Raw genomic sequence first — 461,373 nt, forward strand, 5'->3', positions numbered from 1 at the left:
GGGGAGTGAAAGAGATCCTGAAACCGTGTGCCTACAAATAGTCAGAGCCCGTTAACGGGTGATGGCGTGCCTTTTGTAGAATGAACCGGCGAGTTACGATCCCGTGCGAGGTTAAGCTGAAGAGGCGGAGCCGCAGCGAAAGCGAGTCTGAATAGGGCGTTTAGTACGTGGTCGTAGACCCGAAACCAGGTGATCTACCCATGTCCAGGGTGAAGTTCAGGTAACACTGAATGGAGGCCCGAACCCACGCACGTTGAAAAGTGCGGGGATGAGGTGTGGGTAGCGGAGAAATTCCAATCGAACCTGGAGATAGCTGGTTCTCCCCGAAATAGCTTTAGGGCTAGCCTTAAGTGTAAGAGTCTTGGAGGTAGAGCACTGATTGGACTAGGGGTCCTCATCGGATTACCGAATTCAGTCAAACTCCGAATGCCAATGACTTATCCTTAGGAGTCAGACTGCGAGTGATAAGATCCGTAGTCAAAAGGGAAACAGCCCAGACCGCCAGCTAAGGTCCCAAAGTGTGTATTAAGTGGAAAAGGATGTGGAGTTGCTTAGACAACTAGGATGTTGGCTTAGAAGCAGCCACCATTTAAAGAGTGCGTAATAGCTCACTAGTCGAGTGACTCTGCGCCGAAAATGTACCGGGGCTAAATACACCACCGAAGCTGCGGATTGATACCAATGGTATCAGTGGTAGGGGAGCGTTCTAAGGACAGTGAAGTCAGACCGGAAGGACTGGTGGAGTGCTTAGAAGTGAGAATGCCGGTATGAGTAGCGAAAGACGGGTGAGAATCCCGTCCACCGAATGCCTAAGGTTTCCTGAGGAAGGCTCGTCCGCTCAGGGTTAGTCAGGACCTAAGCCGAGGCCGACAGGCGTAGGCGATGGACAACAGGTTGATATTCCTGTACCACCTCTTTATCGTTTGAGCAATGGAGGGACGCAGAAGGATAGAAGAAGCGTGCGATTGGTTGTGCACGTCCAAGCAGTTAGGCTGATAAGTAGGCAAATCCGCTTATCGTGAAGGCTGAGCTGTGATGGGGAAGCTCCTTATGGAGCGAAGTCTTTGATTCCCCGCTGCCAAGAAAAGCTTCTAGCGAGATAAAAGGTGCCTGTACCGCAAACCGACACAGGTAGGCGAGGAGAGAATCCTAAGGTGTGCGAGAGAACTCTGGTTAAGGAACTCGGCAAAATGACCCCGTAACTTCGGGAGAAGGGGTGCTTTCTTAACGGAAAGCCGCAGTGAATAGGCCCAAGCGACTGTTTAGCAAAAACACAGCTCTCTGCGAAGCCGTAAGGCGAAGTATAGGGGGTGACACCTGCCCGGTGCTGGAAGGTTAAGGAGAGGGGTTAGCGTAAGCGAAGCTCTGAACTGAAGCCCCAGTAAACGGCGGCCGTAACTATAACGGTCCTAAGGTAGCGAAATTCCTTGTCGGGTAAGTTCCGACCCGCACGAAAGGTGTAACGATTTGGGCACTGTCTCAACCAGAGACTCGGTGAAATTATAGTACCTGTGAAGATGCAGGTTACCCGCGACAGGACGGAAAGACCCCGTGGAGCTTTACTGTAGCCTGATATTGAATTTTGGTACAGTTTGTACAGGATAGGCGGGAGCCTTTGAAACCGGAGCGCTAGCTTCGGTGGAGGCGCTGGTGGGATACCGCCCTGACTGTATTGAAATTCTAACCTACGGGTCTTATCGACCCGGGAGACAGTGTCAGGTGGGCAGTTTGACTGGGGCGGTCGCCTCCTAAAGTGTAACGGAGGCGCCCAAAGGTTCCCTCAGAATGGTTGGAAATCATTCGTAGAGTGCAAAGGCATAAGGGAGCTTGACTGCGAGACCTACAAGTCGAGCAGGGACGAAAGTCGGGCTTAGTGATCCGGTGGTTCCGCATGGAAGGGCCATCGCTCAACGGATAAAAGCTACCCCGGGGATAACAGGCTTATCTCCCCCAAGAGTCCACATCGACGGGGAGGTTTGGCACCTCGATGTCGGCTCATCGCATCCTGGGGCTGTAGTCGGTCCCAAGGGTTGGGCTGTTCGCCCATTAAAGCGGTACGCGAGCTGGGTTCAGAACGTCGTGAGACAGTTCGGTCCCTATCCGTCGTGGGCGTAGGAAATTTGAGAGGAGCTGTCCTTAGTACGAGAGGACCGGGATGGACGCACCGCTGGTGTACCAGTTGTTCTGCCAAGGGCATAGCTGGGTAGCTATGTGCGGAAGGGATAAGTGCTGAAAGCATCTAAGCATGAAGCCCCCCTCAAGATGAGATTTCCCATAGCGTAAGCTAGTAAGATCCCTGAAAGATGATCAGGTTGATAGGTTCGAGGTGGAAGCATGGTGACATGTGGAGCTGACGAATACTAATAGATCGAGGACTTAACCATATAATATGAAGCAATGTTATCTAGTTTTGAGAGAACATAAAAAAACTTGTTGACTTTAAAAGTTAAATGAGTTACAATGATTCTTGTCTTAAATGAATACAGTCTGGTAATGATGGCAGAGAGGTCACACCCGTTCCCATACCGAACACGGAAGTTAAGCTCTCTAGCGCCGATGGTAGTTGGGACCTTGTCCCTGTGAGAGTAGGACGTTGCCAGGCAAAATGGAGGATTAGCTCAGCTGGGAGAGCACCTGCCTTACAAGCAGGGGGTCGGCGGTTCGATCCCGTCATCCTCCACCATATATGTCGGAGGGGTAGCGAAGTGGCTAAACGCGGCGGACTGTAAATCCGCTCCTTCGGGTTCGGCAGTTCGAATCTGCCCCCCTCCACCATTCTTAATTAATGGGCTATAGCCAAGCGGTAAGGCAACGGACTTTGACTCCGTCATGCGCTGGTTCGAATCCAGCTAGCCCAGCCATTAAGAGCCATTAGCTCAGTTGGTAGAGCATCTGACTTTTAATCAGAGGGTCGAAGGTTCGAGTCCTTCATGGCTCACCATTTTAACAAAATATGCGGGTGTGGCGGAATTGGCAGACGCACTAGACTTAGGATCTAGCGCCTTTGGCGTGGGGGTTCGACTCCCTTCACCCGCACTTTTAATAAAATAAATCATACATGTCTTGCGGAAGTAGTTCAGTGGTAGAATACAACCTTGCCAAGGTTGGGGTCGCGGGTTCGAATCCCGTCTTCCGCTCCAATTTTCAATATGACATGCCGGGGTGGCGGAACAGGCAGACGCACAGGACTTAAAATCCTGCGGTGGGTGACCACCGTGCGGGTTCGACCCCCGCCCTCGGCACCATATGCGCCCGTAGCTCAATTGGATAGAGCGTTTGACTACGGATCAAGAGGTTAGGGGTTCGACTCCTCTCGGGCGCGCTTTTAATAACGGGAAGTGGCTCAGCTTGGTAGAGCACCTGGTTTGGGACCAGGGGGTCGCAGGTTCAAATCCTGTCTTCCCGATATTCCCAAAAACATGGGGCCTTAGCTCAGCTGGGAGAGCGCCTGCCTTGCACGCAGGAGGTCAGCGGTTCGATCCCGCTAGGCTCCACTTTATTTATTATATGTCTCGGAGGTATACCCAAGTTCGGCTGAAGGGATCGGTCTTGAAAACCGACAGGCGGTGAGAATCGCGCGGGGGTTCGAATCCCTCTACCTCCTCCATTTTCTTTTAAAATGGTTTAGACATAAATAATAAAATATTTTTTCCTTCATGGAGGTATACCCAAGTTCGGCTGAAGGGATCGGTCTTGAAAACCGACAGGCGGCGAGAGTCGCGCGGGGGTTCGAATCCCTCTACCTCCTCCATTTTTTCTAAAGTAAATATTTTATCATCGCGGGGTGGAGCAGCACGGTAGCTCGTCGGGCTCATAACCCGAAGGTCGCAGGTTCAAATCCTGTCCCCGCAACCAAATGGTCCCGTGGTGTAGTGGTTAACATGCCTGCCTGTCACGCAGGAGATCGCCGGTTCGACCCCGGTCGGGACCGCCATTTATGTTTGGCTCGGTAGCTCAGTCGGTAGAGCAGAGGACTGAAAATCCTCGTGTCGGCGGTTCGATTCCGTCCCGAGCCACCATTTTTTTATGCCGACTTAGCTCAATTGGTAGAGCAACTGACTTGTAATCAGTAGGTTGGGGGTTCAAGTCCTCTAGTCGGCATCCTTTAGGGGCATAGTTTAAAGGTAGAACTGAGGTCTCCAAAACCTCCAGTGTGGGTTCGATTCCTACTGCCCCTGTAAAGTATATGGGCCTATAGCTCAGCTGGTTAGAGCGCACGCCTGATAAGCGTGAGGTCGATGGTTCGAGTCCATTTAGGCCCACCATATATTATTCCGCAGTAGCTCAGTGGTAGAGCTATCGGCTGTTAACCGATCGGTCGTAGGTTCGAGTCCTACCTGCGGAGCCATGGCCCGTTGGTCAAGTGGTTAAGACACCGCCCTTTCACGGCGGTAACACGGGTTCGAATCCCGTACGGGTCATAAAAAAAAGAGTCAGCAATATAATCCGTACCCTTTGTAAAGGACATTTTAAAAAAAGTTAGGCGGCATCAAGAAGATGATTTCTGTATTCAACAGGGGTCATCTTCTTTAAATTCCACTGATAGCGGTGTTGATTATAGTATTTCATATAGTCTTTAATTTCTTGTTTTAACTGAGTGAAAGATGTACAAGTTTTTATGTGTGCTTCATCTTTAAAGTGCCCAAAAAAGGATTCTTGAGGGGCATTATCCCAACAGTTTCCTCGTCTTGACATGGATTGTCCTAGCTTTAATTTTTTGACCAACTTTTGATAGGTAGGGCTTGTGTAATGAGCTCCTTGATCTGAATGAATATATGCATCTGGTGTTAATTCCACTTTCTTATTCCTCTTTAGTTTACGAAGAGTTGTCGTTGCGATATCTAGAGTAAGCCGTTCTGAAACATGATAAGCCAAAACTTCATTCGTAGACCCGTCTAGAATGGTAGATAAGTATCCTTTCTGATTTTTGCCATAAAACAGGTATGTGATATCTGTAAGAAGTACCTTTCCAGGTATACCTTGCCTGAATTCTCGTTTTAATTGATTAGGTACTACAAAGTGTTCTTTCGTCGCTTTCAACATTCTTTTATAGGGATTCGCTTTCCGAATGGGACAGACAATTCCATATTTTTTCATGATTCTTCGGATGCGTTTTAAATTGTAAACAACTTGAAATTGACCCGCCAATGTCATTTTAATTTGACGAGCCCCTTTCTTTCGGTTTTTAAATTGAAATGCCTTTACTATGAGCTCTTTCGCCATTTCATCTTGATGCATTCTTTTCTCTCGCTGACTTTGAGCAGTAGCGGAAAAATAATGATAGTATCCAGAGCGCGAAACACCAGCGATCTCACACAAATATCTCACCATATTTTTCAGGTTATACCTTTCAATAATAGTACGAATTAAGATGTATTTCTGACTGGGTTGTAACCTTATTTCTTTCCCATCCTCCCTTCCATAAGCTTGATCTTTTTTAATAATTCATTTTCAGCTTTTAATAAGTTTCGTTCCGCTTCTAAACGTGCATATTTCTCTTCTAATGTAAGTTCTTTCTCTGACTTTCTTCCGGAGTTATCCTTACGTGTATCTCTTAAACCAAATACCCCCCTTTCCTTATAGGAAGTACGCCATCGATTTCCTGATGATACAACACGTTGTAGACCGATGACATCTATATCAAATCCACATTCTTCAAAAATAATACGAGGTGGTTTTCCTTTTTCATTTTCTTCAATAAAAATACGTTTGAATTCATCTGTATAAGTAATCCCTTTCTGACTGACTGATTTTACGTATCGATTCTTTGATAGTGCTTGAACTTCTTTTTCTGTGAACAGTTTTTTCGTCATTTTGAAATTTCTCCGATTCTCATTTTTCTCTCATTATACAAGAAAGACCCTATAGAATAGACTTTTTTTTAAGTGTCTATTCTATAGGGTACATTTTAATATGCTGACTCTTTTTTATTGTGCGTTCATTCTCCTTTATCAACTGATTTTCCTGAAATAAATAAAGGGATTTAGGAAAAGCTATGGTATGTATAAAAAGGAGGAGATACAAATGACACGAGTGAGAGACTTGATGAGCACTCATATTGTACAGTGTACACCGTTAGACAATGTATATGAAGCTGCTGTAAAGATGAAAGAAGAATCGATTGGATTGATTCCGGTTGTTGAAAATGAACAAGTTGTTGGTCTTGTTACGGACCGGGATTTAGTTGTTCGAGGGATTGCTGAAAAACATCCTGGATCTAATAAAATTACAAATGTAATGACAACAAACATTGTTTCAGTTTCTCCAGATGATCCTATTGAAAAGGCTACAGAGTTAATGGCGCAGTATCAAATTAGACGATTGCCAGTAGTTGAGAGTGGTCAACTCGTTGGGATGTTAGCACTAGGAGATTTAGCTATAAAAGAATCGGCAGATGAGCAAGCGGGATTTGCTTTAAGTGAAATATCAGAGCATACGGAATGAAGTGAGACTTTAATTAGTGTAATACGTTACGTATAAAAATCAGATACATTATTCTAGTATATAGGGTTAAGCTAATATGTTAGCATGATGTATCTGAGCCATTATATAATAAGTATACAGTTAGTAATTTCGACAGTTTATTTAAATTTGTCATTCCTAATTATAAATAAGAGAAAAAATGATATACTGATAGATATAAGTATTATGATTGATTTCGAATATAACAATATTTATTGTTGATGATGTGATAATGGATTAATATTTCCTATGTAGATAAAAGGGAAGGGGAATTATATGAAGGCTGTACAGCGCGATCCAAATTGGAATTTGGTTACAGATACATATATAGAACCAAATAATTTCGCTGAATTATTTTCTTTGCTTGTACCTTGTCATCCAAAAGGTGAAGGGAAAGAACGAACTATATTAGTGTGGAAAGAAAAAGAATTTTATAAAGAAGAAAATTTAGCGGCATTTATCGTATATGGAATGAATAAAGCAAAAAATTTACCGCAATTTCATAAAGACGAAATTCCAACTTTAGTACGTATTCTTCGCTTATGCCAAGAAATTGGTTGGTATGAAGAAGCGAATACTTTTATGGTAACTCAAGGGCTAGCTGAGTTTGTTCATACTTCATTGGAATATGAAACGTGGGACCTTTTGACGCAGGCGGTTGCTTTAAACTATTTAATAATTAAATATCGTATTGGTGAATTAACTGATGGAGATGTAGAAATTTGGGATAGAGTTAAATTTAATGAGAAATGTATAACAGACTGTAAACATTTATTATCCCATAAAGAAGTATTAGAATTTACATTTTTTTATATGTGTAAGAGAGCTAAGTCACTATCAAAAGAGCAATTAAATAGTGATATGATGAGTTTAGCGATGTATTGTAATACTTTTGTTTATGACTTATATACATATGATTTATTACGAAAGTATCGTAAGTGTACAGACTTTCTATCATATTATGGACCTAGTCAAGCGGTGTTAGCTTGCCAAAGGGCTGTACTTTCTCAAATTTCAGATCGATTAGACCCACTCAAGACTACTCATGTAGATGATTATTTATATGTAATGAAAGATATGATGGAGCATATGACGATAGGGATAATGGATCGATATGATCATTTTATTGGAAAGTTATTATCATATGTGCCATTTTTTGAAATGATCCAAGTTCCACAACATGCATATTATTGTGAAGAATTATTGTATATTTGTAAGGGAATTAAATATAAAGAAGAAATATTACGCAATTATATATTTATACAATTACATGACTGTTTACCATCTTTCTTTAAACTGTTTCTTAAAAATAAGCGTTATGCAACGATTCATGATATTCTGTTCTATTGGTGTGATGATGAACAAAGAATGAGCTTAGAGAAAAAATATAATCTTAGCTTTATTTATGAAAAATATGCTTGTGGATAAAGAGCACTTTCTATATAAATTAAAAAGGATCTCAATTGTGAGATCCTTTTGTTATTAGTAAAGCAAGGAGAATGTAATTAAGACGAGAAATAACATTCCATAAAGGAGAAATTGTGCCGTATAGCTTCCTTGTATACCAAAAAAAGTATTTGTTTTTTTGTATAAATTCAATATATATTTTATTGGATTATCTTTGAAAGATTGGTACACAGTGTCTCCTCTTTCTAAGCTTCTTGTTCGTGTTTTTTGTTATTAGGGACATGAATGTATCTAGCTATGAATAATAAAACAGCCATAAAAAATACGGGGAATACGGTAGATAAATAAAAACCATTACTAATAATATTTGTTATTAAAGCACTTAATAGAAAGATGGCATTATAAATATGGGCAATTTTTTGTTTTAGTTGAACTTGAAAAGCTTCCATCATAATTTCTAAAGCAACAAAAGCAATGATAATAGATAAAAATACAGTATTTGTATTATAAATTACTAAGCAACAGATTAAGCCTAAAAAGGCTAAGTATTCAATTAAGAGAGGTATATTGATATTGCGTGGCATACAATTTACCTAACTAAATATGGCAGTGGGTTTACTGCATTTGTTTTTTCAAAATTCCATTCTCCATTGTGTAATTCAAAATGAAGATGTTGCCCGTATGAATGACCTGTGTTTCCCATATGACCTACTAATTGTCCAGCTTGTACTTGATCGCCAGCTTGTACAGTGCGATCTTTCATGTGAGCATAGACAGTTGTATATAATTTCCCGTTTATTTGATGGGCGATGAACACAACATTGCCATAGCTAGCTGAATAATATGATTTCACGACTTTACCTGCAGCCGCCGCCTGGATAGAGACATTACCCTGAGCTGCGATATCTATACCATAATGCATTTGTTCCCAGCGCATATCAAAGGTTGAGCTAATTTTTCCTTGAGTAGGGAATTTGAAAACGGCTGGAATGGAAGTAGGTTGAGCCGTTTGAGCTTGTGATTGATTTTGCACTACATAATGCTTTGCCACATATCCGTATCCTGTGCCAAAACGAATTTTATACCAAGTTCCTACAGTTTCCACTACTTGTAATTGTGTACCATTTTGTAATGAACCAAGTAGTGCACTACTTGTACTAGCGTTGCTACGTACATTAAGTTTAGGTGTTGCAACTGTGTATTTCGCATTATTTTGAACTGTGATGCCTTTTACTAAAGGCTGTGAACCATTAGATACGAATGCCTTTTGTACGTAACCTGTTTTGCCATTATGTAAAATTTTATACCACTCGCCTTGTTCTTCTTGAATGGTAACGAATTTCCCATTTGGTAATACATCTAAAATTGAAGATTCTAAATTAGGTTCAGAACGAACGTTTAATGCATTGGCATTGACGATATATTGATTATTAGATTGAAGTTTGTTTTTTAGTAGAATAGAATCTTTTTGTACGTAACCTACTTTATTATTAACAGATACTTTATACCAGCCATTAGTTGTTTCAAGTATATTCACTTTCGTATTAAAGCGAATTGTATCAATTGATGAGCTATTTGCGTTATCTTTTGTATGTAAGGCTACTTGATCGACTTTGACATATCCAGTTTTCACATTAGATAATTGTTCAGCGTTGGCTGTTTGTACATTTGTTTCTCCCATAGAAGGAAGTAAAGAAGCAATTGCGACAGTAGTTGCTGTTAAAGCAGTAGCTTTCATATTCATATAATAGAGACCTCCTCTAGTTGTATAGTTGTAATTTTATTATAGTATAAAGATATAATATAGTGGGTGTATTCACATAAATGTAATATGAAATCAATATAAAAATAAATTTTTTGAGGATAATGATTCCTTTTTATCCAATTCATTAGGATAATAATTTCTAAGATAGAATATAAGTATTATATGGTTTTGTTATTTTGTTGACAATTGAGAAAATTAAAACAGTTGATGATGTCTTATTACGATGTTATACTGACAGTGATAATTTTATAGTTTGCTAGGAGAGCTGGTGTTGCCAGCTGAGAGTAAGGCCTTAAGTCTTTGATCCTTTTTATTACCTGATCTAGATTATGCTAGCGTAGGGAAGCAATTCGGACACTAACAATGAGTCCCCGTTTCTTTGCGTATAGAAACGGGGCTTTTTTATTTGAAAATTTCATATTGAAACCACTAGGGGTGCTTGTTGTGCTGAGAGAGGAATAATCCTTAACCCTTACAGACCTGATCTAGGTAATACTAGCGAAGGGAAGTGGAGCAACGAATAAATTATAATTTTATTTGCTGTAACCACTTCTTATTTAGAAGTGGTTTTTTATTTAGATATATAAATTGAAAGGGGATAGAGAAATGAAATTTTGCGATAGATTATTAGAAACTGTACAACCAGTTTGGGAGATGAGTCATAATCATCCATTTGTTGTAGGTATGGGGGATGGTACGTTAGAAAAAGATAAGTTTCAGTATTATATTATTCAAGATTATTTATACTTGTTAGATTATGCAAAGTTATATGCGATCGGTGTTGTAAAGGCAACAAATCCACAAGTTATGGGGAAATTTGCTGAACAAATTGATGGGATATTAAATGGAGAAATGACCATTCATAAACAGTATGCAAAAAGACTTGGAATTTCTATAGAGGAGATAGAGTCTGCAAAGCCATCTGCTAAAAATTTAGCTTATACAAATTACATGATGTCTGTATCTCAAAATGGCGCACTTGCGGAATTAATAGCAGCACTTCTTCCATGTATGTGGAGCTACTGGGAGATTGGAAAGCGTTTAAATGATATTCCTGGAGCAAGAGATCATGAGTTCTTTGGTGAGTGGATTCAAGGCTATAGCTCTGAAGAATATGGCAACCTTTGTGTTTGGTTAATCGATTTATTAAATGAAATGGCAGTTGGAAAGTCTGAAAAAGAGCTAGATCGATTAGAGGAGATTTTCCTATATTCCAGTCGATTTGAATATTTATTCTGGGATATGTCCTACCGTAAGGAGATGTGGGGATTTGAGGAGCAAGAACATACTACAGTTTCATAATGTTTCTTTTCATTATGATGAGAAGCCAATCATTAATGAATTAAATGCTTCTATACAAGATAAAGAGTTTGTAAGCATTATCGGACCGAGTGGATGCGGGAAAAGTACTTTATTTCGCCTTATTACAGGTTTAGAAGAAGCAAGTACGGGACAGATAGAGCTGACAGAGACAAAGAGCCATCCTGTAGGATATATGCCCCAAAAAGATATGCTCTTGCCGTGGAGAACGATTATTGAGAATGCTGCCCTGCCGTTAGAGTGCCAAGGTGTACAGAAGAAAGAAGCACAAATAAAGGCGAAGGAACTATTGCATAAATTTGGCTTACAAGGGTATGAGACAAAATATCCGAAAGATTTATCTGGTGGTATGAGACAACGTGTATCCTTTATTCGAACTTTATTAACAGGTGGGGAGATATTGCTGTTAGATGAACCGTTTAGTGCGTTGGATGCTTTAACGAAGGCCTCTTTGCAAGAATGGTTGTTTGAACAATGGAAAGAGTGGGAAAAAACAATTTTATTTATCACTCATGATGTGGAAGAAGCATTGTTTCTTTCTAATCGAATTTTAGTAGTAGAGCAGCAACCGATAACTACTTTAACCGAGAGGATTGTACCGCTTGATCATAATCGGACAAGAAAAGATTTATATAAACCAGAAGTATTAGCGCTGAAAGATGAGCTTCTTAGTATGTTGCAAAGGCAGGTACTCGTATGATGAACCGGTTGAAGGAGCTATTACCTGCTCTTACACTTTCTAGTATTTTACTTGCTCTTTGGGAAGTAGGCGCAAGAATTGTAGATGAAATGTACATTTTACCGTCACCGTCTGCGATTGTAATGAAGATATGGAAACTAAAAGACATATTATTTACAGTTCATTTGCCAGCAACATTATATGTCGTTTTAATAGGGGTGGCTATTTCTATCGTACTTGGGGTAGGGCTAGCGATGTTAATGAATGCGAGTACATGGATGGAGAGAGCATTTTATCCATTATTAGTTGCCTCGCAAACGATTCCTATTACAGCGCTTGCTCCGCTATTTGTTTTATGGTTTGGATATACGATTTGGAGTAAGGTTGTTGTTACGGTTTTAATTACGTTTTTCCCAATTGCGGTTAATACGTATGATGGACTGCGCAGTACGAAAAAAGAATGGGAAGAGCTTTTAGTTACGTATGGGGCAACGAAAAAAGATGTTTTTCTTAAATTAAAATTGCCGTCTGCTCTTCCTTATTTTTTCTCAGCTTTAAAAATTGCAGTACCGCTTAGTGTAATTGGGGCGGCAATTGGTGAATGGCTCGGTGCACAAGCGGGGCTAGGATATTTCAGTAAGAGAATGATGACGCAGTTAGACGGGGCAGGTGTATTTGCACCCATTGTATTGTTATCATTATTAGCTATTCTCTTCGTCATACTTATTTCGTTAGTAGAAAAAAAATTCATTAGTTGGAGGAAGCATTCATGAAATTTTTAAAGCGCATCTTTGTGTTTACATTATTAGTTGCAATGATTGCTGGATGTTCGAGTAATTCAGCATCAGAAAAAAGTAAAAAAGAGAAAGAAATAACGGTCATGCTTGATTGGTACCCAAATGCGGTACATAGCTTTATTTATGCGGCAATTGAAAAAGGTTACTTTAAAGAAGAAGGAGTAAAGGTAAATATTAAATTCCCTTCTAATCCGACTGACCCATTAACGTTAGCAGCTGCAGGAAAAGTAACAGTGGGCTTATATTATCAGCCAGATGTTGTCATGGCAAAAGCAAATGAACAAATTCCAGTGAAATCAATTGGGGCTGTTGTACGTTCACCATTAAATCATGTTGTATCGCTGAAGTCTGTAGGCATTCAATCGCCAAAAGATTTAGAGGGTAAAACAGTTGGATATTCTGGAACACCTTTAAGTGAGATGTATTTAAAAACGATGGTAAAAGAAGCTGGTGGTAATCCAGATACAGTGAAAGTAGTCGATGTTGGTTTTGATTTAGTACCAGCATTAATTACAAAAAAAGTGGATGCGGTAACAGGGGCATACATTAACCATGAAGTACCTGTTATGCGTCATGAAGGTCATGAACCAGCATACTTTAATCCAGCAGATTACGGTGTACCGAATTATCATGAGCTCGTATTTGTAACAGGTGATAAAACGTTGAAAAAAGATAAAGAAGCGTTGCAAGCTTTCTTACGTGGTACGAAAAAAGGTTATGATTTCATGAAGAAAAATCCAGATGAAGCATTAAATATTTTATTAAATCATCAGGAAAAAGAAAACTTCCCACTTGTACCAGAAGTTGAAAAAGAAAGTATGAAAATTTTATTAGAGAAAATGGAAACGAAGGATGAACCATTTTTATCAGATTCAAAAGAGTCATGGGAGAAACAAAATAAATGGTTGAAAGATAAAGGAATGACGAAAGAAATCGTTCCGGCAGATGAGTTATTCGAAAACATTTTAAAGTAGGCGAATGAATATGAAAAATGAGCTTCATGTAATCTCAAATGGTCACATGTCATTCGAAGAGTTAGTGAATGTAGCGATGCAAATTGAAAGTGAAATTGATTATTTGCATATTCGTGAGCGTGAGAAAAGCACGAAGGAATTGTATGAAGGTGTGGAAAGTCTTTTGAAGAAAGGCTTTCCAGCATCAAAAATAGTGATAAATGATCGAATTGATATTGCTATTTTATTAAACATTCCGCGCGTGCAGCTAGGATATCGAAGCGCAGATGTAAGGTCAGTGAAAGAAAAGTTTTCTTATTTGCATGTCGGTTATTCTGTACATTCTTTAGAAGAGGCGATTGATGCATTTAAGAATGGCGCGGATTCACTCGTCTATGGTCATGTATTTCCGACAGATTGTAAAAAAGGTGTGCCAGCGAGAGGGCTTGAAGAAATTTCAGACATTGCAAAGTGTTTATCCATACCGATTACAGCAATTGGAGGAATCACTCCGGAAAACACTGGAGATGTTCTTACTAACGGCGTCAGTGGTATTGCTGTTATGTCTGGGATTATAAGTAGTAGTAACCCGTATAGCAAAGCGAAGTCTTATAAGGAATCAATAAGAAAGTGGGCGGAAAAACATGTGTAAGAAGTATGATGTAGCGATAATTGGCGGTGGTGTAATTGGTAGTTCAGTTGCACATTTTCTAGCAGAAAGAGGACATAAAGTAGCGATTGTAGAGAAGCAACAGATTGCATCTGAAGCCTCGAAAGCAGCCGCTGGTTTACTTGGGGTGCAGGCAGAATGGGATGAATATGACCCGCTATTTGAACTTGCTAGAGAAAGCCGTGCTATATTTCCACAACTTGCAGAAGTTTTACGTGAAAAAACAGGCATCGATATTGGGTATGAAGAGAAAGGCATTTATCGCATTGCTCAAAATGAAGAGGAGAAGGAAAGAATTCTTCACATTATGGATTGGCAGCAGAAAACCGGTGAAGATTCTTACTTTCTGGCGGGAGATCGTTTGCGAGAGAAAGAGCCGTATCTATCTGAGTCAATTATAGGGGCTGTATATTATCCAAAAGATGGTCATGTTATTGCACCAGAGCTTACGAAAGCATTCGCACATTCCGCATCATTTTCGGGCGCTGATATATATGAACAGACAGAAGTGTTTGATATTCGTATTGAAAATAATAAAGTGACTGGAATTGTGACAAGCGAAGGTATGATCACTTGCGAGAAAGTTGTTATTGCAGGTGGCTCATGGAGCACGAAGTTACTAGGTTATTTTCACCGCGAATGGGGTACATATCCGGTTAAAGGAGAAGTAGTAGCGGTAAGAAGTAGAAAACCACTTTTAAAGGCGCCTATTTTCCAAGAAAGATTTTACATTGCACCAAAGCGCGGCGGACGTTACGTAATTGGAGCAACGATGAAGCCTCGTACGTTCAATAAAACTGTGCAACCAGAAAGTATTACTTCTATATTAGAGCGCGCGTATACAATATTGCCTGCTTTAAAAGAAGCTGAATGGGAAAGTGCATGGGCAGGATTAAGACCACAGTCGAATCATGAAGCTCCTTATATGGGAGAGCATGAAGAAATAAAAGGTTTATATGCTTGCACAGGCCATTATCGAAACGGCATTTTATTAAGTCCTGTTTCTGGTCAATATATGGCTGATTTAATAGAGGGAAAGCAGGAGACTCACTTGCTAGATTCATTGCTTTCTAAAACAGTTTAGAAAGGGGATGGAAGTTTGAATTTAAAAATTAATGGTAATCAAATTGAAGTGCCAGAGAGTGTGAAAACAGTAGCTGAGCTACTTACACATTTAGAGTTAGATAACAGAATTGTTGTAGTAGAGCGTAATAAAGATATTTTACAAAAAGATGATCATACAGATACATCTGTTTTTGATGGAGACCAAATTGAGATTGTAACTTTCGTAGGAGGCGGTTGATTATGTTAAACATTGGACCATTTTCATTTCATTCTAGACTTTTATTAGGAACAGGAAAATTCCCTGATTTTGATGTGCAGCAAAAGGCAATTGATGTATCTGAGGCTGAAGTTTTAACGTTCGCAGTACGTCGTATGGATATATTTGATGCAAAGCAGCCTAATTTATTAGAGAAACTTGATGTGAAAAAATATACGTTATTACCGAATACAGCCGGAGCAAAAAATGCTGAAGAAGCTGTTCGTATTGCAAAATTATCAAAAGCTTCAGGGCTTTGCGACATGATAAAGGTAGAAGTTATTGGTGATGATAGAACGTTATTACCTGATCCGGTAGAGACGTTAAAGGCATCTGAAATGTTACTAGAAGAAGGATTTATCGTACTTCCGTACACATCTGATGATGTTGTATTAGCACGTAAATTACAAGAACTTGGCGTGCATGCGATTATGCCAGGAGCATCTCCAATTGGATCAGGACTTGGTATTGTAAATCCATTGAATTTGAGCTTCATTATTGAACAAGCGACAGTACCAGTTATCGTTGATGCTGGTATCGGTAGCCCGGCTGATGCGGCATTTGCGATGGAATTAGGAGCAGATGGCGTGTTATTAAACACAGCTGTATCAGGAGCAAAAGATCCTATTAAAATGGCACAAGCAATGAAATTAAGTATTGAGGCAGGCCGTTTAGGATTTGAAGCAGGTCGTATTGCACGTAAGCGTTGTGCAACGGCAAGTAGTCCTTTAGAAGGAATGAGCGTAGTTGAATAATCGATATTCTCGCCAAGAACTATTTTCTCCAATTGGAGAAGAAGGACAGCAAAAGATAAGGGAAAAGCATGTGCTTATTATCGGCGCAGGTGCATTAGGTAGTGCAAATGCAGAAATGTTTGTAAGAGCTGGTGTTGGTACAGTAACGATTGTTGATCGAGATTATGTCGATTGGAGTAATTTACAAAGGCAGCAATTGTATGCAGAGAGTGATGTGAAAAATAATCTTCCGAAAGCTGTAGCAGCGAAGAAGCGTCTAGAAGAGATTAATAGTGAAGTAAGAGTAGAAGCGCTCGTTCAAGATGTAACAGCTGAGGAATTAGAAGAGCTTGTTACAAACGTTAATGTAATGATTGATGCAACTGATAATTTCGAAACGCGTTTCATTGTGAATGATATAGCGCAAAAATATTCTATTCCATGGATTTACGGAGCATGTGTAGGGAGTTACGGCCTTTCTTACACAATTCTTCCTAGTAAAACGCCATGTTTATCTTGTTTATTACAATCGATTCCGCTTGGCGGGGCGACATGTGATACAGCGGGGATTATATCACCTGCTGTATCTCTCGTCGTTTCTCATCAAGTAACGGAAGCTCTTAAACTGTTAGTAGAAGATTACGAATCGCTTCGAGATGGACTTGTATCGTTTGATGTATGGAAGAATGAATATTCATGTATGAATGTGCAAAAGCTTCGTAAGCACAATTGTCCTTCGTGCGGAGAGAATGCCTTGTATCCGTATTTAAATAAAGATAATACATCGAAAACAGCAGTGTTATGCGGGAGAAATACAGTTCAAATTAGACCACCTCATAAAGAGGAAATAGATTTTGAACGATATAAAGAGCTGCTGAATGATCGTGTGCATGATTTAAATGTAAATCCATATTTATTATCATTTTCTGTGGAAGAAAAGAGATTAGTTGCTTTTAAAGATGGTCGTGTACTTGTACATGGAACGAAAGATATAAGCGAAGCAAAGACGATTTATCATCGCTATTTTGGATAGAAAAGGATGAGTGGGATGAAAGTAAATAAAGCTTTAACAATTGCAGGATCTGATAGTGGCGGCGGTGCCGGCATTCAAGCAGATTTAAAAACATTCCAAGAGCTTGGTGTGTATGGGATGACGGCTATTACGGCAATTACTGCTCAAAATACGCTTGGCGTTCAAGGGGTATATCCAGTTCCATTAGAAGGTATTACGGAACAGTTGAATTCAATTGGTACGGATTTAACACCAGATGCTGTGAAATTAGGAATGTTATTTAGCAGCGAAATTATTCAAATTGTAGCAGAACATATTAATAAATTTGGCTGGAATAATATTGTACTAGATCCTGTTATGATTGCTAAAGGCGGTGCATCATTATTACAACAAGAAGCAGTACAAGCATTAAAAGAATATTTATTACCAGTAGCAACAGTTGTAACGCCGAATGTTCCTGAGGCAGAAGTGTTAACTGGGTTGGAAATCCATAACGTTGAAGATAGTAAAGAGGCTGCAAAAGTACTGCATGAATTAGGTGCGAAATATGTACTTATGAAGGGCGGACATGCAGAATATCAAGGTAATGAAGTAATTGATTTACTTTTTGATGGAGAAAAGTTTATTGAATTTAGAAGTGAACGAATTCCTTCAAAGCAAACGCATGGAAGCGGTTGTACATTTGCTTCAGCGGTTACAGCAGGACTTGCGAAAGGATACTCAATTGAAGAGGCAGTTCAAGAAGCAAAACAATTTATTAGTATAGCAATTGAAGAGCCGCTGCATATTGGAAGTGGTCATGGACCGACGAATCATTTTGCGTATAAATTAAATAAATCACATGTATAAGTAGAAAAAAAGTCAGTTGTATAACTGACTTTTTTTCTGTTTACTTTTTCCAAATACAGGAGTAATATATCAGCCAGAATATATTTTTTGTAATACGCTGAGTCCAATTATATGGAGCGGAGGAACCAATTTGTGCAGTGTCACTAGGGGTGAATCTTTCAATTTTGAAAGTAGGGCTACTCTCAAAGTCCGAATCCGACAGCTAACTTCGTAAGCGTCTTGAGAGAGGACGGTGCCATGATGGATACATCACTTCATCGATCTGATTAGTATAGGGGAATATCAATCTATGTTTGAATTCTTTTATGCTAAGGAGGATGAGGTACATGGAACTAACACTTATTTGTGTTGGAGAAGAAAGCAAGATAAATAGTTTAATAGATTTAGTAGCCTTTCAACATGAGTTAATTATTTTTACAGCAAATGAAGAGATAGCGGCTGAAGTGAGGAATTGTGGATTTGATTGGACGTATAGTTGTAGTAAGGAGCAGGATTTTACTAGTATTTATGAGTGTATTAAGAAGGTGATTTTACTAGGGGATGAGCTTCCAATCGTTAGCTTCTTTACAGAACACATTCGCTTTTCTTTTCAAGCGCCTATTACTGTTGTTACAAGGAATAAACGGTATCCAGCGAGGCTCTATGAAACAATTGGAGCTACATTTGTCGTGTTTACGAATTGTGATAATATTTCTTTTTTATTTTTTGAATAGGGCGGGGGAGAAGAAGATGAAGGTGTTGTTACTAGGAGATATAGCGAATCGTTGGGCGGTATCGGTAGAGCGAGTTCAAGAATTGGTCGTACTTGATCCTATTTTTCCAAGGCCCTATATCATATTGCCATCAAAAGACGCTTTATATTTAAAAACAGATGTTATCGAATATGAGCAGCTACATGCAGAATTGTCACAAGTTTATATTCGCGGGAGAAATTTACGTGCTTTTTTACGAGGAGAATAAATAGTGAATGAAAAAAGAGCGAATGCGAAGTGCAACAAGCTATGCACTTCATGTCATTCGCTCTTTTTATTTCGTATTTAAAAGATCATTTATGTGAAAAAGAAAGAAAAGACGAGAAAACAGATGAAAAAATATTAATAACACTCAATGTAAGCGTTTAAATAGATGGATATTTTCTTATTTTCAGTAATTTAGCTCTTTACAAGTGAAAAATAGAGGAGTATATTTACTCTCATAAATCATTCATAAAATTTCCAAAAAAACCTAAAATCGCTGAGTTCCAGAAATGGAGCGGGGGAACCAATTTTGTGCATTGTCACTTGGGGTGAATCTTTCAGTTTTGAAAGTAGGGCTACTCTTTAGGCCCGAATCCGACAGCTAACCTCGTAAGCGTTTAGAGAGGAGGTTTACTTTTTGTTGTTCATTTTTTGAACACTGAGTAGAGCTCAGTGTTCTTTTTTAATATTTTAATGGTAAATTTTTACAGAAAGGTGAGAGGGTAGCTATGTTAGATGTTGTAATGATCGGAATTTTTGTTGTGTTAGTCGCATCGATGGCAAGTCTTGCAAGTTGGTCAGATAAAGTTGTGAAAGAAGGGAAGCAATCATGATGATTGCCTTATCAATTATTGTTGCAGCAATTACGGTGTACTTAGTGTATGCATTATTAAATCCGGAAAAGTTTTAATTAGGGGGAGTCATTCATTATGATCTGGGTTGCAGTTGTTATTACAATGCTATTGTTTATTCTTGTGGCAAAGCCAACGGGAATTTATTTAGAGAAAGCCTTTCAAGGGAGTAAAAAGCTGGATAAAGTATTCGGGCCTTTTGAAAAACTTATTTTTAAAATTACGGGTGTAAAAGAATATAATCAAACGTGGAAACAGTACGCATTATCATTAGTTTTATTAAATGGATTTATGATTGTTGTCGTATATTTCATTTTCAGACTACAAGGAGTATTGCCATTAAATCCAGCACACATTGAAGGAATGGAGCCTACGCTCGCTTTTAATACAGCAATTAGTTTTATGGCTGATACGAACTTACAGCATTATAGCGGTGAAAATGGTTTATCTTATTTATCACAATTAATCGGAATTACATTCTTAATGTTTGCAGCACCGGCAACGACTTTAGCGCTCGTTATGGCATTTATAAGAGGGCTTGCTGGAAAAGAACTCGGTAACTTTTTCGTTGATTTTACGAGAGCATTAACGAGAGTATTTCTTCCTATCGCATTTATGGCGGCACTAGTCTTTGTTGCACTTGGCGTACCACAAACGTTAGACGGTGCCGTTACAGCACAAACAATTGATGGGGCAAAGCAAAGCATATTACGCGGGCCAGTTGCATCATTCGTTTCTATTAAGGAACTTGGAAATAACGGCGGTGGATTTTTCGGAGCAAACTCTACACATCCTTTCGAAAATCCAGGACAAATGAGTAATATTTTGCAAATGATGCTTATGATGTTATTGCCAACAGCACTTCCATTTACGTATGGACGAATGGTGGGCAATAAAAAGCAAGGTCGCATCCTTTTCGTTTCACTATTCATGGTCTTTTTACTAGGGTTTATAACGATTACGACATCTGAATTACATGGAAATCCAGCTTTAAATGGAATGGGTATCGAACATGTACAAGGAAGTTCAGAAGGAAAAGAAGTAAGGTTCGGAACAGTATTTTCTTCACTATACGCAACAGTAACGACAGCTGCTGAAACCGGAGCGGTGAATACGATGCATGATACGTTAACACCAATTGGCGGGTTAGTACCACTCGTAAATATGATGTTAAACACAGTATACGGCGGCGTTGGAGCAGGCTTTGTGAACATTATTATGTATGCGATTATTGCAGTTTTTATATCTGGATTGATGGTTGGACGGACACCGGAGTTTTTAGGTAAGAAAATTGAAGGGAAGGAAATGAAATTAATTGCGGTAACGATACTATTTCATCCACTGCTTATTTTAGGATTTTCGGCATTGGCTCTTTCTACACATTTAGGAACAGAAGCGATTTCTAACTCGGGCTTCCACGGTTTAACACAAGTTGTTTATGAGTATACGTCATCAGCTGCGAATAACGGATCTGGATTTGAAGGGTTAGCAGATAATACACCGTTTTGGAATATTACAACTGGTTTAGTTATGTTTTTAGGACGCTATTTTAGTTTAATTACGATGCTAGCTGTTGCAGCTTCATTGAAAGAGAAGACGGTTGTGCCAGAAACAGTCGGAACGTTCCGTACGGATAATAGTTTATTTGGCGGCATTTTCATCGGAACAATTGTAATTGTCGGTGCATTAACATTCTTCCCGATGTTAGTACTCGGCCCAATTGCAGAATTTCTTACATTGAAGTAATGGAGGGTAAATGATGAGACCGGTAGTAGTAAAAGAAAAAAGAGTAAATGAGTCACACATACATGCAGTAGAAGATGAGGTTAGACAAGCGAAAACGATGGATCGTGATATCGTGAAACATGCGATGAAACAATCCTTTGCGAAATTGAATCCGAAAGTTATGATAAAAAATCCGATTATGTTCGTTGTGGAGATTGGATTTATCATTACGTTCATTTTATCGTTTCTTCCAAGTCGTTCTAGTAGTGTACCAGGATGGTTTAATATAACAGTTTCCCTCATTCTATTATTTACAGTTTTATTTGCTAACTTTGCAGAAGCATTAGCGGAAGGACGGGGGAAAGCGCAAGCTGATTCTTTAAAACAATCGAAGAAAGATGTGTTTGCAAATGTTGTAAAAGAAAATGGAGACATCGTCCAAGTTTCAGCAACTGATCTAAGAAAAGGTGACGTTGTTATTGTAAAACAAGGAGAAATGATTCCAAGTGATGGAGAAGTAATAAAAGGGTTAGCATCTGTTGATGAATCTGCGATTACAGGGGAATCAGCTCCTGTAATAAAAGAAGCAGGCGGTGATTTTTGTTCCGTGACAGGCGGTACGATGGTTGTAAGCGATGAGATTACGATTGTCATTACGAGTAATCCTGGTGAATCATTTATTGATAAAATGATTTCGTTAGTAGAAGGAGCTGCGCGTCAAAAAACGCCGAATGAAATTGCTTTAAATACAGTATTAACGAGTTTAACGCTTATTTTCTTAATCGTTGTTGTGACGCTGCCGATTTTCACAAATTATTTAGGGTTTCAAATTGATACAGCTGTACTTGTAGCATTGTTAGTTTGTTTAATTCCAACGACAATTGGTGGATTATTATCAGCGATTGGTATTGCCGGGATGGACCGCGTGACAAAGTTTAATGTGTTAGCGATGTCGGGTAAAGCAGTAGAAGCTGCTGGCGATATTAATACAATTATTTTAGATAAAACGGGTACGATTACTTTCGGGAACAGAATGGCTCATACATTATTACCTGTAGGAAATGAAACGATTGAGCAAGTTGGAAAGTGGGCTGCGATTAGCTCAGTTTTAGATGAAACACCAGAAGGTCGATCAGTTATCGAGTATGTGCAAGCGAAATCTATATCATATAATAGAGAACTTGCAGAACAAGGTGAGTTTGTTCCATTTAAAGCAGAAACGAGAATGAGTGGTGTTGATTTACAGGATGGAACGAAAGTGAGAAAAGGTGCTGTCGGTAGCGTGATTGAATGGGTTCAGTCACAAGGTGGAACAATTCCGAAAGATGTAAATCAAAAAGCAGATTTCATTTCAAAAGAGGGCGGAACACCACTTGTAGTTGCAGTAGATAATCGTATTTACGGTTTAATCTATTTAAAAGATACAGTAAAACCTGGTATGCGTGAACGTTTTGAACAGTTGCGTCAAATGGGGATTAAAACGGTTATGTGTACAGGGGATAACCCATTAACAGCAGCAACCATTGCAAAAGAAGCAGGAGTAGATGAGTTTGTTGCTGAGTGCAAACCAGAGGATAAAATTGCAGTTATTAAAGCGGAGCAAGATAAAGGGAAACTCGTAGCGATGACAGGTGATGGTACAAATGATGCGCCGGCATTAGCGCAGGCTGACGTTGGATTAGCGATGAATAGTGGTACAACAGCTGCGAAAGAAGCAGCGAATATGATTGATTTAGATTCGAATCCAACGAAGATTATTGAGGTAGTAGGAATCGGTAAGCAATTGTTAATGACACGCGGTGCGTTAACGACGTTTAGTATTGCAAATGATATCGCAAAATATTTTGCAATCATTCCAGCGATGTTTACACTTGCGATTCCGCAAATGGAAGCATTGAACATTATGAAACTAACATCACCACTGTCAGCGATTTTATCAGCATTAATATTTAATGCAGTTATTATTCCATTACTCATTCCATTGGCGATGAAAGGTATCGCATATAAACCGATGAGTTCGAATGCACTACTTGGCCGAAACCTACTTATTTATGGGCTGGGCGGAGTGATTGTACCGTTCATTGGAATTAAAGTAATTGATATAATTGTCGGCTTGTTCATATAAGGAAGAGGGGAAAAAGATGGCGAAGAAACAAAGTATACTATCACCAATCATCCGTATTACTTTTACATTTTTAGTGTTGTGCGGACTTGTATATCCACTTATTATTACTGGTATTGCACAAGCAGTCATGAAGGATAATGCGGATGGAAGTCTAATATATAATGATAAAAATGAAGTGATTGGTTCGAAATTAATCGGTCAAAATTTCACAGATCCACGTTATTTTCATGGGCGTGTTTCTAGTATTGAATATAAAGCAGAGGCATCTGGTTCAAATAACTATGCACCGTCTAATCCAGATTTAGAGAAACGAGTAGAGAAAAGTATTGAAGAGTGGAAGAAACAAAATCCCACCGTACCAGTTACAGAAGTGCCAATCGATTTAGTGACAAATTCAGGTTCAGGGCTTGATCCTGACATTAGTCCGAAGGCAGCTTCCGTGCAGGTAGAGCGCATCTCTAAAATAACGAATATTTCGAAAGAAACGTTAAATCAATTGATTAAGGATCAAACAGAAGGCGCGGCACTTGGCTTATTTGGAGAGACCCGCGTAAACGTTTTAAAGTTAAATTTAGAATTACAGAAACTAATGAAATAGTAACAGTGCTACCTCAATCTAACGGATTGAGGTAGCGTTGTTTCAAAAGAAAGGTTGTGAGTGTTTTGTATGCGGATGACTATAAACCGACGTTTCAAAGGCGAACACCAGAGGAATATTTAGAATATATTCGTCAGCAAAATCGGGGACAGTTAAAGCTATATGTAGGAGCAGCTCCAGGCGTAGGGAAAAGTTATAAAATGCTACTGGATGCTAGAGAGATGAAAAAGGACGGTATGGATATTGTAATTGGTTTAATTGAAACGCATGGGAGAAAAGAGACGGAAGACGCAATTGCTGATTTAGAAAAGGTTCCTTTAAAAGAAATAGAGTATAAAGGGAAAGTGTTTTATGAACTTGATGTGGAAGGAATTATAAAGCGTGCACCGCAAGTCGTTGTTGTGGATGAACTTGCACATAGTAATATTCCCAGTTCTAAAAATAAGAAGCGTTATATGGATGTACAAGAATTGTTAGAGGCTGGTATATCCGTATTGTCAGCGTTTAATATTCAACATTTAGAAAGTGTTCATGATATTGTAGCTCAAATTACGAATGTAAAAGTAAGAGAACGAATTCCAGATTTTATTTTACAAAAAGCAAATGAAATTCAGCTTGTCGATGCAACGCCGGAAGTACTTCGGAAGAGGTTAATAGACGGAAAGATATATAAAGAAGAAAAAATTCAGCAAAGCTTACAAAATTTCTTTACGCTTAATAATTTAGGAGCACTAAGAGAATTATCGCTTCGTGAAGTCGCTGACGATATGGACGAGAAAATTAGTCAAACAGTGATAGAACCAATTGGCGTGAAAGAAAAAATTCTCGTTTGTGTACAGTACAGTTCAACAGCAGAGAAATTAATACGACGGGGCTGGCGCATGGCTGATCGGTTAAACGCTGAATTGTATGTATTAAATGTTGAAAGAGAAAATATAGATTCTCTTTCAGTTGGAAAAAAGCAGACAATTGAAGAGTGGAAGGCGCTCACGAATCAATTTGACGCAAGTTTTGTATTAGAAGAAGCGAAAGGAAGAAAGCCAGCGGATGTTATTATTGAAGTTGCAAAAAGATTACAAGTAACGCAAATTTTACTTGGGCAATCAGCGAGAACGCGATGGGAAGAAATTCGAAAAGGTTCGATTGTGAATGAAATTATGAGACAGACGAAGCATATTGATATTCATATTGTTGCGGATCAACGAGTTTAAAATAGAGCCGACCTTTCGGGGGCTCTATTTTGCTTTTTGTAAAGCATGAAAATGTATCATTTTCATTGCATATAAAATGATAAGTAGAAATGTAATTGCACCTATGAAGAAAATCCAAAAGTAATTTTGATTAAATAAAAGAAATCCACCTATAAGTGGCCCTGTGCCCATACCAAGATAGCGGATGAAGTTGTACATACCGATAGCAGTTGCGCGTTCTTGTACGAATTCTTCCGTTAATAAAGTAGTGTGAGTTGGCATAGAAAGTCCCATACTAAAACCGTACAATGATGTAACGATAATGATAAATGGGATATTAATGCTATATGTGAAAGAGAATAAAGTGACACATATAATATTGAAGAAACTAGTGGTGAATAAAGCTTGCTTTGTTGTGAATTGTTTTTGCAAAAATTTGTAGCAATAACTTCCTAACATAATAGAAAGGGACATCGGTACAAACATAAGACCAATTTCACTTGCAGTTAGGTGAAATAAATTTGTTAAAATGCTCGGTAAAAAAACGAGGAAGCAAAAGTAAATACAAAATTGAATAAAGCCAATAAGAGTAATAGAAAATCCAGTTTTATTTTTTAAGATAAACCAGTAATTCTTTTTTGATTGTGGTTGCTTACTTACAGTTGGTTTTGTTTCTGGAAGTAGTGAAATGTTTATCATTAATAAGAGAATGCCAAGTATAGATAAAAAGAGAAATACGGATAAGTGGCCATTTATACTGCCGAGATAACCACCAATGAGAGGACCAATCGCAGGTGCGAGGGCAAGTAACATTTGGTATAGGCTCATTGCTTCTCCTCGTTCTTTTCCTTCAAATAAATCGCCGATAATCGTTGCTGAAACTACAGGTATAGCCGCTATTCCTATAGCTTGAACAGCTCTAAAAAAGAGAAATAAATAAATGTTTGCCGAAAAAGCACATCCGATTGAACCAATTGTACTAATGACTAAACTAGGGATAAGGACAGGTTTTCTTCCTTTTGTATCAATGAAAGGTCCATATACGAGCTGCATAATTGCAAGAATGAATGTGAAAAGTGAAACTGTGACATTTACAAGATAAGGAGAAGTATGAAAAGAACCTTGAATCATGGGCAAGATAGGTGTGTAAATATTTTGAGCGAAGGAACCGAGTAAGGCACTAATACAGACAACATATAAAATGAAATGTAGTTTGGATTTTTTCATTGTGTTAACCTCCTTCTTTTTGGTTTCCTTGGAAACTAAATTTATTTTAACATGTTTTTCTAACTTGTAAATATGAAAAAATAATTTTAAAATGGTATATAGTTAAATCGTTTCTTTGGAAACTTAGGGGGCGAATAGATTGGATTATACAACGAAACAAATGGAAATACTTTCGGACATTCGTACACTTTTGCATAAAAGAGAAGAACATTTGAAAGGACAAAATGAGAAGTTTCTTCGTGAGACAGGTGTAAGTGCTATGTCTTTATCTGAGTTACATGTAATCGAGTGTATCGGGAAAAATGGTCTGATGAATGTAACGGCAATTACGATAGAAATGGGAATGACGAAGGGCGCAATCTCTAAAGTTTGTACAAAGTTGTTCCAAAAGAAATTCGTTGAGAAGATGCAAATGTTAGACAATCAAAAAGAAATTTTCTTCCGCTTAACGGAAAGCGGAAATGAAATATATAAAGCTCATGATAAATTGCATAAACAAGCTGAAGAAAAGTGGCTGTTACTTTTAGATAGATATACGAAAGAAGAACAAGATTTTATTCAAAGGTTCGTCAAGGATGTTTCCGATCATTTGGAAATATAATTGGAAGAAAAAATTCCGTTTTCTCAAGTCTTTTAAATATAATTTCTGAAAGAACTCATATATAATAGAAACAGATACTTAACATAGTGAATAATTAAAGGGTCAATATATATAGAGGAGAGAGTAACATGCTTGAAAATACAGGGTTAGTATTAGAAGGCGGCGGTATGCGTGGTGTATATACGGGTGGGATATTAGAATACTTTATGGAACAAGATTTATATTTTCCATATGTAATCGGTGTATCAGCTGGTGCTTGTCATGCAGCGTCGTATCTTTCCAGACAAAGAAATAGAAATAAAACAGTAAATATTGATTATGCATCACATCCGAAATATTTATCGTATAAAAACTTATGGAGAAAACGTCAGCTATTTGATATGGATTTTATTTTTCATGAAATTCCAGAAAAGCATGTGCCGTTCGATTTTGAAACATACTTTAATAGCCCCGAGCGTTTTCTTGTAGGAACGACTGATTGTGAAACAGGACAGTCTGTTTATTTTGAAAAAGAAGGAACGAATGATGATGCACTAAATTTATTACAAGCTTCTAGTTCATTACCTTTCATTGCACCAGTAGTAAATTACCGAGGTAAACAATTATTAGATGGCGGGATTTCAGATCCAATTCCAGTTCGTAAAGCACAGGAAGATGGATTTAAAAAATCAGTCGTAATTTTAACAAGAAATCACGGTTACGCAAAGAAAAAATCAAGATTTGGGTGGATTGCTGCGAAAGCTTATAAAAAATATCCGAATCTTGTTAACACGATGCTAAATCGTTATGAAGTGTATAATGAAACACTTCACTACATTGAAAAAGAAGAACAAGCAGGTAATTTATTTGTTATTCGTCCAGAAGTACCGCTTCAAGTAGATCGTATGGAAAAAGATACAGCAAAATTACAAAATTTATACGAGCAAGGCTATGAAGATGCAAAGAGACAGTTTGCTGATTTGCAGGCGTTTTTGCAAAAATAAATATTAGACTGCGGAGAAGAATTTCTCCGCAGTCTTTTTTGTATTGCTTGCTTATCCGTTACTTTTTAAAAATGTATGAATGTTTAAGTGTTTAAAGAGTTTGTAAAACATAGGGGTGTCTTATTGAGGAGAATTTATTTGAAGGATATTATGATGAGGTAGCGCTACAAAACTATTTAATTTATCCGACTTTAATGGGCAGTAAGACCCCCACCTTAAAATGCAGCGAAAGCAAAGAAGTTAGGTGGGGGTCGGGCTGCCCATAAAAGTCCGATTGGTCCAACTAATAATCAGTGGGGGATGAAGAAAACCCCCACTGATTAAAGTTTCACTTTATGAGGTGATTGTTAATGAAGGGAAAGGTTTTTTCGATTGCGACTTTAATGTTATTAGCAACATCCATCTCAACAAGTGCATTCTATCCAACTCTAAGCGGTCACAAAAGCGGTAACCTACTATCTTACAGAGCTCAAACAACTACGAATCAAAATGTATCTCGCTGTTCAGTAGCGATTTCTTTTATTAATTCAAAAGGAAGTTATTCATATATTGAAAGTGCTTCGGATAAATTAGGATCACATGAATCTGGAAGAGCATTAAATGCCACAGTTAGTAATGGCGCATATAACGCCTTTGGTGCAAAGGGCCTATATTCTGAGCATTATGCTAATGAGAATAATGACTATCAAGAAGATACACACAAAGGAACTTTCGATAGTAACGGTAACTTACGGTTACAGTGGTAAAAAATATTAAATAGTTGTCTTTATAAATATTTGGATAAGGAGAAGGGGATGTTCATCATCTCCTTCTTATCTAAAAGGAGCAGAGACATGTATTTAGCTTTTAAAAATATAAAAAACAACAAACTATTTTCCATAATTCTTCTTATGGCATTTTTTATTTCTTTTCTTTCTATATCAGTAGCCGCACTTTTAACAGAGTCTAAACGGAATTTTATCTCTGCTTTTCAAATCGGTTTCCCAGAAAAAAATCAAATTTTAAATGTTCCGATAGCGAATGAAATGGAATTGGAAGCGATAGTTCTTTTCATACAAGATACTTTTGTGAAAAGTGATATTTACGTAGAGCATTTAAAAGCATTAAATAGTTCAGGTGCAATAAAAATCGTAGCTGTGAACTTAAAAGATGATTATTATTGGACGCCATATATTTCTGAGGGGCAATATTTTCATCGTGAAAATGTAAATGATATGGTTGTTGGTGATCAAACGAATGTAAAGGAGTTATATGAATTTGATAATACATATAAAAAAATAGGCACTATATCAAGAAAAGACAGTGACGTCGGTGTATCAGACATATACGTTCCGCTTCAAAATTTACCTACTATATCTAAAAAAGGTATTATCGCGAGTAAACAATTACAATTAACAGTTGTTAATCCTACATCATCTATTCATGACGAGATAAAAACATTTATGAATAAGAGCAAAGAAGTGCTCTCGGGAGATGTTCAAATACTGAATGAACGAGATCTTCAGGAACTACAGGTAGCACATATAGATCCAGCAAATAAGTATTATTATAAATTCATTCTTGTTGCAGTAGTTTCTGGGCTTTCCGCGGTTTTATTTTGGATTTATAAAAAAGAAAGAGAGATTTCATTAAAAAAAGCAGTAGGTGCTTCTAATATATCTATTTATTGTGAACTGTATGTTCAAATTTTGTTTATTTCTCTAGTGGCGATGTCGTTGGTTTTTCTGGCGTTAGAAATGTTTTCTGGAACAATTCATACGTATTTTCAGACATACTTATTAAAACCGTTAACACCATATGTATTCGTATGTAATATTGTTTTTATCATTTTTCTTACAATGTTTGTTACTGTAATTCCAATCAAGCACATTATAAATATATATCCTGGAAAACATTTAAGAACGTAGGTGATCGTCATGTTTTTTATATTTGATTCTATACGGTCTATGAAAAAACGGTTGTTACCAAGTTTGATTATAGTAATTTCTTTAATTATTTCATTTTCTTCAGCTATAGAATTTATTAGTAATCTGTCGGGATATCGAAAAATGATGACAGTAGCAAATAATGTATCGACTCATAAAAGTTTCTATGAACTTTATGCGACGCAAGATATAACATTGTTTAGCGAAGAAAAAGCGAAAAGTGATTATCAACAATTCATGCAAGGGTTATCTAATACGATACCAATAATAAATACAACAAATTATTTGTTCCGTAACTATTCATTTAGCTTAAAAAAAGAAAGTGGAACGATAAAGACTCTTATTATTGATAAAGATATTAATAAATACTTTCATATCCGACTTTCACAAGGAAGGTATTTTGAGGAATCAGAATTTCATAAATCCGTATTTGATATTAGACCTGTTATATTAGGGGCTAATTATAAAGAAAAAGTATCCATTGGTGATGTTATACCATCTGGAAAAATGAAGCTAAAAGTAATTGGCTTTTTAGAAAAAAATTCACCATTTACATATCCTCGGAGCGGTGAAATATCGGATAATCGTATTACATTATTAGATGACATGGCGATTTTACCAATTGGAATAGAAGAAATAGAGTTCTATAGTATAGACCTGTTATACAATGGGTTAATTATAGAAACAAACGAGAAGATAAATATAAATGAATTTCAAAAGAAAGTATTAAAGGTAACAGAAGGTAAGGGGTATTCGTATTACGTTACAAATCCGAATAAATTGTTAGAAAACGAAAAGCAAGGTATTGATAATATGTCATACCCATTATTGTTAAGCGGTACAGTCTTATTTTTTTCATTTCTATCTATTGTATTAATATCAATGGCAGCACTTTATATGGAGCGTAAAAATATTTCTATTAAATCAGCGTTAGGTGCAAGTGCTTTTCAAATATGTCTTCCATTTATTATTGAGTATATGTTGTTATTCATTTTATCGATATGTATAGGAATTACGTATTTTCAATGGGAGAATAGCGGGGCGATTGAAATTCAAAAAGAGATAGAAAATAGTACCGTATCTTTTTTTGGAACGTTACAAGTTTCTGAAGAATCATTGATTGTTATAAGTATGTTATCAATTGTAATGATCTTCATTATATATACAATCATTTATTTCAATGTATTAAAAATAAAAAATACATATATGAAAGAGGGGTTGTAGATGATTCAACTCGTAAATGTGGCTAAAGGCTTTGGAAAGAATAATTTTAGTGCGTTAAAGGATATTAATCTTACAATAGAAAAAGGCGAAATGATAGCTATTATGGGGCCCTCTGGTTCGGGGAAATCTACTCTTCTTAACATTATTGGCTTAATCGATAGTTCCTCTGCTGGAAAGTATTTTTTAGATGGAATGGATACGAGTACATTCAAGTCAAACTATCATAAGTATAGAAACACGGAAGTTGGATTTGTGTTTCAGAACTTTTCGCTATTAGGTGATTATACAGTTGTTGAAAATGTGATGCTTCCGCTTGTATATAGAAGAATTTCTCATAAGAAACGTATGCAAATATCAAAAGAAATGCTGAAAATGGTAGGGCTGGAGAGGCATATTAACAAATATCCTTACGAGTTATCAGGCGGAGAACAGCAAAGAACAGCAATAGCAAGGGCTTTAGCACAAGATACAAAAATTATACTTGCTGATGAACCGACTGGTGCTCTTGATCAAGAAAATGGGAAAAAAATTATGAGTATTTTAAAAGAAATTAATAAACAAGGAAAAACGGTACTAGTTGTCACGCACGATCAAAAGGTAGCTACATACTGCCGGAGGACAATACGTTTGCTCGATGGATGTATGGTATAATATGGATAAAAATATATGGAGAGGTGATACATATGGAAAATGTATATAAAGGGCTTCGACATACTGGATTTACTATGATGCTTATTTTTGGTGGGGTATTTCTACTACGTTGGTTCATTCATGATGAAATGTTACTGGATCAGCTTATTGGATTTAGTGTAGGGATGGTAATGGTTGTTTCGTCAGTTTTCATTCAAAAGTATAGTAAAGAATTACAGATGAATGAGAAATATTAATAATTTTTAACTGCTGTTATCTTTTTCATAGTTTAGTAATCGTGGAGGCTTTCGGGTGATTTTCTTATTTATTTTGGCTTTCATTTCTTTTGTTATGTTTGTATTGAATAATGGAATGGGAGAGCTGATGATAGCGGTATTTTTAGGGGTTGCAGCAATAGTGAACGGTCTTTTATTTCTTGTATTGAAGGTAGTTTGTGTGGTTGTTGCAAAGGGAAGATAGAGCATCGAATTTCGATGCTCTATTTTTTATTTACGCTTCTTTTTAACAAATGAAAAGGCTAAAGCTGTAATTAAAATGCTGCCTTTAATGATATCTTGTGCATAATAAGGGACGTTCATCATTGTGAGTCCATTTAATATAATTCCAATTAATACTGAGCCGAGAAATGTTCCGACTATATTTGGTTTCTTGGCGCCGAACATTGCGTAACCGATATAGGCAGCTGCGACTGCATCCATTAATAAGGGGGCACCAGCTGAAACTTGTCCTGTTCCAACGCGGCTACATAGAATAATGCCGCCAATAGAAGCTAGTAAACCACTAATCATATAAGCATACACACGGTAACGGTCAGTAGGGATACCGGCTAGTCTAGCAGCTTCTCGATTCCCACCCGTCATATAAAAGAAACGACCGTACGTTGTTTTTTCTAAAAATAGATGTGCAATTAAAACGACGATAAGCATGATAATGACAGGGACTGGAATTCCTAAAATAGAACCTTGACCGATAAATAAAAAGGAAGGAATAAAATATCCTTTGGCGCCAGACATTCCTTCATAAATTGAAGATCCTTTTGAAAATGTTAAGTGTAGTCCATTAACGATATACATGATACTTAATGTAGCTAGTAAATCTGGTAGTTTAATTCGGATAACGAGTAGTGCATTTAATAACCCAACTAATAGTCCACAAAGAATAGGAACAAGTAGTGTGGCTAATAGTTCTTGTCGATATAAAACGAGACAGGAAGCAGCGGCAATTGTTGCTAAACTAGCGGTAGAGCCGACCGATAAATCAAATCCATCTACAATCAATGTAAAGGTAACACCGATCGCAAGTAACGTTACGATAGAAATAGAGCGTAAAATGTCACTAATATTGTTGTATGTTAAAAAAGAATCATTGACGATAGAGAAAAAAATTGTAACACCTATAATAATAGCAATTGTACTAGATTGATAAAAAAGGTGAGTAGGTAAATATGGTTTTTTAGTTTTATGAACGAGATTCAATGGAATAACTCCCTTCAGATAAATGTAAAAGCTGTTCAGGAGATAGTTCGTTTGGTAAGTATTCACCTACAAATTCTCCGTTTGCCAGTATAAGAATGCGATCAGCGATATGTAGTGCTTCATCTTGTTCTCCTGTGAAATAAATTACGGAACTTCCGTTTTCTGTAATGCTACGAATGAATTGAAAAATGTCTTGTTTTGCAGCTATGTCTACACCTTTAGTTGGTTCATCCAAAAGGAATAGATTAGGTTTGAATCCATCCCACTTTGCAATTGAGACTTTTTGTTGATTTCCACCACTAAGTGAATGAATAAAAGTTTTTGGGTCATTGGGTGAAATACTGAAAGAAGAAATTGCTGTAGTAGCATTATTTAATTCGATTTGTTTTCGTCGCCATCCTGATTGGTGTAAATTAGTATGACTTATAATATCTTCCGAAAGAAATACGCCTTGTTTTCTTCTTTCTTCTGGTACAAGTGCAATTTTCGCTTTAATTGCATCTCGCGGTGTTTTGATTTTTATTGTTTGACCATCTATTTCAGCGTGATAAGTATGACGAGCCCCAAATAAGGTTTCGGCAAGTGTTGTTTTTCCACTTCCAATTAATCCGTATATCACAACAGTTTCTCCTTTTTGTATTGTAAGAGAAAGGGGAGAATGATCTTCGTGTAATTGAAGTTCTTGTACTTTAAATAATTCTTCGCTTCCGGTTTTTGGTGCTGTATTAATAGGAAGTGCAAGTTGTTTTCCAGTCATGGCTTCCACAATTTGTTGATCTGTAATCTTTGTAATGGTTTCAGAAAGTGCTACTTTACCGTGATGTAATACGGTTACATCATCCGCGAAATTTCGAATCTCTGATAAACGATGAGAAACTAGGAGGATGCCAATTCCTTTTGATGTTAAATCTTTTAATAGTTTCCCGAAGGTTTCAACTTCTTTTGGTCCAAGAGAAGAAGTAGGTTCATCTAATAAAAGGTAATTTGTATTGTTAGATAAAGCTCTTGCGATAAGGAGTAATTGTTTTTCATGTAATGAGCAGTTTGAAACATCTTCCGAAACATTTAAATTTACCTGTACAGTTTGCAAATGTTGTTTAGCAAGTGCGATTAATTTGGACTTTGAAAATAGTATTTTATTTAGCATTGCTAAATGATCGATTAGTACATTTTCTAATACAGATAATCCGGGAATAAGTCCGTGATCTACTTCTTGTGTTACGAAAGAAATACCATGCTTTTTTGCATCTCGAGGTGAAGGAAAGGAAACAGACTGATTATCAATTTTTATATCGCCAGCAACCGGTTGGATTTCACCAGTTGCTATTTTTAGTAAAGTACTTTTTCCTGCACCGTTCATGCCTAGTAAAGCGTGCACTTTTCCTTTTTGAATATGAATAGAAACATCTTCTAGAACAGGTGTAGCAATATGATAAGAATGTGTAATGTTTTGAAGAGAGAACGTCATCATTTTTTCTCCTTCTCTAATTTTTTCATCCAAGGGGAATATGCATCTTTTGAGTCTCCCCAACCGTTTATATATTTTGATAACTGATCCATTGTTATATTTTCTTTCGGTAAACTATTTTTCTTTACTAAATAAGGTTCTAGTGAATAAATATCTGGCGTTTGTTCACCAGCAATTTTTTTGTATAAAAATCGTACTTGAACCTTACCTACTTCAGCTGGGTTAGTTGCAGCTGTAGCAGCCCAAGGTGAGTTTTCTTTTTGCATGAGTTGTAAATCTTCATTACTTAAGTCAATGCCATATACTTTTATATCTGTACGACCAGCTTGTTCAAGTGCTTTAACAGCCCCTTTAGCAAACTCATCCCATGAAGCGAAAATGGCTTGTAAATCGCCTTTTTTCGGATATTTCTTTAGTAAAGCTTCTACTTGTGTTTGTGTATCAAGCGGTGTGTTATTACTAGCAGTACCGAATCTTGCAACTTCTTTTATATTTGGATACCGTTTATAAAAGGCAGCAATGATAACGTTGCGGCGTTCCATTGGAGCAAATCCACCAACCCATACGACTGCGATATTTCCTTGTCCATTCAAATCTTCTGCCAAAGTTTTTAATGATTTCCATGCAAGGCTATAGTCATCTTGATCAATAATTGTCACACCTGGCAAGCGCAGATCGTTATCGAACGCAACTACGGGAATATTCGCCTGTAACGCTTTTTCTACTCCAGGTCTTAGTGCCTCAGAGCGGCCATGATCAATTAAAATACCATCCACTTTTGAATTAATAGCAGTATCTAAATTTGCAGCCATTTTTGCTAAATCATTATCAGAATTATAGACTTGTACACTGCCGCCAAATAGCTCAACTTGTTTTTTGACACCCTCAATATATTGAGAGGAAAAAGTTCCGATGGACATTTGCATAATTAATGCGATTTTTAATGGCTTCTTCATTTGGATTGGAACTTCTGTTTGTAATTGTTTTTCTACCGGTGTAGTTGCCGGCTTCACAGTCTGTTGCTTTTGTGAAGAGATAGCATCTTGTTCATTTGTACAAGCTGTTAATGTAAATAAGAGAAAAATAAGTACGATGGAACATAGTTTTTTCATAAAAAAATCCCTCCTAAACTAAGAAGAGAGAGGAGGGAGTGAAAATAAAAAACGCCTTTTCATATAGAAAAGACGTCTTATCATATTACTCTTATCTTTCAACACAATATGTTGTAAGAATTAGCACCGTGCCCATAAATGGGTCGGTTGCCGGGCTTCGTAGGGCTCATCCCTCCACCTGCTCTTGATAAGACATCTAATATTTAACTATTTCGAATTATTCCATGATTATGTACAGTTGTCAAATGTTTTTTTGTAAATAAAAAACCCTCAGAAAGAGGGTTTTTAATGTGGTAAGAAAATCAATTGATAAGCGAACAAGATTCCAAATACATACACAAGCGGGTGAACAGCACGGAACTTACCTTTTGCCACTTTCATAAGTGGGTATGAAATAAATCCAAGTGCGATACCTGTTGCGATACTTGATGTAAGTGGCATGCTTAAGATTACTAAGAATGCTGGGAATGCTTCATCAAATGCGTCCCAATCGATGTGGCGAACTGAGCCCATCATAAGACTACCAACGATAATTAATGATGGTGCAGTAATAGCGGATACACCAGAAACGGCACTTACTAATGGTCCGAAGAATGCTGCTAGTGCGAATAAAACAGCTACTGTAACAGTTGTTAAACCAGTACGACCACCAGCTGCAACACCAGCAGATGATTCAATGTAAGCTGTTGATGGTGTTGTTCCGAACATAGAACCGATTGTTGCTGAGAATGAGTCAGATAGAAGAGCTCGTCCAGCTTTTGGAAGCTTTCCATCTTTCATAAATCCACCTTGTTGAGCAACGCCAAGTAATGTACCTGTTGTATCGAATAATGTAACAAGGAAGAATGAGAATACAACGCCGTATAATCCGTAGTTAATTACATCAGATACAGCAGTAATTGGATTTGAAACGATAATGCCTTCTGGTAAGCCAGGCATTGATGTAACACCGTTTGAGAATGATAATTGTCCCGTGAAGAAAGCGATAATACCAGTTAATAGCATACCGATAAATAGTGCGCCATTTACATTTAAAGACATAAGGACAATTGTAATTCCAAGTCCAGCTAATGCGAGTAGTACTGGAGCAGAGTGAAGATCACCAAGTCCAACTAAATTTGCTTCATTTTTTGTAACGATACCTGTTAAACGTAAACCGATAAAGGCGATGAAAAGGCCGATACCAGCAGTAATTGCATGTTTTAAGTTTTCAGGAATTGCTTCCATTAATTTTGTACGGAAAGATGTGAATGATAACAAAATTAAAATCATACCTGCTACGAATACAGCAGAGAATGCAATTGCGAAAGTCATGCCTTCATGAGCTTTTACAACAGAGTAAGAGAAGTAAGCATTTAATCCCATACCTGGTGCAATTGCGATTGGTAAGTTTGTAAAGATCGCCATAAATAATGTTCCGACAACAGCAGCGATAATTGTTGCTGTAAATGCTTGTTCAAATGGAACACCTGCATCCCCAAGGATAACTGGGTTTACGACAATGATATATGCCATTGTTAAGAAGGTAATAATACCTGCCATAATTTCAGTTTTAATAGAAGTTTTATGTTTTGAAAGGTTAAACATATAAACATCCTTTCTGTTTACGAATAATTTTCACAACAGTTATATATAATATTCGTTTTTTATCTATTTTGCAATAGTTTTGCATAAAAAGTTTACAACAATTCATATTTTGTGTCTTAAATTCGAATATTAATCGTAACTTGATGTGTGAATTTCAGTTTTTATTATGCACATTATAAGAAAAAGGAGTTGAAAGAAGCTATGCCACAGCAAAAAAACTTTATAACAATGCCAGCGCAACATCAAAATAAACAACCTGGTATTGAATCATTAATGAATCCTCTACCACAGTTTGAAGATCCAAATTATAAAGGTAGCGAAAAGTTAAAAGGAAAGAATGTATTAATTACAGGGGGAGATAGTGGAATTGGACGAGCTGTTTCTATCGCTTTTGCGAAAGAGGGAGCAAATATTGCGATTGCGTATTTAGATGAAGATGGAGATGCAAATGAGACGAAGCAACGTGTGGAACAAGAAGGTGTAAAGTGTGTGTTGTTACCAGGTGATTTAAGTGATGAACGGCATTGTAAAGATGTTGTTCAAGAGACCGTCCAGCAGTTAGGTAGTTTGCAGGTCTTGGTAAATAATGTCGCGCAGCAATATCCGCAGCAAGGACTAGAGTATATTACAGCAGAACAGCTAGAAAAGACTTTTCGTATTAATATTTTTTCTTATTTTCACGTTGCGAAAGCTGCACTTTCTCATTTAAAGCAAGGGGATGTCATTATAAATACAGCGTCTATCGTTGCATACGAAGGAAATGAAACGTTAATTGATTATTCCGCAACGAAAGGGGCAATCGTTGCTTTCACAAGATCACTTTCTCAGTCATTAGTGCAAAAAGGGATTCGTGTAAATGGTGTTGCGCCAGGACCGATTTGGACACCACTTATTCCATCGAGCTTTGATGAGAAAAAAGTATCACAGTTTGGAAGCAATGTTCCGATGCAAAGACCGGGCCAGCCATATGAATTAGCACCAGCATACGTATATTTAGCGTCTGATGATTCATCCTATGTTACTGGGCAAATGATACATGTAAATGGGGGCGTTATTGTAAATGGATAGTTTTCATTTATAAGAGCAAAGTAAAGTTAATTCCACTTATTATAGTGGCGCTAGGGGAGGGATATAGATGAAAAAATTATGTTTTGTCATACTATTATTTTTCATCCTACCGGTTAGTGCCTTTGCTAATACAGATCATCTAATATTAGTGAACCTTACGACAAACCAATTATCTTTTTTTGAAAATGGAAATTATACAAAAACATTCCCCGTAACAACTGGAAGAGATCGTACTCCTACACCTGAAGGTAATTTTTGTATTATAACTAAATTTAAAAATAAAGAATATCATCGAAAGAAAATAGCTGGTGGTGCACCGAATAATCCTCTTGGTACGAGATGGCTTGGACTAGATAAAAATGAATATGCGATTCATGGGACAAATCGGGAATGGACAATTGGAAGTAGGGAATCAAATGGCTGTATTCGTATGCATGACAGGGATATACAGTGGTTATATGACCGAGTTCAATTACAGACGAAAGTAATCATTTCTCGGTTTCATACGAGCCCGGAATATGAAGCGAATAAGCTTGGTTATCGTGTTGTGAGCTGGAATGGTCGTAAAGTAGAAGAAGAGCAAATTGGTATGCTTACGTTAGTAGATCGCGTGGATATATATTGGCAAGAACCGAATGGACAGCTAACGAAAGTGAAAATGGTATTGCCAAACGAAAGGTATGCAGTGTACTCAAAACGAAAAGATGGAATATATTATATAGGAAACAATTTGTATATAGTGGATGAAACAGGAGAAAAAATTCGTTATGAGCAAATTCCTTCTTCAGCTTTAAGTAATATATATAAACGGAAATATAATGTTCCGTAATAGGCTACCGTATGATAGACGGTAGCTTATTTCTACTTCGAGTTTAACTGCAACTATTGTATTTTGCTGAATATAATACAGTACAGATAGGGGGCGGTTACATTATGAAAAGTGAATTTGCGTTTAAAGTTTTCTTAGTAACGACCTGTTTATTTATCGTGTATTTGTATGCGTTTCTCGTTTTTTCTTTTTATGTTCCATATGTTGATTTAATATTGTTCTTCGGATTTATTTTAGCCTTTGTGAAAGCGAGGGAAGGAGAGAAGAGTATATATCGGCGCATTACGTTATGCGGGACGGCCGTTCTTGTTATTTTGTATTTTTTTATGATGCATGATTTTTGGAGAGGAATGTAAAAAAGCATACGATTAGTCGTATGCTTTTTATGTTTAATATTTTGGCTTAAATGTATGACAACAAGTCTCTACACTTGTTGCTACAGAACTTTCTAGCGTTTCGTTCGTTAAAACTGCACTTGTATACGATTCATTTTCAGTTTGACCCGTTTCATCCGCATCTGGCTGAACGATAATCGCACTTGCTTGACAAAAGTTACCTTGTCCCCAAAATGAGCAATTGGAAACAGAGCATCTTACTTCTGGCATAAAACCCCCTCCTTATACATTAGTTTGGAATTTTACGTCCATTTCATGTGTAGAAGGAGTTTCCTTTTCTCGTTATTTTTTCGTTTGTTCAAACCATTCTTTAAACTTTTCTTTTGACTGTTCTCCGCTAATACGGCTTACTTCTTTACCATCTTTAAAATGAATAATTGTCGGTGTTCCTTGGATATTGTATTTATCCCAAGGCTCGTTTAAATTTTCAATATCAATTACTTTCATATCAACATTTAAATCTTTCGCTAAAGGTACAACAATAGGAGAGACCTTTTGGCAATGAACGCAAGAGGTTTGATAGAAGTAAATCGTTTGTTCTTTTTTATCTTCTATATTTTTATTGAGATCTTCAAGAGAAATTTTATTTGAGTAGTAACCTTTTTCATCTGTCGATGCGTTTTTCTTTTCCATTTGAGTTACAGCAAAGATTGCCGCAAATAAGACGATAATAATACCGCCAAATATAAGCATTTTTTTCATTCTTTCATCTCCTTATTTGTTTTTGATGACAATAAAGCTACAAACAGCGATTGTAATAAAGCCGATAAGTGCTAAAAACGGGATTGTCACAAAGCCGAACCAGTTTATGTATTCTCCCGTACATGGTACACGGCCGCAAGCTGCCCCTGCAGCCGAAAATGCTGCGACTTTTTGAATTGCATAGTGATATAAAGAAATACAAGCACCAATACTTGCGATTGGTAAAGAATAATTTGCGATGCGATAGTCTTTTTTTACTACAGCGATACCGAGCCATAAAACGAATGGATACATGAAAATACGTTGATACCAACAAAGGACACAAGGTTCAAATTTCATGATTTCGGAAAAGTATAGACTTCCTAGTGTAGCGATAAAAGAAGCTCCCCACGCGGTAAATAAAGCATATTCTTGCTTTTTTTCTCGTCCCATATTTTATACCTCTCTTATAATAGTTACATACTAAATTATAGTATGAAGTGGTACAGAAAAGAAAGAAAAAATATGTTTATCAATAAAAGTTTTATAAGGGGAAACTTTTATTGATATGAACATTTTAAAAAAGCGCTATTCTCCAGAAGAGAATAGCGCTATAGTTTACATTTGAATTTGCTCTACTTCTTCTATATGTGACTTTTGGGATGCGTGGTCAATATATTGAAATAGGAGCTGCAATTGTTTATCAACTTCTGGCAGTTCTTTACTGTATTGATAAGCGTGTAAAAAATGCTCAATACGCTTAGAAAATAATTGATCGTTCGTTTGAACCATGAGAACGAGTAATTTATCCCAATTACAGCAATACGTGTAATAGAGAGCTTTATCATAATCGTTATATGTTTGCACTGTGTACCCTCCTTACCGAGAGTTATATATAGTGTGTGATAAGTAAGGAGAAATACACTTGAAAGAATTTGTTAAGAAAAAAAGTGAATGAAAAAAAACGAGGTGTTTCCTCGTTTTTTAAGCTTTTGGCATTGGCGTAGGTGTTGGTTTGCCATAGCCTTCTTTGTATTTATTATCGATATAGTTACGAATTTCAAGTGTTGATTTTCCTTTTTGTTTCATCGAAGCAGATTCAACTGCGATTTCTAGGCAATTGACGCAAGTCGTTGCATGGGAATCCCAAACAACTTCACCATTCTTTTTAATTTCACGAATAAAGCAGTTTTTATTATTTTTATGTCCTACACTTTCACCGCAACCGCAGTAACATGGAATCCAATCTAATAGCTCTGCATTTTGTCCAGCGACAGTGTAGATGTCTTTCATTTGTGGATCAAGCTTGTCTAGGAATGTAGGAAGTGTGTCGATTCCTTTTGTTTTCTCTTGAATGTCAGCTTGCTGAGTGTGCGATGCGTGGTCATGTTCCTCTTTTTTTGATTCAGAAGATTTTTGGTCATTTGTACCAGTACTTCCGCATCCAGCAAGAATTAAGCTTAGTACTGCAAGTAAAGAAAATACATATTTTTTCATTCGCTTGTCCCCTTTACAAATGTATTAATCAAATTGTATCAGAGATTACGGTGTATCGGTTGAAGATTTTTTTGAATGATTTTTGAAGCGCCATCTTAGCGAATGAAATAGAAATAAAATAGGGATATAAGCGTATACAATATATAAACCAGCTTGAGATAGTACTGTGTTTAATGTGTTTATACTTTCACGTTTTTTAAAGAATAGAGAAGCTGTAAAAATGATGAAAATGAAAAACGGTAATGTAAATTTAAATGAAATATGAAAGGAACGCTTCATCGTTTGGCATGATGACCAAATAGTTAAACAAAGATTCGGCAAAATAATTAAAAACCAAACAAAAATAATAATGTATTCAAACTGTTGAATGAAAGGAACTTTAATTATTTTTAACATCGTTAAAGTAGGCCAAATAGTATGATTTAATTGTCCTTCACTATAATACATAAAAGATACAATAGCTAAAACTACATAAATTAGAGTGTTAAAAAAAATTCCCGCATGAGCCCATCTCTTTAAGGATTTTCCTTTTTCAATAAATGGATAGAAGATAAGAATTGTTTCAAAGCCGAGAAACTCTAATGCAGATTGTTTTGCAGATATAAGCATATCAACAGGTGAATGTGTAAAAATAGGTAAAATGTTACGGAAATGAGCATATTTCATTGGATAGATCAAAAAGAATACAACGAAAATAGGAAGTACAATACCCCAAAAGCATATCCCTGTCACAGAACGGAAACCGCCTTTTATAATGTAGTAAGTGACTAATAAAAACATAAGCGTCAGTTTCCATAACTTAATGGTAGGGAAAATCCAAACTTGTATCACTTCCATATATGTACGAAGAACAGTAAGGCAAAACAATAAGCAATAAAGAGTGAAAATGACAGAAAATATAGAGCCAAACCATTTTCCGAAACTTGTTGTATGAATGCTAATTAAATCTCCATCTTTTTCTAACATTTTTAGCATACAAAACAGTACAATATGGGTTGCAATCCCTGCAATAATAAGAGAAATCCAGGCATCATAACCAGCGTTTTTTAAAATTACACGTTGATACCCAAGAACTCCTATTCCAATTTGAAGTGAATGTAATAATATAAAGGCAAAGTATGGAGAGACTGTTTTTGATTTATTCATTGTATTCATTGCTTATTTCACCTCACTATTCCCCGATTCCAGATTGTACAATATTAAGATCTAAATTTATATCCACCGCTACATTTTTATACATATTTCGAATTTGTTTTATACTCCATTTTCTCGTATGGCTTCTAATTTCATCTCGTATTCCTAAAGGGTCGATTCCCTTTTCTTGAAATTGTTTTATTAAATCTTCACAGTCTTTTTCAACATTGCGTTCAATTTGTTTCTTTATATAGTTGATATTTGTTTCTTTTCTCAAATCAATCCAATTAGGAGAGTTTTTAATTAAACCATTTAATTTTAAATGGATTTTTACTTTTGGTATGTCGCCAGTTTGATCTATATCATATTTATTTTTCCCAGCTAAGTTTTGTATAACGACCATACCTTTATGTTTATCCTTTGTTATTGCTGCTTCGTAACGGCCATTTTTTGTAGGATTAATAAGTAATTTTGCTAAAACAGAATGTCTTTTATCCGTATACATGACGACTTTATCGCCTTTTAAAAAGGCAAGTCCTTTGACAGCGACAGAATGATTATCGTCCATTTTAATATAAGGAACATAGGCATCACATACAGAAGAGTAATAATTATATAAAAAAATGTTTAATTCGGTTTGTGGGATGTTCTCATTTCTTATATTTTGCTCGAGTAAATCAGCAATATATAATGAACCATTGTTTTTTCCGTAATTTAAAAGCTCTTCGGCCGATCCATCTACAATTGCTAGTTGTACATCACGTCCTATATTTGGATCACGTTGTAAGTTAGTAATAATTTCTCCCATTCCACGTTCTCCTAGAGTCTTTCCAAATAGGACGACACGCATTTGACCTACAACAACATTGTGAGGAGATTTTGCATTTAATCTTGACGCGATTGTTTCAAGTGAACGAGCAGATGTTGATTGCGTCTCTGGCTTAGACTTTACACCATGCGTGTATTCTGGGAATAAGATAGTTCCTTGGAATCTTTTGTTTTTTGTGATATCAAATCCAGCAATATGAATAATACGCTGCGTATCCACTATATACGTTTGTGTACAGCCAGTTTGTAGAATGAAAAAGATAATAATAATGTACAATAAGAGTTTTTTCATTCATTATCACCATCACGTTTTTGCTTCACTTTGTTCGGATTATAGCGCCATTTTGATTTTGGTCTAAGGAAAGAAGGTCTTTGTGCTGTTTGACTAAATGGTAATCGAAGAAAACCTTCCGCTGTACCTAAACCACGAAATGGATATAAAGGTAATAAATAAGGTGATCCAAGTGATTTTAATTTAATTAAATGAGCTAAAATAAATACGAATCCGACAATAAGGCCTAATCCTCCGAATGCGCCGGCTAAAAGAATAAGTGGAAATCGTAACAACCGGATAGTAGAAGACATTTTTACAGTCGGTGTTGTGAAAGATGCAAGGGCGGATAAAGCAACTGCAATTAATAAAATTGTACTCGTTAAAGCTGCTTCAACCGATGCCTGTCCAATTACAATCCCACCAACAATACCAATCGTTTGTCCGACTTTTGTCGGTAAACGCGCTCCCGCTTCACGAAGCAATTCAATTGTAATTTCTAAAAAGAGTGCTTCTAGAATAGGCGGGAAAGGTACGTTCGTTCTTGAGAAAATAATAGGGCCTAGTAAATCGGCAGGAATCATTTGATAATGATATGTTAAAGCCGCTGTATAAATAGCGGAGGAAAAAAGAGAAAATATAGCTCCGGAAAAACGAATAATACGAAAGAACGATCCAATCATCCAAGGTAAATAATAATCTTCTGGTGAAATGAAAAAATCTAGTAAAGTTGTTGGTCCTGATAAAGCATATGGAGAGCCATCTGTTAAAATTAAAACTTCCCCGTTAATTAAGGCAAATACAGCTCGATCTAATCGTTCTGTAGGTAATAGAACAGGAAAAGGTGAATTGCTATTATCACTAATAAATTGTTCAATCATAGTTGCGTCAAATGGGACATCAAAGTCAATGTCTTCTAGCCGTTGTATTGCGGTGTTGATAAATTGTTCATTTGTAACTCCTTCTATATAAGCAACTGCTACTTTCGTTTTTGACATAGATCCGACGGTAACTTCTTTAAATATGAGTTGCTCCGTGACGATATTTCGGCGTAACAAGTGTATATTTGTATCAAGGTTTTCAACGAAACCGATTTTAGGCCCAATTACGCTATATTCATTTTCTGTATCGTTATTTAATCGTATTCCTAAAACAGTACTTTCGGCACGAATTAAAGCATATTGATCGGGATTCGAATTTTTTTTAAAACGTATTAATATATATCCACCTAATAATTTCTCACGAATATCTTCAATAGAAGGGTAGGTAATAATATCTTCAATAGAGACGATATTACATAAATCAGAGATGTTTTGGATTCGATCCGATTCCTTTTTTAGAGGAGTTAAAATAAATTGTTTAATAATAAGTGCTTCCACGACAGATTTATAATAAAACAAGCATAATGTTTCATTTTCAAGTACGTTATAAGAGACAAAATCGCTAGATTCTTTCATGCTTTGTATAAATTCTGGAATAGAACAAAGTGTTTTTGGATTAGTCTTGTTGGATTTCTTAGATGATAAACCGAACATTTTCTCACCCCTAACATATATCATTTACTTGTGTTAGTTTTTGGGAAAGACGGGAATTTATACTTGAAAATTGAAAGTTCATAAAGAAAAGGAAGAGTATTGAAAAACTCTTCCTTTTTGGCGTATTAATTTGTTTTCTTTTCCTTAATAGACTTTACTAATTTAATCATTTCTGCTCGTATATCTTCTTTTTTTACGTTTAATTTTTCGGCAATTTGTTTCATATCCATTCCGTCTTTTTTCATTTTTAGCACATCATCAAGGGGAGTATTACTTTTTTGAGAGATGATTGTTAATATCGTGAGCTGACGTAATCCGATATTATATTCTTTCATTTTTTGTTGTAGCCCGTCTGGTGTAGATTTTTGCATATTTGCTAATTCTTGCAGCAGTGCCTTTTTCGTTTCTTTATTCATATGATGCTTTTTCAACTTACTTGGATCTACCCCGAAATGCTCAGCTGTTTTCTCCCAAGATTTATTTTGCTTATAGTAAGCTAAAACGTCCTTAATTTTTTTTTTACTCATTCTTGCAATGTGGGCAGCTTTCCAAATTTCATGTTTGTTATAACCGAGTTTTTCGAGCGATTGCATTTCTTCTTCTGAAATTGGTTTATGATGATGCAATGTTACTTCTTTTGGCGTAGCAGCGAAAGTGGGGAAGACGGTTGTACCGAATAATAATGCTGCCATAGTCATACTTACTGCAATTTTTTTGTACATATAAACTCCTCCTAGATAGATGATGTGGAAAACTGTACACATATCATTTCCATAAAATGTGAAATACTTGTGAACAAATCAAGTTTTTTTATTCACAGTATGAAATGAAGTTTTTGGGAGTTTTCCAACATAAAACATTGATTAATAGTAAAAAACTAAGGTATAATCGAAATTGAAAATCAATATCAATAATAAACGTATACATATAGATAAAAATAAGGGAGAGAAAAATATGACTACATATACTTCCATCGCAAATGTGATTAAAGAAAGACGTTCTGTTCGTACATTTACAGATAAAGCAGTAGACAAAGAGTTGTTAATTGAACTATTAAACGACGCAACGTGGGCACCGAATCATAAACATCGTGAACCATGGAATTGTAAATTATACATTGGAGACGGCCGTCAGAAATTAGTAGATGCAGTATTAAACTCTTTCACAGAAGAAGAAAGAGCGAAACGAGGTAAAATTTTATCTGATCGTTTCTTAAGCACGCCAGCACAAATTGTTGTATATATAAATGAAGACCCACGTCAAATTCAACGTGACGAAGATTACGCTGCAACATGTGCATTTATGCAAAACTTCCAACTTCTTGCTTGGGAACGTGGATTAGGTTGTGTTTGGAAATCAGGTGGATTAAACTACAATCCATTATTTATAGAAGGACTTGGTTTAACAAGAGGTCAACGCATCGTTGGAATTCTTCACCTTGGCTATTTCGATAAAGCGCCAGAAGGAAAAGCTCGTACACCGATTACGGAGAAGATGGAGATTATTGAAGGTTAATAGATGAGACATTCTCGTTTTTGCGAGGGTGTCTTTTTATTATGTAATCAATCCTCATGAAAGCTTGTTCTCAATCATACACTTTCTTAAGGGAAAGTGTAAGGAGGGAAAATAATGAGAGCAAGTGACGATAAAGCACTGCAATATGCGATTGCGGAAATTACGGAAATTGCGACTGGATTTGGGCTTGATTTTTATCCGATGCGTTATGAAATATGTCCAGCGGAAATTATTTATACATTTGGTGCATATGGGATGCCGACGCGGTTTTCACATTGGAGTTTTGGGAAACAGTTTTTCAGAATGAAATTACAATACGATTTAGGTCTTAGTAAAATATACGAACTCGTTATTAACTCTGATCCATGTTATGCCTTTTTATTAGATACGAACTCGTTAATTCAAAATAAATTAATCGTAGCGCACGTGTTAGCGCACTGTGATTTCTTTAAAAATAATATTCGTTTTTCAAATACGAAGCGAGATATGGTAGAAAGTATGTCAGCGACAGCTGAACGGGTGAAAGCGTATGAGCATAAGTACGGAAAAGAAGAGGTAGAAACATTTTTAGATGCCGTACTTGCCATTCAAGAGCATATTGATCCGTCGCTCATGCGTCCAAAACTTGCATGGAGTATTGATGATTTAGAAGAGGAAGAAGTAGAAAAGAAAAAGGTATCGCAATACGATGACTTATGGAATTTAGATAATCGAAATAAAAAGCGGGAACGCTCCAATGTGCGTAAAAAGAAGAAAATCCCACCACAACCGGAGAAAGACTTACTCCTCTTTATTGAAGAATATAGCCGTGAGCTAGAAGATTGGCAGCGAGATATATTAACGATGATGCGTGAAGAAATGTTATATTTCTGGCCACAGCTTGAAACGAAGATCATGAACGAAGGCTGGGCATCATACTGGCATCAACGCATACTTCGCGAAATGGACTTAACATCTGATGAAGCAATTGAATTTGCGAAATTAAATGCGGGCGTCGTTCAGCCATCCAAAACAAGCATTAATCCATACTACCTCGGTATTAAAATGTTTGAAGATATTGAGGAGCGCTACAACAACCCGACAGAAGAAATGAAAAGACGAGGTGTCAAACCAGGATCTGGTCGTGACAAAATCTTTGAAGTACGCGAAATCGAATGGGACGTATCGTTTTTAAGAAACTACTTAAATAAAGATCTCGTAATGAGAGAAGATATGTACTTATTCCAGCGTCAAGGAAAAGAATATAAAGTAATAGATAAAGAGTGGGAGCATGTACGTGATCAGCTCGTAAATATGCGGACAAATGGTGGTTTCCCGTACTTAGTAGTAGAAGACGGGGACTACTTAAAGAATGGAGAATTGTACATTAAACATAATTACGAAGGAATTGAGCTCGATTTAAAATACTTAGAAAAGGTATTGCCATATCTTCATCAGCTATGGGGAAGAACGGTGCATATGGAGTCGATCGTAGAGAGTAAGGGTGTTGTGTTTTCTTATGATGGGAAGATGGTGCATCGGAAGTATGTGTGATAAGGAAAGCCACTATGTATATAGTGGCTTTTTTGATCTGTTTTTCATTATGTGTTTTTTATACCAACAACTAGAATACTAGTAAATCTATAAACTTAAAAATCCTTACTCACATTCAAGTTGTTGCACACATTTACTATAAAGAATTTTTGATTTCGTTTGTAGAAACGGTTTCAACATAACCAGTATATTCATTATAATTGTCATCTGTGTACTGAATACCGATAAAATAGAAAGAATCCATATCCCCAACTACTTTTGTATAACTAATGTTTTTAGGACGTTCTTTAAAGAGTTTGAATTCCTTTGTTTGTACGTTATAAGTGTATAAATCCCCACCGTGGTTAGCACTTCCTGCAGCTCCACCTATTACAAGCAATAAGTGATTATTATCAATCCATGTAACGCTCTTACAAGTCTGTGAGTTATTTAATTTGGAATCTATTTTCACTACTGTCTGTTTGTCTGCCTTAAAATCATACAAGGATAACTTACCTGGCTCATCAGCTAATACACGGCTATTCAAAATTATTTTATCTCCGCTAGGCGAAATTTCGTAGTCAAGTGCTGTGCCTAAATCTGATTTTCCTAGTGGTATAGTTTCTCCTTTTGTATTCTTAGTTAGTAAAGAAACCTCTGTTTCGTCTATAGCCAACTCATTGTTCTTTTTGGACTCTTGCTTTTCCTTGTTGGAATTTTGTTGATTCGTTTCTTTTGTTGAATCAATTTGTTTTGTAACAACAGATTTCTTTTGGGGTAAAGAAATGATATTAAAATAGCCTAAAACAAATATTGCGATGAGTACAGCAATAATCCCCAATAATAAAGTATTTAAATAGCGATTTTTCATAGTATCCTCCCGTTAATTTCAATAATATGGATTCATAATATCACAATGAAAATGCTTTCTCTATCTAAAATTGTAATATTTTGATGTTAAGTGAAACGAAAAGCTACATTGTAAAGCAATGCATGTAGTGCAATCGTAAGATATACTATAAGTTTTTATAGTGTATATTTAACCTCCTGGGGTATAGGTTTGTTATAGATTTGGTAGAAGTGAATATATAGCTGATTAACGGTGCCTTCCTATTAATATGATAGACCTTGGGGAAGGCCCGACATAGATATCCGGTCTTTTTCATCTGGAACAAATTTTCAAATATGCTATTCTTGAAAAAGGGAGTTACATAGAGAAATGGAGCGATTCAAATGAGCAGAATAGGGGTATGCAAGGTGGATATTACGCCGCCTATAGGTATTGATTTTGTCGGATATCATAGAGAGACAGGAATAAATAATATTGAAGAACGTATTTATGGGACGGTTTTTGTATTTGAAAAAGGTGAAATGAAAACTGTGTTTATAAGTATTGATAATATTGGGATGTTAGTAGAAGATACGAATATGATTCGTGAGCAAGTAGCGAGTGAACTTCATGTGCCGTTTGAGCGAATAACGGTTGTTTATACTCATACGCATTCCGGTCCAGAGACGGTCGGTGATAATCCGCTCGTACAGTCGTATAAAACGATTTTAGTAAATAATGTAGTGCACGGTGCGGTTACTGCGAATAACAACTTGAAGCTATGTGAAGTTGGCTGGGGTGTTACGACAGGTGATATTGGGGTAAACAGAAGAGAGAGAACATCTGATGGAAGAGCAAAGATGGGAACAAATATAGATGGTGTTGTAGATAAACGTATTGGCATGTTAGCAATAAGAAATGCTGAAACGAAGGAGCTATCTGGTATTGTAGTATTTTGTACTGCGCATCCGAATGTTTTAAAAGGTGATAGTGATGTATTATCAGCAGATTATCCTGGAATGACGAGAGAGATTCTTGAGAAAATCGTAAACTGTCCTGTTATGATTGTGCAAGGAGCTGCTGGTAATGTGAATGCGAAGTATAGAGGTTCAAAGGAAGCGTTAAAACAAATGGTTTACACGCTTAGTGGACATGTATTAACGATGTTGCCAACAGTTACATACAGCCCAATTGTAAATTTAAGAACAGTTTCGAGTACGATGCAAATGAAGTTGAAAGATATTCCTGGAATAAATGAGATACGAAGCATGGCTCAATTAGCAGAGAAACAGTGGGGCGTGAATACGGATGAATGGCTTACTATCGTTTTAGAAAAATATAAGCAAGGTATTCGGCAGTTACGTATTGATTTAGAAGTGCAACTGTTTCAAATTAATGATGGTATATTCTCTGGTATACCGATGGAACCTTTTTCAGAGACTGCGTTAGAAATGAAAGAGAGTCTTCAAAATGAACTAGCTTTCTTTGGTGGATATACGAACGGATATATTGGTTACTTACCAACGAAAGAAGAATTCGCATATGGTGGATATGAAGTGGAATTAAGCCCTGTAGTGTATGGACCGGTTACGAATTTATTGATGCCACTGGAGGAAAATACTGCGGAGCTGATTGTGAAGAAGGTTACGGGTTTATGTAATAAAGTAAACCTTTAATGAGACAGATTTTTGAACGCAGAGTAAAGAATATGACTAATTGTGTGATTTTGTTAAGTCAATGTAATTAATAATGATTATCATTATTAATTACATTGACTTCTAAAAAAAGAAAAACTAGAATTTATAAAGGGATCTTCAATTGTTCGCTATCATTTGTATAGGAGGTAAGTTATGTTGGATAGCTTTATTTCTATAAGATGTAGGTTGGCTCTTTATAGTTTTGGTGTTCTTTTTATCTTTTTTTGTACAGTATTTTTAGTGAATCAAAAGGTGTATGCAGAAGATGTACCGTGGACATCAGTTTCCAATGAGGGAGAACGTGTACTTTTTCAAGAACAATCTTTGTATAGTAATGATCGAAGGGGAGAAGATCTTGTTTCACCTTCATTTGAAGGGCGTAAACATGGTGGGGAAGATTGGGGATACTTATTAAGAGACAGTAATTTTAATTATTCATCTAATATCCTTACACATTCTATAATAGGAAGAGATGATCGAATTAGAGTTACTGATACAACTTTGTATCCTTATAGGGCTATAGTACACTTAGTAATTCAATTTAATGGACAAGAGGTTTATGGGTGTACAGGAGCGCTAATTAGTAAAGATACAGTATTTACAGCTGGGCACTGTGTTTACAATAAAAAGCTTGGTGGATGGGCAAAAAATGTTATTGTGACTCCTGGTAGAAATGGAAACCAAGCACCGTATTTGCCTTATAGTTGGACAAAGCTTTATTCAGTAAGTGGATGGACTGATGATGGAGATTCGGAATTTGATTATGGAGCCATTAAATTAAATGGATCTCCTGGAGATTATACAGGTTGGTTAGGATATAGAACTACTAATGTAGAGTCTCCAAAGGGGTTACTTGCAGTAGTTCCAGGGTATCCGTGTGATAAAGTAGGAAATGAAAAATATACTATGTGGACAGATTATGGACCAATTGAAGGAACTAGTCCTAGAATTTTAACATATAAGATGGACACTTATGGATGTCAAAGTGGAGCACCTGTATATCATGACTATTCTCGTACGGGTGTAACAATAATAGCTACCCATACAGTAGGAAGGAATTCTTGGAATTCTGGAAATCGGGTGACAGATGATGTTTTTAATAATCTTAAAAAATGGTCTGAATAAATATAATAAGTTTATATGGATTTTATGTTGTATATTGGTCATTATCATAATGTCTAGTTCTATAGCAAATAATGAAAAGAAGTTTAGTAAGATTGTTAATTCTGTAACTTTTCACGTGAAAAATAAAGAAAAACAGCCAATAAAAGATTTTGAAATTATACTTATGAAAGATGAATCACCTGAGCCGAGTAAAGAAATTGGGATTTCAATAGGGAAAACGGATGAAGAAGGGAAAGTTATTTGGAAGAATGTGAGGAAGGGAAATTATATCGTATTTTTACCAAATAGTGAGACGCAAATAGTTAGGGTTAATGATAGAGATGAAACGAGAGTAATAAATATATTATTGTAGAAAACGAATCCATTTTGAAAAAGAATAATCAAAATGGATTCGTTTTTATATGGAGTTTTTGTTTACCAGACAGGTCGTATATTTGATGATAATTTTCCTGTATTTTCTTTCGTAACGAATGTTGTTAAATCTTCTTTGAGCATTTGCATTCGTTCAGCACCTATGTTTTCAATCCATTGTTGCTCTATTTCAGCTACTATTTTTTCTTTTGCTTTCAATACTGACAAACCACGTTCGGTTAAAACAATGATTTTCCCTCTTTTATCAGTAGGATGTGTTTTGCGTGTAACGTAGCCACTCTTCTCAAGAGAATCCACCATTTTACTTACAGCTTGTTTTGAAACCCCTAAATATTCAGCTAGTTCTATACCCGTTGCTCCATTAGGTAGAATGCGTTTGAACATAAAACCATGTGCTGGCCTAATATCTTCAAATCCCAATTCATTTAATTTGTCATGTAGTTCAGTAATTAATGTGCTAAATGATAATGATAAAAGCGATGTAAGATCTAACTCGTTAAATGTTTGATCCATGTATATAACCTCCGTATTTGTAGTCAATTAAGTTGACTATATTATGTTGTAGAACAAATAATGATTTATATAATATAGAATCAATGGAGGTTTCACATGGTTAATATCGTAAAAATTAGAGGGAGTGTATTTGCACCGTATGCATTGCTGAAGCCTATTAAGGATGCTGCAACAGGAAGAGTGTTTGAATACGCTGGAGATGCACGTGGATTTACACCGTACGCTGTAAATACAAAGCGTTCAAGATTGGAACAAGAAGTGATTGTTGATTTTTATAAAAGAGAAATTTTCACATATGCAGATGCTTGCATCGTTACTGTAAAAATTACAAATCCAGATGGCTCAATTGAGTATCAAAAGGGAGAAACAAGTACAGAAAACATCGCATGTACTAATATTGTATGGAGTGAAGATGAAGTTTCATTTGAAATGAGAGCAAGTGCAAGTAATCCGTTAAATGCGGCGGCACCCGCAGCTGATTATTTGTTGGCTATACGAGTTAATAAAAGTGGTACTTTGCATGTTGAAGGTGTACATGATGGTTTCCCTTGCTATGAATTTTATAAACAAGTAGATTTTGGTTCGTTTGAATCAATATATACACATGATTTCAGAGAAACAAATGATACTCCAGCAGCACTAGCTGGAGAAATGGAATATAACTTTAAAACGAAAATATAGCACCATTTTTATGAAGGAAGTAGCCAACATAAAAGAGAAAGGCTTTAATTATGTAGCTGAAATGGTGGATTTTTTATTAAATAATGCAGTATATAAAATTAGAATTATAGAGGTGTTTCTTATGACTAATATCGTAAAAATTAGAGCCAGTGTATTTATTCCAATGTCTTGGACTGAAGCTAAGAAGGATATGGAAACAGGACAAGTAATCCAATTTGAAGGTGATTCACGTGAATTTACACCACATGCGGTAAATACGATGCGCTCTAGAGTGGAGCAAGAGGTAGTAGTGGATTTTTATAAAGAAGAAGTGTTTTCATATGCGAATACGGGTATTACGACAGAGAAGGTTACGAATCCAGATGGTTCGGTGAATAAAAGAACTGGAAAAGCGAGTACGGAAAATATTGTGTGTACTGATATCGTATGGAATTCTGGTGGCGTACAATTTAAAATGAGTGCGAGTGCAAGTAATCCATTAAATGTATATGCACCTCCTGTAGATTATGTATTACATGTCTGTGTGAAAAAGGATGGTACTATCGATGTTCAAGGAGAGCATGATGGATTCCCTTGTTTTGAATTTTATAAGCAAGTAGATTTCGGTACATTTGAAGAAATATATACACATGATTTTAGAAAAACGGGTGATACAGCGGCAGCGTTAGGTGGAGAAATGGATTATATTTTTAACAAGAGTTTATAAGAAGTAAGATAATAATGCAGTGTAGTTGAGAAATGCAAAAGCTAATACAATCAGTAGCTTTTGCATTTTTACTATACCTTAGAAGGTTTCAAAAAATAAAACGCTTTACAATATACCCTTAAGGGTATATGATATTATACAAAGTTACAAAGTAATGTATAATATAGTTATAATTACGGAGGTGGTCTATAGTGGAATACAATCAAGATATGAAAAATAGATTAAAACGTATTGAAGGCCAAGTTCGTGGTGTGCTTCGTATGATGGAAGAAGGAAAAGATTGCCGAGAGGTTATTACACAGTTAACGGCATCTCGTTCTGCACTTGATCGTACAATTGGACTTGTTGTTGGAACAAATCTAGAGCAATGTTTACGTGAGCAGTTTGAAAAAGGTAATGGTTCAAATGAAGAGTTAATTAAAGAAGCTGTTCAATTACTTGTAAAAAGCCGATAATCTGTCAAACGTAAGAGTTGACAGATTTTCAAAAACATTTTAATATACCCCTACAGGTATATGTATATAAATTGTGGAGGAATCGACTATGAGTATAAAAGTGGATATGAGTTTAGATTGTAAAGGTTTGGCTTGTCCGATGCCGATTGTGAAAACAAAGAAGGCGATGGAAGGATTGACGTCAGGACAAGTGATTGAGATTGAGGCAACAGATAAAGGGTCTACAGTAGACATACAAAGCTGGGCGAATAAAGTAGGGCATCAATATATCGGGACGAAACAAGAGGGCGATGTTTTGAGGCATTACGTTAGAAAAGCACATGAACATGAATTGAATGAAGTAGCGAAGTATCCTCTTACAATTACGAATACGGAGTTGGAAGAGATATTATTAAGTGATGAAGAGTGTATTGTATTAGATGTTCGAGAAGCAGCGGAATTCGCTTTTGGTCATATACCATCGGCTGTTTCCGTGCCGTTAGGAGATTTAGACAGTGCAGCTTTAGATCAGACGAAGCAAATTTATGTTGTTTGCCGAACTGGTAACCGTAGTGATGTAGCTTGCCACATGTTGAAAGAGAAAGGTTATGTAAATGTGAAGAATGTCATTCCAGGCATGTTAGAGTGGCAAGGGAATATAAAGAATTAAAATTTTTTAAATAAAAATATACCTATGGGGGTAATTGAATGAATGTTAAACCGTTACAAGCGAAAGATGTTGCAGAGAAAGTTTTATTCGGAGAGTTGTTTATTTTAGATGTTCGTAATGAGGCGGATTATGAAGATTGGAAAATTGAAGGAAAAGAAGTTACTTCAATGAATGTGCCGTACTTTGATTTATTAGAGGGTGTAGATCATATTGCAAGTGAATTGCCTAAAGATAAAGATGTTTTAGTAGTATGTGCAAAAGAAGGATCTTCTATATTTGTGGCAGAGCAGTTAACAGAGGATGGGTTAGAAAATATTTATTATTTAGCTGGTGGTATGAAGGCTTGGAGTGAATATGTAAAGCCTATAAAAGTTGGAGATTTAAAAAATGGCGGAAGTATGTATCAGTTTAACCGCCTTGGAAAAGGTTGTTTATCTTATATGGTCGTTTCAAACGGTGAAGCAGCAGTTATTGATGCAGTAAGAACAGTTGAAGCGTATGAAGAATTTGCGAAAGAGCATGGTGTTACGATTACGAATGTAATGGATACGCATTTACATGCAGACCATATTTCTGGAGGACATAAGCTAGCGGAAAAAGTCGGTGGTACGTATTGGTTACCGCCAAAAGATGCGGAGGAAGTTGTTTTCTCATACGAACCGCTTGTTGAAGGAACTGTTATTACGGTGGGGGGTACTAAAATTAGAATTGACGCATTATACTCACCGGGGCATACGATTGGAAGTACATCATTTATTGTAGATGATTCCTATTTATTATTAGGCGATATTTTATTTGTGGATTCAATCGGGCGTCCAGATCTTGCTGGGAAGGCTGAAGATTGGGTAAGTGATTTACGTAATACTTTGTATAGCCGATATAAAGAGCTATCTCAAAATTTAGTTGTGTTACCAGCTCATTATTCAAAAGTAAGTGAAATGACCAAAAGTGGTATTGTTAGCGCAAAATTAAAAGATTTGTTTGCGAATAATGCAGGGTTAAATATTGAGGATGAGGTAGAGTTCCGTAAAACTGTAACAGAAAACTTACCACCTCAGCCAAATGCATATGAAGAAATCCGTCAAACCAATATGGGTAAAATTCACCCAAGTGTGGATAAAGAGCGTGAAATGGAGATTGGTCCAAATCGTTGTGCAGTGCACGAATAATGAAATAAATAAAAAATGGAGGAATAGATGATGAATGTAAAACAAGTATTAGATGCAACAGGTTTAGCATGTCCAATGCCGATTGTAAGAACGAAGAAAGCGATGGATACTTTACAAACGGGAGAAGTGTTAGAAGTACATGTAACGGATAAAGGGTCTATTAAGGATATTCCAGCATGGGCAAATAAAAGTGGTCATGACATTGTAAAGCATGTAGAAGAAGATGATGTGCTGAAGTTTTGGATTAAGAAGGCGTAGTAGTTTTATAAATATAGAGAGGTTGGTTATATGAATACAATACTAAGTACGCTTTTCATTGTATTTGCTGTAGTAGTTGTTATGTCGCGTTTTTTACCAGTTAAAGGTGTTCAAAATATAAGTGGAAAACAATTAAAGAATATAGCGGGAAAAAAGGGGAAACAACTTATCGATGTTCGTACAGTAAGTGAATATAGAGGAAATCATATGAAAGGATTTCAAAATATCCCTTTAAATGAGTTAGCTAGTAGAGCAAGTCAGTTAGATAAAAATAAGGAAGTAATCGTTATTTGTCAGAGCGGGATGAGAAGTAAGCAAGCAGCAAAAGTATTAAAGAAATTAGGGTTTCAGCACGTTATCAATGTTTCAGGCGGGATGAATGGTTTGTGAGGAGGAAATGTAAAATGAAAGAAATGACAGCAAAAGAATTAGAAGAAAAATTGTTGCGTAAAGAAACAGTAAATATCGTAGATGTACGTGAAGTAGAAGAAGTAGCTGAAGGGAAAATTCCAGAAGCGTGTAATATTCCACTAGGACTATTGGAGTTTCGTATGCATGAGTTGGATAAAAAGAAAGAGTATATCATCGTTTGTCGTTCTGGCGGAAGAAGTGCACGAGCAGTTCAATTTTTAGAGAGCTACGGTTTTCAAGCAATCAATATGGTAGGTGGTATGTTAGCGTGGGAAGGGAAAGTAGAATAGGGTGAAACGATTTTTTATAACAATAAAAATACCCCTATAGGTAATTGGAGGGAGAACAACATGGAACAACAGAAGAAAACAACAATCGTTTTATTTAGCGGAGATTACGATAAAGCGATGGCTGCTTATATTATTGCAAATGGTGCAGCGGCGTATGATCAAGAGGTAACTATATTTCATACTTTTTGGGGATTAAATGCTTTAAGGAAAGATGAGCATGTGAAGGTAAAGAAAACTTTCATCGAAAAAGTATTTGGAAAGATGATGCCGCGTGGTGCTGACAAAATGGGATTATCGAAAATGAATTTTGCCGGTATGGGGCCAAAGATGATTAAAGGTATTATGAAAAAACATAATGCGATGCCTTTACCAGATTTAATAGATTTGGCGAAAGAACAGGGGATTAAACTTGTAGCTTGTCAAATGACAGTAGATTTATTAGGGTTAAAAGAGGAAGAGATTATGGAAGGGATAGAGTTTGCAGGAGTAGGAGCTTATTTAGCAGATGCTTCGGATGGAAATGTGAACTTATTCATTTAAATCACCTTCTTTTTAGAAGGCGGGGGATATAAGGTGAGTTTAGTCGTATTACTCTTTATAATTGGGTTTATAGGATCGTTTATATCAGGAATGGTTGGAATTGGCGGTGCGATTATTAATTATCCGATGATCTTATACATTCCGGTATTGCTAGGATTTACTGGCTATACTGCACATGAAGTAAGTGGTATTACAGCGGTGCAAGTATTCTTTGCAACTTTTGCAGGGGCATGGGCCTATCGGAAAAGTAATGAGATGGATAAAACGCTAGTTGTATATATGGGAGCTAGTATATTAATAGGAAGTTTCATAGGTAGTTTTGGTGCTAACATATTAGAGGAACATACGGTCAATGTTGTTTATGCAGCTTTAGCAACAATAGCTGCTATTATGATGTTCGTACCGAAACGAAATAATGGTGATGAAGTAAAATATAATAAATGGTTAGCAAGTTTGTTAGCATTTATTGTAGGCGGAGCATCAGGCATTATAGGTGCTGGAGGTTCGTTCCTTTTAGTTCCGATTATGCTAGTTATTTTAAAATTGCCGATACGTACAACGATAGCAACCTCTATCGCTATTACGTTCATTTCCTCAGTAGGGATTACGACTGGAAAAGTGATAACTGGGCAAGTAGTTGTAGTTCCAGCCCTTATTGTTGCGATTGCAAGTATCTTTGCTGCGCCGCTTGGAGCGCGAGTTGGGAAGAGGATCAATCAAAAAGCACTGCAATATATGTTATCGATTTTGATTGTAGGAACTGCTATTAAGATGTGGGTTGATATGATATCGAAATAAAAGGATGGCGCTGCTTGCAGCCCATCCTTTCATTTACGCCCAAATCACTTTCATTAAGTTTTTATATTCGTCATTTGCTAATTTATATAGCATTCTCGTATGTTCAAAGACAAGTGCTGGATTAAAGTTTGGTTCTGAGAATGCAAGAGATGTTGAAATGTCAATTGCATTTTGCTTGTTTAATGTGAATTTTGCAAAGCGATAAGATGTGTTTAATTCATTAATAACGTGCAAAATATCATTTGTTGCTGTTGCATCAGGTACATGAGCAACATTGAAGCAGTATATATCTACAGTAGGATGTTCGTTTTGGAAAGCAGCGATAAGTTGAATTTTTGCGCCAGTTTCTGTCTCTAACCCTACTGAAAAATGAACAGAACCATCATTTTCATCTATATTTTCTTCCATGTATATATCGTTTGACTTTAAGTAGTCTTTAAAATCTGAGATGTTATGTTTTACTGCAGCTTTCATATGTATGAGCCCCCTGATAATTGGAATAGATTGCTACTATTTATTATAATTTAAAAATATTAAAAAAGATAGTTAGAAAGTTCTGATTTTTGATTGTGACGGAATAAAAAGAAGCAGTACTCTACCTCCATAGAGAACTGCTTCTTTATTATTCATTGTCGTTAGACGATGTTTCTGTATCTTCATTGCTATTTTTATTTTTCACTTCATTGTTACTTGATTCGCGTTCACTTGAATTTTCAGACTTAGATTCTTTTGTTTTCTCTGTACTTGTTTTTTTCGAATCAGAGTCTGTTTTTGTATATGCAGGTAATCCAAGATGAGTACGAAGATCATTTGTAACTTTTGCTAATTCTTTTTTATCTGGATTGTAGTAATACGTTCGGCCGCCACCAGCAGATTGGCTACAAGTATCATCACCTTTTGCCATGTAGCAGTCTTCACCTTGAATTTGTAATTTTTCAATTTCTGAATCCGATCCGTACTTATAGAATGAAAGCATATCATCGAATGTTAAGTTTGTAACGAACTGTCCGTTAATATCATCAATGATGTTACCAACTTTTGTTACAGATCCAACGCTTGTTAGTTTCTTTAAAATTGCTTCAATAACGAGCTGTTGACGTTGCCCACGCATTGCATCACTATCGATGTGGCGTGTTCTAGCAAGAGCAAGAGCTTCTTCACTATTTAGCTTTTGAACACCTTTCTTCAGGTGAATTGCATCAGCATTATCATTACTATCTTGTTCCGTAAATTCAACTGGTACATCAACTTCAATGCCGCCTAAATCGTCGACAATTTTCATAAATGATTTGAAGTTAAACTTTACAAAGTAATCAACAGGAACATTTAGTAATTTTTCAACTGCATCAATACTTGCTTGTGGTCCACCATCTTTTCCGTTTTTAGTAGAACCGTATGCATGAGCGTGTGTAATTTTATCTTTTTTCTTTTCCACTGGAATATACGTATATGTATCTCGTGGAATACTTAATAGTTTTACAGTTTTGCTATCTTTATTAAACGTTGCAAGTAATAGTGCATCCGTTCTTATAGCTTCACCATATTCTTTTCCTCGGACATCGCTTTCATCGACACCCATTACTAAGACAGAGACATTGTTTGTAATAGGTTTTACAACTTTATCACGTAAATCAGATTTATCACCGCGTGCTAAATCGTGTGCGGCATTTCGAACAGCAGAAGATGCTTTATTTACTAAAAACCAAGTATAACCGCCACCTACTATTAAAAAGAATAGAATAACGCTTATAATAATTTTTGTTTTTTTCTTACTTTTTTTCGGTTTACTGCGTGTATTTTCTTGCAAAGATGGGTTTTGCTCCATTTCCTGTACTCCTTCATTTGGATTGAAATACGACACTCATATCCACTTATTATAATGAAATTTGACGAAAAAAAACATTACAAAACATTTACATTTCGTAAAAATTCAATTTATTTATAAAAAGTCAGATTTTTTATATTTTATTTTTGAGATGTAGAATAAGTATAAGTTGTTTTAGTGGAAATGAAAATATGTATTGTGAGAAAGTAATAGAGAAGTAAGATTTGTTGAAATATAGCCATGAAGAAATGAGTAGGTTTAATTATTTCTTCTATATAATAAAGAAGAAATTTACGGATAAAGGAGAGGGCATAATGAATCATACATCATTCCGAGCAATTGTTGTGAACGAAACAGAAAGTAAGCAGTTTGTAAGAAACGTTGTCGAGAGAGAAGTAAGTAGTTTACCTGAGGGAGACGTATTAATAAAGGTTCATTATTCTTCACTAAATTATAAAGATGCTCTTTCAGCTACAGGTAATAAAGGTGTTACGAGAACATATCCTCATACGCCAGGAATTGATGCAGCAGGAGTGGTTGTGAGTAGTGAAGATGTTACCATTAAGGTAGGGGATCAAGTCATTGTAACAGGATATGACTTAGGGATGAATACTTCTGGTGGTTTTGGAGAATATATTCGCGTGCCGGCATCTTGGATTGTCCCTTTACCAGAGGGAATGTCATTAAAGGAAAGTATGATGTACGGGACAGCAGGTTTTACAGCCGCTTTATCAGTATATAAGCTTATTAGAGCAGGAGTAACGCCTAGTATGGGGGATGTTTTAGTAACGGGTGCTACAGGCGGTGTAGGAAGTGTAGCTGTTAGTATTTTAAGTAAGTTAGGGTTTAGCGTAGTAGGAGCGACAGGAAAAATGGAAGAGGAACAGATGCTACTACGTCTAGGAGCGAAAAAAGTGATGTATCGCGCGGAATTGAATGATGAATCAGGAAGACCAATGTTAAAAGGAATATACGCCGGGGTTATCGATACTGTAGGTGGACATATGTTAGAAACAGCTTTAAAAACGGTAAAGTATGGCGGGTGCGTAACGACATGCGGTAATGTGGCAGGCCAGCAATTACAAACAACGGTATATCCGTTTATTTTACGAGGTATCAGCCTGTTAGGGATAGATTCAGTGCAATGCCCAGTGGATGTGAGAAGAGATGTGTGGACGCTCCTAGCCAATGAATGGGGAAATAAAGAGTTACGATCTTATACAGAAGAATGTACATTAGAAGAATTAGATGAGAAATTTACACTTATATTGCAAGGAAAGTTAAAAGGAAGAACGGTTGTAAATATGAAATAAAAAAAGAGACGCTCACGTTAGCGTCTCTTTTTTATTATAATGATTGTTTTAAATTGACTTTACCTTGTTCACCTAAAACACCATCAGCGATATTTACAGCGTGATCGCCAATACGCTCTAAGTTACTTACCATATCAACGAAGATGATACTTGCATCACCTGAACAGCTACGTTCGTTTAGACGTAATACGTGACGTTTACGAAGAACACGTTCCATTTGATCGATTTTACGTTCTTTTGCAATAACAGTTTGAGCTAGTTCAGTATCGAAGTTTGTTAAAGCTTCAACTGCGTCTTGTAATGTTGAAATCGTTAACTCAAGCATTTCATTTAGTTCAGTTAGTGCCTCGTCTGATAGGGAAACACGGTTTGAGATTTGGAAATCTACAAGTTCTACAAGGTTTTCTACATGATCACCGACACGTTCAATATCTCCAACAACACCTGCTAGAACTGAATGCTTCTCAGAGTCTGTCGGTGAAAGTGGTTTTTCTGAGAGTAAAACTAAATACTCGGTAATCTTTTTATCTAAATTGTTAATAGCTCCTTCTAATTGAGTAGCCATGTCAGCGTGTTTTTTGTCTTGTGTGTTTAAAAATTGGTTTGCTTCTTTTAATCCATGTAATGAAAACTCAGCCATACGAATAATTTCTTTTTGTGCTTCTGTTAAAGCAATAGCTGGAGATTGTTCAATAAAGATTGGATTTAAATGTTGCGGTTTGAAATCAATAGCAGCATCTTCACCACGAATAATTTTCGTTACAATCCATGCTAATACAGCGATGAATGGGAACTGAATGATTGTATTCGTTACGTTAAATGTTCCGTGTGCAAATGCAATTGTCATTTCTGGATTTAAGTTTAATGACGTTTGGAAATATTGAATTAAATTTGTAAAAGGTATTAATAAAATCGTAAAGATGATTGTACCGACAATATTAAAGATAACGTGAACCAATGCTGCACGTCTTGCAGCAATTGAAGTACCGATTGCTGCTAATACTGCTGTAATTGTTGTACCGATATTATCACCGAATAATACAGGAAGGGCAGCTTGTAAATCGATTGCACCTTGACCGAATAGTTCTTGTAAAATACCGATTGTTGCACTTGAACTTTGTACAATTAAAGTGAAGACTGTACCAACAACAATACCTAGAATTGGATTGTCGCTCATGCTAACTGTTAATTCTTGGAACGACTCTAAAGAACGAAGAGGCTTCATACCTGTGCTCATTAGTTCTAAACCGAAGAATAACATACCAAAACCGAATATAACTTGACCTAAAGAATGTACTTTTTTATTTTTAAAGAAGAATAGTAAGATAGCTCCAACTGCCATAATTGGAAGAGCATATTCTCCGATTTTAATTCCGATAATAAATGCAGTAACTGTCGTACCGATGTTCGCACCCATAATAACACCGATTGCTTGTCTTAATGTCATAAATCCAGCACTTACGAGTCCGACTGTTAAAGCGGTTGTTCCTGAACTTGATTGGATTAATACAGTAACTAGCATACCTGCTAGTACACCCATTAGTGGGTTTGTTGTAAAGCGATCTAGAATATCGCGAAGACGATCTCCAGCAGCTTGTTGCAGTCCATCGCCCATGTATTTAATCCCGAATAAGAAAATACCTAATCCACCAATGAACTGGAAGATCATATCTTGAACATTATATTCCACGCATTCCACTCCTTAAATTTCATGTACGATGTAATTATTAACTGAACCTTGAGGCACTGTAAACGGTTTATCCGTAAAATTTACACTAAATTTACAAAGGGAAGAAAAGTTTACAATTCCTTAAAGAAATGGCTGTATTTTATTGGTTTTTATCTTGTATAAATCTTAATTTTGTAAAGAAATCACACTTTTTAGAATAGTATTGTTCGGTTGAATATGAAGGAAAGCGTCTGCGAGTTCATCGTATATTTTTTGATGAAAGTAAAAAAAATATGTAGGAAAATGCATGTAGTTTTATAACATCAAAAATACGAAAAAAGCCACTGAAATTATCCAGCAGCTTTTTCTCTGTTTTTATTTCCGTGCTTTTGTTTTTTTACACTTGTGATGTAAATGAACAGGAAAGCAATAAGTAGTAGAGAGGAATAACGATATACAGTTGCGTAGTTTGTAAAATGTGCAATGAATCCAAAAATAATTGCGCCAGCACCAATTCCTAGGTCAAATGCTGAGAAGAATGTAGCTGTTGCAACTCCTCGGCGGTGAGGTGCTACTCGGTCGATCATCCATGCTTGTAGAGCAGGTTGAATCGCTCCAAATCCACTTCCGTAGCATGCTGCCGCAATAATTAAACTTGGAATTGTAGTTGTATACGACAATAAAATAATACCTATAAACGTAATAATAACTCCTGGAATAATAACGAATGTATGACCTTTCGCATCATATAATTTTCCAGAAAACGGCCGAGTGACGGCGATTGCAAGTGCATTAAATAAGAAGAAGAGGCTTATATCAGCAATTCCGACTTCCGTAGCAAATAATGTAATAAAGCTCCCAATTCCTCCGTACATTAATGTAATACATAATATTAATAATGAAGGAAGTAAAGCTTTACGTTCAATAAATCCATCAAGGAAGGTACCAGATGTTTGCTGTGGTGATTGCGGCGATTTTTTGATTTGAAGTAGTTTCGTTAATATTAATGAAACAATTGTACAGGAAAGTGCACATAAAAAAAGAATCGTGAAGTTATATGTTTGCATAAGCCAAAGTCCGATAAGTGGACCGAGCGCCATTGCAATCGTTCCAGAAAGACCGAAATATCCCATGCCTTCACCACGGCGAGCTTGCGGAATTAAATCTGAAACGACAGTTCCATATGTAGTCGTTGTAATACCAAAACCAGCTCCGTGTAAAATTCGAACGGCAAGCAATAGGAAAACAGTTGAAGCGAAAAGGTAACTACCCATAGCGAGTAAACAAATAGCAGTACCGATCATTAAAATGATTTTTTTGCTAAATTTTTGCAAGGCATTTCCAGTTAGCGGTCTAACAAAAAGTGCCGCAACAGTAAACATGCCGACAACGAATCCGATATTGGAACTTGTACCTCCAATTTCTTTCACATAAACGGGTAAAGTAGGAATTAACATTTGAAATCCTAAAAACATACATAAGTTTGCTAGAATTAGCGCGACAAATTCTTTCGTCCATAACGGTTCTCGTTTTACGAGTATTGCTTCTCCCATGTATTCATCCCCTATATAAAAAATTTCTCTTTTCTTTCGAGTATATGTATTGGCCAATGTAACAGTCAAGGAAGGTGCCTTGAAAACGTACAACAATTTTCGAGGTGAAAAACTGACAAATTTGTGTAAAAGCTACACAACTATGAAAAAAAGTTGTAAAGTATAGATGTATAGACTTGTAGTTGGTATGAATGATAGAAACTATTTTTTCTTTAAAGAAAGCGGATTCAAAAAGTAGTGAATGAGAAGGGGATATATACTTTTTCACTACATATATTTGAAAAGGTTTACAAAACAATGAAGAAAGAGGCGTGTACATATGAGACGATTAGGTATTTCTATTTATCCAGAACATTCAACAGTAGAGAAAGATAAGGAATATTTAACATTAGCAAGTAAATACGGATTTACACGTGTATTCACATGCTTATTGTCTGTAGATGGAGAAAAAGAGAAAATTATAGAAGAGTTTAAAGAAACGATCTCTCATGCAAATGCATTAGGGTTCCAAGTATTAGTTGATATTAGTCCAGCTGTTTTTGAACAACTAGGTATTTCATATAATGATTTATCATTCTTCCATGAACTAGGTGCGTACGGTATTCGTTTAGATGTTGGTTTCTCAGGATTAGAAGAATCAATTATGACTTACAATCCGTATGGCTTAAAAATTGAGATTAATATGAGTAACGGTACGAAGTATGTAGATAATATTATGAGCCATAGACCAAATCGTGAAAATTTAATTGGTTGCCATAATTTTTATCCGCATCGTTATTCTGGATTATCATACGATCATTTCATTACATGCTCGAAACAATTTAAAGATTACGGTATGAGAACGGCTGCTTTTATTTCATCATTTGATGCAACATATGGACCTTGGCCCGTAACAGAAGGATTATGTACGTTAGAACAGCATCGTGAACTACCAATGACAACACAGGCGAAGCATTTATTTGCGACAGAATTAATTGATGATGTTATTATTGCGAACGCTTATGCATCAGAAGAAGAATTACAAGCACTAGGTGCATTAAATAAAGAGAAACAAACATTTGATATAGAGTTATATGATACAACGACAGAATTAGAAAGAATTATCGTATTAGACGAACCTCATTTTTATCGCGGGGATGTATCTGAATATATGATTCGTTCGACACAAAGCCGTGTGAAATATAAAAAAGAAGAGTTTAAACCTCATAATACACGTGAAATTAAGCGCGGCGATCTTTTAATTGATAATGAGCAATATGGCCAATATAAAGGTGAATTGCAAATTGCATTAAAAGATATGGTGAATACAGGAAAAACAAATGTAGTTGGTCGAATTGTAGAAGAAGAGATTTTCTTACTAGACTATTTACAAGCATGGGATAAATTCGGATTTACATTAAAGAAATAGATAAATTAAAAAAGGAAAAAACTACTGACCTCAGCAGCTTTTTCCTTTTTATATATAAATTGCGAGAGGAAGAGCTATGACAAAGGTGCATCAGCGATTAGTTTCTATTTTAGAGGAGTTTTTAGAAGAGAAATCGATGTTAAATCGAGCTTTTTTAGCGAGCCGTTTACATGTATCAACGAAGACGATTCAAAAAGATATAAAATTATTAAATGATATATTGGAAGAAAACGGAGCGAAAATTGAATCGCAAAGAGGGACTGGATACGAACTAGAAATTATACAAGCGAAGAAGTTTGAAGAGTTTTGCGTGAGTCTATTTCAAAAACAGACAGAAAAAATCCCGACTTCTTATGAAGAAAGGATAGCTTACATTCTGCAACGTATTTTAACGACAGATGGGTATGTGAAGCTTTCACAGCTAGCAGAGGAGATTTATGTAAGTAAATCGACTGTAAATTTAATTATGAAAGATGTGACAGATATATGTGGTCGCTATCAATTACAAATTGAAAAGAGACCATATTATGGTATACGTATTGTCGGAGAGGAGTTTCATATTCGTTCTTGTTTATCACAATATGGTTTACCACGTTATGACCATACTCCGTTTCATGAGCAATTTGAGCAGAATGATACATATTTATCGTTACCTCATATACCGCTTATCCGTTCGATTATATTAAAGTATATCGAAGGAGGAGCGATATATTTATCAGATATAGAAATTGATAATTTAGTCATTCATATTGCAATTGCATTAAAGCGTTGTGAAGATCAACATTATATGAAAGGACTACATACAGAGCAAGCTGAACTTATAATAAAGAAAGAATATACAATTGCGAAAGAGATTTTAGGGGATTTAGAGAAAGAGTTGCATCTTTCATTTCCCGAAGAAGAAGTTTTATATGTGACGATGCATTTATTAAGTACTGCTGTTACAGCGAAAAATCGTTATGAAAATGTGGAAGAACTATTAGGAAAAGATCTATATGCATTCATGCAACATATTCTTTTTAAAGTAGCGGAAGAACGGAATCTTATTTTTTATTATGATGAAGAATTATTATTCGGGTTTGGTGTTCATTTAAAAACGTTATTAAACCGTTTGAAGTATAAGTTAAATACGAGAAATCCTCTTTTGGCAGAAGTGAAAAAGAATTATCCGTATGCTTTTGAAATTGCGGTTCTTGTTGGAGATATAATTGGTGAATATACGGGAGAATCGATTCCGGAAAGTGAAATTGGTTATATTGCGATTCACTTCGGCGGAGCGATGAGTCGTTTACAGGAACAGAATCAAAAGAAAAGATGTTTATTAGTTTGTGCGACTGGTCAAGGAAGTGCTCAACTATTGAAATATAAAATTCTATCACAGTTCCGAGATAAATTAGAGATTGTAGGGATTACAGGCTATTATCAATTGAAAGTAGAAGATCTCTACAAAGAAAAGATAGATTGTATTATTAGTACGATTCATATACCAAGTGGTTTACCTGTGCCTGTTATAAAAGTAAACTCAATATTTGATGATAAAGAGATTAAGTCAATTGGTCAGCAGTTATTTGCGCATGTGAATACTAGTGTGCAGCAATATATGAAGGAAGATTTAATCTTTTTAAATCACAGTGCTTCTACAAAGGAAGAGGTTATCCAATTTTTATGTGAGAAAGCTGCTGAGAAAAACTATGTACCAGAAAGCTTTTATGACTCTGTTATGGAAAGAGAGAATACATCCCCTACAGCAGTTGGGAATTTAGTTGCGATTCCACATCCGATGCAGTTATTAAGTGAGAAAACATTTTTGATGTTTTGTACACTTGATAAAGCGGTTGACTGGGGAGATAAGAAAGTACAAGTTATTATTTTATTTAGTGTAAAGCGCAATAATAATGAAGATTTACAAAAGCTTTATGATTTTTTATATGATATTATGTCTAATCAAAATACGATAGAGAAATTAGCTCAGGCTGAAGTGGTTGAAGATTTTCAAGAGATATTATTATCGTTATAAGAGAAGTATATAAAAACTTCCGTTACACAACGGAAGTTTTTTATGTTTAATTGTATGCGTTTTCATAATAAGATAACAATATAGAAAAAAGATGGCTTGGGGGAATTTAAAATGACTGATATGCAAACTCCATTTGCGTTAATTTTACATGGTGGCAACGCGAGAAGCGCGTCACTTGAAGCAATTGCTTTTGCAAGACAAGGAGATTTTGAGAATGCGAGTGAAAAGATGACACTTGCTAGGGAAGAAATTTCAGCAGCTCATCGTATTCAAACAGACTTAATTCAAGAAGAAGCAAGAGGAAATCATGCAGAAATCAGTTTACTGTTAGTGCATGCACAAGATCATTTAATGAATGCAATTACAGTGAAAGAACTTGCTGAAGAATTTATCACTCTTCATAAACGAGTAGAAGAGAAAGTGACAGTATAAGATGTACATTTTATTATGTTGTGCAGCAGGCATGTCAACGAGTATGGTTGTAAGAAAAATGCAAGAAGAGGCAATGAAACAAGGGAAGAATTATAAAATTAAAGCAGTTGATTCAGAACTTGTGAAACTGGAAATAAAAAATGCTGATGTTGTTTTAATTGGTCCGCAAGTGAAATATTTATTTCCAGCGGTACAGTTTCTTGCAAACTCATACAATATACCAGTTGCGATTATAGACCAACGAGATTATGGCATGTGTGATGGTTTGAAAGTACTGAAACAAGCAGAACAATTAGTTTTAGCATAATTATATTTTTTTAAATATAAACATTATAATGTTATAACTTTATTTCATCCTTTCATAGAAAAGAGAAAGAGGAGGGGTTTTGATGAATGGTTTTATGAGTTTTATGGAACAAAAGATTATGCCAACAACACAAAAGATTGCCGGACAGCGACATTTATTAGCAATTCGAAATGGGGTTATTTCTACATTACCTTTAACGATTGTCGGATCATTTTTCGTTATCTTTTTAAACTTACCAATTGATGCATACATGGAGTGGATTGCACCGTTTCGCCATATTTTAGATATTCCATTCCGATTTACAGTAGGACTAATGGCGTTATACGCAGCATTTGGGGTAGGGGCTTCACTCGCGAACTTTTATCAGCTCAATCAGTTAAGTGCAGGGTTATTATCTGTACTCGCCTTTTTACTAGCATCAGTTGAACCAATTCAAATTACGAAAGCCGTACCAGGTGTTATTGATGCAGGTAGATACATTTCAGTAGGAACATTAAGTGCAACATCTTTATTCGGCGCAATTGTTACAGCTTTAATTGCAGTAGAAATTTATCACTTTATGATTAAGCATAATATCTCAATTAAATTACCAGATAGTGTACCACCAGCAGTTTCAAATTCGTTTGCAGCATTAATTCCAACGTTAGCAGTTATTCTTTTATTCTGGGGCATTCGTTACGGTTTGAAATTTGATGTAAATACAACAATCACATATTTAATCGCGCCACTAAAATCAGTATTAGTAGGAAATAATTTATTCGGCGGTTTATTAACAGTATTCTTAATCGTATTCTTCTGGTCATTCGGTATACATGGCCCTGCGATTTTAGGACCGATCATTCGTCCAATGTGGGATTCAGCAATTCTTGAAAATATGGAAGTATTCACAGCTACAGGAAATGCACATCAATTACCAAACCTATTTACAGAGCAATTTATTCAATGGTTCGTATGGATCGGTGGATCAGGATCGACGTTAGCTTTAGTTATTATGTTTATGTTCTCTAAATCTAAGTTCTTAAAAGAGTTAGGTAGATTATCATTCGTGCCAGGCTTATTCAATATTAATGAACCAATTATTTTCGGGGCACCAATTGTAATGAACCCAATCCTAATTATTCCGTTCGTAATTACACCGTTAGTGACAACGACAGTATCATATTTCGCAGTTGTTTCAGGTATGATTCCGATGATGATGGCGAAATTGCCATTTACGATGTTAGCGCCAATTGCAGCGGTTATTAGTACGGACTGGACAATTATGGCTGGTGTACTTGTACTTGTTAACTTTGTTATCTCATTCGTTATTTACTATCCGTTCTTCAAAATGTATGAGAAACAACAATTAGCAGGAGAGGAGAAAGAAAAATGCTCGGAGCAATTATCATCTTAATTACATTTGTAGCGGGGCAGTGTATTGCACATTATTCAAAATGGGTACAAAGTAAATCGTTATTAGTTTTACTATTAGTATCAATTGTATTTATCGGTAGTTCAATGGGTGCCTATGTAATGCTAAGCTTACAATCACCGTACGTAATTATTGTACCAACGATTTTATGTGCAACATGTTTATCTGCAAAATATAGATTTACGAGCATGGCATTAATACAACGTGTGAAGGAGATGCAAAAGCATGGAGCGTAAATTAGGAATTTCACTTTATCCAGAGCATTCAACGAAGGAAAAAGATATGGCATACATTTCGGCAGCGGCACGCCACGGTTTTTCAAGAATATTCACATGCCTATTGTCTGTGAATCGTCCGAAAGAAGAAATTGTAGCTGAATTTAAAGAAATTATTCATCATGCAAAAGATAATAATATGGAAGTTATTTTAGATGTAGCTCCGGCTGTCTTTGATCAGCTCGGTATTAGTTATAGTGATCTATCATTTTTCGCAGAGTTAGGTGCAGACGGTATTCGATTAGATTTAGGGTTTGACGGATTAACTGAAGCGAAAATGACGAATAACCCGTATGGCTTAAAAATTGAGCTAAACGTAAGTAACGATATTGCGTACTTAGAAAATATTCTTTCGCATCAGGCAAATAAGTCAGCTTTAATTGGTTGTCATAACTTTTATCCGCAAAAATTTACTGGACTTCCATACGAATATTTCATTCGCTGTAGTGAACGCTTTAAAAAACATGGTATTCGCACGGCAGCGTTTATTACGTCACATGCAGCTAACATCGGTCCATGGGATATTAACGACGGATTATGTACATTAGAAGAGCATCGTAACTTACCGATTGAAGTACAAGCGAAACATTTATGGGCGACAGGGCTTATTGATGACGTTATTATCGGAAATGCTTATGCAAGTGAAGAAGAGTTAGAGAAACTAGGAAACTTAAATCGTTACATGTTACAGTTAAAGGTACACTTTGTAGACGAGGCGACTGAAGTAGAGAAGAGAGCCACGCTACAAGAATTACATGTAAGACGCGGCGATATAACAGAATATATGGTACGTTCTACAGAAGTACGTAAGAAATACAAAGACTATGACTTCCCGGTGCGCGAAAGTGTACGACAGGAAAGAGGGCAAGTTGTAATTGGAAACAATTCATTTGGTAAGTATAAAGGTGAACTACAAATCATTCTAAAAGAAATGCCGATAGATGAACGGAAAAATATTGTAGGTACAATTGCAGAAGAAGAGTTATTCTTACTAGATTATGTAGGAGCTTGGACGCAGTTTACTTGTGTGGAATAGGGGAGAGAAGGAGAGGATGCTGTGGCATCCTCTTTTTTCTGTTGAAATGGTAGTCTATTGTATATAGAATCGGACGGGAGTGAAGGAGAGAGAATGTAAGAATCATAAAAAAAGAGTCAGCCTCATTGAGACCGACTCTTTTTTATACGAACTAGTTTAATACTTTAACTGTAACTGTTTTACGTCCCCAGTTACTTGATGTACCTTTATCAGGCATTAAAACATCAATTTTATTTCCTTTAATAGCCCCACCAGTATCACCAGCGATTGCTACTCCGTAACCTTCAACCCATACTTTTGAACCTAATGGAATGACACTTGGATCAACCGCGATTAGTTTCATGTTTGGATTAGCTGTTAAGTTGTGACCTAAAGCTGATTTTACTTGGTCGCCTGCTTTATAACCATTTTCAAGTGGATCTGCTGTATAAGCTGTTGCTACAACACGTAGTTCACGAGAAGATGATGGTGCACTTGTTTCAGTTTCTTTTGCGACAGGTTGTTGTGTAGCTGGTTTTTGAGCTTTAGCCGCTTCACGAGCTTTAGCTGCCTCTTGAGCTTCAGCTTCTTCTTGAGCTTTAGCTGCTTCACGAGCTTTAGCTGCCTCTTGAGCTTTAGCTGCTTCACGAGCTTTAGCTGCCTCTTGAGCTTTAGCTGCTGCTTGAGCTTCAGCTTCTGCCTGAGCTTTAGCTGCTTCACGAGCTTTAGCTGCTTCCTGAGCTTTAACTGCTGCTTGAGCTTCAGCTTCTTCTTGAGCTTTAGCTTCTGCCTGAGCTTTAGCTGCCTCTTGAGCCTTAGCTGCTTCACGAGCTTTAGCCGCTGCTTGAGCTTCAGCTGCTTCGCGAGCTTTAGTCGCTTCCTCCGCTTGAGCTTTTGCTTGAGTTTCAGCTACTTCACGAGCTTTAGTTGTTGCCACGGCTTTAGCTGTATCTTGAACTGTAGTTGTTTTTTCAGCTTTAACTACTGGTTGAACTTTAACTGGAGCTTTACCTGTTAAGTAAGGAACGTGAACATAAGCTGTTTTTCCGTTATATTCAAATTGGATCCAACCATTTTCAACTTGGTGTGTTGTTTCGATTACGTCATCTTGTTTCAATTTACCAAGAATCTCTGAGTCTGTGTTTGCACCAGCACGTACGTTTAATACGTTAGCTGTTACGTAGTAAGTGTCTTTTGTGTAGTCAGCGCTAATGAAAGCTTCTTTACCGCTATTCAATTTCACTTTTGACCATCCGTTTTCTGTATGTAAAACGTTAACTTTATATCCATCTAATAATTTTCCTACAACTTTTGATTCAGTAGTTGGGTTTTCTCGTACATTTAGTACATCAGTCGTTACGATTGTTTCTGCTTTAGCAGATGTTGTGAAAATCCCAAGACCAAAAACCGCTGCTGTTGCTATACCCATAAATTTTTTCATAATAGCCTCCATTGCATTTGTTTTCGTTGACCTCATTATAGCAACCATTATTTTCTTATTTGCGAAAAACATAGAATTACAAAGCTTTCGTAACGGCTCATTAATATTCTGTAATAATTCCAGTAATATCCTAAAAGCGCTTTCTTATAGTTTTCAGGGGAGGTTTGAGCATGTGATACATAAAATAAAGAGTATTTCAATTTCTAATAGATTAATAATGTTTCCTAGGTGTTACATAATTGTTTCGTATACATTACAAAAAATGCGTATTTTGTTGTTGGAGCAGGTAACTAGTTATGTAAAAATAACTATTTCAGTTGTGGAGAAATAGAAATAAGGTGAAATTTAATAAAAAATCGCTATAATTGTTACAAAATAAGTCGAGGTATGGAAAAAATTACGCCTTGATTTTGGTTTATCACATAGTATTTTTGCAATAATAGGATTCTATAATAGCTTTAGTAGGTTGAAATAATTAAAAGTGTTGATAACGTGAAATATATATAATAGAAGAAACACGATTTAATAGATAAAGTGAAACTTTAATCGGTGGGGGGGCTTCCACTGATTATTAGTTGAACCAATCGGACTTTAATGGGCAGCCCGACCCCCACCTAACTTCTTTGCTTTCACTGAATTTTGAGGTGGGGGTCTTACTGCCCATTAAAGCGGGATAAATAAAAAACGTAGGAGTGTAAACTCCTACGTTTTTGTTTATTCATATCGTAAACATTCAATTGGATCCAGTTTGGCAGCTTTGTTAGCTGGCAGTAAACCGAATATAATACCGATTAACATGGAGATACCTACTGCAAGAAGTCCAAGTTCTTTTGAGACAACGAGTGGCCATCCAGCAAAGATGGAGACGATCCAAGCGAAGAAGATGCCGAGCATGAATCCGATAAAACCACCGAGTCCTGTTAAAATACAAGATTCAATTAAGAATTGTGTCAATACTTTACCACGCGTTGCACCAAGAGCTTTACGAATACCAATCTCACGTGTACGCTCTGTTACAGATACAAGCATAATGTTCATTACACCGATACCACCAACAAGTAAGGAGATAGCGGCAATACCACCGAATACCATTTTCATCATACCGATTGACTCATCTAATTGCTTCGTAAATTCACCTAAGTCTTGTGCTTCGAATTTGTGCTCAAATTTAGGAGCTTTCATTTCGTTTAAAACAGAAACGGCTTGTTTTTCTACATTTTTACGTTCTGTCGGAGAGGTCATTGTTAATCTTACAGAGTCATACTCAGTTACTCCTGAAATGACAGGAGCGTTTTCAAGTGATGTATAACCTTCAGGCATAGCCATTCCAAATTCGTTTTTTGTTTCGTATACACCGACTATTTTATACGGCTTTCCTTTTATATCTGTGTATAAATTTGATTCCCAACCATTAAACAATTTATTGAAAGCTTCTTCATTTAATATAACAGCAGGGATTGCTTGGTTTAATTCGCTGTCGTTTAATTCACGACCGTGAACTAATTTTATTTTTGAATCTGTCATAAAGGCGCCTGTTCCACCTTTTAAATCAAGATTTACATCTTTTGAACCGGCAGATGCTTTCACTTTCATACTTACATCTGGATACACATCTTTAACTCCTGACACAGTTTGCAGACGGTTTAGCATATCAGGTGTGATTTTTGCACTATCTGTTCCGTAATCGGGATTTTTGTAGTAAATGGTTACTTCATTATCTTTTCCTTGGCCTAATTCTTCTTTAAACTTTGCATTTGTACCATCACCCATTGAAATGATAGTAATAATGGCACTAATACCGATAATAATTCCTAGCATCGTTAAGATAGAACGCATTTTATGGGCAAAGATAGAGGAAAGGGCCATGCGTATATTTTCACTCGTGTTCAAAATTAACCTCTCCAATCTTGGACGATATTTCCGTCACGAATTACAATTTGACGTGCTGCAGCTTCCCCGATTTCACGATCGTGGGTAATCATAATGATTGTTGAGCCTTGTTTGTTTAATTCGTAAAAGAGATCCATAATTTGTGTACTCGTTTTCGTATCAAGTGCGCCTGTCGGTTCATCGGCTAAAATGAACTTTGGATTATTTACGATTGCACGTGCAACAGCGACACGCTGCTTTTGTCCACCTGATAATTCGTTCGGTAAGTGAGTAGCGCGATCAGCTAAACCGACTTTTGTTAAAGCAGCTAATGAGCGCTCGCGTCTTTCTTTTTTATCGACTCCAGCGTAAATAAGAGGTAGTTCTACATTTTGAAGCGCTGTAAGTCTCGGTAATAACATGAAGTTTTGGAATACGAATCCGATCTCTTTATTACGAACGCGTGCAAGTTCTGTTTCAGACATGTTTGAAATATTTTGACCGGCTAGTTCGTACGTACCTGTCGTCGGTTTATCTAAACAACCGATAATGTTCATTAATGTTGATTTACCAGAACCAGATGGTCCCATAATAGAGGTGAATTCTCCTTGGTTCAGTGTTACGTCAATACCGTGTAATATTTGAACGGATTCTGCACCGTTTTGGAAGGATTTCGTGATGCCTTTTAAGTTAATCACTGGGCGACAACCTCCATACCATCTTTTAAGTCTTTTTCCGGTTTAGAGATAATTTCCTCTCCTTTTTTCACTCCAGAAACTTTTGCTTCACTATCAGTTTCGAATTCAACAGTAACTGCTTGTTCTTTCGCTTTACCGTCTTTTACGACGAAGACAACATTTTTGTCACCTTTTTTCACGATGCTGCTTTTTGGAACAATTGTGCCAGTTGCTTCGCCAGATTTACTTGTTACGTAAACGTGGAAGCCGTTTTGTAATTCGTCACTATTATCTAATGTGACAGTGAATTGATAGTTAGAAACTGTTTTGTTTTCATCCATACTCTTTAATGGTGTAGAACCAATTTCTGTTACTTTTCCTGTCCAAGTCTTACCAGCGACCGTTTTTGATGAAACAGTTACTTCTTGCCCAACTTTCATACTAGCAAGCTCATATTCAGAAAGTTGACCTTTTACTTTAAATGGGCCAGCGTGACGAAGTGTAATGCCGCTCATACCTGTTTTTTCATCAGCGATTTTTACGATATCATCAATTACGCCATCGGCAGGGCTCGTTACTGAAAGTGTGTTTACTTTCTCTTTTGCTGCTTTAATCATCTCATCAGCTTTTTCCACTTCAAATTTCTTCATTTCAAGTTGTGATTCTAATTGCTGTACTTCAATTTCTGATGCTTTTAATGCTTCAGCAGGAAGGCCTGCATTTTTATCTTTTTGCAATTTTTGTTTCGCAGCATCAATTTGCTTTTGGAACAATGTTACTTCTTTTTGTGCGATTTTCTTTTGCATTTCTGCTTCTGTTACACCTTGTTTCGCAGTAGGGTCATTATATTTAAAAAGGAGCTGCCCTTTTTTCACTTCATCACCTTTTTTTACAGCTAATTCATACGTACCTTTTGTTGGATCAAATGAAATTGTTTCAATTCCGTTTGGAATGACTTCACCGCCAAATTTTTGCGCGTTTTCAATCTGTTTTTCTGTTACTTTATATCCGCTATATGCCATTGCTACTTCTGAACCGCCACCAGCAAATGCAAAGTATGATCCAGCTGCAATTCCGATTGCTACTACACTAGTAATTAACACTTTATTTTTCTTCTTCATCTATTTATCACCTTTTCGTTCGTTTTAGTATCTACATTAAGTATAGAAGAGGTAAAGAATCTGACAAATCGTTTTAGCTTACAATAACCTTACAGTTTTGTAAGGTATGAATATGTAAATGTAAGGTAGAGCTTGTCGCAGCGTAAGCAAATGAATTGACTCGTTGTTTCTTTCTTACAATAATATTGTATGAAGGAGAGGAGGAAGGAAGATGGAAGCTTATTTTAGTGCGCATCCATTAAAACCGTTTATTCCCTACTCAAGGCAACATGTCATTATATTATTTATTCTGTTGGTGGGAATCGTTTTTTTATATCAATACCAAGATGTATTACGTCAAAATGAGTGGAATATAACGGTTCGATATGCGATTGCATTTCTATTTATAGGGAGTGAAATTGGACTTCACATGTGGGAGTGGAAAGCAGGGATTTTTGAGCTAGCCACTTCATTACCGTTTGAGTTATGTACGATTAGTTTATTATTAGCGTCAATTATGATTATAACGAAAAGTTACCGTATATATGAGATTGTATTTTTCACAGGAATTATTGGTGCATCACAAGCCATTTTAACGCCAAACTTGCAGTATGCTTTTCCGCATTTTCGGTTCATTGAATATTTTATCGCGCATATATTGCTCATTTGGGCGCCACTCTTTATGACTTGGGTGGAAGGATATCGTCCGACAGTACAATCTATTAAACGCACAATGATATTTTTAAACATATTGATTCCGATTGTTTCGTTTGTAAATTACAAAACAGGTGGTAATTATATGTTTTTAGCTCATAAGCCAGAAACAGCTTCATTACTTGATATGTTAGGACCACATCCTTACTATATTATTTCATTAGAACTCGCAGCGCTTATTGGATGTTTTATTTTATATACGCCATTTGCGAAAAGAGAAAAACAGTTACACAAAGAATCGTTAGGGTCATAACCTAGCGATTTTTCACGTATTAAATATTTACAATTCAGAAAATTGAGAATAAAATTAAAGGGTAAATTATAGAGAGAGAAGGGCGAAAATGGTCAAAAAAGTATTTTTGAATGGGATGGAAGTGACGATTCAATTTCTTATTTCGATTTTGGGTATTATTTGTTTAGGGACATTGCCGAAACTATTTTATGGATTTGAGCTGCATGCATCACAATACATAAAGAGTTTACAAGAAGTGTTTGTGAATTTAATGGACATCACCAATTTTAAATATGTGGGAGATAAATTTTTATTTCCGCAGCTGTTCGTCCATTATAAAGAAACGATTATTATTTTTTTAGCTGCTTTTTTTATTTCATTATTTGTAGCATTTTGTATTGTTTATGTCATTATGAGTAGTTCACCGCGTATACAACATCGAATTAAATCATTTCTTATCTTGCTAGAATCCATTCCAGATATCCTTCTTATTTTAGTATCACAAATTTTAGTTGTATGGTTTTTTAAACAAACAGGTTTTTTACCTTTTCAAATTGCTTCAATTGGAGGCGAGTCGATTAGGGGGTTGCCAATATTGTGTTTGAGCATCCCGACTACGATTATGTTTGTAAAAATGGTCGTGCTTCGTTTTGAAAATGAACTAGAAAAAGATTATGTACTATTTGCTAAGGCGAAAGGGCTGGGGCGCTTTCATATTTTAAATCGTCATATTTTACGAAATGTGTTGCTTAGTACATTATTCTTTGCGAAAACGAATATCTTTTTTATGTTATCTAATTTATATATTATAGAATGGATTTTTAATACGGGTGGTATTTTTATGTTTTTGAAATCGTATGAGGGTATTAGAGTTGAAGTTTTTATCGTGAGTGTACTGCTTATTTATATTCCGATTTTTATTTTATTTAAATTGTTTCATTATCTTATTCCGGCTGCGATGAAGGAGAGATTATAATATGTGGACGTATATAAAACGTGATAAAAGATTTTGGATAAGCATTGGGTTTCTTCTCCTATTAGTTCTTTTGAGCATCGGAAATACGATATGGAATGATGGACATATTAGACAAGTTACATTGCAATATGATGCGGATGAAAATCCGCAAGTACCACCGTTTTCACCTTCATTACAATTTTTACTCGGGACAGACCGGAAAGGGTACGACCTGTTACATTTAGTCATTGAAGGCGCAAAGTGGACGATTGGTATATCTATTTTAATTGCGGCACTTCGAATGGTAATAGGTGTGTTTTTCGGTGTCGTCCTCGGAACGTACATAAAAAGAGGTTTTTCAAAAATTGAGGCTTTCTTTGATAGTTTTACAGTTATTCCGACAGTTATGATTGCGTATTTTTTTCTTCAATTTGCAAGTACATTTGGAAGTGGGGAGGAAACAACAACCTTTTTTGAAAGGGCTTCGTTTCAAGTTGTCTTACTTGTAATGCTTGTAATGCCAGTTATTGCACTGTATGTTGCGAAGGAAGTTCGTAAGTTACGAACGGAAGAATTTGTTGATGCTGCGCGCATATTAGGTGGATCGAGAAGACATATTGTTATAAAGCATCTTTTCCCGCATCTTTATATGACGTTTATACTTGTATTTTTTCAGCAGTTTACGCAGACTCTTACTATTTTACTGCACTTAGGGTTACTAGAAATATTCTTTGGCGGAACGGTTAAGTTTTTTGGACCGATAGAAGAAATAGAATCTTACACACATGAATGGTCAGGGCTAATTGGAGTCTATTTTAGATCATTAACAGTGAATCCGTGGATTCCTCTCGTTCCGATTACATTTTTTGGACTTACTATTTTTTCAGGAAATATGATTGTAAAAAGTATCGAAGAGGCGATGATGAAAGTAAGGTTAGGAGGAGAGCTAAAGAAGGATGTTGTAGAAGAGGAACAATCTGCTGTGCAGTCAAAAGAAGAGTTATTTACTTTTAAACATACGATGTGAAGAGCCTAGGAAACTAGGTTCTTTTATTTTGTCATATTACAATATCGTAAGAGAGATGTAATGAAAATCGATAGGGGAGAAATACAATTTCGTATACACTTCATGTATAGAGAAATGCGAGAGCGGGTGAAGGTATATGATGGATTTTTTAGAAGTATCAAAACGTAGTATAAAACGAAATATGAAAGATTATTTTCTATACTTTATTTCATTAGTAGGCAGCATTATTATTTATTTTACATTCGTATCGATTAAACGAAATGAAAGTGTAGTAGCTCTTTTAAAAGAGTCGGATAAAGTGGAAACGACATTTACGTTTGCACAAATATTGTTGATTATCTTTTTAACGATATTTATTTTTTATTGTAATAGTTTCTTTTTGCGAAAGAAGAAAAAAGAAATTGCGCTATATAGTTTATTAGGTATCCGTAAAGAAGAAATTGCGAAGTTACTTTTTTATGAAACGTTATTAGTTGGTGCTGTGGCAAGTGTGTTAGGTATTCTTGCTGGTTTATTTATAGCGAATATGTGCGCAGGGCTTCTTGTGAAGTTAATGGGAAGTGCGTTTACTTTTACATTTACGATTTCATTTTTATCTATGGTAGAAGTTCTTATAACGATAGGCGCAATTTTCTTTATTGCATCATGGAAAAGTAAAAAGTTAATTTATGAGCATCGTTTAGTTGAATTACTATATGGTGAAAATCAGAAAGAAGAGGCACCTACGTATTCAAGTAAGAAGGCAAAGCGAGCAATTGTTTTATTAATTACAGGTTATATTATTGCGCTACTCACACAAATCTTTGGATTTGGAGCCATTTTTATTACAGGTCTACTGATTTTTGTTTGTATTGTAAAAGGTACGTTTTTACTATTTGAGCAATATACAGTGAAATCACTCCATAAAATAAAGGGAGATAAAACGAAATATTGGAATGGAACGAACATTTTATTCATTTCTTCACTGTTCTTTAGAATAAAAGGAAACGTAAAGATGCTGGCGTTATTATCTTTATTAAGTGCGGTAACATTATGTACCATTGGAATTAGTTCTAGTATGTATTATGGAGCACAGAAGACAGCGACATTAATGAATCCAGTTAGTTATGAGTATGTAACAACTGGGAAAGAATTAGATAAGAAGGTTAGAGAAGAAATTCAAAAACATGAATTAGCAATTAAAAATGAAACGTCTGTAGCTATGTTCTCGATGCGAGGGAAGATAAATGGAGAACAAATATTAACTGGGTACTTAATAGGTAATGGCAATGTGCAAATGATAAAAGTGACAGATTATAATAAAGTAGCTTCTATGTTAGGTAAGAAACAAGTTATTCTCGGTTCTGAAAAGGAAGTTATTTTATTAGATCCGTATAAGTCGTATAACATCGAAAAGAATTCACTTGAAGGAAATCATGTATACTTTGAAGGGATGAAGGATGATATTACAATCGTTGATCATCGAGAGGAAACGGTTGTGAGTGCGAAACTTGCACCAATTGGACTTGTTGTTCAAGATTCGCTATTTAATAAGTTGCAGCAGGGACATGCTGTTTCTACAGTTAGCGGATTTATCGTTGAAGGAAATGGTAATGCAGAGGTAACGAAAAATCTAGCGAATATCTTTTCCAAAGAAGCGAAATTCCAATCCTTTGAAGAGGCGAGCCAATCTGAATTGCAAGATGGGGCAGTATTATTGTTTGCTAGTGTATTTTTAGGGATTGTCTTTATTCTTGCAACAGGTTGTATTTTATACTTTAAACAAATAACAGAAGCGATGGCAGAGCGACCAGCGTATGGGATGTTAAAGAAAATTGGACTAACGAAAAAGGAAGCAACAGAGTCTGTAAGAAAGCAAGTAGGTGCAATATTTTTAGTACCATTACTTCTTGCGATTTGTCATACATTCTTTGCATTTTTAAGTTTGATGGGATTTACAGGTATGTTTGAATATAGCATTCCTTTATTAGGTAGTATAGGGGTGTATATGATCATTTACTTTGGTTACTATACGTTAACGGTCCGTTCATACACAAATACAGTATGTAGCGATAGAAAATAAAAAGAAGCAAGCATGTTATTTCATGCTTGCTTCTTTTCTTTATTTTGTAGAAACTTCACCTTCAGCTTCTGATTGGGGAATATAGTAACCGATTATACCACCGATGATTGCTGGAATAATCCAGCCAATTCCTAAGTTATAAAAAGGAATGGTGTGTACGATATTCGCAATAAAACTTGGTATCATTTCCACATTATCAAGTGCGTGAATACAGCTAATAATGAATGCTGCGATCATTGCTCCGATGTAGACAGAAGGTTTACGTTTCGTATATTTATCAATAAATGATACGAAAATTAAAATGATTGTAATTGGATATAAAATAATTAATACAGGTAATGTAATTTTGATTAATAAACTTAAACCTAAGTTTGAAATCACGAAGCTAAAGATACAAACGTATAGTACAAGCTTTTTGTAAGAAACATTTGTTAGTACTGTTGCGAAATAGTTTGCAAATGCACTTACAACACCGATTGCTGTCGTTAAACAAGCGAAGATAATGGCGATACTTAATAAAACATTACCGCTTGTCCCAAAGAAGTGATACATAACAGTAGCTAATAGTTGACCACCGTTTTCGAATTGCCCTAAGTTTCCGTTTGAAGCTCCGATATAACCGAGTAAGAAGTAAACAATTGTTAAGAATAGAGCAGCGATGCTTCCGCAAATGATTGTATATTTTGCGATAGATTTCTTCTCTTGTATACCGTTTTGACGAATTGCATTTACAACGATTGTTGATAGTACGAGAGCACCGATTGCATCTAACGTTAAAAACCCTTCAAGAAATCCTTTGAAAAATGGAATTTCTTTATAGTCACCAACAGGTTCTGCAAACGTTCCTGGTGAAAGAATTGCTTTTGTTGCCATAATTGCAATAATTCCAAGTAAAATGGGCGTTAATATTTTTCCGATATGATCTACTAATTTTGATGGATTTAATGATAAGAAGTAGACGACTGTAAAGAAAATCGCACTAAAAACTAACATAGAGTACCATTGGTCTGGGAAAAGTGGTGCAATCCCAATTTCGTAAGATACAGATCCAGTTCGTGGAATAACAAATAGTGGGCCGATTGAAAGATAAATAATGATAGCGAATACTGCTGCGAATTTTGGATGAACACGGCTTGCTAACGTGTTAAAACTACCACCGGCAAGGGCAACAGCAACGATAGCTAGTAAAGATAAACCGACGTCTGTAATAATAAATCCTGTAATGGAGATCCACATGTTCTCTCCAGAAGAAAGTCCAAGGAGTGGCGGGAAAATCATATTACCAGCACCGAAGAAAACTGCGAATAGTAATAAACTAATCGAAAGTATTTGCGCTGGTTTTAAAGTTGTACGCATATAAAGAAAATCCTCCTACTGAGTGTTTTTGTCGAAAATTCAAACAATTTGTCGAGTAACTGTTATTATTTTAAAGGTCTGATGACTAGAAAGCAATAGGGAATTTTGAAAAAATTAAAAAATAATGCATTAAATCGAATAAATATACTATTTATATGTTTAATAGGAAGGATTTAACTTATAACGTAAAAAAACACATATCCTTAGGATACGTGTTTTAAAAAAATATTTTTTTATCACGTTCTTCTTTTAAAATTTCAACCGCTTCTCTGAAACGTTGTGAATGGACGATTTCTCGTTCACGTAAGAAGCGTAGGCTGTCATTTATATCTGGATCATCTGATAAGTTAATAAGCCATTGATATGTTGCGCGTGCTTTTTCTTCAGCCGCAATATCCTCGTATAGGTCGGCAATTGGATCACCTTTAGCTTGTATATAGGTTGCAGTAAATGGAACACCAGCAGCGTTATGGTAGTGGAGTGCACTATCATGATCAGCGTAATGAGGGTCAAGACCAGCAGCTTTCATTTGTTCAGGAGTCGCATCTTTCGTCAGCTTATAAACCATTGTAGCAATCATTTCAAGGTGAGCAAATTCTTCTGTACCAATATCGGTAAGGAGACCAATGACTTTATCAGGAATTGTATAACGTTGATTTAAGTAACGGAGTGCAGCAGCTAATTCTCCATCTGCACCGCCATATTGCTCAATTAATAATTTTGCAAGTGCTGGATTGCAAGTTCCTACTTTAACAGGGTATTGTAATTTTTTTTCATAAATCCACATAGTTTCTCTCCTTTATATTTGCCATGGCCAAGGACCTTTGCTCCATTCCCAAGGGGCATTAGAATAGCTATTTCCAAACTGTTGGAGTGGCCCGTATTTTTCTTCCATCTTTTGTTTTAATACTCTTCGTTTATAGGAAAAGTCATTAAATTGATTAATTGCAGCGGTGTCATCTGGATGTGTATCTAAATAAAGAGTGAGTTCAACTAGTACAAAGTCTAGTTCTTGGAGCTCCAGTAAAAGCTGATAGTATTCTTCTGGTAGCGATTGATTCACGTCAGTAGTCACCGCCCTTTTTTATAAGGATTTTCATAATAGTCATAAAAAACAGGCCATAAAGTCCCTTTTTGTAGTGCTTCTTTTGGTGTGAATTGTGGTAAGTTTGGCGGTTGAAAGCCTAAAAATAAATTAGGAGGAGTAGAATAATATTTTTTTCCGATCGGAGGACAAGGATCGAGAGGACTATGATAGGGCACGAATGATCTCATATATTTATTCACGAATAAACCTCCTTACATGTTCATTACTACGTATTGTATTCAGACATAATAGGCATTTATGACACATATAAAAAAGTAATAGGTACGGGGGGAATGAATGTGGAGACTGTGAAACAATTCATTGTATTGGAAGTGAAAAATTTAAAGGAAACGTTGTATTTTTACGAAGGGATTTTAGGAATTAAACCTAGTTTAGAAAGACCGCAATTAGATGTAACGGGGGTTTGGTATGATGCTGATTCAACGAGAATTAGTTTTGTTATGAATCGCATGTTAGGTGGGCGGGAAAAAAGTATTACAGATTCATGTGAGGCTTTAACATTTACGATTTCTAACATAGAGAAATTGAAAAAGAAGCTAGCTTTTTATGAAATTTTATATACAGAAAATGAATGTGCAAAGAATATTGTAGTACAAGACCCAGATGGATATAAACTTCAAGTAGTAGAGAAGGATGAATAGACGGAGGGGATTTAGTGGAGAGAAATTATGAAGACAGTGCGTTGTTTGAGCATCAATTTTGGCTAAAAGTGCTGAGTGATCATGCGCAATTTTTACTTGATGCGTTAGCTCCAAAGGAAAAAGAGGATATAAAAAAAGCTACTTATTTTGTTGAGCTATTTACGAATTTGTTAAATAAAGTTCGGAATGTAAATCTGGTGGAATTCTCAAAAGAAGCAGAACAAGCAGCTAAGGAAATACGAATGTTTAAATTAAATATTATACAGAAACAGTTGGAAGGAAAAATTACAATTCATTTTACGCCAACTTTTATTAATCATATGGTAAACGAAGTGGAAGAGTATATAACGGTTTTAGAGTTTTTAAAGAAAGGGGAAGTTCCGCCTGTTTTTCATGAACTGCACTATCATCTCGTTTGGTTAACGGATGCGGCTGGTCATGCGGGTTCTATTTCTGGTGGGCTAGATCTTGTTGAAAAAAGATTAAAAGAGAAAAGCGAAGAATTTACGAAGCATTTTGAACAATTTTACTTAAAGGCGGTTGAGATGACTGGATATTTACGAACGGAGCTTCATCATTTTCCAGCATTAAAGAAGTTTACAAAAGATGTTTCACTTGAATTGAAATTATTTTCACATTTTTTACATGAAGTTGAAGAATTGGAGTTATCAAATGAAGTATTAAGTACATTATCAGCTAGAATGGCAGACCATATGGCAAGAGAGGAATGTTATTACTTATTAAAATTGGCTCAATCGTCTGGACTTGAAATGCCAAAATGTAATCCGCTTTAAAGAAAAAGAGGTCAATTTTATTTGGCCTCTTTTTCTGTTTTATTGTTTCTTTTTATTTTTGCTTGTTCAATACTTGCCTGTAATGTCTCCATAATATTGATGATGTTTGGGGCAGGAGAGATTGTTTCCGTTTTTTCCTGTTGTTCAATTTTATTTTCGATTAATTCGGTAAGAGCTTCTTTATATTCGTCTGTATATAACTCTTGTTCGAAAGGGTTTGTAAGGTGATGGATTAAATTAATTGCTGCGGTGAGTTCTTGTTTTTGAATCGGATAATTTTCGTTACTTGGTAAGTTAGGTGTATTTGTTATATCGCGAATTTCATTAGGGTAGTGAATGGTTTGCAACATAAGTCCATCTTCAAAGTTACGGATAATAGCTAAATGTTGTTTTTTTCTAATAGCAATATGAATAAGCCCAAGTTTATTTGTACGTTCAAGAGCTTCTTTTAATAACAAATATGATTTTTCATGTCCTGGGGTAGGGCCTATAAAATAAGAGCGGTCATAAAGAACAGAATCGATTTCGTCATTTTGGACAAAAGATATAATACGAATGGATCGTGGTTCGTGAGCTTTTTGCAACGCAGCTAATTCTTTTTCATCCATAATAATGTATTTATGAGGTGCGTATTCATAGGCTTTTACAATATCTTTATCATCAATTTCTTCATCCGTACAATCAGGAGCAAATTTTTTATATTTAATAGGTGTCAAGCACTCTTTATGGAGACTTAAAAATTTTATATCGTTTTCTTCTACGGCACTATATAGTTTAATTCCTATATTTAATAGTCCAAGTGAAAGTGCACCTTTCCAGACGGTATGCAAATGAAACATCTCCTTTCGTTCAAAAATGATTATGTATATTATGAGATAGTAAGAAATTTCCTATACGTTTTTTGTTTTTTACGGAAGGGATTGGGATATAAAATATATTGACAAGCCCTCCAAAATATTTTAATGTGATTGTATAAAATTGTGTATATAAAGGGGAGTAACTTATTACAGTAAAGTCGTCATTACAGGGAGAAACCCTCGGCTTTATTGGCAACGTTTCGTTGTTAGTGAGACCTTTACCAGCAATGGTAAAGGCCCCTTATTGTCTTTTTTAGGACCCTTACCATATTTGGTAGGGGCCTTTTTGTATACAAAGAGAGGAGAAATAAAAATGAAAAAACTGATTAGTAGATTAAGAGTTGTATTTCATGTTCGTCGTTTCGTTCCATTCCTATTTGACTTTTTTACTTCAAAAGAGGTTTCAATAAAGAAGAAAATCTTATCCATTGCTTTTTTAGTTGGTTATGTAGCGATGCCGCTTGATTTAATTCCAGACTTCTTACCGTTCATCGGTATTTTAGATGATATTGGGATTGTGTTATTTATTTTGAACCGAATTGTAAAAATGGCGCCAGTTCAATTACAAGAAAAGCATAACGTAAATGTAGGATAGGAGTTAAAATATGGAGCAAATGATTTTAGATATAATTGAGTTTTTAAAGCAGTTTTCTTATTTTGGAGTTGTATTGGCTTTAACGTTTGAATTTATTCCAGCAGAAGTCGTTTTGCCTATGGTTGGATATTGGGTGTACGAGGGTGATATGAATTTTTGGCTAGCTGTATTAGCTGGAACGCTTGGCGGAACGACCGGACCGTTAACGTTATATGCACTCGGTTATTACGGTGGTCGTCCTCTATTAATAAAGTACGGGAAATACTTCTTTATTAAAGAAGAACAAATTCAAAAAGCAGATGATTTCTTTGAGAAATATGGACCGGTTGTAGCATTTGTTGGACGCTTTGTACCTGGGGTTCGAACGCTTATCTCTGTTCCATGTGGCATGGCAAAAATGAACATATGGAAGTTTAGCATATATACATTTGTAGCAATGTTTCCGTTAACGACTTTATATGTCTATTTTGGAATGAAATTAGGTCCGCATTGGGAAAAGGCTGCGGATGTTGTTGGGCAATATATGCTGCCGATATTAGGAGGCGTTATTCTTATCGTGGCTAGTATCTTTGTCTATAAATATATGAAAAAAAGAAACAAAACGGAATCTATCTAGTCACATGAATATTTTTTGAAAATAGATGAATAGTACAGGCAAAAGACTCTGGGGGACATACACATATAGAGAATCAAAAAGAGAGAGGGGAACTGACTATGTCTTGTGAGTGCTCAGGGGCAGCGTTAACTTGTTGTCCAGATAAAAATTATGTACAAGATAAAGTGTGTAGTCCGTGGTCAGGAACCGTAGTAGCGACTGCTATTACGAATGTGCTGTATAACAATAATATTAATCAAAATGTAATTGGAACAGGATTTGTTCGATATGATGTAGGACCAGCAGCAATAACATTAACAGTTCTTGACTCAGCTGGTAATACACTTGATACTCAAACATTAAATCCAGGAACTAGTATTGCTTTTACGTATCGTCGTTTTGAAACAATTGAGGTAACTTTACCAGCCGCAACAGCTGGAACATATCAAGGTGAATTTTGTATCACGACGCGTTATCCACTTTCATAGAAGAATAGGAGAGGGCTAAAATGGGGAATTCTAGTTTATCTTGTTGCTCCAATAATACGCTTGTACAAGATCAAGTATGTATAGATTGGTCCGCTACTGGTGCGGTAACGGAAACGGTGTATACGAATAATATTACGCAAGATTTATACGCATCAGGTTATGTGAAATATGATGTAGGTACAGCTCCAATTACGGTGAATTTTTTAGTAGGAGCGACAGTGGTGAATACAATTACTGTACAACCACAAAGTAGTGGATCCTTTACAGTAAGGTACTTTACTACAATTCAAATCGTAACGACAGGAACGGGAGTAAGCCAAGGACAATTATGTTTAACGGTACGTTATCCAATTTCATAAGAAAAAGCATACCAAAATGGTATGCTTTTTCTTATAGTTTGTAAGTTGAGGTCATAAATCATTTTAAAAGCAAAATGAGAATTGACAACAATATTTTCCTTCTATATACCGAATTGGATTATTTGGGAGATTAATAATTGCCACAGATTGTAATGATTGACCTGTATATGACATTGTGTTGCCAGGATAGACAGTGAAAGTATTTGTCACCTGTCCAATAATTTGAACCGTAACCGCTTCAGTACTACTAGTGCTATTATACACAGAAATATTACCCGATATTTTAAGTACACCATCTCCTTCCCATAAGATTAATGTAGAACCTTCAGAAGGCGGTGGAATTTCTTTTGTTATAAAAAAATTACCAGCGAATTCATTGTTGACTAATTCACAAGATGGTGGGTCAGGGGGAGTAGGTGGATCATAGGGAGGGCAAATGATAGATAAAGGGGCATAACAGCCGATATTTTTTTTACAAGCCATTAATAGCTCCTCCCTTCATAGTTTCTTTTTATTACTATTAAATGTTGCAAAACGATAGTTGTGTTAATAAAGGGGCAAAAAATTTCAGGAAAGTTTGTTTAATAGGCGTCCAACTCATAATCATGAATAAGAGTCTGTTAGACAAAAGATGGTTGTATAAGATAATACAAATAATGTTGGATGTTACAGTAAATTGACTGTATATTTACAAAAATTAAATAAATTTTATTTGTAATTTATATGAAGTTAATATGTGTTCAGTACAATAATCATTGTAATTAATTGATTATATGAGGAGGATTCATGTGGAAAGAACAGCTTTACGAAAAGTAAAAGGACTTATTGGATTATTAATGGTTTTTGTATTAGCGTTCGTATCATTTCCGTGGAGTACATCAGTTAAAGCGGAAGAGAAAAAGCAAGAAAAGGCACCGAGTGAGAAGAAGATAGTTTTTCCAGTTGTAAGTGATGTACATATTAAGAATAGTGGAACGGATGATACGTTTCGCTGGAAACGAGCAATCGAGCAACTGAATACACTTGCACCTAAACAAGATGCGTTTGTAATTGTGGGAGATTTTACTGATTCAGGATCACTGCAACAATATGATCGTTTCATGCAAGTGTATAATGAAAATGCAAATAAAGATGCTGTGCGAATGAATTCTCTTGGTAACCATGATTATTGGAACGGTTTATCTGTAGAGGGCGCACAGAAGCGTTTCTTAGAAAAAACAGGAATGGAATCGATTTATTATCACAAAGTGGTAAAAGGGTATCATTTCCTTGTTATGTCTCCGGAAGATGGGACAACTCATGGATATTATTCAGATAAGCAAATTAATTGGTTAAAAGAAGAAATGGCAAAGGCACAAAAAGATGATCCAGAAAAACCAATTTTCGTATTTTTACACCAACATATTAAAGATACAGTATATGGTAGCCAAGAGTGGGGAACAAAAGATAGTGCGAAAATTAACGAGGTGTTAAAAGAATATCCACAAGTTATTACATTTTCAGGCCATTCACATTATCCGTTAGACGACCCGAGATCGATTCATCAAAAAGACTTTACATCAGTTGGTACATCTTCAGTCAGTTATATGGAAGTTGAAGGTGGTAAAGTACAAGGGAATATACCGCCAGGAGCTAGTACATTAAGCCAAGGCTTATTAGTGGAAGTAGACGATAAAGAGGTAACGATTAATCGCCGTGATTTCCATACAAATTCTTGGACAGGCGAGCCTTGGAAAATTAAATTACCAGCAAAGAAAGAAACATTTACACATGTAGAAGATCGTGATAAAGAAAAGCCTTACTTTGCAAAAGATGCAAAGCTCGCTGTATCAAATGTAACAGAAAATGCAGCAACAGTAACATTCCCACAAGCGCTGGATAACCTTCTTGTTCATTCTTATCGCGTACAAGCTAGAGATAAGCAAACGGGAGAAATAAAGAACAAATTGTTGGCATTCTCAGAGTTTTATCGTGATCCAGTGCCGAAAGAGCTCACATTTACACTGGCAGGGTTAGATGGTGGGAAAACATATACACTTGAAGTAGTTGCGATTGATTCATTTGGCAATGAAAGTGTACAACCATTAACGGCGGAAATTACTACGAAAAAAGATAATATTGACCCGAATGTGAAAGTACCAAAGGCTGATGTTTTCGATGTGAACTTTGCAGATGGTACATTTAAAGACAATTCACCATTTGGTACAAAAGGTGATGTGAAGGGCAATGTGACTATTGAATATGATAAAGCATTGAAAAAGAATGTTATGAAATTAAACGGAAAAGCAAACACATTTGGATACCTTCCATTTTCAGCAGCACAAAAAGAAAAAGTTGCAAATACGTTTACGTTAGAAACAGTATTTACAATGAATGAAATTCGCGGACAAGGTATTTTGCAAAATACAGAGAGTGGCGGAATTGGTTTTGAATCTACAGGAAATGGATATGTTGAATTATGGGCTCACATTGGTGGCAGTTATAAACGTGTTGGCGTTCAATTAGAAGCAAACAAAACATATCACTTAACAGGAACGTATAACGGAAGTGAGGTAGCTATTTATGTCGATGGCAAAAAAGTAAATAGCCAACCGGCTACAGGAAAAGTGTATCATCCAAATGTACCATTTGCACTTGGAGCGGATCCTGATAGCAATGGGAATGGTGGTATTCCGTTAAATGGACAAATCGCGCTTGCGAAATTATATAGTAAAGCGTTAAGTTCTTCAGAAGTATTAGCAGCGTACAATGAGTTTTATAACCGTACGAAGTTAGAGCAAGTAAATGCGTTATTTGAAGAACTTGGAAAAGTAAAAGAAGTGTTAGCTGGTACGTATGAGTTTGGGGATAAGCCAGGTCAATATTCAAAGGAAGCATTTCAAGAATTAGAGAAAAGCTATAATAATGCAAAACAAGTGTTTGAAAATGTAGCGAGTACGGGAGAACAAATTGTTCAAGCATATAATGAATTAAAAACTGCAAATCAAACATTTATACAATCTAAAGTAGTAGAACAACCGAAAACATTGAAAGAAAAATTACAAATGAATATTGAATCTGCAAAAGCAGTAGTGAAAAAAGCGCAAGCTGCAAATGTAACGGACGGTTCAGTGAAATCATTGAGTCAAAAAATTACAGTGGCAGAATCTGTGTTAAAAGATGCGAAAGTAAAAGATACACAAGTAGAAACGATGAATCGTACGATGGAATATGCGATTTCACTCGTTGAAAAAAGCATAAACAAATAAGAGAGAAGAGAAAGAAGCTTATCATGATAGGCTTCTTTTTTGTTATACTAAAAGTAGCATAGAATGAAGGAGCGAATAATTTGGAAGAGAAAAAGTTAAAAAGAATTCTTGAATATGTATGGATCGCGGTTGTGCTCCTTGTAGGATATTATTTCTTAAAAGAAAAAAGTATATGGGTTCTATTTTTAATGACGTTCTTATTAGCGGGTTTAGGCACGTTATTTATTAACTTCTTCTTTGATAGTTTAAATGCATGGAAGAAGAAAAAGAAGGGAACGAAGTAAAGGAGGGAATATATGCAAAAGTGGAAGCTTATATATCAGGTGATTATTTTTCTATTGCTTGTAGGTATTGGCGTTTTTAAATACTCAACACCGATAGGAAATTGGGCATCGTTTACAGCTTGCATCGGCATATTTTTCATTTTACAATCGTTAACGAAAAAATATAATAATACAGAAAGATAGCTCGCCGTTTTATTGGCGAGCTATTTTGTTATGCTTTTTTCTGTTCATCGTTTGCTTTTTCAGTAGCTAAATGACTATGTTTTCTAGAGTAGAAGAAATAGAAGCATAAACCGACTATAAGCCAAGCTATAAAGCTAATCCATGTCGTTTTAGATAAATTAGCCATTAAATATAAACAGCAAAGAATAGCGACAACTGGTAATACAGGTACGAAAGGTGTACGGAATCCGCGTTTCAAGTCAGGGTGTGTTTTTCGTAAAATAAGTACTGCGCAGCAAACGAATGTGAAGGCTGTTAATGTACCGATATTTACTAAATTCGCTAATACGTGCAGATCTAAAAGTCCTGCTAATAAAGCGGCAACAACACCAGTAATCCACGTATTTAATAAAGGGATTTTCACTCTTTTATTTACACGTGCTAACGCTTTTGGAAGTAGGCCATCGCGGCTCATCGCATATGAAACGCGAACTTGTCCATACATAACGACTAAGAGAACAGTTGTCATTCCAGTCATCGCTCCAACAGCGAGTAGTCCTGCAATCGTATCTTCACCAACGAAATGCAAAGCAAACGCAACTGGATCAGAAACATCTAATTGTGTATACGGAACCATACCTGTTAAAACGAAAGATACAATCATGTATAAAACAGTACAAATAAGAAGGGAACCGATAATGCCAATTGGTAAATCACGCTGTGGTTTTTTCGTTTCTTCCGCAGCGGTTGCGATTGCATCAAAGCCTAAGAAGGCGAAGAATACAGTAGCAGCTCCAGTAATAATACCGTCGTATCCGAATGGGATGAACGGTGTCCAATTTTCAGGTTTTACATATTTTGCACCTGCTACGATAAAGGCGATAATAACGGCTAACTTGATCAGAACCATAATATTATTAATGCGTGCGCTTTCACGTATACCAAAACTTAAAAGACCAGTAATGATGAGTAAAATACAAACAGCTGGTAAATCAATGAGACCACCTTTTCCTACGCCAGGTGCCGAGGCGATTATGGCGGGCAGATGGATGTTAAATCCTTGTAGTAAAGACTGTAAATAACCAGACCAACCGACAGCTACTGCCGCGACGGCAAGTAAATATTCGAGCATTAAACACCATCCGACGATGAAGGCGACGACTTCCCCGACTGTCATGTATGCGTAAGTATACACACTTCCTGAGACAGGAATAGAAGAAGCAAATTCGGCATAACAAAAGGCTACACAAGCACAAGTAAATGCAGCAATAAGAAATGATAACATAATACCAGGACCAGAATGTTTCGCTGCAACAATACCTGTTAAGACAAAAATCCCTGTCCCAATTACGGCGCCAATTCCTAAAAACGTTAAATCAAGTGCGGTTAATGTTCTTTGTAGTTGTCGTGGTGATTCAGTAGTAATCGCCTTTTTTCGTAATAATGATTTCACTTTGGACTCTCCCCCCGTTTTTCATTTCCATAACTGCGAATGTAGTATGAGCCCACTAGAAAAGAGTATGTAAGGAAATCGAGGTACAGTTATGGTGCGTAGTTTTTAAAATTGCTGGATTAATCTTAATATAATTCAGAATATTTTGTCAAATAAAAATATGACAAATAAAATGCGGATGAATAGGAGAAACTACTTGCAGGAATGGACGAGGGTTAACGACCCACTGATTAAAGTTAAAGTAGGAGAAGATGCTATGTTATTTTATTTTGAACTTGTCGTCATTTTACTTTGTACGAAATTAGCTGGTGATATTAGCGTGAGGCTTGGCCAGCCTTCTGTACTTGGTAAATTAATTATCGGTATTATTATCGGTCCAGCTGTACTTGGTATTATAAATAGTTCTGAACTGATTGATGAGCTGAGTGAGATTGGTGTTTTACTCCTTATGTTTATGGCTGGACTTGAAACAGATTTAGAAGAACTAAATCGGAATTTGAAATCATCATTTGCAGTAGCAGCTGGTGGAATTATTTTTCCTTTCATAGGTGGTTATGTAACAGGATTGCTGTTTGGACTAATACAATCTCATGCAATTTTTTTAGGGTTATTACTTTGCGCAACGTCAGTTAGTATTACAGTGCAAACGCTAAGAGATTTAGGAAAAATGAATACGAGAGAAAGTACAACGATTTTAGGTGCTGCCGTATTTGACGATGTGATCGTCGTTATTTTATTAGCGTTTGTTATGAGTTTTTTAGGAACGCAAGATGTGAATATAACACTTGTTATCGTAAAGAAAATTATTTTCTTCGTCAGCATCGTTTTTATCGCATGGAAAGTTGTTCCGTGGATTATGAAAATGCTTGTACCACTTCGTGTAACAGAAGCGTTAATTAGTGCAGCTCTTATTATTTGTTTCTCTTTTTCGTATTATAGTGAAATGATGGGAATTGCAGGTATTATTGGCGCATTTGCAGCTGGAATTGCCATTTCGCAAACAGAGTATAAGCACGAAGTAGAACATAAAATTGAACCGATTGCGTATGCGATATTTGTGCCTGTGTTCTTCGTAAGTATCGGAATGGAAATTACATTTCAAGGTATCGGAAGTCAGCTTTGGTTCATTATCATCATGACGCTTATCGCGATTTTTACAAAGCTAATTGGATCAGGTTTAGGAGCAAGGTTAACAGGATTTAACCTTCAATCTTCTATTAGTATCGGAGCTGGGATGGTATCACGTGGTGAAGTAGCGCTTATCATCGCAGCGAATGGACTTACGGCAAATTTATTAGCGAAAGAAAATTTCACAGCGATTGTTATTGTTGTTATATTAACGACGATTATTACACCGCCGCTTTTAAAGAAATATTTCGTGTAAAGAGGAAGAGCTTATCTGATGTAGGTAAGCTCTTTTTTTATTGGAAAAGCAATAGTCATGTGGCATGAAAGGTTTGTAATTATGGTAAAATCTATGTATGTGATATGACAAGGAGAAGGATGTGTTTGAGGATTACGAAGGGAAAGATTATAGGTGTAATTATACTTCTTTTATTGTGCATACCATTTACTGCATGGAAAGAATCAAAAGTGAAAGATTTTCCGGTTTCTATTTTCTCGGAAGAAGCAGATGGTGAGTACGACCAGAAGCTGAAATATACTGCTTTTTTACCTGATGTTGCGATTTGGATGAACGGTTGGGAAAAGAAGTGGACAGAAGGGGAAAGAACTGTTTACCAAAAAAGGAATCGCATTGTAAATGTGTTTCATCCTCCTGGCGATGATGGTTTTTACCTTCTTGAAGCAAGAGAAAATAAGTAAACGCAACCGTAAGAAGTGGAGGTTAAATAGTGAAAGCTTCAACGTTACTATTTAAAATTGAAAGTAATATGGATCAATTTTCACCAGCTGAAAAGAAGGTTGCCATGTACATAACGGAGAATGCAGAGATTGTTCCGAACTTAACGACGAAAGAAGTGTCAACGAATGCGGGCGCAAGTGAGGCGAGTGTTGTTCGCTTTTGTAAGTCGATTGGAATCGGAAGTTTTAAAGCATTTAAAATCGCGCTCGTTCGCGAATTAACGATTGCTGATTATAATATTAACGATTTTTCAGTGATGAATACGGAAGATGGACCGTACGACTTGTTTAATAAAGTTACGTATGTGAATAAAGCTGCAATTGAGGCGAGCGTGACGGCGATAGATAAAAAAGAACTTGAAAAAGCTGCAGATCATATTGTAAATGCCGATAAAATTATTTTTTACGGGGTAGGCGGATCAGCTACTCCGGCGATGGACGGAGCTTATAAATTTACAAGGCTCGGATTTACAGCGATGATGCTATCTGATTTTCATATGATGTTGCCACTTGTGACGAATTTAAAAGAAGGCGATATATTTGTGGCAATTTCAACATCTGGTCGTACGAAAGATGTACTTGAAATGGCGCAATACGCGAAGAGACAAGGTGCAACAGTTATTGCGATTACGAAGCTCGATCAATCATCACCGTTATATAAAGAGGCGGATATTCGTCTTTGTATGCCAGATGTAGAACAAGATCATCGTATTGCGAGTATTGCTTCAAGAATGACGCAATTGAACATGATAGATGCTCTATATGTGATTACTTTTAATCGTATTGGTAATAAAGTGTTGGATCAATTTATGGAGACAAGAGAAGAAGCTTTGCGATTACGGAAGTTGAAATGAGAAGATGGGGAAACCCATCTTTTTTTGCATACGGACGGACATAAATTCGTCATGAAAAGAAATTAAATTTCATAAAATAGTAAAGTAATATTGATTTTAAATTTCTTGAAGTTATAATAAAAGCATGAAATTAAATTTCAAAGTAGGTGGGAATATGTTAGAAAATTTATCGACAGAACATCGTAATGAGAAGACGATGAATTTAGATGAGATGAGCATAAAAGAAGTTCTGCAAAGTATGAATGAAGAAGATCGAACTGTTGCATTAGCAGTTGAAAATGAAATAGAGCAGATTGAAAAAGTTGTGCAGACTGTTATTAAATCTTTCGAAGAAGAGGGCCGATTAATTTACATTGGGGCTGGTACAAGTGGCCGTTTAGGTATTTTGGACGCAGTGGAATGTCCGCCGACATTTGGCACAGACGATAAAATGGTGCAAGGATTTATAGCAGGCGGATTGAAAGCGTTTACTAAAGCGGTAGAAGGTGCAGAAGACCGTGAAGAGTTAGCGGACGAAGATTTAAAAAGTATTGGATTAAACGAGAAAGATACTGTAATTGGAATTGCAGCAAGTGGTCGAACTCCTTATGTTATTGGTGGCTTGAAGTACGCGAATAGCGTAGGAGCGAGTACAGCGAGTATCTCCTGTAATAAAAATGCTGAAATAAGTAAATATGCAAAACTAAATGTGGAAGTAGAAACAGGCGCAGAAATTTTAACAGGCTCAACGCGTTTGAAGGCTGGTACAGCGCAAAAATTAGTGCTCAATATGATTTCAACAGCATCTATGATTGGTGTTGGGAAAGTATATAAAAACTTAATGGTAGATGTGCAATCTACAAATGAAAAGTTAATAGAACGATCAAAACGAATTATTGTGGAAGCAACAGGTGTTAGTTATGAAGTAGCGGCAGAGCATTATGAAAAAGCAGAACGTAACGTGAAAGCTGCGATTGTTATGGTGTTATTGCAGTGTGAGTATGGGGAAGCACTGCAGAAATTAAAAGAAGCGAAAGGGTTTGTAAAAAAGGCACTATAAAATAATAGGGAGGGGGATTCTATTATGAAGAAAGAAGAGAGAATGGCCAGAGAAATTTCAGAGCAACTTGGGGGAGTAAAAAATATTCGTGGCATTGCTCATTGTATGACGAGACTGCGATTAACGCTTCATGATGAAAGTAAAGTGAATATGGACCTTTTGAAAAAGGTTGAAGGGGTTATGGGAGTTATTGAAGATGAGACGCTTCAAGTTGTCGTTGGTCCGGGGACGGTAAATAAAGTAGCAGCTGAAATGGAAGGTTTAACGGGACTCCGAATTGGTGAGGTGGCAGATCATCACCTTGAAGATCTTGGGCAAGAGATGAAGTCAGAGATTAAGAAGAAAAATAATACACCGGTGAAAAACTTTTTAAGAAAAATAGGAAGTATTTTCATTCCATTAATTCCGGGTCTTGTTGCATCAGGTATTATAAATGGGGTCGCTAACTTTGCGAAAAATGCAGGTGCTGATCCGAATGCAACGTGGCTACAAATGTTGCTACTCATTGGCGGCGGTATCTTTACATTCTTAGGCATTTTAGTCGGCTGGAATACAGCGAAAGAGTTTGGCGGGACACCGGTTCTTGGGGCAATTGCTGGTATTTTAATTTTTAACCCGGCGATGGCGACTGTAAAATTATTCGGTGAAGCGCTCGTACCCGGACGGGGTGGATTGTTTGCAGTTATTTTTGCAGCGTGGCTTATGGTTGTAGTGGAAAAACAAGTTCGAAAAGCTGTGCCAAATGCAGTTGATATTATCGTGACACCGCTTATTACTGTGTTAGTCGTAAGTATCGTAACGATGTTAGCCATTCAGCCGGTAGCAGGTTTCTTATCTGAAGGAATTACAAGCGGAATTAATGGTATTTTAAGTATTGGTGGCGCGTTTGCAGGAGCAGTACTTGCGGGGACATTTTTACCGCTCGTTATGGTCGGATTACATCACGGTTTAACACCGATTCATATGGAGTTTATTAATCAAACGCACGTAACACCTTTATTACCAGTACTCGCAATGGCTGGAGCTGGGCAAGTAGGAGCTGCGATCGCCATCTATGTGAAAACAAAAAACAAACGACTTCGTAACGTAATTAAAGGTGCATTACCAGTTGGCTTTTTAGGAATTGGCGAACCGTTATTATACGGGGTTACATTACCACTTGGGAAACCGTTTCTTACCGCTTGTTTAGGGGCAGCTGTCGGTGGTGCATTCCAAGCAGTTATGAAAACAGCTGCACTCGGAATTGGTGTATCCGGATTATCATTAATTCCGTTAATTGCTGATAATAAATATTTATTATATTTCCTTGGATTAGTAGTGGCATATACGTTCGGATTCATCTTTACGTACTTCTTTGGATTTAAAGAAGAAATGGCAGAAAACATATAGAGAAAGGGATTCCTTTCTCTTTTTTTATTCATAGAAAGGGAGATTCATATGCTAGGAGTATCAATTTATCTTTCAAAAGAGCGAGTAAAGAAACAAGAAGAATGGCTAAAAGTAGCGAAGAAAAACGGATTTTCATCTATTTTTACATCACTTCATATACCAGAAGATGACCCTGGTACGTATAAAGAGTTAATTCAAATCCTTGGGAAGCAAGCTCTTGAAAATGAAATGGAGTTAATGGTCGATGTTTCTCCAAAATCGTTACACCATTTAGGGCTAACATATGAAAATGTGGAAGAGCTATTGGACTGGGGCATTACAGGCTTAAGAATGGACTACGGCATTGCGCCAAAAGAAATCGCACGCGTATCTCACAAGATGAAAGTAGCTTTAAATGCGAGCACGATTACAGATTCATTTTGGAAAGAGTTAATCATAGAAAATATAAAGGTAGAGAATGTAGAAGCATGGCATAATTTTTACCCGCGCCCGGAAACAGGACTAGCAAAGTCCTTCTTGCAACAGCAAAATCAATATTTGCATGAGTGCGGAATAAAAACGATGGCATTTATTCCAGGGGATGGGGAGAAACGGGGCCCGTTATATGAAGGATTACCAACGTTAGAAAAGCACCGCAATATGCGCCCGCTTGAAGCGTATTTAGAACTTGTACAAGATTGTGGTGTCGATAAGGTGTTAATCGGGGATATAAGCGGAAGTCTAGAAAGTGTACAAGAGATAGCGAGTGCGAGTAGAGGGATTATCCCGCTGCGGTACAAATCGTTTATAACTGATAAAGAAGTATTAAAAATAGTGGAACAAGTGCATACAAATAGGCTGGATCCAGCTCGTGATGTCATTCGTTCTGTAGAATCAAGAGAAGAAAATAAAGTGATTTTACAGCCGATGAATGCAACTTTAAGAAAGAAAGGCAGCATTACAATTGATAATGAATTGTACGGTAGATATGCTGGCGAGATGCAAGTTGCTATACATGATTTGCCTGTAGATGAGAAAGTGAACGTTGTTGGCATGGTTGTAGAAGAGGATATTTCTTTATTGCCGTATGTTGGTGCTGGAAAAATGTTTCAACTTTTTTGTGCGATAGAGTAAAAGCTTGAATTAACGCTACTTTGTAGGAAAACATTATCCGGAAAAGGGATAATGTTTTTTGTTTTCTTTAAAAAAGTATTTGACGAATGAAATGAAATACCGTATTGTTTTGACTTGTAAATAAAAGTTCACCATAACAAAACAAAAAGGAGAGAAAAAAATGAATCAATATATTGGGAATTTAATTATTCGTATGGTGTTAGGAGTAACGTTCTTTGCACATGGTTTAGCGAAATTTCAATCAGGTATCGATAACGTAGCAGGCTGGTTTACAAGTATTGGCTTACCAGGCGGTCTTGCATATGGCGTAGCAACAGTTGAATTAGTTGGTGGTATATTATTAATTATCGGTTTAGGCGTAAGATATGTAGGATTGTTATTCGCTCTTATTTTAGCTGGAGCTATCGTAAAGGTAAATGGAGCAGCCGGTTTATTAGGAGATGGAAAGAATCCAGGATATGAATTAGATCTTGCATTATTATCAATGGGTGCGTATTTATTCGTTGTAAAAGCAGAAGGATATGTAGATCGTTTCTTAAAAGAGAAAGTAATGAAAACGAAGTAGATTTTATTTATAAATTGTTGACTTGAATAACGATTGTAACTATAATGATTACAACTTATAGATTAAGAATAAAACAATTTAATATTTTTTTACACAAGATGTAACTGCATGAGTTACATCTTGTGTAAAAATAAATAAAACGGGAGGAAGTAACATGTCTAAATCAAACTTAGAAATTATTCGAAGTACATATGAAGGATCAGCTTCTTCGAATGCAAAACATTTAGCAGAAGCCCTTTCTGAAAAAGCAGAATGGACAGAGGCGGAAGGGTTCCCGTACGGGGGAACTTATATCGGTGTAGAAGCAATAATGGAAAATGTATTTAGCCGATTAGGATCAGAATGGGATGATTATAAAGCAAGTGTAAATACATATCACGAAGTAAGCGGAAAAGATGTAATTATTGCTGAAGGTATGTATTCAGGAGTTTATAAAGAAACGAGAAAATCATTTGAAGCAGAATTTGTTCATGTATGGCAACTTGAGAACGGAAAAATTGTGAAGTTTAAGCAATATGTAGATAGTCATCTTGTTAGAGAAGCGATGAAGAGTTAATGCTTTTTAAATGGGGCGTAGGTATATGCATTACAATTATAATAATTTTCTCGTCTATAGTTGGCGGAAAGAAATTGCTTGCATATGTGGAAAAAGAAAATAAAAATATTCAAACCCAGCAAGTGGCAAACGAAAAAGAGAAGAAAGTTGCAGAAGAATCTCCACAAGTTAGTGAAGGTGAAATGATTTCTACTATGCACAAAATGGTACACCAAAAGGTAAAATCCTCTGAAAAATGGGGATTTGTAGAAATGACAAATAAGGAAATTTCTAATGTGAAAAGAGATATTGAAAATAGCACAGGTTTTCAATATAAAATGAAGTTATTTTCTATTATAAATAGATGGGAAAAAGGAGATTTTTCTCAAACTGTTGAGGAGCACAACTTTTTATGGAGCCTTCAAGGTGGAGATACTGGTAAGGCAACAGAACGTTTATCACCAGAAGAGGAAAAGCAGTATATAAAAGAAATGAAGAGAAAATAAAAACATCGCCAACTCAGATGACGATGTTTTTTCATTACGAATGTTTTCTTATTAAAGCTCTAGTTGGCTGAACAGCAACTGTTTTGAAATGAGAAAATAAATAACATCCTGTCACAACGATCATTGTCCCTAAAATTTGAATCCACGTTAATTCTTCTCCGAGGAAAAGGAATGCTAAAATAGCTGTGAAAATGGGATTGAAGTTTAGAAAAATGCCGGATGTAGTTGCTCCTAATTTTTGTACGCCAACATTCCAAAATACCATACAAAGAACTGTGGAAATGAGTCCTGTATATAAAAGTGATGTTATAAAAGAAGTGTTGATATTTGTAACAGTGAAGCTTCCAATGTTAAATGGCAGTAATAAAATAACGCCGAAAATACCAGAGTAAAGCGTCGCCATAAGCGGTGTCGTTGTTTTTGTTGCCCATTTACTACAAACAGAATACATTCCCCAAATGCAAACAGCCGCAATCATCCATAAGTCACCACTATTAAAATGTAGTGAAAATAAAAGTGCAAAGTTACCTTTTAATAGGACAAGAATAACCCCAAAGAATGAAAGAATCATAGATAGAATTTGAAGTGTATTTACTTTTTCTTTTAGAAATAAGACAGAAAATAGTGCAATAGAAATCGCGTTTAATGTAGAAATAAGCCCTACATTTGTTGCGGATGTTTTTTCTAATGCTAAAAATTGAAAGATGTTAAAAAGAGCAACCCCTGAAATTCCCATCAATATTAACGGAAGTATCGCAGCGCGTGGTGGAATGATTTTCTTTTCTTTAAACCATACCATCGGTAATAAACAAACGATCGCAATCATCCATCTTAAACTTGTAAGTGTCATTGGAGATGCGTGATCAACGAGTGATTTTCCAACGACAAAGTTTCCTCCCCATAATAAGCTCGTTAGTAATAGTAAAAAGACATAAAAATAAGGCATATTAAAATCCCCTTTGTTGTAATCAATGTGAATTGTAAATAATTTTAGCATTTTTCTTTATTGTGTAATATATTCTTTTGTATAATGGATAAAAATCGATAAAATGTTTTGTTATAAATGATATTTAAAGAAAGATATTCAGTTTTATATAAGTTATAAGGTGTTTTTTCGAATAATCATCGGTAAGAAAAAAGGGGGAATTATAATGGAGTCATCTGTTATTAAAGTGTTGGATGATTTAGATGTACAAATTTTAGATATATTACAGAAGGAGTCACAAGTAAGTAATGCAGAGCTGGCACGTCGCGTTAACTTATCACCAGCTGCGATGCATGCGAGAATAAAAAGATTAGATGGAGAAGGATTCATTGATAAGCAAGTAGCCATTTTAAACCAAGAAAAGCTTGGTTTTGATTTGTTATGCTTCATTTTTATGAGTACGAATATTCATCAATCGGATAAACTTGACGTGTTGGAAAAAGAATTAGAAGCGATGCCTGAAGTGTTAGAATGTCACTGCTTAACAGGAGAGTATGATTATTTATTAAAGGTCGCAAATCGTGATCGTAAAGAATTAGAGCAGTTTATTAGAAAGCTGAATAAGCTTGGTATTACAAAGATACAGACGAGTTTAGCACTTCGTGAAATTAAATATTCGACCGTATTACCGATACGAAATGAGGAACCGAGCATCGATTAGATTGCTTGGTTTTTTGTTTGTATAAAGTGATTGACGAGGAGAAAAGAGAGATGTATTATTATATAAAATTATGAATTAAAATTCATTTGGGTTTATAAATATTAATATTGAGGGTAAGGGGATAGAATATGAAAATCTTTAACGCAGTTACGAGTGATGTGAAAGAAATTTATAGTCTTATTGAGATTTACGCAAAAGAGGGAGTGGTTTTACCGCGTTCTCTTTTATCTCTCTATCAATACTTACAATGTTTATATGTTATGAAGGATGGAGAAGAAATTGTTGGAGTTGCTGGTTTACATGTATTAGGGGAGGACCTAGCAGAAGTCCGGTCGTTAGTCGTTTCGCATACATATGCAGGAAAAGGGATTGGACGTATGTTAGTGAATCATGTCATGAATGAAGCTGCGAAAATAAAAGTGAGTAGAGTTATTTCTTTAACATATGAAACGGAATTTTTTCAAAAGTGCGGGTTTGATTTTGTGAATAGAGATGCATTGCCAGAGAAAGTATGGATTGATTGTAGGCATTGTCCAAAGGTAGATTATTGTGATGAAGTAGCGATGATTCGGTATGTTGGGTGAAGTTTTCAGGGAGAAAAGGGCCCATTATTATTTATGTAATAGTGGGTATCTATATTTTAGTCAAATATGAAATGTTGTTAAGAATTTCAATTAGTTTTTCATACTGTAAAATTCAAATACATGACATATAAACAAAGAAGAGCCTGATATGGCTCTCAGGCTCTTCCCTCAATAGCAAAGAGTAAGTCTTTTAATTACTCTTCTCCTACATAATACACAATATGTATTTGGATGTGTAGAGCAAGAAATTCCAATATAATTATCCGAATATAGTGTTTAAAAATAAAAACTAGATATTTTAAATAAGGAATTAAATTACAAATGCTGATTTAACGCACAATAGAAACGCGTTTATATAATGAGATGGTTAATAAAGTGATATTGCAATAATGAAATATGAAATATTGCATATCGAATTGTAGAACAAAAAAGTGAAATGATAATTGAGTGAAAATGCTATTTTGTAGAAAGGAATGTATAGCTTGAAATCTGAAGAAGCTACACATCTCATTACTGATTTAGAACGAAGAAAATCAGATTTAAAAAGAATTCAAAATGGCTTTTTGGGAATTTATAGAGAGGAATATCGTGACAGTATTGCATAAGTAAATATTTATTTTAAATCAAGTGAACATGCGATTGGGATTATGAAAGATGAAAATAAAAAGAGCAGCTATAAAGTGAAGTGAACCCTAAAAGTTAGACACGGTTATTTCATTAGGCAGCTTGATAAAAGGGAGTCCGGTATTGTACCGGGCTCATTTTTAATTTTGCCTTAATCCGTTTCGTATTATAATAATCGATATATTTTTTTAATTCTATTTTAAAATGTTCTACACTTTCAAATTCTTTTATATAGAGGAACTCCGACTTCATAATCCCAAAGAAATTCTCTATTACTGCGTTGTCGTAACAGTTACCTTTTCGAGACATACTCTGGACAATCGCTCTTGATTCAAGTGTACGGACGTATTGTCTCATTTGATAATGCCACCCTTGATCCGAATGCATCAGTAGTTGGTGGTTTTCAGGTAAACGTTCTAATGCCTTCTCTAACATCTCTGAAACAAGTGAATACGTCGGTCTAGAACCAATTGTATAGGTAATCATTTCACCATTATACAAGTCTAATACAGGTGATACATACAGTTTTTCTCCAAACAATTTAAACTCTGTGATGCCCGTTACCCATTTTTGATTCGGGGCATCTGTGTAGAAATTACGCTCTAACATATTAGGTGCAATTTTACCGACTTTTCCTTTATAGGATTTATATTTCTTCATACGCACAACACACTTTAATCCAAGCTCTTTCATAATGCGCTGAATCTTCTTGTGATTCACTTTCTGACCACGATTCATTAATTCATCACGAATGCGACGGTAGCCATAACGACCTTCATTTTCCTCATAAATCGCTTTAATTTCAGCTTTCAAATCGGCATCTTGATCCGGACGATTCATTTTTTTTACTAAATCATAATACGTAATCCGTGGAATGCCAGCTAGCTCCACGAGTGCCTTCACCGAATATTTATGCCTTAATTCATAGACTACTTGCGCTTTGTCTTGTTTCGTGATTTTTCCTTGTTTTGAACTAAGGCATTCAACTTTTTTAAGTACTCATTTTCCATTTCAAGCTGTTGAACACGTGCTTCAAGTGCCTCAACTGACCCTTCAGCTAACGCTGTTTTAATTGTTTATTTGAATCTTTTTTCATGGATGGACGCCCCTTTTTCTTAGATTGAAGGGCATCAATTCCTTGTATTTCGAACTGTTTTTTCCAAACAGAAATCGTTGAAGGGCAGGAATGTTAAAGATAGCTGCCGTCTCAAATAAGGACATACCGTTTTCAATCATAAAGTTTAGTACGTCTAGTTTAAATTGTTGTGTGTAATTTGTACACCGTTTTAGAAAAGCTTCCACACCATTCTGTTTATATTGGTTTACCCAATTCAGAATGATTGTGTTACTTATACCGATTTCTCGACAACTTTCATTTCCTTTCAAATAACGTAGAACGATTTGTATTTTTTCATCAGCTGTAAATTTAGCCATAGAAAAACTGCACCTCCAATTGTTAGACTGTGTCTAACAATTGGGGTGCAGTTCATATTCAAGGGATCTCTCCAAGGGGGAGTGGAGAAAATATTATGTTACTAGCAGTATTGACAGGTTATTAGGAAATATACAAATCGGATGAAATAAATTTTTGGCATTGACAGTTTTTTAAATATTCATGTACAATACTCATGAATGACATTCAGTCATTTTGTGTAGCAGGATGCCATTTGCTTGAAAACGGAACAAATATAAATGGTAAATGAGGATGATAGTTGTTTATATAGTAGTGATGAAGGAGTATATTTTTTTAAAACAAAAATGACTGATAGTCAGTCATAAGAGGTGAGAGGTATGAAGAATAGAGCTTGGTTATATGTCATATTAACATGTATCTTTGAAATTTTTTGGGTGTTTGGTTTTAATACAGCCGATACTTGGTGGCATTGGATTATTATTTTAGGCGTTATCGCTGTTGATTTTCACTTCCTTTCTAAAGCGTGTGAGCATCTTGCAACAGGGACTGTATATGCTGTTTTCGCCGGAGCTGGTACGGTAGGTACTTTCTTAATGGATGTATTCCTTTTCGGCGGGAGTTTCAGTGTAGGGAAATTATTCTTTATCGTGATGGTTGTAGCCGGCGTTATCGGTTTAAAACTAGCTGATAATAAAGAAGAAACTGTGGAAGGAGCTGCTTAAAGATGGGTTGGTTTTTCGTATTTTGTGCTGCAATTAGTGAAATAGTCGGTGTGATCGGCCTTAAAATGTATAGTAAAGATAAAACGTTAGCAAATGGTGCACTTTATATAGGTGGGTTTGCTACATCTTTTGCATTCTTGTATACATCTTTCTTATTTTTACAAGTAAGTGTCGCGTATGCGGTTTGGATTGGTATTGGAACAGCAGGTGCCGTTTTATTAAACATGTTCCTGCTTGGTGAGTCGAAAAGTAAAGCACGTATCATTAGTGTGGCTCTTATTGTATGCGGCGTGACAGGGTTAAAGGCTCTTTCGTAAAGATATACTGTATCTCCTAACAAGTCGTTAGGAGATTTTTATCGTAAAAAGTACACGATAATTGACAGTATAGCTAGTTATTCTATAAAATGAGTGACAGTCATTCAATACGCGTGTGAAAGGGTTTAGATGATGAATAAAAAAGAGAAAATTGTCTATGCAGCTATTGAAGTGTTTCAGGAAAAGGGCGTTGAAAAAACGAAGATTTCTGATATCGTGAAATTGGCTGGCATTGCACAAGGAACTTTCTATTTATATTTTCCTTCTAAGTTATCTGTTATGCCTGCAATAGCAGAAGTGATGGTTGAGAAGATGATCCTTGCAGTGAAAGAAAAAGTGCAAAACGATGCGCCTTTTTCAAGTAAAGTTACGCAAGTAATAGATGCGGTGTTTCACTTCATAGCGGAATATCGTGAAATACAAGCTTTAATGTATGCGGGTCTTGCATCTACGGAACATATAAAAGAATGGGAAGCTGTGTATGAGCCTCTTTATATGTGGCTAAGTGAATTTTTAAGTGGGGCGAAAGAAGCTGGTGAAATTCGTGATTCGGTTCACGCAGAGCGAACAGCGAAGTTATTTATCGCTCTAGTTGAATCAGCAGCGGAACAAGTGTATTTATATGATCATAAAGATGATGAGCAAGTGGAGCTACAAAAGGCAGAAGTACTAGATTTTTTAACACATGCATTACATATAAAGAAATAGTGAGATGAACCTGTCTGAGAAGGTAGGTTCATTTTTGAGGAAAACTGAATGATAGTCATTCACCTAATGCGTATGTATGTGTGGAAGGATATAGTGAAATTCTAACGAGTAGGGGCATCTCTACTCATGATTAGCCCACAAATAGCAGGATAAAGAAAAAGCTTCTTGGGCATTATTTTTTGAGAGGAGCTTACGGGAAGAGGTGTTAAAAGTGAAGAAACCGATAAAAGAACAAAAGATGGTATTGGTCATTCTTTTGAGTAATATATTTATCGCTTTTTTAGGGATTGGATTAATCATTCCGGTTATGCCGTCCTTTATGAATGATATGGGTTTAACAGGTAAGACGATGGGATATCTCGTTGCAGTGTTTGCAATGGCTCAGCTTATTGCTTCACCTATTACAGGTCGGTGGGTCGACCTTTATGGTAGGAAGAAAATGATCATCATTGGATTATTTATTTTTGGTGTTTCAGAGCTTCTGTTTGGATTAGGAACAGATGTATGGATGCTCTATGCAGCGAGGGTGTTAGGTGGAATTAGTGCTGCGTTTATTATGCCTGGTGTTACGGCATATGTTGCGGATATTACATCTATACAGGAACGTCCAAAGGCGATGGGATATTTATCTGCTGCTATTAGTACCGGCTTTATTATAGGACCTGGAATCGGCGGATTTATTGCAGAATACGGTATACGTGTGCCGTTTTTCGTTGCAGCAGCAATTGCTTTTATAGCATGTGTAATTTCGATTTTTATTTTAAAAGAACCGTTAACGAAAGAGGAGCTTGCAGAGATTTCTTCTAATACGAAAGAATCAAGCTTTATTGGTGATTTAAAGAAATCATTACATCCAATGTATGCAATCGCATTTATTATCGTATTTGTACTTGCATTCGGTTTATCAGCGTATGAAACGGTGTTTAGTCTGTTCTCTGATCATAAGTTTGGATTTACACCGAAAGATATTGCGGCAATTATTACAATTAGTTCAATCTTTGGGGTAGTTGTGCAAGTATTTATGTTTGGTAAATTGGTTGATATATTCGGTGAAAAAGTGTTAATTCAAATATGTTTAATTGTAGGTGCAGTATTAGCGTTCGTTTCAACTGTAGTCTTTAATTATTGGATTGTACTTCTCGTTACGTGCTTCATTTTCCTTGCATTTGATTTACTTCGTCCAGCTTTAACGACGTTTTTATCAAAAGCAGCTGGAAAAGAGCAAGGATTCGTCGCTGGTATGAACTCAACTTATACGAGTTTAGGAAATATAGCAGGACCGGCGATGGGCGGAATATTATTTGATATGAACATTCATTATCCATATGCATTTTCAGGAGTTGTTTTAATAGTTGGTCTCGCTATTACATTTATGTGGAGAGAGAAACAGCTAGCTGAAAGTTTTGCGAAGTAATAAAACCCCTTACGACGGTAAGGGGTTTTTGTTTTATAAGCTTAATCCAAACCGTTTTAATTCAATAAATACCCCCTCTAATTGCTTTCCTTTATCCGTTAATGTGTACTCTACACGAGGCGGAACTTCTGGATATACTTTTCTCGTTATAATGCCTTGAGACTCTAATTCTTTTAGTCGAAGCGATAATGTTTTTGGACTAATACCATCCATTGATTTTTGTAAATCACTAAAGCGTAATGTTCCTTCGATAAGAAGGTCACGAATGATTAAAAATGTCCATTTCGTACTAATTACATCAAGCGTTTTAGCGATAGGACAAGGTATGCCAGGTAAACCTTTCGTTAATTCAACTGAATCTATATTGTTCATGGAACTAGCCTCCATAAAATTTTTTTGGCTGAATTTTCTTTATAGTATCACATAACTATACTTTTGGTAACTATATGAAAAAAATATCACTACTTCCATAAAGGAAGTTAGTGCATATACAATAGCAATACGAAATACAAAGGGTTTAGATGAGGAGGAGGTGATTTTCATGGGGATAAAAAAGTTGTTTAGATTCCTTAGTTTGTTTGTTGTTTGTATTGTACTTGTAGCATGCGGCGTGGAAGAAAAAACGGAAGTCCAGTTATTAAAAGAAATGCCAAAGCCAAAAGCGATGACAATTGATCCCTCATTAAGTCAAAAGGAGGCGACCGAAATGGTTCATGCAGCGCAGCGTTTTTATGCATTTTGGGATACAGGTAAAGAGGAGCTTATTCCGCAGACTGTTACTGAAAATTTTTTCGATCATACATTGCCGAAAGGGCGACCACAAGGCATGGAAGGATTAAAGTTTGCGGCGCAAAACTTTCATAAAGTTGTTCCTAACATACATTGCGAGATTGAAGATTTATTAGTCGTCGGTGATAAAGTAACAGCTCGTCTTTCTTTTACAGGAACGCATAACGATAAAAAAATCGATTTTTTTGCAATTGATATTTTACATGTAAAAGACGGAAAGATTACAGAAGACTGGCATTTAGAAGATAATCTTACGCTGAAACAACAACTTGGGTTAGTAGCTGAGGAGTAAATTATATAGGGGAGAGAAAAGTGATGAAAAATATATTTATTATAAATGGACATGAAAAATACGGTACGAAAGAAGGACGATTAAATAAAACGTTAGTTGATTATATGGTAACGGTATTAAGTGAGAAGCATCATGTGAAAACAACAACGATTCAAGATGGCTATAGTATTAAAGAAGAACAAGAGAAGTTTTTATGGGCTGATGTGGTGATTTATCAAACGCCAATTTATTGGTTTAGTGTACCGGGCTTATTTAAAACGTATATGGATGAAGTGTATGAATACGGTTTGTTCTTTAAAGGTGCAGATGAATATGGAACAGGTGGTTTATTAACAGAGAAAGAGTATATGTTCTCTACAACTTGGAATGCACCTGAAAATTCTTTTGGAGATAAGACGAAGTTCTTTGAAGGGGAAAGTCTAGAATCAACGCTTAGTCATTTACACCGCGTGCAGAAGTTTCTTGGTATGAGCCCGTTAAAGAGCTTTGCTTGTTATGATGTGGTGAAGAATCCGGATATTGAGCAGTATTTATTGAACTTGAAAGATCATTTAGATGGAGTAATTAAATAATAGTTTATACTTGTATGTGAAGAAGGTACTACTAAGGATGTAGTACCTTCTCCTTTTATAAAAACTCATACTTTAATACGTAGATGGCTGTATCCATAACTTCGCAAAATTTGCCCAGCCGAATGAATCAATTGTTACATTTTTTAAAGCAGAAGGATATGTTTTTCTTTTTAAAACGTGATAGTTAAATAAAATGATGTGTTCTGTTTGTAAAAATTCTTCAATCTCATACATGAGCTCGTAGCGTTTCTCCTTATTTTCTTCTAGTAAAAATGTATCAAGTAAACAGTTAATTTGTTTTTCATAGTGCGGGTCCATGAACCGGTTTACGAAGCAACTTTTATTTTTGAATACATTTAAGAATGCAAGTTCATGATCGGCAGCAAACACTTCTCCCATGAAAATAATATCGGCATGTTGATCGATAGAACGGTTCATATAATCTGAAACGAGAAAGGGGTGAAGCTCTACTTGTATACCTAAACTTTCACATCGTTCTTTTAAGAAATATGCATCATTTGCACTATCTTTAAATGCGAAGAAGTAAATATGTATCGTCTCTCCATTATAAGTGCTCTTTTTTAAATACTCTTTCGCTTTTTCTAAAGAGTAAGACCTTTTAGAAGCTTGGCGACTTCTTTCAGGGAAAAAGCTTGATGCAGCAATTGTTCGTCTACCCTCTATGCTACGAAGTATCGTTTCAACGTCATATAGTTCTCTCCAAGCCTTTCGAAAGTAAATGTCGTGATGAGGACCAGGTTTTGTAAAGTTGAAGCTAGCATAAATACAACCTATTTCTTCTATTTGTATATTGTGTCTTTCATTTTTCTCTTCATTTGGTAGTTCATAATCAGCATCGATTTGTACATGATCAGGAATACCCCAAAATTCAATACGGTCTAATAAAGCGCGCTCTTTAAAATAATGAGTGAACGCTTCGAGCACGATATTATCTTCAGAGTAATGAGCAAGTTTGAAAGGTCCAGTACCTATGTAATGATGATTTTGGATACTCACATCACGCGGTAAAATTGCTAATTGTATGGAACTTACATAGTGTAAGAAAAATAAATTTGGTTTTGCTAAATGAAATCGAATTTGCAGTGGTGATGGCGTTTCAATTTGAACAATTTCTTCTGTTAACCATTCAAAAGGAGAGTGAACTTCTTTTAGTCTTTCAAATGAAAATTGTACATCTTTAGAAGTTAAAACTGTTTCGTTATGAAAATGAATGTCCTTTCGTAAATAAAAAGTCCACGTAAGCCCGTCTTCACTTAATTCCCACGTATGCGCAATGTGTGGCTCCATTTTTTCCGTAACATCGTTATAAACGACTAACGTATCAAAAATTTGACTTGTAAGATGGCTTTCTGTAGTTACAGCCACAAAAGCCGGATCTAAGGGGAATATCTTTCTCGATATAGGAATTTTTAATATGTCGTACATATCATTTGAAGGTTCGTATCCAAAATGATGATGTAGTTTATTTTCTATCTTTTTTTGAAGTGCAAGGGGGAGGGGTTCTTTTAAAAGAAGAAAAACGTCCTTTAATTTTTCTCGCGCTAACAGTTCATCTGTATAGGACTCAATCGCTTCTACGAAATTATGTATAAATAGAATTTCTGTTTTATTTCCGCGTCCTCGCCCTGGAGTCCAGCTAATTAATTGTTCCTCGCTCATTTTCTTTAATAAAATCTTTACGTTTTTCGTACTGCAATATAAAACATCCGCTAATTCTTGTAAGCTATTTCGCATATGTTGTTGATCTTGTGCATGTAGTCTTAGTCTAATGTAATAGTCCATAATTTTCATATATACACTTCCTTCTATCATAAAAGGGGAAACTCTTTAGAATATTCTAACCTTTTTCTTCCTTTTTTTCAAAGTAAAATAAGTAAGCATAAGGAGGGGGAAACAATGGGATTTTGGAGTATGCATCGAAATATAAAAATTAGAATTATAACTTCGTTTTTAACACGTACTGTGTCCACGATGATTTTTCCATTTATGGCGATTTATTTTTCAATAAAGTTAGGTAGTGCGATTGCTGGTGCGTTATTACTTATTAATGTCATAGCTTCATTAGTAATTGGTTTATACGGTGGATATGTTGGAGACCGGCTTGGGCGTAAAAAGGTGATGATTATCGGTCAAAGTATACAAGTCATTTCCATTGCTTGTATGGGAGTTGCGAATTCGGATTATGTAGATTCACCGTGGTTAACATTTATCTTTATGCTAGTGAATAGCCTAGGATCTGGACTTATGAATCCTGCGACAGAGGCGATGTTAATTGATGTGAGTACACCTGAGAATCGAAAAGTGATGTACAGCATTAACTACTGGGCAATTAACTTATCCATTGCGATTGGAGCAATATTTGGAGGACTACTATTTGAAAACTATAGATTACAATTGTTTATCGTATTAACAGTAGTTGCAATTATTACTTTATATGTGATGGCTGTATATATGGAAGAGGTGTATGTAGCTAGAAAAACAGTAGAAAAGAAAAATGTATTAAAAGATATGGCAGATAGTTATAAAGTCGTAATGAAAGATAGAGCGTTTTTAATTTTTTGTGCAGCAAGTATATGTACGTTATCTTTAGAGTTTCAGATTAATAATTATTTAGGAGTACGTTTGCAGAAGGAATTTGAAACGGTGCACTTTTTATTCGGGAATGGTGTTACGTTTGATTTAACAGGTATTCGCATGCTGAGCTGGATTTCTGCAGAGAATACCATTTTAGTTGTGTTATGTTCAGCACTTCTTATTAAAATGCTGAAAAGCTTCAACGATTTGAAAATCTTATATGTAGGTTTATTCATTTATACGATTGGCTTTACAATACTTGGAACGAGCAATAGCTTATGGATTTTATTAATTGCAGGGCTTTTCCAAACGGTAGGAGAGATGATGTATGTGCCAGTACGTCAATCTATTATGGCAGATATGGTGCCAAATGAGGCGAGAGGTTCATATATGGCGATTAACGGAATGGTCTTTCAAGTGGCAAAAATGAACGGGGCATTGGGTGTTATGCTAGGTTCATTTCTTGCATCTTGGGGCATGAGTGCTCTGTACTTTATCGTTGGTATGAGCAGTATTTTATTATTTATGAAAGCGATAGGGAAAGAGAAGTATGAGGGCGAGGTTTCTCAAATTGGATAAAACGATATGAAAAGCGATGCTAGAAATCGCTTTTCATATGGCTTTTAAAACGGATCAACTTCAGCTAAATCAGGATTGCTATTTGGATTTGTTAATAAGACTTTCAGCTCACCTACTTCAGAGAGCGCAACGAGGATATAACCACTAATAAGGACGACGAGTCCGATGACCCTTAATGTTTGCAGTGTTATTGTTTTCGGAATTGTCTTGGGGCGTTGAAGGTGGATTGTTATTCATGATTAAGGCTCCCATCTTTTTTTATTTATATATGTGTAAAATTATTATTTAACTTATGGATAAGAATCGTATAGTCATTTTCACTATATGAGAAATGCCTATGAAAAGTGATTAGAAATTTTGGGACGAAGAAGGGGGGAATCCGTAGGTCATTAAAAATGACATTCCTTTTTATTTTTCATACAAATAAAAAGGTTAACCAAAGTAGCTAAACAGCTATTTTGGCTAACCTATAATAACTATCCTAGTATACGCAATGATTCTTCAATAAACGCTGGGATATCTTCAGGTTGTCTACTTGTTACTAGCTGATTTTGGCATACGACAACCTCTTTGTCATGAAAATTTCCGCCGGCATTTTTCAAGTCGACCTCAATGGATTTATATCCAGTCACATCGCGTCCTTCAAGTGTTTGTGCAGTGATGAGTAATTGAGGTCCGTGACAAATAGCAAAAACAGGTTTTTTCGTATCCATAAATGCTTTGCTAAAGCGAACAAACCGTTCATCTGCACGAAGTATATCTGGGGAAAATCCGCCTGGTATGAAGAGGGCATCAAAGTTCTCTGGAGAAACATCATCGATACCTTTATCAATTACGACTTCAGTTTTTCCTTGTTTACCGTGTACCGTTTTCCCTTTTTCAGTTTCAATAGTTGTTAATTCATATCCCTTTTGTTTAAAAGCTTCTGCTGGCTCTGTGTATTCTGTGTCCTCGAAATAATCTGTTATTAAAGTAGCAATTTTTTTACTCATTCTCATCCGCTCCTTACATTATATTGTCGGTTCCAGAATCGTCTTTGAGCAATTTGTCGTATTGTCTATTTCCTTTTAAATTTCTAATCCCCCCAGTTCGTTTCCCTTGTTAATTTAGTACATACCCTTTTTATTAGGACGTAAACATGTATTATCATTTTTTTATGTAAAAATCATAAAAATATCGATTGTATCGGTGATTCTTGTTTGAGAAGGAAAAATAAAAAGCTAAGGAGAGAATTTATTCTCTCCTTAGCTTTTAAGATAATTCTTTTCGTTAAAACGAGGAAACGCGTTGCTTCGTTTTTGGTACAATAATAAATTTGATCCAAAGTAACCCGATAATCATAATGATAAGGCTATGTAAAAATTGACCTGTAGCAATGAGTATAACAATTGAAAATACAATGAGTTGAATGCTTAGCAATATAAAGATTAAGTGAAGAAATTGATTCATTCGTTTCTCAGTATGAATTGGATATAATGCTGCAATAATATTTCCCGAAAAATATTTCCATAGGGAACGGAGCTGCATAGAGATCATATATAGAACGATATATGCGATAGCGCCTTTTACGTATATGTTTGGTATAAAATATAAGGCGAAGGCACCGATCAATCCTAAACGAATATATATACCGAAATAATCATTCCCGCGTAAAAAAGCTAGTGTATGTAAATAGAAGAAAGTTGCTCGTTTTTTATGTAATAAAGGTTCAATCCAAGTTGTAAGCCATTTTCTTTTATTTACTTGCTTATTTAGTTGCGGAACATCGGTGAAGATGCTAGCAAATTGATAAAAACGAACGTTCATTTTTTCTTCTTGTTCAATTATGTAATCCCACGGTATTCGTTTTGTAGGCTGCTTTTTCGTATATAGAAGCAGGAAAGCAAGTAGTAAGAGTAATCCGCCTAATATGAGAACATTTGCTGAGTAAAACAGCATGTAAATGATGAGTGCGTTACAAGTAATACGAATAATGAACCATATGCCGTTTTCATGACTATCACGCCACATCCAATGTATGTACATGTTCCAAGCTTTCGTAATCATTAAAACGATAAAGATTGTACATAAGAAAGGTACAGTTACTTGTAATGATTGCAGTGCAAGTGGAACGAGAATAAGGAATGTAAATAATAATGGGAAAAGCTGAATGATGTAATTATATAGAAGAGATTTTTTGAAATAAGATGTTAATTTCTCTTCTAGTGCTAGTAAATAGACAGCATCAGGTTTTTGAATAAATGTACGGATCGGGCATCTCGTTATAATGAATGTAAGTACAATCGTGATGAGTAGTAAAGATATTCCTTTAGAAGGAGATGCTTTTAGAAACTGAGCATAGTAGTATGCACCAACGCATGAAATAAAGATAAAGCTATATAGTAAACCGTTAATCATACGTGCAAAGTATGTAATGATATTTTGCATATGTTGTTGGAAGCGGCTGCTCCATAGTGATTCAATTGACATGTTTTTCACCTCTTTGTTCTATTATATATGTTTTACAAAAGAAAAAACGAGCAAATTGCGTTATGCAACTTGCCCGTTTTTCTTTTCGTTATTTTTTTTCTGATCACGATTCATTAATGGATAGAAGGCAAAACCGATTACGAATAAACCAATTCCGAGAAGGAATGTTTTTATATCGGCTGCACCGGTTTTAATAACCCATAGTGCGTAGCAAAGTGCAATCACTGCGACTATGCCATCTGTAATTCTTGCCCGCGTTTCATTTTTATACGTTTCACCAGTTGCGACTAGTTTTAACTGGAAGATTGGTGAAACGAGATATGGAATGAGGTAGGCCAGTGTTGATACGGTAATAACGAATGTATAAGCTTCCGCAATTGTTCCTGATAATGTTGAGAATAAGAACACTTGCGACATAATGTTTGTTAATCGTAATGAATAAATTGGACTTCCTTTTTTGTTTGTTTTTGTGAAGAAGGAAGGGAAGAAACCTTCTTTTGCTGCTTGATACGGTACTTCTGAGCTTAATAAAATCCAGCCTAAGATGGAACCGAATAGGGAAGTAAGAGCAAGTAATGCCATCAGTTTCCCGCCGCCATGACCCATTGCAGCATTTAGTGCGTCTGCTAAAGGACGTTCAGAAGTTTGTAATTTATCAATGTGAAGTACACCCATTGTTAAAATTGTAATTCCTAAGTAAATCGCAACTGTAATAAGTAATCCCGCAACTGTTGCGCGTTTTACTGTTTTTGGAGAAACGGCACGGTTTGATAAAAGAACCGCTGATTCAATTCCGATAAATGCCCAAAGCGTCGTAAGAGCAGCTAAGTTTACTTGTGAAAGAAGGCCATGTGATACACCTGATTTATCGATCATCGGTGTGTACCATTGTCCAAACTTAGAAGCTTCGAATGCAAATAACGTAACGACGATGAATAATAGGAATCCAGTTACTTTCGTTGTTGTTGCTAAGAAGTTTAGCTTTCCAGCTCCGCTTACACCGTTTGTTAATATAATATGAGTTCCCCAGAGTAAGATGGAACAAATCGTAAATGTAATTAGTTTTCCGACTTCTACATTAAAAGAACCGATTGAAAATAGTAGTCGTGTATCTTTCATAATCGGGAAGAAGAGTGATAAATATCCCGCAAATGATGTAATGATGGCAACGTTACTTGCCCAGTTTGCAACCCAATATCCCCATACCATACTGAAACCAGCCATTTTTTTCTTTTTTGGTGTTGAGAATAAAGCATATGCATGACTTTGTGGTCCTGTCGTTAAATCAGGACGACGAATTGCTAAATTACCGAAAACAAGAGCTAGCATTAAAACACCAAACCCTGTTGTTAACCAAGCTAAAGTGACACCGAGAGGGCTTGCTGTTTGTGCCAACGTACTTGGCACCATGAAAATACCAGCACCAACCATGTTACCGACAACGAAAGCTGTTAGTACCCAAAAGCCCCATTTTTTTTGTTGCATAGAAAATACCTCCAAAGTTAGTATAACCAAGTCAAGCGAGGAGATATGTATGTCTTCCTGAGCCAGGAAGAGAAGTCCCAAACAAAACAAAAAAAGCACGTAATTTGCCGCTACATGCTTTCTATCTTATAAGAAACCCACGACATACCTCTCGATAGCTCTCCACAAACGAAACGTTTGTGACAGTTCTGCACTTATTAAATAGCAGACCCAGCAAGCGTGCATGGTGGACACGGGCTTACTTCGGCAATCATTCCTTTTTCATTCGTTCATCAATGCCACTACATCTCCTGAAATGATACTCTTAATGACTGCAACCTCTACCTCACCGAGATACGAATGAGGATTTAAATATTAATTTAACGTATTTAAGAGTAACAAATGAATTTTTATACGTCAATGGATATAGTAATAATCAGATTATAGAGAAGAGTTTGTGATTAAAAGTAAGAGGGATTATTATGTGATATTGAATTTTCATAATATAATAAATGTTATTGGCGCTAGATGATTGAAAAGGGGATGAAGTATATGTCTGTATGTCATAAACATTCAGTAATAGGTGTGTTAGATTCGGGAGTTGGGGGATTAACAGTTGCGAGCGAAATTATAAGACAATTGCCTAAAGAGAGCATTTATTATATTGGTGATAATGAGCGTTGTCCGTATGGGCCAAGAAGTGTAGAAGAGGTACAATCTTTCGTATTTGAAATGGTTGAGTTCCTCAAACAGTTTCCGTTAAAAGCTCTAGTTGTAGCATGTAATACTGCTGCAGCTGCTGCATTGACTGCGCTGCAAGAAGCGCTTTCTATTCCAGTTATTGGCGTTATACATCCAGGAGCAAGAGCGGCAATTAAAGTGACGAAGAAAGGGAAAATCGGAGTAATTGGAACTGTAGGTACGATAAAATCTAATATGTACGAAAAAGCATTGCATGAGCTTGATACATATTTGAAAGTGCATAGTCATGCTTGTCCGACTTTAGCTACAGTTGTAGAAAATCAATTAGAAGATACAGCATATGTAACCGAGCAAGTGAAGCAAGCTTTACTGCCATTAACGAAAGAAGATATAGATACGCTAATTCTCGGATGTACGCATTATCCACTTTTAGAGTCCTATATTAAAAAGGAACTAGGAGAGAATGTAACGATTATTAGTTCTGCAGAAGAAACAGCGATAGAGTTAAGCACAATTTTGCAGCACAAAGGAATTCTATCTGACAATTTGAATCCGGAGCATCAATTTTTTACAACAGGCTCTGTTTCATCATTTGAACATATTGCTGAGAGATGGCTAGGGTATCAAATTTCTGTAAAATGTGTGAATTTACCTATGGAAAAACAACTCGTGAACTAAATTGTATAAAAAGAAGCTGATCTAATTTAAGATCAGCTTCTACATATAAGATTAAACTAAGTTTAATACAGTTACTTTTTCACGTGTCATAGACTCAAGGCTCTTACGAATACCTTGTGCGCCCATACCTGAACCTTTTACACCGATGAATGGGAAGTGGTCAGGGCCGCGCTCTGTGCGTCCGTTAATTTGAACAGAACCAGTTTCGATTTTGTTAGCAATTGCAAATGCTTTGTTAATGTCTTTAGTGAAGACACTTGCTTGCAGACCGAACTCTGATTTGTTAGCAATTGCAATTGCTTGTTCATCTGAAGAAACACGGATGATTGGAAGGATTGGGCCGAATGGCTCTTCCCAAGCAACTTTCATGTCTTCTGTTACGTGGTCGATTAATGTTGGGTAAATTAAGTTACGCTCACGTTTGTTACCGATAACGATCGTTGCACCCTTTTCTACAGCGTCGTCAACTAAACCTTGAACGAAATCAGCAGATTTGTCGTCGATTAATGGAACGATTGTGCTGTCTTGTTCTGGAGATCCAACTGATAGTTTAGCTACTTGCTCTTGTAATAAGCTAACAAGCTCGTCCGCTACGTTTTCGTGTACAAGTACACGCTTAATAGCTGTACAACGTTGACCAGAGTAAGAGAATGCACCGCTTACGATATGGTTTGCAGCATCTTGTAAGTCAGCATCTTCACGAACGATACCAGGGTCTTTACCACCAAGTTCTAATACAAGTGGAATCATTGCAGCTTTTTTCGCTAAATGTTTACCTGTGTTTGTACCACCTGTGAACGATACCATATTGATGCCTTCGTGTTCTACTAAGTAGTCACCAATTACAGAACCGCGTCCTGTCGCTACGTTCACAAGACCTTTTGGAAGACCAGCTTTATGAAGTGCTTCCACCATTTTAATACCGCTAATTGCACCTTGAGTTGCCGGTTTGAAAATAACAGCGTTACCCATAATTAATGCTGGTGCAAGTTTTGCAGCAGATAAGTTTACTGGGTAGTTAAACGGTGCGATTGCTAATACAACACCAAGTGGTGCACGTTGGATAATCGCAAGTTTAGATTTTGTACCGCCCGGGAAGCTATCGCCCATCATGCTTTCTCCGTGCATATGTAAAGCTTCTTCGATTGTGTAACGAATGAAGTCAGCTGTACGAACAACTTCTTTCTTCGCATCTTTATATCCTTTACCGACTTCTTTCATAATGATATCGGCAATTTCATCTTGCATATTTACGAGCTCATCAGCCCATTTATATAAATATTTTGCGCGATCTTGTAGAGAAGCTTCTGCCCATGATTTTTGAGCTTCTTTTGCAGATGCAATTGCTTCATCTACTTCTCCGCGAGTAATTGCTTGTACTTGTCCAATTACTTCGTGTAAGTATGGAGATGGAATTTCAATTGTTTCTCCTGAAGAGCTTTCTCTCCATTCTCCGTTTAAATAAAATTTGTACGTATTGCTAGTTGTCATGATTAGTCCTCCTAAAATAGCAACTTGTAAGAGTGAGTATAAGGTGATTGTAGGGGGTTTGATAACATTTTTCAAATGAAATGTTTGTGAAAACGATTTCTTATTCCTTTTTTATTTTGTATGCCCTTTCTTGCAGAATATTCCCTTATTTCAAAATGATGTAGCGTATATTTTCGTTCAGTCTGTAAAAAAACAATTGACAGAATACTCAATAAAGTTGTAAGATTATAAATGGAAAATAAATGAAGGGGGTGTGCGTAATGATTGTAATCGTAAATGTAATGGGCTTAGCTCTGTTAAACGGCAGAAAACATTCATATCATTACGCAACCCGTACGGATATATAGGGCATCTTTGTCTTATAAAAAGCGTACGTTGCGTATATCGTAACGTACGCTTTTTATGCATTTTTGTGCATATCGTCAAGCGACGGTATGCTTTTTTTTGTTTATTTTCCATGTTACTAAATAAAATTTTGGAAGGTGGAAAAATGTGATGAGATTGTATGGGTTACGAAATGTAAATGTGATGGGTCTGGATAGTGGATAAAGAAACGAGAGGTAAACGAGAATGAGAAGGGAGAGGTTATATTGTTTTCAGTATTACTAAAGTTAAGATGGTTTTTTAAAGAACATTGGAAGAGATATAGTATCGCCATTGGTGCACTTTTAATTGTAAATATAGTTGAAGTTATTCCTCCGAAAGTACTCGGGGTTACGATTGATAATATAAAAACAGGAACGTTATCAAACGAAGCTATTATGCAGTCTATTCTTATTTTAATAGGGGTCACGATCGTTGGATATGGTCTCACTTTCGTTTGGCAACATCAATTGTTTGGCGGTGCATTCGTACTTGAGAAAACGATGCGCTCTAAATTCATGGGGCATTTACTTAAGATGACGCCGACTTTTTATCAAAAAAATCGTACTGGCGATTTAATGGCGAGAGCGACAAATGATTTAAAGGCAATCGCTATGACAGCTGGTTTCGGTATATTAACGCTCGTAGATTCGAGTTTATATATGCTTACGATTGTCTTTATGATGGGATTTACAATTAGTTGGGAGCTTACATTTGCGGCACTTATACCGCTTCCGATTATGGCGTATGCGATGAATATATATGGAAAGAAATTGCATGAAAGATTTACAGTTGCGCAAGATGCGTTTGGTGATATGAACGATAAAGTACTTGAGTCAATAGCTGGTGTGCGCGTGATTCGTGCATACGTACAAGAAAATGCAGATCAAGAAAGATTTCATCATTTAGGAGATGACGTCTACGAAAAGAATATGAAGGTAGCAAGAATCGATGCACTATTCCAACCAACTGTGAAAATGCTTGTTGGTCTTAGTTATTTAATTGGTTTAGTGTACGGTGCATATCTTGTATTTCAATCAAAGGTGACGCTTGGGGAACTCGTTTCATTTAACGTGTATTTAGGGATGATGATTTGGCCGATGTTCGCAATTGGCGAATTAATCAATGTTATGCAAAGAGGAAATGCTTCATTAGACCGTGTAAATGAAACGTTAGCGTATGAACCAGATGTAAAGGATCCGAAACATCCAAAGGTTGTACAAGAGCCGGATTATATTCAGTTTGATGATGTTACCTTTTCATATCCTTCATCAACTGAAACAAATTTAAAGAAGGTTTCGTTTACGTTAAAACAAGGAGAAACGCTTGGTGTTGTCGGGAAAACAGGAAGCGGAAAGACGACGCTTGTCCGTCAGCTTCTTCGTCAATATCCACTTGGAGAGGGGGATATTGCAGTCTCTGATGTGACGTTAGATAAAATGACAAATGAAAATGTACTCGGCTGGATTGGATATGTACCGCAGGAACATATTTTATTCTCAAAAACAGCGAGAGAAAATATTTTATTTGGAAATAGGGAAGCGACGGAAGAAGAACTCGAGAAAGCGATTGAAATCGCGGCGTTTAAAAAGGATTTAGAGTTTTTACCAGAAGGGTTAGAAACGCTTGTTGGAGAAAAAGGTGTTTCTTTATCAGGAGGACAAAAACAAAGGATCTCGATTGCGCGAGCTGTCATTCAAAATCCAGAAATTTTAATTTTGGACGATTCTTTATCGGCTGTTGATGCTCGTACGGAAGCAGCGATCATTGACAATATAAGAACAGAAAGAAGCGGAAAGACGACGATTATTACGACGCATCGTTTATCTGCAGTTCAACATGCGGATTGGATTCTCGTTATGGATGACGGGCAAGTAATAGAAGAAGGTACACATGATCAGCTTGTTAAGAGTGGAGGCTGGTATGCTGAGCAGTTTGAAAGACAACAAGGGGAAAGTGAAAGTGCGGATAGTGGGGTGAAAATATGAGCGTTTCAAAACGATTGTTTCAATATGCGATGAAGGTAAAAGGGACGATTTTTGCAGCGATGCTAATGTTATTTATTTTCGTCATCGCAGAGCTTGCGGGTCCTTTCGTCGCGAAAACGATGATTGACGATCATATCGTTGGAATAGAGAAGCCTTGGTATGAAACAGAAAAGAGTGAAGAGGCTGTTTCGTATAATGGCGCCTTTTATAAGCGAAGCGATCGCTTCCAGGAAGGTGAGAAAAAAGGAAAAGAAGTACGCGTGATGCAGGTCGGTTTTCAATATTACTTTGTACCGAATAAAGTAAATCTGGAAGGGTCACGGACTGTAAAAGGTGATATGATTACCGTTCAAAACGGTAAGGCGGTGCAAGTGTATAAAGCGAAAGCATTGACGAAAGAAGAAGTGTTTGCGTTTTATAAACCAGAAATAAACCGTCTATTATTACTTGGTGGTGGATACTTCGCTTTATTAGTAGTCGTATCCTTGTTTGCATACGGAAAGCAGTTTTTCTTACAGAAGGCGGCGAACAAAATTATTCAAATTATGAGGGAAGATGTCTTTTCTCATATTCAAACGTTGCCGATTCGTTATTTTGATCATTTACCAGCAGGGAAAATTGTATCGCGTGTAACGAATGATACAGAAGCCATTCGTGATCTATACGTAACGGTACTTGCGACATTCGTTTCAAGTATCATCTATATTATTGGGATATTTGCCGCGCTATTTTTACTTGATGTAAAATTGGCGACGTTATGTTTACTCATTATCCCGATTTTAATCGTTTGGGCCATTCTTTATAGAAAGTATGCGTCTGTATACAATCATAAAATGCGTTCGCGTTTATCTGATATTAACGGAACAGTGAATGAATCCATTCAAGGAATGCCAATTATTCAAGCGTTTCGTCAAGAGCGTGAAACGAAAAAAGAGTTTGAAGAATTAAATGGCGATTATTTTAAGTATCAAAATAAAATTTTGAATTTAAATGCAGCAACTTCTCATAATTTAGTATCTGTATTAAGAAATATCGCTTTCACAGGTGTGATTTGGTATTTCGGTGGAGCTTCATTAAGTGCTACAGGCGTCATTTCTCTAGGGATACTGTATGCGTTCGTTGATTATTTAACACGATTGTTCTCACCGATTACAAATATGGTGAATCAGCTTGCTAACTTGGAACAATCGCGTGTTGCATCAGAGCGTGTTTTTGAATTGTTAGAGGAAAAAGGAGAAACAGTAGAAGAAGAACGTATGCCTCGCTTACAAGGAAATGTAAAGTTTGATAATGTGTCGTTTTCTTATAATGGAAAAGATGAAGTGTTAAAAAATATTTCTTTTGAAGCGAAACAAGGCGAGACGGTAGCACTTGTCGGTCATACTGGATCAGGAAAAAGTTCCATTATGAATGTACTTTTTCAGTTTTACGAGTTTGAAAAAGGAAAGCTTACGATTGATGGTCATGATGTAAAAGAGATGCCGAAACAAGCAACTCGTGAACATATGGGAATTGTACTGCAAGATCCGTTTTTATTTAGGGGAACAGTAGCATCTAATGTAAGTTTAGAAAATGAAAACATTTCAAAAGAGCGCATTGTAAAAGCGTTGCGTGATGTTGGTGCTGAAAGATTTGCGAACAATATAAATGAAGAAATTACGGAGAAAGGAAGTACACTTTCAACCGGAGAACGTCAGCTTATATCGTTTGCTAGAGCACTTGCATTTGATCCAGCCATTTTAATTTTAGATGAAGCGACGTCTAGTATTGATACAGAGACGGAAGCGATGATTCAACAAGCGTTAGAAGTTGTGAAGAAAGGAAGAACGACATTTATTATCGCTCACCGACTTTCAACGATTAAAAGCGCAGATCAAATTATCGTGCTTGATAGAGGGACGATTTTAGAAAAAGGCTCTCATGATGAACTAATGAAAAAGCGCGGGCGTTATTATGATATGTACAAAACGCAAATGGAAGGGAACCAGAGCGCTTAATATGTATGGCGGAGAACTTGTGATTTTCACAAGTTCTTTTTTTAATGAATCAGGGCAGTTAAATAAGAAGTATTATTTTACCTTTCGTACAATAAATGCTATATTAAAAAATGTTACTTATTTTTTGTATGTGGCGTTATTTTTCCCTTTTGTTTGATTATGAAGAAAAAGGATAAACTAAATAAGAACATTTTCATTGAAAAATTGTTCAAGATTGCATACAATCAATATAGTTTTTAAATTCCTATCAGAATACTTGGAGGATTATCATCATGAAAAAATTATTTTCAGTACTTGCAGTAACTACATTAGCAATCGGGATTGTAGCGGGCTGCGGTAAAGAAGAGAAAAAAGATACAGCTAGTCAAGACGCGTTACAAAAGATTAAACAAAGCGGTGAACTTGTAATTGGTACAGAAGGTACATATCCACCATTTACGTTCCACGATTCAAGTAATAAATTAACTGGATTTGACGTTGAATTAGCAGAAGAAGTTGCAAAACGTTTAGGAGTAAAACCTGTATTTAAAGAAACACAATGGGATAGCTTACTTGCTGGTTTAGATGCAAAACGTTTCGATATGGTTGCAAACGAAGTTGGTATTCGTGAAGACCGTCAAAAGAAATATGACTTCTCTAAACCGTATGTTTCATCTTCAGCGGCATTAGTTATTGCAAAAGATAAAGATAAACCTGCTACATTTGCTGATGTAAAAGGATTAAAAGGAGCACAATCTTTAACAAGTAACTATGCAGATATTGCTAAGAAAAATGGTGCGGAAATCGTTGGTGTAGAAGGATTTAGCCAAGCGGCAGAATTATTAGCTTCAGGACGCGTTGATTTTACAATTAATGATAAATTATCAGTGTTAAACTATTTAGAAACGAAAAAAGATGCAAAAATTAAAATTGTAGATACAGAAAAAGAAGCTTCAGAAAGTGGATTTTTATTCCGTAAAGGTAGCACTAAGCTTGTACAAGAAGTAGATAAAGCGTTAGAAGATATGAAAAAAGATGGTACGTATGACAAAATAACGAAAAAATGGTTCGGTGAAAATGTATCTAAGTAGTGCATTGGTTTCAGATCGATTGTCTACTTGGATGGATATTATGCAGTCTTCCTTCATGCCTATGCTGAAGGAAGCTGTTTTTACGACAATTCCATTAACGCTTATTACATTTATTATCGGTCTTATACTTGCGACGTTAACGGCGCTTGCACGTATTTCAGGTAGTCGTATTTTACAATGGATTGCTCGTATCTATGTATCTATCATTCGCGGAACGCCACTTCTTGTACAGTTATTTATTATTTTCTATGGTCTTCCAACTCTTAATGTTGAGGTTGAGCCATATACAGCAGCAGTTATTGGATTTTCATTAAATGTTGGTGCGTATGCATCTGAAATTATTCGTGCTTCTATCCTTTCGATTCCGAAAGGGCAGTGGGAAGCTGCTTATACAATTGGGATGACGTACCCACAAGCATTAAAACGTGTTATTTTACCGCAAGCAACGCGCGTATCAATCCCGCCGCTTTCGAATACATTTATTAGCTTAGTGAAGGATACTTCATTAGCATCGTTAATTTTAGTAACAGAAATGTTCCGAAAGGCGCAGGAAATTGCGGCAATGAACTACGAATTTTTAATTGTTTATTTCGAAGCAGGTCTTATTTATTGGGTTATTTGTTTCTTATTATCAATCGTACAACAGATGTTAGAAAAGCGTTCAGAACGCTACACATTAAAATAATCCTTTTACAAAAGGAGTTTTTGTTTTTATGATTTCAATTCAGCACTTACAAAAAAGTTTCGGAGATAATACCGTACTAAAGCATATAGATTTAACAGTTGAGAAGGGCGAAGTTGTTGTTATTATCGGGCCGTCTGGATCTGGTAAAACGACATTCTTACGTTGTCTTAACGTGTTAGAAACGCCAAACGCTGGTCATATTCGTATCGGTAATAAAGAGCTTAACTTCTCTCAAAAAGTAACGAAGAAAGATATTGTCAATCTTCGTACGCAAACAGGTATGGTATTCCAGCACCATAATCTATTCCCGCATTTAACAGCACTTCAAAATGTAATGGAAGGGCTCGTTACAGTGAAAAAGATGGGGAAAGAAGAAGCGAAGAAAAAAGCAAACTATTTCCTTGAAAAAGTTGGTCTTGCGGATAAAGTAGACTTATATCCGTTCCAACTATCAGGCGGACAACAACAGCGCGTTGGAATTGCTCGCGCGCTTGCGATGGAGCCGGAAGTGTTACTATTTGATGAGCCGACGTCAGCACTTGATCCTGAACTCGTTCAAGAAGTTCTGAAAGTAATGAAAGAACTTGCTAAAGAAGGTATGACGATGGTCATTGTGACGCACGAAATGCGTTTTGCACATCAAATTGCGAACCGCGTTATTTTCATGGATGGCGGTGTCGTTGTCGAACAAGGTACACCAGAAGAAGTATTTACAAATCCAAAAGAAGAACGTACGAAGAAGTTTTTACAAATGTTGCAATAAATTAAGGAAGGTCTCAAGGCATATGCCTTGAGACCTTTTTGCCATATATATTTATTTGTGGAATCCGCCAAGGCTTTGCTCAGCCATTGCAACTAGACGTTTTGTAATTTCGCCACCAACAGAACCGTTAGCACGAGCCGTAGAATCTGCTCCTAATTGTACACCAAATTCTTGAGCGATTTCGTACTTCATTTGGTCGATTGCAGCTGTTGCTCCTGGTACTACTAATTGATTTGAAGAATTTTGGTTTGCCATAGGAATATATCCTCCTTAGAGTTATAAAAATTTTTTTGGTTGGACTAGCTGGAGTTGAACCAGATTATCGCCCCGTTTGGCGCTAATCCATCGGTAATTAAGTTTGTACTCATAGTATGGATGTTACCTAGAAAGATATACGAAATAATAATTTGTAAATTTTGTAAAAAAATCTTAGTGATTTCGTAAATTATGAAATAAGAGTAATCGTTTTATTTTTTAGAAAGAAGGTAAAACTAAGAGCGATATGAAATATATTTTTCTTTTTGTATCCTGCTATTTTGAGGAGAATGTAAGTAAGAATGGGGCAAGCTGCTCCTATACGTAGCTAGATACAATTATATGGAGGAATCGTGATGGGAATTTGTCCGCTTTGTAACGCATTAGAATCACAAACATATTCTTGTCAAAATTGCCAAAGTATACTCCAAGATTATGGGAAGGCTGTAGATTACATAGACGATTATAGTGCGTATATGGACCAAGAATTATTGAGTGCAGTAGATGGATTAACACATAATAATTCAAATGAATATTGCAATCATATTTTTTATTGCGGAGTATGTAACGTGGAAACAGAGGTTGTCGTAAAACTTGTGTAAATAGAAAACTTCCACCTTATGAATGAGGTGGAAGTTTTTGTTTTTGTATTTGTGAGTGAATCATAGGGGACGGGATATGCTCGTTGTTTGAGGAAGTCTCTGATTTTATTTGAGACATTTTTTCTTTTGTATCGCGCAAAGAATGTTCAGTTAAGTAGATGGCATATTCGTAAAATAATTGGCGCGTTAGTTCACTCTGTTCTTTTAACTTGGCATCTTGGAATACAGTTCGCCCTGGTTTAGAGTTTGCTTCAAAGAGCCACGGGTTTTCCTGCGTGTCTAAACCGATATCAAAACCGATTTCTCCAATATTTCCGGTTACTTGTTCATCGAGCGCATAACTAATTTGTAAGGCGGTATGTTTTAACTTATTTTCAATTTGAACTTGTTTCGTTGAATCTGGAAAAAGTTCTTGCAACAATTTCGTATCGCCACCACTATTTACATGCGTTGTTAAGCTACCTTTGCCAGCAATTTTTGCGACGATTGCACTGACCATCCATTGGCCGAAATGATTTTTATTTGTATGAATGCGGAAATCAACAGGTTGCCCATCGAAGCGAAGTAAGGAAATACCTTGTTGTACGATAAACTTTTTTAAATCATGTCCTTTTAACACATGGTTCAGAAGCGTTTCTAATGATTGGTACTTTCTTAGTTTATTTTCTTCATTTTCGCGATAACGACAGTAGTAGCAATTCTCTGTTTGGGAATAAAATATTTGATGAATGTTTCTACCGAAGCTACCATGAATCGGTTTCATGTAAATGGATTTATACGTTCCGAGAAATCGTTCCACTTGTTCGAAGTGCTGAAATGTTTCTGTGTTTGGTAATAACGGCATAATGGATTCATCTTTCATAAGAAGTTGATGCACTTCCCATTTATTAAAAAAACCTGGATTAAACCATGGAATCGCATAGTCATGCTCTAACTTTCTTTTTGCTCTTACAATCGGTTTATAACTTTCGGCTTTCCGATTTGGTAATCGATCGTAAATGACATTCGGTAAAGGGACTTTTTTCTTTATCCACTTTTCCTCTTGAAAGAAATACCCTTCAATTGTTTCGTCTTCCCAGTCTATATGTTGCACACCAAAAACGAATACAAATGGTCGTAAGGTGAATGGTGGCGTTAGTAACTCGCCAAGAGAAATTGAACGGTTCCCTAAAGGATTAGAAGCGCCATCGTTAAAACCAGTTGTGAAAATCCCGATTAATGGTCCGAAAATAATCGTTTGGTTTTGTGTGAATGCATGGATAGTAGTGGAATGAGGAAGTAAAAGTTTCTCTGCAATTTGTTTTCCAATAATGATTTCGCGAGTAAAGGAATAATGAATTTTTACCTCTTCACTTGCAACATGGCGTAGGCCGAAGGAAAGGGATGTAATTGGTGGTGTGATGGAAAAAATATAAGGTAAAGTAATACTATTTGGATGCTCATCTGAAATATTTAATGTATATATGTGCTCTTTCAAAATAGACTTACCCCCTTTCTTTATGGTGTAAAGCGACTAAATTGTAATGGTCCGTGATATATTTTTTCGGCTAATGAATCACTATGGCGGATGTAATGTTCGTACGGGGGAATCGTGTTGACATACATAAGCCAAATTGCCCCTTTTTGATCCATAATAGTGGAAAGCTCTAGCTCGAATAACGAAGAATAAGATTGATCTAGTGTTTGAAATACTTCATTTATAATGTCTTGTAAAGCGTCCTGTAATAATTGTACACCGGTACTAGATAGTACGTATTTAATTTTTGAAAATGCGTGCAGAGAGGAATCATCGGTTACCGAAAGTAAAAGTTGATTCGGAAATGAACTTTTTTGTATAAACTGACCGATAACGTTCCACTTCTGTTCTTTATTTTTTTGTAAAATGGTCCGAATATGGAGCGGGTATGTTAATTGATTTGGTGGTTGCAGCATTGTATGGGTGATGTAACGTGCTGATCGTATATTAGATTTGTACCAAGAAATAAATTCATCGGTCCGTTTAATGGGAGTAGAAATATGATAGGCATCATTTATCGTAGCAATATGAAATGTTTTATTTTTATAAACGATCCGGTACAGACTTTCATTGGAATGTGCGTTAGTAGGACGTATAATAATATCTTTTGTTTTTAATAACAGTTTGAAAACGTTGTGTATCGTTGCTATTTCAAATTTTGGTATATAAGGTGATAATTTTTTATTCGTGAGAAATACATCATGTAGTTCGCTTAAGTCAATGAGTGTGTTATTTAAAAAGGTAGTGGAAGGACGGTTGTGTAGTGAGTGAATAATTGATTTTGCCTTGTCGAAGTCCGTTTCCTCGTTAAAAGAAGAACGATCATATATATAAGAAGGAATAGGGAATGTTTGCTCTTTCCATTTTCCTGTATCTGTATCATAAATCAGACCAGAAATAAGATCTGTTTTAGGATCAATACAAAATGGCGTAAACTGTGCAACGACATTATGATAAAGCCGAGCGCGTTTAGCGATTTCGGTGTAATACGTTTGCTCATAATGAGGCTGAGAAGTTAAAATACCGAGAACCAACGAAATCACTCCTTTACTAACAAAATGTTGACATAATAGGCGAAGCTATATATTGCAAATACGTTTTTATACCATTATACTTTTGTCCGTATGATGATATGCTATAGTTTTGGAGAAGCGAAAGGTTGATTGTAATGAATATATGGTTAAGTATGTTAACGACGACAGGGCTCGGAGCAATTATTGGAGGATTTACAAATCATTTAGCGATAAAAATGTTATTTCGTCCTCACCGTCCTATTTATATTGGGAAATTTCAAGTTCCATTTACACCAGGTTTAATTCCGAAGCGCCGCGATGAGCTTGCAGTTCAATTAGGGAAAATGGTTGTAGAGCATTTGTTAACGCCGGAAGGAATCGGAAAGAAGTTAACGAATGAAGAGTTTCAAAAAGGTTTAATCCACTGGGCACAAGTAGAAGTGGATAAAGTAATGACGAATGAACATTCACTGCGACACATGTTAGAACAATGGAATGTAGCGCATGTAGAAAAAGAGGCAACCGAGAAAATTGAACATGTGATTACAGAAAAGATTGAGGTATTTTTAGAAGAGTACTATACATATACATGGGAACAAGCTTTACCTCATTCTGTTCATGAGAAAATAGAGAATGCGATTCCAAATGTTTCGGCATTTATTTTAGGGCGAGCAACTCAGTTTTTTGAGAGTGAAGAAGGGAAAACACGTCTTTCAAAAATGATTGATGATTTCTTTGCTTCTCGCGGGACATTGCTTAATTTAGTCGGAATGTTTTTAGGGAATGTAAGTGTAGTGGATCGTGTGCAGCCAGAAGTCATTAAGTTTTTAGGGCAAGATGGCACAAAGCAGCTTTTAACTGATGTACTGCAAAAAGAGTGGGAAAAGTTAAAAGGAAGAGATGTAAAAGAAGTAGAAACGTTTGTAGAAAAAGAAATGATTGTAAGCTCCATATTGTCTGCAGTTAAAGTTGAGGAAACAGTGAGTGAGTTTTTAAATCAATCTGTGCAGCAAGTATGTGAACCGGTTCGAGAAACAATGATAGAAAAGGTAGTCCCGAGTGCAGTAACGAAAGGCTTGAAGTGGGGGACGGAAAACGTAGATAGCATTCTAAACAATCTACATCTTGCGGAAATTGTCCAGCAAGAAGTGTCTACATTTTCAACGGAGAGACTAGAAGATTTAGTGCTGTCCATTACAAAAAATGAACTAAAAATGATTACGTATTTAGGTGCCTTATTAGGCGGTATGATTGGAATTGTGCAAGGATTATTACTGTTGTTTCTTAAATAATAAGATATGTACATACAAATAAAAGTGAAATTTCTTCACATCTCTTGCATAGTTTGATATGGTAAGAAGAGGTGCGTATGTAAATGCACGTAAAAGGCAGTGCGTATGATAAGCGCTAGCCTTCTAAAGGAGGAAAAATAAAATGACAAAAAACATTCATGATGTAGCATATGAATTACAAAAAGCAATCGCTGAAAACGATGACTTCAAAACGTTAAAAGAGAGCTACGCAGCAGTTCAAGCTGATGCTGCTTCAAAGAACTTATTCGATGAGTTCCGTACAATGCAACTTAGCCTACAACAAAAAATGATGCAAGGCCAAGAAATCACTGAAGAAGACAACCAACAAGCACAAGAAGTTGTAGCTCGCATTCAACAAGATGCTAAAATCACAAAGTTAATGGAAACTGAGCAACGCCTAAACGTTGTAATCGGCGACGTTAACAAAATTATCATGAAGCCACTTGAAGAGTTATATAGCGCGCAACAACAAGCGTAATGAGAGAAGACGCCCCTTGGATGGGCGTCTTTTTTGTTTGTTATTTGTGGAAATACTCCGTCTCAATCTCCTTCTTCTTCAAAAACTTTTCAATTTCTTTTTGCTTCCTACCATTCACTTTCTCAAAGCGTTTTGTAAAAGAAAAATCAGTCTTGAACAAGTTGCCATCTTCAGCAAGTTTGTCTAATTCTTGCTCTAGTTCTACTGAAAGTGCCGTAGACGATGAAATGTAATCATGAATTTCCTTCGAAGGCTGTTTGTAATCAGCAGGAATCGTATTGTTACTAATAAAATGATGGAAGTTCGCATCGTTTTGTTGAGCTAAATCTATTAGTTTTTGTAATTTCTCTCGGTCGGATTCAGTAACCTTCTCGTCAGACATGGCTGACGAAAGTGGAACGATGTTTTCGTATAACTCCCCGCTGTAATCTAAATAAGTTTTTATATTTTGTTTCATCTCGTCTTCATTAATCATTTCATTTTTCTTTGAGGAAGTGAATATCGTTTCTGGAATTTTAACTGTAACATCTTTAATAGATTGTACATCGTCTAATTTATTAGATTGTGTATCATGTGAACAAGCTGGTAGCAATAAAATTGTAAGTGACATGAGTGGGTATAACATATACTTTTTCATCTTAATCTCCTTTTGCATTAGTGTCTTTGTAAAATAACTATATTCCATTTCAAATACTTTACTAAAAGTGCATATAGATGTTTGATCATTTGATAACTTATGACGGATATGAGTAAACCGCTGCAAAAAGCGATGAACACATTGTAAACATCGGAGTAACTAATTTGATGAAACCCTTTAAAGAATCCTAATCCTATTAATAAAATAGGTGAAATGATTAATACTGGAGTGGCAATGATAAGTGCTAGAAGAAAAGGTAATAAAAAGAGTAGTACGAAAAAGGCGATAAAGATAAAGGCAAAGTTTAAAACACTTAAGCTCATAACAGAAAATAGTGCAGTTATCATATTTTTGAAGCTTCGTTTCTTGTCAGCATTGCTTATTGCATAGGAAACATTAAGTTCTTTAGCAATAGCTTTAGGGTTTCCTAGTTTTTTAGAAATTTCTTCTTCGCATATTCCATCCTGTTTACCACTAATAAAATGAGTTTCGTACTCTGAAATGATATCCTCCTTTTCTGAATTAGGTATATTCCGTAGGGAGGAACTAAGTTGGCTTAAAAATTCACTTTTGTTCATTGTAATCACTTCCCTTTATAAAATAATGAATTATAGCTGAGAATCCGCTCTTTTTTGAGAGGGGGATATACTAACTACGAATGTCATTCCAATTAATGGGTATTCCATTATTTACAAATATATCATTTAGTATTATTCTTTGCAAGGTACTGTTATTTTTAAAATACTGTAATGAGATGGAAGTTTTTTAGATTTTTTCGAGGAAATATAAAAATATTATTTTAGGATAAATAAAGGGTTGTAAGCGCATTCCCTAATGAGTGTCATAAAACTGTCAAATTCATATCGTTGGAAAAATAATGCATTTGTAATATAATGATAAACAATACTTCACAACATTAATTAACTAGGTGAAGTTTAAAGTCTTTATTACACACATTATGAAATAAAGGAATGATTAGTTTTGAGTACAGGTGTAAAAGCAAACGACGTGAAGACAAAAACAAAAGGAGCAGATCTTGTTGTTGATTGTTTAATTAAACAAGGTGTTACACATGTTTTCGGTATTCCAGGAGCAAAGATTGACTCTGTATTTGATGTACTGCAAGAAAGAGGACCAGAGTTAATTGTTTGTCGTCATGAACAAAATGCAGCATTTATGGCAGCTGCGATTGGTAGATTAACAGGAAAACCGGGCGTATGTCTTGTAACTTCAGGACCAGGGACATCAAATTTAGCGACAGGTCTTGTTACTGCGAATGCGGAGAGTGATCCCGTTGTTGCTTTAGCTGGTGCAGTTCCGCGTACAGATCGATTAAAACGTACGCACCAATCTATGGATAATGCTGCACTATTCGAACCAATCACAAAATATAGCGTAGAAGTAGAGCATCCTGATAATGTGCCAGAAGCATTATCAAATGCATTCCGAAGTGCGACTTCTACAAATCCAGGTGCTACTTTAGTCAGTCTGCCGCAAGACGTTATGACTGCGGAAACGACTGTAGAGTCTATCGGTGCGCTTTCTAAGCCACAGCTTGGAATCGCTCCCACACATGATATTACATACGTAGTAGAAAAAATAAAAGCAGCGAAATTACCGGTTATTTTACTCGGTATGAGAGCAAGCACAAATGAAGTGACGAAAGCCGTTCGTGAATTAATTGCGGATACAGAACTTCCTGTCGTTGAAACATATCAAGCAGCTGGTGCGATTTCACGTGAGTTAGAAGATCATTTCTTCGGCCGCGTTGGACTATTCCGTAACCAACCAGGTGATATTTTACTAGAAGAAGCAGACCTTGTTATTTCTATCGGTTATGACCCAATTGAGTATGATCCGAAATTCTGGAATAAACTTGGAGACAGAACGATTATTCATCTTGATGACCATCAAGCAGATATCGACCATGATTACCAACCAGAGCGTGAATTAATTGGTGATATCGCTTTAACTGTAAATAGCATCGCGGAGAAATTACCGAAACTTGTATTAAGTACGAAATCAGAAGCGGTGTTAGAACAATTACGCGAGAAATTATCAGAACAAGCAGAAATTCCAAATCGTCCTTCAGAAGGTGTTACGCATCCACTTCAAGTCATTCGTACACTTCGTTCTTTAATTAGTGACGACACAACCGTTACATGTGACATCGGTTCCCATTCTATTTGGATGGCGAGATGTTTCCGTTCTTATGAACCACGTAGATTATTATTTAGTAACGGTATGCAGACGTTAGGTGTTGCACTTCCTTGGGCAATTGCAGCTACTTTAGTAGAACCAGGTAAAAAAGTAGTTTCCGTATCAGGTGACGGTGGTTTCTTATTCTCAGCGATGGAGTTAGAAACGGCGGTACGTTTAAATTCTCCAATCGTCCATCTTGTTTGGAGAGACGGCACATATGATATGGTTGCATTCCAACAAATGATGAAATACGGCAGAACATCCGCTACAGAGTTTGGCGATGTTGATCTTGTGAAATATGCGGAAAGTTTCGGGGCGTTAGGTCTTCGTGTTAACACGCCTGATGAATTAGAAGGTGTATTAAAAGAAGCACTAGCAGCAGACGGCCCTGTCATTATTGATATTCCAATCGATTACCGTGATAACATTAAATTAAGCGAAAAATTATTACCAAATCAATTAAACTAATGGAGGCAGATTTGAGATGACGGTTGCGCAATTAATCGATATTGATGCAAAAAGAACGAAAATGAGTAACGAAGTATATCAAACATCTACAATGCTTGCGCTATTAGATGGTATATATGATGGTGTGATTAGCTTTGAGGAACTAAAAGAACGTGGTGATTTCGGCATCGGCACATTTGATCAATTAGATGGTGAAATGATTGCGTTTGATAACGAATTTTATCATTTACGTTCAGACGGTTCAGCAGAAAAAGTAGAGCCAGAAGAAACAACACCGTTTGCGACTGTAACGTTTTTTGAAAAAGAAATGAGTTATACGATAGAGCGTCCGATGAATCGTGAAGAAGTAGAAGCATTATTACATGAATTAATGCCGAGTAAAAACTTATTTTACGGTATTCGAATGGATGGTACATTCCGCGAAGTAAGAACGAGAACGGTTCCAAAACAAGAAAAACCGTATACACCGCTCGTTGAAGTGACGAAATCACAACCAATCTTTTCCTTTAAAAATACAGAAGGTACGCTTGCTGGATTTTGGACACCAGATTATGCGCAAGGCATTGGTGTAGCTGGTTTCCATTTACATTATATTGATGATGAAAGAAGCGGAGGCGGACATGTTTTCGACTATGTTGTTGAAAACTGTACGATCCAAATTTGTCAAAAAGCTCATATGCATTTAGCACTTCCAGAAACAGCTGATTTTATGGCGGCTGAATTATCGAGAGAAAACTTAGAGGATAATATTGCGACTGCGGAAGGTGCGGAGTAAAAAGAGAAGCCGAATTCGGCTTCTCTTTTATTTTGGGTTACTCCCGATATGCGGAACAATGCTCATCAGAAATAGAATAGTTCTCTTTACCAGTTAAGGCTGATACTTCTACTAATTGATGCCCAAGTCCATCCCATACTGTAACAGTATATAAGGAGGGCCATTTAATATTCCCACGAGCGAGTCGGAAAGAATAATAATCGTTGTCTGTTGTTACTAAAATTTTGTTATAAATAATATTTTTCGTTTTTCTATTTTGCAAAATAAGAACAAAGTCTAGTTTATCTTCTTCTTTTGGAATTTGTAGTATTCTTGCTACAAACATTCCATTTGGGTTTATCTTCGTTTTATATACTTTTTCTGATTCTATTTTTAGTTCAGGTTTGCCCCTCATAGTCTCTCCCTTTACATATGTTTATTTCTTTGAAACAAATGGATGCCCTTCATAATAAAAACGCCACGGATAATGTACAGCTTCTTCTGCATAGTCAATGTTAATACGAGGTCCGGCTGTTATTTTATATTGTGATGATATGTGTTCTTCTTCTCGGACGAGTTCAATATGTAATGTGTCACTTTGTAATGAGACGCCTCGTTCTTCTAAAGTAATTCCGAGTGCACGGCATAGTTTGCCAGGTCCGTTCGTTAAATTTTTATACTGCGCCTTTGTAATGTCGGTTTTGTTGTAGCGCGCTAGTTTTATTTCTTCAATCCCGTCTACCGGTTCCAGGGCTCGAATGAGCACTCCTTGCGGGGTACCAACTGGTGCTGTAATGATATTAAAACAATGATACATACCGTAAATTAAATATACGTAAGCATGTCCTGGTGCACCAAACATAACCTCCGTACGATCCGTCCGTCTGCCGCCGTAACTATGTGCGGCCTTATCATCGGGACCTTTATATGCCTCTACTTCAACAATGATTCCGCTTCGCTTTATTCCGTCTACAATATGAACAAGTTTTTGTCCGAGTAATTTTTTTGCCACTTCTAACGTATCGCCTTCATAAAAGGAAGGTGGTGCTTGCATTGTACTATCTCCTTTACTAAGTGTATATGTATATAGTAAACCAAATTTTCAGTAGTAATTCTAACTCGTTCTATTTGCTACATTTATTTCATAAATTATGGATAGAGTACAACAGCGAAGAGGGGGAGTGCGACATGATTTATCGCTTACTAGCTCTTAACATAGATGGGACACTACTATACAACAACGGAAAAATTGCAAAAGGATTAAGAGAAACAATTGAATTTGTAAAAAGAAAAGACGTATACGTTACATTATTTACGAGCCGGAATTTTCAGTCCGCTCATAAAGTAGCAAAGGCGTTAAAATTAGATTCTATATTAGTGACACATGGCGGTGCTTTCGTTTCAGCAACGTTAGATAAACCGTACGTTCAAAGAAGATTATCAGAAGAGAAGACGTTTAACATTGTGCAAGTGTTAGAGCACTTTGATTGTAACGTCCGCATTTCTCATGAACGGTTTTCAATCGGAAATCGTGAGAGAAATACACCAAACTTAATTGCGCGTACTGTGTTATCAAGTGCTGATCCGTTATTTTATCCAGTTCAATTTGTAGATTCGTTAGGTGATGCGCTTCGTGATCATCCAGTCGCGGCGCCAAAAATTGATGTTCTTTTCCAAACGAAAGGTGAAAAAGAAAGAGGACTGAATACATTAAGAAAAGCGTTTCAAGATGTAGAGTATGTTGAGTGTGATTCAAAACGAATAGAAATTTTGCCACAAAATGTATCAAAATTACGTGGATTACAATTGCTTGGAGAGCATTTAAATATTTCGCTAAACGAAATGGTTGCCATTGGAGATAGCATGGAAGATTTAGAGGTTATTGAAAATGTGGGTCTCGGGGTAGCGATGGGGAACGCGCCTGTAGAGGTAAAACAAGCGGCCGACTGGATTACACGTTCAAATAGTGAGAACGGCGTAGAGTATATGATTAAAGAGCATTTCCGCAAGCAATTCCCGCTTCCGTTTTTGAAGAATCATAAAAATACACCGAAACGATAAAGGAAAAACGTAGCTTTTGGCTACGTTTTTCTTTGTTTAAGCTTCAATAACTTTAAGCATTCGATTTAAAAATGCGGCTGCCTCAGCAATTTCAATATTTGTTTTCGTTTTTAAGTCATTTGAATCGTATAGTGGAAGTTTTGTTGATAAGTGGAGAAGATATTCACCTGAGATTTCAAGGGCGTTTTCTTCGTCATGTTTATGCTGTTTTGCATGTTCTTCAATGCTTTTTAAAGCTTGCTCATCCGTAGAAAATTCCGCAGTTTTCTCTATGCTTTCCGCGAATGAATGGATAGGTGCTACAAATGTTTGTAATGCTAAAGATAGTGCTAAAATATTGTAAAGCTTTTTTTTTAGTTGTTTTAACACGTGATAGTCTTTATGTCGTGTTAAGAGTCCTCCTTTATATGTATTTAAATTAGTAGCAAGTACTAATACGTTCTAGATTGTAACAAGAGTATATTCTAATGTCTATACAGCTAGAGAAAGTTCGTTAAAAATCAATATTCAGTTTGTTTTAAATAGGATATGAAAATAAGGTAAAACCTTCTGTATTGACCTGCAAACGCCCTTCAAGTAAACTAAAGAGAGTTTGCAAATGAAAAGGTGATAATGTTGTTAATTTCAATTAAAACGTTACAAGATGATCGTTTTTTACGTCCGCTACAAAATATTGGCGGCTTATTTTTTGAAGATAGTACGATTGGATTTGAACAAGAGGAAGCAAATCTTATCGTTGATATACACATTGAAGAGAATGTGAAAGCATCAGCTCGTTTAACAGATGTTGCGACTGGTAATGTGTATGAAGAAACATTCGCAAAAGATTTATCTGCTTTTACAGATGAAAAAGAGCGTATGAAGCAAGTGAAGCACGTTGTTTCTTATGTATATCTTTCTGTTCTTCAGCAGTTAACTGGTATGGAACAAAGCTGGGGTATTTTAACGGGAGTTCGTCCAACGAAACTTCTTCATAAAATGCTTCAAAATGGTATGTCAAAAGAAGAAGCACACCAAGAACTTCGTGAAAGTTATTTAATTCATGAAGAGAAAATTGAACTTCTTCAACGTATCGTTGATTGTCAATTAGCGGTAGTTCCGGATTTATATCGTTTGAAAGAGGAAGTAAGTATTTATATCGGTATTCCATTCTGCCCAACAAAATGTGCATATTGTACATTCCCGGCGTATGCAATTAACGGACGCCAAGGCTCTGTTGATTCATTCTTAGGTGGTTTACATTATGAAGTTCGTGAAATTGGTAAGTTTTTAAAAGAAAAAGGTGTAAAAGTTACGACGATTTATTACGGCGGCGGTACACCGACAAGTATTACAGCAGAAGAGATGGATATGCTGTATGAAGAAATGTATGAAGCGTTCCCAGATGTGAAAAATGTGCGTGAAGTAACAGTTGAGGCAGGTCGCCCAGATACAATTACGCCAGCGAAGCTAGAAGTGTTAAATAAATGGAACATTGACCGTATTAGTATTAATCCGCAGTCATACCACCAAGAAACATTAAAAGCAATTGGACGTCATCATACTGTAGAAGAAACAATTGAGAAGTATCATTTAGCTCGTGAAATGGGAATGAACAATATTAATATGGATTTAATTATTGGTCTTCCTGGTGAAGGGTTAGATATTTTCAAGCACACGTTAGATGAAACAGAAAAGTTAATGCCAGAATCATTAACAGTTCATACGTTATCATTTAAACGTGCTTCTGAAATGACGCAAAACAAACGTAAATATAAAGTAGCAGGTCGTGAAGAAATTACAGCGATGATGCACGAAGCAGAAGAGTGGACGCAAAAGCATAATTACGTACCATATTACCTATATCGTCAAAAGAATATTTTAGGTAATTTAGAGAACGTTGGTTATGCAATGCCGACGCAAGAAAGTATTTACAACATTGTCATTATGGAAGAAGTACAATCAATTATCGGACTTGGTTGTGGTGCATCAAGTAAATTTGTTCACCCGAAAACGGGAGCAATTACGCACTTTGCGAATCCGAAAGATCCAAAATCATATAACGATGGCTTCGTAAAATATACAGAAGACAAACTGAAAATTTTAGAAGAGCTATTTGCATAAAAAGAAAGAGGTTATTCCGAGTCGGAATAACCTCTTTTTCTATTGTCAGTTTTTGTCGGTAAGTCGATATATTTGAAAAATCGCTGATATAATTCAAGTTGCGCCGATATATCCGGAAAATCGCCGATATAATTTCACTTATCGCCAAAAGCGGAACTGTTTGTAAAACTATGTCGATAATAATCAGAAAAATTAGTCAAATCATTAAAGGACAATGTCTACTTATGGACGAAATGATAGATTTATGAAAGAGAAAAGGGGGAAATTGTTGGCATGTACATGACGATAGGGAGAATTTTCGATTTATCTGTTGGTAAGTATCCGAATAAAGAGGCGTTAGTGGAACCAGAAAAAAATATTCGCTGGACGTATAAACAGTGGGATGAGCAAATAAATAAAACGGCGCATGCTCTATTAGAAGAAGGGGTAAGAAAGGGCGATACGGTATCTGTTTACTTATATAATTGCCGTGAATTTGTAAACGTTTACTTAGCCTGTGCAAAAATTGGAGCGATCTTTAACCCGATCAATTTCCGCTTAAAAGCAAAAGAAGTATCTTATATTCTCCAGGACGCATCCTCGAAAGTAGTTGTTTTTGAAAAAGCAGTTGAGCCAACCGTGGCTATCGTTGAACGAGATTTTCCGAATTCGTCTTTTTGGTATGTAGAAGACGATACACCTTCTTATGCTAGTTCCTACCATGAAAAAGTAAATGCGGCATCTTCTGAAAAAATAGATATCGAAATTGATGAAATGGATTATTGTTCTATGCTGTATACGAGCGGTACGACAGGTCATCCGAAAGGTGTATTACATCGTCATCGCGAAATGGCTGAGCATAGTATGATTTGTACGTATTTCCTAAAATATAATCGAGATAGTATTGGGCTTGTTGTAGCACCATTATATCATTGCGGGGAGTTGAATGCTGGAATTATACCGCGCATTCAAGTTGGTGGAAAGAATGTTATTTTACATCATTTTGACACAGAAACAGTATTACATACAATTCAAGAAGAGAAGATTACGACGTTTTTTGCAGCGCCGACGATGTGGAATATGTTGTTGCAAAAAGATTTAACGAAGTACGATTTAACTTCGATGAAGATTGGTATATATGGCGGGGCTGCGATGGCTCCAGCGTTAGTGAAGGAATGTAAAGAACGTCTTTATATTGATCTTGTACAAATTTATGGAATGACAGAAATGGGACCTGTTGTTGCGTTTCTCGTAGAAGAGGATCAAATTACGAAAGCAGGTTCAGCAGGAACACCGTGTTTTAGTCACGAAATTCGAATTGTGAAACCGAATGAAGATGCACCGGCAGAGCCAAATGATATATTGCCTCCTTATGAAGTAGGAGAGATTATTTTGCGCGGTCCAACTATGATGGCTGGTTATCATAACCGAGAAGAGGCAAATGCAAAATCGATGTATAAAGGGTGGTATCACTCTGGTGATTTAGGTTACTTCGATAAAGACGGCTATTTATTCGTCGCAGATCGCGTGGATGATATGGTGATTAGTGGCGGCGTTAATATTTATCCGCGTGAAATTGAAGATTTCCTTCATAGTCATCCTGGTATATTAGATGTTGCTGTGCTCGGTGAGCCAGATGAATTATGGGGAGAACGTGTTGTAGCAGTTGTTGTAAAGAAAGATGAACATATTACAGAGGCTGATTTAGAAACGTATTGTAAAGAAAGTGATGAATTAGCGGATTATAAACGTCCGCGTCATTATTTATTTGTGGATGAACTGCCTCGTAATGCGAGTGGAAAATTACAAAAATTTGTCCTGAGAGAGTCGTTGAAAGGCGCAAAACAATAAGGAGTAGAACAGTCGTCTATACAGATAAAGCTACCTTTTCTAATACGAAAAGGTAGCTTTATTTTTGAAAAATGATTAAAAAAATGATATTTATCTTTTAGTCAAATCCTCTTTTATTATTATGCTAAAATACTTTTTATGGCATTGCACTTTGATTAAAAACGCTTTATATTGCGCTTTAAATAAGGGGTTAGTAAATTACTTAGGTGAGTTTTATAGATGTTGAAATAATAATTTTAGTTAGAGTGGAATGAAGTTATGAAGGAGAATTATCGGTAAAAGATAAAGAAATTCAGTCATCAGATGACCTGATGAACAAAGTGGTCATTTAGTATATTTTGGTAGCATGAATATAGTAACAAATTAATATGTAAATGAATAGTCTTGTAATGTACTTTTATTGGGACTAGTATTTATTGTTGGCTGCCCGAAAAAAGTAGAAATGAACGCAATATAAGTTAATGAATTGTGCTGTTTATTACTTTATGTTTTAGAACTAACGATGGTTTGATGCTGCAAATAATCTTTAGTCCGTACCCCCTTAGTTTAAGGGGTATTTTGGGTGGAATGGATCTCACGGCAAAAAAGATTAACAATTAATATTGGAGGTTTTATGAGTACATATTTAAAAAGAATATCTGTGATTTGTTTTATTTTTACTGTTCTTATTGGACAAATTTTTATGCCTATCATAGGGCATGCTCAAGAATTAAATACGACAGGATTTGTTGATAGTTTTGTATTTGAAAAGACGAAATTAAATTATGGAGAAAAAACCACGATACATGTAAACTTTAGTGAAAAACCTGGAAAGAAGATGAAGTCTGGGGATACATTAACGTTAGCACTTCCGCCAGAATTAAAAGGTTATAGTGGCACAATTCCATTAAAGGATGATTCGGGTCGTATTTTTGGTACGTGCCAGATTAATGCAAATAATGTAGTTTGTACATTTAATGATACGGTAGAAAAGCTTGAAAATATTAGAGGGAACTTTAATTTCACTGTTCAAGGTACGAATGTTGAAGCCGGAAAGACGAAAGATGTACAAACGAATTTAGGGACAGATTTAGAAAAACAAATGGTAAGTATTACGCATCCAAAAGGAGAGGGTACAGAACCGGGGATCTTTTTCTATAAGTCTGGTGATATTCAGCCAGACAAAAGTAATGAAGTGCGTTGGTTTTTAAATATAAATTTAAAGAAACAATATTTACATGACAACATCGTTTTAAAAGATACGTTACAAGAAGGACAAACGCTAAATAAAGATAGTTTTACTATTACTATCAATAATAAAGAGTATTTATCTCTTAAACAATTTCAAGACCGAGGTTATGGATATATTAAGCTCACTAGTGATAACTCATTTGAAGTAGTAATTTATAGACATATGGCGAACGCTACGTCGTTTACCATTTTCTATACATCAACGATTACTGATAGTGGGAAAAAGTTGAAACATCTACAGAATGACTACAAGCTTGATTATCAAATTTTATATGAGAAACCGATTTCTGAATCTAATAGTGTAAAGGTTGAAAATATATCATTTGGCGGCGGGGCTGAAGGGGTTTTACCTGCGAAAGGAACGCTGCAAATTGTAAAACATATTGAAGGAGACGAGAAGAAGTTTATTCCAGGTGTTTCTTTTAAATTGTTTACAGAGTCAGGACAGCAAATTGGTGATTCCTATACAACAAATCGAGACGGAATAGTTGAAGCACCAAACCTTACTCCAGGTAATTATTACGTACAAGAAATATCTGCTCCGAACTATGTAGAGTTTGATTCACAAGCGAAAATTCCTTTCACAATTAAGACGGATGCTACAAATGGAATAAAACTTATGGTTCCAAATAAGTTAAAAACTACATCTGTTGCAGGAACGAAAACGTGGGAAGGCGATAAAGTAAACGATCGCCCGAAAACGATTAAAGTAGATTTACTGCAAAATGGTAAAGTCATTGCAACGAAAGAAGTTACGGCAGAAAATGATTGGAAATATGAGTTTGGAAAGTTACCAGCAGTTGATAGTGAAGGAAAAGCTCATACGTATGAAGTGAAAGAACAACCAGTATCAGGATATCAATCGAAAGTTAACGGATATGATCTTACAAATATAAAAATCCACGAAGTAACAGAAGTAGAAGAACAAGGTAAAGAAGAATCGATAGAAGAACTGGAAGCTCCAACTAACCCAGAAGAACCGAAAGTAACAGAAGAGCCGAAAGAGTTAGAGAAGCCAGAAGTTACGGAGAAACCGGAAATTCATGTAAAACCAGAAGAAGAGCAAGTTGAAGAAGAAACAACAGAAGAAATTAAAGAAGAAAAACCGGAAGAACCAAAGGTGACAGAAGAGCCGAAAGAGCTAGAGAAACCAGAAGTTACGGAGAAGCCGGAAATTCATGTAAAACCAGAAGAAGAACAAGTTGAAGAAGAAACAACAGAAGAAATTAAAGAAGAAAAACCGGAAGAACCGAAAGTAACAGAAGAGCCGAAAGAGCTAGAGAAGCCAGAAGTTACGGAGAAACCGGAAATTCATGTAAAACCAGAAGAAGAGAAAGTTGAAGAAGAAACAACAGAAGAAATCAAAGAAGAAAAACCGGAAGAGCCAAAAGTAACAGAAGAGCCGAAAGAGTTAGAGAAACCAGAAGTTACGGAGAAGCCGGAAATTCATGTGAAACCAGAAGAAGAGAAAGTTGAAGAAGAAACAACAGAAGAAATTAAAGAAGAAAAACCGGAAGAACCGAAAGTAACAGAAGAGCCGAAAGAGCTAGAGAAGCCAGAAGTTACGGAGAAACCGGAAATTCATGTAAAACCAGAAGAAGAGAAAGTTGAAGAAGAAACAACAGAAGAAATCAAAGAAGAAAAACCGGAAGAGCCAAAAGTAACAGAAGAGCCGAAAGAGTTAGAGAAACCAGAAGTTACGGAGAAGCCGGAAATTCATGTGAAACCAGAAGAAGAGAAAGTTGAAGAAGAAACAACAGAAGAAATTAAAGAAGAAAAACCGGAAGAACCGAAAGTAACAGAAGAGCCGAAAGAGCTAGAGAAGCCAGAAGTTACGGAGAAACCGGAAATTCATGTAAAACCAGAAGAAGAGAAAGTTGAAGAAGAAACGACAGAAGAAATTAAAGAAGAAAAACCGGAAGAGCCAAAAGTAACAGAAGAGCCGAAAGAGTTAGGGAAGCCAGAAGTTACGGAGAAGCCGGAAATTCATGTGAAACCAGAAGAAGAGAAAGTTGAAGAAGAAACGACAGAAGAAATTAAAGAAGAAAAACCGGAAGAACCAAAGGTGATAGAAGAGCCGAAAGAGTTAGAGAAGCCAGAAGTTACGGAGAAACCGGAAATTCATGTGAAACCAGAAGAAGAGCAAGTAGAAGAACCAAATAAGTCAGAAGTAAAAGAGCAGCCAAAAGTTTCAAACAAACCAGAGATTCAAGGTGAAGTAGAAGCAGAAAACAAACAAGATGTACAAAATAAAAATGAAGTATCATCTAGTAAAGAAAGTAATAAGCAATCAAAATTACTTCCTCAAACAGGTGGAGCGGCAGCGGAATCTACTTCCATTCTTGCAGGTATGTTCGCATTAATTTTGGGAGCGATCATGTTTAGACGCCAAAAAAATTAATGGATGTGAGAGCATTAATTTTTTATGTTTTTAGTTTGGGAACAGATGTATAGAAAAAAGCGGAGACGATAAGTCTCCGCTTTTTATATTATTTACGTGAAAATCCTTCTTCATCAAGGTATTCCGCAGCTTCTGGATAAGAGTTGAATGTACCGTCTAAATTTACACCAGCGTACACGTTCCACATATCGTCCTCTGAGATAAGAGTAAGGATATGACCGTCTTCGTTCTGCCATTCTTCTTCTTTTGCAGGTTCTGCAGGAACTACGATTTCTTCTTGGGATAATAGTTCAATTGATTGTTCAATTACTGAACGTAACTCATCTGCTGAAAATTCGCGGATGTTAACCATACCTTTATCATCCGTTTTGTAACCTTTAATCCCACTTGCATATACAAATCCGTTTCCATTTGGATGTAAATGATATACAACGTTCTTTTTATCTAAACGACTTTCTTCAAAGTGAAAGTTCACACGTTTTAATGATACGTTTTTTCTTTCTAATTCTGGGAAAGATTCAATGATCGATAATTTTTCTTCAAAAGTTAGCATAGTGCCTCCAAATATATAATAAAAGATTTAATTTATCCATTATATCATAGTTATAATAGTTTCCAAAGATGCGGTAGGAGCTTACAATTGAATGCGTTTACGTCACGATACTGTAAAAAGTGGACTAACGAATGTATCCTTTTAGGTGTACAATGGAAAATGGACTTTATACAAAGGTGGTTATTATATGTTTCAAAAAATAGCAAAGGAATGTTTAGCAGGTTTTACTGTTGCGATTGTTGCATTGCCACTTGCCATTGCATTTGGTATTGCTGCAACGGGAACGTCTGAGGGAGCACTAGTCGGATTGTATGGTGCAATTTTTGCAGGCTTATTTGCGGCGTTATTTGGTGGTACACCTGGGCAGGTTACGGGACCAACTGGACCGATTACGGTTATTGCAACAGGGGTTATTGCGACGCACGGATTAGAGGCGAGTTTTATAGCATTTATGATGGCGGGACTGTTTCAAATTTTATTCGGTGTATGTAAGCTTGGATCTTACGTGCGGTACATTCCGTATCCTGTCGTATCAGGATTTATGAACGGAATCGCATTAATTATTATTTTAGGTGAAATGAAGCATGTGCAAAATAGTTTTCTACTCGTCGTATTAACGATTATTGTCATGATTGTTTCTGGAAAGTGGATTAAGGCAATCCCATCTAGTTTAGTTGCATTAGTAGGTGTGACAGCTATGCTTCCTTTATTTTCTTCTGCGTTAGAAGGGCTTACAGTGAAGTTACCGGTTATCGGAAATTTGTCATTAAATAAGGTAATTGAAAAGATTGGGACGATTCCAGAAGCGATGCCAACGCTTCATATTCCATCTTTAAGTGGAACAGGTATAGCAGAACTTGTTTTACCAGCGCTTAGTATTGCTTTATTAGGATCGATTGACTCGTTGTTAACATCGGTCGTAATGGATAACGTGACGGGGACACGTCATAAAAGTAATAAAGAACTGGTCGGACAAGGTATCGGTAATGTGATGAGCGGATTGTTTGGCGGATTAGCAGGGGCAGGTGCGACTGTACGATCTATCGTTAATATAAGAAGTGGCGGTAAAACGGCGCTTTCAGCAAGTATGCATAGTGTTATATTATTTATTTTCATTATGGGACTTGGATCAGTCGTACAATACATTCCACTTGCTGTATTATCAGGTATTTTAATTTTAACTGGTATTGGCATGTTTGATTGGGAGAGCATGAAGAAAATGCATGTAGCGCCAAAGGGTGATGTCGTTGTTATGCTCGTAACGATGATTGTCACAGTGAAGTTTGATTTAATGATCGCGGTTGCGTTCGGTATTATTCTTTCATTCATTATATACATGGTGAAATGTAAAGAACGTAAAGCTTCTATTGTAAAAGAAAAGGAAGCAACATATAAAATTAAGGGCCCACTTTCGTTTTTAACAGTGGATCGTGTTTTTTATGCTTTACAAGACGTAAAATCTCCGGTTGTTTTACGTATGAAAGAGGCACACTATATGGATGTGTCAGGAGCTATGGCGTTATTGAATTTCATTGAGCAGTCGGATAAATCAGGATTGAGTGTGACGCTAGAGCAAGTGCCTGCTCATATTGAAAAGACGTTAGTAACGATGGCGAGTAAAGAACAGAAAGATAAATTACTGTTTGTAGAAGCTGATGTTATGTAAGGAAATGCCCTCATATGAGGGGGGGGAATATCCTTATATCGCAATATTTTGCGATTATTGACATTTATTAATCTTAGCAGTATAGTAACATTTTAGATTAGCAGTATGCTATTGTAATAAGTGTAAGAATTTTAAGATTTCTTTTCGATAAAAAGAAATCGCTTTAAGCTGGAGGGAATATTTGATGTACAAACAGTTACCACATGGAGTAAAAGTCGGGATTACACGTTCAATCGTTGCTTCTTTTGAGAAGTATATGAAGGAAATTGAATGGAACGAAGAAAAGTTTGACATACAACAATTTGTTGAACAGTGGAAACAATATTTATATACAAAATCAACTTGGATTAATAAAGTAGATGACAAGTTGAAAGAACATCCAGATTTCCATCAAGCGTTAGCAGTAAAAGTGAACGAAAAAATTAACGAGCTTGTTAATGAAGAGCCGACTGAAGAGCAATTAAAAATTTTAAAAGATCACGAAGTAAACAATATAGATGATTTTTGTAAGTTGGAAGCAGCGTATCATATTGAACGTTTGTAGTTGAATTTTTACATAAGAAAACACGTCGTATTCATAAACGGATACGACGTGTTTTTGATTACTCGATTAGCGAGTAATGAAGGTTATTGCGGGATAAACGCTTTCCATTTAGATAAATCGATTGGCTCTTTTGATACTGAGTCAGCAGGGAATGTAAAGGTCCAAGGTTTTGTAGAATTGGCCTTAATTTGAAAATCTTTTAATACAAATATTCTTTCCGCAACGGTAGATTCAGAGCGATCTGAAATATGCAATGGAAGTTGCTCAAGGGTTATATTTTTGTTATAGCCATTACGAATTAAAATAGTTGCATTCAAATCTCCGTTTTCTTCTACAACAGCGTTTAGCCCTCGGAGGTTGATTTCATCTTCTTCAGGTGGATCTAGGTTAGCAATAATTTCTTGTAATTTCATTATTGCACTTTCAGGTAGCTTTTCTTGCCATATAGGATCTAAATCTAATGAATGTTTTCCTTGTAATTCAAATACTAGTTGCCAGTCTTCATTTGATAGCGTTGCTTCTGTAATTGAATTTTCTTCAAAGACGAAAGTCCAAGGCATATTTACATTTGATGGGATTCCTTCTAAGTGTGATAAATCAAATGTTTGGCGTGCGCATGTTTCTCCATTTTTATTTAATAAAGATAGAGTAAGAGTTTCAAATTGAATTGGATGCTTTACACTACTACGAATGAATGTAGTAATATAATAAGCATTTTCATGTTTTTTACTTTCAATTCCGGCTAGCGAAATTTGGTTTTCTTGTAAGGTAGGCAAAGATTTATGTAAAAATTGATAAATATACTTTTGTTCTTGTGAAACTTCATTCCAAGAAGGATGGAAGTATAAGTTCGGTTTTACGTTTTTTGTATTATTGCTATTTTCTTCGGTTCCTAATAATTGAGAACTCGAAATTACAGAGTCTCTACCTTTTTTTCTTGCCTTTTTTAAAAATGATAGCATGTAATTCACCTCATTATATATTTTGTGGGACAGTTATATATCTTGCTAAATATAAAGCAACCTCTTTTTCAAAATGGCTAAATGTGTGTAAAAAGATTTCAAAACCTTCTTTTTGATAAAGGCGCGCCGGATCTTCTTGTTGGTATTGTCTTAAGCCAATACCTTCTTTTAAGTGCTGCATTGCACTTAAATGGCTTGTCCAACCAGAATCAAGGAAGTGAAGGCTAATTTGACGTAATACTTGTTGTGCATCTGCATCACTTTCTAAAGCGTTAACACGCTCTATATAACTTGTAAGAGTATCTTTTAATAGCTCTTGTAAGTCCTCAGCAGAATGAACGTTATTAGCAGATAATGCTGGAATTTCTTCGGTAGATAAAACTGCTTTTAAATCTTCTACTAGTCTAGTGAAATCCCACTCTTCAGGAAGCATTCCTTCTAATAAATGATCTTTAGCAATTACAGTTAGTGTATTTTTGATCATTGGAATGACAATCTCTATCATATTTACTTCTTCGTTTAAAAGGTTATTACGAAGTTTGTAAACTACATTTCGTTGGTCGTTTATGACATCATCTAATTTCAAGTTGTATTCACGCATTGAAAAATGACTGCCTTCACAAATTAATTGTGTACGGTTTATTAAATCATAAATTTTATTGTTTAGAATTAAACCGTTCTCATCAATTTTAAGTGACTTTTTTAACTTCTCGACATCTTCACCTGCGTAGCGTTGTATCATTTCATCTTCTAATGAAAGGAAGAATTGGGAACTTCCGGGATCGCCTTGTCGGCCAGCTCGCCCTTTTAACTGATTATCAACGCGGCGAGATTCGTGTCTTTCTGTTCCGATTACATGTAAACCGCCAAGTTCATGCACACCTTTTTCTAATAAAATGTCTGTTCCACGTCCTGCCATATTTGTAGCAATTGTAATTTTCCCTTTTTTTCCGGCTAGGGCAATTAAATCAGCTTCTTGCTCAGCACTTTTTGCATTTAATAGTTGATAAGGCAAATTTGCTTCATCCAAGTAACGTGCAACTGCTTCTGATTGAAGGATGGACATCGTACCAATTAAAATAGGGCGTTCTTTCTTATGTATATTCATTACTTCTGCACAGACAGCTTTATATTTTGCGTCGGCTGTTACATATACGACGTCTTTTTTATCTTCACGAAGTATAGGACGATTCGTTGGAATTGAAATAACTTCCATATTGTATACGCGGTTAAATTCTTTCTCCTCTGTTTTTGCAGTACCTGTCATACCGGATAAAGCTGGATACATACGGAAGAAGTTTTGAATAGTAATAGATGCTTGTGTTTGATTCTCGTCTGTAATCGGTAAACCTTCTTTTGCCTCCAGTGCTTGATGCAACCCATCGCTTAAAGAGCGGCCATCCATAATACGTCCTGTGAAAATATCAACAAGCATAATTTTTTCGTCTTCGACAATATAATCGACGTCTAGTTGGAAAGCTACATGTGCGCGTAATGCTTGAATCATATAATGATATAAAGTTTGATGCTCTAGATCATATAAGTTATCAATATCAAATAAATCTTCAATTTTTGTAATTCCATCTTCTGTAAAGTTACATGCTTTTGTTTCCGCATCGTAAGTGTAATGCAAAGTGTCTTGGAACGTTTTCATTACCTTTGCACATAAATGATGGAAATCGGAGCTGCTTGATTTTTTCCCAGCGATAATAAGCGGGGTTTTAGCCTCGTCAATTAAAACGCTATCAATCTCATCAATAATTGCAAAGTGAAATGGGCGCTGTACTTGTTCGGCTTTAGATGATGCCATATTATCACGAAGATAATCGAAACCAAACTCAGTACCGATTCCGTATGTAATATCAGCTTCATAAGCGCGTTTTTTATCGATAGATTTCATTTGTGACATATTTAATCCAACTGTTAATCCAAGAAACTCATGAACTCGTCCAATTAATTCCTTATCACGCTTTGCTAAATAATCATTTACTGTAATAACGTGAACGCCTTTTTTTTCGAGAGCACGTACGTAAGTAGGTAAAGAAGAAACGAGAGTTTTTCCTTCTCCTGTAGGCATTTCAGCAATATTTCCTTCTAGTAATACAAGACCACCGATTAACTGTACATCGTAGTGACGAAGGCCAAGTACTCGTTTTGCAGCCTCTCGAACGACAGCAAATGCTTCTACCTTTATATCTTCAACTGTTTTTCCATTTTGTAACATATGCTGGAAAGTGACAGTTTTTTGACGTAATTCATCATCTGATAATGTTTCCATTACAGATTCTAATTGATTAATATCATTCACAATTTGTTCATAATTTTTAATCTTTCTTTTTTGTGAATCTCCCAATAGTTTCTTGACCGAATTCAGCATTCTTGTAACACTCCTCTTACTGACAATAGATACATTATAGCATAGTTATACTAGAAAAAAGTAGAAATGGAAAGTGGTAGGGGATGTGTGTAAAAGAGTTATGTGAGTAAGGATACTTTTGTTTTGTTGTAAAAAAGAAAGTATTCAATATATAAGAAATTTGGTATGATGATTTAATGAGATAGAATATGGTCTCTATAATTCAAAACAATACGCTTAAGAATATATGTATAAAAGAAAAGAGAAGGTACATGAATAAGAAGTTTGTAAAAGGTGCAGCAATTTTAACAATTACAACTTTTTTGTCGAAATTGCTTGGTAGTTTTTTTCAAATTCCGTTACAAAATATTGCAGGAGATGAAGTGCTTGGTATTTTTCGCCTTGTATTTCCTGTATATATGATTGCCCTTACCTTATCAGTAGCTGGTGTCCCATTGGCAATTTCAAAATTGATTGCAGAGTTGAATGAAAAAAATAAGCAGAAAGAAATTGCGAAATTATTTAAATCGGCATCAATTATAGGGATGGTATTTGGAACATTTGGATGTCTAGTGATCGTGTTATTTTCTACTGAAATTGCAAGTATGCTTGGTGGACAAGAAACGAGGGTGCCCTTACTGGTTACGTCATTGGCTTTACTCGTTGCACCATATATGGCAGTTTATCGAGGGTATTTTCAAGGGTTCGGTGATATGAAGCCGACAGGGATATCACAAGTCATTGAGCAATTTGTACGAGTATTTTTTATGTTAATCATCGCTTATATATTAGTATATTGGAATGAAAGTAGTACTATCATTACTAGTGGGGCCATGGTTGGATCTTTTCTTGGGGTAATAAGTTCACTTATATATTTACGTATGACGTACAATAAAAGTTCATACCGATATAAGAGCAACTCGTATTCACTACAAGATTTGAAAAAAGATGGAAAGAAAATATTGCAAGTATCTATTCCGATTGCTATTGGAGCTTTATCCATGCCGCTTTTAAATTTGGTGGATTCGCTAACAGTACCGCACGTGCTGCAAGGATCGTCAGCCGAAATTCAATCGCAATTTGGTATATATAGCCGCGGTTCTGCATTTACACAATTAATTGTTGTTTTCGCAAGCGCAATTGTATTTCCATTAATACCATTATTAACGTCTGCACTAGCAAAAAAAGATATGAATTTAGCAAAAATGACAGTCCAAAATACGAACTCACTTATGCATGTGCTAACAGCCCCGTTAACAATCTGGTTAATTGCATTAGCGGTTCCGTTAAATGTGGGATTGTTTACAGATGCGAAAGGAAGCAGTATGTTAGCTGTTATGATTGGTAGTTCGTATTTCACATCGGTTATGGTATTATCAATAGGAGTTTTACAAGGAATTAACCGCTCTGCCCAAGCTGCGTGGATTGTTATCGGTGCAAGTTTTGTGAAATGTTTATTAAACATAGTATTAACAAAAAAGTTTGGTATAGATGGAGCGGCGTATAGTACATTGATTATATATGTGTTAATCTGTATCGTAAATCATCTGTACATTCGAAAATATCTTTCCTATTCTGTTCACATAGGAAGATTTTTTATTGTAATAGGTGTATCTTGTATTTTAGGATTCGGACTATATGAACTATCTACTATAATAGATGTTACATCTTCAAGAATTATTGCGTTATTATATAGTGGCGTAGCACTTGCTATTGCAATCATTTTGTATGCGGTATGTGCTTTGAAATTAAACTGGATATCAAAAAAACAAATACCATTTTTGAAAAAATAAATATAGAACTACGAAATGTAAGGATTGGAATTCGGACGGGCTTATTGTGATGATGCTTTTTTAGGTAAGGAGTTGGTGCCAATAATGGATGAAATGGTTGGTTACCAAATGTTGGAGGAGATTAAGAGTGCGGTTAGTTTTATCAGGATATTATGGTTTTTATAACGTTGGAGACGAAGCTATTCTACAATCGATTATTGAATCGTTACATAAAGAGAATCCGAATATTGAACTCGTTGTGCTGTCAAATGACCCTGACTATACAAGGAAAATGTACGGAGTAGAAGCGGTGGATCGTTGGAGTATCAAATCGGTTTATGATGCAATAAAAAAAAGTGACGGACTTATTAGTGGCGGAGGGAGCCTCCTCCAAGATAAAACGAGTGTAAAAAGTATTTTATATTATACGGGTATTATGGGGTTTGCTCGTATATTAAAAAAACCGTATTACATTTATTCACAAGGAATAGGTCCGATTACAAAAAGGCATAATCGACTATTAGTGAAATGGCATTTGTCGAAAGCGACATATATATCAGTTCGAGATGAGGATTCATTTTTATACTTAAAGGAACTTGGCATGAAAAGGGATATTGAACTTGTTCCAGATCCAGTTTTAACATGGAAACGAAAAAAACAATCAGATTGGCTACAAAAACATTCTTTGCATGGGAAAATAATTGCAGTGAGTGTGCGTCACTGGAATGCAAAAGAAGATTATATAAAAAAGTTAGCGATGGCTTTAAAAAAATTAAAGCAAGAAGGATACCAAATTTTATTTGTCCCGATGCATGGTCCGTTTGATCAAAATGCTTCGCGTGATGTAGTGGATTTAATGGGAGAAGAGACGTATATGCTTCCATATAAAATGGATATTGATGAAAAAATATCTATTTTATCAGAGTGTTCTCTTTTAATTGGTATGCGTCTTCACGCCCTTATTTTTTCGGCTGTCGCGAAAACACCGATGGTTGGAATTTCATACGATCCAAAAATCGATTCATTTTTAAGACAAGTGAATCAACCGGTTATAGGAAGTGTGGATGGAGACTGGAGTGCAGAAGATCTATATAAAATTGCGAAGAGGCAAGTGATGCAATATGAAGAGATACAGCAATCTCTGCAAAGAAGAGTAGATGAGCTGCAACTGCAAGGAGAAAAAGCGGCTAAGAAAATTATTTATCATATAGAAAAAAACACTCTACAGAAAAAGTAGAGTGTTTTTTGTTAGTGTATTTCTTTACGTTGGAATCTTTCTTTTATATATTGTGTAACGAGATAGACACCGTAACCTTGTATGATCATAAACGTCGGGATGATAAAGTAGCGATAGCGCGATTGAATTTCAATGAAGAAGTGCACACCTGCGTAACCTAAAATTAATAATGAGAAGAACAGTAACGTTTTATTTCGTTGTTCTTTTAGCGTTTTGATAGAAGCTATGCAAGCGAATATGCAAATGCTTACGTAACATAATTTTTCTAACGTCCACAGTAATTTTGATAATTCGGGTTTTGGATGTCCTTCTAGTCCCCAATAAATGGCTGCGTCATAATCTCCCCACATAATTTTAAATTTATCTTTGAATAACAATAATAGTTGTCCTTTATCAGAAGTTCTTTCTTTAATGAGCTGTTTTTCAATTTCGAAACGTTCCTCTCCAATCGGATATTGAAAAACAAGTTTATGGTCAGGGAAAGAAAATCCACCTGTTGTTTCAGGGTTGAATCCAACTACAAATTTCCAATAAGGGTCTCGACTAGATAATGGATATTGTGTAACCCCTGTAGCAATTAATGAATAGCTAAAGATGAAATGCACGATATAATAAATGCCAATCATACCAATGAGCTTTGATACAACCATTTTTTTATTCAGTTTCTTATCACCAATTATATGAGTGATTAGTAAGAAAAGAATGAGAGCTAGTAAAATAACAATACCAATTGGTCTCATAATATCGCCAAATGCAATAAGAATACTAACAAATATCCACGTATATGAATGCGAGATTCCTTTTTTTACGAGAAGATAAAAACCACCGTAGAATAGAAATGTTGCGAGATGCTGATTTGTTAGTACAGAAGTCATCATAATGTTAGGAATGTACGTTGCGAAAATAAGTGCGGCAACTCTACCGCTAAATTCGTTAAATAGATGTGTAGCTATGCGATATATAAAGTACGTGATACCAGTGCAGTATAGTATGTTTAATAATTTAATTGCTAGTACACCTTCGCCAAACAATTTGATCACACCAGCTTGGTACATTGTAAAGCCTAATTGATATACCCAAGTAGTAAAATATGCTGTGTCCGCGAATGAGAAATTGTTATTTGCAGCATCAACGGCGCCGTTATACATTTGTGCGAAATCTTGTACGACATTTGTTTGAACTGTTAACACCCATGCAAGACGAAGTGTGAATACTAGTAGACAAATAAATATGATAAATTGTGTTTGAGTGAAAAACCGATTCACGATGATAGACATGAATATGATCCCGATTAGAATGACTATAAGTGCCACTATAAGGAAATAGGGATGATCGTACTTCGGTTCAGTTATTAAAAATTGCAATGAGTATATAAGAGTCATTACAAAAAATAACAATGTTAATATTTGCAGTGCTTTAAATGCAAATGCATATAATCTAGGCATAATGATCCTCCGTAGTATGTAATATCTTTGTAGTTATTTCTATATAAACAGAAATAACTACGTCATTATATCATAAAGGATTTCGCGGTTGTAAAAGGAATGGAGTTTATAGGAAGATTAGTAGGATATATAATATTTCAATATAATAAAATGCTTATTTTAAAAAGGTTGTATGCTAATTTTTGTTTATCATGTTTATATAATTAGTATATAATCGGTGTTGGAATGATAAATTCGTAGATTACGAGGAGGATTACATAACCGTGAAAAAATTTTCAAAAGGTATTACAGCAGTTGCATTAACGGGGGCATTCCTTTTAACGCCTATTTCAAGTTATGCAGCGAGTGATGATATTACAGGTCATCTATTTGAGCAGCATATGCGTACTCTTATTAATAAAGGAATCATGTCAGGGTATGGAAATAATGTATATTTACCTGACAAAGAGATAACGAGAGCAGAGTTTGCTACATTAGTAGCGAAAGCCCTGCAACTTCCGCAAGCAGATTCAAATTTTAATGATGTGCCAAAATCATATGGCTTATATGACGGCGTAAGTAGAGCATTCGGAGCGGGAATTATTAAAGGGCGTAGTCCTGAGACTTTTGCACCAAATGATGTGATTACACGTGAAGAAATGGCCGTAATGGTAAAACAGGCGCTAGATTATAAAAAGGTTAACGTAACTGTAAGTCCGCTTACATTTGCTGATACGAATCGTATTAACTATAAAGAACATGTACAAGTTATGGTAGCTACGGGGATTATTAAAGGTTATCCAGAAGATAATACGTTTAGACCGCATTTATCAGCGACAAGAGGTATGGCTTCAGCGATGCTGAACTTAATGCTTGATAAAATTGGTAACAGCGGAGGAGAAACGCCTGTAGAAACAAAGAATTATGTATTGTTAAATGACGCAGGGAAAATAGTAGAGCGTTACACTACATACAAAGAAGCTGTTACAGCTGCGCAAAATAAAGGCATCAATGCAGTGAAGTATGAAAATGAATACGTATGGATTAAAGATGGCTTTGCAAGTGCGAAGCAAATTTCTGGAGATACAATTAATGTGTACGGTGATAATTTACAAACAGTATATACGTACATTCAGTATGGAACGGAATTTAAAGTGTTAGAAGTTGGAGAAGATCGTGTGAAAGTACAACTCTCTGATTTAACAGGTTATGTAAAGAAAAATGAAGTCACGTTAATTCCTGAAAATGAAATGAAAAAGTCATCTTATTACGTAAAATCAGATGGATATTTATATCACAGATATTTCACATATAATACAAGTTCACCTGGATATACAGAATATAGATTTGGTGCAGCCCCTTCGTTCATGAAGCAGGGACAATCAATGTATAGTGTAGATGGAAAAACATTCGGAAATGAAACGTTTTACCAATATTTTAATTACGTATCATTACGTACGAAAACAGAGTACACGGCAGAACAGTTAGATAGTTATATAAAATCAGTTAAAGCAGATTCTCCATTAATCGGTTTAGGTGCGAAATTTAAAGAAGTAGAAAGCAAGTATAATGTAAATGCATTATTCCTATATTCATTAGCAGCTCATGAGAGTGATTTTGGGACAAGTAGGCTTGCACGAGAAAAAAATAATTTATTTGGCTTAAATGCAACAGATAATAGTCCGTTTGGTAACGGTCTAACATTTAATTCAAAAGAAGATTGTATTGAACATGCGGCAAAAGTATATATGAATGAAGGATATTTAAATCCAGGTCATTGGCGTTATACTGCAACATATACAGGTGATAAAGCTAGCGGTTTAAATATGAAATATGCATCTGATGCAAACTGGGGTAAAAAAGTAGCAGGGCATATGTTCCGTTTTGATTCGTACTTAGGTAAAAAAGAGTACAACAAATATAAACTTGCTCGTGTAACGAATAAGGTGGAAGCGAAAAAAGATCCTCGTACGTCGAATGAAAGACTGTATAACTTAGCGGCAAATAAAGTTGTTACGATTACAGGCGAAGAAATGATAAATGGACAAGCATGGGTTAAAATCATTTCTGATGATCCTGCTGTAAATGAAGCGTATGTTGTAAAAGAAAATGTAGAGTACGTAAAACACTAATAAAGAACAAATAAAAAGACTGATCACCGAGATGATCAGTCTTTTTGTTTGTCGAATAAAAAAATTCCATATAATAACATTTATATGAATATAATACCACTTTATAGAAATTAATAACAAATAATTCGACAAAATAATAAAAATAAAGCGCATTATTGTCGAAGGTTGTCGATAATTTTAAAAAGTATAAATTGTCATTTCATTTATATTATGTGCTATAATGCTATTTGTATATTAAATACAAGCGATGTATATACGTTTACATATTAGAAAAGTTGATAAATATATAATTCGACAAACATTATAAATTTGTCGAATTATGCGATAAATAATTCTTTTAAAAAAAAGAATTATGACGTATTATATACATGGTTTAACTTTTTGGAAAAAGATAGTATTTATTATGGCTGATAAATTACTATTCTTCAAAAAGTGTTTGTAAATTAATATATGAATTTAGTAAATCACTAGTTTTTCAAATACATATTTCTAAAGCTAGTATTATATTTCTCAAGGAGGAAATAAATCAATGGCAAAAAATAAGTCTTTTAACAAATTAATGGCTGGTACAATGACAGCTGCAATGGTAGCAGGAGTAGTAGCACCAGTTGCTACAGCAGCAGAAGAGGGCGCATTTAAAGACGTTCCTAAAGAACATTGGTCTGCAAAAGCGATCAACTCTATGGCTGCACAAGGTATTATCGTAGGTACAGGTAATGGTGTATTCGGATTTGGTGAAGATGTAACTCGTGCTCAAGTAGCTACTTTCATGGTAAAAGCAAAAGGTATTGAACCTGGTTCAACGAAAACTCCATTCACAGATGTACCAGAAAACAGCATTTATGCTAAATTCATCGCAGCTGCTGAAGCTAACAAAATCATGGCTGGTTTAGGCGACAATAAATTCGGTCCAGACGAGAAATTAACTCGTGCACAAATGGCACAGCTTCTTGTTAACGCATACGGTTTCAAAGCTGATGAAGAAAACAAACAAACTTTCAGTGACATCGACGGTTTATCTTGGGCAACTGCAAAATCTTCAATTGAAACTCTTGCAAGCCTAGGTATCGTATCTGGTGAAGGTGAAGGCAAATACAATCCAAACGGTGTTGTAACTCGTGAGCAAGCTGCTCAGTTCATCTACAATGCAATGACATATAGCCCGAAAGTAAAAACAGAAGCTAAAGTTGAATCTGTAAGTGCAATCAACGCTCAAGAAATTAAAGTTACATTTACAAAACCAGTAAATGAAAAAACTGCAATTGACGAAGCTAACTACATTTTCAAACAAAATGGTGTTAACTTAAAATCTGAAGATTTCTTAGGAAACACTAATAAGAAAGGTGTTCTTTCAAAAGATGGTAAGAGCGTAACTTTCAAATTAGTAGCTGGCAAAGCATTTGCTAACTCTGACAAATATGCAGTACACTCAACTACAGGCGTATTAGGTGCTGACTTAAAACCTGTAGAAAAATACCTTGATACAGAAAAAACATTCTCTGACTCAGTAGCTCCAGAATTATTAGGTGCACGCGTTGTTGGTGGCGCAGTTGAATTAACTTTCAACAAACCTGTGCAAACAGATGCAAAAGTTAAAATTGATGGCGTTGAGCTTACAGAAGCAAAAACTGCAAGTGAAACTCCAGGTGTATACACTTTAACTACTGCTAAAGTTGAAGGAAAAGATAGTATCTTCGCTAAAGGTGATCATGAAGTAGTTGTATACGATGCAAAAGATACATTAGCAAAGAACCCTAATACATCTTCAATCTTAACAACAAAATACACTGTAGCTGCTGATACAACAGCACCAGAAGTGAAAGAATTAAAAGCTATTAACAGCCGTACTTTCAAAGTTACATTCTCTGAGCCGTTAAGCCAACACCCTGAAGTAACTGTGAAAAAAGGTAACTACACGTTCAAAACAGCGGGATACGGTACTCCAGGTAACGCTGGTGAAGTACAATTTACAAAAGATCTAAAAGATTCAACTTCATACATCGTTTCTATTAAAGAAAATGCAAATGGAGATCTTAACCCATTATATGCAGGTAGTGAAAAGAAAGTTGACTTAAGTGTTAACCTTAAAAACTTCAAAGATGGAGTAAACTTACTTGGTAAACCAGTTGATATGAGCGTTTCTTTAGCTGCTGATACTGCTACACCAAAAGTAGCTACTGATAGCTTAAACAAAATCAACGGAAATACTTTAGAAGTTAAATTCGATGGTAAAATTGATGTAAATAAACCAGAACAAATCGTAGTACGTGACAAAGGTGGCGTAGTTGTAGAATCTACTTTCGTAGCTGAAGGTGACGTATTAAAAGTTACTCCTAAAAACAACGTTGAATTAAAAGACGATTCTTACACAGTAGAATTAAAAGCTGGTGCTATTAAGTTTGCAAAAGATAATGAATTAGCTTCTTACTCTGTAAACACAAACAGCAACGAAGCATTTATTACAACTGTTGGTAAAACAGGTATTGTAACACCTGTTGTAGAGATGGACAAAGGAATTATTACAATTGCTGGTGATGTAATCACTATCAACTATACACAAGACATGAGTGGTAACGCGAAAGATGTAGAGAATTACAAAATTGACGGTAAAGCATTACCAACAGGTACAACTGCAGAATTCGTTGGTAACAAAAAGACTGTTAAGATTTCTTTACCAAAAAATTATTTCTCAAAAGATCAATCTGCTAAGTTCACAATTAGCACAAACGTATTAACTGCATCTGGAAGCAAAGTAGTAGCTAACGCTCAAACAAAAGCTCCAGTTGAAGATTTAATTAAATTCGGCGATAACACAGCTCCAAAATTAGCAAGCGCTGTTTATGTGAAAGCTAATAACGAAGCTGACGTTTCAAAAACAATCAAAGTTACATTTGATGAGAACATTGAAGCATTCAATGAAAATGACGCTCAATTTATCAATGACTTAAAAGTTGTTGTAAATGGTAACGATGCTGCAATTGCTGGTATTAAACATGGCGGCGCAGATGAAGCTAACGTTGTTTACTTAACAACTGCAAAAGAGCTAAACGTTGCTCAAGCTGCAACAATTAGTGTAGTAGCAAAAGGTTCAGCTAATCCAGACGGCATTAAAATTACAGATGCTGCAGGTAACCAATTATCACTTGGTAACGTAACTGCATCAACTGCTATTGTTCAAAAATAATAATAGATAGTATATCTGTTATTGACGAAAAACCCTTTCAGGAGAATTCCTGAAAGGGTTTTTCTATATGATTCAGTTATTTGCGAGCAGGGGACTTATGCTGTTTGATTGTTATAAGAAGTAAACATACAAGGAGAAAAAATGCCATGCCCTTAAAATAGGGGCATGGCATTTCAATGTTATTCAATTTCCAAATCAACAACCATATAAGCAAGTATGACAGTAAAGAATATACTTACGGCTGGTGCTGTTAATACGTGGCCGGACATAAAGCCGATTCCGAGCGATAGGACGAGTGTGCTAGCTAGTAGCATGTGTTTTACGCTAAATAGTTTCTTGAAGTTTGTGATCAAGCGAATGAATATTTTTATACCGAAATAAAGAAGCGGCAGTAAATACATAAGGAAGCCGACAATTCCGAATGCAAAGAATAGGTCGTGGAAATCCATTTCGACTAGCTTCACTTTCGTTGTATAGTTACCAGCGTAGCCCATTCCGAATAGTTTTTGGGATAATGGTGCTTCTTTATAGTATTGTTTGTATACTTTTAAGAATTTGTCCCGATCACTATAAATTAAACTCTTCACTTCAGAGTCTGTTAGTTCACCTTTTGCGTGTTTTTTTGCATCCTCTGGATTTTCTTTAATTACTTTTCCTTCTTTTTTATCTTGTTCTTCTTGTACTGATTTTTTGTATTCGTATATTTGCATGTGGATTCCCATATTTTTTGCGATAGGAGTATGCGGTGTAAGAACAATTAAACCTCCTAGTACAACTGCTGCAACGATGGTGTTTACAAGATATGTGAATCCTTTTTTTTCTTTTTTACGGTTTATCATATATTCAATGAACGAGAATAAAAGTGCTACGCCTAATGTTAGCACAATTGCACCATATCCAACTTTTGTTCCGACCATAATACTTGCATACATCGCAAGTATTGTTGGAATCCAGTAATATATTTTCGAGAAAGAAGTTGTTTTATAAATCGAATATAAGACAACGATTGGGAACATAATCGCAAAGAGAGCACTTAAATCATTTCCAGCAAAGAACCAACCTCTTGAGCCAATTTTTGAGTGAGGATAGCTTGGGAAATCAGTGCCAGTTTGCATTGCGATAATCATTGTGATGCTTAAAATTAAAGTTGCATATAAGAAATATGTAATGATTTTATGAAACACATATTCTTTATTTTTTAGCTCTTTAAAGACGATAATATATCCAAACAGTAGCACAATTGGATATATGCTCTTTAAAATAAATTTAACTTCTTCTCCAAATGAAATTGGAGATTTAACCATCATATTATTTACAAGACCGATTGCCAGTGCAATTCCGAGTAAACATAAATAGAGAATGTACTTTTTCGCGCCTTGTTGTTTATGATGAAGAAGTAGATAACCTAATGCAAGAAGCATAAAGGCGAAACGGACTACGATTCCGACTGTTGCGCTCATGTGTAATACATAGATTGAAAAAGACGTTAATAAATCTAAAATTGGTTGAAACACGATGAATAGCAGTAGGAAATGCGGGAAGTAGTTATCCGTCTGTTTTAACTTAGTAACCATATGTTCCTCCATTTCTTCATTCCTTTATTTCAGCACCCCTCTATATAATAGGAAGGGGAATGAATTTCTATATTTAATTTTTATATCAGACTTAAGAATACACCATTTCATTGTAATGGTAAATAGATGAAGAGCCGGGATAAACCGACTTTAATTTCTATATTTTTCAACGAAATTGTATGTTTTATGCAAGGCGATATACAAATTACGAGATTATTAGACAGAAAATTAAGAAAAAAGAAGGGTTTTTCACATCCTTTCTATAATTATATAAGTATAATCTTTGTGTAGAAAAGAGGGGTATATATAATGGAAGTAACAAGTAAAACAGAATCTGTCATTGTGAAATATGAAGGGCACGTTGCAACGGTTATGGTCAATCGCCCAGAGGTGTTAAATGCATTAGATGAACCAACGTTAAAAGAGTTATTACAAAAACTGAAAGAAGTAGCGGAGAGTTCTGCACACATTGTTGTGTTATGCGGGAACGGCCGTGGTTTTTCTGCGGGTGGAGATATTAAATCGATGCTTTCAAGTAATGATGAAAGCAAGTTTGATGGTATTATGAATACTATTTCTGAAGTCGTTGTGACTTTATATACGATGCCGAAGCTTGTTATTAGTGCTATTCATGGACCAACTGCTGGTCTTGGATTAAGTATTGCACTAACAGCTGACTATGTGATGGCAGATATATCATCAATTATTGCGATGAACTTTATTGGAATCGCTTTAATTCCAGATGGTGGCGGCCATTTCTTCCTTCAAAAGCGCGTTGGTGAAAATATGACGAAGCAAATTATTTGGGAAGGAAAGAAATTATCAGCAACAGAAGCGCTTGATATCGGTTTAATTGATGAAGTAATCGGCGAAGATTTCCAAACGGCTGTGAAGCAAAAAATTAGTGAATGGTCACAAAAGCCAATCAAAGCGATGATTCAAACGAAGCAAATTTTATGTGAAGTAAATCGCTCCAATTTAGAACAAACGCTGCAGCTTGAAAAACGCGGCCAATATGCGATGAGACAAACAGCAGATCATAAAGAGGGCATCGCTGCATTTTTAGAAAAACGTTTACCGGTATTTAAAGGAGAATAAAGTGTAGTGGCAGTTTTACTGCCGGTTAATTTAGGATAAAGGGGAGAAAGTGCTAACACATTTTAGTATAATTGTGTTAGCACTTTTTTTAAGGAGTAATGAATGAAGAAATTGATTGGCGTTATCGTTATTATTTTACTTACATATTATGCTTTGCATAGTACACCATCTCTTGCGGTACGGACTGCACTATTTTTTGAAGGGCATCCAATTGCTGCTTTCTCAGGTGAAGTGGAGAAAGAACGGGATGTGAAAAAAGAAGCGATTCCTGATGAGTACAAAACCTTATATGGAGAGAAGAAAGAAGAACCAGAGCATTATTTCTTTCCGGCAGTAAGGGCGCACGGATCAGGAATTGATATGTTAAGTGCTTGTGTGAAAAAAGAGTGGTTATTTTATAAGGCAGAGCTCGGCTGCTATTAAACATAGGAGGATGAATGATGTCAGCATATAACAAGTTAGTAAGAGATCGTGTTCCAGAGAAGATTTTAATGTCTGGAAAAACATATACAGCACAAAAATTAACAGGACAAGCATACATACAAGCTTTGGCGAAAATTGGAACAGAAGAAATTCGTGAATTTGCTTCTATGAAAGAGCGTGAACATGCGCTTGATTCTCTTGCGGATGCACTGGAAGTAATCATATCATTAGCGCGTGCAGAAGGTGCAACAATTGAAGATGTAGAACGTCTTCGTAAGCAGAAAGAGATAGAGCGCGGTGGGTTTGAAAGAGGTATTTACTTGTTGGATGTTTCAGAAGAATAGATTTGTAGGGAAAGCATAGCGTTACTCATTAACGAACGCTATGCTTTTTTGTTGCGATTAAGCTAATAATGAAGAAGATAGCTGTTAATACCCAGCCAATTGTAATAGAAGTAGTAGTATGAACTGCATAAGAAACTTGTAAACAAAGTAATGATGCTAGAAACCAAATGAGTGCAATGTGTACATATTTTTTTGATATATTCATATTGTATAACTCCTTTTATATACTAAAGTGAATTTTACTATAATTTAGAAAATTAAGCTATATGAGTAGAGGATTTATAGTAAATTCGGTATACTAAATAATAGGAAAAATGAGGAGGAAACGACAATGGCACATTATGCGAAAGAAACGATGGAATTGATTAAGGAGCTTGTCTCTATTCCAAGTCCATCTGGAAATACAGATAAAATTATTCGTTTTATTGAAAACTATGTAAGTGAGTGGAATGTAGAAACGAAGCGTAACAATAAAGGTGCTCTTATTTTAACGGTAAAAGGGAAAAATGATGCACAGCATCGCTTATTAACAGCACACGTTGATACGTTAGGTGCGATGGTGAAAGAAATTAAGCCAGATGGTCGTCTCAGTCTTTCTATGATTGGCGGATTTCGCTGGAACTCTGTAGAAGGGGAATATTGCGAAATTGAAACATCAAGTGGCAAGACGTATACAGGAACGATTTTAATGCATCAAACATCTGTACATGTATATAAAGATGCAGGTGAAGCGAAACGCGATGAGAAAAATATTGAGGTTCGTATCGATGAGCGCGTATTTTCAGCTGATGAAGTACGTGAATTAGGAATTGAAGTAGGAGACTTCGTTTCATTTGATCCACGCGTTCAAATTACAGAGAGTGGATACATAAAATCACGTCATTTAGATGACAAAGTAAGTGTTGCAATTCTATTAAAATTAATTAAGAGATTACAAGATGAAAACGTAACATTACCATATACAACTCATTTCTTAATTTCTAACAATGAAGAGATTGGATACGGTGGTAACTCTAACATTCCAGAAGAAACGGTTGAATATTTAGCGGTTGATATGGGAGCGCTAGGTGATGGACAAGCATCTGACGAGTATACAGTATCTATTTGTGCAAAAGACTCTAGTGGTCCGTATCATTATGCACTACGTAAACATTTAGTAGAGCTTGCGAAAACGAACAATATTGAATATAAAGTAGATATTTATCCGTACTATGGATCGGATGCATCAGCTGCGATTCGAGCTGGATTTGATGTGAAGCATGCATTAATTGGAGCAGGTATTGATTCTTCTCATGCATTTGAGCGTACACATGAAAGTTCGATTGCTCATACAGAAGCGTTAGTATATGCGTATGTAATGTCTCATTTAATTGAAGAATAATTTCGTAGAAAATAAAGAGGGCTGATTGAAAATGTTATTTTTAATCAGCTTTTCATTTGGTGGGTAATGGATCGCTTTTTGAATTTTTATATTTATTCTTCCTTATATGTTCATCTTTAATAATATAGGCAGAAAACGTATTTACTACAGTGGTAGAATGTTATAAACTATTATAGGAGTTATTTTCCAATTGGTATTTTTTATATTAGTTTGATTAAGAGAATTGTATAACGTGAGATTTTGAGAGGAGATTTAATTTTTATGAAGTACAAGGCAATCGCTGCTGGTATGTTAGCAGCAAGTTTACTAGCTTATCCAGTTAGTAGTTTAGCAGAAACAAAGAAGTTTTCAGATGTTCGAGACGACTCATTTGCAAAAGACGCAATTTACTATTTAGTAGAGCGAGATGTAATTAGCGGTATGACAAGTGATACGTTTGCGCCAAAAGGTCTTTTAACACGTGCGGAAGCAGCGACAATTATAGCGAAAGCAATTGGATTAAAAGTGGATCCAGCTGGGAAACCATCTTTTAATGATTCAAAAAATCATTGGGCAACTCAGTATATTGCAGCAATTGAAAAAGAAAATATTATTGCAGGCCGAGGAGCAGGCGTATTTGATCCTGATGGAAAAGTAACGCGTGCTGAAATGGCTTCTATGCTTGTGAAGGCTTATAAACTACAAGGGTTAGTACAATCCCCAATTACGAATAAATTTACTGATTTGGAAGGTCATTTCGGTAAAGAAGCAGCAAATATTTTAGTAGCGTTAGAGATTTCTGCTGGTACTGGTAAGACGATTTGGAGCCCAGATCTTTATATACCGCGTGAACAAGCAGCGCAAATGACGTATAAAGCGGACAAGCTAAAGAAACATAATGATAATACGAGCAAACCAGAGGAAACAAAGAAAGAAATGTATATAGATCGTAAGTTCATTACATATCATCAACCATCATTATCATCAGGAATTACTGACTTGCAGCATGATCCACAAAAAGTTGTAGTAAAAGAAGAGCGAGATGGATGGATTAAAATTGTAACGAGCAAAGGTGAGAAGTGGACACCTTTAAAAGAAAAAACAGAAGTTATTAATGAAGGATTTACAACATATGCAGAAGCGTCACATTCTTCTAAAGTACTAGGGAAATATGGAGCACAAACAGTAACGGTTATTGAAGAAAAAGATAGCTGGATTCGTATCCGTACAAATAGTGGTTTCCAATGGGTTGATAAAAATCAATTAAACCCAGTAAAACAAGAGAACTTCTTAGAAGGTAAAGCAATTATTATTGATCCAGGTCACGGTGGAATTGACTCGGGTAATGTTGGGTATTACGAGAAAGAAAGTGAAATCGTATTAGACACATCTTTACGATTACAAAAACTATTTGAGAAAAAGACACCATTTACTGTTAAGTTAACACGTACGAACGATACACGCCCAGGAGTAGATTCTAGTGATTCTTTAAGAAAAAGAGTAGAATTTGCTAATGAAAATAATGGTGATATTTTCGTAAGTATTCACGGTAACGGTTCTACAGGTAAAGATGGACACGGTACAGAAACATTCTATTATGCAGCAGCACCGACAAAATCAACGAATCCACATACGGAAGACAGTCGCTTATTAGCAGAAAAAATTCAAAAGCGCCTTGTAGCAGCTCTTGGAACAAAAGATCGTGGTGTGAAAAAGGATAATTGGTACGTAGTAAAATATAATACAATGCCAGCTGTATTAGCAGAATTAGCATTTGTAGATAATAAGGATGATGCAAATAAACTCGCTACACCAGCACAGAAGCAAAGTGCAGCAGAAGCGATTTATCAAGGTATTTTAGATTATTACGAAGCAAAGGGTAATAACGTATCTTCTTTCCGTTAATACATTAAAAGAGATTGCCAATAGGCAGTCTCTTTTATTTATTAACGTTTCTCTTTATTTCAGGCATGTGATATCATTTAATTTTATACAAAAAAGTATTGTAATTATAACGATATAGAGGATGATCATAGATTGAATAATCATAGGAAAACACCTGCATGTATATATACGTATGCATTTCGTGAGGAGGAGCGTGCTTTATGTTACTTGGAAATGCGCTCGTTCTTTGGAATGGAGTCCCACGTTAATATTTTGAAAAGTGATGTCAAAATTGACCCGAGTAGAAGTCCTTTTATGAAAGAACGCGTTGAGGTTATGTATGAAGGAGACGACTTAGAAAGTATTTTGGAACAAGTAAAGGAAATTGAATTAGGAGAAATGACGTTTAAAGTTATCTTCGTGAAAATCAATGATCTTGAGGGAGAAAATAAAATAGAGTATGCGGAAAGACGTATCATTGAACGACGTATTGGGGATTGTATTGATGCGGAAGCGGATGTGCGCAATCCAGAGCGTACTTTTGGTATTGTTCCATTAGGCGGACGTTGGTATTTTGGACATTATGTAGAGAGTAAACCAGTTTGGTACCATCATATAAAAAAACCACGTAGCTATTCGACATCTCTTAGCACACGCGTTGCAAGATCCGTTGCAAATATTGCGGTGCCAAATCCAGAGGGAGTAAGAGCGATTGATCCGTGCTGCGGCATTGGAACGGTTGTAGTAGAAGCTCTTTCGATGGGAATTAACATCGTTGGTAGAGATATAAGCCCGCTCGTTGCGATTGGAGCGAGAGAAAATATTGCGCACTTCGGATTCGATGGGACGATAACGAAAGGTCCGATCGAGGAGATTACGGAGAACTATGACGTCGCAATTATCGACATGCCATATGACTTATTTACGCACGCAACACCAGAAAATCAGCTCTCCATTCTTTCAAGCGCACGCCGCATTGCTAAAAAGGTAGTCGTTGTCACAATGGAAACAATGGACGATATGATTCATGAAGCAGGATTTGAAATTATAGATCGTTGCACTACAAAAAAAGGAACATTTTCTAGACAAATTCTTGTTTGTGAATAAGGAAGAAAGGTCACCCGTTTGGGTGACCTTTTTTATGGTGGTTTGATGTGTGATTGGTTGGTGGAATGGAGGAGGGATTTGGCGAAATTTGTCGGTAAGTCGATATTCCATGTCGAATCGTCGATAAATTTAAAAAATCGCCGATATATTGTGTGGAATCGCTGATATATTCCGAGAATCGTCGATATCGTTACATTAGTATATTACTGTTCTTTTAATTTCTCTTGTTGTGCAAGTAGTAAATTGCGCAAGATGTGTCCGCGGTAACTTTCTAGTTTGCGTCCTTCATGATAACGCACGCCTAATTTTTTTAGTTCAGCTACGTACCAGCCTTTTGTTCCGTAATACATTGGATCACTTCCTTTTTGCTTTTGAACAGTATATGTTGGGGATGGAAGTAACTTTCCATTGAAAATAATAAGACTGGTTGTATCAAGTGGTTCCATAAAATGGCTTCCGGATCGTGTATAAAAAAATAGACAGTACTGTATGCTTTTTTTAACAATGTATACAAATTTATCCCGCATTAACGGGCAGTAAGACCCTCCACCTCAAAAGTCAGCGGAAGCAAAGAAGTTAGGTGGGGGATCAACTGCCCGTAAAAGCCCGATTGGTTCAACTAATAATCAGTGGGAGATGAACAAAACCCCCACTGATTAAAGTTTCACTTTATACCCTATGCGTTGGCATGATATTTGCAATGAAAAGAGTATTAACATGTAGGGGAGCGATAGAAATGAAGGTTAGTAAAGTGTACACGACAATTGATGCGCACGTAGCTGGGGAACCGCTTCGAATTATTACGGGTGGTGTGCCAGAAATAAAAGGAGAAACGCAGCTAGAAAGACGTGCATATTGCATGGAACATTTGGATCATCTTCGCGAAGTTCTTATGTATGAACCGAGAGGACATCACGGTATGTACGGTTGTATCATTACTCCGCCTGCCAGTAATCACGCTGATTTTGGTGTGTTATTTATGCACAATGAAGGATGGAGTACGATGTGTGGACACGGCATTATCGCTGTTATTACAGTTGGAATTGAGACAGGTATGTTTGAAGTGACAGGTGAGAAACAAAAGTTCATTATTGATAGCCCTGCTGGGGAAGTCATTGCGTACGCAACATATAGGGGGAGTGAAGTAGAGTCCGTATCATTTGAAAATGTTCCTTCATTTGTATACAAAAAAGACGTTCCTATTAAAATATATGACTATGAATTTCAAGTAGATATCGCATTTGGCGGAGCATTCTACGCTGTTGTGGATAGTAAAGAATTTGGTTTGAAAGTTGATTTTAAAGACTTAGCTGCTATTCAAACGTGGGGCGGTAAAATTAAGCACTACATCGAGAGTAAAATGGAAGTAAAGCATCCACTTGAAGAAGGGTTAAAAGGAATATACGGCGTTATTTTCTCAGATGAACCGAAAGGGGAAGACGCAACGTTACGAAATGTAACAATCTTCGCTGATGGGCAAGTAGACCGTTCTCCTTGCGGCACAGGAACTTCCGCAAGAATCGCAACTCTTTTTGCAAAAGATGCTTTACAAAAGGGAGAAATTTTCGTCCACGAATGTATTACTGACGGGAAATTCGAGGGAGAAGTATTGTCGGTAACAGCGGTACATACATATGAAGCTGTCGTTCCGAAAGTAACGGGGCATGCATTTATTACAGGATTTCATCAGTTCGTTGTAGACCCGAGAGATGATTTGAATCGGGGATTTTTGTTAGGATAGAAGGAGGAGGTGGAAATATATGCTAGTCATAAGCGCGAACGAACAACGAAACTTAGTAAATATGAATGAAGTCATTGCATATGCGGCGCTTGCCTTAAAAGAGTTTTCCGCAGAAAGAACAATCACGCCAATTCGCGGTTCATTACCATTTGCGAACGAGCAAAATACGGCATTAATTATGCCTTCAGTCGCAGAAGGGCTTGAGGCACTTGGTTTAAAAGTAGTAACAGTAGTCCCCGAGAACAAAAAGATAGGAAAGAAAACGATAAACGGGATTGTGATGCTATCAGACTTTCAAACGGGAGAACCGCTCGCGCTGTTAGAAGGGTCCTACTTAACGATGATTCGAACAGGAGCCCTATCAGGAGTAGCGACAAAACATTTAGCTCGTCATAACGCAAAAACGTTATGTATTATCGGAACAGGAGAACAGGCAAAGGGAATTGCCGAAGCTGTATTTGCAGTTAGACATATTGAAAAAGTCATTTTATACAATCGAACAGAAGAAAAGGCGTATGCATTCTCGCAATATATACAAGAGAAATTCAATAAACCTGCGTACGTTTACACAAGTACAAATGAAGCAATAAGTGAAGCAGACATCATCGTCACAACTACGAACGCATCCACACCAGTCTTCTCAGAAAAACTACAAAAAGGCGTCCACATAAACGCCGTCGGTTCATTCAGGCCAAGTATGCAAGAACTACCATCTCACGCCATCGCTAACGCAACGAAAGTAGTAGTCGAATCAAAAGAAGCAGCATTAGAAGAAACGGGAGACCTTCAAGTTCCGATACAGGAAGGTTTATTCAAACCTAGCGACATCCATGCCGAACTTGGTCAAATCATAAGCGGAGAAAAAGCAGGCCGCGAAAGTGATGAAGAGATTACTATTTTTAAATCGGTTGGTTTGGCGGTAGTGGATATTATTGTTGCAAAGTATTTGTATGAGAGAGCGGTGGAGCGCGGCGTGGGGAATAGGATTGAGTTTTGAGAGAGACTGCCTTTTGGTGGTCTTTTTAATTTTGGGATAAGTTACTTTATTTGGTGATTTATAAATTTTTGTATATGAAAGTGTATTGGGGTTGTGGTGTTCTTTTCTTTTCTTTTCTTTGCGTTTATAATGTGCTTTTGCATCTCAAATGTAATGCAAAAGCTAGTGTTAGGGCATTCACAAGTAGTTGTTGAACTCCTTCGCAAGGGAGAGCTTGAATGATAAGAAAGCAGCCGACTTTTATACAAAGAGTCGGCTGTTTTTCTGTTTATTTAATACTCTAAAGATATACATCTTAAAGAATATAAGATATTTATGTTCAAAACGCCTTGGTAATTAATTAGAGAAATGAGTTTGAAAAATAGATTAATTTTAGTTAGAGAAGAAGAACTTAGAAAAAAATCTAATCATATTATTGATTTTAATATATATCAGTATTTGATTCTATTGGAGTTATTTTTGTTTGTCCCTTATTTTCCAATTGGAGAATAAGGGACAAAGTTTTATGAAGGAGTAAATTTAGATACAACATATGCAGCTTTTTTACCATTCCCGCCATTCTTCTGTTATGTCTTCTTCCGATTCTAAGCCAGCTATTCGTGCTGCTGCATCGATAAATTCATAGAGATCTTCTCTTTCCATTGTTTCGATAAAATGGTTATGTTCGATATTTAGTTCATTTAATTTAATAACGACCTCTTTAACAACTTGCATGACTTCGGCTTCGGTTGGATTCTCACCTAATTGCTGTAAATTGTTAATGTAAGTGTCAAGAACCTTATTTGTTGCATTTATATTTTCTTCAGTGAAAAATTCCTCGTCTTCATCATACTCAACCCATGATGTTGTTGGTTTGGTTTTTTTCAATTCATCAAATGTCATGATGACCTCCTAAATGTGTTTTTTGTCTTTAATTTTATTCTTCATGTTCGATCATATATAACAATCATTTAAGAGAAATTTTTTAGGCTACTAGTTTTTTAACTTATTTTGCTCTTCGCATCAATATCGTTTATCGCAAGAATTCATAAATAGATTTCAAGCCTTCTAGTTTTACAAAAAAGTTTGACTTTATATAGAGGTAGTGGTAATTTAAAACTTATAAGAAAACTCGGGATTAATTCCGAGTTTTCTTATGGGGATAACTAGTTTGAGGGGGCCGAAAGATGAAACGGAAATTATTTGCATTACCATTTGTCCTAATACTACTTATTGCATTAGCGGCTTGTTCTGGAGGAAAAGATTCTTCGAAGCAAGCGGGCACTAGTAAATCAGGGACTCCGAAAGACGGGGGGACGTTAACGATTGGTGTTAGCGATAACCCAGAGACGATGAATCCACTTTATGCGAATGATCGTGTGTCGTTAACTGTGCAGCAAGCTTTATATGCACCGCTGTATCATATGGAAGACGGTAAGAAAAAGTTTGTTCTTGCTGAAAGCTTTACGCCTTCAGAGGATCAATTAACGTGGACATTGAAGTTAAAAGATAATTTGAAATGGCATGATGGTAAGAAAATTACATCAGACGACATAGCATTTACATTCCAATCTATTTTAGATGAGAAGCAAAATAGCTCAAGTCGTGAAAACTTTGTTTTTAAAGGAAAACCGCTTGAGGTGAAAAAAGTAGACGAGTTAACAGTTCAATTCGTTTTACCACAAGTAAGCGCATCTTTCGAAGGTGTGATGAATGATTTCTTCCCAATTCCGAAACATGTATTTGAAGGGGAAGCAGATTTAGCGAAGAGTAAGAAAAACTTACAACCTGTCGGATCAGGTCCATTTAAGTTTAAAGAGTATAAATCAGATGAGTACGTTGCATTAGATCGATTCGATGATTATGTAGGTGGTAAAGCGAAGTTAGACTCTATCGTATACCGCGTTGTAAAAGACCGTAATACAGCAAATGTTTCACTACAAAATGGTCAAATCAACATGAAGATGATTGAGCCGCAAGACTTTAAGAAATTAGATAGCACTGGGAACTTCTCAATGGTGACATTCCCAGAAGGTAGATTATTCTACTTATCTTATAACATGAATACAGATTTGATGAAGAAAAAAGAAGTGCGCCAAGCAATTGCGCATGCGTTAGATAAGAAAGAAATGATTAACTCTGCATTCGTTTCTAGTCAATTTGCAGAACCAGCAAATTCAATTTTAACGCCGGATGCTATGTATTATGCAAAAGACATTAAAGATTATAAGTATGATAAGAAAGAAGCGAAAGATTTATTAGCGAAAGCTGGCGTGAAAGATAAAGAAAAAGTACGCGTGATGTATGTAACGAATAATAAAATTATGGAAAGCTTAGCGCTTTATACACAACAAAAATTACAAGAAGTTGGCTTAGAAGTTGAACTGAATGCATTAGATGCTAGTGCAGCAAGTGAAAAAAGCTTAGATAAAGAGAATAAAGAATTCGATATTACATTCGGTGGTTACATAATGGGACCTGAGCCAGATTCATATAAGAGCTTATTCTTAAGTAATGCTGAATACAACTATGCACGTTATAAAAACGCTGATTTTGATAAGTTATGGGAAGAAGCTGCAGTTGAAACAGATAAAACAAAACGAGCAGAACTATACCATAAAATTCAAGAGACAGCTAGAGAAGATTTACCTTATCTACCAATTGCGTATCCGAAAGCGGTTATTGCAGTAGATAAAAAGTTTGATGGATTAAAAGAAGCAAAAGCAATTCCTGTCACAATGTTTGAAGATTTATCTAAGATTTATGAAGTGAAATAAGAAACAAACAGTAAAGAAGCTGGTGGAAATCAGCTTCTTTAGCTTGAGGGGGGAAGTTTGTGTATAAAGTAATTGCGAAGAGGCTTTTAAATGCAATTCCGCTTTTATTTGTTATTTCTATTATCTCTTTTTTATTAATAAAACTAGCACCGGGTGATCCTGTTCGAAACTTTGTCACGCCGAATATGAGTCCAATTGATGTTGAGCGTATTCGTAGAAGTTTAGGGCTCGATCAACCAATTTATATGCAGTATATTTTATGGTTAAAAAATATTGTAACAGGGAACTTTGGTTATTCACTTCAAAACCATCGTCCAGTTTTAGATCTTATTGTAGAAAGGTTACCTGCGACAATCGGCTTAATGGGATCGTCTTTACTCGTCTCATTTGTAATTGCAATCCCGCTTGGACTACTTACAGGTGTGAAAAAGAATTCTATCTTTGATCGCATTGTAAACTTTATTTCTTATGTGGGAATCTCAATGCCAGTCTTTTGGTTCGCTTTACTATTAATCTATTTATTCTCTTTAAAGTTGAACCTTCTTCCAAGTATGGGTATGCGTACAGTCGGTCAAGATTCCTTCTTGGATATTGTGCAGCACGGTATTTTACCTTGTATGGTGCTTGCGTTCCAAAACGTTTCTGTTTATATGAGATATATTCGTTCCAGTACAATTCAACAATTAGAAGAAGACTATGTACAAATTCAATATGCGTACGGTGCTTCGAAGAAAACCGTTTTATTTAATCACGTACTTCGAAATGTATTAATACCAATCATTACAATTTTCGGATTATCTATTCCAAGTTTAGTAGGCGGAGCGTTCATTACGGAAACAGTATTCTCATGGCCGGGTCTTGGTTCACTTGGGGTAAATGCTATTTTTAGATTTGATTATCCAATTATTATGGCAATTACATTACTATCGTCCTTCATGTTAATTCTCGGTAACTTAATTGCTGATATTTTATATGGCGTAGTAGATCCGCGCATTCGAATGAGGGGGTGATTTGGAATGAATAATAGGAGATTTCAAACGATAAAAAGTAGTTTTACGAAAAATAAGTTTGTACTAATGGGAGTTATTATACTGGCGGTTTTAACGATTGCATCGATATTTGCATTTGTATCACCGTATGATCCTAGTAAAATGTCGATTCCAGATCGTTTACAAGAACCGAGTATGAGTCATCCTTTCGGAACGGATGATTACGGAAGGGATTATTTAACGAGGGCGTTATATGGCGGAAGAGTTTCACTTGCGGTCGGTTTTCTAGCGATGGTTGTTTCTATTACAATCGGTACCGCAGTTGGAACAATTAGCGGATATTTTGGCGGAAAGTTAGACAACTTTTTAATGCGAATTGTTGAAGTACTTATGTCAATTCCATCATTTTTCTTAATGCTGTTATTAAATGCTTATTTAAAACCAGGGATTACGACGTTAGTTCTTATTATTGGATTACTAACATGGATGGACACCGCTCGTATTGTAAGGGCAGAAACGCTATCCGTAAAAGAGCGGGAGTATGTTTTATATGCAAAAGTATCAGGACAAAAATCACTCACAATTATTGTAAGACATATCATTCCAAACATTTTATCAACCATTATTATCGCTGCGACATTAACAATTGCGACATCGATTTTAATGGAATCATCACTTAGCTTCTTAGGGTTAGGTATTAGAGAACCAGATTCTTCTTGGGGCAGCATGCTAAACAATGCGCAAGGATATATTGGTGAAGCTTGGTATTTAACACTCTTCCCAGGATTCCTTATTCTTTTAACGGTACTTAGCTTTAACGTAATTGGTGAAGCATTGAAGAAAGCTTTCGCGCCAAAAGGAGCTGGAAATGAAAACTAAAGTGTTACGTGAAAGGAGTGAGAAGCGTGTCTGAAAAACTATTAGAAGTGAATAATTTAAAGACTTCTTTTTTCATAGAAAGCGGAGAAGTAGAAGCTGTTCGAGGCGTTACATTTCGCTTAAATAAAGGAGAAGTAGTTGGTATCGTTGGGGAATCTGGAAGCGGGAAGAGTGTAATGGCGAAGTCTGTTATGTCTCTCGTTACGTCACCAGGAAAAGTGAAAGAAGGGGAAATCCTTTTTCATAATGAAAACATCCTTTCTAAATCTGAGAAAGAATTGCGTTCTATTAGAGGAAATCAAATTTCACTTATATCCCAAGATCCAATGTCGGCGCTAAATCCAGTCGTGAAAATTGGAAAGCAAATGACGGAAGTAATTATACGGCATCAAAAAGTAAAAAAGAAAGAAGCAGAGCGAATTGCGATCAACTTGTTAAAACAAGTCGGTCTTTCGTCACCAGAAGAAAGGATAAAACAATATCCGCATGAACTAAGCGGCGGTATGAAGCAGCGGGTTATGATTGCGATGGCGATGTCTTGTAATCCAGACCTTCTCATTGCGGACGAACCGACGACAGCGCTTGATGTAACGATACAAGCACAAATACTAGATTTAATGAAAAACTTAAAAAACGAAACGAACATGGCGTTACTTCTTATTACGCATGACTTAGGAATAGTCGCACAAAACTGTACACGCGTTATCGTTATGTATGGCGGGCTTATTATGGAAGAAGGACCTGTACTTGATATTTTCCAATCACCGAATCATCCGTATACGAAAGGGTTACTAAACTCTTTGCCAAAAATATCGAACGGCGTAAAAGAAAGACTCGCGCCCATTCAAGGTGTAACACCAAACTTATTAAACCCGCCAAAAGGTTGCCCGTTCGCAGAGCGTTGCCCGCATGCGATGGACATTTGTGAAAAAGAACGTCCGCCATATTTTGAAATTGGAAATGAAAGACGCTCTATGTGCTGGTTAAACGATAAGACAGTAGGTGATTCCCATGCATGAAGAAAACTTAATTGAAGTTCGGAACTTAAAAAAGTATTTTCCTATTAAAAAAGGACTATTCGGCAGAAAAACGGAGCAATTAAAAGCGGTGGATGACTTAAGCTTCACAATTAAAAAGGGTGAGACATTCGGGTTAGTAGGAGAATCGGGCTGCGGAAAATCAACGACAGGAAGAAGTATCATTCGTTTACACGACGTTACTTCAGGTAACGTTTTATTCGACGGAAAAGATATCGCAAGTTTAAAAGAAAGTGAACTAAAAGAATATCGAAAACGAATGCAAATCATTTTCCAAGATCCATACGCATCATTAAACCCGTCGATGAATGTATTCCAAATTATTAGTGAGCCAATGAACATTCACGGATCTTATGAAAAAGAAGAACAAAAAGAAATCATCTTAGACCTGCTCAAAAAGGTAGGCTTAAAAGAAGAACACTTATACCGCTACCCGCACGAATTTAGCGGAGGCCAGCGCCAGCGCATCAGCATTGCGCGTGCACTATCTGTAAAACCAGATTTTATTTTATGTGACGAACCAATCTCAGCACTAGATGTCTCAGTCCAAGCACAAGTCGTAAACATGCTGCAAGACATCCAAGAGGAAACAGGTGTCACATACTTATTCATCGCACATGACTTATCCATGGTAAGACACATATCAGACCGAATCGGAGTCATGTACTTAGGAAACATAGTAGAAATTGCCGACAGTGAAGACCTATACACAAAACCGGCACATCCATACACACAAGCACTACTCTCATCCATGCCAGAACCAGATCCAACAAAAACAGGGAAAGATCGGATCATTCTAGAGGGAGAAGTACCAAGCCCACTCAACTCACCATCCGGCTGCAAATTCAGAACGCGCTGCAAATTCGCCACTGAAAAATGCGCACAAGAAGTACCGAAGATGGTCGAGATTGCGAAGGGGCATGAGGTGGCTTGTCATTTGTTTTAGAGTGGGGGAAAAGCACTGGGGGACCTGGTGCTTTTTTCTTTTGTAGGGAGCGTGGGTGCTGGTGTGGGATTGGTTGGTGGTTTTTGCGAAAAATGTCGGTAAGTCGATATGTTGTGTCGAATCGTCGATATATTCGGAGTTGCGATCGATATAATTGGATAATCGTTGATATATTTTTTAAAGGTATGGCATTCATTGGTAGAAAGAGTGATGCGAGCTTATGTTACAATGGAAATAGCTTGTAAGTAAGGAAGTGACAGTATGAATGGTATACAATTTGTTCAATTGTATGTAATGAAAAGTGCTGAAAAGATTGATGAGTTGTATATAAAAAAAGAACAAGGTATCACAACTCTCCCCATTATAAAGCAGACCCCGCGTAAGATTATAAAAACAGCAGAGCTTCTTTTTAGTGAAGAAGAGGTTTCGGATGTTTCTACTACTATTACAAAAAACTTTTATTCACCTAATGTAAGGAAAAGAGAAAGTGATGTTTTAAAGTGGTTAACGATACATGAAATGATAGATTGTATAGAACGAGGGATTTTAATTAAGGAAGTTCGTTTTGAGAAGGATGGGAAAACTGTGCATTCCATTTTTTATCGAATGGGGTGGTCCACAATGCTTTCTTGCATATAGTGGGGATGAGGTGATGAATTATGAAATTGAAATTGAGAACGTCTCCACTTAAAGTTGGAACTGAAACATATGGCCTATTATGAATTGGAGATGTATTCTTGCAAGTTTTTGAGTTGTGTTTTGTATTTAAGAAGATGTGTCTAATAGAAATGAAAGGATGAATCAATGCAAAAATATTGAGTATAGTAAGTAACATATAAAAAATAAGAGGACTACAATTCTAAAGATTGTAGTCCTTTTATTTAAAGTAATGAATCTTTCTGATTCCAATCAAATTCTTTTAAACCGCGTTTATAAGCAATCTTTAAAAAAGGTGTAACTTTCATATTTATATCATACGATTTTCTTCCACAAAAAGAACAATAGTAATGGGGAATATTGTGTATTAAAATTTGAGATTTACCAACCAAATGTTCAACTGTTCCAATTTGTAGACTAGCATTAGATCCACATCTACATGGTGTTTCAACTCTTTGTTTTTTTTGTCTCTCAGCCAATAACATAACCCCACCTCATTTCTTAATTATTATAAATTATGCTATATATTACTTAAATTATACACTATAAATAAAATTTTTATAATATCGTTATTACATTAATTGTATTTTCATTTAATATTACCAAAACGAGACGACCACTACCATTCTCTTTTTTTCCTGAAATCACCAGAGCTAAATGTGGATGTAGGTGTTTAATCTTGTTAGTATTTTCAGGGTGTTGATGGTTTACATTTAATCGTACTCCAACTACTTTTTTTGCAGTCAGAACACAATTTTTAACATCTTCTTCGTCTTCCCACCCTCTTTTCTGTGAATCCTCTTCATCCAATAAAGAATCTAACACTAATCTATCAATAACATGTGTTTCAATGTCTATAAAAGGTCCACTTTTTAGCACAGTAACAAGCATATCTTTAATCTCTATTAATCTATCATTGTTTAATTTTATAGGTATTCCCATAGATATACCATTCCCAGATTGTCTGTTGAGGATTTCTTTGTCTTCCATTAATCTTACTTTAAATCCTATTAATTTAACTTCCTCATCAGTAAGTTTAACAATCTTTTCTTGTCCCCTGTGCCAAATATATTGGGTACCTTCATTTGAAACAAAAATTTCTACATCAGACATTTTATTCCAAATCCATAAATTCAGATAACTATTTTATCTTATTATTACATTAAAACCAATCATTTGTAAATTAATAAATAATTTGTGCTTATAAGCGTAATATGTTTATTAACTTAGATTTACTTTGGGTAAGAGTCTTATTTTCTTTTTTTCATAAATTTAAAATTAAAAAATAAAAGTTTCTTATATCTAGTATCTGTATGTAATGATATTTTGTGTTTCTATAAATTAGTTGATTACTTTTTAGTTAATTATCCTAATGAAATGAAAATTACTAGGGAAGGTTGGAAATATTATAAATAGAAATCGAAGAGAGGTAAATAGACTAGTATTGTTTCTGATTGCAAATGGCTATATGAATATATTGAAGTATTAAAAGAGGATATAATTTTTCGATAGGGACACTTAATGTTGTAGGTATGGGCTTAATTTATAAAAGCTTAGGATATAAATTGAGCCAATACTGAAGTAATTGATAAATTTAAAAAATAATTATTTTAATAATAGATGTACAATAATTTGACTTAGATATTTAATAAACGACAAAAGAGTCTATACGAGTCTTTTATCAACCTTGAGTGTTATGAGTTTAAACAAAATGCTTTCCTATATAAAAGTCTCTGTTTCGATAAAGTTGTCATGTTCGATATAATTGTAAGGTTTTTTTTGTCGCCCATTACATACATTGTTCTTTAAACATTTCGTTGTACTATCTTTTGATTTAAAATAGCTCTTTATATAAATCAATGTTATTGGATTGATTGAAAACTTAAGTTGTTTATCGGAGGAAGAGAAAAGAGATAGAAAATTATTGTAATGTTCTTGAACAAGATACAAAATATAGAATAGTAGTTAAGTTTATGCTCCAATTACTACAAAGTGCAAATATTAAGGTGCTTTCTAGGAGGGATATTGCAAATGGATAGATGGAAAAAGTTTTCGATGATTGTAGTTAGTATCGTGGTATTTGGTATATTTATAGGATATATGGTAGGAATGTTTTTCAATCCTGGAAGTGAAAATAAGCAAATACAAGAGAGCACAGTTGATGCCAAAGGTGAGGAAATTGACGATTTGATCAACTCTGAGGGTGTCATAATCGACTCTATGCACAAAATGTTGCATCAAAAAGTAATAGCTGATAAAAAGATTGGTTTTATCGTAATGTCCCCTGAGAATATTAAAAAGCTTCGTCACTTGTTAGATCAAAGCGATAAAATAATTGAAAAAGAAAAATATGTTGAGATTTTAAATCGTTGGGAAAAAGGTGATTTTTCTCAAGCGGTTGAGGAACATAATTATATGTGGGAGCAAGCAGGTGGAGAAAGTACGGGAAAAGCAAAAAGATTAGCTACTCCAAAAGAAGAAACAGCATATCTCAAAGAACAAAGCAAAAAAGAAGGTTCTAGTACAAAAGTGGTGCAAATAATCCAATCTTCCAAAATATATTTGCTGAGCCACCTATTTCTAATGTATCTTCATTTACTATAGTTAAAAGAGTGTAAGGTACACAAGCTAAAGATAATATAGCTCACTTGTTCAAAGTGTCACCCCCCTTTCGTTGTTTTAATATAAATAGTAGGAAAAAGTTTTTACGATTTGGAAGTGTATCCTATATATTTGGAATATTAGGCTATAATAAGTTATTATTTGTGCTGTTCATATATCCACCCATTTTTTCCGTTTCGAAATCATATTCCAATGTTTTAGTTTCATATTCAAATTTCATCACTATTGAAACTTTAGTATTATCTTTCCATGAAATTTCATAAAGGTCTGAACTATTAACAATATTAAAATTAGCCACCCTTATTTTTATTTTCTCTACAAGTTTGTTTTTTTCTTTAAAGTAAATTTTTATGTATTTATCATCGAAGAGATGTCCATATGAAATCCCCGTAATTTCTATGTGATTTGCTTGGTTGGATGACGTGTTTTTTACAATTGGTTTTTCGTTTTCTTGAAAAAACAGCCAATAAATAGGATATAGAATAAGTATAAAAATCATACTCATACCTAATAAAAATTTTAATATGCAACCGCCAAAATCGTGGTCTACCATTTTATCATTACATAGCCATTGGCTCATATTAGTTTCACCACTCAACTTTAGGATAATTAGATAGAAAACTTCTAAATGATTTAAAGTATCACCTTGTTTAACCTCTTACTAAGAATAGAATGTTAACTATATTTATAAATTATTATCTTCATTTTGGAAATGATTTTTATACTTCAATTGGTTTAATTTACCACGAAATGAAACGAACCGCCAGTGTTTTCGAATGACATCTATACATATATGTAAATGTTAGACAGGCTTCAAGTTTTAGTGCAAAACAATAGCTCAAGTATTTTACGGCATTTCAAGGCTTTAAATGAGAAAATACTTGAGCTTGGTGAATCTTATAGAGTAGGTATTTATTTTTCTTAAGTTGATACACATGAGATGTTATCTCTATAATCTTCTTTTTTTCGTTTCATAATGATTTATTATAAATAATACATGTCATAATCAAAAAAGAAGAAAAGTAAATTTGAATATCTTTTCTATTATAAAGTTAAAAAACCTCTACATATAAGTAGAGGTTTTTAAATTGCATATTAATGAATTATACTTTTTCAGATAAACGAAGATCATAGAATACATAATTTTAACTAGATTTATTATTAGCTAGTTTATCCCTACCACCAAGCTCCGCCTCAATCTGCGAAGTCTTCGATGACTCATCCATACGCCAATACGTAATAAAGCTGATCGCGATACATCCGGCTACGTAGAAGTAGAATAGTGACTCCATTCCGATACTCTTTAGCCATAATGCGATGAATTCTGCTGTTCCACCGAATATCGCAACTGTTAACGCATATGGTAAACCTACGCCAAGTGCGCGAATTTCAGTTGGGAAGAGTTCTGCTTTTACAATTGCGTTAATCGATGTGTAACCAGTAACGATAATAAGGCCGACCATCATGAGTAAAAATGCTACGATTGGTTCTGACGTTTTTTCCATAAAGAAGAAGATTGGCGCTGTTAGTAACGTTCCGAGAATACCGAATGCCATTAATAGTGGGCGGCGTCCAATTTTATCGGATAGTAACCCCGCAATTGGTTGAAGTACGACGAAAATAAGTAGTGCGACAAAGTTAATCCAGCTTACAACTTCTTTTGGAAGTCCGACTGTGTTTACCATGAACTTTTGTAAATATGTTGTGTACGTATAAAATGCGACAGTGCCTCCTAATGTTAGGCCGACTACTGTTAATACTGCTTTCGGGTGTTTCATAAGAGCGCGAACAGTTCCTGCGCTTTCTCGTTTTTGCGATTTTATGTTTGAGAACTGCTCCGATTCATCCATCGTGCGGCGAAGCCATAATACAGCTACTGCGCCCATCGCTCCAATAATGAACGGAATGCGCCAGCCCCAAGCTTTCATATCTGGCTCGCTTAGTAATTGTTGAAGAACAATTTGAACGCCTAACGCAACCATTTGCCCAGCAACGAGCGTTACATATTGGAAGCTTGAATAAAAGCCACGGCGACCACTACTAGCCATTTCAGATAAATACGTTGCGGAAGTTCCGTACTCTCCGCCGAGTGATAACCCTTGTAGTAAACGGGCAAGAACTAAAATAATTGGTGCCATAATACCGATGCTTTCGTAACTAGGTGTACAGGCGATAATGAAAGAACCACCGGCCATAACCGTAATGGAAAGCGTTAATGCTGCCCGGCGTCCGTGCCGATCCGCATAACGTCCCATTAATAAACTTCCGATAGGGCGCATTAAAAATCCAACTGCGAAAATAGCTGCCGTGTTCAGTAACTGACTCGTCGGATCTCCTTTAGGAAAGAACTCTGCTGAGAAGTAAACAGCGAAGGCAGAGTAAACGTACCAATCGTACCATTCAATTAAATTGCCGACAGAACCTTTGAAAATATTGCCGGCGACTCGATTAGATTTTGCTTGAGCCATAATCATTCCTCCTCTTGCTTAGTAATAAAATGATAATTATGAAAGCGTGTTCATTGTAGTTGAATTGTACTGTCTATAGAATGAAATCTCAATATTATGACAATTTTATTCTTTTTGTACTTTATGTACATGGAGAGTTTTTATAGTTGCTTCATTATTCGTTTTGTCATAATAATAGGGAAAGGAGATTGATAGTTTTGAATATTTTATCAAAGGATATGGAGTATGAAGAAATTACGCAAAGTGTCATTACAAACGAAAATAGTAAGCTTAATTATCGCGTTAATTTTATTTATCGTTCTCCTATTAGCGGGAATATTTGTGTACATTCAGTCCGTTGATACGAAGCGCCAAGTGGAACAGTTAGCACTGCAAACAGCTAAATCTCTTTCTTTTATGCCAGCTGTCAACTACCCCCACTGAGATGAGGCGTTTCAGTGGGGGCTTGAGTTCAAACACTAGGTCTTTTCGTCTATCTCTAGACAGTTTGACGCTCTAGCACTCATGCCACCTTATGGTAACACCCCAAGTATGTTTTTGGTTGGTACTGGCAACGAACGATTGCTTTCCCACTTGCACCACCCTTTCGAAAAAGAGCAGTTCTTCCTTGCAGAAGAAGCCACCACTCAGATGAATCCGGCGTGTGCTACAAGCCCCGACAAGTCGAGTACACATGGATGGTTGACGCACCCACTAAGCTATGCACAAAGCAATAGCCTTACGTTTTTGCACTTCTAATAGAATCGGCGTTTTCACTTTGAGATTGTCATCCAATTCTACAACTCCTGACTTTTTCAATGTATTCAGCGCACCATTAATATCAGCATGGATACATGTTCCTGCTTTACTTTGATACAGACCACGCGTAATTCGTTTGCCACTAAAGCGATACTGCGTCTTATCATCCTTAGACCAAACCGGAACCGGATCTTTATCAAGAAAACTAGCTTTTGAAGTATAGCTTTCTTCTTGTTTAAAAAAGCGAATGCCTTCTTTTACACATTTATTCTCAATCGCTGCAATCAATTTCTGAAATGGGATTTGCACAAACTTTTGATTATTCTTTTTCCCCATATGAGATTTTTGTTTCCAACCAGCGTTATACCCTACAATAATCGTATCTATATTGAATTCTTTCACTTTTTTGAACAATAGACCTACCGTTTGTGCAATGTAACCGTTTATTTGTCTTTCTCGTTTATGCCAAAGTGCGGCCATTTTATTCGTTACAATTCGTTTCGAAAGGCCATTCTCCATATTTTTCTGTTGTAGATTACGTATCACTTTGTTGAAGTATTGGTTAATGGATTTTAGTTTTTTTCCATCAATTAAGAAGGCATCACCTGTAGTTGTTACGCAACTTACTAATCTGTCTACACCTAAATCGCAACTCAAAGCGTTACTCGTAGTCGTGGGTTGTTTCTTCATTTGAGAGACGTGCATTTCATATGTATAATGCACCTCAAAGAACCGACCTTTTTGCTTAGGTACAATCTCAATGTAGGAGATTTTTTTATTTCTTAAGTTTTTCGGCATACGTATTTTAATGGAACCGAATTTTTTTCTGAATGCAACATTCATTGGAATGATCCAATACCCGTTCTCATCCACTTTTGGCACTTGATAGATTTCAATGATTCGTTTGTCAGTGGAACGAGAATAATTCGGAAACTTCGGACGACCTGTGAACTTCTCAGGATTTTTCTTCCACTGTTCCAACGCTTTAAAAAAGCTCTTCACTTCTGTAAATAAGGTTCTACGAATCGCTTGAACAGAGTTTGATTGAATCCCCCAGTAGTTCATATCTGCTTGCATGGCAGTGTCCACTTCTTTTACAGTAGCCATTTTATTATCGTTCAAATAACTTTGTTTTATCGTGTACAACCCAACATTTCGCAGTGCTTTTGAACTATGCGCCATGCGCTGAAGTAAACGAAATTCTTTTGCAGTAAGGCAAGCTCGTCCGATATTCTGTTTCTGCGTGAACCGTTGCATCGTTTCTCTTTTCTTTTGTTTCCGTAATACTTTCACTGCCTTCTTTCTAGCCATTGTGTTCACCACCTTTCTTAGAAAGTTCATTAAGCGTATTCATTACTTTTGGCTTAAGTAGCTGAATGATAATCATTATCTAATTTCGTTGCCTTACAATCTATTCCCTTCTTATCTACATAATATCGTAGGACAAAAAGAAACAAACATTCGCCCTCGAAAATTGTTATGAACGAAACAAAAGCGTTCAGCCTACCTGCTGACGGCAATTCATCTCCACCTGAATTGTTGGGTTTCACCCGTAACACAAATCAGATGGAGTCTTCTTGCCGGAAGAGATAAAAGGTAGGGTAAGCACCCAGCGCCTTGTCATATTTCTATGATAGGTTTCCAAATACTCCCCCCCGAACCGTACGTACTTGTCTCCAAGTATACGGCTCTCCATTTATCAATCTAATTTACCTAAATGTAAATCTATGTGACATTGTTGGCATAATGCCATGGTTTTTCTTTTTCTGGATATCATCATCTGCTCCCACATTTTTTTCCCTTTTAGGTCTTTTAACTTTCTAATGTGGTGCATTTCAATTGCTTGATTCTTTTTGCCACACATCTCACATTCTTCAGCTAATAATCGTTTAATGAGACTCGTTCTTCCAGACATCTTTAATGTATTTGGGAGAATATCAACTTCTGGTTTGTTATCTGTATGTTTTTGTCTCTGAAATCCTTTGTCATAGAGATATCTTATTTTTTCGCCATTTTTTGTTTTGTATTGGATACCAAACTTTCCGTTGATTTTATATTTGTTGAGTATTTTTTTAACACTTGTGTTGTACTTGTTTGCGAACGTCTTATACATACTGTATTCCATTATATATTTGTATTTATTTAGGACACTTACATTGTTCGCTAACTTATAGTACTCATATAGACCGCGTATTTCTGCATTATAGATACTTAGAATCTCTAAATCATCATTATCTTTTAAATAAGTTCTGTGTTTAGCTTTCCAAGTACCTATTTTATTTTCAATTACTAATGCATCTTTTTGTAGTAAATTCTTTATCCATTTGCTTTTTGGTACATATAGTTTAGGCGTATAGGAGTATAATCTTTTTGTGCGTCCGTGTGTAGTTTTTGCAGTTGACTGTTCTCTAGAGATTGTAATATCGTATCCAAGAAATTGTGCCAATTTTTGGCTATGAGTTATGAGTGTTTTTTCTTGTGATAATTCAAGGTCTAACTTTTCTTTAAGAAAAATCGTGAGATTTTCTTTGAGCTGAGTAGCATCTTCTTTACTGCCAATTATTCCAATTAAGAAGTCATCTGCATACCTGGTATATACTATTCTTTTGTAGTCTGCATCCATTTGGTCTTTTGAATGGATAGAGAGTTGTTTTTTGTGTAGTTCGTTCCATTGTGTTTTAACTTCTCTCTTTTCTTCTTCTGACATTTGTCCCCATGAATTCACATGTTTTTTCCGCAATCTATATTTCTTTTCAGATAGGTAGCCATAATCACGAGTTTCTTTTCTTCGTATTCCCTTATCAAATTGTTGTTTGTAATTGTTCATAAACTGATCTAATTCATTTAGGTAGATATTAGATAATATGGGACTGATTATGCCTCCTTGTGGGGTGCCAGAGAATGTGTTGTTATATGTCCATTCTTCTAGATAGCCTGCTCTTAGAAATTTCCAGATTAGCCTTATGAATTTTTCGTCATCGATTCTTTTTCTAAGGATATTTATAAGTGTAAGATGATTTATGTTATCGAAAAAGCCTTTTATATCTCCTTCAACAAACCAACGCACACCTCTATATGTCCTTTGAATTTGAATCAATGCCGTATGACAACTCTTTTTAGGTCTAAACCCATGTGAATTATCAGAGAATGTTTGCTCATATATACTCTCAAGGATACTTCTTATTATTTCCTGTACAATTTTATCATCTGTTGATGGTATACCTAGTGGTCTTTTTCCGCCATTGGCTTTATCTATATATACTCGTTTAGCTGGATAAGGTTGATATGTCTCATTTTTGATTCTGTCTATAAGAGTGTTAATTCTTTCAATACTCATTCCGTCAATATTATTTCCGTCTGTACCCTTAGTCATATTACCTTCTTTGGCATATATCTTAGAATATGCCATGTAATAAAACTCTGGATTATAAAGATTTCTATAGAGTCTCTTGTATTTATAATTTGCATTATTAGCTTTGGTATTTAGACTGTTTAATACCTCATTTGGATTTCTCATAGAGCCTCTCGCTCCTTCCTAATTCGTATTAAACTGATAAACTGTTTCCCTTCGCCATGTAATAGGCTTTCCCTATTTCGGACTACTACGGAAACTCCGTTACCTTATTAGATATTCATAAGCCACATACCTTGTTTTACACTTGGTATCATCCTTAATAGCCAATTTAGGTTGGCATTCCAACTTAGGTAATCCCCATTTAGTACAATTAGAGACAAGCATGTTATAGTGTCGGATGCGACTTTCGTTCTTTTCCACTTACAGTGGCTGGTTAGTAATGGGTCACAAGGAATAGAGTCCAATGTTATCCCTATTCCTCTTGAGCTATTTAACAAGCACCTAGTTAAATGGCTATTACTACACAACGTTACTAGTTACCTTTCGTTGCGGGTCTCGATATCCCCCCTTGAACTATCGTTTAAGCAGTTTAGCTTTCATCCTCATCTATAACGGTTCATCTTGCCATTCAGTCGTGATTTGGTAACTAATCAACTTATGGCTTTACCAACATGCTACACTCCCCGTTTGGTTTCCCTCTCGGATAAGTTGGTTGATGATAGGTTTTCGTGTGACCTATAACCTACAACTTTGCTAAAGTTGAATCCCTAAAAGCCCTTATGGGCGCACATGCTTTTCAAAATAAAGAACATAAAAGTACGATCCAATCCATCGCGGAACAAGTCCGGGAGCAAGCTGGTGCAGATTATGTAATTATAGAAGATCGCTTTGGGCTTATGTATTCCAATTCTAATTCGGAGTTAATTGGCACAAAGAGTAACAATCCATATAACTATGAAGCACTCACTTTTGGCGGTTATTATACGCTTGAAGGAAATGGGGAAAGTGGTCCGGCTTTAATGGCAAAGGCACCCATTATTGTTCATAGCGGAGACTACGATCAAGTAGTAGGTGTTGTGACAGTAGAGTTTCTAATCAAAGGCATCGAATCTAACATACTGAGCAGAACGAAAGAAATTATACTCTTTTCCTTAGCGGTGTTATTAGTCGGAATTATTGGCGGCATCCTTTTAGCACGTAGCATTCGTAAAGATACACTCGGTTTAGAGCCAAATGAAATCGCAGCACTATACCGGGAACGAAGTGCGATACTACTATCTATAAAAGAAGGAATTATCGCTATTGATCAAAACGGTTTTATTACGATGATGAACACTTCGGCAGAAGAGATGTTACATGTAAATGGTGATTATATGCAGCAACACATTTCAAAAGTTTTACCGGAATTTAATATGGAGAGAGTGTTAGAAAGCGATCAAGAAATCGCGTTTCAAGATAAAGTGTTTATTTTAAACATGACACCGATACTTGAAAATAACAGTACGGTAGGAGTTGTATGTAGTTTTAGAGATAAAACAGAACTGCAAAACCTTGTGAACACAATATCTGAGGTAAGAAAGTATTCCGAGGACTTACGCGCTCAAACACATGAATTTACAAATAAACTTTTCGTCTTATCAGGATTACTTCAGTTAAGACATTACAAAGAAGCGATTGAATTTATTCAGCAAGAATCTAATGTTCATCAAAGCCAAAATCATATTTTATTCCATCAAATTCATGATGCAAAAGTACAGGCTATTTTATTAGGAAAAATCGGAACAGCGTCTGAGAAGAAAATTGCTTTTCATATTGAAGGAGATAGTGCGCTTCATCCGTTACCAGACCATATAAAAATTTCGCACCTTATTACGATTCTTGGAAACATAATCGACAATGCATTTGATTCGGTGAGTACACAAGAGGAAAAGAGTGTTTCTTTCTTTGTTACGGATATTGGGCACGATATTGTATTTGAAGTGATAGATAGCGGGATAGGGATACCGGCAGAAAAAATAACGACCATTTTTCAAAAAGGATTTTCAACGAAAGGAAACAATCGAGGCTATGGACTAGCAAACGTGAAAGAAATGGTAGAGGTACTAGAGGGCACAATTGAGATTCAAAACGAGAAAAATGGGGGAGCTATTTTTACAATTTACCTTCCGAAAACATTGAGAGAAAGTATATGACAAACAGGGGGATGGGCATATGTTGAAGATTGCAATTGCAGAAGATGATTTCCGCGTCGCACAAATTCAAGAGGAGTTTTTATCAAAAATAAAGGACGTAAAAGTAATCGGAAAAGCATTGAACGCGAAAGAAACGATAGAGCTACTACAAAGGGAAGAAATCGATTTGCTTCTATTAGATAACTATTTACCAGATGGAATTGGAACCGACTTATTACCACAAATTCATGCTGACTTTCCAAGCGTTGACGTCATTATGGTTACTGCGGCGAATGAAAACCATATGTTAGAAAAAGCAATTCGAAACGGTGTAAGTAACTACCTTATAAAACCGGTCACGTTAGAAAAATTTGTTCGCACAATTGAAGACTATAAAAGAAAGAAGCAACTATTACATAGTAACAATGAAGTGAATCAAACACTCATCGATAATTTCTTCGGTACTTCGCAAACACAAGACATAAAAAACTTACCGACAGGCGTGGATCCGTTAACACTGCAAAAAGTGAAAGGGATTATAAAAGGATTCGAAGAGGGAATTACAATAGAAGAAATGGGAGAACAAATGGGTGCTTCCAGAACAACCGCAAGAAGATATTTAGAATATTTAGTGGCGACAAACGAATGCACAGTAGAGTACACATACGGCATTATCGGACGACCAGAACGAAAGTACCGAATAGGACGAGGACTATGAAAAAACGATTATTACTATGTATATGGATCATGACAGGAGTAATAGCTGGTTGTTCTTCGGAAAAAACTCAAACGAATACAGTAAACATAGACAAAGTAGAAATCGTTGCGCCAAACGTTCAAGGAGCCGGATGGGACTTAACAGCACGAGCGATGCAAAAAACGCTCACAGAAGAAAAAATCTTCACAAAACCAATCACAGTCACAAACAAAGTAGGTGGCAGCGGTGATGTCGGATGGAAATATACGAAACAAAAAGGCGGTCACGTACTGGCGATTAACTCAAGCTTACTCATAACGAACAACCTACTAGGACACAGTAAACTAACATATAAAGACTTCACGCCGCTCGCGACACTAGCATCGGACTGGGAAGTCGTTGTCGTCTCAAAAGAATCAAACATAGAAAACGCAAACGAACTAATGGAACAACTAAAACAAAATAAGAAAAGCTTCAAAATCGGCGTTGCCCCCGGCCTAGGAAACGACGATCACCTATCATTCGTACAAGTAAGCAAAGCATTCGGCATAAACCCAGCCGAACTACAATTCTTCGTCTACGAAAACAAAGAAAAAATCATAAACGCCCTAACGAACAAACAAATAAACGCCGCAACCATGACCCTATCCGAAGCCGAAAAACAATACAAAACCGGCAAAATAAAAATACTAGCCGTATCCGCACCAAAACGACTAGACCGCCTACCAGAAATCCCAACATGGAAAGAACAAGGAATCGCCGTCATCTTCCAGCACTGGAAAGGGATCATGGGCCCGAAGGATATGACGGAGGAAGAGGTTGCTTATTGGGATGGTATGATTAAGAGGATGGTGGAGAGTGATAGTTGGAAGGGGATTTTGAGGGAGAGAGGGTGGAATTCTTATTATAAGGGTAGTGGGGAGACTAGGGGGTTTTTGGAGGAGAAAGTAAGGGATATGAGAGGGGAGGGAGGGCTGAAAAATGTGGGGGATACTTAATATGTTTTTAGATATGGGGAATTGCGCTTAGTAATTAATGTTATATATGTAAATTGGATTATGTTTATTTAACCTTCAAGTATTTTTAAAAGGAGTCTTGTCATGTTATGATATTTACTTATTGTAAACATAATAACTGAAATGTATTTCGTACATAATATAAGAAGTTTTTTAAGCTGATATTTAAAAATAATTCCTTCCAGTTATTGATTTTTATACCCATTGGATGGTATGCTGCTGTATAGAAGGAAAAGTAGAATGTACGTTCTTGAGAGGTATGAATGTAAAGTGAAAAATAATATAGATGAAAATTTAGAAAAAAAGTATAAAATAATCGATTTATTTGCAGGCGCTGGCGGGTTAAGTAATGGTTTTGAGCAAACAGGGAGATTTGAAATAGTTGGAGCTGTAGAAATTAATAAGGAAGCTGTTGAGACTTATATATGTAATCACCAAAATAATAAAGAGATAATAATAAAGCCAAAAAATAGTGAAATAAGTGATATAAGTAGCATTGATTTTAATGAGTTTATAATGCAAAAAGGAATTGATCCATCAGAAACCGTAGTAATTGGTGGACCACCCTGCCAAGGTTTTTCGAATGCTAATAGACAAAAAAATTATTTGATTTCAGGTAATAATCAGCTTGTAAAAGAATATGCACGTGCTATAGATACGGTTAGACCGGTGGCTTTTTTAATGGAGAACGTTAAAACGATGAGTTCCCCTACACATAAGTTTTTTGTCACAGAATATGTAGAAGATTCAATTTGTATGTATAGTTCTGAACAACATTTAAGTGATATAAGCGGTAATGAAGAACCTTTTTGGCAAGAAGATGAATTAATTCTACTTGAAACTGATAAAGTAGAATATGAAAATTTACTTAACCAAATTTTAAATGTTACATGTGTGCAACCATTTATTACAAATGAAATGGAGCTTTCAAGAATTAGAAGTGTAGTCCGCAAATTGAAGAGGAAAAAGCTTTATAATCCAATTGGCCTTAAAGAGAAGAAAGAATTAAAAGAGATTCAAAAAATTATAAAATCCCTTTCTGAATATAAGTTCGGTGAATTAGAAGATGAAGAACATCTGGTGAATATAGTTAATGAAACTGCCGAGTCATTTAAGAAACTGACTCAAGGTAATAATACGAGTAATGAAGAAACATTAGCGAGCTTACAGGGATTTGTTGAGATTAATCAACTATTAAGATATTTGAGAGAACTTGAAGAAGAGCGTATTGTAAAATTAGGAGATCCACTCGTATTGGTTGATCAAACATTAAAGGTTATTGTTAAAGTAAAGTCCTATAATATTGTTGTATATTTAGAAAAGTTTTTTAAGCATTTAGGGTATGAAGTAGAGAAAGGGACAGTTCACTCAAATGACTATTTTGTTCCGCAAAAACGTCAAAGATTTATGATTTTAGGAATAAAATCAAGTGCTACACAGTATAAGGAAATTAAATTTCCTGAGAGATATACCCAAATAGATTTTACTGTGAGAGATGCAATTGGCGATCTAGAAGGTATTACTCCTGCTAAAAGCACTGAATCCCACAAGATTGACTATAATATTGAGCTGAATAAAACTGTAATGCAGCATTATTATCGTTCAGGTATGAACGATAATGTGATTTATAATCATATAAATACAGACAGTGAGCCATTAAGTCAGCAACGTTTTGAAGAGATAAAGAGAACTGATGGGAAGAATTTTCATAGCCTCTCATCTGAGCTTAAGGACGTTTCATATACCGATGCATCTAGAACGCAAAATACGGTATATTTGAGATTAAATTATGATACTCCGTCACCAACGGTTATTAATGTTCGGAAATCGATGTGGCAACATCCGACAAATACTACCGCATTAAGTATTAGAGAGGCAGCTAGATTGCAATCCTTTAAAGATAATTATATCTTCAAAGGATCTAAAGATAGGCAATATCAGCAAATAGGTAATGCAGTGCCACCATTAATGGCTAGGGCAATAGCGGAGAAAATGTTGTCTTGCTTAGGAGAAAAACCTAAACAATATTTAAAAGATGAATTTAAATAAGAAGAAAACAGCAAGTCATAAAAGTAATCTGTACCCTTTGTAAAGGACATTTTAAAAAAAGTTAGGCGGCATCAAGAAGATGGTTTCTGTATTCGACAGGAGTCATCTTCTTTAAATTCCACTGATATCTGTGCTGATTATAGTATTTCATATAGTCTTTAATTTCTTGTTTTAACTGTGTGAAAGATGTACAAGTTTTGATGTGTGCTTCATCTTTAAAGTGCCCGAAAAAAGATTCTTGTGGGGCATTATCCCAACAGTTTCCTCGCCTTGACATAGATTGTCCCAGCTTTAATTTTTTGACTAATTTTTGATAGGTAGGACTTGTGTAATGAGCACCTTGATCAGAATGAATATAGGCATCTTGCGTTAATCGTACCTTCTTATTCTTCTTTAGTTTGTGCAGCGTCGTCGTTGCGATATCTAAGGTAAGTCGTTCTGAAACATGATACGCCAAAACTTCATTCGTAGACCCGTCTAGAATAGTAGATAAATATCCTTTTTGATTCTTACCATAAAACAGGTATGTGATATCTGTAAGAAGTACCTTTCCCGGTACACCTTGCCTAAATTCGCGTTTTAATCGATTGGGTACCACGAAGTGTTCTTTCGTCGCTTTCAACATTTTTTTATAGGGATTTTCTCTACGAATAGGACAGATTATCCCATATTTTTTCATGATTCTACGGATGCGTTTCAAATTGTAGACAACTTGAAATTGACCCGCCAATGTCATTTTGATCTGACGAGCCCCCTTTTTTCGGTTTTTAAATCGAAATGCCTTTAATATAATCTCTTTCACTATTTCATCTTGATGTATTCTTTTCTCTCGCCGACTTTGAGAAATGGCTAAAAAATAATTATAGTATCCAGAACGTGAAACGCCTGCGACCTGACACAAATATCTCACCATATTTTTCAGGCGGTATTTTTCAATGATAGAACGAATTAATAGGTACTTTTGACTAGCGTGTAACGTTATTTCTTTCCCATCCTCCCTTCCATAAATTTGATCTTTTTTAACAGTTCATTTTCAGCTTTTAATAAGTTTCGTTCCGCTTCCAAACGTGCATATTTCTCCTCTAATGTAAGTTCTCTTTCTGACTTTCTTCCTGAGTTTTCCTTACGTGTGTCTCTTAAGCCCCATACACCGTTTTGCTTATAGGACGTACGCCATCTATTTCCTGATGACACAATACGTTGTAGACCGATGATATCTATATCAAAACCACATTCTTCAAAAATAATACGAGGTGGTTTACCCTGTTCATTTTCCTTAATAAAAATACGCTTGAATTCATCGGTATAGGTAATTCCTTTTTGGCTTACCGATTTTACGTATCGATTTTTTGATAATATTTGAATTTCCTTTTCTGTAAGCAATTTTTTCGTCATTTTGAAATTTCTCCGATTCTCATTTTTCTCTCATTATACAAGAAATACCCTATAGAATAGACTTTTTTTAAGTGTCTATTCTATAGGGTACAGTTTAAAGTGACCTGCTGTTTTTTTTGTGTAATTTTGTTAGAATTATGTAAGAGTAAAAAAATGGGTGGTAATTATGGATACAATTTATACAAAACCTTCTGCAACTCCTGTAATCCAGGCATTGAGAAGTATAGGATATAATGCAAGAACAGCAATTGCTGATATTGTTGATAATAGTATTGATGCAAAAGCTGAATATGTTCATCTTGAATTTGATTATGATATGGGAGATGGGTATATCAGAATAGAAGACAATGGAATTGGTATGACCGATGAAGAATTACAACAAGCGATGACTATTGGCTCGAAGGACCCTAGGAAAAGGAGAGAGAAAGGGGAGCTAGGGAGATTTGGGATAGGATTAAAAACAGCATCTTTTTCTATGGGGAAAAGATTATGTATTATTACAAAAAAAGATGGGATACTTTCAGAGCGTTGTTGGGATTTAGACTATGTTAGCGATCAAAATGAATGGCTCTTATTTCAATCTATTCCTAACGAAATTAAGGAGAAAGTTGGTCAGATAGAGGGAGAGAATGGTACTGTTATTTTTATAGATAGATTAGATAGATTTTGTGGATTTGGAACGCATAAAGTATTGAAGCAAGAGAGCTATAATTCAAAGATCAAACGAATACATAAATATTTAGAAATGGTTTTTCATATTAAATTGGAGAATGGATTACTTGTCACTATAAATGGAAATACCCTGTATCCCTGGAACCCGTTTTTAGAAGGTAACCAGAGAAGGATTGAGGGAGAAGAGCAAGTAATAAAGGTAAATAAAAAATTAGTTAAAATTACCCCTTATGTTTTGCCACATCCATCTACATTTAATCAAGCTGATTATAAATATGCTGGTGGAGTAAAAGGTTGGCGTGATCAGCAAGGATTTTATATTTATCGAGAAAATCGATTGGTTAGTTTTGGAGAATGGTTTGGTATGTTTTCAAAGGATGTACAGTCAGAACTAGTTAGGATAAAAGTAGAATTTTTAAATGTATCTGATCATGATTGGAAAATAGATGTGAAAAAATCCGCAGTTTCTGTTCCGGATGAGGCTAAAGAGGATTTAATAGCAATAGCAAAAAATTATCGACAAATATCAAAAGAAATAATGTTATATCGTACAAAAGCTACCCGAACCGGTGAAAAAATAAGAGGTACTTTAAACACATGGGAGCTTGCTCAAGATGATATGAATAGTTTTTATATTTTAAATAGAACACATCCAGTATTAACTGAGATTTTGAAGACGGTCAATGATGATATTAGAAAAAGGATCAATGTATACCTTAAGCTAATTGAGTTAGGTTCGCCTAATAATCTCTTAAAAACTGCTAATATGGTGAAAAAAGAGGAACAGAAGGTGAATGAAAAAGAGAAAAAATTAATTATTGAATATGCTGAAATGCTATTTAGTACAGACATGGAATTAGATCTTGAAAAAGTTTCAGAAGCAATTTCTATGTTGTCTGGATTTGAGGGCATAGAAATTCGTACAATTAAAGAAATTATTGAGAAAGAAGTGAATATAGGTGGATCAAGTAATATGTGAGAAATTTCTTCTGTTAGTAGATGAGGGATACACTTTTTTTAAAAATATAGGTTTTGATAATCCCTTAGAAGAAGCAATAGAGAGTGCTCGAAAAAGGATAATACAGCAGTATGGAGAGTTAGATAAACAGGAGTGGGATGGACTCTATTTGAAGGCGTATTCGGAATATGGCCCGATAAGTGTAAGTAAAGCAGCTATAATGAGAAGTAAGAAAAATATTCCATGGTTTCAAGAAAAGAATCCAATGTATTCATATTATTGGTATCGGTATGAACAGTATTTGAAAAATAATAAAAATTGGTCACCGGAAACAATAGCAACGATTGACAGTACAACTAATGACATTTTGAAATCAATTGGAGATCCTACAAGTACCAAAGAATTTGATTTAAGAGGTTTAGTTTTAGGACATGTTCAGTCTGGGAAAACAGCGAATTTTACTGGACTAATCAATAAAGCATTTGATGTGGGTTATAAGTTAGTGATCGTTTTAGCAGGAATGCACAATGATTTACGTTCTCAAACACAATTAAGATTAGAACGTGAAGTAGTAGGTACAGTAGATACAATTACTGGAGATAAAAAAGGAGTAGCAATTATCCGAAATGATAAGACCTTAATTGAAACTTGGACTACAGTACAAGAGGACATCTCTACTAATAATACAATTGGTATTAAAAATTTGGAAAAACCAATATTAGTGGTAGTAAAAAAGCAAAAAGACGTATTAAAAAGATTAATTGAGTCTTTAGGAACTAGCGTAGCACATTCAGAGATAAGTCCACCAGTATTAATTATTGATGATGAAGCTGATCAAGCGAGTGTCGATTCTTCAGGTAAAAATGGTGAGGACCCTAGTAAAATTAATCAACAGATTAGGGAACTATTAAATTTATTTAAGCAAAAATCCTATGTCGGATATACTGCTACACCATTTGCGAACTTGTTGATTAAAGCGGATGTAAATCATAATGAAATAGGAAAAGATTTATATCCGAAAGATTTTGCTATTGCATTACCTAAGCCGAATGGTTACTGTGGACCAGATGAATATTTTAATACAACGGGTTATATTGAAGATGACAAACCAATGTTTATTCGATATTTGGATGTGGAAGATATCACCGTATTAAATAAAATGAGAAAAAAAGATGATGCAAATTTATTTATGAAAGTTCCTAAGTCTATGGAGGAAGCTATATTGTCATTTTTAATTTCCATAGCGATTAGAAATTTAAGAGGGCAAAAGGGCGAACATAACTCAATGTTAATTCATACTTCTCGGTTTACTGATGTCCAAAATTCTATGTGCGGTGTAATTGAAGAATTCTATAAGAAATTAGCTAATGATCTTTTATATAATTTGAAGAGTAGGTATATAGCGAAATTGAAAGGGATTTATGAGAATGACTTCTTAGAAGTCCAAAGCAGTTTTGAGTATTCTTTTGAATTTCCTAACTTTCATTGGGAAGAGGTTTACAAAGAAATTAAAGGTGTGGTTAGCAAAGTTGAAGTGATGGAGATAAATGGAGAGAGTGAAGATGCTCTTGAATATGATAAATATAAGGAAAATGGATTATACGTTATTGCAATTGGAGGAAATAAATTATCACGTGGTTTAACTTTAGAAGGTTTAACAATCTCTTATTATTATCGTGGTAGTTCTATGTATGATACATTAATGCAAATGGGCCGTTGGTTCGGTTTTCGTAATGGGTACATGGATTTATGTCGTATTTATACTAGTGATGAAATTGCTGAGAATTTTGAATACCTTGTTAGGGTAATGAGTGATTTGAGAAAAGAATTTGATAAATTGGCAGAAGAAGATATAACGCCTGAAGAGTACGCGCTAAGAATGTTAAAGCACCCTACAATGAAAGTTACAAGTCCTGCAAAAATGTGGACTGCTGAAACCCTTTTTAATTATGCAGGAACAATGCAGCAGACCAGAAGTTTTGGAGATAACAAGGAATTCTATTTGAATAATATGGAAGCAACAGTCCGATTAATAAATAATATAGAGCAAGAATTTGAAACTAAAAATCCAGGTGGAAATGGTACAAAGTATCATATTGCTAAAAATATTCCTGGCCAGCTTATTATAGATTTCTTGAAAGATTATCAAACTCTTTCTTCTGCTAGAATTGTTGATAGTAAAAAAATTGCAGATTACATTATAGGGATGAATAGGGAAGGGTTCTTAGAGAAATTTAATGTAGCTATTGTAGATATAACAAGGTCTACGTTAAAACGACAGAAAACAATTGAGAATGGTATTACTGAATGGAAAGTGAATTTTGGGAAATTATCGATTGAAAGTGCTGTTATCCGTAGTATTGATCGTGATAAAAGTAAAATAACGGGAGTAGTCGATTTAGGTGCTATTGTTGCAGCTGATCAAGAATTTGTTGATATCGATATCGAAACCAAACCTAAAGATAAAAGTGTATACAAAAAGCTAAGAGCAAATGGAAATCCACTCCTTTTAGTATATCCATTACATCCGCAAGTTAAGGCCTTTAAGAAGTTAGATGTTAATTTTAGTGAAGAACTTGTACCAATTGGTTTAGCATTCTCGTTCCCTGTCCCGGATACTGTAGGTGCAGATAGGGTTTATATTTCAAATAGTACGGTAGGGGAGGGTGTTATAAATGATTAACATCTCGGAAAAATTTAAGTTGTTAATCGATCGATCGAAAAATGAAGAATCAGATGATATTTATCGTTTAGAGCCAGTGTACTTTCAAAAACCATTTATATTAATTGGTGTAGATTTATTAAATTTACAAAGAAGGATTTATGTGGACATTACGAATGAAACTTGGGATGAAGACCAATTAAAGTCCTTTCCAAAATGGCGAGGTATTGATATAGGACAAGAATATTTCGAGAGAATTGGTCCGTTAAAAGATAAAAACTTCTTAGTTATTTCTCAAATTGTAGAGGATGGGGAAGAGATTTTTGAACGAGTGTTACAAAATTTAGTTGATCATATTTTAGTAGAAGTAGATTCTCCACTGTATACAGTAGTCTATGAAGTCCTAGATCGTTGGCACAACTTCTTTAAACGAAAATGGAATTCTAGGTTGAATCCCGAGGAGGAAATGGGTTTGTTCGGGGAGCTTTATTATATTAATAAATGGCTTGAAAAATTCCCAGATGAGCCCCCATTGATTATTAAAGATTGGAAAGGTCCATTAAAAAATCGAATAGATTTTGTGAGTAAAAATAGTGGGGTAGAGATTAAAACTGTTGTACCTAAAATAAGAAATGAAATTAAAATTTCGAATGAAAAGCAATTAGAACTGAATCCGGTTACTGATAAACTATTTTTATTTGTATTAAAGGTAGAAGTAAACGATGCTGTAGGTAGGTCTCTGCAAAGTATAATTGAAGTAATAGATGAGCAACTCATTGAGAGAGCCCCTTCATTAGCAGTAAAGTTTAAAGATTTATTATTAGAAGTTGGAGTAATGGGTGAAGAATATGATGAGAATTGTTTTTTTGTACATGAAGAGTTAGCATACCTTGTAAATGTGGATTTTCCAAAGTTAACTTCGGAAAATTTACCAATAGGTATTAATAATGTCTCATATTCAATCGATCTGTCACATTGTAATAATTTTAAGGTATCGGCAGAAGATATATTTAATTTGAAATAAGGATGAGCTACTATGAATGAAACAAAAAGGAAGTTGGATTTTTTTACTGAGTTTATTGATAAGATCGAACAAGAAGGGAAGATTGTAGGAAGCAGACAAACTCCCTTTTTACAAGAAATGTTACCATTTATAAATATTGAAGATGAACCAGCAATTATGTATTTTAGTAAGAAGGAAATGAAAGTTCAACTAAATGGGTATATATATCAAGAAGATGTAAATACCCTAAGTTTATATGTAGTAGAGTATGAGCCGTTTTTAGAAGAAAGTGACTTGCCAATTGCTAACATGACATTATTAAAAGAGTATGCTAATAAAGCAAAGCGCTTTTATACAAATGCCGAACAAATTTTACAATTAGCGGATCGTTCTATGGAATATTATGATGTAGCAAAGATGATCGTGGATAAAAAAGGTGAAATTGAAGAGATAAATATTTATGTAGTCACAAGTAAATTTTACATTTCGAACAAACCTATTGATTTGAATATTCCTAATGTAGAAACCGTTAATGTACATGTTTGGGATATGGATCGAATTTTTAAATTATCAGAGGCTGAACAAGGTATACGAGAGTTTGATATACATTTTGAATCAGAATACGGTTCAGCGTTACAAATGATGCATATTCCAAACGAAAATGAGAATGGATTAATAGATTGTTATATTGGTGTTATCCCAGCGAAGCTCCTAGCTGAATTGTATGATGAATGGGGACCGAAACTAGTTGAACGAAATGTCCGTTCTTTTTTACAAGCACGTGGTGGAACAAATAAAGGAATAAGAGATACACTAAAGGATGCAAGGCAACGTGAATTATTTATTGCTTATAACAATGGTATTTCAAGTGTTGCGAAGGCAGGAGATATTGAAAGAATTGGAGACTCTAATTTATTTAGCATCAAGACACTAACAAGTTGGCAGATTGTTAATGGTGGCCAAACAACCGCTTCTATACACCAAGCATATAAAAATGATATTGATTTAGAGGGAGTTTATGTACAAACAAAACTTACTATCATCAATGTTCCGCAAGAAATAGAAAATAATGATGCTCAAATGGATCGACATGTATTTGAAGATGAAATGATATCGAAAATATCCGAATATGCTAATACTCAAAATAAAATTAATAAATCAGATTTACTTGCGAATACTCGTTTTATGTCTGATATTGAAAAGTTTTCCCGTAATATATGGATCCCAACACAGGATAATCGTAAAGAGGAATCTAAGTGGTATTTTGAACGTGCACGCGGACAGTATATGGTGGATATTGGTAGACGTTCGAAAGGGAAAGAACAAACTGCTTTCAAGAAAATGTATCCAAAAGAAAACGTCATAACAAAAGTAGAGATGGCGAAATATTTCATGTCTTGGGAAGGGTTCCCATATGTTTCTAGTAAGGGTGGAGAAGAAGCGTTTAAGCGTTTTATGGACCTCAATAGCCTATATTGGAAACAAAGTTCTATTACAAATGATGAAGGTGAAGTAATCAAGAGTATTTTAAGTATTGATAATGAATACTATAAAAAGCTTATTGCTAGAAAGATTATTAATGCATTTGTAACTGAAATTGTAGAAAGCATGAAGCTAAAAGGTTATAGAGCAAATGTAATCTATTATACAGTAGCGATGTTGAATTATTTGTATGGTAAGGAAATTGATTTAATAGAAGTATGGCAGCATCAGGCTCTTTCAAATAAATGGGAAGATGTTGTAAGAACAATAGCAAATAATGCTTTAAATTACCTAAGAGAATCTGCCGGAGATCAAAACGTAACACAATGGGCGAAGAAAGAAGATTGTTGGAAAGGGTTTATTAAAGAATCAGCAGTTGTATTAAGTTCGCTTATATAACAAAAGGATAGAACAAAAGTTGATTATTATAGGAGAAAGGAATTTCTTGAATGAAACTGAAAGGTTTAAGAAATTTCTATTCTCCTAATTTTCTAGATAAAATAATTAATTTAGTATAATTATATGTATTCTTGAATACTAATTGGTTTAATGGAAGGAGAATATATGGATACAAGAAGAGGTCTCAGTGATATCCATGCATTAGAAATGTTAGGCGGATATAAAAAAAGTGAAACAATTAACAGAATACAATTTTTTTACCTAGTGAATCATGAGAAGGTAGTAGTGAAATATTCCAAGATATCTGCTGATGGAAAGAAATATTGGTTTGGAATAACTCCAAATGCAATCAAATTATATAAATCAGAGAAAATTTCACATATAATCTTCATTTTAGGCTATGAAGGAATAGTTAAATTACCAATTGAAATTTTATATAAGTATATTCAAGAAGCGAATGTTACAAAGAAAGAAAATGGAGAGATAAAACGGCATCATATTAATATTAGTTTTAGTAGTGATTTATGTTTATATAATTCAATTGATAGCTTTATATTGGATGATTACTATTTTTATAATGAAGAAATTGTAGAAAGTGAACTTGTTGAGAAGAAAAGAGATATTATATTAGAGGAAGCCAAAAATTTTATTGATTATAAGGAACAGTATGTAAAAATTGGTGATAAAGCAAAACGAAGAAAAGAAAGTAGTGCTCAAAAAAAGAGAATTGCGATATTAGAAGATCATACCTGTCAAGTCTGTGGGTTTAAAGAAGAATACATAAAGGCTAATAATAAAAAAGGTTGGATAATAGAAGTGGATCATATTATTGAGAAATCAAAAGGTGGAGGAGAATCCTTTGATAACCTTTGGGTATTATGTCCTAATTGTCATGCTAAGAAGACAAGGGGAGTCATTACTATTGATCCTATAAAAAAAATGGTAAAAGAAAAAGGTAAGGTTATAACTATTCAGGATAATCATTTGGGGTGGTAGCATATAAGTATGTGTTTATCATTTAATACAAAAATGTTCTTGTATATGTTAGCAGTTTAACAACTAGTTAAACTGCTTTTTCCGTTATAATAAAAGAAAAATTAAACGGAGGAGCATCCATGCCAACCTACAACAAACTAATCCGAGACAAAATCTCCTAAATAATAAACAGCAACGGAAAAACACCCATCACAAGAATTCTACCTGAAGACTAATACATAAAAGAAATCTGTAAAAAAATAAAATCCCCTAAACTCGAAGAACTATCCGACCTACTAGAACTAATTAACACCCTAGCCGAACACGAAGGTGCAACACTAGAAGAAATCAATACAATCCGTGAAAAGAAAGCAACTGAACGAGGCGGCTTCCAAAACAGAACCTTCTTAATCGAAGTAAGCAATAACTAGCCCCTTCGATACCCCTTGCAAGCCACTACCAAGTAATAAATCACTAAGAAAAAACAAAACAAACATAACTACAAGAGCAAGCATCGTAGTAGTCGTAAAAAAATTGAAATAACACGCAAAAAAATTATTCCTTCTTCCTATATATAGTACAAATAGGAAATTTTCATTTTTGAATGGGGACGGGAGGAATTGGGATGGCGGTGTGTCGGAATGTGCAGGTGAATTTTTGGCAGGATGATTTTATTTTGGATTTGACACCGGAGGAGCGGTATTTTTATGTGTATTTGTTAACTGGTTTGAAGACGACGCAGTGCGGGATTTTTTCTTTTCCGAAGCGGTTAGCTGAGATGGAGATGGGTTATAACAGGGAGACTGTTGTTTTGACAATATAATAGGTAGCCTTTGATTATATGAGGTGTAATATCGTTAACGTCAATAAGTTCACGTTCAGAACAAAACACTTGAAACTCATTAAGAGTAAGGAGATAAGAACTAATTGTTCGAGAGGATAAATATAAAAATTCTCTATCGTCTTTAAAATCTTGAATAGCAAATTTAAGCAACAAAAAACCACTTCCTTTCCAGTTTATAAACTAGAAGAAAGCGATTCTTCGGTGTATATAGTGTCTGCCAGCAACCACTATATTTTATTACTGTCTGAATTACTAAGAAAATCAGTAAATGAAGAAAGTCGTTTTTAGAAATTTTTTGTAAAAAGAACAAAATTTCTTAATGCAATCCCTATTGTGGAAAACAAATAAACAAAACGGACGCAACAAAAATGGAAGAATTAAATAATGTAAGGTTTAATCGGATTAATTATCCCAAAGGCGGATTAACGGTAGTAGAAGCAGGAAAATGGACACCCCTAGGTCCATTTTTAAAAAGACCTAGGAGATGGGAGGACAAAGAGGTGGTCGACCAGGAAAAAATTTGTTCTCATTAATTTTCAAAATTCCAGAAAGGAGCCAATAAATCATGGCAAATGCCGTTAAACCAATTAACCAAGTACGTCAGAAAATATCAAAAGCAGATAGAGCTGCAAGACAAGAAGCTGAGGTACTTGTTGTAACAGATGTCAAGACGAAACCAAAAACAGTCCTTGCAGTTTCGAAGCTAGAGAAGAAACTGTTTGGTGAGTTATCTGAATTAAATGATAACTACGCGAAAGTAGACTCAATTAGCTTGACAATGCTTTCTAAGAACATGTATAGAATGGAATTGTTGTCTGAACGTCTTGAAGAACTTGACCCAATGGAAGAACGAGCAACTGACCTTGAGAAACGTATTCAAGCTTTTGAACGCTCAGTAACTGCTCATATGAAAGATCTTTGTATACCACTTACCCAACGTTTACGGATGGCCAATGATAGGGCTAAAGTAATGATTGAAGAAAAGAAATTAGAACATATACTCGAACAACAGCCTCAAGATGTTAATCCGCTTATCGATTTACTTAAGAAATTTGAATGAAATAATAGTAAAATTTTAATTTTATAAAGGAAGATAAATTCTGAATTTTGTAAGAGAGTTACTAACAGGTCTCACAATTTTCTCATCCTACATAATTATCGGGAACTACCAGAATGATTTTGAAATCTTCTACATATAGAACACTTTTATTATTGTTATAATAAGATAATTTTATTGGCTATAGAGATGTATATAAATATACATTATTAATTGTCTAACAATTCGAAATATAGATAACTCTGGAAAAATGAGTTAAAATATAAAATATTAATTCATTTTTGGGGGGAATTGGGTTTGGATATTCAAGGGTTTAGCAGAGCTATAGATACTTTAAAACTATATCACAGGATAAATGACAGTGATTTTTCTTTTGGAATGGCGAGTTCAAAAAATAATAACCATATAGACCAATTGTATGTAGATTTGCTGTCTGAATATGGGATATATAGTCAAATGATTTCTAATAGGACAACGTTTATGGTAGGGAGAAGGGGTACTGGTAAATCTACTATTTTTGCATATTCTCAAAGTCAGATACATCAGGCTAAAGAAAATCTGTCTGTTTATATTAATGCTAAAGCAGTACATGAGCTGTCTAAGGTTGAAAATATAGGGGTAGATTTAAGTGATTTAAGTGGAGCCCTTGGTCAATCTGACTTAAGAAGATTATTACTAATTAGAAATTTCCTCAAGTCTTTTAAAGAGAGCTTAATGGAAGAATTAAAAAAAGAAAATAATGCCTTCTTTGAAAAAGTACATAATTATTTTCGGGATAGAAAACTTCAGAGTGCATTAGATAAGCTGGATTATATAATCGAAAATCCAGAACTTATTAATATTAGTAAAGCTATTAGTCAGAATACAACTACGAAAGAAACAAATGAATCATTAGCGGAGATAAAAGCTGCTTTAAAAAGTTTAAATGCTAAAATAAGTAGTAAAAGTACCGATAGTCACGAAGTGAGCACTTCAAATATTTTGGCACGATATTTTAATCTTAAAGATGTAGTTAGTTCAGTAGGGGAAATCTTAAAAATATGTAAAAGAGGGAGACTATATATATTTATAGATGACTTTTCAGAGTTAGAAGAAATCGATATGTTTTCTTTTGTTGATGTAATTGTTAGTCCTCTGTATCATTTAGGGAAAGAGTATATAAATTTAAAAATAGCGGCTTATCCCAATAGAATATATTATGGGGATTTAGATCCAGGGAAATTCGATATTGTATCTATAGACATGTTTGATATTTATAGAAGAGATAACATTACTGCCACTGAAAAGGGGGCCACAAGTTATACTCAGAAAATAATTGAAAATAGAATCAGTTATTTTTGTAATACTTCGGTCGAGGGATATTTTGATACAAAGCTCTTAAGTTTAGATGAATACTATAAGCTTTTATTCCAAAGCTCAATGAATATTGTAAGGGTATTAGGACATATATTGTATAACTGTTGGCTTTCTAATGTGTCTCAAGGGAAAAAAATTAATCGTTTTGCAATTGAGCAAGCAATTGAAAAATATTATCTAGACCATACGGCTAGTTATTTCAGTAAGAGTAAGCACTCTAAGGGTGTTTTTAATGATAAAGTCGACATTCATGTACAGGAAAATTTACTTACATCATTAATTAAACATGCACAAGAAAACAAATATGCCCTTACGAAGCTTGATAACTCTTATTTTTCTGACTTGAAAGTCGTTCCAACCAGTCATTTTACAACACAGCCGGATTTAGATAACGTTTTAGCTTCTTTAGAATTTAATGGTTTTATACATAAGATTAATGAATTGGCAGCAAAAGGAAGAGTTCAAGGGAGTGTAAAAAATAAAACCAATTATCTCTATGCTTTTGATTTCGGTCTTTGTATGCTTGAAAAAATACCTTATGGCAAGCCAGAGAATAAGGATTCTAAATTTTTTCAACAAAGAGCTTTTGATTATACCGGCTTTATATTTGACTGTCTAAAAGAAAGCAAGCGAATAGTATGCAAGGATTGTGGTACAAAGTACTCAATTGAAGATTTAGGGATATTTCAGCAATTTAGAATGAAGTGTATGAGATGTGCTGATGGAATATGTCAGGTTAAATATGATGAAGAACTTGTAAAAATTGCCGAAAAACAATCAACGAATGCAATTTGGACTAAGGATGAAATAGAAATATTGCAAGCAATTCACTTATTTAACAACAATAGTCCATCTACTAAAATAACTGCAAGTATGATAGGGGAAGAAATAGACCGAACACGTCAGTTCGTTGCTTGGAGATGCAAGGAATTAGTTCAAGCTGGTTACATGGAAAGAAAAGATGGTAATCCGTATACTTATGATATACCCAATAGTACTGTATTGAAATTGAAAGATATGGATATTATTGGGAGGGTGAAGTCGTAAAATAAAATTTAAACATCGTTAATTGATATGTAAACAATGTATATAATACTTATGGGTACAGCGGAGTCTAACTCAATCACATTCGTTTGTGCAATGATATTATATTAATTAGCTATAAATAAAAAAAGAACAGTAGAAATACTGTTCTTTTATTTATAATAAATCTATAAATCTATAAACCTATACATTTAATATAAATAAAAGCATGGGAGAGATAAAAATTCAAAAATAATAAGATACCCTCTGGATTCAAAAAGAAAAAATTCCAGGGGGATAAATGGACAGGAGGGTGCAGAACTAGGAAGAATCCTCCAATAAATTGGCCTTTGGAAAATATGCGAAAAATCGCATTTTCAACTATGAAAAATTGCATATTACCGCACTAATGATAGGTTGCTATCTCCGGAAAAAATAATAGTTTAAGAAAAATGCTGTCTTTTTATCACATTTTTTGAGGGGGGTGTGTAAAAATTATAGGAATTGCATGTCTTCATATAACAAGGAATTGAGTAAAATTTCCACTTTAATGTATAACGCTCATTATCTGAATTAATGAGCGTTATTTTTTGATTTCTTTCCTTACATTGAAAATAAACAAAATATAATAATATTATGGAAGGATGTGAAAAACGTTCTATTTTTCAGGTCTTTATAATTTATCAAGTACCTTTGACCTGTAACAGTCATGTTCCGTTAATTCGATTCGTGTTGGGAAATATTGTATACCGCTTTATCAACGCTATACAATATTTTCGCCTTACGTTTCAATTCGTTAGTAATACTTAAATACCAAGTACGTTTCCCATTGTGCCATTTCTTAAGTGACAAGAAGTCATCCCAATCGAGTTCATATATAACTTTTGAAGACATATCATCATCTAATACTACAATAATAACATATTCAAACAATCGTTTTTGCGGCAAAGCTGAACCCTTGTCATTTAATCCACTGAATACACTTGTTTGATGGTTGGTCGTTGCTTTAATACTGTAACGATCACCATATTTATTAATAACATCAAAGCACTTCATTCCTATTTTTGCAGGTTGTAAGTTGGTCAATGATGGGGAATTATTATAAAAGTTGATTACCGCACGTTCGCCAAACTCTCCAATCATATTATATGTTTGTATAGCTCCACTATCTTTCAAATCCTTACGGAGAGAGCCATATAGTTCAATCTTTTCATCAGCACCCAACATTCCTATCGCTTCCTTTAATACATCTAACATTAAAATCATCCCTTCTGAGTTATGGTTCACTTATATGGTTACCTTGCAGAAGGAATAAATACGTACTTGTAAAAAAATATAGAATAAGATTTTTGAATATTAATATTCAACGAATGTAAGTTCGTGGATATTTTTTAATCCGATGTAAAAAGCTCAAGATATGTACAAGGTCACAAGACAGCAATTATTCTAAAAACTATATATATAATGAGACCGTTTGCTGTTCGCTACTATTATTCAACTAATCATAGAACAGTGGGCTATGCGGATTATCGTATATACGTGTTCCATTACGAAATGAAATATGGTTTATTACGTTTTTGATTGCTCCACGAATATATGCTCCTAAATCATTAATTCCACGCTTATTTGTTCTCCCATTGATTATTTTGAAAAACAAATTATTACTGATTCCGTTTTTACGTGCGAATACATATTCTTCATAGATAATATCGTTTTGTATAACGTTATTGTTAACAATACTATTATTTAAATCTTTATTAGGATGAGAAATATACACTAAAGGATTAGTAGAAAAACTTCTGGAAGAAGATTCAGCAATATCATCAGCAACGGTGGTATCATTGATTTGCTCCGTTTGTTCACCGTTTGACATTCATTTTTTAGCTGTGAATTTTCTTCAAACAATTGCATAAGTAAACGATATGTTTTATTTGATAATGGAACAATACGAGATTTTCGTGATTTAACGTTATTGGATTGAATAATTACCACTTGATTTGCATGGTCAATATCTGATGGTGATAACAACAATACTTCGGTTATACGAAACATGCCATCAATGAGAAGGTGTAATAATACATAATCACGAAAGTGCTTGAAACTCTTATTGGAGTACGACTTCGTCACTTTCAATAAGTTGTTCAATTCATCTATTGAGAGAATATCAATTTGCGTGTTATCTTTACGGAATCCTTCAAATTTATTGAATGGATTTTTAAAGATGATTTCTTGTCATAGACACCAGTTAATGAATGTTTTCAATTGCTTAATCCTACTAGCAATCGTTTCGTCTGCTAATCCAACAGTTTGGACGCTTTCTGGCATATAAGCATGACCTTTATAACGTACATATTCATTTTTCATCCAATAAAGCCAATCGGAAATGAAGTTTGTTGTAATGTCAGTCATATAAAATATTTGAGCATTTTGTGTTTCATGAAATGTCTTAATGCTATTAAACATTAGAAGGAATTGATTCAATGATTTGGGGCGTAAATTCTGTTTTACTTTACTATCAACAAATCTTTCGAATACACGTTCAACAGAATCTTCTTTTGAAATTTTGATAGTTTTTCGTTTGTGAGGTTGTCATTTTTTTACGATTTCTTTTTCAGTGAAGTATGTTAAAAACATAAAAAAAAACTCCTTCGTTCTCATTTAGAGTTAAAGGAGGAGTTTCAATCAAAACTTGAGCGGTGCTCACCGATAGTTTTTGCTAAAATATGAAATTATCAACAGTTGATACAATAGGATATGACCCCGGAGAGGTTCGAACTCACGACCTCCACCCTGTCAAGGTAAAAGTCTAATTTTATCTATATCGGTATTAAACAATTTTTCTATATATCCCCTTGCACCTCCCCCAACGTCACCCCCTAACCTAAAGAAGACAAATCAAAAAGGGGGGACCAAACCACTCATGAAAAACACTACAAAAGAAAAAAGAAACACCATCATCATGCTACTACTTTCAGCTGCAATAGGAATCTTTTCACCACTACTCATGTACATCACGCTGGCACGGAAAAATGAGGTGTACAAATATCATTGCCGAAAGGCGTTCAACTTTCATTTGTTAATCTTTCTTCTATTTAATATTAGTTCGCGTGTTAGTGATGTTTTGTTTTGGATCGTATTTGTTTTTGAGGTCGTTCAAGTGATCATTGTTGCGTGGAAAGTAATACGCGATGAGCCATATCGTTATTTCATTCGAATTCCGTTATTTAAAGAAGATAAGTATGCATTGGAAGGAGAATAGGTGATGAAACAAGAAGTGGAAATAAGGGGAAAGCGACTTTTGGTTATGATTGCATTGATGTTTATTGCGATTTATATCGTTTTACGAAAAAGAAAGTATGAGTACTTTTATGATGGTATTAGTGAGTATGAAAATCGTTATAGAGGGAATGTTCCTTTTTTATTGCTTGTTGTAGGTTTGTTTCAATATTGTCGGCAGAATGAGATGAGTTTTTCTCATATGCTTCAGTATGTGAAAGAGAAGTTAGCGGAGTAGGTGATGATATGGCGTGGATGATTAGTGAGTTTGCAAGTGTTGGGGATGTTACGGTGCGGACGCTTCGTTATTATGACAAGATTAATTTATTAAAGCCGAGCGATTATACAGAGGGTGGGCATCGTTTATATACGAAAGATGATTTGTATGTGCTACAACAAATTCAATCATTTAAGCATCTTGGTTTTTCGCTTGGGGAAATTCAAAATATTATATTGCAGCGTGATATAGAGACGGAAGAATTTTTAAGACAAATACGTTTTCAAAGGGAATTGCTTTTGGCAGAGCAAGAAAGGATTGCGAAGGTGCTTTCGCATATGGATGAGATGACGAAGAAGTTTCAAAAGGAAGAACGAGTGGATGTTGCTTTGTTTTCTTCTTTTCTGCAAACTTTTATATGGGAGAAAGAAAATAAAGAATGGTTAGAGGAACATTTTTCAAAAGAGAGTGTTCAAGCTTTTTATAATAATAAGGAACTAAAAGAAAAGTTTGAACAGCGATTTATGGATGTGATAGGGAAGTTGAAAAAGTATAAGGTAGAAGAGAAGGATCCGAGTCATCAAGACGTTCAAGTTACCTTGAAGGAATTTTTCAATGTAATAGAAGAAGTAAAGAATTATCTTGATACACCCCAAAGCGATATAGAGGATATAATCCAAAAATCAAACCTCCCACTATCCGAATTCCCAACCCTCTTCACAACCGAAGAAGAGAACTATATAAAAGAAGCAATGAAGCAGTTTAACCCCTAGTTAAACTGCTTTTCCATTATAATAGAAGAAAAATCAAACGGAGGGAAACCCACATGCCAACCTACAACAAACTAATCCGAAACAAAATCCCGCAAATAATAAAAGCTAACGGAAAAACACCCACAACAAGAATCCTAAACGAAGATGAATACATAGAGGAACTCTGCAAGAAAACACAAGAAGAACTAACAGAATACATCGAAGCAAAAACAAAACCTCATAAACTCGAAGAACTATCCGACCTACTAGAACTAATAAACGCCCTAGCCGAACATGAAGGCACAACACTAGAAGAAATCAACAACATCCGAAAAAAGAAAGCAGAAGAACGAGGTGGCTTTTCAGATCGAGTGTTTCTAATCGAAGTAAACGATAAATAGCCCCTCCTAAGCCCCTTACAAGCCCCTACCAAGTAATAAATCACTAAGAAAAAACATAACAAAACAAAAACACCAACAAACACACCAACAAACACACCAACAAACACACCAACAAACACACCAACAAACACACCAACAAACACCGTAGTAGTAGTCGAAAAAAATTTTGAAATAATACGCCAAAAACCCACCCCTCCTTCCTATATATAGTACAAAGAGGAAATTTTCATTTTTGAATGGAGACGGGAGGAATTGGGATGGCGGTGTATCGTACTGTGCAGGTGAATTTTTGGCAGGATGATTTTGTTTTGGATTTGACGCCGGAGGAGCGGTATTTTTATGTTTATTTGTTAACTTGTTCGAAGACGACGCAGTGTGGGATTTTTCCTTTTCCGAAGCGGTTAGCGGAGATGGAGACGGGTTATAATCGGGAGACTGTTGATAAGCTTGTGCAGCGCTTCATTGATTATGGGAAGATTCTTTATGATGCGGAGACACGGGAGTTATTCGTTTTAAATTGGCTTCGTTATAATCCGGTGACGAATACGAATGTGGAGAAGTGTGTGCTTCGAGAGCTTAAGGGTGTGAAGAATAAGGAGTTTGTACATATGTTTCTTCAGAAGTGCGTAGAGGAGGAGCTGAATGTTCCGATGCTTTTAGTGCATTTCGGTATGCCGAGTGATTTGGCTGTGGATGATGTTGATGCAGTTTGCGAGGAGACAGAGGCGGAAGAAGAGGTTATAGAGGAAGAAACGGGGAGTCGCGTGTTTTCTTTTTATGAGCAACATTTTGGTAGTTTGTCTCCGCATACTGTGGAGGAACTGAGTGCGTGGATGGAAGACTTGTCAGAGGAGCTTGTGCTGAAGGCTCTTCAAATTGCGTTTGAGAATAATAAGCGGACGGTTGCTTATGTGAAGGGGATTTTGAGAGGATGGCACGGGAAAGGGTTTACGAAAGTGTGTGAGGTTGAGGCGGATACGGCTCATTTTCGGAAGAAGGAGGCGTCTGTTAGTACGGGGGAGACGGAGGAGTTTTTGGCGAGGTGTGAGGAGTGGGAGAAGAATGCGCCGTCTGAGGAAGAGTTGCAGCGCTTTTTAGCGGAGCGCGGGTGGCGGCCATGAGTATTCAAAATGTGGAGGCGGAAAAGACGGTGTTAGGTTCTCTACTACTTGATGGAGAGCTTATTAAGGAGTGCCATTTGACGGAGCAGTATTTTTCTCTGTCGGTGCATAAGTCTATATTTCAGTTAATGCGAAAAATGGAAGAAGAGGGGCAACCGATTGATCTTGTGACATTCATTTCTAGGGTAGATCCGAAGTTTTTAGAGGGGATCGGGGGAATGGAGTACTTTATAGGGTTAATGGATGGTGTGCCTACAACTGCCAACTTCTCTTATTATGAGGGGCTTGTTCGAGGTGCCTGGAAAATGTATCAGGCTGGTGTTCTCGGGCACAAGATGGGAGAGCGTCTTATTGCCGAGAAGAGTGAGAAAATTATTGGTGAGACGATTACGGCACTTTGTGAGTTAGAGGAAAAGGACTGTGTATGTGAGTTTGATTTGAAGGATGCGCTAGTTGATTTATATGAAGAGCTTCATCAAGATGCGAAAGAGATTACGGGTATTGAGACTGGTTATACATCGCTAAATAAAATGACGTGCGGATTGCAGGAAGGTGATTTTGTCGTTCTTGGTGCACGTCCTTCTATGGGGAAGACTGCGTTTGCGCTAAATGTTGGACTGCACGCGGCGAAGTCTGGAGCGGCGGTTGGATTGTTTTCGTTAGAGATGAGTAGTAAGCAATTGTTGAAAAGAATGGCGTCTTGCATAGGTGAAGTGTCAGGAGGTAGGCTGAAAAATCCGAAGCATCGTTTTGCGATAGAGGACTGGGAAAAGGTGAGTAAGGCGTTTGCGGAAATCGGGGAATTACCATTTGAAATTTACGATAACGCAGGTATTTCAGTGCAAGATATTTGGATGCAAACTCGTAAGTTAAAGAGGAAGCACGGTGATAAAAAGATTTTAATTATTGTAGATTACTTGCAGCTTATTACGGGCGATTCGAAGCATAAGGGCAATCGATTTCAAGAGATTAGTGAGATTTCGCGTAAGCTTAAGTTATTAGCACGTGAATTAAATGTTTGTGTAGTAGCGTTGTCACAATTATCTCGTTCTGTAGAGTCACGTCAAGATAAGCGACCTCTTTTATCTGATTTAAGAGAGACGGGACAAATTGAACAAGATGCGGATGTCATTATGCTTATGTATCGCGAGGATTATTATGATAAGGAAACGATGCAGAAAGAGTTGACGGAGATTCATGTGGCGAAGCATCGGAATGGGCCAGTGGGGAGTTTTAAGCTGAGATTTTTTAAGGAGTTTGGGCGGTTTGTGGAGAGGGAGAAGTAGTGAGAGAATAAGTTGCTTTGAAAATAGTATGTGCATGTGAACCAAAGTTGTAACGCTAATTTCATAAGTTATATAATAAAGAAAATGGTAACTAATAGTTAAGGGGGATTAGCTATTGGCAGGGAATGATATTTCTTATCATAATAAAGATATTCTGATGAAGTTTTTAAGTGAATGCTATAGAGATAAAGGGCTTGAAGCATATGGGTTAAAAGGTTTTCCAAGAATAAAAGAATTGTTGCTAAATGAATTCTCGAGAGTTCGTGCAGATCAAAGGCGCTCAGATACTTTATTTGAAATGGAAGATGGTTCAATTTTAATGTTAGAGTATGAAAGTAATACCCGTTTCCTCGAAAACCATTTGAAGTATATGGATTATGCGAATCAAATTATGTATCGTTACTATAATAAGAATAAAGGGTTACCAGATATTCGAATCGTAGTTATTTATACAAGTGAGGTAATGAATCCGATAGAAGAAATAGATGTATGTAGTATACGTTTAAATTCCAAAGCGGTTTTACTAAATGAATACAATGGTGATGCCATTCTTCAAAAGATTATTAGAAAAATGGAAGAAGGAAAATCTTTGACGGATGAAGAAACCATGAAATTAATACTTGTACCACTTATGCATAGTAGAGAAAAAAGACAAATTTTAATTGAAAAAACGATAGAAGTAGCAAAGTGTATCTCCGATGAGCAAGAACAAATTCAAGTTATTGCTGGGATTCTTGTAGCTACAGATAAATTTATTGATGAAGACTACGCGAAAAAGGTAAAGGAGTGGTTACGGATGACAAAAGTAGGTCGTTTATATGAGCAAGAGAAGCAAGAAGAAATTGATAAAGCACTTTCGGCAGCTGGAATGCTCTTTAAAGGAATGAGTGTAGAAGAAATAGCTAAAAAATTAGATGTAACAATTGAAAAGGTGAAAGAGTGGGAGAAGCGTTTATCTCATTAATCGCTGGGGTAATGGTAGCGTCTGTATAATCAATATACTAAAAATAGCCGACTATTTACTATATAATAGTCGGCTATTTTTGTACGGAGAAGTTGTTAGGTTTAATACGCAAAATTTTTTATTTGCTCTTGAATATGTTCCTTATTTCCCCATAAAGAAAGCTCTTCTCTCTGCAGTAATCCATTGCTCCAAGTCGTCTTGGCTACGTCGGACAAGTCGATTTACTAAAACATCATGCCATACATAATCCTCTAATAAGTATATATGAACGGGGTCATCTGTATAAAAAGCAACATTACGCTCTTCAAGTGATGGTCCATAAATCATCTCTTTAGAATCTATGGATAAAATAAACCAATGTTCTGTAGAACGGGTTTCTGTATAGGGTGTGATACGATGGGCTTCTAGATTTTTAATGGGATTTTCAACATGCAAGGTAATACCTTGTACTGTAACTTTATCAGCTACCTCAGCTAGATCCTCTTTTAACGCTTCATACATTTCATCCCACATCGAGATGACAATACGTTTTTCTGCTTTTTTTATTAATGCCTGACAATAGCTAATGATTGTTTGATTGTCTTTTAAAGTAATTACTCGATTATCCGTTTTTTCCTCAGAAGTTTCTAGTTTTTTTAATGAATCACTTATTCCTTCGTAAGTAGACTGCCATTCTGATTGCGCCTTTTGTAAAAAGATTTCAACAGGTAGAGGTGAATAGCGAGTGGTGTCATTTATTTCTTCTTTCATGACAATTCCTTTTTCTACGAGGTTACCTAAAATCTCATAAATTCGCGCTCTTGGGACACCTGAATCTTTACTCACTTGATAGGCTGTGACAGGTCCCTGTTTAACAAGAGATACATAAGATTTAGCTTCATATTCATTAAAACCCATTTTTTTAAGCTGTTGCACTATGTAGTCCACTTTTTTCGTCCTCCGATGTTTGCTTTTATCCCGCTATTTGCCGGGCAGTAAGACCCCCACCTCAAAATTCAGCGGAAGAAAAGAAGTTAAGTGGGGGGCGGGCTGCCCGTAAAAGCCCGATTGGTGAGGGCTGATAATCAGTGGGGGATGAACAAAACCCCCCACTGATTAAAGTTTCACTTTATATTTCAACGTTACAATAACTGTTTACATTTAGCAAATTATTAGTTACTATTCTGATAGTGACTAAAGGGGAGGTTAATAATATGGATTTTTATTTAGACCCATCCGTATTAATTATTTTGATTGCTTTTGGATTTTTAGCTGCATTTATTGATTCAGTTGTAGGTGGTGGTGGACTGATCGCCTTACCCGCTTTATTATTTACAGGACTGAATCCAGCAAGTGCAGTAGCCACGAATAAATTAGCATCAACAATGGGGAGTGCAACTAGTAATATTGTGTTTTATCGTTCTGGTAATCTTGATTTGAAATCGGCGTTTAAATTATTTCCAATCACTTTCATAGGTTCCATAATAGGGGCATGGACCGTTCATTTAATGAATCCAGAAGTATTAAAGCCATTAATGCTGATCATGCTCGGTGTGGTCGCTATTTATACGATATTCAAGAAGGATTGGGGAAGTATTTCTACTCATAAAAAATTGTCTGGTCGACACGTCATTATTTTTACCTTTTTTATTTTTGCTATTGGTTTTTATGATGGATTTCTAGGTCCTGGTACAGGTTCATTTTTAATGTTTGCTCTTTTATTTATTGGGTATGATTTTTTAAAAGCAGCAGGTACGGCGAAGTTTCTTAATTTAGGAAGTAACGTTGGTGCATTGTTCATGTTTATGTATGTAGGGCAAGTAAACTATGCGTATGGCTTCATAATGGGAATTGCTCAAATTGCTGGAGGAATCGCCGGATCCAGATTTGCTATAAAAAAAGGAAGCGGGTATGTTCGCGCCCTTTTCATTACAGTAACTTGTTTGTTGTTAGCGAAAAATTTGTATGACTATGTGCAGTAAGTAATGTAGAAGCGGTGAACTATGCAGGCTACATAAATATAATAGTTCCTTGTAACATGTTTTAGATGCTACCTTATTCGAAGGTAGCATCTAAAAAATTAAGATAAGAGGGTGAAAATAATACAAACGAATATTTTCGGGGTATGTTTATGTACTGTAGTGAAATAACTATTCCATATTTTTTTTATAATTAGGCCGCAATACACTCTTAAAATCAACCTCAGCAATCAACACACTCACTAATATAAGTGTCGCCCCTAAGTATCCTTTCCCGGTAAGTGTTTCACCTGTGAAAACGAAAGCGAAGCCTGCGGAAAAGACAGGTTCTAATGAGAAGATAAGCCCTGTATGTGTAGGTGTCGTGTATTGCTGGGCGATAACTTGCACGATGAAAGCGACTGCGGTGCAAAATATGCTTAAGGCTAAGATGATGAGCCATGAGTTGGTTGTGCTAGGAAGCTTTGGTGTTTCGATAATGAATGAAAAAATAAGGCTAAATAGGCCGACGAAACCGAGTTGTATGACTCCAAGTGCAATGGAGTTCACATGTTTTGTTACGCTGCCAGTAATGATGACGTGAATGGCATAAAATAAGGCAGATAGTATGCAAAATATATCGCCGTTACCGATCTTGAATTCGCTCGTTAATGTTAATAAGCCGATTCCTATTATCGTTAAAAAGATTCCTACTACCACTTTCTTTTCAGGAATGTGTTTTAAAAATATAGCTGATAATATCGGAATGAAAATGACTGTGAGACATAGTAAGAAACCAGCATTAGAAACACTCGTATACTTTGTGCCGAAAGTCGCGAAAATGTAAACGATAAATAAGACAGAAGCGAGTATAAATGCATATTTTACAGTTTTAAAATCAATTTTGAATAAATGTTTGTAAAATATTAAACCTGATAAAAGAAAGGCGATAATAAATCGTAATGCGATTAAGTTGTATTCTTCTATGCCTTCGAGTCCAACCTTTGTAAGTAAGATGGATGCACCCCAAAAGAATGTAACTAGTAGTAGCCCTAAATCCGCTTTTAATTGTAGTTTCATTTCTATTCCCTCGTTATGTATAAATTTTACCCCGCATTAACGGGCAGTAAGACTCCCACCTCAAAATTCGGCTGGAGCAAAGAAGTTAGGTGGGAGATCAACTGCCCGTAAAAGCCCGATTGGTGAGGGCTGATAATCAGTGGGGGATGAACAAAGCCCCACTGATTAAAGTTTCATTTTATAATCCCATACCCCTATCCCCATTCTTTATTTTAATATTAATTCTGAATATTTGTAACTTAAATTTATCGACGGTTTTTTCTCCATAATGAAGAAGCTATTTAAAAATTCCTATCTAACAACATCCGAAGTTGCTTTGCAACAACTTCGGCCAGATGAACATGTATCAGGTCAGCGTATGAACAAAGTGGATGATGCGAGTTAAGAAGGTGGGGTATTCCCGTTCAGTTGTTGAAAGTTCGGATTTGAAGAAGGGTGGTATGTGAGTTGCTAAAGTGAATAAAAATAATGAAACAAGGATCCAATTTCTCTATTTTTTATGGAGAAATTGTTTTTTTTTTTCGTTTTGAAATCATTATGAGAAATTTCTTATATATTTCTCATATATTCATCATGCTTCCTTCACTTTCTTCTCACGTCTACGTTTTACAATCGTATGTATCAAAGGTAAAGGGAGGTCATACATTTTTTACTTATTTCAAAACGAAGGATAGATGGTGGTGAACAGATGAAAAAGAATAAACGTAAAAAATTGCGTTGGTTAAAATGGGTTTTGATCCTTCCGTTACTTCTGGGATTACTACTGTTTGGATTACATAGTATGAAGTTTGAAAGGTGGAATCATGAGAAACATAAGCAAGCAGCATATACTGTTTCTCACGATAAAGAAAGAGAAGCTTTCGTTACGCAAAAAGAGAAATTTAATAACTTTGAGCGAGATCAGCATCATGAAAAACACCATGAAAAAGAGTTTGAAGGTGTATTCTTTATACCATTCCTGTTAGCGTTTGGATTTGTTCTTTTCGGCTGGTACATGCTTCGTAAGTCTGAAGGGAATATGGTTAAAAAGTGGACAGGCATATTGCTCCTAGTTATTGGTGTATTACCAGTTCTTCCGGTGCTCGCATTTGTTCCGATAATTGGTTGGATATATAAAAAATTAAAAGAAAAAAGATTAGCAACTCATATAGATGTATACAGCGATTTTCAAGTGCATCAACAGGTGGATATTTTAGATCAATGGGAAAGAAGTATTCGTAAGGAGGAGAAGTAATAATGGGTATTTTAAAACGTATTAAAAATATTGTAGTGGCGGATGTGCATCAAACGTTAGATAAGATAGAGAATCCGGTTAGTATGTTAAAGCAATATCTTCGCGAGACAGAACAGCAAATTACGAAGGCGGAAAAAGCACTTTCGCATCAATATTATTTAGAAAAAAAATATGAAGCATTAATTTCAGAAACGGATGCTCTTATTGCGAAGAGAACGCGCCAAGCGGAACTTGCTGTATCACGCGAAGAAGATCATATGGCGCAGTTAGCCCTGCAAGAAAAAATTGTGAATGAGAAAAAAGCGGAGTTATACCGCCAGCAGTACGAAATAACAAAAGAGCAAACAGCGACGCTTTATGAACAAATTGACAAACTGCAAAAGAAATATGGAGAATTGCAATATAAAGAACTCGTTCTTGTTTCAAGGTTAAATGCGGCGCAAGCGATAAAAGAAAGCAACAGAGCAATTGATTCGTTCCATACAGAAAGTACAGCGAAAGGTTTTGCACGTATTGAATCTTACGTACAGAAACTAGAAGCAGAAACAGCGGCTAGTAACTACTTTTACAATATGAAGTCTCCGAAGCAACAAGAAGTGTTAGATCAAAATTTACAAGAAGAAGTGCAGCGGGAGTTAGAGAAGTTGAAAGAGAATAAGTAGTATGCAAAAAGCCCATTTCATATGGGCTTTTTTTATCGATAAAATTATTCTTTTCCAAACTGAAAAATATCCCGGTTAATAAGTTGGTGGAGATACTTATCCATTTCAGCAGCGGAAACTTTTCTTTCATTTTTAAACCACCATGCACTTAATGAGGTGATTGCCCCTGAATAAAATTCAATGATTAAATCATTTGGCATCGTATGATTTTTACAAAGTTGATTTAACGCTTCTATTTCTTGTTTTCTCGTTTCGTGACTTAAATATTGTGCACGGCTAATAAATTGTGCATCAGACATTTGCGTCTCTAATATTTTACCAATTTCTTCATGATGTAGAAATTGTTCCATTACTTGAAATGGTTTACTTAATCGATCTGAAACCGGTATTTCACCAATCATCTTGCTGTATCGTTTAAATCCAAATGCTAATAAAGCGTCTTTATCTTCAAAGTGTTTATAAAAGGTTGTTCGGTGTACCATTGCGCGGTCACATATTTGGTTAATCGTGATGGTACTATATTTCTGTTTTGATTGCGTCATTAATTCAAATAAGGAATCCCATAGTAATTTATGTGTCCGTCTAATACGTAAATCAATTTGTTTTTCATTATCGTTCATCTACAATTCTCCTTTTTTGTAGATTAAATATACAGTGGCTGAAAATTGATTCTCCCTTTTTAATCTACATATGTATATTATATTACATGTGTTCCGGTGTATTTAAAGTTTTTAAGTAAGAAATAGGAGGAGAATTTGTAAATGAATATGACAACTAAGAGCCCTGCAAGTGGCAAAGTTGATACTTCTAATTTGAAACATACCCCCATTTTAATTGCATTACTTCTAGGCGCGATGGTTGCATTATTAAACGAAACGTTACTTGGTAATGCGTTAACAGTATTAATGAAAGAATTTGGTGTAACAGCTTCAACGATTCAATGGCTTTCTACAGCTTACATGTTAGTAGTTGGTGTTTTAGTCCCAATTACAGCGTTACTTCAGCAATGGCTTACAACGAGACAAATGTTTTTGATCGCTATGGTAACGTTTTTAGCTGGTACATTAATTGCGGGATTTGCACCGACATTTTCTGTTTTATTAATTGGCCGTATCGTCCAAGCGGTAGCGACAGGGTTGATTTCACCGTTATTAATGAATACGATTCTAATTATTTGTCCGCCTGAAAAGCGTGGTGCCACAATGGGATTAATCGCACTTGTGATGATGGCAGCTCCAGCAATTGGCCCTACATTATCTGGAGTAATTGTGGATTCATTAAATTGGCGCTGGTTATTCTATATTGTTATTCCTATCGTAATCATTTCCATTATGATTGGAATGAAGTATATTCAAAATGTTTCAGAGTTAACAAGACCAAAAGTAGATTATCCATCTATCCTTTTATCGACATTAGGATTTGGCGGGCTTGTGTATAGCTTTAGTGCGTCAGGTGACTTAGGATGGTCCGATGCAAAGGTGTATGGCACTTTACTTGTTGGGCTTATCTCATTATGTATTTTTGTCGTTCGACAATTGAAAATTGAGAATCCAATTTTAGAATTACGCACATTTAAAGTTCCGATGTTTACATTATCAGTTGGATTAATTGTCATTGTGATGATGTCTTTATTTTCAACGATGACGTTATTACCGATGTTCCTGCAAACCGTTTTACTCGTTACAGCTTTTAAATCAGGAATTATCATGCTTCCGGGAAGTATGATTAGCGCTATAATGGGACCAATTGCAGGTAAACTATTTGATAAATTTAGTCCGAAAGTTATTATCGTTCCCGGCATTGTGTTAGTAGGGATTGCAATGTTCTTATTTAAAGGCATTACGCCTGACACATCAATGGTACAAATTATTGTCATGCATAGCGTATTAATGGTTGGACTCATGTTTGTCATGACGGCACAAACATACGGTTTAAATCAATTAACACCAGATTTATATCCGCACGGAACAGCACTGTTTAATACGTTGCAACAAGTAGCTGGCGCAATTGGTACGGCTATCTTTATTTCGAAAATGTCTTCAGGAACAGCTAGCTATATGGAAAGTTCAGCAAATCCAATGGATCCAGTAGAGAAGTTAAACGGTTTAACATTTGGATTCCAAGGTGCATTTGCACTAGGGTTAGTCTTTATCATTGTTGCATGTATTGTATCGTTGTTTTTAAAAGAAGAGAGAGAGGGAGTAAAAGCAGCGAGGGTTTTACAGAACGAGAATTAAGGTTTATATAAAAAGACATCTTTAAGAGATAAAGATGTCTTTTTACATTTCCTCCGTAACATCATACCGAAGCAACTGCCCCTGATCATAAAACCTCTCAAAAATAATCCCCATTACATAGAAGAATACGAGACCGAAACCAATATGAATGAGTGTAAAAGTAGCTCCAAATGAAGAGAATTCATACACGAGAATTGGCAATTTCGCAGTTGTCCAAACGCCTAAGAAAAATACGATGTACCGAATGCTTGCACCTTTTTTTAAGAGTAGTGCTGCGATTGGAAAGGCGACGTAGAGGGGACCAGCTGCAATGCCTCCTAATAATAGAGAAAACAAGATTCCGTACATACCTGATTTTTCACCCATATATTTCATGAGTGTTTCTTTTTTCACCCATTGATCAAGTAGCCCTACAAATAGTAAGACAGGGGGGAGGAGAAACAGCATATCTAAAATGCTATTCCCTGTTAGTTGTAATGCACTCCATCCTAAAGATTGATTTATAAAAGTTAAGATAAGGAGACCTAGTAGTAAAAGGAAAAAGAAACGATATCTTTTTAGTTCCTTCATACCATCACCACCCAAATGATATAGGAGAATAGGAGAGACATGAGCAATGCAGATGCATTACGTGCGTAAGCGAAGCTTCGTCCGAATATCTTTTGTTCCATCGGCATAGTTGTAAGCCCTACTGACATGAGTGCAGACATAAGTGCTGCAACTTGAGGGAGGCCTGCACCATGTTGTACTAATGTATTTCCAAGAGGAAACACGACAAAGCTTGGGATGAGTGCCACAGAGCCGAGGAGTGCAGAATAAACAATACCTAACAATCCGGACTGTTCTCCAATGATAGAAGAGATAAAGGACGGCGTTAATATAGAAAGCGATAAGCCAACGAAAAGCATGATGGAAAGCATCGCAGGGAGAAGGTTGCGAAACATTTTCCACGACTTCATTAGAGCATCTTTCGTTTTCTTGCGGTCCTTCATAAAAGAAAGCCCCGTAAGAATAATGGCTAAAGTGTAAAGGATCACGCCGTTAATCATGATTGGATTCCTTTAAGTCTTTATATTTGTCTATGAAAAAGGATAAGTTCTTTATTTTTTCTTCAATATCCATTTGGAAATCTGCCAGTTGTTCCTTTCCAGCAGGCGTAATTTTGTACATCTTTCTCGGTTTGTCTTGATGATCTATACTTACATAAGATTCAATTGCACCTTCGTTTTCTAATTTTTTTAGTGTGCGATATAAAATGGCGCTATCGATTGGATTGACGGGAAGTTCTTCCTCGCACTTTTGCAATAATTGTCCGCCGTAGTTATCTCCTTCGGCTAGAAATAATAAAAGAAATGCACCTGTATGTCTTCCTGTATGTTTCATGGATATACCCCCTAGAATGAATTAGAATTTATACTGTTAACAACAGTATACTGTTGTTAACAGTATAAGGTGCATGAAATGCTATGTCAATTTGAAAATGTGCAATCTCGAGATAGGGGTTGTACATCCAAAAACACACAAAAAAAAGACACTCTCAAGAGTGCCTCCCCTTAGCAGCCGAATCCGCCGCCCCAACAGCTAGCGCCAACGATGATTAATAAGATAAAGAGTACAACTAGTAAAGCGAATCCGCCGCCGAAACCGCAGCCTCCACCACAACTACCGCCATAGCCCATATTAACTCCTCCTTCCATAAAGACCATTAATTAATGGATTTAATTCACTTTATGTTTTTACGGATAGACTTGAGCAGGTCCTTTTGAAAAATAAAGGTGCTTAGATTTTAAACGAGTTGACGACCTTATTTTTGTCACGGGTATTACGCTGATGACATATTGTATTTTATTCTGTGTATTGGGGGAAGGAGGATCTTTATGGCCAATTCTGAAATGATTTTACGATTACTTACGGATTTAAAGATTGAACAGCAAGCTTTAAAAGAGCAGTTGGAAAAAATACAAACAGCTGTGAATACTCTTGAAGAAAAATCAGCGATTGTGGAAGAAAAACCAAAGACTATTGAAGAAAAACCAGCTGTTGCTGCTGCAAAGCAAAGAGCTCATTCTGGACACCCAACATCTTTTCGTGCTTGGAGAGCATCTGCTCAAAGGAATTCATAAAAATATAAGAAAAGAAGACATCAATTAAGATGTCTTCTTTTGCTTGTACAATCCAAATGCGATAAGAAGGTATATATCCATATTGCTTTAAAACTAAGAAGAAAATAACGATTGTCGACTCCTTTTTTAGTATAGCATGTAATAATAAATATTTTCATGTAATATTGCATATATATAGATTATATAATGTTAATCTTGTATATTTTAGTTGTCTGTTATTTGTTTTAATTCATTTACTTATATTATTTTTCGAGCGCCCCAGTGATGGGGCCTTTTTTTATAATTGTTTTAAAGTGGAAACCCCCTCAAGGATAAGAGAGGGGTTCCATAACTAGGTAAATGATTATTAGTGTTTAATGAGATGAAGCTCAGGATATTGCTTCTGAATTTCTTCTAAATGATTTTCGTTTATCCTTTTTAAAGTTTGATCGAAAAAGCTAGTTACTAGTTTATTAATGAGTGTATAATTTGCGGCTACATCTTCACCGGGTTCATTAATAATACGTGAAAATGCGGCTAAATCTGTAAAACTATTATGATTTGTTTTTGGAATTACAACTGTGTACGCGCCAGGTTTTTCAATGGTTTTATTTCTTAAATAGGATATTTCAAACAATTCATCTTGGATTCCATCTGTCTTTTGATTCTCCGCTTCTTTCATATACTGAATGGTAGCTTCAGCATTCATCAACATGAATGGTTTTTGAGGGCCGTTTTTAGGCATTGGATCGCCATACAATCCACCATCCATATCAATCGCAGCTTTAATACGGTTATCCTTTACTAACATTTGCGCGGCAGTTGCTCCTCCATAAGAGTGACCAAACATGCCAATTTTGTCATCGTCAATTAAATTTGCAATGGCTGTAAAGTTTTTATCAAAATTGCCTTTTATTACTTCATTTAAAATAAAAGTAGTATCTTGTTCCCAATTTCGAACCATGTTATTTAAAGCGTTAGGTGTAAATTCAATTGGTACGGAATCTATACGTTTTCCGTTAGGGAAAATTGTTGTTGCTGCGTATCCTGTGAAATTAAGGGCGATTACTACATAACCTTGACTAGCTAATTCTTCTAACTGGAATGTATTTTGTTGTCCGTATAATTCCATTCCATGGCCGAATAAAAGGAGTGGGAATTTTTCTTTAACTTGAAGTGGCTTAGCATCTTGATAAGAATGTGTTTTTGTCAGACCTAAATGTGTTGTTACGATATATGGAGCACCTTTTGTTACAGCCAATTGTTCAGCGAGGGCGTCTAAGTTCTCAAAGTAGGCAGAAGGTTTCCCAGATCCTTTTTTGGCAGGATAGTACACTTGTATCATTAACTCGCGATTTCCATGATTATTCGGTACAGTGGTTTCTTTTCGATTTGTATCAATTAAATGAAAAGCTTTCGTTCCTACTGTATATTTTCCAGTAGGCTCTGGGAGTGTTATGATCGGGAAAAGTAAAGGTAACGTGAACATTGCGATAGCAGTTACGATAATTCCTAACCCTTTTAAAATTTTCATCACTAACTTTTTAGAAACAGCTGTAGTTTTTGGTTTCAAAAAAACTTGTAATGTTAAAACGAACAATAAGAAATAAGCAGGTATCATACGCCAGTTTGCGCCAATTAATACGATGGTGGCTAATAAGAATATGTAATTTATTATTAAGATGAATACATTCTTTTTCGTCAACCCACGCTTGATAAAGATAAGTTGGATGCTAGACAAAAGTAATACAGCAACAAAAATGATTTCTAACATTTTCAGTTTTTAGCTCCTTTCCTAATCATATAAATGTAGATTGCTAAATTGATAATCTATAATCTTATCGGTTATATAACCGTCATTGATAATTGTATGCATGTAAGTAAGTTTAGAATGGTTTTACATGAAATCTTAAGAAAAAAGTACTCATATGAGTACTTTTTTTCTTAAACCGTGCCCCATAAATGATAAACCATACCGATAACAAAAAATGCTAGTCCTACAAATAAAACGATTAAAGCAAGGATTCCATTTTTATTATGTTCCATACAGTCAGCTCCTTTTTAGTTATATACAAAAAAGCCTTTAGTCGTAATTATGGCTAAAGGATCGGATTCTCATACTTTTTTAGTTTATAAAGAAAAGACACCCATATAAGAGCGTCTTTTCCAATAGTTTGTTTAGCAGAAGCAAGCAGCGCCAACGATGATTAATAAAATAAACAATACAACTAATAAAGCAAAGCCTCCAGCGAAGCCACAGCCTCCACAACTACCACCAAAGCCCATAATAGTTCCTCCTTTAATAAGAGGGAGAAAACAAAGGATCACTCATGCGTTTTAACGGATTCCATATACTTTATGTTTGACGCATGAATGTGAGCAGGTCCTTTTGAAAATAAAAAAGACACCTTGAGGTGCCTTCTGTCCCATTTATTTCATTAATATTCGTTAGCGTAAAATTCTTTTATTAGCTTTATTTCATTTGTATCTGGGTTAAACTTAAATATTTTAATTTGATTAGATTCGTCTTTATAGGCAAATGTATTATCGCCAATTTGGGTCATATTGCTAGTGTTTAAGATAGGGTCACTATCATGATCAGTGATTTCCACAGGTTTGTCACGATCCCAAAATGCAATGACAATGATCAAGATGATAAGGCATATACGTATGTTACGTAGTTCTCTTGCTAGAGGATGCTCCATATGATATTCTCCTTTTTCATTTGCTAGATTTTGTGTATAAAAGAGATATTTTCTATGAGAATATAAATAAAAAAGACACTGTAAAAAGTGTCTTTTTTATTTGATTTATGCGCATTGCTTAATAAGACGCTAGTTCCTCAAGTTAAATATGAGTAACTATGTAGGGTGATTTCATTATAACATTTTAACCATTACTGGGTCTATATGGAATTTTATCGATAATTATGTTTGATTATTCAGAATGGTACATGTAGTGAAAAATATGTATTACCTATAGTAATTGTAAAATATAACGATGTATATAACTAGTCTTGTAATGAACTTTTATTATATTTAAGATTGAAATAGAAATGAAAAAAGCACAAAGAAGGAGCTGTAGCATATGGGCGCTTGGGGAACTGGATTATTTGATGATGACACGACTTGTGATGTGAAAGATCAATTTATTGAGTATATAGAAGAGGGTAATAGTGCGGAAGAAGCAACTAAGTTCATTTTAGAAGAATATGTAGATGAGTTTGATATAGAGGAAGAGTTAGAAGAAATATCTTTAGTATACATTGGTCTTGCGGCAATACAATTGGAGAAAGGCTGTCTTCAAGAAGAAGTTCGTAACAAGGCGATTGCATTAATTGAACGTGGGGCTGACCTTGAGCTTTGGGAAGAAGCCGATACGGAAGATTATGAAGAGAGAAAGAGAGTTTTAGATGAATTTAAGCAACAGTTGATTAACGGTTAGTAGTTTACAACATAAAACTTATATATTGTCTAATATATAAGTTGAGGTGAGAGAAACACTTTTGCTTGTATAAAGATGTAATTGAGAAGAATAGTGAAAGTTTAGAGCTTTACGTATGAGAAGGAGACATCTTGATTGATGTCTTCTTTTTTAAAGTATGGAAATTGATTTCCCTTTACACAAACATAACGGTATAATATAGTTAAGTTAAGTAAACTTAACTATTTGAATAAAACCGAAATAACAGCATGGAGGAAGAGTGCTATGACTAGAACGTATAAAGAAATAATTAATGAAATGAACCGAGCCTACACTGAATTTTACATTTTACTATTTCAAGATTTAAAGGACGAGTATGGTCTTACTGGACAGCAAGAGAGTATGCTATTTCATATTAATTTAAATGAAAACACGACAGCGAATCACATCGCGACTACTTTTAATATATCGAAAAGCGCTGTGAGCCAAGTTTTATCGAAATTGGAAAAGCAGAAGATGATTTCAAAACAAGTAAATCCTAATAATAAAAGGGAGTATTTCCTTACACTTGGTCCGAACGGTAGTAAGTATATGGAGCAGTTGTCTAAGTTAGATGATGTATTAATTGAGAAGTATTTTTCTAAAATCGATATAAATGCTTTAGAACAAATGACGGATACGTTAAAGAAAATAAATAAGGTGATATTGGAAGAAAAACAGAAGGATCTTGATTGTAATGAGTAAGAACTTGAATGAGGTAATGAGTAGAAAGGAGGAGAAGCGTGTGATGAGTTACATACCAAATATGATGACGATAGCAAACTTTGTATGCGGACTTCTCGCTATTCACGCTGTTTTCGTTCACGATATGTACGGTGCAGTCATGTTCATTATTACAGGTATGGTATTTGATTTGTTTGATGGTATGGTGGCTCGGAAACTGGATGCTGTTTCGGAAATTGGCGGAGAGTTAGACTCATTTGCGGATTTAGTTACTTTTGGTGTGGCACCGTCTATTCTTGCCTATAGTGTCGCGTTAAAAGATTTGCAGTCTATTGGGATGATATGTGCGCTTGCTTACAGTATTTGCGGAATGCTTCGGCTTGCGAGATTTAATACACAACAAAGCAAACTCCCGACATTTATCGGAATGCCCATTCCATTTGCGGCAATGTGTCTCCTCATTTTATGTCTCTTAAATAAACCAGCTTCCGTGGCATTTGGCACATGCGTACTTGCTTATTTAATGGTGAGCAAAATCAAATTCCCTCATTTTAAAAAAGATATATCGGAAAGCTTGAAGTCCGAAAGATGGGAGTAATAGGAAAGGTAAGGAGCATAACATGATTCGTATGGCATTAAGATCATTCAACATACAAATATATTGTTTGCTAGGCGTGATGTTACTAGGATGGCTGATGACACCTTTTCGAGCACAGTTTGTAGGGATAAGCATTGGCCTTATAGTTAGTATGTACTGCGCCTGGATTTTAGGAAGGCGTATCGAAAAGTTTGGAAATAGCATCGTAAAAAAAGAAAAAGCACCGATGCTTGGCATGATGAATCGATTTGCAGCCGCCATACTCGGTGCGATTATTATGTATGAAATTGAACACCGTGAGTACATGTGGACATTTGCAGCTGGAATTATGGGTGGGTATTTCTTGGTTATTGTTAATTTGGGGTATTACAGTATGAGGGATGAGAAGGAAGAAATATGAAGAAGAGGTTGTCCCAAAAGTAGCTGAATAGCTACTTTTGGGCAACCTCTTTCTTTACGGAAAATATAAAAAAGAATCGTCCATTTTGATATAATTAAGTCACCACAACCAAATCATCAAAAGAAAGGAACGATTCTCTTATGTTTATAGATTATAACAAAAACCAACTGACTTTTCCACTAGATGTTGAGGTTCATATTCCTGAACATCATCTTTCACGTGTGGTTCATACAACTGTAGAAGCGATGGATCTCTCTATCCTCTTATCACGTTATCCAGGTGGTGGCAGACCACCTTATCACCCCAAAATGATGTTGAAAATTTTATTATATGCCTACGCAAAAGGAATCTATTCTTCTCGAAAAATTGAAGAACAACTCCATGAAAATATCCATTTCATGTGGCTTTCTGATGAAAAAACACCAGACTTTCGTACGATCAATCGTTTTCGATCGGAGCGCATGAAAGACGTGATTTATGAAACTTTCTTCTCTCTCATCGACCTGTTGAAACAAGAAGGGCTTGTCAAACTCGAAGATTATTTTCTAGATGGAACAAAAATCGAGGCAAATGCCAATCGATATACGTTTGTATGGAAAAAATCCACAGAAAAATATGATCAAAAACTAGATGAGAAGTACCAAAAAATTGTCGCGACAATTGAACAAGCAAGTGAAGACGATCAGAAAGCGGAATTAGAAGAAGAACAAATGAAAGATACCTGTTCGGTCACTTCAGAAAAAATTAAACAAACCATTCAAACCTTAGAAAAACGCCTGCAAGATGAACCGAAAAATAAAACGATGAAAAAAGCAAAGCGTCAGTTAGAAAATGATCTTCTTCCACGCAAAATAAAATACGAAGCTCATAAAGAAACATTTCAAGAAAGAAATAGCTTTTCAAAAACAGATACAGATGCGACCTTTATGCGGATGAAAGAAGATCACATGAAAAATGGTCAACTTAAACCAGGGTACAATATACAAATCGGAACCGAGGATCAATTTATTACAGGGTTTAGTATTCATCAAAAAGCGGGAGATACAACTTGTTTGATTCCTCATTTTGAAATATTTGAGAAGTACAATCGTGTAAAGCCTCAAAATGTAGTTGCCGATTCTGGTTATGGAAGTGAAGAAAACTATGCATTTTGTGAAGAGAAAAAAATGAAAGCATATGTGAAATACAATACGTTTGAAAAAGAACAAACGAAGGCATGGGCGAAACAAATAGGTCGCGTGGAAAATATGTTTTATGAGGAAGAGCTAGATGAATGGATTTGTGCAAATGAAAAACGCCTTATTTTTTCACATGAAAGCAAACAACAAACAAGCAATGGTTATACTTCTATCAAAAGAACCTATCGTTGTACAGAATGTTTAGACTGTCCATTTCAAGAAACATGTGCCAAAGGAAAAGAAACAAAATCTATCAGTGTCTCTGTCAAAAATCAAAAACAGCGAAAAGAAGTACGCGAACGTTTACATACAAAAGAAGGTAAAGAATTATATGGAAAGCGAAAAATAGAGGTGGAACCCGTATTTGGTCATATTAAATACAATCGTTTCTTCCAACGTTTTTCCTTACGAGGCCTTTCCAAAAATCGACTGGAATGGGGTCTTATTTGTGTTGCCCATAATTTACGGAAATGGACAACAACAGCTCAATCAAAAGCGAAAAAACCCCAATCATAAGTAGAAAAACAATGGGGTTTCTATTTATGATTGGGGTTTTTATCCATATAAAGGTAAAATATAAGAAATTGTCTCCAAAAGGTCGTTTTTAACGACCTTTTGGGACAACCTCTAATTTAGTTCCTTAATAGTTTCCCTAGCAATTTCATTAGAAGCATCCAACTCTAAAATTTTATTACAAATTGCAAGTACCTTTTCATTCACGCTAACTGTTTTCCTCTTGTCAGACTTCCATACTGCATTGATGAAAATACTACAAGGGTTGCATGTGAAGATTTAAGAAAAATTTTATATTTACCCCACTTTTTATTTTAAAAGTTTTTCCTATCCTATAAACAAGTTACATCAAGGAGGAGACTGAAAATGAAGAAGTGGGGATTGTTTATTTTTAATATATTCCCGATATTCGAAGACAAAGTAGAAGATTAAATATATGAACAAAGTACCGGTTCTTAAACTATGTTCTAAAATAATAGATGAAAATGTAAAGTTAGGGGATTCCACATGCATACAGGAGTTTTGATTAGTTATTTGTATACGTATTTTTTCACTATAATTTTTTGTATTGTGTTTCAAATTGGATGTTATTTTAAAGCGAAAAACAATATATCTATTCGGCATTTTTTATGGGTATATGTTTTTCTATTCTACCTTTCGCTAGTGTATAAAGTGACGCAAATCGCGACTGTATGGGATATAAGTAGATATGAAACGTGGATTCGTGTCAATCAAATTAATTTGACTCTATTTGATACGGTAGGTAGTACGACGTATCTTTTGAATATTTTACTGTTTATGCCTTTAGGTTTTTTATTCCCGACCATTTGGCCGCAATTTAGAAAAATGAAAAACACCGTATGCGCGGGATTCTTTTTTTCATTGGCAATTGAGTTAAATCAATTACTAAATAATAGAATTACAGATATTGATGATTTATTTACGAATACTCTCGGGACGATTGTTGGGTATGTATTATATACAGCATTATTTAAAATGATATTGAAAAGAGAGGAAAAAAAGATTGATATGAACTCTTCGCTAGTCATAAAATACGAGGCTATTTTTTGTTTAGTGTGTTCATTTGTAGGAGCGATGTTAATTTATTATCCAGCTTTGTTTGGAAGACTTGTAATTCTCCAATGAGATGTGTGATCTCGTTTATAAAATGATTCTCGTTCTCCACACCCAAACACAGCAAAATGTGAATGACGCATTCTCTTTTTCTAACTTAATAGATATAGTTTATGTATTACATGATAGGTAGGTGTAAAGGTGTTACATGTTCAATTATCTCAATACTTACTAAAAGAATCAAAACCAGCTCTTCATACAGATGAAAAACGAGTATATATGTTAAAAGATGAAGGGTTATCACCGTATCCTATTTATTTAAATCACCCTATTATGATAGGAGTGGGAACGAATTGGAATCAGCATACAGGATTCGAAGAAATCATTAAAGGATTTATGGGCACACATAACAAATTTCCTATGTATATGTTATTTGAAACTTATTTATGTAGAGACTTTATTGAAGGATTTTTAGAAGAGAATAAACTTCAATTTGAGCTAGTTTTTACTAATAAGAAAAGGGATACGAGCTTTTTTAAAGTGTGCATTACCAATGGTGATGATATAACTACACTTATGAAGTATTTCTTTCAATCAGCACAAGATTCTCTCTATACGTTAGTAAGCTATTCGGCAGACTGTAAGATTATCAGTAATCGTACTGGTGAGATTGAAATAAAGGCTGACAGTTTCTATCCAAGCTTTTCATTTATGTATGATGCGCAAGAATTATTTATTATTGGTGGAGAAGAAAAATGGTCTGATATCCATTATATAAAAAGATTTTTCCATCTTGAGCAGATTACAGATGAGCTAATTATTGATTTAAGAAAATGAGAGACGAGAGAGAATAAATGAAAAAAACCTCAAGTATAGAACGACATACTTGAGGGTTTTTATGTATGAAGAAGGGCCTTGTATCATATATTTTATTCGTCGCTGCATGTAAGTCATTCGGTTTATAAAAACAATGTGTTGAATAGATCAGTAAAGAAGGCTTTTCTATTTTTCCCTAGAATGAACAGTAATGTATAATCTAATTCCTTCATGTAATAAGGAGGCAGTGAAATTTGAACAGGAAAATTTGGTTTGTATTTACTTGTTTTGCTCTTTTAGTATCTAGTTATATTGTTGTCCAATATTTTATTATGGATGGATTTCAAACAGGGCTTGTAAAAGTGAAGCTTATGTTTGGATCTAAATTAAGTGCGTTCTGGTATATGATGCTATTTATACATATTACAACTAGTATAGTAGCATTAGTAATTGGTCCGTTTACATTATCCACTAAATTTAGAGAAAGGAATATCAACCGTCATCGAATAGCTGGGAGAATTTATATGGTTGGTATATTATTAGGCGGCGTTTCTGGACTATACCTATCCTTTTATGCTACGGGAGGATTGGTAGCGAAGCTAGGTTTCGGTTTGTTATCCGTATTTTGGTTAACATCAGCATATCAAGCATTACATAGAGTTAAAAATAAAAAAATTAAAGAGCATCGGAATTGGATGATTAGAAATTATGCTTTAACCTTTGCGGCAGTTACATTAAGAATTTGGCTACCTTTGTTTATCGTTCTATTTGGAATAGAGCAGTTTGAACTTAGTTACGCTATTATTGCTTGGTTAGCATGGGTACCCAATTTAATTGTCGCAGAATTATTCATAAGAAAAAGGCTTAATAAAGGAAAATACGAAGGAAATGAGGATTTACATTTTTGATGTAAAATTGCTGTAATATTGAGGACGAAAATTTTTAAATAGCTGAATTACGTACAAAAATAGGCTGGCCAATTGAAGCCATCCTATTTTTATTTATATTACCAACTAGCAGTTTCCGTATTTTCTTTCAACCACTTCACCCAGTTCAAGTCCTCTACCTTAAGTAAACTTAAAGAAACACCCTTCATATCTAAAGAAGTTAGTAGCGTACCAACTTTTACGAATGTAATCTGTAATCCTTCCAGCTCACATAAACGACGAATATCATTTGCAAAAATGTATTGTTCCATTAGTGGAGTTGCGCCTAGTCCGTTAATGAGGATGGCGAAGTTGTCACCTTTTCGCCAGCGATAAATGCTTTTTAGTTTGTTCATTAGTTCAATCGCTAATATTTCAGAAGAGGATAATGCTTCTTTGCGGTAACCTTTTTCTCCGTGAATGCCGACGCCGTAAAAGACTTCATCTTCGTTTAATGTGAATGAAGCTTGTCCTTTCACTGGATCGTTGGCAGGTGACAGGGCGACTCCTAATGTGTGTAAGTTCTCGGTAACAGAACGGCCGAGTGTTGTTAGTTCTTCTAAAGAATGACCTTCAAGAGCAGCCGCACCAAGTATTTTTTGAACGAAAACAGTGCCAGCGACGCCGCGTCTTCTTTTATTAAAAGAAGCATCATCTTCAATTGAAACGTCGTCATTTACGATGATATGGTCAATTTTTCTTCCTTCTTCTTTGGCAATTTTTTCAGCCACTAAAAAGTTAGCTACGTCATCTTTAAAGTTTTTAATGATGAATAAAATACTCTTATCTTTTGGCATGAGGCGAGTTGCAGCAATAATTTGTTCCACTGTAGGCGGAGTGAAAATACTGCCGTTTACTGCCGCTGTAAGCATACCTTTCCCTACATAACCAATATCAGCGGGTTCATGTCCGCTACCACCGCCACTTATAATAGCGACGTCTTGCTTCATTTTTTCGATATCTTTTACATAAATGATGTTATTTGTTTCGTCATAATTTACTTTGTCGTTATGTTCAAAATAAAAGCCATGCAGCATATCTTGAACGATATTTTGTACATCATTCATAATCTTTTTCATTGCTTTTGCCACCCTTTAATTACTTTGCTGATTGCTCCAGTAATAGTAGTAATTGATTGTTTATCATATTTTTCATGAGAGAAGACATAATGGAAGGATCTACTTCGCACTTGCTTTCAATCCAATCTTTTATCGTTCCAACGAAGCCGTGACTATAAAAGGAGGCAATCGTATTTTTTGTCTCATCAGAAAGGCTGAATCCACAGCTCACAGATAATTCATCAATAATCTTCATATATAAGTTTTTCGTATGCTCAAATAAATAGTGATTAAACGAGTTTTGTTCAATGACTTTAAAAGCATTTCGGTAAAATTTTTGATTTTCATAAAAGTAATCAAATAATAAATCAAAAATGTTTTCCCACGTTTCATAGTCGAGAAAGTCAATAATGTTTTCTTTCGTTTCTTCTCTATAGATCCAGCTTAATAGTTCAAATTTATCTTTAAAATGATAATAAAAAGTTTGCCTACGCATTTGACAGTGTAACATAATATCGCTCACTGATATTTTATGAAAAGACTCTGTTTCCATTAAATGTTTCAATGAGTTCGCGATTATCTTTTTAGAAATTATAGAAGAGGTCATCTGAATCATCCCTAGAATGTTAGTAATATGAAAATCCTACCCATAAATGAGAGCGGTGTCTTTAGACAGATTGTCCATTTTGTCCGTTTACTATAAAACGCTTTCATTTTAACATGAGTAGTAAGAAGAAGATTTCAAATATATCATAATATATTAAAGGAATTGAGGGAGAACTACAATGAAAAAGATTATAAACAAACCAGAAACATTAGTAATGGAAATGTGTAACGGAATGGTTATGGCTCATCCAGAGCTTGAGCTTTTGAAAAAATATAAAGTCATTAAGAAGAAAGAAATGAACGAAAATAAAGTAACGTTAATTAGTGGCGGCGGTAGTGGTCATGAGCCGGCACATGCAGGGTTAGTCGGAAAAGGAATGTTAGATGCGGCAGTATGCGGAGATGTGTTTGCGTCACCTTCGCAAATTCAGGTATATCAAGCAATTAAAGAAACAGCTAGTAAAAAAGGTACGTTATTAATTATTAAAAATTACAGCGGCGATATTATGAATTTCAAAAACGGTGCGCATTTAGCAACTGAAGATGGAATTGAAGTCGACTACGTAAAAGTGGACGATGATATCGCGGTAGAAGATAGCCTGTACACAGTAGGACGCCGCGGTGTTGCGGGCGTTATTTTAGTCCATAAAATTGCCGGTGCAGCAGCGGAAGCAGGTATGGATTTAGGAGCGGTGAAAGCTGTCGCAGAAAAAGCAGCGGCTAACGTGCGCACAATCGGTTTAGCGTTAACGTCTTGTACAGTTCCAGCGAGCGGATCACCTACTTTCACACTTGCGGAAGATGAAATGGAATACGGTGTAGGTATTCACGGCGAACCAGGAATTAAACGTGAAAAAATGTTGTCAGCAGATGAATTAGCGAACCGTATGACAAATGATTTAATGAAAGATTTAGGAGTAAAAGACGGCGAGGAAATCGCACTGCTAGTTAACGGTTTTGGCGGAACACCACTGCAAGAACTTTACCTATTTAACAATGCAGTTACGAGAGAATTAGCTGCTAGAAACATTAAAATTAATAGAGTATTCGTCGGCAACTATATGACGAGTATCGACATGGCTGGTATGTCTTTAACAGTGATGAAGCTAGATGACGAGCTAAAAACATTACTATCAAAAGAGTGTAATACACCAGCGTTTAAAGTAGATGGGCCAGTTGAAAGTGTTGAGTATGTAAATGTACTTGAAGAGACAGAAGAGAAGGAAGTTTCATTTGAACTAGAAACAGCGGAAGAGCACGCTGTGATTAAAGAGAATGTCATCACATTAAACAACATGATTTATCTCGTTGATAAAATGAGCGATATTATTATTAAAAATGAAGTACCGTTCTGTGAGCTAGACACGCATGCTGGTGATGGAGACTTCGGAATGAGTGTAGCAAAAGGATTTAAGCAATTAAAACGTGAGTGGCATTCGATTGTAGAACAAGAAAACGTAACGATCGGATCATTCCTTGACGGTTGTTCCATGATTATTATGGAACATTGCGGCGGCGCATCTGGTCCAATTTGGGGCGGTGCATTCCGCGCAGCTAGTAAAGCAGCAGGCGAAAAACGTGAGCTAACAGTGAAAGAATTCGCTGAAATGTTGCAAGCAGCACTGCAAGGCATACAATCTATCGGTGAAAGATCATTCGGCAGAGGAGCGGTAGTTGGTGATAAAACACTAGTTGACGCACTTGCTCCATGTGTAGACTCTTGGTTAGCTAGCGCTTCAAGCGAAGAAGACATGAAAACTGCCTTTGAAAAAGGAGCAGAAGCAGCGGTTAAAGGAGCAGAGTACACAAAAGAAATCGTAGCTCGCATGGGCCGCGCCGGTACAGTTGGTGAAAGAAGCTTAGGATATCCTGATGCAGGTGCACATGCGCTTGGGGTTATCTTTACGGAGATTGCGGGTAGTTTGAAATAGGAATTGGAGAGTCCCCTCTGCCTTAAGGTGGAGGGGTTTTTCTGTAGTTGATTGATATATATAATTTCGCTAGATGTTTTCTCCGTAAAGATATGTATGTTTATAAATAATGAGATAAGGATTTTAAAAGAAGTAACGTGAGTTCTCATATAAATATGGAATTCACGTTGTTTAATTGTATTTTGGGCTTCAAAATTATGGTGGTACACCTTATGAAGTGCTTTGGAAGAGATGGAGAGATTGTTTCATAAGGTGTACCTTTTGAAATGTTAAAGTCTACCATTGGATAGGGTTTTTATGTTCAGATACATATCTATGATTAATCCCACTATGGAACCCTTATATCCTAAAAAAACAAGATGCTTATAAAAAATAATGGAATAGAGAAGTTGTTATCCAAAATGAATTAATTATTTTTTCTGAATTTTGTCAATTTTCTTTATTAACATGTAGATTTCTGCGCGGTTTTATGTAATAATTTCCTTATACCATATTTTTGAAATTTTTATGGTATAAATTACATAAAAAGGATGGTCTAAATTATGAAAAAGAAACTTGCGACAACTGCATTAGCTTCGGTTTTATTATTAAGTCCACTATATTCTTACGCACATGCTGATTCACAAACAGTGGAGAAATCAAACTCACAAACAAGCCCTCTTACTACTAATCATGATACTACTACATCAGAAAACTTCTCACAGGCAATTCCTACTATTATCGCTGCTCAAAATCTAGAAGATAATGTTGTCTACAGTGAAAGTGTTGTTTATGATGAAAAAGGAAATGTTGTAGATAGACAAGTATCTGGTACAGAAGCGAAACCCTCTAGTTCTCAAGGATTAGTAATAGCGGATGGAAGTTTCAATTGGAAATATGTTGGTTCCAGAGAGTCTAGTAATAAAATAAATAGGGATAGTTACAATGTTGCTTTAATTTTAACGGGTGCATTCTCCGGTTATCTTCCTGGTAGACTTTATCCCGCTATAGCTAAAGCAGTTGCAGGCGGTCTAATGTACTTCAATCAACCTTCGCTTTATAGATATTATACTGATAATTACAGGGATTTTGATGCGGTAAATGAGTATGTAAAATCTGTAACTGTTACAAAAAGTGAGGGTGGTACGCGATTGTATTCTGATACTAAAGTACAAAAATTTGTTAAATAATAAAAAGAAAACCGAACTAGACTATTTATCTAGTTCGGTTTTCTTTTTGTTATTTATTGTATCTATTAAATCCATAACCCAGTTATTAATAATGATTAATGTAAAAATAACCAAAATTGCAATGATACTTTCATTTGATGCTATATAAGGTATAAGTGTACTTCGCATTGCGAAAAATAATATGAGAGCAAAGGCAATAGAATAAATAAATTTAATCATCAATTCACCCTTTTCAATTTAGTTTACTATAAATATACCACATTACATCGAATTATATACAGAAAACTTAAATAAATCTGACTATTTAGGTTCAGGTCTGAATTTACCCTGATTATTGGATATTTATAAGGGAACTAGTAAACAACAAGTAAACTGATTTACCCCCAAGAAATATACGTGATTTTCGTGTTAATTAGATTTTATTAGATAGTAAAGAAGAGCTGATATGATTGGGTAAAAGAATATGCTTATCTATTAGGTAATATATTCTATGGTTCAGAAAATCACGAAAAAGCCAGCAAGTATTTACACATTGCTTTAGATGCAGACAAAAAGAGCATAGAAAGAAGGGCGCTAAAATGAAAAAAGCAATCTTATTAATGATGATGTTATCCGCTGTTTTTACTTTTGGTCTTACTAATGTAAAAGACGTACCACAAAGTGAATCTATTCAAGTGTTTATGGATCATGGAGAGCATATTTAATTACCTGAAAAAAGAGGGAGCTGTGTGTAAACTGTACCCTATAGAATAGACACTTAAAAAAAGTCTATTCTATAGGGTATTTCTTGTATAATGAGAGAAAAATGAGAATCGGAGAAATTTCAAAATGACGAAAAAATTGCTTACAGAAAAGGAAATTCAAATATTATCAAAAAATCGATACGTAAAATCGGTAAGCCAAAAAGGAATTACCTATACCGATGAATTCAAGCGTATTTTTATTAAGGAAAATGAACAGGGTAAACCACCTCGTATTATTTTTGAAGAATGTGGTTTTGATATAGATATCATCGGTCTACAACGTATTGTGTCATCAGGAAATAGATGGCGTACGTCCTATAAGCAAAACGGTGTATGGGGCTTAAGAGACACACGTAAGGAAAACTCAGGAAGAAAGTCAGAAAGAGAACTTACATTAGAGGAGAAATATGCACGTTTGGAAGCGGAACGAAACTTATTAAAAGCTGAAAATGAACTGTTAAAAAAGATCAAATTTATGGAAGGGAGGATGGGAAAGAAATAACGTTACACGCTAGTCAAAAGTACCTATTAATTCGTTCTATCATTGAAAAATACCGCCTGAAAAATATGGTGAGATATTTGTGTCAGGTCGCAGGCGTTTCACGTTCTGGATACTATAATTATTTTTTAGCCATTTCTCAAAGTCGGCGAGAGAAAAGAATACATCAAGATGAAATAGTGAAAGAGATTATATTAAAGGCATTTCGATTTAAAAACCGAAAAAAGGGGGCTCGTCAGATCAAAATGACATTGGCGGGTCAATTTCAAGTTGTCTACAATTTGAAACGCATCCGTAGAATCATGAAAAAATATGGGATAATCTGTCCTATTCGTAGAGAAAATCCCTATAAAAAAATGTTGAAAGCGACGAAAGAACACTTCGTGGTACCCAATCGATTAAAACGCGAATTTAGGCAAGGTGTACCGGGAAAGGTACTTCTTACAGATATCACATACCTGTTTTATGGTAAGAATCAAAAAGGATATTTATCTACTATTCTAGACGGGTCTACGAATGAAGTTTTGGCGTATCATGTTTCAGAACGACTTACCTTAGATATCGCAACGACGACGCTGCACAAACTAAAGAAGAATAAGAAGGTACGATTAACGCAAGATGCCTATATTCATTCTGATCAAGGTGCTCATTACACAAGTCCTACCTATCAAAAATTAGTCAAAAAATTAAAGCTGGGACAATCTATGTCAAGGCGAGGAAACTGTTGGGATAATGCCCCACAAGAATCTTTTTTCGGGCACTTTAAAGATGAAGCACACATCAAAACTTGTACATCTTTCACACAGTTAAAACAAGAAATTAAAGACTATATGAAATACTATAATCAGCACAGATATCAGTGGAATTTAAAGAAGATGACTCCTGTCGAATACAGAAACCATCTTCTTGATGCCGCCTAACTTTTTTTAAAATGTCCTTTACAAAGGGTACAGATTAGTGGGCACCCTCTTTTTTATTATGACCATATTAATTTAGAAATACGGTTTCTGAATCTAATAAGCGATATAATAGGATTCTTGAAGAGTTTTTAAATCTTCAAATGAGATGGATAGGCTAAATTTGGATTAAAAAATGAATTAAGTGTCGGCTTTGGTATTGGTTTAGAAATAAAGTTTGGCGTAGAGAAAGGTTAAATTGTTGTATTTATTAAAGAGGAAGTGTTTTTGCTTTCATTACAGGTATTTAGGAAAATTTTAATTATTTTTGGTCTTATTGCTGTTCCTCTTAGTTTATTAGCCCTTTGGTTTGGAGCAGATGCTACATTTAAAGAGAAAATGATGTTATCTTTAGTTTTTGGAGATTGAATGTATGGTATAACAAGAAACATAATGTTCCTAAGGTTTTTCAATGGTTTCCTAGAAAATGGGGTAAAAGAAAAGTGTCAGAGCATTTATCACAATTGAATGAAAAGCTAGCGGCTGAAGGTAAAGGTATTTGGGTTACAATCTATGCTATAGATTTATACATTGTAACTATTCCTTGTACAGTCAAAAAATATAAATCTTAATAAGTATATAAAAGATCTTTTCTTTTTATAAATTTTAGAAGTGATTTGTTGAGTCCATGTGTTTATGCGGAGAAAGTCACTTGAGTGTGATGAAATAGAGGGAGATTGTAGTGAAGTGAACCGTGTAATAAAAAGCTGTAGGGCGAGACCTTAGCAAAGGGTAAAAAAACAACGGGGGTTATTTAAAATGATAATCAAAGATTTGGATTTTTTGTGATGAATACTTATTCATGCTTGATTAACATAACGCCCTATCATCGGTAGCAAGAAAAAGGCGAATTCCAAACTTCAAAAGGAATTCGCCTTTTTCTTTTTCTATAACCCTATCCATCTCTTTATACATTCCTATCATGGCGGTACCCCATTTATAGGTTATGAGAAAGGGTGTTTTTTGCACTATTATCTATTCTTAGATATTATTAATAATATCTATATGAACTTCTTTTTTATTAAAAAAGGTTTGGCGGTGTGTAAAATGATGAAAGGGATTAAAAATATTGAAACGAAAGAACCGATAAACATGTTTCTATTTATTCCCTGTAGTACTCTTTTGTTTGATAATATTTATCAACATTTTATTCTTGGAAAGGATTTTACACTAGAGAAGCTTTTATTTGAACTCGTATTTTTATTTATTTTCATTTCATTTTTTTTATGTAATAAGTGTTTACAAAAAATGAATAAACAAATGTTTACAAAATATATTTTTCTTGGTGTTAGTATTATTTATCTTTTGGCATATGATCTTATGTTTATACGTGATCCAGGTTCGTCTTTACATATCCCATATTTAGAGTGCTTCCTAGTAATTTCTGCACCTTTATTTTTAAGTATTCATTATCTTCTAACGGTATCTATTTGTATGGTATGTAGATTTTTAATTGCTATTTATTATTTTGAAATTAATTATCCAATATCATTAATATTATTGTTTCTAATCATTTTTGTTACGTCATTTTTTGTATTTCTTTCATTAAAATTTTTAGTACAAAAAATTAAAGCATCCTATGAAAAACAAATGAAAGAAACAGCTTTATCGATAATGAGGATAATGGAATTAAAGGATCAATATACGAAAGGACATAGTGAACGTGTAGCCAATTATGCTACGATTCTTGCTAAAGAAACAAATGAATATGATGATAATTTTTTAAAACAATTTCATTTTATTTGTTTATTACATGATATAGGGAAAATAGGTATTCCGGATGAGGTTTTAAAGAAAGCATCTTCTCTTACAGAAGAAGAGTATAATATTATTAAGACACACCCACAATTAGGATTAGAAGTTTTTAAAAATATATCTTTAATAAAAGGTAGCGAAGATATAATTCTTTCTCATCATGAAAGATGGGATGGAAAGGGCTATCCTCAAAAACTAAAAGGAAATCAAATACCATTATGCGCAAGAATTGTTGCAATAGCAGATGCTTTTGATGCGATGACTTCTTCAAGAGCGTATCGTTCGGCTCTATCTCCTGAAGAAGCGTATAGACGTATTATAGAAGGATCTGGTACACAATTTGATCCTTCCATGGTAGAGATTTTCAAAAAGGTATTTCCTTTGTGGGAAAAAATGGTCCCCAATTCTTTTCGTTAAAAACACATGTCTGAAATCGATTCTTATTTCAGGTATGATGAATACGAAAAATGAAAAAACAAATTCAATCGTGACAAAAATTTGGAACTAGATAATGAATAAGGCATATAAAGAAAAGGTACCCATATAGGTATCTTTTCTAATAGTTTTTTAGCAGAAACAACTGCATCCGATAATGATTAACAGAATAAATAATACAACTAATAAAGCAAAGAAGTTAGGTGGGGGATCAACTGCCCATAAAAGTCCGATTGGTTCAACTAATAATCAGTGGAGGATAAAGAACCCCCCGCTGATTAAAGTTTCGCTTTATTATGCACTGTTACATACTTCTCTAAATTCCTCTATTTTTCATTTGATAAAATGGAATCCTAATATTACCAAAAGTTAAATAAATATTTCTACATATTCAATATATTTACATAAATTACAAAAATGATACATTTAAAATGATGTTTTCGACGTGATACAACATACCCCTTTATATATTCGTAGGTAAAACAAGATAATACCTTTATGAACTGCTATAAAAATATGATTTCTTATATATCATTTAATGCTTATAGGAAAAATAAGTATTAAATGATTGATTTTTATTATTCTGATGATTATAATAAATGAAAATCAAACAATTCTTATGTTGAGAAGTGGAGGGACGGGCCCTATGAAACTTCGGCAACCTCGTGTGAGACGAAAGGTGCCAAATCCTGCAGGTGAAGAAACACCTGAAAGATAAGAGCGGTTCATTTAGTCAAGAAGGCTACTCTTATTTCGTTAAGAGTAGCTTTTTTTATGGCTAAAAGTTAAAGGGGGAATAGGTAGTGGAGTACGGTTTTTGGTTACCGATTTTTGGGGGGGTGGCTTCGGAATGTAGATGATGAATCTATGCCGCCTACGTTTGAGTATGCAAAACAAACAGCACAGGCGGCAGAACAATTAGGTTTTTCAACAACACTTATTGCGGAATTAAACTTAAATGATATAAAAGGTGTTTCAGCACCAAGTTTAGAAGCGTGGACAACTGCGGCGGCACTTGCAGCAGTAACGGATAAATTAGAGATTATGACAGCTGTAAGACCTGGCTTCCATAATCCAGCAGTCACAGCGAAAATGGCAGCAAATATTGATCAATTAAGTAATGGTCGTTTTACATTGAATGTAGTTTCAGCATGGTGGGAAGAAGAAGCGAGACAGTACGGCGGAGTATTTACCGCACATGATGAAAGATATGATCGAACAGAGGAATTTGTAACAGTTTTGAAAGAGCTTTGGAAAGAAGAAGTGTTTTCGTATAAAGGGAATTTTTATGAGCTTCATCATACACATTTAAGTCCAAAACCTGTACAGAAACAAGGAATTAAGATTTATGCAGGTGGTGAGAGTGAGCGAGGAAAAGAGGTCATTGTAAACCATGCGGATGCATATGTCATGCACGGGGGAACAGTGGAAGAAGTATCTGTGAAAATAGAAGATATGAAGAATCGTAGAAAGAAAGTTACAGAGGAGCCATTGCAGTCATTCGGGCTTGCAGCTTACGTCATTTGTCGTGATACAGAAGAAGAGGCAGTAGAGGAATGGAGACGCATAACGGATGTGAAAGACGATGCGTTAGGTTACGCGGGTTACCAAGACTTTATTAGTAAATCGCATTTGGAACAGCAAGTGAAGCTGAATGATTATTCCGTATCTAATCGTGGATTACGTCCGAATTTAATTGGAACACCAGAACAAATTGCAGAAAGAATACTCGCCTTTGAAAAAGTGGGTGTTACGTTATTACTTTTACAATTTTCGCCACAGCTTGAAGAGATGAAACGATTTTCTGAAAAAGTGATGCCATTAGTTGAAGCGAAAAGAAAGGAATTGATTATAAATGAGTAAAATTTACATATTACATGAGAATAAGGAATGGACGGATCATTTAGTGAAAAGGTTGAAAGAACTGGAGTTGCCGTATGAGGAATGGCATTTAGATGAAGGGACGATTTCGTTAGACAAAGAACCTCCCCAAGGTGTTTTTTATAGCCGTATGAGTGCTTCTTCACATACGAGAGGTCATCGATATGCACCTGAATTGACGGAAGGGGTTCTTGCTTGGCTAGAGGGATACGGGCGCACAGTATGTAATGGATCTCGTGCATTACGTCTTGAAGTAAGTAAATTGAATCAATATGCAGCATTAAGAAAATTTGGCATACAAGTGCCGAAAACAATTGGTGCTGTTGGCCGTAATCATATAGTAAAAGCAGCTAGGGAGTTAGGGGAAGTACCGTTCATTACAAAGCATAACCGTGCAGGGAAAGGCCTTGGTGTTCAACTATTTCATTCCATCGATGCTTTAGAACAATATTTGGATAGTCCATCGTTTGAAGAACCCATTGATGGAATTACTTTAATCCAGCAATATATTGAAGCGCCAGAACCATATATTACACGTTGTGAGTTTGTAGGGGGCCAGTTTGTATATGCAGTTAAAGTAGATACATCAGAAGGATTCGAACTTTGTCCGGCAGATGCATGCTCGATTCAAGATGCTTTTTGCCCAGTAGGAGAAGAGAGTAAGACAGAAGTGCCAACAAAATTTGAAATTATACGGGACTTCCATGAGCCGATTATTGAACAATACAAAGAATTTTTGAAAGAAAATGAGATTGCCGTTGCTGGCATTGAATTTATTCGCAGTTCGGATGGAACAATTTATACGTATGATATTAATACAAATACAAACTATAATTCTGATGCAGAGTCTGTAGCGAATCAATTTGGTATGCTAGAGCTTGCTATATTCCTTGGAAGAGAATTAGAGAAACAAGTAGAGTTAGTTAAATAGTATAGAAGGTTCTAGTGAAAACCTTTGTTAAAGTAATCGTGGGAGTATGGTCAAGTTTAGGGTAGTACTACTTGCATGCTCCTATGGTGTTTGCGCTAGAACGAAAAACAGCCCAAGTTTCAATGAGGAACTTGGGCTATTTGTGTGTTATATATTCGTAAGCAAAACAAAATAATATCAATATGAGTTTTTACAGATTTTAAAAGAAGTATCCATTTTAGTTGAGGATTCATATCTATTTAGATTGTAAATTTGGTGACGTGTAATTTTGTTCTATAAAGTCAAAAAAAGTAGGTGCAGTAATTTCTTGTAAGACAGGGATTTTTTCTAAAATTTTTATTTTTATTTCTTGTTCTATATTTTCTCTTTCCTGAAATGGGGTATTTTGTATACATTTATTTATCTTAGGGGAAAACATCTCTATTATTTCTTCAAATTCAATAGTTGTACAATTATTCATTATCAATTCTCTCCTTTTCTATTTGCATGGATTGTTTCAATTTTTTAATTGCACTTTTATGATTATAAGAAATGGTTTGTTCAGATTCTCCTAATATCTTGGCGATTTCTTTATTTGTATATTCTTCTAAATAAAATAAGTTTAGAATTTTTATTTGTTTCTTTGATAGCTTGCAAAAACTTTTGATTAACAATTCATCGCTTAAGTGACTTTGTAAATTATCTTCATTTTGTATGAATTTATCATATGTATTATCTTCATTATCTAAAGTTATAATATCATATTTAGAAATCATGTCCCCGTCCTTCGTTGCAACCGTGGAATCTAGATTCAAGACATTCCTTTGTTTATTGAGAGTTATTTTTTTCTGAAGGTCTATTGAATAGTAATGTATTAATTTACTAACATAATCTATTACTTTTATTTTTTTAAAATGTGATTTAAAAGTTTGATCTAAAATCTGTTTATTTTCAGGTGTTGGATTAGTAATTGCTTCTTCAAAGAGATTGTAATTATATTTACTTTGCAAAAAGCTACGGACAATCGGTTGCTCCATTTTTTTTTTGTGTTTATTAATAAAGTCCTGAATTATTTTATTATTCATAAATACCCTCCTCGCTATTTAAAAAGAGAAACAAACACCTGAAAAATAAAAAAATAACAAAAAATCCCTAGAAAAAATCGAACGTAAGTTCTCTTTGTGTATTATCTCATTATTTTATTCGGTAGAAAAGGGGTATTTTGTATATCCCTTATTTTCAGTAATTCCATCTTATAAATTTGTCGAAGAGAAAAAGGTCAGAGAAATACAAATATATAAAGGTCTAGATGCAAGATGAAAAAATAGAAAGAAAATATAAAAGATAAAATGAGGCTTTTTGATTTTTATCTAAAGATTAACTCTTTAATTAAGGAATAGAGATAAGGAGGGATAAATTTGACTAAACAAATCATTTTATATGGTCATAATGGTTGTGTTTTTTGTGTTAGAGCTAAAAGATGGTTGGAGGAAAATGGTTTTGAATATATTAATAAGGACGTAACAAATGAGGAAGTACGAACAGAGTTCGAAATATACAATGCGGTGGGTATTCCTTTATTTATCATTAAAGATAATGGTAAACAGACTGAAGAAAAGGTAGTTGGTTTTAAGGAAAGTAAACTCCGAGCCATTTTGAACAAATAAGAGTGTATGTTATGAGTGTAGATTTTTAAAATAGTATTAGGAAAAAAGGTGATTGTGATTTTAAATATCAATCATCTTTTTTATGTTCGTGAAGCTATATAGAATGTTTTTTATTTCATGCTTTTTTAGTTTAGGTGATGTGATTTCTCTTTATAAACTACAATGCTTTTTTGAAAGGGACATGATGTAAAAATTACTAGGACATCTAGGGCTACTTTATTTGTTTCTTGTGCACTCGATTTGCTCTTACATATGTTTTCTTCTTGATCAGACAATGCTGTAGTTTCAGTGTACAGCATACTTATATTTTAAAATTGTACAGAAAAGTTAGGGTTTTCATATCTCAAAGAAGGAAGCAAACGCAATTAATTTAGAAAGGTGGTACGAGTAATATGGATCCTACTCATTTAGAACCATGGTTTTCTGCAATTGGTAATTTTGGCTTTCCAGTTGCATTAGCCGTTTATTTGTTAATTAGATTTGAGAAAAAACTGGAAAGATTAACAGATGTCATTGAAACATTAAAAGATGTAATTCGAATGAAGTAATTTATTTTCATTTCAACTTTGAATTTCGCATTAATTACTTCTCTTATAGTAAGTGTATAGTTTTTAAAGCAGGAGGGATATACGTGAACGAAATTGAGAATGAACTGAAAAGGTATAACGAATTAAAAAGAGATTTAATGACTGTTGCGAAATGTATAGATTGTTGTAAGGAAGAGGATGTCTGTTTTTATCAAGATTTAGCTATGGTATATACAACTAAGTTACATAGTTTCCTTGATTTCATTGAAAAACAACATGAAGTTAGCATCTTTTGTATGCAAAAAAGAACTAAGTTTATAAAAATTTGAAGATGAAATTTTGATTTTCGTATTTAAGAGTTCTCTTTTTGGTAATGAAAGAGAACATATGGCGACATAGCCAAGTGGTAAGGCAAAGGTCTGCAAAACCTTTATCCTCGGTTCGAACCCGAGTGTCGCCTCTTTAAAACTGAATTTTCCGTCTCTTTTTAAGGGAAGAAAAATTAAAGATAAAATTTTGATTTTTATATTGAAGAATTCTCTTTTAGATAATGAAAGAGAACATATGGCGATATAGCCAAGTGGTAAGGCAAAGGTCTGCAAAACCTCTATCTTCGGTTCGAATCCGAGTGTCGCCTCCAAATATTATTTATAGGGGGAAAAGATGATGGAAGAAAAAAACACAATTAATTTTGAGGAAGTAGAAGGGAGAGAGCTTGAAAAGTTAAAAGAGAAGGCGTTGTCTAATCAAAGTGTACAAGCTTTAGTTTCATATTCTTTAGATAATTACTTTTCTCAAAAAAAGGGTCAGCAATTAAAAGAACTTCTTACTGAAGCACAAGGCTCTAAATATACAACAGGTGAAACTCCTATTAAAGTATTGAGTTTAATGTTTGAAGAAATTAATACGAATATTTCTTTTTCAATCGAAGGGACAGAACTGAAAGTCACTGGAAATATTTTTGTTGATGGTCTATCACATTCCTTACAGGCTGTAGAGGAAAAAGTATATCCTATTTTATCTCTTAAAGCCCAGGAAAATGGCTATGAAGTAGACTGGCATGAAAATCCACTATACGATTCGGAAGAACTAAAAAATATTAAATTTATTGATACAGCACAAGAAGCAGAAAGTGCTTCTATCCAGGTTTCTAAATGCTCTGTATGTTCAGGAGTATGTAATTTTGTTCAAGGTATGTCTTGTGGTTTAACTGGTACAATGGCATGTAGTGTTGCTTGTGCTGCTATTGGAGGTCCAGCATGTATACTTATTTGCGGAGCGATTTGGGGAGTAAAATGTTTCTCTGATAATTACTTGATCTGTGGACCTACATGTAAAAGTTTAGGATATTGCTAAAATAACATACTCCCTCCTCAAGTTTGGTGTTACAATTACTATTATAAAGGAGGGAGAATATGTTTACCTATAAAAGATATTTTTTTATAATGTTTCTTGTGTTCTTTATAAGCCTTTTTATTAGTATAAGTCTGAATTACAGTATACTCTTTAAATTTTTAATATTCTTATTAATATACGGTTTTTTATATACTATTTTGTTATTCACCCCGATGAAATTAAGTGAGAAACTGCTAGTATTTAATGGGTATGTTAATTGGATAAAGCGTGGAGGGAAAATTTAATATTGTATTTTCACTTCAATGATGTGGGATTTATTCACTATTTTAAATTGTATACCCTCAATTATGGACTTTTAAAAAGTCTATAATTGAGGGTTTTATTATATTATTATTATTACACTTTTAAGAAAAGTATTAACTTAATTACGGTGAAAAATGAAACTATGTTTAATAAATATGCAAAAGTTACACACATGCTGAAGTAGATAGAAAAGTATTAAATAGGATTATATCTTTTGGAGGAATATTTATAATCGCTGAGAACAGTATCCTTTTTTATAATAAAAGGTTTAGAATGGGGTTGTTTTGATTGGTTAATGAGAGATTAGTCTTATCTACTAATACAAATGATGTAGTTCCTACTGGGGTAAATATGATTAAGGCTCCAATGATGTGGGAGAAAGCTAATTATGGAAAAGGGGTAATCATTGCTATTTTAGATACGGGATGTCAAATTGATCATCCTGACCTAGCTGAAAATATTATTGGTGGAAGGAATTTTACATCTGATTACGAAAGTGATATCGCTAATTTTGCAGACAATAATTCACACGGCACTCATATTGCTGGAATCATTGCTGCAGCAAAAAATGGAAAAGGGGTAGTTGGAGTAGCTCCTAAAGCAAGTTTGCTTATTCTAAAAGTTGTTAATGGTGATGGACAAACAAAATATCAATCAATTATTAATGCGATTTATTATGCTATTAATTGGCGTGGAGAAAATGGTGAAAGAGTAAGAGTAATAATGATGTCTTTAGGAGGAAGAAAGGATGATGTGAACTTATACAATGCGGTTAAAACAGCTATAAGCCAACAAATCTTAATAGTCTGTGCAGCGGGAAATTATGGAGATGGGAATTTTGACACCACAGAAAAGATATATCCAGGCATATACAATGAGGTTGTTCAAGTTGGAGCGGTAAATTCTAAGAAAAAGATTGAATATTTTTCTAATACCAATAATCAAATTGACTTGGTTGCTCCAGGCCGGGATATTTTATCAACTACTCCAAGAAATGGATATAAAACTCTTTCAGGTACATCTATGGCCGCACCTCATGTCGCTGGAGCAGCTGCTTTAATAATTAATATTATAGAAAAAGAATTTAAAAGAACTATGACCGAGGCTGAAATCTATGCGCAAATAATTAAACGTACAGTTTCTTTGGGGCTGGAGGCTAGTGCTGAAGGTAATGGGTTATTAGATCTATCAAAATAAAAATATGATAATGTGTACAGTTATTTTTGGAAAAAGAAAACTAGGATTACTAGTTTTCTTTTTCCAACTCCAGATAATCAAAAAAACCTAGTGGCTCTTTAGTGGCTGCTTCTTTTGCCTTTTTAAGTTCATCCTCGATATTCTTAATATATTCATCATTTTTCTCGTTCTTTTCCATTTTTATGCTATGGTTATTTTTCACTTTGTTCATGTTTTTTCCCCTTTTAAAATTATGTTGTAGTTAAAAGGTATTAAATCAAAATAGAATTATTGTTATTTTTCCTACTCTACCAATGTGAGAGTAGAGGAGAATTTGTGGAGTATAATAATAAGGAATTAAAGTATGTGAGCTATAAAAAGAGTAAAGAAAATAGCTTAAAAAAAGAATCTAAGTTTTAGTTTGAGTATAAGAGATAGTTATTTCTTTCGAAAGTCAGATATAAATCAACATAGATTAAAGTTTAAGTATGAATACTATTTATAATCAATAAAAAGTTCAAAATCTGGAACCCGCTGAAGCATTGGTATTACACAGTATTAATAAAAAATAAACTTATTATATATAATATTCAATTTTTGGTTATAGAAATCCTTTGCAAATAAATCTTTCTCGGATCTGAAATGCTAAATAGCGATTTATTTTAATTATATTCAATTGGTTATTTTGTGAGTATCGGAACTAGTTGTGATGTTTGAGGTAACTTATATTAATATAGAGATGTAGTTGTTATTGCTTTTCTCATTTAGTTCATTATAACAAAATTTTTATTTTTGTTATAATGATTTATAGTATAAAAATGAGTAATTTATGATGATAAGGGTTTTGAGGAAATCCATATTTGTAAAGGGAATCTATATTAACTAATTTAGAATCTGATAAGAATCCATATGAAAAGTATTCATTCATATTTTAAACAACGCCCAAGTTTCAATGAGTAATTTGGGCTGTTTGTATGTTGTATTTCTCTTTTATTTATATATCCGCAAGTAAAACAACATAATATCACCATGAGCTCCTATAACAATATGAATTTTTGCATATTTCAAAACCTAATATATCCTTCAAAAAATTTTAATAGTATAATATGTTTTGTCATATTCTTTTAGATTTTTCGACAAAAAATAACATAAATAGAGAACGATATTGGGAGAAGGAATTATGTACACAAAACTATTAAAATCAATTACATCATTATCACTTATTGGTGGTGCTTTACTGTATACAAACGGCAGTGATGTGAGAGCTGCTGAGGCGGGTGTTTTTTCCGATGTGCCTACATCGCATTGGTCGTATCCAGCAATTAAAGATTTAGCGAGCAAAAATATTCTTTCCGGTTATGGAAATGGGATATTTGGTTTTGGAGATGTTGCGACGAGGGAGCAAGTTGCAGCTTTAGTGTATCGTGTAATGCTTCCGAATAGACAAGGCGGAACATTTAGTAGCAATAATGCTCTTTATGTATTAAAAGATGGATCTAAGTTTAATAACCCTTATGGTGATATTAATCAAAACTCTACGATGTTCCCTGAGGAAATTTTAATGTTAACGAATGCAGGGGTATTTACAGGGGATGAGAAAGGGAATTTTAGACCGAAAGCTCCTGTGAGTCGTGCGGAAATGGCGCAAATTTTAACAAATGCCTTCCATCTTTCTGCGAAACAAAAGCATACATTTAACGATGTTCCAAGCGGTTTTTGGGGTGAAAACGCAATTAGTGCAGTGCAATCAACTGGGATTGCTTCTGGTACAGGTGAAGGGAAATTTGAGCCATCTAAAACGGTAACACGTGAACAGTATGCGCAATTTTTATATAACACTTTGAAATATAAAAAACCAGAAGTTGCGGTGCAAGATACAGGGGATGCAGCACTATTAGCAGCATTTAAAGATGAAGTGCAAAAGCGTATTAATGCGTACGAAACGAATATTACACTTCCATATAAAACGACAAATAGTAATACAAAAGAAGTGATGAATACACTTTTTAACGCTTATAAAGAAGTGGCAAGTAAAAATGAGTATACAAATAATAATAGATCGAATGTTTCATATGGACTTTCTGGATCACCTGGAAATTATACGTTTACGCTAAAAATTACATATCGTGAAACGAAAGAACAAACAGAATATGTAATGAAGCAAGCGAAGGCAATTGTTTCTTCTATTACACAAGTTGGGATGGATGATCATGAAAAAGTGAAGGCGATTCATGATTATGTCGTAAAACATATTTCTTACGATACGTCTTATAAAGCTTACACAGCATATGAAGCACTCGTAAATCGTTCTGCGGTTTGCCAAGGTTACGCACTATTAACCTATCAATTATTAAAAGAAGCGGGGATTGAGAATCATTTCGTAACGGGAACTGGCGATGGACAACCTCATGCTTGGAATTTGGTGAAAATCGAAAATAAATGGTATCACCTTGATACAACATTTGATGATCCGATTCCAGATGAACAAGGCCGCGTAACGTATTCCTATTTCAACTTATCAGATGAACAAATCGCAAGAAATCATGAGTGGAACCGCGGGGACTATCCGCAAGCTACAACAAGTTATTATAGTACATTAACAAATAAAATTGCGGCAGGTGGTACGAAAACTCCTATATATCAGCAAATATTAAAAGATACAAAGTTAAATTATTTAGGAAATGAATACATCGCAAATAACTATAACGAATTAAAAAATAAAATGCAGCAACGTTATAAAGAAAAGTTACCAAAGATTGAAATCCTTTATAAACAATCAATGGATGGTGCATTACAAGATGTGAAAAAAGCAATTGGGGAAATCGGTTATCCGCAAGGAGCGAACCGTGTTTCTTATAAAGCGGAGCCGTATAATGCGAAAGAAGGATATTCTTTAGTAACGATTACGTTTATGTAGTGAGAATGAAAAAGAGATGTAACAAATTTAGTTTAAAAAGTGAAAACGTCCTCGATGAAGTCGAAGATGCTTTCACTTTTTTCATGTAGTTATGGTGCATGGGATTTTTCCCATATCGAACTACGCTGGAACAAATAAAAAGTCCGTACACAAGGAAGCTTTAACGCCAGTTACCTGCTGTTAATATTGCGTTATCTTCATTAGAAGTAACTACAGATGCAGAGCATACCGACGTTTTAGAATTAGAGGTTCCTGTAGTTTTGGGAACTATTGCTTTAGTTGGGAAAGGATCATTGCTGGGATAAGTTGGTGGTGCAAATTGTTGCTTCTTATCTTTTTCTTTCATAGGTGGTTTCTCAAATGATGGATTTAATTTGATGGAGTTGTCCGGCGTTTTTGTTTTATCTTTAGGTATGGCGTTTTTGAGGTCCTCTTCTGTATAAAGGCCTCCGGTTTCTTCATATAATGAATCTGTACTTTGAATATAGTTTTCGGGTTTGGAAAGTTCATCTGGATTCATTATTGTTACTGGAGCTTCGGGATCTTCTGCTGCTATTGTTTGTTGCGATGATAGTGATGAAAAGAATATAGAAAATAGGATAATAGAAAAGATACATACATTTTTAGGGATAAAAGATGTAATCATAATTTTCTGCTACTAAAAATATAGACAAATGTACATTCTTTTGCACCGTAAGAATATTGTTATCTATATTCGCTCTTTTGTTAGTAGCAGACTGTTCACCTCTCTTTTTTTATTTTGAAATTTACGTGATAAAGAGTGTTGTTCATATTTTCGTATGTTCGCACTTACTGTTGTTTCCTCCTTATATTTGATAAGGTTATTATATCATTAACTAATTGAAAATGATAATCAATATTATTTAAAAGTATGTTTGTAATTTTTCCGAAATAAACAATGCTATTTTCAGTATTTGTTTGGAGTAGTTTTGTGAAAAATATAAATAAAACAGATGCAATGAATTAAGTGAAAGAAAAGGCGAAGCAAGACTTCCAAGATGACTATATGACGCAAAACTTTGTTGCGGATGAACAATCAAAAGCATTTGATTTCTTAAACGGAGTAGAGATCAAATCACAAGAAGAATTGAACGTGATGAAGAAGGCGTTGGGAGATTTTCCTAACGATTTCATGACCGCAAAGTTTGTTTATGAAGAGCAAATGAAGGCAAAGAATAAGCAAGGGTAATATGAAAAACGCTATCTTTTTATAAGGTAGCGTTTTTGTTATGGGTTATAAAGTTATTTCTGCATTTGACATATACAGTCTAACTGTATAAAATAAAACTATACAGTTGAACTATACAGTTGAACTATATAGTTTAGCTATATATTTATCGTTACATTGGAGGTCTTTATGAATAGAGATAAAAATTTACCATTAACGGAAACGACGTATTACGTTCTTTTAGCTTTATTAGAGCCAGCACATGGTTATTTAATTATGCAAAAGGTAGAGGGATTGAGTAATCATCAAGTGAAAATTGCAGCGGGTACATTGTATGGGGCGGTTGAAAATTTATTAAAACAAGGGTTAATAGAATCGGTAAAAAGTGAAGATAAACGAAGAAAAGTGTATGTCATTACGGAACGTGGGAAAGAAGTATTGCATTTAGACTTTATGAGAATGCAGCACATTATTGAGGTTACAAAAAGTTTATTACACGTATAGTTAGGGGGAAACGATGATGTGGAAATTGAGATTCTTTTTAGACTTTGAGAAAGAGGAAAAATGGTTAGAAGAGATGGCTTGGAAAGGATATCAACTAGAAAGTAATACATTTGGTTATACATTTAGATATACAGAACCGGAAGATGCGACGATTAAAATAGACCATAGAGTATTTAGTAGAAAAAGTGATTTTATGAATTACTGCACATTATTTGAAGATAGTGGCTGGGAGCATATAGCTGGTAATTGGTGGTCAGGTACGCACTATTTTAAAAAGGTAGATGAGGAAAGCGAAGATGACATTTTTTCAGATCAAATGTCACGAGCAGGGAAATATAAACGTCTATCTAAAACATTTTTAGAGTTAGCTATATGCTCTATTCCGATATTAATCCTATTTATGTTTAATGACACGATTCATTTAGGAGCACTTGCAAATCCGAAAGAACTATATTTTACGCCAGGACTATGGGATAAGCAAGGTGTATCATTTCTATGGTCATTCTTATTTGAAACACCATTAGCATTGATGAGAGGCTTTGCATGGTTGTTTATTCCTACAGCAATTGTTATGTATTTAATTTGCTCATATAAAGCACATCGGTTGTATGAAGAGAGACGATGAAAACAAGCACTTATCAAGTAACATTAAGATAGGCAGAGAAGTATATATTTTTTCTACCAATATGTAGTTCCATTAGGAGATTGCTTATAATGGAATTTAATACATACACAGTAATGCTTATGTTTCTAGCCGTTGGCTCAAATGCCGCATTATCCATGTGGCTCAAGCAAGGACTTTTAGGTGTTATCACGGCTATTGTTCTTTTGTTAATCGCTGCATGGACTACAAAAAGACCTCATACAGACAACCAGCACAAGTAAATTATTGTATTTCTCAATAAACAAAAACAACTTAACATGGTAAAATAATAATTGGATGGGAGTCCAATACATATTATTAAAATTAAGATGGTTCAAGTCGGAGGAAGGCACCTTAGGGTGTCTTTTCTTTATTTTGCTAATGAATAGATTGTCCTCTTCTATATAACTCTTTAAAATATAAAATGTGCCATCTTTGCCCTTCCCTTATGAAGGGAGGGACAGGAATGAAAAAACGTAAAAAAAAGGCGACCAAAAAGACAGAACCCCAGTCTTTTGTAAGTAATCTAGCATCGTGGACGACAGTACTGAGAAATATTCATTATTTCTTCACGCAAAGCCAGTTTGTAAAACATATAATTCAATTCATCAAAGAACAAATTGGAATGTAAAAAAGTGCTGCTATGATTAGCAACACTCAACTCAAAAACTAAAGTAGATGGAACACTGAGCTGAAAGTACTGACCATACTTTCTTCGCACAAGACCAAAGTAATTTAGAAGCGGCAAAGATGTCAGTGTTCTATCTTCTACTAATATTATATTTTATTTTGTCCATAATAGACCTATATATACGTTAATAAAAAAGAAAGACCCCGGTGACCAACCGAGGTATTTCATGACCGATAGGAATGAAAAAACTTGGCGACCAAACCTAGCTTTTGTGTTATTCCCATGAAATTTAAAAACTAAGCAACATCTTGTTGCACTTTTATTTTATCATTATCTTTCTTTTATTGGAATACATTAGATTATTTTTGAGATAAGAGTCTAATGCATATTATTAAAATTAAAGTGGTTCAAGTCGGAGGAAGGCACCTTAGGGTGTCTGTTCTTTTTTCTAAAAGAGAGTTTTGCTTTAGCTTTAAAGAAGATAAATTTTCAATGGATTAATGCCATGCGTATGTAGATAAAGTTCATCAATACATTTATGTTCACAAATATGTATAATTACATGAAATTTCAGAGGAAATGAGAGTATACTTTCTTATTGTGTAATAAAGATAAAGCCCGCCTACGGAAATAGGTGGGCTTTTTTAATGTATAAAGAAAAGTTATCTGCTAAGATGTTTTCTTAAAAAAATCCTTCATCATTTTAGCATCTTCAATATTCACGATCACACCTTTAACCTTATCCTTCTTCTCATCTTTAGCAATCGTAATTTGCTCTTTATTATCAACCCAAACAAGAAATTCTTCTTTTGTGTCATCTTTATATGTAACGGTAATAGTAGAATGTGCAGATTCTCGCTTTTTTTGATCTAAAGTGATTGTTTTAGGCGTGCCTTTTTGAACTGCTGAAACGATAGATTGTATCATTTCTTCGTTGTCTGTTTGAGATTTTGAAACGTTGTTATTTATTGTACTAAGTATTTCAATGTCTGTAATATTTGCGGATTTTAATTGAAAGGTAGTTTGTGTATGTTCTTGCTTAGCTTGTGAAGCTTTATCTGTAGCTGAGGTGCTTGTACAGCCTATTAAAGTGAAAGATAGAGCGGTTAGAGCGCATATAGATATGATTTTTTTCATAGTATCCCTCCTTATGTTTAATTATAACAATTTTCTGTTAATTCAGGTAGTTATTGTAAGGGGATTTATTCTACTAGTTTTGGGATAAAGAAAATTCAAGAGGAGGTTAATCGTAAATAATAACCATCAGGGTCTACGATACGAAAATCCTTCATTCCCCAAGATTGCATTTTAAGGTTAGATTCCACTGGATAATTTTTTTCTAATACATGTTGGTATATTTGTTCGATATGATCAAAAACTATGATAATCTCAACACCTTTACCTTTTGGATTAAGTCCATCTGTTTTTAAATAATGATTTTCATTAAGAATATAATCAGGGGTCAATAATAAAGAAAAATCCCCTAGTTTAATCATTGCACCAGTTGTATTCTTTTTTGAGAATACAAGGGTAAGGATTTCCTCATAAAAACGAATAGACCTTTGCAAATCTTCTACAAATAACTCTAGACGAAAGTGCATATGTACTCTCCTTCTCATTTTTTTTCAAATTTTATGTTTAACATTTCGAAAATGGGTGTACTACATATAATATAACAAATAATTCATTTTAAAGGAGGAAGTTAAAGATGGAAACGAAGTATAGTAAACCTTTTGTATATGAATTTATTACGGAGAAAGAGGTCATGAATGCGGCGAATGATCTAGTGAAGAAAGGAATAGACCAAAAAGATATTTACGTATTAACACACGAGAAAGAAAGGACAGATAGAATCGCAGACAATGCAGACGTAAATACAATTGGTATAAAAGAGGAGGGGCTTGGGACAAGCATTATTAATGTCTTTCAAAAAACGGGAGATCAGTTAAGAAATAAGATGCAGGAGTTAGGGCTTAATGAGGAAGAAGCGAACTTCTATGAAGAAAAGCTGGATGAAGGGAAAATCTTGTTATTCGTTAAGGATTTAGAAAGAGTCGGTGAATGGTTACAAGAAAGAAGATGCACGTATTCTATTTAAATTTGTATCCTATAAATCTATTAAGAAAAGGAGATGGGAAATATGAGTGGCGGACTAAAAGAACAAATTACAGGTAAAGTTGAAAAGACAAAGGGACAAGTAAAAGAAGGAATTGGTGAAGTTACAGAAGATAGAGAGTTGAAAAATGAAGGGAAGTGGGAGAAGACGAAGGGAACGATAAAAGAAAAAGTCGGAAAAGTGAAACAAAAGATAAGTGATGGGCTGGATAATAAAGAATAATACATGTTTATCAAGCTTTGGTTACAAACCAAAGCTTGATAAATCCATTATAAAAATAATATGGGAGGTTTAATTGTGGGACTTATTATTACGTGTATTGTAGGTGGACTTATTGGTGCGTTAGCTGGAATGATTACGGGAAAAGACTTTCCTTTAGGTATAGTTGGTAATGTGATTGCGGGATTAATCGGATCTTGGGTAGGTAGTGCGTTATTTGGTCATTGGGGTCCTGAATGGGGAGGTATTTTCGTTCTTCCAGCGTTATTAGGTGCAATCGTCTTTATTTTAATCGTTACATTCTTCTCTAGAATGCTGCGGAAAGCGTAAGTTTGATCATGAATAGTAATCTTAAGTTTATTATATATAGCTATAAAGTAAATAGAATGATAAATATACATAAAAAAGCATCCAATTAAAATAATTTGGATGCTTTTTTATATTTTGCATGCGAATGAGCGGGGAATAAAGAATTCCCCGCTCATTGAAATTACACTTTCTATTATGTATTAAACCATCGTTACTTTTTCGCAATTATTTATTCTTACAACTTGCCTTGGTTCTATATGAGACAAGTCTTCGTTATTACCTATATCCACTACAATTGTATTCGTTAGTATGTTAATAATGGAACCAACTAATTTTGTAGCATGATCGTGTCGATAAGAAAATTGTACGAAATCTCCTTTTTTAAAATTGTGCTCTTCCATAGATAGATCCCCCTAAAAATAATGTTTATACATTATACATACACAAATTTATAAGCTTTAAACATTTAGTAGTAGTTTTTACGTGTTAAGCCGAGAAAGGTGTAGAAAATTTATTTATAATAAAAATAAAAAAATATGTTTAAAACTAATTTTTATGGGTAATTAACATAGTAGTAGTTTGAGATAAGGGGGCGGAAATGATGAATTTGGGAATAAATATTTTGCAAAATGATGTAGGTTATACGGTACAACTTAATGGTGAAATTGATGCATATACAGCATCAGATTTGAAAAATAAGATCATGCCTATTGCAAGCGAAAAAGAGGTTCATATTGTAGTAGATTTTACTGAGGTAGAGTATATGGATAGTACAGGCTTAGGTGTTTTTATAGCGCTATTAAAAGCAGTTAAGAAAAATGATGGAAAGCTAGAGTTTATTGGTGTATCTAAAAGGTTAAAAAGATTATTTGATATTACAGGGTTAACAGAAATATTAAATTTGAATTCCGATTTTGAAAAAGTAGAAAGAAGGTGACTAGGGATGATGGAGAGATTTGAAAAGATAGAAATGAAAATTCCTGCAAAGGCAGAATATGTCGCTATTATTCGTTTAACAATGGCTGGTGTTGCGAATCGAATGGGTTTTGCTTACGACGATATAGAGGATATGAAAATTGCTATTAGTGAAGCATGTACAAATATTGTACAACATGCATACAAAGAAGACGTTGGAGAAATTACAATTGTCTTCGGTCTATATGAAGATCGATTAGAAATTATGGTTGCGGATAATGGAGTTAGCTTTGATTTTAATAACTTAAAAAGGAAAGTTGGTCCGTATGATATTAGTAAACCAGTAGAGCATTTGCCGGAAAATGGTTTAGGTTTATATTTAATCAATACGTTAATGGATGATATACAAATCATGCATGATGAGGGCATGACAGTTTTAATGACAAAATATATACAAAGAGAGCAGGTGGAGAATGATGGAAATCCAATCTCAACCTACAACTCTTACTAAAGAAGACGTTATGAAACTAATTGCAGAATTTCAACAAAACCACTGTGATGAAGCGCAGGAAAGGTTAGTTGAGCATTATAAAAATCTCGTCTATTCTATTGCATATCGCTATTCAAAAGGCGGACCGATGCATGAGGATATTATACAAGTAGGCATGTTAGGGCTCTTAGGCGCAATAAGAAGGTATGATTATTCGATAGGGAATGCTTTTGAGCCGTTTGCAATACCTACGATAGTAGGGGAAATAAAAAAGTATTTACGTGATAAAACATGGGGCATTCACGTTCCAAGGCGAATTAAAGATCTAGGCGGAAAAATTAAACTTGCGATAGAGGAGCTAACAGATCAGCTGCAACGTTCACCGAAGATTATAGAGATTGCGGATCATTTAGGACTATCCGAAGAGGAAGTGCTAGAAATTATGGATGCGAAAAATAATTATCGAGTATCTTCCTTAGATGATGTAGTTGAAAATGCATCTGATGGCAGTTCGGTAGCGAGAATTGAATCTGTAGGTGAAGTAGAGCAAGGATATGAAGAGACAGAAAGGCGTCTCGTTTTAAAGGATATTTTTAACGTATTAAATGAGACAGAAAAGAGTGTTATTCATTATATATTTGGAGAAAATTTAAATCAAAAAGATACAGGGGAACGGTTAGGTATTTCACAAATGCACGTTTCTCGTATTAAAAGACAAGCAATAAGTAAGTTGAAACAAGCCGCATTTTTAGATACATAAAAAATTAAAAATAATGATGTTTAAAACATGAGAAAAGGGGTAGTTATTAAGTATAGGAGGAGATATAAAAATGTCACACGATGTGAAAGAACTAATCGAAGGATTAAATGAAGATTTAGCAGGAGAATACTCGGCAATTATTATGTATAACCATTATGCAGCTACGGTTTCGGGTATATATAGACAAGTGTTAAAGCCTTTCTTTGAATCTGAAATTAGTGATGAACAAGGACATGCCCTATATTTAGCAGAGAAAATTAAGACGTTAGGTGGTACACCTACTACAATCCCTTTACCAGTGAAACAAGCAGAAGATGTGAGAGAAATGTTAGAATATGCTAGACAATCAGAATATGAAACAATTAAGCGTTATGAAAAGCGAAAAGAACAGGCAGCAAAATTAAATATGACAGAGTTAGTTGTAAAGTTAGAAGACATGATTGCAGATGAAACAAATCATATGGAAGAATTAGATCGTCTTTTAAATGACAAAGCAATGGTCCTAAATTAAAAGTGGAAATTTACCCCACTTTAACGGGCAGTAAGACCCCCCACCTCAAAATGCAGCGAAAGCAAAGAATTTAGGTGGGGGGTTAACTGCCCATAAAAGTCCGATTGGTTCAACTAATAATCAGTGGGGGATGAAGAAAACCCCCACTGATTAAAGTTTCACTTTATAGAATGAAAGAACAAACTCTCATTTCTGGGGGTTTGTTCTTTTGCTGTATAAATGTGTTTGAGTAGGAAATTTTCATTTCATAACTGAGTATGTAATACTAGAAAAATAGAAAATGATAATCGATTTACATTTTATATAAGAAAAGGGGAAATAACTTGTGTCCATTTTAATTGTCGATGATAATCCGGTGAATATCTTTGTAATTGAAAAAATTTTGAAGCAAGCCGGGTATCAGGATCTTGTATCGCTGAATTCTGCACAAGAGCTTTTCGAATACATCCATTTTGGAAAAGATTCTTCCAGGCATAATGAAATAGATTTAATACTATTAGATATTATGATGCCTGAAATTGATGGACTTGAAGTTTGTAGGCGATTACAAAAAGAGGAGAAGTTTAAAGATGTTCCTATTATTTTTGTAACAGCTTTAGAAGATGCAAATAAATTAGCTGAAGCGCTTGATATGGGGGCAATGGATTATATTACGAAACCGATAAATAAAGTTGAATTGTTAGCGCGTATGCGTGTAGCATTACGCTTGAAATCGGAATTAAATTGGCATAAAGAACAGGAAGAAAATCTTCGGAATGAACTAGATTTAGCTACGCAAGTACAAAGAAACTTATTAAGTAGTCCATTAAGAGAAGAACACATAAAAATCGAAGCAAGTTACTTACCTTCATTTAAACTAGCTGGAGATATGTATTACTGGTATAAAATCGATGAAAATCGCTACGGTATTATATTATTAGATGTGATGGGACATGGTGTATCTGCTTCCTTAGTTTGCATGTTCATTTCGTCTGTATTACGTGAAACGATTAAAAGTTTAATCGACCCAGAACTTGTTATGAAAGACTTAAATAAATATATGACTCTTTTACATAATGAGAATGATAATATTCCATATTATTTTACAGCGATATACTTAGTAGTTAATACAGAAGATAGAACGATTGAATATGTAAATGCAGGACATCCTTCTGGGTACGTTTTAGTTGATGAAACGAATGTAGTGGAACTAAATCGCGGGAGTTGTGCGGTAGGATTTTTTGATGAAATAAAAGTTGAAAAGACAGTTATACCTTTTGAGAAGAACGCTCAAATCACATTGTTTACAGATGGTGTTCTTGAAGCAATTGCAAATGATGAATTTGAGGCTGAAGAGAAATTACGTGCTTTTACAGAAAGAAAATGGGGAGATTTAGAAGAAGAGATAGAAGGGTTTTATAAGGAAGAACAGAAGAAAGCACAATCAGATGATATGTGCCTCATTATGATACAAACGAATGCGAAATAAAAAGCGTATGAAATCCAAACAGAGGATTTCATACGCTTTTATTGTATTTTTTGGTAGATTTGTTCGTTCGGATTAAATTGGATATAATGCGGCATTATATCTGAAAAACGAAGCGTTTCTTTATTTCCTAAACATAGGAATCCGTTGTGACCTAAACTTTCATAAAATAGTTGCTGTACTTGGTTTTGGAGTTTACTCGTAAAGTAAATTAAAACGTTACGGCAAAGTATAATGTGAAATTCGTTAAAAGATTGATCAGTTACTAAATTATGCTGTGCAAAAATAATGTTTTGTAACAGTGACGGATTAAAATAAGCAAAGCGACTATCCGTTGAATAATAGTTGGAAAATGCTTGTGTACCGCCAGCTTGTAAATAGTTTTTCGTATAAGTTTGCATTTTATTTAATGGAAGGATGCCTTGTTTTGCTTTTTCTAACACATTTGTATTCATATCTGTTGCGTAAATAACAGCTTTTTCACTTAATCCTTCTTCATGAAGTAAGATGGACATGGATAATACTTCTTCACCAGTTGCACATCCAGCATGCCAAATTCTAATTTCAGGATGCTTTCTTAATTCAGGAATAACATGCTCTCTTAGCGCCTTAAAAAAGATAGGGTTACGGAACATCTCAGTTACATTAATGGAGAAATCATTTAATAACTGTTCTAAAACCCCCTCTTCATGAATTACTTTTTCAATTAATTTTGAAATGGTAGGGATATTAGAAAGCTGCATTCGATTACAAATCCGCCTATAAATAGATGTGCGAGCATATTGGCGAAAATCAAATCCTGATAGTTTAAATACCGCTTCCAATAGTAAGTCAATTTCTAAGTTCGTACGCTTATCCGTATCTACTGATGGATCAAAATTATAATACTTATTTTCCACTGAAACGAAACCTCACTTATTTTATTAACCATACACTCATTACTGAATAGAGTTGATGTAAATTTAATGGTTTACTTATATAATCTGAAGCGCCAGCAGATAAACATTTTTCCTTATCATTTGGCATTGCTTTCGCAGTTAATGCGATAATAGGTATTTCATGTAATCCTAAGTTCATTCGGATATGTTCCATCGTTTCATAACCGTCCATATTCGGCATCATAATATCCATTAAAATAAGGTCGATATTTGTATTGTTTTTTAGTATGTCTAAACACTCTATACCGTTTTGTGCAGTAATAATGTTAGCATGTTGTTTTTCTAGTGCATTTTGTAACGCAAATATATTTCGATGATCATCATCGACAATTAAAATGGTTTTCTCTTGGAAGACGTTATTAGTTTCTGGAATCACGATAGTTTCCTCCACAACTTCAGCAGGAATAACTTCATCTACCGTTGCTGCCACTTCTAAATTGGATACTTGTATATCAGTTAATCCATTTGGAAGGTTAGGAATATATACAGTGAAAGTACTGCCTTCTCCTACATGACTCTGTAACGTAATCCAACCACCTAACAATCTAGCAAACTCTTTACAAATAGATAATCCTAAGCCTGTACCACCATATTTTCGAATCGTTGCGCCATCTGCCTGTTGAAAGGCTTCGAAAATAAGTTGATGCTGTTCTTTAGCGATACCAATACCAGTATCTTTTACCGAAATGGTAATCCAATCATTACTGATAGACTGCATTTCATGGCTCAAATTAGTTGCTTCTATTGAATCGAAATGTAAAGAGACAGATCCTTTTTCCGTGAATTTAAATGCATTGGATAATAAATTTTTAATAATTTGTTCAATCCGTTTTGCATCTGTATAAAACAGATTAGGAATCGTGTCACTGTCTTCAACAGTAAATTCTACATTTTTTTGTGCAGCGATATGTAAGAAGTTTTGCTGCATACTTGCTGCCATATCACTTATGTTCGTTGCTTCAAAAATGACATCTAGTTTTCCGGCTTCTACTTTCGATAAATCTAGTATGTCATTAATTAAAGTAAGCAAATCTTTTCCTGATGAATGAATAACGGTTGCCAATTCAATTTCATCATCGGATAGATGATTGTCATGATTTTCTTTTAACATTTCAGATAATAGTAAAATACTATTTAATGGTGTGCGTAATTCATGTGACATATTTGCTAGAAATTCTGATTTATATTTTGAGCTACGTAACAACTCGCTTGCTTTTTCTTCTAATTCTAATTTCGTAATTTGTAAGTCAGCTGTCTTTTGTTCAGCTTCTTCTGTTCTAGACTCTAATTGTTCATTCGTTGTTCGTAATTCTTCGGCTTGCATTTGTAGTTCTTCCGCTTGCGTTTGCAATTCTTCTGATTGAACTTGTAACTCTTCTGTCATTGCTTGTGATTCATGTAAAAGAGTTTGAATTCGCATACGTCCCATAATACTATGGATTGTTAAACCTAGATTATCAACAGTTTGTTGAATGAAATCTTGATGTAAGTCTGAGATCTCAGTTACACTTACTAACTCCATTACTGCAATTACTTCATCTTCAAATAAGACAGGGATGACTAGTATATTTTTAGGACGTATTTCTAATAATCCAGTAGTAACGTAACGAAACTCTTCAGGTATGTCCCTCAGAATAAAACTTTTCTTTTCTAAAGCAGACTGTCCAATGAAACCTTCACCCATTTTAATAGAGTGTTTTCCAATATCAGCACCTTGCTCAGCGAAAGAAGCTTTCTTTACATAGTAGACAGTTTCTTCAACTTCTTCACGTACATAAAATGCACCGCAAGAAGTTTGCGTTTTTTGTATAATGCCACTCAAAATTTTGTTGCCTAACATCTCGATAGAGGATACACCTTGATACATTAAAATTAATTCTGCAAGCTCCGTTTGTAACCACTCTCTTTTCGATATTTCGTCCAGTAGGTGATTTGTTGTATGAGCAAGATCTTTTATTTCGTCATGTGTATTTACATGAATTCTTTCCGTAATTTTTTCTTTAGAAGAAATGGATTTAATAGCTTGAATTACATTTTTAATCGTTTTTGTAATGGAATTCGAAATATAGAGTGAAATGATAATGGAAATACAAGAAAGTAAGAACAATAAACTGTATAACCAAATCTCTAATTTATTATTTTCCGTATCTAATTGTGCAGCTCTTTTTTTCGTTAATTGCTCCTCAGTGCTACGGAAGTCAGTTAGCTGTGATTGCAATGATTGAATTTCGGTAGTGTCGATTTCTTGTATGTTATTACTATTATGGTTTGCAATTAACGGGTGAATTTCTTTATTTATCCAATTAGTAATATTTCCGTTAATCTGTTTTAATTTTTCTTGCTGAGATGGGTTATCTTCTAATAAAGAAAAAAGATCATGGTAATGTTTTTCATAATCTTTTTCGGCAGAGTTAAGAGATTGCAGATAATTCGCGTTATTAGAAGTGATAAAGCCCTTCGCTTTATTTTCAATTGTTAGCAATTCTTTCTCCACTTGATTCGTTAAATTAAGAACTTTAAAATCGTGATCAATAATAAAATTACGAGATTTTTGTAAATTGGAAATCTCATTGTTTAGCATAATGAAAGAAATAAGTAAGAACAAAATGATAACTAAATAACCAGCCATAATTTTGTAGCGAATACTAAATTTTGTTTCCGATTTCATTAAAAATTCCTACCTTCAAGGTTATTAAAAGTTTTCTATTTTAAAGAATGAAAAACGTAATATATATTATATCAGTTTTCATAGGGCCAAACTAGAAATCCCCCTATTGTATTAGGGGGTCTCGTTTTGAATAGAAGAAATCATTTTGAAGTATAAAACGATATATGAAAAGTAACAATTGAGGGAATAGGGGGATAACAAAACTTTTAAGAAGGAAAGAGTGTTCTTAAAGCTTTTTTTGCATCTATTCCTTCAAAGATAAATAATACAAGCTCTCTCTTTTTTACAGTAAGGAAAAATGATACTAATGTGCTTAAATTTTTAATAGCAGTAAGTGTTCCGTGTTTACTTATAAATACATTTGTTTGAAATGTTGTCATTACAGCATAAAAATGATGAATCTGCGTTATTGTAGGTGTTTCATTATAAAGAATAGTAGTAGAGTGAATGGCATTCATCGTAATATTCCTTTCCATATAATAAGCATAACAATATAAACATACCCGTTTAAAAAAATCTTAAACCTATAAAATTTAAAAAATATAATTATAGTTTTTTACGTTTAGAAAGAGTTATGGAGGGTATACATATACTACAAAGAGATTGACCGAAGATGAATTGTAAGGTTTTATACTTTTACTTTAAATAAAAAGGAGACTGTTACATATGGATAAAATGATAACGGATATTACATTTGATTTCATTTACTTGTTAAGTAGTTCTCTTGTAATCCTTTTATTATTGGCGTTTTTTGTGAATGGATATGTGAATAAAAAAATTAGTGTATATAAAAACGAAGAGTAATAAAGATATATTATATAAAACTTTAGGAGGTTAATAGTTATGAATGTGGATAGAAAAATAGTAGGTGTTTTTCAAACAATTGATGATGCGGCACTCGTTATTAATGAATTAAAGGAAAAAGGATACTCGGCAGATAACATTTCAGCTATTGCGAAAGATCAAAAGGAAATTGAACATCTGGAAGAAAAATCAGGTGAGAAAGTGAATCATGAAACTGCACATAAAGCAGATATCTTTTCAGCGACAGGGCTTGTAGCAGGAGGAGTAGCAGGAGGACTCGGAGGTTTATTAACAGGTCTTGGTGTACTTGCCGTATCTGGAATGGGTCCAATTGTAGCAGCGGGACCTATCGCAGCAGCTATTGGAGGAGCCGGTATTGGCGGAGGAGCTGGAAGTTTAATAGGAGCATTTATCGGATTAGGAATCCCTGAAGAACATGCTAAAAAGTATGAAGAATATATTTACGATGGAAATATATTAATTTTAGTAGATGCAAAATTAGATGATAAGTTAGAAATCTACAAAATATTTGATAAGCATCATGCTTATAACTCTGATTTCTTTAAATAAAATGTAAACAAAGTAAATATCGTTTTTGATCTTACAACTTTGGCGCGACCGAGGAGTCGTATGACTATAAGAGAGGAAGGGCTTATATTGACACTCCCACGGCTAAAGCCGCAAGCTGACTAACGTCAGTGGGATTCTTGCTACCAAAGGCGAAGTCTATTTCTAGTATCGCTGACGTGCAAGATTGCGGTGTGCCATCACCACTCCGTATCCAGTGCATTTAGCAGATACGGCACTCGTTCTATTACCAAATGAGTCAGATTGTGAGTTCTCAAATGTGTTTTAGCGTCTTGTACTTGACGACTCAATACATTTTACGGAGTAGAAGAATTTGTTACCCCAACCTCATATGTATTCTGTTTTCAGAGAACAAGATTGTTTTAGAGACTTTTACTTGTCTGTTATGAAAATTATACCATTTCAAATACTTGATGTACAGAACATACTTTCGATATTTTGTCTGTACATCGCATTTAACCTCACTACCATCCCACCCCTAAAGGGGGGAGGGGACTATCGCACCGTAGTGGGCTTTCCCATTCGGAAAATCTGTAATAGTTTACTTTGTACAGTTCAAAGTAAAAATGGAGAGAAGTATGTGAAGAAATGGTTTCGTAAACATGAAAACAATGAAGAATTAGGACGACCAACTTTTAAAGAAGTAGAACGCGACTGGAAAGAAAATAGGGAATCGTTTATGTATCCTAATGTTAAAGCGCTTTATTAAACAAAATAGTCGCTGTATTCTTACAAAACTGTCACATTCCTGTAAGGTAATTCAATAGATTCATTGTTTGTTCCATGTCATAATAAAGACATAAGAAAGCTTATTAAAACTACAAATTATTAGGAGCGTGTCAGTCATGATTGTAACAACAACGTCTGGAATTCAAGGTAAAGAAATTATTGAGTATATCGATATTGTAAATGGTGAAGCTATTATGGGTGCAAATATTGTCCGCGATTTATTCGCTTCTGTTCGTGATGTTGTCGGTGGTCGTGCTGGTTCTTACGAAAGTAAGCTAAAAGAAGCTCGTGATATCGCAATGGATGAAATGAAAGAACTTGCAAAACAAAAAGGTGCGAACGCTATCGTTGGTGTTGACGTAGATTACGAAGTAGTTCGTGATGGAATGTTAATGGTCGCTGTAAGTGGTACAGCTGTACGTATATAAGTAAATAAAAAAACAGGCTCACCCCTCGAAGATTATGCTTTGAGGGGATTTTTTTGTCCTTGCTTATTCCAAGGTCGCTTCTTTTTTTGATTATGAATAATTGTTTCCTGCCTTGCTATAAAATTCATAAGCGAAAAAGCCAAATAAATAGCCGATTCCAGCTCCTAAACTCACTGCAAGAAGTGAATAATCCGGGAAAAACATGCCGAAAATCAAACCGATTATACAGCCAACGAGCATTCCCATTGGTATGAAACTATCTAATAAAACTTGAGCGTTTTTTGACTTTTTCTTACCTAATGTGCCGTTGTTATATTTATGTTTAAGCCTTCCAATCACATACACTACAATTCCTCCAACTATTACAATAGGCGCAATTGCCGTGAGTAACCACATGTTAGAGTCTCCTTTCACCTTTTAATTAAACTATACCATATATTTACAGTTTTTTAATTGAGCGGGGATGAGATCTTTCGTCTCTAACCTTTTTGGTGAATATTAATGCGGTTTTATTATTCGGAAATTGGAAAATATGTTAAAATATTGTAGATGAAAAAGGGAAGGGGGGAAACTTAAAGTTGGCATTTCATGTTGGAATATCTAATGAAATTAACGCAAGGATACGAGAAATAAAAAATGAAAGTGAAAAGGTGAATACAATTTTCTCTTGGTTAAATGAAGAATTTGAATGGGTGCAAACTGACTATGTGGACAGGACAGTAGAAGAGATTCTAGCGCGAAAAGCAGGGAATTGCGCTGAACAGGCAAAGGTAGTTGAAAAAGTATTAACTCATATCGGAATAGAAACTAGGTGGATCTTGGAAATAAATTCTCATCCCAAAAGTATGGAAAGACAAAACTTTTCTCTTCATTTAATTGAAACACATGGAGATTTCTATTCGATCTTTGGTTGGAATCATAACGACCATAGATGGCTGGAATATTACAACAAACAGCTTGAAAAATGGATTCCTATTGATACAGCATTTGGTGTTTTAGGTATAAATCATTGGTTAGAAAAGAGAATAAGTTTTACTAAAGAATCTATACCAACTACACAACAAATAATCCCTTTTTGCATTGTTGCATTACATACAAAAAGGGATGTATCAGAGATATTATCAAACTTTTATCTTATTGACCAATTTGATACATTTTACAATGGAAAGCTAAGTAAAACAATAGTATGGGAAGAATGGAAATTAGTAATTAACAAACTAACCGAAGTAGGAATAGAAACCTACAGCGGACATAGTAATCTCCACAAGTATCAAAATGAAATAAAACGTTTTAATAATCTGTATCTGAAATTAAAGCAAGAGATTCTGATCAATACTGTTAGCTAAACTGAATCCTTTTTATACGTTTCCTTTGTATTTAATAACTCATCAAAAATACTTTTCCTTTAGCTTTCTCTGCAGACTGCACAACATCAACGGCAGTTTTTACATCCGCTAAGTCATACGTAGAATGTACTTTCATAAAACGTAATTGTTTATTCTCCACTAAGCGAATTAAGTGACGAAACGTTTCTTGCCATTTATATGGCGGTACGTCTTTATTCCAATGTCGTAAATGAAATATGTTCGCGTGCACTTTTGCTTTTGTGACAATCTCTGCCCAGTCCACTTGTACTCCTGATAGAAGACCGATCGTTAAAAAGTGCCCGTTTGGACGTAAGGAGAAAGCTAATTCATTTCCATCCGGTCCCCCGATAGAATCAATCGCAGCATCCGCGCCGAGCCCGTTCGTTAATTCCATAACGGTTTCATAAAGCGGGGTAGTGGAAGTATCGATTACATATGCAGCACCAAGGCGCAGTAACTCTTCTGTATGTTTATTATTTCTTGTAACAGCAATTAATCGGAAGTTTAAAATTTGTGATAACTGCGCGAAAAGATGCCCAATAGCGGACCCACAAGCATTCACTAATAAAACGGCATTACTCTGTAAGTTTAACGTTTCTGTACAAGTAACCCACGCCGTAAGAGGATTAATATACATTTGTGCCGCTGTAAAGTCATCGATAGAATCCGGAATAGGGACTACAAAGTCAGCTGACGTCTTCACATATTCTTGCCAAGTACCTTCTCCGCGTAACGGTAAAACACGTTTGCCGATAAGGTCTCTAGAAACAAAAGCTCCTACATCTTCTACAATACCAACACCTTCATAACCAGGTATGTTAGGTAACGGAATTCTATGTGCGTACGCTCCTGTTATTGGAATTAAGTCAGATGGATTAATTGGTCTAACTAACATACGAACGAGAACTTCATTCTCTTTTAATGGTTCTATATTTTTATATTCCACTTGTAATACATCTTTTGGATTGCCGAACTTGTGAAATTGAATGTGTTTTCCTTGCAAAGTAATTTTCCCCCTTAGTGTAGTTGGATTTATTATAGCATTTTCAGCTTGGTTACTTACTTCGTTAAATATATAGGGAATAGAAATTTAAAAAAGGGAGTAAACACGAAGAACTAGCCAAACAAAAACTAAAGTTAAAGGCACCCGAAAGAGTGCTTTTATTTTGTTTTTATAAATATAATTTAAAGATTATACATAAATGGGGGAGTCAGCATGAATAAAAAGATAATCTGGGGAATTTTAGGGGTTATTATAATTATCATAGCCCTTGTGAGTATGAACGTATTACAAGAAAATGCTAAAGAAGCAAAAGAAAAAAAGGAACGTGAAGCTAGATATGTTCAAGCGGCAGCGGAATTTTATTATAATATTGAACTAATGGGGTTTGTTGCTACTTTTGTTTTACCGCAATATTCCGAAGTTTGGTCTAAAGCTATTGATGATCGCCGAGACTTTAACGTAGCTATTCATGCTAAGAGAAAATCTCTAAATTCAATGGTAGCTCAATCTTCTGTAATATATAGCGATATGGAAGGTCAATTAAAAACAATGTTTGAAGCTGCGAAAGAAAATCCAAATAAGTATAAAGAACTTTATGATGAATACAAAAAGATGTACGGAACCATTACATCTTTAAAGGAACAAACAGAATCACCTAGTGGGACTTTGGTGACATTTAATCAAAATGCAAACATGCTACTCCAAGAGTACAAGAAATATAAAGAGAATATAGATGTGGCTGTATCTGAGGATATAAAAAATGAAGTAGAGAAGATAAAAGAAAAAAATAAAAAATAATTACAAAATAAAACATATGGCTTAAAAAGAAAAATTATTCATTCTATTATATAGTTAAGGCTTTAAAAGTTTGTGATGGAGGAAGTCTAAATGGAGCCATTTAAAGGGAAAGTTGTTTGTCCAAGGTGTGATGGAAATGGTCTCGTTTATAAAGCAGAAATTAAAGATATAAATAAAGTTGTATACGTTTGTGATGAATGTGACGCAACGTGGTTTCGGAATGATAGGTTTGGAATGGATAATTTTGTGGACTATGAGACGTTTCTTGAGGAGAATTCATTGTCTTATATGAAGGCGAATGCTATTCATTTAGGCTATGATTGGTACAAAGGATAGTAAATTTTTCAAAAGCAAGAAGCTACTTGAAAAGTAGCTTCTTCTATTTTTTATTAAGCCGAAGCTCTCTTCATTCTCTCAAGTAAACTAGATAATACATGCGTACGATACGACTCTAGTTTTTTACCTTCATAAGTACGGATACCTAATTTTTTAAGTTCTTTTACATACCAACCTTTGCTTCCGAAATACATGCAATCGCTCCCCTTCAACTTTGTTTTATTTGTTCTGATTGCATATGGAGGTACAGGATTATAATGAAGGAAATGAATTTCGCGCGAAAATGGTTAACTTTGTTGCAAAAGACATATATACTAAAGGTAGTATATAACGAGGTGGGCAAGACGTGATTATAGAGAAGCACGAAATTCAAATTGACCAAATTACGAGCGGTAAAGTGAATATCTTTACTTTCTATCGAAATAGAAAGCAAATTGATGATCATTTTTTACGATTGCAAGAACCATCGCTTACAGCAAACTACTTCTTCCATTTTCATTTTGATGCAGAGAGCTTGCATCTACTGCAGGAAGAGTTTCCAGGCGTATATCCGTACGACGGTAGTGAAACGATTCACGACTGGACGGAAAAGATGAAAGCGGAATTGCAACATCAGATCCAAACAGGAAAATGGAATAAGCGCGTACGTATCGGTAATCGTATTCTAGATGTGGTGTTTACGTGGTGTGACGAAGATATAGTTGAGTGAAAAAGAAGCGGATGACGCTTCTTTTTTTAGCGCTGGAATAAAACGAGCTTACCTGCAGAAGATGTGCAGCGATGTGTTTTTTCATACAATCCTTTTTCTCGTAAAAGAGATTCACCTTTTGTTTTCGCTTCTTTTTCAGTTGCCGCCTCGAATGATTCGTCCAATGCTTTTGAACCATCTTTTTCAAAGACTGTTAGAACGTATACTCCCATGAAAATTCCCTCCAATGATAGAAATCAGAATCTTATAACTATTTTGGCATAAATCACTAGAATATGCAAAGAAATATGTGACATTGCGTGTTACAATAAGGTGAAACTTTTGAAACATAGAAAGGATCGTTATTTGTGAAACAAGTGAAGTTTATACATGCGGCTGATTTGCATTTGGATAGTCCGTTTAAAGGGATGGAGATGAATGTATCGCAGTCTGTTTGGGAGAGAATGAAACAAAGTACGTTTGAATCGTTCGAACGTATTGTTGATAAAGCGATTCAAGAGCGCGTTGATTTCGTATTGCTAGCCGGGGATTTGTATGATGAGGAGACGAGAAGTTTGAGGGCGCAAGTGTTTGTGCGCGAGCAAATGAAGAGACTGTCGCAGTACGATATCCCTGTTTTTATTATTCACGGTAACCACGATCATTTAGGAGGAAGCTGGGCAGCAATTGAGTTTCCGGAAAATGTTCATGTGTTTACGGAACCGTATGTAGAAGAGAAATCATTTTATAAAAATGGTGAGCTATTCGCTTCTATTTATGGGTTTAGTTATTTGCAGCAAGCGGTAACGGATAATATGACAGCGCAGTATACGAAAATGAGTGATGCGCCTTTTCATATTGGTATGCTTCACGGAAGTGTGGAAGGAGATGCAGAGCATAATCGCTATGCACCGTTTCAAATTCGTGAGTTGAAAGAAAAGCAGTTTGATTATTGGGCTCTTGGCCATATACATAAACGTGAAATTTTATCAGAAGAGCCATACATTATTTATCCAGGGAATATACAAGGTCGTCATCGTAAGGAAACAGGCGAGAAGGGTGCGTACCTTATTGAACTTACGAAACAAGGAACGCAATGTTCATTTTTCCATACGGCAGATGTTGTATGGGATGAAATCGAAGTTTGTATTGATGGACTTGAAACTGTTGATGAACTTATGACAGCAGTGTCAACTGCGATGAATGAGTGCCGAAGAGAAGAGGAAGGTACGCTATTAACTGTCGTATTTACAGGACAGGGGCCACTTTCTCCTTATTTACGTGATGAAAAACGTGTGGAAGAAATTTTTCATATTTTAACAGCTGGCGAAGAGCGAAAAGATTTTGTATACGCGATGAAGTGGAAGAATGAGACGGTTTCTTTTGCGGAAATCGAGCGGTTGAAAGAAGAAAATCATTTCGTCGGTAGCGTGCTAAAAGAGTTAGAAGCTTTCACCAATATGGACGGCGTGCTGCGCAGTATTTGGACATCTCCTGTAGCGCGTAATAGTATTGAATCTTTTACAGAAGAAGAGAAGAAAGAGATTCAAAAGGAAGCAGAAAATATTATTTTAGAACAATTATTCCAGCAAGAGAGGGATAAGAAATGAGAATGGAAAAACTCCATATTTATGGGTACGGAAAATTAGAAAATGTGGAAATGGATCTGTCAATGCTGACGGTGTTATACGGTGAAAATGAAGCGGGTAAATCGACAATTCGCTCGTTTATGAAAAGTATTTTATTCGGTTTTCCGACGAGAGGACAGCGCCGTTATGAACCGAAAGAAGGCGGCAAGTATGGCGGGGCGATGACTGTACAGACAGAAAAGTACGGCCGTTTGAAAATTGAACGATTGCCAAAGACGGCCGCTGGTGAAGTAACCGTTTATTTTGAAGACGGGAAAACGGGCGGCGAAGAAATTTTACACGATATATTAACCGGGATGAATGAGAGCTTATTTGAATCTGTCTTTTCATTTGATATGCACGGTCTTCAAAACATTCATCAGCTTGGTGAAGCGGACATCGGCAATTATTTATTTTCAGCAAGCACAGTCGGAAGTGATGCGTTATTGCAGCTCGATAAAAAGCTAGAGAAAGAAATGGATCAGCGTTTTAAGCCGAGCGGGCGTAAGCCAGAAATTAACGTGTCACTGCAAGAGATGAAGAAACTGGAAGAGAAGATGAAAGAGTGGCAAGGGAAAATTGGCACGTATGAAAAACAGGTGGAGCAGTTAAAAGAAAGTGAAGAGAAATTGGCGTTTGTTCGCGCAGAAAAAGAGAGTGCAGAAAAACGAAAGCAAGATTATGAAATATTAGCAGCACTAGAACCTCTCGTTATTGAAAAGCGTGCGCATGAGAAAGTGCTAGAAAACGAGAACGGGCAATTTCCTGTAAACGGAATGGCGCGTTATGAAGCGATTAAGGCAAAAATGGAGCCGCTTCAGTTGCAAGTTGATTCGCTCCATAAAAAAATAGAGACAGTGCAATCGGAAATGGAATCGATTCAAATAGATGAAGAGTTTTTACAAAAAGAAAGTTATGTAGAAGAACTTCGTATGCAGCATATGTCTTACGAAAATGCACGCCAAGAAATGCGTGATGTGACAGGGAGGATTACCAATATAAAAGAAGAGCTTGCGGAACTCGAGCAGCAGATCGGTGCTACATTTGAAGAAGAAACAGTTCTTTCGTTTGATATGAGTTTGGCGACGAAAGAGTTAATTACGCAAACGGTGCAAAAGGCGCGCGAATTAGAAACGCAAAAAGCACAGCTTGATGATCGTTTTAAAGTAGCGCAGGAGCAATTAGAAGAACAAGAAGAAAATATAAGACAGATTAAGCAACAAATGTTAGCGGATGAAGAGCGAAACACGTTAGTTGAGAAAGAGAAATCGTTCCAAGATGCGGCGTTTATCGGTATGGGCGCAGAGAGAATGAAGCGCAAGTACGAGGAAAAAGCAGGAGCGGCTATGCAAAAGAAAAAGCAGTGGCAAAGAGTTTGTCTTCTGTTACTTCTTATTAATACAGGCATTTTATTCACAAGCTTATTTATAGACAATCGCCCGCTCTTATTTATTAGCGTCATCGTTTTTGTAGGGATTGTTCTTGCCCTCGTTTTATATAAAGATCCGTCAAGTGGATTACAAGAAGAACTTCTTACTCTACAGCAAAGTGCTGGCGGAAGGCAAAGTGAAGAAGCGATGTCTGTGCGCTATGAGTTAGAAAAAGATGAAGAGATACGTAAACTATTTGAGCGTGAGTCTTATAAATTACAGCAAATGGAGCGAGCGTATGATAAAGTCGTTTCATCGTATGAGGAATGGGAGGGAGAAACGTTCCGCATGAGCGAACAAGTCAATGCGTATAAAAAGCGTTATACGTTCCCTGAATTTTATACGTATGCGCACATATTGCCGGCGTTTGAGCGTATGGAAAAAATGCAGCAATTATATCGTGAATTAGAGAAGCAAGGCACACGAAAATCTTCATTATATGAAATGATTTCGCAATTTGAACATAAACTAGAAACTGTTATCGGTAGTGCGGAGTATAGTAAGCTGCACGAGGCGCAAAGCCGTATGCAAAATGAGAAAGAAAAACGCCAAACTTGTAAGCAGTTAAAAGAAAAACTGGCGGAATGGCAAGAAGAATATGAGTTCATGCAAGAACAATTGAAACAACTGTTAGTAGAACGAGACAGTTTATGGCATATCGCAGAGTCTACAAATGAAGAGATGTTTTTAGAGGCAGGTACACTAGCGGAAAAACGTGAAGATGCAGAGAAACAAGTTGGGCGTTTATTGCCGCAAATTGATCTGTTAGAACAACGTTTAACGAGTTTATCATTAGCTGAACATTACGAAGCTGACGGTTATGATGAGAAATTAAAGCAAGAACTGATAGCCGCGCAAAAATGTCTGGCACAAGAAAAAGAACTGACGGAGCGCATTGCGAAACATCGTATGGAAATTGCGAATTTAGAAGAAGGTAGTACGTACGGCGATTTACTGCACGAATGGGAAATGAAAAAAGCGCAAGTGCGTGAACAAGTGAAGAAGTGGGCTGCGTATGCGACTGCAAAGACAGTGTTAACGAAAACGAAGCAATATTATCATGAAGTACATCTTCCTCGTATTTTACAAAAATCAGAAGAGTATTTCGTCTATTTAACAGGCGGACGATATAGTAAAATCTTTTCACCGTCAGAGGCGGAGCCGTTTATTGTAGAGCGTAACGATGGTATGCGTTTTTATAGTCATGAACTAAGCCAAGCGACAGCTGAGCAGTTGTATTTATCGCTGAGATTTGCATTAGCAAAAACATTTGAGCATGATTATCCATTTATTATTGATGATAGTTTCGTACACTTTGATGCGGTAAGGACGAATCGGACGATTGAACTTATAAAGGAAATTGCAAAGGATAGACAAGTGATCTTCTTTACATGCCATGCGCATTTACTCGCGTATTTTACAGAAAAACAGATTATAAAATTAACGCATAAGCGTAAAGAAAATGAGTTGTAGTGTGCTATACTAAAAGTAACTGATTTGGTGGAGGAATTCGAATGAAAAAGAAAATTGCAGAGTATGAAGTTGGTGAACAAGTCGATATTTTCTTGTTAATTAAAACAGCGACAAAAGGTATCGCAAGCAATGGAAAGCCATTTTTAACAGTAATCTTACAAGATCCAAGTGGAGATATTGAAGCGAAGTTATGGGACGTATCACCAGAAGTTGAGAAACAATATGTAGCGGAAACAATCGTGAAAGTAGCTGGAGATATTTTAAACTACAAAGGACGTATTCAATTACGTGTGAAACAAATTCGAGTTGCGAATGAAAATGAAGTAACGGACATCTCAGATTTCGTAGAAAAAGCACCAGTGAAAAAAGAAGACATGGTTGAGAAAATTACGCAATACATATTTGAAATGAGAAACCCGAACATTCAACGTCTAACAAGACATTTATTAAATAAGCATCAAAACGAATTTTTAGACTATCCAGCAGCGACGAAGAACCATCACGAGTTCGTATCTGGACTAGCTTATCACGTCGTATCGATGCTTGATTTAGCGAAAGCTATCTCAAATCTATATCCATCATTAGATAAAGACTTACTATATGCAGGCGTTATTTTACACGACCTTGGTAAAGTAATCGAATTATCTGGCCCAATTTCTACAACGTATACGTTAGAAGGAAATTTACTAGGCCACATTTCGATTATGGTGAACGAAATTGGGAAAGCAGCAGATGAGCTGCAAATCGATGCAGAAGAAGTATTAATTCTTCAACATATCGTTCTTTCTCACCACGGAAAAGCAGAATGGGGTAGCCCAAAACCACCATTAGTAAAAGAAGCAGAAATTCTGCATTACATCGATAACTTAGATGCAAAAATGAACATGATGGACCGCGCATTAGGACGCACAAAACCAGGTGAATACACTGAGCGTGTCTTTGCTCTTGATAATCGTTCGTTCTATAAGCCGTCGTTCCATAATTAATAGTGTGAATAAAGTGGCCTCATTAAGTGTTAATACGCTTAGTGAGGCTGTTTTTTTATTGGAAATTAAATGAAATAGTTAAGAAGTACGCATGGGTGTAACGAAGAACTAATAAAACATATTTTGCCACTAGAATGGGAGCGTATCAACTTTTTAGATGTGTGTCGATTGAATATGACAGATATTAAAGTTAGAATCTCTTCAGCCTTTACAATAGGTCTAAAAATAAGATCCAAATTTTATGTTGAAATTTGTTTAAAGTATATTTTCATTACAATGTGGGTGAGCCCCCATCTCTATCAAGTTAAGTCTATATAAGTTACATTTCACGTGAAATTTTTTTGTTCTTTCTTTTTAATATGCACCTAATTGATTTAAGTTTCTAATTATACAAATAACTTTGACTATAATGGTGACTTCTTGTAAAATTATATACATATAAAGGGATTTTTTGGATTGTTTGAGAAGGATCTAGTATTCTTTTTTTAAATGACAATAGGATCTGAAGAGGGAGAGACAAGGATACCATGAAATATTTGAAGAAAAAATCGGGGAAAATTTTATTAGCAACGGGATTGGCATTTTCTATGGCAGCTTGTGGTGTAACTGATAACAAAGAAAAAACAAATGCTGAATCTAGTAAACAACAAAACAATAATAATGATTCAAGCAATAATAATAACAGCAATGTAAATAACTCTAATGGCAATAATAACAATAACAGCAATGCAAATAACTCTAATGGCAATAATAACAATAACAGCAATGCAAATAACTCTAATGGCAGTAATAACAATAACAGCAATGCAAATAACTCTAATGGCAATAATAACAATAACAGCAATGCAAACAATTCTAATGGTAATAATAACACTAATACAAATAATGAATGGGGTACTAATAATAGTAATAACTCGAATAATAATTCAAACAATAATGAACAAAAACCTAATCAAAATCAAGAGCAATCGGCTACAAGTGTAACTTTAGAACAACATGGGATTATTGTTACAGTTCATAAAGTTGAACAAGCTGATAATATAGTTCGTGTGAAGTACACAATTAATAACACTACAAACCAAACTATTTTTTCTGGTGCACCTGGGGCTAAAATAGAACAAAACGGAAAAAGTACAATACCATCAGATTTCAAAGGGAATTGGGATCAAAGAGGATATATTGCTCCTCATACAAGTGTAGATGGAACAAACCTTTATTCATTGAGCGATATAACAAATGAATTTGACTTTAAAATTAGACCTGATTTTGAGGATATGAAGAATAATCCACCTATTGAGTATTTTATTTTAAGGGTAAAAATGCATTAATGAGAAATAAAAGAAGATCGAACTAGATATTCTTTCTAGATTTATCTTCTTATTTTATATTCCCCCTTCATTGCACCACTTTTGCAGTATCCCCTTGCTCAAATCATCATAAACGTGATACATACTTACTTCCTATTTAGGGGAACTGAAGCACGTTTTCCAATCCTTCAAGCAACTCTTCAGTTTCGTTCGGATGAACAAATAGAGTGGGAAACACATTGGAAGATGCAGTGTTCGCATCACTCTTATCAAATTCCGCTCCAATTAGAAGGAAGAAATATGATAACAATTATGTTAGAGGGACGTTACAGCTGATGCGGAAATGGATACATGAAAACGTAAGGAAAAGTTTATAAAAAAGACTTAGCGTTGTAAATCCACATTCTTATGACGCTAGCCCATATAGAAATTCATCGTTTTCCAGTTCAAAATATTATGCAATAAAAAAATATCTCGAATTTGAGATAAATCTCTTGCTTTTTAATCACTTGAGGTGTAAAGTGATAGTAACGAAAGCGATTGAGTCATATGAAAAACATACACTCACTTGCTTTTGATTTACAAAACAAAGTAACTTATTCAGTAAAAGCTAAGATGAATGTACAAAAATATAATGAGAATAAATTAAAAAGCTAAGAAGCATATTATTTTTTAGGTATCACTTGACTAGTAAAATGAAACGGAGGAATTACGAATGTATAAAATTAAAGGGCATCATCACATTTCAATGGTTACGAAAAATGCAAATGAAAATAATCACTTTTATAAAAATGTGCTTGGTTTACGTCGCGTGAAAATGACAGTAAACCAAGATGATCCATCAATGTATCATTTATTTTATGGAGATAAAACAGGAAGTCCAGGTACGGAATTATCGTTTTTTGAAATTCCTTTAGTAGGAAAAACGTACCGCGGTACGAATGCGATTACTCGAATTGGATTACTCGTTCCTTCAGAGGATAGCTTACATTACTGGAAAGAACGATTTGAGACATTTGATGTGAAACATAGTGAAATAACAACATATGCAAATCGTCCTGCTTTGCAATTTGAGGATGCTGAAGGTCTTCGTTTAGTATTACTCGTTTCAAACGGAGAAAAAGTAGAGCATTGGGAAACTTGGGAGAAATCAGAAGTTCCTGCAAAGCATCAAATTCAAGGAATGGGTTCTGTGGAAATGACAGTTCGTAGACTTGATAAAATGGCGAGTACACTTACAGAGATGTTCGGTTATACAGAAGTTAGCCGCAGCGAAGAGGAAGCAATTTTTCAATCCATTAAAGGCGAGGCTTTTGGAGAAATCGTTGTGAAATATTTAGATGGTCCTACTGAAAAACCGGGCCGCGGTAGCATTCACCACCTAGCAATTCGTGTGAAAAATGATGCAGAGCTTGCTTATTGGGAAGAACAGGTGATACAAAGAGGCTTCCAGTCTTCAGGAATCATCGACCGTTTCTATTTTAAAAGCTTATATTTCCGCGAATCAAACGGAATCTTATTTGAAATTGCGACAGATGGACCAGGATTTACAGTTGATGGCGATGTGGAACATTTAGGAGAAAAACTTGATTTACCACCGTTCTTAGAAGATCAGCGTGCAGAAATTGAAGCGAATTTAGCACCTATAGAAGAGAAGTAATAGAAGAGAAAATATAAAATTTGAAACTATTGGAGGAATATAAAATGAACCAATTAAAAGGAATTCACCACGTTACAGCGATTACAAGTAGTGCAGAAAAAAACTATGAGTTTTTCACTCACGTTTTAGGAATGCGTTTAGTTAAAAAAACAGTAAACCAAGATGACATTCAAACGTATCATTTATTCTTTGCAGATGATAAAGGTAGTGCAGGAACAGATATGACATTCTTTGACTTCCCTGGTATTCCAAAAGGAGTACACGGTACAAATGAAATTTCAAAAACTTCATTCCGTGTTCCAACTGATGCGGCATTAGAGTATTGGGTAAAGCGCTTTGACCGTCTGGAAGTGGAGCATACAGGAATTAAAGAGCAATTTGGTAAGAAAACTCTTTCTTTCGTTGACTTTGATGACCAACACTATCAATTAATCTCAGATGAACTTGATAAAGGGATTGAATCAGGAACACCATGGCAAAAAGGTCCAGTTCCATTAGAATATGCAATTACTGGTTTAGGCCCTGTATTTATCCGCATTGCAAACTTTAGTTTCTTTAAAGAAGTGTTAGAAAAAGTTCTATTATTTAAAGAGGTTGCGCAAGAAGGAGAATTCTATTTATTTGAAGTAAACGAAGGCGGAAACGGTGCATCTGTTATTGTAGAACATAATACGGTTCTTCCAGAAGCACGACAAGGTTTTGGTACAGTTCACCATGCTGCATTCCGCGTAGAAGATCGCGCTGTATTAGAAGAATGGATCGAGAGAATCAGCAGTGTAGGACTTCCTTCATCTGGTTATGTAGACCGTCACTTCTTCGAGTCATTATACGCAAGAGTTGCACCACAAATCTTATTTGAATTTGCAACAGACGGCCCAGGATTTATGGGAGATGAGCCATACGAAACACTTGGCGAAAAATTATCTTTACCTCCGTTCCTAGAGCCAAAACGTGAAGAAATCGAAAAATTAGTTCGTCCAATTGATACAGTGAGAAGTACGAAGGAATTTATTAAAGAGTAGCAATAATAAGTAGGAGAGCAAGTAGTTTTAGCTGATCGCTGGAACTGCTTGTTTTTTTATTTTCGCTTTATAAGTATTTTGCTAAAATGAATGTAAAACTGATGGAGGAATAGAATGACGAAAATAAGTGGATATACTTGTAGGTGCTGCGGTACATATCATGAAGAAATTCCAAGGAGCTATGGATCATCAGCTCCTGTTTATTATTATGATGCTGAACCTGAAGAGCGAGAAGCTAGATTTGAAATGAACGATGATTTATGCGTGATGGATGGAGAACACTTCTTTATGCGAGGGAGTATTGAAATTCCTATCATTGGTACAAATGAACATTTCATATGGGGTGTATGGGTTTCATTAAGTGAAACGAATTTTGATAAGGTGAATGAATTTTGGGATAAACAACAATTATTAGAGCCAATGTTTGGGTGGCTTTCGACGGATTTACCATATGAGTTGGAAACAGTAAGTTTAAAAACGATGGTTCATCTGAGAGCCGATGGCATTCGTCCTTATATTGAACTAGAGCCGACAGACCATCCTCTAGCTGTGGAATTTAGAGAAGGAATAACGATGGAACGGGTACAAGAAATAGCGGAACAACTGTGTGTAAATAACGAGGGTGATGAGGAAGAGTGCTGATATTTGTTCAGTGCTCTTTTTTCATTATGTGAAAATCAAGTGTACAATTTTATAAACTCATTTTTACGGTTCTAATTCGGAAGTATTCAGAAAATCCATTTTTGATATACACTCTATTGTTTAACTTGCGCCAAGATAGAATAAGAATCATGAAGCATTGTACTTAAAGTAATCTTAGTTCGGATATTTGCTGAGCTAAGGTTATTTTTATCCCGCTTTAATGGGCAGGGCAGTAAGACCCCCATCTCAAAATTCAGGGAAAGCAAATAAGTTAGGTGGGGGTCGGGCTGCCCGTTAATGCCCGATTGGTTTAACTAATAATCAGTGGGGGACGGATAAAACCCCCACTGATTAAAGTTTCACTTTATTTGTTCTACAAAATTTTCTGAAAAATGTTTCTCAAGTTTTCTAAATAGAAATATTTGGTATAATTCATTTAAATTATAAACTTTCTGACAATTATTTTTCAATACATAGAAAAGAGGTGATACTATACAATTTTGATAATTGTATAAATATCCTAATTTTGCAAGCTTAAGAAAAGGGGATGCGAGTGTATGGGAGTAGATGTAGTAACAAGGGAGCAAATGAAACATTCTTTAGATGATTGGTATCGTGTAATGTTGCAGCAAAATATAGAGAAAGCCACAGAAATGAAAGAGGAGATTGATAGTAAGATTAGTGGTTTGGACGTGGATCAGGAGTTATCTTTGTATTTTACCTTATTAGATTTTAGATATAAAATGCTGACGGATTGGTTGAATATAAAAGAAAATAGTTTTGAGAGAATAGAATCTTTTGAAATTCCAACTAAAGGATTTTTAGCGTATTATTATCATTTTTTTAAAGGAATATATTGCACTTCAACGTCTAAATATAGCGATGCAAAGGAAAGTTATGAAAAAGCAAATGAACTACTGAAATACGTTTCGCATTCTTTAGAAAATGCAGAGTTTGATTATCGTATGGGTAATTTTTACTATCAGACATATCAACAAGTTAATGCAATTGACTATTTGAGAAAAGCGAAAGAAGAGTTCAAAAAACATATAGGTTGTGAAATAAATATAGCGCTATGTGAAAATGCTTTTGGTCTGTGCTGTGTAGATTTGAAAAATTATGAACTCGCGGAAGAAAGCTTTAATGCTGCTATGGATATTTTCCAAAAGGTAAATTATGAAAAATATATTTTAATGGTGCGTCATAATTTAGCCTTTTTGTATGCTAGTCAAGATTTATCGGAACTTGCAGTTCGCCATGCATCCGAAGTTACAAAAAAACAGCCGAAATTTTTTAAAGCGCTATTTGTTGAAGCACGTGAATGTTATAAATTAGGGCAATATCAATTGGCAGCAGATCTGGTTGAAAAAGGTTTGGATATTTGTAAAGAATTAAATAAGGAAGAGTTTCACTATCGTTTTATGATTTTGAAAAGTGTAAACGAAAAATCACCTACATTAAGCTTAGAGCAAGTAGTTTTAGAAGGTATTACTTATTTTGAAAAAGAAGAGCTATGGGAGTGTATACAGGAATACGCTGAAATGTTAGCTCTAAGGTTTTATAAAGAAGAGAATCACAATAAAGCAAGTTATTATTTTTACATGAGTCATAAAGCTCAGAAAAAATTATTAAAAAAAGGGGCGCTAAAATAATGAAAAAGATTCACTTTGGAATGTTAGGGATTGCGCTAGTAGGTGCGTTATCAATTGGAGTTAACAGTGCGTTTACAAATCAAGCATTAAATATAGGAGAAACAGGTGGAGCACCAGCAAGACCAGACTATGTTAGCTTTAATAAAGGCGACGGAGGAGCGCCAGTAAAACCAGATTATACTAGAGGTGACACAGGAGGAGCACCAGCAGATAATAGAGGAGACGGCGGCGGAGTAAGCCAACTATAATAACAAAGAAAGGGATCTCACAACGAGGTCCTTTTCTTTGTTATTAGGCCATGCAGAGAAAAGAATTGACTTACTTTAAATATGTAACTATAATAGTTACAAAATAACCATCACTAATAGAGGTGAGTAATATTTTTTTAATATAATTGTAACTAAGTTAGTTACAATTAAAATTAATTATAAAACAACCAAATAATGTAAAAACTTTAAATAGCAACAAGAGAAAGGAGACGGGAATGTTGAAACGGTTTAAGTTTTATATGATTAGCGGTATTGTGCTCGTTTTACTTATCGTATGTAACTTTGTTGATAAGCCGATTGCGAAGGTCGAAGAAGTGAAAGATACTGTTATGATGAAGCTGAATACGAAAGAGAGTATGGCACAAATCGACGGGCAGACGATTTATTTTAAGAAAATTGGTGAGGGAAAGCCTCCTTTACTTATGCTGCATGGGTTTGGTGGTTCATCTGATGGATTTAGTGATATTTATCCGGAACTTGCGAGAGACCATACAATTATTGCAGTTGATATTTTAGGGTTTGGACGTTCTTCTAAACCAATTGATTTTGAGTATTCGTTTCCTGCGCAAGTGAATTTATATTATAAGTTAATGAAGAAGCTTGGATATAATCAATTCGCAGTACTTGGTCATTCGATGGGCGGAGAGATGTCACTGAATTTAGCGTATTTATATCCGGATGCAGTAACGCATCTCATTTTAGCGGATTCTACAGGAATAGAGTCTTTCCAGCAAAAAGAAAGTTATGAAGTGCCGCCGCTATCGACAGACTTACAAACTGTAACTGAGATTACGGATTATAATAAAAATGAAGTGAAAAATAGTCGTGACGATAAACAGCATTATGATCAGCTGACGAAAATGAGAGAGCGCCGCATTGCGATGGAAGCCGATAAAATTAAGGTGCCGACTTTAATTATATGGGGTAGAAATGATAAGAGCGTTTCTTGGAAAAATGGTGAACTGTATCATCAGCTATTTGCGAATAGTACGTTCCATATCATTGAAAAAGGATACCACGCACCGTTTCGCCAGGAACCAATTGAGTTTATGGAATATGTACAAGCGTTCTTTGCGAAAAATCCCCAATAAAAATTAAGCATAAATCTATTTCTTTCCTCATACAGTGAAACTAATAAGGCTTGTCTAAGGAAAGGAATGAAGTAGAGTGGAAACTTTACCATGGTGGGTGTATCTTGTAATCGTCGGAATCGTATTAAGTGGCTACATGGTTTTATATACTTCGAAAAAAGAGCAAGAGATGGATAATGAGTTTATTGAAAAAGAAGGCGAAGTGTATATGAAGCGTTTAGCAGAGGAACGCGAGAAACGTAATCAGGATAGTGATAAAGATTCTGTTTTATTATAATTATGAGAGCGTGGATAACATGTCGTTATCCACTTTTTCATTTTCTGAAATATATCAACGATTTTTCAAATATATTGAACACAACTTGAAATATATCAACGATTTTTTCAATATATCGACGATTTGACATAGGATATCGACTTACCGACACGAAACGACAATATTAAGAAGCACGGTTATTGTTCGGGAAATTATTATAGAAGAAAAATATATGAAACCTACATCGTATAGCACATGAAATAGCACCATTATAAGCTGTAACGCACAAGTTGCACAGCCAACGCAACGACAACTCGCTTTACTCATCATCATGTATTTGCTCATACTAGACGTAGATAGGTGAGAAACATAGTATGGTTTTTAGTGAACGCTTAAAAGAAGAACGAGAAAAATGAAAGAAATCCCTTACACTAGCTGTTCTTTTCACTCAAATTGTGTACTATAAAGGATAGGACGACATAAAGAAGGGGACGTATAGAATGGAATTTCATGAACAGAAGATTTTGCCGGCAGTGAGGCAAATTAAAGATTTGGAAAAGCTATTACATAGTTCGTATGAGTATATCGTTATTTTAGATATTCATGTCGGCCAATTGAAGAGTGTTATATCACTTGCGAAGCAATATTGTAAAAAGGTGTTTTTACATGTGGATTTAATTCATGGCTTGCAGAGTGATGGGCATGCGACGGAATATTTATGTCAGGAGTTTAGACCGTACGGGTTACTTTCAACAAAGGCGAGCGTTATTATGAAGGCGAAGCAAAAAGGTGTTGTGGCAATACAACGCATCTTTTTAATCGATTCGAGTGCGATGGAGAAGAGCTGCAATCTTTTAGATAAGACGAAACCGGATTATATAGAGGTACTTCCTGGAGCATTAACGGACGTTATCGCTGAAGTGAAAGAGCGTACTGGTGTACCGATTTTAGCGGGTGGTTTTATTCGTACAGTGGATGATGTAGAGAGAGCTTTAAATGCTGGTGCGACAGCAATTACGACATCAAAACGCGAACTATGGAAACATTACCAAAAAAAGTGACGAAAATGTGAAATAATTCTGTTGACACCGCTTTCATTAACGGTTAACATTATAGACAAGTTAATAAACGTGACGGAGAAAAGAAGAGATCCACATTTCATTGTTTCTATATAAATTTATATAGAAGCGTGCAAAGCTGTGGGTCTTTTTCTTTTGACAAAAACGAATGGCCATTCATTTTACCTCTATCACATTTGAAAGCGTTTAAATTGATTGTGGAGGGATACTATGTCAGCATTTTTAGGAGAGTTAATAGGGACTGCGTTGTTAATCGTACTTGGTGGCGGCGTTTGTGCTGGTGTAAGTTTAAAGAAGTCGTTTGCGAAAGATTCTGGTTGGATTGTTATTACAATGGGCTGGGGCTTAGCAGTAGCGGTTGCAGCATATGCGGTTGGATCAATTAGTGGGGCACATTTGAATCCAGCTTTAACGATAGGATTAGCATTTAAGGGAGCGTTCCCATGGAGTGACGTACCTGGTTATATCGCAGCACAAATGATTGGGGCAATTATCGGGGCAGTTATCGTATATTTACATTACTTACCACATTGGAAAGAAACAGAAGATCCAGGAACAAAGTTAGGCGTATTTGCAACAGGTCCAGCAATTCCGAACACATTTGCAAACCTTTTAAGTGAAATGATTGGAACATTCGTTTTAGTATTTGGTATATTAGCAATTGGTGCAAATAAATTTGCAGATGGATTAAATCCATTTATCGTAGGTTTCTTAATTGTAAGTATTGGTTTATCATTAGGTGGAACGACAGGATACGCAATCAACCCAGCACGTGATTTAGGTCCGCGTATCGCGCACTTCTTCCTTCCGATTGCAGGAAAAGGCGGTTCAAACTGGAAGTATGCATGGATTCCAGTAGTAGGTCCAATTTTAGGTGGATCACTTGCAGGATTATTCCATCAAGTTGTATTTGAAGGAAAACAAAATGCAGCACTTATTTATGTAATTATTGCAACTGTGATTGTACTAGCAATCTCTTATATGACAAGCAAAAAAAGTGGAAGCAATACAAATAGTAGAAAAGTAGCATAAGGGGGAAACCGATATGAAAAAATATATTCTTTCATTAGACCAAGGAACAACTAGCTCACGTGCAATTCTGTTCAATAAAAAAGGTGAAATTGTTCATTCAGCTCAAAAAGAATTTACACAACATTTTCCAAAGCCAGGCTGGGTAGAGCATAACGCGCAAGAAATTTGGGGATCTATTTTAGCGGTTATCGCAACTTGCTTAAGCGAAGCAGATGTAAAACCAGAACAAATCGCTGGTATCGGTATTACGAACCAACGTGAAACAGCGGTTGTATGGGATAAAACAACAGGCAAACCAATTTATAACGCAATCGTATGGCAATCTCGCCAAACAGCTGAAATTTGTGATGAGTTAAAAGAAAAAGGTTATGGCGAAATGGTTCGCGAAAAAACAGGTCTTTTAATTGACGCATACTTCTCTGGTACGAAAGTAAAATGGATTTTAGATAACGTTGAAGGTGCAAGAGAGAAAGCGGAAAACGGCGATCTATTATTCGGAACAATTGATACGTGGCTTGTATGGAAACTATCCGGTGGTAAAGCGCACGTAACGGATTACTCAAATGCATCACGTACGTTAATGTTTAACATTCACGACTTACAATGGGATGATGAACTTCTAGACATGTTAACAGTACCAAAGAGCATGCTTCCAGAAGTACGTCCATCATCTGAAGTGTATGGAGAAACAATCGACTATCACTTCTTCGGGCAAAATGTACCGATTGCCGGTGTAGCTGGTGACCAACAAGCAGCATTATTTGGACAAGCTTGTTTCGGTGAAGGTATGGCGAAAAATACTTACGGAACTGGTTGCTTCATGTTAATGAACACTGGTGAAAAAGCAGTAGCTTCTGAGCATGGTCTATTAACAACAATTGCATGGGGAATAGATGGTAAAGTAAACTACGCATTAGAAGGAAGTATTTTCGTAGCAGGTTCTGCAATTCAATGGTTACGTGACGGAATGCGCATGTTTAAAGATGCAAGTGAGAGTGAAGTGTATGCTTCTCGCGTTGAATCAACTGACGGTGTATACGTTGTACCAGCATTCGTAGGATTAGGTACACCTTACTGGGATAGTGAAGTACGCGGTGCTATGTTTGGTGTAACACGCGGTACGACGAAAGAGCATTTCATTCGTGCAACATTAGAATCTTTAGCTTACCAAACGAAAGACGTATTATGCGCAATGGAAGCAGATTCAGGTATTGAACTGAAAACATTACGTGTTGATGGCGGAGCAGTTAAAAATAACTTCTTAATGAAGTTCCAAAGTGATATTTTAGATGTTCCTGTAGAGCGTCCGGTGATCAATGAAACGACAGCTTTAGGTGCAGCGTACTTAGCTGGTCTTGCGGTTGGATATTGGAAAAACCAAGATGAAATTAAAGAACAGTGGCATATGGACAAACGCTTTGAACCAACGATGGAAGCGGAAACAAGCGAAGAGCTATATGCTGGATGGAAAAAAGCAATTGAAGCAACAAAAGCTTTCAAATAATCATAAACAGTGTTATAATGGTGACAAGTTAATAATTCGGTAGGAGATTTGGAGAGACCACAACACGCTATAGAGGCGAAATCTATAGCGGAGTTTGTGGTCTCTTTTTTCGTTATCAAAGGGAGGAATTACCATGAAATTTTCAAGTAAACAACGTAAAGACGTATTAAACGGAGTAAATAAACAAGAATTAGATGTGATCGTAATTGGTGGAGGTATTACTGGTTCTGGTATTGCATTAGATGGAGCAACACGCGGGTTATCAACAATTGTGTTTGAAATGCAGGACTTTGCAGCAGGTACATCAAGTCGTTCAACGAAGCTTGTACACGGTGGTCTACGTTATTTAAAACAACTTGAAGTGAAAATGGTAGCAGAGGTGGGGAAAGAGCGTGCGATCGTATATGAGAACGGTCCCCATGTAACAACACCAGAGTGGATGTTACTTCCGTTCCATACAGGCGGTACGTTCGGATCATTCAGTACATCAATTGGTCTTCGTGTATACGACTTCTTAGCAGGTGTAAAACGAAGCGAGCGCAGAAAAATGTTTAACCGTGAAGAAACGCTGAAGAAAGAGCCTCTTGTAAAACAAGAAGGATTAAAAGGCGGCGGTTACTACGTAGAATATCGTACAGACGATGCGCGTCTTACAATTGAAGTAATGAAAGAAGCAATTGAGCACGGTGCAAAAGCTGTTAACTATGCAAAAGTAGATAGTTTCTTATATAAAGATGGAAAAGTATGTGGTGTACGTGTAATCGATTTACTAGATGGTGAAGTATACGAAGTTTACGGTAAGAAAATTGTAAACGCAGCTGGTCCTTGGGTAGATACACTTCGTGAAAAAGATAACTCGAAAAAAGGAAAAGTACTTCAGTTATCAAAAGGTGTTCACTTAGTAATTGACCAAAAACGTTTCCCATTAGGGCAAGCAATTTATTTCGATACACCAGATAAACGTATGGTATTCGCGATTCCGCGCGGCGGGAAAACTTATGTAGGTACAACAGATACGTTCTATGATAAAGACGCAGCTGTACCACAAATGACAACAGAAGATCGCACATACATCATTAATGCGATTAATTACATGTTCCCAAGCGTAAAAATTACGGAAAAAGACATCGAGTCAAGCTGGGCTGGCGTACGTCCGTTAATTTACGAAGAAGGTAAGAGTGCATCTGAAATTTCTCGTAAAGACGAAATTTGGACTTCTGAATCTGGTTTAATTACAATCGCAGGTGGTAAATTAACAGGATACCGCAAAATGGCTGAAATGGTAGTAGACTACGTAACGAACTTACTACAAAAAGAAGGCCATAGTGCATATCCGAAGAGCACAACGAAACATATGCCAATCTCTGGTGGACATGTAGATGGTTCTAAAGGATTACCAGCATTTATCGCGAAAAAAGCAGGCGAGGGTACGAAATACGGTTTAACGACAGCACAAGCAGAAGAATTCGCGAAATTCTATGGCTCTAACGTAGACGTACTGTTCGAATTAGCGAAAAAACATAAAGACGAAGCGAAAGAATACAACATGCCGCTAGACGTTCTAATCCCACTTGTATACGCAATGGATTACGAAATGACAGCAAAACCAGTCGACTTCTTCGTACGCCGCAGAGGCGCTGTATTCTTCAACATCCACTGGGTATACGAGTGGAAAGAAGCAGTAATCAACTACATGGCTGCAAAACTAGGCTGGAGTAAAGAAGAGCAAATGAAATACACAGCAGAACTAGAAAAAGCATTAACAGACGCTGTCATTCCTGTAGATCAACAAGAGCATGCAGCTGCATTAGCGTAAAATAGAGAAACACCTGAAGAGAAACTCTTTAGGTGTTTTTTATCTTGACTAAAAATAAATAAAATGTGTTACAATGATGGTAGAGTATATAGTATGAATTTTGCATAAAATAAAGAAGACAGAAGCCTGAGAAACTTCTGCCTTTGTAACCTAACTTGCTATTGTGGTGGTAGTAGGTGCGGTTATAAGAAAATTACATTAACGTTTTAGCCGAGAACCGCCCTTACCTTTTCCACGAAGCAGGGTGGTTCTCGCTTTTTTGTATACAGAAATTAGCCACGGACCGACGTATCTTCTACCGATGACAACGCCTACTACACTTGTATGAAGAATGTATCGGTTTTGATAGTATCGATCCATCTTTGTATGGCCATGAAATATTAGATTTTTTAAGTGAGTGTTAGAAAGAAGGAGGACTCGATTAAATCGGTTCTCTTTTTCATTTAGCGATGAGGGGGAATTTTGAAGATAGAAAAACTAAGCCCCCTTATTACAAACCTAAAAAGCGCCTTGGGAGAGAGGCGCTCTTTAGGTGAATGTATTGTAACGACTATTCGGTTTATTATATGTAAGTTGCTGAGGAAGTGTTTTATAAAAAACGTTATTACCCTCTGTATTTTTTTATAAATTTATAAAACTTTTCCATACAGTGCGTCGTCTAATATATGGGAAGGAGGAAGTGGTGTGGATGAATTAACGGTAGAAGCGTTTGAAATAGAAGATAAGGAACTCCTTATCGATGAAATTATGAACAAGTATGGGCAAGAAGTGCTACAACTTGTGTATTCATATGTAAACAATAAAGAGGTTGCGGAGGATTTAACGCAAGATATATTTGTGAAATGTTATAAATCTCTTCATACATATAAAGGGAATTCGAACTTAAAAACATGGCTATGGAGAATTGCAATTAATCATTGTAAGGATTATTTAAAAAGTTGGTATAACAAAAAAGTTATTGTTACAGAGGATGACTTTACGTATATGGAGAGTCAAAAAGAAAGTGTGGAACAAACAGTTATTCAAAATGCGGAGGATCGTGAACTGGCTTCTGCAGTAATGAATTTACCGATCAAATATCGAGAAGTCATTTATCTATTTTATTATGAAGAATTATCAATTAAAGAGATTGCGATTGTAATAGATGTGAAGGAAAATACGATAAAAACGAGGCTGAAAAAAGCGAAGGAGCTTTTGAAGAAAGGATTGGAGGAATAATCAAATGGAAGATCGATTAAAAGGCCTGCGAAAATCAATGGAGAATACAACGTTTAAACATTTGAGTTTTTCTGATCAACATCGAAAACGAGTGCGTGAAAAAATCAATCAATCGTCCGAAAAGGAAGAAGATATCCTTTTAGCAGTGTTGCAACTTCTTATGAATGAAAAAACAGGTTATGAATTGATGCAGTTACTGCGCGGGAGAGGGATTCAAAAATTCGAAGGGGATGAAGGGTCTCTATACACGTTATTACATCGTCTAGAACAGAATCGCTTTATCCAATCTAGCTGGGATCATGCAGGAGCGAAATATTATCAATTAAATGATAAAGGAAACAAGATGCTGCGGAAGGCAGAGAAAAATGCTACGAAGGCACAATTTATATTAAAAGGATTTGTACAGGAGTGAGAAAAAATTGAACAAAAAAGGGGAGCGTTTTTTAAAAGAAGTTACGAACCATATTAAATCAAAAGAAGCGAAGGACTTAGTAGCAACTGAACTGAATTTTCACTTAAAACAGGCAAAGAATATGTGGATGGATAAAGGGTTAAGTGAGGAAGTTGCTGAAGATAAGGCTGTTGAGCAAATGGGGAGTCCGAGTAAACTAGGGCGGGAACTTAATAAACTTCATAAGCCAAAGGTGGATTGGTTCTTAATTGGTTTATTAGTGGCTGCGATGGGATTAGGGTTCTTGCCGGTTATAGCTTTTGGACATACAAATGATTTACTACTGAATAAGGTGATTTTTGTTATTCTCGGTGTTGCAACAGTTGTAGTGATGATGCTGATTGATTACCGAAAATTAGAAAGACTCGGATGGCTGTTCTATACAATTGGGGTACTGATCTTGTTAATGATAAAATGTTTTCCAACTGGTTACGTGATTGGGGAAGCAATAATAAAAATTGGCCCTATCAAAATTGACTGTTTAATGACGATACCATTCTTTTTTCTAGCTTGGGCTTCTTTTTTCAATAATAGTAGGTTGAAGTTTATACATCTTCTCATGTTGTACGTATTTTCTTTATATCTATTTTCAGCTACATCAATTCTTTTACCAATTTTCATCTATATTACAATGGTATTCGTTATGCTTTGGTGGAGTAAGCTAGGAAAGAAAACGGCATGGCTCATTACAATATTACCAGTTTTACCCTTTATTATTAGGGATCTATTTTCCTGGTCTGCTGTAAAAGAATACCGGATAGCTAGAATTTTAGGATTTATAAACCCGGAGCATGATCTATGGTATTTACGTTTGAAAGAGGCGATGTCTTCAGCAGGTTGGTTTGGTACATATGGAAATATAAAGGCTATCCCTGCTGCCCATACTGATTTTGTATTCGCGAGTTTGACTTACTATTATGGATATGTGCTTGCGCTAGTTCTTGTCTTGATTCTGTCTCTTTTTGCAGTAAGAATAATGAACATAGCTTATAAAATCAATGATGGCTATGGTAAATTGCTTCTCGTTGGTGGAGTGACTCTTTTCACAATCCATTTCATTTGTAACGTTGGCATGATTCTCGGGATATTACCACGTTTTTCTATATCATTACCTTTTATTAGCTACGGATTGATACCAACTCTGTTTCATGCATTTATAATGGGAATTGTGCTGAGTGTATATCGACGTAAAGATATGTCGTTTAGAATGAGAAAGACACCTTGATACTTATTATAAGTTGCATATAAAGGTATTTATTATTATGATCAAGTACAAACGTAAATAGATAGCAAAAGGGGGGGATGATAAATAACCCTCTTTTCGTGTTTAAATAAGTGCACTTGCTTTTATAGAAGTACATAATTCAGAACGAGAAATTGATTCAGCTAGCTGCTGTAAATAAGCATATTCTGTCGCATCTTTTTCAGAAGTATTAGGATCTAGTAAAGGTGAAGAAAGAAGTACGTCAATCGTAAGTATGTCTGCATCATGAAAAATGATGTTATAGCCTGCAAATACAGGGCGTTTTAAGTCTTTTACTTTTTGAATCATCTGATGGAATTTCGTAACACTTATATTGATTTGTGCGAATGGAAAGCATTTTTGGGTAGGATTCTCGATGGTCTTTCTAATTTTATAATCGTATACATAGTAGTACTTTTCTTGCTGCTTGAGTGTTTGCAACTCTTTCGTTAATAAGTGGTATTTGTCTGTAAGTTCAGTTGTAAGTGCATCGTGTTCTTCGCCAACTAATAATGTGAAAGGTCTTGGTGAGGAGATTGAAATGGTGCGGACGTTTAGGTCAGTAAAAGTGTGTTTAGATTTTAAAATGGTATGTAATTTTTCGGTAGGAAACTCACCGTCATAAATAGCAATAAAATAATGGTTCATCTTTTCGCTCCTTAACTTTTTTATAAACTGACATATTCTACTTTAAAGGTGTAAGTCCTGCATAAAAAAGAAAACACCTTGATTGTTATCAAGGTGTTGTAATAAGTTCAAAACTCTCCGAATCAGCCTCAAGTATAAAAGGACTAACCTCGCCAACGCTATAAAGTTGTAATTCATGCATTGCGCGCGTACAAGCAGTGTAGAACAATCTACGAACGCTCTCATCACTGTACACATCTTTAGAAGCATCGTAAATAATAACAGCGTCAAATTCAATACCCTTCGCTAAATAAGCGGGGATCACGATGATGCCTTGCTCATACTCGGCAGAGTTACTTTTCACAAGTTTAATATTCTCGATATGACTAAGTGCTTCGTAGGCAGCGGCACTTTCAGCTGCAGATTTACATATAATTGCGATCGTATTGTGCTGTTGTTTTTGTAGTTCAGCAACTTTGGCAGTAATATGTTTGTGCAGTTCGCTATCATTTGATACTTTCGTCACTGTAGGTTTCTCACCGTCACGTTCAAAGGCGTGAATGTTCTTGCCTTCCGGTACGAGAGCACGTGTAAATTCAATGATTGGTTTTGTTGAGCGATAGCTACGGGTTAAGTTAATGCCGTTCGTTTCGTCTGGTCCGTATAAATTCGTAAGTGTATCGAAATTCACCGTTTCACTCGCATGAGCAAATATCGCTTGGTTAAAGTCTCCAAGTACTGTCATTCTTGCGGCAGGGAAGAGACGTTTTAAAAACTCGAACTGAAACGGCGAATAATCTTGCGCTTCGTCTACGAGTACGTGTTTAATCGATCTGTTCGTTTGGAAGCCTTCAATTAACTCTTTTAAAAGTAAAAATGGAGTCGCATCCTCGTAATATAGTTTTCCTTCATCGAGCATGTTCACCGTTAAAGAACAAATGTCATCCCATTCTTTCGGTTTTTCTCCAGTCCCCCATGATGCATCTGTGAAAAGTTGTTTATATATGCCCGTGAAATTGATAAAGCGTAATGTTTGAACGCCTTTACGCAGTGGCTTCAATTTTTTACGGACAATCATACGTCCAAGTACTCTCGTTTCTTTTTCAAAATCTTGAAAGGAGTTGTCGTCAAACTCACCTTTTTTTTGTAAATATTTATAAGCCTTTTGATATTCATCTTTACTAAGTAATTCAATTTCCTCTTCTACCCAAGGCTTTTTCAGTTCTGTTTTTTCAATTTCATCTATTTGTTTATTTAGCCAATCCGTTAACTTTTCAATTCGATTATGGAAGCGGAGGGAGGAATCGGTATTGTAAAACTGCTCTGTAATTTCTTTAGCAGAAACAATTAACTTTCCTCTAAATTTCATTCCCCTAAATAGCATGCCTGAAGATTCAAGAGATTCTCTGTACGTTCTAATCATTTCGAAAAATTGAGTAGATGCCTTAAATCGGATGCTCGCATTTCTCGTTTTATAGGTAGGGCTATTCGTTTCAGTTAGCATATATTCTAATTGCTCATAAGGATCTTCAACATCAAATGACTTGCTTAGTCTATGGTTTAAATATTCTTGGAATGTCACTTGTTGCATATTTTCTTCGCCGAGTTCAGGTAGTACGTTAGATACGTAGCTATTGAACATAGAGTTAGGGGAGAAGAGAATAATTTGATCCGCTTTGAGCCATTCGCGATATTTATATAGTAAGTAGGCGATTCGTTGCAGCGCAGCAGACGTTTTACCGCTACCAGCAGCTCCTTGCACGATAAGAAGTCGGCCTTCATCGTGACGAATAATTTCATTTTGCTCGCGCTGAATTGTAGCAACGATACTTTGCATATGTTTGTTCGTACCTTTTCCGAGCGCTTGTTGCAAGATCTCATCACCAATTGTAAGGCTCGTATCGAACATAGAATCAATCTCGCCATTTTGAATAATGTATTGTAATTTTTTCTCCACATTACCGTGAATTACGCCTCCTGGTGTACTGTATTCAGCCGGCCCTGGTGGATAATCGTAGTACACACTTGAAATGGGTGCGCGCCAGTCATATATAAGAAAGTTTTCTCCGCTTGCATCAGTAAGCGTGGCTACACCGATATAAATTTTCTCCGCAGCAGATTCTCCTTCTTCTTTAAAATCAATTCGTCCAAAATAAGGTGCTTTATGCATGCGTCTTAATGCGGCAAGTCGATTAAAGGTGTGCTTATGAGTAATTTGTGTGACAGCTAGTGACTGAGCTTGTTGCCTTAAGTTGATAACTGTTTCCAGATAATCATCAAAAGTATCCGTGTTCACTTTCACATCATCCCAAAAGTGTTTACGAATATTGATTACTTCTGCCCGGCGTCTGCCAGTTTCGTTTTCCAGTTTATCAATTTGCTCCGTAATCGTTTCTATTACGGTATCCAATCGTTTTTGCTCTAAATCAAGTTTTTTGTTCATACGGTAAGCACTCCTTTAAAAGTGAAAAATAGGGGTTGACTGAAGATGTGTTTTGGTGTAAAATTAAGATACGGATAAATACGTTCTTTGTATTTTATAAAATGTGTTTCTGTACTAATTTAACATAGTTTTTTAATTTAATCAATGATAATAAGATAAACCTTGGTTCCATGCTACGTGGATCAAGGTTTTTTTGTGTTTTAAGAGGGATTCGCGGTTATTGTCGGTTTCTGTCGGTAAGTCGATATATTATGAAAATCGCCGATATAATTGGAGTTGCGCCGATATAATTGAAAAATCGCCGATATAATTGGAGTTGCGGTCGATATAATTGAAAAATCGCTGATATAATTTATTCAAAGGACCAACTATATAATTTCATTTACCGAATCCGGACGTAACGTACCGCAAAAAGAGGGCAAACAAAAAAGCTCGGGCCTAAGCCCGAGCTTTTTATTTCATTATTTCTTTTCGTCTTTCTTAGCGTCAGCTTTTTGCTCTTTGAAAAGATCTTTTAAATCTTTATCGTCAACTTTTACGTCAGCTTTTTTGATTTCTTTCATCATAAGATCGTTCATGAATTCGCCATCTTGTGCTTTCTTTTGAACGATTTCTTTTTTGATGTCAGCTTTAGATTGTTCGAATGATTTTTCTGGCTCTTTAATGTCTGTTACTTTAATGATGTGGTAACCGAATTGTGATTTCACAGGTTCGCTTACTTCATCTTTTTTCAGCTTGTAAGCAGCCTCTTCGAATTCTTTAACCATTTTGCCAGGTCCGAAGAATCCTAAGTCTCCACCTTTTTCTTTTGAACCAGTATCTTCAGAGTATTGTTTTGCTAACTCTTCGAAAGATTTACCTTGTCCAAGTTCTTCTTTTACCTTTTTCGCAGTTGCTTCATCTTTTACAAGAATGTGGCTTGCTTTAATTTCAGGCTTGTAGTTATCTTTCAATTCTTTATCAGTGATTGTTTTCTCAATAGCTTTTTCTTGCGCTAATTGAGCACGTACACCAGTTTTTAACGTTTCTTCTTTAATACCTTGTTGTTTTAATAGTGTATCGAATTGATCACCGTATTGTTTTTTCATTTCATCGAACTTTTTGTCTACTTCTTTGTCTTCAACTTTGTAGTTTTTAATAAGTACTTTTTCCATAACCATGTTATTTAGTACTTGTTTACCAGCTTGTGTTTTCATTTGCTCGTAGAATTCTTCTTTTGTAATGTCACCAGCTTTAGATGTAACGATTTTGTCTGATGATGATGTTCCACATGCTGATAATGCGATTACACTTGTTGCGGCTAAGGCAAGCATAGCTTTCTTCATTCGATAAACACTCCTACTATTATGTATTTTTAATTTATCCTATACCAATGAATTTTAGTTCATCAGAGCCCGATTAAGTCTCACTGATACTTTTGCTTTTTTTGTTGGTAAAGCGCGCTTAACAGGGCTTACCGAGGCTTTAGGATAAAGTTAAGATGCGTGTCATTTATTTCATAGTATAAGCAATATGTACAAAATTTAATATATCATATTTCGACGTGTTTTCATATTGATAAAGAAAAATTAACCAGTACGTGTCAGATTTTGAAGGTGTACCATATTGGGCGTATGCCGCATATACAGAATAGAGGAGGGGATGGGGATGAATTCTCAACTTATTTTATTACTTGTACTGTTTATTTTATTGGTTATAGTAGGTATAATTTGCTTATAGAGGAAAAAAGTGAGGAAGGGGCTTTCCTTCCTCACTTTCCATGAAATATAATTTCTATATAACTAGAAATTAATAAAATTGTTATACATACATTAATAACCCGAAAGACACCGGGTTGGCGGCTCGCAGATATTTGTTTTCGTTCACACAGTGTATGTGTCATGAAATTCGTGTAAAATATAACAAGAAGTGCGAATGCGACAAAAACAACTGTTATAAGTGTCATGAGGCGAGACCTCCTTTTGGCTAAAATACATATACTTTATATATTGTATCATACGATATTTTGTTCGTGTTATAAAATTCAGAAATAGAAGACTTTGTGTTAGAAAGTGAGGGAGAAAATGGACGTTGTTAGAAGATTAGAACAAGCTGAATACTACGTAGACCTACTATTTAAAATGATTGATGAAGAAAAGTGTCCATTTTATTCTTTGATCATAAAGAAAAAAGCTCGTAAAAAAGATGTTGAACGTATACTACATCTTTGTGAAAAGCTGAACGAACAATATGTAGCGGAGAAAGCAGAAGGACTTCTTTTGTTTGATGCGCTATTAGATCAATTTGAAAAAGCGCTTCCACATCAGCTCGAAGTACACGAAACTGCGGAAGCGCTAGCAAAACAAGGTTTATTCAAACCGCTTATGAATGAATTCTTAAGCATGATTGCGAAAAATAAATAGATTACTTCTTAACTAACTTTTGATCGGATTCTGTAAAGTTCTCTTCAATATCTTCTAATGATTTCTCAAAAATATCGATGAAGTCTTGTCCGTAAATGTTACGCAAGATAGCAATCAGTTCGATATTTTCTGGGAACTTCCCATAAAAATTACGAAGTGCAAGAGCCCCATTAAACACTGAATTATTTTCAGGGTCATACTCCTCCATTAAGCGAAGTAGTAATTCTTCCCCTTTGTCTGTAATTTCGATGTACGTATTTCGTTTATCATCTTCTTTTTTCGAGAATACAAGATAGCCGCGTTCTTCCAACTTTTTCGAGAAGTTAAACGCCGTTGATACGTGCATAACTCCAAACTTAGCAATCTCAGAAATAGAAGCCCCTTTTAAATGATAAGCGATTGTTAAAATATGATGCTCATTAATGTTTAAATCGTAAGGTTTAATCCACATTTGCCAATCTTTCTCTACACATTTCCATAACGCTTTCGATAATTGAGCAATGCGTTGGCTGAAAATCATCGCTTCTTTTACCGAGTAATCTTTTTCTCCACTTTTCATATACTCACCCACTTTAACATTCTTTTTCATTACTATCTATTATGCCAGTAAAATAAAAATTAATAAAGTCTTTTTGTGAGAATTGTGAAAATTTTTTAAAAAAACGACATTCTATACAAATCATGCATAACTATGGAAGCGGTTTATAAGTCATGAATACATGTGTTGTCCATACATGTTAAGTGATAACATATATTGTAAATGCATAAAAACACGGCATATCTATGTGATATGCCGTGTTAAGGTCAATTTATATAAAAAATATTTGTTATATGCAAAAAACTAAGCAGGAATTTGTTTACGCTTTTTCCGGAACAGCTTCTTGTAGTTTCTCAATTGATTTTTGAATGTCCAAAATCTCTTGCTCAATATGTCGTTTGTTTTGAGAAATATCTTGCTTCCAGTTAGAAAGTGTATCGTGCATGTCGTCTTTTAATTCTTGGAACACTTCTTTACCTTCTGAAGCAGTTTCAACGATTTGACGTTTTAATAATTTTGTATCAGCTGTAATATCAGCTAAAGTCTTTTTAATATCATTTCCTTTTTCTTTTAACTTACCGCGCATGTCTTTGCCAGAAGAAGGAGTTGAGAAAAGAACAGCTAGTCCAGCAACTGCTCCGCCGCAAATGACACCTGTAATAAAGGATTTAGCTTTTGACATAAAAGGAGACCTCCTTATTTTTTGTTCGTATTCATGATGTGAAAAAATATGCATATCTTTAAGACAAGGGAAAAGTGTATAGTCCCTGGCATCTTAAGTGGAGAAACAAGCCGTGCCATATTTAATCACTTTAGGAAAGTGGCTTGTTATGTATGACTACTTATTATAGTGTCACTATTTCACGCTATTTGCAATTGTACTTGCGATGTTTTGTAAATTTTCCATAGTGTATTCATTTTGATGTGATTTCCAAACAGCACCGAAACCATCGTTTTCACCGTAGCGTGGAATTAAATGAAGGTGGAAGTGGAACACAGTTTGTCCAGCTTTTTCACCGTTGTTGTTAAGTAGGTTAAAGCCAACTGGATTAAACTCTGCTTTAATCGCGTTTGCGATTTTCGGAACGACAGAAAAAATGTGTGATGCGATTTCTGGCGTTAACGCAAAAATGTCTTGTTTGTGAACTTTTGGAATAACAAGAGTATGTCCTTTTGTTACTTGACTAATATCTAAAAATGCAAGCACATGTTCATCTTCGTATACTTTTGAGCAAGGGATTTGCCCGTCAATAATTTTACAAAAAATACAATTGTCCGCTGTATGATTCATTGATCTCATCCTTTCAAATATCCTTAGCCGTATTTTACCATAATTACATAAGAGAACAAACACGAAAAACAGGAAGCTGACTCAGCTTCCTGTTTTCTGAAGAGGGATTGAAAAAGCATTATCGTAATTTACGTTTCGCAGACACCTCATTTATTTAAGAAATGCACGGTAAATCGGCTAAAGTTTCTGCCGTAGGCACCCCATTTTCAAGTGAAATGAATTGCAATCTTTTATAAAATGAAATTGTTTATTTTTTAAAACAGTATATGCTCTTTCAGAGACACCCCGTTTCGAAAATGAAACAAATGATCTGGTTATGTGTAAATTTCTTTGTCCAACATGGACACCCCATTTCATGATGACTTCACTATGTTGTTGTACTCATCAATAGGTGGTCGCTTTTTCAATGTGTTCCTTCTTCAATAATTATGATGTCCGCTTTCGTAATAATATATGCGAACAAATTTAAATTTTTTTTGAACGCATCGATACTATGTAGTACAGCGTAATTTTTGGTAAGATAAATATAGAACGAATATAAATGAAGAAAGTGGTGTCGTATGAGCGAGTTATTGCGTGTAGAAAATGTTACAGGAGGATATACGAAACGACCTGTATTAAAAGATGTTTCGTTCTCTGTGAATAAAGGCGAACTTGTCGGCTTAATCGGTTTAAATGGAGCGGGTAAAAGTACGACGATTAAACATATTATCGGTTTAATGGAACCGAAAAAAGGAACTGTCACAATTAATGGGAAAACAATTCGTGATGATATGACAGCGTACCGTTCTAGTTTTTCGTTCATCCCAGAAACACCAGTATTATATGATGAGCTAACGCTAGAAGAACATTTGAAGTTAACAGCGATGGCTTACGGTGTAGATGAAAAACAATATGAAGAACGTGTAGGACAATTATTACAAGAATTTCGTATGAAAAATCGTTTGAAATGGTTTCCGTCTCATTTCTCAAAAGGGATGAAACAAAAAGTAATGATTATGAGTGCATTTTTAGTGGAGCCATCTCTTTATATTGTGGACGAACCGTTCGTTGGGCTTGATCCGTTAGCGATTCAATCACTCCTTCAAATGATGGATCAAATGAAAAAGAGCGGTGCAGGTATTTTAATGAGTACACATATTTTAGCGACAGCAGAGCGTTATTGTGATTCATTCATTATTCTGCATCAAGGCGAAGTAAGAGCGAAGGGAACGTTATCTGAGCTGCAATCACAGTTTCATATGCCAGGTGCAACGTTAGATGATATTTATATTGCATTAACGAAGGAAGAAGATTATGAATAGCACAGCGTTATGGAAAGAACGATTTCGTCACTTTCTACAAGAAGTTCGTACATATAGTAAATACGTATTTAATGATCATTTAAAATTTATTTTCGTATTCATCATCGGCGCAGGAGCGTATTATTACCAGCAATGGTTACAAACGTTAACACCTTCATTTCCGACTGCGCTCGTTATGGCAGTGTTACTTGGACTCGTATTAACGGCCGGATCTATTCAAACGTTATTAAAAGAAGCGGATCTCGTTTACTTACTGCCAGTTGAACAAAAATTAAAACCATATTTTACAAAGGCGTTTCTTTTTACGTTTATGATTCAGTTGTACATAATCGCAATTGTAGCGGCAGCGCTTGCCCCGTTATACTTCCAGCAAATGAAGCAAACAGGAGCGACTTACATATGGATTGTAATCGCGTTTGTCATTGTAAAAGCGTGGAATTTATTTGTAGCGTGGGAAAAGTCATTTTTAACAGATCAAAATATACAAAGAGCCGATTGGTTCATTCGATTTATTTTAAACGCCTTATTTGTGTATTTCCTTGTAGAACGTACTTCCGTTATGTTTATTGGTGGAATCGTCCTTCTCATGGTGTTATACCTTGCGATTATGTATCAAATGGTGAAGGGAAAGCCGTTAAACTGGGAATATTTAATTTCTGAAGAAGGTAAGAAGATGATGCTGTTGTACCGCATCGCGAATATGTTCGTTGATGTACCAGCATTAAAAGAGAGAGTAGCACGTAGAAAATGGCTTGATTTTATTCTTTCAATGATCGGCGAAAAGCGTACATATTTATACTTATATACGAGAACTTTCTTAAGATCTGGTAACTATTTCGGCTTATATGTACGCCTGCTCGTTCTTGGAGGAGTTATTCTTTACTTCATTCCGTTTTTATATGGACGATTTATCGTAAGCCTTATCTTCCTATACTTAATTGGTTATCAGCTATTAACTTTATGGAAACATCACCGCATGAAAATTTGGCTTGATTTGTACCCAGTAGGCGGAGAAGAGAAGAAGAAAGATTTCCTTACTTTATTAAATGCGATCCTTATTACAGGTAGTATTATCTTTACAATCATATTTGTACTTGCGACGAAAGATTTCATAATGACGGGAATTTTATTAGTCGTAAGCATAGTATTTAGTATCGGTTTCGTTTATCAATACGGGGCAAAACGTATTGAGCGTTTAAATTGAAGGGAATGAACCTATGATTACATATGAAGAAAAGGTTATAAAAGAACTGGAGCAGTGGAAAGCTACATTCATGAAAGATTCTTCTATGATGACACGGTTCTCAAAGAAAGTGCAGACGAAAGTACAACAGCTTATTCCGGCGAAAGTACAAAAAGTATTAACGGAAACGATTCGGATGATGGTGCAAACGATTAGCGCCGGATCAAACTTTATAAAGCCGAAATTAAAAGAGACGAACTGGTCATTGCAAAGACGAGACGACGAAGTACGTAAAAAAATGGATGAGTACAAAAAAATAGCAGCGGCAGAAGGAGCAGGGACGGGAGCAGGCGGTATTCTCCTTGGCCTTGCTGACTTTCCGCTTTTACTCGGTATTAAAATTAAATTTTTATTCGATGCAGCAACATTGTACGGATTTGATACGAGCGATAAAGAAGAGCGCCTTTTTATCCTTCACGTTTTCCAGCTTGCCTTTTCAAGTGACGACCACCGAAAAGAAATATGGAAAGCAATCGAAACGTGGGATACAGAAGAAGAAAATCATATGGACTGGGAAAAGTTCCAAACAGAGTACCGAGACTATATCGATTTAGCAAAAATGCTTCAGCTCGTACCAATAATCGGTGCCCCGGTCGGCGCATATGCGAACTATCAATTATTGCAAAGACTTGGAGAAGTAACGATGAATTGTTATCGTATGCGATTATTGAATAAGGATTAAAAGGAAGGCGTCCTACATGTGTAATGTAGGGCGCCTTTTCTTAGAAGCTAAGTCCGATATAGCTAACTCCAACTATAATCAATACGATAAAAAGTACAATGATGAATGAAAATCCGTTCTTACCAGCTTGTCCAGCTTCACCGCCGCCAGTGCCACCACTACCGCCTTTACCACCAAGTCCCATATGATATCCTCCTTATTGTTATATGTTGCGTTTACTTTATAAATTTCTACATTTTTCCAATAAATACCTTCTGAAGCGCTAACTAACTTGAAAATCATTTCGTTTCATTTTATAATTTACTTACCGACCGGTAAGTAAAAACAAGTGAGGTACAGTATGACAAAGAATTTACAAACATCGCAAAACATTGTAGAGGCGTCATTTAAACTTATGGCAGAGCACGGCATTGAGAAGATGAGCCTTTCCATGATTGCGAAAGAGGTAGGTATTTCAAAACCGGCTATTTATTATCATTTTTCTTCTAAAGAAGCGTTAGTGGACTTTTTATTTGAAGAAATTTTTTCTGGGTATCATTTCGTGAGTTATTTTGATAAAGAGCAATATACGAAAGAAAATTTTGCAGAAAAGTTAATCGCAGATGGTTTACATATGCTCTCTGAGTATGAAGGACAAGAAGGAATACTGCGCGTCATAAATGAATTTATCGTAACTGCGGCGCGAAATGAAAAGTATCAGAAACGCTTATTTGAAATACAAGAAGAGTTTTTAAATGGTTTCCACGACTTATTGAAGAAAGGTGTGGAACTTGACGTTGTGTCACAACAGGCAACGGAAGAAAATGCTCATACGTTGGCGCTTGTGATCGATAATATGAGCAACTACATGCTCATGGGATTTCAGTTAAAGTATAAAGAAATTTGGATTCGAAATGTGAAAAAGGTCATGAAGGAGGAATAAAGATGAAAATGCAAAAAAACTGGTGGCTCGGTTTTCTTGGATTTATTGGGATTTATAAAATACCAGGTATGATTGAAGCTTTTCAAGCGGATGGAAATTGGATGAAGTTAATCGGTTTCATTTGGCTACTTTGGTTCGGATATTTTATTCCTGAGAAGAAAGAAGATTAAATTTCAATTTTCTGTAAGGTTACGTAAAATATAGATTGAGACTATTTATATATTAGATTACTAGATTTGGAGTGGTTACATGGAGCCATTGAAAAATGAAATTCACCCTGACATGGTCAAGGTGTGGAAAGTTCGGGCTGTAATAGAAGAAGGGATCGGTATTCTTGTCATTTTAGCTTACCTTTTCCTCATGATAAAGTTTGATTGGTGGGCGTGGATTTTGTACGTGTTAATCGGGTTAACAGTTGCGTTAGCACCATTGGAGTACTTCGTATTCCCAAAACTACGTCAGCGTTATTACAGCTACCAACTAAATGAAGAAGAACTTGAAATTCAGCACGGCCTTTTCGTCGTAAAGCGCGTATTAGTACCGATGATTCGTGTACAGCACGTTACGATTGAACAAGGGCCGATTATGAGAAAATATGGCTTAGCAGAATTGCACATTTCAACAGCAGCAACTTCTCACAGCATCCCAGGCTTAACGATGTATGAAGCGGAAATGTTGAAAACGAAAATTGCAGAATTAGCGAAAGTGAGTGATGAGGATGTATAAGAGGCAGCATCCGATCACGATGTTATTAGAATTAAAAATAACAGACTTTATCCCACTCATTATTTTCATGTTTAGTTTAAACGGAAAATTTCCGTTTTGGTATTTAATTCCTGCTGCATTCGGTTTACTCACCGTTTTTTCAGCGTTTGAAAAATGGTATTACACAACGTATTGGGTTGAAAATAACGTATTACATGTGAAACAAGGTCTCTTCGTGAAGAAAGAGAGCTACTTAAATAAAGAACGTGTTCAAACGATTAATACAAGTTCTAACGTGATATATCAAATGCTTGGCTTAAAGAAAATTCAAATCGAAACAGCTGGCGGAGGCGATGATGCAGAAGTAAGCTTAGCTGGAATTAAGGAAGATGAGGCGAAGGAGCTTATTTCCTTACTCAATGAGCCAACTCCAGAAGTGAAAGCAGAAGAAACGGTAGACGAAGCAATAGAAAATACAGTAGAAAAAGAAATCATTACAGAAGAAAAACAAACGACAGAATATAAATTGACTTGGAAGGAAATTTTATTAGCCTCTGTTACATCGGGTCAGTTTGGGCTATTATTCTCGTTAATCTTTTTCGTGTATCACCAAGTAGATGAGTATATTCCGAAATGGATAGAGAATAGCGTAAAGTCGTATGTAATGGAACATGACATATATGGCTGGATTTTCATGGTAGCTATTTTGCTTGCCCTTTCGTGGGTTATATCTACAATCGGTTATGCGCTAAAACATGGAGATTTCACAGTAAATCGAAAAAATGACGAAGTCCGCATTTCACAAGGATTACTTGAGAAAAAAGAACTCGTCTTAAAGTTACATCGTATTCAAGGGATTACGATAAAAGAAGGCATTTTCCGTCAAATGTTCGGCTATTGTGCTGTGCAAGTAGAAGTCATTCAAAGTGAGGGGAAAGAGGAGAAAGTTACACTCCATCCAATCATTCGAAAAGATCGAGTACAACAGTTACTCGCGCATTTACAACTACCATACGAACTGAATACAAATATTATTTCATTACCAAAAGCAGCATTACGCCGCTATCTCATTGATAGCTTCATCTTCTTCGCAATGTTAGCTATCCCGCTTATTGGAATAAGTATATACTTTGAAAAGCACTTCATTATGTGGGCACTCATTCCGCTCGCGATTCTCATCTTTACACTTGGATACGCAACATTTAAAACAAATGGTTACAGTGTAAATGGAGAGCAAATTACGCTTGTATATCGCAGCGTCGGAAAATATACCGGACTTGTCAGAAGAAGACACGTCCAATCAATGGAGAAGACGCAATCCTATTTCCAGCGCCGCGCGGATTTATGTACGTATAAGTTTTCCAGTGCATCATCAAGTTATAAATTAGAGCATACGAGAGTAGAGGATGCGGAGAGAATGCAGGATTGGTATAAGAAGAGAATAAGTGAAAATTAAATGGAATGGCTCGTCTTTTGCGGAAGGCGGGCTGTTTTTTTATCCTTTTCGGCAAGAAGACTCCATCTGATTTGTGTTACGGGTGAAACCCAACAATTCAGGTGGAGATGAATTGCTGTCAGAAGGTAGGCTGAACTCTCTTGTTTCGCTCATAGTAATTTTCCCAGTGCTAATGTTTTTTTCGTTTTACGATATAATCTGCATAGATAAGGAGGGAATGGATTGTAAGACAACGAAATTAAACGATGATTATGATTATCATTATAATTCGACTACTTGAGTCAAAAGGAATTACGATGAAGAACATGTTCGCATGTTGTTTCATTTGAAACGTTTTATCTCAGTGGGGGTAGTTGACGAATGGAGTTCGCTCCTAAAACTTTTCTTATAGGGACGTTAGTATTCTTTTAAAAGTATTCATATGATGAAGTATAGGTGGTTTATAAATCAGCAGTTTGTATTTGTTCCAACTTAGGATTAGAAGAGATTGTATAATTACCCATTAGATCGTTCATAAACGTAGCAATCGGAAGGTGGATGTGTTTCTTTTCTTAAATAAAATACTGGCAGTAAATCGATAAATATAAGTGAAAATAAGAAAAATGTCTGAAATACGGACAAGACAATACATATATTCGAGATTGTGGTAAAATAATTATAGACCAACTTTATCCTGATTAGTAAAATTTTAGATTTTATTTGTGATATATTTAAGCATTTGTTGTTAAATGTTGTTTTAATAATATATTTATAAGGTGGAATGGTTATGAAAAAGGAAGAATTTTTGTTGTATTCCGAAAATAGAATATTACCAACATTTATTGAATTAGAAGGAAGATATTATCCTACATATGCTAGTAAATTACACCCTTTTTGTATAACTACTTTGGGAGAGCATAATATTACCATCACCCTTTGTGAGGCGCTTAAAATAAAAAAAAGAAAGAGCCGGTAGAAGAGTTTATGTACAGCGAAATTAGCGATATAGAAATTTCTGTTGTTAAGAAGCCCACCGCGGTTCTTTTCCTTCCTGGAACGAGAATTAGTTTAGACTTAATTCTCAGCTTTGAAAATGGAAGACGTTTACATTTAGAGTGCGAAACTATACGTATTTTGCCACAAATCATAAATCTTTTTTCTAAAAAAAGTATAACGGTTAAAGATCCTTTGAATTTAGAACATATTTTTCTGTCTAAAGATTCTATTGAAGAAGTCTATGAGTATTTAGAAAGCAATCTTGAAAACATGGCTAAGGAAAAAGGAATAAGTATATTTCGATTAAAGCAAACTGAAGATTAATTATACATTTTAATGGATTGGAGGATTTTTAGTGGTTGAGTTTATAGGAAACCTTTTGATTATTTATTTTGTAGTTTAAGACTGATAACACTAATATACATAAATAATAGGATTCCCTTTTGATAATCAAGTGAATTAAATACTATGTAAGAAAATAACGTTGCGAAAGTTTGGAAGCAAAACCAAATCATGTTTGGGTAGATGATTCTAAATCTCCATACTATAATACGCTGCAGGAAAAGCCTGTAAGAGGTAGATGGAAATCAGCTGAAAATATGTATATCCCAGCATATGATTATAGCTTCGTAATTAATTATAATACGGAATCACGTACACCATACAAAGTAAGTGCAATCTTCTTCCATGTTTCTACTTCATGGACAGAAGGATGTACAGATGTAGATAAACAAAATGTGATTGATATTTTAAGATGGATTGATCCAGGGAAAAAACCTGTTATTATTCAAACCCCTGAAAATGAACTGATAAATTATTAAGTTAATAACCTAAAAAAATTTAAGTCTACTTTCATTAGTAGGCTTTTTTGTTAAGTATGAAATTCTTGTTTTGTTGGTGTAATCCCATGCCCATAGAGCTTACAAAATGGACTGGCCCTAAAATAATAAAAATGAGCTTTCTTAATAGAAAAGAAATAAAATTTTCGTTTTTGGAGACAATGAATTATTAATTTGACGATATAGCTGATTCCTTTTATGGAGTTATTAAAAAAACAGTATAGTTTCTAGGGAGCTAACATAGGATTTGAATTGATTTAAAGATGATGGAACAAAATAAAGTGAAACTTTAATCAGTGTGGGTTTTCTTCATCCCCACTGATTATTAGTTGAACTAATCGGACTTTAATGGGCAGTTGATCCCCACCTAAATTCTTTGCTCTCGCTGAATTTTGAGATGGGGGTCTTACTGCCCATTAAAGTGGGATAAAACAAATTGAACAAAAAAAACTTGCAAAACTAAAAGGGGAGTTGTATATTAATTGACATATCAAATATTGATATGTCAATTAATGTTTTAATAAGTAAGAAGGAGGAATTTTTGAAAACGTGTTATTCAGACGATGTCGGATTTTTATATAAGCTATAAGATTAAAGCGAAGATAGAGGGGGCGCAATACTGTGGAAATAATCGCAGCTATTTTAGTCGGGATCGTAGCATTAGAACATTTATTTATCATGATCCTCGAAATGTTTTTTATGAATTCAAAAGTGGCAAAACGTGCTTTTAAATTACCTGAGCATTTAGAAGGAGATCGAAACGTAGCCATTATGTTTGCAAACCAAGGTTTATATAATGGATTTTTAGCTGTTGGTCTCATTTGGGGACTTATACTTGGTTTCAATTCAATTGGTTATATGGTTCAATTATTTTTTGTAATGTGTGTGGTAGTAGCAGCTCTGTTCGGCGGTTTCACATCTAATAAATCAATTATTGTGAAACAAGGGCTTCCAGCTATATTAGCGTTGATTGCCCTTTTAATTGTGATATAGAACTAAAGCGTTTGTATAAAAGAACTCATTTTTGAAAAATACGTTATTCTTTCCTCCTGTAGGTTCATAGGAGGAAAGAATAGCGTATTTTTTCTTTTTAAGGGGGTATATCCTTCAATTTAATCAAAAATGTAAATTCTTTTTTTAGCGCGATTGTTATGAAAATACGTATTACATTAAGGATTGGAACCGGATTAACGCTTTAAAATATAGAAAGTGGGGAAAATAATGTAAAAAAAACTATTGTATGTTTAAAAACCCTGTGTTACATTTGTGTTACAGGATAGTTACGAACTGTAACTTATATTGCAGTTTGTTTTCTTTTGTTTTTCGATATGTTACAAAATGAAGTGCGTATCGAATCGTCAGAAGATATATGAAGTTTAAAAAATAAAAATAGTTTTTCTATGTGTATAAGAGTGTGTGTAGTAAAGAGCCTGGTGAGAACTTTGCGCACATTATTAAAATTCCTTTCTGTCTTTAAAAGAAGAAGAAAACCAACTACCAACTATTTAGGAGTTTTAAGTAATGATAGTAAATGAAATGTACTTCCTTTCCCACACACAAAGTACATCTTTACTTTCAGTCTAATTACTACACAGACTTTTATACATATAAAGCTAGTGTTTTAGGGGATATATAGGAGGAGAAAAAATGAAAAAGTTATTAATGGTAATTGGACTTACATTTTTAATGTTAGCTGGATGTAGTAATGGGAATTTTGACAAAGCAATGGATGAAGGAAAGACCGCGTTAACGAATAAAGAATATAAAAATGCCTTATCATCATTTGAAAAAGCGCTAGATGAGAAAAAAGACGATTCGGATGCAAAGATGCTTGTAGAACAAACGAAAGTAATGATTGAAGCTGTGAAGTTAAAAGAAGAAACAAAGGTAGAAGAATCAATCAAGTCATTTGAAAAAGTAGAGAACATGAAGAATGGAAATACTACGCTTGTAAAACAAGCGAAGGAAGAACGAACAGCATTATTAGCTATCGTCGAACAAAAAAAGAAGTATAGCGAGCAACTGGTGAAAAGTGAAGAGTTAATAAATAAGAAAAATTACGCAGAAGCGAAAGATATATTAAATAAGCTAGTTTCAGAAACAAAAGATAACAAAAATCTTGAAGAATATAATAAAAAAGCGGTAGGATTAGTTACTAAAATGAATGAAGAAGAAAAAACTGCAAAGAATGAAGCAGCAGCGAAGGCACAAAAAACAAATGCAGTAACGAATCAAAAGGTAGCAATAGAAAAGACTCAAAAAACTGAGGCAGAAAAAAATCAAAAGGTAGCAACAGAAAAGACTCAAAAAACTGAGACAGAAAAGAATCAGAAGGTAGTAACAGAAAAGAACCAAAAAACTGAGACTGATAAGAATCAAAAGGTAGAAGCAGAAAAGAACCAAAAAGTAGAGACAGGAAAGACTCAAGATGCATTTACTTTTGAGAAAGCGAAAGAATATATTAAAAATGAATATAAAGAAGACTATGATTATACGCTAGAAAATACGCAAGTAGAGAATGGAAAGAAATATTATCAAATTAGAGTGCGTACGACATATAAAATAGAAGGCGCAGCTGGATCAGGATTTACTGGCGTATTTAAAGTATTTGAAGATGGTACAATTGTTGAAGTGCACTAAATTAATGGAAAGGTATCCTCAAAGTGTTTGAGGATACCTTTTTAGCATAAAAAAAGGCATCTAGCAAAAGTACTAGATGCAAATAAAAACACAAGGGAAGACAAAATTCTTCCCTTTTCCCGTAAGTAATTATATCAAAAAATTTATAAAAAACTAGCTTTATTTTTAATATAATTGATGTGTGAAGCTATGAAAGTATAAGATTACACTATTTTTATAGTGTTTTGTTGGAAAAGGAGCCACGTATATGATTAATTTTAAACCAGAAAATTTGAACCAACTATTAAAAGTGATGCTCATTAGTGCGAATAAGTCTTATGATGCGATTAAAGATTATGAATTTACAGGGGAAGCGGTAGTATTCCGTGTAGATTTCGACCATATTGATGTTTCTCTAATGATTGTAGATATGTTAGGAAGATCAGCTTCTAAATTTAACATTTTGCCATTTGCTAAACTAGATACGAATGAGATAGATTACATTCAGTTTCAAGTGTATTCTATTAATGAAGGGAATTTTAAAGAAATAATCGATACGATGTAAAAAACTATAAAGTGAAACTTTAATCAGTGGGAGACTCATCCCCACTGATTATTAGTTGAACCAATCGGACGTTTACGGGCAGTTGATCGTTCCTCTAACTTCTTTGCTCCAGCTGAAATTTTTGGGGGAGTTTTACTGCCCGTTAACGCGGGATAATTTTACAAATATGTATATACCAACTAATATATAAGTAATAAATTCATATAATTGGAGTGATGAAATGCAGCCGTTAGAAAGGGAGATTCATTCTAATATGCTGAAAGTGTGGCGAATTCACGCTTTAATTGGGGCGGCAGTTATACTAGCAGTCGTAATTGCATATTTCTTTTTTATGATCAATTTTAATTGGTGGGGTTGGTTGTTTGGCTTGTTAGTAACAGGCGCTATTTTATTTATTCCGCTTGATTATTTTGTGTTTCCAAATTTACGTCAGCGCTATTATAGTTACAGATTAAATGAAGAAGAGATTGAGATTCAAAAGGGAATGTTCGTTGTAAAACGCGTACTTATTCCGATGATTCGCGTGCAGCACGTAACGATTGAGCAGGGCCCGATTATGAGAAAGTACAATTTAGCAGAATTACATATTTCAACAGCAGCAACTTCTCATAGTATTCCAGGTTTAACGAAAGAAGAAGCAGAGCAGCTGAAAAGACAAATTGGAGAACTTGCGAAAGTGAGTGATGAGGATGTATAAGAGGCAACATCCGATCACAATATTGTTAGGTATTCGAATTGCAGGTTTACTGCCTTTTATTTTTCTCGTTCTATTTCGTTCAGATGGTGAAGTAGAACCTTGGTATTTCTTACATCTTGTCCTTTTGGCCGTATTATTTATTATGGCAATTTTCTCAGCTATAAAATGGTATTTCAAAGTGTACTGGGTTGAAAGTAATATTTTACATATAAAGCATGGTGTGTTCGTTAAGAAAGAAAGTTACTTAAATAAAGAACGTGTGCAAAATATTAGTACGTCTTCTAACATCATTTATCAAGTGCTCGGACTGACGAAATTAAATATTGAAGTGGCCGGCGGCGGTACTGAGCCAGAAGTGATGTTGGCGGGGATTAGAGAAGAAGAAGCGAAGGAACTCATTACTTTATTACATAAAGAAAGAAGTGTTGTGAGTGAAGAAGGGCCTACGGAAGAAGGAAGTAAGACGGTATATCAGTTAACAACGAAAGAAATTTTAGCAGCATCTATTACATCTGGTAGATTCGGATTAGTGTTTTCAATGTTAGTCATCCTTTACACAGAGTTTAATGAATTTCTTCCAAAATGGCTCATCAATAAAGTGGAAGCGTATGTGATGGATAACGGTGTATATGAATTAATCGTTATGGCGGCGATTTTAATGGCAGTTTCGTGGGTCATTTCAACAGCCGGTTATGCATTAAAATATGCGAACTTTAAAATTGAGCGAAACGGAAATGAAGTTCGTATCGTGCAAGGTTTATTTGATAAGAAAGAGTTTGTTTTAAAATTACACCGTATTCAAGCGATTACGGTGAAAGAAGGTATTCTCCGCCAGCCTTTCGGATATTGCTCTGTCGAAGTAGAAGTTATTCAAAGTATAGAGGCGGCGGGAAATGAAGTAATGCTACATCCTTTTATGAAGAAAAAAGATGTGCAGCAGTTACTCGCATATTTACAGTTGCCGTATGAAATGGAAGAGGAAATCGTTCATTTACCGAAGGCTGCATTACGTCGTTACGTCATCATGGGCTGGATTACAAGTGCCGTACTCGCTGTGCCAATCATAGGTGCGAGTATATATTTTAAACAAAATATCGCGTTATTCACTCTCATACCACTATGTATTATATTTACGTTACTTGCATACGCGCGGTATACAAGTAGTGGTTATATGATACGAGACAATCAGTTAGTCATGGTGTACCGAGGACTCGCGAAATATACAGGAATCATGCGAAGAAGGCATGTGCAAGCAGTCGGATACAGTCAATCGTATTTTCAAAAGAAAGACGAGCTATGTACAGCTGTCGTATCGGTAGCGGGGCATCCTTACAAAGTGAAGCATATGCAAAAAGAAGATGCGCTTTGTATATATAATTGGTATAAAGAAAAAGGAAACACCGGCGTGTAACGGTGTTTCCTTTTTATGTCGTCATTTGTCGATAAGTCGATATATTCGGAAAATCGCCGATATATTTCAAGTTGCGCCGATATATTCGGAAAATCGCCGATATAATTTCACATACCGTGGCCTTCGAATTCCCAACCCCTAAACTAACACATCAAAAGTAGTCACGAAAGATGGACGAGAGAAAATACTCTTTTGTTGTTCTGCATGTGGATGCGCCGGAGCTTGTCCTTCTGCTTGGGCGGGGCGTTTTTTATGAGCATTTTCGAATGAACGTGATTCTGTCCAGTCTTTAAAGTTTTGCTCTGTTTCCCACATCGTTAAGATGACATATGTATCGTTACTTAATGGGCGTAGAACGCGGATCGCTTGGAATCCTGGTTCGTTTTCAATAAGGCCTGCGCGGTTTTTAAAACGGTTTTCAAATACAGGGCGACCTTCGTCTGTGACAGAAATGTTGTTACAAACGATATAGCCAGGTTGACCTTTAAATTCTCCAACAGCGTCTAGTACATCATACTTAAGAGATCCTTCTACAGATTCTTCTGTATTTTCTTTATAAAACATATTTTTTTCATCATTTTTTGCAGTGAAATGTGCTTGTTCTAGAGGTGTTTCGTATGAAATAATAGCCTTCATTTTAATGCCCCCTTATTTATTTGTTTCTATTATATCAACTCTCTTAAAAAACTTCGAAGATTATATACATAAAGATACCTCTTTTTCAAATAATAAATGTACCATCATTTGGAAAGAAGGCCGATGTATGAAGAAAGTAAAGTGGACTTTATTAGGTGGGTTAGCAACGCTACTATTAGCGATTGTCCTTTATAAACTAATTGTGTTAGCTGGTGGCTATATGATGGATGAAAAGCAGCTCGTTTTCCACTCTTCATCACGTATCGTTGACCAGAAAGGGAAAGAAATTACGAAATTATACGTAGAAAATAGAGACTTAGTGCCAATCGAGCAAATTCCGAAATATGTGCAGCAGGCGTTCGTTGCGGTGGAAGATTCTCGTTTTTATCAGCATCAAGGAATTGATTATCCGTCTATATTTCGGGCCCTTTATAAAGATACGTTAGCAGGAGAGAAGGTCGAAGGCGGTAGCACGATTACGCAGCAACTTGCTAAAAACGTCTTTTTAACTCGCGAAAAAACATTTACGCGTAAGTTGAAGGAAGTCGCAATTTCCCTTCAATTAGAGCAAAAATATACGAAACAACAAATTCTTGAAATGTATATGAATCATATTTATTTTGGCCATGGAGCTTACGGTATTCAAGCTGCAGCAAAGTTATATTTTAATAAAAATGTAGAAGATTTAACAGTAGAAGAGGGCGCAATGCTTGCAGGTCTTCCGAAGTCGCCAAACGGTTATTCACCTTATTTTTCTCCAGAGAAGAGTAAAGAACGCCGCGATCTCGTATTGTCACTTATGCATAAACAAGGCTATTTGACTGCCGAAGAAAGCGTACGTTATCAAGGGAAGACAATTGCTCTATATAAAAACTTAGATGAAAATGAACTCGCATATATGCCGTATATTGATATGGTCATAGATGAAGCAGCACGTTTATACGGATTGTCTCATCAAGAAGTACTTCGCGGAGGGTATACGTTTGTTGTACCGATGGATGAAAAGATTCAAAAGGTAGCATATAACCAGTTTCAAGATGCAAGGAATTTCCCTGGGAAAGAAGAGGGGGCGCAAGGTGCTTTTTTATTAATGGATAATCGTACGGGCGGTATTAAAGCTGCAATTGGCGGAAGAAAGTACGTCCCGAGAGGATTTAATCGTATTTTTGCAAAAAGACAGCCCGGTTCTGTACTAAAACCACTTATCGTTTATGCGCCAGCACTCGAAACGAAAAAGTATAATCCGTATTCTTTATTAAAGAATGAAAGACATTCTTTTGAAGGGTATGAACCTCGAAATTATAATCATGAGTATTCGAAAGAAATGACGATGTACGATGCGATTTTAGAGTCAGCAAATGTACCGGCAGTTTCTTTATTAAATGAGTTAGGGGTAGAAGAAGGAAAGCAATATTTAGAGAAAGGAAATGTTCATATTGCTGATGCTGGTTTAAGTACAGCGCTTGGCGGATTAAAAAACGGGGTTTCACCATTTGATCTTGTGAAAATGTACCGTGCGTTTTTAGCAAATGGTGATATTATTGAGCCGCACGTGATTGATAAAGTGTTAAATAGACACGGCGCAGTCATTGGAGAATCGCCAAAAGTAGAAACGAAGATTTTCTCGAAACAAACGGCTTGGTATATGACGAAAATGTTAGAAGGAGTTGTAAAGGAAGGGACAGCGAAAGCCGGTGTATATAACGGGGCGTTAGCTGGGAAAACAGGTACAACTTCCTTACCAAATGACAATAATGGAGCGAGAGATATGTGGTTCGTTGGCTATACGCCAAATTTAGTAGGCGCTGTTTGGATTGGCTATGACCGCATAGATAAAGAGCATCAGTTGCAAGGAGAAAGTGCGTCAGCAACGAAATTGTTTAAGAAAATTTTAACGAAAGCAAATGTAGAACAGAAAGAGCAGTTTAGGAAACCAGAAGGTGTGGAAACAATCGGTGCTCCGATTCGTCTACGCAAGATTGAAGATGTGAAAATGAAATTAGCATTTAGTCCTTTCGGTTTATTTAAAGCGAAATTAAGCTGGACACCACTTCCAGATGAAAGAATTATGTATCGTATTTATAGAGTGGAAAATGGAATTCATACGCATGTAGGTACTGTAAACGGTGCCGGGGAATATGAGGAAAAGTTCGTTAACATCTTTTCAAAACCGAGTTTTTACGTTGTGCCATATAACACACAAACGAATCGTGAAGGAGAAAAGTCAAAAGTAGCTAAACCATAGTTTTTCTCTGTGTTATAATAAGAATGTTGTGAAAATAGTAAGCGTTTTTAAGAATGTTTGTGTCAATTTAATGAACAACGTACATAATATTATGCATTTTGTTTTTACAAGCTGTATAGTAAAAAAAGATAAATATCGAACGTATTCGAAGCATTGGTAAGGAAGGGAGCAAGGGTCTTGGTAAGAACTATAAATGAGACATTTTTAAAAGCATGTAGGGGGGAACGTACTGATTATGTACCAGCATGGTATATGCGTCAAGCAGGCCGTTCGCAGCCGGAATATAGAAAGATAAAAGAAAAGTATTCTTTATTTGAAATTACACATAATCCAGAGTTATGTGCTTACGTTACAAAACTGCCAGTTGATCAATATAACGTAGACGCAGCAATTCTATATAAAGATATTATGTCACCACTACCTGCAATTGGTGTGGATGTAGAAATTAAATCAGGTATTGGCCCAGTTATTGATAATCCAATCCGTTCTTTACAAGACGTAGAAAAACTAGGGGAAATCAATCCAGAAGATGACGTACCGTACATATTAGATACAATTCGTTTATTAACGACAGAAATGTTAGACGTACCGTTAATCGGTTTTTCAGGAGCTCCATTTACGTTAGCGAGCTATATGATTGAGGGCGGTCCATCTCGTAACTACCATAATACGAAAGCGTTCATGTATGCAGAACCGAAAGCTTGGTTCGCTTTAATGGATAAGCTAGCAGATATGGTTATTACATATTTAAAAGCGCAAATTAACGCAGGAGCAAAAGCAGTTCAAATTTTCGATTCTTGGGTTGGAACAGTAAATGTAGCAGATTACCGCGTATTTATTAAACCAGCAATGGAGCGTATTTTTGCAGAAGTTCGTACGATGGGTGTTCCAATGATTATGCACGGCGTAGGAGCTGCACATTTAGTAAATGAATGGCACGACTTACCGCTTGATGTAGTAGGCTTAGATTGGCGCTTACCAATCGAAGAGGCACGTGCACGCGGCGTTCATAAGGCGGTACAAGGTAATATGGATCCTTCATTCTTACTTGCGCCATGGTCTGTTATTGAAGAACATGTAAAAGGTATTTTAGATCAAGGGATGAAGCAGCCGGGTTATATCTTTAACTTAGGTCACGGTGTATTCCCAGAAGTAAATCCAGATACATTAAAACGTTTAACTACATTTATTCATGAATACTCTAAAGGGCAGTTAGCGAAGTAAAGGAGCATTGCTGTATGAAAAAGAAAATTGGTTTGCTTGTAATGGCATACGGAACGCCATATAAAGAAGAAGATATTGAACGTTACTATACACATATTCGCAGAGGAAGAAAGCCAAGTCCTGAAATGCTAGAAGATTTAACAGAGCGTTACCGTGCAATTGGTGGTATTTCTCCTTTAGCTACTATTACATTAGAGCAAGCTAAGAAGTTAGAGAAGCGTTTAAATGAAGTACAAGATGAAGTAGAGTACCATATGTATCTTGGCTTAAAACATATTGAACCGTTCATTGAAGATGCAGTGAAAGATATGCATAACGACGGTATACAAGATGCAATCGCACTTGTTCTTGCGCCGCACTATTCTACGTTTAGCGTAAAATCATACGTTGGACGAGCACAAGAAGAAGCTGAGAAACTTGGAAACTTAACAATTCACGGCATCGATAGCTGGTATAAAGAACCGAAATTTATCCAGTACTGGGTTGATGCAGTGAAAGGTATATATAACGGTATGTCAGACGCAGAACGTGAAAAAGCAGTATTAATCGTATCAGCTCATAGCTTACCAGAAAAAATTATCGCAATGGGCGATCCATATCCAGATCAATTAAATGAAACAGCTGATTATATTGCAAGGGGCGCTGAAGTAGCAAACTATGCAGTAGGCTGGCAAAGTGCAGGAAACACACCAGATCCTTGGATTGGTCCAGATGTACAAGATTTAACGAGAGAACTAAATGAAAAGCACGGTTATACTTCATTCGTATATGCACCAGTTGGATTTGTTGCGGAACATTTAGAAGTTTTATATGACAACGACTTTGAGTGTAAAGTTGTAACAGATGAAATTGGCGCGAAATATTATCGTCCAGAAATGCCAAATGCATCGGACGCATTTATTGATTGTTTAACAGATGTTGTATTAAAGAAAAAAGAATCTGTACTGTAAGAAGAAAGGGGGAGCCTGCTTGAGGAAAAAAGTTGTAATCATCGGCGGTGGCATCACAGGATTAACAACGATGTATAATTTACAAAAAGATATTCGTGACAACAACTTGCCGATCGATACATTACTTATAGAAGCATCGGGTAAACTTGGCGGGAAAATTCAAACCGTTCGAAAAGATGGATTTACAATTGAGCGCGGACCAGATTCTTTCTTAGCACGAAAAGAAAGTGCAGCTAGATTAGTGAAAGAATTAGGTCTTGGCGATGAACTTGTAAATAATGAGGCCGGTCAATCATTTATCCTCGTAAACAATCGGTTACATAAAATGCCGAGCGGATCAATGATGGGAATTCCAACGCAAATTACGCCGTTTCTATTTTCCGGGCTGTTCTCCCCAATTGGTAAACTAAGAGCTGGTTTTGATCTATTAATGCCGAGATCAAAGCCAGTATCTGATCAATCACTCGGGCATTTTTTCAGGAACCGCCTCGGAAACGAAGTAGTTGAAAATTTAATAGAACCATTATTATCGGGTATTTATGCAGGAGATATTGATGAAATGAGCTTAATGTCAACATTCCCGCAAATGTATCAAATTGAGCAGAAACATCGCAGTATTTCACTCGGTATGCGTACGCTCGCTCCGAAAGAAGAGAAAGCTGAACCGAAAAAAGGAATCTTCCAAACAGTGAAAACAGGTTTAGAATCTATCGTAGAATCTCTCGAAATGAAGATGCATGAAGGTACGATAATAAAGGGCACTCGCATTGAAAAAGTTGCAAAACAGGGTGATGGCTATACGATTACTCTTAGTAACGGAAAAGAAATAGAAGCGGATGCGGTCGTAGTGGCAAGCTCGCATAAAGTATTGCCATCTATGTTTGCACAGTACAAGCAGTTTCGTTTCTTCCGCAACATTCCGTCCACATCAGTTGCAAATGTAGCAATGGCTTTCCCGAAATCAGCCATTCAGCGCGATATTGATGGTACAGGATTTGTTGTCTCTCGAAATAGTGATTATACAATTACAGCATGTACGTGGACACATAAAAAGTGGCCACATGCAACGCCAGAAGGAAAAATGCTACTTCGTTGTTACGTTGGACGACCTGGTGATGAAGCAGTTGTAGAACAAACAGAAGAGGAACTCGTTCAGCTCGTACTAGAAGATTTACGAAAGACGATGGATATTACAGAAGATCCAGAGTTTACAGTCGTAAGCCGCTGGAAAGAAGCGATGCCCCAATATACAGTAGGTCATAACGAGCGAATGAAGAAACTCACAACATTTATGGAACAAGAGCTTCCAGGTGTGTATTTAGCTGGTAGTTCCTACGCTGGTTCTGGTCTGCCGGACTGTATTGATCAAGGTGAGAAAGCAGCAAAGCGTGTGCTAGCTCATTTGGAGAAAGTAATGGATACGGAATTAATCGCACAGTAAAGAGAAACGCCTTCAATCATATTGAAGGCGTTTTGTTACTTATTCACCAATAAACATATATAAGTTATTTGGCTTTATCACTGCATCTCCTGCATAAATAATCCATTCTGTTAAGTTATCAAAATCTAAAGGATAACTATTTCCTGCACTCATATCTGCTATAAAATATGGTTCATTAATGAGTATTCCTTGAATAAAGTCTTCTGTAATATGCTGCATTTCAAACCACATATGCTCACTTTTTCCTTCTTCGTAGGAGACACCAAACTTAGCTAGGAAACGAAAATCTTCATTTGATTGTTCAATATGAAAAATGTTGCTGAAATACCCGAAAGTATTCTTCGCATTGTAAGCCATACGATCGGTTTCACTATTTGTTTTATAGAACATAAGTCCTGTAGCTTCCTCGTGTTCTTTGAAAAAGCTTTCGATACATTCTTCTGAAGTATCAAATTTGAACAAGAGAACAGATGGTGATTGATGGTATTCATCGCGGTCATCCATCCCGCCTAAGAATGTGTTTTGTGCATCTATTGGTTGTAGCTTCACTTCTTCATTATCAATTGAAGATAATTGATCCATACTCGTTTTATGCCCAATATAAGATAATCCTTTTTCCCACGGAACAGCTACTGTATGTATCGAACCTTGCTGACTATGCGCGATAACGATAGGCTCATTCATAGGGACTTGTCCATTCTCAACGGCATTATTCGCAAATGTTTGAAAGAGGTCACCAATGCCGTAGTAGGAAGAAATACGATTTGGAATAATTAATTCTATTTCTGTTACGCCCGCTCTTAAAAGGCCGTGTGTATGAAACCAATATTGCGTAGGCTCGCCTTCTTTATCGTCTTCATAAACGGAATGAATAACGTATAAGTCAGGAATGTCAGGTAATAATTCATTTTCAACGTGATATTCAATATAGCTTCTAGATATCACCTTCATTGCGGCACTTGAATCGATTACAAATAACAAATCTGGGGCGAGGTTCCATAAAAATTGTAACTGCTGGAAAAAGCAGTCCAGTACATCGCCTACAAATAGCGTACGAGTGAAAATTTCAGTACCGAAAGCCGCATCTTCAAAATGACGATCTACGATTGTAGAATCTTGTCTATTGTACAGTTTATATTCTTCTGGGTCATTCGCCTCATCAATATGCAGTTCATATGGTATGACTTTTTCATCCATATGTAACTCAACGATAAGGCTTGTCTCATCACTATAAACAATTTTTAACTCATCAACTTTAGTAGCGATAGTTTCTAGCCGCTGTTTTAATTGCTCAATTGTAATTCTAGTTGGTATAACAGCAACCATATCTGAAAAATGACGTTCTAATGTTCCATTCATAGCTGCGCGGTATGTTTCTGTTTGCACTTCCATCCAATCACTCCTATTCAAATGAATCCATTTTACATGCCAATTAAATTTCGATATTTCTGTTTTTTCTCTTTCATATTATAAAACGCATTCGTCGAAGGTGTAAAATTATTATTTTGTATTATTGTTTGAAAACGAGTAAATTAGATTAATTTTTTGTAAAACTTGTCGAAATATCATTCTATATAACGAATCATTTGATATGATAGAAATGCTGAGAAAATATGAAATAGGGAGAGGAAAATGGCTGTGAAGAAATTGTTAAGTGTCTTTTTATCATTCATACTATTGCTTTCATTTACTGGAACTTTAGTACAAGCAGAAGAAACTACTTCTATGTCAGTAGAAAAAGCAATTCAAGTATTTAAGCAGCAAGGGAAAACGAAGGGGACAGTGGAAGGATATATCGTTGGATATACGCAAAGCCCTTCTAAGTACACGAAGGATCCGGCTAAGTTTGACGACACAAATGTGGCAATTGCCGATTCTCCAAATGAAACGAATCCAGACAAAATCATGCCTGTTCAGTTGCCAAAAGGCGATGTGAGAGCGGCAGTAAACGTAAAAGATCATCCTGAAAATATTGGGAAGAAAGTTAGTTTAACAGGGACGCTTGAATTATATTTTAGTAGCCCAGGTTTAAAATCAGTAACAGCTCATAAGTTTCAAGGAGAAGGACAAAACCGTGTTAGCGATGTAGTAGCTTCACCTAGTGGCGGAGAAGTTGCGAAAGGAACAGCGGTAACGTTAACAACGAATACAGAAGGAGCAACAATCTATTACACGTTAGATGGTTCTAACCCTACAAATAAAAGTGTTCGTTATAATGGACAAATTATAGTGAATGAAAATAGTGTAGTGAAAGCAATTGCTGAAAAAGAAGGGCTTACTTCTTCAGTAGTTTCAACATTTTCATTTATTATCGTAAACAATGAGCCAGTTCGTATTCATGATATTCAAGGAAAATCACATATTTCTCCTTACAACGGGAAGAAAGTATACAATGTGGAAGGCGTTGTAACAGCACTTGATAAAAATGGTTTTTATATAGAAGACAACCAGCCAGATAATGATCCAGCTACTTCAGAAGGTATGTACGTATACAAAAAAGATGCAAATGTAGCAGTAGGAGATCTTATTCAAGTTGATGGAGTAGTAGAAGAATATGTTGGACCTGGATATGCAGAAAGGTTTGAAACAGACTTAACGACGACGGAAATTAAAGCGAGTCGCGTTGCTGTAATCGCAAAAGATCAAGCTTTACCAGCACCGATTGTACTTGGAGAAAACGGTGTGAAAATTCCTGATCAAATTATCGATAATGATGCATTTGGTTTATTTGATCCAACTGAAGATGCAATCGACTTTTATGAAAGTATAGAAGGTATGCGTGTTACGATGCCAACGCCAAAAATTATTGCCCCTCAGAAAAACGGGAATTTATATGTAACAGTGAAAAATGGTGGGAATAAAGTCGTAACAAAATATGGCACACCTGTATTAGATGAAAATCAATTAAATCCAGAGCGTCTTTCTATAAAAGTACCTCGTGATTATGTAGCGAAAGTAGGAGATACTTTCACTGGAGATATAACAGGAGTAGTCGGATATGATTATGGTGCGTTCCGCATTTCGCCAATAACGGAATTACCATCTGTAGTAGACGGTGGATTTAAGCAAGTAGGGGCGAATATTCAGCCGCGTCTTGATAAGTTAACAGTTGCTACATATAACATTGAAAACTTCTCGGCGAATAAAAAAGAAACAACAGATGAAAAAGTAAAGGCGTTAGCGTATTCTATTAAATACAATTTAAAAATGCCAGATATTATCGGGGTAGAGGAAATGCAAGATAATAATGGAACGATTAATGACGGTACAACAGATGCTTCATTAAGCGCAAAACGTATTATTGATGCGGTGCTAGAAATTCGCGGGCCAAAGTATGAGTATGTAGAAATTGCTCCGCATAATAATCTAGACGGTGGAGCGCCAGGAGCGAATATTCGCGTCGGTTTCTTCTACAACCCATCACGCGTGAAATTAGCAGCGGTACCGAAGTTGCTTGATAAAAATGTCGTTCGCATTGGAGACGAAAACCCATTGTTTGAAAGTACACGTAAACCACTTGCGGCAGAATTTACATTCCAAGGACAAAACGTCGTCGTCGTTGCAAATCACTTAAACTCAAAACTAGGAGATGCAACGCCATTTGGAAAAGTACAACCGCTCGTATTAAAAAGTGAAGAAAAACGAGTTCAATTAGCACAAGAAGTAAACAATTTCGTACAAGGTATTCAGAAAAAGAACACGAATGCACCAGTTGTTGTGTTAGGGGATATGAACGATTTTGAGTTCGCTAAACCATTAAAAACGTTAGAAGGAACAATCTTGAAAAATATGTTAAACACAGTGCCGAAAGAAAATCGCTACACGTACATCCATGAAGGAAATGCACAAGTGTTAGATCATATTTTAGTAACAAACAACATTGCACCACACACAATCGTAGATCCAGTACACTTAAACTCAAACATTATGAAAGAACATGGACGTGTAAGTGACCACGACCCAGTACTTGCTCAAATTGATTTGAAGAAAGCTTCTTAAATAGTTGTAAAAGAACGCTTAGAAATATACTGAGCGTTCTTTTACATAATTAGGAATTTTGTGGTAAAATAGACTGAATATTCACTCTTTATTGTTAAGAGGTGTAGACATATGGTAGCCCAACTAAATGGGAAACTAATGAACCAACTAGCGATTTTTTTTAGCATGTTCATAATAATTAAGTTTCTAGCCGATGTAACAGGTCTTACGCAACCACTAGGTATGTATTATTTAGGCACGCTTAGTACAAATATCGCTTATATAGCATTCGGTCTAGCCGTAATTTTTACTATATTGGGTATTAAAAAGGAATTAAGTAAATATGCCATTATTTCAGTATGTTCGGCGGTAGGAATTCAAATAATCTATATGATTGTTTTTGTAGTTTTATGGATGTTGGCAGGTAGGCCGTAAAGGGGAGATGATTATATGAGTATTGAAAATATACGATTGATACATGTAAATGATAATAATCTCTATGTAAAAATGTTAGGAGAAGGTGAACCAATCATATTTCTTCATGGAGGACCTGGAAGTGAACACCGCTTTTTTCTTCCCTATATGGCTCCACTAGCAGAAAAATTCCAATTAGTTTTTTATGATCAAGCAGGTTGTGGAGAATCGGAAGCACCAAAGAATAATCAATATTCTATGAGGGATGAGGTTGCAAACTTAGAAGCAATGCGTGTGCAATTAGGGTTTGAAAAGATAAATATATTAGGTGAATCATGGGGATCGATGCTTGCATTATTGTATGCAACTACATACCCCGAACGAGTGAATAAGTTACTTTTAACAGCTGCGATAGGAGTTAATGTAAAAGGATTAGAAATGTTTGGGGAAGAACTGCAGAAGAGGTTAACGGAAGAAGATAAAGTAATCATTTCTGAAGTAAGCGAGAAGATTAAAATAGGAGAGGCTTCTATATACGATATGTTACAAGTATTAGATCCATATTATGTGTTTTCTAAGGAAACTTTAACTTATAAACAGAAAACGAATTTTAGTAATGAAGTTAACACAATACTAGGTGCAGATATGGTAAAAAATTATGATGTGACTAAACAAATAGAAAAGCTTTCGGAAACTCCAATATTAATTGCGCAAGGAAGTCATGATATTTTAACTCTTGCCACTATAAAAGAACATTTTACAGAATACATACCTCATATAGAGTTTGTAGAGATTGCGAATTGTGGACATTGGACGGTAGTAGAGCAGCCAAAGCAAATGTGTAATATCGCATATAGTTTTTTTGAGAACTAAGAATAAGAGCGTAATTCTCTAATCTCACTCAGGGAATTACGCTCTTAGTCGTTCAATGATTTAGTCTGAAATTACTTGAAACGCTTTTCTACATCGATCTCTTTTTTGCAGTCTTCTTTTATATTTTTTTCTATCTCGCTTTACTCCTTGTATATACATAAGTAAGCTAACGAGAAGGAAGAAAGCACATTGCATCGTTAAAATGTACGGTGACATGCCTTGCAATGGTTGCTTTGGATCATATAAATGAATAGGTGCTCCACCTATTGTAGGGAATATTGTATTTAGTAGGACGTACGGAATGGAGTTAACTGCAAATGGAAATAGAATGGCCATATAGTCTTTTTGTGACCATGCAGATGCAGCAAGTCCTAAGAGGGCCATTAAACCTGCAAATAAAAAATTAATTCCAATATATACCGTAATGTAAGTGAGAGGCGCATCGAAGTATAGGTTTGCGAACATTCCATCCTCATTTATGATGCCAGAACCAATCGTAGGTGTTCCGTCTGGAATTGTTAATTTGCAAAATAATAACGATAAGATGAATGGAAAGGTATAAAGAAATCCTCCGCAAAAAAACGTAACGATATATTTCGTTACTGAATAAGGAAATAAAGAAATTCCTTTGCTCACGAACGGTTTAAAACTATCTGACTTATCGGAATTGTAACTTGTACTAAAGGGGAAACTCGCAATAACTGGCATTAATAATAAATAAACATCCATTTCATTATCACGAAATCCAATCCATTTTATATCTGTTGATATAGGTCCGCTCGCAGCGTCTCCTAAATAACGAATGACATAATAATAATGATAAATACAAATAAGAACGAATCCACTAAACATAATAATTAAAGAAACACGATTACAAAAAGCTTGCTTTATATTTAAACGAAGTGCACGCATCATGACTGAAAAAGCCTCCACTATTTTGATAAACTTGTCTATTTTCTATATTACTATTAAATGTAAAGATTTTCTTGTTTTTTTATTTGATTATTTGAAAAAAGAGAAATTTGTTGTTGGGAAGTAAGGTTTAGTTGAAATTAGTTTTTTCTAAAATATGGTTGACAATTAAGTATTACATTTGTAATCTTAGTTATAGATTACAAATGTAATACGAGGGAGTGAAATATATTATGACAAATCAATTACCTAAAATATCCGAAGCAGAATTAGAAATTATGAAAGTACTTTGGTCTAATTCTCCACAAACAGCGAATGAAATTATAGAAGAACTAGAAGATGAAATGGACTGGAAACCGAAAACAATCCGTACATTAATTAATCGGTTAGTACAAAAGGAAGCCGTTTCTTACCATCAAGATAAAGGACGCATGTATGCTTATTATCCGTTAGTATCACAAGATAATTATTTACAAGTGGAAACGAAATCTTTGCTAAAGCGTTTTTGCGGTGCAGCGTTTAAACCATTACTTGTTAATTTCTTAAAAGAGGAGAAATTATCTTCAGAAGATATTAATGAACTAAAACGCATTTTAGATGAGAAGACAGAGGAGAATAAGAGGAAGGATCGATAAAAATGATAGACATGCTTATAAATGTATACCTTCCTCATTTTTTTGATTGGCTTATAGAAACATCACTTATGGCTAGCATATTAGTGGGTTTTATTTTATGTATAAAAATTTTATTTAGAAATAAATTAACACCCCGGTGGCAATATATGCTGTGGATTGTATTAATGATTAGACTCCTTTTACCATGGTCACCAGATAGTTCTTATAGCATTTATTCATTACTTTCCTATCGTTCTAGCGTATCGGAAGTGATTCCTAAAAATATGCCGTCTACGGAGAGTATAGTGAATATAGAAAGCGACCGTACAGTGGAATCAAATTCTAAAATGGTTACAAAAACTAGCGAACCGGAAGTAGAAGTTAGTTTGGAACAACAGACTCCATTTTCTTTATACAAACTTGCTATGTATGTTTGGTTAGTTGGGGTATTCCTATTAGCAGTTATAACGTTTATTACAAATAGACGTTTATATTCTTATATAAAGAAACAACCGGATATTACGGATGAACAGTTCGTTACGGTGTTTAATCGCTGTAAGCAGTCTATGAAAATGAAGAAGGTAGTTTCATTACGTTTAGCAGGAAAGATTGCGAGTCCAACTGTGTTTAGTTTCTTTCGCCCAAAAGTATTACTATCAAAAAAACATATGAAAGTATTAAACGAGCAACAATTACAACATGTTTTTTACCATGAGTTAGCTCATATTAAAAGAAACGATGTAGCTGTAAATTGGATTATGTACAGTTTAATCCTATTAAATTGGTTCAATCCGATTCTTTGGTACGCCTATTTCTGTATGAGAGAAGATCAAGAATTAGCTTGTGATGCATATGCGCTTACGTTTATAGATAAAGAGGAGCAAATTGCATACGGTCATACAATTATTACCCTCCTAGAACATTATTCCTATCAAGTACCAAGCCTAGCAAATTTAAGTAGAAATAAACGAACATTAAAAAGGAGAATCGTTATGATTAAAAAGTTCCAAAAGAAATCGTATCGTCTTTCTTTACTTGGAGTTATTGCTATAGCAGCTATAGCAGGCGGATTTTTATTAAATGCAAGGATAACTGAGGGGGATGAAAGACAGAAAGAAAAGGTTGTAGAAAAAAAGCAATCTAAAGCGGCTTTTGAAGAAGCGATAGAAACAGTATTAGGCACACCGGAGAATGCAAGTAGAGAATGGGGGATGTCAATAAAGTCATATAAAATGAATACAGATTTTTTATATTTGGCAGAAAAGAATTTTACAAAAGAAGAATTTGAGCAGTATGTTCAATTATTTAAGGAAGCCCAAGAAATTCGTAAAAAAGCAATGGTTAAAAAAAATGTGCCTGAAAATTATGATGGAGATACAAAGGAATATAAACCTGAACGCTTGAAGAAAGCTGATCAGGAAAGACTAGCTACTATTGAGAAGACATTAAAACCGCTTGGAGAAAAGCTGGAGAAATCTTTAACATATACTATAGAAGAAGCGAAAAATCATGTGCCATTTCAAATTAAGCAGCCGGCTTATATACCTGAAGGTTATGAGTTAAAGAGAGAATGGGCTGATTCATATTTTGGAAGAGATATAGAATTAGTTACTAAATCAGAATATAAAAAAGGGAAATATGGTTTTACAATTTATCAGTCAAGAATGTATGCAGGTGGTAATAAGGACCCACTACACTACATGATGCCTGGAGAAGAGAATCTAGAAAGTTATAGTTTAGAAGGGAAAGGAATGGTCTATAATAAATCTTCTCATGGAGAGGGTAAGTTAAAAGGACTCAAAATGTTTGTACCAGCACAAGGTAAGAATAGTGAGTATCAAATTGTCATAGTGAATGATATTTTTACAAGAGATACAAAGATATACGAAGAGATAATCGATGATGAGCTAACTAAGAAAGAGATGGAGAAAATCTTACTTTCTATGTCAAAATAATAGACAGTGTTCTTAAACATTTTGTTTTAAGAACACTGTCTATTTTATTAAATTTCTATTGGGATCTAGTCAGCAATTATTTACGAATATATTCCAGCTTTCCATACAAGTATACTTTTTGATACACTATGAACAGTATGATATAACTTGACTGGAATTTTTTATACTGGAAATAATAAAAAAGAGAACTTGTATACAATGTAAGCGTGTGGTAATATCAAAGATGTACTAATTGACTATATTATCCAATTGGTCATTTTTGGAGGTGAAGATGTGGCGATAGATCGAAAACGTTCTATTATTGAAGCTGCAACAAAGTCTTTTTCAGCATTCGGTTATAAAGCAACAACGATGGATCAAGTAGCGAAGTTAGCGAATGTAGGAAAAGGAACGATTTATACTTTTTTTAAAAATAAAGAAGAGCTATTTGGCGAGATTATTTCTAATTTAATTACAGAAATGAAGCAAGTTGCAGAAAATGCAATTCGTTCAGAAGTTTCATTTTTTGAAAATGTACATAGAGCATTATATAGCATATTAGAATTCAGAAAAGAACATCAGCTCATGATTAAGTTAATTCAAGAAGAGCGTGATATGGGAACGAAAGAAGTACAAGAAGTGATGCAACAAGTAGATGTGGAAATCGTTTCTGTCATTCAATCGTATTTAAAGATTGCGATTGATAAAGGTGAAATTAGCAAATGTGATCCAGAAATTACAGCATTTATTATGCTTCGCTTATATGTATCGCTTATTTTTGATTGGGAAAAAAATCATGAACCGCTAGAAAAAGAAAAAATTGCAGAATTATTTGAACTTTATTTATTAAAAGGATTGTCAAATTAAGATAATCCTTTTATTCTTATAAAAAGTGACCAATTAAACGAAACGGTCATACATTTATTTTAGGAGGGATAATAAAAATATTCACTTCATAGTAAAGAACAGTTGCATAGTATAAATTCGGGGATAAGGCATATGTATGAATAAGTATAGCCTTTTTGTTTGGGTGAAAATGACCAATTGAACGTTTTGGTCATTTTAAAAAGGGGGAGAAATAATGAAAGGAAATCAGTTACTTCGTAAAGAGTTCACACAAATTATAAAAAGTAAAAAAATATTAATTCCAATTATCGCGGTTTTATTCGTACCGATTTTATATGCAGGTATGTTTTTATGGGCCTTCTGGGATCCGTATAAACAGTTAGATGATTTACCAGTTGCGGTAGTCAATTTAGATAAAGGGGCAGTATTTGATGGGAAACCAATTGAGGTCGGAAAAGGGCTCGTTGATAATTTAAAAGATAATACAAGTTTTAAATGGGAATTTGTAAGTGAAAAAGAAGCGAAAAGAGGAATGGAAGGTAGAAAGTATTACATGTTAGTACGCATTCCAGATGACTTCTCAAGTAACGCTACAACGTTATTAAAAGACGATCCGAAGCCATTAAACTTAGAATATATTCCAAACGAAAGCTTGAACTTCCTATCTTCACAAATTGGCGGAACAGCCATTGAAAAAATTAAAGGTGAAGTATCAAGTACGTTAACGAAAACATATGCAGAGAAAATGTTTGATTCCATTCAAGACGTCTCAAAAGGATTAGCAGATGGGGCGGAAGGAGCAAATAAACTACACGACGGATCAAGTGAGCTACATGATGGTTCAAGTAAAGTGACGGATGGACTTCATACACTTCAAGAGAAGTCTGGGGAGATGAAGGATGGAGTTCAGAAATTAGCAGATGGATCTAATAAATTAGTAGATGGGTCAGGGAAAGTGACAAATGGTTTAAATACGCTAAATAGCAAAACAGGTGAAATGCAGATAGGTATAGGGAAATTAGTAGATGGGTCAGGGAAAGTAACAAATGGTTTAAATACGCTAAATAGCAAAACAGGTGAAATGCAGATAGGTATAGGGAAATTAGTAGATGGGTCAGGCAAAGTAACAGATGGTTTACACGTATTAAATAGCAATGCAGGTATCGGAAAATTAGTAGATGGATCAGGCAAAGTAACAGATGGTTTACATGCATTAAATAGCAATGCAGGTATTGGGAAACTAGTAGATGGATCAGGTAAAGTAACAGATGGTTTACATGCATTAAATAGTAATGCAGGTATTGGGAAATTAGTAGACGGCTCGGGCAAAGTAACAGACGGTTTAAATACGTTAAATAGTAAAACGGGTGAGTTGCGTGATGGATCTGAGAAAGTGACCGGTGGCTTGAACAAATTAGTAAGTAAATCCGGTGAATTAAAAACAGGAACAACTGACCTATCAAATGGTATGGGAAAACTTGTTGAAGGGCAAAGCCAATTAGAAAAAGGGTCTCAAGAAATTCAAAAGGGATTGCAAGAGTTAAATAGTAGCGTACAAAAGTCTGCTGCAGGCTTAGAGGAAATGCAGTCGAAAGTTCCTTCTATATTGAACACAGTAAATGAAAAAATAGATGGAGCTGGGGCGAATGTAAATCAGTTAAATGAACTTACGCAATCAACAGCAGGAGATGCAAAAAATGCAGCACAAGAGGTAGCGAATTTACAAAAGCAAATTGAAAGTTTACCAAAAGAATATCAAGAGCAGTTACAGCCATTCGTAACAAGTGCTGTAAAAAGTACAGCGACAGTTCAGCAAAAAGCTGCCGGAGTAGCAGGTGGAACAAATAAATTAAATGAAGAAGTGAAACAATTAAAAGGTGAAATACATCAAACAACAAATGGGTTGCAAAAAAACTTACCAAATCCAGCAGGGATAAAAACTCTAGCAGGTGGTATTGAGAAACTAACGAGCGCACAAAATGAATTTGTTAGTAAGTTTCATGGATTTGGTGAGGGATTAGATAATGCAAAAATAGGTGCCGATAAATTAAAAGATGGATCAGTTCAATTAATTGATGGAGTAACGCAATTACAAAGTGGCTCTGAAAAAGTGACAGCAGGATTAGGTCAATTATCTGCAGGAGTAAATCAATTAGCAGATGGTTCTGGTCAAGTAACAGGCGGTTTAGGAACATTATCTGTAGGAGTATCCAAATTAGCAGATGGTTCTGGTCAAGTAACAGGCGGTTTAGGGACATTATCTGTAGGTGTAACGAAATTAGCAGATGGCTCAAGCCAAGTAACAGGTGGTTTAGGAACATTATCTGCAGGAGTAAATCAATTAGCAGATGGTTCTGGTCAAGTAACAGGCGGTTTAGGAACATTATCCGCAGGAGCAAACCAAATGGCAGGTGGCGTAAATCAATTAGCAGATGGTTCAAGCCAAGTAACAGATGGTTTAGGAACATTATCTGTAGGAGCAAACCAAATGGCAGGTGGCGTAAATCAATTAGCAGATGGATCTAATCAAGTAACAACTGGCTTAGGTACTCTAAATGGTGGCCTAAATAAAATGTCAACCGGCTCAACCCAGCTAATCGACGGCGTAAATAAACTAGCAGACGGATCCGGAAAAGTAACGGATGGCCTCGAAAAAGTAAATGATGGTTCAGGTGAACTTGCTGAGAAACTTGGCGAAGGAGCAGAAAAAACTGGTGAAGTAAAAGGAACGGATAAAACGTATGATATGTTTGCAAGTCCTGTAAAAGTGAAGACGGAGAAAATGGCGGAAGTTCCAAACTACGGAACAGGATTCACACCATATTTCTTATCACTCGGTTTATTTGTTGGGGCATTACTATTATCAATCGTATATCCATTACGTGATACAGTTGGTGTTCCAAAATCAGGGTTTAGCTGGTTTATTAGTAAGTTCGGCGTATTACTATCAGTCGGTATTATTCAAGCAGTAGTAGCTGATGTCATATTACTATTCGGATTAGGTGTAGAAGTACAAAGCATTCCGTATTTCATACTCTTTAGCATCGTTACAAGTTTAGCGTTTATCGCATTAATTCAATGTTTAGTAACAGCATTTGGTGATGCAGGGCGTTTCATCGCCATCATCACATTAATTATTCAGCTGACAACGAGTGCCGGAACATTCCCACTAGAATTGATTCCGAAGTTTTTACAACCATTTAATGCTTGGTTACCGATGACATATTCTGTATCAGGACTGAAAGCAGTTGTATCAAGCGGAGACTTTAATTTCATGTGGCAAAACGTAGGGGTGCTCATGATTTTCATCGTTGTATTATCACTTGGAACAATTGCATCCTTAACTTGGATGCACAAACGACAATTTAGAAATATTGCGGAAAATCAATCGATTGAAGCGTAAATAAGGAACATAAAAAAGCACCGAAATGGTGCTTTTTTTATTAGTTTTGTTTTATTGGCTGAGAAATTTCATTTGTTTTTCTATTTTTACGGAAGAAGTATATAGCAATACTTATAAGAATAATTGTAGCTACAATCCAAACAAATGGACCATATTTTTCAGCAAAAGTATATAGTTTCATGTTGCTGGCAATGTCCTCTTTTGTTTTTCCTATTAGAATTTCAGAGCCACTATAACCTTCAAGTGTATCTCCTTTTTTTATGCCAAAAATAAGAACGTCTGATTTGTTTTCTATTCCGGTGTATCGGTATCCTTTACCTTTAATTGTTAATTGGGTATCATTCTTTTTTAGTGAATAGTCTTCGGCAGAAATATCTTTGCCTGACAGTGTAATTGGTTCCATTGAGAAACGGATTTCTTTTAAGACAGGAAGAGTCTCGTTGTTTAGTAAGAGTTGCTTTGCAATATGCTGCTCAGTATTAATGTTTATCCAATTTGCTTTTCGTCGTTTATATGTATTAATTTCAAGGAGTGCGAATTCTTTATTTTGAAGTTTTTCCTCTGTAATAGGTTGCGCGGTAGTTAATGTTCCTTTTAATAAAATCACACCGTCTTTTGCAGATTGGAAGGAAGCGGTTTCCTTTGTTTTCTTTAATGTATTGATAGTCCCTTTATAATCCTCTTTTCCTAAAAGAACAGCTCCTGTATGTACGGTTAAAATAAGATATAGGATGCTTAATACGATAATAGCTTTTTTCACTATTTCCCCTCCAAAGTATGTATAATTAAATTATAACATAATTTACCATATTGAATTTATTAATTTAAATAAAAAGTTGCAGACGTAAAAGTAATAAATAAATTAAGAGAAGTGTAGATGAGAGGAGTAAAAATGAAAAAGAAATACAGTTGTAAGAAAGGTGTACAACTGTATTTAAAGTGGATAAAATATTTTCTTCATAATGTAATGGTTGTTTTATATCCCTTTTTTTCTTAATTTCACCATATTTCATGTGTAGGCTAAATAAAAGATAGGAATTACAACAATTTACAGAGAAACATAGAGTAGAGGGGGGATATGATGAAAAGAAAACATATTTCTTATTTAATTATAAATCCGCTAATTATTTTTCTTGTTTATGCCCTTTCACCTATATTGTTTGATAAAGAAGTATATACAAGTATGAGAGATGCATTTGGAATACTTACGTTCTACTATGTGTTAATGGGTGGTTATTACTTTATTGACTTTTTAAGTAAAAAAATCAATAAAAATGATAAAGAAAAAATCGATGGAGGACAACAAAATGACTGAAAGTGAAATGAAATTCAGGGATACAACTATTCGTAACTTTTTCGATAAAGAGGACCGTCTAAAATCGATTCCAGGTCAAAAGAAGAAAAAACTAGTATTGTTAGAGCATTTAATTAGCAAGTTAAATGCGGAGAATCAGTATACGGAAAAAGAAATCAATGCATTCATCAAACAATATCATGACGATTTTTGTACAATTAGACGCGAGTTTATTGTGCAGGGGTTTATGGATCGCGAGGATAATATGTATCGTATAAATGAAAGAGAAGTTTGGACGAAGTGGGAGGAGTTAAAATGAAAAGCTCTGTTATTGAAAACAGAGCTTCTTATTATTTATTTGGTTGCAATATTTTAAAATCGTAGGCGTAAATGGATTTACCACCTTTAACTGATGTAACAATTTGATCCATGTCTTTGATTGTAGTAGTTTTAATTTTTTTACCGGTTGTTAGAGAGTATGTTTCTATAGAATATTTATGTTCTTGTTTTTCATTATAACGTAATACATATAATTGATCGTCTTCAAAATATGTTTGTTCATTATATCTAACGCCATCGGTTACATGGTAATCAATTTTGAATTTAAGATTGACTGCATTTGTTTCTGTATTAAAAGTTATGACATCACCTAGTCCATTTATAAAAAATAATTCATTGTTATGTAGATAAGCGGAATTATTTTTTGTAAATGGTATGGAAGCTGTGGAATTCTCCTCGGAAGAAAGTAAAATTAAATCTTGTTTTAATGATTTTTTATCAATGCGTAATAAATATACTTTTCCTTTAATTGAATTATCATTCTCAATTAAAATCGTATAATAAAAATTTGAGTCACTTAAAATAGATGAGTAACTAGAATACGACATGTTTTTATCAAGATTAATTGTTGTAACATCTTCAAGATGCATAGTTGAATCATTAAATAATAATTTTTTTAAACTATGCTCATTTTTATCTATATCTTGAGTTAAAACTAAAACTTCATCTGTATTAACGCCAGAACTAATAAGATAATGAGGGATATTTCCTTTATGAATTTGCTTTTGATTACCATACATTACATTTGAATCATAATTGCCAGTAGTGGAGTTACTGCCTGAATTGTAAATGTTAACAAATAAGTCTTGTTTTTTTAAATATATCCTTTGATCTCCTGTATGTTGGTATTTCATTTTATAATTTTTAAAATCTTCTCCAATAAATTTAATATTATCTTTACTTTCTAGTACGATTTCTTTTTTGTTATCAGACACACCTATTCCGCCGAGTTCTAAACCATTCATTTTATATCCATGTGCTTTTTCGTTTTTATCGATGAATATCGCATAACTAATCCCGTTGCCATCCATATCTTGGTCGGCGGTAGAAGAGAGATATATGACAGCTTGTTTATCTTTTAAAAAATCCTTTTTTTCAATATCTTCTTCAGATATCGAATTTACAGTACTGTTTCTAAAGAAGAAAGAATAGATGAGTGCTGCAATTAAAATTACACTTAAAATAAGAATGATTATTTTTTTCACTGTTATGAGCTCCTTTTATAAGAAGAAGTGCAACAACTATAGTTGTTGCACTTCTTCTTCAGTATTAAATATTACGAATTGTTGAGGTTTGTTTTGCGTCACGAACATCTCGTGGATATACACCAGCACCGCCATCTTTATCTAAATCTAGTCCGCCATGAAGTTTATAAGCCGACCAAATTAATTTAGAACAGTTTTTAGCTCCATAATGGGTTGTACTTCTATTTGTAGCAAAATTATAAGAATATGAATCTTTACCTACACGATCTTTTGCCCACCATGCCGCATCATTTTTGTTTTGCCAAGATGTATTTACGGATTTTACTACCGCATCTCCTTTATCTACTTTACGGGATGTAGTACTAATTGTACGAACGCCATCACCTGGTACAGATTCAACAATTGTATTTGAACTATAATACATACCAACATGTCCATGATTTAAGTATGCAGTGTATGAACCCGTATAGAAGAAATCCCCCATATTGCTATTCCCTACTGAAACTGTACCACCACTAGCTCCTAAAGTATTCATTTTTTTACTTGCTTCTTTTTTGCCTTGTTCTTCATCTGCTTTTAGCTCTTTATAAATCTGTTCAGAAACAGCTTCTTTTGTATTCCCAGTGTTGTTTGCTAATTCATTAATACTAGATATTAGCTCTTGTGTACTTACATCGGGCTGCATTTTTTTGATTTCATTTAAGTAAGGTAAATCATCACTTTTTGCCAGAGAAGCAGTAGGTACAATCACAGTAGAAGCTAGTAACCCTATTGTTAATGTTAATGCATGTAGCTTTTTCATAATCCATCCCCTTTGTGCAATTTATTTTTTTCTGGGAATTTTACCTGTATTTTATTTAAATGGTAAAATTCCCCTTAATGATAAGTGATAGTTTTATAGCTGTAAATCGTATTTTAGTAATTAATTGTTGAGAAAGTTTGGCTTGTAATAGGTTTGAAAAATAAGGTTATTATGTTTTTAAGTGTAGATAAATTATATGGAAATGTATAATACAGTTTGTGTGAATATTTGTCTAAGGAATTAAAGGAGGGAATGATTATGGCGGGCTTTATAAAAATTATTCTTTAATCGCACCATTTGTTATAATACGTGATATTCGTAATTTGTTATATTCCCTACGTTTTTTTGTTGAGAAATAAAAATAGTACTTTATTTGAACTTTCACTTTCAGTAATGTATATAATTGTCTCAATTCAGTTTTTCAACGAGGGTTCTTACAAATTAGTAGCGTACTTTGTATAGTTCCATTTTAATAGTCATGATTAAAAAGATGGCCAGGTAAATATCTGAGCCATCTTTAAAACATTTTATTCTTCCTCCCACTATATTGGTGGGAGGATTCCATTTTCCCTTTATGAGAAATTATGAAATTGCGTTCTCTAATCGCTCTTTCTGACGAAGATGATGTGCAAAATGCATAAAAATAAGCTGGAACCATTCTGCTGCATGTAAGTAACCAAGCCCAGGATGTTCGACTTTACAATCACTTGGGATAGAAGAAAGTGTTGGCTCAATGTCTTTAACAATTGTAATTAATTCTAGAAGCTGTTTCTGTACGTCTTCTTTATTAGCTGGGTTTTCAGGCGTATATCCAGGATGATCTGGTAATTTGATTTTTATGTCTGGGAAAGCCCCCATCCTATATACCTTTTCTCCCATATCTGTTTTCTTGTTAGTTACAGAAGGTAATTCAGTTCTGCATTTCGCGATTGCATCTAACTGCATGCGTGTAGCTGAAATTAAGTGATTATACATTTGACCGAGAGACCATTCCTCATGAGAAGGCTTCATCCTAAATTGTTCTATAGAGTACCTTTCTAATTCGTCTATGTAATACGTTGCTAATTCCTCAAATTTCTTCATATTGTTAACTCCCTTTTATGAAAATGTATTTGTTAATACCTAATATAAAGGATGGCTACTGACAACATTATGTCAGTAGTGAAATTAAAGTTTTAACATTTTTTTTGCTTCATCACGAATTTTTTCAGAAAGAATTTTTGGTTCAAGTACGTGCACTTGGCTTCCCCAGCTCAATACCCATTGAAACACTTCATCTATGTTTCTAGATTTCAAAAAGACGTGAAAATAGTTATCTCTATGTTCATATGAATCTATAAAAAAATATCGTGATTCAATAATTTTATGTGCAATATGGGAGGGGAATAATAAATGAATCATCACAGTACGGTTGCTTTCAGGCTGATATTCTTGCAAAGAAAAGTCTTCGGGTTTTGTAAAGAATTCTTGTTCTTGCTGTAATTTCTCCATTCGATCTAAGCGGAAATTACGTATTTGTTTTCTAAGTAAACAGTAGGCAACGATGTACCAAATCCCTGAAATGTTGACTAAGCCGTAAGGGTGAACGGTCCGCTTTATTTTTGTAGTTTCTCTCGGTTTCCGATAAGAAAAAGAGATAGCTTGTTCTTTTTGAATAGATTCTTGCAATAGAAGAAGTTGATTTTCTAGTTTTTCTTGTTCAGATTGCTGATGTGAAAATATAGGAGAAAGGAAACGAAAAGTTTCTCGTAATTCCTGGGCTTTCTTTTGTTGATCAGCAGGGAGAACAATTTCAAGTTTCTCTTTTGCTGATCGTGCATGTACAGAAAAAGAAGAAGTGAAAGTTTTCTCGATATAATCACCGCCTAGTAAAAGAGTAACAGCCTCTTCAGGCGTAAGCTGAATGGGGGGCAAGAAATAACCATCCATTAATGAATAACCGTGGCCGGGCATGGCGAAAAGTGGGACGCCACATTCACTAAGTGCATCCATATCTCGATAAATCGTTCTTATACTTGTCTCAAATTTTTCAGCTAAGCTTTGTGCGGTAACAGTTTGTCTTCTTTGTAATTCAATTAATATGGCTAATAAACGATCCGTCCGATTCATGAAGTATCTCCCTCTATCTTTAATAAATATGCCTCCTGTAAACTTCTAAAACGAATATAAATTCCCCTCCCATTAACATACTTTTCCCTATGTATAATATTAATATAGTAAAATCATAAGAAGCCGTATTGCAGTTTCCAATAATATACTATATAATCAATTTAAGAAAACGTTTTCATGCAAAGGGGGAGAATTTCGTGTCGACTATAGAGGACGTGGCGAAATTAGCGGGGTTATCAAGGACAACGGTTTCTAGGGTGATTAATAATCATCCATATGTTTCAGATGAGAAGAAAAAAAGGGTTCAATTAGCAATGAAGCATTTAGGCTTCGTTCCTAATTCTGCGGCGAGAAGGCTTCGTAAACAAAAAACAGAAACAATTGCGGTGCTAGTTCCAAGGATTACAAATCCTTTCTTCAGTAGATTTATTGAAGCAATCGAGATTGCTGCTTCTGAGCATAAATATAAACTGATTATTTGTCAAACAAGATATTTACCAGAAAAAGAGATGGAGTATTTACAATTATTATCTACGAAGCAAGTAGATGGGATTATTCTATGTTCACTAGAAAATCCGTGGGAAGATGTAGAGCCATACTTACAACACGGTCCAATCGTGTTATGTAATGAATATATTGAGGAAGCAAATATTCCAACAGTGAAGTTTGATCATGCGCAAGGAGCATACATAGCTGCTAAGCATGTGTTAGAACAAGGATATCGTAATCTTATTTTTTGCCGTGGTAACGAAACCAAAGTCGTTAGCCAACAGCGAAAAATGGGCTTTTTACGTGCCATAACGGAGAAGAGCCGTCAAGTAGAAGCGATTGATTTTCTTGAAAACGCTTTCTCTTGGGAGGATGGAAAACGAATATTCCATGAAGTATTAAAGGACAAAAAAAATCCTACCGCGATTTTGGCAGGAGGCGATGAGGTAGCAGCTGGAATTATCTCAGAGGCGAAGCGCCATGACTGGAGTATTCCAGATGATCTCGCTGTTATCGGTTTTGATAATCAAATTTTATCACAGATTACAGAGCCAGGTATTACGACAATTGAACAACCAATCGATGAGATGGCCCGAAAAGTTGTCGACCTGATGATGGATAAAATCCATACGAAAAATTATCGAAAAAAAGAATTGTATGAGTTTGAACTGGAGCTCTTGGTGAAAGGTTCAACGATGAAGGATACGATGTTATTAGCCTAGTAGACTATGTCTGCTAGGTTTTTTTATGCTCACAAACTACTATTCTTCGTGAACGCAGTCATCACATTTGTTATGGTATGCTTCGTGCTGCTCATCAATTTCTTTCCCGCAGTGCGCACAAGTTTTCGTCGGTAAATTTCTGAAAAACTCCATTGGTTGATCGATCATGTCAATCCCTCCATTTCCATTTCTTACTATCATTGTATTAGTACAAAAAACAAAAGTCAACAACTGTTTTATAACAAAATTGAAAATTAATGAAAAAGTTTAGGAAATGGATTATAGTTAACAATGTAGGATGTAAGTAAAACATGCATTTCTACTCGGTTTTAGAAAGGATGGATACATATGAAAATGACTGTTGTCGGCTTTTGGGGCGGCTTTCCAGAAGCGGGAGAAGCAACGTCGGGGTATTTGTTTGAACACGATGGTTTTCGTTTACTTGTAGACTGTGGTAGTGGTGTACTAGCACAGCTTCAAAAATATATAACACCGTCTGATATAGATGCAGTTGTACTGTCGCACTACCATCACGATCATGTTGCAGATATTGGGGTATTGCAATATGCGAGATTAATCACAAGAGGACAACTACCGGAGTTACCAATATACGGTCATACGTTTGATGAGAGTGGATTCCATTCTTTAACGCATGAACCGCATACGAAAGGAATCGCGTACAATCCAGAAGAAACACTTCAAGTTGGACCGTTCTCGATCTCATTCTTAAAAACTGTTCATCCTGTTACATGCTTTGCGATGCGTATTACAGCAGGTAATGACGCTGTAGTATATAGCGCAGATTCCAGTTATATTCCTGAATTTATTCCATTCACGAAAGATGCTGATCTTTTCATTTGTGAGTGTAATATGTATGCACATCAAGAGGCTGCAAAAGCAGGGCATATGAATAGTACAGAAGTAGCAAGTATTGCGAAAGATGCAAATGTAAAAGAACTTTTATTAACGCACTTACCGCATACAGGCAATCCAGCTGATTTAGTAACAGAAGCAAAACAAATTTTCAGTGGCCATATTACGTTAGCGCATAGTGGCTACGTATGGAACTCATGAGGTGATACGATGTTATTTATTGATAATAAAGGAATTACAGATCCTAGAATAAACTTAGCAATTGAAGAATATTGTGTGAAGAATTTAGATATTAACGAAACGTATTTACTGTTCTACATTAACGAACCTTCTATTATCATTGGTAAAAACCAAAATACAGTAGAAGAAATTAATGCTGATTACGTAAAAGAAAAAGGGATTCATGTCGTTCGTCGTCTATCAGGCGGAGGCGCAGTATATCATGATTTAGGAAACTTAAACTTCAGCTTTATTACGAAAGATGATGGGGACAGTTTCAGTAACTTCAAAAAATTCACAGAGCCTGTAACGAAAGCGCTTGGTAAATTAGGTGTAAATGCAGAACTAAGTGGTCGTAACGACATTTTAGCTGAAGGTAGAAAAATTTCAGGTAACGCGCAGTTCTCAACGAAAGGTCGTATGTTCAGTCACGGTACGTTACTATTTGACTCTGAAATCGATCACGTCGTATCAGCGTTAAAAGTAAAAATGGATAAAATCCAATCAAAAGGCATTAAATCAATCCGTAGCCGCGTTGCGAATATTACAGAGTTCCTGAACGAAGAAATGACGACAGAAGAGTTTAGACAACTTCTTCTAGAAACAATTTTCGAAGGGGAAACAGAAATTCCAACGTATGAATTAACAGAAGAAGATTGGAAAGAAATCCATAAACTTTCTGAAGAGCGCTACCAAAATTGGGATTGGAACTACGGAAAATCTCCGAAGTTCAACTTACAACATTCACACCGCTTCCCAGTTGGACAAGTTGATGTTCGTCTTGAAGTGAAAAAAGGAACAGTAACAGAATGCAAAATTTACGGTGACTTCTTCGGTTCACTAGATGTGCATGATATTGAAGAACGTCTAACAGGCGTACAATTCGATAAAGATGCATTTACTGCAGCTTTAGAAGGCGTAGATATCGCACGCTACTTCGGTAATATTACAACAGAAGATTTCTTACATTTATTCTTCTAAAAATAAGGGAGGCTGCCGTATAATCTGTACCCTTTGTAAAGGACATTTTAAAAAAAGTTAGGCGGCATCAAGAAGATGGTTTCTGTATTCGACAGGAGTCATCTTCTTTAAATTCCACTGATATCTGTGCTGATTATAGTATTTCATATAGTCTTTAATTTCTTGTTTTAACTGTGTGAAAGATGTACAAGTTTTGATGTGTGCTTCATCTTTAAAGTGCCCGAAAAAAGATTCTTGTGGGGCATTATCCCAACAGTTTCCTCGCCTTGACATAGATTGTCCCAGCTTTAATTTTTTGACTAATTTTTGATAGGTAGGACTTGTGTAATGAGCACCTTGATCAGAATGAATATAGGCATCTTGCGTTAATCGTACCTTCTTATTCTTCTTTAGTTTGTGCAGCGTCGTCGTTGCGATATCTAAGGTAAGTCGTTCTGAAACATGATACGCCAAAACTTCATTCGTAGACCCGTCTAGAATAGTAGATAAATATCCTTTTTGATTCTTACCATAAAACAGGTATGTGATATCTGTAAGAAGTACCTTTCCCGGTACACCTTGCCTAAATTCGCGTTTTAATCGATTGGGTACCACGAAGTGTTCTTTCGTCGCTTTCAACATTTTTTTATAGGGATTTTCTCTACGAATAGGACAGATTATCCCATATTTTTTCATGATTCTACGGATGCGTTTCAAATTGTAGACAACTTGAAATTGACCCGCCAATGTCATTTTGATCTGACGAGCCCCCTTTTTTCGGTTTTTAAATCGAAATGCCTTTAATATAATCTCTTTCACTATTTCATCTTGATGTATTCTTTTCTCTCGCCGACTTTGAGAAATGGCTAAAAAATAATTATAGTATCCAGAACGTGAAACGCCTGCGACCTGACACAAATATCTCACCATATTTTTCAGGCGGTATTTTTCAATGATAGAACGAATTAATAGGTACTTTTGACTAGCGTGTAACGTTATTTCTTTCCCATCCTCCCTTCCATAAATTTGATCTTTTTTAACAGTTCATTTTCAGCTTTTAATAAGTTTCGTTCCGCTTCCAAACGTGCATATTTCTCCTCTAATGTAAGTTCTCTTTCTGACTTTCTTCCTGAGTTTTCCTTACGTGTGTCTCTTAAGCCCCATACACCGTTTTGCTTATAGGACGTACGCCATCTATTTCCTGATGACACAATACGTTGTAGACCGATGATATCTATATCAAAACCACATTCTTCAAAAATAATACGAGGTGGTTTACCCTGTTCATTTTCCTTAATAAAAATACGCTTGAATTCATCGGTATAGGTAATTCCTTTTTGGCTTACCGATTTTACGTATCGATTTTTTGATAATATTTGAATTTCCTTTTCTGTAAGCAATTTTTTCGTCATTTTGAAATTTCTCCGATTCTCATTTTTCTCTCATTATACAAGAAATACCCTATAGAATAGACTTTTTTTAAGTGTCTATTCTATAGGGTACAGTTTAGTAACGAGCAGCCTCTTTTTTTGCGTAGATTGTCGCGTTTTGTCGGTAAGTCGATATATTTTAAAAATCGCTGATATATTTCGAGTTGCGGTCGATATATTTGGAAAATCGCTGATATAAATGGAGTTGCGCTGATATATGTGAAAAATCGCCGATATAATTTCATATACCATCAAATCACAAGACATTTGCCCCTTATAAAGGAATATATATATTTAAAAGGAGGCGGATTGAAATGAAGAGGGTAATGTACGTTGTATTATTGCTCAGCTTTGTCATCGGAATGACAGCTTGTAACGATGAAACGTCCCAAAGTCGCACACTTTTATCTATTGGAAAGCCAGCGAAAGATAATGTTATATATTTTACGCATACAGATAACAGACGAAAGATACAGGAAATACAAGACATGTTTCAAAATAAGAAGTGGAAAAGAAATGAAACATTCAGCGCTGTTAATAAGACACCAGATGTCGTCTTTTCAATAGATGAAGACAATGCAGGGTTACCAACATTATATGTTACGGTGTATTTTCATGAAGATGGAGCGGACGTTCTTAACTTGTACGGGGAGTATACGAGTTTAAATAAACAAGAACTTGCAATGCTGAGAGAAAAGATGAGTGCATATTATCCTAAAATGATTTCTGGTCTAGTTTCATAAATTACTTGCAAACAAAATTCCCTTATCCTTCCAAAGTAAATGAAGAGAAAGTGATCTGTCTATATGCAGTTAATGGAATAACACTTGCCACTTTAATTTTCTTTTAATATAATTAATTTAGAATTTTTAAATATTCTAAATTTTATAAAGGTGGGGTTTGTGTGAATCTCGTTCAATCTTTGGCTGAAACGGCGAAAAAGAAGGGGGATAAAACGGCTTATATATTTATGGATCAGTCGGTCTCATATGACCAATTAAACAAAATGGTCACAAGGTTTTCTAGCAATTTAGCAGAAATGGGCATTGGAAAAGGGGACAATGTTGCATTAGTTGTTGGAAATTCACCACATTTTTTGGTCGGTTTATACGGAACAATGAAAGCGGGAGCAACTGTTATTCCAGTTAATCCAATTTATACAGCAGACGAAATACATTACATTTTACAAAATGGAGATGTAAAAACAATCATCGTACTCGACGTCCTTCTACCTGTTATACAATCTCTTACAACAAGACTTCCTTCATTAGAAAACATCATCATATGCGAAACCTCATCAGATTTTAACCATACAGAAACCGAAAAAATGAAAACGTTTACTAGAATGATAGGGGCTGGAGATTTAACTTACGAAGGCCCAGAGCTAGATGAAGAAGATGTAGCGGTTATTCTATACACTTCAGGCACGACTGGAAAACCGAAAGGCGCTATGTTAACTCATAAAAATTTATATAGTAATGCGAGCGATGTGGCGTCGTATTTACAATATACGGCTGATGATCGCGTCGTTGCGGCACTGCCGATGTTCCATGTATTTTGTTTAACGGTGGCGGTCAATGCACCGATTGTGAACGGAGCAACGATTTTAATGTTACCGAAATTTAGTCCGAAAGAAGTATTCCGTATTTGTCGTACGTACGAACCGACGATTTTTGCTGGTGTACCGACGATGTACAATTATTTATATTTATTCGAAGAAGCAAGCGCAGAAGATGTGAAGACACTTCGCCTTTGTATTTCAGGTGGTGCTTCAATGCCAGTTGCTCTTCTGCAAAACTTTGAAAAACGTTTTGACGTTATCGTTTCAGAAGGATACGGTTTATCAGAAGCATCACCAGTTACTTGTTTTAACCCGCTTGATCGTCCGCGTAAACCAGGATCAATCGGTACAAATATTTGGCATGTAGAAAATAAAATTGTAAATGAACTTGGGGAAGAAGTACCTGTCGGAGCAGTCGGTGAATTAATTGTTCGCGGGCCTAACGTTATGAAGGGATATTATAACGCGCCAGAAGATACAGCTGCGACATTAAAGGACGGCTGGTTGTATACAGGAGACTTAGCGAAAATGGATGAAGAAGGTTACTTCTATATCGTTGATCGTAAAAAAGATATCGTCCTAGTTGGCGGTTATAACGTATACCCTCGTGAAGTAGAGGAAGTATTGTATACACACGAATCTGTAGCAGAAGTGGTCGTAATCGGCGTTCCTGATGAAAACTTAGGAGAAGCAGTGCGAGCTTACGTCGTTCTGAAACAAACGAACGTAACAGAAGAAGAACTGATGCATTACTGTACGTTACATTTAGCGAAATATAAAGTACCAAAGAGTATCGAGTTTTTAACAGAATTGCCGAAGAATACGACAGGTAAATTGCTGAGAAGAGCTTTGAGAGAAAAAGCGATGCAAGTTTAAAAATAGGGGCAACCATCTTTATGAAGATGGTTGCCTTTCTACTTTTTAGCATTAGTTAAGCTATGGTGCCATATATTTAAACCGTAATATGACTAATAAGGAGGAGATATAAGTGGAACAGAAGGAATTACGTTTACGGCGAGTACAGTATCTTATTTGTGACATTATGGATGAAATGAATACTGAAAGTGAGAAGAAAAACTTAGAGATTTTGCAGCAAGTCATTGATCATCTTTCAGGAGCGATAGGTGATTTAGTGGATCCATCAAGCTCGTATTCTATTGATTATTTAGAGAGGAAAGTTCATACGGCACATTATTTACTTTTTAATAACGAGCGGAAGGCGTACTTATGTAGGAAATAATATTATTATTTTTATTTGATATTGATAATCATTATCAATATGATAGTTGTGTTGGATATATTTATATAAAGGGAGATGTCATATTGATAATGATTAAGAAAAAACATGTAAATGCATTCGTTATAGCAGCAACGTTAGTAGTTCCATTTAACGGTATTATGACACCAATCGCGAAAGCTGAAGCAGCGGTTGAAATGAAAGCAAATAGTAGACTAGCAGATGGCACGTATGACGTTATTTTAAAGACTTATAAAGATCAAACGAATGATACATCGGTTGCTTCTACATATTTAAAAAATGCAAAAGTAACCGTTCAAGGTGATAAAAAAATCGTTACGTTAACAGTTCAAGATAGTAGCTATTTCCAGTATCTTAGAGTAGAAGATACGAATAAAGTAGGGACATTCCATGATGTAAAAGTGATTTCCGAAGATAAAGCGAATAACGGTACGAAAGTTGTTCAATTTGAAATTGATGAGTTTTCGAAAAAATATAATATGCAAATGCATATATTAATTCCAGCAATTAAATATGATCATAAATATCAAATACAGTTTGAAATTGATGCGAGTGCAATTGAACAGAAGCCTAAATTCTCTGACGTACCAGCATGGGCACAAGAATCAGTTCAATATTTAGTAGATAAAGAAGCAGTGCACGGTAAGCCAGACGGTACATTTGCACCAGCTGAAAATATTGATCGTAGTTCCGCTGCAAAAATATTAGCAACTGTTTTAGGATTAGAAATTAAGAAAGATGCAAAGCCATCATTCCCTGATGCACAAAATCACTGGGCAACGCCGTATATCGCTGCTGTTGAAAAAGCAGGTATTGTAAAAGGTGATGAGAGGGGTAACTTTAATCCGAGCGGGTTAATTAACCGTGCATCAATGGCTTCTATGCTAGTAAATGCATATAAATTAGAAAGAAATGAAAATATAAAACTACCGAAAGAATTTGCTGACTTAAACAATCATTGGGGTGCGAAGTATGCCAATATTTTAATCCAAGAAAACATTTCAATTGGAACAGATAATGGCTGGGCTCCAGATAAAGCGGTAAGCCGTGCGGAAGCAGCACAATTTATTGCGAAGGCGGATAAGTTGAAGAAATAAAGTGAACGAAAAGTCAGTGAGGGAAAATCCTCACTGACTTTTCGTTATTAAAAAAACAAATTCCAAGTTGACACATGCGAATTACAGAATTAAAATGAAAAGAAATCGAATACATTAGAAGCTAATCAGATAAACTGAAGGCGCACAATGTTCACGTTTGTGAATATATTGTGTGCCTTTTCTATTGTATAAACTAAGGGGGATTTAACGATGAAACAGTGGAGGAAGACAGCGTTTATGAAAAGTACAGGTGTTTTATTATCAGCAGTTGTACTTTTATCAGGGTGTGGTTCAGCAACATCCACTAGTAATTCTGAAGGAAGTGGAGACAAAAAAACAGTCGAACTTTTAAATGTTTCCTATGATCCAACACGTGAGTTATATCAAGATTTTAATAAAGATTTTGCGAAGTACTGGAAAGAGAAGCATGGGCAAACAGTAAATGTAAAACAATCGCACGGAGGATCTGGAAGTCAGGCGCGTTCTGTTATTGATGGCTTAGAAGCAGACGTTGTTACGCTAGCGCTAGCTTATGATATTGATGCGATTAGCAAGAAGAAACAACTAGCAGAAGATTGGCAGAAGCGACTTGCGGATAATTCCACTCCGTACACATCAACAATTGTATTTCTTGTACGAAAAGGAAACCCGAAAGGAATTAAAGATTGGGATGATTTAACGAAAAAAGGTGTGTCTGTCATTACGCCTAATCCGAAAACATCAGGCGGAGCACGTTGGAACTATTTAGGGGCATGGGGATATGCGCTAAAAAAATATAACAATAGTGAAGATAAAGCGAAAGAGTTTGTCGGTCAAATTTATAAAAACGTGGAAGTGCTAGATTCAGGGGCACGCGGAGCAACGACAACTTTCGTTGAAAAAGGAATTGGTGACGTATTAATCGCGTGGGAAAATGAAGCATTACTATCACAAAAAGAGCTCGGAAAAGATAAATTTGAAATTGTAACACCTCCAATTAGTATACTAGCGGAACCACCAGTAGCTGTTGTGGATAAAGTAGTTGATAAAAAAGGAACGAGAAAAGTGGCAGAAGGATATCTTGAATATTTGTATTCAGAAAAGGGGCAAGAAATTGCAGCAAAAAACTTCTATCGCCCTCGTAACGAAAAGGTAGCAGAAAAATATGCATCTCAATTTCCAAAAGTTCAATTATTTACAGTAGATGAACTATTTGGCGGTTGGAAAAAAGCGCAGGAAAAACATTTTAATGATGGCGGTGTATTCGATCAAATTTATAAAAAATAAGGGGGGATGAGGTGAAAGAAGATGAGGAAAAAACGTGTTTTACCGGGGTTTGGATTATCTCTTGGATTTACAATGCTATATATGAGTTTATTCGTACTTATACCACTTTCTATCGTATTTATTCAAACTTCACAGTTAGGTTGGAAGAAATTTGCTGAAGTTGTAACGAGCGAGCGTGTGCTGCATTCTTATCAAGTGAGTTTAACGACTTCACTTGCAGCAGCGATTGTAAATGCCATTTTTGGCTTATTAATTGCTTGGGTACTCGTTCGTTATACATTTCCAGGGAAACGATTGTTAGATGGATTAATAGATTTACCTTTCGCTCTTCCGACTGCTGTAGCTGGTATTACACTGACAACGCTATATGCCGAAAATGGCTGGGTGGGGAAAATATTTAGTATGTTTCATATAAAAGTAGCTTTTACGCCGCTCGGAATTATTGTTGCACTTACGTTTATTGGTTTACCATTTGTCGTTCGAATGGTGCAACCGGTACTTCAAAATATTGATAAAGAAGTAGAAGAGGCGGCTTCTAGTTTAGGGGCGTCACGCTTCCAAATATTTGTGAAAATCATTTTGCCAGAAATATTCCCAGCTTTACTTGCTGGCTTTTCACTCGCATTTGCACGGGCATTAGGAGAATACGGATCTGTCATTTTCATCGCAGGTAATATGCCGATGAAAACAGAAATCGCACCGCTTATGATTATGACGAAACTAGAACAATATGATTATGCAGGAGCAACAGCAGTAGCAGCTGTTATGCTTATCATTTCGCTTCTTTTCCTTCTTCTTATTAACATGATTCAAAACTGGAGTAGAAGGCATGAATTAAAAAATGAATAGGAGGAGAGAAAGTGGAGCCAACATTATTAGAAAAGAAAATAGTAAAAAGCGTGTCAGCTAAAAAAGAATCTAAACTTGTACCGAGTATATTAATTACGATTACAGTTTTATTTTTATCTCTCTTTCTATTGCTCCCGCTCGTAACAATTTTTTTGAAAGCTTTTGAAAAAGGATTTGATGTATACTTTGCTGCTATCACTGATCAAGAAGCATTTTCAGCAATTAGGTTAACGCTTCTCGTTGCGTTAATCGTTGTGCCACTTAATACGATATTTGGGATAGCGGCCGCGTGGCTTATTACAAAGTTTCAGTTTAAGGGGAAACAGGTATTATTATCTCTTATTGAACTGCCGTTTGCCGTGTCACCAGTTATCGCAGGATTAGTGTTCGTTTTACTCTTCACACCGAGGGGGGCTCTTGGTGAATGGCTACTCGAACATGGAGTGAAACTTATTTTCTCTGTTCCTGGCATTATTATCGCAACAATCTTTGTAACTTTCCCGTTCGTTGCACGTGAATTAATTCCGATTATGCAGGCGCAAGGGAAAAGTGAAGAAGAGGCAGCTTTATCACTTGGCGCAAGTGGCTGGAAAATGTTTTGGCGCGTTACGCTTCCAAATATAAAATGGGGCCTTTTATACGGCATGATTTTATGTAATGCCCGTGCTATCGGTGAGTTTGGAGCCGTTTCTGTTGTATCAGGTCACGTGCGTGGCATTACGAATACGATGCCGCTTCATATTGAAATTTTGTACAATGAATATCAATTTTCAGCAGCGTTTGCAGTAGCGACGTTAATGTCATTAATCGCGGTATTTACGCTTGTTATAAAAAACTGGATCGAATGGCGAATGGAAAAACGACAATAAGGGGGATTACGGTGAGTATTCAAATTCAAGGTGTATCAAAACAATATGGTACATTTCAAGCGTTGACAGACATTCATTTGGATATCCCAAAGGGTGAACTTGTCGCCTTATTAGGCCCGTCAGGTTCTGGAAAAACGACGTTATTACGAATTATTGCAGGATTAGAAGAAGCGGATGAAGGCTCTATTTCATTTGAAGGGGAAGATCTAACAGACATTCACGTAAAAAATCGGCAAGTCGGTTTCGTCTTCCAACACTATGCGCTTTTTAAACATATGAATGTATTTGAAAATGTCGCTTTCGGTTTAAAAGTAAGAAAGAAAAGCTTAAGACCTTCAGCAGAAGCGATAGAAGAAAAAGTAACAGAATTATTAAAGCTTGTAAAAATGGATGGCTTTGCTAAGCGTTATCCAGCGCAATTATCTGGTGGACAACGGCAGCGTATCGCACTAGCTCGAGCACTTGCAGTCGAACCGAAAATTTTATTACTCGATGAACCGTTCGGTGCCCTTGATGCAAAGGTGAGAAAAGAATTACGAAGATGGCTCCGGAAACTACATGACGAATTTCAAATTACGAGCGTATTCGTAACGCATGATCAAGAAGAAGCACTAGACGTTGCGGATCGCATCGTTGTAATGAATGAAGGGCGCATTGAACAAATGGGAACACCGGAAGAAGTATATGAAAACCCAGCAAGCCCGTTCGTGTACGACTTTTTAGGAAATGTAAATTTATTTCACGGCCGCGTCCATAAAGGTAAGCTAAATGTAGGATCGGTGGAACTAGAAGCACCAGAGCATAAACACGTTTCAAACGTAGACGGAGTAGCTTACGTAAGGCCACATCACTTATCTATCTCTCGTACAAAACAAAGCGTAGATGCAATCCCGGCGAAAGTATCATATTCTCACGCAGTTGGACCTGTCGTATATGTAGAATTAAAACGAGACGGAACAGATGAGTATTTAGAAGCAGAAATTAGTAAAGAACAGTTCAAACAGCTAAGCATTCAAGCGGGTGATGTTGTATACGTACAGCCGAAAGAAGTGAAGGTGTTTATTCCAGAGGATTTTGTGATTTAAGAGAGTTAAAATCAGCAATCTATTAATAAGAGGAAGTCTCCTAAAATATGTTTTAGGAGGCTTCCTCTTTTATTTGTAGTGATAACTTTTTCACATATGAAATATAACAAGGCGTGGGGGCGTGTTCAAACAGTTATTAAGGAATATATTCTTATTACCTTCTATAAATAAAGGTATTACAGTTAAGGGAGGCACATTTACACCAGGAATATGAAGCTCAGTATATTAGCTTCATTGAATATTAGAACAAAATTGAAAGTGAAAATAAAAGGTTAGTTGAATGATATTTATATCATGTCGCTAGCAAACAATAATCGCATCTATTATTGTTAATCTTAAATTATATAATAAAAATAGATATCTGTCATAATATTTATAAAATTGTTGTTAAATTGTCGGATTTTGTACACAAAATCTTCAAAACTTTAAAACGATATTTACTTTACTATTTCATTTGTTTACATTGTGATATGTAACATTATATATGTTAAAAATATTTCAGCGAGGTGAGTTTATGGGAGCAAAGAAATGGTATAGGTATTTAATCCAACTTATCGTAGTTGCATTAATTGTTACCTCCATACCACTCAATGGATTGGCGGAAACGGCACCACCGTTTACACCATCTCCAAATTCAGAACAAAGTCCGGAAGTGGAAAAGAAAGAAGAAAAGGAATTACCAGATCCACATCCAGATCAATTAAAGAAGGATAAGACTAAAGCACAGGCGAGTCCGACTGAGATTGTAGAAGAAAGAACGGAAACAGAGAAAGTTTTCGATAATAATGATGGTACGTATACGAAAAAGATATATACGGAACCAATTCATGTTGAGAAGGATGGAAAGTTAGAAGAGGTTTCACCGAAATTAGTAGAAGCACCTAACGCAAAGATTGTAACGGAAAATACAACATTAGAACCAGAATTCGAGAAAACAACACAAGATGGAAAGTACGTTCAATTTAAAGTAAAGGATCATACCATTCAGTACAAATTAATGAGTGCAAATGGTGAAAAAGGTGAAGTGAAGCCATCACCAGTAACCGCAACACATGAAAATAATACAGTATGGTATAAAGGGATTTTTCCAAATATTGATTTAAAGAGTACGACGTTTAACGAAAATGTCAAAGAAGATTTTGTCTTACGTGAATATACAGGACATCATATTTTTACGTTTGCATTAGAAACAGATTTAACACCGAGCTTACAGGAAGATGGTTCAATCGACTTCCAAAATGAGAAAAAAGAAAAAGTATTCACATTACCGAAACCGTATATGAATGATTCAAATGTGGATCAACAATCAGGTGAGGCTGTAACGTCAGATGCGGTTCGTTACACTATTGAGAAAACAGATGAAAAAACATATACATTAACTGTTACTGCAGACCCGCAGTGGTTACAGGCACCAGAGCGAAAATATCCAGTATATGTAGATCCTTCTGTTGAACTAGGTAACTTTGAAAATGCATACGCTGCAAGTGCCTATCCAACTGTCAATTATTCAGGAGGAAAACTGTGGGATTCAGGTCAAAATGCTTACACGTTAAAAGTTGGGTATTATGATGGCTCATCTGGAACAAACTTTGCATTTATTAAACCGAATGTTTCAGATTTAAAAGGTGCAAAGATTGAAGGTGCAACATTCCATGCCTATGCAGTTTGGCATTATTATGGAAATCAACCGAATGGTGTTTGGTTAGATGAAGTAACAGGTGGATGGAATGTTGGTGGTGTGAACTGGAATAATAAACCAGGTTCTAATAACATTGCACAAACTGATGTCGGACGCGGAAAATGGGCCCAGTTCAATGTAACGAATACAGTGAAAGCATGGGTAGATGGCGCGAGACCAAACAACGGTTTTAAACTACATGCAAACGGAAACGGACAAAGTCATTGGAAGAAATTCATTGCAGCTGAAAATGGAGCCAATGCACCGTACTTAGAAGTAAAATATTCTTACGCAAAACCAAATACACCGAGAGTACAAGCTTACTCAAATGGGAGCGGGAGTGGTTCAGGTCACTTCAATCTACAATGGGATCCGGTCCCAGGGGCAACCGAGTATAAAGTAGCTATTTTTAACGGATATGACTATGAATATATTTCAGTTGGGAATGTGACAAGCTGGACGACGAAAGACAAAAAAATATTCCCGACGCCAGAAGAGATTGCACAAGGACGATACTGGATACATGATGACGGAAAAGGGGCAGAAGCACCTACTAACCCAGGACAAATATATAAAAATGCTTATCAAGCAGGCGGTCCGTACGGAGATTATAGTGGAAGAAGTAGCTACTGGTTTCGTATTGTAGCCGAGTATCCATTTGGTGAAAGTCCGCTTTCGGATGGAGTCGTTCCATTTATTCCGTTAGAGCAAGTGAAAAAGCCAGATGGTTCAGCTTATATTAATGCGACAGATAAGGAAACGGGATATGTCACATTAAAGTGGGATGCGGTCCCAGCGGCATCCGGCTATAAAGTTTGGGTATATAACGGAAAAGATTATGAAGCGTTTGATGTAGGAGATAAGACTAACTGGACAACACAAAACGAGAAAATTTGGCCAACGAAAGATGAAATTGCAAAAGGCCAATATTTACTTCATCACGATAAAAAAGGTGCAGAATTAGCAGTGGATCCATCACCTGTGTATAAGAATTCTGGCGGAATTTATGCTGGCTTTAAAAATTATTGGTTCCGTGTAACGGCGTATAGTAAAGTAGGGCATGCTGAAAGTGAAATTTCGCATGAGTTTGTACCTAAATTTGCTCAAGACTTTGGGTTTACAGGGATGTTTGATTACTGGGCATCAGTTCCAGTACTAAATGGTAAAGTAAATGCTACAAATGGTAACTTTATCATGAGTGAGAAAGATATTACGTTATCTGGGCGCGGACCGGATGTATCAGTAGAAAGAACGTATAATAGCCAAAGTAAAAAAGTAGGTCTATTTGGTACAGGGTGGTCTAGTGGATTAGAAGAAAGAATTTTGGCTGAAGGAAATGGAAACTTACTATTAATTTCTGCCGATGGCGCAAATATTACTTTTACTAGAACGGGAGATAATGCGTATCAAGCTCCTACTGGTATATATTTAGAAATTAAACAAGTATCAGGCGGATATGAAATAAAAGATAAAGACCAAACGGTTACTTTCTATAAATCTGGAGATGCACAAGGTCGTATCCAGTATACAAAAGATAAATACGGAAATACGACGACATATGAGTATGATGGGGAATCACGTTTATCAAAAGTAAAGAACGCTTCTGGTAAAGAGTTAGTCGTACAATATGATGGGAATAATAAAAAAGCAGCAAGAGTAATCGGCCCAGATAGCAAAACGATTACATTTAAATATGATGGAGATTTACTTGTTTCTTCTACAACACCAGAAGGAAAAGTATATAAATACGGATATGATAATGGTTTACTAACATCTATTTATGATCCGCAACATACAGATGCAAAACCATATAAAACATCATATGCATACGAGAATAATAGATTAGTAAAAGTAACGGACCCATTAGGAAAAGCTACGACATTAGCATATAATACAGATACGAAAGAAGTTACGTTAACGAATCCTAAAGGTCGTAAAACTGTTTATACGTATAACGATGCTGGAAACCCAGTGAAAACAGTTGAAGATGTGGGACGTCTGAATTTAACGACATCTTATGAATACAATGCAAATAATTTAGTAAAAACAACAACTCCTAAAAATCAAACCGAAACAGCGACCTATGATGGTAATGGGAATGTAACTTCTGTTACGGATGAAATGGGAACAGAAAAGTTTGAGTACAATAAAGATAATGGGATTGTTAAAGCGACAGATAATGAGAATCGTGAAACGACAGTTGCTTATAAAGCAGCGAATACAGAAGTGTCTGAAACTGACCAAGCAGCAAATACATCATCTTTCATGCAGTATGATCAGTTTGGAAATCCAATTGCAACAACTAGAGAGCTAGGAACAGGAGAAAACCTGATTCAAAATCCAAGCTTTGAAATGAATGGTACGGAAAAATGGGTACCAGTAAATGTGAATAATTCCGGATCTATTACAAAAGATGCAACACCGGCACCAGGTGGCCTTGGAGGAGAGTCATCACTTAAGATTACAACGAAAGCAACGAATAATGATTGGGGCTATACTGCTGCAATTCAAGAAGTAACATTAGAGCCAAATACAACGTATACGTTAAGCGGTATGATGAAGACGGATTTAGCCAATGGTGCTGCTTTCTTCAATGTACAGTTATTAAATGAAAACGGTGCTGGTGTAGATGGTGGATGGCATGATACTCGTCACAATAAAGTTCAAGGAACGAGGGATTGGGTTAATCGTCAAGTTACTTTTAAAACAACAGAACAAACGAGAAAAGTAAAAATCTATTTACAAGTAGAAAATGGCGGTTCTGCTACGAGTGGTTCAGTCTGGTTTGATAAGATTCAACTAGAAAAAGGTGAAGTTTCTTCTAGTTTTAACCCAATTGAAAATAGTAGTGTAGAGAATATGACGGAAAAAGGTTGTATTCCAGGATGGATTCGAGGAGATGGAACAAGCTGTGATCCAAAAGATGTTTCTCAGCAAGAGAGCTTTACGGGACATTCATCTATTGTATTAGAGCGTAGCCAATATGGTGGTTCTGATGTAGGATATGGCAAGCATATTACTATAAATCAGAAAAAAGCAGAACCAATTACGTTAACAGGAATGTCTAAATCTCAAAATGTAGAAAATACCGCACCAGATAAGCTCTCAAGAGATTACTCTATTTGGGCAGATGTGTATTATCAAGATGGTACTGGCACGAACTATCAAGCGAAATTCCCAAGTGGTACAAATGATTGGAATCGTAGTGCAGTTGTAATCCCTGCTACGAAACCAATTAAGCGTATGGAAGTCTATCTTCTATTTAGAAGAGAGAATAAAGGAAAAGTTTGGTTTGATAATATTCGTTTACTAGAAGGGAACGCTCTTATTAAAAACGAGTACGACAACGATGGCAATGTTGTTGCGACATATGATGAAGAAGGACAGAAGAATACATTCACATACGATGCATCAGGGAATAAAAAGAGCGAAACCGATGAAAAAGGAAATACAAAACTATATGATTACAACAAAGATAATCTATTAACGAAGGTTACATTAAAAAATGGTACGTCTGTAAATTATCGTTATGATCACAATGGAAATACAACAGAGAAATCTGTTATGTTTGGTGGGAAAACACAAACACACAAATATGAATATGATGTAGATAATAAAAATACAGTGTATATCGATGCATTGAACCGTCGTATTGAAAACACGTACGATGAAAATGCAAACAAGATTAAAACGAAAATGCCAAACGGTTCTATTTTAGAGTCTGTATATGATACAGCAGATCGCGTCATTGGTGAAAAGCGCAATGGAAAAGATTCATTTACATTTGAACGTGATCAAAATGGACAAGTTACGAAAGTAAAAGATCTTGTCAATGGCGTAGAACGTACGAAAACATACGACAAGGCAGATCGCGTCACAAGCGCAACAGATAGCCGAGGCGGAAAAATTGACTGGGCATATCATGATAAAGCAAACAGTAAGACAGAAAAACTAAAAGAACAAACAGTAACGCAAGGCGGATACACAAATAAAGTATCGTATGACTACAACACGTTAGATCAAAACATTCGTGTAACAGACGGTTCTCAAACGTATCGCTTTGATTATGACGATCAAGGAAATGTTCGTACGTACACAGCTGGTAATGGTTCAGGTTCTACTTTTAACTATGACCACGCGAACAAAATTAAAGATTTAGTAGTCGGTACATCAAACAGTATTCTACTTTCTGAACGATATGAATATGATCAAGCGGGTAACCGTACGAAGATTAAACATGAAGGTGCGGGCGGAAAAGTAACAGAAACGAACTTTGTATATGACCCGATTAACCAATTATTAAATGAAGCATTACCAAACGGAACAACTAAATCATACACATATGACGGATTTGGAAACCGTACAAGTGTGAAAGTTGTAGAGAATGGAAAAGAAACAAAATCTATAGCAGCAACATTTAACGAAGGAAATCAGCTTGTAAAATTCGGAAATGAATCGTTAACGTATGATGCGAATGGCAATCGTACATCAGACGGAAAGTACAAGTATACATGGAACGAAGACGACCAAATTATAGCTATCACAAAACAAGGTGAGAGCAATGCATTCGCAACTTATAAGTATGACGAGGATAATCGTCGTATTGAAAAGAATGTGAATGGTCAAGTAACACGTTATTTCTATGATGGAGACAGCATTAATCCGTTATATGAGACGGATGGTAGTGGAAAGGTACTTCGCCAATATGTGTATTCCGTAAATGGTTTACGTATGGCTATGAAATCGCAAGGACAAACATTATACTATCACTACAACCCACGCGGTGATGTAGTCGCAATGACAGATCAAAATAGAGAAGTTGTAGCAACGTATGAATATGATTCGTGGGGTAATGTATTAAAGAGTGACGCAAAAGGTATCGCAGCAGATAATCCGTTTGGATATGCAGGATACATGTATGATAAAGAAATTGGTATGTATTACTTGATTGCGAGATACTATAATCCGGAGCATGGTGTGTTCTTGTCGGTTGATCCTGATCCAGGTGATGAAGATGATCCGATTACGATGAATGGGTATACGTATGGCGATAATAATCCGGTGATGAATGTGGATCCGGATGGGCATTGGGTATGGATTGCAATTAACGCTGGCTTTGCGGCATATGATGGATATAAAGCATATAAAGCAGGTGGAAACTGGAAAGAAGTTGGATGGGCAGTTGCTTCTAATTATGTTAAGCCTTTAAAGATTGCGAAAAAGGCTATTGGTTTTGCTGCTAAAAAAGGACGGGATGGAAAAAATGCAAGATTAACAGTATTGGCAGGGGATCAAAAAGTTTCGACTGCACTACGTGGTTGGATTAAACAAGAATTGAATAATAAGAAACGTAAGAACAAATCCCATCTGCGTAATCCACCGGGATACCAGATGGCACATAGAAGGGGAAAAGAAGCTAGGCATGGATATGGGTATGAACATTCGGATTTACAACATATAAAGACACATAAAACACAACATAAGCATGATGGCTATGGAAGAAAGGGAAATAAGAAAAATACTAAAAGAAAATAATTAGCTATACACAGGATGTATTTAAGAAATAACAGGAAAAGGTAGGGGGGAAACCCCTCCTTTTTCTTATAATTTAATTCTCTTTATAATTTAAGGGAAAATATTATCTTTGTTTCTATTTATAAAAAAATAATATTTAAAGGAGATTTTGGATGGATAATTTAGAAGTGCTGAAAAATGAGTTAATAAAAGGGCAGAAATTAGCAATGCAAGGTTCCTATGAAAGAAAAGAACCTTCAAAAAAAGCGATACCATATCTTTTGAAAGTAAAAAGTGGGTTGTATGAATATATTAAGTTGGATGCTGATAATGCTTTAGCTTGGAGGTTATTATCACAGTGTGAAGAATGTTTGTTAAATTATCAAGGTGCAATATCTAGCCTGCAGAAGGCAATGTCTCTTGATAGTGGAAATAAAAAAGATTTTAAAAAATTGGCATTACTTAAAGAGTGTAATGTGAGAGTTGGAGAATTAAAATTATCAGTGGAGCAATTGAAATCATTAGAGAGGGGTTTGCAAGAAAATATGGAAACAAAAGGATGCGACCATTCACTTACATATACAAAAGATTGGTTAAATCGATGTATTTCGAAATCTATGCATAGTTATATTATAAGAGCTTTGCGGAATAGAGGGGGCTATTGTGATTGTGAAGTTCTTATGAATATAATAGAGTGAAATCTCAAATATAAAAAAATCCCGCATTGAAAGTACTAATGCGGGATTTTTTTATGAATTTTTTTCATTTAAAAAATTTAGTAGGAGTTGTGGTTCTAATTCTAATCCGATTAAATGGGTGTTCCAGTTAACGCCTATTAATAAATCATCATTAATCATGCCAGGTAGCCAATCTTTTAGAAATTGCTCTAAAGGAATAGCTGTAGGTGAATAATTAGCCCATTCCTGAATGGCGCATTGTTGGGCATATGATTTATTTGACCAAAATAGCATAACATCTGTATCTTCATATTCATTTGATTCACAGACACACCATCCCGAAGTGTTTTTTAAACCCCAGATGGTTTCAGTTTCTAATACAGTATGAATAAATGTTGTGGAACGTTTTTGAGCATTTATAATTAAATCCATGTCCAAGATAAGTCACCTTTCCATATATGTTACTTTATAAGTAGTATAGCGAAAGTATGGTATTGAATCAAATTAAGATACCAGTTGTTGTGACGTAAGATGAAAAAGGAAATACAAAACTATATGATTACAACAAAGATAATCTATTAACGAAGGTTACATTAAAAAATGGTACGTCTGTAAATTATCGTTATGATCATAATGGAAACACAACAGAGAAATCTGTCATGTTTGGTGGGAAAACACAAACACACAAATATGAGTATGATGTAGATAATAAAAATACAGTGTATATCGATGCATTAAACCGTCGTATTGAAAATACGTATGATGAAAATGCAAACAAGATTAAAACAAAAATGCCAAATGGTTCGATTTTAGAATCTGTATATGACACTGCAGATCGCGTCATTGGTGAAAAGGGAAATGGAAAAGATTCATTTACATTTGAACGTGATCAAAATGGACAAGTTACGAAAGTGAAAGATCTTGTCAACGGTGTAGAACGCACGAAGACATACGACAAGGCCGACCGTGTCACAAGCGCAACAGATAGCCGAGGCGGAAAAATTGACTGGGCATATCACGACAAAGCAAACAGTAAGACAGAAAAACTAAAAGAACAAACAGTAACACAAGGCGGATACACAAATAAAGTATCGTATGACTACAACACGTTAGATCAAAACATTCGTGTGACAGACGGTTCTCAAACGTATCGCTTTGATTATGACGATCAAGGAAATGTTCGTACGTATACAGCTGGAAATGGTTCAGGTTCTACTTTCAACTATGATCATGCGAACAAAATAAAAGATTTAGTAGTAGGTACATCGAGTGGTATTATTCTATCGGAACAATATGAATATGACCAAGCAGGTAACCGTACTGCAATTAAACATGAGTCTCCAACAACTGGAAGAATAACGCAGACTCAATATGAATATGATGCGAATAATCAGCTGACGAAAGAAGTGTTCCCGTTATTAAGGGGAACAAAAACATACACATATGATGGTTTTGGTAACCGTACATCTGTAACAACAAAGCGACTTAACAAAACGACAACAATTGAAGCGCAATTTAACGAAGGGAATCAGCTTGTTAAATTCGGAGAGGAATCTCTGACGTATGATGCGAATGGAAATCGTACATCAGATGGAAAGTACAAGTATACATGGAATGAAAGAGACCAGATTGTAGCTATCACAAAACAAGGTGAGAGTGATGCATTCGCAACGTATAAATATGATGAAAATAATCGCCGCATTGAAAAGAATGTAAATGGTCAAGTAACACGTTATTTCTATGATGGAGATAGCATTAATCCGTTATATGAGACAGATGGTAGTGGAACTGTACTTCGTCAATATGTATATTCAATAAGTGGCACACGCTTAGCCATGAAAACAAAAGGACAAACGTTATACTATCACTATAACCCTCGTGGTGATGTCGTTGCGATGACAGATCAAAATAAAGAAGTTGTAGCAACGTATGAATATGATTCGTGGGGTAACGTATTAAAGAGTGATACGAAAGATATCGCAGCAGACAATCCATTTGGGTATGCGGGATACATGTATGATAAAGAGATTGGTATGTATTATCTGATTGCGCGTTACTATAACCCAAATCATGGTGTGTTCTTGTCTGTGGATCCTGATCCGGGTGATGAAGATGATCCGGTTACGATGAATGGGTATACGTATGGTGATAATAATCCGGTGATGAAGGTGGATCCGGATGGGCATCTTGCATGGTGGATCGCTTCTGGAGCTGTTGGTGGAATTGCTAATGTGGGCAGTTATGTAATAGGGCATTATGCAAAACATAAAACTTTAAAAGGAATGAATTATAAAAGACTGGGTAAGGATTTCCTTTGGGGGGTAGCCGGTGGTATTATAGGAGGATCAGGAGGTCATGTTGCTAGGCATTTAGGCAAAGGAGCTCGTTTATTTGTTAGTACTCATACAGCAGTACCTGGGTATGCTGTAGCGAATGCTGGAAGTGGTGTACAAAGAAAAGGGCAAAGTGGTTATAGTGGAAAAGGTATGGCTCGAGATGTAGCATATTCTATGACTGGAAGTAAAGGTTATTTAGGATTAACCTTTGCTACTGCATATCGTGATAATCGTTCTACTAAAAATGTAAGTAGTAAGAAGAAAAATACAAAAAGTAATAAAAAGGCTGCTAAAAAAAGGCGAAGATAGTTTTTAATAGAAAATTGAGGTTAGTATATTAGTTAGAAGTTATTTTATTATTATGAGTAAGATGAATGTTTATGAATAATATCCATTAAGTGAAAATATATTTTTCACTTAATGGATAAGGTCCTTTAAAAAATAATAAAGTAGGAGAGATATATGGAAGACATTTTTTTTATGGTACTATGTTTTTTTATAGCCTGTGGAATTATAATTTTTGGAATTATAATAGATAAAGAAACTTTTAAAAAGCAGCGTGTTAACTCACTGTTATTTTCTTTATTAACACCATTCCCAATCGTACTGTCTTTCAGTTTTTATTTGTTTAAGATATTTTCAATCGGTGTAGGAGTAGCTATATTATATTCGATCTTTTATGATGTATATAGTTATTTTGGATTATAACTTAGTGTGTAAGTACTTGAGAGGTTAAGGAGAAAATAATTATTGATGATAATATAAGAATTTAAAAAGAAAGAAGAGCTGAAATGCAGTGTCCCCTGTCAAGTAGACAGGGAGCACTGCAAACTTTTAAGCTCTTCCTTTTTTATATGTTATAAATTAGGATATTCTTTAGAAGTGCTCTATACGGCTGAATGTACATCACAGTTTACGATAATATTCAATTATATATAATTGAAATAAGATCTTTATAAAACAGTATGCATCTAATTTTTAAATGGGGTATTTTTGGGGGAATACATTGTAAAACGTGAATATATCGCTTTTTCCTTAAAAGGAGCTTGAAAATAAGTGGGATAACAGTAATCAGCTATACGAACGAGCTAGAAGGAGAAACCATGGACACATACATCGAAATACACAAGCCTGCAACGGAAAAAAACGAATATTTTCTAGTGTTGGATGAACATGATAATTTTGAAAATGATAAAATCCTGAATTTGTTATCAAAAATTAATAGATATATAGTTGATGTTGATACAAGCATGGAACAATTTATGAAAACAATGATGTCGAAATTTCATTTATATATTTTAGTGAATTGTGAAGGGATTCAAGAGGAATTAACAAAGGTGCAAAATTACATTTGGGAAAAAGAATTAAAAGAGTTAAACTGGAAAAAGTCGATTGTGAAGAGCACAATTTTAATAAACCAGTATGATCCTGCAACTGATATTTTCGATGTGATTTCTCCTGTATGTATGGAAGGGAGCCTCATGTTCCTTTTCTCTGAAAAAGAAGTAAACGATAATGAGTTAGAGAGTATCATAAAACATATAAATTTTGATCGGACAAGAGTATATTTCAATAAAGAAACAATTGAACTGGCGGGGGAAATGGGGTATATAGTAGGGCATTTTGAAGATGAGTATTATTTAGTATCTTTACGTTCGGAAAAGCAAGTATTTGTTTGTTATGCGGAAGAACGTATTATGGATTAGAATGAAGCCGCAAAACATGAAGTTTCTACATTGAGAATGAAAATGCACCTGAATTTTTGGGTGCATTTTTTACAACCTTTATGTGTAGAATCAATGAGAAGATTTTATTATTAGAGGAAAATAGTTTCAATGAAAAACAGTTAGAGTGTTATAGGAGAGAATAAATGGAAGCAGTACTATTCAATGAATTAAATTATACGTTACAAATCGGGAAAATACGTATGTTTATACCAGATTTTAGTTCAAAGGAATATATTATTTTTGAAGATTTAGCCGAGCTTTTAGATTTAGAGACAAATTATGATGCAATGAAATTTGTAAGGAATCAAATTAAAGAAGCTGGAATAAAAGGTAAGGTCCGTTTTGATTCAGAGAGCGATTGTGTAGAAATATATTCAACTAATGGGAAGACGTTGTTACAAGTTGCGATTTTAGTGAATGAACTTATAGACGAAGAATTTACATTTACGAATCAAAGAGAGTATGAGCAGTTCATAGGATCTTGGAAACGACCTAAAAAACAAAAATGGAAAGTTGGGGATGTATTTTCTATCCCTTTACCAAATGAAACATATTTTTTCGGACAAATTGTTGAATTGATGGAAGACGTGTTTCCTTTATGTGTTATATTTGATTGGCATTTGAAAACAGTGCCTACTAAAGAGGATATCGATAATGCTAACATTTTAACAGCATTGATGCTTAATGGAATGGTATTTGACGATTATACTCTTAAGGTTATTTTTGATATGGAAATAATGGGAGAAATCAATGAAAACACTAGGAGAAATCCAGTTCGAAATGTGACTTGGTCTACTTCTCATTTAATAGATTTCTGCATGGAATACAAGTTAGAAAAGAAACAAAAGTTTGTAGAAGAGATATCCGCTAATAGAAATTTTGTAATTGAGTATAACTGAAGGATAACAACTGTTATCCGTATTATAAAGTGGAGGCAAATATATGAATAAATTAGGGTTTAGAGTTATTCGCGGGGAAGAGGGATATAGCCATTATTTTGGTGGAGAAACTTGGGAAGTTCCTATATGTCCGCAATGTAATGAACAAGTGCATCAAATATTTACCTTTGATTTGAATGATTCGAGATTAGAGGAACTTAAGACAGAAGAATTAAAGGAGTTGCCATTAATTACTTGTTTAAATTGTTCCTTATATGAAGATGTGCAAAATTTCAAAATAAATATAATGGAACGTTCTATACATACCATTACTCAAAGTGAGATGTTTAATTGGAAGTATGAATTAATTGATAAGATACCAGTTCCTTTGCCGAAATATGATATGAAATTAATAACGATGGAGAAATATGATGTCCCCCGTGATGAAGATGAACATGAACAAGCTTTAGATGCTATAGGAAGAGATTATATTTGTAGAATAGTTGGAGCGCCCCTATACATAGAAGATTCTATAGAGGCAACGTGTCCTTGTTGCTCGAAAAGTATGAACTATGTGGCTATGTTGACCGGAGAAGATTATGGGAATGAAGGAGAACTTACAGGAGGAATAACGTTTCAAATAGGAGAGAGTTTTTTATATTTCTATCTATGTAAAGAATGTCTAATCATACAAACTTCCATGCAGAGCACTTGAGTTTGTTCTGCATGGAAGTTTTATTTGATTGAGAAGAGAGAGCACCATTTATAAATATAGAAAAAGAATAAGTGATAATAGAACTTTTATCAATGGTTTGAGTTACATTAGGAGGTATAAAAGAAGTGGTATCAATGTTAAAACGAGAACCTTCAAAGCTTATAATAGAGGGGAATCAATTTTATATACCTTGGGTGTATTGTGTCATACAGGATAACTGTATTGTTGTGGATTCTAAATCTCGAAAGTTACAGTTTAAAATTGTATGTCCAACATATAAGACTTTAGTAGAAGATGATTATTTAGATATATATTTAAATAAGTACCCTGATTTTATTCATAAGGAACAAAGTTATTACTATAGAGAGTTTAATTTTCAAGAATCGGAATTTAATATAGAGGGAGAAACTTTTACGGTCCTTAATGGAAACATTCGAATTAGTTATTTATCAATAAGGACTTTTTCTATAGCAATGGAATTAGAATTAAGAGCGAGTAATGGTTTAAGAACGATGGCTACTTTATATTTATATCCCCTTATTAAGGAATCAGTAACGAGTGAGAGAAATATGTACTTTAGTAATCTTATTCCTAAAATAGTGAAAGAGGCAGGATCGCCGGTGGGTTCAATTAATGGAAAACCGATAGAGGAGCTAAGTCTTGAAGATTTTTCTTTTTCATCCATTTGGGAATGGGACTTAGAAAATGAAAGCTTTGAGTATCAAGATGAAACTTGGGTCAGACCATCAACTGTTAAGAGTATATTTGAAATAGATAATATGGATGTCTTTATAAAAGCAGACTTATTATTAAAGGACGATGATAGTTTATACAAATGTATTTTAAACATAGATGTAGACCAAATAGCACAGACTTTTTCTGTTATAGAAGGAGCTGTATTTATAAATGAAGAGTATATCGATTTAAGAGATTTTTTATTCAATCCAAAAGCAAATATACAGAAGATAGTTTTTCATATCCAAGATCAAATATTTGAAAAGATGAGTCCAATAAATTATAGAAAGCAACAATGGGATTTAACATTTTCTTGGAGTAAGTAAGGTGAAGTATATAAAATAATTGAGAGTAAGCGTTAAACTTATTAATATTAAGGGAGTTTGACGCTTATTTTTTATGTTTAGAATCAATGAGAGGGTTTTTATCTATATGAAAGATATCGTATGTAAAGAGTTAACCAGTTTTAAGTCTATTGTTGAAGCTTATCAATTTAGAAAAATGAACGTGGACTATAAACAAAATATAATTTTATTAGTACAAGATCATCAGGATCGCCCTTGTATTATTTATTTGGATAAAAATAATGGGAGTATAAGTAATATTAATTTAAATGTAGATATAGATGTTGAATCTGTGATACGTATGCAACGAATCGGAGAGAGATGGCTATTTATATTTAATTATGAAGGTGAGAATGCAGTTATTTATAATCCAGACGGAAGTGAATATTGTAAGTTTTATGCCGGAGAAGGGATTCAAGATTGTCAGGTTGATGTGAATGAAGATATTTGGGTTAGTTATTGTGATGAAGGGATTTTTGGAGAGTGCCCAATTGGAGCAAATGGTATAGTTGCTTTTGATTCTACAGGTCAATTAATTTTTGATAGCTATGATCAATATGTAGAAAAATATAATATACCGTATATAGATGATTGTTATGCAATAAATGTGTTAGATGGAGACGTTTGGCTCTATTATTATTCAGAATTTCCTTTAGTTCAAATGAAAGATAAAAAAATTCATATGTCTTGGAATGAAATAAATGTAATTAAGGAAATACGGTCGGAAAGTTTTGCGGTTGCTCAGGACAAAGTAGTATTTATTACGCAAGATGAAAAGTTGGTTGTTTATGATTTAAATAATAATCATGTGTATGATAGTAATCTTTGTAATGAACTAGGGGAGCAGGTTCAATTTGTTAATTATTATAGCCGCGGATCTGTTATATATTTTCAGAAGGATGATACGCTTTATTATATTGATGTACTTAATATGTGAGGGAATAATAGAAAGAAAGCTGAATGTATTAGAGTGTTAAGTTTGTGTGAAAAGAGTTGGAATTATGCACAATATTATTGTGAAAAATTGGAATGTGTATATGAGGAAGATACAAAAACTGTAAGAACTGGAACTAGGGTGTTTGGAAATGTAGATAAAGTTAATTGGAAGGCAAGTAATACAACGCAATTCAAATATTTAAATAAAGGAGTGGTAAGTAACTAGTAAATAGTAAACAAAAAATCTTTTTTGCAAGTGATATAAAACGGATGCAAAAAGGAGATAATCCGGTCGGACATACGTGGCATCACCATCAAACACCAGGATTAATGCAATTAGTCAATACTGTGGTGCATAGGCAAACTGGCCATACTGGAGGTAGGGCATTATGGGGAAAATAAAAGAAGGATTTAATATAAAGCTGGAATATTTTAATGAAGACGAGTTGGAAATGTTAAGAGGTAAAATAATTTTCCTCTTAGATGAAAAAATCATTTATGAAGAAGAAACGGATATTATAGAGCCTTTAATACAATTTTTTGAAGTGTGGGTAAATCTTTTAAAGTATAAAGAGGGTACATTATTTTTAGATAACTATGAGAAGACGTTAGACTTTATTCAACAAGAAAATATGATTAATATTAGTAGTAATAAAGAAATTATCTCAGTTGAAAGAGTACAGTTTTTTAATACTGTATTTGATTTTTGTAAGGAACATATAGAGAAATTAATTAGTAAAGTACCAGGGGATTTTAGTTTGAATGCCGCTTATAAACAAATAATTGACCTAGAAAAGCTCGATGAGGACTTCATTACTACTGGAAGCTTGAATGTTTATCGGAAATATTCAAGTGAAAGTCGTTATGAAATAAGCTGGAGTGATCTGAAAAATGAAAGAAATATAGAAATTCTTCCTCAATTCTCAAGAGACAATGACTTTTTATACGTTGGAAATGGACCAGCAAATAAGTTTAGTAAAATAGACATGTTGAATAAAAAAACACTTTGGACGGAACATCTCAATTTTATTGAGAGTGGAATTGTATTTTGTCAACAAGATGATAAGGTTTTTGTAGGGGATATTAGTAGAGAAGAGGAAAAATCAAAGCTTGTATGCATGTCTGCAGAAGATGGAAAGAAATTATGGGAGTTAGAGTTGGAAGGAGAAATAAAAGGGGTTTATTTCCTACCAAATAATGTATTAGATGTAATGGTTGTGATGGAGTATGGTTTGAACATCTTATTAGATATTCAAACAGGAAAAGAGAAACAGACTGTATATACTGGAATTGGTGGAGAAAATTTGAAGGTGCGACTGTTTTCTGATTATTATGTTCTAATAGGAGAATGTTATGAAGAAGGAGAACTAATAGATCCCTATATAGTTTGTATGACAGCTGTCGACTTAAATAGTAATATTTTATGGAGAGAAAATATTAATTGCCGCCCCAATACTCCCACATATTTAGAAAATCATACGGCTTTAATAGTGGGAGAGGAGAGTATTCAAAGGTGGGATTTGAAAAAAGAATCACCAGAATTAATCTTAGAGATAGAAATTGAAGAAGCGGATTATTTATATGTGGTAGCTGATAACTTAAAAATAGGTTTGGTTAGACATATACCTGATATGGACGATGTAGCAAAACGGAAAACAAGCCTTCAATTTTTTGGAGTAGAAGATGGCAAGGAAATATATGAATGCTTATTATCAGGTGAAATAAAACTTGAACCTAACTTAGTTGATAATATGTGTGTTGTAGTTATGGATAATGGAAAAGTCTATTGTATAGATTTAGTACATAACCAAATTAAGTGGGAAACAAGGTTTGCGCATGACGTGATAAGATCTCCGAGATATGTGGAGGATAAGATCTACATGTCTTCATATGAACTTGAAGTAAAATGCTTAGACATAAAATCTGGTAAGGTAGAATTCACATTATATTTACCAAAGTTTATTTTGGAGTCTGATTCTATACATGAGGTAATTAAAACAAATAACGTATTGTATTTTACTTGTCTTAGTGGGAATGTGTTTGAAGTACGTGAAAGATAATAAGGTATAGATTTTAATGAAAAATATATAGCGTATTTATATATCATAATACGCTATATTAGAGTGAGTAAAGAAACTAGTTGTGGGAAGAAGAGCTGATATCTGCTCTTCTTTCTTTATATATATTGTTTTTTTGTTAGTGGAATTTAAAGAACGAATATTATTACCATAACTAGGTGGATAGATTAAAATAAAGAAGTTGTAACAACGTATGAATATGATTCGTGGGGTAACGTATTAAAGAGTGACGCAAAAGGTATCACAGCAGACAATCCATTTGGATATGCGGGATACATGTATGATAAAGAGATTGGCATGTATTACTTGATTGCGAGATAATATAAGCTGGAGCATGGTGTGTTTTTATCGGTGGATCCTGATTCGGGTGACGCGGATGATCCTGTAACGCAGAATGGGTATACGTATGCGGATAATAATCCGTCGATTCAGATGGTCACTTGCCATGGTTAGCAATAAATGCGGGGTTTGCATTGTATGATGGATACAATGCCTATAAATCAGGAGCAAGTTGGAAATGTGTGGGGATGGCGAGTGCTAAAGGTTTTGTAGGTGGCGGAAGATATGGAGCAGCAAAAAGGGCCTTAAATTCGGCTAATTATCTTCTGCGCCCAAGTAAATATGCAAAAGCATCAATTCCTGCATTCAAAGGGAAATCAAGAAATTTTTCGCCACAAACTAGGAAAGCATTAAATAGAAGAAGGACAGAAGAATACATTCACATACGATGCATCAGGAAATAAAAAGAGTCAAACAGATGAAAAAGGAAATACAAAACTGTATGATTAAAACAAAGATAATCTATTAACGAAGGAAATCAACTTGTAAAATCCGGAAACGAATCGTTAACGTATGATGCGAATGGCAATTATGAAAAAATAGATAGTAAATTCGTTATCTAAATTGGAAAATGAATCTAGCTATGTGATACAGAAGAAGTGAAAGAGAGAAGAGCTGGTATTGGCTCTTCTTTTTTGGGTTCGTGATTCAATGAATTACAACTATTTTTTGAAGAATTTCACTGTGATTTAATGCTTTTATTACTAAAAATTAGCAAATAAAAAAAGAACATTTGTGAAACAGACTCTTTTTTATGATTAATGTGCTATAAACTGAAAAAACTTGAGAAAATTTATAAATCTTTCTATTCAAAATGAATTATAACTATTTTTTCGAATAACGGTGCTATAATTTAACGTCTTCTCTACTAGAAAAACTGGCAAATAGGAAAAGAAACAATTGTGAAATGGGTTCTTTTTATAATTAATGTGCTATAAACTAAAAAACTTGATAAAATTTTATTTATATTGAATATTCTGTCTTTTGTTGCTAAAATTTGTAATGTATTACCAATAATTTGAAAAGGGGTTGTTAGTATGAGTAATGTTTTAGCAAAATTATTTGGGGTGAAAAATGAGGTTGTTGGTCCACAATATTATGAAGAAGGCTGTGACTATGATAGTTATTGTGGTACAAGCCGTCGCACATTACTTCGTCATTATGGTAACGGACGTTTTGTTGCTGTTGGTTGTTGCTAAAAGTGTAAAATTCAAAGCTAAGAATATAAAATTCTTAGCTTTGAATCCTATTAAATTAAAGATAGAAAGGCGTTTAATATGATTATATATCTTCTACTATTTTTCATATGGTTACTTTTTCTATTAGTTCTACTTATACAAATTAGTAAGTTGAAAAAAGCGCTCGCTCTATTACCCAAACCAAAATTTATTCAGAAAAAATCAAACTCCTTAATAAAAAAAGATATTAGCAATATATTACAATTACCAAATTCCTATTCCATTCATGATGAATCTATTATCTTGTTAATGGCTGCATCATGTAAAATATGCCATGAAAAATTAAATGAAATTATTCATAAAAATAAGCACAAATCACATAACCTAATAATATATTTATATTCCGAAACCCCAGATTTATACAATCAATTTAATAATAGTATTCCAGCGCATTGTAAGATTCCAGTATTTCCTTTATCTGAGATTCAAAAAAAACAATTACAAATATTTGTTTTCCCGACATTTATACGTATAAATTCTGAAGCTACTATTACTAAATTCTCTCCAATATCTGACAATGTCCTCTAAAAGAAAAAAAAGTGAGGGTTTTTTTATATGTTCATTACTTACATACTAAGAACTATTAAACTAATTTGGAAACTCAATAAGATTTGGTTTTGCTTTTCTAGCATATTCATGATTATTTTAGGGATGTTACCTGTGGCTACAATATGGACTACAAAAGAACTTGTTAACAATGTATCCACCATCATTACAAGTGAAAATAAAAATTATACATTAGCTATTACTCTGCTTGTACTACAATTTTTGCTATTATTAATTGAAACTATCATTAAACAATTACAGTATTATATTGACGAAAATATGCGCTTTAAGCTCACTAAATTTTTAACTGAAGAAATTGCTTATAAGACCTTTAAAATACCGTATTCATATTTTGATAATCCTGATTTTTATAACTATACCAATCGAATAAAATCAAATACTGGTAGACGTCTACTATCACCAATTAACAATTTATTTTTAATTGCACAATCTTTAATAACCATTTCATCTTTAATTATTTTTTTACTCTCTATTCATTGGAGTTTAGCTGTAGTTGCTAGTATTACCTTTTTTCCAGCTCTTTTCATAAAATCATATCTTGGTAAACAAGGATTTGAACTCACAAAAAAAACTACTCCCCTCTTAAGGGAGACAAATTATATAGAGAACTTGTTAATGCAAAAAGATACGATTAAGGAAATTAGAATTTTTAACCTACATACTTACTTCATACAAAGATGGGAAAAAAAATATAATAAAAATATGAGTTATTCTTTAAATTTCTTAAAAACCAAAAGTAAAGCGGAAATATTTTTAGATTTGCTAGTAGCTCTTTCATATTGTGGTTCGGCCGGAATTATTATTTGGCTCATTAAAAAATCTGCTGTTAAAATTGGTGACTTCGTTTCTATAGGACAAGCAGTACATAATACACAAAATGCATTACATAACATTTCAGCTAATTTGGCTCAATTATATGAGGATGTATTATATATATATGACTATTTTCATTATATCGATTCACTAGATGAGGATGAAATAAATACCGATGAACAAGTACCATTTCCTAGTGTTTTACAATATGGCATACGCTTTGAAAATGTATCTTTTTCATACCCTAATAATAAAAATAAAATTTTACAAAATGTATCTTTTTCTATATTACCTAATGAAAAGATAGCAATAGTCGGTCATAATGGATCTGGAAAAACTACATTAATAAAATGCCTGCTTGGACTATATCCACTTACATCTGGAAATATATATTTTGATAATATACCTATTAACAAAATTCAATTACATTCTTTAAGAGAGCACACGACAGTAATGTTTCAAGATTTTATTCAGTACCATTTAACCATAAGAGAAAATATCGCTCTTGGTAATGTTTCCGAAATAAATAATGATGAAAAACTAAAAAATGTAGCTATGCAGTCAGGAATCCATGAAGATATCCAACTATTCCCGAATGCATACAACACTCCATTAGGGAGATTTTTACAAGAGGGTGAAGAGCTCTCAGGAGGTCAATGGCAAAAATTAGCAATATCTCGATCGTTATTTAAAAATGGTAATATCATGATTCTAGATGAGCCAACTGCTGCGTTAGATCCTATTTCAGAAAGAGAAATTTTTGATAAATTTGAATTACTGACCAACCAGAAAACTACAATTATGATTTCTCATAAAATGTCTGCAGCTAAATTAGCAGATAAAATTGTTGTATTAGACAATGGTGAATTAGTTGAGTTCGGTACTCATGAAGAGCTTTTCCTAAAAAAAGGGAAATACTATGAATTATACACAACCCAAGCAACTCTATATCAAAATAAACTTGATGAGGTTTTAATATGAATGAAATTATCTTAATTTTAAGGATATTAATAGGTACTCTTTTTCTATCGTCCTCTATTAGTAAACTATTACATTTTAGCAAACACGTTGTCATTGTAGGCGAATATAAAATCCTCCCCAAAAAATTCATAAAATTCTTTTCTAGGATGGAAGTAAGCCTTGCGTTAATTTGTTCCATTTCACTCATTCTAGGATTATTACAGCTTTGGGTAGGCGCTATACTTTTACTTTTATTAATTATGTATACAATAGGAATCATTGTTAATTTATATAGGAAGAGAACCAATATTTCTTGCGGATGTGGTGGAATTGTAGGAGATCATAACTTATCTTGGACTTTAGTGTTTCGCAATATTTTTTTAGTAGGATTAATTATTTTACTTATTAAAAATGAAACAGATTTTTTCAGCTTGCAATCTCTTCTTATATATGAAAAGGATATATCACTAATTTTCAATCATAATGGAATCTTCTCTATACTTTTATCAACATTCTTAGTTTTATTAATAGCAATTTTAAACTCAATATTCACAATTTATCGTAGTATGAATCATTTTTTATATCTTACAAAACAAATAAAGGAGTGAAAGATATGAACTGGACGGATTATTTACTTTGGGCTTGCATGATTATCCAAATGATTATTTTCTTTTTGTTAATTAGGTTAGTAACAGACTTCTTGAATAAATTCCAAAATCAAGTAAATATAATCGAATTTAAAAATTCTGCTAAGACAAATATGGAGATAAACAAAGAAGAGTTAATGAAAAGCTAATAAATAAAATTTTTTCCCTTTCAATTCAAGTATATGAAGTGTTTCTTTTTCCTGAATTTGTTGTAAAAACTAGTTCATTAGGCTACCGTCAGTAGAGAATCTCTACTGATGGTAGCTTCACTTTATAGGAAAGGTTAGGCTAACATGAAAAAAAATTTTGCACAAACATATTTAACGATACCGTTCCACTTATTCTTATCGTTTATTATCATTATATTTATCGGCACGTTACCGCACTTATTTATTGGGATGAAGATTGACTTTAACAATTACCTGCACACACTTACGGACGTCACCTCTAAATTAATAGGGTGGGATCCATTAACTTACACGAAATTTGCAAAACCCCTATTTCCTCAAATTCTAATTCAATATGGAAACACGATTATTATCTTTTTAGCTGCTCTTCTTATTTCCATATTAGTTTCTTTTATGACTGTTTATGCCTTGTTGCTACTCCCTGTAAAAAAAAGAGAAAGAATAAAATCATTTTTTTTACTATTAGAAGCAATTCCTGATATTTTTATTATTTTATGTCTCCAATTACTTGTCGTTTGGATTTATAAACAGACAAACTTTTTAATCGCAAATATAGCTGGTACAAAAGACAACTCAATCTTACTATTTCCAATTATTTGCTTAAGTTTTCCAACTATTCTTATGTTTAACAAGCTACTATTGCTACGTTTTGAAAATGAATTACAAAAAGATTATACCTTGCTAGCACGTGCCAAAGGATTTGACACGTTTTATATTCTCAATCGTCACGTTCTGAGAAACGTCTTTTTAAGTACTCTCTACTTCTCAAAAACAAATATTTGGTATATGTTATCTAATTTATACATTATTGAATACTTACTCAATGTTCAAGGTATTTTCACATTTTTAAAAACGTATAATACCGAATTAGAACCAGCACCTGAAATATTTTGCGTTACATTGTTTTTAATTTACATTCCTATCTTTATTGTCTTTAAGCTTTTCAATATTTTCATACCTGATGAATTGAAAGGAGAATCTTAACATGTGGGCCCATTTAAAAAGAGATAAGTATTTCATAATTTGTATATCCTTTTTGCTTCTATTAATCATAGTAAGCATTGGAAATTCCATATTCTTTGATGGGAAAGTTCGCCAAACATCTATTCTATATGATGAAAGTGGTAATGTACAAGCGGCACCATTTCCCCCTTCTTTCACTTTTCTGTTAGGTACGGATATGAAGGGATTTGATTTATTACATAGAGTAGTTGATGGAGCGAAATGGACCATTGGTATATCGTTATTGATAGCATTTCTACGAACATTTATCGGGCTAGCAATTGGATTATTCTTCGCTTTTTATGTAAGAAAAAGTTTTAAGACACTTGAAGCTCTCTTTGATTGTTTTACAGTTGTTCCAATGACCCTCATTGGTTACTTTATTCTTGATACAGTATTGCGTTTTCAAAACGGGTCTCCAGCTCCCTCTTTCTTTGAACGAGCATCCTTTGAAATCGTAGTCTTAGTCATTCTCGCTTTACCCGTTCTTATATTTTATTTTGCAAAAGAGACAAAAAAGATACTGAACGAAGAATTTATAGAAGCTGCTACAATATTAGGAGGAAGCAAATTTCATCTCGCTATAAAACACATATTTCCAAATATATTTCCTATTCTAATCATTGTCATGATGCAACAATTTGTACAAACTTTAATCATTTTCTCTCATTTTGGTATTTTAGAATTATTTTTTGGTGGTACAATTCTTTTCTACGGAAATGAAGCTGAGTCAGTTAGCAATGAATGGTCAGGTTTAATTGGTCTCTATTTTCGTTCCCTCTCCGTTCAACCTTGGATTCCAATGGTTCCTATTACATTTTTCATCCTGACTATTATTACAGCACATATTATGCTACAAAGGATACAATTAGCATTTGAAAAACGACACATGAAACAAACATCTCAAGAACCAATAGAACAACTCAATACTTCTAATTTTACACAACAATTCCCCGCTAATTCATTTACACTCTATGATGACAAATAGCATTGGAGCAATATATTTCTAGAGGGGAGTGTAAAACATCTTTTTTAGTAAAAAGGGATATTTATATGGAGAAAAAAGTAGAGATATTGAAAAAAACTAAAAGAATTTTAACCTGGGACAGCAGAGGAAATGGATGGTGAAAATTAAATGAAAAATAATTTGTAGAAAGAAGAGCTGATATCGGCTTTTCTTTTTTATAAATATCTTATATAGCTGATTGTTATGCAATAAATGTGCTAGATGGAGACGTTTGGCTCTATTATTCAGAATATCCTTTAGTTCAAATGAAAGATAAAAAATTTCATATGTCGTGGAATGAAATAAAGGTAACTATGGAAATATGGTCAGAAAGTTTTGCGGTTGCTCAAGATAAAGTAGTGTTCATTACTTAAGATAAAAAGTTGGTTGTTTATGATTTAAATAATAATCATGTGCATGATGTGAATCTTCGTAATGAACTTGGAGAACCGATTCAATTTGGTACTTATTATAGCCGCGGATCTGTTATATATTTTCAGATGGATGATAGGCTGTATTGTGTTGATACAATTAATATATGAGGTGATAAAAAAGCGCACTCAACAATCTGGGTGCACTTTTTCATAACCGTTATATATTCCTCCTCATCAACTCCCCAACTTGCGTCGCAACAAACGCAACATCACTATCAATTTCGTCTAACACGTAAGATTCTAAAATGCCCATTACAGCCGTTCCTAAAAATTTTAAAATGATGTGTTTATCGATGTTTTTATTTATTGATGTGTTTGTGTTTAACTTTTTCTCTATTTCACCCATGATGAAAGTTAATAACTTTTTTTGAAACGATAATGTGCTGTTACTTTTAAATAACGCCGCGAAAAATGGTTTATGTTCTTTGAAGTATTCAAACCATATGATCGTTCCTTCTATAAACCCTTTGTTTTGTTTCTCATAGCATATTTCTTTTAATTGGTCTAAATGATCGTCCACAATTTTATCTAATAAATTGTACTTATCTAGATAGTGTAAGTAAAAAGTTTTTCTTCCGATGTTTGCTTTTTCTGTAATGTTTTTTACTGTAATTTCGTCAAAACCATCTGTTATTAACATCTCTATAAATGCAGATTGAATGGCGTTTTGTGATTTTATAATTCTTCGATCGATTTTCTCCATATTGTGTTCCTCCGTTGTTGATACACATATTTCGTTATGTGTGTATTATGACCCAAATGTGTAAATGTGGTCATTGAAACAAGTGGTTGCTCGCTTTATTATAAATATACAGGTGAGTAATAACTCTCACAAGTGTAAAATTAAAAATGAGATAAAGGTGGTTTTATATATGGCAGTTACGAAGAAAGATGTACGATTTTATGCAAGAGGTTTACAAGTTGCAGGCATTTTGAACATTCCCGAAGGTGCTGAGGAAAAGAAACAACATCCAGCGATTGTTTGTGTGCATCCAGGTAGTAGCTGTAAAGATCAAACAGCAGGATTGTATGCCGAGAAGTTAGCGGAACAAGGATATGTAACGCTTGCGTTTGATGCATCATATCAAGGTGAAAGTGAAGGTGCACCGAGATATATAGAAGAGCCAGCTACGCGAGTTGAGGATATTCGCTCAGCAGTAGATTATGTAACGACTCTACCTTATATAGATGAAGAACGTATCGGTGTGTTAGGTGTTTGTGCAGGCGGTGGTTATGCGGTAAATGCTGCGATGACAGAGCGCCGCATTAAAGCGGTTGGTACAGTTGTTGGTGCAAATATCGGTCGTTTAAATCGTGAGTCTAACCCGATTGGTGTGTTAGAGGCAATTGGTAAACAACGTACTGCTGAAGCATGCGGAGCAGAGGTAATGATTACAAATTGGATTCCTAAAAATCAGGAAGAGTTAGCGGCAGCAGGTATGACGGATATAGATATTGTAGAAGCAGTTGAGTATTACACAACGCCGCGAGGTCAAAGTGTGAACTCGCCAAATAAGTTAAACTTTACGAGTATGGGATCGGTAATTGGTTTTGATGCGTTCCATTTAGCAGATACGTTATTAACGCAGCCGCTGCAAATTATTGTCGGTAGCAAGCAAGGTGCATTCGGTTCTTATAAAGATGGTCATGAGCTTTATAAGAAAGCAGCTTCAGAGAAGAAAGACTTACTTGTTGTGGAAGGCGCGAGTCACTACGATTTATATGATCAACCAGAACCAGTAAAAATTGCAGTTGAAAAATTAACAAGTTTCTATAACGAAAATCTGTAAAAGGAATGTTGTTTTGAATTGCACCTCTAATTGTTAGATTTGCGTCTAGCAATTAGGGGTTTTTATTGTGAAGATTGCAGTGCTTAATATTTACGCTATAGGTGCATAACAAGATATAATAGAAGAAATGAATAAGGAGGCTAGTTGTGAAGAATCTTCGTTATCTCAATATATTTACGATATTAATTATATACACACTACTTATGCTCTACATAGGCTGGAACGGCTGGGTTTGGCTTCATGCCGTATTTGGCTGGGAGTCTTGGGGATATTACGCTTTCGTTGTTGGCTTCATTTCCTATGCGTACATTCTCGTGCAAGTGTTTAAGTTTTTGCCATTTCTACGAACGATAGGTTCGATTTGGTTTGCGGTTATACAATACGCGCTTATGTTATTGCCGTTAGCTAATATTACAGTCTTTCTTTTACAGTTTGTAGTAGAGAAAGAAGCGGCAATTATTTGGACAGGGGCGGCTGTGTTAGCTGCATTTATTTTTATCTTTGCGTACGGAGTATTTAATGCATATAGCCCGGTAGTAAGAAAGTATGAGGTGCACATTCCGAAAAAAGTAGAGGGACGTAAAAGCTTACGCATTGCGATGGCTTCTGATATGCATTTCGGTAAATTATCTGGTGTTTCACATTTAAAGAGACTTGTCCGTCATGTAAATGAAATGGAGCCTGATATTATTTTACTGCCAGGAGATATTATCGATGATCATCCAGGTGTGTTCATTCAAAAAAATATGGGACATATTATGAAACAGATGAAAGCTCCACTAGGCGTATATGGTGTGTTAGGAAACCACGAATATTACGGGCGAGCAGTTCCAGAATTTATACAAGAGATGGATAAGATTGATATTCGCATTTTATTAGATGAAGTAATTACAATTGAAGATCAGTTTTATCTCGTTGGAAGAAAAGATAAAACTGAGCGAGATCGCCAAAGTTTTGAAAATCTTATGAGTACGGTAGATAAAACGATGCCAGTTATCGCAATGGATCATCAACCATTCGAGTTAAAACAAGCAGCGGATGCTGGCGTAGATTTACTATTATCCGGTCATACGCACCGCGGACAAATGGCGCCAAATCATATTGTAACGAGAAGAATGTACGAACTAGACTGGGGATACGCACAAAAAGGTGCATTCCACGCAATTGTTTCTTCTGGTTTCGGATTTTGGGGACCGCCGCTTAGACTTGGAAGTAGATCTGAGGTTGTACAGGTGGATGTTACGTTTGAATAAGTGTATGTAATAGAGAGCTAATGGCTCTCTATTTTTACAAATAAAAAAAGGCTCCATATAAGGAGCACTCAATAAAAATAAATGAATTAAAACAAATAACAGACATGTATAATATACAATATTTTTAATTTAATATCAATATATTAGGATTTAAAACTTTTGTTAGTGTTGATTTTATAAAAGAGGTACGATTATAAGAGGCGGCTAAGATAGAGGGGGATTATAAGTGATCATATCAGATATACTATACGGAGAATTTAAAGTGGATCCAGTAGTAGAAGAATTAATCTTAAGTAAGTCTGTGCAAAGACTAAAAGGTATTCATCAAACTGGCGCAAGTTATTTAGTGAACAAGGAATGGAATGTAACGCGCTTTGATCATTCAGTTGGTGTTATGTTGTTAGTTAAAAAGCTAGGTGGTTCAGTAGAAGAGCAAATTGCAGGTTTACTGCACGATGTATCGCATACTGCTTTCTCCCATGTGATTGATTACGTTTTTGATAATAGAAATGAAAGTTATCATGAAGAGATATTTAGTTCTGTTGTGAAAAACTCAGAAATTCCAGCGATTCTTGCAAAGTATGGCTATAACTATGAAGAGATTTTGTTAGATGATTCAAAGTGGACGTTATTGGAAAGGTCAGCGCCCGAATTATGCGCAGATCGAGTGGATTATACGTTACGAGATATGTATACATATGGGTATATTTCTTTAGAAGAAGCTCACAGTTTTTTAGAAGATGTAATTGAAGTAAACGGAAAAATGGTCCTTCAAAACATCGAAATGGCAGAGTGGTTTACAGAAACATATTACAAAGAAGTCATTGATTTCTTTATGCAACCAATGAATAGTTACGGAAATGATATGTTAGCAAAAACGCTAAAGTTAGCTCTACACAAAAAGGTTATTCATGCAGATGATTTTCTTCTTGAAGATGATGAGCTAATTTTGAAATTGCAGCAATGTAGTGATCCGGAAGTACATGTTTTAGTAAGCAAAGTTCATCCGAATGTAAAAGTAAAAGAAGATAGAAACGATTATGATTTATATCAGAACAATAAAGTACGCCTTATTGATCCGCCGTTACTTCGTGAAGGGGAAGTCGTTCCATCGTCTGTTGTGTCAGAAAACATAAGGAAGATGAGTGAGGTCGCTTATGAAAAAGCGGTGAGAGGGATGTATGTGAAGGTGGTTTCGGATTAAAAAAGTAGAGCATCACCTCTAGATGCTCTACTTTTCCTACATCACTGATCAAACCAATTCCAAACCTCAATATCTCCAAGAGTCGCATAACGAACGTGAGGCGAGTTTTGTAATTTTAATAACTCTTTCGACGGGCCTGTAATGACAATTCCATATACTTTTACGCCGTTATCTTTTACATACTCATAACGTTTATCTAAGTTCAGCTCTTTTTCAGGAGTCCAAGTAGTTTTGCTTACAGTTTTTTTATGCTCAGAAAGAATGCGCATCATTTCGATTACTTCATCTTCTTTTGTCTTCGGTCGTTCTGCTTCACTATCAGGGAGGTTTATATGTTCTGGAAATCCGATAGCCTCTCCGCCATGTAGGATGAAATCTTCCTCATCTATTCTCTCTTGTCCTGTGTCTAAAGCGTACCATACAGGAGTTGGTGGCATTTCTTGCGCTTCAAATACGCTATATAGTATGGATTCTATTTCCTTTAACGTATATGGTTTGTCAAAAGAAATAGCTACTTCAGCAACGGTTCCATCATGTACTTTTGCAAGTGTATCCCAAACTTTTTTAGACGATTCTTTTAAGTGATCACCTTGTTTTATTTTTGGATGAACAAAATAAAGATTAGAGTAATTCAATTTGTTTGCCCAAGATTTACTTGTAACAGTTACAGACGATAAGAAGCTTTTCGTTGTTACGGTACCGAATTGAACTTCTTTTTTGCCGACAGTTTTAACTAAATTCATTTCATTTTCTGTACGGAAAAAGGGTTTGATTTTTGTACTGCCTCCAGCGGAACGACTATTTGGAATGGTTGCTTCTAGTGCGAGTGCTGGAATCTCATTTACTTCAGCTAACTTTTTCATATTATAGAAGTAAAGAGAAGACGAAAAATGACCGACAAAATAGATTGCTATACAAACAGCAAGGACAAAACTAACGGTTTGCCAACGTTGTTTCCATTTTATTTTCCAAAACGGGACTTTCAGATTTTGTGGTGGTAGTTTTTTCTTTATTGGTTCATTCTTCAAAAGCAACTCATCTAAGTAAGCTTCACACTCTTCACATGTCTCAATATGACTTTCTAACAGCTCTTGTTCATCATGCGTGAGTGTTCCGTTTTCGTATTTCTCCCATAGTTTTTTAAATGCTGCACAACCCATCTGTATCACTCCTTTATGTTTCTCGTTTCTTTTCGTCCGCGGTGTAATTCAATTTTTACTTTCGCGAATGAGAGACCGGTCATTTCTGCTATTTCCTTATACGAGAATCCGTAGTAATCTCGTAGTAACAGAACATTTCGTCTTTCGAGCGGAAGAGAAGATAAACTGTCTAACCAACTAGCAATCTCATGTTTTACGAAATATTCATGTTCTGTACTTGGTACGTTTGGTAAATGGAATTCTTCCACTGTAGTTGTTTTATATTTTTTTTCTTTTCGATACCAATCGATAAAGGCGTTGTAGGCAATTGTAAATAACCACGGTCTAATTTCTTCGCCTTTGTAATAGTCAATATGGACGAGCATGCGGTAAAAGGTTTCCTGCATGAGATCTTCAGCAAAATGAGAATCTCCGGTGAGGGAGAGAAGATAGCGAAATAAATCATGCATATGCTCTGAATAAATGTCTTCTAATGATTGTTTGCGTTTCACTAATTTCCCTCCCTTCATAAATAACAACGAAATACATATAAAAAAGTTACAATGTTTTATGGAATTATAGTAAAAAACGTCAAGAATTGGATAAGATTCTCTTTTATCATAATACATATAAGGCGGGTGAACAGAGATGGAAAGCTATGAAACACAAATTCAAAGGTCCATTGATTATATTGAGGAAGATGTAATGGAAAAACAGACGCTGCGTAATTTAGCGCGTATTGCAGGTTTTTCTGAATCGCATTTTCATCGTGTATTTCAGGCGTTAGTAGGTGATACAGTAATGGAGTACGTTCGAAAGAGGAGGTTAGCCCGGGCAGCTTATCAACTTTCTCATACGAATGAAAAAATTATTGATATCGCATTTGAGCATGGCTTTCAATCTCACGAAACGTTCACAAGAGCCTTTAAAAAATTATTTCAAATGACACCGAGTGAATATCGAAAGCAAGAAATAGAAACACCGATGTATTACAGTGTGAATGTAAAGCAAAGAAAATTAAATCCGTATTTAGGAGGCATACAAATGGAATATCGTATTGTAAATAAACCAGAATTTTTAGTGGCGGGTTATGAACTGAAGACGACAAGTAAGGAAGGGAAAAACCATCAAGACATTCCAGCATTTTGGCAAGAATATTTACAAAAAGATCTTGGAACGACAATTCCGAATCGTAAAGATACGAGCCAATGGGTAGAGCTTGGATTATGTACTGATTTTAATTTAGAAACAGGGGACTTCACGTATATTATTGGAATGGAAGTTACAGGCTTTGAAAATGTACCAAATGAAATTGCAAAGCGTACGTTCCCAGCAGCAACATATGCAGTATTTACAACGCCGAAAGTTCCTCATGAAGAAATGGTATCGTCTATTCACCAAACGTGGAACGCTGTATTCTCAGAATGGTTCCCGCATTCAGGCTATGAACATTGCGGCTTTACAGAGTTTGAACTATACGATGAGCGTTGCCACGAAGATAAAAGTGAGTTCGCTCAAGTAGAGCTTTGGATACCGGTGAAGAAGAAATAATAGATTGAGAGCGAGTCATTGAGAAATGGCTCGCTTTTTTATTTCGTGAAATTTCAATTGGCGCGGGCGGAATCGTTGTTTTTCAGGAGCTTTGCATATAAGATGGGGTGCTATTTTTGTCGATTTTTGTCGGTAAGTCGATATATTCAGAAAATCGCTGATATATTTTGATTTGCGCCGATATATTTGAAAAATCGCCGATATAATTCGAGTTGCGCCGATATATTCGCAAAATCGCCGATATAATTTCATATACCGCTGAAACAACTCATAAAGATGGTCTACATCATTTCATATACCGCTGAAACAACTCAGAAAGATGGTCTACATCATTTCATATACCGTTAAAATAACTCAGAAAGATGGTCTACATCATTTCATTTATCGCTGAATTCTCCCAGAATAGAAAAAAGAAAAGACGCCACATAGCGTCTTTTCTATGAACGAAACGGAAACACAAGTATAATTGTTGTTCCTTTTCCTAGTTCGCTATCGATCGAAATCGTTCCGTTATGAGCATGAACGAGCTGCTTTGTAATAGCGAGGCCAAGTCCCGTTCCGATGTTGCTTTCTTCTGTATTTGTTCCTCTGTAATATCGCTCAAATAGAAGCTCTTTCGTTTTATCATCCATTCCTTTTCCGTTATCGGAAATAGATAGTGTAAATGAATTTTCATTTTGCGAAAGTTTTACGATGACATTAGTCGTTTCGTTATTATGTTTTACCGCGTTTACAAGTAAGTTTTCGATAATACGCTGGAACCATTTTTCTTCAATGAAATATTGAATTTTGTTTGAGCTTGGTACAAATTCAATATTTTGATTTTGAAGTGTCGGATTATTAATGAATTGTAATAATACTTTTTGAACGAATTGATTCATTTCAATATTTACGTGTTGCGCAGGAAGACTGTTATTTTTTAATTGATACGTTAAGCTTAAATCATCAATTAATGTCGTCATATATTGAGATTTCTCTTTCATAACACTACCGAATTGTTGAATGTCACGATCAGTCCAGTTGTATTGCTGTGATTCTAGTAATAAAGCATAGCCGTATATAGAGCTTAGTGGTGTTTTTAAATCATGTGTGAGACCGGTAATCCATTCCTCACGTGTTTGCTGCAGTACTTGCCTCATCGCATCATTTTTTTGGAGTGTAATAGAAAGGTGCTCTAGTGAACTTGTAACATCTCGAAACAAGCGGAATGACCATTTTTCTTTACCAGATCGCCTGAATCTGATAGGTTTCCCTTTTTTACTAACAGGTTCTTCGTACTTTCCGCCAGCTATGTTTTTAAGCCAGCGCATCGCATGTAATAACGGTTTTCCAAATTTATTACCGTACCAAATAGAAAGAATAACTAAATAAACAAATACGATAAGAAGGATTAATCCGCATCCAATTAGAAACTTTTTAGTAAATACATCTTCTATTTCATCATCTGGGTAGTAGTGCTCATTTTTGGCAGTTACAACAAGGAGATGATTGCTATTTGTGTCATAAAAGCTAGACGTGTTTTCTTTATGATTCCACGGTTCTTTTTCACTAAGAGCGGCTTGTATAACAGAAAATGTTTTTTTCTTTCCGTTTGGATAGGAGAATACTTCTTCGCCAACGCTATTAAAGATTTGAAGTGTTGCTTTTTCTTTAGTAAGTAAATGCTGTTCTTCTTCTGTTAATGTGAACGAATCTGTAGATACAGAAGGGTGCGTTTTCTGGATTGTTTTTAGTAATTCATTGCTTTTTAACATACTGCCATAAATAACAAGCACATTCTTGTCTTCTAATTCAATTTCCCAATACGTAAATGTATAAGGGCTTTCTATGTGATTCTGTATATATGAGAATAAAGATGCCTTCGTATAAGATGTCGGTACGTCACTAGGTGTATTAAAGTGATAGAGAACTTTTCCGTTTTCCTCTACAACTTGAATCCAATCATTTTTCTCTTTCATTAAGTCTTTTACTTCAGTTTTTAACGAAATATCGCCATCTTCTGAAGAGATATATCTTGCAATCATAAAATTATCAGCATCTGGAATATTCGGTTCATATGAAGTACTAGTAACAAGAAAAATTAAATAAGTGAAAGCAGCTACTACAGCAATTAGTAATGTAACTAAAACAAATACGTGTTGCAGAATAAACTGGATAATAAGTCGTTTATTAAAGTTCATATCGTCACCCTACTTTGTAATGAACTTATAGCCAAGTCCACGAACGGTTTTTATATATTCTGGTTTACTTGGGTCTTGTTCAATTTTTTCACGTAGTTTTCGAATGTGAACCATAACAGTATTGTCATCGCCATTATAGGCTGGTGCTCCCCAAACTTTTTCGTATATTTCTTCCTTCGAAAAGACGTAGTTTGGATTCTCGCAAAAGAAGAGTAATAGCTGAAATAGCTGAGCAGAACATTCGACAACATGTCCATTCACTGTCAGTTCTGCGGAATCGCGATCAATTGCAAATCTACCAAATGAACTAGAGTGTGCTTTTTGTTCATGTGTCATTACTTGCTTCATATGTCTTCGGAGTTGTGCTTTCATACGAGCTATTACTTCAAGTGGATTAAATGGCTTCGTAATATAATCATCTGCACCGTGTGAAAATCCAGATATTTTATCTAAATCAGATGTTTTAGCTGTGAGGAAGAAGATAGGGCAATCTGTGTTCTGTCGAATGATGGGACAAATATCAAAACCAGATTGTCCAGGAAGCATGACATCTAAAATAATTAAGTCGTAATCGTTTTGCTGCGTGAGAGATAAAGCTATTTCAGCTGATGTTGCAGTTGTAATATGAGAAAAACCTTCTTTTTCAAGAATGGTAGTTAGTAATTGTAAAATTGCTGTTTCATCATCAACGAGCAAAATATTTGCTTCATACATAAAAAATCCCTCCTAATTTCCTCGAATATCATATCATTTTTCGGTAACTTATGGAATTTTTAAGGAAATTTTAAGGTTTTCTTTCTCAAAAAATTAAGAATCAAATGATATGATAAAAGTAACATAGGGGAGGAGATGAGTGTGAATCCGTTTCAAACGATGCGAGCTAGATATTTTTTAATTGTATTTGCACTATTAACTGTAGTTGCAAGAGCCAGTAATGAATTGATAGAAAATACATTTCATATGCAAAATTCTACTTTTATAAATATTCTTATATTCTATATTCTGCCGATTACGTGGATTTTTTTTGAGTATAAAAAACACCGTGTTGCATTTTCATTATTTATTAATAGAAATGAAACATTTAACCTGGTGCAAGTTTTATACATTACGATCATGTTATGCGTTTTTAGTTATGGATATCTTATTTTGTACATGTATAGCTTTGCATGGATTACACCGACATTTATTATGAACGCATTACGCGAACCGATTATGGATAGCACTGGGGGATATGTTTATCAAGTTATTATGGTCGTATTCATCGCACCAATTATTGGGGAATTTGTTTTTCGCGGATTTTTACTGCAACGCTTCGCAGCAAAATGGGGAACGAGTATAGCGATCATTGTTGTAGCAATATTGTTTGCATTGTTACACGTTGATTTCCTAGGTGCAATTGTATTTAGCGTTGTACTATCAATCGTATATATTCGTACGAATAGTTTACTCATGCCAATCGCTATTCACATGTTAAACAATGCATTTGTAATCGGTGCTTCTTTTTTAATAAATAAAGAAGAGATAATGAGTTTTGCAGATTTCTCAAATTATACGACGTTCTTTCCAGGACTTATTATTTTTATAACAGGATTAAACTTAGTACTCATCTTTTTATTTGTTAACCGCAAATATTGGAGTAAAGAAATGCCCGCTATATATGTAGAGCAGGAAAAAAGCTTTTCAGACGTCGTGGGGAGTAAATGAGATGAAGAAGACGGTTGAAAAAATATTGAAAGACATTATAGATGCTACGTCTATTACAGATATGTGTGATAAAAGCGTTTGTCATTGACTTCAACCTGTAGTAGATACGATTGTGTTTCCGGAGTATTTCTCTTCTTATTGTGCTAGGGGTTTTACTAATATTTGGTCTAATAGTAGAAGAAATGATGAAGCGCATCTTCAGAAAAAATGAAGAGAAGTATATGTGGGTTCGTAAAATATTCGAGAAAGTAATAGTGGCTTTCCTTTTGTTTTACCCCACTTTAATGGGCAGTAAGACCCCCAACTCAAAATGCAGCGAAAGCAAAGAAGTTAGGTGGGGGGCGGGCTGCCCATAAAAGTCCGATTGGTTCAACTAATAATCAGTGGGGGATGAAGAAAACCCCCACTGATTAAAGTTTCACTTTATAGTATGAAAACAATCATTTACTTTATAGCTTTGAAGCATCATTCATTCTAAATTTGAAAGGGATGTATAAAATTATATGAATGAAACAATATCATCAAATAAGTTTTTTTATTTGATTGTGCTAATAACGACAGTCAACGTTATTCTTCGCTGGGAGGAAGCTTATTTCTTTATGTATTTAGCACTTCATTTGCTAGGGATTTTATGTATTAGTGGCGGCGTAGTTGCTGAAAAAAAGAGTGAAGAAAGCGTTAATTATATGTGTGTGACCGGTCTTATTTTACTTTTAGCTGTACAAGGTATTATGAAATATAGTTCTTTTTCTTTACAAGATTTTAGCTTATTAATGGATGTACTTCCTTAAAGAGGCACGTTATGTTATCTAAGAAGCAAATAGGATATGTACTAGTTTTAATTGTATTTTTTACGCTTATTGTAACGACTTTATTTTTTCAAGACTATGAATATATACGCTATATAAAAGCTGGGTTGTAAGTACGTCTCTTATCCCAGAGTATGAACCGAAGAAAACGTCTAAAGGTAGGTAAAACTCTTCTATTTGTAGAAGAGTTTTTTTATGTAAATAAAAGGATCTCGAGCAATTCGCGTAATAAGCTTGTTCTAATTTAGCATGTACGAACTTACAATAATAATAGACAGGCAGCATAGAGGAGGGAATAGCGTGAGAAAGGTTATCGGGTGGTCGCTTTTTTTGTACGTTGGGTTTGCGTTATTTATATATTGGTATTTATTTGGATGGAATCATGAACTAATTCCTGACATGTACAAAGGAACGAGTGCAGATCCAGAAACGTTTATGAATGCAAGAGAGCTTACGCTAAGCCAAGATTATTCGCGCGTGAAAAATTTACTGTATTTTTTAGCGACGCCTCTTGAATGGATTATTTTATTATTTGTACTTGTGCTCGGTATTTCAAAAAAGTTTGAGAAATGGTCGAAGGAAACGACGAAAATAAGTGTCCTGCAAGTTGCGATTTATTTCTTTTATTTATCATTACTTACAACAGTTCTTGCCTTGCCGATGCAATGGATTAGCCGAAAAGTTTCCGTTGATTACGGCATTTCAACGCAAAGTACACAAAGCTGGATAAAAGATCATGTTATCGGTTTTTGGGAAAGTTATGCAACTATGTTAATTGTAGTTACGGTTCTTCTCTGGCTTATCCGTAAATTCCCGAAGAGATGGTGGTTAGCAGGCTGGGCACTCTCTGTTCCGTTTACAATCTTTTTAACATTCATACAGCCTGTCGTGATTGATCCACTGTATAACGACTTTTCGACGCTGAAAGATAAAGAATTAGAAACAAAAATTTTAGCGATGGCAGACAAAGCTGATATTCCAGCAAAACATGTATATGAAGTCAATATGTCGGAAAAAACGAATGCGTTAAATGCATATGTAACAGGAATAGGACTTAACTCGCGTATTGTAATGTGGGATACGACGCTAAAGCAATTAAAAGATAAAGAGATTTTATTTATAATGGCTCATGAAATGGGGCATTATGTTATGAAACATATATATTGGGGCGTTGCGAGTTATGTGTTGCTATCGTTTATAGGGATGTACCTCATTAGTCGTATTATCAATATGTGTATTCGAAAATGGGGAGATACGCTGCAAATTCCAAAAGCAGCATGTTTCTCAATTTTACCTTTATTTTTCTTAATTTCTTCTGTCCTCTCTTTTGTATCACAACCAGCAACAAACTACGTTTCTCGTATAGAAGAACGAGCAGCAGATCAATATGCTTTAGACATGACGAAGGACGGGAAATCTGGTGTAAAAACGTTTCAATATTTATCAAAAACGAGTTTAAGCCAAGTAAATCCTCCTGCGTTAGTGAAGTTTTTCTTATACACACATCCACCAATTTTCGAAAGAATTCATACGTTTGAACAATATGAAAAGGAAAAGAAGCGGTAGTGTACTGGTATTATCCCCTTTAGGTAGACAGTAAAAAAAGAGTCCATCTGGTATGATGGACTCAATACTGTTTTATCTGGAGGGGATTTTTTTATGGCAAGAAAGGGACAATCATTTCAAAAATATACAGAAGAACTAAAGCGAGAAGCAGTTCGTCTTCGAATAGAAGAAGGAAAATCATTACGGGAAATTCGTGAACACCTTGGTATAAAGAGCGATGCACAAATTATAGAATGGGTAAAACGCTCTCAACAAGGGCAGTCATTTGATGATCAACGTGGTGCTTGGAATCGTAAGAATTTTAATAGTCTTGAAGAAGAAAATGCATATTTGAAGGCGCAGGTTGAATATTTAAAAAAGCGCAATCCAAATCTACACGGGAAGGAATGGTCTTAAAGAAAGAACGATTTTCTCTTATCGATTCACTACGCCAAACATACCCACTCAAATGGTTATTTCAAATTGCAGAAGTGTCTAAGGCTGGATACTATAAATGGCGAAAATATCATAACGTGCATCGTTTACATCAAAAAAGGGATATGTGGCATAAAGAACATATTTTATCTATTCATCGTCAGCACCCTTATTATGGATATAAACGTATGACCCGTGCTTTAGCTCGAGAAGGAATGGTAATGAATCATAAACGTGTTCGTCGTCTCATGAGGGAGTTAGGCATTCAATCTATTATCCGGAAAAAACGTCCATTTTACGGAAGAAAAACATCGGTGATATTTAACAATCATTTGAATCGAGAATTTCAAGCGGACAAACAAAATCAAAAGTATGTGACGGATATTACTTATGTACGAATTGGAGATCAGTTCGCGTATTTGTCAGCTGTGTTAGATCTATATAACAATGAAATCGTTGCTTGGAAGTTGTCTCGAAGAAATGATTTAAATTTGGTTTTAACTACATTACAACAACTAGAGGGGAAATCTTTATCTACTAAGCCACTTTTACATTCAGATCAAGGGTTTCAATATACATCAAAGTCTTACGCAAAGCAGTTAGAAAGATTAGGATTTATCGGTAGTCATTCTAGACGTGGAAACTGTTTTGATAATGCATGTATTGAATCATTCTTCTCACATTTAAAAACAGAGAAGTTGTATTTAGTGCGTCCAAAAACGTATGAAATGGCTTATCAAACAATTCAAGAATACATTCAATTCTATAATACAGAAAGGTTCCAAGAAAAACTTCACGGCCTTTCCCCGATAGAATATCGGGAAAAGGCCGTGGCATAATACTCTTTTTATGACTGTCTACTTGACAGGGAGATGACCATACTGCTTCTTTTTTTATGCGTTATTCGAGTTTTGGAAAATTATAGTGTATAATATATGGAATATTCAGTTAAATGTTTAGGAGGTTAATATTTTGTTTCATTCAAAATCAATGCCGGCTATAAAAATGATCCTTTCGATGTCTATTTTCGGATCAATTGGATTTTTCTCTGTTCAAACAGGTTTACCGTCTTTTGAATTAGTATTCGTTCGTTGTATTTGTGCGACTATATTTTTAGCATTATGTTGGCTCATAACAGGACAATATAAAAGTGAGCAATGGAATAAAAAAGAAATCATGCAAATATTAGCATGCGGTGTATTTCTCGTTTTTAACTGGGTATTTCTATTTAAAGCGTTTGAAGTTATGTCGATTACAATTGCGATTTCAGTTTATCATCTAGCACCCATTATCGTATTAATGATTGGTAGTATCGTATTTAAAGAGAGACTTACAATGTTTGCTGTTTTGTCCATTGTCATTTGTTTTATCGGTACAGTGTTAGTGGCTGGAGTAGATGGAAGTTTATCACTTGAAAAACTGATGTCATCTGGCATGGTATGGGCACTACTTGCGGCACTATTTTATGCTTTTACTACTTTACTAGGAAAAGGAATTCAGCATACGAGCGCATATGCGATGACATTTTTACAAACATTTTTAGGTATATTTTTATTGCTGCCATTCGTAGATTTTGGCAAGTTTCAAGGATTAACAGAGATGAACTGGATGATGATTACAGCGACAGGGCTTATACATACTGGATTTGTATATTACTTATTTTTTGACAGTTTAAGAGATTTATCTACTAGAATGATTTCTGTATTAGTATTTTTAGATCCTGCGGTTGCAATACTATTAGATACCGTCTTTACTGGGTTTAGACCGACTAGTATGCAAGTAGTAGGAATTGTTCTTATATTTGTAGGAATGGCGCTAACTTTTCGCAAGGGAACAGAGAAGGAATTATCGATGAAGGAAAGTGCTAATTCATAATGTTGAAAAGAAGCAACTATATACGATTTGCGTCTTTTTGTGTTAATAAAGTGAAATTTAAAAATGTAAAGGAGTTCACAAAGAGATTGTAGAATTTTTAATATATAACACCTTAGATGTGACAGCTTCCTTTTTGAAATAAGAAAGAAGGAGGTATAAAGCAGAAAGGTAATCGAAATGTTCCTTCTAGAAGATGTGCATTTTATCTTACATTCACCAACAAATTAATACTCCTGAAATAATGAAGTTCATTTTATTTGAAAATACTACATATGTAGTATGGATAACTTCGTATTATCTATTATTTTTCTATTTAACATAAAATGGAAATAGGGAGAGAGGACAATGAAGAAAAAAATATTGGGTGTAATGATGATTGCGACAATGGCAGGTGGTATATTTGCAGGGACGAATGTGGCCCCTGTAAAAGCGGAAGAATATCCGGAAATGATTGTATTTGATGATGTTCCATACGGATTTTGGGCATATGATGCTATTTTAGATTTAGCTTATAATAAAATTATAGTTGGATACGGAAATGGAAAGTACGGTGTTGGAGACCTTACAACACGTGAACAAGTAGCTGGGGTTATTTACAAAACACTTGAAATGAAAGACGAAGGGGCAATAGCGAATCCATACAAAGACATTTCTGGCAGTTCAACTGATTTTCAAAAGGAAATTTTAGCGTTAACAAAACGTGGCGTTTTTAAAGGTGATACAAATGGAAACTTTAGACCGAAAGCGCCAATTACTCGAGCTGAAATGGCAGTAGTACTTCAAAAGGCATATACTTTCAAAGCAAAACAAAAGCATACATTTAAAGATGTACCAAAAGGACATTGGGCAGAAGAGGCAATTAGTGCACTGCAATCCAATCAGGTTGTGACAGGAACTGGAAAAGGTATGTATGACTTAAATCGCCCTGTACCGAGAGAACAATATGCTCAGTTTATAAACAATGCGATTATTAATTATCATTTGAAAGAGGACTGGAAATAGAGTGAAATAGGAAAGCACAAATAGAACTATTTGTGCTTTTTTGTTTGTTCGTATCAGAATTATTATTCGTTTTTATGTATTTTTATTTTTGTACATAAGCTTTATAATCAACTCCGTAAAAAAGACATGATGTGTAATATGATTCACAGAAATGTCACGAAATTTGTCGAAAGATCTATTGTCACTATATCATTTGTTATGTATATTTTTTAAAAAACATATACATATTGGGGAGATAATTTGATGAGTAAAAAATTATTAAAAACAGCTACGGCATTAACAATTATGGGTGGAGTGTTATTCTCAGCAGAGAGTAATTATGTAAAAGCGGAAAGTGCACCGCTACAAAATACAAATCCAATTGTATTTAAAGATGTACCAAAAGGACATTGGTCAGAAGAAGCAATTCATAATTTAGCGGCAAACGAAATTATATTTGGATATGGGGATGGAATTTTCGGTTTTGGAGATGACGTAACACGTGAACAAGTTGCAGCTCTAATTTATCGTGTGTTTGATATAGAAGAACAAGATGAATATGAAAACCCATATGGAGATATTGATGAAAATTCAACAAACTTTATTGAAGAGATATTAGCTTTAACGGAACTAGAAATTTTCATGGGAGACGAGCATGGAAACTTTAGACCGAAAGCAACGTTAACTCGTGCAGAAATGGCGCAAGTTCTTACGAATGCTTTTGATTTACAGGCGAAGGGATCGCATACGTTTAATGATGTTCCAGCAAATTCATGGGCAAAGAATGCAATTAGTGCAATACAAACAAATGGTATTACAGCGGGAATTGGCGATAATAAATTTGGCCCATCTATGAAAGTAACAAGAGAACAATACGCACAGTTTTTATACAAAGCAATGTTGCATGGTGCTAAAGAAGAACAGCAATAATTAAATAAGTAAAATAGAATGTATAAAAAGGTCATTGTTGTATAACAGTGGTCTTTTTTGTATGGAATAAAGCGCGAAAGAAAGGCATTTTGAAAAAAAATGAAATGAATTTTCAAAAAAAACTTCCTTTTCTGAAGATTTGTTATATAATATAAAACATAAAATCAAATCTGTTATAAAACAGTTTAAGAAGGGGATGCTAATATGTCGACGCAAACTTCACGGGTTACACTCGTGGGAGAAATGTTACCAGCGTACAACGAAATATTGACACCTGAGGCGCTTAGTTTTTTGAAGGAACTACATGAAAATTTCAATGAGCGCCGCATAGAACTTTTACAAAAACGTGTGGAAAAACAACAGAAAATTGATGCAGGAGAGTTTCCGAAGTTTTTAGAAGAAACGAAGCACATACGTGAAGCGGATTGGACAATTGCTAAATTGCCAAAAGATTTAGAGGATCGCCGCGTAGAGATTACTGGTCCAGTAGATAGAAAGATGGTTATTAACGCTTTAAATTCAGGAGCACATCTTTTTATGGCGGATTTTGAAGATTCGAATTCACCAACTTGGGAAAATGCAATTGAAGGTCAAATAAACTTACGAGATGCAGTAAAGGGAACGATTTCACATAAAAATGAAAACGGAAAAGAATATCGTTTAAATAGTAAAACAGCTGTATTAATTGTGCGTCCAAGGGGATGGCATTTAGAAGAAAAACATGTGCAAGTTGACGGAAAAAATATGTCTGGTAGCTTAGTAGATTTCGGACTTTATTTTTTCCATAATGCGAAAGCTCTTTTAGAAAAAGGAAGCGGTCCATACTTTTACTTACCGAAAATGGAAAGCTATTTAGAAGCAAGATTATGGAATGATGTTTTCGTATTTGCTCAAAAATATATTGGTATTCCAAATGGAACGATCAAAGCAACGGTGTTACTGGAAACGATTCACGCTTCGTTTGAAATGGAGGAAATTTTGTATGAGCTTAAAGATCATTCTGCTGGATTAAATTGCGGAAGATGGGATTATATTTTTAGTTTTCTAAAAGCTTTCCGTAATCATAATGAATTTTTACTTCCTGATAGAGCGCAAGTCACGATGACGGCGCCGTTTATGCGCGCGTATTCTTTGAAAGTCATTCAAACTTGTCACCGCCGTAATGCACCAGCTATTGGAGGGATGGCAGCACAAATTCCGATTAAAAACAATCCAGAAGCGAATGAAGCAGCTTTTGAAAAAGTGCGTGCGGATAAGGAGCGCGAAGCTTTAGACGGTCATGATGGGACTTGGGTTGCCCACCCGGGACTTGTACCAGTCGCGATGGAAGTATTTAATCACATTATGAAAACGCCAAATCAAATTTTTAGAAAACGTGAAGAAATACATGTTACAGAAAAGGATTTATTAGAAGTACCAGTGGGAACGATTACAGAAGAGGGTCTTCGTCTGAATATTAGCGTAGGTATTCAATATATTGCATCTTGGTTAAGCGGTCGGGGAGCAGCACCAATTTATAACTTAATGGAAGATGCAGCAACAGCGGAAATTTCTAGGGCACAAGTATGGCAATGGATTCGCCATGAAGGTGGAAAATTAAATGATGGTCGTAATATTACACTTGAATTAATGGAAGAGCTAAAAGAAGAAGAGTTAGCAAAAATAGAAAGAGAGATTGGTAAAGAAGCCTTTAAGAAAGGGAGATTCCAAGAGGCAACAACGTTATTTACAAATCTCGTTCGGAATGATGAATTTGTACCATTTTTAACATTACCGGGTTATGAAATTTTATAAAAAGTGAAAAGGGGATGGAACAAATGAAAAACGAAAGAATCGAGAAATTACAAGAGAGCTGGGAATTAGATACGCGTTGGAAAGGGATCACACGTCCATATTCGGCAGAAGATGTAATTCGCCTGCGTGGATCAATTGATATTGAGCATACATTAGCGCGCCGCGGTGCTGAAAAGCTTTGGGCGTCGCTTCATACGGAAGATTATATTAACGCACTTGGCGCATTAACAGGAAACCAAGCGATGCAACAAGTAAAAGCTGGGTTAAAAGCAATTTATTTAAGTGGATGGCAAGTAGCAGCAGATGCAAACCTTTCTGGACATATGTATCCAGACCAAAGTTTATATCCAGCGAACAGCGTACCTGCTGTAGTAAAACGAATTAATCAAACGCTTCAACGTGCGGATCAAATTCAGCATATGGAGGGAAGCGGTGATACAGATTATTTCGTGCCAATTGTAGCAGATGCAGAAGCTGGATTTGGCGGACAATTAAACGTATTTGAGCTGATGAAAGGTATGATTGAAGCAGGTGCATCAGGTGTGCACTTCGAAGATCAATTATCTTCAGAGAAAAAATGCGGTCATTTAGGCGGAAAGGTATTGCTACCGACGCAAACAGCGGTGCGTAATTTAATTTCGGCACGCCTGGCGGCAGACGTAATGGGAGTGCCGACAATTATCGTTGCAAGAACGGATGCGGATGCAGCAGATTTAATTACGAGCGATATCGATCCTGTTGATAAAGCGTTTATTACAGGAGAAAGAACACCAGAAGGATTTTACCGTACGAAAGCAGGTCTTGATCAAGCGATTGCACGTGGTTTAGCATACGCTCCTTACGCAGACCTCGTTTGGTGTGAAACATCTGAGCCAAATTTAGAAGATGCAAAACGATTTGCGGACGCAATTCATAAAGAGCATCCAGGGAAATTGCTTGCATACAACTGTTCACCTTCATTTAACTGGAAACAAAAACTAGATGAGAAAACAATTGCGAGCTTCCAAAAAGAAATCGCATCTTACGGTTATAAGTTCCAGTTCGTAACACTTGCTGGATTCCACTCATTAAACTACGGCATGTTCGAATTAGCACGTGGCTATAAAGAGCGCGGCATGGCAGCGTACTCTGAACTACAACAAGCGGAATTCGCAGCAGAAAAACACGGCTACTCTGCAACTCGCCATCAACGAGAAGTAGGAACAGGTTACTTTGATGAAGTAGCACAAGTGATTACAGGTGGTACTTCATCAACGACAGCATTAAAAGGATCTACAGAAGAAGCACAATTTACGAAATAAAAGGAAGGGGCCCCTTTTTGAAGGATGCCCCTTATTATTTTTCGCACGATTCGAGAGTAAATGAAAATATATCGACGATTCGACAAAGAATATCGACTTACCGACAAAAAAAGACAATATGATCAAATCCACTCAGCTCCATGATCACGAATAAACTTCATATCTTTTTCATAATGCTCTAAATGTCCTTCATCAATCATTCTTTGGAAATTTACGTCGCCTTCGTTTGCTTTTTTTTTCATATACGTACATAACGCTTCTAGGCGTAGTAGTACCATTCCTAAGTAATCTTCGTCCATACTTTTCTCGTAGGACTGAACAAACAATTGCACTCTTTCTTTTATACGATCAGCATGTTGTGTTGATTCATAACGAATTGCCTCGCCTGATTCCGTATAATACACTCTACTTAAAGGCACACAAGTATAAAGCGTATAAGCGATATCCCAAATTCTTGGGCCAGGAGCAGCAACATCGAAATCAATAATACCTACTGGTTTCTCGTTATTAAATATAATGTTATATATGGCAAAATCATTGTGGCATAAAACCTCAATGTTATTTGGGGTATGGTCCATAGGTTTCCAATCATCTAATAACGGAAAGTCACTTACCGCATCATGATAAAGGCGAAGCATCTTTGCTATTTCTTTTAACACATCATTAGATCGCATATATTCTTTTAAAGGATAATTTCCAGCATCTCCTTCAATAAAAGATAAAATCTCTCTATTTTTCTCATCTATACCTAAAAACTTTGGTGCGTAATGAAAACCTTTGTTTTCTAAATGCTGTAATAACTTATGAACTTTTGCACTGTCTGGCTTCAATTCTCGTCGAACAGTATTTTTAGAACGATATACGTTTGAGACGTTTCCCCCTGTAAGCTTTTCTTCTTTGGCGTAGTTTGACATGTGAAAATTCCCCCTGTGATTAAAAAATCCAATTCCAAATAGTGAATAGACCAACAATAGAGATAATTATATTTTATAAGAAATACTAAAAATTAGAAATTCTATTTTCAAAAAAGATTGTACATTTCATTTTAAGTATGCTATGATAGTGTCAGTTGAATAGTTAAATTAAGCAATCCATATATTATCAAGTGCTGAAAACGAACGAGAAAAAGTATGTGAGAACTAGTTTATGTTTCGTATTTGATAATGTGTGGATTCTTTTTTTAGATAGGAAAACTAAAAATTTAAAAAAATGTATTTTCTTAGGAGGAAATAATCATGGCAGTAACAGGACAAGTAAAATGGTTTAACAACGAAAAAGGCTTCGGTTTCATCGAAGTTCCAGGCGAAAACGACGTATTCGTACACTTCTCTGCAATCGAAACTGAAGGTTTCAAATCTCTAGAAGAAGGTCAAAAAGTTAGCTTCGAAATCGAAGAAGGTAACCGTGGACCTCAAGCTAAAAACGTAATCAAACTATAATTTTATAGTTTATTATGGAAAAAGGATGGCAGCTGCCATCCTTTTTTGTTGTGGAGAAAGTCTTTCCATCTTAAAATTCGGCGGGAGACCAACGCCCTGTTAACGCCCAATTGTTGAGGGCTGATTAAAGTTTCACTTTATAAATAAGAAAGTATTAAGTTTATTTGTTCTTAATTTTTTTCTTTACAATTCATTTTTTATCCCGCGTTAACGGGCAGTAAGACCCCCACCTCAAAATTCAGTGGAAGCAAAGAAGTTAGGTGGGGGATCAACTGTCCGTAAAAGTCCGATTGGTGAGGGCTGATAATCAGTGGGGGATGAACAAAACCCCCACTGATTAAAGGTTCACTTTATTTGTTGTTCTGTCTACATCTGAAATGGGTAAATCTGCGCCATATAGGCTTTGAGTAACATCTTTTTTGTTAGCATTGTTGTTGTTGTTAGAAGTTTGTTCGTCTTGAGATGATGTTTCTAACATTTGTTCTTGCTCCTTACTAGGGGTATTCAGAGCATCTGATGAGACGCTATTAATCTGTTGGCTTAATAGACTTTTTTTCTCCATATTATACAGCTCCTTTTTGGAATTAGATAAAAAACTAATGTAATCATAAATAATCACTTACATATTTTGTGTTTTGAAGTGAATTATATACAAAACTTATATTGCAGATTTAACGAGTTAAAAAGTTGCTAGTGATGTATAAAGTTGAAGTTCTTAATAAAAAATAAAAACGGGTAACACGTGCAAGTATTTTTAATGTAGTCGATAATTTTTTTATCATATTTTTACTATGTAATAATATTAAAATAAATGGGTATAGGGACACTTGGAAGAAAATATGAAGAAGAGTAAAAGGCTTTCCGAAATGGAAAGCCTTTTACTTTTCTTTTTCAATCTTTTTCTTCTCTCGTTTTTTACATTCAGAGCATTTCGATTTACGAAAAGGCCTTGCAAAGAATAAGAGAATGAAAAATAGCCCAAATATAATACTAGCTGAGTTTTTCACAATCACAATACTACTATTTTTCATTTGAATTGTTGGCTGGCTTTCTTTTTCTTCCATAGTGGACCTCCATATAGTGGATTTTTATTTTTATTATAGCAAAGTTAATTGTCGTAATGATGCGAAATGAGGAAGTAGTTGTATATATTTATAGGTAGTATAAATATATTTTGTATAGGTTATTATTATAAAAGCCATATATTTTCATTTTATAATTTAAAAGGTATTTGACAAATAATAAAGTATTGTAAAAAAGCGGAATCTGTAAGCCATTTCCTTTTCATAGATGCTAAAATTATACATGCAGCTGCTAATATAAATAGAAAAAAGGAGATAGTGGAATATGGAAAGTAAAGTAGAACGCTACGTCGAAAACTATGTTGTAAATAAAAATACAATGGCCTTACTTCCTGTAATTCTCAGTGAAAAGAAAATTGTTACGCGAGTTGTTGAGGTGCAAGACTCTTTTTTCGTATTTCAAAAACCTCTAGATATTATAGAAAGAAGTTGTCGTAAGCATGGTTCTAGTTTCTTAGGGCAAAACTTCTTATAATACATAAGAGAAGTTTAATTCAATATAACATCAATTAAACTCCATTTCTACAATTTTTAATTTATAAGCTTGCCATTCATCGCTTCTTTCAACAACTATCCTTTTTAGTATAATTTGCAGGAGCATTTTCTTTTCTTCATCATTCAAGTTATTCCAATTAAGTTTCATATCATTCAAAATTTCTTTTAATTCATTGTTCTTGAGTTTCTTATTTTCGGCTGGTTTTAACTTATACAATTCTTCCGTTAAAACTTTTTCTCTATCACTTTCTTCTTGCATGAGTTCTGTAAATTCTTCGTCTTTCAAGTGTTCGTTTGCCCATGCATATTGCCATTTTTTACGGCGCTTTTCAATAACCTTTAGCTCATTCTTAATTTGTATAATGTCATCTTCTATAGTATTCTGTCCGGTTGAAACATCATCATCTGTTGCATGTATATGTAAGGAAAGGATATATGGAATAATGGCTTTTTCTAATTTGCGTTCGGACATGCTGCCCATACTACAAACATTTAATTTGCGACCTCTACAGAAATATTGCTTATATTTAGTGATAGTCCCATCTTTTTTCTTTGATGTCACATAGTTTCCTACCAGTGATCTACCACAACGGGGGCATTTTATAATACCGGAAAAAATATAACTACCATACGCGCTACGAGGATGAGATTCCCGTCTGGCCTCTCGTAATCTTTGGACATTATCAAATAATTCTTTTTCTATAATAGCTGGTACAGAATTTGGAATCTCAAAGTAATGCTCCGTTTCTTTTCGCCAACGTAAAGTACCAACGTATAGAGGATTCTCTAAAATATATAATATTGCTTTTTCATTCCAATAGTCTCTTCCAGGTGTTCCAATGGTATTCAACTTTTTACAAATTCGCTGGGCACTATGTCCTTTTAGATAATCATTAAAGACAGACCGAACAATCTTTGCTTCTTCTTCAATAACAGTTAATACACCTTCTTTATGGTCTGCATTGTATCCATAAGGTTTTCTACCTGAGGTATATTTACCTTGTCTAACTTTTTCTTGTTGGCCCACCCTAACGCGTTCACCAATATTTTCACGCTCCCATTGAGCTAGTGCAGCAATGATGGTAATGAATAATCTTCCAATAGCTGTTGTTGTATCATAAACTTCTGTAGCGCTCTTGAATTTACAATCGTATTTTTCAAATACATCTAATAAATTGTATAAATCTAGAACAGATCTTGTAAGTCGATCTAATCGATATACTAATACACAATCAATTAATCCTTTTTTTATATGGTCTATCATCCGTATGAGTTCTGGACGATTAGTGTTTTTAGCAGATATACCCTCATCTACGTAGTAACCAACAACATCCCAATCCTGTGTTTCGCAATATGCTGTCAGTTTTTTCTTTTGAGCTGAGATGGAATATCCCTCTACAGCCTGCTCTTCTGTTGAAACACGTGCATAAATTGCGCATCTCACTGCTTATACCACCTTTCAATTTATTTTTAAACTATATTTTATTGGTGAACGTATAAAATTCTAGAAGTTCGACAGGAATGTTATTTTTATATGCTATACGTGCTTTTGTATCACCTGGAGCAATACTATTTTCATCTATTAACAAAAGCGCAGCAAATGTATTGGCTTCAATTTCTAATTTATCAACAGATAATAACGTGTTTTTTCGTAAAAATGGCGTATTTGCATTAGGATGAAGGATGGCATGACCTAATTCATGTGCGCAAACTGTCCTTTGCATAGTTGAAGATAAATTGCTGTTGATAGCGATAAATTTATTTCTTCTTTCATATTTATAGAAACCATTAATTTCTTCATGTAGATCATGAAAAAAGATATTTATATTTAAACATTGTGCAAGTTCAAAAGGGTCTTTAGTATTATGTTTTTTACAAAGTTGTTTGACTGTATTGTTTATTATGGATTTCAATGTAATCACTCCTGAACTTACATTAATTATCTTTACGGTGTTTTTTAGGAATGTATTTTTTATTAATAACCTTTGTTTGACGTACAATGTACTCCATTGCATCTAATAAAGAATCTACAGCTTCCTCACTCATAGGTTCACCAGAGAACATAAGCCCTTGTGAGTCTTTTAAATCGCGTTTTATTTCCTCCATTCTTTTTTCAATATCTTTCTCGTCCTTATTGCCTAATTGATTTAACTGTTCTCTTCCTAGAAGATAATCAGTTGTTACATGGAAATAGTCGGCAACCTTTTGTAATTTATCAGCCGATGGAGATGTATTATCCCATCTACGTATAGTTCCGTTGCCGAATCCTAAATCTCTTTCTAGTGCTGAGATTGCAATTTTTCTTTGTGCGCATAGACTTTTAATCGTATTAACTAAAGTCATTATAATCACCTTTCTGATTTAGCGCAGGTATTTTTTTAGCAAATACGCTATTAATTTGTTGACTTTTAGCAAATGTGCTATTAATATATACCTGTAAGCTAATTTGTTAGCGGAAAAAAGGACATGAAAATACCGTATTATTAAAGCTATAGTGATCGCTGGGGGCGATTATATTGGGATTTTTGTGTCTTTTTTTCATACTTTAAACTTAGCATATATGCTAATAGTTAGTCAATAATTTAGCGCAAATTTTCGCAAAAAAAAGGGAGGGATATAAGTGCAATACTCTAGTTTTGGAATAAAAGTAAGAACAGCATTATTAGAACGTGAGTTAACAATTACATCGTTAGCATCTGAGCTAGGAATTTCAGTTTCATATTTATCGGACATCCTGAAAGGGTCTAGAAAAGGAAAAAAACAAAAAAAGCGAATTGCAGACACTTTAGGTATTGAAGTATGTGAGGATGATCTTAAATGACAAATAAATTAGTTGAAGCGAATGAACAACAAATCAAAATAGATGGTCCGAGCCCAGAAGCAATGAAGCTTTTAAAAGCATTTTTAATGAGGACATCAGTTCCAAGAATAGCTGCTAAAAGAATTCAGGAAAGGTCAGAGAGTAAAAATTTCAGTGATGGACTGTAGGAGGCGAAACAATGAACGGAGTACTATCCGCAAGTAAATTAATGAAAGCATTTCAAGTACGTGAGCAATGTGCTGAGATGCGTAATAATCCAGCGTTATTACTTGCTATGGAATTAGAAGCAAAGCGCAATATATATGAAATGAACCGTAAGGTTTCATCTTGAAGAGAGGTGAGTTAATTGAAGGAAGTAACAATGATTTTTAAATCAGGTGCTAAAGCAAGTTTTACAGTAGAGCAATTTTCAACATTTAAAAATAGTTTTGGATTTTTATCAGGAATTGAATGGGAAGGTGCTACTGGAAAGGTACCATTCCACATTGGGGTTAGTAGTATTGATGCAATATTTGTGGAAGACGTTGATGAAAAGGAACCGGTTAAGGAACCTGATCATCCAATTGAAGATTTTTACGGTGTTGAGATTAGGAAAGATGATACTTACTATATGTTCGGTCAAGATGCAGTGTTGGAGCATAACTTGAAAATGTACTTAATTGAAAAATATGAAGTGCCATGCTTTCAAGCCCAATAAAAAAACACCTGCGCCAACAGGTGATTTAGAAAAACAAAATTCACAGTCATTATAGCATGAATTGATTTCATGTAAAGGGGGAGATATCAATGAGTATTAAAGAAGTTGCTAAGGCTGTACAAGCTATAAGAGAAGCTCGAAATGAACATGGGATTATCAGTGTTCGTGGTAATGAAGTTCATCTCAGTAATGAAGTACTGGAATCATTGTTGGATGAATCAAAGGTTAAACCATTAATACTAAAACGTGAATCAAAGGATTATCCTTATGAAGTTTCTTTTATTAATGATCATGTAATCTATTTCTCTCTCTACACTCAAGAAAGAATGGAGGAGAAAATTGGAGGGATACCAAATGGTCGAAAATTCAATGGTAATCGGGAACCGTCAGGACTCCTCATTCAATAACGTGATGGATCATTGTCAAAGTTGTGGTAAAGAAATCTATTTTGGTGAAGAATACCGGGATATTGATGGTGATTATATACACGATGAAACAGAATGCATCAAACAATATGTATATTCACATTCTACAAAGAAAGTAGCGGGTGAGTAAAATGAATGCTGCTATTGAAGAATTAGAAAAGACATTAGACGTGGAGCAAAAAAGGCTAAATGATTATAAACGGAATTTAGAAAGATTAATAGAAAAGAAACCAATCGTTGAACAAAATATCCAAGATACTGAAGGGAAAATTAAGGACATTCAAGCTTCCATTTTTGTTCTGAAAAATATGGTGAAGGAGTGAAGTAATTGGAAATCACAAATGCTTCTAGCATTACAACAGATAACTCAACGTATTTAATTTATGGTAATCCAGGGATGCGTAAAACATCTACAGCGAATTATTTAGAAGGTAACACCCTCTACATCCCAATCGATAAAACTCAGGCGCCATTAGCAGGTAATTCAAAGATTGATATTGTTCAATTCGATACTTATGAAGCTTGGACGAATTGGAATGAACTTATGAAAGGTTTATCTACAACTGATTTATCAAAATACGATACGATTTTTTTTGATAATATTTCAGAATTAACTAGATCTATGCTTGCAAACTTAGGTCGAGAAGGGAATAACAATCGTGTTCCTTCACAAGCAAACTATCAGCAGATTGATTTTTTCATAATAGATAGTGTTCGATTTATCCAAACGTTAGGAAAGCGTGTTGTATTTACAGCATGGGAAACCACTGATAAATGGGAATTACCTAGTGGACAAGCTGTTAATCGGGCTTATCCTGATATTCGAATCAAGATTTTAAATAATTTTATGGGTTTATGCCAAGTGGTTGCGAAGTCAGTTATCAATGAAGAAACAAAAAATTATGGGTTTATTTTAGAGCCTTCACCTTACACCTTTGCAAAGAATCAACTGGATAAACGTAAAGCTTGTGCCCATGAAGATATTTTTAAAATTGGTTATGTACCAGAAAAACAAGGGGGAAATAAATAATGTCATTCTTTAAATTTGATGAGGATAATGCAAGTGTAGCTTTTGAATTAGTAGCGGAAGGTAAATATGAAGCGGTAATTGTAAATGCCGAAGCAGGTAAAACACAAGCTGGTAAGCCAAAATTATCGGTAGATTTTGAGATTCGTAGTGATGTACAGCAAAATCATCAAGGAGCAAAAGTGCTTTATAACACATTCACATTTGAACATGAAGTTTCAGTGAAAATCGTTAACTCATTATTAAAAGCCTGCGGCTTTGCTAATAATCATGCTTTTACTTCACCTGATGATATGGCAAAACAACTTATTAATAAAAATTTAAAAATCACAGTAAAACATGAAGAGTATGACAAAGTTGTGGATGGCCAAAAACAAAAACGTACCGCAGCAAAGGCAAAATATTATGATGTATCAGATGTAAATCCAATTACAAGTGGTCCAGCAGTAAATGTGGGCGATGATGATCTACCCTTTTAATCCATGGGTAATTGTAAATGGATACGATTGAATAAAATTAAATAGAGAGGTCGGTTTTGTCGACTTCTCTTTTTTATACCCTAAAAAGCTAATTGGAGGGCACAATGAAAGAAAATCCATACAATTTTAATGAAATTCCTACTGAGTTAAAGGCCCTTCCGCAATGGATCTTATGGCGTAAGGAAAAAAGAAATGGCAAACCAACAAAAGTTCCATATCAAGTTACTGGTGAAATGGCGCAAGCAAATAACAGACGTACCTGGTCAACATTTGCAACGGCAGTCAAATTTTATTTAGAAGGTGACTATGACGGAATCGGCTTTGTATTTAGTAGGCAGGATAATTACATTGGAATCGATATTGATAAGTGTGTTGTGGACGGAAAAACAAATACTTTAGCAACAGAAGTTATCGATACATTGGATAGTTACACCGAGTTTTCACCATCAAAAAATGGGATTCACATCATTATCAAAGGGAATCTTCCACAATCTGTTTTAGGAACAGGAAGGAAGAATACCAAGCACGGTTTAGAAATTTACTCATATGGCCGTTATTTTAGCTTTACTGGAAATCGTGAAAACTCTAATGATGTGTACGAAAGAACGGATGAATTAGCTGAGGTATTTGAAAAATATTTTGATGACAGTGACATTCAAGGACGAGTAAATTTAGCAGAATTTGAAAAGGATGAAATCAAAATTTCAAATGAAGCTTTGTGGGAAAGAATGTTTCGAAGTAAGAACGGTGATGAAATTCGTTCATTATTCAATGGCAATTTAATCAATGATGATCATTCAGCAAGCGATTTAGCTTTATGTAATCATCTAGCTTTCTGGACAGGTAAATCAGCAACTCGAATGGATGCGATGTTCCGTGAATCAGGACTTATACGCGAGAAATGGGACATTATTCATTTCAGAGAAACCAATGAAACATATGGTGAAAGAACGATAGCAACAGCTATTTCCTCTACTTCCACAACTATTTTAGATAACAAGCAGCAATTCGAAGAATTTTCATTTGATTTTCTTGGCGAAGATGCGGTTGAGTTTGTCGAAGAAAAGAAGAAAAAGAAATTCCGATTAACAGAGTTGGGAAATGCTGAACGTATTGCATATGAATATGGCCATGTAATCAAATATGTCAGCGACATTGGTTGGTATATATGGGACGGAAAGCGATGGAAGTTGGATACAAAAAAAGAAATTGAACGAATAACAGCAAAAGTTCTTCGAAGCCTTTATAAATCAGAAGATGAAGCGGAAACGAAATGGGCTCGTATGTGTGAAAGAAGAAATATCCGAATGAACAGTATTAAGGATCTTATGCCATTAGTTCCAGGAGAACGTGAAGACTTTGATAAGTATAAATATTTATTCAATGTTGAGAACGGTATTGTTGACTTGAAAACAGGAAAGCTACAGCCGCATGATCGGGAGCTTGGTTTAACTAAGATTACTAATATTGTATTTGATGAAAATGCGAAATGTCCGGAATGGATTAACTTCTTGGACCAAATTTTCCAAGGTGATAAAGAAATAGTTGATTATATGCAGCGATTAATTGGTTACTCACTAACAGGAGAAATTACGGAACAAATAATGGTTTTCCTGATTGGTGGAGGTTCCAACGGGAAATCGACCTTTATTAATACAATTAAGGACTTGTTGGGTGAATACGGTAAACAAGCGAAATCTGATACTTTCATCAAGAAAAAAGAAACAGGAGCCAATAATGATATTGCTAGATTAGTAGGGGCGCGCTTTGTATCCGCAATTGAAAGTGAAGAGGGGGAACAACTCTCAGAAGCTTTTGTAAAACAAATAACAGGTGGAGAACCCGTGTTGGCTCGTTTTCTTAGACAAGAATACTTTGAGTTCATACCTGAGTTTAAAGTTTTCTTTACTACAAACCATAAGCCGGTAATTAAAGGTGTTGATGAAGGGATTTGGAGACGTATCCGTTTAGTTCCATTTAACCTACAACTACCAAAAGAGAAACGTGATAAGAAATTACCAGAAAAAATAAGTTTGGAAATGCCAGGGATACTGAATTGGGCGATTGAGGGTTGTTTGAAGTGGCAGAAGTCGGGACTGAACGATCCAGCAATTGTTATGAAAGCAACAGGTGATTACAAAGAGGAAATGGATATTCTCGGCCCATTTATGTTCGAATGTTGTTTTAAAAGAGAAGATGTTCAAATCGAAGCAAAAGAATTATATGAAGTTTATGCGAATTGGTGTTTTAGAAATGGTGAGCATCAATTAAAAAATCGGGCGTTTTACCGAATTTTAGAATCCCAAGGATTCAAGAGAGAACGTGGTAACAAAAATAAGTATTACATCAAAGGTGTTACTCTAGCAGACCGAAAAAATACTTTTAAGCAGCAAAAGTTACTGAAAAACGATGAAAATAGCGAAAGTGTTACTAAAAGTAACACATTTAAAATTACTTAAAACCCTTGATACATAAGGGCTCAAGGTACTTTTTATACTCTTTTTGTTACTTTTGTTACTAAAAATATATATAAACAAAAAAATAATATATATATAAGTATTCTATTAGGGGGCTTAATGCTCAAAATAGGTAACAAAGGTAACCTAAGTACTTTAATCCCTTGGGGTTCTAAGGTTCAAGTGGGTTACTAAAAAGTAACACATGCTGATTTTAGGTCTTTTTCAGTAACACTTTTAGTAGTTTTTGATAACAGAGGTGATAGATTTGCAGGTTTTATTAATTTTAAGTGCGATTTGGAAATCAGGAGCAAATATCTATCTTAATGAAAAAGATAATCAAGTTGCGATAAAAAAACAAAATTTAATTCCAGCGGAAGTTATGAAAGCTGCTGAACAAAACTATCAAGCTATTTATGAGTGGTTTAAATCTTGGAAGGGTGCAAGCAATGAGAAAGTTACTATCTTAAAGATCTTTAATCAATTTTGCGGCTGGCAGCATAATCAAAAATTAAATGAATGGTTACTTGCTGATGCTGATTCATTACAAATGTTTTATGACTGGACAATCATTCTTGCTAAGAACGGATGGACAGATGTTTATGACGATTATCGCCAATTTGAAAGTGATGAATCAAATGCAATGGCTAGAAAGATATATGAACGTGCGGTTTTATATGCAAGGAAAGGAGTGTAAGAATGATTCGTTTCCATTACACAGATAAAGAAATAGATAAAATCCTTAAAACACTCACAATCGTGATTGATACTCGTGAAAACGTAAATGGCCATATTCTTGATTATTTACATCAAAAAGGCATTCCGATTAAAAATCAAAAATTAGATACCGGTGATTATGGCTGCATGATTCCAAAAAATGAAGAACTAGGGATACTACGTGATATTTATTTAGACGGTCGAGTAGAACGAAAAGCCCACATGGATGAGATCACAGGGAACTTGCAAAAGGATACGCAAACAGCGTTTGAAAATGAATTAATCCGTTCGAAAGAAATTCCATTTACTTTAATTGTGGAAGATCCTAAAGGCTATGAAAAAATGCTAAAAGGTCAATATCGTTCGAAATATAATCCATTGGCGTTACTTGGAAGACTTAATACATTTAAAGCGAAATACGGTTTTGAAATTGTGTATTTAGATAACAAGTACAGCGGTAATTGGATATATTATCACTTTTATTATCGAGCGAAACATTATTTGAAAACAGGAGCTTTTTAATATGACTTATTCTCGTGAAGAGCAAGAAACTACACTGGTTTTTGATAATAGTACAGGTCAGTGGAACGTTTACTCTACTGTTCCTAAACACATTCGAAAACTTAGTAATCTATGTGAATTACAAACCTTAGAAGAAGAGGAGGGAAGGCCAACGGCAGTAAAAGGTGTTCTCCAAGAAAAACAAGTAACAATGAAAAATTTACGAGTGATGACAGAAGAGCAAAGACAGAAAGCAGCTGAAAGACTTTCTAAGGCTAGAAACGCTGTAATTAATAATGAAAAATAACACTGAACATTCAAGAAGGTCTAATTAGTTTAATTTAAGTTGAATTACAAAAAACAATTATTAATTAGGAGGATTTATCAATGACAAAAGTACAACTTAATCAAAAGGAACAACATTATGCAGATACACGTGAAGAGGCGGAGGAAATTATTTCAGCTGCTAAAGAAAATGACAACCTTCAAATGCACAAAATCGCAGAGAAATATAACAAATACGGTCAGTATTTCTTGATTGATTTAACTTTCGCTTATCAAACTCCTAAAGAAGTAATGGAGAGTCGTCCACAAAATGATGATGTTCCAGAGGGACAAATGAGCTTTGAAGAACCGTATGAAGGCGTAGAGTACAACGTTAATTCAGATGGAACAACGGAAGTTGCTCCTGGTCAATTGAAAATTGTTGGTGAAGAAACGATTGCTGAATAAATATTTGTCCTGGGCTTCAGCTTGGGGGAAAAGAGTAATCCATAAAAATGATTAATTATTTAAGTAAGAAGAGGAGTGTTATTTTGAGAAGAAAAGATATTGAAATAAATCCAGGGACAACAAAATTAGAAATAGACATTTTAGATATTAAGAAAGATTGCATAGTAATTATATCGAATGGAAAAGCAAAAGTGAGAGAGTTACCGATTTACGGTGAATATAGAATTATTACACATCAAGGAAGAGTTAAAAGAATGAAACGAGAGGAGGGTGAAGAGTTCTAACTTTAATTTTTTTTGCTTTTTATCACTTTTTCTTTAATTTTTTAGAATATGATATATAATTAAGTATATTACATACTATAAAAATAGAAAGAGGGATAGGAGATGCAAGAATATAGTTTTAACTCAGAAGTAAACCAAGTAATTGTTGATGGAATTTTGAATGGATATAAAAGTTATATTCATGAACGAAATGAAAAACAACGAACAATGCTAATTAGTGATGCATATGCATGGGTGAAAGGAAATCACATTGATGACCAAACAGCAAGAGAATGTGAAAGAGTAGGAATTGAGTATAAAAAGGCTAAAGCAGGTTATACTTGGGGATATTTACAGTTTTCGGATTCTGAAGACAAGAGCATGTTCATTGTCAAAAATGCAAAGTACTTCAATGAAGAGAATTTTCCAGGTGGTAAGGGGATTAATGGAAGAAAGCAAAGAAAGAAAAATGATGAAAACTATTTAAAGAAACTATCTAGAATAAATCATAATATTGCATTTCCAAAAGCTCCTGATTTATTCACGGAAGATACGGAAGGTGTGGAGATTTTATCTATTTTTGATGATAATACATTGAAAGCATTAGAAGATACAGATGTGAGCAGGCTGCAAACAGAATATAATAAATTTTACATTGTAACTTATGAAATTGATGAAGCATTTATGATTTCAAAAATATTAGTTTGGATGCCGAATCCTAATGATGAAAAAGCATATTTAGTTGACGATTTAACGGAATTAATTAATAATAGCTCAGTGGACTTTGACGATGTGGATATCACTGTTTTAGAAAGTGATGAACTAGAGTATAACTACGATTCACCTGCGGCTGTTGACTTTGATATTTTCCACGAGGAAGAACTGGATCGAGAACAAACAAATAACGATGATGATAGTCGAAGTTAGTATTATATAGGAGGTAGATATACATGTTTGTTGGTACAACTTTGACCAACATTCGAATTCTCCATGGCTATACAAGGAAACAACTGTCCGAAATGTTGGATATTACAGAGCAAGCTGTTTGGCAATATGAGAACGGGTATATGTCTCCTAAGTTAGAAGTTATAAATAAAATGAAAAATATCTTTGGAGTAAAAAGTAAATACTTTTACTCTGAAGATATTCTTACTAAAAATGGAAATGCGAATGTACAGCAATGCCATATTGCATATAGAGCAGAAGTAATGAATAGTGCCCAAAAAAATCAAAGTGAAGCAAAAAATATTGAGTATCTTAACTCCTTTTTAAAAATTATTGAAAAGAAATTGTATTACCCTCCAAATGAAATAGTTATTTTAAGAGATAAGATTATTGAATATCTTAATAATTCAAGTGAAGAACGAAAAGTAAAAATTGAGAAAGCGGCTAGTATAGCTAGAGAGTTTTTAAATATAGGAAATAAGAGCAATATAAACTTATTATTTATGCTTGAAAAAAAAGGGGCATTTATCTTTGAAAAGGCTATAGGGGAAAAAATAGATGCTTATAGCTTGTGGTCAGAAGATGAACGCCCTTTTATTATGTTGGGAAATTTAAAAAAGTCTGCTGCTAGAAGAAATTTTGATTTGGCTCATGAATTAGGACACTTACTGTTACATTATAAAGTTGAATTTTCTTTATTAGACAATAAATCACATAGGGAATATGAACAAGAAGCAAATTTATTCGCTGGAGCATTTTTATTGCCAGAAAAAGAATTTACTGAGGATTTTAGTATGCTCATCAAAATGTCATCCCCTGATTCATACATTGATTTAAAAAAGAAATGGGTTGTATCAATTCAAGCGATGGCATATCGAGCACATTCACTTGGTTTACTTGATTATCAAAAGTATAGATATTTTAACATTAAATTAAATAGACAAGGGTATAAAATAAGAGAGCCTCTTGATGAAGAGATAAAAGTTATGAAACCTGGTAAGGTAAGAAGTATTTTACAACTCTTATTTGATAGAAAATACTTATCATTAGGAGCGCTTTTAGATTTACTAATGGTTGATGTTGAATTTTTATCTAATCTTTTAGGAATAGAAATGGAGTTCTTTAAGAAATATCAAAATGAATTAGCAAAAGAATTTACAATTTCAGATCTTAACTTAAAAGTAAATTAAAGAGTCCGACCAGTCTTCTGGAGGGCACAAGCTGTACGTATTAAGCGTATGTCTTGTGCCTTTTTTGTTTGGATAGAGAAATGAAAGAGGTGAACCCAAATTTGTTTAATTGGCTAAAAGATTATCAAAAATTAGAAGAAGATATTGCTTATTTAGATTACAACTTGGATAAAACAAAAGCTGAATTAAAACGTTGGGTTAGTGGTGATTTGCAAGATGTACGTTTAACTGCTGAATCGGAAGGTGCGAAAGTAGAAGAACGTATTGAAGCAATTGAATATGAGTTAGCGCATAAGATGAATGCAATGCATGACTTATTGGAGCTAATTAGTAAGTTCAAAGGATTAGAAAATAAATTATTAAAAATGAAGTATGTGAATGGAATGACATTAGAAGAAATAGCTGAGGATATGAATTACAGTTCTAGTTATATCTATAAGAAACATGCTGAGATTGTAAGAAGAATAAAGTTCGCTGAAAAACTTGCACTTTACTGACACCCAGCTTTATGAATGTTAACTCTTGAAAATATGAATTATAGTAATAACATAAGAAATTGACGAAAGGGCAACTGGTGCACGGTTGCTCTTTTTAATGGTTTTATTATAGTTTTTTATTGTTTTAATTTGGAAGTAAATGATAAAATTGTGTTAAAACAATATGGGGGATAAGTAATGGATAATCCAAATAAAGATAAAACCTGTTTTATAATCACACCAATTGGAGATGGTAAGTCTGATATAAGACGGGCTGCAGATGGGGTTATAGATGCAGTAATTGTTCCTGCATTAATTGAAATTGGATTTCAAGAAGAAAATATTAAAGTTGCGCATAGAATGGCAAACCCAGGTTCTATAAATAAGCAAGTTATTACAAGTATTCTGCAATCTGATATAGCGATAGCCAATCTTACTACTTTAAATCCAAATGTAATGTATGAACTTGCAATTAGGCATGCTGTTAGAAAACCGGTAATTCAGATTTGCCAGGAAGGAACAAGATTGCCCTTTGATATAACTGAGGAACGTACTATTTTTTACACAAATGACATGGCTGGTGTATTAGAACTCAATGATAATTTTAGGAATATGGTAGTACAGGCTATTGAAGATGAAGAACCAGACAATCCTATTTATAGGGTAATAGAAGCTAATACTATTATGAAGAATGTAGATGAAGATGACCCTTCTAGATTTTTATTGAATCGTATGAATTCATTGGAACATAATTTATCAAATTTAATTAATTCATTAAATAACGTACCATCTCAAACTAATTATTCTCAAAGAAAAGGGCAACAAATTGTACAGACGGAAATGCGTCAAACATTTAGATTTGAGATAGATAAATCTAAAATAAGCACAAGAGAATTTAACGAACTTATAATGGAATATAGTCTTGAAAATCCTGACATTAATTTTAAAGTTGCTTTTTTTGAAGGTAAAGCAGAAGTAAGAATGTATTCATCAAACTGGTTGGCAATTAATAAGGCTTTAGAATTTATCTTAAGTCTAGATGGTGTTACACATGTATTGTCTAAGAGAGAGAAATTAATACAAGAAATTAATAAAGAAACCATAGTGCAATAATAAAAAGTATTCCTTATGGAGTGCTTTTTATTATATAAAAAAGAGGACGCTCAGGGCGTCCTTAATTATTATTATCACTATTTATATTATACTCATTTAAATCATTATTATTTGCTTTTATATTATAGTCTTTATCAAAAGGTAATTTTATATTTAATTGCTCTCTTAAGGCGTCTTGTAATACCTGTGAAAAGTTTATATTTTCTTTTATAGCTGCCTCATTCAACCATTGAGGTATAGTTAATGTTTTCTTAATGGAATTATTATTTATAGCTTTTCTATATAATGGCATATGAATTTCAATTTGTACCATTATCTTTTTAGAAATGTTCTCATAAAACTCTATATCTAAACTTAATTCTTCTAATGAGGTTGGTTCTGGTATTTCTAAGTGATTAATCTCCATGTTATATAAAATGGAGCCTAAGGATTCTTTAGCGTTGTTTATAGCTTCTTGAATTGTGTCGCCTTGTGCATGACAACCAACTATGTCAGGAAATGAAACGCTGAAAACATCTTCATCGGGATATTGTTCTAATATAGCAGTAAAACTATAGAAATCTTTATAAGTATGTCTATTTGAGTTATTCATTTGAAAACCTCCATTTTTATTAAAATTAACATTTGTTGATTTTCTTTAAAAATTGGTTATAGTAGTATCATACAGTTTTTAGAAAAGCAGAGGGGTTAAAACCCCTTTATCTGCTTTACAATTTTATGAGCGGTTCCAGTTGCAACATCTTTGACGGGATGAGGTATCGAAATGTGATACGGTGCTCCTGGTTTGGTGAAGATTAAATGGTCACCTTTACCGCGCTTTTTACTTGGCTGACGTTCCCATTGGTGTTCTTCAGCCATTTTTATTAATTGTTTAGAACTGTATGATGGCAAAGCGCTTGCTCCTTTCTTATGTATTTTCGAGTTATTGTTCACCTCCTTTAACTCTATATTTATTATAACACGTATATTTTATACGTGCAATATAATGTGTGTAATTTATACGTATTTATTTTTAAGAAGTTTAATATGTTTCGAAGCATCCATAATGGGTGCTTTTTGTTTTGGAGAAAAGTAAGAAAGGAATGATAATAATTGAACAGTGTTTTAAACGGTAAGATTGCTTTGCTTGGCCTTATACCTATTGATAAGAAAGCGTATAAGAAGTCTGGGAGTGATATTAGTCGATTCAAATATTATAGACTTCACGGACAGAAGACAATGTTTTATTCTGTAGAATACCTCATGCTGACACCGATAAAAAATCTATTAGAAAGAGATAAAGGTAATAAGGAACGATTAGGAAAGGCAGATGAATTATTACTTGGTGAATAAGGAGTGAGTAACATTGACTAACTTCTACAAAACAAAACGCTGGAAGAACAAACGAGCAAATGTATTAAGACGTGACTCGTACCAATGCCAAGAATGTAAACGATATGGCAAGAACAAAGAAGCAACGACAGTACATCATATCCATCCATTAAGGAATAGACCGGAGCTAAGACTCACAACAAGTAATCTGGTTAGCCTGTGTGGAAGGTGTCACGATAAGATGCATGACCGAGTGAGTGATGAACTAACTGCATTAGGTATGCACTGGGTAGAACGAATGGAAAGGATGATAGCAAATGAAACTAACTAAACAGGAACAAGCGGTTGTGATTGGTACATTCATTACAATGTTAGGACAAGACCTTGTAAACGAACATATTGATAAATCAAAATTAGAAAGTGCAATTCCAATCTTTAATGAGATGGAAGACAATACAACACCAAAGCAAAAGAGAGAATCTATGATTAGTTTGCTAGAAAAAACGATGGATATATTTTTGAAGGAAAATCATTCGAATTCAAATCAATCATAAAAGAAACAATCCCCCCACTTTAAAAATAATTTAACAAGCCCTATGGGGACCGAGAGGGGGAGCTTTTTCCAATAGAGCGACTATATTTTTTTAGAAAGGGGGTGTGGTGCCCGGATGGACCAAAAGGAAAGAATGAAATTGAAAGAAACTGTGATTGCTAATATGAAACATTTGGGTGTTTATCGGGATGATTTTGAACATACAATTAACATTTATGTTGGTATGTTAGCTCAATATCAAGCTTTCGAACAACAATTTGAAGAGTCAGGTTTTAAAATAACAGATTCATATACAAATAAAGCCGGGGCTACGAATGAAAGAAAAACCCCGATCTACACAGCTATGGAAGCCTTGCGGAAAGACCTGGCCAACTATTCGAATTTACTATGTTTGAACCCGAAAACGTATGAACGAATAAAACGTCCAGAAGTACCAGTTCGTAAAAAAGAAACTGAAAAACCAATATCAAAATTAGTACAAGCATTGAGTGATAGTTCATGAGTAAATATGAAAATTATGACTTAGTTATGGAATACGCATCTTCAATTGTGGAGGGCAGAAAATTAGCAAATAAAGAGCAAATACAAGGCTGTGAAAGATTTTTAAGAGATTTAAAAAATCCTGATTATGAATTCAATCCAAAAGATGCAGAGTTTGTTATAAGAATTATTGAAAAAACTTTCGTACATGCTCAAGGGGAAAAGTTGGACGGCACACCGCTAAGAGGTACGCCTTTTTTATTGGAGCCATTTCATAAGTACCAGGTATATAATTTGCTAGGATTTTATCATAAGGGGACAAAAATTAGACGTTTTAAAGAAGCGTTTATTTATATTCCAAGGAAAAATATAAAAACATCTTTTGCAGCAGGATTAGCTTGGGCTTTAGGATTATTAAATCGGAAATCTGGAAGTAAAATTTATATTACTTCGGCAGCATTAAAACAATCCCTTGAAAGCTTTAATTTTATAAACTTTAATCTTGGTCAAATGGGTGAAAAAGAGAATTTTAGGGTGATTGATAATAACCAGGAACATTCTATTTCTGGTGATTTAGGTGACGGTTCTATTTTCATCCAAGCATTAGCAGCGAATCCTGATAAACAGGACTCATTAAACTGTAATATTGCTATTGCTGATGAATTACACGCTTATAAAACACCAAAACAATATAATATCATCAAAGAAGCCATGAAAGCTTATACGAATAAGTTAATGATTGGTATAACAACGGCCGGAGATGATATGACAAGCTTCTGTTATCAGCGTTTACAGTATTGTAAAAAGATACTTGATGGCACTGTGAAAGACGAGGCTTATTTTGTGTTCATTGCAAAGGCTGATGAAGATGAAAAAGGAAATGTGGATTACACAAACCCGATTGAACATCAAAAAGCAAATCCAGCTTATGAGGTTTCAATTCGACCTGATGATATCTTGAACGATGCACTACAAGCACAGAATGATCCTCAACAGAGGAAAGACTTTTTAGCAAAGTCATTAAACATTTACACATCAGCTATTCGTGCTTATTTTAATTTAGATGAATTCAAAGCTTCTGACAAAAAGTACAATTGGACGCTTGAAGAGTTAGCTAAATTGAAAATCGATTGGTTTGGTGGCGCCGATCTTTCGAAGATGCATGATTTAACAGCGGCGGCTTTGTATGGAAATTACAAAGGAGTAGATATCGTTATTCCCCATGCTTGGTTTCCAATTATAGCAGCTACGCAAAAGGCAGAGGAAGACAATATCCCTTTATTTGGTTGGAAAGATGATGGTTGGTTGACCATGTGTAATACGCCTACTGTAAATCATTCTGATATCGTAAATTGGTTTATCAAAATGAAGAAAAAGGGATTTAAAATTAAACAGGTTGGTTTTGATAGAAAGTTTAGTCGAGAATTTTTCCTTGCACTGAAGAGTAAAGGTTTTCGAATGGTTGACCAACCACAATACTTCCACAAGAAATCTGAGGGGTTTAGACGTATTGAAAAGAAAACTAAGGATGGAGAGTTTTATTATTTACATTCGCAAGCATTTGAATATTGTGTGCAGAATGTTGCAGCAATCGAGAAAACAGATGACATGATTCAATATGAAAAAGTTATGCCAAACCAGCGTATCGATATCTTTGATGCGGCTGTTTTTGGTGCTATTCGTATGCTTGAAAACTTTGAAAAGACTGTTGATGCTTCAACGTGGTTAGAAAGCTAATCTTAGGAAGGAGGTGTAAATTTTGAAGTTTTGGAGAAAGAAAAAAACACGTTCATCTGTTTCTATTCCAATAGCACTTGGAGATGTTGAAACAGTTGGTTATACAAGACTTTCAGACAATCCTGATGTATTAATTGCAGTTGATAAAATAGCCGATTTAGTTTCTAATATGACAATTCATCTCATGGAAAATACTGATGAAGGTGATAAACGGTTGAGAAATCAATTGTCACGAAAGATAGATATTGAACCACATCGGAATATGACTCGTAAATCTTGGGTTTATAAGATTGTTAGTGACTTATTACTTCATGGTGAAGGTAATTCTATTGTTCATATTGGCATTGATCCAAAAACGACTTTCATTGATGATTTAACACCGTTTCAAATGCAAGCCGTAAGCTATGAAGATGTGGATGGCAACTACCTCATCAACTTCAACGGCACAACGTACACACCAGACGAGGTAATTCACTTTGTAATTAACCCTCATCCTAATTATCCATACCGTGGTACTGGATATCGTGTGGCATTAAAGGAAATTGTAAGAAATTTAAATCAAGCTACAAGAACAAAGAATAATTTTATGAGCGGTAAATACATGCCATCACTTATTATTTCTGTGGATGCCATGACAGAAGAGTTATCTAGTAAAGAAGGTAGAGATAATATTATGGCTAAATATTTTGCAGAAACAGAAGGTGGTAAGCCTTGGATCATCCCCGCAGACTTAATAAAAGTTGAGCAAGTAAAACCTTTATCACTAAAAGATATTGCTATTAATGAAGGTGTTGAATTAGATAAGAAAACTGTTGCTGGACTCTTTGGGATTCCGGCTTTTTTCTTGGGTGTTGGTGAGTTTAACAAAGATGAGTATAACAACTTCATTAATACACGCGTTTTTTCTATCGGACAAGTTATAGCACAAACATTAACACGTGATTTGTTATTTAGTCCAAATTGGTTTTTTCGTTTAAATCCACGAAGTTTATACTCATACAATTTAAGTGAAATGGTGGAAGCTGGCACACAAATGGTTGACCGAAATGCAATGAGAAGAAATGAACTACGTGATTGGGTTGGACTGGATCCTGATCCAGAAATGCAAGAGCTCATCATCTTAGAAAACTATATTCCAGCTAATAAGATTGGTAGCCAAAACAAACTGAAGGGAGGTGAGAACGATGAATAAACGTCATATGCACTTTACGTCAGAATTAAAAACTAGAGATAGTGAAACCGAAAATGAAGCAGTAATTGAGGGGTATTTTGTTGTCTACAATCAAGAAACTGAGTTATGGCCAGGAGCATTTGAGGAAGTGGCACCAGGAGCATTTGAAAATAGTTTACGTAACAATGACATTATATGCCTGGATAATCATGATTCAAGAATGGTTTTAGCTAGTTTTGGTAGTGACACACTTGAATTAAAGTCCGATAACTATGGTTTATGGGGAAAAGCGATTATTGATCTAGAAGATCCAAATGCAAAAAGTGCTTATCGTAAAGTACAGACCGGGAAAGTACGTGGTTGTTCATTTGGTTTTTATCCAACAAAAGAAGAACAAATCACACGTGATGATGGAACGATGAAATGGAGAATAACTGAAGCTGAGCTACATGAGGTTTCAATTACAGCATTCCCAGCTTATCCACAAACGGATATTATGGCCAGACAAAAAGATGTTGAAGTTATCAAGAAACAAAGATTAGAACAACGAAAAAAACAATTAAGGGAGCGATTAAACAATGCCTAATCCAGTATTAATTGGCGCTAAATTAAATATGAAACGAAACTCTTTATCAACTTTGGAAGGAAAGTTAACGGAATTACTTACAAAACGAAGTGAGTTGGAAGCATCTATCGAAGGAATCGACAATGAAGAAGACTTAACGGCACTTGAGGTAAGTATTAAGGAAAATGATGACGCTATTACTTCCACAGAAGCTGAAAAAACAACATTAACAGAAGAAATTGAGGAACTAGAAAAGGAACTGGAAGCATCTAATCGTAGATCACCAAACAAAGGAGCGAAACGCAAAATGCCAAAACAAACTGAAACACGCGAAGCTATCAATGCTTATGTGCGTAGTAAAGATCAAACGCGTTCTGGATTCACATCTGTGGAGGGTGGAGCATTAATTCCAGAAGAATTATTAAAACCACAAAAAGAAAAAGTAGATACAGTAGATTTAACACAATATGTACGAAAAATTCCAGTAAATCGAGGTTCAGGTAAATACCCGATTATCAAGAAATCAAACGGGAAAATGATTTCAGTTGCAGAGCTGGCAAAAAATCCAGAACTTGCACATCCTAAATTTGAAGATGTATCATACGACATCGAAACGTATCGTGGTTACATTCCTGTTTCTCAAGAAATGATTGATGATGCAGATTATGATATTTCGGGTCTCATTGCAGAAGATATTCAGGATCAAGATTTAAATACAAAAAATGCTGAAATTGCAGCTATCTTTAAAACAGCTACAGCTAAACCTGTAACTGGATTAGACGGGATTGTTACATTACTAAATACAGGTTTTAAGCAGGTTTATAATGTGAAGTTTTATGTTTCCTCTTCACTATTTAATGCATTAGACCTATTAAAAGATAAAAATGGGCGTTATTTATTACAGGATGATATTACAGTTGCATCTGGTAAACGTATTAAGAGCAAAGAAGTTGTAGTCTTAGATGATGATATGATTGGTACAAAAGATGGCGATTTAGTTGGTTTTGTTGGTGACGCGTATGAATTCTGTACTTTATTTGATCGTAAAAAAGCATCTGTTAAATGGACTGATAATGACATTTACGGTCAATTATTAGCTGGCTTTGTTCGCTTTGATACTAAAGCTGTAGACAAACAAGCAGGCTACTACATCACATACACACCAGAAGCGCCAGCAGGAGCGTAAAGAAAGGGTGGTTATGAATGGCTAAGTATGAAGTCTTAGAAGATTTTACAGACTTACAAGATAATAATCACATTTATCGAAAGGGAGATCATTACCCTCATAAGGGGCAAGGAAAGAAAAAACGGATTGAAGAACTTTTGGGGAGCGAAAATCTTAGAGGTGAGCCTTTAATCAAGGAATTAGAAGGCAATGAATGATCAAGTAAAAACTAACTTATTAACTTTATTAAAACTTGATTTAGGCATCACTCACGATTTGAGGGATGCTTATTTTAATAATTTATTAGTTAGTTCTCAAAATGAGATTGAGAGAACAGGAATTGTATTAGATTTTGAAAATATCGATGATCAAATGCTCACAGTTGATTATGCAGCATGGATTTACCGACATCGCCAAGAAGATGTTCCATTATCTCGAAATTTACAAATCCGGCTTAATAATAGAGTGATTAAGAAGGCAGGGATTAAAGATGCCGTCAATTAAATCCAGTGTAGGAAATTCAAAGCGCATATCATTAGACGATGTGTGCTTTTTAATTTCCATTGAAACTGAAAAGGATGAGCTTGGACAAGAAATCGGTACAAATGAAAAACCAAGACAAATATTTTGCTCTGAATTAAGTATTAGTCAATCTGAATTTTATTCAGCGGGACAGCTTAATCGTAAACCACAGATTATGCTAATTGTTGATTCTGATGAGTATGACAAGGAAAGCAAGGTAAAATATGAGGAAATGAAATACACTATTTACCGCTCCTTTATGAGATCGGATGGCTTCACAGAATTATATTGTGAGGTGAATATTGGTGGCTAATATTGATGAATTATCCAATGAAATTGCTATGGAACTACAAAGATATGCCAATGTAATTGAGGAAGACATGGAAGTTGTGAAGGAAGAGGTAGCGGATAATTTAGTGGGTGAATTAAAGCAAAAAAGCCCTAAAAATACGGGCAGGTATAGTAAAGGTTGGCGAAAAAAGAAGGATGGTAACACGATTATTGTTCATAATGCTTTAAAACCGCAGCTTACTCATTTACTGGAGAAAGGTCATGCGAAGGCAAATGGTGGACGAGTACCAGCTAAAGTTCATATTGCACCAGCTGAAGAACATGCGATTAATGATTTTGTTGAACGCGTTGAAAGGGCGATTGGGCAATGACACTAGGTGAACTAAAGAAAATCCTTGAAGCTACAGGTTATCCTGTGGCTTATTCTCATTTTACAGCAACACCAACCAAGCCAGTTCCGGCACCGCCTTATATTTGTTTTCTTGTGGACGGATCAGCAAATTTAATGGCTGATAACAAGGTCTACCACAAGATAAATAATTTAAACATTGAGCTTTACACAACTAAAAAAGATTTAGTTGCAGAAGCAAAGCTTGAAAGAGTCCTAGATGATCATGAAATTCCTTATGACTCATACGGGACTTTTATTGAATCTGAAAAAATGTATCAAAAAATATATGAAACGAGGTTGATGTAAATGCCAGAAAACAAAGTATCTTATGGTTTGAAAAATGTTCATTATGTACCATACAACGTAACTGATGGGGTCGTTACATTTAAAACGCCAATTCCAATGCCTGGTGCAGTTGAACTAACAAATGAGCCACGCGGTGATTTAATTGAATTCTACGCAGACGATATGCTTTATTATTCAGCAGATAATAACCAAGGCTATGAAGGAACGCTGAATATCGCTACTATTCCGGAACAATTTGCTATAGATGCATTGGGTGAGCAATTAGATGAGACGGATGGTGTATTAAATGAGTTAGCTGATGCAAAAGGTCAACCATTCGCACTATTATTTGAATTTGATGGTGATGTGAAAGCAACTCGACATGTTATGTATAACTGCTCAGCGAGTCGTCCTAACATTTCATCTAAATCAAAAACGAATTCCGCTGAACCAAATACAAATGAATTAAAATTCGTTGCTAGCCCACTGATTTTAGCGCCTGGCGGAAGACCTATGGTTAAAACGAAAACAACATCTAAAACAACTCAAGCTATTTATGATAATTGGTACAAAGAAGTGTACATTAAAAAAACAACAGCACCAAAAGGAGCGTAATAGTAAATGGAAAAGACAATTACAATAGACGGAAAACAAGTCAGATTAAAAAGTACAGCGGCAACAGTTAAACGATATAAAGCGCAATTTAGACGTGATTTATTTGCAGATATGCTCAAATTAGGAGTTATTGCTCCTTCAAATCCTCAAGCTGGAGCTACTATTGATTTAGCGAATATAGATTTTAGTAAAGTAGATTTTGAGGTTGTTTATGATCTAGTTTGGTTATATGCAAAAACAGCAAATCCAGAAATTGCTGATCCAATTACATGGTTAGATGGTTTTGATGAGTTCCCTATCTCTGAGATTCTTCCAGAAATTATGGACATGATTCAAAGTACGATGGGCGCAAAAAAAAAATAAAGAAAAGTAATGGAGAGCAAGGAACATTCAGTGATGAAGAATTAACCACTGATACGTTCCTTGCTCTTTGTTATAAAGCGAAACTAACAAGTTGGGATTTAGAAGATATGACAATCGGTGATTGTTTTGATTACATTGCTGAATTCGCTGAAATGGAGAATCCAGACAAAGAAAAAGTGAGAAAAGCAAATCAAAAAGACTTCGATTCATTCTAAGAAAGGGGTGAGAAAATGGCGGGAAGAATTAAAGGTATTACGATTGAAATTGGCGGCGAAACCACAGGTCTTCAAAATGCTTTAAAAGACGTAAATAAACGTAGTAATGATTTAACCAAAGAGTTAAAAGATGTTGAACGGTTGCTGAAGTTTGATCCTGGCAATGTGGAAGCATTAGCGCAAAAGCAACAGTTACTTACACAACAAATTGAAAATACAACACAAAAACTAGACAAGTTAAAAGCAGCTGAACAACAAGTTCAAGCTCAATTTCAAAACGGTAAAATTTCTGAAGAACAATATCGTGCTTTTAGGCGTGAGATTGAATTTACAGAAGGGTCTCTTAATGGTCTGAAAAATAAGCTTGGAAATATGAAGGCTGAACAAGATAATGTAGCGAGTTCCACAAGGCAATTAGAAACATTGTTTAGCGCAACTGGAAAAAGTGTTGATGATTTTGCAGGAGCATTAGGAAATCGTCTTGTGAATGCAATTCGAAATGGAACGGCTACAAGTAAGCAGTTAGAGCAAGCAATTGGAATTATTGGTCGTGAAGCATTAGGGGCAGGGACAGATATTGATAAATTACAACGTGCTCTTCGTTCTGTGGATGCTGGAAACTCAATACGGCAAGTGCAAAATGAACTAAGAGATTTACAACAAGAAGCTGGCAGGACGGAGAAAAAATTTGAAGGCTTAAAAGTAGGGCTTGAAAATGTTATTGGTGGTTTAGCGGCTGGTGGCGGAATTGCAACTGCAATTGAAAAAGCAATGGATATGTCAAAGTTACAAACGAAAATTGATATAGCTTTTGATGTTCCAGAGTCATCGAAAAAATCAGTAGAGGAAGCTGTAAGGGGAATTTCAGCTTATGGAGTGGATGCTGAAGCATCTTTAGAAGGTGTACGCCGGCAATGGGCTTTAAATAAAGGCGTAAGTGATGAAGCGAATGCAGCTATCGTAAAAGGAGCGGCCGCAATTGCACAATCCTATGAAGGTATAGATTTTACTGAGCTAATTCAAGAAACAAATGAAATCGGCAATGAATTGGGAATATCACAAGAAGGCGCTCTTGGGATGGCTGATGCATTACTAAAAATGGGCTTTCCACCGGAACAATTAGATATTATTGCTGAATATGGTGGGCAATTAACACGGGCTGGATATAGTGCTGAAGAAGTACAGGCGATTATGGAGGCTGGTGTTGATACAGGAACCTGGAATATTGATAATTTGCTAGATGGCTTGAAAGAAGGGCGTATCAAAGCAGCTGAATTCGGTCAAGGTGTCGATAAAGCTATGAAAGAATCCCTTGAAGGCACAAAAATTTCAGCAGAACAAGTTGAAAAATGGGGCCAGGCAGTAGCTAAAGGCGGTAAAGATGGATCGGCAGCTATGACGGAAATTGCACAAGCTTTATCAGAGGTTGAAGATGAAACAAAGCGTAATGAATTAGGTGTTAAATTTTTCGGTAGATGATAAATTGTGCCGAAGTAAAATTGCGGTATTAAGCAAGAAGGGTGAGATTCCTAACTTGAACCGAAGGCTATATAAAATATAGTCAGGGGCAGAGCATAGAGGGTGAAAAGATATAATCCCTCCACGAGACCGCGACACTTATTAGTGAAAACGTATGCCGATCTTGCATTAATATGAAGTGCAAGAAGTAGAGGATAAAAAGCCTTTACGATAACAAAATGACAATGTATGAAGATCAAGGGCAAAACATTATTAATACTTTACTAGGTGCGAAAGAAAAAACGGTTGATTTTAAAAAGAATCAAGACCAATTAAATGATTCTGTTAAGAAAATGGATGCAAACCCAGCAGTTAAATTTCAAAAAGCAATGCAAGATTTACAGATGGCTCTCAAACCTGTTCTCGGAGTTATAGCTGATGTTGTTGGTAAAATTGCGGATTGGATTTCTAATAATCCAAAGTTAGCAGCTACATTAGCGGCTATAGCAGTAACTATTGGAGTAATTGCAGGAGCATTTATGGCTTTGGCGCCAATTGTTGTTGTCATAACAAGTATAGGGTGGGCAATGACAGGATGGATTGCTCTTATTCCGATAATTGTAGCAGCTGTTGTCGCTCTAGGTGTTACAATTTATAAAAATTGGGATTCTATACGGCAATGGACCATTGATGCTTGGAATGCCATTGGAGAGTTCTTAGTAGCAATATGGGATGGGATTGTACAATGGGCAAGCGACACTTGGAATAGTATTAGCCAAACTACATCGGAAGTCTGGAATTCAATTAAGGAGTTCTTAATAGGCTTATGGAATGGAATAGTTGAGTTTGTTGTAACTTGGGGAACCGCTATTTTAGAAGCATACATTAGTGTTTGGACTTCTATTTTTAATTTTTGTATGGAAATTTGGAATGGAATTGTGGAATATCTTACTTCCGTCTTACAAGGAATAGCAACCTTCTTCACTGAGGTATGGACTTCAATTTCAACGTTCTTCCAAGAGACATGGAATGGTTTAGTTGCCTTTCTAACACCAATTTTACAAGGAATCGCAGATTTCTTCTCTATGATTTGGAATGGTATTTCCACAGTGATTCAAACTGTATGGAATTTCATTATTCAATACTTACAAGCGATTTGGACAGCGATTTTATACTTTGCTACACCAATATTTGAAGGTATAAAGAATTTCATTTCTGAATGCTGGAATACCATTAGTTCTACTACAAGTTTTGTATGGGAAACGATTAAGAATTTCTTAGTTTCTTGTTGGAACGGGCTTGTAGCATTTGTTATGCCGATTTTCGAACAAATCAAGTCTTGGATCATTACCGTGTGGGATACAATCAGTTCCGCAACAATGACTGTATGGAATGCTGTTAAGGGCTTCTTACAATCATGTTGGAATGGATTAGTTGCTTTTGTAACGCCAATATTTAATTCAATAAAAGACTGGATCGTAAATACATGGAACACGATAAGTTCCACTACAAGTGCGGTATGGAATGCAATTAAAAGCTATCTTTCTAGTTTATGGAACTCAATTGTTTCCACAGCAAGTTCCGTATTTAATAACATCAAACAAGCTATTTCTACTGTTTGGAATATGATTAGTAGTACAAGTAGTAGTATCTGGAACGGTATTAAATCCACGCTTTCAAACATTTGGGAAGGTATTAAGTCAACAGCATCTTCAGTATGGAATGGTTTGAAAGAAGCTATTATGACTCCTGTTCGTTGGGTCACAAATGCAGTTAGTGGAGCGTTTGAGGGTATGAAATCAGCAGTATTAGGCGTATGGGATGGCATTAAAAGTGGTATTCGTACAGCTATCAATGGAATCATTCGTATTATTAATAAATTTATAGATGGCTTTAACACACCAGCAGAATTATTAAACAATATACCAGGAGTTAGCGCGCCGACTATTCCACATGTACCAATGCTTGCTAAAGGCGGGAAACCTGTAGGTGATGGTTCATTTATTACAGGTGAAGCTGGACCAGAATTATTTACGAAAAAGGGTAATTCAATCACAGTTACACCTTTATCATCAAAAGAAAAATCACTCGGCATTACTGGGACTATGAATCAATTAATGGGTGATATGAGTCGGATGATGTCTAGTTCTATGAGTCAATTAGCAGGATTAAAGTCTGTTATGAGTGGTGTATATGGAAGTATGTCCAATAGTAGACAAGCTATGACAAATACGGTTGCAAACCAAGTGTTTAATTATTCTCCTGGACAAACAGGTGGAAATGGAATGATTCCAACACAAGGTGGAGATTTGATTATTGAAGTGCCAGTTGTTTTAGAGGGAAGAGATGTGGCGCGCGGTACTTATCGATATACGAAAGAATATCAAGAAAGAGAAGAACAAAGAAACTCAGCCTTTTAGGTTTGAGTTTCTTTTGTTTTATAAAGAAATGAGGTGTCAACATGAGTTCTTTTACATTTAATAATGCACGTAAAGAATTTGTCCAAATTGCAAAAGGGTGGAAAAGACCTACTTGGGCACCATTGAAACGGAATTTTTTAAGTGTTCCAGGATATCCAGGTGCAAGATTATTAAATACACAAACAGAAATGCGTGTTTTATCTATTCCTGTTGGAATTATTGTTCCTGATGATGGAGACTTAGAACTATTAAAAGAAGAAATTGCAGATTGGCTAATAACAGATGAACCAGTAGAGCTTATTTTTGATGTAGAACCAAATAGAACGTATTTAGCAGTTGTGGATGATAGCTTTGACCCAGATGAATTCGTAACACTTGGAATGGGGACCATTACTTTTATTTGTCCAATGCCTTATAAGTTAGGGCCCACACAGAAGAAAGTATTAGCAATAGATGAGGGTGGGAACTTAAAAGCTGAATTTCGTAATAGAGGATCTGTAGAATCTAATCCAATTATTGATATAACTGTGGGAGCGCAGAGCCCTTTCCTTGATGTCTGGAATGATAATGACTATTTTCGGATTGGTTATCCTGTTGGGTATAAATCTAAAATTGTAAAAGAAGATGAGAGACTTATCAATGATGATTGCTCTAGCCTTAAGGGGTGGGAACCTTTTGGAGGACAGATAGGAAAGTTTCTTGCAAGAGGCTCTATGGAAGTCATAGGTGGAAAAGCTTTTAGAGCTTCGGATTACGGACAAAGTGAACTGAACAAATGGCATGGGCCTTTTGTGATGAAAGAAATTCCGACAATAGGTAAGAAAATTGGAGATTTCAAAATGGATATCCAGTTTGCCTTACAGTCTACAAAGTATGATCAAATGGGTAAAACAATTGCGATGATCTTGGATGCTGATTACAACATTATCTGTCAATTGGATATGAGCGATGAATATATGAGTCATGAAATTACTTTGGCTCATTCTTCTATTGGAACAGGCGATAATGAACAGCTTCTATCGAACGAAACTGGATATTATATTGATACTTTCAATCAATTCAGTGGGCATTTTTCTTTAGCACGTAGAGGAAACCACTGGAGAGTTTACTGTGCGAAATATTTCGTAGGAACTGAACAGGACGATGCATCATTTGTAATGGAATACCATGACGTAGGTAATCGAAACCCAAATACTACTAAAGAACCAAAGTATATTGCTGTTGGTTGTGTAGCTTTTGGAGATTATTATCCAGTTAATGTATGTCAAATTAAGGACGTTAAATTTTGGCGCATTAATACTTTAGAAATAGATGAGACTCCTTATATTTTCGATGTAGGAGACAAAATTCAAATCGATACGGAACGATCACTTGTAACAATTAATGGTACGAATGCAATAGCACTGAAAGACATATTCAGTACATTTCCTATTGTAAAACGGGGACAGAATGAAATTATAGTACGACCAGCCAATGTAGGAATAGTGGAATTAACGTATAGGGAGCGATTTAGATGAGGACACCAAGCGGAACTTTACATGTTGTTGATTTTAAAAAGAGTCAAATCGTTTCAGCTATACAACCAAAAGACTATTGGGATGATAAGAGACATTGGGAAATTAAAAATAATATAGATACATTAGAGTTTAGGGTATTTGAGAATACAGACCATGCAGCTACACTTGTGCAACAAAACTTAGTGTTAAAAGAGGTTCGCGGCGGTAGAATCGTTCCTTATGTTATTACTGAAGTGGAAAAAGATTCTGATGATAAATCATTAGTGGTTTATGCATCAGGGGAATGGATTCAACTTGCTAAAGCAGAAATTATTGAACCGCAAAAAATTGAAAGTAAAACATTAAAACAATGTATGGAAATAGCTCTAAAAGGTACGAAGTGGGAAATAGGTAAAACCGAACATGATGGATCACATTCAATAACTATTGATGAATTCACTAATCCATTAGATTTACTAAAAAAGATTGCCGCTTCATTTGAACTAGAAATCCAATACCGTGCTGAAGTTGTCGGCTCTCAAATCGTAGTTCGTTATGTGGATATGGTTAAGAAGAGAGGTCGAGATACAAGAAAAGAAGTAACTGTCGGTAAGGACTTGTTGGGGATTAAACGTATTGAAAACTCTCAAAACATTTGTACCGCTTTATTAGGTTACGTTAAAAAAGATAATGGAGAATTCATTACGATTTCAGAAATAAATAATGGTGTTCCGTATCTTGTGGATGATGCAGCATATCAACGATGGAATGAAAAAGGGAAACATAAATTTGCTTTTTATACTCCGCAAACAGAAAACGAGGATATGTCTCCACAGCGACTTATGACTCTCATGAAAACGGAAATGAATAAACTAGTAAACACTTCTGTTTCCTACGAAGTTCAAGCTCAAAGTATTGGTCGATTATTTGGATTAGCTCACGAATTAATTAATGAAGGCGATACAATCAGAATTATAGATACAGGATTTACACCTAAGTTATATCTTGAAGCTCGTGCTATTGCTGGTGATGAATCATTTAAGGATCCAAAACAAGATAAATATATGTTTGGCGATTATCGTGAAATTGTTGATCAAAATGACGAGTTACGAAGATTGTACCAAAAGATACTAAGCTCATTATATGACAAGGTTCCACAAGAGTTATTTGACCAATTAAAAGATAAAGTCACTGAACAAAATCAAAACATCATTGATGCTAAAGATAAAGCAGATCAGGCTCAAAAAGAAAGTCAAACCGCAAAAGATTTAGCAGAAGCGACTGTTGAATATATGGAACAAAATCTTGTAGATATCATAGAGGGTGTTAAGCCACCTACAGCTAATCTTAGACCGAATAAAACGCTATGGCGTGATATTAGTGGTGGTAAGCCTGGTATTTTGAAAATATGGACAGGTACGACTTGGGAACCTGTTGTTCCGGATACAGGACCATTACAACAAAGTATTAAGAATGCAGAAAATGAGATTAATACTTTAAAAGAGACAGTGAAGGATATGCCTGATAAGACTTGGTTGAATCAACAATTAGAGGATAAAGCCGATAAAGAAGGGGTTTATACAAAAGATTGGGTTGATCAAAATCTTATTGGAAAACAAATTTATGAAACTGACAAACAAGGGAATATACAGAAGTTCACTGACATGAAAACAGAAATTGACCAGAATGCAGAGGCAATTACTCATAAAGCCGAAAAAACGCAGGTAGATACTATTAGTGATGATTTGAAGCAAGTAACACAAACAGCCAATACTGCTAAGCAGACGGCAGAATCTAATACTAGTACCATCACACAATTACAAACTACTGTAAATAACATTAATGATAATGTAACGAACCTTATGATTGGTTCAGGAGATTTTGGGGAAGCAAAACCAAACTCAGATAAGGATAATAGATGGTGGTTAAAGGATAATAATTTAGTGAGAATCTCTACAGATACTTTCATGGGTAACACCGTAATAGAAACCCAAAGCGCTTGGCAAGGTATCGCCTATAACTTTGCAGATTTAATAAGACGTAAAGTTGTAAAAGAAGGTGATGTGCTAAACTATTCAATTTATGCTAGGATAAAAAACTTACCACCTGGTGAAAAACGTCAAAGTTTTTACTTTACAGGTGATAAAACAGGAACTGAAATGGTTACAGTCACTTCTGAATGGGGACGCTCAAATGTATCATTCGTAGTCACAGCAAAGATGATGGCCATTGAAGGATGGAATACTGAGGATTGGATGCGTGTTGAAGTGTGGGAAGCATTAAGTGGTGACCAATGGTATCAACAGTCATCTCCTCAAATAACTGTAGGAGATAAAGTCTATACTTGGAGACCAGCACCAGAAGATAATGCAGTGATAGTAAAGAAAACTAACGAAATTAAGCAAACGGTTGATACCAATGTAGCTACAATTCAAAGTGTGCAAAAAGAACAAGGTGCAATGCAATCAACTCTGAATAGAGTGGAACAGACTACAAATTCAAATTCTCAAACCATTGCGACGATATCCCAAACGCAAGGGAAACATGGAGAGATTATTCAACAAAACACAAGTGATATTACACAACTTAATAATCAAATCAAATCTAAAGTGTCTGAGACTCAAATGCAGGATTATGTTGGGAAGCTAGGGGAAACAAATTTAGTTTTCAATGCTCCATTCACTCAGAAAGAAATAGATGAGTGGGGAAATGTTATAAATGAAATTCCTTCCTTGGATAAATGGGGAACATGGACAGCTGATGTTGACAAAGGAAAATTTGAACCTAACAATGTCTTACGTTATGGAGGATACAACTCTGTTAAAATTTATTGTTCTGGTTTTACGGGGGATTATTCATGGACAGGATTAAATCAAGTAGTAGGTAACATAGATCCATATAGCGAGTACACTTATAGGGCTATGGTGTTTGTGACTAATAAATCTTCCATTGATGATGGACTCTATGCAGAAATCAAGGCATGGAACGGTGATAGAATTGTGGGTGCTGTTGGGGCAAATATCAACGATGTAATTGAAAATGGTGTTTGGAAAGAATATTTTGTGACGATTCCACCATTGAATCAAGCAGTTACACATATGCAAATCACCGTTGGGATAAGACGTAATGGAAGCATCTACATTAGTAATCCTATGTTTCAAAAAGGCTCTACCAAGTCTGTATTTATGCCGAATCCTAAAGATATGGGTAATTATGATGCGATGATCCGTGAGATTGCTAAGAAAGTAGCTACATCTGATTTTAATAACAAAGTCACTCAAATGGAGACCACGATTAATCAACAATCTAATCGGATTGACCTAAAAGCAGAAGCTGAAGAGGTTTACACGAAAACAGAAGCAAACGGTCAATTTGGAAGCAAGGCAATTGTAGAATCTCACTCAAGCTCAATATCACTAATGGCTGATGCGATTAACCAAAGAGTTGAAAAAGGTAACATAGCATCCACAATCAACCAAACAGCTCAATCTGTATTGATTCAGGCAAACAAGATTTATCTTGATGGCTATATTGAAGCGAAGCACTTAAAAGCTCAGACTTTACAAGGCGTTACCATCCAAACAGCACCTCAGGGATCAGGAGCGAATCACATCCGTTTAAATGCTCAGAACATGACGTTATACGGAAGTGGTCAAGCTCGTGGATATTTTGGATTTATAAATCGTTCAGATAGTAATATTCAGTCTGCTTTAATTTTAGGAAATGACTATGCAAGTTCAGGAACTCTTAACGGGTCACTTGTCATTGATCAAACAACAATTAACGGTTCTCAATGGACTAATTCAGTTGCTTCTATTGGAGTTGCTACTGGTAGAAGTGGAAATGACATTTTAAAGTCGAGTTATATTAACTTCTATCGTTATGACGGAGCAATGCAAATTAACTCTGTAGGCGATATGAGTTTAACTAATACAAATGGTAATATTTCTCTTACTGCCAGTTCCACAAGTGGTACTACAGGATTTATAACCTTGAGCGCTTCTAAAGATATCTACTTTACCGCTAAACGTGGCTACTTTAATTTTTATACAAGTGATAACAAGTCATTCCCTGCAATGACAATTAAAGACTTAGCTCCAACTACTCAAGGAGATGTAGATTTTACTTTTGCAAATCAAATCATGTTTAGAATGGCAAGGCATCCTGATTATGTAGGTGATGGATTACAGATTAAAAGTGCGACAGGTGACGCTTTCCGAGATATTAAACTCAGAACACTACGAGCTACTGAAAATATATCTGCTACAGGGCGTATGTGGGCGCAAGAATTTATCCCTAATTCTTCTCGTACGCTTAAAACGGACATAGAAGACCTTCCATTCTCTGCTTTAGATAAAATCAACTCTGTAAACATAAAACAGTATCACTTTATAAGAGATGTTGAACGCTTCGAGTCAGGGGAGTCTATTACACTTCCGATTAATTACGGTATGATTGCGGAGGAAACTGACGATGTATTCACCACACCACAGAAAGACGCTATAAAACTTTATAGCTCGGTTGCAATTTCTATTCAAGCAATACAAGAAGTTGACTTTAAAGTTAAAAATATTCAATTTGACAATGGTATGTTGAAGCAGGAAGTTGAAACTCTTAAAGAACAACTTGAAGCTGAAAAACTTGAGAAAGTTTCACTGAAAGCTGAAGTTGATGAATTAAAGGTATTAGTGCAACAATTACTAAACAAATAAAAAGAAAAGAGAGTGAATTATTATGGCTAAATTTTTCAAACCGGTATTTGATGAATTAACAATCGATCATGGTTCTGATATCTTACTAGAGGAGAATCATATGATTATCAATATCAATGCTGATAGAGTTCGAGAACAATTAAATTATGATGAATCATTAATGGTTTCTGAATTTCCATTATTTAAACTTCCGGAAGATTTAATAAACGAGTTAACTACACTAGGAAAACAAGCGATTCCACATACTACACATTCAAATGTAAAAGGATGGTTTAAAATGCCACCGGATTTCGGGAGCGATGTAGTAAATTATGCATTTCAAATGTTATCCGGATATGATGTGTTCGACGGTAAGGAAATGAAGTGGAAGTGTATAGAAAAAGCTTTTGATGGATTAGAAACGAAACACAAAGTATTACAAAGAGCAACCTATGTAATTGTTTTGAAGGATGTAACGGAAGTGGTCAACTAATATAACGAACCGGCATACTAAAAAAAAGATAAATGAACGATAAATAAAAAACGACTCAGTAAGAAAAGCGAATTACAGCTTTAGAAGAGTTATTACAACAATTAATAAATAAGAACCCAGAGCAGCCATAAGCTGGTCTTTTTTTATTGCCTAAAAAGGGGTGGTTAAGGTGGAAGGATTACAAGAAGTAAGAAGTGATGTTCAAGAAATCAAGCAAGAAATTAAGGAAATAAGATTAGAAGTGAAAAGCTTAGAAATACGCACAACAGGTAACGAAAAAGACATTATTAATATCAACAAACAGTTAGATAAAATCAGCGCCAATACTACTTGGATTTTACGACTTATAGTTGGTGGAATTATTGGTGGTATTCTCACTTTCTTAATGAAAGGGGGTGGTATGTAATGGTTAGTTTAGCTGTAATGATTGGAATTGTAGTTGGTCTCTCACAAATCGTAAAAACAATTGGATTACAAACAAAATATGTTCCGTTATTAAATTTAACGCTTGGCATTGTGCTAGGCGTTTTATTTTTGGACGGAGATATCAAAACAAATGTATTTCAAGGAATCATCATTGGTCTATCAGCAAGTGGATTATTTGACCACACAAAAATTATGAAAAAGGATGCTGATGTGAAATGAAAAAAACATTAAAACATATTTCTTCTGTAGTCTTTGCTGTTATTTTGGTTTTATCCGTTGCAACAAGTGCTTTTGCTGATAGAACACTGATTATTCCTGATTTACCTAAACAACCATACCGTAATGGTGTAGGTGCTTATGAGGGTGTTGTAGCACATTCTACAGCAACTCCTGAAGCGCCAGCTATTAATATTCAAAAATATGAGTCTCGTACGTGGCGTTCAGCATTCGTGCATTATGCAGTTGATTGGAATGAAACAATCCAAATTGCTGATACGAAATACATTGCCTATGGCGCAGGACCAGGAGCAAATAAACGATTTGTTCACGTAGAATTATGCGAAACAAGAGATTATGAGAAATTCAAACGTAGCTATGATAAATACGTTAAGTTATTAGCTAAAATTCTTCGTGATCGTGGATTATCTGTAGAAAAAGGATTATGGACTCACTGCGATGTTACAAAATATCTTGGTGGTACAGATCATGAAGATCCACTTGATTATTTACGTAGTCATGGAGTTTCAGAAGCTCAATTCCGCGCTGATGTGCAACGAGCATATAATAACTCTAGTGTGGAAGTTTCCGTTCCTGATAAGCCATCTAAACCAGCAGAAGTTCCAACGGCTGTAACAGATGGTATTGCTTATATTGAAGGCTACAATGTGAACTTACGTAAAGGACCTAGTACAAGCTATTCTAAGATTCGTCAGCTAAATAAACCGGAATCTTATGTTGTATGGGGTGAAAAGGATGGTTGGTTAAATCTTGGTAGAGAGCAATGGATTAAGAACGATCCATCTTATGTGAAGTTTAGTAAGAAAAGCACAGTAGATTCATCAGTTGTAGGTAAGCGTGTTGTTTCTAAAGTTAATAATTTACGATTCTATGATGCTCCATCTTGGCAGGGTAAAGATGTTGCTGGTTCTGTAGATGCAGGATTAGGTTTTACAATTGATGCAAAAATAAACGTCAATGGATCCCCGCAATACAAAGTACACAATAGTAAAGGTAAAACATACTATGTCACAGCAAGTGAAGCCTATGTGTATGTGAAGTGAAAAGACAAGAGCCGTCCTGTTGGGCGGCTTTTTATACTTTATTTTTTAGAAGCTCTATATCCAGCAGCTTTTGCATCAGCTTCAGAACAGAACGTTTCTTCAGCATTTGTTTTATCATAGAACTGTTGACCAGGCATATGGTAAATTTTCTCGCCTCTACTATTTTTATTACCTTTAATAGTGCAAGTTCCATTTTGTTCTGTTACTTGATTTGTTTTGGGTGGAGTAGCAACTTCTTGTTTCTTTTGTTGCTCTTGTTGTTTCTTGAATTCTTTTTGTTTTTGCTGTTCTTCTCTTTGTTTTTGAAGTTCCTGTTGTCTTTTTTGTTCAGCTTCTTGCTTTTTTAATTCTTCTTGTTGCTTCTGAAGATCTTGTTGTTTTTTTTCATCTTCTTTTACTTCCTCAGATTGTTTTGATTCCTCTTGCTTAATAACAGTAGAGGCTTTTTCGGATTTATCACTATCCGAACTTTTTGTACAAGAGCCTATTAAAATAATTAATAAAATGATGATACCTAAACAACCTAAACATCCACACCCTCGGCGTTTTTTTTCTTCTTTTTCATTTGTTGCTTTTTCCATTTCTATCCCCCTGAATATTGAAAATTTCAATATTTAGTATAACAGATATCGAAAGGGGATTATTGAAAAGTTTTTATTGAATGCATAACTTTTTAATAATTTGAAATTGAAAAGTGGCATTGTAAATTCACAATAATGATACTTGATTACAAAAAAAGTTGTTTTAATTATAATAAGGTGGTTAAGAACTTTAAAAAGGTAGAGGACAATGTTGAAACGGGTAATAGTAAAAAACTTTGTCATTTATCAAAATTTTTTCAGAAGGTATCGGTACATTTTCAAAATCTATCAATATTAAAAACACCCGACATCTTTCAATCAACAAAAATCGGGAAAGATATTTTTATTTTGTCCATAATGTGTTTGAAAGGAAGGATTTAGAATGGATTGGTTAGAGAGAATGAATCGCTCGATGAATTATATTGAGCAAAATTTATCGAATGAAATAGATGCAAAAGAAGTAGCGAGGTTAGCTTGTTGTTCAGAGTATCATTTTCCTAGAATGTTTTCGTCTATTACAGGTTTTACTTTGTCGGAATATATAAGGCGTAGACGTTTATCACAAGCTGCATTTGAACTTCAAAATGATAGTTTCATTCGAATTATTGATCTTGCGCTGAAGTATGGATATGATTCACCGGACGCATTTAGTCGGGCTTTTAAAAGCCTTCATGGGGTGACTCCAACAGAAGCGAGACGTAAAGGGGTTGAATTAAAAGCCTTTCCGAGAATTTCCTTTCAAATCACGATTAAAGGGGATGTGGAGATGGAGTATAGAATTGAAGTGCTAGATTGTAAGGTTGAAATTGTAGGAGTGAAAGAAAAAGTCATAACTGAGGCTGCCTTTCGTATGATTCCGACATTATGGGAGGAAGCAACAAAAAGTGGATTATTGAAACAACTTATAGATATGTCGTGGGAAAATCCGCAATGTAAATTAGAAGGGCTTTTAGGTGTATGTGGAAAGCAAGCTGCTATAACAGATGAAACATTTGAGTATATGATGGGATGCCGTTACCAAAGCGAATATACTAGTGGCATGGAGAAGATTGTAATCCCTAAAAGTACATGGGCTGTTTTTCCGAATGTCTCTGATGCATGGAAACGTCTCTATACAGAATGGCTACCTACCTCTGGATATGAGTTAGCAGATCTTCCTTGTATTGAAAATTATTTAGCACCTGATCGAAATCCGAGTAGTGAACTTTGGGTTCCGGTTATTCGAAAATAATGATAATGTGTGATGAATGCTCAACTAGATGATAAATGGTGGTATGAAATTAAATAAAACAAAAGAGTAGTTTTATGAACAAAAATAAGAGCCGTCATTTGACGGCTTTTTTTATTTCTATGTAATTAAAATTTACTTTTAGATAATGCCTTTAATATCGGATTTATGATTTTACTCAATAAACGAAATGCGTTGAATATTGAACGAACGACCTTCATGAAGATGCCCCCTTAAAAGAAATAATATATTAAGTATTTATTAGATAATAAAAAGGACACTCTTTTAATTGAGGTGGCTTATAATTTTAATATTCCTCATCTTCAACTTCAATTTGTTTATCATATAAGATTCTTCCTAATTGTAAGCAATCCATTACAGCTTGGTTAGAAAATCTATATAAACCCTCTCTATCTTGCATTTGATTAATTAAGCTTTCTAATTGGTCAAAGTATGTTTCTTTTACCCAAGCTAGCTCCCATAGATTATGGTACTCAGTTCCATATCCTCTTTTATCAAGTGAACTTGTACACTCTTTACACCATATTTCTAATCCTTGAACTACACCAGTGCTAAACATTTCATCTTTTTTTGTCATTACATTGCCTCTCCAATTTTCAAGTTCCTTTTCGCAATGTAAACAAATTGGCGCATTCATTTGTTTTTTCATAATACTCTCTCCTTAATCAGTGATTATACAAATATACTATAATACGAATAAAATACTACTATTACAAATCTGAAATCTTCTTCACTTCTTTTTCTTTGGCTTTAAAGTCTTTTTTATATTGTTTAAAGTCCTTTCGATTCACTCTAAACTTCTCACCAGTAGCTACATTTTTTACTAAATATGTTTTAGCTGTAAGTTCTTTTATTAAGAACCAAATTGCGAATATCACAAGAGAAATACCAAATGTAAAAAGTGCCAAAGCAAAAGCAGCTACAGTTATGGCAAGCTCCGCTTTTGAATCAGCTCTTTTTAAAATTAATCTATCTCCAGCTGCGGCTTCCGATTGCTTTAATTGCTCAATACGTTGTAGTGAAGCAATAGTATCGTAACTCATGAAATAACCTCCTTGAAGTAATATCTAAATCATACCAATTTCATGCAACAACTGTAAATATTACATTTAATTTCGCTTTTAGAGGTTTTTAACTCGTTCAAGTAAATCCATTACTTGTTTATGTTTCTCTTTTAATTCTTCTAAAGAAATTTTTACCGCACTAGGATTGTCTAGTAAAAATTGTTTATAGCCGTGATGTTCATAAATAAGATGCGCGATTTCTACGTGATTATTGTGGTGGTATAATAGGTGCCCACTTTGTTTTTGAGCCGAAATTATTTCTCTAATCAATTTGTCCTTTTCAAATGCTATTGGATTGGTAATCATATAAGTCCTCCTTTCAAAATTTTTATTGTACGTGGTTTAGATGGATCGCGTTGGATATACCCCTTTTCTTCCAAGTGCATTAAGTGCATATGTACTGTAGAACTAGAGGCGAGTCCGGTTGCTTGGCAAATTTCTCTAACAGTGGGAGGATATCCGTTTTCTATTACTTTTTCTTGGATGAAAGTTAAAATTTCAGCTTGTCTACTTGTTAATGGTTTCATGGTGTATACCTCACTTTATGCATGGAATATCTAACCATATGATACCAAGACATTGAGAATAAATCAAACGCATGTTCGTGTTTTTAGGAGAGGTTATACTCCCATAAATTCCTTATCGAAATAGAACTTGTCCATTAAGTTATTTACAATTCCATTGAAATACGCGAATTTACCTTTCTTCATTTTTACTCCGGATTTAATCTTCATAACAAATTCTTTGATAGCTTTTAAGCCGATTGTAAGCTCCTGGTCTTTAGTAAATGCTTTATCACCTGTAGAGAAGTTAATAGTTTTGTTACACTGTCTTACGACCTTCCATAGTTCTTGAATGGTTTTAGATTCACTGTAAAAAGAGCTAACTAAAGAAATAAAACGTTCTGGTACCCAGTGAGCAACAAAATCAGCTTGTTCAATATTCTTTTTAGGAGTATTGCTATTCTCATTACTATTACGTTTGTTTATATCTTTTATATTTTGTTTTAAGGAAACAGGTTTTGTCTTAATGGTAGGACACTTTGTAGGACTTTTTGTATCTACCTTGTTGGACACTTCTTCCACAATTGGTTGAATAATAATAGCATTAGAAGTTTGTAGCATATCTTTTTTACGTTTCATTGCTATTTGTTTAATCATGCCTAGATCCACAAGTTTCTTCATTAAACGTTGTACAGTTTTATATGAAACTTTCATTTTTTCCGCTATTCTATTTTTGCATAGGAAACTAACACCTACATATTTGCAGCTGTGGCGCTTTAAAATTTCAAGTAATGTAATTAACTTAGATTGTACGTCAGTACGATTAATAGACATACGAATAGTATCACGGTATGCACGTACAGTTTTATTTAATTCTTCCACTTTTTTAAATGTAGATAGATTGTGGAAGGTTTCTTCACTTGCGATAACATCGATTCGTTTCTTCATCAATATCTGTCTCCTTTATGGAAACAAAAAAGCAACAGAATGCCAAATGTAAGCAAACTGTTGCTACGGGACTCTACGTACTGTAAAATAGTGCTGTAGAGTACAGCAAGTGTTTGCCTATCTAGAGTAGGCGGACGGTATATACAGTGTTGGCGCACGGTATATACACGCTGTACTTTTTTGTTTTTTTAATCGAAAGGCATATTTTTTTATGTGTTACAAGAGGTTTTTCGGCAGAAAAGAAGGAACGAAAGAGTTAACTCATATTACACATAAAGCACCAATTGCAATTAGTCCGACCGATCAACTTTATTTTTTCCCTACCTATTCGTATTCTAGAAAAGAGTGCGCGTGGTTATCTCATTTTTATATTGAAAGCAATAAAGAATTAAAAGATGGAAACCTTATTATTAGATTTATAAATGGCTTTGCGGTGAAGTTAGAGATATCGAAAACAAGTTTTGAAAATCAACAAAATCGTACTGCGAAATTGCGGACGGAGTATGAAGATCGTAGGAAAAAACAAGGGAATCCTTGTTTTAAAGAGGTTGATCAAAGGGATGAATCAACATTAAAACCAGCTTATGAGAAAGTGTATTTTGTTAGAGAAGAGGATGTATGAGAGGAAAAGGATGGGGTGACTCATCCTTTTTGATTTCATTATATATCCAGTTTACGTTGTAAGATTTATAAACAAAACGAGAGAAATGTACAAACTTTTTGTTCTCTAAGGGCTTACGATAATATAAAATTACAATATAATGGTAATTCCTCTATGTACTTAATATAGTGTGAACATATATCATGTTACATTTGTGAAGTACATAATATTTTTTTCATACTGTATAAAAAGGAGATGGTATGTTGAAAAGGACTATGTTATTTTGGGCGCAATATATTCTTGTTGTGCCTATATTATTGCTTACCTTTATGTTTACTGGTTTTGTTGGCAGTCAGTTAATGATAGGGGCTGACAAACGACATTTTATATTTACGCCTCAAAATGCTACAGAATATAGTCAAATTAGTGAAATTGATAAATTACTATTTTCTTTTTCAATTCAACCAGTTGTCACCATAGTATTTCTTCTATCGATTGTGTACGTACTGACACTGCTTGTTTTTCAAATTATTGAATGCAAGAAGCAAAGAAAGATATTGCATAGTTTGCAATATATGATTCTTATCTCAATTTTTATTTACTTATGGTTAGGGATAACACAATTTTCCGCAGTTAGTTTAACTTGGATAGATAATTGGAAAGATTATCTTATGTTTACTCCTGCAACTATAACGAATGAGCAAGATATATATATGATTGATAAGTTTCTATACAAATTTCGAATGTTACCTATTCGGAGTACAGTATTAATACTATCTTTTATGTATTTGTTAATACTTACTGTGATTGACAGTGTACGTTTGCTAAAAAGATTGCTTGTAAGAAATAGCCAATAGAAAAGGGGAATTGTTTGAAGGTAAAATAATTATCCGCTGCTACCTATTTTCGTATAGGTAGAAATAACCTTACTTGCAGTAGGGTTATTCTTATGAAAAAGACTCATTATTACTTTTTGTATCTTCTTCTTTTTTATAATAACCATTGAGTGATAATCTGGGTACGTTGTCTAAATTAACTTCATATCCTGTCGAATATTGATAGATTATCATAGCATAATAATGAAGGAATTCTCATGAAAGATATGGAAACTTAATAATTACATCTCCATATGTCGTATCTACCATTTCCTCTTTCATATAGGCAATGATACAGTAGAGGTAGTACTTAGAGTAAAGGGGTAAAGTGTAGAATGGATTTTCAGACAATCAAAGAGTATTTTTCACCAGAAAATATGGATCATATTGTTGAAAGCTATAAAGCGTTCGGACCACTTCTTGGTATTGGGCTACCGATGATAGAGGCGCTAATTCCAGCATTGCCACTTATCGTATTTGTACTGGCGAATGCTGTTGCATTTGGATTTTGGCTCGGTTTTCTTTATTCTTGGCTTGGATCAGTAATGGGTGCCTTACTTGTTTTTTTCATAATCCGCCATTTTGGCCGAAGTCGTTTCTTTTCTTTTGTGAATAAGCATGAGAAAGTACGAAAGGCAATGGGATGGATTGAAAGGAAAGGGTTCGCGCCGATTTTCGTCATCTTTTGTTTTCCGTTTACACCGTCTGCGCTTATAAATGTTGTCGCTGGTCTATCGCGCATTAGTGTAAAACAGTTTGGTCTTGCGCTCGCGTTCGGAAAGCTTGTGATGATTTTTATTTTAACGTATATCGGTCATGATTTAATGTCATTTATTCATAATCCGGTGAAATCAGTCATTGTAGCGATTGGTATTTTTATTTTATGGTATGTCGGCAAGAAAATTGAAGTAAAGTTAGAACTGCATTAAGAATAAGTCTTCTTTGTAAAGGAAAGCTTCATTATTAAAGGATAAGGGGAGAAGCGGATGAAGAAAACTTTGAAAAAAGAAGGCATAGAGTGGATACGAACAATTTTAATTGGTGTATTATTAGCTGTATTTTTTCGAACGTTTTTCTTTTCAACGTATGTTGTAGAGGGGAAGTCAATGATGCCGACATTGCAAGATGGCAATATGCTCGTTGTAAATAAGGTGAGTTATCAAGTGGGGGACTTGAATAGGTTTGATGTTGTTGTATTTCATGCGAACAAAAAAGAGGACTACGTAAAACGAATTATCGGTTTACCTGGGGATCATATTGAATATAAGCATGATAAACTATATATAAACGGACAATTCGTGGATGAACCTTATCTAGAGAAATATAAGAAAGAGATAAATGGACGACAACTAACAGGTGACTTTACGCTAGAAGAGTTAACGAAGGAAAAAACGGTGCCACCTGGATATATTTTTGTAGTAGGTGATAACCGCCTCGGGAGCTGGGATAGTAGACATTTTGGTTTTGTAAAAGCTGATACAGTTGTCGGTAAAGTTGATTTACGATATTGGCCAATTCAAGAGGTGCAAACGAATTTTTCAAAAGGTTGATATAATAGGTAGAAGTATAGAAAAAGACAAACTACTCCGTTTGTCTTTTTTCGTGTACTATAATACAATTATAGTAGCAAACTAACGTTCGTTATGTAAGTGAAAGGTGGGGTTACATGTCACTTCGATTTGTGATTGGTAGAGCGGGAAGTGGAAAAAGTACACTTTGTTTACACGAAGTGCAAGAAGAGTTAAAGCAGCGCCCAAGAGGGGAAACAATATTATATCTTGTGCCAGAACAGATGACATTCCAAACGCAGCAGGCGTTAATTGGTAGTGAGGATGTTAGAGGTTCTATTCGGGCACAAGTTTTTAGTTTTTCACGATTAGCGTGGAAAGTATTGCAAGAAGTTGGCGGAGCGAGTCGTCTTCACATTGATGAAGCGGGCGTACATATGTTACTTCGTAAAATTGTAGAGTCTCGTAAAGATGGATTATCGGTATTCCAAAAAGCAGCGGAGCAAAATGGTTTCTTTGAACATCTTGGCAGTATGATTGCGGAGTTTAAACGATATAACGTGACGCCATCAAACGTATATGAAATGTGGCAACAATTAGATGCACATAGTAGCAGCGCCGAACAAAAGCTATTAGCGAATAAAGTGTATGATTTACAGTTATTATATGATGATTTTGAACGTGCTTTAATCGGAAAGTACTTAGATTCAGAAGACTATCTGCAATTGCTAGTGGAAAAGCTTCCGCAGTCTGAATATGTAAAGGGAGCTGAAATTTATATAGATGGCTTCCATTCGTTTTCACCGCAAGAACTAGAAATTGTAAGACAGCTTATGATTTGCGGAGCGAGAGTGACAATCACGTTAACGCTAGATGAAAAAACGTTAGCGCAGCCAGTAAATGAACTAGATTTATTTTATGAAACGACGTTAACGTATGAAAAAATAAAACAAGTAGCACGTGAAGAGAAGATAGAAATTGAAAAAACGATTCCACTTATGGAACAACCGCGTTTTCATTCTCCAGCATTAGCGCATTTAGAAGCTCATTATGAAGCGCGTCCGAATGAGAAATTTAACGGGGAAGCAAGTGTAACGATTCATACAGCCGCGAATTTACGAGCGGAAGTAGAAGGTGTTGCTCGTGAAATTCGTAGACTTGTGGCAGATGAAGACTATCGTTACCGAGATATTGCAGTTCTTCTTCGTAACGGAGAAAGTTATTACGATGTAATGCGGACTCTATTTACAGATTATAATATCCCGCACTTTATCGATGAAAAACGCCCGATGTCACATCATCCGTTAGTAGAATGTATTCGTTCTGCACTCGAGATTATTAGCGGGAATTGGCGTTATGATGCAGTATTTCGCTGCGTGAAAACAGAGCTTTTATATCCATTAGACGTAAGAAAAGAAACGATGCGCGAAGAGATGGATGAGTTTGAAAACTACTGTTTAGCATACGGTGTACAAGGGAAAAGATGGACTTCTGAGGATCCGTGGATGTATCGCCGCTATCGTTCTCTTGACGATACGAACGGGATGATTACAGACAGCGAACGTGAAATGGAAGAGAAAATAAATCGATTGCGTGACGTTGTAAGAACGCCCGTTATTCGTATGCAAAAAAGACTGAAGCGTGCGGGAACGGTTATGCAAATGTGCGAAGCTGTTTACTTATTTTTAGAAGAGCTTGACGTTCCGAAAAAATTAGAAGCATTACGTATTCGTGCAGAAGAGAGCGGAGATTTCTTATTTGCGACAGATCATGAACAAGTATGGGAAGAAGTAATGAGTCTTCTTGATACGTTTGTTGAGATGCTTGGCGAAGAAAAAATGTCGCTTTCTATGTTCACAGACGTTATGTCGACAGGTCTTGAGGCGCTTCAATTCGCAAACATTCCGCCGTCATTAGACCAAGTGTTAATTGCGAATATTGATCGTTCTAGATTATCAAATGTGAAAGCAACATTCGTCATTGGAGTGAATGAAGGTGTGATTCCAGCAGCACCGATGGATGAAGGTATGCTTTCTGATGAAGAAAGAGATGTTCTTAGCGCTGCAGGTATTGAACTCGCACCAACGACGAGACAAACTTTATTAGAAGAACAGTTTGTTATGTACCAAATGGTAACGAGAGCAACTGAGAAATTATACATTTCATGCCCGCTTGCAGATGAGGAAGGAAAGACGTTACTTGCTTCTAGCTTTATTAAGAAAATAAAAAGAATGTTCCCTGATGTGAAAGATACATTTATTACGAACGACGTAAATGATTTATCACGTTCGGAACAAATTTCATATGTAGCAACACCAGAAGTAACGTTGTCATATGTTATGCAGCAACTTCAAACGTGGAAGCGATATGGATTTGAAGGCAACTTAGACTTTTGGTGGGATGTATATAATTTCTATGTTACTTCAGATGAATGGAAGCAAAAAAGTAGCCGCGTATTATCAAGCTTATTCTACCGAAATCGTGCGCAAAAGCTAAATACAGCTGTAAGTAGAGATTTATATGGAGACAAAATAAAAGGAAGCGTTTCTCGTATGGAATTATTTAACCGTTGTGCGTACGCTCATTTTGCGCAGCACGGTTTATCGTTAAGAGAGCGTGATATTTTCAAACTGGATGCGCCAGATATTGGGGAACTATTCCATGCAGCACTGAAGAGAATTGCAGATAGGCTATTACGTGAAAACCGTACTTGGGCGGATTTATCAATAAAAGAGTGTGAGCATCTTTCTGCTGTAGTAATAGAAGAAATTGCACCGTTATTACAAAGACAAATTTTATTAAGTTCAAACCGTCATTTCTATTTAAAACAAAAACTACAACAAATCATTTTCCGTACGTCAATCATTCTTCGTGAGCACGCGAAATCGAGTGGTTTCGTACCAGTTGATTTAGAAGTACCATTCGGTATGGGCGGTACAGGATCGCTTCCGCCAATGGAATTCTCATTACCAAATGGTGTGAAGATGGAAGTAGTTGGCCGTATTGACCGTGTTGATAAGGCAGAAGATGAAAACGGAACATTCCTACGTATTATTGACTATAAATCAAGCTCAAAAGCGTTAGACTTAACGGAAGTGTATTACGGATTAGCACTTCAAATGTTAACGTATTTAGATGTTGTTACTTCAAATGCGCATACGTGGATGAAAAAAGGCGGCACGGCATCACCAGCTGGTGTATTGTATTTCCACATTCATAACCCAATTGTGGAGGTGAAAGGTGACGCATCTGAAGCAGAAATTGAAAAGGAAATTTTAAAGAAATTCAAAATGAAAGGTCTCGTACTAGGAGATGCTGACGTTGTTCGTTTAATGGATAACAAACTTTCAACAGGAAGCTCTGATATTATTTCTGCTGGTCTGAAAAAAGACGGTAGTTTTAGTGCGCGTTCAAGTATTGCAAGTGAACAAGAGTTTAACGTCCTGCAAAAATACGTACACCATACGTTTGAAAATATCGGAAAAGACATTACAGAAGGCGTTATCGATATTGCTCCTTACAAAAAGGGGAATAAAGCGGCGTGTACGTTCTGTAACTTCAAATCGGTTTGCCAGTTCGATGAATCACTTGAAGATAACCAGTTCCGTACGTTAAAAGATATGAAAGATAGTGAAGCGATGGAGAAAATTAGAGAGGAGGTTGGCGGAGAATGATGGAAAATTGGCCTAAAAAACCAGAAGGTAGTCAATGGACAGATGACCAGTGGAAAGCCGTTGTAGCGAACGGGCGTGATATTTTAGTCGCAGCAGCAGCTGGTTCAGGGAAAACAGCGGTATTAGTTGAACGTATTATTAAAAAGATTATAAATGAAGAAAACCCAGTCGATGTCGACCGCCTGCTCGTTGTAACATTTACGAATGCAGCGGCGCAAGAGATGAAAAACAGAATTGGGGAAGCGTTAGAAAAAGTATTAATTGATGAGCCTGGCTCTCAGCACATTCGAAAGCAGCTGAGCTTATTAAATAAAGCTTCCATTTCAACGATCCATTCATTTTGTTTACAAGTTATTAGAGGATACTATTACATGCTTGATGTTGATCCTCGTTTCCGCATTGCGAATCAAACGGAAAATGAATTGTTAAAAGAAGAAGTGCTAGATGACATATTAGAAGAAGAGTATGGAATTGAAAATAATACGATATTCTTTGAACTTGTTGATCGTTATACGAGTGACCGTAGTGACGATGATTTACAACGTATGATTTTAGCGCTTCATACAGAATCAAGAGCGCATCCAAATCCGGAAAAATGGCTTGATAAATTAGTAGAAGCATATGACGTAGAAGGAAAGACAATTGAAGATTTAGTGTATGCTTCTTATTTATTAGAAGATGTGAGATTCCAGCTTGAAACAGCGGAACAGCATATTCGGAAAGCGACGGAACTCGCAATGCTTCCTGACGGTCCAGCGCCTCGCGTTGAAACACTGCAAGCAGATTTAGCTCTACTTGGAACGTTATCATCAGCTGCTCGTGAATCGTGGACAAGCGTGTATGAAGCGATGCAAAACGTATCGTGGCAAACGTTAAAGCGTATTAAGAAAAGTGATTACAATGAAGATGTTGTAAAACAAGTAGACTCTCTTCGTAATAAAGCGAAAGATGAAGTGAAGAAATTACAAGAAGAGTTATTTAGCCGCAAACCTGAAAGTTTCTTACGAGATTTTCAAGATATGCATCCTGTATTAGAAAAACTAGTACAGCTTGTAAAAGTATTTACAGAGCGTTTCCAAGCGATGAAGCGAGATAAAGGAATGGTCGATTTCACAGATTTAGAGCATTTCTGTTTACAAATTTTAAGCGAACAAAGTGAAGAAGGTGAAATGAAGCCATCAGCTGTAGCACTTCAATATCGTAATAAATTTGCTGAAGTATTAGTCGATGAATATCAAGATACGAACTTCGTACAAGAATCGATTATTAAATTCGTAACGAAAGATTCTGAGAGTGAAGGAAACTTGTTCATGGTAGGTGACGTAAAGCAGTCGATTTATCGTTTCCGACTAGCAGAACCAGGATTATTCTTAGGAAAGTATAAACGCTTCACGCAAGAAGGATTAGGCGGCGGAATGAAGATTGATTTAGCGAAAAACTTCCGTAGTCGTCATGAAGTATTAGCAGGTACGAACTTTATCTTCAAACAAATTATGGGCGAAGAAGTCGGAGAAATTGACTACGATGCTGACGCTGAATTAAAGTTAGGTGCTACCTATCCAGAAGGTGAAGATGTAGCGGCTGAACTACTATGTATTCAGCAAACAGAAGAAGAAGTGTTAGACGGTGAAGAAGGTGCGGAAGTAGAAAAAGCGCAGCTTGAAGCTCGTCTTATGGCGCAGCGCATTAAAGCGATGGTCGATTCGGGTTATGAAGTGTATGATCGTAAAACGGATAGTATGCGCCCTGTACAATACCGCGACTTCGTTATTTTACTTCGCTCCATGCCGTGGGCACCGCAAATTATGGAAGAGTTAAAGCTGCAAGGAATTCCAGTATACGCTGATCTTGCGACTGGTTACTTTGAAGCGACAGAAGTAAATATAATGATGAACGTATTCCGCGTTATTGATAATCCGATGCAAGATATTCCGCTTGCAGCAGTACTTCGTTCACCAATCGTTGGATTAAATGATGAAGAACTTGCAACGCTTCGTGCTCATGGGAAGAAAGGCTCGTTTTATGAAGTAATGAGCTCCTTCTTAAAAGGGGCACCGCTTGAAGAAGAAAAAGAACTACATGACAAATTAGAATGGTTCTACAACTTACTGCAAGGATGGCGTGAATTCGCGCGCCAACAGTCTCTTTCTGATTTAATTTGGAAAGTGTACGGTGAGACAGGTTATTATGACTTTGTCGGTGGTTTACCAGCTGGAAAGCAAAGGCAAGCAAACCTGCGTGTACTATATGACCGCGCAAGACAATATGAAGCAACATCGTTTAGAGGACTATTCCGCTTCTTACGCTTTATTGAGCGTATTTTAGAACGCGGTGATGATATGGGTACGGCGAGAGCTTTAGGTGAACAAGAAGATGTCGTTCGCATTATGACAATTCATAAAAGTAAAGGACTTGAGTTCCCAGTCGTATTCGTAGCTGGACTAGGTCGCCGCTTTAATACACAAGACTTAATGAAACGTTTCTTACTGCATAAAGACTTCGGTTTTGGTTCGCAATTTATTGATCCTCGAAAACGAATTAAATATACGACATTATCGCAACTTGCGATTAAGCGTAAAATGAAAATGGAATTAATCGCGGAAGAAATGCGTGTATTATATGTAGCGTTAACACGTGCAAAAGAGAAGTTAATTTTAATTGGAACGGTTAAGGATGCAAATAAAGAAATGGAAAAATGGCTGGATGCGAGGGAGCATAGTGAATGGTTATTACCAGATCATATACGTGCCGGAGCGTCTTGTTATTTAGACTGGATTGCACCTTCCTTATATAGGCACCGTGATAGTGAAATACTTCTTGAATTAGGACAAGGGAGCATTCCAGATGAAATTTATGGATATAGTGCGAGCTGGAAAGTAGAAGTTGTTGACGGTAACACGTTACTCGCGCCAGAACCCGTTCAAGAAGAGAAACAAGAATTGTTAGAAGCACTTCGTGAGAAAAAAGCTGTTCCCCTGCAAAGTGAACGAAAAGAAGAAGTGTATGATAGATTAATGTGGAAGTACGGATATGAGGAAGCGACATCTCATCGTGCGAAACAGTCTGTTACAGAAATAAAGAGAAATTATCAATCTGAAGAAGGTAGCGATAACGCCTTTATTAAAAAATTACGTGCACCAATTCAAACACGTCCTCGTTTTATGGAGAAAAAGGGATTAACATACGCAGAGCGCGGAACAGCAGTACATGCCGTTATGCAGCATGTTGATTTGAAGAAGCCGATTACAGAAGAAGTGATTCGGGAGCAAATTGCTGGAATGGTAAATAAAGAATTATTAACATTCGAGCAGGCGGAAGAAATTGCAATTGAAAAAGTGATTTCATTCTTTGACAGTGACCTAGGTAGAAGGGTATTATCGGCGAAAAGTGTTGAGCGTGAAGTACCATTTACGATGATGCTTGCAGCAGAAGAAGCATATCAAGATTGGCAAGGGAAGAGCGGGGAATCCATTCTTGTCCAAGGGGTTATTGACTGCATGATCGAAGAGGAAGATGGTATTACGTTAATCGACTTCAAAACGGATACGATTGTAGGGAAATTCCCAGGCGGATTTGATCAAGCGAAACCAATTTTAGAAGAGCGATATAAAGTGCAACTTTCGTTATATGCAAAAGCGCTCGAGAAAAGCTTACAACACCCTGTGAAAGAGAAATGTTTATACTTCTTTGATGGTAATCATGTTGTAAAAATCGAAGAATAGAGGAACTTGAAAATGGCAACAGAAAAAACGTTAAGAACGTGTGAAAAAGGACATGAATACTACAAAAGTAGCGATTGTCCAACTTGCCCAACCTGTGAGAACGAGAGAGCGCCGAAAGAAGGTTTTCTCGCTCTTCTTTCAGCACCAGCAAGAAGGGCGCTAGAACATCATGGAATTTACACTGTAGAAAAACTCTCAAAGTATAGTGAGAAAGAAATTTTAAAATTGCATGGTATGGGACCTGCGTCTTTGCCGAAGCTTAGAAAGGCTTTGGAGGAGAGAGGGTTAGCATTTAAATAAAAAGAGTATTATATAACCTTAGTCCTTATAAAAAACGTACCGTTGCATTCTTTTTAAAACGGGACGCAAAAGAGAAGAGTAGTTCAAAGACTACTCTTCTCTTTTCTCTTCTTTTTCAATTTCGGTTACAGATTTCTCAGGATCTTTTATAAGTTTCCCAAGTTCTCCAGAACGTCCAAAATCATCTTCAAAATTTTCTGTAGTACTAATATGGGCTATAAACCATAATTTTTCATCTTTATTTATATAACCTTTCAATTTAGGAACACCCATTGGACTTACATCCCGTTTTGTAAATGTAATCGATTTTACATCTTTAATATTATAATGAATATACTTTTTTACTCTTGCTTCCTGTGCTTTCCAAAATTTTCCTTCCTGTTCTTTTTGGTTTAAGTATTCTATAGTAAAATATCCTCCTGCTATAATACAAATAATGGATAAAATAATTACCGTTTTTTTCTTCATAGAAAATCCCCTTGTATTTAAATATAGTTAAAATATACCATGAAATGAGTTGAAACATATGGGTGAATTTAAAAAGAATCCAAGTGCGACAGATGAAGATTATTTTAAACTATCAGACCATGTTTATGACGACAGTTATTTACACAAAGGAGCAGAAATAAAAGGGAGCCACAACAAAAAATGGTAGTGTCCGATTAGAGTTAGAGCCTGATGAAATTATTAAACATGCAAGAGAATTTCAGCGGTTAAGCGATGTATTATCTACTGTAATTAGAAATATAGAGGAGTTTCAACAAAAAGAAGCAGAGAGAGTATCAGAATTAAAAAGAAAATTAAAATATGAAACACAACCAGGCGGAAAATATCATCTTTTAGCAGAATATGAAATAGACGATGCTATTCGAGAAGTCGCAAAAACAACTCAAAATGGTCAAGAATATTTTTATAATGTACAACTTGCAGAAGAATTAATACATAATTTAAAAAAGAAACAAAGAGAATTTCAACAGTTTGGGGAAGAAATTGTCTATGCAGCTAATTCATTAAGAGACAAAGATGGTCAATTAAATAAAAATTTCAAAGGGTTAGTAAAGTGAGGGGTGTAAAATGAATTTCATTGAAGAAATAAGAAAAATAGAAAATCAAATTGCTAATACAACAGGGGACTTAGCCAATCAAGTTATTGATGAATTACAAGCTGCTAAAAAACAAATCGAAAGACAAATGGAACGTGTAATGCTAAAAACAGAGGTAGACCTGAAAGCATTAGATATTATAAAGGAGGACAACCATACTTTACAAAAAAATATTAGAGAGTTCCACGTTCTGCAAAACAGTATCCGTAATATAGCATCAAAATTAGAGGGTAGTTTTGAAAGTAAAACAGGTACTGCAATACAAGAAGTATTAAAAAAACATGAAAAAGAAACATCCCATAACCTCTTAGATAAATATATTCATCTATCAAATAGTTGTGGGAAAAGGTGAAGGATTTCTCTCAAGCATCCTGGTTCAGTGTTTAGCAGATTTTTTAAGATATTAGTAAGAATGGGAAAAAGCGCGGCGGTACCAGAGGTCAACGGAGCAACTTCTAATGGCTTCATAAAATATGAACCAAGGGAATTTCTATTTGAGTATGCCAAAAATACAGCGGTTTATTCAAAGGTTGTAAAAAACGTCTCCGATACTTTTGGCATCGAAGACGTTTTTTACTGTCTATCCATAGAGATAGTGCGAAGTGGTCTTTCTTTTTTACGCTGTTCCAATCTGATCTTGATCCGCCACATCAGAATCAAATGTATTTGTTGCACTAACACCGTTAAACGTATTCACGACAAATCCAACATTGGAAGCTCCGGAACCATTATAAGCTTTCGTATTTTCTTTCGGAGACACGTTATAAAAATCCCCTAAATTGAAAGAACCATTACTGTTTTGAACGACGAGATTTCCAACAACGGAAGGCATACCATCCACCTACTTTACTAAGCTTTTTAATTACTATATGAATTATGGAGCGGAAGGTTCATCCGTAATATATTGGCGAATTTGCATAATACGAGAGTTATTAAAAACATAATCAACATTTCCAATTTGAAAGCAACCGGAATTTAAAAGTGTTCGTAATTCAACGTCATTCACTTCAATAAAAGGGCATTCATTTACAATGTTTAATGTTACGTCGGTCGTTCGTTTTGGGATTGTGATGTGTTCATCTGTAAAGATTTCAAATGCGTCTAAGCGACCTTCGTCTTTTATATAACAAGGAATTTCCCGGTGGACGGCAAGAGATCTACTTTTTAATTCCATTTGATTGGCGTCTCCAACTTGAAATACGGCAGAAATCCCTAAAGAAATAATAGAAACATTTTGGACAACAGACACATGATGTAACATAATTTCTCAGTCTCCTTAACCTGGGGTAGGAGGGACATCTGTTACTAATGGTACAAATGGCCCCTCTGTAACAGTTTCGAATGGTGTATCAAGAATAGAAGATAGTATGAGGAAATTTGCATCCCCAATTAAAAAGAGTGCGGACGACGATACACCGTTCATTTTAATCTGTCCGACTTTTAATTCACGATTTACAACGTTAACATTCATACATACTTACTCCTTTCGGAAATTGCCCGGTATGTGTTGAATAAACGAGAGGAAGGCCTTGTCGATATCATGTTTCATAGCTTGAATAATGATATCTCGTAAATAATCTGGATCTGTTGAAATCCCTTCATGTGATTGCGCTTGTGATAAGTAATAAGGGAGTCTATGCTCCATCTGTTTTTTGATGTCGTCAACCATCATTTGTCGATACATTTCATCGAGCGGCGTTCTCTCTTCTTGTTCAAAATGGAGAATTCGATTATATGCTTCTTCATCTAAGTAACGATGCATTTCTTGAAGGATGCTTTGGTAAAAATCTGGATTTGTGTCGGTTTCAGGATTGACCTTCAAAGTTTCTGTATCTACTTGAAAATCTTCAATTTGTTGTCCTTTTGCTGAAAACGGATTTAAACCAATATTTAAAGTGCCATTTAAATTTTCTACTTTTAATTGATCGAATTTGTATTCCACTTTTCCTACAGAAGAGGAGGGGCGATTTTTTAATTCGTTAAGCTCTTCTTGTAATAGACGTACTTGATCTTCTAAATTCAGGATGGCTGTTTGTTGTGCTTGAAGAGCTTGTTGAAGTTGGTGTAAGTAAGTATATATATCTTGATTCATTTTGTGAAACCTCCTTTTCAATAGGGAGGGTAAATATATTCCTGCTATATATTTATGACAAGGATGTCTTAAGAAGAACTAGTTGATGGTTTGATAGAAATAATTTGTCCTTTCGCCTGTAATGGGCGAAGGGGCTCTGTAAATCCGCCAGTATTTGAGAATTTAGATAGTGCTTTAATACTTCCAGCAGTACCAATTTGGAATACAGAAGAGGTTGTAATGCTATCAATTTTAATGCTGTTAATGATGATACTTTGGTTTACATAAAAATTCAATACAATCGCCTCCTCTAAGTTGAACCAATTATCGCTTGATCAATGACATCTGAATCATTGACAGTCGTTGCGCTTTGATAATTGTAGACAGAAACGTTATCCCCAACATTAAAAGAGCCGGCCCCAGCGAAAGCACGTGAATAACTAATAGGCCTAATCGCAAATACATCTCCAATATGAAAAATACCACTTGATCCAATATTGACGATACGAATATGTCCGACCATAGCTGGCATACAAAACACCTTTCGTTTTTAAAGTTTTCTTTTCTACTATTGTATGGGCGTTTTCAATAAAATGTGTGTTTTTTTGAAATAAAAGAAACACACACGTTATTGCGTGTGTGTATCGAGTGTTTGATTAGGGTGAAAATCCGTATGTACATGCCAAATTGCATTTAAGAGCCTGTCCAGTTCTTGGCTACAATCCACTGTTTTTTGAGAAGTCATTCCGTAGCGTTCAGCAAAATAAATCATTTTTTCACGTTTTTTTTCAATCGCTTGCTCAAACATTGAAATCGGCTCCATCTCTAAATGAAATTTTTAGTATATATGTAGTACATATTATACAAAAAAAACATAAAAAAGAAATGTATTCGCTAAAAAAAGTAAAATTTCTACATTTTATGCCAAATGATAAAGGAGTAACGAATCGGATATGAGAAGAATATTGTAAAAATTAGCGTGTATGAGAAGGTTTTTTTCTTGCGGATGCGAATACAATTAAAGTGTATGAGTTTTAGGATGGAGAGTGGAAATATTGCGTTTGGTAACGGCGAAAAAAGATGAAAAGGTATTTGTAGGTATTGTGGATGAAGAGGAAGAAAAGGTATTGCATGTAAGAGAAGCGCAAAGACAAAAAGGGGAAAAGGTTACGATTCCAATTACAATGTTAGAGTGTATTGAAAGAGGAACCGAATGTGTTGAAAAAATGTGTGATATTGTCAATTGGGCGAAGAAAAATGAAGGAACCGCGTATTACCCGTTAACTGAGGTGAAAATATTAGCACCAATTCCAAGGCCAAGGAAGAATATTTTGTGCGTTGGAAAAAATTATCGTGAGCATGCGATAGAAATGGGCGGAGTAGAGTCAATTCCAGAAAATATAATGATCTTTACGAAAGCGCCAACGACAGTTATTGGAATGGATGAAAAAATTAATAGTCATCCCCACGCAACGAATGAACTAGACTATGAAGGAGAACTAGCTATCATCATTGGTAAGCGAGGGAAACAAATAAAAAAAGAAAAAGCACTTGAGCATATTTTTGGTTATACCATTATAAATGATATAACTGCTCGCGACATTCAAAGAAAGCATAAACAATTTTTCCTTGGAAAAAGTTTCGATACATTTTGTCCGATGGGACCGTATTTAATTCATAAATCGATGATTAGTGCGCCAAATGCGTTACACATTGAAACGGTAGTAAATGGGGAAGTAAGACAAACTTCAAATACAAATAAAATGATTTTTTCAATAGAAGAAATCATTTCAACGATAAGTAAAGGAATGACATTAGAACCAGGAGATATTATCGCAACAGGAACCCCGGCTGGTGTTGGAAAAGGTTTCACACCACCGAAGTTTTTGCATGCCGGTGATGAAGTAGTCATTACAGTAGAAGGAATTGGTACTTTGCGAAATGTAGTGAAGTGAAGAAAAGGGCTATCTTATAAATAGATAGCTCTTTTCTATGGTCTTGGGTGATAGAGGTAATCAATAATGGAAAAAGTGTAAAGACCAATGACTGCAAGTGTACAAATGCCAAATAGTATAACCGTAAGTGCGCTTTTTTCGCGTCCAAAACCAATGATAGTAAGAATAACAGTAGTCCAAAA

Annotated in this window: 465 protein-coding genes, 22 tRNA genes, 2 rRNA genes, 21 pseudogenes and 7 riboswitches (2 of these 517 running past the window's edge); of the genes and pseudogenes, 365 read left to right on the forward strand and 145 right to left on the reverse strand. The window is 35.3% G+C overall.

Going from position 1 to position 461,373, the window contains the following annotated elements:
* The 22 genes from MKY00_RS03750 to MKY00_RS03855 all read left to right on the forward strand — a co-directional run.
* A 23S ribosomal RNA gene (locus tag MKY00_RS03750) occupies positions 1-2,384 on the forward strand (it extends 538 nt beyond the left edge of the window).
* A 102-nt stretch (positions 2,385-2,486) separates the two neighbouring features.
* Positions 2,487-2,602, forward strand: a 5S ribosomal RNA gene (rrf, locus tag MKY00_RS03755).
* Positions 2,603-2,607: 5 nt separating this feature from the next.
* Positions 2,608-2,683 (forward strand) — tRNA-Val (locus MKY00_RS03760).
* Positions 2,684-2,691: 8 nt separating this feature from the next.
* Positions 2,692-2,775 (forward strand) — tRNA-Tyr (locus MKY00_RS03765).
* A gap of 11 nt (positions 2,776-2,786) precedes the next feature.
* Positions 2,787-2,861, forward strand: a tRNA-Gln gene (locus MKY00_RS03770).
* A gap of 4 nt (positions 2,862-2,865) precedes the next feature.
* Positions 2,866-2,941: transfer RNA gene (locus MKY00_RS03775), tRNA-Lys, on the forward strand.
* 14 nt (positions 2,942-2,955) lie between these two features.
* Positions 2,956-3,036 (forward strand) — tRNA-Leu (locus MKY00_RS03780).
* A 29-nt stretch (positions 3,037-3,065) separates the two neighbouring features.
* A tRNA-Gly gene (locus tag MKY00_RS03785) sits at positions 3,066-3,140 on the forward strand.
* A 16-nt stretch (positions 3,141-3,156) separates the two neighbouring features.
* Positions 3,157-3,245: transfer RNA gene (locus MKY00_RS03790), tRNA-Leu, on the forward strand.
* A gap of 3 nt (positions 3,246-3,248) precedes the next feature.
* A tRNA-Arg gene (locus MKY00_RS03795) sits at positions 3,249-3,322 on the forward strand.
* Between the two features lie 10 nt (positions 3,323-3,332).
* A tRNA-Pro gene (locus tag MKY00_RS03800) sits at positions 3,333-3,406 on the forward strand.
* 15 nt (positions 3,407-3,421) lie between these two features.
* Positions 3,422-3,494 (forward strand) — tRNA-Ala (locus MKY00_RS03805).
* A 20-nt stretch (positions 3,495-3,514) separates the two neighbouring features.
* Positions 3,515-3,607, forward strand: a tRNA-Ser gene (locus MKY00_RS03810).
* A gap of 51 nt (positions 3,608-3,658) precedes the next feature.
* Positions 3,659-3,751, forward strand: a tRNA-Ser gene (locus MKY00_RS03815).
* Positions 3,752-3,778: 27 nt separating this feature from the next.
* Positions 3,779-3,855: transfer RNA gene (locus MKY00_RS03820), tRNA-Met, on the forward strand.
* 3 nt (positions 3,856-3,858) lie between these two features.
* Positions 3,859-3,934 (forward strand) — tRNA-Asp (locus MKY00_RS03825).
* A 9-nt stretch (positions 3,935-3,943) separates the two neighbouring features.
* A tRNA-Phe gene (locus MKY00_RS03830) sits at positions 3,944-4,019 on the forward strand.
* Between the two features lie 9 nt (positions 4,020-4,028).
* Positions 4,029-4,101 (forward strand) — tRNA-Thr (locus MKY00_RS03835).
* Between the two features lie 6 nt (positions 4,102-4,107).
* Positions 4,108-4,178, forward strand: a tRNA-Trp gene (locus MKY00_RS03840).
* A 10-nt stretch (positions 4,179-4,188) separates the two neighbouring features.
* Positions 4,189-4,265, forward strand: a tRNA-Ile gene (locus MKY00_RS03845).
* 8 nt (positions 4,266-4,273) lie between these two features.
* A tRNA-Asn gene (locus MKY00_RS03850) sits at positions 4,274-4,348 on the forward strand.
* Between the two features lies 1 nt (position 4,349).
* A tRNA-Glu gene (locus MKY00_RS03855) sits at positions 4,350-4,421 on the forward strand.
* Positions 4,422-4,479: 58 nt separating this feature from the next.
* On the opposite strand, the gene MKY00_RS03860 is transcribed toward MKY00_RS03855, so the two are convergent.
* Positions 4,480-5,813 (reverse strand): IS3 family transposase gene (locus MKY00_RS03860; RefSeq protein ID WP_372470674.1). Its coding sequence is split into 2 segments (ribosomal slippage): positions 4,480-5,429 and positions 5,429-5,813, totalling 1,335 coding nucleotides; the frame shifts between segments, so codons are not numbered across the junction.
* Between the two features lie 211 nt (positions 5,814-6,024).
* On the opposite strand from MKY00_RS03860, the gene MKY00_RS03865 reads away from it, so the two are divergent.
* Both MKY00_RS03865 and MKY00_RS03870 read left to right on the forward strand, forming a co-directional pair.
* Positions 6,025-6,444: a CBS domain-containing protein gene (locus tag MKY00_RS03865; RefSeq protein WP_016716489.1), complete on the forward strand. Its 420-nt coding sequence runs from the start codon at positions 6,025-6,027 to the stop codon at positions 6,442-6,444.
* A gap of 294 nt (positions 6,445-6,738) precedes the next feature.
* Complete coding sequence (locus MKY00_RS03870; protein WP_000648924.1) at positions 6,739-7,890, forward strand: DUF3965 domain-containing protein; 1,152 nt, start codon at positions 6,739-6,741, stop codon at positions 7,888-7,890.
* Between the two features lie 224 nt (positions 7,891-8,114).
* Here MKY00_RS03870 and MKY00_RS03875 read toward each other — a convergent pair whose 3' ends face one another.
* Both MKY00_RS03875 and MKY00_RS03880 read right to left on the reverse strand, forming a co-directional pair.
* The gene (locus tag MKY00_RS03875; protein ID WP_001137811.1) at positions 8,115-8,453 is read right to left on the reverse strand and encodes a hypothetical protein; all 339 of its coding nucleotides are present in this window, start codon (positions 8,451-8,453) and stop codon (positions 8,115-8,117) included.
* A gap of 5 nt (positions 8,454-8,458) precedes the next feature.
* Positions 8,459-9,613 carry an SH3 domain-containing protein gene (locus MKY00_RS03880; RefSeq protein WP_016716490.1) on the reverse strand — a complete coding sequence of 385 codons (1,155 nt, stop codon included), beginning with the start codon at positions 9,611-9,613 and terminating at the stop codon, positions 8,459-8,461.
* Positions 9,614-9,882: 269 nt separating this feature from the next.
* Positions 9,883-9,995: riboswitch (TPP riboswitch) on the forward strand.
* Between the two features lie 60 nt (positions 9,996-10,055).
* Positions 10,056-10,158: riboswitch (TPP riboswitch) on the forward strand.
* 82 nt (positions 10,159-10,240) lie between these two features.
* On the opposite strand from MKY00_RS03880, the gene tenA reads away from it, so the two are divergent.
* From tenA to kdpDN, 18 genes are all read left to right on the forward strand, one after another.
* Complete coding sequence (gene tenA, locus MKY00_RS03885; protein ID WP_016716491.1) at positions 10,241-10,936, forward strand: thiaminase II; 696 nt, start codon at positions 10,241-10,243, stop codon at positions 10,934-10,936.
* On the forward strand, positions 10,905-11,654 hold the full coding sequence (locus MKY00_RS03890) for an ABC transporter ATP-binding protein (RefSeq protein ID WP_001256806.1): 750 nt from the start codon (positions 10,905-10,907) through the stop codon (positions 11,652-11,654). Before tenA ends, MKY00_RS03890 begins: the two co-directional genes overlap by 32 nt.
* Positions 11,654-12,406 carry an ABC transporter permease gene (locus MKY00_RS03895; RefSeq protein WP_011040017.1) on the forward strand — a complete coding sequence of 251 codons (753 nt, stop codon included), beginning with the start codon at positions 11,654-11,656 and terminating at the stop codon, positions 12,404-12,406. Before MKY00_RS03890 ends, MKY00_RS03895 begins: the two co-directional genes overlap by 1 nt.
* Entirely contained in the window at positions 12,403-13,404 is a 1,002-nt protein-coding gene (locus MKY00_RS03900; protein ID WP_016716492.1) for an ABC transporter substrate-binding protein, read from the forward strand. Before MKY00_RS03895 ends, MKY00_RS03900 begins: the two co-directional genes overlap by 4 nt.
* 10 nt (positions 13,405-13,414) lie before the next feature.
* Positions 13,415-14,035 carry a thiazole tautomerase TenI gene (gene tenI / locus MKY00_RS03905; protein ID WP_000787179.1) on the forward strand — a complete coding sequence of 207 codons (621 nt, stop codon included), beginning with the start codon at positions 13,415-13,417 and terminating at the stop codon, positions 14,033-14,035.
* On the forward strand, positions 14,028-15,137 hold the full coding sequence (gene thiO, locus MKY00_RS03910) for a glycine oxidase ThiO (RefSeq protein ID WP_016716494.1): 1,110 nt from the start codon (positions 14,028-14,030) through the stop codon (positions 15,135-15,137). The genes tenI and thiO overlap by 8 nt, the downstream gene beginning before the upstream one ends.
* A gap of 15 nt (positions 15,138-15,152) precedes the next feature.
* Positions 15,153-15,356 carry a sulfur carrier protein ThiS gene (thiS, locus tag MKY00_RS03915; protein WP_001049505.1) on the forward strand — a complete coding sequence of 68 codons (204 nt, stop codon included), beginning with the start codon at positions 15,153-15,155 and terminating at the stop codon, positions 15,354-15,356.
* Positions 15,357-15,358: 2 nt separating this feature from the next.
* Positions 15,359-16,129: a thiazole synthase gene (gene thiG, locus MKY00_RS03920; RefSeq protein WP_016716495.1), complete on the forward strand. Its 771-nt coding sequence runs from the start codon at positions 15,359-15,361 to the stop codon at positions 16,127-16,129.
* Positions 16,122-17,141 carry a thiazole biosynthesis adenylyltransferase ThiF gene (gene thiF, locus MKY00_RS03925; protein ID WP_016716496.1) on the forward strand — a complete coding sequence of 340 codons (1,020 nt, stop codon included), beginning with the start codon at positions 16,122-16,124 and terminating at the stop codon, positions 17,139-17,141. The genes thiG and thiF overlap by 8 nt, the downstream gene beginning before the upstream one ends.
* 6 nt (positions 17,142-17,147) lie before the next feature.
* Positions 17,148-17,969, forward strand: a complete 822-nt coding sequence (gene thiD, locus MKY00_RS03930; protein ID WP_016716497.1) for a bifunctional hydroxymethylpyrimidine kinase/phosphomethylpyrimidine kinase — start codon at positions 17,148-17,150, stop codon at positions 17,967-17,969.
* 85 nt (positions 17,970-18,054) lie between these two features.
* Positions 18,055-18,202: riboswitch (cyclic di-AMP (ydaO/yuaA leader) on the forward strand.
* Positions 18,203-18,295: 93 nt separating this feature from the next.
* Positions 18,296-18,682, forward strand: coding sequence for a hypothetical protein (locus MKY00_RS03935; RefSeq protein ID WP_061183500.1), 387 nt, complete (start codon positions 18,296-18,298; stop codon positions 18,680-18,682).
* A gap of 16 nt (positions 18,683-18,698) precedes the next feature.
* Complete coding sequence (locus MKY00_RS03940; RefSeq protein ID WP_000866315.1) at positions 18,699-18,929, forward strand: hypothetical protein; 231 nt, start codon at positions 18,699-18,701, stop codon at positions 18,927-18,929.
* A gap of 261 nt (positions 18,930-19,190) precedes the next feature.
* Positions 19,191-19,336, forward strand: a riboswitch (cyclic di-AMP (ydaO/yuaA leader).
* A gap of 98 nt (positions 19,337-19,434) precedes the next feature.
* Positions 19,435-19,539, forward strand: a complete 105-nt coding sequence (locus MKY00_RS03945; protein WP_000887889.1) for a SipW-dependent-type signal peptide-containing protein — start codon at positions 19,435-19,437, stop codon at positions 19,537-19,539.
* Positions 19,536-19,616 (forward strand): K(+)-transporting ATPase subunit F, encoded by an 81-nt coding sequence (gene kdpF, locus MKY00_RS03950; RefSeq protein WP_000972376.1) that lies wholly within the window; start codon positions 19,536-19,538, stop codon positions 19,614-19,616. The genes MKY00_RS03945 and kdpF overlap by 4 nt, the downstream gene beginning before the upstream one ends.
* A 19-nt stretch (positions 19,617-19,635) precedes the next feature.
* Positions 19,636-21,303: a potassium-transporting ATPase subunit KdpA gene (gene kdpA / locus MKY00_RS03955; protein WP_016716498.1), complete on the forward strand. Its 1,668-nt coding sequence runs from the start codon at positions 19,636-19,638 to the stop codon at positions 21,301-21,303.
* A gap of 13 nt (positions 21,304-21,316) precedes the next feature.
* Positions 21,317-23,407 (forward strand): potassium-transporting ATPase subunit KdpB, encoded by a 2,091-nt coding sequence (gene kdpB / locus MKY00_RS03960; protein WP_029141055.1) that lies wholly within the window; start codon positions 21,317-21,319, stop codon positions 23,405-23,407.
* Positions 23,408-23,423: 16 nt separating this feature from the next.
* On the forward strand, positions 23,424-24,005 hold the full coding sequence (gene kdpC / locus MKY00_RS03965; protein WP_016716500.1) for a K(+)-transporting ATPase subunit C: 582 nt from the start codon (positions 23,424-23,426) through the stop codon (positions 24,003-24,005).
* Positions 24,006-24,061: 56 nt separating this feature from the next.
* A complete protein-coding gene (gene kdpDN / locus MKY00_RS03970) occupies positions 24,062-25,216 on the forward strand; it encodes a KdpD-like non-kinase potassium sensor (RefSeq protein ID WP_073529809.1) in 1,155 nt (384 codons plus the stop codon).
* 24 nt (positions 25,217-25,240) lie between these two features.
* Here kdpDN and MKY00_RS03975 read toward each other — a convergent pair whose 3' ends face one another.
* On the reverse strand, positions 25,241-26,422 hold the full coding sequence (locus MKY00_RS03975; RefSeq protein ID WP_016716502.1) for an MFS transporter: 1,182 nt from the start codon (positions 26,420-26,422) through the stop codon (positions 25,241-25,243).
* Between the two features lie 139 nt (positions 26,423-26,561).
* On the opposite strand from MKY00_RS03975, the gene MKY00_RS03980 reads away from it, so the two are divergent.
* From MKY00_RS03980 to MKY00_RS04015, 8 genes are all read left to right on the forward strand, one after another.
* Complete coding sequence (locus MKY00_RS03980) at positions 26,562-27,023, forward strand: MarR family transcriptional regulator (protein WP_016716503.1); 462 nt, start codon at positions 26,562-26,564, stop codon at positions 27,021-27,023.
* Between the two features lie 128 nt (positions 27,024-27,151).
* Positions 27,152-28,006, forward strand: a complete 855-nt coding sequence (locus MKY00_RS03985; RefSeq protein WP_000892679.1) for a patatin-like phospholipase family protein — start codon at positions 27,152-27,154, stop codon at positions 28,004-28,006.
* A 350-nt stretch (positions 28,007-28,356) separates the two neighbouring features.
* Entirely contained in the window at positions 28,357-28,752 is a 396-nt protein-coding gene (locus MKY00_RS03990; RefSeq protein ID WP_016716504.1) for a hypothetical protein, read from the forward strand.
* An 87-nt stretch (positions 28,753-28,839) separates the two neighbouring features.
* Positions 28,840-29,913, forward strand: a complete 1,074-nt coding sequence (locus MKY00_RS03995; RefSeq protein ID WP_016716505.1) for an ABC transporter permease — start codon at positions 28,840-28,842, stop codon at positions 29,911-29,913.
* A 9-nt stretch (positions 29,914-29,922) separates the two neighbouring features.
* Positions 29,923-31,155: an ABC transporter permease gene (locus tag MKY00_RS04000; protein WP_029141056.1), complete on the forward strand. Its 1,233-nt coding sequence runs from the start codon at positions 29,923-29,925 to the stop codon at positions 31,153-31,155.
* Positions 31,156-31,806, forward strand: a complete 651-nt coding sequence (locus tag MKY00_RS04005; RefSeq protein ID WP_016716508.1) for an ABC transporter ATP-binding protein — start codon at positions 31,156-31,158, stop codon at positions 31,804-31,806. It begins immediately after the preceding gene.
* Positions 31,794-32,042: a hypothetical protein gene (locus MKY00_RS04010; RefSeq protein ID WP_016716509.1), complete on the forward strand. Its 249-nt coding sequence runs from the start codon at positions 31,794-31,796 to the stop codon at positions 32,040-32,042. The genes MKY00_RS04005 and MKY00_RS04010 overlap by 13 nt, the downstream gene beginning before the upstream one ends.
* Before the next feature lie 55 nt (positions 32,043-32,097).
* A complete protein-coding gene (locus MKY00_RS04015; RefSeq protein WP_016716510.1) occupies positions 32,098-32,265 on the forward strand; it encodes a hypothetical protein in 168 nt (55 codons plus the stop codon).
* 26 nt (positions 32,266-32,291) lie between these two features.
* On the opposite strand, the gene MKY00_RS04020 is transcribed toward MKY00_RS04015, so the two are convergent.
* The 4 genes from MKY00_RS04020 to MKY00_RS04035 all read right to left on the reverse strand — a co-directional run bounded on the left by MKY00_RS04020 (position 32,292) and on the right by MKY00_RS04035 (position 37,448).
* A complete protein-coding gene (locus tag MKY00_RS04020; RefSeq protein WP_016716511.1) occupies positions 32,292-33,281 on the reverse strand; it encodes an ABC transporter permease in 990 nt (329 codons plus the stop codon).
* Complete coding sequence (locus tag MKY00_RS04025) at positions 33,265-34,752, reverse strand: sugar ABC transporter ATP-binding protein (RefSeq protein ID WP_029141058.1); 1,488 nt, start codon at positions 34,750-34,752, stop codon at positions 33,265-33,267. Before MKY00_RS04025 ends, MKY00_RS04020 begins: the two co-directional genes overlap by 17 nt.
* Positions 34,749-35,861, reverse strand: coding sequence for a sugar ABC transporter substrate-binding protein (locus tag MKY00_RS04030; RefSeq protein WP_016716513.1), 1,113 nt, complete (start codon positions 35,859-35,861; stop codon positions 34,749-34,751). The genes MKY00_RS04025 and MKY00_RS04030 overlap by 4 nt, the downstream gene beginning before the upstream one ends.
* An 88-nt stretch (positions 35,862-35,949) precedes the next feature.
* A riboswitch (SAM riboswitch) is annotated at positions 35,950-36,055 on the reverse strand.
* A gap of 91 nt (positions 36,056-36,146) precedes the next feature.
* Positions 36,147-37,448, reverse strand: coding sequence for an NCS2 family permease (locus tag MKY00_RS04035; protein WP_000482726.1), 1,302 nt, complete (start codon positions 37,446-37,448; stop codon positions 36,147-36,149).
* Positions 37,449-37,649: 201 nt separating this feature from the next.
* Between MKY00_RS04035 and MKY00_RS04040 the strand changes: the two genes are divergently transcribed.
* The 3 genes from MKY00_RS04040 (at position 37,650) to MKY00_RS04050 (ending at position 39,701) form a co-directional block, all read left to right on the forward strand.
* Complete coding sequence (locus MKY00_RS04040; protein WP_016716514.1) at positions 37,650-38,516, forward strand: SDR family oxidoreductase; 867 nt, start codon at positions 37,650-37,652, stop codon at positions 38,514-38,516.
* Between the two features lie 67 nt (positions 38,517-38,583).
* A complete protein-coding gene (locus tag MKY00_RS04045) occupies positions 38,584-39,345 on the forward strand; it encodes a L,D-transpeptidase (RefSeq protein WP_000732021.1) in 762 nt (253 codons plus the stop codon).
* 104 nt (positions 39,346-39,449) lie between these two features.
* Positions 39,450-39,701 (forward strand): hypothetical protein, encoded by a 252-nt coding sequence (locus tag MKY00_RS04050; protein WP_016716515.1) that lies wholly within the window; start codon positions 39,450-39,452, stop codon positions 39,699-39,701.
* A gap of 33 nt (positions 39,702-39,734) precedes the next feature.
* On the opposite strand, the gene MKY00_RS04055 is transcribed toward MKY00_RS04050, so the two are convergent.
* The 9 genes from MKY00_RS04055 to MKY00_RS04095 form a co-directional block, all read right to left on the reverse strand.
* The gene (locus MKY00_RS04055; RefSeq protein ID WP_001115486.1) at positions 39,735-39,950 is read right to left on the reverse strand and encodes a DUF1540 domain-containing protein; all 216 of its coding nucleotides are present in this window, start codon (positions 39,948-39,950) and stop codon (positions 39,735-39,737) included.
* A 72-nt stretch (positions 39,951-40,022) separates the two neighbouring features.
* Complete coding sequence (locus MKY00_RS04060; RefSeq protein WP_000738460.1) at positions 40,023-40,442, reverse strand: thioredoxin family protein; 420 nt, start codon at positions 40,440-40,442, stop codon at positions 40,023-40,025.
* Between the two features lie 12 nt (positions 40,443-40,454).
* Positions 40,455-40,874, reverse strand: coding sequence for a disulfide formation protein C (locus MKY00_RS04065; protein ID WP_000532255.1), 420 nt, complete (start codon positions 40,872-40,874; stop codon positions 40,455-40,457).
* A gap of 165 nt (positions 40,875-41,039) precedes the next feature.
* Entirely contained in the window at positions 41,040-41,288 is a 249-nt protein-coding gene (locus MKY00_RS04070; RefSeq protein WP_001195458.1) for a YhdB family protein, read from the reverse strand.
* Between the two features lie 117 nt (positions 41,289-41,405).
* On the reverse strand, positions 41,406-41,918 hold the full coding sequence (locus MKY00_RS04075; RefSeq protein ID WP_000761023.1) for a PCYCGC domain-containing protein: 513 nt from the start codon (positions 41,916-41,918) through the stop codon (positions 41,406-41,408).
* A gap of 45 nt (positions 41,919-41,963) precedes the next feature.
* Positions 41,964-43,073 (reverse strand): GerAB/ArcD/ProY family transporter, encoded by a 1,110-nt coding sequence (locus tag MKY00_RS04080; RefSeq protein ID WP_341034512.1) that lies wholly within the window; start codon positions 43,071-43,073, stop codon positions 41,964-41,966.
* 16 nt (positions 43,074-43,089) lie between these two features.
* Positions 43,090-44,172 carry a Ger(x)C family spore germination protein gene (locus MKY00_RS04085; protein WP_016716517.1) on the reverse strand — a complete coding sequence of 361 codons (1,083 nt, stop codon included), beginning with the start codon at positions 44,170-44,172 and terminating at the stop codon, positions 43,090-43,092.
* Positions 44,169-45,686 (reverse strand): spore germination protein, encoded by a 1,518-nt coding sequence (locus MKY00_RS04090; RefSeq protein ID WP_341034514.1) that lies wholly within the window; start codon positions 45,684-45,686, stop codon positions 44,169-44,171. Before MKY00_RS04090 ends, MKY00_RS04085 begins: the two co-directional genes overlap by 4 nt.
* A 125-nt stretch (positions 45,687-45,811) precedes the next feature.
* On the reverse strand, positions 45,812-46,408 hold the full coding sequence (locus tag MKY00_RS04095) for a hypothetical protein (protein ID WP_062821527.1): 597 nt from the start codon (positions 46,406-46,408) through the stop codon (positions 45,812-45,814).
* 232 nt (positions 46,409-46,640) lie between these two features.
* Between MKY00_RS04095 and MKY00_RS04100 the strand changes: the two genes are divergently transcribed.
* Together MKY00_RS04100 and spoVR are read left to right on the forward strand one after the other, a co-directional pair.
* Entirely contained in the window at positions 46,641-47,201 is a 561-nt protein-coding gene (locus MKY00_RS04100; RefSeq protein ID WP_000214805.1) for a nitroreductase family protein, read from the forward strand.
* Positions 47,202-47,315: 114 nt separating this feature from the next.
* Positions 47,316-48,734, forward strand: a complete 1,419-nt coding sequence (gene spoVR / locus MKY00_RS04105) for a stage V sporulation protein SpoVR (protein WP_016716519.1) — start codon at positions 47,316-47,318, stop codon at positions 48,732-48,734.
* Between the two features lie 136 nt (positions 48,735-48,870).
* On the opposite strand, the gene MKY00_RS04110 is transcribed toward spoVR, so the two are convergent.
* Positions 48,871-49,584, reverse strand: coding sequence for a DUF4652 domain-containing protein (locus tag MKY00_RS04110; protein ID WP_016716520.1), 714 nt, complete (start codon positions 49,582-49,584; stop codon positions 48,871-48,873).
* 362 nt (positions 49,585-49,946) lie between these two features.
* Between MKY00_RS04110 and MKY00_RS04115 the strand changes: the two genes are divergently transcribed.
* From MKY00_RS04115 to MKY00_RS04125, 3 genes are all read left to right on the forward strand, one after another.
* A complete protein-coding gene (locus MKY00_RS04115) occupies positions 49,947-51,218 on the forward strand; it encodes a neutral/alkaline non-lysosomal ceramidase N-terminal domain-containing protein (protein ID WP_029141059.1) in 1,272 nt (423 codons plus the stop codon).
* Positions 51,219-51,392: 174 nt separating this feature from the next.
* Positions 51,393-52,364: a trypsin-like serine peptidase gene (locus MKY00_RS04120; protein WP_000887283.1), complete on the forward strand. Its 972-nt coding sequence runs from the start codon at positions 51,393-51,395 to the stop codon at positions 52,362-52,364.
* Complete coding sequence (locus MKY00_RS04125; protein WP_000478580.1) at positions 52,330-52,716, forward strand: DUF2606 family protein; 387 nt, start codon at positions 52,330-52,332, stop codon at positions 52,714-52,716. Before MKY00_RS04120 ends, MKY00_RS04125 begins: the two co-directional genes overlap by 35 nt.
* Before the next feature lie 62 nt (positions 52,717-52,778).
* Here the strand turns inward: MKY00_RS04125 and MKY00_RS04130 are convergent, their stop codons facing one another.
* Positions 52,779-53,249, reverse strand: coding sequence for a MarR family winged helix-turn-helix transcriptional regulator (locus MKY00_RS04130; protein ID WP_000372889.1), 471 nt, complete (start codon positions 53,247-53,249; stop codon positions 52,779-52,781).
* Between the two features lie 96 nt (positions 53,250-53,345).
* On the opposite strand from MKY00_RS04130, the gene MKY00_RS04135 reads away from it, so the two are divergent.
* The 10 genes from MKY00_RS04135 to MKY00_RS04180 all read left to right on the forward strand — a co-directional run bounded on the left by MKY00_RS04135 (position 53,346) and on the right by MKY00_RS04180 (position 59,206).
* A complete protein-coding gene (locus MKY00_RS04135) occupies positions 53,346-53,930 on the forward strand; it encodes a DUF3238 domain-containing protein (protein WP_016716522.1) in 585 nt (194 codons plus the stop codon).
* Positions 53,931-54,051: 121 nt separating this feature from the next.
* Positions 54,052-54,636, forward strand: a complete 585-nt coding sequence (locus MKY00_RS04140) for a DUF3238 domain-containing protein (RefSeq protein ID WP_029141060.1) — start codon at positions 54,052-54,054, stop codon at positions 54,634-54,636.
* A 191-nt stretch (positions 54,637-54,827) separates the two neighbouring features.
* Positions 54,828-55,091, forward strand: coding sequence for a metal-sensitive transcriptional regulator (locus tag MKY00_RS04145; RefSeq protein ID WP_000456204.1), 264 nt, complete (start codon positions 54,828-54,830; stop codon positions 55,089-55,091).
* A gap of 88 nt (positions 55,092-55,179) precedes the next feature.
* Positions 55,180-55,740, forward strand: coding sequence for a sulfurtransferase TusA family protein (locus tag MKY00_RS04150; RefSeq protein WP_016716524.1), 561 nt, complete (start codon positions 55,180-55,182; stop codon positions 55,738-55,740).
* A gap of 38 nt (positions 55,741-55,778) precedes the next feature.
* The gene (locus MKY00_RS04155) at positions 55,779-56,909 is read left to right on the forward strand and encodes an MBL fold metallo-hydrolase (RefSeq protein ID WP_341034523.1); all 1,131 of its coding nucleotides are present in this window, start codon (positions 55,779-55,781) and stop codon (positions 56,907-56,909) included.
* Positions 56,910-56,936: 27 nt separating this feature from the next.
* Entirely contained in the window at positions 56,937-57,167 is a 231-nt protein-coding gene (locus MKY00_RS04160; RefSeq protein WP_016716526.1) for a sulfurtransferase TusA family protein, read from the forward strand.
* 30 nt (positions 57,168-57,197) lie between these two features.
* The gene (locus MKY00_RS04165; protein WP_016716527.1) at positions 57,198-57,557 is read left to right on the forward strand and encodes a rhodanese-like domain-containing protein; all 360 of its coding nucleotides are present in this window, start codon (positions 57,198-57,200) and stop codon (positions 57,555-57,557) included.
* 14 nt (positions 57,558-57,571) lie between these two features.
* Positions 57,572-57,868 carry a rhodanese-like domain-containing protein gene (locus tag MKY00_RS04170; RefSeq protein ID WP_029141061.1) on the forward strand — a complete coding sequence of 99 codons (297 nt, stop codon included), beginning with the start codon at positions 57,572-57,574 and terminating at the stop codon, positions 57,866-57,868.
* A gap of 60 nt (positions 57,869-57,928) precedes the next feature.
* Positions 57,929-58,408 (forward strand): DsrE/DsrF/DrsH-like family protein, encoded by a 480-nt coding sequence (locus MKY00_RS04175; protein ID WP_016716529.1) that lies wholly within the window; start codon positions 57,929-57,931, stop codon positions 58,406-58,408.
* Between the two features lie 33 nt (positions 58,409-58,441).
* Positions 58,442-59,206, forward strand: a complete 765-nt coding sequence (locus MKY00_RS04180) for a sulfite exporter TauE/SafE family protein (protein WP_016716530.1) — start codon at positions 58,442-58,444, stop codon at positions 59,204-59,206.
* 33 nt (positions 59,207-59,239) lie between these two features.
* Here the strand turns inward: MKY00_RS04180 and MKY00_RS04185 are convergent, their stop codons facing one another.
* Together MKY00_RS04185 and MKY00_RS04190 are read right to left on the reverse strand one after the other, a co-directional pair.
* Positions 59,240-59,680, reverse strand: coding sequence for a hypothetical protein (locus MKY00_RS04185; protein WP_016716531.1), 441 nt, complete (start codon positions 59,678-59,680; stop codon positions 59,240-59,242).
* Positions 59,681-59,828: 148 nt separating this feature from the next.
* Positions 59,829-61,031: an LCP family protein gene (locus MKY00_RS04190; RefSeq protein ID WP_016716532.1), complete on the reverse strand. Its 1,203-nt coding sequence runs from the start codon at positions 61,029-61,031 to the stop codon at positions 59,829-59,831.
* 314 nt (positions 61,032-61,345) lie between these two features.
* On the opposite strand from MKY00_RS04190, the gene MKY00_RS04195 reads away from it, so the two are divergent.
* Positions 61,346-62,344 carry a YhdH/YhfP family quinone oxidoreductase gene (locus MKY00_RS04195; protein ID WP_016716533.1) on the forward strand — a complete coding sequence of 333 codons (999 nt, stop codon included), beginning with the start codon at positions 61,346-61,348 and terminating at the stop codon, positions 62,342-62,344.
* Between the two features lie 34 nt (positions 62,345-62,378).
* On the opposite strand, the gene MKY00_RS04200 is transcribed toward MKY00_RS04195, so the two are convergent.
* On the reverse strand, positions 62,379-64,034 hold the full coding sequence (locus MKY00_RS04200) for a Na/Pi cotransporter family protein (RefSeq protein ID WP_074585718.1): 1,656 nt from the start codon (positions 64,032-64,034) through the stop codon (positions 62,379-62,381).
* A 329-nt stretch (positions 64,035-64,363) separates the two neighbouring features.
* Entirely contained in the window at positions 64,364-65,566 is a 1,203-nt protein-coding gene (locus tag MKY00_RS04205) for an MFS transporter (protein WP_016716534.1), read from the reverse strand.
* Positions 65,567-65,885: 319 nt separating this feature from the next.
* On the opposite strand from MKY00_RS04205, the gene MKY00_RS04210 reads away from it, so the two are divergent.
* From MKY00_RS04210 to MKY00_RS04240, 7 genes are all read left to right on the forward strand, one after another.
* Complete coding sequence (locus MKY00_RS04210) at positions 65,886-66,974, forward strand: DUF871 domain-containing protein (RefSeq protein ID WP_001253342.1); 1,089 nt, start codon at positions 65,886-65,888, stop codon at positions 66,972-66,974.
* 76 nt (positions 66,975-67,050) lie between these two features.
* A complete protein-coding gene (locus MKY00_RS04215; RefSeq protein WP_016716535.1) occupies positions 67,051-68,991 on the forward strand; it encodes a BglG family transcription antiterminator in 1,941 nt (646 codons plus the stop codon).
* 111 nt (positions 68,992-69,102) lie between these two features.
* Complete coding sequence (locus MKY00_RS04220; RefSeq protein WP_000131337.1) at positions 69,103-69,423, forward strand: PTS lactose/cellobiose transporter subunit IIA; 321 nt, start codon at positions 69,103-69,105, stop codon at positions 69,421-69,423.
* Position 69,424: 1 nt separating this feature from the next.
* Complete coding sequence (locus MKY00_RS04225) at positions 69,425-69,730, forward strand: PTS sugar transporter subunit IIB (protein WP_016716536.1); 306 nt, start codon at positions 69,425-69,427, stop codon at positions 69,728-69,730.
* Between the two features lie 82 nt (positions 69,731-69,812).
* Positions 69,813-71,123 (forward strand): PTS sugar transporter subunit IIC, encoded by a 1,311-nt coding sequence (locus tag MKY00_RS04230; protein ID WP_001013055.1) that lies wholly within the window; start codon positions 69,813-69,815, stop codon positions 71,121-71,123.
* On the forward strand, positions 71,099-71,377 hold the full coding sequence (locus MKY00_RS04235; RefSeq protein WP_000900037.1) for a hypothetical protein: 279 nt from the start codon (positions 71,099-71,101) through the stop codon (positions 71,375-71,377). The genes MKY00_RS04230 and MKY00_RS04235 overlap by 25 nt, the downstream gene beginning before the upstream one ends.
* On the forward strand, positions 71,367-72,452 hold the full coding sequence (locus MKY00_RS04240) for a DUF871 domain-containing protein (protein WP_016716537.1): 1,086 nt from the start codon (positions 71,367-71,369) through the stop codon (positions 72,450-72,452). Before MKY00_RS04235 ends, MKY00_RS04240 begins: the two co-directional genes overlap by 11 nt.
* A gap of 151 nt (positions 72,453-72,603) precedes the next feature.
* Here MKY00_RS04240 and entC read toward each other — a convergent pair whose 3' ends face one another.
* From entC to MKY00_RS04260, 4 genes are all read right to left on the reverse strand, one after another.
* A complete protein-coding gene (entC, locus tag MKY00_RS04245) occupies positions 72,604-73,995 on the reverse strand; it encodes a cell wall-binding protein EntC (protein WP_141114891.1) in 1,392 nt (463 codons plus the stop codon).
* 591 nt (positions 73,996-74,586) lie between these two features.
* Entirely contained in the window at positions 74,587-75,738 is a 1,152-nt protein-coding gene (locus MKY00_RS04250; protein ID WP_404841256.1) for an ABC transporter permease, read from the reverse strand.
* 26 nt (positions 75,739-75,764) lie between these two features.
* Positions 75,765-76,439: an ABC transporter ATP-binding protein gene (locus MKY00_RS04255; RefSeq protein WP_000609103.1), complete on the reverse strand. Its 675-nt coding sequence runs from the start codon at positions 76,437-76,439 to the stop codon at positions 75,765-75,767.
* Positions 76,436-77,539 carry an efflux RND transporter periplasmic adaptor subunit gene (locus MKY00_RS04260; RefSeq protein WP_016716539.1) on the reverse strand — a complete coding sequence of 368 codons (1,104 nt, stop codon included), beginning with the start codon at positions 77,537-77,539 and terminating at the stop codon, positions 76,436-76,438. The genes MKY00_RS04255 and MKY00_RS04260 overlap by 4 nt, the downstream gene beginning before the upstream one ends.
* Before the next feature lie 211 nt (positions 77,540-77,750).
* Here MKY00_RS04260 and MKY00_RS04265 point away from each other — a divergent pair, with 211 nt between their 5' ends.
* From MKY00_RS04265 to MKY00_RS04280, 4 genes are all read left to right on the forward strand, one after another.
* Positions 77,751-78,485 carry a YwaF family protein gene (locus tag MKY00_RS04265; RefSeq protein WP_074585716.1) on the forward strand — a complete coding sequence of 245 codons (735 nt, stop codon included), beginning with the start codon at positions 77,751-77,753 and terminating at the stop codon, positions 78,483-78,485.
* An 88-nt stretch (positions 78,486-78,573) separates the two neighbouring features.
* Positions 78,574-79,440: an ABC transporter permease subunit gene (locus MKY00_RS04270; RefSeq protein ID WP_016716541.1), complete on the forward strand. Its 867-nt coding sequence runs from the start codon at positions 78,574-78,576 to the stop codon at positions 79,438-79,440.
* 1 nt (position 79,441) lies between these two features.
* The gene (locus tag MKY00_RS04275) at positions 79,442-80,446 is read left to right on the forward strand and encodes an ABC transporter permease (protein ID WP_000269937.1); all 1,005 of its coding nucleotides are present in this window, start codon (positions 79,442-79,444) and stop codon (positions 80,444-80,446) included.
* A 139-nt stretch (positions 80,447-80,585) separates the two neighbouring features.
* Positions 80,586-82,508, forward strand: coding sequence for an ABC transporter permease (locus MKY00_RS04280; RefSeq protein ID WP_341035428.1), 1,923 nt, complete (start codon positions 80,586-80,588; stop codon positions 82,506-82,508).
* A 39-nt stretch (positions 82,509-82,547) separates the two neighbouring features.
* Here MKY00_RS04280 and brnQ2 read toward each other — a convergent pair whose 3' ends face one another.
* The 4 genes from brnQ2 to MKY00_RS04300 all read right to left on the reverse strand — a co-directional run bounded on the left by brnQ2 (position 82,548) and on the right by MKY00_RS04300 (position 85,151).
* A complete protein-coding gene (gene brnQ2, locus MKY00_RS04285; protein ID WP_016716543.1) occupies positions 82,548-83,864 on the reverse strand; it encodes a branched-chain amino acid transport system II carrier protein BrnQ2 in 1,317 nt (438 codons plus the stop codon).
* 217 nt (positions 83,865-84,081) lie between these two features.
* Complete coding sequence (gene cotJC, locus MKY00_RS04290) at positions 84,082-84,651, reverse strand: spore coat protein CotJC (protein WP_000265273.1); 570 nt, start codon at positions 84,649-84,651, stop codon at positions 84,082-84,084.
* 12 nt (positions 84,652-84,663) lie between these two features.
* Positions 84,664-84,927: a spore coat protein CotJB gene (locus MKY00_RS04295; protein ID WP_001076510.1), complete on the reverse strand. Its 264-nt coding sequence runs from the start codon at positions 84,925-84,927 to the stop codon at positions 84,664-84,666.
* A gap of 8 nt (positions 84,928-84,935) precedes the next feature.
* A complete protein-coding gene (locus MKY00_RS04300; protein ID WP_001046257.1) occupies positions 84,936-85,151 on the reverse strand; it encodes a spore coat associated protein CotJA in 216 nt (71 codons plus the stop codon).
* Positions 85,152-85,184: 33 nt separating this feature from the next.
* On the opposite strand from MKY00_RS04300, the gene MKY00_RS04305 reads away from it, so the two are divergent.
* Both MKY00_RS04305 and MKY00_RS04310 read left to right on the forward strand, forming a co-directional pair.
* Complete coding sequence (locus tag MKY00_RS04305; RefSeq protein ID WP_141114890.1) at positions 85,185-85,613, forward strand: VOC family protein; 429 nt, start codon at positions 85,185-85,187, stop codon at positions 85,611-85,613.
* Between the two features lie 14 nt (positions 85,614-85,627).
* Complete coding sequence (locus tag MKY00_RS04310; protein WP_016716545.1) at positions 85,628-86,407, forward strand: DUF2935 domain-containing protein; 780 nt, start codon at positions 85,628-85,630, stop codon at positions 86,405-86,407.
* A gap of 17 nt (positions 86,408-86,424) precedes the next feature.
* Here MKY00_RS04310 and ku read toward each other — a convergent pair whose 3' ends face one another.
* Positions 86,425-87,237, reverse strand: a complete 813-nt coding sequence (gene ku / locus MKY00_RS04315; RefSeq protein ID WP_016716546.1) for a non-homologous end joining protein Ku — start codon at positions 87,235-87,237, stop codon at positions 86,425-86,427.
* Between the two features lie 340 nt (positions 87,238-87,577).
* Here ku and MKY00_RS04320 point away from each other — a divergent pair, with 340 nt between their 5' ends.
* From MKY00_RS04320 to MKY00_RS04335, 4 genes are all read left to right on the forward strand, one after another.
* Complete coding sequence (locus MKY00_RS04320; protein ID WP_000733844.1) at positions 87,578-87,859, forward strand: YkvA family protein; 282 nt, start codon at positions 87,578-87,580, stop codon at positions 87,857-87,859.
* Positions 87,860-87,869: 10 nt separating this feature from the next.
* The gene (locus tag MKY00_RS04325) at positions 87,870-88,475 is read left to right on the forward strand and encodes a DedA family protein (RefSeq protein WP_000437066.1); all 606 of its coding nucleotides are present in this window, start codon (positions 87,870-87,872) and stop codon (positions 88,473-88,475) included.
* Positions 88,476-88,573: 98 nt separating this feature from the next.
* A complete protein-coding gene (locus tag MKY00_RS04330; protein ID WP_001277532.1) occupies positions 88,574-88,942 on the forward strand; it encodes a DUF3992 domain-containing protein in 369 nt (122 codons plus the stop codon).
* A 20-nt stretch (positions 88,943-88,962) separates the two neighbouring features.
* The gene (locus tag MKY00_RS04335) at positions 88,963-89,301 is read left to right on the forward strand and encodes a DUF3992 domain-containing protein (RefSeq protein ID WP_000528442.1); all 339 of its coding nucleotides are present in this window, start codon (positions 88,963-88,965) and stop codon (positions 89,299-89,301) included.
* 63 nt (positions 89,302-89,364) lie between these two features.
* On the opposite strand, the gene MKY00_RS04340 is transcribed toward MKY00_RS04335, so the two are convergent.
* Entirely contained in the window at positions 89,365-89,784 is a 420-nt protein-coding gene (locus tag MKY00_RS04340) for an S-Ena type endospore appendage (RefSeq protein WP_016716547.1), read from the reverse strand.
* Positions 89,785-90,089: 305 nt separating this feature from the next.
* On the opposite strand from MKY00_RS04340, the gene MKY00_RS04345 reads away from it, so the two are divergent.
* The 3 genes from MKY00_RS04345 to MKY00_RS04355 all read left to right on the forward strand — a co-directional run bounded on the left by MKY00_RS04345 (position 90,090) and on the right by MKY00_RS04355 (position 93,016).
* Positions 90,090-92,549, forward strand: a complete 2,460-nt coding sequence (locus MKY00_RS04345) for a LamG-like jellyroll fold domain-containing protein (protein ID WP_016716548.1) — start codon at positions 90,090-90,092, stop codon at positions 92,547-92,549.
* A gap of 80 nt (positions 92,550-92,629) precedes the next feature.
* Positions 92,630-92,833: a hypothetical protein gene (locus MKY00_RS04350; RefSeq protein WP_000391504.1), complete on the forward strand. Its 204-nt coding sequence runs from the start codon at positions 92,630-92,632 to the stop codon at positions 92,831-92,833.
* A gap of 12 nt (positions 92,834-92,845) precedes the next feature.
* The gene (locus MKY00_RS04355) at positions 92,846-93,016 is read left to right on the forward strand and encodes a hypothetical protein (protein WP_016716549.1); all 171 of its coding nucleotides are present in this window, start codon (positions 92,846-92,848) and stop codon (positions 93,014-93,016) included.
* A gap of 28 nt (positions 93,017-93,044) precedes the next feature.
* Here MKY00_RS04355 and MKY00_RS04360 read toward each other — a convergent pair whose 3' ends face one another.
* A complete protein-coding gene (locus MKY00_RS04360; protein ID WP_000838699.1) occupies positions 93,045-94,448 on the reverse strand; it encodes an amino acid permease in 1,404 nt (467 codons plus the stop codon).
* 160 nt (positions 94,449-94,608) lie between these two features.
* On the opposite strand from MKY00_RS04360, the gene MKY00_RS04365 reads away from it, so the two are divergent.
* From MKY00_RS04365 to MKY00_RS04405, 9 genes are all read left to right on the forward strand, one after another.
* A complete protein-coding gene (locus MKY00_RS04365; RefSeq protein ID WP_374203341.1) occupies positions 94,609-95,832 on the forward strand; it encodes a cation:proton antiporter in 1,224 nt (407 codons plus the stop codon).
* A gap of 125 nt (positions 95,833-95,957) precedes the next feature.
* Positions 95,958-96,272 (forward strand): hypothetical protein, encoded by a 315-nt coding sequence (locus MKY00_RS04370; RefSeq protein WP_016716551.1) that lies wholly within the window; start codon positions 95,958-95,960, stop codon positions 96,270-96,272.
* 29 nt (positions 96,273-96,301) lie between these two features.
* Positions 96,302-97,165 (forward strand): MurR/RpiR family transcriptional regulator, encoded by an 864-nt coding sequence (locus MKY00_RS04375; protein WP_000648179.1) that lies wholly within the window; start codon positions 96,302-96,304, stop codon positions 97,163-97,165.
* Between the two features lie 154 nt (positions 97,166-97,319).
* Positions 97,320-98,204 (forward strand): N-acetylmuramic acid 6-phosphate etherase, encoded by an 885-nt coding sequence (murQ, locus tag MKY00_RS04380; protein ID WP_016716552.1) that lies wholly within the window; start codon positions 97,320-97,322, stop codon positions 98,202-98,204.
* A gap of 24 nt (positions 98,205-98,228) precedes the next feature.
* Complete coding sequence (locus MKY00_RS04385) at positions 98,229-99,593, forward strand: PTS transporter subunit EIIC (RefSeq protein WP_016716553.1); 1,365 nt, start codon at positions 98,229-98,231, stop codon at positions 99,591-99,593.
* A 48-nt stretch (positions 99,594-99,641) separates the two neighbouring features.
* On the forward strand, positions 99,642-100,706 hold the full coding sequence (locus tag MKY00_RS04390) for a DUF871 domain-containing protein (RefSeq protein ID WP_016716554.1): 1,065 nt from the start codon (positions 99,642-99,644) through the stop codon (positions 100,704-100,706).
* A gap of 160 nt (positions 100,707-100,866) precedes the next feature.
* A complete protein-coding gene (locus MKY00_RS04395) occupies positions 100,867-101,271 on the forward strand; it encodes a DoxX family protein (protein ID WP_016716555.1) in 405 nt (134 codons plus the stop codon).
* Positions 101,272-101,425: 154 nt separating this feature from the next.
* Complete coding sequence (locus tag MKY00_RS04400) at positions 101,426-101,827, forward strand: nuclear transport factor 2 family protein (RefSeq protein ID WP_016716556.1); 402 nt, start codon at positions 101,426-101,428, stop codon at positions 101,825-101,827.
* A complete protein-coding gene (locus MKY00_RS04405; protein ID WP_016716557.1) occupies positions 101,827-102,312 on the forward strand; it encodes a PRK06770 family protein in 486 nt (161 codons plus the stop codon). The genes MKY00_RS04400 and MKY00_RS04405 overlap by 1 nt, the downstream gene beginning before the upstream one ends.
* Before the next feature lie 34 nt (positions 102,313-102,346).
* On the opposite strand, the gene MKY00_RS04410 is transcribed toward MKY00_RS04405, so the two are convergent.
* The gene (locus MKY00_RS04410) at positions 102,347-103,258 is read right to left on the reverse strand and encodes a DMT family transporter (protein WP_016716558.1); all 912 of its coding nucleotides are present in this window, start codon (positions 103,256-103,258) and stop codon (positions 102,347-102,349) included.
* 205 nt (positions 103,259-103,463) lie between these two features.
* On the opposite strand from MKY00_RS04410, the gene MKY00_RS04415 reads away from it, so the two are divergent.
* The 3 genes from MKY00_RS04415 to MKY00_RS04425 all read left to right on the forward strand — a co-directional run bounded on the left by MKY00_RS04415 (position 103,464) and on the right by MKY00_RS04425 (position 105,147).
* A complete protein-coding gene (locus MKY00_RS04415) occupies positions 103,464-103,958 on the forward strand; it encodes an Lrp/AsnC family transcriptional regulator (RefSeq protein WP_016716559.1) in 495 nt (164 codons plus the stop codon).
* Between the two features lie 128 nt (positions 103,959-104,086).
* Complete coding sequence (locus MKY00_RS04420) at positions 104,087-104,542, forward strand: N-acetyltransferase (protein ID WP_000689149.1); 456 nt, start codon at positions 104,087-104,089, stop codon at positions 104,540-104,542.
* A 482-nt stretch (positions 104,543-105,024) separates the two neighbouring features.
* Positions 105,025-105,147: a hypothetical protein gene (locus MKY00_RS04425; protein ID WP_016716560.1), complete on the forward strand. Its 123-nt coding sequence runs from the start codon at positions 105,025-105,027 to the stop codon at positions 105,145-105,147.
* 112 nt (positions 105,148-105,259) lie between these two features.
* Here MKY00_RS04425 and MKY00_RS04430 read toward each other — a convergent pair.
* A pseudogene (locus tag MKY00_RS04430) lies at positions 105,260-106,600 on the reverse strand (IS3 family transposase).
* 357 nt (positions 106,601-106,957) lie between these two features.
* Here MKY00_RS04430 and MKY00_RS04435 point away from each other — a divergent pair.
* The 4 genes from MKY00_RS04435 (at position 106,958) to MKY00_RS04450 (ending at position 109,741) form a co-directional block, all read left to right on the forward strand.
* Positions 106,958-107,302 carry a DMT family transporter gene (locus MKY00_RS04435; protein ID WP_000796016.1) on the forward strand — a complete coding sequence of 115 codons (345 nt, stop codon included), beginning with the start codon at positions 106,958-106,960 and terminating at the stop codon, positions 107,300-107,302.
* 2 nt (positions 107,303-107,304) lie between these two features.
* Positions 107,305-107,619 carry a DMT family transporter gene (locus tag MKY00_RS04440; protein WP_016716562.1) on the forward strand — a complete coding sequence of 105 codons (315 nt, stop codon included), beginning with the start codon at positions 107,305-107,307 and terminating at the stop codon, positions 107,617-107,619.
* Between the two features lie 129 nt (positions 107,620-107,748).
* Positions 107,749-108,327 carry a TetR family transcriptional regulator gene (locus MKY00_RS04445; protein ID WP_016716563.1) on the forward strand — a complete coding sequence of 193 codons (579 nt, stop codon included), beginning with the start codon at positions 107,749-107,751 and terminating at the stop codon, positions 108,325-108,327.
* Between the two features lie 211 nt (positions 108,328-108,538).
* Positions 108,539-109,741, forward strand: coding sequence for an MFS transporter (locus MKY00_RS04450; RefSeq protein WP_000742937.1), 1,203 nt, complete (start codon positions 108,539-108,541; stop codon positions 109,739-109,741).
* Between the two features lie 33 nt (positions 109,742-109,774).
* Here MKY00_RS04450 and MKY00_RS04455 read toward each other — a convergent pair whose 3' ends face one another.
* Positions 109,775-110,113 carry a winged helix-turn-helix transcriptional regulator gene (locus MKY00_RS04455; protein ID WP_016716564.1) on the reverse strand — a complete coding sequence of 113 codons (339 nt, stop codon included), beginning with the start codon at positions 110,111-110,113 and terminating at the stop codon, positions 109,775-109,777.
* 169 nt (positions 110,114-110,282) lie between these two features.
* Between MKY00_RS04455 and MKY00_RS04460 the strand changes: the two genes are divergently transcribed.
* Together MKY00_RS04460 and MKY00_RS04465 are read left to right on the forward strand one after the other, a co-directional pair.
* A complete protein-coding gene (locus MKY00_RS04460) occupies positions 110,283-110,822 on the forward strand; it encodes an ester cyclase (RefSeq protein ID WP_016716565.1) in 540 nt (179 codons plus the stop codon).
* Between the two features lie 23 nt (positions 110,823-110,845).
* Positions 110,846-111,394 (forward strand): NAD(P)H-dependent oxidoreductase, encoded by a 549-nt coding sequence (locus MKY00_RS04465; RefSeq protein WP_011040036.1) that lies wholly within the window; start codon positions 110,846-110,848, stop codon positions 111,392-111,394.
* 72 nt (positions 111,395-111,466) lie between these two features.
* On the opposite strand, the gene MKY00_RS04470 is transcribed toward MKY00_RS04465, so the two are convergent.
* On the reverse strand, positions 111,467-113,227 hold the full coding sequence (locus tag MKY00_RS04470; protein ID WP_016716566.1) for an SgrR family transcriptional regulator: 1,761 nt from the start codon (positions 113,225-113,227) through the stop codon (positions 111,467-111,469).
* An 84-nt stretch (positions 113,228-113,311) separates the two neighbouring features.
* On the opposite strand from MKY00_RS04470, the gene MKY00_RS04475 reads away from it, so the two are divergent.
* Positions 113,312-114,568 (forward strand): MDR family MFS transporter, encoded by a 1,257-nt coding sequence (locus tag MKY00_RS04475; RefSeq protein ID WP_016716567.1) that lies wholly within the window; start codon positions 113,312-113,314, stop codon positions 114,566-114,568.
* A 44-nt stretch (positions 114,569-114,612) separates the two neighbouring features.
* On the opposite strand, the pseudogene MKY00_RS04480 reads toward MKY00_RS04475, so the two are convergent.
* The 4 genes and pseudogenes from MKY00_RS04480 to MKY00_RS04495 all read right to left on the reverse strand — a co-directional run bounded on the left by MKY00_RS04480 (position 114,613) and on the right by MKY00_RS04495 (position 118,522).
* Positions 114,613-114,805: pseudogene (locus MKY00_RS04480) on the reverse strand (hypothetical protein).
* Between the two features lie 239 nt (positions 114,806-115,044).
* On the reverse strand, positions 115,045-115,560 hold the full coding sequence (locus MKY00_RS04485) for a type 1 glutamine amidotransferase domain-containing protein (protein WP_016716568.1): 516 nt from the start codon (positions 115,558-115,560) through the stop codon (positions 115,045-115,047).
* Between the two features lie 277 nt (positions 115,561-115,837).
* Positions 115,838-117,037 (reverse strand): ABC transporter permease, encoded by a 1,200-nt coding sequence (locus MKY00_RS04490; RefSeq protein WP_016716569.1) that lies wholly within the window; start codon positions 117,035-117,037, stop codon positions 115,838-115,840.
* A gap of 60 nt (positions 117,038-117,097) precedes the next feature.
* A complete protein-coding gene (locus MKY00_RS04495) occupies positions 117,098-118,522 on the reverse strand; it encodes an amino acid permease (protein WP_016716570.1) in 1,425 nt (474 codons plus the stop codon).
* A gap of 147 nt (positions 118,523-118,669) precedes the next feature.
* Positions 118,670-118,853, reverse strand: a riboswitch (Lysine riboswitch).
* 200 nt (positions 118,854-119,053) lie between these two features.
* On the opposite strand from MKY00_RS04495, the gene racE reads away from it, so the two are divergent.
* The gene (racE, locus tag MKY00_RS04500; RefSeq protein ID WP_016716571.1) at positions 119,054-119,881 is read left to right on the forward strand and encodes a glutamate racemase; all 828 of its coding nucleotides are present in this window, start codon (positions 119,054-119,056) and stop codon (positions 119,879-119,881) included.
* Between the two features lie 51 nt (positions 119,882-119,932).
* On the opposite strand, the gene gapN is transcribed toward racE, so the two are convergent.
* Positions 119,933-121,372 carry an NADP-dependent glyceraldehyde-3-phosphate dehydrogenase gene (gapN, locus tag MKY00_RS04505; RefSeq protein WP_016716572.1) on the reverse strand — a complete coding sequence of 480 codons (1,440 nt, stop codon included), beginning with the start codon at positions 121,370-121,372 and terminating at the stop codon, positions 119,933-119,935.
* Between the two features lie 590 nt (positions 121,373-121,962).
* On the opposite strand from gapN, the gene MKY00_RS04510 reads away from it, so the two are divergent.
* The 5 genes from MKY00_RS04510 to MKY00_RS04530 all read left to right on the forward strand — a co-directional run bounded on the left by MKY00_RS04510 (position 121,963) and on the right by MKY00_RS04530 (position 128,238).
* Complete coding sequence (locus tag MKY00_RS04510; RefSeq protein ID WP_016716573.1) at positions 121,963-123,723, forward strand: ABC transporter ATP-binding protein; 1,761 nt, start codon at positions 121,963-121,965, stop codon at positions 123,721-123,723.
* A complete protein-coding gene (locus MKY00_RS04515; protein ID WP_016716574.1) occupies positions 123,720-125,720 on the forward strand; it encodes an ABC transporter ATP-binding protein in 2,001 nt (666 codons plus the stop codon). The genes MKY00_RS04510 and MKY00_RS04515 overlap by 4 nt, the downstream gene beginning before the upstream one ends.
* Before the next feature lie 272 nt (positions 125,721-125,992).
* A complete protein-coding gene (locus MKY00_RS04520) occupies positions 125,993-126,790 on the forward strand; it encodes an amino acid ABC transporter substrate-binding protein (RefSeq protein ID WP_000732846.1) in 798 nt (265 codons plus the stop codon).
* A complete protein-coding gene (locus MKY00_RS04525; protein WP_016716575.1) occupies positions 126,777-127,475 on the forward strand; it encodes an amino acid ABC transporter permease in 699 nt (232 codons plus the stop codon). Before MKY00_RS04520 ends, MKY00_RS04525 begins: the two co-directional genes overlap by 14 nt.
* Positions 127,476-127,503: 28 nt before the next feature.
* The gene (locus MKY00_RS04530) at positions 127,504-128,238 is read left to right on the forward strand and encodes an amino acid ABC transporter ATP-binding protein (protein WP_000623602.1); all 735 of its coding nucleotides are present in this window, start codon (positions 127,504-127,506) and stop codon (positions 128,236-128,238) included.
* Positions 128,239-128,289: 51 nt separating this feature from the next.
* On the opposite strand, the gene sasP is transcribed toward MKY00_RS04530, so the two are convergent.
* Positions 128,290-128,493, reverse strand: a complete 204-nt coding sequence (sasP, locus tag MKY00_RS04535; protein ID WP_000013338.1) for a small acid-soluble spore protein, SasP family — start codon at positions 128,491-128,493, stop codon at positions 128,290-128,292.
* Positions 128,494-128,849: 356 nt separating this feature from the next.
* Here sasP and MKY00_RS04540 point away from each other — a divergent pair, with 356 nt between their 5' ends.
* Positions 128,850-129,095 carry a hypothetical protein gene (locus MKY00_RS04540; RefSeq protein ID WP_000510468.1) on the forward strand — a complete coding sequence of 82 codons (246 nt, stop codon included), beginning with the start codon at positions 128,850-128,852 and terminating at the stop codon, positions 129,093-129,095.
* 16 nt (positions 129,096-129,111) lie between these two features.
* On the opposite strand, the gene MKY00_RS04545 is transcribed toward MKY00_RS04540, so the two are convergent.
* Together MKY00_RS04545 and MKY00_RS04550 are read right to left on the reverse strand one after the other, a co-directional pair.
* A complete protein-coding gene (locus MKY00_RS04545) occupies positions 129,112-130,572 on the reverse strand; it encodes a YheC/YheD family endospore coat-associated protein (RefSeq protein ID WP_016716577.1) in 1,461 nt (486 codons plus the stop codon).
* Between the two features lie 20 nt (positions 130,573-130,592).
* Positions 130,593-131,645 carry a YheC/YheD family protein gene (locus tag MKY00_RS04550; RefSeq protein ID WP_016716578.1) on the reverse strand — a complete coding sequence of 351 codons (1,053 nt, stop codon included), beginning with the start codon at positions 131,643-131,645 and terminating at the stop codon, positions 130,593-130,595.
* Between the two features lie 134 nt (positions 131,646-131,779).
* Between MKY00_RS04550 and MKY00_RS04555 the strand changes: the two genes are divergently transcribed.
* A complete protein-coding gene (locus MKY00_RS04555) occupies positions 131,780-132,916 on the forward strand; it encodes a DUF445 domain-containing protein (RefSeq protein WP_141114889.1) in 1,137 nt (378 codons plus the stop codon).
* Between the two features lie 142 nt (positions 132,917-133,058).
* Positions 133,059-133,415, forward strand: a complete 357-nt coding sequence (locus MKY00_RS04560; RefSeq protein ID WP_000164605.1) for a YlbF/YmcA family competence regulator — start codon at positions 133,059-133,061, stop codon at positions 133,413-133,415.
* A gap of 40 nt (positions 133,416-133,455) precedes the next feature.
* Here the strand turns inward: MKY00_RS04560 and MKY00_RS04565 are convergent, their stop codons facing one another.
* Both MKY00_RS04565 and MKY00_RS04570 read right to left on the reverse strand, forming a co-directional pair.
* The gene (locus MKY00_RS04565; protein ID WP_016716580.1) at positions 133,456-134,052 is read right to left on the reverse strand and encodes an NDxxF motif lipoprotein; all 597 of its coding nucleotides are present in this window, start codon (positions 134,050-134,052) and stop codon (positions 133,456-133,458) included.
* Positions 134,053-134,069: 17 nt separating this feature from the next.
* Complete coding sequence (locus MKY00_RS04570; RefSeq protein ID WP_016716581.1) at positions 134,070-134,630, reverse strand: HAAS signaling domain-containing protein; 561 nt, start codon at positions 134,628-134,630, stop codon at positions 134,070-134,072.
* Positions 134,631-135,033: 403 nt separating this feature from the next.
* On the opposite strand from MKY00_RS04570, the gene alsS reads away from it, so the two are divergent.
* Together alsS and alsD are read left to right on the forward strand one after the other, a co-directional pair.
* Positions 135,034-136,722 carry an acetolactate synthase AlsS gene (alsS, locus tag MKY00_RS04575; protein WP_016716582.1) on the forward strand — a complete coding sequence of 563 codons (1,689 nt, stop codon included), beginning with the start codon at positions 135,034-135,036 and terminating at the stop codon, positions 136,720-136,722.
* A gap of 16 nt (positions 136,723-136,738) precedes the next feature.
* On the forward strand, positions 136,739-137,497 hold the full coding sequence (alsD, locus tag MKY00_RS04580; RefSeq protein WP_016716583.1) for an alpha-acetolactate decarboxylase: 759 nt from the start codon (positions 136,739-136,741) through the stop codon (positions 137,495-137,497).
* Positions 137,498-137,534: 37 nt separating this feature from the next.
* Here alsD and MKY00_RS04585 read toward each other — a convergent pair whose 3' ends face one another.
* Both MKY00_RS04585 and MKY00_RS04590 read right to left on the reverse strand, forming a co-directional pair.
* Positions 137,535-137,891 carry a hypothetical protein gene (locus MKY00_RS04585; RefSeq protein ID WP_016716584.1) on the reverse strand — a complete coding sequence of 119 codons (357 nt, stop codon included), beginning with the start codon at positions 137,889-137,891 and terminating at the stop codon, positions 137,535-137,537.
* Between the two features lie 21 nt (positions 137,892-137,912).
* Positions 137,913-138,530: a DNA-3-methyladenine glycosylase gene (locus MKY00_RS04590; RefSeq protein ID WP_016716585.1), complete on the reverse strand. Its 618-nt coding sequence runs from the start codon at positions 138,528-138,530 to the stop codon at positions 137,913-137,915.
* A 134-nt stretch (positions 138,531-138,664) separates the two neighbouring features.
* On the opposite strand from MKY00_RS04590, the gene MKY00_RS04595 reads away from it, so the two are divergent.
* The gene (locus tag MKY00_RS04595; RefSeq protein WP_016716586.1) at positions 138,665-139,537 is read left to right on the forward strand and encodes a Cof-type HAD-IIB family hydrolase; all 873 of its coding nucleotides are present in this window, start codon (positions 138,665-138,667) and stop codon (positions 139,535-139,537) included.
* An 81-nt stretch (positions 139,538-139,618) separates the two neighbouring features.
* On the opposite strand, the pseudogene MKY00_RS04600 reads toward MKY00_RS04595, so the two are convergent.
* Positions 139,619-139,906, reverse strand: a pseudogene (locus MKY00_RS04600) (hypothetical protein); the annotation flags it as partial.
* Positions 139,907-140,149: 243 nt separating this feature from the next.
* Between MKY00_RS04600 and MKY00_RS04605 the strand changes: the two are divergent.
* The 3 genes from MKY00_RS04605 (at position 140,150) to MKY00_RS04615 (ending at position 147,101) form a co-directional block, all read left to right on the forward strand.
* The gene (locus MKY00_RS04605) at positions 140,150-141,640 is read left to right on the forward strand and encodes a coproporphyrinogen III oxidase (RefSeq protein ID WP_029141065.1); all 1,491 of its coding nucleotides are present in this window, start codon (positions 140,150-140,152) and stop codon (positions 141,638-141,640) included.
* Between the two features lie 273 nt (positions 141,641-141,913).
* Complete coding sequence (locus tag MKY00_RS04610) at positions 141,914-143,470, forward strand: fatty acid--CoA ligase (protein WP_016716588.1); 1,557 nt, start codon at positions 141,914-141,916, stop codon at positions 143,468-143,470.
* Positions 143,471-144,083: 613 nt separating this feature from the next.
* The gene (locus MKY00_RS04615) at positions 144,084-147,101 is read left to right on the forward strand and encodes a Cna B-type domain-containing protein (protein WP_341035431.1); all 3,018 of its coding nucleotides are present in this window, start codon (positions 144,084-144,086) and stop codon (positions 147,099-147,101) included.
* 88 nt (positions 147,102-147,189) lie between these two features.
* Here the strand turns inward: MKY00_RS04615 and MKY00_RS04620 are convergent, their stop codons facing one another.
* The gene (locus tag MKY00_RS04620) at positions 147,190-147,654 is read right to left on the reverse strand and encodes a hypothetical protein (RefSeq protein ID WP_000955012.1); all 465 of its coding nucleotides are present in this window, start codon (positions 147,652-147,654) and stop codon (positions 147,190-147,192) included.
* 187 nt (positions 147,655-147,841) lie between these two features.
* On the opposite strand from MKY00_RS04620, the gene MKY00_RS04625 reads away from it, so the two are divergent.
* Positions 147,842-149,320 carry a SulP family inorganic anion transporter gene (locus tag MKY00_RS04625; protein ID WP_016716589.1) on the forward strand — a complete coding sequence of 493 codons (1,479 nt, stop codon included), beginning with the start codon at positions 147,842-147,844 and terminating at the stop codon, positions 149,318-149,320.
* A 184-nt stretch (positions 149,321-149,504) separates the two neighbouring features.
* Positions 149,505-149,864, forward strand: coding sequence for a hypothetical protein (locus MKY00_RS04630; protein WP_016716590.1), 360 nt, complete (start codon positions 149,505-149,507; stop codon positions 149,862-149,864).
* An 83-nt stretch (positions 149,865-149,947) separates the two neighbouring features.
* Here the strand turns inward: MKY00_RS04630 and MKY00_RS04635 are convergent, their stop codons facing one another.
* Both MKY00_RS04635 and secA2 read right to left on the reverse strand, forming a co-directional pair.
* The gene (locus tag MKY00_RS04635; protein WP_016716591.1) at positions 149,948-150,826 is read right to left on the reverse strand and encodes an accessory Sec system S-layer assembly protein; all 879 of its coding nucleotides are present in this window, start codon (positions 150,824-150,826) and stop codon (positions 149,948-149,950) included.
* 13 nt (positions 150,827-150,839) lie between these two features.
* A complete protein-coding gene (gene secA2, locus MKY00_RS04640; RefSeq protein ID WP_016716592.1) occupies positions 150,840-153,203 on the reverse strand; it encodes an accessory Sec system translocase SecA2 in 2,364 nt (787 codons plus the stop codon).
* Positions 153,204-153,454: 251 nt separating this feature from the next.
* Between secA2 and MKY00_RS04645 the strand changes: the two genes are divergently transcribed.
* Together MKY00_RS04645 and csaB are read left to right on the forward strand one after the other, a co-directional pair.
* Positions 153,455-154,975, forward strand: a complete 1,521-nt coding sequence (locus MKY00_RS04645; protein WP_016716593.1) for a putative polysaccharide biosynthesis protein — start codon at positions 153,455-153,457, stop codon at positions 154,973-154,975.
* Between the two features lie 127 nt (positions 154,976-155,102).
* Positions 155,103-156,191, forward strand: a complete 1,089-nt coding sequence (csaB, locus tag MKY00_RS04650) for a polysaccharide pyruvyl transferase CsaB (RefSeq protein ID WP_016716594.1) — start codon at positions 155,103-155,105, stop codon at positions 156,189-156,191.
* Positions 156,192-156,202: 11 nt separating this feature from the next.
* Here the strand turns inward: csaB and MKY00_RS04655 are convergent, their stop codons facing one another.
* On the reverse strand, positions 156,203-157,636 hold the full coding sequence (locus tag MKY00_RS04655; protein WP_016716595.1) for a glycosyltransferase family 39 protein: 1,434 nt from the start codon (positions 157,634-157,636) through the stop codon (positions 156,203-156,205).
* 263 nt (positions 157,637-157,899) lie between these two features.
* Here MKY00_RS04655 and MKY00_RS04660 point away from each other — a divergent pair, with 263 nt between their 5' ends.
* Both MKY00_RS04660 and MKY00_RS04665 read left to right on the forward strand, forming a co-directional pair.
* Positions 157,900-159,747 (forward strand): S-layer homology domain-containing protein, encoded by a 1,848-nt coding sequence (locus tag MKY00_RS04660; RefSeq protein ID WP_016716596.1) that lies wholly within the window; start codon positions 157,900-157,902, stop codon positions 159,745-159,747.
* A gap of 529 nt (positions 159,748-160,276) precedes the next feature.
* Positions 160,277-162,931, forward strand: coding sequence for an S-layer homology domain-containing protein (locus MKY00_RS04665; protein ID WP_016716597.1), 2,655 nt, complete (start codon positions 160,277-160,279; stop codon positions 162,929-162,931).
* Positions 162,932-163,110: 179 nt separating this feature from the next.
* Here MKY00_RS04665 and MKY00_RS04670 read toward each other — a convergent pair whose 3' ends face one another.
* Positions 163,111-164,505 carry an O-antigen ligase family protein gene (locus MKY00_RS04670; RefSeq protein WP_016716598.1) on the reverse strand — a complete coding sequence of 465 codons (1,395 nt, stop codon included), beginning with the start codon at positions 164,503-164,505 and terminating at the stop codon, positions 163,111-163,113.
* Between the two features lie 309 nt (positions 164,506-164,814).
* On the opposite strand from MKY00_RS04670, the gene MKY00_RS04675 reads away from it, so the two are divergent.
* The 3 genes from MKY00_RS04675 (at position 164,815) to MKY00_RS04685 (ending at position 166,370) form a co-directional block, all read left to right on the forward strand.
* Positions 164,815-165,603 (forward strand): enoyl-CoA hydratase, encoded by a 789-nt coding sequence (locus MKY00_RS04675; protein ID WP_016716599.1) that lies wholly within the window; start codon positions 164,815-164,817, stop codon positions 165,601-165,603.
* A 102-nt stretch (positions 165,604-165,705) separates the two neighbouring features.
* Positions 165,706-166,026, forward strand: coding sequence for a hypothetical protein (locus MKY00_RS04680; protein ID WP_016716600.1), 321 nt, complete (start codon positions 165,706-165,708; stop codon positions 166,024-166,026).
* A gap of 17 nt (positions 166,027-166,043) precedes the next feature.
* Positions 166,044-166,370, forward strand: a complete 327-nt coding sequence (locus MKY00_RS04685; protein WP_001277353.1) for a nucleoside triphosphate pyrophosphohydrolase — start codon at positions 166,044-166,046, stop codon at positions 166,368-166,370.
* 28 nt (positions 166,371-166,398) lie between these two features.
* Here MKY00_RS04685 and MKY00_RS04690 read toward each other — a convergent pair whose 3' ends face one another.
* The gene (locus tag MKY00_RS04690; RefSeq protein ID WP_001027096.1) at positions 166,399-166,575 is read right to left on the reverse strand and encodes a hypothetical protein; all 177 of its coding nucleotides are present in this window, start codon (positions 166,573-166,575) and stop codon (positions 166,399-166,401) included.
* Between the two features lie 126 nt (positions 166,576-166,701).
* Between MKY00_RS04690 and MKY00_RS04695 the strand changes: the two genes are divergently transcribed.
* From MKY00_RS04695 to MKY00_RS04705, 3 genes are all read left to right on the forward strand, one after another.
* Positions 166,702-167,751 (forward strand): M42 family metallopeptidase, encoded by a 1,050-nt coding sequence (locus MKY00_RS04695; protein ID WP_016716601.1) that lies wholly within the window; start codon positions 166,702-166,704, stop codon positions 167,749-167,751.
* Between the two features lie 261 nt (positions 167,752-168,012).
* A complete protein-coding gene (locus tag MKY00_RS04700) occupies positions 168,013-169,635 on the forward strand; it encodes an N-acetylmuramoyl-L-alanine amidase (RefSeq protein WP_016716602.1) in 1,623 nt (540 codons plus the stop codon).
* Between the two features lie 132 nt (positions 169,636-169,767).
* Positions 169,768-170,721 (forward strand): TRM11 family SAM-dependent methyltransferase, encoded by a 954-nt coding sequence (locus tag MKY00_RS04705; RefSeq protein ID WP_001059298.1) that lies wholly within the window; start codon positions 169,768-169,770, stop codon positions 170,719-170,721.
* A gap of 203 nt (positions 170,722-170,924) precedes the next feature.
* Here the strand turns inward: MKY00_RS04705 and MKY00_RS04710 are convergent, their stop codons facing one another.
* Entirely contained in the window at positions 170,925-171,167 is a 243-nt protein-coding gene (locus tag MKY00_RS04710; protein ID WP_016716603.1) for a YflJ family protein, read from the reverse strand.
* A gap of 242 nt (positions 171,168-171,409) precedes the next feature.
* Here MKY00_RS04710 and MKY00_RS04715 point away from each other — a divergent pair, with 242 nt between their 5' ends.
* The 3 genes and pseudogenes from MKY00_RS04715 to MKY00_RS30165 all read left to right on the forward strand — a co-directional run.
* Positions 171,410-172,462, forward strand: coding sequence for a proline racemase family protein (locus MKY00_RS04715; RefSeq protein WP_175574665.1), 1,053 nt, complete (start codon positions 171,410-171,412; stop codon positions 172,460-172,462).
* 19 nt (positions 172,463-172,481) lie between these two features.
* Complete coding sequence (locus tag MKY00_RS04720) at positions 172,482-173,459, forward strand: ornithine cyclodeaminase family protein (protein WP_016716605.1); 978 nt, start codon at positions 172,482-172,484, stop codon at positions 173,457-173,459.
* Between the two features lie 141 nt (positions 173,460-173,600).
* Positions 173,601-173,681, forward strand: a pseudogene (locus MKY00_RS30165) (hypothetical protein); the annotation flags it as partial.
* A 321-nt stretch (positions 173,682-174,002) separates the two neighbouring features.
* Here MKY00_RS30165 and MKY00_RS04725 read toward each other — a convergent pair.
* Positions 174,003-174,341 carry a hypothetical protein gene (locus MKY00_RS04725; RefSeq protein ID WP_016716607.1) on the reverse strand — a complete coding sequence of 113 codons (339 nt, stop codon included), beginning with the start codon at positions 174,339-174,341 and terminating at the stop codon, positions 174,003-174,005.
* A gap of 284 nt (positions 174,342-174,625) precedes the next feature.
* Between MKY00_RS04725 and MKY00_RS04730 the strand changes: the two genes are divergently transcribed.
* Genes MKY00_RS04730 through MKY00_RS04760 form a run of 7 tightly spaced genes read left to right on the forward strand, consistent with a single transcriptional unit; the run spans position 174,626 to position 180,705 of the window.
* Positions 174,626-176,215 (forward strand): ABC transporter substrate-binding protein, encoded by a 1,590-nt coding sequence (locus MKY00_RS04730; protein ID WP_016716608.1) that lies wholly within the window; start codon positions 174,626-174,628, stop codon positions 176,213-176,215.
* 59 nt (positions 176,216-176,274) lie between these two features.
* Positions 176,275-177,225 (forward strand): ABC transporter permease, encoded by a 951-nt coding sequence (locus tag MKY00_RS04735; protein WP_016716609.1) that lies wholly within the window; start codon positions 176,275-176,277, stop codon positions 177,223-177,225.
* Positions 177,226-177,231: 6 nt separating this feature from the next.
* Positions 177,232-178,083, forward strand: a complete 852-nt coding sequence (locus MKY00_RS04740) for an ABC transporter permease (RefSeq protein WP_001065306.1) — start codon at positions 177,232-177,234, stop codon at positions 178,081-178,083.
* 26 nt (positions 178,084-178,109) lie between these two features.
* Positions 178,110-179,102 carry an ABC transporter ATP-binding protein gene (locus MKY00_RS04745; protein WP_016716610.1) on the forward strand — a complete coding sequence of 331 codons (993 nt, stop codon included), beginning with the start codon at positions 178,110-178,112 and terminating at the stop codon, positions 179,100-179,102.
* Positions 179,095-180,066 (forward strand): ABC transporter ATP-binding protein, encoded by a 972-nt coding sequence (locus MKY00_RS04750; RefSeq protein ID WP_000544145.1) that lies wholly within the window; start codon positions 179,095-179,097, stop codon positions 180,064-180,066. The genes MKY00_RS04745 and MKY00_RS04750 overlap by 8 nt, the downstream gene beginning before the upstream one ends.
* A complete protein-coding gene (locus MKY00_RS04755; protein WP_016716611.1) occupies positions 180,051-180,311 on the forward strand; it encodes a hypothetical protein in 261 nt (86 codons plus the stop codon). The genes MKY00_RS04750 and MKY00_RS04755 overlap by 16 nt, the downstream gene beginning before the upstream one ends.
* A 16-nt stretch (positions 180,312-180,327) precedes the next feature.
* Positions 180,328-180,705, forward strand: coding sequence for a hypothetical protein (locus tag MKY00_RS04760; RefSeq protein ID WP_016716612.1), 378 nt, complete (start codon positions 180,328-180,330; stop codon positions 180,703-180,705).
* Positions 180,706-180,947: 242 nt separating this feature from the next.
* On the opposite strand, the gene MKY00_RS04765 is transcribed toward MKY00_RS04760, so the two are convergent.
* Both MKY00_RS04765 and MKY00_RS04770 read right to left on the reverse strand, forming a co-directional pair.
* Positions 180,948-181,208: a YgiT-type zinc finger protein gene (locus tag MKY00_RS04765; protein ID WP_016716613.1), complete on the reverse strand. Its 261-nt coding sequence runs from the start codon at positions 181,206-181,208 to the stop codon at positions 180,948-180,950.
* Positions 181,209-181,281: 73 nt separating this feature from the next.
* Complete coding sequence (locus MKY00_RS04770; RefSeq protein WP_016716614.1) at positions 181,282-181,836, reverse strand: hypothetical protein; 555 nt, start codon at positions 181,834-181,836, stop codon at positions 181,282-181,284.
* A 918-nt stretch (positions 181,837-182,754) separates the two neighbouring features.
* On the opposite strand from MKY00_RS04770, the gene MKY00_RS04775 reads away from it, so the two are divergent.
* Positions 182,755-183,327 (forward strand): PRK06770 family protein, encoded by a 573-nt coding sequence (locus MKY00_RS04775; RefSeq protein ID WP_016716615.1) that lies wholly within the window; start codon positions 182,755-182,757, stop codon positions 183,325-183,327.
* 142 nt (positions 183,328-183,469) lie between these two features.
* Here the strand turns inward: MKY00_RS04775 and MKY00_RS04780 are convergent, their stop codons facing one another.
* Both MKY00_RS04780 and MKY00_RS04785 read right to left on the reverse strand, forming a co-directional pair.
* Positions 183,470-183,925, reverse strand: a complete 456-nt coding sequence (locus MKY00_RS04780) for a hypothetical protein (protein WP_016716616.1) — start codon at positions 183,923-183,925, stop codon at positions 183,470-183,472.
* Positions 183,926-184,490: 565 nt separating this feature from the next.
* Positions 184,491-185,813: an MFS transporter gene (locus tag MKY00_RS04785; protein WP_016716617.1), complete on the reverse strand. Its 1,323-nt coding sequence runs from the start codon at positions 185,811-185,813 to the stop codon at positions 184,491-184,493.
* A 225-nt stretch (positions 185,814-186,038) separates the two neighbouring features.
* On the opposite strand from MKY00_RS04785, the pseudogene MKY00_RS04790 reads away from it, so the two are divergent.
* Positions 186,039-186,221, forward strand: a pseudogene (locus MKY00_RS04790) (sensor histidine kinase); the annotation flags it as partial.
* 285 nt (positions 186,222-186,506) lie between these two features.
* Here the strand turns inward: MKY00_RS04790 and MKY00_RS04795 are convergent.
* Both MKY00_RS04795 and MKY00_RS04800 read right to left on the reverse strand, forming a co-directional pair.
* A complete protein-coding gene (locus tag MKY00_RS04795) occupies positions 186,507-187,862 on the reverse strand; it encodes an RNA-guided endonuclease TnpB family protein (RefSeq protein ID WP_262739028.1) in 1,356 nt (451 codons plus the stop codon).
* 388 nt (positions 187,863-188,250) lie between these two features.
* Positions 188,251-190,068, reverse strand: a complete 1,818-nt coding sequence (locus MKY00_RS04800) for a reverse transcriptase/maturase family protein (RefSeq protein WP_001245660.1) — start codon at positions 190,066-190,068, stop codon at positions 188,251-188,253.
* A gap of 629 nt (positions 190,069-190,697) precedes the next feature.
* On the opposite strand from MKY00_RS04800, the pseudogene MKY00_RS04805 reads away from it, so the two are divergent.
* From MKY00_RS04805 to MKY00_RS04820, 4 genes and pseudogenes are all read left to right on the forward strand, one after another.
* Positions 190,698-192,098 (forward strand): annotated as a pseudogene (locus tag MKY00_RS04805) (ATP-binding protein); the annotation flags it as partial.
* A 19-nt stretch (positions 192,099-192,117) separates the two neighbouring features.
* On the forward strand, positions 192,118-192,795 hold the full coding sequence (locus MKY00_RS04810; protein WP_341034574.1) for a response regulator: 678 nt from the start codon (positions 192,118-192,120) through the stop codon (positions 192,793-192,795).
* Positions 192,792-193,772: a tripartite tricarboxylate transporter substrate binding protein gene (locus tag MKY00_RS04815; protein ID WP_016716624.1), complete on the forward strand. Its 981-nt coding sequence runs from the start codon at positions 192,792-192,794 to the stop codon at positions 193,770-193,772. The genes MKY00_RS04810 and MKY00_RS04815 overlap by 4 nt, the downstream gene beginning before the upstream one ends.
* Positions 193,773-194,030: 258 nt before the next feature.
* Entirely contained in the window at positions 194,031-195,839 is a 1,809-nt protein-coding gene (locus tag MKY00_RS04820) for a DNA cytosine methyltransferase (RefSeq protein WP_016716625.1), read from the forward strand.
* A gap of 61 nt (positions 195,840-195,900) precedes the next feature.
* Here the strand turns inward: MKY00_RS04820 and MKY00_RS04825 are convergent.
* A protein-coding gene (locus MKY00_RS04825; protein WP_085966774.1) for an IS3 family transposase occupies positions 195,901-197,234 on the reverse strand; the annotation gives its coding sequence in 2 pieces (ribosomal slippage) (positions 195,901-196,847 and positions 196,847-197,234; 1,335 coding nt in all).
* Positions 197,235-197,400: 166 nt separating this feature from the next.
* On the opposite strand from MKY00_RS04825, the gene MKY00_RS04830 reads away from it, so the two are divergent.
* The 9 genes and pseudogenes from MKY00_RS04830 (at position 197,401) to MKY00_RS04875 (ending at position 209,689) form a co-directional block, all read left to right on the forward strand.
* Positions 197,401-198,885, forward strand: a complete 1,485-nt coding sequence (locus tag MKY00_RS04830; protein ID WP_016716628.1) for an ATP-binding protein — start codon at positions 197,401-197,403, stop codon at positions 198,883-198,885.
* A complete protein-coding gene (locus tag MKY00_RS04835; RefSeq protein ID WP_016716629.1) occupies positions 198,866-201,547 on the forward strand; it encodes a Z1 domain-containing protein in 2,682 nt (893 codons plus the stop codon). Before MKY00_RS04830 ends, MKY00_RS04835 begins: the two co-directional genes overlap by 20 nt.
* On the forward strand, positions 201,540-202,550 hold the full coding sequence (locus MKY00_RS04840; protein WP_016716630.1) for a PD-(D/E)XK motif protein: 1,011 nt from the start codon (positions 201,540-201,542) through the stop codon (positions 202,548-202,550). Before MKY00_RS04835 ends, MKY00_RS04840 begins: the two co-directional genes overlap by 8 nt.
* Before the next feature lie 12 nt (positions 202,551-202,562).
* Positions 202,563-204,410 carry an AIPR family protein gene (locus MKY00_RS04845; RefSeq protein ID WP_016716631.1) on the forward strand — a complete coding sequence of 616 codons (1,848 nt, stop codon included), beginning with the start codon at positions 202,563-202,565 and terminating at the stop codon, positions 204,408-204,410.
* 165 nt (positions 204,411-204,575) lie between these two features.
* Positions 204,576-205,406 carry an HNH endonuclease gene (locus tag MKY00_RS04850; RefSeq protein ID WP_016716632.1) on the forward strand — a complete coding sequence of 277 codons (831 nt, stop codon included), beginning with the start codon at positions 204,576-204,578 and terminating at the stop codon, positions 205,404-205,406.
* Positions 205,407-205,567: 161 nt separating this feature from the next.
* Positions 205,568-205,816, forward strand: a pseudogene (locus MKY00_RS04855) (nucleoside triphosphate pyrophosphohydrolase).
* 194 nt (positions 205,817-206,010) lie between these two features.
* Positions 206,011-206,193, forward strand: a pseudogene (locus tag MKY00_RS04860) (DnaD domain-containing protein); the annotation flags it as partial.
* Between the two features lie 601 nt (positions 206,194-206,794).
* A complete protein-coding gene (locus MKY00_RS04870; protein WP_016716635.1) occupies positions 206,795-207,289 on the forward strand; it encodes a hypothetical protein in 495 nt (164 codons plus the stop codon).
* Positions 207,290-207,583: 294 nt separating this feature from the next.
* Entirely contained in the window at positions 207,584-209,689 is a 2,106-nt protein-coding gene (locus MKY00_RS04875; RefSeq protein WP_016716636.1) for an ORC-CDC6 family AAA ATPase, read from the forward strand.
* Positions 209,690-210,382: 693 nt separating this feature from the next.
* Here MKY00_RS04875 and MKY00_RS04880 read toward each other — a convergent pair.
* The 4 genes from MKY00_RS04880 to MKY00_RS04895 all read right to left on the reverse strand — a co-directional run bounded on the left by MKY00_RS04880 (position 210,383) and on the right by MKY00_RS04895 (position 212,146).
* Positions 210,383-210,952, reverse strand: coding sequence for a hypothetical protein (locus MKY00_RS04880; RefSeq protein ID WP_141114876.1), 570 nt, complete (start codon positions 210,950-210,952; stop codon positions 210,383-210,385).
* Between the two features lie 211 nt (positions 210,953-211,163).
* Positions 211,164-211,538, reverse strand: a complete 375-nt coding sequence (locus MKY00_RS04885) for a hypothetical protein (RefSeq protein ID WP_016716638.1) — start codon at positions 211,536-211,538, stop codon at positions 211,164-211,166.
* Positions 211,442-211,792, reverse strand: a complete 351-nt coding sequence (locus MKY00_RS04890; RefSeq protein WP_229147516.1) for a tyrosine-type recombinase/integrase — start codon at positions 211,790-211,792, stop codon at positions 211,442-211,444. The genes MKY00_RS04885 and MKY00_RS04890 overlap by 97 nt, the downstream gene beginning before the upstream one ends.
* 105 nt (positions 211,793-211,897) lie before the next feature.
* Positions 211,898-212,146 carry a phage integrase SAM-like domain-containing protein gene (locus MKY00_RS04895; RefSeq protein WP_229147513.1) on the reverse strand — a complete coding sequence of 83 codons (249 nt, stop codon included), beginning with the start codon at positions 212,144-212,146 and terminating at the stop codon, positions 211,898-211,900.
* A 439-nt stretch (positions 212,147-212,585) separates the two neighbouring features.
* Here MKY00_RS04895 and MKY00_RS04900 point away from each other — a divergent pair, with 439 nt between their 5' ends.
* The 7 genes from MKY00_RS04900 to MKY00_RS04930 all read left to right on the forward strand — a co-directional run bounded on the left by MKY00_RS04900 (position 212,586) and on the right by MKY00_RS04930 (position 217,682).
* Positions 212,586-212,924, forward strand: a complete 339-nt coding sequence (locus MKY00_RS04900) for a DUF4870 domain-containing protein (RefSeq protein ID WP_016716639.1) — start codon at positions 212,586-212,588, stop codon at positions 212,922-212,924.
* Positions 212,925-212,927: 3 nt separating this feature from the next.
* Complete coding sequence (locus MKY00_RS04905) at positions 212,928-213,179, forward strand: hypothetical protein (protein WP_016716640.1); 252 nt, start codon at positions 212,928-212,930, stop codon at positions 213,177-213,179.
* An 8-nt stretch (positions 213,180-213,187) separates the two neighbouring features.
* Positions 213,188-213,931, forward strand: a complete 744-nt coding sequence (locus MKY00_RS04910; RefSeq protein WP_016716641.1) for a MerR family transcriptional regulator — start codon at positions 213,188-213,190, stop codon at positions 213,929-213,931.
* Positions 213,932-213,984: 53 nt separating this feature from the next.
* Positions 213,985-214,311: a nucleoside triphosphate pyrophosphohydrolase gene (locus MKY00_RS04915; protein WP_016716642.1), complete on the forward strand. Its 327-nt coding sequence runs from the start codon at positions 213,985-213,987 to the stop codon at positions 214,309-214,311.
* A 257-nt stretch (positions 214,312-214,568) separates the two neighbouring features.
* On the forward strand, positions 214,569-215,432 hold the full coding sequence (locus MKY00_RS04920) for a DnaD domain-containing protein (RefSeq protein WP_016716643.1): 864 nt from the start codon (positions 214,569-214,571) through the stop codon (positions 215,430-215,432).
* On the forward strand, positions 215,429-216,718 hold the full coding sequence (gene dnaB, locus MKY00_RS04925) for a replicative DNA helicase (RefSeq protein ID WP_016716644.1): 1,290 nt from the start codon (positions 215,429-215,431) through the stop codon (positions 216,716-216,718). The genes MKY00_RS04920 and dnaB overlap by 4 nt, the downstream gene beginning before the upstream one ends.
* 115 nt (positions 216,719-216,833) lie before the next feature.
* The gene (locus MKY00_RS04930) at positions 216,834-217,682 is read left to right on the forward strand and encodes a hypothetical protein (RefSeq protein WP_016716645.1); all 849 of its coding nucleotides are present in this window, start codon (positions 216,834-216,836) and stop codon (positions 217,680-217,682) included.
* A 141-nt stretch (positions 217,683-217,823) separates the two neighbouring features.
* Here MKY00_RS04930 and MKY00_RS04935 read toward each other — a convergent pair whose 3' ends face one another.
* Complete coding sequence (locus MKY00_RS04935; protein ID WP_016716646.1) at positions 217,824-218,609, reverse strand: TrmB family transcriptional regulator; 786 nt, start codon at positions 218,607-218,609, stop codon at positions 217,824-217,826.
* Positions 218,610-218,875: 266 nt separating this feature from the next.
* On the opposite strand from MKY00_RS04935, the gene MKY00_RS04940 reads away from it, so the two are divergent.
* A complete protein-coding gene (locus MKY00_RS04940) occupies positions 218,876-219,643 on the forward strand; it encodes a TSUP family transporter (protein WP_016716647.1) in 768 nt (255 codons plus the stop codon).
* A gap of 168 nt (positions 219,644-219,811) precedes the next feature.
* Here the strand turns inward: MKY00_RS04940 and MKY00_RS04945 are convergent, their stop codons facing one another.
* Positions 219,812-220,699 (reverse strand): DMT family transporter, encoded by an 888-nt coding sequence (locus MKY00_RS04945; RefSeq protein WP_016716648.1) that lies wholly within the window; start codon positions 220,697-220,699, stop codon positions 219,812-219,814.
* A gap of 688 nt (positions 220,700-221,387) precedes the next feature.
* On the opposite strand from MKY00_RS04945, the gene MKY00_RS04950 reads away from it, so the two are divergent.
* Together MKY00_RS04950 and MKY00_RS04955 are read left to right on the forward strand one after the other, a co-directional pair.
* Positions 221,388-221,933: a hypothetical protein gene (locus MKY00_RS04950; protein ID WP_016716649.1), complete on the forward strand. Its 546-nt coding sequence runs from the start codon at positions 221,388-221,390 to the stop codon at positions 221,931-221,933.
* Positions 221,934-221,935: 2 nt separating this feature from the next.
* Positions 221,936-222,595, forward strand: a complete 660-nt coding sequence (locus MKY00_RS04955; protein WP_016716650.1) for a PspA/IM30 family protein — start codon at positions 221,936-221,938, stop codon at positions 222,593-222,595.
* Between the two features lie 44 nt (positions 222,596-222,639).
* On the opposite strand, the gene MKY00_RS04960 is transcribed toward MKY00_RS04955, so the two are convergent.
* On the reverse strand, positions 222,640-223,215 hold the full coding sequence (locus MKY00_RS04960; protein ID WP_016716651.1) for a TetR/AcrR family transcriptional regulator: 576 nt from the start codon (positions 223,213-223,215) through the stop codon (positions 222,640-222,642).
* Positions 223,216-223,356: 141 nt separating this feature from the next.
* Here MKY00_RS04960 and MKY00_RS04965 point away from each other — a divergent pair, with 141 nt between their 5' ends.
* A complete protein-coding gene (locus MKY00_RS04965; RefSeq protein WP_016716652.1) occupies positions 223,357-224,832 on the forward strand; it encodes an MDR family MFS transporter in 1,476 nt (491 codons plus the stop codon).
* A gap of 42 nt (positions 224,833-224,874) precedes the next feature.
* Here the strand turns inward: MKY00_RS04965 and MKY00_RS04970 are convergent, their stop codons facing one another.
* The 4 genes from MKY00_RS04970 to MKY00_RS04985 all read right to left on the reverse strand — a co-directional run bounded on the left by MKY00_RS04970 (position 224,875) and on the right by MKY00_RS04985 (position 226,511).
* Positions 224,875-225,402: a permease gene (locus tag MKY00_RS04970; protein ID WP_016716653.1), complete on the reverse strand. Its 528-nt coding sequence runs from the start codon at positions 225,400-225,402 to the stop codon at positions 224,875-224,877.
* Complete coding sequence (locus MKY00_RS04975; RefSeq protein WP_016716654.1) at positions 225,399-225,881, reverse strand: hypothetical protein; 483 nt, start codon at positions 225,879-225,881, stop codon at positions 225,399-225,401. The genes MKY00_RS04970 and MKY00_RS04975 overlap by 4 nt, the downstream gene beginning before the upstream one ends.
* Entirely contained in the window at positions 225,874-226,215 is a 342-nt protein-coding gene (locus MKY00_RS04980) for a PadR family transcriptional regulator (RefSeq protein ID WP_016716655.1), read from the reverse strand. Before MKY00_RS04980 ends, MKY00_RS04975 begins: the two co-directional genes overlap by 8 nt.
* Before the next feature lie 170 nt (positions 226,216-226,385).
* The gene (locus tag MKY00_RS04985; protein WP_000540377.1) at positions 226,386-226,511 is read right to left on the reverse strand and encodes a YjcZ family sporulation protein; all 126 of its coding nucleotides are present in this window, start codon (positions 226,509-226,511) and stop codon (positions 226,386-226,388) included.
* A gap of 198 nt (positions 226,512-226,709) precedes the next feature.
* On the opposite strand from MKY00_RS04985, the gene MKY00_RS04990 reads away from it, so the two are divergent.
* Complete coding sequence (locus MKY00_RS04990) at positions 226,710-226,955, forward strand: hypothetical protein (protein WP_016716656.1); 246 nt, start codon at positions 226,710-226,712, stop codon at positions 226,953-226,955.
* Positions 226,956-227,301: 346 nt separating this feature from the next.
* Here the strand turns inward: MKY00_RS04990 and MKY00_RS04995 are convergent, their stop codons facing one another.
* The 3 genes from MKY00_RS04995 to MKY00_RS05005 form a co-directional block, all read right to left on the reverse strand.
* Positions 227,302-228,708, reverse strand: coding sequence for an alpha/beta hydrolase family protein (locus tag MKY00_RS04995; RefSeq protein WP_016716657.1), 1,407 nt, complete (start codon positions 228,706-228,708; stop codon positions 227,302-227,304).
* Positions 228,709-229,112: 404 nt separating this feature from the next.
* Positions 229,113-229,220, reverse strand: a complete 108-nt coding sequence (locus MKY00_RS05000) for a YjcZ family sporulation protein (protein ID WP_000505670.1) — start codon at positions 229,218-229,220, stop codon at positions 229,113-229,115.
* Positions 229,221-229,372: 152 nt separating this feature from the next.
* A complete protein-coding gene (locus tag MKY00_RS05005) occupies positions 229,373-229,639 on the reverse strand; it encodes a YmzC family protein (protein WP_000400943.1) in 267 nt (88 codons plus the stop codon).
* Between the two features lie 382 nt (positions 229,640-230,021).
* Between MKY00_RS05005 and MKY00_RS05010 the strand changes: the two genes are divergently transcribed.
* From MKY00_RS05010 to MKY00_RS05045, 8 genes are all read left to right on the forward strand, one after another.
* A complete protein-coding gene (locus MKY00_RS05010; RefSeq protein WP_000501489.1) occupies positions 230,022-230,378 on the forward strand; it encodes a hypothetical protein in 357 nt (118 codons plus the stop codon).
* A gap of 264 nt (positions 230,379-230,642) precedes the next feature.
* Complete coding sequence (locus MKY00_RS05015) at positions 230,643-231,101, forward strand: MarR family winged helix-turn-helix transcriptional regulator (RefSeq protein ID WP_000198938.1); 459 nt, start codon at positions 230,643-230,645, stop codon at positions 231,099-231,101.
* Positions 231,094-231,678 (forward strand): CDP-diacylglycerol--serine O-phosphatidyltransferase, encoded by a 585-nt coding sequence (gene pssA / locus MKY00_RS05020; protein WP_016716658.1) that lies wholly within the window; start codon positions 231,094-231,096, stop codon positions 231,676-231,678. The genes MKY00_RS05015 and pssA overlap by 8 nt, the downstream gene beginning before the upstream one ends.
* 22 nt (positions 231,679-231,700) lie before the next feature.
* Entirely contained in the window at positions 231,701-232,078 is a 378-nt protein-coding gene (locus tag MKY00_RS05025) for an ATP synthase subunit I (protein WP_000620584.1), read from the forward strand.
* Between the two features lie 140 nt (positions 232,079-232,218).
* Positions 232,219-233,772, forward strand: coding sequence for an IS1182-like element ISBce1 family transposase (locus tag MKY00_RS05030; RefSeq protein WP_341034591.1), 1,554 nt, complete (start codon positions 232,219-232,221; stop codon positions 233,770-233,772).
* A 504-nt stretch (positions 233,773-234,276) separates the two neighbouring features.
* A complete protein-coding gene (locus MKY00_RS05035) occupies positions 234,277-234,915 on the forward strand; it encodes a VanZ family protein (protein ID WP_016716662.1) in 639 nt (212 codons plus the stop codon).
* A gap of 129 nt (positions 234,916-235,044) precedes the next feature.
* The gene (locus tag MKY00_RS05040) at positions 235,045-235,680 is read left to right on the forward strand and encodes a hypothetical protein (RefSeq protein WP_016716663.1); all 636 of its coding nucleotides are present in this window, start codon (positions 235,045-235,047) and stop codon (positions 235,678-235,680) included.
* 233 nt (positions 235,681-235,913) lie between these two features.
* The gene (locus tag MKY00_RS05045; RefSeq protein WP_016716664.1) at positions 235,914-236,567 is read left to right on the forward strand and encodes a DUF2306 domain-containing protein; all 654 of its coding nucleotides are present in this window, start codon (positions 235,914-235,916) and stop codon (positions 236,565-236,567) included.
* 98 nt (positions 236,568-236,665) lie between these two features.
* On the opposite strand, the gene dhaQ is transcribed toward MKY00_RS05045, so the two are convergent.
* The gene (gene dhaQ / locus MKY00_RS05050) at positions 236,666-237,664 is read right to left on the reverse strand and encodes a DhaKLM operon coactivator DhaQ (RefSeq protein WP_016716665.1); all 999 of its coding nucleotides are present in this window, start codon (positions 237,662-237,664) and stop codon (positions 236,666-236,668) included.
* A gap of 19 nt (positions 237,665-237,683) precedes the next feature.
* Entirely contained in the window at positions 237,684-238,250 is a 567-nt protein-coding gene (dhaS, locus tag MKY00_RS05055; protein WP_000204205.1) for a dihydroxyacetone kinase transcriptional activator DhaS, read from the reverse strand.
* A gap of 178 nt (positions 238,251-238,428) precedes the next feature.
* On the opposite strand from dhaS, the gene dhaK reads away from it, so the two are divergent.
* The 7 genes from dhaK (at position 238,429) to MKY00_RS05095 (ending at position 245,719) form a co-directional block, all read left to right on the forward strand.
* Positions 238,429-240,180 carry a dihydroxyacetone kinase subunit DhaK gene (gene dhaK / locus MKY00_RS05060; RefSeq protein ID WP_000720725.1) on the forward strand — a complete coding sequence of 584 codons (1,752 nt, stop codon included), beginning with the start codon at positions 238,429-238,431 and terminating at the stop codon, positions 240,178-240,180.
* A 542-nt stretch (positions 240,181-240,722) separates the two neighbouring features.
* Positions 240,723-241,349: a hypothetical protein gene (locus MKY00_RS05065; RefSeq protein ID WP_016716666.1), complete on the forward strand. Its 627-nt coding sequence runs from the start codon at positions 240,723-240,725 to the stop codon at positions 241,347-241,349.
* A 578-nt stretch (positions 241,350-241,927) separates the two neighbouring features.
* Entirely contained in the window at positions 241,928-242,053 is a 126-nt protein-coding gene (locus MKY00_RS05075) for a hypothetical protein (RefSeq protein WP_000709204.1), read from the forward strand.
* A gap of 124 nt (positions 242,054-242,177) precedes the next feature.
* Positions 242,178-243,511 (forward strand): IS3 family transposase gene (locus tag MKY00_RS05080; RefSeq protein WP_085966774.1). Its coding sequence is split into 2 segments (ribosomal slippage): positions 242,178-242,565 and positions 242,565-243,511, totalling 1,335 coding nucleotides; the frame shifts between segments, so codons are not numbered across the junction.
* A gap of 264 nt (positions 243,512-243,775) precedes the next feature.
* Positions 243,776-243,916 (forward strand): hypothetical protein, encoded by a 141-nt coding sequence (locus MKY00_RS05085; RefSeq protein WP_000950218.1) that lies wholly within the window; start codon positions 243,776-243,778, stop codon positions 243,914-243,916.
* Positions 243,895-244,119 (forward strand): hypothetical protein, encoded by a 225-nt coding sequence (locus MKY00_RS05090; RefSeq protein WP_043897062.1) that lies wholly within the window; start codon positions 243,895-243,897, stop codon positions 244,117-244,119. The genes MKY00_RS05085 and MKY00_RS05090 overlap by 22 nt, the downstream gene beginning before the upstream one ends.
* Before the next feature lie 475 nt (positions 244,120-244,594).
* Entirely contained in the window at positions 244,595-245,719 is a 1,125-nt protein-coding gene (locus MKY00_RS05095) for an HD-GYP domain-containing protein (RefSeq protein ID WP_016716670.1), read from the forward strand.
* A 150-nt stretch (positions 245,720-245,869) separates the two neighbouring features.
* Here MKY00_RS05095 and MKY00_RS05100 read toward each other — a convergent pair whose 3' ends face one another.
* Complete coding sequence (locus MKY00_RS05100; protein WP_080012582.1) at positions 245,870-245,971, reverse strand: YjcZ family sporulation protein; 102 nt, start codon at positions 245,969-245,971, stop codon at positions 245,870-245,872.
* A 380-nt stretch (positions 245,972-246,351) separates the two neighbouring features.
* A riboswitch (SAM riboswitch) is annotated at positions 246,352-246,458 on the forward strand.
* An 82-nt stretch (positions 246,459-246,540) separates the two neighbouring features.
* Between MKY00_RS05100 and MKY00_RS05105 the strand changes: the two are divergent.
* Both MKY00_RS05105 and MKY00_RS05110 read left to right on the forward strand, forming a co-directional pair.
* A pseudogene (locus MKY00_RS05105) lies at positions 246,541-247,600 on the forward strand (LLM class flavin-dependent oxidoreductase).
* On the forward strand, positions 247,593-248,549 hold the full coding sequence (locus MKY00_RS05110; RefSeq protein WP_016716672.1) for an ATP-grasp domain-containing protein: 957 nt from the start codon (positions 247,593-247,595) through the stop codon (positions 248,547-248,549). Before MKY00_RS05105 ends, MKY00_RS05110 begins: the two are co-directional and overlap by 8 nt.
* 235 nt (positions 248,550-248,784) lie before the next feature.
* Here MKY00_RS05110 and MKY00_RS05115 read toward each other — a convergent pair whose 3' ends face one another.
* The gene (locus MKY00_RS05115) at positions 248,785-249,009 is read right to left on the reverse strand and encodes a hypothetical protein (RefSeq protein ID WP_016716673.1); all 225 of its coding nucleotides are present in this window, start codon (positions 249,007-249,009) and stop codon (positions 248,785-248,787) included.
* On the reverse strand, positions 249,002-249,613 hold the full coding sequence (locus MKY00_RS05120) for a sigma-70 family RNA polymerase sigma factor (protein ID WP_073530632.1): 612 nt from the start codon (positions 249,611-249,613) through the stop codon (positions 249,002-249,004). Before MKY00_RS05120 ends, MKY00_RS05115 begins: the two co-directional genes overlap by 8 nt.
* A gap of 333 nt (positions 249,614-249,946) precedes the next feature.
* On the opposite strand from MKY00_RS05120, the gene MKY00_RS05125 reads away from it, so the two are divergent.
* The 7 genes from MKY00_RS05125 (at position 249,947) to MKY00_RS05155 (ending at position 253,578) form a co-directional block, all read left to right on the forward strand.
* The gene (locus MKY00_RS05125; RefSeq protein WP_016716675.1) at positions 249,947-250,195 is read left to right on the forward strand and encodes a glutaredoxin family protein; all 249 of its coding nucleotides are present in this window, start codon (positions 249,947-249,949) and stop codon (positions 250,193-250,195) included.
* Between the two features lie 392 nt (positions 250,196-250,587).
* Complete coding sequence (locus MKY00_RS05130) at positions 250,588-250,743, forward strand: YvrJ family protein (RefSeq protein ID WP_016716676.1); 156 nt, start codon at positions 250,588-250,590, stop codon at positions 250,741-250,743.
* An 83-nt stretch (positions 250,744-250,826) separates the two neighbouring features.
* The gene (locus tag MKY00_RS05135; protein ID WP_016716677.1) at positions 250,827-251,051 is read left to right on the forward strand and encodes a hypothetical protein; all 225 of its coding nucleotides are present in this window, start codon (positions 250,827-250,829) and stop codon (positions 251,049-251,051) included.
* 60 nt (positions 251,052-251,111) lie between these two features.
* Positions 251,112-251,182 (forward strand) — tRNA-Cys (locus MKY00_RS05140).
* A 106-nt stretch (positions 251,183-251,288) separates the two neighbouring features.
* Positions 251,289-251,362: transfer RNA gene (locus MKY00_RS05145), tRNA-Cys, on the forward strand.
* A gap of 26 nt (positions 251,363-251,388) precedes the next feature.
* The gene (locus MKY00_RS05150; protein WP_016716678.1) at positions 251,389-252,078 is read left to right on the forward strand and encodes a hypothetical protein; all 690 of its coding nucleotides are present in this window, start codon (positions 251,389-251,391) and stop codon (positions 252,076-252,078) included.
* 591 nt (positions 252,079-252,669) lie between these two features.
* Positions 252,670-253,578, forward strand: coding sequence for a S8 family peptidase (locus MKY00_RS05155; protein WP_016716680.1), 909 nt, complete (start codon positions 252,670-252,672; stop codon positions 253,576-253,578).
* A gap of 49 nt (positions 253,579-253,627) precedes the next feature.
* Here the strand turns inward: MKY00_RS05155 and MKY00_RS05160 are convergent, their stop codons facing one another.
* Positions 253,628-253,789 (reverse strand): hypothetical protein, encoded by a 162-nt coding sequence (locus MKY00_RS05160; protein ID WP_016716681.1) that lies wholly within the window; start codon positions 253,787-253,789, stop codon positions 253,628-253,630.
* A 948-nt stretch (positions 253,790-254,737) separates the two neighbouring features.
* Here MKY00_RS05160 and MKY00_RS05165 point away from each other — a divergent pair.
* On the forward strand, positions 254,738-256,474 hold the full coding sequence (locus MKY00_RS05165) for an S-layer homology domain-containing protein (RefSeq protein ID WP_016716682.1): 1,737 nt from the start codon (positions 254,738-254,740) through the stop codon (positions 256,472-256,474).
* A 160-nt stretch (positions 256,475-256,634) separates the two neighbouring features.
* Here the strand turns inward: MKY00_RS05165 and MKY00_RS05170 are convergent, their stop codons facing one another.
* Together MKY00_RS05170 and MKY00_RS05175 are read right to left on the reverse strand one after the other, a co-directional pair.
* Positions 256,635-257,120: a hypothetical protein gene (locus tag MKY00_RS05170; RefSeq protein WP_016716683.1), complete on the reverse strand. Its 486-nt coding sequence runs from the start codon at positions 257,118-257,120 to the stop codon at positions 256,635-256,637.
* Between the two features lie 37 nt (positions 257,121-257,157).
* A pseudogene (locus tag MKY00_RS05175) lies at positions 257,158-257,270 on the reverse strand (RNA-guided endonuclease InsQ/TnpB family protein); the annotation flags it as partial.
* Positions 257,271-257,426: 156 nt separating this feature from the next.
* Here MKY00_RS05175 and MKY00_RS05180 point away from each other — a divergent pair.
* The 5 genes and pseudogenes from MKY00_RS05180 to MKY00_RS05200 all read left to right on the forward strand — a co-directional run.
* A pseudogene (locus tag MKY00_RS05180) lies at positions 257,427-257,684 on the forward strand (hypothetical protein); the annotation flags it as partial.
* A gap of 168 nt (positions 257,685-257,852) precedes the next feature.
* Complete coding sequence (locus MKY00_RS05185) at positions 257,853-258,167, forward strand: PadR family transcriptional regulator (RefSeq protein WP_016716685.1); 315 nt, start codon at positions 257,853-257,855, stop codon at positions 258,165-258,167.
* Positions 258,168-258,180: 13 nt separating this feature from the next.
* Entirely contained in the window at positions 258,181-258,792 is a 612-nt protein-coding gene (locus MKY00_RS05190) for a DUF2812 domain-containing protein (RefSeq protein WP_029141069.1), read from the forward strand.
* An 89-nt stretch (positions 258,793-258,881) separates the two neighbouring features.
* Complete coding sequence (locus MKY00_RS05195) at positions 258,882-259,052, forward strand: hypothetical protein (RefSeq protein ID WP_016716687.1); 171 nt, start codon at positions 258,882-258,884, stop codon at positions 259,050-259,052.
* Between the two features lie 224 nt (positions 259,053-259,276).
* On the forward strand, positions 259,277-259,441 hold the full coding sequence (locus MKY00_RS05200; RefSeq protein WP_016716688.1) for a hypothetical protein: 165 nt from the start codon (positions 259,277-259,279) through the stop codon (positions 259,439-259,441).
* Between the two features lie 669 nt (positions 259,442-260,110).
* Here the strand turns inward: MKY00_RS05200 and MKY00_RS05205 are convergent.
* Both MKY00_RS05205 and MKY00_RS05210 read right to left on the reverse strand, forming a co-directional pair.
* A complete protein-coding gene (locus tag MKY00_RS05205) occupies positions 260,111-260,578 on the reverse strand; it encodes a hypothetical protein (protein ID WP_016716689.1) in 468 nt (155 codons plus the stop codon).
* 95 nt (positions 260,579-260,673) lie between these two features.
* Positions 260,674-261,042, reverse strand: a complete 369-nt coding sequence (locus MKY00_RS05210; protein ID WP_000545706.1) for a VOC family protein — start codon at positions 261,040-261,042, stop codon at positions 260,674-260,676.
* Positions 261,043-261,149: 107 nt separating this feature from the next.
* On the opposite strand from MKY00_RS05210, the gene MKY00_RS05215 reads away from it, so the two are divergent.
* The 3 genes from MKY00_RS05215 to MKY00_RS05225 all read left to right on the forward strand — a co-directional run bounded on the left by MKY00_RS05215 (position 261,150) and on the right by MKY00_RS05225 (position 262,106).
* On the forward strand, positions 261,150-261,539 hold the full coding sequence (locus MKY00_RS05215) for a general stress protein (RefSeq protein ID WP_000448809.1): 390 nt from the start codon (positions 261,150-261,152) through the stop codon (positions 261,537-261,539).
* A 33-nt stretch (positions 261,540-261,572) separates the two neighbouring features.
* Positions 261,573-261,779, forward strand: a complete 207-nt coding sequence (locus MKY00_RS05220) for a CsbD family protein (RefSeq protein WP_370530088.1) — start codon at positions 261,573-261,575, stop codon at positions 261,777-261,779.
* A 75-nt stretch (positions 261,780-261,854) separates the two neighbouring features.
* Positions 261,855-262,106 carry a GlsB/YeaQ/YmgE family stress response membrane protein gene (locus MKY00_RS05225; RefSeq protein WP_000522903.1) on the forward strand — a complete coding sequence of 84 codons (252 nt, stop codon included), beginning with the start codon at positions 261,855-261,857 and terminating at the stop codon, positions 262,104-262,106.
* Positions 262,107-262,285: 179 nt separating this feature from the next.
* On the opposite strand, the gene MKY00_RS05230 is transcribed toward MKY00_RS05225, so the two are convergent.
* Positions 262,286-262,486 carry a hypothetical protein gene (locus MKY00_RS05230; RefSeq protein ID WP_000390994.1) on the reverse strand — a complete coding sequence of 67 codons (201 nt, stop codon included), beginning with the start codon at positions 262,484-262,486 and terminating at the stop codon, positions 262,286-262,288.
* A gap of 197 nt (positions 262,487-262,683) precedes the next feature.
* Here MKY00_RS05230 and rsbV point away from each other — a divergent pair, with 197 nt between their 5' ends.
* The 5 genes from rsbV (at position 262,684) to MKY00_RS05255 (ending at position 266,229) form a co-directional block, all read left to right on the forward strand.
* Positions 262,684-263,022 carry an anti sigma b factor antagonist RsbV gene (gene rsbV / locus MKY00_RS05235; RefSeq protein WP_002020655.1) on the forward strand — a complete coding sequence of 113 codons (339 nt, stop codon included), beginning with the start codon at positions 262,684-262,686 and terminating at the stop codon, positions 263,020-263,022.
* A gap of 6 nt (positions 263,023-263,028) precedes the next feature.
* On the forward strand, positions 263,029-263,511 hold the full coding sequence (rsbW, locus tag MKY00_RS05240) for an anti-sigma B factor RsbW (protein WP_003269702.1): 483 nt from the start codon (positions 263,029-263,031) through the stop codon (positions 263,509-263,511).
* On the forward strand, positions 263,474-264,250 hold the full coding sequence (gene sigB, locus MKY00_RS05245) for an RNA polymerase sigma factor SigB (RefSeq protein WP_033677630.1): 777 nt from the start codon (positions 263,474-263,476) through the stop codon (positions 264,248-264,250). Before rsbW ends, sigB begins: the two co-directional genes overlap by 38 nt.
* Before the next feature lie 70 nt (positions 264,251-264,320).
* Positions 264,321-264,761, forward strand: coding sequence for a ferritin-like domain-containing protein (locus MKY00_RS05250; protein ID WP_016716691.1), 441 nt, complete (start codon positions 264,321-264,323; stop codon positions 264,759-264,761).
* A gap of 325 nt (positions 264,762-265,086) precedes the next feature.
* Positions 265,087-266,229 carry a fused response regulator/phosphatase gene (locus MKY00_RS05255; RefSeq protein ID WP_016716692.1) on the forward strand — a complete coding sequence of 381 codons (1,143 nt, stop codon included), beginning with the start codon at positions 265,087-265,089 and terminating at the stop codon, positions 266,227-266,229.
* A 38-nt stretch (positions 266,230-266,267) separates the two neighbouring features.
* Here the strand turns inward: MKY00_RS05255 and MKY00_RS05260 are convergent, their stop codons facing one another.
* From MKY00_RS05260 to MKY00_RS05270, 3 genes are all read right to left on the reverse strand, one after another.
* Positions 266,268-267,125: a CheR family methyltransferase gene (locus MKY00_RS05260; protein ID WP_000429057.1), complete on the reverse strand. Its 858-nt coding sequence runs from the start codon at positions 267,123-267,125 to the stop codon at positions 266,268-266,270.
* A gap of 16 nt (positions 267,126-267,141) precedes the next feature.
* Positions 267,142-269,832: an ATP-binding protein gene (locus tag MKY00_RS05265; protein ID WP_016716693.1), complete on the reverse strand. Its 2,691-nt coding sequence runs from the start codon at positions 269,830-269,832 to the stop codon at positions 267,142-267,144.
* 206 nt (positions 269,833-270,038) lie between these two features.
* A complete protein-coding gene (locus MKY00_RS05270) occupies positions 270,039-270,290 on the reverse strand; it encodes a hypothetical protein (protein WP_000991343.1) in 252 nt (83 codons plus the stop codon).
* A gap of 208 nt (positions 270,291-270,498) precedes the next feature.
* Here MKY00_RS05270 and MKY00_RS05275 point away from each other — a divergent pair, with 208 nt between their 5' ends.
* The 4 genes from MKY00_RS05275 to MKY00_RS05290 all read left to right on the forward strand — a co-directional run bounded on the left by MKY00_RS05275 (position 270,499) and on the right by MKY00_RS05290 (position 272,381).
* Complete coding sequence (locus MKY00_RS05275; protein WP_000359813.1) at positions 270,499-270,636, forward strand: hypothetical protein; 138 nt, start codon at positions 270,499-270,501, stop codon at positions 270,634-270,636.
* A 39-nt stretch (positions 270,637-270,675) separates the two neighbouring features.
* Positions 270,676-271,206, forward strand: coding sequence for a general stress protein (locus tag MKY00_RS05280; RefSeq protein ID WP_016716694.1), 531 nt, complete (start codon positions 270,676-270,678; stop codon positions 271,204-271,206).
* A 526-nt stretch (positions 271,207-271,732) separates the two neighbouring features.
* On the forward strand, positions 271,733-271,933 hold the full coding sequence (locus tag MKY00_RS05285) for a DUF4028 family protein (protein ID WP_029141070.1): 201 nt from the start codon (positions 271,733-271,735) through the stop codon (positions 271,931-271,933).
* A 136-nt stretch (positions 271,934-272,069) separates the two neighbouring features.
* Positions 272,070-272,381 carry a YbjQ family protein gene (locus MKY00_RS05290; protein ID WP_000637511.1) on the forward strand — a complete coding sequence of 104 codons (312 nt, stop codon included), beginning with the start codon at positions 272,070-272,072 and terminating at the stop codon, positions 272,379-272,381.
* A 90-nt stretch (positions 272,382-272,471) separates the two neighbouring features.
* Here MKY00_RS05290 and MKY00_RS05295 read toward each other — a convergent pair whose 3' ends face one another.
* A complete protein-coding gene (locus MKY00_RS05295) occupies positions 272,472-272,777 on the reverse strand; it encodes a hypothetical protein (RefSeq protein WP_016716696.1) in 306 nt (101 codons plus the stop codon).
* Positions 272,778-272,959: 182 nt separating this feature from the next.
* On the opposite strand from MKY00_RS05295, the gene MKY00_RS05300 reads away from it, so the two are divergent.
* Positions 272,960-273,727 (forward strand): transglutaminase-like domain-containing protein, encoded by a 768-nt coding sequence (locus MKY00_RS05300; RefSeq protein WP_000864010.1) that lies wholly within the window; start codon positions 272,960-272,962, stop codon positions 273,725-273,727.
* Between the two features lie 31 nt (positions 273,728-273,758).
* On the opposite strand, the gene MKY00_RS05305 is transcribed toward MKY00_RS05300, so the two are convergent.
* Complete coding sequence (locus MKY00_RS05305) at positions 273,759-274,751, reverse strand: zinc-dependent alcohol dehydrogenase family protein (protein ID WP_016716697.1); 993 nt, start codon at positions 274,749-274,751, stop codon at positions 273,759-273,761.
* Positions 274,752-274,964: 213 nt separating this feature from the next.
* Between MKY00_RS05305 and MKY00_RS05310 the strand changes: the two genes are divergently transcribed.
* The gene (locus tag MKY00_RS05310) at positions 274,965-275,549 is read left to right on the forward strand and encodes a hypothetical protein (protein WP_016716698.1); all 585 of its coding nucleotides are present in this window, start codon (positions 274,965-274,967) and stop codon (positions 275,547-275,549) included.
* 90 nt (positions 275,550-275,639) lie between these two features.
* Positions 275,640-275,885 carry a hypothetical protein gene (locus MKY00_RS05315; protein ID WP_016716699.1) on the forward strand — a complete coding sequence of 82 codons (246 nt, stop codon included), beginning with the start codon at positions 275,640-275,642 and terminating at the stop codon, positions 275,883-275,885.
* A 53-nt stretch (positions 275,886-275,938) separates the two neighbouring features.
* Here MKY00_RS05315 and MKY00_RS05320 read toward each other — a convergent pair whose 3' ends face one another.
* Entirely contained in the window at positions 275,939-276,079 is a 141-nt protein-coding gene (locus MKY00_RS05320) for a YflJ family protein (protein ID WP_000273537.1), read from the reverse strand.
* Positions 276,080-276,231: 152 nt separating this feature from the next.
* On the opposite strand from MKY00_RS05320, the gene MKY00_RS05325 reads away from it, so the two are divergent.
* Positions 276,232-276,594 (forward strand): hypothetical protein, encoded by a 363-nt coding sequence (locus tag MKY00_RS05325; protein ID WP_000582776.1) that lies wholly within the window; start codon positions 276,232-276,234, stop codon positions 276,592-276,594.
* A gap of 26 nt (positions 276,595-276,620) precedes the next feature.
* On the opposite strand, the gene MKY00_RS05330 is transcribed toward MKY00_RS05325, so the two are convergent.
* Positions 276,621-276,806 carry a YhzD family protein gene (locus MKY00_RS05330; RefSeq protein ID WP_016716700.1) on the reverse strand — a complete coding sequence of 62 codons (186 nt, stop codon included), beginning with the start codon at positions 276,804-276,806 and terminating at the stop codon, positions 276,621-276,623.
* Between the two features lie 135 nt (positions 276,807-276,941).
* On the opposite strand from MKY00_RS05330, the gene MKY00_RS05335 reads away from it, so the two are divergent.
* From MKY00_RS05335 to MKY00_RS05420, 18 genes are all read left to right on the forward strand, one after another.
* Positions 276,942-278,183 carry a metallophosphoesterase family protein gene (locus tag MKY00_RS05335; RefSeq protein WP_016716701.1) on the forward strand — a complete coding sequence of 414 codons (1,242 nt, stop codon included), beginning with the start codon at positions 276,942-276,944 and terminating at the stop codon, positions 278,181-278,183.
* Entirely contained in the window at positions 278,180-281,104 is a 2,925-nt protein-coding gene (locus tag MKY00_RS05340) for an ATP-binding protein (RefSeq protein ID WP_016716702.1), read from the forward strand. Before MKY00_RS05335 ends, MKY00_RS05340 begins: the two co-directional genes overlap by 4 nt.
* A 41-nt stretch (positions 281,105-281,145) precedes the next feature.
* Complete coding sequence (yhaM, locus tag MKY00_RS05345; RefSeq protein WP_000726638.1) at positions 281,146-282,090, forward strand: 3'-5' exoribonuclease YhaM; 945 nt, start codon at positions 281,146-281,148, stop codon at positions 282,088-282,090.
* A 527-nt stretch (positions 282,091-282,617) separates the two neighbouring features.
* Entirely contained in the window at positions 282,618-283,418 is an 801-nt protein-coding gene (locus tag MKY00_RS05350; protein ID WP_016716703.1) for a hypothetical protein, read from the forward strand.
* 694 nt (positions 283,419-284,112) lie between these two features.
* Positions 284,113-285,057 (forward strand): ring-cleaving dioxygenase, encoded by a 945-nt coding sequence (locus tag MKY00_RS05355; RefSeq protein WP_016716704.1) that lies wholly within the window; start codon positions 284,113-284,115, stop codon positions 285,055-285,057.
* A gap of 44 nt (positions 285,058-285,101) precedes the next feature.
* Positions 285,102-286,079 (forward strand): ring-cleaving dioxygenase, encoded by a 978-nt coding sequence (locus MKY00_RS05360; RefSeq protein WP_001072547.1) that lies wholly within the window; start codon positions 285,102-285,104, stop codon positions 286,077-286,079.
* A 114-nt stretch (positions 286,080-286,193) separates the two neighbouring features.
* Positions 286,194-286,721: a DUF2199 domain-containing protein gene (locus MKY00_RS05365; RefSeq protein ID WP_016716705.1), complete on the forward strand. Its 528-nt coding sequence runs from the start codon at positions 286,194-286,196 to the stop codon at positions 286,719-286,721.
* Positions 286,722-287,278: 557 nt separating this feature from the next.
* On the forward strand, positions 287,279-288,373 hold the full coding sequence (locus MKY00_RS05370) for a response regulator aspartate phosphatase (RefSeq protein ID WP_341034615.1): 1,095 nt from the start codon (positions 287,279-287,281) through the stop codon (positions 288,371-288,373).
* Positions 288,373-288,621, forward strand: coding sequence for a Phr family secreted Rap phosphatase inhibitor (locus MKY00_RS05375; RefSeq protein ID WP_016716707.1), 249 nt, complete (start codon positions 288,373-288,375; stop codon positions 288,619-288,621). Before MKY00_RS05370 ends, MKY00_RS05375 begins: the two co-directional genes overlap by 1 nt.
* 239 nt (positions 288,622-288,860) lie before the next feature.
* Positions 288,861-289,733: an alpha/beta fold hydrolase gene (locus MKY00_RS05380; protein ID WP_029141071.1), complete on the forward strand. Its 873-nt coding sequence runs from the start codon at positions 288,861-288,863 to the stop codon at positions 289,731-289,733.
* Between the two features lie 76 nt (positions 289,734-289,809).
* Entirely contained in the window at positions 289,810-290,010 is a 201-nt protein-coding gene (locus tag MKY00_RS05385; protein WP_000449227.1) for a sporulation YhaL family protein, read from the forward strand.
* 479 nt (positions 290,011-290,489) lie between these two features.
* On the forward strand, positions 290,490-291,050 hold the full coding sequence (glpP, locus tag MKY00_RS05390) for a glycerol uptake operon antiterminator GlpP (protein WP_000394284.1): 561 nt from the start codon (positions 290,490-290,492) through the stop codon (positions 291,048-291,050).
* Positions 291,051-291,278: 228 nt separating this feature from the next.
* Positions 291,279-292,100 carry a glycerol uptake facilitator protein GlpF gene (gene glpF, locus MKY00_RS05395; RefSeq protein ID WP_001272193.1) on the forward strand — a complete coding sequence of 274 codons (822 nt, stop codon included), beginning with the start codon at positions 291,279-291,281 and terminating at the stop codon, positions 292,098-292,100.
* Between the two features lie 13 nt (positions 292,101-292,113).
* Positions 292,114-293,604 carry a glycerol kinase GlpK gene (gene glpK, locus MKY00_RS05400; protein ID WP_000759987.1) on the forward strand — a complete coding sequence of 497 codons (1,491 nt, stop codon included), beginning with the start codon at positions 292,114-292,116 and terminating at the stop codon, positions 293,602-293,604.
* 133 nt (positions 293,605-293,737) lie between these two features.
* Positions 293,738-295,420, forward strand: coding sequence for an aerobic glycerol-3-phosphate dehydrogenase (glpD, locus tag MKY00_RS05405; protein ID WP_000672816.1), 1,683 nt, complete (start codon positions 293,738-293,740; stop codon positions 295,418-295,420).
* 684 nt (positions 295,421-296,104) lie between these two features.
* A complete protein-coding gene (locus MKY00_RS05410; protein WP_016716709.1) occupies positions 296,105-296,638 on the forward strand; it encodes a sigma-70 family RNA polymerase sigma factor in 534 nt (177 codons plus the stop codon).
* 4 nt (positions 296,639-296,642) lie between these two features.
* Positions 296,643-297,050, forward strand: coding sequence for a PadR family transcriptional regulator (locus MKY00_RS05415; protein WP_016716710.1), 408 nt, complete (start codon positions 296,643-296,645; stop codon positions 297,048-297,050).
* 7 nt (positions 297,051-297,057) lie between these two features.
* On the forward strand, positions 297,058-298,314 hold the full coding sequence (locus MKY00_RS05420; protein WP_016716711.1) for an FtsW/RodA/SpoVE family cell cycle protein: 1,257 nt from the start codon (positions 297,058-297,060) through the stop codon (positions 298,312-298,314).
* Between the two features lie 102 nt (positions 298,315-298,416).
* Here the strand turns inward: MKY00_RS05420 and MKY00_RS05425 are convergent, their stop codons facing one another.
* From MKY00_RS05425 to MKY00_RS05445, 4 genes are all read right to left on the reverse strand, one after another.
* The gene (locus tag MKY00_RS05425; protein ID WP_001017086.1) at positions 298,417-298,980 is read right to left on the reverse strand and encodes a hypothetical protein; all 564 of its coding nucleotides are present in this window, start codon (positions 298,978-298,980) and stop codon (positions 298,417-298,419) included.
* A gap of 88 nt (positions 298,981-299,068) precedes the next feature.
* A complete protein-coding gene (gene helD / locus MKY00_RS05430) occupies positions 299,069-301,402 on the reverse strand; it encodes an RNA polymerase recycling motor HelD (protein WP_016716712.1) in 2,334 nt (777 codons plus the stop codon).
* 461 nt (positions 301,403-301,863) lie between these two features.
* A complete protein-coding gene (gene prsA / locus MKY00_RS05435; protein ID WP_000710071.1) occupies positions 301,864-302,727 on the reverse strand; it encodes a peptidylprolyl isomerase PrsA in 864 nt (287 codons plus the stop codon).
* A 425-nt stretch (positions 302,728-303,152) separates the two neighbouring features.
* Positions 303,153-303,347, reverse strand: a complete 195-nt coding sequence (locus tag MKY00_RS05445; RefSeq protein ID WP_000172692.1) for a hypothetical protein — start codon at positions 303,345-303,347, stop codon at positions 303,153-303,155.
* Positions 303,348-303,465: 118 nt separating this feature from the next.
* Between MKY00_RS05445 and MKY00_RS05450 the strand changes: the two genes are divergently transcribed.
* Positions 303,466-303,804: a DUF1878 family protein gene (locus MKY00_RS05450; protein ID WP_000383661.1), complete on the forward strand. Its 339-nt coding sequence runs from the start codon at positions 303,466-303,468 to the stop codon at positions 303,802-303,804.
* 1 nt (position 303,805) lies between these two features.
* Here MKY00_RS05450 and MKY00_RS05455 read toward each other — a convergent pair whose 3' ends face one another.
* The 3 genes from MKY00_RS05455 to MKY00_RS05465 all read right to left on the reverse strand — a co-directional run bounded on the left by MKY00_RS05455 (position 303,806) and on the right by MKY00_RS05465 (position 305,633).
* Positions 303,806-304,363, reverse strand: coding sequence for an HTH-type transcriptional regulator Hpr (locus MKY00_RS05455; RefSeq protein WP_000834918.1), 558 nt, complete (start codon positions 304,361-304,363; stop codon positions 303,806-303,808).
* Between the two features lie 298 nt (positions 304,364-304,661).
* Positions 304,662-305,024, reverse strand: coding sequence for a YtxH domain-containing protein (locus MKY00_RS05460; protein ID WP_000030301.1), 363 nt, complete (start codon positions 305,022-305,024; stop codon positions 304,662-304,664).
* Between the two features lie 174 nt (positions 305,025-305,198).
* Positions 305,199-305,633 carry an HIT family protein gene (locus MKY00_RS05465; protein ID WP_001016840.1) on the reverse strand — a complete coding sequence of 145 codons (435 nt, stop codon included), beginning with the start codon at positions 305,631-305,633 and terminating at the stop codon, positions 305,199-305,201.
* Positions 305,634-306,193: 560 nt separating this feature from the next.
* On the opposite strand from MKY00_RS05465, the gene ecsA reads away from it, so the two are divergent.
* The 3 genes from ecsA to ecsC are packed head-to-tail and all read left to right on the forward strand — an operon-like array spanning position 306,194 to position 308,862.
* Entirely contained in the window at positions 306,194-306,937 is a 744-nt protein-coding gene (gene ecsA / locus MKY00_RS05470) for an ABC transporter ATP-binding protein EcsA (RefSeq protein ID WP_001292602.1), read from the forward strand.
* Positions 306,930-308,141, forward strand: coding sequence for an ABC transporter permease EcsB (gene ecsB, locus MKY00_RS05475; protein WP_016716713.1), 1,212 nt, complete (start codon positions 306,930-306,932; stop codon positions 308,139-308,141). The genes ecsA and ecsB overlap by 8 nt, the downstream gene beginning before the upstream one ends.
* A 13-nt stretch (positions 308,142-308,154) precedes the next feature.
* Positions 308,155-308,862 carry an ecs operon protein EcsC gene (gene ecsC / locus MKY00_RS05480; protein ID WP_000634125.1) on the forward strand — a complete coding sequence of 236 codons (708 nt, stop codon included), beginning with the start codon at positions 308,155-308,157 and terminating at the stop codon, positions 308,860-308,862.
* 40 nt (positions 308,863-308,902) lie between these two features.
* Here the strand turns inward: ecsC and MKY00_RS05485 are convergent, their stop codons facing one another.
* Positions 308,903-309,046, reverse strand: a complete 144-nt coding sequence (locus MKY00_RS05485) for a YjcZ family sporulation protein (protein WP_000522750.1) — start codon at positions 309,044-309,046, stop codon at positions 308,903-308,905.
* A gap of 156 nt (positions 309,047-309,202) precedes the next feature.
* On the opposite strand from MKY00_RS05485, the gene MKY00_RS05490 reads away from it, so the two are divergent.
* The 12 genes and pseudogenes from MKY00_RS05490 to MKY00_RS05545 all read left to right on the forward strand — a co-directional run bounded on the left by MKY00_RS05490 (position 309,203) and on the right by MKY00_RS05545 (position 319,051).
* Positions 309,203-309,784 carry a TetR/AcrR family transcriptional regulator gene (locus MKY00_RS05490; RefSeq protein WP_016716714.1) on the forward strand — a complete coding sequence of 194 codons (582 nt, stop codon included), beginning with the start codon at positions 309,203-309,205 and terminating at the stop codon, positions 309,782-309,784.
* 2 nt (positions 309,785-309,786) lie between these two features.
* Positions 309,787-309,954: a hypothetical protein gene (locus tag MKY00_RS05495; RefSeq protein ID WP_016716715.1), complete on the forward strand. Its 168-nt coding sequence runs from the start codon at positions 309,787-309,789 to the stop codon at positions 309,952-309,954.
* Positions 309,955-310,033: 79 nt separating this feature from the next.
* Positions 310,034-310,510, forward strand: coding sequence for a PH domain-containing protein (locus tag MKY00_RS05500; RefSeq protein WP_016716716.1), 477 nt, complete (start codon positions 310,034-310,036; stop codon positions 310,508-310,510).
* On the forward strand, positions 310,503-311,945 hold the full coding sequence (locus MKY00_RS05505) for a PH domain-containing protein (protein WP_016716717.1): 1,443 nt from the start codon (positions 310,503-310,505) through the stop codon (positions 311,943-311,945). The genes MKY00_RS05500 and MKY00_RS05505 overlap by 8 nt, the downstream gene beginning before the upstream one ends.
* A 766-nt stretch (positions 311,946-312,711) precedes the next feature.
* A complete protein-coding gene (locus tag MKY00_RS05510; protein WP_016716718.1) occupies positions 312,712-312,900 on the forward strand; it encodes a hypothetical protein in 189 nt (62 codons plus the stop codon).
* A gap of 8 nt (positions 312,901-312,908) precedes the next feature.
* Entirely contained in the window at positions 312,909-313,244 is a 336-nt protein-coding gene (locus MKY00_RS05515) for a hypothetical protein (protein ID WP_016716719.1), read from the forward strand.
* A 182-nt stretch (positions 313,245-313,426) separates the two neighbouring features.
* Positions 313,427-313,741, forward strand: a pseudogene (locus MKY00_RS05520) (L,D-transpeptidase family protein); the annotation flags it as partial.
* A gap of 639 nt (positions 313,742-314,380) precedes the next feature.
* A complete protein-coding gene (locus MKY00_RS05525; RefSeq protein WP_000402488.1) occupies positions 314,381-314,752 on the forward strand; it encodes a DUF1304 domain-containing protein in 372 nt (123 codons plus the stop codon).
* Between the two features lie 654 nt (positions 314,753-315,406).
* A complete protein-coding gene (locus MKY00_RS05530) occupies positions 315,407-316,399 on the forward strand; it encodes a hypothetical protein (protein ID WP_016716721.1) in 993 nt (330 codons plus the stop codon).
* Between the two features lie 247 nt (positions 316,400-316,646).
* Positions 316,647-316,943 (forward strand): hypothetical protein, encoded by a 297-nt coding sequence (locus MKY00_RS05535; RefSeq protein ID WP_016716722.1) that lies wholly within the window; start codon positions 316,647-316,649, stop codon positions 316,941-316,943.
* A gap of 220 nt (positions 316,944-317,163) precedes the next feature.
* Positions 317,164-317,640 (forward strand): PH domain-containing protein, encoded by a 477-nt coding sequence (locus tag MKY00_RS05540; protein WP_001182705.1) that lies wholly within the window; start codon positions 317,164-317,166, stop codon positions 317,638-317,640.
* Entirely contained in the window at positions 317,633-319,051 is a 1,419-nt protein-coding gene (locus MKY00_RS05545) for a PH domain-containing protein (RefSeq protein WP_016716723.1), read from the forward strand. Before MKY00_RS05540 ends, MKY00_RS05545 begins: the two co-directional genes overlap by 8 nt.
* Positions 319,052-319,189: 138 nt before the next feature.
* Here MKY00_RS05545 and hmoB read toward each other — a convergent pair whose 3' ends face one another.
* Positions 319,190-319,687 carry a heme-degrading monooxygenase HmoB gene (hmoB, locus tag MKY00_RS05550; RefSeq protein ID WP_000644055.1) on the reverse strand — a complete coding sequence of 166 codons (498 nt, stop codon included), beginning with the start codon at positions 319,685-319,687 and terminating at the stop codon, positions 319,190-319,192.
* Between the two features lie 127 nt (positions 319,688-319,814).
* Between hmoB and MKY00_RS05555 the strand changes: the two genes are divergently transcribed.
* The 4 genes from MKY00_RS05555 (at position 319,815) to hemY (ending at position 325,547) form a co-directional block, all read left to right on the forward strand.
* Positions 319,815-321,932 carry a transglycosylase domain-containing protein gene (locus tag MKY00_RS05555; RefSeq protein WP_016716724.1) on the forward strand — a complete coding sequence of 706 codons (2,118 nt, stop codon included), beginning with the start codon at positions 319,815-319,817 and terminating at the stop codon, positions 321,930-321,932.
* A 177-nt stretch (positions 321,933-322,109) separates the two neighbouring features.
* Positions 322,110-323,156 carry a uroporphyrinogen decarboxylase gene (gene hemE / locus MKY00_RS05560; protein ID WP_000252614.1) on the forward strand — a complete coding sequence of 349 codons (1,047 nt, stop codon included), beginning with the start codon at positions 322,110-322,112 and terminating at the stop codon, positions 323,154-323,156.
* 14 nt (positions 323,157-323,170) lie between these two features.
* Positions 323,171-324,106, forward strand: coding sequence for a ferrochelatase (hemH, locus tag MKY00_RS05565; protein ID WP_000726775.1), 936 nt, complete (start codon positions 323,171-323,173; stop codon positions 324,104-324,106).
* Positions 324,107-324,125: 19 nt separating this feature from the next.
* Complete coding sequence (hemY, locus tag MKY00_RS05570; protein WP_016716725.1) at positions 324,126-325,547, forward strand: protoporphyrinogen oxidase; 1,422 nt, start codon at positions 324,126-324,128, stop codon at positions 325,545-325,547.
* A 39-nt stretch (positions 325,548-325,586) separates the two neighbouring features.
* On the opposite strand, the gene MKY00_RS05575 is transcribed toward hemY, so the two are convergent.
* Positions 325,587-326,939, reverse strand: a complete 1,353-nt coding sequence (locus MKY00_RS05575) for a DUF4026 domain-containing protein (RefSeq protein WP_016716726.1) — start codon at positions 326,937-326,939, stop codon at positions 325,587-325,589.
* A gap of 240 nt (positions 326,940-327,179) precedes the next feature.
* On the opposite strand from MKY00_RS05575, the gene MKY00_RS05580 reads away from it, so the two are divergent.
* The 3 genes from MKY00_RS05580 to MKY00_RS05590 all read left to right on the forward strand — a co-directional run bounded on the left by MKY00_RS05580 (position 327,180) and on the right by MKY00_RS05590 (position 330,812).
* Positions 327,180-329,546, forward strand: coding sequence for a DUF6359 domain-containing protein (locus MKY00_RS05580; protein ID WP_016716727.1), 2,367 nt, complete (start codon positions 327,180-327,182; stop codon positions 329,544-329,546).
* Between the two features lie 111 nt (positions 329,547-329,657).
* Positions 329,658-329,960 (forward strand): hypothetical protein, encoded by a 303-nt coding sequence (locus MKY00_RS05585; RefSeq protein ID WP_016716728.1) that lies wholly within the window; start codon positions 329,658-329,660, stop codon positions 329,958-329,960.
* A 15-nt stretch (positions 329,961-329,975) separates the two neighbouring features.
* A complete protein-coding gene (locus tag MKY00_RS05590) occupies positions 329,976-330,812 on the forward strand; it encodes an alpha/beta fold hydrolase (protein ID WP_016716729.1) in 837 nt (278 codons plus the stop codon).
* A gap of 60 nt (positions 330,813-330,872) precedes the next feature.
* Here the strand turns inward: MKY00_RS05590 and MKY00_RS05595 are convergent, their stop codons facing one another.
* Positions 330,873-331,727 carry a hypothetical protein gene (locus tag MKY00_RS05595; protein ID WP_016716730.1) on the reverse strand — a complete coding sequence of 285 codons (855 nt, stop codon included), beginning with the start codon at positions 331,725-331,727 and terminating at the stop codon, positions 330,873-330,875.
* A 230-nt stretch (positions 331,728-331,957) separates the two neighbouring features.
* Here MKY00_RS05595 and MKY00_RS05600 point away from each other — a divergent pair, with 230 nt between their 5' ends.
* From MKY00_RS05600 to MKY00_RS05615, 4 genes are all read left to right on the forward strand, one after another.
* Complete coding sequence (locus MKY00_RS05600; RefSeq protein WP_000184506.1) at positions 331,958-332,359, forward strand: BlaI/MecI/CopY family transcriptional regulator; 402 nt, start codon at positions 331,958-331,960, stop codon at positions 332,357-332,359.
* A 2-nt stretch (positions 332,360-332,361) separates the two neighbouring features.
* On the forward strand, positions 332,362-334,293 hold the full coding sequence (locus MKY00_RS05605; protein ID WP_000566592.1) for a M56 family metallopeptidase: 1,932 nt from the start codon (positions 332,362-332,364) through the stop codon (positions 334,291-334,293).
* A 273-nt stretch (positions 334,294-334,566) separates the two neighbouring features.
* Positions 334,567-335,139, forward strand: coding sequence for a TetR/AcrR family transcriptional regulator (locus MKY00_RS05610; protein ID WP_000963380.1), 573 nt, complete (start codon positions 334,567-334,569; stop codon positions 335,137-335,139).
* Between the two features lie 214 nt (positions 335,140-335,353).
* A complete protein-coding gene (locus MKY00_RS05615; RefSeq protein ID WP_074585713.1) occupies positions 335,354-338,521 on the forward strand; it encodes a YhgE/Pip domain-containing protein in 3,168 nt (1,055 codons plus the stop codon).
* 40 nt (positions 338,522-338,561) lie between these two features.
* On the opposite strand, the gene MKY00_RS05620 is transcribed toward MKY00_RS05615, so the two are convergent.
* On the reverse strand, positions 338,562-339,281 hold the full coding sequence (locus MKY00_RS05620) for a hypothetical protein (RefSeq protein WP_016716732.1): 720 nt from the start codon (positions 339,279-339,281) through the stop codon (positions 338,562-338,564).
* 318 nt (positions 339,282-339,599) lie between these two features.
* On the opposite strand from MKY00_RS05620, the gene MKY00_RS05625 reads away from it, so the two are divergent.
* Together MKY00_RS05625 and MKY00_RS05630 are read left to right on the forward strand one after the other, a co-directional pair.
* Complete coding sequence (locus MKY00_RS05625) at positions 339,600-339,836, forward strand: hypothetical protein (RefSeq protein ID WP_029141072.1); 237 nt, start codon at positions 339,600-339,602, stop codon at positions 339,834-339,836.
* Positions 339,829-340,134 carry a DUF2087 domain-containing protein gene (locus MKY00_RS05630; RefSeq protein WP_016716734.1) on the forward strand — a complete coding sequence of 102 codons (306 nt, stop codon included), beginning with the start codon at positions 339,829-339,831 and terminating at the stop codon, positions 340,132-340,134. Before MKY00_RS05625 ends, MKY00_RS05630 begins: the two co-directional genes overlap by 8 nt.
* A 31-nt stretch (positions 340,135-340,165) precedes the next feature.
* On the opposite strand, the gene MKY00_RS05635 is transcribed toward MKY00_RS05630, so the two are convergent.
* The 4 genes from MKY00_RS05635 to MKY00_RS05650 form a co-directional block, all read right to left on the reverse strand.
* Entirely contained in the window at positions 340,166-341,359 is a 1,194-nt protein-coding gene (locus tag MKY00_RS05635) for a hypothetical protein (RefSeq protein WP_073530669.1), read from the reverse strand.
* A 64-nt stretch (positions 341,360-341,423) separates the two neighbouring features.
* Positions 341,424-342,161 carry a hypothetical protein gene (locus MKY00_RS05640; protein WP_016716735.1) on the reverse strand — a complete coding sequence of 246 codons (738 nt, stop codon included), beginning with the start codon at positions 342,159-342,161 and terminating at the stop codon, positions 341,424-341,426.
* 582 nt (positions 342,162-342,743) lie between these two features.
* Positions 342,744-343,244, reverse strand: a complete 501-nt coding sequence (locus tag MKY00_RS05645) for a DinB family protein (RefSeq protein WP_016716736.1) — start codon at positions 343,242-343,244, stop codon at positions 342,744-342,746.
* Between the two features lie 84 nt (positions 343,245-343,328).
* Positions 343,329-344,270, reverse strand: coding sequence for a helix-turn-helix transcriptional regulator (locus MKY00_RS05650; protein WP_016716737.1), 942 nt, complete (start codon positions 344,268-344,270; stop codon positions 343,329-343,331).
* Positions 344,271-344,467: 197 nt separating this feature from the next.
* On the opposite strand from MKY00_RS05650, the gene MKY00_RS05655 reads away from it, so the two are divergent.
* Entirely contained in the window at positions 344,468-345,481 is a 1,014-nt protein-coding gene (locus tag MKY00_RS05655; RefSeq protein ID WP_000103718.1) for a LacI family DNA-binding transcriptional regulator, read from the forward strand.
* 39 nt (positions 345,482-345,520) lie between these two features.
* Here the strand turns inward: MKY00_RS05655 and yhfH are convergent, their stop codons facing one another.
* On the reverse strand, positions 345,521-345,649 hold the full coding sequence (yhfH, locus tag MKY00_RS05660; protein WP_000567010.1) for a protein YhfH: 129 nt from the start codon (positions 345,647-345,649) through the stop codon (positions 345,521-345,523).
* 180 nt (positions 345,650-345,829) lie between these two features.
* On the opposite strand from yhfH, the gene MKY00_RS05665 reads away from it, so the two are divergent.
* Positions 345,830-346,555 carry an MBL fold metallo-hydrolase gene (locus MKY00_RS05665; protein WP_016716738.1) on the forward strand — a complete coding sequence of 242 codons (726 nt, stop codon included), beginning with the start codon at positions 345,830-345,832 and terminating at the stop codon, positions 346,553-346,555.
* A 9-nt stretch (positions 346,556-346,564) separates the two neighbouring features.
* Positions 346,565-347,554, forward strand: coding sequence for a lipoate--protein ligase (locus tag MKY00_RS05670; protein WP_000897255.1), 990 nt, complete (start codon positions 346,565-346,567; stop codon positions 347,552-347,554).
* A gap of 57 nt (positions 347,555-347,611) precedes the next feature.
* Here MKY00_RS05670 and MKY00_RS05675 read toward each other — a convergent pair.
* Positions 347,612-348,945 (reverse strand): IS3 family transposase gene (locus MKY00_RS05675; protein WP_085966774.1). Its coding sequence is split into 2 segments (ribosomal slippage): positions 347,612-348,558 and positions 348,558-348,945, totalling 1,335 coding nucleotides; the frame shifts between segments, so codons are not numbered across the junction.
* Between the two features lie 332 nt (positions 348,946-349,277).
* Between MKY00_RS05675 and MKY00_RS05680 the strand changes: the two genes are divergently transcribed.
* The 10 genes from MKY00_RS05680 to MKY00_RS05725 all read left to right on the forward strand — a co-directional run bounded on the left by MKY00_RS05680 (position 349,278) and on the right by MKY00_RS05725 (position 364,838).
* Positions 349,278-349,706, forward strand: a complete 429-nt coding sequence (locus MKY00_RS05680) for a hypothetical protein (protein ID WP_016716739.1) — start codon at positions 349,278-349,280, stop codon at positions 349,704-349,706.
* A gap of 161 nt (positions 349,707-349,867) precedes the next feature.
* Complete coding sequence (locus MKY00_RS05685) at positions 349,868-351,400, forward strand: fatty acid--CoA ligase family protein (protein ID WP_016716740.1); 1,533 nt, start codon at positions 349,868-349,870, stop codon at positions 351,398-351,400.
* Positions 351,401-351,512: 112 nt separating this feature from the next.
* The gene (locus MKY00_RS05690; protein WP_016716741.1) at positions 351,513-351,764 is read left to right on the forward strand and encodes a hypothetical protein; all 252 of its coding nucleotides are present in this window, start codon (positions 351,513-351,515) and stop codon (positions 351,762-351,764) included.
* Positions 351,765-351,853: 89 nt separating this feature from the next.
* Positions 351,854-352,879 carry an S-layer homology domain-containing protein gene (locus tag MKY00_RS05695; RefSeq protein ID WP_016716742.1) on the forward strand — a complete coding sequence of 342 codons (1,026 nt, stop codon included), beginning with the start codon at positions 351,854-351,856 and terminating at the stop codon, positions 352,877-352,879.
* Between the two features lie 210 nt (positions 352,880-353,089).
* Complete coding sequence (locus MKY00_RS05700; RefSeq protein WP_016716743.1) at positions 353,090-354,145, forward strand: sulfate ABC transporter substrate-binding protein; 1,056 nt, start codon at positions 353,090-353,092, stop codon at positions 354,143-354,145.
* 21 nt (positions 354,146-354,166) lie between these two features.
* Entirely contained in the window at positions 354,167-354,994 is an 828-nt protein-coding gene (gene cysT, locus MKY00_RS05705; protein WP_016716744.1) for a sulfate ABC transporter permease subunit CysT, read from the forward strand.
* An 11-nt stretch (positions 354,995-355,005) separates the two neighbouring features.
* The gene (cysW, locus tag MKY00_RS05710) at positions 355,006-355,863 is read left to right on the forward strand and encodes a sulfate ABC transporter permease subunit CysW (RefSeq protein ID WP_016716745.1); all 858 of its coding nucleotides are present in this window, start codon (positions 355,006-355,008) and stop codon (positions 355,861-355,863) included.
* An 11-nt stretch (positions 355,864-355,874) separates the two neighbouring features.
* Positions 355,875-356,948, forward strand: a complete 1,074-nt coding sequence (locus tag MKY00_RS05715) for a sulfate/molybdate ABC transporter ATP-binding protein (protein WP_016716746.1) — start codon at positions 355,875-355,877, stop codon at positions 356,946-356,948.
* Between the two features lie 514 nt (positions 356,949-357,462).
* Positions 357,463-364,161 carry a DNRLRE domain-containing protein gene (locus MKY00_RS05720; RefSeq protein ID WP_016716747.1) on the forward strand — a complete coding sequence of 2,233 codons (6,699 nt, stop codon included), beginning with the start codon at positions 357,463-357,465 and terminating at the stop codon, positions 364,159-364,161.
* 152 nt (positions 364,162-364,313) lie between these two features.
* Positions 364,314-364,838 (forward strand): DUF2695 domain-containing protein, encoded by a 525-nt coding sequence (locus MKY00_RS05725; protein WP_016716748.1) that lies wholly within the window; start codon positions 364,314-364,316, stop codon positions 364,836-364,838.
* 51 nt (positions 364,839-364,889) lie between these two features.
* On the opposite strand, the gene MKY00_RS05730 is transcribed toward MKY00_RS05725, so the two are convergent.
* Positions 364,890-365,249 (reverse strand): DUF2750 domain-containing protein, encoded by a 360-nt coding sequence (locus MKY00_RS05730; RefSeq protein WP_074585816.1) that lies wholly within the window; start codon positions 365,247-365,249, stop codon positions 364,890-364,892.
* Positions 365,250-365,944: 695 nt separating this feature from the next.
* On the opposite strand from MKY00_RS05730, the gene MKY00_RS05735 reads away from it, so the two are divergent.
* From MKY00_RS05735 to MKY00_RS05815, 16 genes and pseudogenes are all read left to right on the forward strand, one after another.
* Positions 365,945-367,462 (forward strand): RHS repeat domain-containing protein, encoded by a 1,518-nt coding sequence (locus MKY00_RS05735; RefSeq protein WP_029141074.1) that lies wholly within the window; start codon positions 365,945-365,947, stop codon positions 367,460-367,462.
* A 794-nt stretch (positions 367,463-368,256) separates the two neighbouring features.
* A complete protein-coding gene (locus MKY00_RS05740) occupies positions 368,257-368,859 on the forward strand; it encodes a hypothetical protein (RefSeq protein WP_016716751.1) in 603 nt (200 codons plus the stop codon).
* Positions 368,860-369,023: 164 nt separating this feature from the next.
* Positions 369,024-369,779, forward strand: a complete 756-nt coding sequence (locus tag MKY00_RS05745; RefSeq protein ID WP_016716752.1) for an Imm26 family immunity protein — start codon at positions 369,024-369,026, stop codon at positions 369,777-369,779.
* A 43-nt stretch (positions 369,780-369,822) separates the two neighbouring features.
* Complete coding sequence (locus tag MKY00_RS05750) at positions 369,823-370,473, forward strand: hypothetical protein (RefSeq protein WP_016716753.1); 651 nt, start codon at positions 369,823-369,825, stop codon at positions 370,471-370,473.
* 134 nt (positions 370,474-370,607) lie between these two features.
* A complete protein-coding gene (locus tag MKY00_RS05755; protein ID WP_029141075.1) occupies positions 370,608-371,534 on the forward strand; it encodes a hypothetical protein in 927 nt (308 codons plus the stop codon).
* 106 nt (positions 371,535-371,640) lie between these two features.
* Positions 371,641-372,489, forward strand: coding sequence for a hypothetical protein (locus MKY00_RS05760; RefSeq protein ID WP_016716755.1), 849 nt, complete (start codon positions 371,641-371,643; stop codon positions 372,487-372,489).
* A gap of 242 nt (positions 372,490-372,731) precedes the next feature.
* Positions 372,732-372,890: an HNH endonuclease gene (locus MKY00_RS05765; RefSeq protein ID WP_260665329.1), complete on the forward strand. Its 159-nt coding sequence runs from the start codon at positions 372,732-372,734 to the stop codon at positions 372,888-372,890.
* Positions 372,878-374,548, forward strand: coding sequence for an outer membrane protein assembly factor BamB family protein (locus MKY00_RS05770; protein WP_016716758.1), 1,671 nt, complete (start codon positions 372,878-372,880; stop codon positions 374,546-374,548). Before MKY00_RS05765 ends, MKY00_RS05770 begins: the two co-directional genes overlap by 13 nt.
* Before the next feature lie 189 nt (positions 374,549-374,737).
* Positions 374,738-375,309, forward strand: a pseudogene (locus tag MKY00_RS30170) (RHS repeat-associated core domain-containing protein); the annotation flags it as partial.
* 633 nt (positions 375,310-375,942) lie between these two features.
* Complete coding sequence (locus MKY00_RS05785) at positions 375,943-376,104, forward strand: hypothetical protein (protein WP_000073170.1); 162 nt, start codon at positions 375,943-375,945, stop codon at positions 376,102-376,104.
* Positions 376,105-376,698: 594 nt separating this feature from the next.
* Positions 376,699-378,504 (forward strand): ABC transporter ATP-binding protein, encoded by a 1,806-nt coding sequence (locus MKY00_RS05790; RefSeq protein WP_016088963.1) that lies wholly within the window; start codon positions 376,699-376,701, stop codon positions 378,502-378,504.
* Positions 378,501-379,091, forward strand: coding sequence for a MauE/DoxX family redox-associated membrane protein (locus tag MKY00_RS05795; protein WP_341034635.1), 591 nt, complete (start codon positions 378,501-378,503; stop codon positions 379,089-379,091). The genes MKY00_RS05790 and MKY00_RS05795 overlap by 4 nt, the downstream gene beginning before the upstream one ends.
* A 5-nt stretch (positions 379,092-379,096) precedes the next feature.
* A complete protein-coding gene (locus MKY00_RS05800) occupies positions 379,097-379,279 on the forward strand; it encodes a hypothetical protein (protein WP_001104600.1) in 183 nt (60 codons plus the stop codon).
* A gap of 144 nt (positions 379,280-379,423) precedes the next feature.
* Complete coding sequence (locus MKY00_RS05805; protein WP_016716762.1) at positions 379,424-380,302, forward strand: ABC transporter permease subunit; 879 nt, start codon at positions 379,424-379,426, stop codon at positions 380,300-380,302.
* A gap of 1 nt (position 380,303) precedes the next feature.
* On the forward strand, positions 380,304-381,308 hold the full coding sequence (locus tag MKY00_RS05810) for an ABC transporter permease (protein WP_016716763.1): 1,005 nt from the start codon (positions 380,304-380,306) through the stop codon (positions 381,306-381,308).
* A 209-nt stretch (positions 381,309-381,517) separates the two neighbouring features.
* A pseudogene (locus MKY00_RS05815) lies at positions 381,518-381,868 on the forward strand (hypothetical protein); the annotation flags it as partial.
* Between the two features lie 49 nt (positions 381,869-381,917).
* Here MKY00_RS05815 and MKY00_RS05820 read toward each other — a convergent pair.
* On the reverse strand, positions 381,918-382,463 hold the full coding sequence (locus tag MKY00_RS05820; RefSeq protein WP_016716764.1) for a TetR/AcrR family transcriptional regulator: 546 nt from the start codon (positions 382,461-382,463) through the stop codon (positions 381,918-381,920).
* A 169-nt stretch (positions 382,464-382,632) separates the two neighbouring features.
* Here MKY00_RS05820 and MKY00_RS05825 point away from each other — a divergent pair, with 169 nt between their 5' ends.
* The 3 genes from MKY00_RS05825 to MKY00_RS05835 all read left to right on the forward strand — a co-directional run bounded on the left by MKY00_RS05825 (position 382,633) and on the right by MKY00_RS05835 (position 386,007).
* Positions 382,633-383,550: an alpha/beta hydrolase gene (locus MKY00_RS05825; RefSeq protein ID WP_016716765.1), complete on the forward strand. Its 918-nt coding sequence runs from the start codon at positions 382,633-382,635 to the stop codon at positions 383,548-383,550.
* Between the two features lie 146 nt (positions 383,551-383,696).
* The gene (locus tag MKY00_RS05830; RefSeq protein WP_016716766.1) at positions 383,697-384,803 is read left to right on the forward strand and encodes a metallophosphoesterase; all 1,107 of its coding nucleotides are present in this window, start codon (positions 383,697-383,699) and stop codon (positions 384,801-384,803) included.
* Between the two features lie 226 nt (positions 384,804-385,029).
* Complete coding sequence (locus MKY00_RS05835) at positions 385,030-386,007, forward strand: HD domain-containing protein (RefSeq protein WP_016716767.1); 978 nt, start codon at positions 385,030-385,032, stop codon at positions 386,005-386,007.
* Positions 386,008-386,048: 41 nt separating this feature from the next.
* Here MKY00_RS05835 and MKY00_RS05840 read toward each other — a convergent pair whose 3' ends face one another.
* A complete protein-coding gene (locus MKY00_RS05840) occupies positions 386,049-387,167 on the reverse strand; it encodes an anti-sigma factor (RefSeq protein ID WP_016716768.1) in 1,119 nt (372 codons plus the stop codon).
* 5 nt (positions 387,168-387,172) lie between these two features.
* A complete protein-coding gene (locus tag MKY00_RS05845; RefSeq protein WP_141114917.1) occupies positions 387,173-387,676 on the reverse strand; it encodes an RNA polymerase sigma factor in 504 nt (167 codons plus the stop codon).
* 118 nt (positions 387,677-387,794) lie between these two features.
* Between MKY00_RS05845 and MKY00_RS05850 the strand changes: the two genes are divergently transcribed.
* The gene (locus MKY00_RS05850; RefSeq protein ID WP_016716770.1) at positions 387,795-388,697 is read left to right on the forward strand and encodes an AraC family transcriptional regulator; all 903 of its coding nucleotides are present in this window, start codon (positions 387,795-387,797) and stop codon (positions 388,695-388,697) included.
* Between the two features lie 437 nt (positions 388,698-389,134).
* Here the strand turns inward: MKY00_RS05850 and MKY00_RS05855 are convergent, their stop codons facing one another.
* Positions 389,135-390,877 carry a sensor histidine kinase gene (locus MKY00_RS05855; protein ID WP_016716771.1) on the reverse strand — a complete coding sequence of 581 codons (1,743 nt, stop codon included), beginning with the start codon at positions 390,875-390,877 and terminating at the stop codon, positions 389,135-389,137.
* Between the two features lie 9 nt (positions 390,878-390,886).
* Positions 390,887-391,591 (reverse strand): response regulator transcription factor, encoded by a 705-nt coding sequence (locus MKY00_RS05860; RefSeq protein WP_016716772.1) that lies wholly within the window; start codon positions 391,589-391,591, stop codon positions 390,887-390,889.
* A gap of 141 nt (positions 391,592-391,732) precedes the next feature.
* On the opposite strand from MKY00_RS05860, the gene MKY00_RS05865 reads away from it, so the two are divergent.
* From MKY00_RS05865 to aceA, 11 genes and pseudogenes are all read left to right on the forward strand, one after another.
* On the forward strand, positions 391,733-392,581 hold the full coding sequence (locus MKY00_RS05865) for a CPBP family intramembrane glutamic endopeptidase (RefSeq protein WP_016716773.1): 849 nt from the start codon (positions 391,733-391,735) through the stop codon (positions 392,579-392,581).
* Between the two features lies 1 nt (position 392,582).
* Positions 392,583-392,937: pseudogene (locus tag MKY00_RS05870) on the forward strand (hypothetical protein).
* Positions 392,938-393,084: 147 nt separating this feature from the next.
* Complete coding sequence (locus tag MKY00_RS05875) at positions 393,085-393,372, forward strand: hypothetical protein (protein WP_016716774.1); 288 nt, start codon at positions 393,085-393,087, stop codon at positions 393,370-393,372.
* 11 nt (positions 393,373-393,383) lie between these two features.
* Positions 393,384-393,503, forward strand: coding sequence for a hypothetical protein (locus MKY00_RS05880; protein WP_016716775.1), 120 nt, complete (start codon positions 393,384-393,386; stop codon positions 393,501-393,503).
* Between the two features lie 187 nt (positions 393,504-393,690).
* Positions 393,691-394,956, forward strand: a complete 1,266-nt coding sequence (locus MKY00_RS05885; protein WP_016716776.1) for a M48 family metallopeptidase — start codon at positions 393,691-393,693, stop codon at positions 394,954-394,956.
* A gap of 93 nt (positions 394,957-395,049) precedes the next feature.
* Positions 395,050-396,209 (forward strand): IS3 family transposase gene (locus tag MKY00_RS05890; protein ID WP_153016966.1). Its coding sequence is split into 2 segments (ribosomal slippage): positions 395,050-395,308 and positions 395,308-396,209, totalling 1,161 coding nucleotides; the frame shifts between segments, so codons are not numbered across the junction.
* A 133-nt stretch (positions 396,210-396,342) separates the two neighbouring features.
* Positions 396,343-397,245 carry a DMT family transporter gene (locus MKY00_RS05895; RefSeq protein ID WP_016716777.1) on the forward strand — a complete coding sequence of 301 codons (903 nt, stop codon included), beginning with the start codon at positions 396,343-396,345 and terminating at the stop codon, positions 397,243-397,245.
* A 345-nt stretch (positions 397,246-397,590) separates the two neighbouring features.
* Positions 397,591-398,247, forward strand: coding sequence for an S-layer homology domain-containing protein (locus tag MKY00_RS05900; RefSeq protein ID WP_016716778.1), 657 nt, complete (start codon positions 397,591-397,593; stop codon positions 398,245-398,247).
* Between the two features lie 129 nt (positions 398,248-398,376).
* Positions 398,377-399,156: pseudogene (locus MKY00_RS05905) on the forward strand (S-layer homology domain-containing protein).
* Between the two features lie 204 nt (positions 399,157-399,360).
* Positions 399,361-400,950: a malate synthase A gene (gene aceB / locus MKY00_RS05910; protein ID WP_016716780.1), complete on the forward strand. Its 1,590-nt coding sequence runs from the start codon at positions 399,361-399,363 to the stop codon at positions 400,948-400,950.
* Positions 400,951-400,973: 23 nt separating this feature from the next.
* Entirely contained in the window at positions 400,974-402,251 is a 1,278-nt protein-coding gene (aceA, locus tag MKY00_RS05915) for an isocitrate lyase (RefSeq protein ID WP_000787354.1), read from the forward strand.
* A gap of 122 nt (positions 402,252-402,373) precedes the next feature.
* On the opposite strand, the gene MKY00_RS05920 is transcribed toward aceA, so the two are convergent.
* Positions 402,374-403,165: a phosphotransferase gene (locus tag MKY00_RS05920; RefSeq protein ID WP_016716781.1), complete on the reverse strand. Its 792-nt coding sequence runs from the start codon at positions 403,163-403,165 to the stop codon at positions 402,374-402,376.
* 321 nt (positions 403,166-403,486) lie between these two features.
* Here MKY00_RS05920 and cspA point away from each other — a divergent pair, with 321 nt between their 5' ends.
* Entirely contained in the window at positions 403,487-403,690 is a 204-nt protein-coding gene (gene cspA / locus MKY00_RS05925; RefSeq protein ID WP_000301522.1) for an RNA chaperone/antiterminator CspA, read from the forward strand.
* Positions 403,691-404,027: 337 nt separating this feature from the next.
* Here cspA and MKY00_RS05930 read toward each other — a convergent pair whose 3' ends face one another.
* Together MKY00_RS05930 and MKY00_RS05935 are read right to left on the reverse strand one after the other, a co-directional pair.
* The gene (locus MKY00_RS05930; RefSeq protein ID WP_016716782.1) at positions 404,028-404,252 is read right to left on the reverse strand and encodes a hypothetical protein; all 225 of its coding nucleotides are present in this window, start codon (positions 404,250-404,252) and stop codon (positions 404,028-404,030) included.
* A gap of 316 nt (positions 404,253-404,568) precedes the next feature.
* Entirely contained in the window at positions 404,569-404,754 is a 186-nt protein-coding gene (locus tag MKY00_RS05935; RefSeq protein WP_016716783.1) for a hypothetical protein, read from the reverse strand.
* A 283-nt stretch (positions 404,755-405,037) separates the two neighbouring features.
* Between MKY00_RS05935 and MKY00_RS05940 the strand changes: the two are divergent.
* A pseudogene (locus MKY00_RS05940) lies at positions 405,038-405,235 on the forward strand (competence protein ComK); the annotation flags it as partial.
* Positions 405,236-405,277: 42 nt separating this feature from the next.
* On the opposite strand, the gene MKY00_RS05945 reads toward MKY00_RS05940, so the two are convergent.
* The 3 genes from MKY00_RS05945 to MKY00_RS05955 are packed head-to-tail and all read right to left on the reverse strand — an operon-like array spanning position 405,278 to position 407,610.
* Positions 405,278-406,711, reverse strand: coding sequence for a recombinase family protein (locus MKY00_RS05945; protein ID WP_016716785.1), 1,434 nt, complete (start codon positions 406,709-406,711; stop codon positions 405,278-405,280).
* 31 nt (positions 406,712-406,742) lie between these two features.
* On the reverse strand, positions 406,743-407,180 hold the full coding sequence (locus tag MKY00_RS05950) for an ImmA/IrrE family metallo-endopeptidase (RefSeq protein WP_016716786.1): 438 nt from the start codon (positions 407,178-407,180) through the stop codon (positions 406,743-406,745).
* 22 nt (positions 407,181-407,202) lie between these two features.
* On the reverse strand, positions 407,203-407,610 hold the full coding sequence (locus MKY00_RS05955; RefSeq protein ID WP_016716787.1) for a helix-turn-helix domain-containing protein: 408 nt from the start codon (positions 407,608-407,610) through the stop codon (positions 407,203-407,205).
* Positions 407,611-407,887: 277 nt separating this feature from the next.
* On the opposite strand from MKY00_RS05955, the gene MKY00_RS05960 reads away from it, so the two are divergent.
* From MKY00_RS05960 to MKY00_RS06050, 19 genes are all read left to right on the forward strand, one after another.
* Positions 407,888-408,088, forward strand: coding sequence for a helix-turn-helix domain-containing protein (locus tag MKY00_RS05960; protein WP_016716788.1), 201 nt, complete (start codon positions 407,888-407,890; stop codon positions 408,086-408,088).
* Positions 408,085-408,255: a hypothetical protein gene (locus MKY00_RS05965; protein WP_016716789.1), complete on the forward strand. Its 171-nt coding sequence runs from the start codon at positions 408,085-408,087 to the stop codon at positions 408,253-408,255. Before MKY00_RS05960 ends, MKY00_RS05965 begins: the two co-directional genes overlap by 4 nt.
* 11 nt (positions 408,256-408,266) lie before the next feature.
* Positions 408,267-408,419 (forward strand): hypothetical protein, encoded by a 153-nt coding sequence (locus MKY00_RS05970; protein ID WP_016716790.1) that lies wholly within the window; start codon positions 408,267-408,269, stop codon positions 408,417-408,419.
* A 15-nt stretch (positions 408,420-408,434) separates the two neighbouring features.
* Complete coding sequence (locus MKY00_RS05975) at positions 408,435-408,785, forward strand: YqaI family protein (RefSeq protein ID WP_016716791.1); 351 nt, start codon at positions 408,435-408,437, stop codon at positions 408,783-408,785.
* A gap of 89 nt (positions 408,786-408,874) precedes the next feature.
* A complete protein-coding gene (locus MKY00_RS05980; RefSeq protein WP_016716792.1) occupies positions 408,875-409,192 on the forward strand; it encodes a hypothetical protein in 318 nt (105 codons plus the stop codon).
* Positions 409,140-409,340 (forward strand): hypothetical protein, encoded by a 201-nt coding sequence (locus MKY00_RS05985; RefSeq protein ID WP_048722253.1) that lies wholly within the window; start codon positions 409,140-409,142, stop codon positions 409,338-409,340. The genes MKY00_RS05980 and MKY00_RS05985 overlap by 53 nt, the downstream gene beginning before the upstream one ends.
* Position 409,341: 1 nt before the next feature.
* Complete coding sequence (locus MKY00_RS05990; protein ID WP_016716793.1) at positions 409,342-409,533, forward strand: hypothetical protein; 192 nt, start codon at positions 409,342-409,344, stop codon at positions 409,531-409,533.
* Between the two features lie 5 nt (positions 409,534-409,538).
* Positions 409,539-410,240 carry an AAA family ATPase gene (locus MKY00_RS05995; protein WP_016716794.1) on the forward strand — a complete coding sequence of 234 codons (702 nt, stop codon included), beginning with the start codon at positions 409,539-409,541 and terminating at the stop codon, positions 410,238-410,240.
* Entirely contained in the window at positions 410,240-410,716 is a 477-nt protein-coding gene (locus tag MKY00_RS06000; RefSeq protein ID WP_016716795.1) for a DUF669 domain-containing protein, read from the forward strand. Before MKY00_RS05995 ends, MKY00_RS06000 begins: the two co-directional genes overlap by 1 nt.
* Before the next feature lie 104 nt (positions 410,717-410,820).
* Complete coding sequence (locus MKY00_RS06005) at positions 410,821-413,175, forward strand: phage/plasmid primase, P4 family (protein WP_016716796.1); 2,355 nt, start codon at positions 410,821-410,823, stop codon at positions 413,173-413,175.
* A 265-nt stretch (positions 413,176-413,440) separates the two neighbouring features.
* Positions 413,441-413,869, forward strand: a complete 429-nt coding sequence (locus MKY00_RS06010; protein WP_016716797.1) for a hypothetical protein — start codon at positions 413,441-413,443, stop codon at positions 413,867-413,869.
* Between the two features lie 2 nt (positions 413,870-413,871).
* Positions 413,872-414,411 (forward strand): ERCC4 domain-containing protein, encoded by a 540-nt coding sequence (locus MKY00_RS06015; protein WP_016716798.1) that lies wholly within the window; start codon positions 413,872-413,874, stop codon positions 414,409-414,411.
* Position 414,412: 1 nt separating this feature from the next.
* Complete coding sequence (locus tag MKY00_RS06020; protein WP_016716799.1) at positions 414,413-414,697, forward strand: hypothetical protein; 285 nt, start codon at positions 414,413-414,415, stop codon at positions 414,695-414,697.
* Between the two features lie 80 nt (positions 414,698-414,777).
* The gene (locus MKY00_RS06025; RefSeq protein WP_016716800.1) at positions 414,778-415,122 is read left to right on the forward strand and encodes a hypothetical protein; all 345 of its coding nucleotides are present in this window, start codon (positions 414,778-414,780) and stop codon (positions 415,120-415,122) included.
* A gap of 83 nt (positions 415,123-415,205) precedes the next feature.
* Positions 415,206-415,406, forward strand: coding sequence for an XtrA/YqaO family protein (locus tag MKY00_RS06030; protein WP_016716801.1), 201 nt, complete (start codon positions 415,206-415,208; stop codon positions 415,404-415,406).
* 102 nt (positions 415,407-415,508) lie between these two features.
* Positions 415,509-416,312: a spr1630 family ClpXP-sensitive toxin gene (locus MKY00_RS06035; RefSeq protein ID WP_016716802.1), complete on the forward strand. Its 804-nt coding sequence runs from the start codon at positions 415,509-415,511 to the stop codon at positions 416,310-416,312.
* Positions 416,313-416,335: 23 nt separating this feature from the next.
* Positions 416,336-417,520, forward strand: a complete 1,185-nt coding sequence (locus MKY00_RS06040; protein ID WP_016716803.1) for a spr1629 family repressor/antitoxin — start codon at positions 416,336-416,338, stop codon at positions 417,518-417,520.
* Positions 417,521-417,621: 101 nt separating this feature from the next.
* Entirely contained in the window at positions 417,622-418,017 is a 396-nt protein-coding gene (locus MKY00_RS06045; RefSeq protein WP_016716804.1) for an ECF-type sigma factor, read from the forward strand.
* 177 nt (positions 418,018-418,194) lie between these two features.
* Positions 418,195-419,109 (forward strand): hypothetical protein, encoded by a 915-nt coding sequence (locus MKY00_RS06050; protein ID WP_016716805.1) that lies wholly within the window; start codon positions 418,195-418,197, stop codon positions 419,107-419,109.
* A gap of 61 nt (positions 419,110-419,170) precedes the next feature.
* Here the strand turns inward: MKY00_RS06050 and MKY00_RS06055 are convergent, their stop codons facing one another.
* Entirely contained in the window at positions 419,171-419,701 is a 531-nt protein-coding gene (locus tag MKY00_RS06055; RefSeq protein WP_016716806.1) for a type II toxin-antitoxin system HicB family antitoxin, read from the reverse strand.
* Positions 419,702-419,796: 95 nt separating this feature from the next.
* On the reverse strand, positions 419,797-420,000 hold the full coding sequence (locus tag MKY00_RS06060) for a type II toxin-antitoxin system HicA family toxin (protein WP_016716807.1): 204 nt from the start codon (positions 419,998-420,000) through the stop codon (positions 419,797-419,799).
* Between the two features lie 201 nt (positions 420,001-420,201).
* On the opposite strand from MKY00_RS06060, the gene MKY00_RS06065 reads away from it, so the two are divergent.
* The 23 genes and pseudogenes from MKY00_RS06065 to MKY00_RS06175 all read left to right on the forward strand — a co-directional run bounded on the left by MKY00_RS06065 (position 420,202) and on the right by MKY00_RS06175 (position 441,037).
* A complete protein-coding gene (locus tag MKY00_RS06065; RefSeq protein WP_016716808.1) occupies positions 420,202-420,441 on the forward strand; it encodes a hypothetical protein in 240 nt (79 codons plus the stop codon).
* A gap of 13 nt (positions 420,442-420,454) precedes the next feature.
* Positions 420,455-420,751: an HNH endonuclease gene (locus tag MKY00_RS06070; protein ID WP_016716809.1), complete on the forward strand. Its 297-nt coding sequence runs from the start codon at positions 420,455-420,457 to the stop codon at positions 420,749-420,751.
* On the forward strand, positions 420,738-420,974 hold the full coding sequence (locus MKY00_RS06075) for a hypothetical protein (RefSeq protein ID WP_016716810.1): 237 nt from the start codon (positions 420,738-420,740) through the stop codon (positions 420,972-420,974). Before MKY00_RS06070 ends, MKY00_RS06075 begins: the two co-directional genes overlap by 14 nt.
* A gap of 114 nt (positions 420,975-421,088) precedes the next feature.
* Positions 421,089-421,475, forward strand: coding sequence for a P27 family phage terminase small subunit (locus MKY00_RS06080; RefSeq protein WP_016716811.1), 387 nt, complete (start codon positions 421,089-421,091; stop codon positions 421,473-421,475).
* Positions 421,472-423,190, forward strand: coding sequence for a terminase large subunit (locus MKY00_RS06085; protein ID WP_016716812.1), 1,719 nt, complete (start codon positions 421,472-421,474; stop codon positions 423,188-423,190). Before MKY00_RS06080 ends, MKY00_RS06085 begins: the two co-directional genes overlap by 4 nt.
* Positions 423,191-423,212: 22 nt before the next feature.
* A complete protein-coding gene (locus tag MKY00_RS06090; RefSeq protein WP_016716813.1) occupies positions 423,213-424,382 on the forward strand; it encodes a phage portal protein in 1,170 nt (389 codons plus the stop codon).
* The gene (locus MKY00_RS06095; protein WP_016716814.1) at positions 424,375-424,947 is read left to right on the forward strand and encodes an HK97 family phage prohead protease; all 573 of its coding nucleotides are present in this window, start codon (positions 424,375-424,377) and stop codon (positions 424,945-424,947) included. The genes MKY00_RS06090 and MKY00_RS06095 overlap by 8 nt, the downstream gene beginning before the upstream one ends.
* Complete coding sequence (locus tag MKY00_RS06100) at positions 424,940-426,112, forward strand: phage major capsid protein (RefSeq protein WP_016716815.1); 1,173 nt, start codon at positions 424,940-424,942, stop codon at positions 426,110-426,112. The genes MKY00_RS06095 and MKY00_RS06100 overlap by 8 nt, the downstream gene beginning before the upstream one ends.
* A gap of 17 nt (positions 426,113-426,129) precedes the next feature.
* Entirely contained in the window at positions 426,130-426,309 is a 180-nt protein-coding gene (locus MKY00_RS06105) for a hypothetical protein (RefSeq protein WP_016716816.1), read from the forward strand.
* Positions 426,302-426,595: a hypothetical protein gene (locus MKY00_RS06110; RefSeq protein ID WP_016716817.1), complete on the forward strand. Its 294-nt coding sequence runs from the start codon at positions 426,302-426,304 to the stop codon at positions 426,593-426,595. The genes MKY00_RS06105 and MKY00_RS06110 overlap by 8 nt, the downstream gene beginning before the upstream one ends.
* Positions 426,582-426,926: a phage head closure protein gene (locus MKY00_RS06115; RefSeq protein ID WP_016716818.1), complete on the forward strand. Its 345-nt coding sequence runs from the start codon at positions 426,582-426,584 to the stop codon at positions 426,924-426,926. The genes MKY00_RS06110 and MKY00_RS06115 overlap by 14 nt, the downstream gene beginning before the upstream one ends.
* A complete protein-coding gene (locus MKY00_RS06120) occupies positions 426,919-427,275 on the forward strand; it encodes an HK97 gp10 family phage protein (protein WP_016716819.1) in 357 nt (118 codons plus the stop codon). Before MKY00_RS06115 ends, MKY00_RS06120 begins: the two co-directional genes overlap by 8 nt.
* Positions 427,272-427,601 (forward strand): hypothetical protein, encoded by a 330-nt coding sequence (locus tag MKY00_RS06125; RefSeq protein ID WP_016716820.1) that lies wholly within the window; start codon positions 427,272-427,274, stop codon positions 427,599-427,601. Before MKY00_RS06120 ends, MKY00_RS06125 begins: the two co-directional genes overlap by 4 nt.
* A complete protein-coding gene (locus MKY00_RS06130; protein ID WP_016716821.1) occupies positions 427,602-428,195 on the forward strand; it encodes a major tail protein in 594 nt (197 codons plus the stop codon).
* Between the two features lie 6 nt (positions 428,196-428,201).
* A complete protein-coding gene (locus tag MKY00_RS06135; protein ID WP_016716822.1) occupies positions 428,202-428,558 on the forward strand; it encodes a hypothetical protein in 357 nt (118 codons plus the stop codon).
* Positions 428,559-428,788: 230 nt separating this feature from the next.
* A pseudogene (locus tag MKY00_RS06140) lies at positions 428,789-430,246 on the forward strand (DUF2207 domain-containing protein); the annotation flags it as partial.
* A 224-nt stretch (positions 430,247-430,470) separates the two neighbouring features.
* On the forward strand, positions 430,471-432,651 hold the full coding sequence (locus MKY00_RS06145) for a phage tail protein (protein ID WP_016716824.1): 2,181 nt from the start codon (positions 430,471-430,473) through the stop codon (positions 432,649-432,651).
* Between the two features lie 41 nt (positions 432,652-432,692).
* Positions 432,693-434,168: a distal tail protein Dit gene (locus tag MKY00_RS06150; protein WP_016716825.1), complete on the forward strand. Its 1,476-nt coding sequence runs from the start codon at positions 432,693-432,695 to the stop codon at positions 434,166-434,168.
* Entirely contained in the window at positions 434,165-438,859 is a 4,695-nt protein-coding gene (locus MKY00_RS06155) for a phage tail spike protein (RefSeq protein ID WP_016716826.1), read from the forward strand. Before MKY00_RS06150 ends, MKY00_RS06155 begins: the two co-directional genes overlap by 4 nt.
* A gap of 22 nt (positions 438,860-438,881) precedes the next feature.
* Positions 438,882-439,331: a hypothetical protein gene (locus tag MKY00_RS06160; RefSeq protein WP_016716827.1), complete on the forward strand. Its 450-nt coding sequence runs from the start codon at positions 438,882-438,884 to the stop codon at positions 439,329-439,331.
* A 169-nt stretch (positions 439,332-439,500) separates the two neighbouring features.
* Positions 439,501-439,737, forward strand: a complete 237-nt coding sequence (locus MKY00_RS06165; protein WP_000398745.1) for a hemolysin XhlA family protein — start codon at positions 439,501-439,503, stop codon at positions 439,735-439,737.
* Complete coding sequence (locus tag MKY00_RS06170) at positions 439,737-439,976, forward strand: hypothetical protein (RefSeq protein ID WP_016716828.1); 240 nt, start codon at positions 439,737-439,739, stop codon at positions 439,974-439,976. Before MKY00_RS06165 ends, MKY00_RS06170 begins: the two co-directional genes overlap by 1 nt.
* Positions 439,973-441,037 (forward strand): N-acetylmuramoyl-L-alanine amidase, encoded by a 1,065-nt coding sequence (locus MKY00_RS06175; RefSeq protein ID WP_016716829.1) that lies wholly within the window; start codon positions 439,973-439,975, stop codon positions 441,035-441,037. The genes MKY00_RS06170 and MKY00_RS06175 overlap by 4 nt, the downstream gene beginning before the upstream one ends.
* Positions 441,038-441,075: 38 nt before the next feature.
* Here the strand turns inward: MKY00_RS06175 and MKY00_RS06180 are convergent, their stop codons facing one another.
* A complete protein-coding gene (locus MKY00_RS06180; protein ID WP_016716830.1) occupies positions 441,076-441,618 on the reverse strand; it encodes a sunset domain-containing protein in 543 nt (180 codons plus the stop codon).
* Between the two features lie 382 nt (positions 441,619-442,000).
* On the opposite strand from MKY00_RS06180, the gene MKY00_RS06185 reads away from it, so the two are divergent.
* Entirely contained in the window at positions 442,001-442,849 is an 849-nt protein-coding gene (locus MKY00_RS06185) for an AraC family transcriptional regulator (RefSeq protein ID WP_016716831.1), read from the forward strand.
* 304 nt (positions 442,850-443,153) lie between these two features.
* On the opposite strand, the gene MKY00_RS06190 is transcribed toward MKY00_RS06185, so the two are convergent.
* The 5 genes and pseudogenes from MKY00_RS06190 to MKY00_RS06210 form a co-directional block, all read right to left on the reverse strand.
* The gene (locus MKY00_RS06190; RefSeq protein ID WP_016716833.1) at positions 443,154-443,516 is read right to left on the reverse strand and encodes a hypothetical protein; all 363 of its coding nucleotides are present in this window, start codon (positions 443,514-443,516) and stop codon (positions 443,154-443,156) included.
* Positions 443,517-443,577: 61 nt separating this feature from the next.
* Positions 443,578-443,910, reverse strand: a complete 333-nt coding sequence (locus MKY00_RS06195) for a hypothetical protein (RefSeq protein ID WP_016716834.1) — start codon at positions 443,908-443,910, stop codon at positions 443,578-443,580.
* A gap of 78 nt (positions 443,911-443,988) precedes the next feature.
* Entirely contained in the window at positions 443,989-444,237 is a 249-nt protein-coding gene (locus tag MKY00_RS06200) for a hypothetical protein (RefSeq protein WP_048722275.1), read from the reverse strand.
* A 14-nt stretch (positions 444,238-444,251) separates the two neighbouring features.
* Positions 444,252-444,458, reverse strand: a pseudogene (locus MKY00_RS06205) (LexA family protein); the annotation flags it as partial.
* 93 nt (positions 444,459-444,551) lie between these two features.
* Positions 444,552-445,382 carry a helix-turn-helix domain-containing protein gene (locus MKY00_RS06210; RefSeq protein ID WP_016716837.1) on the reverse strand — a complete coding sequence of 277 codons (831 nt, stop codon included), beginning with the start codon at positions 445,380-445,382 and terminating at the stop codon, positions 444,552-444,554.
* 226 nt (positions 445,383-445,608) lie between these two features.
* Here MKY00_RS06210 and MKY00_RS06215 point away from each other — a divergent pair.
* The 7 genes and pseudogenes from MKY00_RS06215 to MKY00_RS06245 all read left to right on the forward strand — a co-directional run.
* Positions 445,609-446,004 (forward strand): annotated as a pseudogene (locus MKY00_RS06215) (competence protein ComK); the annotation flags it as partial.
* A 239-nt stretch (positions 446,005-446,243) separates the two neighbouring features.
* Positions 446,244-446,840, forward strand: coding sequence for a DUF4306 domain-containing protein (locus MKY00_RS06220; RefSeq protein ID WP_029141079.1), 597 nt, complete (start codon positions 446,244-446,246; stop codon positions 446,838-446,840).
* 353 nt (positions 446,841-447,193) lie between these two features.
* The gene (locus tag MKY00_RS06225; RefSeq protein ID WP_000347516.1) at positions 447,194-447,787 is read left to right on the forward strand and encodes a TVP38/TMEM64 family protein; all 594 of its coding nucleotides are present in this window, start codon (positions 447,194-447,196) and stop codon (positions 447,785-447,787) included.
* A 57-nt stretch (positions 447,788-447,844) separates the two neighbouring features.
* Positions 447,845-448,408: a signal peptidase I gene (gene lepB / locus MKY00_RS06230; protein WP_000751900.1), complete on the forward strand. Its 564-nt coding sequence runs from the start codon at positions 447,845-447,847 to the stop codon at positions 448,406-448,408.
* Positions 448,409-448,524: 116 nt separating this feature from the next.
* Positions 448,525-452,040, forward strand: a complete 3,516-nt coding sequence (gene addB / locus MKY00_RS06235) for a helicase-exonuclease AddAB subunit AddB (RefSeq protein WP_016716840.1) — start codon at positions 448,525-448,527, stop codon at positions 452,038-452,040.
* Positions 452,037-455,762 carry a helicase-exonuclease AddAB subunit AddA gene (gene addA, locus MKY00_RS06240; RefSeq protein ID WP_016716841.1) on the forward strand — a complete coding sequence of 1,242 codons (3,726 nt, stop codon included), beginning with the start codon at positions 452,037-452,039 and terminating at the stop codon, positions 455,760-455,762. Before addB ends, addA begins: the two co-directional genes overlap by 4 nt.
* A 12-nt stretch (positions 455,763-455,774) precedes the next feature.
* Entirely contained in the window at positions 455,775-456,062 is a 288-nt protein-coding gene (locus MKY00_RS06245; protein WP_016716842.1) for an RNA polymerase alpha subunit C-terminal domain-containing protein, read from the forward strand.
* A 90-nt stretch (positions 456,063-456,152) separates the two neighbouring features.
* Here MKY00_RS06245 and MKY00_RS06250 read toward each other — a convergent pair whose 3' ends face one another.
* A complete protein-coding gene (locus MKY00_RS06250) occupies positions 456,153-456,530 on the reverse strand; it encodes a DUF1433 domain-containing protein (RefSeq protein ID WP_016716843.1) in 378 nt (125 codons plus the stop codon).
* 58 nt (positions 456,531-456,588) lie between these two features.
* Here MKY00_RS06250 and MKY00_RS06255 point away from each other — a divergent pair, with 58 nt between their 5' ends.
* From MKY00_RS06255 to MKY00_RS06265, 3 genes and pseudogenes are all read left to right on the forward strand, one after another.
* Complete coding sequence (locus MKY00_RS06255) at positions 456,589-456,717, forward strand: hypothetical protein (RefSeq protein ID WP_016716844.1); 129 nt, start codon at positions 456,589-456,591, stop codon at positions 456,715-456,717.
* A pseudogene (locus MKY00_RS06260) lies at positions 456,710-457,126 on the forward strand (hypothetical protein); the annotation flags it as partial. The gene MKY00_RS06255 and the pseudogene MKY00_RS06260, both read left to right, overlap by 8 nt.
* Before the next feature lie 10 nt (positions 457,127-457,136).
* Complete coding sequence (locus tag MKY00_RS06265) at positions 457,137-457,517, forward strand: hypothetical protein (protein ID WP_016716845.1); 381 nt, start codon at positions 457,137-457,139, stop codon at positions 457,515-457,517.
* A gap of 264 nt (positions 457,518-457,781) precedes the next feature.
* On the opposite strand, the gene gerPF is transcribed toward MKY00_RS06265, so the two are convergent.
* The 7 genes from gerPF to MKY00_RS06300 all read right to left on the reverse strand — a co-directional run bounded on the left by gerPF (position 457,782) and on the right by MKY00_RS06300 (position 460,044).
* The gene (gerPF, locus tag MKY00_RS06270; RefSeq protein ID WP_001141566.1) at positions 457,782-457,997 is read right to left on the reverse strand and encodes a spore germination protein GerPF; all 216 of its coding nucleotides are present in this window, start codon (positions 457,995-457,997) and stop codon (positions 457,782-457,784) included.
* 42 nt (positions 457,998-458,039) lie between these two features.
* Entirely contained in the window at positions 458,040-458,426 is a 387-nt protein-coding gene (locus MKY00_RS06275) for a spore germination protein GerPE (protein ID WP_000902338.1), read from the reverse strand.
* Between the two features lie 15 nt (positions 458,427-458,441).
* Positions 458,442-458,636 carry a spore germination protein GerPD gene (gerPD, locus tag MKY00_RS06280; RefSeq protein ID WP_001102341.1) on the reverse strand — a complete coding sequence of 65 codons (195 nt, stop codon included), beginning with the start codon at positions 458,634-458,636 and terminating at the stop codon, positions 458,442-458,444.
* 6 nt (positions 458,637-458,642) lie between these two features.
* On the reverse strand, positions 458,643-459,257 hold the full coding sequence (gene gerPC, locus MKY00_RS06285; RefSeq protein WP_001070750.1) for a spore germination protein GerPC: 615 nt from the start codon (positions 459,255-459,257) through the stop codon (positions 458,643-458,645).
* Positions 459,258-459,325: 68 nt separating this feature from the next.
* Complete coding sequence (gerPB, locus tag MKY00_RS06290; protein ID WP_001012508.1) at positions 459,326-459,532, reverse strand: spore germination protein GerPB; 207 nt, start codon at positions 459,530-459,532, stop codon at positions 459,326-459,328.
* A 14-nt stretch (positions 459,533-459,546) separates the two neighbouring features.
* Positions 459,547-459,768, reverse strand: coding sequence for a spore germination protein GerPA (gene gerPA, locus MKY00_RS06295; RefSeq protein ID WP_001111187.1), 222 nt, complete (start codon positions 459,766-459,768; stop codon positions 459,547-459,549).
* Between the two features lie 96 nt (positions 459,769-459,864).
* A complete protein-coding gene (locus tag MKY00_RS06300; protein ID WP_000462840.1) occupies positions 459,865-460,044 on the reverse strand; it encodes an aspartyl-phosphate phosphatase Spo0E family protein in 180 nt (59 codons plus the stop codon).
* Between the two features lie 247 nt (positions 460,045-460,291).
* Here MKY00_RS06300 and MKY00_RS06305 point away from each other — a divergent pair, with 247 nt between their 5' ends.
* Positions 460,292-461,191 carry a fumarylacetoacetate hydrolase family protein gene (locus MKY00_RS06305; protein WP_014893221.1) on the forward strand — a complete coding sequence of 300 codons (900 nt, stop codon included), beginning with the start codon at positions 460,292-460,294 and terminating at the stop codon, positions 461,189-461,191.
* 35 nt (positions 461,192-461,226) lie between these two features.
* Here MKY00_RS06305 and MKY00_RS06310 read toward each other — a convergent pair whose 3' ends face one another.
* Positions 461,227-461,373: the 3' portion of a hypothetical protein gene (locus tag MKY00_RS06310; protein WP_016716847.1), read on the reverse strand. The gene runs 138 nt beyond the window's last position; only the last 147 of its 285 coding nucleotides appear in the window; its start codon lies beyond the right edge, outside the window; the stop codon is at positions 461,227-461,229.

Source organism: Bacillus sp. FSL R9-9834, assembly GCF_038006905.1.
Lineage (GTDB): Bacteria > Bacillota > Bacilli > Bacillales > Bacillaceae_G > Bacillus_A > Bacillus_A pacificus.

Coding starts and splice junctions, on each gene's coding strand:
- MKY00_RS03865 (WP_016716489.1), top strand. CDS start 6,025: ATGACACGAGTGAGAGACTTGATGAGCACTCATATTGTACAGTGTACA.
- MKY00_RS03870 (WP_000648924.1), top strand. CDS start 6,739: ATGAAGGCTGTACAGCGCGATCCAAATTGGAATTTGGTTACAGATACA.
- MKY00_RS03875 (WP_001137811.1), bottom strand. CDS start 8,453: ATGCCACGCAATATCAATATACCTCTCTTAATTGAATACTTAGCCTTT.
- MKY00_RS03880 (WP_016716490.1), bottom strand. CDS start 9,613: ATGAATATGAAAGCTACTGCTTTAACAGCAACTACTGTCGCAATTGCT.
- tenA (WP_016716491.1), top strand. CDS start 10,241: ATGAAATTTTGCGATAGATTATTAGAAACTGTACAACCAGTTTGGGAG.
- MKY00_RS03895 (WP_011040017.1), top strand. CDS start 11,654: ATGAACCGGTTGAAGGAGCTATTACCTGCTCTTACACTTTCTAGTATT.
- MKY00_RS03900 (WP_016716492.1), top strand. CDS start 12,403: ATGAAATTTTTAAAGCGCATCTTTGTGTTTACATTATTAGTTGCAATG.
- tenI (WP_000787179.1), top strand. CDS start 13,415: ATGAAAAATGAGCTTCATGTAATCTCAAATGGTCACATGTCATTCGAA.
- thiO (WP_016716494.1), top strand. CDS start 14,028: ATGTGTAAGAAGTATGATGTAGCGATAATTGGCGGTGGTGTAATTGGT.
- thiG (WP_016716495.1), top strand. CDS start 15,359: ATGTTAAACATTGGACCATTTTCATTTCATTCTAGACTTTTATTAGGA.
- thiD (WP_016716497.1), top strand. CDS start 17,148: ATGAGTGGGATGAAAGTAAATAAAGCTTTAACAATTGCAGGATCTGAT.
- MKY00_RS03935 (WP_061183500.1), top strand. CDS start 18,296: ATGGAACTAACACTTATTTGTGTTGGAGAAGAAAGCAAGATAAATAGT.
- MKY00_RS03940 (WP_000866315.1), top strand. CDS start 18,699: ATGAAGGTGTTGTTACTAGGAGATATAGCGAATCGTTGGGCGGTATCG.
- MKY00_RS03945 (WP_000887889.1), top strand. CDS start 19,435: ATGTTAGATGTTGTAATGATCGGAATTTTTGTTGTGTTAGTCGCATCG.
- kdpF (WP_000972376.1), top strand. CDS start 19,536: ATGATGATTGCCTTATCAATTATTGTTGCAGCAATTACGGTGTACTTA.
- kdpA (WP_016716498.1), top strand. CDS start 19,636: ATGATCTGGGTTGCAGTTGTTATTACAATGCTATTGTTTATTCTTGTG.
- kdpB (WP_029141055.1), top strand. CDS start 21,317: ATGAGACCGGTAGTAGTAAAAGAAAAAAGAGTAAATGAGTCACACATA.
- kdpC (WP_016716500.1), top strand. CDS start 23,424: ATGGCGAAGAAACAAAGTATACTATCACCAATCATCCGTATTACTTTT.
- MKY00_RS03975 (WP_016716502.1), bottom strand. CDS start 26,422: ATGAAAAAATCCAAACTACATTTCATTTTATATGTTGTCTGTATTAGT.
- MKY00_RS03985 (WP_000892679.1), top strand. CDS start 27,152: ATGCTTGAAAATACAGGGTTAGTATTAGAAGGCGGCGGTATGCGTGGT.
- MKY00_RS03990 (WP_016716504.1), top strand. CDS start 28,357: ATGAAGGGAAAGGTTTTTTCGATTGCGACTTTAATGTTATTAGCAACA.
- MKY00_RS03995 (WP_016716505.1), top strand. CDS start 28,840: ATGTATTTAGCTTTTAAAAATATAAAAAACAACAAACTATTTTCCATA.
- MKY00_RS04000 (WP_029141056.1), top strand. CDS start 29,923: ATGTTTTTTATATTTGATTCTATACGGTCTATGAAAAAACGGTTGTTA.
- MKY00_RS04005 (WP_016716508.1), top strand. CDS start 31,156: ATGATTCAACTCGTAAATGTGGCTAAAGGCTTTGGAAAGAATAATTTT.
- MKY00_RS04010 (WP_016716509.1), top strand. CDS start 31,794: ATGTATGGTATAATATGGATAAAAATATATGGAGAGGTGATACATATG.
- MKY00_RS04025 (WP_029141058.1), bottom strand. CDS start 34,752: ATGATGACGTTCTCTCTTCAAAACATTACACATTCTTATCATATTGCT.
- MKY00_RS04030 (WP_016716513.1), bottom strand. CDS start 35,861: ATGAAAAAACTATGTTCCATCGTACTTATTTTTCTCTTATTTACATTA.
- MKY00_RS04035 (WP_000482726.1), bottom strand. CDS start 37,448: ATGTTTAACCTTTCAAAACATAAAACTTCTATTAAAACTGAAATTATG.
- MKY00_RS04040 (WP_016716514.1), top strand. CDS start 37,650: ATGCCACAGCAAAAAAACTTTATAACAATGCCAGCGCAACATCAAAAT.
- MKY00_RS04045 (WP_000732021.1), top strand. CDS start 38,584: ATGAAAAAATTATGTTTTGTCATACTATTATTTTTCATCCTACCGGTT.
- MKY00_RS04050 (WP_016716515.1), top strand. CDS start 39,450: ATGAAAAGTGAATTTGCGTTTAAAGTTTTCTTAGTAACGACCTGTTTA.
- MKY00_RS04055 (WP_001115486.1), bottom strand. CDS start 39,950: ATGCCAGAAGTAAGATGCTCTGTTTCCAATTGCTCATTTTGGGGACAA.
- MKY00_RS04060 (WP_000738460.1), bottom strand. CDS start 40,442: ATGAAAAAAATGCTTATATTTGGCGGTATTATTATCGTCTTATTTGCG.
- MKY00_RS04065 (WP_000532255.1), bottom strand. CDS start 40,874: ATGGGACGAGAAAAAAAGCAAGAATATGCTTTATTTACCGCGTGGGGA.
- MKY00_RS04075 (WP_000761023.1), bottom strand. CDS start 41,918: ATGAAAAAATATGTATTTTCTTTACTTGCAGTACTAAGCTTAATTCTT.
- MKY00_RS04080 (WP_341034512.1), bottom strand. CDS start 43,073: ATGAATACAATGAATAAATCAAAAACAGTCTCTCCATACTTTGCCTTT.
- MKY00_RS04085 (WP_016716517.1), bottom strand. CDS start 44,172: ATGAAAAAACTCTTATTGTACATTATTATTATCTTTTTCATTCTACAA.
- MKY00_RS04090 (WP_341034514.1), bottom strand. CDS start 45,686: ATGTTCGGTTTATCATCTAAGAAATCCAACAAGACTAATCCAAAAACA.
- MKY00_RS04095 (WP_062821527.1), bottom strand. CDS start 46,408: ATGTACAAAAAAATTGCAGTAAGTATGACTATGGCAGCATTATTATTC.
- MKY00_RS04100 (WP_000214805.1), top strand. CDS start 46,641: ATGACTACATATACTTCCATCGCAAATGTGATTAAAGAAAGACGTTCT.
- spoVR (WP_016716519.1), top strand. CDS start 47,316: ATGAGAGCAAGTGACGATAAAGCACTGCAATATGCGATTGCGGAAATT.
- MKY00_RS04110 (WP_016716520.1), bottom strand. CDS start 49,584: ATGAAAAATCGCTATTTAAATACTTTATTATTGGGGATTATTGCTGTA.
- MKY00_RS04115 (WP_029141059.1), top strand. CDS start 49,947: ATGAGCAGAATAGGGGTATGCAAGGTGGATATTACGCCGCCTATAGGT.
- MKY00_RS04120 (WP_000887283.1), top strand. CDS start 51,393: ATGTTGGATAGCTTTATTTCTATAAGATGTAGGTTGGCTCTTTATAGT.
- MKY00_RS04125 (WP_000478580.1), top strand. CDS start 52,330: ATGTTTTTAATAATCTTAAAAAATGGTCTGAATAAATATAATAAGTTT.
- MKY00_RS04130 (WP_000372889.1), bottom strand. CDS start 53,249: ATGGATCAAACATTTAACGAGTTAGATCTTACATCGCTTTTATCATTA.
- MKY00_RS04135 (WP_016716522.1), top strand. CDS start 53,346: ATGGTTAATATCGTAAAAATTAGAGGGAGTGTATTTGCACCGTATGCA.
- MKY00_RS04140 (WP_029141060.1), top strand. CDS start 54,052: ATGACTAATATCGTAAAAATTAGAGCCAGTGTATTTATTCCAATGTCT.
- MKY00_RS04150 (WP_016716524.1), top strand. CDS start 55,180: ATGAGTATAAAAGTGGATATGAGTTTAGATTGTAAAGGTTTGGCTTGT.
- MKY00_RS04155 (WP_341034523.1), top strand. CDS start 55,779: ATGAATGTTAAACCGTTACAAGCGAAAGATGTTGCAGAGAAAGTTTTA.
- MKY00_RS04160 (WP_016716526.1), top strand. CDS start 56,937: ATGATGAATGTAAAACAAGTATTAGATGCAACAGGTTTAGCATGTCCA.
- MKY00_RS04165 (WP_016716527.1), top strand. CDS start 57,198: ATGAATACAATACTAAGTACGCTTTTCATTGTATTTGCTGTAGTAGTT.
- MKY00_RS04170 (WP_029141061.1), top strand. CDS start 57,572: ATGAAAGAAATGACAGCAAAAGAATTAGAAGAAAAATTGTTGCGTAAA.
- MKY00_RS04175 (WP_016716529.1), top strand. CDS start 57,929: ATGGAACAACAGAAGAAAACAACAATCGTTTTATTTAGCGGAGATTAC.
- MKY00_RS04185 (WP_016716531.1), bottom strand. CDS start 59,680: ATGAAAGCTGCAGTAAAACATAACATCTCAGATTTTAAAGACTACTTA.
- MKY00_RS04190 (WP_016716532.1), bottom strand. CDS start 61,031: ATGGAGCAAAACCCATCTTTGCAAGAAAATACACGCAGTAAACCGAAA.
- MKY00_RS04195 (WP_016716533.1), top strand. CDS start 61,346: ATGAATCATACATCATTCCGAGCAATTGTTGTGAACGAAACAGAAAGT.
- MKY00_RS04205 (WP_016716534.1), bottom strand. CDS start 65,566: ATGGGAGAAGCAATACTCGTAAAACGAGAACCGTTATGGACGAAAGAA.
- MKY00_RS04210 (WP_001253342.1), top strand. CDS start 65,886: ATGAGACGATTAGGTATTTCTATTTATCCAGAACATTCAACAGTAGAG.
- MKY00_RS04215 (WP_016716535.1), top strand. CDS start 67,051: ATGACAAAGGTGCATCAGCGATTAGTTTCTATTTTAGAGGAGTTTTTA.
- MKY00_RS04220 (WP_000131337.1), top strand. CDS start 69,103: ATGACTGATATGCAAACTCCATTTGCGTTAATTTTACATGGTGGCAAC.
- MKY00_RS04225 (WP_016716536.1), top strand. CDS start 69,425: ATGTACATTTTATTATGTTGTGCAGCAGGCATGTCAACGAGTATGGTT.
- MKY00_RS04230 (WP_001013055.1), top strand. CDS start 69,813: ATGAATGGTTTTATGAGTTTTATGGAACAAAAGATTATGCCAACAACA.
- MKY00_RS04235 (WP_000900037.1), top strand. CDS start 71,099: ATGCTCGGAGCAATTATCATCTTAATTACATTTGTAGCGGGGCAGTGT.
- MKY00_RS04240 (WP_016716537.1), top strand. CDS start 71,367: ATGGAGCGTAAATTAGGAATTTCACTTTATCCAGAGCATTCAACGAAG.
- MKY00_RS04250 (WP_404841256.1), bottom strand. CDS start 75,738: ATGGCCCTTTCCTCTATCTTTGCCCATAAAATGCGTTCTATCTTAACG.
- MKY00_RS04260 (WP_016716539.1), bottom strand. CDS start 77,539: ATGAAGAAGAAAAATAAAGTGTTAATTACTAGTGTAGTAGCAATCGGA.
- MKY00_RS04265 (WP_074585716.1), top strand. CDS start 77,751: ATGGAAGCTTATTTTAGTGCGCATCCATTAAAACCGTTTATTCCCTAC.
- MKY00_RS04270 (WP_016716541.1), top strand. CDS start 78,574: ATGGTCAAAAAAGTATTTTTGAATGGGATGGAAGTGACGATTCAATTT.
- MKY00_RS04275 (WP_000269937.1), top strand. CDS start 79,442: ATGTGGACGTATATAAAACGTGATAAAAGATTTTGGATAAGCATTGGG.
- MKY00_RS04280 (WP_341035428.1), top strand. CDS start 80,586: ATGGATTTTTTAGAAGTATCAAAACGTAGTATAAAACGAAATATGAAA.
- brnQ2 (WP_016716543.1), bottom strand. CDS start 83,864: ATGCGTACAACTTTAAAACCAGCGCAAATACTTTCGATTAGTTTATTA.
- cotJC (WP_000265273.1), bottom strand. CDS start 84,651: ATGTGGATTTATGAAAAAAAATTACAATACCCTGTTAAAGTAGGAACT.
- MKY00_RS04320 (WP_000733844.1), top strand. CDS start 87,578: ATGAAAAAACTGATTAGTAGATTAAGAGTTGTATTTCATGTTCGTCGT.
- MKY00_RS04325 (WP_000437066.1), top strand. CDS start 87,870: ATGGAGCAAATGATTTTAGATATAATTGAGTTTTTAAAGCAGTTTTCT.
- MKY00_RS04330 (WP_001277532.1), top strand. CDS start 88,574: ATGTCTTGTGAGTGCTCAGGGGCAGCGTTAACTTGTTGTCCAGATAAA.
- MKY00_RS04335 (WP_000528442.1), top strand. CDS start 88,963: ATGGGGAATTCTAGTTTATCTTGTTGCTCCAATAATACGCTTGTACAA.
- MKY00_RS04340 (WP_016716547.1), bottom strand. CDS start 89,784: ATGGCTTGTAAAAAAAATATCGGCTGTTATGCCCCTTTATCTATCATT.
- MKY00_RS04355 (WP_016716549.1), top strand. CDS start 92,846: ATGCAAAAGTGGAAGCTTATATATCAGGTGATTATTTTTCTATTGCTT.
- MKY00_RS04365 (WP_374203341.1), top strand. CDS start 94,609: ATGACAAATAAAATGCGGATGAATAGGAGAAACTACTTGCAGGAATGG.
- murQ (WP_016716552.1), top strand. CDS start 97,320: ATGTTAGAAAATTTATCGACAGAACATCGTAATGAGAAGACGATGAAT.
- MKY00_RS04385 (WP_016716553.1), top strand. CDS start 98,229: ATGAAGAAAGAAGAGAGAATGGCCAGAGAAATTTCAGAGCAACTTGGG.
- MKY00_RS04390 (WP_016716554.1), top strand. CDS start 99,642: ATGCTAGGAGTATCAATTTATCTTTCAAAAGAGCGAGTAAAGAAACAA.
- MKY00_RS04395 (WP_016716555.1), top strand. CDS start 100,867: ATGAATCAATATATTGGGAATTTAATTATTCGTATGGTGTTAGGAGTA.
- MKY00_RS04400 (WP_016716556.1), top strand. CDS start 101,426: ATGTCTAAATCAAACTTAGAAATTATTCGAAGTACATATGAAGGATCA.
- MKY00_RS04405 (WP_016716557.1), top strand. CDS start 101,827: ATGCTTTTTAAATGGGGCGTAGGTATATGCATTACAATTATAATAATT.
- MKY00_RS04410 (WP_016716558.1), bottom strand. CDS start 103,258: ATGCCTTATTTTTATGTCTTTTTACTATTACTAACGAGCTTATTATGG.
- MKY00_RS04415 (WP_016716559.1), top strand. CDS start 103,464: ATGGAGTCATCTGTTATTAAAGTGTTGGATGATTTAGATGTACAAATT.
- MKY00_RS04420 (WP_000689149.1), top strand. CDS start 104,087: ATGAAAATCTTTAACGCAGTTACGAGTGATGTGAAAGAAATTTATAGT.
- MKY00_RS04435 (WP_000796016.1), top strand. CDS start 106,958: ATGAAGAATAGAGCTTGGTTATATGTCATATTAACATGTATCTTTGAA.
- MKY00_RS04440 (WP_016716562.1), top strand. CDS start 107,305: ATGGGTTGGTTTTTCGTATTTTGTGCTGCAATTAGTGAAATAGTCGGT.
- MKY00_RS04445 (WP_016716563.1), top strand. CDS start 107,749: ATGATGAATAAAAAAGAGAAAATTGTCTATGCAGCTATTGAAGTGTTT.
- MKY00_RS04455 (WP_016716564.1), bottom strand. CDS start 110,113: ATGAACAATATAGATTCAGTTGAATTAACGAAAGGTTTACCTGGCATA.
- MKY00_RS04460 (WP_016716565.1), top strand. CDS start 110,283: ATGGGGATAAAAAAGTTGTTTAGATTCCTTAGTTTGTTTGTTGTTTGT.
- MKY00_RS04465 (WP_011040036.1), top strand. CDS start 110,846: ATGAAAAATATATTTATTATAAATGGACATGAAAAATACGGTACGAAA.
- MKY00_RS04470 (WP_016716566.1), bottom strand. CDS start 113,227: ATGATAGAAGGAAGTGTATATATGAAAATTATGGACTATTACATTAGA.
- MKY00_RS04475 (WP_016716567.1), top strand. CDS start 113,312: ATGGGATTTTGGAGTATGCATCGAAATATAAAAATTAGAATTATAACT.
- MKY00_RS04485 (WP_016716568.1), bottom strand. CDS start 115,560: ATGAGTAAAAAAATTGCTACTTTAATAACAGATTATTTCGAGGACACA.
- MKY00_RS04490 (WP_016716569.1), bottom strand. CDS start 117,037: ATGTCAATTGAATCACTATGGAGCAGCCGCTTCCAACAACATATGCAA.
- MKY00_RS04495 (WP_016716570.1), bottom strand. CDS start 118,522: ATGCAACAAAAAAAATGGGGCTTTTGGGTACTAACAGCTTTCGTTGTC.
- racE (WP_016716571.1), top strand. CDS start 119,054: ATGTCTGTATGTCATAAACATTCAGTAATAGGTGTGTTAGATTCGGGA.
- gapN (WP_016716572.1), bottom strand. CDS start 121,372: ATGACAACTAGCAATACGTACAAATTTTATTTAAACGGAGAATGGAGA.
- MKY00_RS04515 (WP_016716574.1), top strand. CDS start 123,720: ATGAGCGTTTCAAAACGATTGTTTCAATATGCGATGAAGGTAAAAGGG.
- MKY00_RS04520 (WP_000732846.1), top strand. CDS start 125,993: ATGAAAAAATTATTTTCAGTACTTGCAGTAACTACATTAGCAATCGGG.
- MKY00_RS04525 (WP_016716575.1), top strand. CDS start 126,777: ATGTATCTAAGTAGTGCATTGGTTTCAGATCGATTGTCTACTTGGATG.
- MKY00_RS04530 (WP_000623602.1), top strand. CDS start 127,504: ATGATTTCAATTCAGCACTTACAAAAAAGTTTCGGAGATAATACCGTA.
- sasP (WP_000013338.1), bottom strand. CDS start 128,493: ATGGCAAACCAAAATTCTTCAAATCAATTAGTAGTACCAGGAGCAACA.
- MKY00_RS04540 (WP_000510468.1), top strand. CDS start 128,850: ATGGGAATTTGTCCGCTTTGTAACGCATTAGAATCACAAACATATTCT.
- MKY00_RS04555 (WP_141114889.1), top strand. CDS start 131,780: ATGAATATATGGTTAAGTATGTTAACGACGACAGGGCTCGGAGCAATT.
- MKY00_RS04560 (WP_000164605.1), top strand. CDS start 133,059: ATGACAAAAAACATTCATGATGTAGCATATGAATTACAAAAAGCAATC.
- MKY00_RS04565 (WP_016716580.1), bottom strand. CDS start 134,052: ATGAAAAAGTATATGTTATACCCACTCATGTCACTTACAATTTTATTG.
- MKY00_RS04570 (WP_016716581.1), bottom strand. CDS start 134,630: ATGAACAAAAGTGAATTTTTAAGCCAACTTAGTTCCTCCCTACGGAAT.
- alsD (WP_016716583.1), top strand. CDS start 136,739: ATGACGGTTGCGCAATTAATCGATATTGATGCAAAAAGAACGAAAATG.
- MKY00_RS04585 (WP_016716584.1), bottom strand. CDS start 137,891: ATGAGGGGCAAACCTGAACTAAAAATAGAATCAGAAAAAGTATATAAA.
- MKY00_RS04590 (WP_016716585.1), bottom strand. CDS start 138,530: ATGCAAGCACCACCTTCCTTTTATGAAGGCGATACGTTAGAAGTGGCA.
- MKY00_RS04595 (WP_016716586.1), top strand. CDS start 138,665: ATGATTTATCGCTTACTAGCTCTTAACATAGATGGGACACTACTATAC.
- MKY00_RS04605 (WP_029141065.1), top strand. CDS start 140,150: ATGTTGTTAATTTCAATTAAAACGTTACAAGATGATCGTTTTTTACGT.
- MKY00_RS04610 (WP_016716588.1), top strand. CDS start 141,914: ATGTACATGACGATAGGGAGAATTTTCGATTTATCTGTTGGTAAGTAT.
- MKY00_RS04615 (WP_341035431.1), top strand. CDS start 144,084: ATGAGTACATATTTAAAAAGAATATCTGTGATTTGTTTTATTTTTACT.
- MKY00_RS04620 (WP_000955012.1), bottom strand. CDS start 147,654: ATGCTAACTTTTGAAGAAAAATTATCGATCATTGAATCTTTCCCAGAA.
- MKY00_RS04625 (WP_016716589.1), top strand. CDS start 147,842: ATGTTTCAAAAAATAGCAAAGGAATGTTTAGCAGGTTTTACTGTTGCG.
- MKY00_RS04630 (WP_016716590.1), top strand. CDS start 149,505: ATGTACAAACAGTTACCACATGGAGTAAAAGTCGGGATTACACGTTCA.
- MKY00_RS04635 (WP_016716591.1), bottom strand. CDS start 150,826: ATGCTATCATTTTTAAAAAAGGCAAGAAAAAAAGGTAGAGACTCTGTA.
- secA2 (WP_016716592.1), bottom strand. CDS start 153,203: ATGCTGAATTCGGTCAAGAAACTATTGGGAGATTCACAAAAAAGAAAG.
- MKY00_RS04645 (WP_016716593.1), top strand. CDS start 153,455: ATGAATAAGAAGTTTGTAAAAGGTGCAGCAATTTTAACAATTACAACT.
- MKY00_RS04655 (WP_016716595.1), bottom strand. CDS start 157,636: ATGCCTAGATTATATGCATTTGCATTTAAAGCACTGCAAATATTAACA.
- MKY00_RS04665 (WP_016716597.1), top strand. CDS start 160,277: ATGGCAAAAAATAAGTCTTTTAACAAATTAATGGCTGGTACAATGACA.
- MKY00_RS04670 (WP_016716598.1), bottom strand. CDS start 164,505: ATGGTTACTAAGTTAAAACAGACGGATAACTACTTCCCGCATTTCCTA.
- MKY00_RS04675 (WP_016716599.1), top strand. CDS start 164,815: ATGGAAGTAACAAGTAAAACAGAATCTGTCATTGTGAAATATGAAGGG.
- MKY00_RS04680 (WP_016716600.1), top strand. CDS start 165,706: ATGAAGAAATTGATTGGCGTTATCGTTATTATTTTACTTACATATTAT.
- MKY00_RS04685 (WP_001277353.1), top strand. CDS start 166,044: ATGTCAGCATATAACAAGTTAGTAAGAGATCGTGTTCCAGAGAAGATT.
- MKY00_RS04690 (WP_001027096.1), bottom strand. CDS start 166,575: ATGAATATATCAAAAAAATATGTACACATTGCACTCATTTGGTTTCTA.
- MKY00_RS04695 (WP_016716601.1), top strand. CDS start 166,702: ATGGCACATTATGCGAAAGAAACGATGGAATTGATTAAGGAGCTTGTC.
- MKY00_RS04700 (WP_016716602.1), top strand. CDS start 168,013: ATGAAGTACAAGGCAATCGCTGCTGGTATGTTAGCAGCAAGTTTACTA.
- MKY00_RS04710 (WP_016716603.1), bottom strand. CDS start 171,167: ATGGAACCACTTGATACAACCAGTCTTATTATTTTCAATGGAAAGTTA.
- MKY00_RS04715 (WP_175574665.1), top strand. CDS start 171,410: ATGATATTTGCAATGAAAAGAGTATTAACATGTAGGGGAGCGATAGAA.
- MKY00_RS04720 (WP_016716605.1), top strand. CDS start 172,482: ATGCTAGTCATAAGCGCGAACGAACAACGAAACTTAGTAAATATGAAT.
- MKY00_RS04725 (WP_016716607.1), bottom strand. CDS start 174,341: ATGACATTTGATGAATTGAAAAAAACCAAACCAACAACATCATGGGTT.
- MKY00_RS04730 (WP_016716608.1), top strand. CDS start 174,626: ATGAAACGGAAATTATTTGCATTACCATTTGTCCTAATACTACTTATT.
- MKY00_RS04740 (WP_001065306.1), top strand. CDS start 177,232: ATGAATAATAGGAGATTTCAAACGATAAAAAGTAGTTTTACGAAAAAT.
- MKY00_RS04750 (WP_000544145.1), top strand. CDS start 179,095: ATGCATGAAGAAAACTTAATTGAAGTTCGGAACTTAAAAAAGTATTTT.
- MKY00_RS04760 (WP_016716612.1), top strand. CDS start 180,328: ATGAATGGTATACAATTTGTTCAATTGTATGTAATGAAAAGTGCTGAA.
- MKY00_RS04765 (WP_016716613.1), bottom strand. CDS start 181,208: ATGTTATTGGCTGAGAGACAAAAAAAACAAAGAGTTGAAACACCATGT.
- MKY00_RS04770 (WP_016716614.1), bottom strand. CDS start 181,836: ATGTCTGATGTAGAAATTTTTGTTTCAAATGAAGGTACCCAATATATT.
- MKY00_RS04775 (WP_016716615.1), top strand. CDS start 182,755: ATGGATAGATGGAAAAAGTTTTCGATGATTGTAGTTAGTATCGTGGTA.
- MKY00_RS04780 (WP_016716616.1), bottom strand. CDS start 183,925: ATGAGCCAATGGCTATGTAATGATAAAATGGTAGACCACGATTTTGGC.
- MKY00_RS04785 (WP_016716617.1), bottom strand. CDS start 185,813: ATGGCTCAAGCAAAATCTAATCGAGTCGCCGGCAATATTTTCAAAGGT.
- MKY00_RS04795 (WP_262739028.1), bottom strand. CDS start 187,862: ATGGCTAGAAAGAAGGCAGTGAAAGTATTACGGAAACAAAAGAAAAGA.
- MKY00_RS04800 (WP_001245660.1), bottom strand. CDS start 190,068: ATGAGAAATCCAAATGAGGTATTAAACAGTCTAAATACCAAAGCTAAT.
- MKY00_RS04810 (WP_341034574.1), top strand. CDS start 192,118: ATGTTGAAGATTGCAATTGCAGAAGATGATTTCCGCGTCGCACAAATT.
- MKY00_RS04815 (WP_016716624.1), top strand. CDS start 192,792: ATGAAAAAACGATTATTACTATGTATATGGATCATGACAGGAGTAATA.
- MKY00_RS04820 (WP_016716625.1), top strand. CDS start 194,031: ATGTACGTTCTTGAGAGGTATGAATGTAAAGTGAAAAATAATATAGAT.
- MKY00_RS04830 (WP_016716628.1), top strand. CDS start 197,401: ATGGATACAATTTATACAAAACCTTCTGCAACTCCTGTAATCCAGGCA.
- MKY00_RS04840 (WP_016716630.1), top strand. CDS start 201,540: ATGATTAACATCTCGGAAAAATTTAAGTTGTTAATCGATCGATCGAAA.
- MKY00_RS04845 (WP_016716631.1), top strand. CDS start 202,563: ATGAATGAAACAAAAAGGAAGTTGGATTTTTTTACTGAGTTTATTGAT.
- MKY00_RS04850 (WP_016716632.1), top strand. CDS start 204,576: ATGGATACAAGAAGAGGTCTCAGTGATATCCATGCATTAGAAATGTTA.
- MKY00_RS04870 (WP_016716635.1), top strand. CDS start 206,795: ATGGCAAATGCCGTTAAACCAATTAACCAAGTACGTCAGAAAATATCA.
- MKY00_RS04885 (WP_016716638.1), bottom strand. CDS start 211,538: ATGTCAAACGGTGAACAAACGGAGCAAATCAATGATACCACCGTTGCT.
- MKY00_RS04900 (WP_016716639.1), top strand. CDS start 212,586: ATGAAAAACACTACAAAAGAAAAAAGAAACACCATCATCATGCTACTA.
- MKY00_RS04905 (WP_016716640.1), top strand. CDS start 212,928: ATGAAACAAGAAGTGGAAATAAGGGGAAAGCGACTTTTGGTTATGATT.
- MKY00_RS04910 (WP_016716641.1), top strand. CDS start 213,188: ATGGCGTGGATGATTAGTGAGTTTGCAAGTGTTGGGGATGTTACGGTG.
- MKY00_RS04915 (WP_016716642.1), top strand. CDS start 213,985: ATGCCAACCTACAACAAACTAATCCGAAACAAAATCCCGCAAATAATA.
- MKY00_RS04920 (WP_016716643.1), top strand. CDS start 214,569: ATGGCGGTGTATCGTACTGTGCAGGTGAATTTTTGGCAGGATGATTTT.
- dnaB (WP_016716644.1), top strand. CDS start 215,429: ATGAGTATTCAAAATGTGGAGGCGGAAAAGACGGTGTTAGGTTCTCTA.
- MKY00_RS04940 (WP_016716647.1), top strand. CDS start 218,876: ATGGATTTTTATTTAGACCCATCCGTATTAATTATTTTGATTGCTTTT.
- MKY00_RS04945 (WP_016716648.1), bottom strand. CDS start 220,699: ATGAAACTACAATTAAAAGCGGATTTAGGGCTACTACTAGTTACATTC.
- MKY00_RS04950 (WP_016716649.1), top strand. CDS start 221,388: ATGAAAAAGAATAAACGTAAAAAATTGCGTTGGTTAAAATGGGTTTTG.
- MKY00_RS04955 (WP_016716650.1), top strand. CDS start 221,936: ATGGGTATTTTAAAACGTATTAAAAATATTGTAGTGGCGGATGTGCAT.
- MKY00_RS04960 (WP_016716651.1), bottom strand. CDS start 223,215: ATGAACGATAATGAAAAACAAATTGATTTACGTATTAGACGGACACAT.
- MKY00_RS04965 (WP_016716652.1), top strand. CDS start 223,357: ATGAATATGACAACTAAGAGCCCTGCAAGTGGCAAAGTTGATACTTCT.
- MKY00_RS04970 (WP_016716653.1), bottom strand. CDS start 225,402: ATGAAGGAACTAAAAAGATATCGTTTCTTTTTCCTTTTACTACTAGGT.
- MKY00_RS04975 (WP_016716654.1), bottom strand. CDS start 225,881: ATGATTAACGGCGTGATCCTTTACACTTTAGCCATTATTCTTACGGGG.
- MKY00_RS04980 (WP_016716655.1), bottom strand. CDS start 226,215: ATGAAACATACAGGAAGACATACAGGTGCATTTCTTTTATTATTTCTA.
- MKY00_RS04985 (WP_000540377.1), bottom strand. CDS start 226,511: ATGGGCTATGGCGGTAGTTGTGGTGGAGGCTGCGGTTTCGGCGGCGGA.
- MKY00_RS04990 (WP_016716656.1), top strand. CDS start 226,710: ATGGCCAATTCTGAAATGATTTTACGATTACTTACGGATTTAAAGATT.
- MKY00_RS04995 (WP_016716657.1), bottom strand. CDS start 228,708: ATGTTAGAAATCATTTTTGTTGCTGTATTACTTTTGTCTAGCATCCAA.
- MKY00_RS05000 (WP_000505670.1), bottom strand. CDS start 229,220: ATGGGCTTTGGTGGTAGTTGTGGAGGCTGTGGCTTCGCTGGAGGCTTT.
- MKY00_RS05005 (WP_000400943.1), bottom strand. CDS start 229,639: ATGGAGCATCCTCTAGCAAGAGAACTACGTAACATACGTATATGCCTT.
- MKY00_RS05010 (WP_000501489.1), top strand. CDS start 230,022: ATGGGCGCTTGGGGAACTGGATTATTTGATGATGACACGACTTGTGAT.
- MKY00_RS05015 (WP_000198938.1), top strand. CDS start 230,643: ATGACTAGAACGTATAAAGAAATAATTAATGAAATGAACCGAGCCTAC.
- pssA (WP_016716658.1), top strand. CDS start 231,094: ATGAGTAAGAACTTGAATGAGGTAATGAGTAGAAAGGAGGAGAAGCGT.
- MKY00_RS05025 (WP_000620584.1), top strand. CDS start 231,701: ATGATTCGTATGGCATTAAGATCATTCAACATACAAATATATTGTTTG.
- MKY00_RS05030 (WP_341034591.1), top strand. CDS start 232,219: ATGTTTATAGATTATAACAAAAACCAACTGACTTTTCCACTAGATGTT.
- MKY00_RS05035 (WP_016716662.1), top strand. CDS start 234,277: ATGCATACAGGAGTTTTGATTAGTTATTTGTATACGTATTTTTTCACT.
- dhaQ (WP_016716665.1), bottom strand. CDS start 237,664: ATGAAAAAGATTATGAATGATGTACAAAATATCGTTCAAGATATGCTG.
- dhaS (WP_000204205.1), bottom strand. CDS start 238,250: ATGACCTCTTCTATAATTTCTAAAAAGATAATCGCGAACTCATTGAAA.
- dhaK (WP_000720725.1), top strand. CDS start 238,429: ATGAAAAAGATTATAAACAAACCAGAAACATTAGTAATGGAAATGTGT.
- MKY00_RS05065 (WP_016716666.1), top strand. CDS start 240,723: ATGAAAAAGAAACTTGCGACAACTGCATTAGCTTCGGTTTTATTATTA.
- MKY00_RS05075 (WP_000709204.1), top strand. CDS start 241,928: ATGAAAAAAGCAATCTTATTAATGATGATGTTATCCGCTGTTTTTACT.
- MKY00_RS05095 (WP_016716670.1), top strand. CDS start 244,595: ATGATGAAAGGGATTAAAAATATTGAAACGAAAGAACCGATAAACATG.
- MKY00_RS05110 (WP_016716672.1), top strand. CDS start 247,593: ATGAGTAAAATTTACATATTACATGAGAATAAGGAATGGACGGATCAT.
- MKY00_RS05115 (WP_016716673.1), bottom strand. CDS start 249,009: ATGAATAATTGTACAACTATTGAATTTGAAGAAATAATAGAGATGTTT.
- MKY00_RS05120 (WP_073530632.1), bottom strand. CDS start 249,613: ATGAATAATAAAATAATTCAGGACTTTATTAATAAACACAAAAAAAAA.
- MKY00_RS05130 (WP_016716676.1), top strand. CDS start 250,588: ATGGATCCTACTCATTTAGAACCATGGTTTTCTGCAATTGGTAATTTT.
- MKY00_RS05150 (WP_016716678.1), top strand. CDS start 251,389: ATGGAAGAAAAAAACACAATTAATTTTGAGGAAGTAGAAGGGAGAGAG.
- MKY00_RS05160 (WP_016716681.1), bottom strand. CDS start 253,789: ATGAACAAAGTGAAAAATAACCATAGCATAAAAATGGAAAAGAACGAG.
- MKY00_RS05165 (WP_016716682.1), top strand. CDS start 254,738: ATGTACACAAAACTATTAAAATCAATTACATCATTATCACTTATTGGT.
- MKY00_RS05170 (WP_016716683.1), bottom strand. CDS start 257,120: ATGATTACATCTTTTATCCCTAAAAATGTATGTATCTTTTCTATTATC.
- MKY00_RS05185 (WP_016716685.1), top strand. CDS start 257,853: ATGAATAGAGATAAAAATTTACCATTAACGGAAACGACGTATTACGTT.
- MKY00_RS05190 (WP_029141069.1), top strand. CDS start 258,181: ATGATGTGGAAATTGAGATTCTTTTTAGACTTTGAGAAAGAGGAAAAA.
- MKY00_RS05195 (WP_016716687.1), top strand. CDS start 258,882: ATGGAATTTAATACATACACAGTAATGCTTATGTTTCTAGCCGTTGGC.
- MKY00_RS05200 (WP_016716688.1), top strand. CDS start 259,277: ATGAAAAAACGTAAAAAAAAGGCGACCAAAAAGACAGAACCCCAGTCT.
- MKY00_RS05205 (WP_016716689.1), bottom strand. CDS start 260,578: ATGAAAAAAATCATATCTATATGCGCTCTAACCGCTCTATCTTTCACT.
- MKY00_RS05210 (WP_000545706.1), bottom strand. CDS start 261,042: ATGCACTTTCGTCTAGAGTTATTTGTAGAAGATTTGCAAAGGTCTATT.
- MKY00_RS05215 (WP_000448809.1), top strand. CDS start 261,150: ATGGAAACGAAGTATAGTAAACCTTTTGTATATGAATTTATTACGGAG.
- MKY00_RS05220 (WP_370530088.1), top strand. CDS start 261,573: ATGGGAAATATGAGTGGCGGACTAAAAGAACAAATTACAGGTAAAGTT.
- MKY00_RS05230 (WP_000390994.1), bottom strand. CDS start 262,486: ATGGAAGAGCACAATTTTAAAAAAGGAGATTTCGTACAATTTTCTTAT.
- rsbV (WP_002020655.1), top strand. CDS start 262,684: ATGATGAATTTGGGAATAAATATTTTGCAAAATGATGTAGGTTATACG.
- rsbW (WP_003269702.1), top strand. CDS start 263,029: ATGATGGAGAGATTTGAAAAGATAGAAATGAAAATTCCTGCAAAGGCA.
- sigB (WP_033677630.1), top strand. CDS start 263,474: ATGATGGAAATCCAATCTCAACCTACAACTCTTACTAAAGAAGACGTT.
- MKY00_RS05250 (WP_016716691.1), top strand. CDS start 264,321: ATGTCACACGATGTGAAAGAACTAATCGAAGGATTAAATGAAGATTTA.
- MKY00_RS05265 (WP_016716693.1), bottom strand. CDS start 269,832: ATGAAATCGGAAACAAAATTTAGTATTCGCTACAAAATTATGGCTGGT.
- MKY00_RS05270 (WP_000991343.1), bottom strand. CDS start 270,290: ATGAATGCCATTCACTCTACTACTATTCTTTATAATGAAACACCTACA.
- MKY00_RS05275 (WP_000359813.1), top strand. CDS start 270,499: ATGGATAAAATGATAACGGATATTACATTTGATTTCATTTACTTGTTA.
- MKY00_RS05280 (WP_016716694.1), top strand. CDS start 270,676: ATGAATGTGGATAGAAAAATAGTAGGTGTTTTTCAAACAATTGATGAT.
- MKY00_RS05290 (WP_000637511.1), top strand. CDS start 272,070: ATGATTGTAACAACAACGTCTGGAATTCAAGGTAAAGAAATTATTGAG.
- MKY00_RS05295 (WP_016716696.1), bottom strand. CDS start 272,777: ATGTGGTTACTCACGGCAATTGCGCCTATTGTAATAGTTGGAGGAATT.
- MKY00_RS05310 (WP_016716698.1), top strand. CDS start 274,965: ATGAATAAAAAGATAATCTGGGGAATTTTAGGGGTTATTATAATTATC.
- MKY00_RS05315 (WP_016716699.1), top strand. CDS start 275,640: ATGGAGCCATTTAAAGGGAAAGTTGTTTGTCCAAGGTGTGATGGAAAT.
- MKY00_RS05320 (WP_000273537.1), bottom strand. CDS start 276,079: ATGTATTTCGGAAGCAAAGGTTGGTATGTAAAAGAACTTAAAAAATTA.
- MKY00_RS05330 (WP_016716700.1), bottom strand. CDS start 276,806: ATGGGAGTATACGTTCTAACAGTCTTTGAAAAAGATGGTTCAAAAGCA.
- MKY00_RS05340 (WP_016716702.1), top strand. CDS start 278,180: ATGAGAATGGAAAAACTCCATATTTATGGGTACGGAAAATTAGAAAAT.
- yhaM (WP_000726638.1), top strand. CDS start 281,146: ATGAAAAAGAAAATTGCAGAGTATGAAGTTGGTGAACAAGTCGATATT.
- MKY00_RS05350 (WP_016716703.1), top strand. CDS start 282,618: ATGAAATATTTGAAGAAAAAATCGGGGAAAATTTTATTAGCAACGGGA.
- MKY00_RS05355 (WP_016716704.1), top strand. CDS start 284,113: ATGTATAAAATTAAAGGGCATCATCACATTTCAATGGTTACGAAAAAT.
- MKY00_RS05360 (WP_001072547.1), top strand. CDS start 285,102: ATGAACCAATTAAAAGGAATTCACCACGTTACAGCGATTACAAGTAGT.
- MKY00_RS05365 (WP_016716705.1), top strand. CDS start 286,194: ATGACGAAAATAAGTGGATATACTTGTAGGTGCTGCGGTACATATCAT.
- MKY00_RS05370 (WP_341034615.1), top strand. CDS start 287,279: ATGGGAGTAGATGTAGTAACAAGGGAGCAAATGAAACATTCTTTAGAT.
- MKY00_RS05375 (WP_016716707.1), top strand. CDS start 288,373: ATGAAAAAGATTCACTTTGGAATGTTAGGGATTGCGCTAGTAGGTGCG.
- glpP (WP_000394284.1), top strand. CDS start 290,490: ATGGAATTTCATGAACAGAAGATTTTGCCGGCAGTGAGGCAAATTAAA.
- glpF (WP_001272193.1), top strand. CDS start 291,279: ATGTCAGCATTTTTAGGAGAGTTAATAGGGACTGCGTTGTTAATCGTA.
- glpK (WP_000759987.1), top strand. CDS start 292,114: ATGAAAAAATATATTCTTTCATTAGACCAAGGAACAACTAGCTCACGT.
- glpD (WP_000672816.1), top strand. CDS start 293,738: ATGAAATTTTCAAGTAAACAACGTAAAGACGTATTAAACGGAGTAAAT.
- MKY00_RS05415 (WP_016716710.1), top strand. CDS start 296,643: ATGGAAGATCGATTAAAAGGCCTGCGAAAATCAATGGAGAATACAACG.
- MKY00_RS05425 (WP_001017086.1), bottom strand. CDS start 298,980: ATGAACCATTATTTTATTGCTATTTATGACGGTGAGTTTCCTACCGAA.
- helD (WP_016716712.1), bottom strand. CDS start 301,402: ATGAACAAAAAACTTGATTTAGAGCAAAAACGATTGGATACCGTAATA.
- prsA (WP_000710071.1), bottom strand. CDS start 302,727: ATGAAGAAAGCTATGCTTGCCTTAGCCGCAACAAGTGTAATCGCATTA.
- MKY00_RS05445 (WP_000172692.1), bottom strand. CDS start 303,347: ATGACACTTATAACAGTTGTTTTTGTCGCATTCGCACTTCTTGTTATA.
- MKY00_RS05450 (WP_000383661.1), top strand. CDS start 303,466: ATGGACGTTGTTAGAAGATTAGAACAAGCTGAATACTACGTAGACCTA.
- MKY00_RS05455 (WP_000834918.1), bottom strand. CDS start 304,363: ATGAAAAGTGGAGAAAAAGATTACTCGGTAAAAGAAGCGATGATTTTC.
- MKY00_RS05460 (WP_000030301.1), bottom strand. CDS start 305,024: ATGTCAAAAGCTAAATCCTTTATTACAGGTGTCATTTGCGGCGGAGCA.
- MKY00_RS05465 (WP_001016840.1), bottom strand. CDS start 305,633: ATGAATCATACAGCGGACAATTGTATTTTTTGTAAAATTATTGACGGG.
- ecsA (WP_001292602.1), top strand. CDS start 306,194: ATGAGCGAGTTATTGCGTGTAGAAAATGTTACAGGAGGATATACGAAA.
- ecsB (WP_016716713.1), top strand. CDS start 306,930: ATGAATAGCACAGCGTTATGGAAAGAACGATTTCGTCACTTTCTACAA.
- ecsC (WP_000634125.1), top strand. CDS start 308,155: ATGATTACATATGAAGAAAAGGTTATAAAAGAACTGGAGCAGTGGAAA.
- MKY00_RS05485 (WP_000522750.1), bottom strand. CDS start 309,046: ATGGGACTTGGTGGTAAAGGCGGTAGTGGTGGCACTGGCGGCGGTGAA.
- MKY00_RS05490 (WP_016716714.1), top strand. CDS start 309,203: ATGACAAAGAATTTACAAACATCGCAAAACATTGTAGAGGCGTCATTT.
- MKY00_RS05495 (WP_016716715.1), top strand. CDS start 309,787: ATGAAAATGCAAAAAAACTGGTGGCTCGGTTTTCTTGGATTTATTGGG.
- MKY00_RS05500 (WP_016716716.1), top strand. CDS start 310,034: ATGGAGCCATTGAAAAATGAAATTCACCCTGACATGGTCAAGGTGTGG.
- MKY00_RS05505 (WP_016716717.1), top strand. CDS start 310,503: ATGTATAAGAGGCAGCATCCGATCACGATGTTATTAGAATTAAAAATA.
- MKY00_RS05510 (WP_016716718.1), top strand. CDS start 312,712: ATGAAAAAGGAAGAATTTTTGTTGTATTCCGAAAATAGAATATTACCA.
- MKY00_RS05515 (WP_016716719.1), top strand. CDS start 312,909: ATGTACAGCGAAATTAGCGATATAGAAATTTCTGTTGTTAAGAAGCCC.
- MKY00_RS05530 (WP_016716721.1), top strand. CDS start 315,407: ATGAAAAAGTTATTAATGGTAATTGGACTTACATTTTTAATGTTAGCT.
- MKY00_RS05535 (WP_016716722.1), top strand. CDS start 316,647: ATGATTAATTTTAAACCAGAAAATTTGAACCAACTATTAAAAGTGATG.
- MKY00_RS05540 (WP_001182705.1), top strand. CDS start 317,164: ATGCAGCCGTTAGAAAGGGAGATTCATTCTAATATGCTGAAAGTGTGG.
- MKY00_RS05545 (WP_016716723.1), top strand. CDS start 317,633: ATGTATAAGAGGCAACATCCGATCACAATATTGTTAGGTATTCGAATT.
- hmoB (WP_000644055.1), bottom strand. CDS start 319,687: ATGAAGGCTATTATTTCATACGAAACACCTCTAGAACAAGCACATTTC.
- MKY00_RS05555 (WP_016716724.1), top strand. CDS start 319,815: ATGAAGAAAGTAAAGTGGACTTTATTAGGTGGGTTAGCAACGCTACTA.
- hemH (WP_000726775.1), top strand. CDS start 323,171: ATGAAAAAGAAAATTGGTTTGCTTGTAATGGCATACGGAACGCCATAT.
- MKY00_RS05575 (WP_016716726.1), bottom strand. CDS start 326,939: ATGGAAGTGCAAACAGAAACATACCGCGCAGCTATGAATGGAACATTA.
- MKY00_RS05580 (WP_016716727.1), top strand. CDS start 327,180: ATGGCTGTGAAGAAATTGTTAAGTGTCTTTTTATCATTCATACTATTG.
- MKY00_RS05585 (WP_016716728.1), top strand. CDS start 329,658: ATGGTAGCCCAACTAAATGGGAAACTAATGAACCAACTAGCGATTTTT.
- MKY00_RS05590 (WP_016716729.1), top strand. CDS start 329,976: ATGAGTATTGAAAATATACGATTGATACATGTAAATGATAATAATCTC.
- MKY00_RS05595 (WP_016716730.1), bottom strand. CDS start 331,727: ATGATGCGTGCACTTCGTTTAAATATAAAGCAAGCTTTTTGTAATCGT.
- MKY00_RS05600 (WP_000184506.1), top strand. CDS start 331,958: ATGACAAATCAATTACCTAAAATATCCGAAGCAGAATTAGAAATTATG.
- MKY00_RS05605 (WP_000566592.1), top strand. CDS start 332,362: ATGATAGACATGCTTATAAATGTATACCTTCCTCATTTTTTTGATTGG.
- MKY00_RS05615 (WP_074585713.1), top strand. CDS start 335,354: ATGAAAGGAAATCAGTTACTTCGTAAAGAGTTCACACAAATTATAAAA.
- MKY00_RS05625 (WP_029141072.1), top strand. CDS start 339,600: ATGATGAAAAGAAAACATATTTCTTATTTAATTATAAATCCGCTAATT.
- MKY00_RS05630 (WP_016716734.1), top strand. CDS start 339,829: ATGACTGAAAGTGAAATGAAATTCAGGGATACAACTATTCGTAACTTT.
- MKY00_RS05640 (WP_016716735.1), bottom strand. CDS start 342,161: ATGAAAAAGCTACATGCATTAACATTAACAATAGGGTTACTAGCTTCT.
- MKY00_RS05645 (WP_016716736.1), bottom strand. CDS start 343,244: ATGAAGAAATTTGAGGAATTAGCAACGTATTACATAGACGAATTAGAA.
- MKY00_RS05650 (WP_016716737.1), bottom strand. CDS start 344,270: ATGAATCGGACGGATCGTTTATTAGCCATATTAATTGAATTACAAAGA.
- yhfH (WP_000567010.1), bottom strand. CDS start 345,649: ATGATCGATCAACCAATGGAGTTTTTCAGAAATTTACCGACGAAAACT.
- MKY00_RS05665 (WP_016716738.1), top strand. CDS start 345,830: ATGAAAATGACTGTTGTCGGCTTTTGGGGCGGCTTTCCAGAAGCGGGA.
- MKY00_RS05670 (WP_000897255.1), top strand. CDS start 346,565: ATGTTATTTATTGATAATAAAGGAATTACAGATCCTAGAATAAACTTA.
- MKY00_RS05680 (WP_016716739.1), top strand. CDS start 349,278: ATGAAGAGGGTAATGTACGTTGTATTATTGCTCAGCTTTGTCATCGGA.
- MKY00_RS05695 (WP_016716742.1), top strand. CDS start 351,854: ATGATTAAGAAAAAACATGTAAATGCATTCGTTATAGCAGCAACGTTA.
- MKY00_RS05700 (WP_016716743.1), top strand. CDS start 353,090: ATGAAACAGTGGAGGAAGACAGCGTTTATGAAAAGTACAGGTGTTTTA.
- cysT (WP_016716744.1), top strand. CDS start 354,167: ATGAGGAAAAAACGTGTTTTACCGGGGTTTGGATTATCTCTTGGATTT.
- MKY00_RS05720 (WP_016716747.1), top strand. CDS start 357,463: ATGGGAGCAAAGAAATGGTATAGGTATTTAATCCAACTTATCGTAGTT.
- MKY00_RS05725 (WP_016716748.1), top strand. CDS start 364,314: ATGGATAATTTAGAAGTGCTGAAAAATGAGTTAATAAAAGGGCAGAAA.
- MKY00_RS05730 (WP_074585816.1), bottom strand. CDS start 365,249: ATGGATTTAATTATAAATGCTCAAAAACGTTCCACAACATTTATTCAT.
- MKY00_RS05740 (WP_016716751.1), top strand. CDS start 368,257: ATGGACACATACATCGAAATACACAAGCCTGCAACGGAAAAAAACGAA.
- MKY00_RS05745 (WP_016716752.1), top strand. CDS start 369,024: ATGGAAGCAGTACTATTCAATGAATTAAATTATACGTTACAAATCGGG.
- MKY00_RS05750 (WP_016716753.1), top strand. CDS start 369,823: ATGAATAAATTAGGGTTTAGAGTTATTCGCGGGGAAGAGGGATATAGC.
- MKY00_RS05755 (WP_029141075.1), top strand. CDS start 370,608: ATGTTAAAACGAGAACCTTCAAAGCTTATAATAGAGGGGAATCAATTT.
- MKY00_RS05760 (WP_016716755.1), top strand. CDS start 371,641: ATGAAAGATATCGTATGTAAAGAGTTAACCAGTTTTAAGTCTATTGTT.
- MKY00_RS05770 (WP_016716758.1), top strand. CDS start 372,878: ATGGGGAAAATAAAAGAAGGATTTAATATAAAGCTGGAATATTTTAAT.
- MKY00_RS05785 (WP_000073170.1), top strand. CDS start 375,943: ATGAGTAATGTTTTAGCAAAATTATTTGGGGTGAAAAATGAGGTTGTT.
- MKY00_RS05790 (WP_016088963.1), top strand. CDS start 376,699: ATGTTCATTACTTACATACTAAGAACTATTAAACTAATTTGGAAACTC.
- MKY00_RS05795 (WP_341034635.1), top strand. CDS start 378,501: ATGAATGAAATTATCTTAATTTTAAGGATATTAATAGGTACTCTTTTT.
- MKY00_RS05800 (WP_001104600.1), top strand. CDS start 379,097: ATGAACTGGACGGATTATTTACTTTGGGCTTGCATGATTATCCAAATG.
- MKY00_RS05805 (WP_016716762.1), top strand. CDS start 379,424: ATGAAAAAAAATTTTGCACAAACATATTTAACGATACCGTTCCACTTA.
- MKY00_RS05810 (WP_016716763.1), top strand. CDS start 380,304: ATGTGGGCCCATTTAAAAAGAGATAAGTATTTCATAATTTGTATATCC.
- MKY00_RS05820 (WP_016716764.1), bottom strand. CDS start 382,463: ATGGAGAAAATCGATCGAAGAATTATAAAATCACAAAACGCCATTCAA.
- MKY00_RS05825 (WP_016716765.1), top strand. CDS start 382,633: ATGGCAGTTACGAAGAAAGATGTACGATTTTATGCAAGAGGTTTACAA.
- MKY00_RS05840 (WP_016716768.1), bottom strand. CDS start 387,167: ATGGGTTGTGCAGCATTTAAAAAACTATGGGAGAAATACGAAAACGGA.
- MKY00_RS05845 (WP_141114917.1), bottom strand. CDS start 387,676: ATGAAGGGAGGGAAATTAGTGAAACGCAAACAATCATTAGAAGACATT.
- MKY00_RS05850 (WP_016716770.1), top strand. CDS start 387,795: ATGGAAAGCTATGAAACACAAATTCAAAGGTCCATTGATTATATTGAG.
- MKY00_RS05855 (WP_016716771.1), bottom strand. CDS start 390,877: ATGAACTTTAATAAACGACTTATTATCCAGTTTATTCTGCAACACGTA.
- MKY00_RS05860 (WP_016716772.1), bottom strand. CDS start 391,591: ATGTATGAAGCAAATATTTTGCTCGTTGATGATGAAACAGCAATTTTA.
- MKY00_RS05875 (WP_016716774.1), top strand. CDS start 393,085: ATGAATGAAACAATATCATCAAATAAGTTTTTTTATTTGATTGTGCTA.
- MKY00_RS05880 (WP_016716775.1), top strand. CDS start 393,384: ATGTTATCTAAGAAGCAAATAGGATATGTACTAGTTTTAATTGTATTT.
- MKY00_RS05900 (WP_016716778.1), top strand. CDS start 397,591: ATGAAGAAAAAAATATTGGGTGTAATGATGATTGCGACAATGGCAGGT.
- aceB (WP_016716780.1), top strand. CDS start 399,361: ATGTCGACGCAAACTTCACGGGTTACACTCGTGGGAGAAATGTTACCA.
- aceA (WP_000787354.1), top strand. CDS start 400,974: ATGAAAAACGAAAGAATCGAGAAATTACAAGAGAGCTGGGAATTAGAT.
- MKY00_RS05920 (WP_016716781.1), bottom strand. CDS start 403,165: ATGTCAAACTACGCCAAAGAAGAAAAGCTTACAGGGGGAAACGTCTCA.
- cspA (WP_000301522.1), top strand. CDS start 403,487: ATGGCAGTAACAGGACAAGTAAAATGGTTTAACAACGAAAAAGGCTTC.
- MKY00_RS05930 (WP_016716782.1), bottom strand. CDS start 404,252: ATGGAGAAAAAAAGTCTATTAAGCCAACAGATTAATAGCGTCTCATCA.
- MKY00_RS05935 (WP_016716783.1), bottom strand. CDS start 404,754: ATGGAAGAAAAAGAAAGCCAGCCAACAATTCAAATGAAAAATAGTAGT.
- MKY00_RS05955 (WP_016716787.1), bottom strand. CDS start 407,610: ATGACTTTAGTTAATACGATTAAAAGTCTATGCGCACAAAGAAAAATT.
- MKY00_RS05965 (WP_016716789.1), top strand. CDS start 408,085: ATGACAAATAAATTAGTTGAAGCGAATGAACAACAAATCAAAATAGAT.
- MKY00_RS05970 (WP_016716790.1), top strand. CDS start 408,267: ATGAACGGAGTACTATCCGCAAGTAAATTAATGAAAGCATTTCAAGTA.
- MKY00_RS05980 (WP_016716792.1), top strand. CDS start 408,875: ATGAGTATTAAAGAAGTTGCTAAGGCTGTACAAGCTATAAGAGAAGCT.
- MKY00_RS05985 (WP_048722253.1), top strand. CDS start 409,140: ATGGTCGAAAATTCAATGGTAATCGGGAACCGTCAGGACTCCTCATTC.
- MKY00_RS05990 (WP_016716793.1), top strand. CDS start 409,342: ATGAATGCTGCTATTGAAGAATTAGAAAAGACATTAGACGTGGAGCAA.
- MKY00_RS06000 (WP_016716795.1), top strand. CDS start 410,240: ATGTCATTCTTTAAATTTGATGAGGATAATGCAAGTGTAGCTTTTGAA.
- MKY00_RS06005 (WP_016716796.1), top strand. CDS start 410,821: ATGAAAGAAAATCCATACAATTTTAATGAAATTCCTACTGAGTTAAAG.
- MKY00_RS06015 (WP_016716798.1), top strand. CDS start 413,872: ATGATTCGTTTCCATTACACAGATAAAGAAATAGATAAAATCCTTAAA.
- MKY00_RS06020 (WP_016716799.1), top strand. CDS start 414,413: ATGACTTATTCTCGTGAAGAGCAAGAAACTACACTGGTTTTTGATAAT.
- MKY00_RS06025 (WP_016716800.1), top strand. CDS start 414,778: ATGACAAAAGTACAACTTAATCAAAAGGAACAACATTATGCAGATACA.
- MKY00_RS06035 (WP_016716802.1), top strand. CDS start 415,509: ATGCAAGAATATAGTTTTAACTCAGAAGTAAACCAAGTAATTGTTGAT.
- MKY00_RS06040 (WP_016716803.1), top strand. CDS start 416,336: ATGTTTGTTGGTACAACTTTGACCAACATTCGAATTCTCCATGGCTAT.
- MKY00_RS06050 (WP_016716805.1), top strand. CDS start 418,195: ATGGATAATCCAAATAAAGATAAAACCTGTTTTATAATCACACCAATT.
- MKY00_RS06055 (WP_016716806.1), bottom strand. CDS start 419,701: ATGAATAACTCAAATAGACATACTTATAAAGATTTCTATAGTTTTACT.
- MKY00_RS06075 (WP_016716810.1), top strand. CDS start 420,738: ATGAAACTAACTAAACAGGAACAAGCGGTTGTGATTGGTACATTCATT.
- MKY00_RS06080 (WP_016716811.1), top strand. CDS start 421,089: ATGGACCAAAAGGAAAGAATGAAATTGAAAGAAACTGTGATTGCTAAT.
- MKY00_RS06085 (WP_016716812.1), top strand. CDS start 421,472: ATGAGTAAATATGAAAATTATGACTTAGTTATGGAATACGCATCTTCA.
- MKY00_RS06095 (WP_016716814.1), top strand. CDS start 424,375: ATGAATAAACGTCATATGCACTTTACGTCAGAATTAAAAACTAGAGAT.
- MKY00_RS06100 (WP_016716815.1), top strand. CDS start 424,940: ATGCCTAATCCAGTATTAATTGGCGCTAAATTAAATATGAAACGAAAC.
- MKY00_RS06105 (WP_016716816.1), top strand. CDS start 426,130: ATGGCTAAGTATGAAGTCTTAGAAGATTTTACAGACTTACAAGATAAT.
- MKY00_RS06110 (WP_016716817.1), top strand. CDS start 426,302: ATGAATGATCAAGTAAAAACTAACTTATTAACTTTATTAAAACTTGAT.
- MKY00_RS06115 (WP_016716818.1), top strand. CDS start 426,582: ATGCCGTCAATTAAATCCAGTGTAGGAAATTCAAAGCGCATATCATTA.
- MKY00_RS06125 (WP_016716820.1), top strand. CDS start 427,272: ATGACACTAGGTGAACTAAAGAAAATCCTTGAAGCTACAGGTTATCCT.
- MKY00_RS06130 (WP_016716821.1), top strand. CDS start 427,602: ATGCCAGAAAACAAAGTATCTTATGGTTTGAAAAATGTTCATTATGTA.
- MKY00_RS06135 (WP_016716822.1), top strand. CDS start 428,202: ATGGAAAAGACAATTACAATAGACGGAAAACAAGTCAGATTAAAAAGT.
- MKY00_RS06145 (WP_016716824.1), top strand. CDS start 430,471: ATGACAATGTATGAAGATCAAGGGCAAAACATTATTAATACTTTACTA.
- MKY00_RS06150 (WP_016716825.1), top strand. CDS start 432,693: ATGAGTTCTTTTACATTTAATAATGCACGTAAAGAATTTGTCCAAATT.
- MKY00_RS06155 (WP_016716826.1), top strand. CDS start 434,165: ATGAGGACACCAAGCGGAACTTTACATGTTGTTGATTTTAAAAAGAGT.
- MKY00_RS06160 (WP_016716827.1), top strand. CDS start 438,882: ATGGCTAAATTTTTCAAACCGGTATTTGATGAATTAACAATCGATCAT.
- MKY00_RS06170 (WP_016716828.1), top strand. CDS start 439,737: ATGGTTAGTTTAGCTGTAATGATTGGAATTGTAGTTGGTCTCTCACAA.
- MKY00_RS06175 (WP_016716829.1), top strand. CDS start 439,973: ATGAAAAAAACATTAAAACATATTTCTTCTGTAGTCTTTGCTGTTATT.
- MKY00_RS06180 (WP_016716830.1), bottom strand. CDS start 441,618: ATGGAAAAAGCAACAAATGAAAAAGAAGAAAAAAAACGCCGAGGGTGT.
- MKY00_RS06185 (WP_016716831.1), top strand. CDS start 442,001: ATGGATTGGTTAGAGAGAATGAATCGCTCGATGAATTATATTGAGCAA.
- MKY00_RS06190 (WP_016716833.1), bottom strand. CDS start 443,516: ATGAAAAAACAAATGAATGCGCCAATTTGTTTACATTGCGAAAAGGAA.
- MKY00_RS06195 (WP_016716834.1), bottom strand. CDS start 443,910: ATGAGTTACGATACTATTGCTTCACTACAACGTATTGAGCAATTAAAG.
- MKY00_RS06200 (WP_048722275.1), bottom strand. CDS start 444,237: ATGATTACCAATCCAATAGCATTTGAAAAGGACAAATTGATTAGAGAA.
- MKY00_RS06210 (WP_016716837.1), bottom strand. CDS start 445,382: ATGAAGAAACGAATCGATGTTATCGCAAGTGAAGAAACCTTCCACAAT.
- MKY00_RS06220 (WP_029141079.1), top strand. CDS start 446,244: ATGTTGAAAAGGACTATGTTATTTTGGGCGCAATATATTCTTGTTGTG.
- MKY00_RS06225 (WP_000347516.1), top strand. CDS start 447,194: ATGGATTTTCAGACAATCAAAGAGTATTTTTCACCAGAAAATATGGAT.
- lepB (WP_000751900.1), top strand. CDS start 447,845: ATGAAGAAAACTTTGAAAAAAGAAGGCATAGAGTGGATACGAACAATT.
- addB (WP_016716840.1), top strand. CDS start 448,525: ATGTCACTTCGATTTGTGATTGGTAGAGCGGGAAGTGGAAAAAGTACA.
- addA (WP_016716841.1), top strand. CDS start 452,037: ATGATGGAAAATTGGCCTAAAAAACCAGAAGGTAGTCAATGGACAGAT.
- MKY00_RS06245 (WP_016716842.1), top strand. CDS start 455,775: ATGGCAACAGAAAAAACGTTAAGAACGTGTGAAAAAGGACATGAATAC.
- MKY00_RS06250 (WP_016716843.1), bottom strand. CDS start 456,530: ATGAAGAAAAAAACGGTAATTATTTTATCCATTATTTGTATTATAGCA.
- MKY00_RS06255 (WP_016716844.1), top strand. CDS start 456,589: ATGGGTGAATTTAAAAAGAATCCAAGTGCGACAGATGAAGATTATTTT.
- MKY00_RS06265 (WP_016716845.1), top strand. CDS start 457,137: ATGAATTTCATTGAAGAAATAAGAAAAATAGAAAATCAAATTGCTAAT.
- gerPF (WP_001141566.1), bottom strand. CDS start 457,997: ATGCCTTCCGTTGTTGGAAATCTCGTCGTTCAAAACAGTAATGGTTCT.
- MKY00_RS06275 (WP_000902338.1), bottom strand. CDS start 458,426: ATGTTACATCATGTGTCTGTTGTCCAAAATGTTTCTATTATTTCTTTA.
- gerPD (WP_001102341.1), bottom strand. CDS start 458,636: ATGAATGTTAACGTTGTAAATCGTGAATTAAAAGTCGGACAGATTAAA.
- gerPC (WP_001070750.1), bottom strand. CDS start 459,257: ATGAATCAAGATATATATACTTACTTACACCAACTTCAACAAGCTCTT.
- gerPA (WP_001111187.1), bottom strand. CDS start 459,768: ATGCCAGCTATGGTCGGACATATTCGTATCGTCAATATTGGATCAAGT.
- MKY00_RS06300 (WP_000462840.1), bottom strand. CDS start 460,044: ATGTTTGAGCAAGCGATTGAAAAAAAACGTGAAAAAATGATTTATTTT.